General features: G+C 70.7%; 386 protein-coding genes, 15 pseudogenes and 1 riboswitch (1 of these 402 cut by a window edge). Of the genes and pseudogenes, 242 read left to right on the top strand and 159 right to left on the bottom strand.

Annotated features, from left to right (window positions below; all coding sequences use genetic code 11):
- Positions 1 to 115 precede the first annotated feature (115 nt).
- Entirely contained in the window at positions 116 to 532 is a 417-nt protein-coding gene (locus tag ACIBTS_RS09635) for an ankyrin repeat domain-containing protein (protein ID WP_399317960.1), read from the top strand.
- A 41-nt stretch (positions 533 to 573) separates the two neighbouring features.
- Here the strand turns inward: ACIBTS_RS09635 and ACIBTS_RS09630 are convergent, their stop codons facing one another.
- From ACIBTS_RS09630 to ACIBTS_RS09605, 6 genes are all read right to left on the bottom strand, one after another.
- Complete coding sequence (locus ACIBTS_RS09630) at positions 574 to 1,209, bottom strand: ATP/GTP-binding protein (RefSeq protein WP_319677754.1); 636 nt, start codon at positions 1,207 to 1,209, stop codon at positions 574 to 576.
- A complete protein-coding gene (locus ACIBTS_RS09625) occupies positions 1,196 to 1,552 on the bottom strand; it encodes a DUF742 domain-containing protein (protein WP_319677755.1) in 357 nt (118 codons plus the stop codon). The genes ACIBTS_RS09630 and ACIBTS_RS09625 overlap by 14 nt, the downstream gene beginning before the upstream one ends.
- Before the next feature lies 1 nt (position 1,553).
- The gene (locus tag ACIBTS_RS09620) at positions 1,554 to 1,988 is read right to left on the bottom strand and encodes a roadblock/LC7 domain-containing protein (RefSeq protein ID WP_079664699.1); all 435 of its coding nucleotides are present in this window, start codon (positions 1,986 to 1,988) and stop codon (positions 1,554 to 1,556) included.
- An 11-nt stretch (positions 1,989 to 1,999) separates the two neighbouring features.
- Positions 2,000 to 4,660 (bottom strand): nitrate- and nitrite sensing domain-containing protein, encoded by a 2,661-nt coding sequence (locus tag ACIBTS_RS09615; protein WP_399317957.1) that lies wholly within the window; start codon positions 4,658 to 4,660, stop codon positions 2,000 to 2,002.
- 82 nt (positions 4,661 to 4,742) lie between these two features.
- Positions 4,743 to 5,756: a substrate-binding domain-containing protein gene (locus ACIBTS_RS09610; RefSeq protein ID WP_399317956.1), complete on the bottom strand. Its 1,014-nt coding sequence runs from the start codon at positions 5,754 to 5,756 to the stop codon at positions 4,743 to 4,745.
- 252 nt (positions 5,757 to 6,008) lie between these two features.
- The gene (locus ACIBTS_RS09605) at positions 6,009 to 6,818 is read right to left on the bottom strand and encodes an SAM-dependent methyltransferase (protein ID WP_399317955.1); all 810 of its coding nucleotides are present in this window, start codon (positions 6,816 to 6,818) and stop codon (positions 6,009 to 6,011) included.
- 72 nt (positions 6,819 to 6,890) lie between these two features.
- On the opposite strand from ACIBTS_RS09605, the gene ACIBTS_RS09600 reads away from it, so the two are divergent.
- Together ACIBTS_RS09600 and tatA are read left to right on the top strand one after the other, a co-directional pair.
- On the top strand, positions 6,891 to 7,031 hold the full coding sequence (locus tag ACIBTS_RS09600) for a hypothetical protein (protein ID WP_399317953.1): 141 nt from the start codon (positions 6,891 to 6,893) through the stop codon (positions 7,029 to 7,031).
- A gap of 199 nt (positions 7,032 to 7,230) precedes the next feature.
- On the top strand, positions 7,231 to 7,461 hold the full coding sequence (gene tatA, locus ACIBTS_RS09595) for a Sec-independent protein translocase subunit TatA (protein ID WP_399317978.1): 231 nt from the start codon (positions 7,231 to 7,233) through the stop codon (positions 7,459 to 7,461).
- A 122-nt stretch (positions 7,462 to 7,583) separates the two neighbouring features.
- Here the strand turns inward: tatA and ACIBTS_RS09590 are convergent, their stop codons facing one another.
- The 3 genes from ACIBTS_RS09590 to ACIBTS_RS09580 form a co-directional block, all read right to left on the bottom strand.
- Entirely contained in the window at positions 7,584 to 8,582 is a 999-nt protein-coding gene (locus tag ACIBTS_RS09590; protein ID WP_319673291.1) for a sporulation protein, read from the bottom strand.
- Between the two features lie 315 nt (positions 8,583 to 8,897).
- On the bottom strand, positions 8,898 to 9,359 hold the full coding sequence (locus tag ACIBTS_RS09585; RefSeq protein ID WP_399317951.1) for a DUF6114 domain-containing protein: 462 nt from the start codon (positions 9,357 to 9,359) through the stop codon (positions 8,898 to 8,900).
- The gene (locus ACIBTS_RS09580) at positions 9,359 to 10,024 is read right to left on the bottom strand and encodes a DUF6230 family protein (protein ID WP_319673313.1); all 666 of its coding nucleotides are present in this window, start codon (positions 10,022 to 10,024) and stop codon (positions 9,359 to 9,361) included. The genes ACIBTS_RS09585 and ACIBTS_RS09580 overlap by 1 nt, the downstream gene beginning before the upstream one ends.
- A 699-nt stretch (positions 10,025 to 10,723) precedes the next feature.
- Between ACIBTS_RS09580 and ACIBTS_RS09575 the strand changes: the two genes are divergently transcribed.
- Positions 10,724 to 11,365 carry a Tat pathway signal sequence domain protein gene (locus ACIBTS_RS09575; protein WP_319673293.1) on the top strand — a complete coding sequence of 214 codons (642 nt, stop codon included), beginning with the start codon at positions 10,724 to 10,726 and terminating at the stop codon, positions 11,363 to 11,365.
- 90 nt (positions 11,366 to 11,455) lie between these two features.
- Here ACIBTS_RS09575 and ACIBTS_RS09570 read toward each other — a convergent pair whose 3' ends face one another.
- Complete coding sequence (locus ACIBTS_RS09570) at positions 11,456 to 12,400, bottom strand: lytic polysaccharide monooxygenase (RefSeq protein WP_399317948.1); 945 nt, start codon at positions 12,398 to 12,400, stop codon at positions 11,456 to 11,458.
- 411 nt (positions 12,401 to 12,811) lie between these two features.
- On the opposite strand from ACIBTS_RS09570, the gene ACIBTS_RS09565 reads away from it, so the two are divergent.
- The 8 genes and pseudogenes from ACIBTS_RS09565 to ACIBTS_RS09530 all read left to right on the top strand — a co-directional run bounded on the left by ACIBTS_RS09565 (position 12,812) and on the right by ACIBTS_RS09530 (position 23,260).
- Positions 12,812 to 14,620, top strand: a complete 1,809-nt coding sequence (locus ACIBTS_RS09565; protein ID WP_399317946.1) for a S8 family peptidase — start codon at positions 12,812 to 12,814, stop codon at positions 14,618 to 14,620.
- A gap of 407 nt (positions 14,621 to 15,027) precedes the next feature.
- Positions 15,028 to 15,678, top strand: coding sequence for a ScbR family autoregulator-binding transcription factor (locus ACIBTS_RS09560; protein WP_319673296.1), 651 nt, complete (start codon positions 15,028 to 15,030; stop codon positions 15,676 to 15,678).
- Between the two features lie 141 nt (positions 15,679 to 15,819).
- Positions 15,820 to 17,082 (top strand): damage-control phosphatase ARMT1 family protein, encoded by a 1,263-nt coding sequence (locus tag ACIBTS_RS09555; protein ID WP_399317944.1) that lies wholly within the window; start codon positions 15,820 to 15,822, stop codon positions 17,080 to 17,082.
- Positions 17,083 to 17,319: 237 nt separating this feature from the next.
- The gene (gene cyc2, locus ACIBTS_RS09550; protein ID WP_399317941.1) at positions 17,320 to 19,527 is read left to right on the top strand and encodes a germacradienol/geosmin synthase Cyc2; all 2,208 of its coding nucleotides are present in this window, start codon (positions 17,320 to 17,322) and stop codon (positions 19,525 to 19,527) included.
- Positions 19,528 to 19,618: 91 nt separating this feature from the next.
- Positions 19,619 to 20,227, top strand: a complete 609-nt coding sequence (locus tag ACIBTS_RS09545; RefSeq protein WP_399317939.1) for a PDZ domain-containing protein — start codon at positions 19,619 to 19,621, stop codon at positions 20,225 to 20,227.
- Positions 20,228 to 20,284: 57 nt separating this feature from the next.
- A pseudogene (locus tag ACIBTS_RS09540) lies at positions 20,285 to 20,948 on the top strand (LysE family translocator).
- A 155-nt stretch (positions 20,949 to 21,103) separates the two neighbouring features.
- Entirely contained in the window at positions 21,104 to 22,231 is a 1,128-nt protein-coding gene (locus tag ACIBTS_RS09535; RefSeq protein WP_399317937.1) for a M24 family metallopeptidase, read from the top strand.
- A gap of 51 nt (positions 22,232 to 22,282) precedes the next feature.
- Positions 22,283 to 23,260, top strand: a complete 978-nt coding sequence (locus ACIBTS_RS09530) for an aminoglycoside phosphotransferase family protein (protein WP_319673302.1) — start codon at positions 22,283 to 22,285, stop codon at positions 23,258 to 23,260.
- A gap of 6 nt (positions 23,261 to 23,266) precedes the next feature.
- On the opposite strand, the gene treZ is transcribed toward ACIBTS_RS09530, so the two are convergent.
- Positions 23,267 to 25,012 (bottom strand): malto-oligosyltrehalose trehalohydrolase, encoded by a 1,746-nt coding sequence (gene treZ, locus ACIBTS_RS09525; RefSeq protein ID WP_399317936.1) that lies wholly within the window; start codon positions 25,010 to 25,012, stop codon positions 23,267 to 23,269.
- A gap of 131 nt (positions 25,013 to 25,143) precedes the next feature.
- Here treZ and ACIBTS_RS09520 point away from each other — a divergent pair, with 131 nt between their 5' ends.
- The 3 genes and pseudogenes from ACIBTS_RS09520 (at position 25,144) to ACIBTS_RS09510 (ending at position 27,626) form a co-directional block, all read left to right on the top strand.
- Positions 25,144 to 25,695, top strand: coding sequence for an FHA domain-containing protein (locus ACIBTS_RS09520; RefSeq protein WP_399317934.1), 552 nt, complete (start codon positions 25,144 to 25,146; stop codon positions 25,693 to 25,695).
- A gap of 242 nt (positions 25,696 to 25,937) precedes the next feature.
- Positions 25,938 to 27,165: pseudogene (locus ACIBTS_RS09515) on the top strand (dehydrogenase).
- On the top strand, positions 27,162 to 27,626 hold the full coding sequence (locus tag ACIBTS_RS09510; RefSeq protein WP_399317932.1) for an SSI family serine proteinase inhibitor: 465 nt from the start codon (positions 27,162 to 27,164) through the stop codon (positions 27,624 to 27,626). Before ACIBTS_RS09515 ends, ACIBTS_RS09510 begins: the two are co-directional and overlap by 4 nt.
- 78 nt (positions 27,627 to 27,704) lie before the next feature.
- Here ACIBTS_RS09510 and ACIBTS_RS09505 read toward each other — a convergent pair whose 3' ends face one another.
- The 3 genes from ACIBTS_RS09505 to glgX form a co-directional block, all read right to left on the bottom strand.
- Positions 27,705 to 28,955 carry a M14 family zinc carboxypeptidase gene (locus tag ACIBTS_RS09505; RefSeq protein ID WP_399317931.1) on the bottom strand — a complete coding sequence of 417 codons (1,251 nt, stop codon included), beginning with the start codon at positions 28,953 to 28,955 and terminating at the stop codon, positions 27,705 to 27,707.
- A gap of 130 nt (positions 28,956 to 29,085) precedes the next feature.
- A complete protein-coding gene (treY, locus tag ACIBTS_RS09500; RefSeq protein ID WP_399317929.1) occupies positions 29,086 to 31,485 on the bottom strand; it encodes a malto-oligosyltrehalose synthase in 2,400 nt (799 codons plus the stop codon).
- Positions 31,486 to 31,618: 133 nt separating this feature from the next.
- Positions 31,619 to 33,760 carry a glycogen debranching protein GlgX gene (gene glgX, locus ACIBTS_RS09495; RefSeq protein ID WP_399317927.1) on the bottom strand — a complete coding sequence of 714 codons (2,142 nt, stop codon included), beginning with the start codon at positions 33,758 to 33,760 and terminating at the stop codon, positions 31,619 to 31,621.
- 219 nt (positions 33,761 to 33,979) lie between these two features.
- On the opposite strand from glgX, the gene ACIBTS_RS09490 reads away from it, so the two are divergent.
- The 4 genes from ACIBTS_RS09490 (at position 33,980) to ACIBTS_RS09475 (ending at position 38,398) form a co-directional block, all read left to right on the top strand.
- The gene (locus tag ACIBTS_RS09490; RefSeq protein ID WP_399317925.1) at positions 33,980 to 34,801 is read left to right on the top strand and encodes a Tat pathway signal sequence domain protein; all 822 of its coding nucleotides are present in this window, start codon (positions 33,980 to 33,982) and stop codon (positions 34,799 to 34,801) included.
- Between the two features lie 78 nt (positions 34,802 to 34,879).
- A complete protein-coding gene (locus ACIBTS_RS09485) occupies positions 34,880 to 36,226 on the top strand; it encodes a copper amine oxidase (RefSeq protein ID WP_399317923.1) in 1,347 nt (448 codons plus the stop codon).
- 102 nt (positions 36,227 to 36,328) lie between these two features.
- Positions 36,329 to 37,567 (top strand): SAV2148 family HEPN domain-containing protein, encoded by a 1,239-nt coding sequence (locus tag ACIBTS_RS09480; protein ID WP_079658851.1) that lies wholly within the window; start codon positions 36,329 to 36,331, stop codon positions 37,565 to 37,567.
- A 108-nt stretch (positions 37,568 to 37,675) separates the two neighbouring features.
- Entirely contained in the window at positions 37,676 to 38,398 is a 723-nt protein-coding gene (locus ACIBTS_RS09475) for a 3'-5' exonuclease (RefSeq protein ID WP_399317922.1), read from the top strand.
- Between the two features lie 148 nt (positions 38,399 to 38,546).
- Here the strand turns inward: ACIBTS_RS09475 and ACIBTS_RS09470 are convergent, their stop codons facing one another.
- Positions 38,547 to 39,410 carry a phosphotransferase enzyme family protein gene (locus ACIBTS_RS09470; protein ID WP_399317920.1) on the bottom strand — a complete coding sequence of 288 codons (864 nt, stop codon included), beginning with the start codon at positions 39,408 to 39,410 and terminating at the stop codon, positions 38,547 to 38,549.
- A 215-nt stretch (positions 39,411 to 39,625) separates the two neighbouring features.
- On the opposite strand from ACIBTS_RS09470, the pseudogene ACIBTS_RS09465 reads away from it, so the two are divergent.
- Positions 39,626 to 40,345, top strand: a pseudogene (locus tag ACIBTS_RS09465) (carbohydrate ABC transporter permease); the annotation flags it as partial.
- Between the two features lie 62 nt (positions 40,346 to 40,407).
- Here the strand turns inward: ACIBTS_RS09465 and ACIBTS_RS09460 are convergent.
- Both ACIBTS_RS09460 and ACIBTS_RS09455 read right to left on the bottom strand, forming a co-directional pair.
- Positions 40,408 to 41,694, bottom strand: a complete 1,287-nt coding sequence (locus tag ACIBTS_RS09460) for an integrase (RefSeq protein WP_399317919.1) — start codon at positions 41,692 to 41,694, stop codon at positions 40,408 to 40,410.
- A gap of 439 nt (positions 41,695 to 42,133) precedes the next feature.
- Positions 42,134 to 42,568, bottom strand: coding sequence for a hypothetical protein (locus ACIBTS_RS09455; protein ID WP_399317917.1), 435 nt, complete (start codon positions 42,566 to 42,568; stop codon positions 42,134 to 42,136).
- 176 nt (positions 42,569 to 42,744) lie between these two features.
- On the opposite strand from ACIBTS_RS09455, the gene ACIBTS_RS09450 reads away from it, so the two are divergent.
- From ACIBTS_RS09450 to ACIBTS_RS09345, 22 genes and pseudogenes are all read left to right on the top strand, one after another.
- Positions 42,745 to 42,990, top strand: coding sequence for a multiprotein-bridging factor 1 family protein (locus tag ACIBTS_RS09450; RefSeq protein WP_399317915.1), 246 nt, complete (start codon positions 42,745 to 42,747; stop codon positions 42,988 to 42,990).
- A gap of 1 nt (position 42,991) precedes the next feature.
- A complete protein-coding gene (locus ACIBTS_RS09445; RefSeq protein WP_399317914.1) occupies positions 42,992 to 43,231 on the top strand; it encodes a helix-turn-helix domain-containing protein in 240 nt (79 codons plus the stop codon).
- Between the two features lie 95 nt (positions 43,232 to 43,326).
- Positions 43,327 to 43,659 carry a hypothetical protein gene (locus ACIBTS_RS09440; RefSeq protein WP_399317912.1) on the top strand — a complete coding sequence of 111 codons (333 nt, stop codon included), beginning with the start codon at positions 43,327 to 43,329 and terminating at the stop codon, positions 43,657 to 43,659.
- A complete protein-coding gene (locus ACIBTS_RS09435) occupies positions 43,656 to 44,459 on the top strand; it encodes a hypothetical protein (RefSeq protein WP_399317911.1) in 804 nt (267 codons plus the stop codon). Before ACIBTS_RS09440 ends, ACIBTS_RS09435 begins: the two co-directional genes overlap by 4 nt.
- Complete coding sequence (locus ACIBTS_RS09430; RefSeq protein ID WP_399317908.1) at positions 44,459 to 44,770, top strand: hypothetical protein; 312 nt, start codon at positions 44,459 to 44,461, stop codon at positions 44,768 to 44,770. Before ACIBTS_RS09435 ends, ACIBTS_RS09430 begins: the two co-directional genes overlap by 1 nt.
- Entirely contained in the window at positions 44,770 to 44,964 is a 195-nt protein-coding gene (locus ACIBTS_RS09425) for a hypothetical protein (RefSeq protein WP_399317907.1), read from the top strand. The genes ACIBTS_RS09430 and ACIBTS_RS09425 overlap by 1 nt, the downstream gene beginning before the upstream one ends.
- A complete protein-coding gene (locus ACIBTS_RS09420) occupies positions 44,961 to 45,425 on the top strand; it encodes a hypothetical protein (RefSeq protein WP_399317905.1) in 465 nt (154 codons plus the stop codon). The genes ACIBTS_RS09425 and ACIBTS_RS09420 overlap by 4 nt, the downstream gene beginning before the upstream one ends.
- Positions 45,422 to 45,682, top strand: a complete 261-nt coding sequence (locus ACIBTS_RS09415; RefSeq protein ID WP_399317903.1) for a hypothetical protein — start codon at positions 45,422 to 45,424, stop codon at positions 45,680 to 45,682. Before ACIBTS_RS09420 ends, ACIBTS_RS09415 begins: the two co-directional genes overlap by 4 nt.
- Positions 45,679 to 45,900, top strand: coding sequence for a hypothetical protein (locus ACIBTS_RS09410; RefSeq protein ID WP_399317902.1), 222 nt, complete (start codon positions 45,679 to 45,681; stop codon positions 45,898 to 45,900). The genes ACIBTS_RS09415 and ACIBTS_RS09410 overlap by 4 nt, the downstream gene beginning before the upstream one ends.
- Entirely contained in the window at positions 45,900 to 46,100 is a 201-nt protein-coding gene (locus tag ACIBTS_RS09405) for a hypothetical protein (RefSeq protein WP_399317901.1), read from the top strand. The genes ACIBTS_RS09410 and ACIBTS_RS09405 overlap by 1 nt, the downstream gene beginning before the upstream one ends.
- A complete protein-coding gene (locus tag ACIBTS_RS09400; RefSeq protein ID WP_399317899.1) occupies positions 46,097 to 46,939 on the top strand; it encodes a hypothetical protein in 843 nt (280 codons plus the stop codon). Before ACIBTS_RS09405 ends, ACIBTS_RS09400 begins: the two co-directional genes overlap by 4 nt.
- Positions 46,940 to 46,942: 3 nt before the next feature.
- Positions 46,943 to 47,989: a hypothetical protein gene (locus ACIBTS_RS09395; RefSeq protein WP_399317897.1), complete on the top strand. Its 1,047-nt coding sequence runs from the start codon at positions 46,943 to 46,945 to the stop codon at positions 47,987 to 47,989.
- Between the two features lie 69 nt (positions 47,990 to 48,058).
- On the top strand, positions 48,059 to 48,787 hold the full coding sequence (locus ACIBTS_RS09390) for a 3'-5' exonuclease (protein ID WP_399317895.1): 729 nt from the start codon (positions 48,059 to 48,061) through the stop codon (positions 48,785 to 48,787).
- Entirely contained in the window at positions 48,784 to 49,161 is a 378-nt protein-coding gene (locus ACIBTS_RS09385) for a hypothetical protein (RefSeq protein ID WP_399317893.1), read from the top strand. Before ACIBTS_RS09390 ends, ACIBTS_RS09385 begins: the two co-directional genes overlap by 4 nt.
- A complete protein-coding gene (locus ACIBTS_RS09380; protein ID WP_399317891.1) occupies positions 49,158 to 49,469 on the top strand; it encodes a hypothetical protein in 312 nt (103 codons plus the stop codon). Before ACIBTS_RS09385 ends, ACIBTS_RS09380 begins: the two co-directional genes overlap by 4 nt.
- Positions 49,466 to 51,055: a DNA cytosine methyltransferase gene (locus ACIBTS_RS09375; protein WP_399317889.1), complete on the top strand. Its 1,590-nt coding sequence runs from the start codon at positions 49,466 to 49,468 to the stop codon at positions 51,053 to 51,055. The genes ACIBTS_RS09380 and ACIBTS_RS09375 overlap by 4 nt, the downstream gene beginning before the upstream one ends.
- The gene (locus ACIBTS_RS09370; RefSeq protein WP_399317888.1) at positions 51,052 to 51,954 is read left to right on the top strand and encodes a hypothetical protein; all 903 of its coding nucleotides are present in this window, start codon (positions 51,052 to 51,054) and stop codon (positions 51,952 to 51,954) included. The genes ACIBTS_RS09375 and ACIBTS_RS09370 overlap by 4 nt, the downstream gene beginning before the upstream one ends.
- Before the next feature lie 14 nt (positions 51,955 to 51,968).
- Positions 51,969 to 52,214: pseudogene (locus ACIBTS_RS09365) on the top strand (WhiB family transcriptional regulator); the annotation flags it as partial.
- Positions 52,215 to 52,735: 521 nt separating this feature from the next.
- Positions 52,736 to 53,029, top strand: coding sequence for a hypothetical protein (locus tag ACIBTS_RS09360; RefSeq protein ID WP_399317886.1), 294 nt, complete (start codon positions 52,736 to 52,738; stop codon positions 53,027 to 53,029).
- A gap of 106 nt (positions 53,030 to 53,135) precedes the next feature.
- Positions 53,136 to 53,459 (top strand): hypothetical protein, encoded by a 324-nt coding sequence (locus ACIBTS_RS09355; RefSeq protein WP_399317884.1) that lies wholly within the window; start codon positions 53,136 to 53,138, stop codon positions 53,457 to 53,459.
- Positions 53,456 to 53,662: a helix-turn-helix domain-containing protein gene (locus tag ACIBTS_RS09350; protein WP_399317881.1), complete on the top strand. Its 207-nt coding sequence runs from the start codon at positions 53,456 to 53,458 to the stop codon at positions 53,660 to 53,662. The genes ACIBTS_RS09355 and ACIBTS_RS09350 overlap by 4 nt, the downstream gene beginning before the upstream one ends.
- The gene (locus ACIBTS_RS09345) at positions 53,662 to 53,910 is read left to right on the top strand and encodes a hypothetical protein (protein ID WP_399317879.1); all 249 of its coding nucleotides are present in this window, start codon (positions 53,662 to 53,664) and stop codon (positions 53,908 to 53,910) included. The genes ACIBTS_RS09350 and ACIBTS_RS09345 overlap by 1 nt, the downstream gene beginning before the upstream one ends.
- A 54-nt stretch (positions 53,911 to 53,964) precedes the next feature.
- Here ACIBTS_RS09345 and ACIBTS_RS09340 read toward each other — a convergent pair whose 3' ends face one another.
- Both ACIBTS_RS09340 and ACIBTS_RS09335 read right to left on the bottom strand, forming a co-directional pair.
- On the bottom strand, positions 53,965 to 54,456 hold the full coding sequence (locus ACIBTS_RS09340; RefSeq protein ID WP_399317876.1) for a GIY-YIG nuclease family protein: 492 nt from the start codon (positions 54,454 to 54,456) through the stop codon (positions 53,965 to 53,967).
- Positions 54,457 to 54,471: 15 nt separating this feature from the next.
- On the bottom strand, positions 54,472 to 54,735 hold the full coding sequence (locus ACIBTS_RS09335) for a hypothetical protein (RefSeq protein ID WP_399317875.1): 264 nt from the start codon (positions 54,733 to 54,735) through the stop codon (positions 54,472 to 54,474).
- 175 nt (positions 54,736 to 54,910) lie between these two features.
- Between ACIBTS_RS09335 and ACIBTS_RS09330 the strand changes: the two genes are divergently transcribed.
- From ACIBTS_RS09330 to ACIBTS_RS09245, 18 genes are all read left to right on the top strand, one after another.
- Positions 54,911 to 55,693, top strand: coding sequence for a hypothetical protein (locus tag ACIBTS_RS09330; RefSeq protein ID WP_399317873.1), 783 nt, complete (start codon positions 54,911 to 54,913; stop codon positions 55,691 to 55,693).
- Entirely contained in the window at positions 55,693 to 56,574 is an 882-nt protein-coding gene (locus ACIBTS_RS09325) for a hypothetical protein (protein ID WP_399317871.1), read from the top strand. Before ACIBTS_RS09330 ends, ACIBTS_RS09325 begins: the two co-directional genes overlap by 1 nt.
- A 73-nt stretch (positions 56,575 to 56,647) precedes the next feature.
- Positions 56,648 to 57,586, top strand: coding sequence for a hypothetical protein (locus ACIBTS_RS09320; RefSeq protein WP_399317870.1), 939 nt, complete (start codon positions 56,648 to 56,650; stop codon positions 57,584 to 57,586).
- Positions 57,583 to 58,350 (top strand): hypothetical protein, encoded by a 768-nt coding sequence (locus ACIBTS_RS09315; protein ID WP_399317868.1) that lies wholly within the window; start codon positions 57,583 to 57,585, stop codon positions 58,348 to 58,350. The genes ACIBTS_RS09320 and ACIBTS_RS09315 overlap by 4 nt, the downstream gene beginning before the upstream one ends.
- Positions 58,347 to 58,661, top strand: coding sequence for a hypothetical protein (locus ACIBTS_RS09310; RefSeq protein WP_399317866.1), 315 nt, complete (start codon positions 58,347 to 58,349; stop codon positions 58,659 to 58,661). Before ACIBTS_RS09315 ends, ACIBTS_RS09310 begins: the two co-directional genes overlap by 4 nt.
- On the top strand, positions 58,658 to 59,071 hold the full coding sequence (locus ACIBTS_RS09305; protein WP_399317864.1) for a hypothetical protein: 414 nt from the start codon (positions 58,658 to 58,660) through the stop codon (positions 59,069 to 59,071). Before ACIBTS_RS09310 ends, ACIBTS_RS09305 begins: the two co-directional genes overlap by 4 nt.
- Before the next feature lie 243 nt (positions 59,072 to 59,314).
- Positions 59,315 to 59,515 carry a hypothetical protein gene (locus tag ACIBTS_RS09300; protein WP_399317863.1) on the top strand — a complete coding sequence of 67 codons (201 nt, stop codon included), beginning with the start codon at positions 59,315 to 59,317 and terminating at the stop codon, positions 59,513 to 59,515.
- Positions 59,516 to 59,615: 100 nt separating this feature from the next.
- Complete coding sequence (locus ACIBTS_RS09295; protein ID WP_399317861.1) at positions 59,616 to 59,936, top strand: hypothetical protein; 321 nt, start codon at positions 59,616 to 59,618, stop codon at positions 59,934 to 59,936.
- 55 nt (positions 59,937 to 59,991) lie between these two features.
- Positions 59,992 to 60,759 carry a hypothetical protein gene (locus tag ACIBTS_RS09290; protein ID WP_399317860.1) on the top strand — a complete coding sequence of 256 codons (768 nt, stop codon included), beginning with the start codon at positions 59,992 to 59,994 and terminating at the stop codon, positions 60,757 to 60,759.
- Positions 60,756 to 61,640 carry a DNA-methyltransferase gene (locus ACIBTS_RS09285; RefSeq protein ID WP_399317858.1) on the top strand — a complete coding sequence of 295 codons (885 nt, stop codon included), beginning with the start codon at positions 60,756 to 60,758 and terminating at the stop codon, positions 61,638 to 61,640. Before ACIBTS_RS09290 ends, ACIBTS_RS09285 begins: the two co-directional genes overlap by 4 nt.
- A 131-nt stretch (positions 61,641 to 61,771) precedes the next feature.
- A complete protein-coding gene (locus ACIBTS_RS09280; RefSeq protein WP_399317856.1) occupies positions 61,772 to 62,728 on the top strand; it encodes a hypothetical protein in 957 nt (318 codons plus the stop codon).
- Between the two features lie 334 nt (positions 62,729 to 63,062).
- Entirely contained in the window at positions 63,063 to 63,434 is a 372-nt protein-coding gene (locus ACIBTS_RS09275) for a DUF2493 domain-containing protein (protein WP_399317855.1), read from the top strand.
- Between the two features lie 70 nt (positions 63,435 to 63,504).
- Positions 63,505 to 64,122: a hypothetical protein gene (locus ACIBTS_RS09270; protein WP_399317853.1), complete on the top strand. Its 618-nt coding sequence runs from the start codon at positions 63,505 to 63,507 to the stop codon at positions 64,120 to 64,122.
- Positions 64,119 to 64,295, top strand: a complete 177-nt coding sequence (locus ACIBTS_RS09265; RefSeq protein ID WP_399317852.1) for a hypothetical protein — start codon at positions 64,119 to 64,121, stop codon at positions 64,293 to 64,295. The genes ACIBTS_RS09270 and ACIBTS_RS09265 overlap by 4 nt, the downstream gene beginning before the upstream one ends.
- A complete protein-coding gene (locus ACIBTS_RS09260; RefSeq protein WP_399317851.1) occupies positions 64,292 to 64,516 on the top strand; it encodes a hypothetical protein in 225 nt (74 codons plus the stop codon). Before ACIBTS_RS09265 ends, ACIBTS_RS09260 begins: the two co-directional genes overlap by 4 nt.
- On the top strand, positions 64,513 to 64,728 hold the full coding sequence (locus ACIBTS_RS09255; RefSeq protein WP_399317849.1) for a hypothetical protein: 216 nt from the start codon (positions 64,513 to 64,515) through the stop codon (positions 64,726 to 64,728). The genes ACIBTS_RS09260 and ACIBTS_RS09255 overlap by 4 nt, the downstream gene beginning before the upstream one ends.
- Positions 64,725 to 64,898 carry a hypothetical protein gene (locus ACIBTS_RS09250; protein WP_399317848.1) on the top strand — a complete coding sequence of 58 codons (174 nt, stop codon included), beginning with the start codon at positions 64,725 to 64,727 and terminating at the stop codon, positions 64,896 to 64,898. Before ACIBTS_RS09255 ends, ACIBTS_RS09250 begins: the two co-directional genes overlap by 4 nt.
- Positions 64,895 to 65,428, top strand: coding sequence for a hypothetical protein (locus ACIBTS_RS09245; protein ID WP_399317847.1), 534 nt, complete (start codon positions 64,895 to 64,897; stop codon positions 65,426 to 65,428). The genes ACIBTS_RS09250 and ACIBTS_RS09245 overlap by 4 nt, the downstream gene beginning before the upstream one ends.
- Positions 65,429 to 65,888: 460 nt before the next feature.
- On the opposite strand, the gene ACIBTS_RS09240 is transcribed toward ACIBTS_RS09245, so the two are convergent.
- The 3 genes from ACIBTS_RS09240 to ACIBTS_RS09230 all read right to left on the bottom strand — a co-directional run bounded on the left by ACIBTS_RS09240 (position 65,889) and on the right by ACIBTS_RS09230 (position 67,318).
- The gene (locus ACIBTS_RS09240; protein WP_399317846.1) at positions 65,889 to 66,224 is read right to left on the bottom strand and encodes a hypothetical protein; all 336 of its coding nucleotides are present in this window, start codon (positions 66,222 to 66,224) and stop codon (positions 65,889 to 65,891) included.
- Positions 66,225 to 66,471: 247 nt separating this feature from the next.
- On the bottom strand, positions 66,472 to 66,777 hold the full coding sequence (locus tag ACIBTS_RS09235; protein WP_399317844.1) for a hypothetical protein: 306 nt from the start codon (positions 66,775 to 66,777) through the stop codon (positions 66,472 to 66,474).
- Positions 66,770 to 67,318 (bottom strand): hypothetical protein, encoded by a 549-nt coding sequence (locus ACIBTS_RS09230; protein ID WP_399317842.1) that lies wholly within the window; start codon positions 67,316 to 67,318, stop codon positions 66,770 to 66,772. The genes ACIBTS_RS09235 and ACIBTS_RS09230 overlap by 8 nt, the downstream gene beginning before the upstream one ends.
- A gap of 170 nt (positions 67,319 to 67,488) precedes the next feature.
- On the opposite strand from ACIBTS_RS09230, the gene ACIBTS_RS09225 reads away from it, so the two are divergent.
- From ACIBTS_RS09225 to ACIBTS_RS09195, 7 genes are all read left to right on the top strand, one after another.
- The gene (locus tag ACIBTS_RS09225; protein WP_399317840.1) at positions 67,489 to 67,653 is read left to right on the top strand and encodes a hypothetical protein; all 165 of its coding nucleotides are present in this window, start codon (positions 67,489 to 67,491) and stop codon (positions 67,651 to 67,653) included.
- Positions 67,650 to 67,817, top strand: a complete 168-nt coding sequence (locus ACIBTS_RS09220; protein WP_399317838.1) for a hypothetical protein — start codon at positions 67,650 to 67,652, stop codon at positions 67,815 to 67,817. The genes ACIBTS_RS09225 and ACIBTS_RS09220 overlap by 4 nt, the downstream gene beginning before the upstream one ends.
- Entirely contained in the window at positions 67,817 to 68,023 is a 207-nt protein-coding gene (locus tag ACIBTS_RS09215; RefSeq protein WP_399317837.1) for a hypothetical protein, read from the top strand. Before ACIBTS_RS09220 ends, ACIBTS_RS09215 begins: the two co-directional genes overlap by 1 nt.
- Positions 68,024 to 68,102: 79 nt before the next feature.
- Complete coding sequence (locus tag ACIBTS_RS09210; RefSeq protein ID WP_399317835.1) at positions 68,103 to 69,236, top strand: DUF2637 domain-containing protein; 1,134 nt, start codon at positions 68,103 to 68,105, stop codon at positions 69,234 to 69,236.
- Entirely contained in the window at positions 69,233 to 69,859 is a 627-nt protein-coding gene (locus ACIBTS_RS09205) for a hypothetical protein (protein WP_399317833.1), read from the top strand. The genes ACIBTS_RS09210 and ACIBTS_RS09205 overlap by 4 nt, the downstream gene beginning before the upstream one ends.
- A gap of 16 nt (positions 69,860 to 69,875) precedes the next feature.
- Complete coding sequence (locus ACIBTS_RS09200; RefSeq protein WP_399317831.1) at positions 69,876 to 70,379, top strand: hypothetical protein; 504 nt, start codon at positions 69,876 to 69,878, stop codon at positions 70,377 to 70,379.
- The gene (locus tag ACIBTS_RS09195; RefSeq protein ID WP_399317830.1) at positions 70,379 to 71,062 is read left to right on the top strand and encodes a hypothetical protein; all 684 of its coding nucleotides are present in this window, start codon (positions 70,379 to 70,381) and stop codon (positions 71,060 to 71,062) included. Before ACIBTS_RS09200 ends, ACIBTS_RS09195 begins: the two co-directional genes overlap by 1 nt.
- A 698-nt stretch (positions 71,063 to 71,760) precedes the next feature.
- On the opposite strand, the gene ACIBTS_RS09190 is transcribed toward ACIBTS_RS09195, so the two are convergent.
- The 4 genes from ACIBTS_RS09190 to ACIBTS_RS09175 are packed head-to-tail and all read right to left on the bottom strand — an operon-like array spanning position 71,761 to position 72,534.
- Positions 71,761 to 71,976: a hypothetical protein gene (locus tag ACIBTS_RS09190; protein ID WP_399317828.1), complete on the bottom strand. Its 216-nt coding sequence runs from the start codon at positions 71,974 to 71,976 to the stop codon at positions 71,761 to 71,763.
- A complete protein-coding gene (locus tag ACIBTS_RS09185) occupies positions 71,973 to 72,155 on the bottom strand; it encodes a hypothetical protein (RefSeq protein WP_399317825.1) in 183 nt (60 codons plus the stop codon). Before ACIBTS_RS09185 ends, ACIBTS_RS09190 begins: the two co-directional genes overlap by 4 nt.
- Positions 72,152 to 72,313, bottom strand: coding sequence for a hypothetical protein (locus tag ACIBTS_RS09180; RefSeq protein ID WP_399317823.1), 162 nt, complete (start codon positions 72,311 to 72,313; stop codon positions 72,152 to 72,154). Before ACIBTS_RS09180 ends, ACIBTS_RS09185 begins: the two co-directional genes overlap by 4 nt.
- On the bottom strand, positions 72,310 to 72,534 hold the full coding sequence (locus ACIBTS_RS09175; protein ID WP_399317822.1) for a hypothetical protein: 225 nt from the start codon (positions 72,532 to 72,534) through the stop codon (positions 72,310 to 72,312). The genes ACIBTS_RS09180 and ACIBTS_RS09175 overlap by 4 nt, the downstream gene beginning before the upstream one ends.
- Positions 72,535 to 72,641: 107 nt before the next feature.
- Between ACIBTS_RS09175 and ACIBTS_RS09170 the strand changes: the two genes are divergently transcribed.
- The 38 genes from ACIBTS_RS09170 to ACIBTS_RS08985 all read left to right on the top strand — a co-directional run bounded on the left by ACIBTS_RS09170 (position 72,642) and on the right by ACIBTS_RS08985 (position 102,532).
- Complete coding sequence (locus ACIBTS_RS09170; RefSeq protein WP_399317820.1) at positions 72,642 to 73,028, top strand: hypothetical protein; 387 nt, start codon at positions 72,642 to 72,644, stop codon at positions 73,026 to 73,028.
- 57 nt (positions 73,029 to 73,085) lie between these two features.
- Positions 73,086 to 73,571 carry a hypothetical protein gene (locus ACIBTS_RS09165; protein WP_399317819.1) on the top strand — a complete coding sequence of 162 codons (486 nt, stop codon included), beginning with the start codon at positions 73,086 to 73,088 and terminating at the stop codon, positions 73,569 to 73,571.
- 131 nt (positions 73,572 to 73,702) lie between these two features.
- Positions 73,703 to 73,942 carry a hypothetical protein gene (locus ACIBTS_RS09160; protein WP_399317817.1) on the top strand — a complete coding sequence of 80 codons (240 nt, stop codon included), beginning with the start codon at positions 73,703 to 73,705 and terminating at the stop codon, positions 73,940 to 73,942.
- A 44-nt stretch (positions 73,943 to 73,986) separates the two neighbouring features.
- Positions 73,987 to 74,463: a hypothetical protein gene (locus ACIBTS_RS09155; protein WP_399317815.1), complete on the top strand. Its 477-nt coding sequence runs from the start codon at positions 73,987 to 73,989 to the stop codon at positions 74,461 to 74,463.
- A gap of 69 nt (positions 74,464 to 74,532) precedes the next feature.
- The gene (locus tag ACIBTS_RS09150) at positions 74,533 to 74,805 is read left to right on the top strand and encodes a hypothetical protein (protein WP_399317813.1); all 273 of its coding nucleotides are present in this window, start codon (positions 74,533 to 74,535) and stop codon (positions 74,803 to 74,805) included.
- A gap of 44 nt (positions 74,806 to 74,849) precedes the next feature.
- Positions 74,850 to 75,257, top strand: a complete 408-nt coding sequence (locus ACIBTS_RS09145) for a hypothetical protein (protein ID WP_399317811.1) — start codon at positions 74,850 to 74,852, stop codon at positions 75,255 to 75,257.
- A 167-nt stretch (positions 75,258 to 75,424) separates the two neighbouring features.
- Positions 75,425 to 75,685: a hypothetical protein gene (locus tag ACIBTS_RS09140; RefSeq protein WP_399317809.1), complete on the top strand. Its 261-nt coding sequence runs from the start codon at positions 75,425 to 75,427 to the stop codon at positions 75,683 to 75,685.
- A gap of 96 nt (positions 75,686 to 75,781) precedes the next feature.
- Complete coding sequence (locus tag ACIBTS_RS09135) at positions 75,782 to 76,339, top strand: hypothetical protein (RefSeq protein ID WP_399317808.1); 558 nt, start codon at positions 75,782 to 75,784, stop codon at positions 76,337 to 76,339.
- 44 nt (positions 76,340 to 76,383) lie between these two features.
- A complete protein-coding gene (locus ACIBTS_RS09130) occupies positions 76,384 to 77,406 on the top strand; it encodes an NAD-dependent epimerase/dehydratase family protein (RefSeq protein WP_399317806.1) in 1,023 nt (340 codons plus the stop codon).
- Positions 77,403 to 78,080, top strand: a complete 678-nt coding sequence (locus ACIBTS_RS09125) for a glycosyltransferase family 2 protein (RefSeq protein ID WP_399317804.1) — start codon at positions 77,403 to 77,405, stop codon at positions 78,078 to 78,080. Before ACIBTS_RS09130 ends, ACIBTS_RS09125 begins: the two co-directional genes overlap by 4 nt.
- On the top strand, positions 78,080 to 78,589 hold the full coding sequence (locus ACIBTS_RS09120; RefSeq protein ID WP_399317802.1) for a class I SAM-dependent methyltransferase: 510 nt from the start codon (positions 78,080 to 78,082) through the stop codon (positions 78,587 to 78,589). Before ACIBTS_RS09125 ends, ACIBTS_RS09120 begins: the two co-directional genes overlap by 1 nt.
- Positions 78,582 to 79,244 (top strand): glycosyltransferase domain-containing protein, encoded by a 663-nt coding sequence (locus tag ACIBTS_RS09115; protein ID WP_399317799.1) that lies wholly within the window; start codon positions 78,582 to 78,584, stop codon positions 79,242 to 79,244. Before ACIBTS_RS09120 ends, ACIBTS_RS09115 begins: the two co-directional genes overlap by 8 nt.
- Positions 79,244 to 79,537, top strand: a complete 294-nt coding sequence (locus ACIBTS_RS09110; RefSeq protein WP_399317797.1) for a hypothetical protein — start codon at positions 79,244 to 79,246, stop codon at positions 79,535 to 79,537. The genes ACIBTS_RS09115 and ACIBTS_RS09110 overlap by 1 nt, the downstream gene beginning before the upstream one ends.
- Positions 79,537 to 79,977, top strand: coding sequence for a methyltransferase domain-containing protein (locus tag ACIBTS_RS09105; protein WP_399317795.1), 441 nt, complete (start codon positions 79,537 to 79,539; stop codon positions 79,975 to 79,977). Before ACIBTS_RS09110 ends, ACIBTS_RS09105 begins: the two co-directional genes overlap by 1 nt.
- Positions 79,974 to 80,165, top strand: coding sequence for a hypothetical protein (locus ACIBTS_RS09100; protein ID WP_399317793.1), 192 nt, complete (start codon positions 79,974 to 79,976; stop codon positions 80,163 to 80,165). The genes ACIBTS_RS09105 and ACIBTS_RS09100 overlap by 4 nt, the downstream gene beginning before the upstream one ends.
- Positions 80,162 to 80,788: a glycosyltransferase family 2 protein gene (locus tag ACIBTS_RS09095; protein WP_399317791.1), complete on the top strand. Its 627-nt coding sequence runs from the start codon at positions 80,162 to 80,164 to the stop codon at positions 80,786 to 80,788. The genes ACIBTS_RS09100 and ACIBTS_RS09095 overlap by 4 nt, the downstream gene beginning before the upstream one ends.
- Before the next feature lie 266 nt (positions 80,789 to 81,054).
- A complete protein-coding gene (locus ACIBTS_RS09090; RefSeq protein WP_399317789.1) occupies positions 81,055 to 82,473 on the top strand; it encodes a terminase large subunit domain-containing protein in 1,419 nt (472 codons plus the stop codon).
- A gap of 5 nt (positions 82,474 to 82,478) precedes the next feature.
- Positions 82,479 to 82,907 (top strand): DUF1360 domain-containing protein, encoded by a 429-nt coding sequence (locus ACIBTS_RS09085; RefSeq protein WP_399317787.1) that lies wholly within the window; start codon positions 82,479 to 82,481, stop codon positions 82,905 to 82,907.
- Between the two features lie 191 nt (positions 82,908 to 83,098).
- Positions 83,099 to 84,877, top strand: a complete 1,779-nt coding sequence (locus ACIBTS_RS09080; protein ID WP_399317785.1) for a hypothetical protein — start codon at positions 83,099 to 83,101, stop codon at positions 84,875 to 84,877.
- A complete protein-coding gene (locus ACIBTS_RS09075; RefSeq protein WP_399317783.1) occupies positions 84,852 to 87,986 on the top strand; it encodes a hypothetical protein in 3,135 nt (1,044 codons plus the stop codon). The genes ACIBTS_RS09080 and ACIBTS_RS09075 overlap by 26 nt, the downstream gene beginning before the upstream one ends.
- 193 nt (positions 87,987 to 88,179) lie before the next feature.
- Entirely contained in the window at positions 88,180 to 89,937 is a 1,758-nt protein-coding gene (locus ACIBTS_RS09070; protein ID WP_399317782.1) for a major capsid protein, read from the top strand.
- A gap of 41 nt (positions 89,938 to 89,978) precedes the next feature.
- Positions 89,979 to 90,860 (top strand): hypothetical protein, encoded by an 882-nt coding sequence (locus ACIBTS_RS09065; protein WP_399317780.1) that lies wholly within the window; start codon positions 89,979 to 89,981, stop codon positions 90,858 to 90,860.
- Between the two features lie 15 nt (positions 90,861 to 90,875).
- Positions 90,876 to 91,547, top strand: a complete 672-nt coding sequence (locus tag ACIBTS_RS09060) for a hypothetical protein (RefSeq protein WP_399317778.1) — start codon at positions 90,876 to 90,878, stop codon at positions 91,545 to 91,547.
- 45 nt (positions 91,548 to 91,592) lie between these two features.
- The gene (locus ACIBTS_RS09055; protein WP_399317776.1) at positions 91,593 to 92,354 is read left to right on the top strand and encodes a hypothetical protein; all 762 of its coding nucleotides are present in this window, start codon (positions 91,593 to 91,595) and stop codon (positions 92,352 to 92,354) included.
- Entirely contained in the window at positions 92,351 to 92,851 is a 501-nt protein-coding gene (locus ACIBTS_RS09050; protein ID WP_399317774.1) for a hypothetical protein, read from the top strand. Before ACIBTS_RS09055 ends, ACIBTS_RS09050 begins: the two co-directional genes overlap by 4 nt.
- An 8-nt stretch (positions 92,852 to 92,859) precedes the next feature.
- Positions 92,860 to 93,252: a hypothetical protein gene (locus ACIBTS_RS09045; RefSeq protein WP_399317772.1), complete on the top strand. Its 393-nt coding sequence runs from the start codon at positions 92,860 to 92,862 to the stop codon at positions 93,250 to 93,252.
- 44 nt (positions 93,253 to 93,296) lie between these two features.
- Entirely contained in the window at positions 93,297 to 93,776 is a 480-nt protein-coding gene (locus tag ACIBTS_RS09040; protein ID WP_399317770.1) for a hypothetical protein, read from the top strand.
- Between the two features lie 17 nt (positions 93,777 to 93,793).
- Positions 93,794 to 94,003 carry a hypothetical protein gene (locus ACIBTS_RS09035; RefSeq protein ID WP_399317768.1) on the top strand — a complete coding sequence of 70 codons (210 nt, stop codon included), beginning with the start codon at positions 93,794 to 93,796 and terminating at the stop codon, positions 94,001 to 94,003.
- A gap of 311 nt (positions 94,004 to 94,314) precedes the next feature.
- Positions 94,315 to 96,741, top strand: a complete 2,427-nt coding sequence (locus tag ACIBTS_RS09030) for a hypothetical protein (protein WP_399317766.1) — start codon at positions 94,315 to 94,317, stop codon at positions 96,739 to 96,741.
- Positions 96,738 to 98,342, top strand: coding sequence for a hypothetical protein (locus ACIBTS_RS09025; protein ID WP_399317764.1), 1,605 nt, complete (start codon positions 96,738 to 96,740; stop codon positions 98,340 to 98,342). The genes ACIBTS_RS09030 and ACIBTS_RS09025 overlap by 4 nt, the downstream gene beginning before the upstream one ends.
- A gap of 8 nt (positions 98,343 to 98,350) precedes the next feature.
- Positions 98,351 to 98,719 (top strand): hypothetical protein, encoded by a 369-nt coding sequence (locus tag ACIBTS_RS09020; RefSeq protein ID WP_399317762.1) that lies wholly within the window; start codon positions 98,351 to 98,353, stop codon positions 98,717 to 98,719.
- 3 nt (positions 98,720 to 98,722) lie between these two features.
- Positions 98,723 to 98,971, top strand: coding sequence for a hypothetical protein (locus ACIBTS_RS09015; protein WP_399317760.1), 249 nt, complete (start codon positions 98,723 to 98,725; stop codon positions 98,969 to 98,971).
- Between the two features lie 2 nt (positions 98,972 to 98,973).
- Complete coding sequence (locus tag ACIBTS_RS09010; RefSeq protein ID WP_399317758.1) at positions 98,974 to 99,513, top strand: hypothetical protein; 540 nt, start codon at positions 98,974 to 98,976, stop codon at positions 99,511 to 99,513.
- 11 nt (positions 99,514 to 99,524) lie between these two features.
- Entirely contained in the window at positions 99,525 to 99,815 is a 291-nt protein-coding gene (locus ACIBTS_RS09005) for a hypothetical protein (protein WP_399317757.1), read from the top strand.
- A gap of 9 nt (positions 99,816 to 99,824) precedes the next feature.
- The gene (locus ACIBTS_RS09000) at positions 99,825 to 100,865 is read left to right on the top strand and encodes a hypothetical protein (protein WP_399317755.1); all 1,041 of its coding nucleotides are present in this window, start codon (positions 99,825 to 99,827) and stop codon (positions 100,863 to 100,865) included.
- A 25-nt stretch (positions 100,866 to 100,890) separates the two neighbouring features.
- Positions 100,891 to 101,223, top strand: coding sequence for a hypothetical protein (locus ACIBTS_RS08995; RefSeq protein ID WP_399317754.1), 333 nt, complete (start codon positions 100,891 to 100,893; stop codon positions 101,221 to 101,223).
- Entirely contained in the window at positions 101,220 to 101,456 is a 237-nt protein-coding gene (locus ACIBTS_RS08990) for a hypothetical protein (RefSeq protein ID WP_399317751.1), read from the top strand. Before ACIBTS_RS08995 ends, ACIBTS_RS08990 begins: the two co-directional genes overlap by 4 nt.
- Complete coding sequence (locus ACIBTS_RS08985) at positions 101,453 to 102,532, top strand: hypothetical protein (RefSeq protein ID WP_399317749.1); 1,080 nt, start codon at positions 101,453 to 101,455, stop codon at positions 102,530 to 102,532. The genes ACIBTS_RS08990 and ACIBTS_RS08985 overlap by 4 nt, the downstream gene beginning before the upstream one ends.
- On the opposite strand, the gene ACIBTS_RS08980 is transcribed toward ACIBTS_RS08985, so the two are convergent.
- Positions 102,504 to 102,890, bottom strand: a complete 387-nt coding sequence (locus tag ACIBTS_RS08980; RefSeq protein WP_399317747.1) for a WhiB family transcriptional regulator — start codon at positions 102,888 to 102,890, stop codon at positions 102,504 to 102,506. The two genes, ACIBTS_RS08985 and ACIBTS_RS08980, sit on opposite strands and share 29 nt — an antisense overlap.
- Before the next feature lie 11 nt (positions 102,891 to 102,901).
- Positions 102,902 to 103,150, bottom strand: coding sequence for a hypothetical protein (locus tag ACIBTS_RS08975; protein ID WP_399317745.1), 249 nt, complete (start codon positions 103,148 to 103,150; stop codon positions 102,902 to 102,904).
- 203 nt (positions 103,151 to 103,353) lie between these two features.
- On the opposite strand from ACIBTS_RS08975, the gene ACIBTS_RS08970 reads away from it, so the two are divergent.
- Positions 103,354 to 103,620, top strand: coding sequence for a hypothetical protein (locus tag ACIBTS_RS08970; RefSeq protein WP_399317743.1), 267 nt, complete (start codon positions 103,354 to 103,356; stop codon positions 103,618 to 103,620).
- The gene (locus ACIBTS_RS08965) at positions 103,617 to 104,282 is read left to right on the top strand and encodes a collagen-like protein (RefSeq protein ID WP_399317741.1); all 666 of its coding nucleotides are present in this window, start codon (positions 103,617 to 103,619) and stop codon (positions 104,280 to 104,282) included. Before ACIBTS_RS08970 ends, ACIBTS_RS08965 begins: the two co-directional genes overlap by 4 nt.
- A gap of 17 nt (positions 104,283 to 104,299) precedes the next feature.
- On the opposite strand, the gene ACIBTS_RS08960 is transcribed toward ACIBTS_RS08965, so the two are convergent.
- Genes ACIBTS_RS08960 through ACIBTS_RS08950 form a run of 3 tightly spaced genes read right to left on the bottom strand, consistent with a single transcriptional unit; the run spans position 104,300 to position 105,283 of the window.
- Positions 104,300 to 104,500 (bottom strand): hypothetical protein, encoded by a 201-nt coding sequence (locus ACIBTS_RS08960; protein WP_399317739.1) that lies wholly within the window; start codon positions 104,498 to 104,500, stop codon positions 104,300 to 104,302.
- Positions 104,501 to 104,509: 9 nt separating this feature from the next.
- On the bottom strand, positions 104,510 to 104,701 hold the full coding sequence (locus ACIBTS_RS08955) for a hypothetical protein (protein ID WP_399317737.1): 192 nt from the start codon (positions 104,699 to 104,701) through the stop codon (positions 104,510 to 104,512).
- A gap of 36 nt (positions 104,702 to 104,737) precedes the next feature.
- A complete protein-coding gene (locus ACIBTS_RS08950) occupies positions 104,738 to 105,283 on the bottom strand; it encodes a flavoprotein (protein ID WP_399317735.1) in 546 nt (181 codons plus the stop codon).
- Positions 105,284 to 105,402: 119 nt separating this feature from the next.
- On the opposite strand from ACIBTS_RS08950, the gene ACIBTS_RS08945 reads away from it, so the two are divergent.
- A complete protein-coding gene (locus ACIBTS_RS08945) occupies positions 105,403 to 106,587 on the top strand; it encodes a helix-turn-helix domain-containing protein (RefSeq protein WP_399317733.1) in 1,185 nt (394 codons plus the stop codon).
- 101 nt (positions 106,588 to 106,688) lie between these two features.
- Positions 106,689 to 107,036, top strand: coding sequence for a hypothetical protein (locus ACIBTS_RS08940; protein WP_399317731.1), 348 nt, complete (start codon positions 106,689 to 106,691; stop codon positions 107,034 to 107,036).
- Positions 107,037 to 107,678: 642 nt separating this feature from the next.
- Here the strand turns inward: ACIBTS_RS08940 and ACIBTS_RS08935 are convergent.
- Entirely contained in the window at positions 107,679 to 108,308 is a 630-nt protein-coding gene (locus tag ACIBTS_RS08935) for a GntR family transcriptional regulator (RefSeq protein ID WP_399317730.1), read from the bottom strand.
- 518 nt (positions 108,309 to 108,826) lie between these two features.
- Here ACIBTS_RS08935 and ACIBTS_RS08930 point away from each other — a divergent pair.
- The 3 genes and pseudogenes from ACIBTS_RS08930 to ACIBTS_RS08920 form a co-directional block, all read left to right on the top strand.
- Positions 108,827 to 109,051 (top strand): annotated as a pseudogene (locus tag ACIBTS_RS08930) (sugar ABC transporter permease); the annotation flags it as partial.
- Positions 109,048 to 109,881: a carbohydrate ABC transporter permease gene (locus ACIBTS_RS08925; protein WP_319673265.1), complete on the top strand. Its 834-nt coding sequence runs from the start codon at positions 109,048 to 109,050 to the stop codon at positions 109,879 to 109,881. The pseudogene ACIBTS_RS08930 and the gene ACIBTS_RS08925, both read left to right, overlap by 4 nt.
- Positions 109,881 to 111,158, top strand: a complete 1,278-nt coding sequence (locus tag ACIBTS_RS08920; protein ID WP_399317728.1) for an ABC transporter substrate-binding protein — start codon at positions 109,881 to 109,883, stop codon at positions 111,156 to 111,158. Before ACIBTS_RS08925 ends, ACIBTS_RS08920 begins: the two co-directional genes overlap by 1 nt.
- 31 nt (positions 111,159 to 111,189) lie before the next feature.
- Here ACIBTS_RS08920 and ACIBTS_RS08915 read toward each other — a convergent pair whose 3' ends face one another.
- Complete coding sequence (locus tag ACIBTS_RS08915) at positions 111,190 to 112,119, bottom strand: DUF3152 domain-containing protein (protein ID WP_399317727.1); 930 nt, start codon at positions 112,117 to 112,119, stop codon at positions 111,190 to 111,192.
- A 140-nt stretch (positions 112,120 to 112,259) separates the two neighbouring features.
- Here ACIBTS_RS08915 and ACIBTS_RS08910 point away from each other — a divergent pair, with 140 nt between their 5' ends.
- From ACIBTS_RS08910 to ACIBTS_RS08895, 4 genes and pseudogenes are all read left to right on the top strand, one after another.
- Complete coding sequence (locus ACIBTS_RS08910) at positions 112,260 to 112,955, top strand: response regulator transcription factor (protein ID WP_319673262.1); 696 nt, start codon at positions 112,260 to 112,262, stop codon at positions 112,953 to 112,955.
- The gene (locus ACIBTS_RS08905; RefSeq protein ID WP_399317725.1) at positions 112,952 to 114,454 is read left to right on the top strand and encodes an ATP-binding protein; all 1,503 of its coding nucleotides are present in this window, start codon (positions 112,952 to 112,954) and stop codon (positions 114,452 to 114,454) included. The genes ACIBTS_RS08910 and ACIBTS_RS08905 overlap by 4 nt, the downstream gene beginning before the upstream one ends.
- Complete coding sequence (locus tag ACIBTS_RS08900; RefSeq protein ID WP_399317724.1) at positions 114,451 to 115,056, top strand: hypothetical protein; 606 nt, start codon at positions 114,451 to 114,453, stop codon at positions 115,054 to 115,056. The genes ACIBTS_RS08905 and ACIBTS_RS08900 overlap by 4 nt, the downstream gene beginning before the upstream one ends.
- Before the next feature lie 151 nt (positions 115,057 to 115,207).
- Positions 115,208 to 115,408 (top strand): annotated as a pseudogene (locus tag ACIBTS_RS08895) (glycosyl transferase); the annotation flags it as partial.
- 131 nt (positions 115,409 to 115,539) lie between these two features.
- Here ACIBTS_RS08895 and ACIBTS_RS08890 read toward each other — a convergent pair.
- Positions 115,540 to 117,807, bottom strand: coding sequence for an MMPL family transporter (locus ACIBTS_RS08890; RefSeq protein WP_399317722.1), 2,268 nt, complete (start codon positions 117,805 to 117,807; stop codon positions 115,540 to 115,542).
- Positions 117,808 to 118,073: 266 nt separating this feature from the next.
- Between ACIBTS_RS08890 and ACIBTS_RS08885 the strand changes: the two genes are divergently transcribed.
- The gene (locus ACIBTS_RS08885; RefSeq protein ID WP_399317720.1) at positions 118,074 to 118,622 is read left to right on the top strand and encodes a DUF1697 domain-containing protein; all 549 of its coding nucleotides are present in this window, start codon (positions 118,074 to 118,076) and stop codon (positions 118,620 to 118,622) included.
- Positions 118,623 to 118,887: 265 nt separating this feature from the next.
- Here the strand turns inward: ACIBTS_RS08885 and ACIBTS_RS08880 are convergent, their stop codons facing one another.
- From ACIBTS_RS08880 to ACIBTS_RS08865, 4 genes are all read right to left on the bottom strand, one after another.
- A complete protein-coding gene (locus ACIBTS_RS08880; RefSeq protein ID WP_399317718.1) occupies positions 118,888 to 119,184 on the bottom strand; it encodes a hypothetical protein in 297 nt (98 codons plus the stop codon).
- Between the two features lie 335 nt (positions 119,185 to 119,519).
- The gene (locus ACIBTS_RS08875) at positions 119,520 to 120,494 is read right to left on the bottom strand and encodes an NAD(P)-dependent alcohol dehydrogenase (RefSeq protein WP_399317717.1); all 975 of its coding nucleotides are present in this window, start codon (positions 120,492 to 120,494) and stop codon (positions 119,520 to 119,522) included.
- Positions 120,491 to 120,724 (bottom strand): helix-turn-helix transcriptional regulator, encoded by a 234-nt coding sequence (locus ACIBTS_RS08870; protein ID WP_399317715.1) that lies wholly within the window; start codon positions 120,722 to 120,724, stop codon positions 120,491 to 120,493. The genes ACIBTS_RS08875 and ACIBTS_RS08870 overlap by 4 nt, the downstream gene beginning before the upstream one ends.
- Positions 120,718 to 121,146 (bottom strand): hypothetical protein, encoded by a 429-nt coding sequence (locus ACIBTS_RS08865; RefSeq protein ID WP_399317713.1) that lies wholly within the window; start codon positions 121,144 to 121,146, stop codon positions 120,718 to 120,720. Before ACIBTS_RS08865 ends, ACIBTS_RS08870 begins: the two co-directional genes overlap by 7 nt.
- Before the next feature lie 177 nt (positions 121,147 to 121,323).
- Between ACIBTS_RS08865 and ACIBTS_RS08860 the strand changes: the two are divergent.
- Positions 121,324 to 121,510, top strand: a pseudogene (locus ACIBTS_RS08860) (hypothetical protein); the annotation flags it as partial.
- 19 nt (positions 121,511 to 121,529) lie between these two features.
- On the opposite strand, the gene ACIBTS_RS08855 reads toward ACIBTS_RS08860, so the two are convergent.
- Positions 121,530 to 122,744 carry an erythromycin esterase family protein gene (locus tag ACIBTS_RS08855; RefSeq protein ID WP_399317711.1) on the bottom strand — a complete coding sequence of 405 codons (1,215 nt, stop codon included), beginning with the start codon at positions 122,742 to 122,744 and terminating at the stop codon, positions 121,530 to 121,532.
- Between the two features lie 58 nt (positions 122,745 to 122,802).
- Between ACIBTS_RS08855 and ACIBTS_RS08850 the strand changes: the two genes are divergently transcribed.
- The gene (locus ACIBTS_RS08850) at positions 122,803 to 123,552 is read left to right on the top strand and encodes a TioE family transcriptional regulator (protein ID WP_399317709.1); all 750 of its coding nucleotides are present in this window, start codon (positions 122,803 to 122,805) and stop codon (positions 123,550 to 123,552) included.
- A gap of 389 nt (positions 123,553 to 123,941) precedes the next feature.
- Complete coding sequence (locus tag ACIBTS_RS08845; RefSeq protein ID WP_399317707.1) at positions 123,942 to 124,964, top strand: ketopantoate reductase family protein; 1,023 nt, start codon at positions 123,942 to 123,944, stop codon at positions 124,962 to 124,964.
- Between the two features lie 144 nt (positions 124,965 to 125,108).
- On the opposite strand, the gene ACIBTS_RS08840 is transcribed toward ACIBTS_RS08845, so the two are convergent.
- The 17 genes from ACIBTS_RS08840 to ACIBTS_RS08760 form a co-directional block, all read right to left on the bottom strand.
- Positions 125,109 to 125,921, bottom strand: a complete 813-nt coding sequence (locus ACIBTS_RS08840) for a hypothetical protein (RefSeq protein WP_399317705.1) — start codon at positions 125,919 to 125,921, stop codon at positions 125,109 to 125,111.
- Positions 125,918 to 129,802, bottom strand: a complete 3,885-nt coding sequence (locus ACIBTS_RS08835; protein WP_399317703.1) for a hypothetical protein — start codon at positions 129,800 to 129,802, stop codon at positions 125,918 to 125,920. The genes ACIBTS_RS08840 and ACIBTS_RS08835 overlap by 4 nt, the downstream gene beginning before the upstream one ends.
- Before the next feature lie 595 nt (positions 129,803 to 130,397).
- Positions 130,398 to 131,147, bottom strand: a complete 750-nt coding sequence (locus ACIBTS_RS08830) for a sirohydrochlorin chelatase (RefSeq protein WP_399317701.1) — start codon at positions 131,145 to 131,147, stop codon at positions 130,398 to 130,400.
- A gap of 11 nt (positions 131,148 to 131,158) precedes the next feature.
- On the bottom strand, positions 131,159 to 132,058 hold the full coding sequence (locus ACIBTS_RS08825) for an ABC transporter permease (protein WP_399317700.1): 900 nt from the start codon (positions 132,056 to 132,058) through the stop codon (positions 131,159 to 131,161).
- On the bottom strand, positions 132,045 to 132,857 hold the full coding sequence (locus ACIBTS_RS08820) for an ABC transporter ATP-binding protein (protein WP_327318556.1): 813 nt from the start codon (positions 132,855 to 132,857) through the stop codon (positions 132,045 to 132,047). The genes ACIBTS_RS08825 and ACIBTS_RS08820 overlap by 14 nt, the downstream gene beginning before the upstream one ends.
- A gap of 10 nt (positions 132,858 to 132,867) precedes the next feature.
- Positions 132,868 to 133,992: an aliphatic sulfonate ABC transporter substrate-binding protein gene (locus ACIBTS_RS08815; RefSeq protein ID WP_399317698.1), complete on the bottom strand. Its 1,125-nt coding sequence runs from the start codon at positions 133,990 to 133,992 to the stop codon at positions 132,868 to 132,870.
- A 237-nt stretch (positions 133,993 to 134,229) separates the two neighbouring features.
- Positions 134,230 to 135,564: a sulfate adenylyltransferase subunit 1 gene (locus tag ACIBTS_RS08810; RefSeq protein WP_399317695.1), complete on the bottom strand. Its 1,335-nt coding sequence runs from the start codon at positions 135,562 to 135,564 to the stop codon at positions 134,230 to 134,232.
- A gap of 2 nt (positions 135,565 to 135,566) precedes the next feature.
- Positions 135,567 to 136,505: a sulfate adenylyltransferase subunit CysD gene (cysD, locus tag ACIBTS_RS08805; protein WP_319673251.1), complete on the bottom strand. Its 939-nt coding sequence runs from the start codon at positions 136,503 to 136,505 to the stop codon at positions 135,567 to 135,569.
- Complete coding sequence (cysC, locus tag ACIBTS_RS08800) at positions 136,502 to 137,101, bottom strand: adenylyl-sulfate kinase (protein WP_399317693.1); 600 nt, start codon at positions 137,099 to 137,101, stop codon at positions 136,502 to 136,504. The genes cysD and cysC overlap by 4 nt, the downstream gene beginning before the upstream one ends.
- 5 nt (positions 137,102 to 137,106) lie before the next feature.
- Positions 137,107 to 137,817 carry a phosphoadenylyl-sulfate reductase gene (locus tag ACIBTS_RS08795; protein ID WP_399317692.1) on the bottom strand — a complete coding sequence of 237 codons (711 nt, stop codon included), beginning with the start codon at positions 137,815 to 137,817 and terminating at the stop codon, positions 137,107 to 137,109.
- Positions 137,814 to 137,993, bottom strand: coding sequence for a hypothetical protein (locus ACIBTS_RS08790; protein WP_030940226.1), 180 nt, complete (start codon positions 137,991 to 137,993; stop codon positions 137,814 to 137,816). Before ACIBTS_RS08790 ends, ACIBTS_RS08795 begins: the two co-directional genes overlap by 4 nt.
- Positions 137,990 to 139,687: a nitrite/sulfite reductase gene (locus tag ACIBTS_RS08785; RefSeq protein WP_399317690.1), complete on the bottom strand. Its 1,698-nt coding sequence runs from the start codon at positions 139,685 to 139,687 to the stop codon at positions 137,990 to 137,992. The genes ACIBTS_RS08790 and ACIBTS_RS08785 overlap by 4 nt, the downstream gene beginning before the upstream one ends.
- 127 nt (positions 139,688 to 139,814) lie before the next feature.
- On the bottom strand, positions 139,815 to 139,898 hold the full coding sequence (locus tag ACIBTS_RS08780; RefSeq protein ID WP_309486338.1) for a putative leader peptide: 84 nt from the start codon (positions 139,896 to 139,898) through the stop codon (positions 139,815 to 139,817).
- A gap of 150 nt (positions 139,899 to 140,048) precedes the next feature.
- Positions 140,049 to 140,621, bottom strand: a complete 573-nt coding sequence (locus ACIBTS_RS08775; RefSeq protein WP_399317688.1) for a GNAT family N-acetyltransferase — start codon at positions 140,619 to 140,621, stop codon at positions 140,049 to 140,051.
- 17 nt (positions 140,622 to 140,638) lie between these two features.
- A complete protein-coding gene (locus tag ACIBTS_RS08770; protein WP_399317686.1) occupies positions 140,639 to 141,967 on the bottom strand; it encodes a hypothetical protein in 1,329 nt (442 codons plus the stop codon).
- A 167-nt stretch (positions 141,968 to 142,134) separates the two neighbouring features.
- Complete coding sequence (locus ACIBTS_RS08765; protein WP_399317684.1) at positions 142,135 to 143,412, bottom strand: GAF domain-containing protein; 1,278 nt, start codon at positions 143,410 to 143,412, stop codon at positions 142,135 to 142,137.
- 321 nt (positions 143,413 to 143,733) lie between these two features.
- Entirely contained in the window at positions 143,734 to 145,383 is a 1,650-nt protein-coding gene (locus ACIBTS_RS08760) for an acyl-CoA dehydrogenase family protein (RefSeq protein WP_399317681.1), read from the bottom strand.
- A gap of 123 nt (positions 145,384 to 145,506) precedes the next feature.
- Here ACIBTS_RS08760 and ACIBTS_RS08755 point away from each other — a divergent pair, with 123 nt between their 5' ends.
- Both ACIBTS_RS08755 and ACIBTS_RS08750 read left to right on the top strand, forming a co-directional pair.
- Positions 145,507 to 146,814, top strand: coding sequence for a YihY/virulence factor BrkB family protein (locus ACIBTS_RS08755; RefSeq protein ID WP_399317680.1), 1,308 nt, complete (start codon positions 145,507 to 145,509; stop codon positions 146,812 to 146,814).
- A gap of 75 nt (positions 146,815 to 146,889) precedes the next feature.
- The gene (locus tag ACIBTS_RS08750; RefSeq protein ID WP_399317976.1) at positions 146,890 to 147,612 is read left to right on the top strand and encodes a helix-turn-helix domain-containing protein; all 723 of its coding nucleotides are present in this window, start codon (positions 146,890 to 146,892) and stop codon (positions 147,610 to 147,612) included.
- Positions 147,613 to 147,640: 28 nt separating this feature from the next.
- Here ACIBTS_RS08750 and ACIBTS_RS08745 read toward each other — a convergent pair whose 3' ends face one another.
- The 9 genes from ACIBTS_RS08745 to ACIBTS_RS08705 form a co-directional block, all read right to left on the bottom strand.
- Positions 147,641 to 148,036 carry a VOC family protein gene (locus tag ACIBTS_RS08745; protein WP_399317678.1) on the bottom strand — a complete coding sequence of 132 codons (396 nt, stop codon included), beginning with the start codon at positions 148,034 to 148,036 and terminating at the stop codon, positions 147,641 to 147,643.
- A gap of 78 nt (positions 148,037 to 148,114) precedes the next feature.
- Positions 148,115 to 148,747, bottom strand: a complete 633-nt coding sequence (locus ACIBTS_RS08740; RefSeq protein WP_399317676.1) for a VOC family protein — start codon at positions 148,745 to 148,747, stop codon at positions 148,115 to 148,117.
- Between the two features lie 142 nt (positions 148,748 to 148,889).
- A complete protein-coding gene (locus tag ACIBTS_RS08735) occupies positions 148,890 to 149,933 on the bottom strand; it encodes a LacI family DNA-binding transcriptional regulator (protein ID WP_399317674.1) in 1,044 nt (347 codons plus the stop codon).
- 182 nt (positions 149,934 to 150,115) lie between these two features.
- Entirely contained in the window at positions 150,116 to 151,708 is a 1,593-nt protein-coding gene (locus ACIBTS_RS08730) for a family 43 glycosylhydrolase (RefSeq protein ID WP_399317672.1), read from the bottom strand.
- Complete coding sequence (locus tag ACIBTS_RS08725; protein WP_399317670.1) at positions 151,705 to 152,628, bottom strand: carbohydrate ABC transporter permease; 924 nt, start codon at positions 152,626 to 152,628, stop codon at positions 151,705 to 151,707. Before ACIBTS_RS08725 ends, ACIBTS_RS08730 begins: the two co-directional genes overlap by 4 nt.
- Positions 152,628 to 153,512: a carbohydrate ABC transporter permease gene (locus ACIBTS_RS08720; RefSeq protein WP_399317668.1), complete on the bottom strand. Its 885-nt coding sequence runs from the start codon at positions 153,510 to 153,512 to the stop codon at positions 152,628 to 152,630. The genes ACIBTS_RS08725 and ACIBTS_RS08720 overlap by 1 nt, the downstream gene beginning before the upstream one ends.
- 10 nt (positions 153,513 to 153,522) lie before the next feature.
- Positions 153,523 to 154,860, bottom strand: a complete 1,338-nt coding sequence (locus ACIBTS_RS08715; RefSeq protein ID WP_399317666.1) for an ABC transporter substrate-binding protein — start codon at positions 154,858 to 154,860, stop codon at positions 153,523 to 153,525.
- Between the two features lie 380 nt (positions 154,861 to 155,240).
- Positions 155,241 to 156,323: a LacI family DNA-binding transcriptional regulator gene (locus tag ACIBTS_RS08710; RefSeq protein ID WP_399317664.1), complete on the bottom strand. Its 1,083-nt coding sequence runs from the start codon at positions 156,321 to 156,323 to the stop codon at positions 155,241 to 155,243.
- A 226-nt stretch (positions 156,324 to 156,549) separates the two neighbouring features.
- Complete coding sequence (locus ACIBTS_RS08705) at positions 156,550 to 157,563, bottom strand: hydroxyacid dehydrogenase (RefSeq protein ID WP_399317662.1); 1,014 nt, start codon at positions 157,561 to 157,563, stop codon at positions 156,550 to 156,552.
- 608 nt (positions 157,564 to 158,171) lie between these two features.
- On the opposite strand from ACIBTS_RS08705, the gene ACIBTS_RS08700 reads away from it, so the two are divergent.
- The 7 genes from ACIBTS_RS08700 to ACIBTS_RS08670 all read left to right on the top strand — a co-directional run bounded on the left by ACIBTS_RS08700 (position 158,172) and on the right by ACIBTS_RS08670 (position 169,296).
- Positions 158,172 to 159,536, top strand: coding sequence for an extracellular solute-binding protein (locus tag ACIBTS_RS08700; protein ID WP_399317660.1), 1,365 nt, complete (start codon positions 158,172 to 158,174; stop codon positions 159,534 to 159,536).
- Positions 159,533 to 160,531 (top strand): carbohydrate ABC transporter permease, encoded by a 999-nt coding sequence (locus tag ACIBTS_RS08695; protein ID WP_399317658.1) that lies wholly within the window; start codon positions 159,533 to 159,535, stop codon positions 160,529 to 160,531. Before ACIBTS_RS08700 ends, ACIBTS_RS08695 begins: the two co-directional genes overlap by 4 nt.
- A complete protein-coding gene (locus ACIBTS_RS08690) occupies positions 160,528 to 161,400 on the top strand; it encodes a carbohydrate ABC transporter permease (protein WP_319673040.1) in 873 nt (290 codons plus the stop codon). Before ACIBTS_RS08695 ends, ACIBTS_RS08690 begins: the two co-directional genes overlap by 4 nt.
- 36 nt (positions 161,401 to 161,436) lie before the next feature.
- A complete protein-coding gene (locus ACIBTS_RS08685) occupies positions 161,437 to 162,966 on the top strand; it encodes a glycosyl hydrolase family 28 protein (protein ID WP_399317656.1) in 1,530 nt (509 codons plus the stop codon).
- Positions 162,963 to 166,298, top strand: coding sequence for an alginate lyase family protein (locus tag ACIBTS_RS08680; RefSeq protein WP_399317654.1), 3,336 nt, complete (start codon positions 162,963 to 162,965; stop codon positions 166,296 to 166,298). Before ACIBTS_RS08685 ends, ACIBTS_RS08680 begins: the two co-directional genes overlap by 4 nt.
- Before the next feature lie 27 nt (positions 166,299 to 166,325).
- Positions 166,326 to 167,582: an alginate lyase family protein gene (locus ACIBTS_RS08675; RefSeq protein WP_399317652.1), complete on the top strand. Its 1,257-nt coding sequence runs from the start codon at positions 166,326 to 166,328 to the stop codon at positions 167,580 to 167,582.
- Between the two features lie 91 nt (positions 167,583 to 167,673).
- Positions 167,674 to 169,296 carry a carboxylesterase/lipase family protein gene (locus ACIBTS_RS08670; protein ID WP_399317650.1) on the top strand — a complete coding sequence of 541 codons (1,623 nt, stop codon included), beginning with the start codon at positions 167,674 to 167,676 and terminating at the stop codon, positions 169,294 to 169,296.
- A gap of 46 nt (positions 169,297 to 169,342) precedes the next feature.
- On the opposite strand, the gene mmuM is transcribed toward ACIBTS_RS08670, so the two are convergent.
- Positions 169,343 to 170,284: a homocysteine S-methyltransferase gene (gene mmuM / locus ACIBTS_RS08665; protein WP_399317648.1), complete on the bottom strand. Its 942-nt coding sequence runs from the start codon at positions 170,282 to 170,284 to the stop codon at positions 169,343 to 169,345.
- 116 nt (positions 170,285 to 170,400) lie between these two features.
- Positions 170,401 to 172,509, bottom strand: a complete 2,109-nt coding sequence (locus tag ACIBTS_RS08660; RefSeq protein ID WP_399317646.1) for an autotransporter — start codon at positions 172,507 to 172,509, stop codon at positions 170,401 to 170,403.
- A gap of 243 nt (positions 172,510 to 172,752) precedes the next feature.
- Here ACIBTS_RS08660 and ACIBTS_RS08655 point away from each other — a divergent pair, with 243 nt between their 5' ends.
- Positions 172,753 to 174,165, top strand: coding sequence for an RICIN domain-containing protein (locus ACIBTS_RS08655; RefSeq protein WP_399317644.1), 1,413 nt, complete (start codon positions 172,753 to 172,755; stop codon positions 174,163 to 174,165).
- A 7-nt stretch (positions 174,166 to 174,172) separates the two neighbouring features.
- On the opposite strand, the gene ACIBTS_RS08650 is transcribed toward ACIBTS_RS08655, so the two are convergent.
- Positions 174,173 to 175,855, bottom strand: coding sequence for a rhamnogalacturonan lyase B N-terminal domain-containing protein (locus ACIBTS_RS08650; RefSeq protein WP_399317642.1), 1,683 nt, complete (start codon positions 175,853 to 175,855; stop codon positions 174,173 to 174,175).
- 190 nt (positions 175,856 to 176,045) lie between these two features.
- Here ACIBTS_RS08650 and ACIBTS_RS08645 point away from each other — a divergent pair, with 190 nt between their 5' ends.
- Positions 176,046 to 177,092, top strand: coding sequence for a rhamnogalacturonan acetylesterase (locus ACIBTS_RS08645; RefSeq protein WP_399317641.1), 1,047 nt, complete (start codon positions 176,046 to 176,048; stop codon positions 177,090 to 177,092).
- 103 nt (positions 177,093 to 177,195) lie between these two features.
- Complete coding sequence (locus ACIBTS_RS08640; RefSeq protein WP_399317639.1) at positions 177,196 to 178,947, top strand: DUF2264 domain-containing protein; 1,752 nt, start codon at positions 177,196 to 177,198, stop codon at positions 178,945 to 178,947.
- Here ACIBTS_RS08640 and ACIBTS_RS08635 read toward each other — a convergent pair.
- A complete protein-coding gene (locus tag ACIBTS_RS08635; RefSeq protein ID WP_399317637.1) occupies positions 178,833 to 179,219 on the bottom strand; it encodes a hypothetical protein in 387 nt (128 codons plus the stop codon). The genes ACIBTS_RS08640 and ACIBTS_RS08635 overlap by 115 nt on opposite strands.
- A gap of 88 nt (positions 179,220 to 179,307) precedes the next feature.
- Between ACIBTS_RS08635 and ACIBTS_RS08630 the strand changes: the two genes are divergently transcribed.
- Positions 179,308 to 179,679 carry a VOC family protein gene (locus ACIBTS_RS08630; RefSeq protein WP_319673400.1) on the top strand — a complete coding sequence of 124 codons (372 nt, stop codon included), beginning with the start codon at positions 179,308 to 179,310 and terminating at the stop codon, positions 179,677 to 179,679.
- Between the two features lie 126 nt (positions 179,680 to 179,805).
- A complete protein-coding gene (locus ACIBTS_RS08625; RefSeq protein ID WP_399317635.1) occupies positions 179,806 to 180,597 on the top strand; it encodes an isocitrate lyase/phosphoenolpyruvate mutase family protein in 792 nt (263 codons plus the stop codon).
- A 7-nt stretch (positions 180,598 to 180,604) separates the two neighbouring features.
- Here the strand turns inward: ACIBTS_RS08625 and ACIBTS_RS08620 are convergent, their stop codons facing one another.
- The 3 genes from ACIBTS_RS08620 to ACIBTS_RS08610 form a co-directional block, all read right to left on the bottom strand.
- Entirely contained in the window at positions 180,605 to 181,201 is a 597-nt protein-coding gene (locus tag ACIBTS_RS08620) for a TetR/AcrR family transcriptional regulator (protein WP_399317634.1), read from the bottom strand.
- Positions 181,202 to 181,383: 182 nt separating this feature from the next.
- The gene (locus ACIBTS_RS08615) at positions 181,384 to 182,712 is read right to left on the bottom strand and encodes a jacalin-like lectin (protein WP_399317632.1); all 1,329 of its coding nucleotides are present in this window, start codon (positions 182,710 to 182,712) and stop codon (positions 181,384 to 181,386) included.
- Between the two features lie 233 nt (positions 182,713 to 182,945).
- Positions 182,946 to 183,590 (bottom strand): NADPH-dependent FMN reductase, encoded by a 645-nt coding sequence (locus ACIBTS_RS08610; protein ID WP_399317631.1) that lies wholly within the window; start codon positions 183,588 to 183,590, stop codon positions 182,946 to 182,948.
- A 131-nt stretch (positions 183,591 to 183,721) separates the two neighbouring features.
- On the opposite strand from ACIBTS_RS08610, the gene ACIBTS_RS08605 reads away from it, so the two are divergent.
- The gene (locus ACIBTS_RS08605) at positions 183,722 to 184,408 is read left to right on the top strand and encodes a TetR/AcrR family transcriptional regulator (RefSeq protein WP_399317628.1); all 687 of its coding nucleotides are present in this window, start codon (positions 183,722 to 183,724) and stop codon (positions 184,406 to 184,408) included.
- Positions 184,409 to 184,470: 62 nt separating this feature from the next.
- Here ACIBTS_RS08605 and ACIBTS_RS08600 read toward each other — a convergent pair whose 3' ends face one another.
- The 9 genes from ACIBTS_RS08600 to ACIBTS_RS08560 form a co-directional block, all read right to left on the bottom strand.
- A complete protein-coding gene (locus tag ACIBTS_RS08600) occupies positions 184,471 to 185,271 on the bottom strand; it encodes an ABC transporter permease (RefSeq protein ID WP_399317626.1) in 801 nt (266 codons plus the stop codon).
- Between the two features lie 5 nt (positions 185,272 to 185,276).
- On the bottom strand, positions 185,277 to 186,080 hold the full coding sequence (locus ACIBTS_RS08595) for an ABC transporter permease (RefSeq protein WP_399317624.1): 804 nt from the start codon (positions 186,078 to 186,080) through the stop codon (positions 185,277 to 185,279).
- The gene (locus ACIBTS_RS08590) at positions 186,080 to 187,075 is read right to left on the bottom strand and encodes an ATP-binding cassette domain-containing protein (protein ID WP_079658809.1); all 996 of its coding nucleotides are present in this window, start codon (positions 187,073 to 187,075) and stop codon (positions 186,080 to 186,082) included. Before ACIBTS_RS08590 ends, ACIBTS_RS08595 begins: the two co-directional genes overlap by 1 nt.
- Positions 187,076 to 187,217: 142 nt before the next feature.
- Positions 187,218 to 190,094: a glycoside hydrolase family 2 TIM barrel-domain containing protein gene (locus ACIBTS_RS08585; RefSeq protein ID WP_399317622.1), complete on the bottom strand. Its 2,877-nt coding sequence runs from the start codon at positions 190,092 to 190,094 to the stop codon at positions 187,218 to 187,220.
- 12 nt (positions 190,095 to 190,106) lie between these two features.
- A complete protein-coding gene (locus ACIBTS_RS08580; RefSeq protein ID WP_399317620.1) occupies positions 190,107 to 191,003 on the bottom strand; it encodes a carbohydrate ABC transporter permease in 897 nt (298 codons plus the stop codon).
- A complete protein-coding gene (locus ACIBTS_RS08575) occupies positions 191,000 to 191,965 on the bottom strand; it encodes a carbohydrate ABC transporter permease (protein ID WP_399317619.1) in 966 nt (321 codons plus the stop codon). The genes ACIBTS_RS08580 and ACIBTS_RS08575 overlap by 4 nt, the downstream gene beginning before the upstream one ends.
- Positions 191,966 to 191,985: 20 nt before the next feature.
- Complete coding sequence (locus ACIBTS_RS08570; protein WP_399317617.1) at positions 191,986 to 193,242, bottom strand: ABC transporter substrate-binding protein; 1,257 nt, start codon at positions 193,240 to 193,242, stop codon at positions 191,986 to 191,988.
- A gap of 497 nt (positions 193,243 to 193,739) precedes the next feature.
- Entirely contained in the window at positions 193,740 to 194,993 is a 1,254-nt protein-coding gene (locus ACIBTS_RS08565; RefSeq protein WP_399317615.1) for an ROK family transcriptional regulator, read from the bottom strand.
- A gap of 151 nt (positions 194,994 to 195,144) precedes the next feature.
- On the bottom strand, positions 195,145 to 196,389 hold the full coding sequence (locus tag ACIBTS_RS08560; protein ID WP_319673413.1) for an FAD-binding protein: 1,245 nt from the start codon (positions 196,387 to 196,389) through the stop codon (positions 195,145 to 195,147).
- A gap of 199 nt (positions 196,390 to 196,588) precedes the next feature.
- Between ACIBTS_RS08560 and ACIBTS_RS08555 the strand changes: the two genes are divergently transcribed.
- Positions 196,589 to 197,908 (top strand): radical SAM protein, encoded by a 1,320-nt coding sequence (locus tag ACIBTS_RS08555; protein WP_319673414.1) that lies wholly within the window; start codon positions 196,589 to 196,591, stop codon positions 197,906 to 197,908.
- A 246-nt stretch (positions 197,909 to 198,154) separates the two neighbouring features.
- Entirely contained in the window at positions 198,155 to 199,654 is a 1,500-nt protein-coding gene (locus tag ACIBTS_RS08550; protein WP_399317613.1) for a cellulose binding domain-containing protein, read from the top strand.
- A 308-nt stretch (positions 199,655 to 199,962) separates the two neighbouring features.
- Here the strand turns inward: ACIBTS_RS08550 and ACIBTS_RS08545 are convergent, their stop codons facing one another.
- The gene (locus ACIBTS_RS08545) at positions 199,963 to 200,187 is read right to left on the bottom strand and encodes a hypothetical protein (RefSeq protein WP_399317611.1); all 225 of its coding nucleotides are present in this window, start codon (positions 200,185 to 200,187) and stop codon (positions 199,963 to 199,965) included.
- 260 nt (positions 200,188 to 200,447) lie between these two features.
- Between ACIBTS_RS08545 and rsgA the strand changes: the two genes are divergently transcribed.
- From rsgA to ACIBTS_RS08530, 3 genes are all read left to right on the top strand, one after another.
- Entirely contained in the window at positions 200,448 to 201,629 is a 1,182-nt protein-coding gene (gene rsgA / locus ACIBTS_RS08540) for a ribosome small subunit-dependent GTPase A (protein ID WP_399317609.1), read from the top strand.
- A gap of 102 nt (positions 201,630 to 201,731) precedes the next feature.
- Positions 201,732 to 203,210, top strand: a complete 1,479-nt coding sequence (locus tag ACIBTS_RS08535; RefSeq protein ID WP_399317608.1) for an AlkA N-terminal domain-containing protein — start codon at positions 201,732 to 201,734, stop codon at positions 203,208 to 203,210.
- On the top strand, positions 203,207 to 203,761 hold the full coding sequence (locus tag ACIBTS_RS08530; RefSeq protein ID WP_399317606.1) for a methylated-DNA--[protein]-cysteine S-methyltransferase: 555 nt from the start codon (positions 203,207 to 203,209) through the stop codon (positions 203,759 to 203,761). The genes ACIBTS_RS08535 and ACIBTS_RS08530 overlap by 4 nt, the downstream gene beginning before the upstream one ends.
- Here ACIBTS_RS08530 and ACIBTS_RS08525 read toward each other — a convergent pair.
- Positions 203,724 to 204,206, bottom strand: coding sequence for a DUF456 domain-containing protein (locus ACIBTS_RS08525; RefSeq protein WP_399317604.1), 483 nt, complete (start codon positions 204,204 to 204,206; stop codon positions 203,724 to 203,726). The genes ACIBTS_RS08530 and ACIBTS_RS08525 overlap by 38 nt on opposite strands.
- Before the next feature lie 65 nt (positions 204,207 to 204,271).
- Positions 204,272 to 205,237: a helix-turn-helix domain-containing protein gene (locus tag ACIBTS_RS08520; RefSeq protein WP_399317602.1), complete on the bottom strand. Its 966-nt coding sequence runs from the start codon at positions 205,235 to 205,237 to the stop codon at positions 204,272 to 204,274.
- A 303-nt stretch (positions 205,238 to 205,540) separates the two neighbouring features.
- Between ACIBTS_RS08520 and ACIBTS_RS08515 the strand changes: the two genes are divergently transcribed.
- Complete coding sequence (locus ACIBTS_RS08515; protein WP_399317600.1) at positions 205,541 to 207,664, top strand: PP2C family serine/threonine-protein phosphatase; 2,124 nt, start codon at positions 205,541 to 205,543, stop codon at positions 207,662 to 207,664.
- 65 nt (positions 207,665 to 207,729) lie between these two features.
- The gene (locus ACIBTS_RS08510; protein WP_399317598.1) at positions 207,730 to 209,472 is read left to right on the top strand and encodes a pyruvate dehydrogenase; all 1,743 of its coding nucleotides are present in this window, start codon (positions 207,730 to 207,732) and stop codon (positions 209,470 to 209,472) included.
- A gap of 23 nt (positions 209,473 to 209,495) precedes the next feature.
- Here ACIBTS_RS08510 and ACIBTS_RS08505 read toward each other — a convergent pair whose 3' ends face one another.
- On the bottom strand, positions 209,496 to 210,896 hold the full coding sequence (locus ACIBTS_RS08505; RefSeq protein WP_399317596.1) for a helix-turn-helix domain-containing protein: 1,401 nt from the start codon (positions 210,894 to 210,896) through the stop codon (positions 209,496 to 209,498).
- A gap of 223 nt (positions 210,897 to 211,119) precedes the next feature.
- Between ACIBTS_RS08505 and ACIBTS_RS08500 the strand changes: the two genes are divergently transcribed.
- Together ACIBTS_RS08500 and ACIBTS_RS08495 are read left to right on the top strand one after the other, a co-directional pair.
- Complete coding sequence (locus ACIBTS_RS08500) at positions 211,120 to 211,767, top strand: hypothetical protein (RefSeq protein WP_399317594.1); 648 nt, start codon at positions 211,120 to 211,122, stop codon at positions 211,765 to 211,767.
- Between the two features lie 170 nt (positions 211,768 to 211,937).
- The gene (locus ACIBTS_RS08495) at positions 211,938 to 212,453 is read left to right on the top strand and encodes a hypothetical protein (RefSeq protein WP_399317974.1); all 516 of its coding nucleotides are present in this window, start codon (positions 211,938 to 211,940) and stop codon (positions 212,451 to 212,453) included.
- A gap of 13 nt (positions 212,454 to 212,466) precedes the next feature.
- Here the strand turns inward: ACIBTS_RS08495 and ACIBTS_RS08490 are convergent, their stop codons facing one another.
- Positions 212,467 to 213,033 (bottom strand): hypothetical protein, encoded by a 567-nt coding sequence (locus ACIBTS_RS08490; RefSeq protein ID WP_399317592.1) that lies wholly within the window; start codon positions 213,031 to 213,033, stop codon positions 212,467 to 212,469.
- 446 nt (positions 213,034 to 213,479) lie between these two features.
- On the opposite strand from ACIBTS_RS08490, the gene ACIBTS_RS08485 reads away from it, so the two are divergent.
- Complete coding sequence (locus ACIBTS_RS08485; RefSeq protein ID WP_079658790.1) at positions 213,480 to 213,968, top strand: ATP-binding protein; 489 nt, start codon at positions 213,480 to 213,482, stop codon at positions 213,966 to 213,968.
- A gap of 91 nt (positions 213,969 to 214,059) precedes the next feature.
- Here ACIBTS_RS08485 and ACIBTS_RS08480 read toward each other — a convergent pair whose 3' ends face one another.
- Positions 214,060 to 215,121, bottom strand: coding sequence for a DUF2637 domain-containing protein (locus ACIBTS_RS08480; protein ID WP_399317590.1), 1,062 nt, complete (start codon positions 215,119 to 215,121; stop codon positions 214,060 to 214,062).
- A gap of 619 nt (positions 215,122 to 215,740) precedes the next feature.
- Between ACIBTS_RS08480 and ACIBTS_RS08475 the strand changes: the two genes are divergently transcribed.
- Positions 215,741 to 216,628 carry a GntR family transcriptional regulator gene (locus ACIBTS_RS08475; protein WP_399317589.1) on the top strand — a complete coding sequence of 296 codons (888 nt, stop codon included), beginning with the start codon at positions 215,741 to 215,743 and terminating at the stop codon, positions 216,626 to 216,628.
- Between the two features lie 411 nt (positions 216,629 to 217,039).
- Here the strand turns inward: ACIBTS_RS08475 and ACIBTS_RS08470 are convergent, their stop codons facing one another.
- Entirely contained in the window at positions 217,040 to 217,813 is a 774-nt protein-coding gene (locus tag ACIBTS_RS08470) for a hypothetical protein (RefSeq protein ID WP_319674416.1), read from the bottom strand.
- 195 nt (positions 217,814 to 218,008) lie between these two features.
- Positions 218,009 to 219,700 (bottom strand): PucR family transcriptional regulator, encoded by a 1,692-nt coding sequence (locus tag ACIBTS_RS08465; RefSeq protein ID WP_399317587.1) that lies wholly within the window; start codon positions 219,698 to 219,700, stop codon positions 218,009 to 218,011.
- Positions 219,701 to 220,115: 415 nt separating this feature from the next.
- Here ACIBTS_RS08465 and ACIBTS_RS08460 point away from each other — a divergent pair, with 415 nt between their 5' ends.
- From ACIBTS_RS08460 to ACIBTS_RS08440, 5 genes and pseudogenes are all read left to right on the top strand, one after another.
- Entirely contained in the window at positions 220,116 to 221,006 is an 891-nt protein-coding gene (locus ACIBTS_RS08460) for an FAD binding domain-containing protein (protein WP_399317585.1), read from the top strand.
- Positions 221,006 to 221,635, top strand: a complete 630-nt coding sequence (locus ACIBTS_RS08455) for a (2Fe-2S)-binding protein (protein ID WP_319674413.1) — start codon at positions 221,006 to 221,008, stop codon at positions 221,633 to 221,635. Before ACIBTS_RS08460 ends, ACIBTS_RS08455 begins: the two co-directional genes overlap by 1 nt.
- A 2-nt stretch (positions 221,636 to 221,637) precedes the next feature.
- Positions 221,638 to 224,055, top strand: coding sequence for a xanthine dehydrogenase family protein molybdopterin-binding subunit (locus ACIBTS_RS08450; RefSeq protein WP_399317583.1), 2,418 nt, complete (start codon positions 221,638 to 221,640; stop codon positions 224,053 to 224,055).
- 63 nt (positions 224,056 to 224,118) lie between these two features.
- Positions 224,119 to 224,277 (top strand): annotated as a pseudogene (locus ACIBTS_RS08445) (NCS2 family permease); the annotation flags it as partial.
- Between the two features lie 26 nt (positions 224,278 to 224,303).
- Positions 224,304 to 225,485, top strand: a complete 1,182-nt coding sequence (locus tag ACIBTS_RS08440) for an XdhC family protein (protein ID WP_399317581.1) — start codon at positions 224,304 to 224,306, stop codon at positions 225,483 to 225,485.
- On the opposite strand, the gene ACIBTS_RS08435 is transcribed toward ACIBTS_RS08440, so the two are convergent.
- From ACIBTS_RS08435 to ACIBTS_RS08415, 5 genes are all read right to left on the bottom strand, one after another.
- On the bottom strand, positions 225,437 to 226,729 hold the full coding sequence (locus ACIBTS_RS08435) for a lanthionine synthetase LanC family protein (protein ID WP_399317580.1): 1,293 nt from the start codon (positions 226,727 to 226,729) through the stop codon (positions 225,437 to 225,439). The two genes, ACIBTS_RS08440 and ACIBTS_RS08435, sit on opposite strands and share 49 nt — an antisense overlap.
- Before the next feature lie 37 nt (positions 226,730 to 226,766).
- On the bottom strand, positions 226,767 to 227,207 hold the full coding sequence (locus tag ACIBTS_RS08430) for an SRPBCC family protein (RefSeq protein WP_399317578.1): 441 nt from the start codon (positions 227,205 to 227,207) through the stop codon (positions 226,767 to 226,769).
- A 57-nt stretch (positions 227,208 to 227,264) separates the two neighbouring features.
- On the bottom strand, positions 227,265 to 228,032 hold the full coding sequence (locus tag ACIBTS_RS08425; protein ID WP_399317972.1) for a polysaccharide deacetylase family protein: 768 nt from the start codon (positions 228,030 to 228,032) through the stop codon (positions 227,265 to 227,267).
- A gap of 130 nt (positions 228,033 to 228,162) precedes the next feature.
- A complete protein-coding gene (locus tag ACIBTS_RS08420) occupies positions 228,163 to 229,611 on the bottom strand; it encodes a family 43 glycosylhydrolase (RefSeq protein WP_399317576.1) in 1,449 nt (482 codons plus the stop codon).
- Between the two features lie 44 nt (positions 229,612 to 229,655).
- A complete protein-coding gene (locus ACIBTS_RS08415; RefSeq protein ID WP_399317575.1) occupies positions 229,656 to 231,146 on the bottom strand; it encodes a family 43 glycosylhydrolase in 1,491 nt (496 codons plus the stop codon).
- A gap of 479 nt (positions 231,147 to 231,625) precedes the next feature.
- Here ACIBTS_RS08415 and ACIBTS_RS08410 point away from each other — a divergent pair, with 479 nt between their 5' ends.
- The 7 genes from ACIBTS_RS08410 to ACIBTS_RS08380 all read left to right on the top strand — a co-directional run bounded on the left by ACIBTS_RS08410 (position 231,626) and on the right by ACIBTS_RS08380 (position 236,274).
- The gene (locus ACIBTS_RS08410; RefSeq protein ID WP_319674406.1) at positions 231,626 to 231,964 is read left to right on the top strand and encodes a DUF5132 domain-containing protein; all 339 of its coding nucleotides are present in this window, start codon (positions 231,626 to 231,628) and stop codon (positions 231,962 to 231,964) included.
- Between the two features lie 470 nt (positions 231,965 to 232,434).
- Entirely contained in the window at positions 232,435 to 233,286 is an 852-nt protein-coding gene (locus ACIBTS_RS08405; protein ID WP_399317573.1) for an ABC transporter transmembrane domain-containing protein, read from the top strand.
- Complete coding sequence (locus ACIBTS_RS08400; RefSeq protein WP_399317571.1) at positions 233,283 to 234,326, top strand: cytochrome P450; 1,044 nt, start codon at positions 233,283 to 233,285, stop codon at positions 234,324 to 234,326. The genes ACIBTS_RS08405 and ACIBTS_RS08400 overlap by 4 nt, the downstream gene beginning before the upstream one ends.
- A 5-nt stretch (positions 234,327 to 234,331) precedes the next feature.
- On the top strand, positions 234,332 to 235,090 hold the full coding sequence (locus ACIBTS_RS08395; RefSeq protein WP_399317569.1) for an SRPBCC domain-containing protein: 759 nt from the start codon (positions 234,332 to 234,334) through the stop codon (positions 235,088 to 235,090).
- Positions 235,090 to 235,266 (top strand): hypothetical protein, encoded by a 177-nt coding sequence (locus ACIBTS_RS08390; protein WP_319674788.1) that lies wholly within the window; start codon positions 235,090 to 235,092, stop codon positions 235,264 to 235,266. Before ACIBTS_RS08395 ends, ACIBTS_RS08390 begins: the two co-directional genes overlap by 1 nt.
- Before the next feature lie 21 nt (positions 235,267 to 235,287).
- Complete coding sequence (locus ACIBTS_RS08385) at positions 235,288 to 236,076, top strand: thioesterase II family protein (RefSeq protein WP_399317567.1); 789 nt, start codon at positions 235,288 to 235,290, stop codon at positions 236,074 to 236,076.
- A 60-nt stretch (positions 236,077 to 236,136) separates the two neighbouring features.
- Complete coding sequence (locus tag ACIBTS_RS08380; protein ID WP_399317565.1) at positions 236,137 to 236,274, top strand: hypothetical protein; 138 nt, start codon at positions 236,137 to 236,139, stop codon at positions 236,272 to 236,274.
- Positions 236,275 to 236,691: 417 nt separating this feature from the next.
- Here ACIBTS_RS08380 and katG read toward each other — a convergent pair whose 3' ends face one another.
- From katG to ACIBTS_RS08365, 3 genes are all read right to left on the bottom strand, one after another.
- Positions 236,692 to 238,905 (bottom strand): catalase/peroxidase HPI, encoded by a 2,214-nt coding sequence (katG, locus tag ACIBTS_RS08375; protein WP_399317563.1) that lies wholly within the window; start codon positions 238,903 to 238,905, stop codon positions 236,692 to 236,694.
- A gap of 67 nt (positions 238,906 to 238,972) precedes the next feature.
- The gene (locus ACIBTS_RS08370) at positions 238,973 to 239,410 is read right to left on the bottom strand and encodes a Fur family transcriptional regulator (RefSeq protein WP_399317561.1); all 438 of its coding nucleotides are present in this window, start codon (positions 239,408 to 239,410) and stop codon (positions 238,973 to 238,975) included.
- A gap of 122 nt (positions 239,411 to 239,532) precedes the next feature.
- Positions 239,533 to 240,738 carry a cysteine desulfurase-like protein gene (locus ACIBTS_RS08365; protein ID WP_399317559.1) on the bottom strand — a complete coding sequence of 402 codons (1,206 nt, stop codon included), beginning with the start codon at positions 240,736 to 240,738 and terminating at the stop codon, positions 239,533 to 239,535.
- 453 nt (positions 240,739 to 241,191) lie between these two features.
- Between ACIBTS_RS08365 and ACIBTS_RS08360 the strand changes: the two genes are divergently transcribed.
- Positions 241,192 to 241,332 (top strand): hypothetical protein, encoded by a 141-nt coding sequence (locus tag ACIBTS_RS08360; protein WP_399317558.1) that lies wholly within the window; start codon positions 241,192 to 241,194, stop codon positions 241,330 to 241,332.
- A gap of 19 nt (positions 241,333 to 241,351) precedes the next feature.
- On the opposite strand, the gene ACIBTS_RS08355 is transcribed toward ACIBTS_RS08360, so the two are convergent.
- From ACIBTS_RS08355 to ACIBTS_RS08345, 3 genes are all read right to left on the bottom strand, one after another.
- A complete protein-coding gene (locus ACIBTS_RS08355; protein WP_399317556.1) occupies positions 241,352 to 242,035 on the bottom strand; it encodes a response regulator in 684 nt (227 codons plus the stop codon).
- Positions 242,032 to 243,276: a sensor histidine kinase gene (locus ACIBTS_RS08350; protein WP_399317971.1), complete on the bottom strand. Its 1,245-nt coding sequence runs from the start codon at positions 243,274 to 243,276 to the stop codon at positions 242,032 to 242,034. Before ACIBTS_RS08350 ends, ACIBTS_RS08355 begins: the two co-directional genes overlap by 4 nt.
- A gap of 131 nt (positions 243,277 to 243,407) precedes the next feature.
- A complete protein-coding gene (locus ACIBTS_RS08345; protein ID WP_399317554.1) occupies positions 243,408 to 245,624 on the bottom strand; it encodes an MMPL family transporter in 2,217 nt (738 codons plus the stop codon).
- A gap of 322 nt (positions 245,625 to 245,946) precedes the next feature.
- On the opposite strand from ACIBTS_RS08345, the gene ACIBTS_RS08340 reads away from it, so the two are divergent.
- The 3 genes from ACIBTS_RS08340 to ACIBTS_RS08330 all read left to right on the top strand — a co-directional run bounded on the left by ACIBTS_RS08340 (position 245,947) and on the right by ACIBTS_RS08330 (position 248,111).
- Positions 245,947 to 246,753: a VOC family protein gene (locus ACIBTS_RS08340; protein WP_399317552.1), complete on the top strand. Its 807-nt coding sequence runs from the start codon at positions 245,947 to 245,949 to the stop codon at positions 246,751 to 246,753.
- A 162-nt stretch (positions 246,754 to 246,915) separates the two neighbouring features.
- Positions 246,916 to 247,070, top strand: a riboswitch (cobalamin riboswitch).
- A 38-nt stretch (positions 247,071 to 247,108) separates the two neighbouring features.
- Positions 247,109 to 247,330 carry a CbtB domain-containing protein gene (locus ACIBTS_RS08335; protein ID WP_079658772.1) on the top strand — a complete coding sequence of 74 codons (222 nt, stop codon included), beginning with the start codon at positions 247,109 to 247,111 and terminating at the stop codon, positions 247,328 to 247,330.
- 22 nt (positions 247,331 to 247,352) lie between these two features.
- The gene (locus ACIBTS_RS08330) at positions 247,353 to 248,111 is read left to right on the top strand and encodes a CbtA family protein (RefSeq protein WP_399317550.1); all 759 of its coding nucleotides are present in this window, start codon (positions 247,353 to 247,355) and stop codon (positions 248,109 to 248,111) included.
- A gap of 97 nt (positions 248,112 to 248,208) precedes the next feature.
- On the opposite strand, the gene ACIBTS_RS08325 is transcribed toward ACIBTS_RS08330, so the two are convergent.
- The 3 genes from ACIBTS_RS08325 to ACIBTS_RS08315 all read right to left on the bottom strand — a co-directional run bounded on the left by ACIBTS_RS08325 (position 248,209) and on the right by ACIBTS_RS08315 (position 249,817).
- Positions 248,209 to 248,811 carry a histidine phosphatase family protein gene (locus ACIBTS_RS08325; RefSeq protein ID WP_399317548.1) on the bottom strand — a complete coding sequence of 201 codons (603 nt, stop codon included), beginning with the start codon at positions 248,809 to 248,811 and terminating at the stop codon, positions 248,209 to 248,211.
- A gap of 296 nt (positions 248,812 to 249,107) precedes the next feature.
- Positions 249,108 to 249,536: a VOC family protein gene (locus ACIBTS_RS08320; protein WP_399317546.1), complete on the bottom strand. Its 429-nt coding sequence runs from the start codon at positions 249,534 to 249,536 to the stop codon at positions 249,108 to 249,110.
- Positions 249,533 to 249,817, bottom strand: coding sequence for a hypothetical protein (locus ACIBTS_RS08315; protein WP_399317544.1), 285 nt, complete (start codon positions 249,815 to 249,817; stop codon positions 249,533 to 249,535). The genes ACIBTS_RS08320 and ACIBTS_RS08315 overlap by 4 nt, the downstream gene beginning before the upstream one ends.
- Positions 249,818 to 250,143: 326 nt before the next feature.
- On the opposite strand from ACIBTS_RS08315, the gene ACIBTS_RS08310 reads away from it, so the two are divergent.
- On the top strand, positions 250,144 to 251,253 hold the full coding sequence (locus ACIBTS_RS08310) for a winged helix DNA-binding domain-containing protein (RefSeq protein WP_399317542.1): 1,110 nt from the start codon (positions 250,144 to 250,146) through the stop codon (positions 251,251 to 251,253).
- A gap of 170 nt (positions 251,254 to 251,423) precedes the next feature.
- Here the strand turns inward: ACIBTS_RS08310 and ACIBTS_RS08305 are convergent, their stop codons facing one another.
- The 3 genes from ACIBTS_RS08305 to ACIBTS_RS08295 all read right to left on the bottom strand — a co-directional run bounded on the left by ACIBTS_RS08305 (position 251,424) and on the right by ACIBTS_RS08295 (position 256,457).
- A complete protein-coding gene (locus ACIBTS_RS08305) occupies positions 251,424 to 252,215 on the bottom strand; it encodes a S1 family peptidase (protein WP_399317540.1) in 792 nt (263 codons plus the stop codon).
- A gap of 305 nt (positions 252,216 to 252,520) precedes the next feature.
- Complete coding sequence (locus ACIBTS_RS08300) at positions 252,521 to 255,349, bottom strand: ATP-binding protein (RefSeq protein WP_399317539.1); 2,829 nt, start codon at positions 255,347 to 255,349, stop codon at positions 252,521 to 252,523.
- 220 nt (positions 255,350 to 255,569) lie between these two features.
- On the bottom strand, positions 255,570 to 256,457 hold the full coding sequence (locus ACIBTS_RS08295; RefSeq protein ID WP_399317537.1) for a response regulator transcription factor: 888 nt from the start codon (positions 256,455 to 256,457) through the stop codon (positions 255,570 to 255,572).
- A gap of 181 nt (positions 256,458 to 256,638) precedes the next feature.
- Here ACIBTS_RS08295 and ACIBTS_RS08290 point away from each other — a divergent pair, with 181 nt between their 5' ends.
- Both ACIBTS_RS08290 and ACIBTS_RS08285 read left to right on the top strand, forming a co-directional pair.
- Positions 256,639 to 258,309 (top strand): AMP-binding protein, encoded by a 1,671-nt coding sequence (locus ACIBTS_RS08290; protein ID WP_399317535.1) that lies wholly within the window; start codon positions 256,639 to 256,641, stop codon positions 258,307 to 258,309.
- Complete coding sequence (locus ACIBTS_RS08285) at positions 258,306 to 259,964, top strand: AMP-binding protein (RefSeq protein ID WP_399317534.1); 1,659 nt, start codon at positions 258,306 to 258,308, stop codon at positions 259,962 to 259,964. Before ACIBTS_RS08290 ends, ACIBTS_RS08285 begins: the two co-directional genes overlap by 4 nt.
- A gap of 52 nt (positions 259,965 to 260,016) precedes the next feature.
- On the opposite strand, the gene ACIBTS_RS08280 is transcribed toward ACIBTS_RS08285, so the two are convergent.
- The gene (locus tag ACIBTS_RS08280) at positions 260,017 to 260,754 is read right to left on the bottom strand and encodes a hypothetical protein (RefSeq protein WP_399317532.1); all 738 of its coding nucleotides are present in this window, start codon (positions 260,752 to 260,754) and stop codon (positions 260,017 to 260,019) included.
- A 209-nt stretch (positions 260,755 to 260,963) separates the two neighbouring features.
- Here ACIBTS_RS08280 and ACIBTS_RS08275 point away from each other — a divergent pair.
- Positions 260,964 to 261,196, top strand: a pseudogene (locus tag ACIBTS_RS08275) (glyoxylate carboligase); the annotation flags it as partial.
- 129 nt (positions 261,197 to 261,325) lie between these two features.
- Here ACIBTS_RS08275 and ACIBTS_RS08270 read toward each other — a convergent pair.
- The 4 genes and pseudogenes from ACIBTS_RS08270 to ACIBTS_RS08255 form a co-directional block, all read right to left on the bottom strand.
- Positions 261,326 to 261,934: a TIGR04222 domain-containing membrane protein gene (locus ACIBTS_RS08270; protein ID WP_399317530.1), complete on the bottom strand. Its 609-nt coding sequence runs from the start codon at positions 261,932 to 261,934 to the stop codon at positions 261,326 to 261,328.
- 130 nt (positions 261,935 to 262,064) lie between these two features.
- The gene (locus ACIBTS_RS08265) at positions 262,065 to 262,301 is read right to left on the bottom strand and encodes a hypothetical protein (protein WP_079658755.1); all 237 of its coding nucleotides are present in this window, start codon (positions 262,299 to 262,301) and stop codon (positions 262,065 to 262,067) included.
- A gap of 164 nt (positions 262,302 to 262,465) precedes the next feature.
- Positions 262,466 to 262,952: pseudogene (locus ACIBTS_RS08260) on the bottom strand (NAD(P)-binding domain-containing protein); the annotation flags it as partial.
- Between the two features lie 23 nt (positions 262,953 to 262,975).
- On the bottom strand, positions 262,976 to 263,797 hold the full coding sequence (locus ACIBTS_RS08255) for a TIM barrel protein (RefSeq protein ID WP_399317527.1): 822 nt from the start codon (positions 263,795 to 263,797) through the stop codon (positions 262,976 to 262,978).
- Between the two features lie 281 nt (positions 263,798 to 264,078).
- Between ACIBTS_RS08255 and ACIBTS_RS08250 the strand changes: the two genes are divergently transcribed.
- The 6 genes from ACIBTS_RS08250 to ACIBTS_RS08225 all read left to right on the top strand — a co-directional run bounded on the left by ACIBTS_RS08250 (position 264,079) and on the right by ACIBTS_RS08225 (position 268,103).
- Entirely contained in the window at positions 264,079 to 264,327 is a 249-nt protein-coding gene (locus tag ACIBTS_RS08250) for a thiamine-binding protein (protein WP_319669984.1), read from the top strand.
- A complete protein-coding gene (locus ACIBTS_RS08245; RefSeq protein WP_399317525.1) occupies positions 264,324 to 264,692 on the top strand; it encodes a helix-turn-helix domain-containing protein in 369 nt (122 codons plus the stop codon). The genes ACIBTS_RS08250 and ACIBTS_RS08245 overlap by 4 nt, the downstream gene beginning before the upstream one ends.
- 169 nt (positions 264,693 to 264,861) lie before the next feature.
- Positions 264,862 to 265,371 (top strand): 2-oxo-4-hydroxy-4-carboxy-5-ureidoimidazoline decarboxylase, encoded by a 510-nt coding sequence (gene uraD / locus ACIBTS_RS08240; protein WP_399317524.1) that lies wholly within the window; start codon positions 264,862 to 264,864, stop codon positions 265,369 to 265,371.
- A gap of 8 nt (positions 265,372 to 265,379) precedes the next feature.
- Positions 265,380 to 265,787 (top strand): hydroxyisourate hydrolase, encoded by a 408-nt coding sequence (gene uraH, locus ACIBTS_RS08235; protein ID WP_399317522.1) that lies wholly within the window; start codon positions 265,380 to 265,382, stop codon positions 265,785 to 265,787.
- 4 nt (positions 265,788 to 265,791) lie between these two features.
- On the top strand, positions 265,792 to 266,691 hold the full coding sequence (gene pucL, locus ACIBTS_RS08230; protein WP_399317520.1) for a factor-independent urate hydroxylase: 900 nt from the start codon (positions 265,792 to 265,794) through the stop codon (positions 266,689 to 266,691).
- A gap of 38 nt (positions 266,692 to 266,729) precedes the next feature.
- Complete coding sequence (locus ACIBTS_RS08225; RefSeq protein WP_399317519.1) at positions 266,730 to 268,103, top strand: 8-oxoguanine deaminase; 1,374 nt, start codon at positions 266,730 to 266,732, stop codon at positions 268,101 to 268,103.
- On the opposite strand, the gene ACIBTS_RS08220 is transcribed toward ACIBTS_RS08225, so the two are convergent.
- Positions 268,087 to 268,254 (bottom strand): hypothetical protein, encoded by a 168-nt coding sequence (locus ACIBTS_RS08220; RefSeq protein ID WP_399317982.1) that lies wholly within the window; start codon positions 268,252 to 268,254, stop codon positions 268,087 to 268,089. The two genes, ACIBTS_RS08225 and ACIBTS_RS08220, sit on opposite strands and share 17 nt — an antisense overlap.
- A 49-nt stretch (positions 268,255 to 268,303) precedes the next feature.
- Here ACIBTS_RS08220 and ACIBTS_RS08215 point away from each other — a divergent pair.
- Positions 268,304 to 268,541 (top strand): annotated as a pseudogene (locus tag ACIBTS_RS08215) (winged helix-turn-helix transcriptional regulator); the annotation flags it as partial.
- Between the two features lie 30 nt (positions 268,542 to 268,571).
- Here ACIBTS_RS08215 and ACIBTS_RS08210 read toward each other — a convergent pair.
- The 4 genes from ACIBTS_RS08210 to ACIBTS_RS08195 all read right to left on the bottom strand — a co-directional run bounded on the left by ACIBTS_RS08210 (position 268,572) and on the right by ACIBTS_RS08195 (position 271,654).
- The gene (locus ACIBTS_RS08210) at positions 268,572 to 268,994 is read right to left on the bottom strand and encodes an acyl-CoA thioesterase (RefSeq protein ID WP_399317517.1); all 423 of its coding nucleotides are present in this window, start codon (positions 268,992 to 268,994) and stop codon (positions 268,572 to 268,574) included.
- Between the two features lie 87 nt (positions 268,995 to 269,081).
- Complete coding sequence (locus tag ACIBTS_RS08205; RefSeq protein WP_399317515.1) at positions 269,082 to 269,726, bottom strand: hypothetical protein; 645 nt, start codon at positions 269,724 to 269,726, stop codon at positions 269,082 to 269,084.
- 43 nt (positions 269,727 to 269,769) lie between these two features.
- Entirely contained in the window at positions 269,770 to 270,369 is a 600-nt protein-coding gene (locus tag ACIBTS_RS08200) for a histidine phosphatase family protein (RefSeq protein WP_319669992.1), read from the bottom strand.
- A 76-nt stretch (positions 270,370 to 270,445) separates the two neighbouring features.
- Positions 270,446 to 271,654, bottom strand: a complete 1,209-nt coding sequence (locus tag ACIBTS_RS08195; protein ID WP_319669993.1) for a pyridoxal phosphate-dependent aminotransferase — start codon at positions 271,652 to 271,654, stop codon at positions 270,446 to 270,448.
- An 87-nt stretch (positions 271,655 to 271,741) separates the two neighbouring features.
- Between ACIBTS_RS08195 and ACIBTS_RS08190 the strand changes: the two genes are divergently transcribed.
- Complete coding sequence (locus tag ACIBTS_RS08190; protein WP_399317513.1) at positions 271,742 to 272,383, top strand: winged helix-turn-helix transcriptional regulator; 642 nt, start codon at positions 271,742 to 271,744, stop codon at positions 272,381 to 272,383.
- An 86-nt stretch (positions 272,384 to 272,469) separates the two neighbouring features.
- Here ACIBTS_RS08190 and ACIBTS_RS08185 read toward each other — a convergent pair whose 3' ends face one another.
- From ACIBTS_RS08185 to ACIBTS_RS08175, 3 genes are all read right to left on the bottom strand, one after another.
- Positions 272,470 to 273,297 (bottom strand): hypothetical protein, encoded by an 828-nt coding sequence (locus ACIBTS_RS08185; protein ID WP_399317512.1) that lies wholly within the window; start codon positions 273,295 to 273,297, stop codon positions 272,470 to 272,472.
- A complete protein-coding gene (locus tag ACIBTS_RS08180; protein ID WP_399317510.1) occupies positions 273,297 to 274,577 on the bottom strand; it encodes a VWA domain-containing protein in 1,281 nt (426 codons plus the stop codon). Before ACIBTS_RS08180 ends, ACIBTS_RS08185 begins: the two co-directional genes overlap by 1 nt.
- A gap of 343 nt (positions 274,578 to 274,920) precedes the next feature.
- Positions 274,921 to 276,462, bottom strand: coding sequence for an IucA/IucC family protein (locus ACIBTS_RS08175; RefSeq protein ID WP_399317509.1), 1,542 nt, complete (start codon positions 276,460 to 276,462; stop codon positions 274,921 to 274,923).
- A 113-nt stretch (positions 276,463 to 276,575) separates the two neighbouring features.
- On the opposite strand from ACIBTS_RS08175, the gene ACIBTS_RS08170 reads away from it, so the two are divergent.
- On the top strand, positions 276,576 to 278,135 hold the full coding sequence (locus ACIBTS_RS08170) for an IucA/IucC family protein (RefSeq protein WP_399317507.1): 1,560 nt from the start codon (positions 276,576 to 276,578) through the stop codon (positions 278,133 to 278,135).
- A 189-nt stretch (positions 278,136 to 278,324) separates the two neighbouring features.
- On the opposite strand, the gene ACIBTS_RS08165 is transcribed toward ACIBTS_RS08170, so the two are convergent.
- The gene (locus ACIBTS_RS08165) at positions 278,325 to 280,418 is read right to left on the bottom strand and encodes an acyl-CoA dehydrogenase family protein (RefSeq protein WP_399317505.1); all 2,094 of its coding nucleotides are present in this window, start codon (positions 280,416 to 280,418) and stop codon (positions 278,325 to 278,327) included.
- A gap of 197 nt (positions 280,419 to 280,615) precedes the next feature.
- On the opposite strand from ACIBTS_RS08165, the gene ACIBTS_RS08160 reads away from it, so the two are divergent.
- From ACIBTS_RS08160 to ACIBTS_RS08140, 5 genes are all read left to right on the top strand, one after another.
- A complete protein-coding gene (locus tag ACIBTS_RS08160) occupies positions 280,616 to 281,383 on the top strand; it encodes a thioesterase II family protein (protein ID WP_399317503.1) in 768 nt (255 codons plus the stop codon).
- 287 nt (positions 281,384 to 281,670) lie between these two features.
- The gene (locus ACIBTS_RS08155; RefSeq protein WP_399317501.1) at positions 281,671 to 282,810 is read left to right on the top strand and encodes an acyl-CoA dehydrogenase family protein; all 1,140 of its coding nucleotides are present in this window, start codon (positions 281,671 to 281,673) and stop codon (positions 282,808 to 282,810) included.
- Positions 282,807 to 284,288 carry an amino acid adenylation domain-containing protein gene (locus tag ACIBTS_RS08150; protein WP_319670002.1) on the top strand — a complete coding sequence of 494 codons (1,482 nt, stop codon included), beginning with the start codon at positions 282,807 to 282,809 and terminating at the stop codon, positions 284,286 to 284,288. Before ACIBTS_RS08155 ends, ACIBTS_RS08150 begins: the two co-directional genes overlap by 4 nt.
- 60 nt (positions 284,289 to 284,348) lie before the next feature.
- Positions 284,349 to 284,621: a hypothetical protein gene (locus ACIBTS_RS08145; protein WP_079658733.1), complete on the top strand. Its 273-nt coding sequence runs from the start codon at positions 284,349 to 284,351 to the stop codon at positions 284,619 to 284,621.
- A 5-nt stretch (positions 284,622 to 284,626) separates the two neighbouring features.
- Positions 284,627 to 285,973, top strand: a complete 1,347-nt coding sequence (locus ACIBTS_RS08140; RefSeq protein ID WP_099935660.1) for an NAD(P)/FAD-dependent oxidoreductase — start codon at positions 284,627 to 284,629, stop codon at positions 285,971 to 285,973.
- Here ACIBTS_RS08140 and ACIBTS_RS08135 read toward each other — a convergent pair.
- Positions 285,970 to 286,728 (bottom strand): 4'-phosphopantetheinyl transferase family protein, encoded by a 759-nt coding sequence (locus ACIBTS_RS08135; protein ID WP_399317499.1) that lies wholly within the window; start codon positions 286,726 to 286,728, stop codon positions 285,970 to 285,972. The two genes, ACIBTS_RS08140 and ACIBTS_RS08135, sit on opposite strands and share 4 nt — an antisense overlap.
- Before the next feature lie 79 nt (positions 286,729 to 286,807).
- Between ACIBTS_RS08135 and ACIBTS_RS08130 the strand changes: the two genes are divergently transcribed.
- Together ACIBTS_RS08130 and ACIBTS_RS08125 are read left to right on the top strand one after the other, a co-directional pair.
- The gene (locus tag ACIBTS_RS08130) at positions 286,808 to 301,846 is read left to right on the top strand and encodes an SDR family NAD(P)-dependent oxidoreductase (RefSeq protein ID WP_399317498.1); all 15,039 of its coding nucleotides are present in this window, start codon (positions 286,808 to 286,810) and stop codon (positions 301,844 to 301,846) included.
- Positions 301,847 to 301,853: 7 nt separating this feature from the next.
- Positions 301,854 to 308,444, top strand: coding sequence for an SDR family NAD(P)-dependent oxidoreductase (locus tag ACIBTS_RS08125; protein ID WP_399317496.1), 6,591 nt, complete (start codon positions 301,854 to 301,856; stop codon positions 308,442 to 308,444).
- Between the two features lie 66 nt (positions 308,445 to 308,510).
- Here ACIBTS_RS08125 and ACIBTS_RS08120 read toward each other — a convergent pair whose 3' ends face one another.
- Positions 308,511 to 309,131, bottom strand: coding sequence for a TetR/AcrR family transcriptional regulator (locus ACIBTS_RS08120; RefSeq protein WP_399317493.1), 621 nt, complete (start codon positions 309,129 to 309,131; stop codon positions 308,511 to 308,513).
- A 65-nt stretch (positions 309,132 to 309,196) separates the two neighbouring features.
- Here ACIBTS_RS08120 and ACIBTS_RS08115 point away from each other — a divergent pair, with 65 nt between their 5' ends.
- Both ACIBTS_RS08115 and ACIBTS_RS08110 read left to right on the top strand, forming a co-directional pair.
- Positions 309,197 to 310,213, top strand: coding sequence for an ATP-binding cassette domain-containing protein (locus ACIBTS_RS08115; RefSeq protein WP_399317491.1), 1,017 nt, complete (start codon positions 309,197 to 309,199; stop codon positions 310,211 to 310,213).
- Positions 310,210 to 311,055 carry an ABC transporter permease gene (locus tag ACIBTS_RS08110; protein WP_319670009.1) on the top strand — a complete coding sequence of 282 codons (846 nt, stop codon included), beginning with the start codon at positions 310,210 to 310,212 and terminating at the stop codon, positions 311,053 to 311,055. The genes ACIBTS_RS08115 and ACIBTS_RS08110 overlap by 4 nt, the downstream gene beginning before the upstream one ends.
- Before the next feature lie 90 nt (positions 311,056 to 311,145).
- Here the strand turns inward: ACIBTS_RS08110 and ACIBTS_RS08105 are convergent, their stop codons facing one another.
- Both ACIBTS_RS08105 and ACIBTS_RS08100 read right to left on the bottom strand, forming a co-directional pair.
- Positions 311,146 to 314,535 (bottom strand): amino acid adenylation domain-containing protein, encoded by a 3,390-nt coding sequence (locus ACIBTS_RS08105; protein ID WP_399317489.1) that lies wholly within the window; start codon positions 314,533 to 314,535, stop codon positions 311,146 to 311,148.
- A 21-nt stretch (positions 314,536 to 314,556) separates the two neighbouring features.
- Complete coding sequence (locus ACIBTS_RS08100; RefSeq protein ID WP_399317487.1) at positions 314,557 to 318,282, bottom strand: type I polyketide synthase; 3,726 nt, start codon at positions 318,280 to 318,282, stop codon at positions 314,557 to 314,559.
- Between the two features lie 468 nt (positions 318,283 to 318,750).
- On the opposite strand from ACIBTS_RS08100, the gene ACIBTS_RS08095 reads away from it, so the two are divergent.
- The 11 genes from ACIBTS_RS08095 to ACIBTS_RS08045 all read left to right on the top strand — a co-directional run bounded on the left by ACIBTS_RS08095 (position 318,751) and on the right by ACIBTS_RS08045 (position 333,114).
- Positions 318,751 to 319,701, top strand: coding sequence for a hypothetical protein (locus ACIBTS_RS08095; RefSeq protein ID WP_399317485.1), 951 nt, complete (start codon positions 318,751 to 318,753; stop codon positions 319,699 to 319,701).
- Positions 319,702 to 319,715: 14 nt separating this feature from the next.
- Positions 319,716 to 320,594, top strand: a complete 879-nt coding sequence (locus ACIBTS_RS08090; protein WP_399317483.1) for a diiron oxygenase — start codon at positions 319,716 to 319,718, stop codon at positions 320,592 to 320,594.
- On the top strand, positions 320,594 to 320,836 hold the full coding sequence (locus ACIBTS_RS08085; RefSeq protein WP_079658724.1) for an acetyl xylan esterase: 243 nt from the start codon (positions 320,594 to 320,596) through the stop codon (positions 320,834 to 320,836). Before ACIBTS_RS08090 ends, ACIBTS_RS08085 begins: the two co-directional genes overlap by 1 nt.
- Positions 320,836 to 321,663, top strand: a complete 828-nt coding sequence (locus ACIBTS_RS08080) for a hypothetical protein (RefSeq protein WP_399317481.1) — start codon at positions 320,836 to 320,838, stop codon at positions 321,661 to 321,663. The genes ACIBTS_RS08085 and ACIBTS_RS08080 overlap by 1 nt, the downstream gene beginning before the upstream one ends.
- On the top strand, positions 321,663 to 322,667 hold the full coding sequence (locus tag ACIBTS_RS08075) for an NAD(P)H-dependent flavin oxidoreductase (RefSeq protein WP_399317479.1): 1,005 nt from the start codon (positions 321,663 to 321,665) through the stop codon (positions 322,665 to 322,667). Before ACIBTS_RS08080 ends, ACIBTS_RS08075 begins: the two co-directional genes overlap by 1 nt.
- On the top strand, positions 322,654 to 323,517 hold the full coding sequence (locus ACIBTS_RS08070) for an alpha/beta fold hydrolase (protein WP_399317478.1): 864 nt from the start codon (positions 322,654 to 322,656) through the stop codon (positions 323,515 to 323,517). Before ACIBTS_RS08075 ends, ACIBTS_RS08070 begins: the two co-directional genes overlap by 14 nt.
- Positions 323,510 to 323,764 (top strand): phosphopantetheine-binding protein, encoded by a 255-nt coding sequence (locus tag ACIBTS_RS08065; RefSeq protein WP_143688157.1) that lies wholly within the window; start codon positions 323,510 to 323,512, stop codon positions 323,762 to 323,764. Before ACIBTS_RS08070 ends, ACIBTS_RS08065 begins: the two co-directional genes overlap by 8 nt.
- A 9-nt stretch (positions 323,765 to 323,773) precedes the next feature.
- Positions 323,774 to 324,340 carry a 4'-phosphopantetheinyl transferase superfamily protein gene (locus tag ACIBTS_RS08060; RefSeq protein WP_399317476.1) on the top strand — a complete coding sequence of 189 codons (567 nt, stop codon included), beginning with the start codon at positions 323,774 to 323,776 and terminating at the stop codon, positions 324,338 to 324,340.
- A gap of 128 nt (positions 324,341 to 324,468) precedes the next feature.
- Positions 324,469 to 330,837, top strand: coding sequence for a type I polyketide synthase (locus ACIBTS_RS08055; protein WP_399317474.1), 6,369 nt, complete (start codon positions 324,469 to 324,471; stop codon positions 330,835 to 330,837).
- Positions 330,834 to 331,625, top strand: coding sequence for an alpha/beta fold hydrolase (locus tag ACIBTS_RS08050; protein ID WP_319670019.1), 792 nt, complete (start codon positions 330,834 to 330,836; stop codon positions 331,623 to 331,625). Before ACIBTS_RS08055 ends, ACIBTS_RS08050 begins: the two co-directional genes overlap by 4 nt.
- A gap of 193 nt (positions 331,626 to 331,818) precedes the next feature.
- A complete protein-coding gene (locus ACIBTS_RS08045; RefSeq protein WP_319670020.1) occupies positions 331,819 to 333,114 on the top strand; it encodes a cation:proton antiporter in 1,296 nt (431 codons plus the stop codon).
- A gap of 50 nt (positions 333,115 to 333,164) precedes the next feature.
- On the opposite strand, the gene ACIBTS_RS08040 is transcribed toward ACIBTS_RS08045, so the two are convergent.
- From ACIBTS_RS08040 to ACIBTS_RS08005, 8 genes are all read right to left on the bottom strand, one after another.
- Complete coding sequence (locus ACIBTS_RS08040) at positions 333,165 to 335,942, bottom strand: amino acid adenylation domain-containing protein (RefSeq protein ID WP_399317472.1); 2,778 nt, start codon at positions 335,940 to 335,942, stop codon at positions 333,165 to 333,167.
- 396 nt (positions 335,943 to 336,338) lie between these two features.
- On the bottom strand, positions 336,339 to 337,649 hold the full coding sequence (locus tag ACIBTS_RS08035; RefSeq protein ID WP_399317470.1) for an aspartate aminotransferase family protein: 1,311 nt from the start codon (positions 337,647 to 337,649) through the stop codon (positions 336,339 to 336,341).
- Positions 337,650 to 337,667: 18 nt separating this feature from the next.
- Positions 337,668 to 338,681 carry a ketoacyl-ACP synthase III family protein gene (locus ACIBTS_RS08030; protein ID WP_399317469.1) on the bottom strand — a complete coding sequence of 338 codons (1,014 nt, stop codon included), beginning with the start codon at positions 338,679 to 338,681 and terminating at the stop codon, positions 337,668 to 337,670.
- A 56-nt stretch (positions 338,682 to 338,737) separates the two neighbouring features.
- Positions 338,738 to 340,318: an amino acid adenylation domain-containing protein gene (locus ACIBTS_RS08025; protein ID WP_399317467.1), complete on the bottom strand. Its 1,581-nt coding sequence runs from the start codon at positions 340,316 to 340,318 to the stop codon at positions 338,738 to 338,740.
- Positions 340,311 to 341,069: an alpha/beta fold hydrolase gene (locus tag ACIBTS_RS08020; RefSeq protein WP_319670025.1), complete on the bottom strand. Its 759-nt coding sequence runs from the start codon at positions 341,067 to 341,069 to the stop codon at positions 340,311 to 340,313. The genes ACIBTS_RS08025 and ACIBTS_RS08020 overlap by 8 nt, the downstream gene beginning before the upstream one ends.
- Positions 341,070 to 341,079: 10 nt before the next feature.
- On the bottom strand, positions 341,080 to 341,355 hold the full coding sequence (locus ACIBTS_RS08015; protein WP_399317465.1) for a phosphopantetheine-binding protein: 276 nt from the start codon (positions 341,353 to 341,355) through the stop codon (positions 341,080 to 341,082).
- Between the two features lie 3 nt (positions 341,356 to 341,358).
- Positions 341,359 to 342,315: a chlorinating enzyme gene (locus tag ACIBTS_RS08010; protein WP_319670027.1), complete on the bottom strand. Its 957-nt coding sequence runs from the start codon at positions 342,313 to 342,315 to the stop codon at positions 341,359 to 341,361.
- A gap of 696 nt (positions 342,316 to 343,011) precedes the next feature.
- Positions 343,012 to 344,490, bottom strand: a complete 1,479-nt coding sequence (locus ACIBTS_RS08005) for an MFS transporter (RefSeq protein ID WP_399317463.1) — start codon at positions 344,488 to 344,490, stop codon at positions 343,012 to 343,014.
- 112 nt (positions 344,491 to 344,602) lie between these two features.
- Here ACIBTS_RS08005 and ACIBTS_RS08000 point away from each other — a divergent pair, with 112 nt between their 5' ends.
- Positions 344,603 to 345,277 carry a TetR/AcrR family transcriptional regulator C-terminal domain-containing protein gene (locus tag ACIBTS_RS08000; protein ID WP_399317461.1) on the top strand — a complete coding sequence of 225 codons (675 nt, stop codon included), beginning with the start codon at positions 344,603 to 344,605 and terminating at the stop codon, positions 345,275 to 345,277.
- Positions 345,278 to 345,570: 293 nt separating this feature from the next.
- Here ACIBTS_RS08000 and ACIBTS_RS07995 read toward each other — a convergent pair whose 3' ends face one another.
- Entirely contained in the window at positions 345,571 to 345,717 is a 147-nt protein-coding gene (locus ACIBTS_RS07995) for a hypothetical protein (protein WP_399317459.1), read from the bottom strand.
- A gap of 512 nt (positions 345,718 to 346,229) precedes the next feature.
- On the opposite strand from ACIBTS_RS07995, the gene ACIBTS_RS07990 reads away from it, so the two are divergent.
- From ACIBTS_RS07990 to ACIBTS_RS07950, 9 genes and pseudogenes are all read left to right on the top strand, one after another.
- Positions 346,230 to 346,607, top strand: a complete 378-nt coding sequence (locus ACIBTS_RS07990; protein WP_399317458.1) for a hypothetical protein — start codon at positions 346,230 to 346,232, stop codon at positions 346,605 to 346,607.
- An 87-nt stretch (positions 346,608 to 346,694) separates the two neighbouring features.
- On the top strand, positions 346,695 to 347,285 hold the full coding sequence (locus ACIBTS_RS07985) for a response regulator transcription factor (protein WP_399317456.1): 591 nt from the start codon (positions 346,695 to 346,697) through the stop codon (positions 347,283 to 347,285).
- Between the two features lie 728 nt (positions 347,286 to 348,013).
- A complete protein-coding gene (locus ACIBTS_RS07980; RefSeq protein ID WP_399317454.1) occupies positions 348,014 to 350,767 on the top strand; it encodes an AAA family ATPase in 2,754 nt (917 codons plus the stop codon).
- A 109-nt stretch (positions 350,768 to 350,876) separates the two neighbouring features.
- Positions 350,877 to 351,002, top strand: a complete 126-nt coding sequence (locus ACIBTS_RS07975; protein ID WP_399317980.1) for a hypothetical protein — start codon at positions 350,877 to 350,879, stop codon at positions 351,000 to 351,002.
- 428 nt (positions 351,003 to 351,430) lie between these two features.
- Positions 351,431 to 351,784 carry a hypothetical protein gene (locus tag ACIBTS_RS07970; protein ID WP_399317452.1) on the top strand — a complete coding sequence of 118 codons (354 nt, stop codon included), beginning with the start codon at positions 351,431 to 351,433 and terminating at the stop codon, positions 351,782 to 351,784.
- Positions 351,745 to 351,910, top strand: a pseudogene (locus ACIBTS_RS07965) (thymidine kinase); the annotation flags it as partial. The gene ACIBTS_RS07970 and the pseudogene ACIBTS_RS07965, both read left to right, overlap by 40 nt.
- Positions 351,911 to 352,523: 613 nt before the next feature.
- Positions 352,524 to 352,859, top strand: a complete 336-nt coding sequence (locus ACIBTS_RS07960; RefSeq protein ID WP_399317451.1) for a hypothetical protein — start codon at positions 352,524 to 352,526, stop codon at positions 352,857 to 352,859.
- 145 nt (positions 352,860 to 353,004) lie between these two features.
- Positions 353,005 to 353,463, top strand: a complete 459-nt coding sequence (locus tag ACIBTS_RS07955; protein WP_399317449.1) for an SRPBCC domain-containing protein — start codon at positions 353,005 to 353,007, stop codon at positions 353,461 to 353,463.
- Entirely contained in the window at positions 353,460 to 353,804 is a 345-nt protein-coding gene (locus ACIBTS_RS07950; protein ID WP_399317447.1) for an ArsR/SmtB family transcription factor, read from the top strand. Before ACIBTS_RS07955 ends, ACIBTS_RS07950 begins: the two co-directional genes overlap by 4 nt.
- Positions 353,805 to 353,810: 6 nt before the next feature.
- Here ACIBTS_RS07950 and ACIBTS_RS07945 read toward each other — a convergent pair.
- Positions 353,811 to 353,918 (bottom strand): annotated as a pseudogene (locus ACIBTS_RS07945) (IS5/IS1182 family transposase); the annotation flags it as partial.
- 108 nt (positions 353,919 to 354,026) lie between these two features.
- Between ACIBTS_RS07945 and ACIBTS_RS07940 the strand changes: the two are divergent.
- Positions 354,027 to 355,619: an RICIN domain-containing protein gene (locus ACIBTS_RS07940; RefSeq protein WP_399317446.1), complete on the top strand. Its 1,593-nt coding sequence runs from the start codon at positions 354,027 to 354,029 to the stop codon at positions 355,617 to 355,619.
- Positions 355,620 to 355,671: 52 nt separating this feature from the next.
- On the opposite strand, the gene ACIBTS_RS07935 is transcribed toward ACIBTS_RS07940, so the two are convergent.
- Together ACIBTS_RS07935 and ACIBTS_RS07930 are read right to left on the bottom strand one after the other, a co-directional pair.
- Positions 355,672 to 356,490, bottom strand: coding sequence for a hypothetical protein (locus ACIBTS_RS07935; RefSeq protein ID WP_399317444.1), 819 nt, complete (start codon positions 356,488 to 356,490; stop codon positions 355,672 to 355,674).
- Positions 356,491 to 356,728: 238 nt separating this feature from the next.
- Complete coding sequence (locus tag ACIBTS_RS07930) at positions 356,729 to 356,905, bottom strand: hypothetical protein (RefSeq protein WP_399317442.1); 177 nt, start codon at positions 356,903 to 356,905, stop codon at positions 356,729 to 356,731.
- On the opposite strand from ACIBTS_RS07930, the gene ACIBTS_RS07925 reads away from it, so the two are divergent.
- Together ACIBTS_RS07925 and ACIBTS_RS07920 are read left to right on the top strand one after the other, a co-directional pair.
- On the top strand, positions 356,900 to 357,262 hold the full coding sequence (locus ACIBTS_RS07925) for a hypothetical protein (RefSeq protein WP_399317441.1): 363 nt from the start codon (positions 356,900 to 356,902) through the stop codon (positions 357,260 to 357,262). The two genes, ACIBTS_RS07930 and ACIBTS_RS07925, sit on opposite strands and share 6 nt — an antisense overlap.
- 209 nt (positions 357,263 to 357,471) lie before the next feature.
- Positions 357,472 to 359,424, top strand: coding sequence for an RICIN domain-containing protein (locus ACIBTS_RS07920; RefSeq protein ID WP_399317439.1), 1,953 nt, complete (start codon positions 357,472 to 357,474; stop codon positions 359,422 to 359,424).
- 304 nt (positions 359,425 to 359,728) lie between these two features.
- Here ACIBTS_RS07920 and ACIBTS_RS07915 read toward each other — a convergent pair whose 3' ends face one another.
- Entirely contained in the window at positions 359,729 to 359,887 is a 159-nt protein-coding gene (locus tag ACIBTS_RS07915; protein ID WP_399317438.1) for a hypothetical protein, read from the bottom strand.
- Between the two features lie 62 nt (positions 359,888 to 359,949).
- Here ACIBTS_RS07915 and ACIBTS_RS07910 point away from each other — a divergent pair.
- The 4 genes and pseudogenes from ACIBTS_RS07910 to ACIBTS_RS07895 form a co-directional block, all read left to right on the top strand.
- Positions 359,950 to 360,438, top strand: a pseudogene (locus ACIBTS_RS07910) (AbfB domain-containing protein); the annotation flags it as partial.
- Positions 360,439 to 360,557: 119 nt separating this feature from the next.
- Entirely contained in the window at positions 360,558 to 361,244 is a 687-nt protein-coding gene (locus ACIBTS_RS07905; protein WP_399317437.1) for a site-specific integrase, read from the top strand.
- 79 nt (positions 361,245 to 361,323) lie between these two features.
- Positions 361,324 to 362,238, top strand: a complete 915-nt coding sequence (locus ACIBTS_RS07900; protein WP_399317435.1) for a HipA family kinase — start codon at positions 361,324 to 361,326, stop codon at positions 362,236 to 362,238.
- Positions 362,235 to 362,525 (top strand): SelT/SelW/SelH family protein, encoded by a 291-nt coding sequence (locus ACIBTS_RS07895; RefSeq protein WP_399317433.1) that lies wholly within the window; start codon positions 362,235 to 362,237, stop codon positions 362,523 to 362,525. Before ACIBTS_RS07900 ends, ACIBTS_RS07895 begins: the two co-directional genes overlap by 4 nt.
- Before the next feature lies 1 nt (position 362,526).
- Here the strand turns inward: ACIBTS_RS07895 and aceB are convergent, their stop codons facing one another.
- Together aceB and ACIBTS_RS07885 are read right to left on the bottom strand one after the other, a co-directional pair.
- On the bottom strand, positions 362,527 to 364,161 hold the full coding sequence (gene aceB, locus ACIBTS_RS07890; RefSeq protein ID WP_399317431.1) for a malate synthase A: 1,635 nt from the start codon (positions 364,159 to 364,161) through the stop codon (positions 362,527 to 362,529).
- 183 nt (positions 364,162 to 364,344) lie between these two features.
- Positions 364,345 to 364,956: an NTP transferase domain-containing protein gene (locus tag ACIBTS_RS07885; RefSeq protein WP_399317430.1), complete on the bottom strand. Its 612-nt coding sequence runs from the start codon at positions 364,954 to 364,956 to the stop codon at positions 364,345 to 364,347.
- Between the two features lie 207 nt (positions 364,957 to 365,163).
- On the opposite strand from ACIBTS_RS07885, the gene ACIBTS_RS07880 reads away from it, so the two are divergent.
- Positions 365,164 to 365,451 (top strand): DUF5955 family protein, encoded by a 288-nt coding sequence (locus tag ACIBTS_RS07880; protein ID WP_399317428.1) that lies wholly within the window; start codon positions 365,164 to 365,166, stop codon positions 365,449 to 365,451.
- Positions 365,452 to 365,567: 116 nt separating this feature from the next.
- Here ACIBTS_RS07880 and ACIBTS_RS07875 read toward each other — a convergent pair whose 3' ends face one another.
- Positions 365,568 to 366,365 carry an IclR family transcriptional regulator gene (locus ACIBTS_RS07875; protein ID WP_399317426.1) on the bottom strand — a complete coding sequence of 266 codons (798 nt, stop codon included), beginning with the start codon at positions 366,363 to 366,365 and terminating at the stop codon, positions 365,568 to 365,570.
- Positions 366,366 to 366,691: 326 nt separating this feature from the next.
- On the opposite strand from ACIBTS_RS07875, the gene allB reads away from it, so the two are divergent.
- Together allB and alc are read left to right on the top strand one after the other, a co-directional pair.
- Positions 366,692 to 368,029: an allantoinase AllB gene (gene allB, locus ACIBTS_RS07870; protein WP_399317424.1), complete on the top strand. Its 1,338-nt coding sequence runs from the start codon at positions 366,692 to 366,694 to the stop codon at positions 368,027 to 368,029.
- An 86-nt stretch (positions 368,030 to 368,115) separates the two neighbouring features.
- A complete protein-coding gene (alc, locus tag ACIBTS_RS07865; RefSeq protein WP_399317422.1) occupies positions 368,116 to 369,231 on the top strand; it encodes an allantoicase in 1,116 nt (371 codons plus the stop codon).
- Positions 369,232 to 369,397: 166 nt separating this feature from the next.
- On the opposite strand, the gene ACIBTS_RS07860 is transcribed toward alc, so the two are convergent.
- Positions 369,398 to 370,144 carry an SDR family oxidoreductase gene (locus tag ACIBTS_RS07860; protein ID WP_399317420.1) on the bottom strand — a complete coding sequence of 249 codons (747 nt, stop codon included), beginning with the start codon at positions 370,142 to 370,144 and terminating at the stop codon, positions 369,398 to 369,400.
- 131 nt (positions 370,145 to 370,275) lie between these two features.
- Between ACIBTS_RS07860 and ACIBTS_RS07855 the strand changes: the two genes are divergently transcribed.
- The 3 genes from ACIBTS_RS07855 (at position 370,276) to ACIBTS_RS07845 (ending at position 372,281) form a co-directional block, all read left to right on the top strand.
- Positions 370,276 to 371,094 (top strand): AIM24 family protein, encoded by an 819-nt coding sequence (locus ACIBTS_RS07855; protein WP_399317419.1) that lies wholly within the window; start codon positions 370,276 to 370,278, stop codon positions 371,092 to 371,094.
- Between the two features lie 74 nt (positions 371,095 to 371,168).
- Positions 371,169 to 371,798: a dihydrofolate reductase family protein gene (locus tag ACIBTS_RS07850; RefSeq protein WP_399317417.1), complete on the top strand. Its 630-nt coding sequence runs from the start codon at positions 371,169 to 371,171 to the stop codon at positions 371,796 to 371,798.
- Between the two features lie 96 nt (positions 371,799 to 371,894).
- Positions 371,895 to 372,281 carry a ribonuclease domain-containing protein gene (locus ACIBTS_RS07845; protein ID WP_079658695.1) on the top strand — a complete coding sequence of 129 codons (387 nt, stop codon included), beginning with the start codon at positions 371,895 to 371,897 and terminating at the stop codon, positions 372,279 to 372,281.
- A gap of 69 nt (positions 372,282 to 372,350) precedes the next feature.
- On the opposite strand, the gene ACIBTS_RS07840 is transcribed toward ACIBTS_RS07845, so the two are convergent.
- Positions 372,351 to 372,551, bottom strand: coding sequence for a hypothetical protein (locus ACIBTS_RS07840; RefSeq protein WP_399317414.1), 201 nt, complete (start codon positions 372,549 to 372,551; stop codon positions 372,351 to 372,353).
- 201 nt (positions 372,552 to 372,752) lie between these two features.
- Between ACIBTS_RS07840 and ACIBTS_RS07835 the strand changes: the two genes are divergently transcribed.
- The 4 genes from ACIBTS_RS07835 (at position 372,753) to ACIBTS_RS07820 (ending at position 376,681) form a co-directional block, all read left to right on the top strand.
- Positions 372,753 to 374,036 carry a histidine kinase gene (locus ACIBTS_RS07835; protein WP_399317412.1) on the top strand — a complete coding sequence of 428 codons (1,284 nt, stop codon included), beginning with the start codon at positions 372,753 to 372,755 and terminating at the stop codon, positions 374,034 to 374,036.
- A gap of 177 nt (positions 374,037 to 374,213) precedes the next feature.
- Positions 374,214 to 374,924, top strand: a complete 711-nt coding sequence (locus ACIBTS_RS07830) for a response regulator (protein ID WP_399317410.1) — start codon at positions 374,214 to 374,216, stop codon at positions 374,922 to 374,924.
- Between the two features lie 43 nt (positions 374,925 to 374,967).
- On the top strand, positions 374,968 to 376,146 hold the full coding sequence (locus tag ACIBTS_RS07825) for a cytochrome P450 (RefSeq protein ID WP_399317408.1): 1,179 nt from the start codon (positions 374,968 to 374,970) through the stop codon (positions 376,144 to 376,146).
- A gap of 34 nt (positions 376,147 to 376,180) precedes the next feature.
- A complete protein-coding gene (locus ACIBTS_RS07820) occupies positions 376,181 to 376,681 on the top strand; it encodes a hypothetical protein (RefSeq protein WP_399317406.1) in 501 nt (166 codons plus the stop codon).
- On the opposite strand, the gene ACIBTS_RS07815 is transcribed toward ACIBTS_RS07820, so the two are convergent.
- On the bottom strand, positions 376,674 to 377,696 hold the full coding sequence (locus tag ACIBTS_RS07815) for a Gfo/Idh/MocA family oxidoreductase (protein WP_399317404.1): 1,023 nt from the start codon (positions 377,694 to 377,696) through the stop codon (positions 376,674 to 376,676). The two genes, ACIBTS_RS07820 and ACIBTS_RS07815, sit on opposite strands and share 8 nt — an antisense overlap.
- A gap of 129 nt (positions 377,697 to 377,825) precedes the next feature.
- Between ACIBTS_RS07815 and ACIBTS_RS07810 the strand changes: the two genes are divergently transcribed.
- The 7 genes and pseudogenes from ACIBTS_RS07810 to ACIBTS_RS07780 form a co-directional block, all read left to right on the top strand.
- On the top strand, positions 377,826 to 378,563 hold the full coding sequence (locus tag ACIBTS_RS07810; RefSeq protein WP_319344894.1) for a GntR family transcriptional regulator: 738 nt from the start codon (positions 377,826 to 377,828) through the stop codon (positions 378,561 to 378,563).
- A 234-nt stretch (positions 378,564 to 378,797) separates the two neighbouring features.
- Positions 378,798 to 379,946 carry an ROK family glucokinase gene (locus tag ACIBTS_RS07805; RefSeq protein ID WP_319675593.1) on the top strand — a complete coding sequence of 383 codons (1,149 nt, stop codon included), beginning with the start codon at positions 378,798 to 378,800 and terminating at the stop codon, positions 379,944 to 379,946.
- A gap of 78 nt (positions 379,947 to 380,024) precedes the next feature.
- On the top strand, positions 380,025 to 380,618 hold the full coding sequence (locus ACIBTS_RS07800; RefSeq protein ID WP_319675594.1) for a sugar kinase: 594 nt from the start codon (positions 380,025 to 380,027) through the stop codon (positions 380,616 to 380,618).
- 142 nt (positions 380,619 to 380,760) lie between these two features.
- Positions 380,761 to 383,604 carry an SNF2-related protein gene (locus ACIBTS_RS07795; RefSeq protein ID WP_399317969.1) on the top strand — a complete coding sequence of 948 codons (2,844 nt, stop codon included), beginning with the start codon at positions 380,761 to 380,763 and terminating at the stop codon, positions 383,602 to 383,604.
- Positions 383,604 to 385,946, top strand: a complete 2,343-nt coding sequence (locus tag ACIBTS_RS07790) for an SWIM zinc finger family protein (RefSeq protein WP_399317401.1) — start codon at positions 383,604 to 383,606, stop codon at positions 385,944 to 385,946. Before ACIBTS_RS07795 ends, ACIBTS_RS07790 begins: the two co-directional genes overlap by 1 nt.
- A 921-nt stretch (positions 385,947 to 386,867) precedes the next feature.
- Complete coding sequence (locus ACIBTS_RS07785; RefSeq protein WP_399317399.1) at positions 386,868 to 387,605, top strand: flavodoxin family protein; 738 nt, start codon at positions 386,868 to 386,870, stop codon at positions 387,603 to 387,605.
- 113 nt (positions 387,606 to 387,718) lie between these two features.
- Positions 387,719 to 387,910, top strand: a pseudogene (locus tag ACIBTS_RS07780) (ubiquinol-cytochrome c reductase cytochrome b subunit); the annotation flags it as partial.
- 54 nt (positions 387,911 to 387,964) lie between these two features.
- On the opposite strand, the gene ACIBTS_RS07775 reads toward ACIBTS_RS07780, so the two are convergent.
- Positions 387,965 to 388,807 carry an alpha/beta fold hydrolase gene (locus ACIBTS_RS07775; protein ID WP_399317397.1) on the bottom strand — a complete coding sequence of 281 codons (843 nt, stop codon included), beginning with the start codon at positions 388,805 to 388,807 and terminating at the stop codon, positions 387,965 to 387,967.
- A gap of 67 nt (positions 388,808 to 388,874) precedes the next feature.
- Positions 388,875 to 389,600, bottom strand: coding sequence for an alpha/beta fold hydrolase (locus tag ACIBTS_RS07770; RefSeq protein ID WP_399317395.1), 726 nt, complete (start codon positions 389,598 to 389,600; stop codon positions 388,875 to 388,877).
- A gap of 351 nt (positions 389,601 to 389,951) precedes the next feature.
- On the opposite strand from ACIBTS_RS07770, the gene ACIBTS_RS07765 reads away from it, so the two are divergent.
- From ACIBTS_RS07765 to ACIBTS_RS07740, 6 genes are all read left to right on the top strand, one after another.
- Positions 389,952 to 390,788, top strand: a complete 837-nt coding sequence (locus ACIBTS_RS07765) for an alpha/beta hydrolase (RefSeq protein WP_319671859.1) — start codon at positions 389,952 to 389,954, stop codon at positions 390,786 to 390,788.
- Between the two features lie 162 nt (positions 390,789 to 390,950).
- Positions 390,951 to 392,036, top strand: coding sequence for an LLM class flavin-dependent oxidoreductase (locus tag ACIBTS_RS07760; RefSeq protein WP_399317392.1), 1,086 nt, complete (start codon positions 390,951 to 390,953; stop codon positions 392,034 to 392,036).
- Positions 392,033 to 392,647 (top strand): FMN reductase, encoded by a 615-nt coding sequence (locus ACIBTS_RS07755; RefSeq protein WP_399317390.1) that lies wholly within the window; start codon positions 392,033 to 392,035, stop codon positions 392,645 to 392,647. The genes ACIBTS_RS07760 and ACIBTS_RS07755 overlap by 4 nt, the downstream gene beginning before the upstream one ends.
- A 297-nt stretch (positions 392,648 to 392,944) precedes the next feature.
- A complete protein-coding gene (locus ACIBTS_RS07750; RefSeq protein WP_399317388.1) occupies positions 392,945 to 395,782 on the top strand; it encodes an ATP-binding protein in 2,838 nt (945 codons plus the stop codon).
- Positions 395,783 to 395,964: 182 nt separating this feature from the next.
- Positions 395,965 to 396,891 (top strand): helix-turn-helix domain-containing protein, encoded by a 927-nt coding sequence (locus tag ACIBTS_RS07745; protein WP_399317386.1) that lies wholly within the window; start codon positions 395,965 to 395,967, stop codon positions 396,889 to 396,891.
- Positions 396,892 to 397,041: 150 nt separating this feature from the next.
- Positions 397,042 to 397,482, top strand: a complete 441-nt coding sequence (locus ACIBTS_RS07740) for an SsgA family sporulation/cell division regulator (RefSeq protein ID WP_399317385.1) — start codon at positions 397,042 to 397,044, stop codon at positions 397,480 to 397,482.
- Positions 397,483 to 397,495: 13 nt separating this feature from the next.
- Here ACIBTS_RS07740 and ACIBTS_RS07735 read toward each other — a convergent pair whose 3' ends face one another.
- From ACIBTS_RS07735 to ACIBTS_RS07725, 3 genes are all read right to left on the bottom strand, one after another.
- The gene (locus tag ACIBTS_RS07735) at positions 397,496 to 398,461 is read right to left on the bottom strand and encodes an AraC family transcriptional regulator (RefSeq protein WP_399317967.1); all 966 of its coding nucleotides are present in this window, start codon (positions 398,459 to 398,461) and stop codon (positions 397,496 to 397,498) included.
- A 205-nt stretch (positions 398,462 to 398,666) separates the two neighbouring features.
- The gene (locus tag ACIBTS_RS07730) at positions 398,667 to 399,662 is read right to left on the bottom strand and encodes an alpha/beta hydrolase (protein ID WP_399317383.1); all 996 of its coding nucleotides are present in this window, start codon (positions 399,660 to 399,662) and stop codon (positions 398,667 to 398,669) included.
- Between the two features lie 71 nt (positions 399,663 to 399,733).
- Entirely contained in the window at positions 399,734 to 402,529 is a 2,796-nt protein-coding gene (locus ACIBTS_RS07725; protein WP_399317381.1) for a helix-turn-helix transcriptional regulator, read from the bottom strand.
- A 438-nt stretch (positions 402,530 to 402,967) separates the two neighbouring features.
- Between ACIBTS_RS07725 and ACIBTS_RS07720 the strand changes: the two genes are divergently transcribed.
- Positions 402,968 to 403,417 (top strand): DUF5709 domain-containing protein, encoded by a 450-nt coding sequence (locus tag ACIBTS_RS07720; protein ID WP_399317965.1) that lies wholly within the window; start codon positions 402,968 to 402,970, stop codon positions 403,415 to 403,417.
- A 79-nt stretch (positions 403,418 to 403,496) separates the two neighbouring features.
- Here the strand turns inward: ACIBTS_RS07720 and ACIBTS_RS07715 are convergent, their stop codons facing one another.
- The 6 genes from ACIBTS_RS07715 to ACIBTS_RS07690 form a co-directional block, all read right to left on the bottom strand.
- Positions 403,497 to 404,018, bottom strand: a complete 522-nt coding sequence (locus ACIBTS_RS07715) for a MaoC family dehydratase (RefSeq protein WP_319344751.1) — start codon at positions 404,016 to 404,018, stop codon at positions 403,497 to 403,499.
- A gap of 42 nt (positions 404,019 to 404,060) precedes the next feature.
- Positions 404,061 to 405,701, bottom strand: coding sequence for an MFS transporter (locus ACIBTS_RS07710; protein WP_399317378.1), 1,641 nt, complete (start codon positions 405,699 to 405,701; stop codon positions 404,061 to 404,063).
- An 82-nt stretch (positions 405,702 to 405,783) separates the two neighbouring features.
- Entirely contained in the window at positions 405,784 to 406,521 is a 738-nt protein-coding gene (locus ACIBTS_RS07705; protein WP_399317376.1) for a YoaK family protein, read from the bottom strand.
- Positions 406,502 to 407,026, bottom strand: coding sequence for a DoxX family protein (locus ACIBTS_RS07700; RefSeq protein WP_319671849.1), 525 nt, complete (start codon positions 407,024 to 407,026; stop codon positions 406,502 to 406,504). Before ACIBTS_RS07700 ends, ACIBTS_RS07705 begins: the two co-directional genes overlap by 20 nt.
- A gap of 71 nt (positions 407,027 to 407,097) precedes the next feature.
- The gene (locus tag ACIBTS_RS07695) at positions 407,098 to 407,760 is read right to left on the bottom strand and encodes a hydrolase (protein ID WP_319671848.1); all 663 of its coding nucleotides are present in this window, start codon (positions 407,758 to 407,760) and stop codon (positions 407,098 to 407,100) included.
- Between the two features lie 132 nt (positions 407,761 to 407,892).
- Positions 407,893 to 409,788: an amidohydrolase gene (locus ACIBTS_RS07690; RefSeq protein ID WP_399317373.1), complete on the bottom strand. Its 1,896-nt coding sequence runs from the start codon at positions 409,786 to 409,788 to the stop codon at positions 407,893 to 407,895.
- 330 nt (positions 409,789 to 410,118) lie between these two features.
- Here ACIBTS_RS07690 and ACIBTS_RS07685 point away from each other — a divergent pair, with 330 nt between their 5' ends.
- Positions 410,119 to 410,694, top strand: coding sequence for a DNA starvation/stationary phase protection protein (locus ACIBTS_RS07685; RefSeq protein WP_319671846.1), 576 nt, complete (start codon positions 410,119 to 410,121; stop codon positions 410,692 to 410,694).
- 97 nt (positions 410,695 to 410,791) lie between these two features.
- On the opposite strand, the gene ACIBTS_RS07680 is transcribed toward ACIBTS_RS07685, so the two are convergent.
- Positions 410,792 to 411,481 carry a type III effector protein gene (locus ACIBTS_RS07680; RefSeq protein ID WP_319671845.1) on the bottom strand — a complete coding sequence of 230 codons (690 nt, stop codon included), beginning with the start codon at positions 411,479 to 411,481 and terminating at the stop codon, positions 410,792 to 410,794.
- Between the two features lie 130 nt (positions 411,482 to 411,611).
- On the opposite strand from ACIBTS_RS07680, the gene ACIBTS_RS07675 reads away from it, so the two are divergent.
- The 3 genes from ACIBTS_RS07675 to ACIBTS_RS07665 all read left to right on the top strand — a co-directional run bounded on the left by ACIBTS_RS07675 (position 411,612) and on the right by ACIBTS_RS07665 (position 413,098).
- Positions 411,612 to 412,046, top strand: a complete 435-nt coding sequence (locus tag ACIBTS_RS07675; protein ID WP_319344802.1) for an Hsp20/alpha crystallin family protein — start codon at positions 411,612 to 411,614, stop codon at positions 412,044 to 412,046.
- A gap of 93 nt (positions 412,047 to 412,139) precedes the next feature.
- A complete protein-coding gene (locus ACIBTS_RS07670) occupies positions 412,140 to 412,535 on the top strand; it encodes a DUF2267 domain-containing protein (protein WP_319671844.1) in 396 nt (131 codons plus the stop codon).
- A gap of 128 nt (positions 412,536 to 412,663) precedes the next feature.
- Complete coding sequence (locus ACIBTS_RS07665; protein ID WP_399317370.1) at positions 412,664 to 413,098, top strand: DUF2267 domain-containing protein; 435 nt, start codon at positions 412,664 to 412,666, stop codon at positions 413,096 to 413,098.
- Between the two features lie 21 nt (positions 413,099 to 413,119).
- Here the strand turns inward: ACIBTS_RS07665 and ACIBTS_RS07660 are convergent, their stop codons facing one another.
- Positions 413,120 to 413,479 (bottom strand): excisionase, encoded by a 360-nt coding sequence (locus ACIBTS_RS07660; RefSeq protein WP_334575910.1) that lies wholly within the window; start codon positions 413,477 to 413,479, stop codon positions 413,120 to 413,122.
- A gap of 68 nt (positions 413,480 to 413,547) precedes the next feature.
- Here ACIBTS_RS07660 and ACIBTS_RS07655 point away from each other — a divergent pair, with 68 nt between their 5' ends.
- Entirely contained in the window at positions 413,548 to 414,519 is a 972-nt protein-coding gene (locus ACIBTS_RS07655; RefSeq protein WP_399317368.1) for a Clp protease N-terminal domain-containing protein, read from the top strand.
- Positions 414,516 to 415,628, top strand: coding sequence for an FAD-dependent oxidoreductase (locus ACIBTS_RS07650; RefSeq protein WP_399317366.1), 1,113 nt, complete (start codon positions 414,516 to 414,518; stop codon positions 415,626 to 415,628). The genes ACIBTS_RS07655 and ACIBTS_RS07650 overlap by 4 nt, the downstream gene beginning before the upstream one ends.
- 271 nt (positions 415,629 to 415,899) lie before the next feature.
- Here ACIBTS_RS07650 and ACIBTS_RS07645 read toward each other — a convergent pair whose 3' ends face one another.
- The 3 genes in view from ACIBTS_RS07645 to ACIBTS_RS07635 are tightly spaced (each overlapping or abutting the next) and all read right to left on the bottom strand, a layout consistent with a single transcriptional unit that may run on beyond the window.
- Positions 415,900 to 416,511, bottom strand: coding sequence for a V-type ATP synthase subunit D (locus ACIBTS_RS07645; protein ID WP_399317365.1), 612 nt, complete (start codon positions 416,509 to 416,511; stop codon positions 415,900 to 415,902).
- Positions 416,508 to 417,911, bottom strand: a complete 1,404-nt coding sequence (locus ACIBTS_RS07640; RefSeq protein WP_399317363.1) for a V-type ATP synthase subunit B — start codon at positions 417,909 to 417,911, stop codon at positions 416,508 to 416,510. Before ACIBTS_RS07640 ends, ACIBTS_RS07645 begins: the two co-directional genes overlap by 4 nt.
- Positions 417,908 to 418,029, bottom strand: the 3' end of a protein-coding gene (locus tag ACIBTS_RS07635; protein ID WP_399317361.1) for a V-type ATP synthase subunit A. The gene runs 1,642 nt beyond the window's last position; only the last 122 of its 1,764 coding nucleotides appear in the window; its start codon lies off the right edge, out of view; it ends in the stop codon at positions 417,908 to 417,910. The genes ACIBTS_RS07640 and ACIBTS_RS07635 overlap by 4 nt, the downstream gene beginning before the upstream one ends.

Genomic DNA, 418,029 nt, shown 5'->3' with positions numbered 1-418,029 from the left:
TCGCACGCTCCCCCACTCTCGGCTTCGCTCGAGCGGGGGGACCCCCATGACGCCGCCGGGCCTGCCCTTCGGGCAGACGACGCTACTTTCGAAACACGCCCTAGTGTTGGCGACCGTGAACAGGAGACGGCAGAAGAAACTGACGAGGCGTCTGGTTGCAGCGGCGACGGTCGGGCAGAGGGCTCAGGTCGACCGACTGCTCCGGGCCGGCGCCGACCCGGCGGTGGCCAACGCCGACGGGACGACGCCGTTGTACGCGGCCAGCGTTCACGGCGCCGCCGACACGGCTCGTAGGCTGCTGGAGGCCGGTGCGCCGGCCGACGCCGAGAGCGCTGGACCCGGTGCCGAGGGAACACCCCTGTGCGCGGCGGCCTGTTGGGGGCACACCGAGACGGTCCGCATCCTGCTGGCCCACGGCGCCGACCCCAACCTCCGCGAGGACCACGGCACCGGATTGGCGCCCCTGGAGTGGGCGAGCGCCGGACCCCACCCGGAGACCGTTGACGTACTGCGCGTCGCGGGAGCCCACTGACGGCGTTTCCGGGGTCGCGGTCACCGGTCCGCGGGCCGGAATCAGTGCATCGGGCTCGGCCGGAGTTCGGCCTCGTCGGCGTCCTCGATCAGGCGGTCGATCAGGGCGATCAGGACGTCTCGGCACGACTCCCGTTCCCGCGCGTCGCACAACAGGACCGGGACGTGTTGCGGCAACGCCAGGGAATCCCTGATCTCGTCCGTCGCATAGGGATGCAACCCGTGGAAACCGTTTACGGCAACGACGAAGGGGATGCCCCGGCGCTCGAAGAAGTCGATCGCGGCGAAGCTGGACTCCGGCCTGCGCACGTCGATGAGGACCACCGCCCCCAGGGCGCCGATCGCCAGGTCGTTCCACATGAACCAGAACCGCTGCTGGCCCGGCGTACCGAAGAGGTACAGCACCAGGTCGGCGCCGATGGTGATCCGCCCGAAGTCGAGGGCCACGGTGGTGGACCGCTTCTCCTCGATGCCCTTCAGGTCGTCGACCTCCAGCCCCGCGACGGTCAGCGGTTCCTCCGTGCGCAGCGGCGCGATCTCACTCACCGCCCCGACCATGGTGGTCTTGCCGACGCCGAAACCGCCCGCGATGAGGATCTTCACCGCGTCGGGCGCCGCGGCCGACCCGGCGGCGGAGGTGGTGAGAGTGGTGGGAGTGGTGGGATCAGATCCGGCCAAGGCCGTCCCTCACTTTCTGCAGCAGGTCCAAGTCCCGGGCGCCGGTGACGGGACGAGGCGGACGGGCGGTGATCAGGCCCGCCTCCAGCAGGTCGCAGAGCATGATGACGACCACGCTGACCGGCAGGTCGAGGTGGGCCGCGAGCTCCGCCACGGCGACCGGCCGGGCGCACAGCCGCAGAATCCGGGCGTGTTCGGGCTGCGGGCGGGCGGCCGGCTCGGGTGGCGGGTCGACCGCGGTCACCGTCGTGATGAGCGTGAAGTCGGCGCGGCTGGGCCGGGTCCGCCCGCCGGTGAGGGTGAACGGTCTGACGAGCCGGCCCGCTTCGTCGCCTACGCTCACCTCACCCGCCGTTGGTGCGGACGGCGGGACCGACGTGGGCCCGCGGCGCCGCGCTGAGGTGCTCGCCGATCTTCTTCACCAGCATGTTCATCTGGTACGCGACCACGCCGACGTCCGCGTTCTTCCCGGCCAGCACGACGAGATGGGCGCCCGGGCCGGCCGAGGTGAGGATCAGATAGGTGTGGGCCATCTCGATGAGCGCCTGACGCACCGGGCCGCCGCGGAAGTCCATGCTGACGCCCTTGCTGAGGCTCATCAGACCGGACGCGGTCGCCGCCAGCCGCTCGGCGTCCTCCCGCAGGAAACCGGTGGACTTGCTGACCACCAGCCCGTCCTCGGAGAGCACGACGGCCTGGTTCACATCGGCGACCCGGTCCACGAGCCCGGTGAGCAGCTGGTCGAGTTGGGTGTTCGTGGCGGGGACGGAGTGTGTCATCGCGGTGTCCTTCATGAGCGGTCGGTGGGCGGTGTCGGGGTCTGGGCGGTGCCTGCGGCGACCGGCGGTCCGGGGGCGGCCTCCTCGGCGGACGTCTCCTGCAAGCCCGACAGCGGGGCGTCGAAGCCTGGGCCGGAGCTGGAGCTGGAGCCTGAGCTGGAGTTGAAGCTGGAGTTGGAGTTGGAGTTGGAGTCGGGGCCGGAGCTGGAGTCGGCTTCGGTATCGGTGTCCGTGTCGGCCTGGGCCCGCAGCGTGCCGCGCTGGAATCCGGCGAGGGAAGAGGCGGCTCGCTCCGCGGTGAAGTCGTCCGGGAAACCGTCTTCCTCGACGGACGCGGCGGCGGCCGCCGCGGAGTCCTCGCGCAGCTCGGTGACGAGGCTGGTTTGCGGCACTCGGCGGGGCAGCGGGGCGAGGCCTGCGAGGCGGGCGGTCTCCTGCGGGGCCCGGACCGTCGCCGTCGCCGCCCCGCGAGAAGGGTCCACCGAGTTCGACGTCCTGCGCCTCGAGAGCGGCGAGTGGCCCGCCGGCGACACATCGTCCTCCGGCGCCGCACCGTCCGACGGGGACGGGGACGGGGACGGGGACGGAGGCGAGTCCGGCGTCCGGTGGGGGGTGTCTTGCGCCACGAGGGACGACCGGTCCCGCTCGGGGCCGGAAGCGCTGGGCTCCCGCTCCCGACTGGACGTGGGCCGGTCCGGGGCGGCCACCGCACCGCCTGTCTCCGGCGTTTCGGAGCCGAGGGCCTCGCGGACCACGATGTCGTGCGGGACCAGGACGATGGCGGTGGTGCCGCCGTACGGCGAAGAGCGCAGGGTCACGGCGATGCCGTGCCGGGTCGCGAGCCGGGCGATCACGAACATGCCCAGCCGCAGGTCATCGGCGAGCGCCACCACGTCGAACTGCGGAGGGACCGCCAACTGCGCGTTGAACGAGGCGTAGTCCTCCTCGGACATGCCGAGTCCACGGTCCTCGACCTCGATCGCCAGGCCCTTGGCCACCAGAGCGGCCCGTACCCCGACCGGACCGGGCGCCGGCGAGTAGGAGGTCGCGTTGTCGATGAGCTCGGCAAGAAGATGGATCACGTCGGCCACGGCGGGCGGCGCGATGCACACCTCCTCCTCGGTGTGCACCTCCACCCGCCGGTACTCGGCCACCTCCCCGACGGCGCTGCGCAGGATGTCGATCAGCGCCACCGGCTCCGACCAACTGCGTCCCGGCCGACCGCCGCTGATGATGACGAGGTTCTCCTCGTAGCGGCGCAACTGGCTGGCCGTGGAGTCCAGTTCGTACAGACCGGCCAGGATGTCGGGGTCCTGGTGACGCCGTTCCAGGGCGTCGAGCTTGCTGAGCTGGAGGTTGACCAGGTTCTGGCTCTGCCGGGCGATGCCGAGGATGACCTTCTGGAAACCGCGCCGGGTGTCGGCGAGTTCGACCGCGGTGTGCACGGCGGTGCGCTGTGCCGTGTTGAACGCCTTGGCCACCTCACCGAGTTCGTCGTCGCCGTAGTCCAGCGGCGGGGTCGCCGAGTCCACGTCGACGGTCTCCCCCCGGTCCAGCCGGGTCACCACGTCCGGGAGCCGTTCGTGCGCCAGGCTCAGCGTGGCCTCCCGCAGCCCGCGCAGCCGCCTGGACAGCGAGCGGGTGATCCGCCAGGACATGCCGACGCACACCAACAGGGCGACGAGACCGCCGGCGCTCAGCGAGGCGGCCTTGATGAGCAGCCCGCGCGATTCGTCCGCGCTGTTCTGCAGCAGTGTGGTGGTCTGTCGCTGGATGAGTGCCTGGTACTGGTCGGAGACGTCGATGAGTGCGGCACGCCACTGCTTCTGCACGTCCGGCAACGCGATGTCACCGTTTTCGCCCGGTTTCGCCCGGGCCGCGAGCACCTTGTCCTCGATGACCTGCAGGGTCTGCCACTGGAAGCTCGTCAGGATCTTCTCGGTCTGCACCTTCGCGGCGCCGGTGAGCGAGGGGACGATCTGGTCCTGCACGAGCCAGCGCCGCGTGTTCACCAGCTGCGCGAACTCGGCCCAGGTCTTCTCGTCCATCCGCTTCTTCGGCCCGGCCAGGGTGAGCTGCAGATCCTCGTCGGAGACCAGTTCCGCCGCGTGCTCCAGGGCGACGAGTGGGCCGGCCTGCGAGGTGAGGTCGCCGTCGTCGACCTGGGAGAGCTCCTGGAAGGCGTGGATCTGGTCGTCGATGATCGAGGTGTACTGGTCCAGCGCCTGCGCGGCGGTGATGTCGGTGGGAGCGTCCACCTGGCCCCGGTAGTACTCCAGGCTGCTCACGGAGGCGACGACCGAGTACAACCGGTCCCTGACACGAGCGGGCGCCCGCTGGATGTCGTCCCGTCGGGCGGTCAGCTTGGCGGCCGCCGCGTCCGTCTGCTTGCGCTGTGCGTCCAGCGCGGCCCGGGAACCGGCCGGCGAGGCCAGCCACACGGCCGACAGACTGCGTTCCCGCTGCAGTGAGAGCGTCGCCTCGGTGCCCATGGCGCCGGTCGCCCGGCTCAGTTCGGTCTGCGCGCGCAGGCGCAGGCCCTCCGTGAACATCTGGGTCGTCGTCACACCCCACATGGCGGCGAGGGTGACGCTGGGCACCAGCGCCAGGAGAATCAGGGAGAGACGTATGGAGCCGAGACGGCGGCGCCGGGCACCTGTCCGTGGAGACATAGTCGTCCTAGAGCGATCAACGGGGCAGGGGGATACGAAGAGGAGACGGAGGAAACGGTGGGGAAACGCGAGAGCTGCCAGGTCAGCGGGTTCCGGCGGAGGCGAAGCGGGTGACGTCGGCGACGTTGGTCTTGGTGACGAAGGCCGGGCCCGTCAGCACAGGGGCCACACCGCCGCCGCTGACGTTGCCGTTGGTCTTGTAGAGCCAGAGCGCGTCCACGGCCAGGTATCCCTGGAGATACGGCTGTTGGTCCACCGCGAACTGCACACTGCCGTCACGGACGGCCGTGACCAGGTCCTTGTTGAGGTCGAATGTGGCGACCTTGGCCTTGCTGTCCGCCTTCTCGGCCGCCTGCACCGCGGCGAGCGCGAACTGCGCGCCGTTGGCGATGACTTCGTCGATGTCGGGGTTCTGCTGGAGACGTGTCGTCACGGCGGCGGTCACCGCGTCCATGTCCGTTCCGTCGACGTAAAGCATCTCCGTCTCGCCGGTGAACGTCTTCTTCACGCCGGCGCAGCGCGCCTCCAAGGCGATGTTGCCCCGCTCGTGGATGACGCAGAGGGTGTGTTTCGCGCCGAGGGCGTCGAGCTTGTCGCCGACGGCACGGCCCGCGACGCTCTCGTCCTGGCCGAAGTACTCCAGCAGTCCCACCGAACGCCAGGCGTTGATACCGGAGTTGAGGCCGACCACGGGTATGCCGGCCGCCTTGGCCGCGGTCACGGGGCTCTTCATGGCCTGCGGCTTGGCCAGCGTCACCGCGATGCCGTCGACGCGGTCGGCGATCGCGTCCCGCATCAGCTCGGCCTGTCCGGCGCCGTCGGAGTCGCTGGCGTAGGTCAGGTCGACGCCGTCCTTGGCGGCCGCCGCCTCTGCGCCCTTGCGTACCAGTTCCCAGAAGGCGTCGCTCTTGGCGCCGTGGGTGACCAGGGCGAGCTTGATCCGGTTGCCCGAGTGGCCCGCCGCGTCCGCGTCCGAGCCGGACGAGGTGACGCCGGAGCAGCCGGCCAGGAGAAGACAGCAGGCCGCGGCCAGGACGACGAGGCGCACGGATCTGGGGGACCCCGAAGACGGGGGAGCGGGGAGGGGAGTGTTCATGGGGGGCTGCACCTCGCTGTGCGGCAGAGCAGGAGGACCGGGCGAGCGGCGCCGGAGCGAGGGCGTGTGCCCCGGCAGAGGACTTTCGTTGGCTCGGAGCCAACCGTGTGTGACCGGTGGTAGTCAAGTGAGCAACCACATGGGGTGAGATGCCGCTGCCGCATTGTGATCTACGACGTGGACGACAGCGCTGGGGAGAGCATGTCCGCAGGTGAGTTGACTGTTCGTCAATCCTGAGTGGCCGTGGCGGGCTCAGGGTTTGCGCGCCACCGCCCCGTACATCGCGATGTCCTCGTCACGCTCCACCTCGGTGCCGATGCCGTCGGGGCGCCACCGGTGGACCTGGACGATGCCGGGGTCCACGAGGTCGAGGCCCGTGAAGAACTCCGCCGCCTCCGCGCGGGTGCGCAACCGCATCGGCATGCCACGGGCCGCGTACTCGCGGGCGACCCGGCCGACTTCCGCGGGCGCGAAGTCCGCGGTGCCGATGGACATCGCCAGATGACTGCCCGGCGGCAGCGGGTCGAGAAGACGGCGGACGATGCCGACGGCGTCGTCCTCGTCGAGCAGGAAGTGGACGATCGCGATCACCATGAGGGCGACGGGGCGGCTCGGGTCCAGTGCCGTACGGAACTCGGGCGCGCCGAGAATGCCCGCCGGATCGCGCAGGTCGGCCTCCAGGTAGGCCGTGCGGCCCTCGGGCGTGCCGCCCATCAGGTTGCGCGACAGGCCGAGAACGAGCGGGTCGTTGTCGACATACACCACCCGGGCGTCCGGGGCCGCCGCCTGGACGATCTCGTGAAGGTTGGGCGAGGTGGGGATGCCGCTGCCGATGTCGAGGAACTGGCGTATCCCCGCCTCCCGTGCGAGGTGGCGCACGGCGCGGTTCATGAAGTCGCGGTTGGCGCGCATGTGCACGGGGAGCGCGGGCCACTCCCGGACCATCGTGTCGCCGGCCTCGCGGTCCGCCGGGAAGTGGTCCTTGCCGCCGATGAGGTAGTCGTAGATGCGCGCGGAGTGTGCCGTCCCGGTGTCGATGGCGTCGTTCTCGTCGCTGTCCATGCGATCAACCTCCCACTGCCGACAACGTGGTGAGAGGCGAAGTGCCAATTCTTCACCCTCGGCGGCCCGAGAGTGGACGACCCCGACGTGGTCGACGTCGTGCGCCTCGCCGTGGGCCGCCTCGCCGACCGGGCCGAGGGTGCGGGATCCGACGCCGGCGGGGCGACCACGTCCGGCGCCGGGGTGGCGGCCGCCCGCCTCCGTGGACTCTGACTCCCCGGTCCACGCGCACGCCGCGTCCCCGGCCCGCCGCTGCCGCCGAGTCCGATCGGCGCTCGGCCCGGTATGACGCCGCCGCCGACAGCGTTCTACATCCTGCTCACCGCCGTCCTCGCCCCGTACGCCCTGGCGTCGCACACGGGTTGTAAAGTTGCGCAACGTAGCAACCATGGCTGATGGAGAGGTCGCGAGCATGCTCCGCAACGGACTGGAACCCTGGCACCTACTGATCGTGGTGCTCGTCGTCATCGTGGTGTTCGGCTCGAAGAAGCTGCCGGACACGGCGCGAGCGTTCGGCAAGTCGATGCGGATCCTCAAGAGCGAGGCCAAGGCGATGAAGGACGAGGGCGCTCCCGAGCACGCCACGGCGAACCCGTCGCAGCCCGCGACCGCCCCGGTGGAGCCCGCGGCCACGGCACGCTGACTCTCTCGCCGACTCGCCCCTTGCCGAGTCGCCTCTCGCCCCACGCCCCTGGTGGAGCCTGACGGCAGGTTTCGGGCGTCGAGGACTGGAGCGGCCGTCCACCCCAGTCCTCGCCGTCCGCGTCAGTCCTCGCCACCCTCCTCGTCCGCGTCCGCTTCGTCGTCCTCTCCCTCGAAGAAGTCGCCGATCTCGTCGACCACTTCGGCCGCCACCATCCCGCCGACGACCCCAACGGCCAGGCCGGCCGCGCCCGCGGCGACCGCCGTACCCACACCGGGGCCGGAGCCGTGTTCCGTGCGGTGGTCGGTGTGCGGCGCGGAGTGGACGTATGCCTGCGCGCCGTACGCCTCGCGGTGTTCGGTCAGTCGGCGGATCCAGCCGTCGACCTCGCTGTTCCAGTCGAGGACGGGGACGTCGTCGTGGCGCACCGTGAAGCGGCTCAGCGCGTCATGGCCGGGGGTGAGCGGGCCGCCGCGCTTGTCGGCCTCCAGCACGACCTCCAGGTCGGACGGGGTGGCGAGGAAGGTCAGCTCGATCTCGGTCACCGCGTGCGCGTACCGCGGGGCGGGGGTGAGCTCGATCTCCTGGTAGAACGGCAGCCGTTGCCCCGTGCCGCCGATGCGGCCGTACTCCAGGTCGGCGGAGCGGAAGCCGAACCCGAGCTGCCCGAGTGCTTCGAGGACCGCCTCCTGCACGGGCAGCGGACGGACGGTGAGCGGATCGAGGTCGCCCCGGTCACGGGCGCCGGCCACGGCGAGTTCGGTGCGAACCCCCAGAACGACGCCCAGCGGCTGTCCGTACAGCTCGGTGACCGGCGTCTCCCAGGGCACCATGACCGTGAACGGCACGCTGCGCTCCTCGTCCTCGCCGAGCCGAAAGCCGCCGCCGACGACATACCGCTCGAAGACGACGGCGCCCTCGCTCTCGCCCTCCTCGTGCTCCGCCTCGACGCGCGCGATCAACTCCAGGCCGATCTCCTCGATCTCCACGGCCGCACCGCCGCCCCGCAGGCGGACCTGCCCCGACAGCGCCCCGCCGGGCAGCACCGCCCCGCCGTCGAGCACCGTGTCCACCGAGGGGCCGCCTACGCCGATCGCCCCGAGCAGCCGTTTGAACACCATGCCGGTGTCGCTCCTTCATCTCGAACCCATTGCAGTGATCGTCCGCAGAACTCCCCGCGACGGCAAACAAGTTCCCAAGTCACCTGTTCGGATGACGAGCGGCGGGGGGCGCGAAAGAGAGACAGGAGAGGTGAGGAAGAGAAGAGACGAAGGAGAGGCGGGCGGGAGAGAGGGGGGCGACGAGACCGGCGGGGCCGGGAGTGGCCCGCTGTGCGCAGGTACTCCCGGCCCCGCCGGTGAAGTGCTGAAGTGGCGTACGGACGTAGGACGTGTGTCCTGTCCGGACGCGGGTCGGTCCGCGAGCGGCGCCGTGTGTCAGGCGGGCTTCCCCGCCCCGGGCAGGGGGTTGCCCTGCCGGATGGTCTCGGCCGCCCGGTCGGCCTGGGTCTCCTTGCGTTGCTTGCGGCGGCTCTGGCGCGGCTCCTGGTCGGGCACCCACCCGAAGGCCAGGCAACTGCCCACGGCGCCGAACAGCAGGCCGACGACGAAGCCGCCGATGTTGGAGGTGAGCCAGGTGCCCAGGGAGAGCATGATGGCGATGATCGAGTAGAACAGCCGCTGAGTCGGGTTGAAGAGGATCAGCAGGCCGCAGAGGATCATGAGGGTCGGCAGGAGGTAACCCGCCAGGCCCTGCATGCCGACATGCAGGATGACCGGAAGCGGTGCCTTCATGGTCACCAGGATCTCGGCGCCGCCCAGGACGAGCAGCACGCCGCCTGCGAAGGGCCGGTGGCCTCTCCACCCGCGGAAGCGGTCCCGCCACTGGGTGAAGGTCATTACTTGCAGCCCTCGCTCGAGAAGCTCATCTTCAGACCGGGAAGTTTGAAGACGGCGGCGGTGGCCGCGTAGTTGTGCTGGTACAGGTTCTTGATGACGACCGTGTCGGCCTGCTGACCGTAGACACCCGCGGGGCCCTGGATCGGGACCTTGTCGAAGGTGCTGGAGTCACGGCCGATCTCGATGTTGTTGAACTCGGCGTCGCCCGTGATCTGGTCGGAGTCGATCGCCAGGTTCTTCACGCTCACCGGGTTGGACCCGCCGCCGGCCCTGAGGACGAGCTGGATGCCGCCGAGGTCGACGCTCTGGCACATATTGGTGATCTTGCCGTTCTTCACGACCGAGGTGACGACCAGGACCTGGCCGCCGGTGTCCCCCTGGTTGGGGCTGTTCTCGATCATGTTGTCCAGTCCGCCGAACTGCGCGAACCCTTCGCCGTCGAGCCTGTCGGCGGTGACCACGAACGGCATGCCGGAGATGGCGAACTGCACGCCCAGAGCGCCCTGCGCGGTGAGGACCGCGAGCCCTGCGGCGACGAAGGTGGCGGGCACCGCCATCACGGCGGCCCGGCGCAGCCGGACCCGGCCACGTCTCTCTGCGGAACCGCTTTCGGGGTTCTCGGGTGTGTTGTCTGCGGACGACGTGACGTCCGGGGACGAGGCCATGTCTGCTCCCATGCGCTAAGTCATGCGGGTCGGGCTTCAGTGGCACGTTGCCCTGGCGCGGACAGCGGCTGCCGTGCACCCGTCCTCGCGACTCCCGGAAATCGCAAGGGCTTTCTGGTTACGCGGCAGTAGCCACCCTGGAAGTTACCGATGGTTACATCAGCGGGTCAAGGGAGATGTGGAAAAAGAGTGTTCATTATGTACCGCCTGTGGATCACTCGTTGTCCCGGCCTTCGCATTTATCTGTTGGATCATCAACTTCCGTGCTGAGCCTTGACGTTGACTGATCCTCAGGTCTACAACTCTCCCTGGCTGAGCCCGGATCCGTGGCGCCGGATCCGTAGTGCGGCGGACATCGTCCGCACTCCCGGACTCTTTTCAGCCAGTACGGGCCCTCGGTCCCGAGCTCGTCCCTTCACGGCACCGGCACGGCCGCTTCCCCCTGCGGGCCGCGACCGGTCGCCCCTTCCGCCCGGCCCGGCCGGAGCACTCGCCAGTGCCTCCGGCCGGTCACCGGCCGGCTGCCGTTGCCGGTCCGTCACGTACGGAGAAGGCGTCACGGGCCGGCAACGGCGGACGCCGACCCGCGTCCCCCCATGTTGCTCGAAAGGCAACGCGCCGGTTCACCTCGCACACCCCTACTCTCCCGAACCCCCCAACTCCCCCGAAAAAAGCCCCACTTGAGAAAGAGGCACTCGCATGCGCACCCGCTCCCGCTCCCTCCTCGCCCTCGCTGGAACTGTCGCCGCCCTCTCCCTGACGGCAGTCACCCCGGCCTCCGCGGCCGGTGCGGTGCTGACGACCGCGAACGGCGACGTCGCCGTCGGTGACGTCCTCAACGCGTCGCTGGCCAGCGGCACCGCCGCCACGCTGTACTCCAGCGCGACCGGCACCAGCGGCGTCTCCTGTGGCACGTCCGCGTTCAGCGCCACCGTCACCGACAACCCGACGGCGCCCGGTACCGCCACCGAGTCGCTGACCGCGCACTCCTTCAACAACTGCACCGCGAACGTGGTCGGCGTGCTCGGCGTCACCAGCGTCACGGTCAACAACCTGCCGTACACCGCCAGCGTGGGGTCGAACGGCACCATCACCGTGACCCCGGCGAGCGGCTCCACCATCCAGACCACGGTCGTGCTGCGCACACTGCTGGGCAGCATCAACTGCGTCTACCAGGCCGCCAGCCTGACCGGCACGACGAGCAACACCGACAACAGCATCAACTTCACCAGCCAGCAGTTCACCAAGTCGTCCGGCTCGTCGCTCTGCTTCGCCAACGGCTACTTCACCGCGAAGTACGCCCCGGTGACCGACGGATCCTCGGCCGTCACCGTCAACTGACTCATCACCGCCCCAGCGATGGAGCGGCTGCGTCCGCGCACGTAGGCGGCCGGCGCACGGACGGACAACCTGACGCCGTCCGTACGCCGGTCAGCGCCGACGCACGCGTACCACCAGGGCGGCGCCGCCGGTGAGCACCAACACCGCCGCGGCGCCGCCCGCCAGCATGGGCGCGGACGGCCCGGAGCCCGGCGCGCTGTCGGCCGCCACCGGGGTGCTCTGAGGAGTGGCCACGGCGGCCTGCGCGCCCGCGGCGTCGGGCGCCGCAGACGCCGACGGGCTGCCGGACACCGTGGTCGCCCGGCTCGGCGTCGGACTCGCGGTGGGCTTCGGCGTGGCCGCGGCGGGCGCCTCGGTCGTCGCGCCGCTCTCCGGCTTGTTCTGTGAAACCGCTTCCGAGAACACCACGTCCGAGCACGAGTAGTACGTGTCGGGCGTGCTGGTGTTCTGCCAGATGGTGTAGAGCATCTGACGTCCGCTTCGATCGGCGGGCAGCTTCGCCGTGAGGTGGTAGGCGCCGTCCGTCAGCGCCGGATCCTTGACCTCGGCGAACGGACGCTCCGGAAGATCGGACCAGGTAAGCGGTTTCGACGGGTCGTATCCAGGCTTCGTCAGATACAGCTTGAACGTGCCGGTGTGCGCGATCGTCGACGCATACGTCATCCGCAGCGTCCCGCCCGGCGCCAGCCGGGTCGACGGCCAGTCGGCGCGAGCGAGGTCCAGGCCCTTGTACGCCGCCAGACCGCCGCTGCACAACTGCCCGTCGGGGATGGTCTGTCGGTCGCGACCGTTCACGTTCGCGACCCGCAGGTTGTCCCAGGCGGCGAAGGACGTGCCGTTCGCGTCGACGGCCGCGCGGCAGGCCGCGGTCCTCGCGTCGGCGCCGCCCTCGGGGGAGCAGGCGTACACCCGGCTGACCGGATCCGTGGGGGCGCCGTGCGCCTGGGCCGGTCCGGCGGCCCACAGGCCCAGCAGGAGCGGGCTCACGGTGGCGACCGCCAGTGCTGCGGTGCGGTGTGCGGTGGTGCGGGGCATCGGGGACGTCTCCTCGGCCGGCGCGGGAACGGACTGTCCTCAGTACGGAAAACCGGCCCGGCGCGTTCAGTGCGCACACCTGCGTCCCTTGCACCGCGCAGGGGGACCGGCCGCGGATCTGCCGCCGATCGGCCGGGAAGTGAACGGTGGATCAAAACGGGCGATGTCTGACCGGTTGTGCCCGTCGAGGGTGGGTTTCCGGCCGGATCGAGGGTTTCCCCTGTATCGGCATGACTGATCCTTTGCCTATCGTTCCACCACAGCCGACCCACAGGTAACCCCGGCGGGGTCGGCGCCCGCGCCTTGGCCGGCCTTACGCGCTGCTCTTCGATGCACCCCCCGCCGCTTCGACGCCGAAGCGAATCGACCGCTGCTCCACGCTGCCCGGAGCCGGCCCCGAAAGGCACGCCCATGCGCACGTCCCCCGCCCTGAGACGGAAACTGATATCCGCCGCCGCGCTCTCCGCGGCCCTGCTCACCGCCGCCTCCACCGCCTCGGCCGTCGCCGCCCAGGAAACCGTTTCCCCGGGTTCCGCCGTTCCCGTCGCCCAGACCGAGGCCGCGCCCGGCACCCCGGCCGAGCGCCTCATCGTCGGCTACAAGTCCGGCGCCGCCGAGGCCAGGTCCAACCCGGCCGCGGAGGCCGACGCCGCCGCCAAGGGCAAGGAGACCGGCGAGGACGTCGACTTCCAGCGCCGGCTCGGCACCGGCGCCGCCCTGGTCGACCTGGGTGACGACCTCACGAAGGCGGACGTCGCCGACGTCGTCGCCCAGTACCAGGCCGACCCCCAGGTCGCCTACGTCGTCCCGGACCGGCTGAACAAGCCGAAGGCCGACCCCAACGACACCGAGTACGCCAAGCAGTGGGACCTCTTCGAGTCCACCGCCGGCATGAACGTGCCGGGTGCCTGGGCCACTTCGACCGGCACCGGCGTCACGGTCGCCGTCATCGACACCGGTTACGTCGCGCATTCCGACCTCGCCGCGAACATCGTCGGCGGTTACGACTTCATCGCCGACACCGCGGTCTCCGTCGACGGCGACGGCCGCGACAGCAACCCGGCCGACCCCGGCGACTACTACGCCGCCAACGAGTGCGGCTCCGGCATCCCGGCCGGCAACTCCTCCTGGCACGGCACCCACGTCGCCGGCACCATCGCCGCGGTCACGAACAACAACAAGGGCGTCGCGGGCATCGCGTACGGCGCGAAGATCTCGCCGGTCCGGGTCCTCGGCAAGTGCGGCGGTTACGACTCCGACATCATCGACGCCATCACCTGGGCGTCCGGCGGATCCGTTTCCGGTGTTCCCGCCAACTCCAACGTCGCCAAGGTCATCAACATGAGCCTGGGCGGCGACGGGGCGTGCACCTCGGCGACCCAGAGCGCGATCACCGCCGCCGTGAACCGCGGCACGACCGTCGTCGTCGCCGCCGGCAACGAGAACGACAACGTCGCGAACCACTCGCCGGGCAACTGCAACAACGTCATCTCGGTCGCGGCGACCAACCGCACCGGCGCCAAGGCGTCCTACTCCAACTACGGTTCCCTCGTGGACATCTCGGCGCCCGGCGGCCAGACCAGCACCGGCACCGCGAACGGCATCCTGTCCACCCTGAACTCCGGCACCAAGACGCCGTCCAGCGAGTCGTACGCCTACTACCAGGGCACCAGCATGGCCACCCCGCACATCGCGGGCCTGGTCGCGCTGATGAAGTCGGCGAACTCCTCGCTGACCCCGGCGCAGATCGAGACGGCCATCAAGAACAACGCCCGTGCCCTGCCCGGTTCCTGCTCCGGCGGCTGCGGCGCGGGCCTCGCGGACGCGGCCAGGACGGTGCAGGCGGTGAGCGGCTCCGGCGGCTCCACGGGGGGCACCACCTTCTCCAACACCACCGCGGTCGCCATCCCGGACAACGGTTCCGCGATCGAGTCCTCCATCGCCGTCAGCGGCCGCACCGGCAACGCGCCGAGCGCCCTGCAGGTCGGCGTCGACATCACCCACACCTACCGAGGCGACCTGGTGATCGACCTGGTGGCCCCCGACGGAACCGCCTACCGGCTGAAGGCGGCCAGCTCCTCCGACTCCGCGGACAACGTCAGCACCACCTACTCGGTGAACGCGTCCGGCGAAACCGCCAACGGCACCTGGAAGCTGCGCGTCCAGGACACGGCCGCGCAGGACACAGGCACCCTCAACAGCTGGAAGCTGACCTTCTGAGCGGACTCCTGAACAGTCGCCGCGTGCGATGAACGGGCGGGCCGGCCGGTGTGGATGGACACCGGCCGGCCCGCCTTACGTCTGTTTCAAGGACCGTTCGCCGGGCACGTCAGCGTTCAGTGGCACGTGTCACCACATCTCTCCAGGGCCTCACCGTTCGGCGGTTGCGTGCAGAAACCGCGCACCCCGTCTTTTTCTGTGGTCACTTCGACTATGCCCGAGGTACGTTTGTCATGGGAGGCTGCCGCTCGGCGAGCCCGTGATCCACGGGCAAGTCGGGGGATCGCAGGGGGAGTCGGCGGTCTTCGCAGGCATGGTCAGCACCCTCGTACGGTGAGCTATTGTGTACGCGGGGTAAGAAAAAACGGCATGACCCGTTCTTTACCGGCCCGGGAGAGTACCAGTCGATGGCGAGGCAGTTACGCGCCGAACAGACCCGCACGACGATCATCACGGCCGCCGCCGACCTGTTCGACCGGCATGGCTACGAGTCGACAAGCCTCAGTGACATCGTTGAGCACGCCCATGTCACCAAGGGCGCCCTCTACTTCCACTTCGCGGCGAAGGAGGACCTGGCCCACGCCATCATGGAGTTGCAGTCCCAGGCCGCACGCCGGGTCGCCGGTGAGATCGACGACCGGGGCTACTGCTCCCTCGAAGCGCTGATACGCCTGACGTTCGGGCTGACGCGGCTGTCGGTCGAGGGTCCGATCGCCCGGGCGGGCCTGCGGCTCGCCACCGGGGGAGTGGCGGTACGGCCGCCCCTGCCGCATCCCTTCGCAGAGTTGCTGGACCTGATCTCCCGGCGGCTCGGCGCCGCGGTCAAGGAGTCCGACATCCACCCGGACGTCGACGTCGACGCCGTGGCCCACTCCCTCGTCTGCTTCTTCGTGGGCACCCGAGTGGTCGGCCGCTCCCGCGAACCCGCGGGGCGACTCCCCCGCCGGATGGCCGAGATGTGGCACGTCCTCATCCGAGGCCTGGTACCCGTACCGCGCCGACCCCGCTATCTGAGCCTCGCGGCACGGCTGGAGCGGGAGATCATGGCGGCGGTGTGAGGGCAGGCAACGCACGGCGCCGGAGCGTGCGACCGGGGGCGCCGAGAGGGTTGCCCCCGGTGGGCCGGTGGCCGCGCAGTGCGTGCGGGTGCGGGTGCGCGTGCGGCCGTCGCCGGGTGGCCCCGCGATACGGTGATCGGCATGCCCGACATCCCCGCCCCGCCTGTGATCCTCGGCAACGAGCCCGGCTCGTTCCCTCACAGCGTCCTGGCCGAACGGCATCCGGCGATCATCCGGCAGGTGCGGGACGCGTTCCCCTACGGTCCTGAGGTCCACCAGGGTCTCGACGCGCTGCTGGCCAGCTGCACCAAGGGCGTGATCGAACCGCTCCCCGACGACGCGCACGACCGGGACCGGTGGCGGACCTGGGGTCTCGACGCGTACGCCGGCCGCTCCTGGTTCGATGTGCCCTGGCTGTGGTCGGAAAGCTACTTCTACCGTCAACTCCTCGGCACAGTGGGCTATTTCGGCCCCGGTACCTGGCAGGGCATCGACCCCTTCCGTCCCTTCAAGCTCGCCGAGCTCGACGCGCCCGAGACCGGCGAGGAACTCGACGTGCTCGACACCCTCGCCGGCCGCCCGGTCGAGGAGCGGTCCCGGGCTCTCCTGCACGGCTCCCTCTGGGGCAACCGCGCCGACCTCGGCTTCCGGCTGTCCGACGCCGAGGCCGAGGATCGGGAGGCCGTACCGGGACTGGTCGCCGACGACAGCGAGACACTGTGGGCCCTGCTGCCGGGAGCGGAGTCGGAGTCGGAGCCGGCGGTGAACGGGGACGCGGAGTCGAGGACGGGTCCCGGTACCCATACCCGTACCGACGCCGCTACCCCTGTCCGCACCCTGTGCCTGGTCGCCGACAACGCGGGTCGTGAGCTGATCCCCGATCTCCTCCTGGCGGCGCACCTGCTCGCCCACCGGCGCTGCGACCGGGTGGTTCTGCACGTCAAGCCGTACCCGTACTATGTCTCGGACGCCACGACGGCCGATGTCGTCGACGCGCTGCGGAAGCTGACGGGAGCGCGGGGAGCGGCCGCCGACCACGGACGGCGTCTGTGGGCGGCCATGGCGGACGGCAGTCTGGCGGTCCGCGCCCACCCGTTCTCCGCGGCCCCGCTGCCGTACGCGGACATGCCGGACGACCTGCGGGCCGAGTTCGCGACGGCCACCCTGACGATCGTGAAGGGCGACCTCAACTACCGCCGTCTGGTGGGCGACAGCCGCTGGGCCCCGACCACCCCTTTCGCCGACGTCACCGCCTATTTCCCCGGCCCGGTCGCGGCCTTGCGCACGTTGAAGTCCGAGGTGATCACAGGCCTGGACGCCGACACCGAGGCAGCCTTGGTCGCCGCCGAGGGGCAACGCTGGCGCACCGGCGGAACGCATGCGCTGATCCAGTTGCGCGAGTGAGGACACCGCGCTGCACCAGGGCATGGTCGAACTCCTGGACGCACGCGGCAGGATCGCCACCCGCAGCCTGCCCGACTTCCTGGCACAGCGCACCGGGATCGGGCAGGTGGTGCGGGGGACCCGCTGACGGGAGCGCCCGCTCTCCAACGGTTCACCACTTCCCGCCCGATTCACGCGATGGTGTGATCATGTGCCGCCCGGAGGATGGCGGTTCGGACCCCCGGGTAGGGCCCGGCCATGACGCAACCGTTCGAACTCCCGCACTTCTACATGCCGCATCCCGCGCGCCTGAACCCGCACGTCGACCAGGCGCGCGCCCACTCGACGCAGTGGGCGCGCGACATGGGCATGCTGGAGGGGTCCGGGATCTGGGAGCAGGCCGACCTGGAGGCGCACGACTACGGCCTGCTCTGCGCCTACACCCACCCCGACTGTGACGGTCCCGCGCTGTCGTTGATCACCGACTGGTATGTGTGGGTGTTCTTCTTCGACGACCACTTCCTCGACATGTTCAAGCGCACCCCCGACCGCGCCGCCGGCAAGGCCCACCTGGACCGGCTGCCGCTGTTCATGCCGCTGGATCTGTCGACGCCCGTGCCCGAGCCGCGCAACCCGGTCGAGGCGGGACTGAAGGACCTGTGGGCGCGCACCGTGCCGGCCATGTCCGAGGACTGGCGCCGCCGGTTCGCCGTGGCGACGGAGCATCTGCTCAACGAGTCGATGTGGGAGCTGTCCAACATCGACGAGGGGCGGATCGCCAACCCCGTCGAGTACATCGAGATGCGCCGCAAGGTGGGCGGTGCGCCCTGGTCGGCGGGGCTCGTGGAGTACGCGGCCGCCGAAGTGCCCGGCGCCGTCGCCGGGTCACGGCCGCTCAGGGTGCTGATGGAGACCTTCTCCGACGCCGTGCACCTGCGCAACGACCTGTTCTCCTACCAGCGCGAGGTCGAGGACGAGGGCGAGAACAGCAACGGGGTGCTCGTCCTGGAGAAGTTCTTCGGCTGCACCACCCAGGAGGCCGCCGACACCGTCAACGACATCCTCACCTCCCGCCTCCACCAGTTCGAGCACACCGCCTTCACCGAAGTGCCGGCGCTCGCCCTGGACAAGGGCCTCACGCCCGAGGAGGTCCTCGCGGTCGCCGCCTACGCCAAGGGCTTGCAGGACTGGCAGTCGGGCGGCCATGAATGGCACCTGCGCTCCAGCCGCTACATGAACAAGGGCGCCAGGTCCGAGGCGCCCTGGCAGCGGCTGACGGGCCCCGGCACCTCCGCCGCCGACGTCGGCGCGCTGCTCGCCTCGGCCGCCGCCATGGGGGCACCTCCCACGCCTTTCGGGCAGTGGGGGAGACTGCGCGCGTACGCGCACGTGCCGTTCCAGAAGGTCGGCCCGTCCCTGCTGCCCGACTTCCGCATGCCGTTCCAGGTCGAGCTCAGCCCGCATCTTCAGGCGTGCCGTCCGCGCCTGACCGCCTGGACGCACCGCATGGGCATGCTGCAGGAGGGCGTCTGGGACGAGGACAAGCTCGCCGCCTACGACCTCCCCCTGTGCTCGGCCGGCCTCGACCCGGACGCCACGCCCGAGGCCCTCGACCTCAGCGCCCAGTGGCTCGCCTGGGGCACCTACGGCGACGACTACTACCCGCTGGTCTTCGGCGGCCGCCGCGACCTGGCCGCCGCCCGAATCACCACGGCCCGGCTGTCGGCCTGCATGCCCGTCGACGGCGCGCAGACGCCCGTCGTCCCCGCAGGCGGCATGGAACGCGGCCTGATCGACCTGTGGGCGCGCACCGCGGCCGACATGACCCCCGACCAGCGGCGCACCCTGCGCGACGCGGTCGACGCCATGACCGAGAGCTGGGTGTGGGAGCTGTCCAACCAGCTCCAGAACCGCGTCCCCGACCCGGTCGACTACCTGGAGATGCGCCGCGCCACCTTCGGCTCCGACCTCACCCTGAGCCTGTGCCGCATGGGCCAGAGCCCCGCCCTCCCGCCGGAGGTCTACCGCAGCGGCGTCGTGCGCGCGCTGGAGAACGCCGCCGCGGACTACGCATGCCTCACCAACGACGTCTTCTCGTACCAGAAGGAGATCGAGTACGAGGGCGAGATGCACAACGCGATCCTCGTCGTGCAGAACTTCTTCGGCTGCGACTACCCGACCGCGCTGGGCATCGTCCACGACCTGATGACGCAGCGCATGCAGCAGTTCGAGCACATCATCGCGCACGACCTGCCCGTTCTCTGCGACGACTTCGACCTCTCGCCCGAGGCCCGCGAGGCCATCGGGGAGTACGTCGCCGACCTGCAGAACTGGCTGTCGGGGATCCTGCACTGGCACCGCGAGGTCGACCGTTACAAGTCCGCGTACCTGGCCCGCCGCACCCACGGCTTCCTGCCGGACCTCGCGCCGGCCGTGCCACCCGCCGCCCGCCTGTCGATCTCCTGACCCTGTTGCGGCCGCTGCGTGGGTCAGTCTCACTCGTTCGTGGCTCGTGGTGCGCCGTTGCGCCGGGTAGAGCACCTGCCGGAGGCGATCCATGGAACAGACAGCGTTGCGTCCCAAGCCCATGCCGGGGCAGGAGCCGGGCGGCGGCGCCGGGCAGGACGACAGGGGCCGGCGTCCGCACGCCGCGCGCCGCCGCGGCCGCCGGCTGACGACCCTGCTTCTCGGCCTGTCCGCCGGCACCGTCCTGGTCCTGTCCGGCATCGGACTCGGCACCGTGGGGGCGACCGTGATCGGCATGAGCAGACTGGCCGAACTGCAAGGGCAGGGCATGCCGGGCGCCGGGACCGCCCCGGGCCGCGGCGGCCCTCCCGCACCGTCCGGGGCGTCGGGGGCTTCCGGGGCCGCCGAGTCGGCCACCGCCTCACCGCGCCCCGCCGAGGCCACGCTGGGGCTGGAGGTCGTGGACGCCGAGAAAGCGGGCGCCAAGGTCGTCGCCGTCCACATTCCCGGCCCCGGCTACACGGCGGGCCTGGTCCGCGGCGACGTCCTGCTGACCTTCGGCAGCACCAGGATCGACTCGGCGACCGACCTCGCCCGGGCGGTCGACGAGGCCCGGCCGGGCCGGGCGGTGAAACTGACCGTGCGCCACGCAGGCGGCGGCTACCAGCAGCTGACGGCGATCCCCGGCGTCGTCACCTGAGACGGCCCGGAAGCAAACCACTGGCCCCCGCGGCCCCGGCACGCCACCCTGAACGCCATGCTGACCTCACTCCTGGCGTTCTTGGGCGCCTGCACCCTGGTCGCCGCCTCGCCCGGGCCCAGCACCGTGCTGATCGTCAAGCAGTCGCTGCGCAGCCGCCGCTCCGGCTTCCTGACCGTCCTCGGCAACGAGACCGGGGTGTTCGTCTGGGGCGTCGTCGCCGCGTTCGGCCTGAGCGCCCTGCTGACGGCCTCCCAGGTGGCGTACGGCGTGATGCGGGTCGTCGGCGCCGGCGTGCTCGTCTGGCTCGGCGCCCGGGCGCTGTGGCAGGCCCGCCGGACGGGGCAGGGCGCAGAGCGGGGCGACGGCGACTGGGAGGGCGTCGAACAGAGCGGCTGGGCCTCCTACCGGGGCGGACTGCTGCTGAACCTCGCCAACCCCAAGGCGGCCGTGTTCGCCCTGTCCTTCCTGCCGCAGTTCGTACCGAAGGACGCCCCGCATCTGCCGATGGGGGCGCCTCCCCCACGCCCTTAAGGCAGGGGGGGAGGTGGGACTCGCCGCGCTCTGGGCGCTCTACGAGGTCGGCTACTACGGCCTGTACGTGTGGTGCGTGGGCCGGCTCAAGACCGTTCTGTCCCGGGCCGGGGTGCGCCGTCGCCTGGAGCAGGTGTCCGGCGGTGTGCTGCTGCTCCTCGGCCTGCGCATGGCCCTGGACGCCTGATCCGGGCCGCCCACCCGTGCGAATCCCCCGCAACCGGCTCGCGCGACCCCCGCCGTACGGGCAGGATGCTGCCCGTGGTCACCACACCGGTGTCACCACATCCGTCACACATCAGTCGCCACGTTCTTCACCACGTTCTTCATTGGGAGGCCCGGATGACCGGCACCGCCCCCGCGCCCTTCACCGCCGACGACTACCGGGCCCGCATGGAGCGGGCCGCGCGCGAGGCCGCCGACGCCGGACTCGCCGGACTGCTCGTGGCGCCCGGACCCGATCTCGTATGGCTCACCGGCTACGCGCCCACCGCCGCCACCGAACGGCTCACCCTGCTCGTCCTGGCCGCCGGCCGGGACCCCGTCCTCGTCGTGCCGACCCTGGAGGCCCCCGACGCCGCGAAGGCGGCCGGCGCCCCGGCGCTCACCCTGCGGGACTGGACCGACGGCAAGGACCCCTACGCCCTCACCTCGGGCCTCCTCGACACGGGCGGCCGGTTCGGGATCAGCGACAACGCCTGGGCGATGCACCTGCTGGGCCTGCAGAAGACCCTGCCCGCCACCTCCTACGCCTCCCTCACCGAGGCCCTGCCCATGCTGCGCGCCGTCAAGGACGCGGCGGAGCTGGAGCTCATGGCGGCCGCGGGAGCGGCCGCAGACGCAACGTACGAGGAGATCCGGAAGGTTCCCTTCGCCGGACGCCGGGAGACGGAGGTCGGCGCCGACCTCGCCGACCTGCTGCGCCGGTTCGGGCACTCCCAGGTCGACTTCACCATCGTCGCCTCCGGGCCGAACGGCGCCAACCCGCATCACGAGGTCGGCGACCGGGTCATCGAGCGGGGCGACATGGTCGTCCTCGACTTCGGCGGCCTCAAGGACGGCTACGGCTCCGACACCTCCCGCACGGTCCACGTCGGCGAGCCCACCGACGAGGAGCGCCGCGTCCACGACGTCGTGCGCGAGGCCCAGGAGGCGGGCTTTCGCGCGGTCCGGCCCGGCGTCGCCTGCCAGGAGGTCGACCGGGCCGCCCGCGCCGTCATCGCCGACGCCGGTTACGGCGCGTACTTCATCCACCGCACCGGCCACGGCATCGGCGTCACCACCCATGAGCCGCCCTACATGATCGAGGGCGAGGAGCAGCCCCTGGTGCCCGGCATGTGCTTCTCCGTGGAGCCCGGCGTGTACCTGCCGGGCCGGTTCGGGGTACGCATCGAGGACATCGTCACCGTCACCGAGGACGGCGGCCGCCGTCTCAACGACACCACCCGTGAGCTGGTCATAGTGGACTGATCCACCCTCCAGGAGTCCCCGGCACCCACCCCGAACGGCAGCGGCGCGACCATGACCCAGGCACCGACACCCACCGCGGACACCGTCCGCCGACTGGTCCGCGCGCTCCTCGAGGAGGGCGGCGCCCGCGGCGTCGGGCCGGAGGTACGGCCCGTCGCCGAGGGCGGCGCGCACACCACCTGGTGGGTCGGCTCCCGCCATGTGCTGCGCCTCGCCGCCGACCGCGAGGCGGCCCTGCGCCGCCGCCGTGAGCTGCGGCTGCGCGACCTCGTGCGCCCGCACATTCCGGTCGCCGTGCCGACCAGCGTCGCGCACGGCGAGTGGTCACCAGGGCTCGTCTACACCCTCGACACCAGGCTGCCCGGCGGCACGGCCGAGGAGCACGACGTGTCGGCCGTCGGCGAGGCCGACCTCGCCGGACTGCTCAGGGGACTGCGCGAGGTGCCGCCCCGGCAGGCCGAGACGCTCGGCGTGCCGCGGACCGCCCCGCGCTCCCTGGAGGCGCTGCGCCGGATGGCCGTGACCGCCGTCGAACGCCTCGCCCGCGCCGACGAGTTCGACGCCGCCCGCCTCCACCAGCTCACCCCGGCCGGCGCGGCCCAGCTCGCCGCGCAGCCCGCCACCGCCGTGCTCGTCCACCACGCCCTGCGGGGCGAGCACCTCGTGGTGAGCGCCGACGGCCGGGTACGCGGCGTCCTCGACTGGACCGACGCGGTCATCGGGGACCCCGCCGAGGACATCGCCGGTCTCGCGCTCGCCGTCGGCTCCGGCGCCGCCGTCCGCGCGGCCACCCTCGCCGGGTACGGCGCCCGCCCCTGCCTGCGCGGTCTGTGGCTCGCCCGCTGCGACACCGTCGTCCACCTCGCACAGCACCTCGACGCCCACGACACGGGCCCACGCGCCGTCGAGGCGCTCACCCTCCCGCGCACGCGGCTGCGGCGCGCCTGGGAGGCGATCCTGCTGGAACGGGTCACCGAGTTCCGCGAGGACGGGGAGCGCGGCGAGGGCGGAGCGGAGGGGTGGGAGTAGCGGCGCTCACTCCTGCTCCAGGACGACGCACGCCTCCCCTGGCACATGCAACAGGCCGTCAGCACCCGGGGCGGCCACCGGCTCCCATGCGGCGAGGACACGGGCCGGGCGGGGGCCCAGGGGGATCGCGGCCGGCGCCTTGCCGAGGTTGACGGCCACCCGGACGTCGCCGCGCCGGAAGGCCAGCCAGCGCGCCTGCGCGTCATGGGCGACCTTGGTGTCGGCCAGGTCGGGATCGGTGAGGTCGGGCCGCGCGTGCCGCAGCGCGATCAGCTCGCGGTACCAGGCCAGCACGCGCGCGTGCGGCTCGCGCCGCGGCTCGGACCAGTCCAGGCACGAGCGCTCGCGCGTCGCCGGGTCCTGCGGGTCGGGCACGTCTTCCTCGGCCCAGCCGTGCGCCGCGAACTCCCGCCGCCTGCCCCGCCGTACGGCCTCGGCGAGCTCCGGGTCGGTGTGGTCGGTGAAGTACTGCCAGGGGGTCCCCGCCGCCCACTCCTCGCCCATGAACAGCATCGGCGTGAACGGGGCGGTCAGCGTCAGCGCGGCCGCGCACGCCAGCAGGCCCGGGGAGAGGGACGCCGAGAGGCGGTCGCCCTGGGCGCGGTTGCCGATCTGGTCGTGGGTCTGGGCGTACCCGAGGAGCCGGTGCGCGGGCACCCGGGAGCGGTCCAGCGGCCGGCCGTGCCGGCGGCCGCGGAAACCGGAGTACGTGCCGTCGTGGAAGTAGCCGCCGGTGAGGGTCTTGGCGAGCGCGGCGAACGGCTCGCGCGCGAAGTCGCCGTAGTAGCCCTGGGACTCGCCGGTGAGCGCGGTGTGCAGGGCGTGGTGGAAGTCGTCGTTCCACTGGGCGTGCAGGCCGACGCCGCCCTGCCGACGCGGCGTGATCAGCCGCGGGTCGTTGAGGTCGGACTCGGCGATCAGGAACAGCGGCCGGCCCGTCTCCGCCCCGAGGGCGTCCACGGCCGCGGACAGCTCCTCCAGGAAGGGGTACGCGCGCGTGTCCGCGAGCGCGTGCACCGCGTCCAGGCGCAGCCCGTCGAGCCGGTAGTCGCGCAGCCAGGCCAGCGCGCTGCCCAGCAGATAGGCGCGCACCTCGTCCGAGCCGGGCGCGTCCAGGTTGACGGCCGTGCCCCACGGCGTGTGGTGCGTGTCGGTGAAGTACGGGCCGAACTCGGGCAGATGGTTGCCGGACGGGCCCAGATGGTTGTGCACCACGTCCAGGACGACGCCCAGCCCGAGCTCGTGGGCCCGGTCGACGAACCGCTTCAGCGCCTCGGGACCGCCGTACGGCTCGTGCACCGCCCACGGCGACACCCCGTCGTACCCCCAGCCGTGCCGGCCCGGGAAGGAGCACAGCGGCATCAACTCCACGTGGGTGACCCCGAGTTCGGTGAGGTGCTCCAGGCGTTCGGCGGCCGCGTCCAGGGTGCCGGCGGGGGTGTACGTGCCCACGTGCAGCTCGTACAGGACCGCACCCGGCAGCGGCCGCCCGGACCACGGCGTACGCCACGCGTAGCGGCCGTGGTCGACGACCGCGCTCAACCCCTCGGGGCCGTCCGGCTGGCGGCGCGAGCGCGGGTCGGGGCGCACGGGGCCGTCGTCCACCGCGAAGCCGTAGCGCGTGCCGTCCGCGGCCTGCGCCTCACCGGTCCACCACCCCGCCCGCCCCGGATCGCGCTCCAACGCGCGCGTGGCGCCGTCGCACCGGAGCGTCACACGGTCGGCCTGCGGTGCCCACACCTCGAACTGCACGGACGGTCCCCTTCGTCTGCTCACCGTGATGTAGCGCCTCCATCGTCCTCCAACCGGGAGCCGTGCGCTCCGCGGACACCCTCTTTCCCGTTTTCTGGACACCCAGGGTTCACTGACCGACAATCACCAACGTGACGTCGTCTTTCGAGTTCAACACGTACCCGGCGCGGTTGTCGGACGCGGAGCGCGACCGGGCGCTGAAGGTGCTGCGTGACGGCGTCGCCCTGGGGCGTCTGTCGCACGACACGTTCATCCGGCGCATGGAGCTGGCCCTCGCCGCCCGCCGCTCGGACGAGCTCGCCGTCCTCACCGCCGACCTGCCCGCGGAGAGCCGCTTCTCCCGGGTGGTCTTCGGAGCCGTCGAGGCGGTCTCCGGCTTCACGGTCCGGCTGCGCCGGGCCTGGCAGGCCGAGCGGCTGCCCAAGCTGCTGCTGCCGCACCCGGGTACCGAGCGCGCGCTGCGTATCGGCCGCGACCCGGCGAGCGGTCTCAGGCTGACCCACGACAGCGTCTCGCGGGTGCACGCCGAACTCTCCCGCCAGGGCGGCAGGTGGGTGCTGCGCGACCTCGGTTCGACCAACGGCACGACCGTCAACGGCCGCCGCGTCATCGGCGCGGCCGTGGTCCGTGAGGGCGACCAGGTCGCCTTCGGGCGGATCGCGTTCCGTCTCTCGGTGAGCTGACCCCGCTCAAGCCCCCTCACCTGTGGGGGTGTTGACGTACCCACGGCCCATGACCCACTGTCGCACTCCAGACACGCCAGGTGAACCGACGGCACCGCCTTGTGGAGGTGTGTCCTGCCGTCCCTCCTCCGCTCCCGACCGTGGACGAACTCGCGGCCCGCGCGGCCGCGCTCACCGTCCGCAGCCCCGGGGACTTCCGGCTGCGCCGCCTCGGGGTCTCCCGCGCGGGCACGCCCCTGTGACTGCTCTGCCTCGGCCGGGGCGCCCGCCAGGCGCTCGTCGTCGCCGGACCGCACGCCAACGAGCCCGTCGGCGGCGCCACCGTGCTGCGGCTGGCCGACCGGGTCCTCGCCGACCCGCGGCTCACCGGCGGCGCCGACGCCACCTGGAACCTGCTGCTCTGCCTCGACCCCGACGGTCTGCGCCGCAACGAGGGCTGGCTGACCGGCCCCTACAGCCTCGGCCGCCACTTCCGGAACTTCTTCCGGCCCGGCTTCCTGGAGCAGCCCGAGTGGCTGCCCGACGGCGCGGCCGCCGCCACACTGCCGGAGACTCGTGCGCCGCTCCGCCTCCAGGACGAACTGAAACCTTTCTTCCGGTGCTCGCTGCACGGCATCGACATCGGCGGCGCCTTCGTGGAACTCACTCGTGACCTGCCCGGACTCGCCCAACGGGTCGCCCACGCCGCCGTCCGCCTCGGCATCCTCCGAGAACTCGGGCCCTACGACACCCTGTACTGGCCGCGCCTGGGTCCCGCCGTCTACCGGATCCCGCCGCCGCGCCCGCGCGATCTGGCCGCCGCCATCACCGAGGCCGCCGTCGAGTCGACCTGGTACCACCCGCACCGGCACGGCACGCTCACCGCGGTCGTCGAGGCCCCCATGTGGGGCGTCGCCGCCGTCGAGGACGGCTCGCCGCCCGCCGGCCGGGACGCGGTGCTGCGGGCCGTGAGCGGCGCCCTGCGCCACGACGTCCAGGCGCTGGAACGCATCCTCGCGCGCGTGCGGCCCCCACCTCGCCGGCACCCCGGACACGGCGCGGCTGCTCGCCCCGGTGGACGACCACCTCCTGGTCTGCCCCTGCCTCGCGAACGCCTGGGACCCCGACACCGCCGACCCCGGCCGCCCGCTCCCGCCGTTCAGCACCGGACATCTGACCGCGCTGCGCATCGCCGGCCGCCGGATCGCCGTGCGGACGGCGGGCCTGCTGCACCAGCTCGTCCGCGGCGCCGGACGCGACCCCTCGGGCGAGCTGCCCGAGCTGGACCGGCTCATCGACGCCTGGTGCGCCGGCCACCAGGAGGACTGCGGGGCGCGCTGGATTCCCGTCGCCCGCCAGGCGGAGTACCAGGCGCGGGTCGTGCTCGCCGCGTTCGAGCCGGCCGGGCGGCGCGCCGCCGAACCCGCCCCTGGCCGTTCGGGTGAGTCGGACTGGGGTAGCCGGCCCGCCGTGCCGATGCACCGGGAATGACGCACTTCCTCAACGATCTCCGTCCGGCGAAAGCCGTCCGGCGCGCCCTGCCGGCCGCGGCCGCCCTCCTCCTCGCCGTCGGCGCCGCCCCCGCCCTGGCGGCCTCCCGCGACGCCGCCGACTCCCTGCCGGGCAACTGGCTCGAACTCACCGTCACCCGGGGCGACTCCCGCTCCAGCGGCACCCGCGGCACCCTGCTGCTGTGCGACCCGCCCCAGGGCCACTCCCGCGCCGCCGAGGCCTGCGACGTCCTGGCCCGGGTCGGCGGGGACATGAACGCCGTCGCCGGGGACAGCAGCCGCGTCTGCACGCTCGTGTACGCCCCGGTGACCGTCCGCGCGCGGGGGCGGTGGAACGGACGCCCGGTCGACTACCGGCACACCTTCGGCAACGACTGCGAACGGGAGGCCATGACGGGAGCGGTGTTCGCCCTTGACGACGACCAGGCCCCCGAGGTCTGACCCGGACGGGGCGGTGGCTGTGGGCACCCGCGCGGGCCCGCAGCCACCCCCTGGCGCCACGCTCGCGCGCGTGCGGCCCTACGCCGCCCGCTCCCGGGCGTGCAGGGCCGCCGCGACCACCGTGCGGGACTGGTGCTCGACCTGGTGCTCCAACGGCACCCAGCGGGCCCGGAAGCGGTCGGCGAAGGCGTCGCTCCACATCTGAACGAGCTGCTCCAGGCGCGGAGCCGCACAGTCGTCGCTCTCCTGCAACACCCGCCACAGCATCGCCGCCGCCCGCAGCGGCAGCCGGCGGGCGAAGGCGTCGACGCTGCCGACGTACGCCATCGTCGTGGCCGCGGGCGGGGTGTCCGTCCAGTCCGCGGCCAGCCCCGGCACCAGCTCCAGCGCCCATCTGGCCGCTCGCAGCAGAGGCCCGTCGACGCCCTCGAGCCGCGGCAGCGCCTCCACGAGGACCCGCTCGACCTCCGTCGTGTCCCGCAGCAGCCGCCGCGCCAACCGCCGGATCGCCGCGGCCGGGGCGGGATGCGGGGCGGGGTCGTCCACCATGTCGCTCGCCCACATCGGCACCTCCACCACCGCGGTCAGACCGCCGTAGCGGTGGGCGTGGTACCAGGTGCTGTGCCGTGCGTCGTCCGGCATGCTCGGGTACGCCGCGTTCGCCCCGGCGGCCGGCATCACATGCACCCCGGGCCCCGACGCCGGCCAGCCCGCCGCGTCGGAGGCGCCCGTCTCCACCGGGATGTGCAGTTGGGCCGCGGACTTGGCGAAGGGCTCGGCGAGTCCGGGGATGTCCTTCGTCAACTGCACCCAGCTGCCGCCCAGATCGGTGCCGTGCAGGGTCACCTGGAGATAGGGCCGCACCTCGTCGATGACCCGGGTCAACGCGCGCGTCTCGGGCGGCAGCCGGTCCGGCGGCAGCACGGCGGGGGACCACTCCGGCTGTTCAGGACCGGCGGGCCGGAAGAAGCCGAGGTGGTACTCCAGCAGACTGCGCGGCGCCGGGGTCACATGCAGACTCGCCCCGTCGGGGTCCGCGCAGAGCAGAAAGTGCCAGGACGTCCCGTCCCGCAACTCCCGCTCGTACAGCACCCGTTCGGCGAGCGCCAGCAGCGTCGAACCCCCGGTCGGCTCGTTGGCGTGGGCGCCCGCCACGACGAGCACGGCCCGCCGGGCATGTCCCACGGACAACAGGTGCAGTGGCCGGCCCGCCCGGGAGACCCCCACCTGCCGCAGCACGCACATACCGGGCTGGTGGGTGGCCAACATCCCGGCAAAAGTGGTCAGTTCGGTCACCGTGGGGTAGCGCAGCTCCGGCAGGAGACTCACCCCCGTATTCGTCCGCCCGGCCTTCGCATCCGCAGTACCCCACGGTCTCTGTGAACTGTCAAGGACGCCCGGGGGGAGCCTTCGGGAGGCTCGGGGAGGCTCCGGGGGGCGCTCGGATGCGCGTACTCGTTCAGTCCGCCCGCTCCAGCAGCGCCACCGGCAGCCGCTCGAAGAGGTCCGCCACGCGCGCGTGCCCGGTGAACGCGCGGGCGGGCTCCCGCTCCTCGGCCAGGACGTCGACCCATCGCCCCGGCGGCAGCGTCAGCCGGGTCTCGCGCCAGCCGCCCGTCTCCGCCAGCCGCAGCGATAGCCGCGTCACGGCCGTGACGACCCGGCCGGAGCGCGCGAACGCCAGACAGTGCTCCGCGGCCGCTCCCTCGGCCGACAGCGGCTCGTACGTCGCCCTCTCCCCGAAGGCGTCCGGCCGCCGTCGGCGCAGCCGCAGCGCGGCCGCCGTGACCACGTCCTTGACGCCGGGATCCGCCGGAGGGAACCGCACCGGGCGCCGGTTGTCCGGGTCCACCAGCGCCCGGTACTCGCTCTCCGTGCCCTGGTAGAGGTCCGGCACCCCCGGCATCGTCAGATGCACCAGCGCCGTGCCGAGCACGTTCGCCCGGACGTACGGCTCCAGGGCGGCGCGCAGCGCGGCCACCCGCTCGCCCGGCGCCCCGCACGGCCCCGCCGCCACGAACGCGGCCACCGCCTCCTCGTACGGCGGCTCCTGCTCCGTCCAGCTCGTGTACAGCCCCGCCTCGCGCACATGCTTCAACAGCGCCTCCTGGACGCGCTCCGGGGCCGCCGGGCCGAGCCCGAAGACCGTCTGCCAGGCCGCCCACGCCAGCTGCCCGTCCGCCATGGCGTCCGCCGGACCGTCCGTCGCGCCGTCCGTCGCGTCCTCCCGCGTGCGCATGGCCTGCTCCAGGACGTCCGCCCAGCGCCGCGGGCACTCGGTGAGCACGGCGAGCGCGGCGCGCACGTCGGCGCTGCGCTTGGTGTCGTGCGTCGACACGACCGTCCCGGTGGCCGGCCAGTCGCGCTGCACGCGCGCGCAGTACGCGTGGAAGCCGGCCGGCGACACCCCCGGGGCGCCCGGGTCGCCGCCCACCTCGTTCGCCGACAGCAGCGGCACGTACCGGTAGAACGCCGTGTCCTCGACCGACTTGGCCCGCAGCGCGGACGACGTCTGCGCGAACCGCGCCCGGAACTCCGCCCCCGACGACCCCTCCCCGCCCAGCACCAGGCCCCGCACCACATCGACCGCACCCGCCTCCTGCGGCACGACGAACGCCTGCCGGGCCTCTTCGGCGGCCTCCTCGGTGACGACGGCCGCCGGGTCGCCCGAGGCGTACGGGCGGTACACCTCCAGACGGACGAGCAGCTCCTCCAGGGCCGTGCGCAGCGCCCAGGGCGCCCGGTCCCGCAGCGCGGGGTCGGCCGACGTGTCGCACATCCGGGACGCCGCCCGGGTCAGCCGCTCCGTCTCGGCCGCCAGTTCGTGGCCGAGCACCCCGTACGCCGCCCGCCGCACCGTCGCCGCCCAGTCGCCGCCCCGGTCCGTCTGCGGGGCCGCGAAGCGCCGGTAGTGGCCCAGGAGCTCCCCGGCGCCCGCGGGGTCGGTGAAGAGGCCGTCGACACGGCGCAGGGCGTCGTAGCCGGTGGTGCCGGCGACCGGCCAGGAGTTCGGCAGCCGCTCCCCGTCGGCCAGGATCTTCTCGACGACCGTCCAGCGGCCGCCGCTCGCCCCGTGCAGCCGCGCCAGGTAGCCGTCGGGGTCGGCGAGGCCGTCGGGGTGGTCGACGCGCAGCCCGTCCACCACGCCCTCGTGCAGCAGCCGCAGAATCGTGCCGTGGGTGGCCTCGAACACCTCCGGATCCTCCACCCGCACCCCGATGAGCTCCGAGATGCTGAAGAAGCGCCGGTAGTTCAGTTCGGTGCGGGCCAGCCGCCACCACGCCGGCCGGTACCACTGGGCGTCCAGCAGCCGCGGCAGCGGCAGGTCCGCGGTGCCCTCGCGCAGCGGGAAGACGTGGTCGTGGTAGCGCAGGACGTCGCCGTCCACCCGCAGGTGCGCCAGCTCCGCCCCCACCGGACCGCCCAGCACCGGCAGCAACACCTGGCCGCCCTGCGCCTCCCAGTCGATGTCGAACCAGCGCGCGTACGGCGAGTCCGGGCCCTCGCGCAGCACCGCCCACAGGGCGCGGTTGTGGCGCGGGGCCATCGCCATGTGGTTGGGCACGATGTCCACCACCAGGCCGAGCCCGTGCTCGCGTGCGGTGCGCGCCAGCTCCCGCAGCCCCGCCTCGCCGCCCAGTTCCGCACGCACGCGCGTGGGGTCGACGACGTCGTAGCCGTGCGGGGAACCGGGCACGGCCTCCAGGACGGGGGACAGATGCAGATGCGAGACGCCGAGCGAGGCCAGGTACGGCACGGCCGCCGCGGCGGCCCGGAACGGGAACGAGGGCTGCAGCTGCAGCCGGTAGGTCGCCGTGGGCGGCACGGGAACAGGGGCGGCACGTCGCTCAGGGGTCATGACCACCTACGTACCCGCCCCGCCGCGATTCCTGTCACACCCCCTCCGGGCGGGGCGGGTCACTCCTCCTCAGATCCCTCCTCAGATCCTTTCCAGATCCCTTCCAGAGCCCTTCAGAGCCCTTCAGGTCCCTTCACAGGGGCCGGGTAGGCCGTTGCAGCACCGTCATGCTGCGGTCGACCAGTGTCAGCCGGGCCCCGGCCTGCACCTTCGTGCCCGCCCCCTGCGCCACCGCCTCCGGGTTCGCCGTGTCCACGACCACCTGCCACTGCCTGCCGTGGTCGACCGGAACCACGAACTCCAGTGGTTTGGCGGAGGCGTTGAACATCAGCAGGAAGGAGTCGTCGGTGATCCGTTCGCCGCGCGCGCCCGGCTCGGAGATCGCGTTGCCGTTGAGGAACACCGACAGCGCGGACGCCTGCGCCCGGTCCCAGTCCCGCGGTGTCATCTCCGTCCCCTCGGGGGTGAACCAGGCGATGTCCGACAGCTCGTCGTGGGTGCCCTCCACGGGCCGGCCGTGGAAGAAGCGGCGCCGCCGGAAGACGGGGTGCTCCTTGCGCAGCCACACCAACGCGCGCGTGAACTCCAGCAGGTCCGTTCCGGTTCCCCCCGCTCCGCCTTCGTCGGCGTCGGGCCACTCGACCCAGGACAGCTCGCTGTCCTGGCAGTAGGCGTTGTTGTTGCCCTTCTGGGTGCGGCCGAACTCATCCCCATGGCTGATCATGGGCACGCCCTGGGACAGCATCAGCGTGGCGACGAAATTGCGCATCTGCCGGGCCCGCAGAGCCAGCACCTCCGGGTCGTCGCTCTCGCCCTCCGCGCCGCAGTTCCACGACCGGTTGTGGCTCTCGCCGTCCCGGTTGTCCTCCCCGTTGGCCTGGTTGTGCTTGGTGTCGTAGGAGACCAGGTCGTGCAGGGTGAACCCGTCGTGGCAGGTCACGAAGTTGATGGAGGCCAGCGGTCGGCGGCCGTCGTCCTGGTAGAGGTCGGAGGAGCCGGTCAGCCGGGAGGCGAACTCGCCGACCGCGCGCGGCTCGCCCCGCCACACGTCCCGCACGGTGTCGCGGTACTTGCCGTTCCACTCGGTCCACAGCGGCGGGAAGTTCCCCACCTGGTAGCCGCCCTCGCCGACGTCCCAGGGCTCCGCGATCAGCTTCACCTGGGACACCACCGGGTCCTGCTGGACCAGGTCGAAGAACGACGACAGCCGGTCCACCTCGTGGAACTGACGGGCCAGCGTCGCCGCGAGGTCGAAACGGAACCCGTCGACGTGCATCTCCAGGACCCAGTACCGCAACGAGTCCATGATCATCTGTAGGACGTGCGGGGACCGCATGAGCAGGGAGTTGCCGGTGCCCGTGGTGTCCATGTAGTAGCGGGGGTCGTCCGTCAGCCGGTAGTACGACTGGTTGTCGATCCCCCGGAAGGACAGTGTCGGGCCCAGGTGGTTGCCCTCGGCGGTGTGGTTGTAGACCACGTCGAGGATGACCTCGATGCCCGCCTCGTGCAGCGCCCGCACCGCCGACTTGAACTCCAGCACCTGCTGACCGCGGTCGCCCCAGGAGGCGTAGGCGTTGTGCGGGGCGAAGAAGCCGATCGTGTTGTAGCCCCAGTAGTTGTTCAGGCCCATGTCGACCAGCCGGTGGTCGTTGACGAACTGGTGCACCGGCATCAGCTCCAGAGCTGTCACCCCGAGCTCCGTCAGATGCTCGATGAGCGCCGGGTGCGCCAGGGCCGCGTAGGTGCCGCGCAGCTCCTCCGGCAGCCCCGGGTGGCGCATCGTCAGGCCCTTCACATGGGCCTCGTAGATCACCGTGTGGTGGTATTCGGTGCGTGGCCTGCGGTCGTCGCCCCAGTCGAAGTAGGGGTTGACCACGACCGACGTCATCGTGTGCGGCGCCGAGTCGAGGTCGTTGCGCCGCTCGGGGGCGTCGAAGTGGTAGCCGTACACCTCCTCGCCCCACCGGACCGCACCGCTGATCGCCTTCGCGTACGGGTCGAGCAGCAGCTTCGCCGAGTTGCAGCGCAGCCCGCGCGCGGGATCGTAGGGACCGTGCATCCGGAAGCCGTAGCGCTGCCCCGGCATGACGCCCGGCACGTACGCGTGCCGCACGAACGCGTCGCTCTCCCGCAGTTCCACCGCCGTCTCCGAGCCGTCGTCGTGCAGCAGACACAGCTCTACTCGGTCCGCGGCCTCCGTGAAGACCGCGAAGTTCGTGCCGGCGCCGTCGTACGTGGCACCGAGGGGATACGCCTCTCCAGGCCAGACCTGCATGGACACGACTCTTCCAGGTGTGCCGCCCCGTCGGGGGCGCCTTGGCGTCGAGTCTCCCGGAAAGTGAGGGAACCACCAGTGACTTACGTCCCTCTTACCATGCGACCAGCGCATACGACGACATCTGCAGTGGTACCTCGCAGTACCTCGTAGTACGTCGTATGCCGAACCAGTGGGGAAGACACGTACTCCCGTCAACAGGGGGAGCAGGGGGAGATTGTGCGCACGACAGTGCGCCGCCACCTGGGCAAGGTGGTGGCAGGTACGGCCATCGCGGTGGCCGCGACGGCCGTGATGGTGGGGATCACGCTGCCGGGCACGGCGGGGGCGGACGACACGTCAGGGGGCAAGGCCGGCCGGAGCACCGGGCAGGCGGCCGGGCGGCAGCAGGGCGACGCCGCGGCGGCGGTGCAGCCCGGCGTCGTCGAGGGCGCGCCGGCCGAGGGCGCGAAGGGCCAGGGCCGCGATCCGCTGACCGACGACGAGATCAAGCGCGTCGAGAAGATCGCGCTCAACCGGCAGATGCTCACCGCCGGGAAGGACGTGGACGGCGACCGCGGTCCGCAGCGCCTCGGCGTGGACCTCGCCGAGCCCGAGGCCGACGAGGTGGACGACCCCGACGCGCCCCGCCGCGCGGAGGTGTCGTTCTACGACTACGGGACCGACTCGCTCGTCACCAAGACCGTCAACCTCGACACCGGCAAGGTCGAGGCCACCGGCACCGAGCACGGCGTCCAGCCGCCGCTCAGCGCCGCCGAGCAGACCGAGGCGGCCAGGCTGCTGATCGCCGACCCGCTGGGCGCGGGCCTCAAGGCCGACTTCAAGGACGCCACCGGCAAGGAGCTCACCTCCCCGGACCAACTGCAGCTCGCCGCCATGGTGTACCGGGCGGTGCCGGGCGCCGAGCCCGCCGTCCTCGACAAGTGCGGCGAACACCGCTGCGTACGGCTGCTGCCGAAGGCCAAGAACGGTCCATGGATCGACGCCCGTTCCCTGGTCATCGACCTCAGCACCCGCAAGGTCGCCCGGCTCGCCGGCTGAACCGTCTCGCACGTCCTCCCCTCAGTCCGTTTTTCCAACTTGCCTCCCGTAGAGGGATGCAAAGGGAGTCATGTCGTCATGCGCGTTCCGTATCTGAAAAGCGACGTCCGGCCGCGGGGAATGAGCCGCGCCCGCAAGGGGGCGGTCCTCGGGGTCTCCGTGGCCGCGCTGGCCGCCGGTGTGACCGCGGGCGCCGGTCCGGCCGTCGCCCGGCCCAAGGCGGCCCCCGCGCCGGCCGCCGACTGCAGCGCCGCCTACCGCATCGAACAGAAGCTCTCCACGGGCACGACCTGGCGCATGTGCTGGCGCTTCGAGGCCAAGTCCGGTCTCGTCCTGGAGAAGGTCTCCTACCAGCCGCCCGGCGAGACCAAGCCGATCAGAGTCCTCAACAGCGCCAAGATCGCCCAGATCCATGTGCCGTACGACGACGGCAAGAACGAGTACAACGACATCACCGACTACAACTTCGGCTCGGGCCTGGTCAACCTGGCGCCCGCCGAGTGCCCCGGCGGCACCATCAAGTCGGTGAAGGTCCCCGACCCGTCCACCTCCGAGAACCCGAACGTCAAGGGCCTGTGCACCACGACCCGCGCGCGGGGCCACGCCTACCGCATGCAGGCCGACGGCAACAAGGTCTTCCAGACCCAGGGCAAGGACCTGCTGATCTACACCGTCAACAAGGTCGGCTGGTACGAGTACATCACCGAGTGGCGCTTCTCCGACGACGGCGCGATCAACATGAACGTCGGCGCCACCGGCAGCCTCTCACCCTTCGACTACGACGCCGGCGACGGCCGCGGCTGGCCCATAGGCAAGGGCGCCAAGTCCTACGCCACCAGCCACAGCCACAACGTCTTCTGGCGGCTCGACTTCGGCCTCGACGGCTCCTCGAACACCAAGGTGGAGCAGTACGACTCGGTGGTCAGGCCGCCCGCCGGCGGAGAGCAGGGCCCGACCGCCAAGACCACCCGCACGCCCGTCACCAAGGAACTCGCGGGCGACGCCAAGAACATGCGCTGGTGGCGGGTGGTCAGCGCCACCGGCAAGAACAAGGACGGCCACGCGCGCTCCTACGAGTTCGTCCCCGGCGCCACCACCAAGTACGGCGGGCGCCCCTTCACCCAGCACGACATCTACTTCACGCAGTACAACAAGTGCGAGCAGTACGCCAGCAACAACGTGCGCAGCTGCGGCAGTCCGCTGCACGGCACATCCGTCGACAAGTGGGTGAACGGGCAGACCCTCACCCACCCCGTGGCCTGGGTGAACGTGGGCTTCCACCACATCGCCCGGGACGAGGACCAGCAGCCCATGCCGGTCCACTGGCAGGGCTTCTCCCTCGTCCCCCGGGACGTCACCGCTATGAATCCGCTCACTCCGCCCGCCCTCGCGGGGGAGAACGGACAGACGAACAGCGGTAGTTGAGAAACGACCTGTCCATCCGGCTGCACCGCCCGCCGCTCCCGGAGTACCCTTCCTTGATCGTTGGGACGGGGAGTGCTCGGGGGAGCGGAAGGCGGTGCTTGGGTGGGCTCGGGAGGGCTGGAGCTGCCCCCTGGTGACGAGGGTCACGAGGGGGGCTCCGCAGACGTCCCGCCCGGCACGGTGTCCCTGGCCCGGCCGATGGAGACGAACGCCATCGGACCGGAGCTGGACTGGGACGCCGACGCCTGGCGGGAGGTGCGCACCCGCGCCCAGCGGGCCGGCCGGGCCTACATCTGGCTGAACCTCGTGGAACAGCGGCTGCGCGCGGTGGTGGCCGCCGTGCTGCGGCCCATCTATGAGCCCGTCCACGGCGACGAGTGGGTGGTCGCCGCGGCCGGACCCGCCGGACAGGAGTGGGTGCAGCGCGCGGTCGCCGTCCGCGAGGTCAGCCGCCGCAAGGGCTATCTGCTCGACCCGGCCGACGACAACGTGATCTCCTTCCTCACACTGCCGCAGCTGCGTGAGCTGATGGTGCAGCACTGGCCCTGCTTCGAGCCGTACTTCGACGACCGTCGCGACGTCGAACTCGCCCTGGACGAGCTGGAGGTGACGCGTAACGTCGTCTCCCGCAACCGGGCCCTGTCCGAGGCCGTCCTGAACCAGGCCGAACGGGCCTCCGCGCGCCTGCTGGAGATGCTCGGCACCGGCGGCGACGTCCCCTCCGCGCGTCGGCTGCCCGTCGACGCCGTCGAGGACCTCGTCGGCGACCGGTACGCGGACGTGGTCGCCGTCCACACCGACCGGGTGCGGCTGCTGCGCCAGTTTCCCGCCGAGGACATCTTCGACGGCGCCCGCCGTCTCGACGCCATCGGGATCGGCCTCAATCTGCTCGTGCAGAACTTCTCCGGCCGACGGCTGGTCCGCCTCGCGGAGGCCGGGGCCCGCGTACGGCTGCTGTTCCTCAACCCCGCCTCCAGCGCCGTCAAGCGCCGGGAGCGCGAACTCGGCATGAAGCGGGGCGAGTTGAGCCGGGCGGTGGAGATGAACATCCTGCACATGCGCCGGGTGCGCGCCCGGCTGCGCGACCCCGGCGCCTTCCAGATCCAGGTCTACGACGAGACGCCCCGCTTCACCGCCTACCTCGTCGACGGTGACGGCACCGACGGCATCGCGGTGATCCAGTCCTATCTGCGGCGCATGCGCGGCATGGAGGCGCCGGTGCTGGTGCTGCGAGGCGGCAACCGGGTGGTCAAGTCGGGCGAGGTGGATGAAAGCGGACTTTTCCCGGCCTATCGCGAGGAGTTCGAGCTGGCCTGGGCGGATTCACGACCCGTGTCCTGAATGATCCCTTTGTGCCCGCCGGGAAGCGGAACGCGGTCCTCTGATTGTCAGTGGCGCATGCGAGGGTGGAGACCACTGGGGGAAGCACCGCCAAGAAGGGGGGCCATCATGGCCTGGTACCGGGAGCTGCTGATCGGCTTCGACCTGGAGACGACCGGGACGGACCCGCGCGAGGCGCGCATCGTCACGGCAGCCGTGATCGAGGTCAGGGACGGGCAGGTCCTGGGGCACCGCGAGTGGCTGGCGGACCCGGGCGTTCAGATCCCGGCGGACGCGGTGGCGGTGCACGGGATCAGCAACGAGCGGGCGGCCGCCGAGGGCGCCCCCGCCGACCGGGTCGCGGACGCGATCGCCGAGGTCCTCGTGGGGTACTGGCGCACCGGCGTCCCGGTCGTCGCCTACAACGCCGCCTTCGATCTCACCCTCCTCTCCGCCGAACTGCGCCGCCACGGCCTGCCGTCGCTGCGCGAGCGCCTGGGCGGCGTGGATCCGGCGCCGGTCGTCGACCCGTACACCATCGACCGTTCGGTCGACCGCTACCGGCGCGGCAAGCGCAACCTCGAAGCGGTCTGCGCCGAATACGGCGTCCCGCTCGACTCCGCCCACGACGCCTCCGCCGACGCCCTCGCCGCGGCGCGACTGGCCTGCGCGATAGCCGCCCGCCACCCCAAGGTCGCGGCCCTCGGACCGGCGGAGCTGCACCGCCGCCAGATCGAGTGGTACGCCGAGTGGGCGGCGGACTTCCAGAACTTCCTGCGCCGCAAGGGAGAGACGGACGCGGTGATCGACGGAGCCTGGCCCGTACGAGAGGTCGCGGGAGAGACCGTCTGACGTTCTTGCGGGCACCTCGCTCTTTCCCCGCATTCACCCGCTCGTCGTCATCGGCCGGGGCGTCGCGCCCGTCGGCTTCACCGCCCGGGGGATGCGCCGGCGTCTCTCCTGAGCCGGACCTCGGCCCGCCATGCCCGCAGCAGCCGGATCAGAACGGATACCACCGCACCTCCTCGTCCCCGTCCCGCAGCGACGCCACCCGGCGCCGGAACTCCGCCAGCGCAGGCGCACCGGTGGGCGCGTGCTGGGCGACCCAGGCGCAGCTCGCGGTCTCACGGGCGCCCCGCAGGACCGCGCAGCCCGCCCACTCCCGCACGTCCCAGCCGTACGCCGCGGTGAAGGAGTCGTACGCCTCGGCGGGCAGGCCGTAGCGGTCGCGGGAGAGCGCCATGACCACCAGGTCGTGCTCGCGCAGATCGGCGGAGACGGTCTCCAGGTCGACCAGGACCGGACCGTCGGGGCCTATGTGCACATTGCGGGGCAGTGCGTCGCCGTGGATCGGGCCGGGCGGCAGCTGCGGGGTGAGCGCGGCGGCGGCCGCGGCGAAGCCGTCGCGGCGCTCACGCAGAAACGCCGCGTCCGCCGGGTCGATCGCGTCGCCCGCGAGCCGCAGCCAGCGTTCCACTCCCGACAGCAGGTCGCGCGGGGGCAGACCGAAGGAGGGGACGGGCAGGGCGTGCACGAGGCGCAGGAGTTCGGCCAGATCCCGTGGCTCGGCAGGCCGTACCGGGTCGGGCAGCCGCTGCCACACGGTCACCGGATGCCCCTCGACCAGCAGCGGCTTCGGCTCGGCCGCCCGGACCGCAGGCACGCCCGCCTCGGCGAGCCAGGCAGCGACGTCCAGCTCGCGCCGGGCCCGGTCGAGGAGTTCGGCGTCCCGGCCCACCTTCACCACCAGGTCACCGGCGGCGAACACCGCGTTCTCGCCCAGGGCGAGCAGCCGCGCGTTTGCCGCCGGGCCGGGCAGCGCCCCCGCCGCGGCCAGTACGTCCCGCGCCCGTGCCTCGTCCATCGCCCGCCTCCGTGTCGTTCTGCGCGTTGGCCGCCCGGCCCCACCGCACGGCGTCGGGATCCGGCCATCCGACGGCCAGTGTCGCATTCGCACAGATCGGAGCATGCGCATGGTGTCTTGACGGCGTTCAGCACCTTCACGACCATGGCGGGGCCCGTCACAGCCGCGGGAAGGGGGACGCTTCGGTGTCGTTGGCGACCGAGAAGACAGGGACGGTGCGCCGTGCGACGGGCACCGGCCCGCCGCGCACCACCGCCGGCCGCGGCGCGTGGTTCCTCGTCCTCCCCGCCCTGATCCCCATCCTGGTCCTGAGCGTCGGCCCGCTGCTGTACGGGATCCTGCTGGCGTTCACCGACGCCCAGGCGGGCCGCACCGCGCCCACCCGGTGGATCGGCGCCCTCAACTTCTCCGACCTGCTGCACGACACCCTGTTCTGGGAGTCGTTCCGGATCGGCCTGGTCTGGGCGGTCGGGGTGACCGTCCCGCAGTTCCTGCTCGCCCTCGGGCTCGCCCTGCTCCTCGACGAGGACCTGCGGCTGCGCTGGCTGGCCCGCGCCCTCGCGATCATCCCCTGGGCGATGCCCGAGGTCGTGGTCGGCGTCATGTGGCGACTCGTCTACAACCCGGACGCGGGCATCCTCAACGAGACCCTGCGCGACCTGGGTCTGGGCGACGGACGGGACTGGCTCAGCGGGCTGGCGAGCGCTCTGCCCGCGGTGATCGTCGTGGGCGTGTGGGCGGGCATGCCGCAGACGACGGTCACCCTGCTCGCCGGCCTGCAGAACACCCCGCGCGAGCTGCACGAGGCGGCCGCGGTGGACGGCGCGGGCGCCTGGCGCCGCTTCCGCACGGTCACCTGGCCCGCCCTGAGGCCCATCGCCCTCGCCGTCACCGCGCTCAACTTCATCTGGAAGTCGGGAGATTGGGCGACCATAGCAGCCTGACCAGCGGATCCCTTGATCGATATCGCTCGACTGGGAAACGAATGGGAAACGAATCAGCCGCCCACGCTCTTCAAGCGCTCCTGCAAGCCGTCCCACCGCTCCTGCAACGACTTCATGATGGCACGCTCCATCGGCACCGTCACGCTGCTGTACACGCCCTCGACGCCCGGAACCTCATGCCCCATCCGCGACTCCACCGCGAACTTGCTGTGCCCGTCCTCGTCCAGCCACGCCTTGTGCCCATGGCGCAGCAGATACAGGCGCTTGCCCTTGAACGACGGCACTGCCGGCATGGCGGCCCGCGGCTTCCTCACGCGGGGCCCCTTACGGGCCTCGGCGCCGTCGGCGATGGGCCGCCAGTACTGGTAGTCGAAGTTCACCGCCCCCAGGCTCCCGCCCTGGATCGCCGGGAAGACCCACCGGCTGTCGTGAGAGGCGAGCAGCTGCTCCAGCATGTCCGCCAGGAACGGGGGCACCACTAGCGTGCGGTACGACTCGTACTTCGGGGGGAAGAACTGCAGCTCTGATTCTTTGTACTGAACTTGGCGTTCAACACGGATGGCTGGCATCCGCTCCCCGCCTTTGCCGTACCGCTCCGCGTCCTCCTCGTAACGAACCTCTTCGGCAGGGTCGGTTCGGGGATCGGACGCGGGCCAATTCGGATAGCAGTACTCCCGCGTGAGGCCGTACAACTCCGCCGGCCGCATCCCGGTCATGGCCATCGTCCACATGAACGCGTACCCGGCCTGCCCGAAGTAGGTGCGCGCGTTGACGGCGAGCTGCTCCACGGCTTCTGGCGTGACGTCTTTCTTCCGCTCCTTGGCCTTCTTCTTGAACTTGCCGCGGCGGCGTGTCCGTTCGACGGGGGACGTCTTGATGAGGCGCGGGACGGCGTCGTCGAGGACCATGCCGAGGACCATCATGACGTTCTTGGCGCTGCCTTCCCCGACCGCGCCGTTGATGTACTTGCGGAATGCCCGGTAGGCGAGGACGTCGATGTCGGCGACGGCGGTGTTGCGCTTCTTGAAGTACGGCCGGATGTGGTTTTCGATCACGGACCGGTAGCCGCGTTCGGTGAGGTGGGAGTGGTCCATCGCTGCGAGCCAGTCGTTGAGCCAGTCCGACATGAGGGTCTTGCCGTCGCGCGTGGAGACATGCTCGCCGCGCCGGATCTCGGCCATCTGATCGAGGCCGTGGTCATAGGCTTCGTCCTCGTCTGTGAAACCGCCCTTGGATCTGAAGCGCTTACGGCCGTCGTCGTGGTACTCGCCCGTCCACCACTTCACCCGGCACGTGCCGCCGCGCCATTCCGTGTAGACGTCCAAGGAACGCCTGGCCATTCGCCCCCCACTGTTTCGTGCCGCGGTGGCTCGGCAGGCACCCCTGCCGCCGAGACTCCGCGTCGTTCGCCTGCTTCAGCCTTTCCTCCCCAGGGGACAGTTCGGGCATCGGCCGCATTCACCACCGAGCTCTTGCACCATCTCCCGCATCGATGCCTGTGCTGGCGGGCTGTCGCGGATCTGGCTTGGTACTACACAGACGATGCCCTTGTCGGTGCGGACCGCCGCTCCGTGGAACTTCGGCCCGTAGTCGACTATGAGCGCGTCGTTTTGCTGCATGGCTCCCCCTATGAGTCGCCTTCAGGGAAGCCTCCGAGGACGTGTCACGACTCTGCCACGTTTGGGACCTGTTGGGACTGGTTGGGACCGGAGGGGATACAGAGAGTTAGTAACAAAACGGTAAAGTCAAATGGTTGTACGGCAAATGACGGAACTTCAGTCAGGTGAGGCCTTCCTCGCGGAGATCGCGCGCCACGCGCTCGCTCATCTCCCGAATCTCCTCGGCCGTCGTCCCCTTCGCCGTGGCGATTAGCGCCAACCGCACAACGTTCTGAACCCGCTCGTCGACAACATCCTGCGATAGCGGCGACTTCTGCACTCCGGCCGCGGCTGCGTCTTCCATGTCGCCGACCGGTACGGGCTCGCCACCTTCGAGCACGGCGACGCAGCTACCTGGCGCCCAGCGGAGCAGGCCGTCGATCTTCACGTAGTTGCTGTCGTGGATCTTCAGGCCTTTCTCGACTCGTTGCCATGTCCCCTTTGAGGTGCCGGCGGCCTTGGCGTTTCGGTCGTTCAGTGCGAGGCCGAGCACGGCGCGACGGCGCTTGGCTACGTCAGCCAGTCGCTGGAGGGCCTCATCGGAAACAGATGGCATGCCTTCATCTTGGCAGGACTGGAGGGGACCAGCCAGGACTACGGCTCGGTTAGGCCCATTCTCGCCCTTCCGTTTGCCCAGCTCACGGGGCATCTAGGCTTACACGTTGGCAACTAGTGGCAACACGGGGCCATCTTTGGCTAGACAGCGTGGGCATCTTTGGGTAACTTCTATGCATGGCACAAACCCCAACCACCTTCGAGGTGGACGGGACGGCTATCTGCACCAAGCGCATGCAAGCGGGGATGGAAGTCCAGCAACTCGCAGACCAAGCCGGCATCACCGCCAGCTTCCTGCGAAAGCTCGAACGCGGCGACCGTCACCGCATGAGACCTGGCAAGTACCAGGGCCTCAGAGCCGCCCTGAAAGCGAACGAGACCGAACTCCTCGCCCCCCACCCGAAACCCCCTGAAAGGAAGTGAAGTGAACAGCACCCAGTCCCCGGTGGATACCCCCTCCGAGTACCTGAGCCTGCGCCAGGTCGCCGCCGAACTGAAGTGCAGCGTCCGCACGGTACGGCGCTATCTGGCCAACGGCCGGCTCGGCTACAGCCAGGAGATCAAGGGCGGCGTCATCCGCGTCAGCCGCGCCGACCTCGCCGCCTACTACCAGGCCAGCCGCCGCGGCCCGGCCGTCTCTCGCCGCCGCACGGCCGCCGCCTGACCCCCCACAAAGCGCCGAAGGGCCGCCGGACGCGACCCGACGACCCCCGACTCGGCTGATCCACCTCACTCACTCCAGAAAGCGAGGCGTTCGCCTTGAACGCATCATCTCAGACCCAGATCACCGCAGCGATCGCGCTGACGCAGATCCTGCAAGAGTTCGGCGACCTGCCGCCGCTGGCCTGGCGGATCTCGAACCGCGAGGGCCTGGCCGACCAGCTGTCCGGCGGCGGGATGTTCCAGGACCCGGGACCGGTCGTCGCCGCGTGGGCGGACGCCCTCGGCGCGAGCGTGGCCGAGTCGCCGTTCCAGCTCGACGGCCAGCCGTACATCGAGTTCGCCGCGGCGGTGGTGTGGCGGGACGTGCGGGTGCGGATCTGTCTGTCGTGCCCGACGTCGGCTCTGACGGATGCAGCGGTGGCGGCGTGAGCGCCCCGCTGGTGGTGAACACCGTGGACGGGACGTGCTGGACGCGACGCGGTTCGCTTCGTGGCGGCGAGCCGCTGTACGCGCCGGCGGATGTGTGTCGGTGCCCGGAGTTCGTGATGGCGACGCTGGCGGAGTTGGCGGAGCACGGGATCGTCGGGTCGGCGGATGTTCTGCCGATGCCGGTGGGCTCGAAGCCGCAGGCGGAGACGTTGCCGCTCAAGGTCGTGGCCGAGCTGAACAACCTGCGTATGCGACTGGCCGGTATGGCGAACCCGCCGCGTGAGGTGTTCCTCGCTCTGTATGACGGAGCCGAGCCGGAGCTGTTCACGACGGCCGAGGCTGCGCGTGAGTGCTGCGACGACCTCGCGAAGTCGGACGCGCACGAGAAGTACTGGGATTGGACCGTCAACGAGCACGGGATCCACGTTCAGTTCTGGACGCACCCGGACGACGACCGACCGCTGTCGGAGACGTCGGGATGTGTGACGCCGATCGTGGTCCAGGGCGACGACGACGTGTCGGAGTTGGAGCGGCTGCGGTCCCGGGTGGCCGAGTTGGAGGCGGAGCGCCGCAGCACGAACGAGGCGTTGGACGACGCGGTGCAGGAGCTGCGGGCGCGTCATGAGGATGTCGAGCCGGACGCCATCCCGCAGCGGATCGCTCCGCCGCAGGTGTTGGGCCCGTTGGCGGGGTGGGTTGCGGAGACGTTCTCACCGAAGCCGGCCGAGGGCGAGCACTACGCGTCGACGCATCACGAGTACCGGCTGGGTCACGACCTGCCCGAGACGGGCGGTGCGTGATGGCGACGCCGCTTAAGTCCCGCCCGCTGGCGGATTTGGAGGTCGACTCGGTGCTTGCGGTGGAGGCCGCGTGGGAGCGCCGGTCGCGCGGGCTGAAGCCGTGGACCGTGGGCGAGTTCCTGGATCAGGTCGCCGCTGTGCACGCCCGCTACAACGTGCGCCGCGAATGGCTGCGCAGGCACCCGCAGGGGGCTCCCCAGACGGTGCCGTGCGCTGAGTGTCCGGCGGAGATTCCGGCCGGGCGCACCTTCTGCTCCAGCCGCTGCCGTAACGCGGCCGACTCCCACGACGAGATGGACGGGGACCTGTGATGAACGACCACGACCACGACAACCCGGACGAGTTCGAGGCGGGCTGCCCCGCGTGCGAGCTGGACGAGGTGTCGCTCCAGGACACGGGCCGCTCGTGGGCGTACCGGCTGTACCGGCACCCGTCGATGCAGGCGACCGTCCGCCACTTCGGGGCGAACCCGCTGCCCGAGCAGCAGGATCGGCGGTCGGCGTGAGTGCCCGCGACCGGATTCACGCGATGCTGCCGATCTGTGACAGTCCGGCCGAGGCCGCGGCCCGCGAGACGGAGATGAACGCCCGCCTCGACGACTACCGCACCGAGGTGCTGGCCGAGGTGACGGCGTGGCTGATCAAGAAGGCCCGCGAGTTCCACGTCCGCAGCCGCAAGCAGGAACGGGCGCAGGGCGACACGTGCGCCAGCCTCGCCTCACAGATCGCCCGGGGTGCGGTCCGCCCGAACAACGTGGACATGCTGCCCACCGCCGGCTTCTTCGAGGTCGACCACGCCTACCAGTGGCGCGGCGACGAGTTCCGTGTCCTCGCCGTCGACCCCCATCCGATCCGCGGCGATCTGACTGCGGTCGGCTGGCTGATCGAAACCGACGGAACATGCCTGATCATCCGCATGACCGGCCCGGAGTGGGAGTCCGGCAAGTGGGTCGAGGTGACCCCGTGACCGCCGTGTCCGAACTCGTCGCCCGGCAGCAGGAGCAGGCCGCGCGTGAGGCAGCGCTCCTCGCCGCGATCCGGTCCAGCAAGCAGACCCGGTGGAAGTCAGGCCACGCCGTCGTCGCCCTCAGGGCGGCTGGCCACTACCCGATCAGTCCCGGCACCGCGTCCCGCATCCTCCAAGCCCTCACCTGGGCCGGACACCTGATCGCGCACGACGAGAAGGGCGTCCGCTACTACACCGCGACGGGGGCGGCCTCGTGAGCCGGCATCGCGTCCGTCACCTCGTCTGCGACAAGCCGCTGTGCACCGCCCGCTACATCCACGGCGACGGCACCGCCCCGGAAACCGTGCTCCGTCACCACGCGCGCGCCGCCGGATGGAAGCGCACCAAGGGCAACCGCGACTACTGCCCCGAACACAACCCGTGGCCCGGATTCGGTGCCTGGGCTCTCTCCAAGACGACGGGGGTGGCCCGGTGATGCGCGCCCTCGCCCTCGACGCCGGGTTCGTCCTGGCCGTCCTCGTCGCCGCCTGCACGGCCACTGCGGCAGTCGCCCTGCTGTTCCCGGCTGCCGCGTACTGCGACGTCATCGCCGGGATCGCGGCCGGGTGGGCGGCCATGGAGCTCCTGCCCGACCCGCCCTGCCCCTTCCCCTGCTGCCAGAAGGGCCACCAGTGACCAACCCCAAGCACGCCCAAGACACCGACAACGGTCGCTACTACAGCGACCCGGCCGGCGGCCCGGACCTCGTGTCCGTCACCAACGTCCTCAACACCAGCGTCCACAAGCACGCCCTGATCCCGTGGGCCGTCAAGCTCACCGTCGAGTGGATCCTCGACCACCGCATGGAGGTCGCTCGCCGGGCCATCACCGACCGGGCCGCGCTCGTCAAGGAGCTCAAGCAGATCCACATCGACGTCCGCGACTGCGCATCCGACCTCGGCACCCGCATCCATCGAGCCGCCGAACAGCGCCTCCTCGGAGCGCCGTTCGCGGTCGAAGCCGAGGTCGCGCCCTATCTCGCCCAGCTGGAGAAGTTCCTCGGCTTCTGGGGTGTCGACGTCGACAAGCACGTCGAGGCCGCAGAGATCACCTGCCTGCACCGGCGGTTGGGCTACGCGGGCACCGCCGACCTCATGATCTGGCTGCCCACCGGGCCCGGCCGCGTCCTCGAACTGTGGCTGATCGACTTCAAGACGTCGGCCACCCGCTCCGCAAAGGACGTCTACCCGGAGAACACCCAGCAGCTCGCCGCTCTCCGCTACTGCGAGTCGGTCCTGCTCCCGGACGACACCGAGCAGCCGATGCCGAAGATCCAGCGGGCCGGTGTCCTCAACCTGCGGGCCAAGTCCCACGCCCTCGTCGAGATGCCTGCTGGCCGCGACGCCCACAAGGCGTTCCGTGGGGCTCTCGCCAACGCGCTGTGGCACCACGCCGCCCCTTCCTCCTACCCGGCCCTCCTCGCCCCCGATCAGCCGGTTCCGGCCCGGTGGCGCAACTATCGAAAGGTGGCCTGACCGATGGGCTCCCGAATCCGCACCGCACAAAAGCAAGCCCGCGAACTGGGCCGTCTGCGCACCGGCTACAGCATCCCCAACGACGACCCGAAGAAGCGGCCCCGGCCGGTCAAGTCGAAGACGTGGGTGATCAGCAGCCACGCCGAGCATTACGTGACTGCCGCCGCCAACGCCTGGGGCGGCAAGGTCGAGCGCTGGCAGCCCCAGGGCAACGGCGCCCCCCAGTTCCGGGTGATCACCGATGCCGAGCTGATCGAGGCGATCCTTCCGCCCGGAGACCCGCTGTCCCAGGCCAACGAGATGTGGAACAAGGGCGGGTGCGTCCGCCGCTGCGACGGCGCGATCGAGCAGATCAGCCGCCACCCGTGCCTGTGCCTCGCCGAGCACGGCCCGGAATGGCACCTGCTGCGCCAGGACCTGTACACCAAGGACAAGGTGTGCGCCGCCACCTCCAGGCTGAACGTCGTCCTGCCAGACATGCCCGACGTCGGCGTATGGCGGGTGGAGACGCACTCCTGGTACGCCGCGAACGAACTCGCCGGAACCGTCGACATGGTGCTGTCCGGCACCGGCGGCAAGGGCCTCGTTCCGGTCACCTTGCGGATCGAGCCGCGCACCCGGGTGGCGGGCGGTCAGACGAAGCACTTCCCGGTGGTCGTCGTCGAGATCCGGGGCGTTACGACTCGGCAGGCGTTGACCGGGCCGCTGCCCACTGCGGTTGCGCTGGACCCGACCGGCACGCGGGCGGTCGCCGCGATCGAGGCTCCGCGCCCGGACTACCTCGCTGATGCGGCGGGCGCGTTGACGGTCGACGACGTGCAGGACGTGTACCGGGCAGCGCACGCCGCGGGCCACCTCACGGACGACCTGATCGCGGCCCTGAAGGCGCGGGCGGCCGAGGTCAAGGCGGAGGAAGAGAAGCGCTCTGACGGCGTCGGATCCGGCGAGGCCGGTCCGGACGACGAGGGCGTGTACACGGCCGAGGTCGTCGACGACGGCCCCCGCGAGCCGGCCACTTGGCCCGCGGCCGCGCGGCCCGGCAGCAAGTAGCCCATTTCGCACCGGGGCGGCCCGCACCCGTAATGCGGGCCGTCCCGGCTCACACAGGAGACCACACACATGAACCAGCCCACACCGTGGCACCTCGGCCGACTGGCCGGCTTCGATACGGAATCCACGGGCGTCGACGTTGAGAAGGACCGGATCGTCACCGCGTGCATCGTCGAGGTCGGCGGCAGCGCCCCGGCCCTCCCCGCAAACTGGCTCCTCGACCCGAAGGTCGATATCCCGGAGGCCGCGACCGCGGTCCACGGAATCAGCACCGAACGCGCCCAGGCGGAAGGCCAGGACGCCGCCGAGGGCATCGCGCAGATCGTCGCCGCTCTCACGCAGGTCGTTCTCGCGGGGACGCCGATCGTCATCATGAACGCCCCCTACGACCTCACCCTGTTGGACCGGGAGGCACGCAGGTACGGCATCAAGACGTTGACGGACACCGTCGGCCGGGACCTGCGCGTCATCGATCCCCGCGTCCTCGACAAGCGGGTCGACCCGTACCGGCGCGGCAAGCGCACGCTGACCGACCTGTGCGCCCACTACCAAGTCCCGCTGGACGGCGCGCACTCGGCGGACGCCGACGCCATCGCCGCGTGCCGGGTCGCTTGGCGGATCGCCTCCACCCACGGCGAGATCGGCAAGGCGTTCCTCGACGAGCTCCACGAACTGCAGGAGACCTGGGCTGCCGCGCAGGCGGCGTCGTTCCAGGAGTACCTGCGCCAGAAGGACCCCAACGCGGTGATCGACGGTTCGTGGCCGCTGCGCCCCGCCCAGACGGGAGACGCCCGATGAGACTCCAACTCCCGTTCGTCACCCGGCGCCGGCACGAAGCCGCGCTCGCCGCCGAGCAGGCCGAGACCCTGCGGGTGAAGAAGGTCAAGGACGGCTGGTGGCAGCGCCACGACCGTGTGGCCGAGGAACTCGCCGCGGTCAGCATCGTCAACGCCTGCCTCACCGAGGCCAACACCGAACTCCGTGAGCAGCTCGCCGAGCTCCGGGCGCAGTTGAGCGACAGTGCCGCCACCTACTGGAGTGCGGAGGCGCGGCGGGAGAAGAGGCGCGCCGACCGGCTGCAGAAGCAGTACGACGACGCGGTCGGCCTTACCGGCGCACGGCCGCAGGACTCCAGCCGTTGGCAGCCCGGCTACAAGGAGGCCGGAGCATGAACGGCACCGCGCAGGCCGGGCTCGGCTATCTCGCACTGTTCTTCGTCCTCGGAGCGCTCCTGATCCGCTACGGGGCCACGGGCGGCAAGCCCCGCCGGCACCGCGGGCCGCGTGCCCCGCGCCGGATCGAGGTCGAAGTCCCCGGCCACCACCTGATCCCCGCACTCGCTGGCCCGGGCTGGCCGCAACCCGCGTTCCGGCACTGCATCGGCTGCCAGCACACGGTCCCGGTCGTCGTCCACGACCACGCCCACCGCTGCGACGCAGGCCACACCACCATCCACGCCACCACGGGGGACCACCGATGACGCTCCATCGCAACGACGCGCCCACATGCAATGCCGAGTTCACCGGCACGGGCGGCCCCTCAAAGTGCATCCTGTCCGAAGGCCACGCCCCGGCCTCCGCCAGCTTCCTCCACAGCGACGGCCGCTACCGGTGGGGGCGCCCAAGCCCCGAGCAGGCCACAACAGTCAGGAAGACCTGGCCGTCAGCCCCCGCGCTGGTCAACTGGCGCACCCTCGCCGCCGACTGCACCGACGGCTTCGCCGGCGCGGGCGGATCCTCCTCCGGCATCCGCCAGGCCGGAGGCCACGTCCGTACCGCCCTCAACCACTGGCGTCTCGCCGTCGACGTCCACCAGGCCAACCACGAAGACACCGACCACGACTGCGCCGACATCTCCCAGGTCGACCCGCGCCGCTACCCCACCACCACCTTCGCCTGGTTCAGCCCCAGCTGCACCAACCACTCCATCGCCAAGGGCGCCCGCCGTCACCGCGACGCCACGCCGGACCTGTTCGGCGAGGTCCTGCCCGACGAGGCCGCGGAGCGCTCCCGGGCCACCATGTGGGACGTCGTCCGCTTCGCCGAGTACCACCGCTACCGGGCGATCATCGTCGAGAACGTCGTCGACGCACGCGACTGGATCCTGTGGCCCGCCTGGATCGCCGCCATGCACGCCATGAAGTACCGATCCCGGACCGTGTGCCTCAACAGCATGCACGCCCAGGCCCTCGGCGACGGGGCACCGCAATCCCGCGACCGCATGTACGTCGTGTTCTGGCTGGAAGGCGAACGCGAGCCGGACTTCGACCGCTTCACCCGCCCCTCGGCGTACTGCCCGCACTGCGACCGCACCGTGCGCGCCGTACAAGCATGGAAGAACCCGCAGCGCCGCTACGGCAAGTACAAGCAGCAGTACGTGTGGCGTTGCCCCACCGCCCGCTGCCACGCCGAGGTCTTCCCCGCGGTCCGGCCGGCCGCCGACGCCATCGACTGGACGCTCCCCGCGGTCCGGATCGGGGACCGGGCGCGGCCGCTCGCCGTGAAGACGATGACGAGGGTCTCGGACGGCTACAACACCTACGGCGTGCCGCTCCTCGTGCCGGTCGAGGGCCGCGAAGGCAAGGTGGCCCGTCCGGCTGACCAGCCCATGCGAACCTGCACGGCCCGCAACGAGACCGGCGTCGCCGTCCCGCCGTACATCGTCGAACTCCGCGGTGGCGGTTCCAGCCACCGTGCCGTGACCGAGCCGCTCGCCACGGTGTGCGCGTCCGGGAATCACCACGGCCTAGCTGTGCCGGACCTGGTCGTGCCGTACTACGGCAACGGCAACGCCCGCCCGGCCACCGACCCGCTGCCGACCGTGACCACGGTGGATCGTCACGCGCTGCTGAAGGGCGCGGTTGTCTCCTCGGTCGAAGATCTCGGCTTCCGGATGCTGGAGCCGTTCGAATACGCGGCGGCCATGGACTTCCCCGAGGACTACATCTGGCTCGGCAACAAGCGGGAGCGGGTCCGCTTGTCGGGGAACGCCGTGACGCGGTGCGCGGCCAGGGACCTGTTCGCGATGGTCTCGCAGGCCGTCCTCGGCGAGGAGGCTGCGGCGTGACCACCACCCCCATGTTCGACGTCGAGGCACCGGCCGCCCACGCGGCGGCCGAGCCCCGCGAAGCCCCCCACCACCGCAACCTCACCTGCGTCAAGATCTACCGCTGCCGTCGGCCGGACTGCCTCAAACGGTCAGCCGACTACGACCGCAACCGCAACCGGCTCGTCGCCTACGGCCGGTGGCAGCCCCTCATCGACGCCGAACCCACCCGCCAGCACATCCGCATGCTCGGCACCTACGGCATCGGATGGCAGCGCGTCTGCCGCCTCTCCGGAGCAGCCTGCGGCTGCGTCTCCCGAATCCTGTACGGCGACCACACCCGCGGCTACGTCCCAACCAAACGCGTCCGCATCTTCACCGCCGACCGGATCACCGCAGTCCGCCCGGACTTCGACAACGTCGCACCCGGCACCGGCGTCGACGCCACCGGAACCCGGCGCCGGCTTCAAGCCCTCGTCGCCAACGGCTGGCCGCAGCAGCGGCTCGGGCAGGAGCTCGGCTTCAACCACTACCGCCAGGTCTGGGAAATGATCCGCAAGGAGGCGGTCGCGGTGGCCACGGTCCGCCAGGTCCGGGACCTCTACGACGCGCTGTGGAACGTCGACCCGGCCAGCCGCGACATCGCACCCCGCTACATCGCGCAGGCCAAACGAATCGCCGGAGCCAACAGTTGGGTGCCGCCGGGGGCGTGGGACGACGACTACATCGACAGCCCGGCCGCCGTACCCGATCTCGGCGAGACGGTCAGCGCGTACGCCGCGCTCAGCGAGGACGCGCTGTGGCTGATGGGCGAGCACGGCTACACCCGTGAGCAGGCCGCGCACCGTCTCGGCATCACCTCCCGGCATCTGGAGCGGGCCCTGTCCTGGGCGCGGGCCGAGCAGGAGGTGGCTGCGTGATCGGCGTCAGTCACATGGTGCCCGACACTGCGGGCCGCGCTACCGACTGGCGGGATGCTGCCGCCTGCCGCACCGAGGACCCAGAGCTGTTCTTCCCGAAGGGCTACGACGGCTCCATCAACCTCGCCCAGGTTGAGCAGGCTAAGGCCGTCTGCCAGCGCTGCCCGTCCAGGCCCGCATGCCTCGCATTCGCGCTCGCCAGCAACATCACCGACGGCATCTTCGGCGGCTACACCCACGACGAACGCCGCAAAGGCAAACACATCCACCCCGACATCCCGGAGGAAGACCCGGCGCCGGCCACACCGCAGGAGGCGTTCATGCGGCGCAGCGACGCCGTGCGTGGCGGGCACCGCTCCTGGCGTGGCGCCCCGAAGCTGAAGTGGAAGGGCACCACTTACAACCCGCTCCACATCGCGTTCCTGATGGCCCACGGCCGTAGCCCCGTAGGGCTGATCCGCCGCTCGTGTGCCTTCTACGGCTGTCATGCGGGCGAGCACCTCACGGACGGCCCGCTCCGCGACGTGGGCGCGATGTGCGGCACACGGTCTGGCTACAACCGGCACAAGAAGCGTGGGGAGAAAGCCTGCCAGCCGTGCCGGGCTGCGAACACGCAGGCGGACAAGCGGTGGCGGGCGACGGGCACCACGAGGGCCGCGGTATGAGCGCCCCCACTCCGGAGCCGTCCGTGCCTGTGGCGCAGGCCGCCGTCGACCACAAGACCACCTGACAGCAGCCCCGGCCGCGGACATCGGCCGGGGCCCGGAACAAGGAGACCAGCATGAAGACGCGTTCCGCCAGTCGCTACGTGACGATCACCACCGACGTCGAGGTCGATATCTCCGACTACCTCACCGACGTCAGCAACGACGAACTGTCCGAGTTCGGGCTGCACCGCGACGACGCCTGCAACGGCGACCCGCACGGTGCGGTCGAGAGCCTGCACAGCGCCCTCAACGCGCTCCACCAGCAGGCACATCCGGATCAGCCGCTGTTCGTCGACACGTGCCTGCGCGAGCCGTGCCGGTCACTGCCCCTGCGCCAGTTCCCGAACCTCGGCCGCGCACAGCACTGACCATCCCTCCCGGCGCGCCGCCCCCACGGCGCGTCACCGGGTCGGGCCCCGCACTTCCCCCAACGCGGCGGCCCGACCCGGACCCCAGACCCGATCGGAGGAACCGATGCCCGCCCAACAACCCACCCTCGACGGCACCCTCCCGCAACCCGCCGGCGACTACCACAGCTGGGTCGACGAGGTCCGCGAAGCCTTCGTCGAAGCCGCGCGTACTGGCCGGCGCTTCACTTCGTACGAGATCGCCAAAGCCAACGAACTCCCCGAGCCCGCGAACCCGAAAGCCGACTGGGGCAACTTCGTGCAATCCCTCGTTCGCGACCAGGTGATCGAGCAGTGCGGCTGGGACGAGACCCAGCGCCCGGGCGGAGAGCACTCCGGCGTGAAGGTCTGGCGCGGCACCCGCGCCGCACAAGCCGGGAGGCTCGCATGACCGGCATCCCCACCCGCGGCGAAGCCCGCATCCGCCTCCGCGAGAAAGCCGCCCGCCTCTACATCGAGGGCTGCACCATCGCCTCCACCGCCCGCCAAATCGGCCGCTCCTACGGCTGCACCCGGCAACTGCTCCTCGAAGCCGGCGTGCGCCTCCGACGACCCGGCGGCCAGCGCGTGACCAGCTTCCGGAGGGCCGTCTGATGGCCCGCTCGATCGGCATGGCCGCCGACGCCACCGTCTACCGCGCCGTCATCACCAAGCATCTGCGCGACGGCACCACGGTCACCGAGTACGAGGGCCCCTACGGATCCATCGGCGCAGCCCGCGCCCGCGTCTCGTTCTGGACCAACTACATGGCCGTCCTCGACGAGGAGACCTGCGAGCCCACCGGGGAGAGCCGGGCGTCCGGCTACGTCGAACAGGGCTCCGTCGCCTGGACGCGGACCTGACCACAGCACGACGAAGGCCCCGCACACGGCGGGGCCAGGGAGGAGACGACAGTGTCAGGACTTCGGGGCGGGTGCGATCTTCGCAACCCACTCGCGGGTCATGCCGGACCAGCGGGCCATGTCCGACGGACCGACGCCTTGCGCGCGCCAGGCCACGAACAGCTCGCGCAGCGCGGTGTCGTCCCGCTCAAAGGCGGCAACGGCGCGGGCGCGCCTCTCCGTGGCGGCGCGGATCTCGGCCTCGGCTTTGCTGACCTCGGCTGTCGTCATCATCTGCTCAGGAACATGGGCGATCAGGTGCGGTCGCACCGTGTTGAAGGCGGGGCCTTCGGTGTGGATGGCCAGAGCCTCCGCCTGGAGCGCCAGCGCTCGCGTCGCGTACCACGTGACCTGCTTGTCAGCGACCTTCGGCCACCAGCCCTTGTCCCCTCGGTGCTGCTTCCAGCGAAAGGCAGGGTCGTTGGTAATGCCGACGTACAGCAGCCCTCCCCGCCTGTCGAAGAGGCGGTAGAGGGCGGTGCGCTCGTTCATGTCTGGCGTGGGCAACGGCGGTCTCCTCGGTCAGGCCGGGGAGTCGTCTCCCGGCCGGGCTTTCTTCCTGCTGGTGACGGTCGGCTCACGAAGTCGGCCGATGTCATTGGCACGGGCGATCCGACGGATCGTCTCGTAGCTGTAGCCAGTCGCGGAGGCCACCGTCTTCGGCCTGATTCCGGCACGCAGGGCGTCGACGACGGCGGTCTCGAACTGCTTGGCAGCAGCGTCTTCGGCGGCGCGCTTGGCGTCCGCCGCCTGCTTCAGGCGGGTCACGGCTTCCTCCTCGGTCATGGCGGCATGGTCCCACGCGGATGTGTCCACATCCAGTTGCCCAACCATAGCCAACATTCATGTGTGCAAGTGTATGTTGGCTATATCGGTTCGCGCCACCCGCACCACAGACCTCCCTGAACTGGGGGTCTCACACACGTGCCCCGAACTTGCCCGCAAACGAAAGGAGGACTGCGTGACCGACATCGTGCAGGCACCGAACATCGAGGAAGCCCGCGCCCGAGCCGACCGCATCCGCTCCGGCATGCGCGTCCTCGCCGAATGGCAGCAAGACGTCATCACCGCCTACGCCGCCCAAGACTGGGTTGCACTCGGCTATGAGACATGGGACGCGTACCTCGACGGCGAGTACGGCGAGCACCGTGTCCGGCTCCCTCGCGAACAACGCCGCGAGATCGTCGCCGGAATGTCCGCCGCGGGCATGTCCACCCGAGCCATCGGGGCGGCGCTCGGCACCGGAAACGCCACGGTGCATCGCGATCTTCAGTCGTCTGTTTCAGATGAAACAGACGCGCGGCCCGATGTCGTCCTGTCCCTCGACGGTCGCGAGCGGCCCGCCACCCGGCCTGCGCCCGAGGAGAACTTCTGGGACGAGCCCGGCACGGACGAAGTAGTCGACGCCGAGGTCGTCGATGAACCTACGCGCTCCGAGCCGGCCAAGCCGAAGCGGCGCCCCCTCCCCGAGGCCCTCACCGACGCCGGCCGCGACCTCGCGCGCACCGCCGAACGTCTCGTCCGCCTCACCGAAGACGACCGGTTCCCCAGGAACCGGGACATCACCCACCACCAGATGCCCGAACTCCTCGGCGCCCTGGACAACACCACCCGCCTGATCCAGGCCATGCACCTCGACCAGGCCCAGACAAGCGAAGAGGCCCGCCGCTGGTGGGCGACGAGCCTCCACAACATCTCCGACGCCCTCACCGACGTCGCCAACTCCCTCGAACAGGAGAAGTAATGAACAATCCCATCGTACCCAGCACCACCCACGACGGCCCGATCTACACCGTCGTCGACATCACCCCCGACCTCGCCAAGAAGTGGCTCGCCCAAAACACCCACAACCGCAACCTCCGCGAGCGCGTCGTCAACGGCTACGCCGCCGACATGCGTGACGGGAACTGGGTCGAGGACGGCCAGAGCATCAAGTTCGCCAAGGGCGACACCGTCCTCCTCGACAACCCGCCCATCATCGGCGGCGCACTCCTCGACGGCCAGCACCGCCTCAGCGCCGTCGCCACCGCCAACACCACCATCCGCATGCTCGTCGTCTCCAACCTGCTCGACAGCACGCAGGAGACCATGGACACCGGCGCCAAGCGCAGCCTCGGCGACGTCCTCAAACTCCGCGGCGAGGAGCACTACGTCTCCCTGGCCGCCGCCCTTCTCCGCGTCTTCGTATGGAAGCACGGAGCCCGCCGCAACCTCAGGCTTGCAGGAGAAGCGCGCCCGACACACCGCCAGCTCCTCAAGGTCCTCGAAGAGCACCCCGAACTGCGACGCTCCGCCGAGATCGCAGGCCGCGTCAGGAGCTCCGTTCGCCTCACGTCCAGCACCGCCGGCCTGTGTCACTGGCTCTTCAACCAGATCGATCGGGTCGACTGCGCCTTCTTCTTCGCCCGCCTCTGCGACGGCGCTGGCCTGATGCCCGGCGACCCCGTCTACGCCCTGCGTCGGGTGGTGGAGAACCTCGCCAAGGGGACCGGCCGCCCCGACGAGGCGTACATGACCGCGTTGGTGATCAAGGCGTGGAACCTCTACCGGGCTGGCCAGGAAGTCCAAACGCTCGCCTTCAAGTCCGGTGGAGCGACCCCTGAGGCGTACCCCGAGCCTAAGTAGCACCACCCGCGGGGCCGCTGGCGCGCGGCGGCCCCGCCTCCTTCCTGATCAGTACGGACGAGAGAAGCTCTTCATGGCCTGGTTCGCCCTCGACGACGGGTTCGACACGCACCCCAAGGTGCGCAAGGCGGGCAATGCCGCCGTCGGTCTGTTCGTGCGCCTCGGCGTGCACGCAACCAGGCACCTCACGGAGGGCCACCTCGACGGCGACATCGTCCGCAGCTACGGCACCGAACCCAACGTGCGCAAACTCATCGCCGTCGGTCTGCTCCATGCAGCCGGACACCAGTGCCCACGGTGCGAGCAGCCGGCCGACGGCGACTACGTCATCCACGACTATCTCGACTACAACAAGTCCCGCGCGCAGATCGAGAACGCCCGCGAAGCCGCCCGGAAACGGCAGCAGAAGGGCCGCGACACGGCCCGCTCGAACCGGAATCACGCGCGAATCGGCTCCGATTCGGGCTCGATTCGGAGCGGAAACGGATCCGAATCGGAGCGGAAACGGGGCCGAAAAGACCCCCTGTTTGACGACTCCACCGCAGGTCAGGACGGCCTGTCACGGCGTGACACCCATGAGGGTGCAACGGGTGTCCCCTCCCCTCCCCTCCCCTCCCATAACTACGACGTGGCTGATGTAGATGGGGGATCTACCGGTAGTAGGGCCGCTGATCTTGACGCTCTTGCGCCCGCTCCTATTGAAGTCGACGGCTTCCAGCTGACCGACTCCATGCGCCGCTGGTGCCACGCCACCTACCCGGCCCTCGACGTCGACCACGCCACCGCCCAGTTCGTATCCCACTACCGCTCCACCGGCGCCCGCCGAAAGTCGTGGCCCGACGCCTGGCAGAAGTGGATCCGCGACGACGCCCAACGCGCCGCACAACGCCGCCCGTACACGCCCTCCAACGTCATCGCCCTCCCCGGCCAGCCGCTCACCGGAACCGACGCGAAGGTCGCCGGCTGGGCTGCCATCGCTGCGCAACTCGCCGAGCAAGGAGACTCCGCGTGAACCCGACCGAAGCGGCCGAACTCCTCGGCCACGCCGCAGCCTTCGACAACCGCAACCCGTCCGCCGCTGCTGCCGTCGCCTGGGCCGCCGCCCTCGACGACGTCCCGTTGGACACGGACGCGAAGGCTGCGGTGGCGGTCTACTACCGCACCCCGCCGCAGAACCCGAACGAACGCCTGTGGATCCTCCCGCACCACATCCGCACCCTCCGCTCCAAGATCCGCAGCAAGCGGCTGGAGAACTTCCAGTACGAGCCGATCGCCGACGAGACCGACGCCGAGTTCCTGGCCCGCTACCGCGGCCAGGTCCAGGCCATCGCCTCCGGCCGCTCACCGGCACCCGTCGGCCGGCTCGCTCTCACCGGCGGCCCGGCGAAGAACGTCATGGAGGAGTTGGAAGCCCGTGGCTGGGAAGGCAACCGCACCGTCCCGGACTCCGACGAGGAGGCCGTCGCCGCGGAGTTGATCGACACGGTCCGCCGTACCGGCCCGCTCGGCGTCCAGTGCCCCGCCTGCGGAGCGGCCATAGGGCGCCCGTGCAAGACGCCCGGGGGCTCGGAGAAGCGGCCACTGGGCAAGCCCCGCCCCAAGCCGCACAGCGCCCGCCTACGGGCCGCCGAGGGCGTCGCGGAGGCCACGGAGGCGGAACGCGAAGCGCAGGCAGACCGCATCCGGCAGATGTCCGCCGCCCACCTCGCCCGCCAGCAGGCCAACGCCGAGGACATCCCGGACGCCGTGATCGTCGACGAGGAGCCGAAGCCGTGACCGACCGCCCGCGTTACACCGCGCCCATGCCCGACGAACTCCACCACCAGCTGCGTACCGGCCAACACCCCGCCCGCTCCGTGCCCTGCACCCACTGCGGGGCACGAGCCCACCAGCCGTGCACGTTGCGCAAGTCCGGCCGGCTGCTCCCGAAGCCGCACCCGCAGCGCATGACCGACTGGGCCCGCACCACCGCCTGCTGCCCGGAATGCCAGGGCGAGCCCGGAATCACCTGCCGCACCCCGGACGGCTTCCCGCTCACCACCGTCCACGCCCGCCGCTACCAGGAAGCAGAGGAAACGCTCGCATGACCACCACCCCGCCCGACCCGGCCATCGCCGCCACCGACCTGTGGGACCACCTCGTCGACTGGCAGCCCGCCACCGCCGCCGCCCTGCTGTGGAAACTGCGGGCCCTCGACAACGACTGGCCGCTGCGCGTTTTCGGCGTCGGACGTCCCGATGCCGCGCTCGCCCTGCCGTCCGGCGCCGAGGGCGACGTCTACGACGACCAGGTTCCGGAGATCGCTCCGTACGCCGACGACGGCGCATGGCAGCACTGCCCCGCCTGCGGCGAGCGCGGCGGGAACTGCCGCTACCACGATGGCTACAACACCGGACGGCACGGGTTGTACAAGCCGCTGCTGGAAGCGCTGAAGGCCGACGAGACAGTGACTGTGAAGGCGTTCCTCGCCAGCCTCGACGACGAGGCCGAAGGATGACCGCCCGTAAGTGCGCGGGCTGCGGCCGGACGCTCCGCAAGAGCCCCGGCCCCTACGGCCCCACATGCGCCAGGAAGCTCGCAGGAGCCCCCCAGGGCGCCCGCGCAGCCCCTCCGGGCCCCCGACTGCCACCCAAGCCCCCGCAAGCCCTCACGCGCCGCCCAGCGCCCCTCACGCCCGGACAGGTCGAACTCCCCCTCGCCTACCAGCCCACCCCCTGGCCCCTCTGAGAAAGGCACCCCGATGAGCATCCGCATCAACCTCCCCAACATCCGCACCGCCGACCGACTCATCGAAGCCCTCTACAACGCCGCCGGACAACGCCCCCACACCAGGCAAGCCACCGAATGGCTCGCCATCGCCGCCGAACTCGAAGCAGCCATCGACCAACTCCCACCCACCTACCCGCCCCGCGAACGCCACCTCCACGCCGTGAGCGCCTAACCCCACACCGCCGGCCACCCCAACCCGAACCGCACCGACACCGCCGCCTAACCGATCACCACCGCGCCCGCGCAACCCCACCACACGAAGGCAGACCACCATGACCCGCTTCCAGCCCACCACCCAGCACCCCGGCTTCAACCACCAGTACGACGGCGTCCTCATCGTCGAGTTCGACGACGGCGACATGGCCGCCCTCACCGCCGACCGGGGCAAAGCCGAGACCGCCGTGGCCGCCCATCTCCGCAAGCAGCACGGCATCGACGACGAGACCGAACTCCGCGACGAGCTCGCCGAACTGGTGCCGCAGTGGGTGGTCTTCGAGTGGCAGCCCGAAGATCCCGAATCCGCCTGGCTCATGAAGATCGCCGATCGGGACGCCGACCAAGCCTTGCACGTGCACTACCTGCCCGCCGCCTGACCGCCCGCCCCAAACCGCGAATGCCAACCAGATGGTTGGAAACCGGAGGAAACCCGTGAACCAGCAGCCCACACCCCTCACCGACCAGCAGATCGACGACATCGAAGCCATCGCCGCCCGCGTCGCAGATGACCCGTTCTACGTGTCCGACTGCGAGGGCAGCCTGCAGGTGTGGCGCGAGAAGGCACTCACCCACGTCCGCCGCGACGAGTCCGGCGAGATCGACATGTACTCGTTCCCGTCCACGTACAAGGTCACGGACCAGATCGTCGAACTCGACCTGAGCACCTGGGATCCGGGCGAGGACGAGATCGACGACAAGCAGCGGCAGGACATCCACGATCTTGTGGAAGCGCGCGCCGTACTGCCCGTGCTCGTCGCCGAACTCCGCAGGCTCCGCGCCCGCGTCACCGAGCTGGAGGGCCCGGCCGTCGAAGCCCGCGCCGCTCTGGCCGCGCTCTGCTACGACCTCGACGACCCCGGCACGGCCGCCCTCGGCGCGCTGTACCTGCTCTCGCAGGCGACCGTCGGCGTGGACGCCCCGCGCGACGACGCTGCCGTCGCCCTGGCGCGGCACGACGCGCAGGTTCTGCGGAAGGCCGCGGAGACGCTGGAGGCGACCGACCGCGACGACGACGCGATCAACCTCCTGTACCTGCTCGCCGACGACGTGGAGCGCCCCGAGGAGACGCACGTCGTCGCGGACGACAGCGACGACCCGGAGCACGTCGACGACTGCCCCGGCTGCGAGGCGTTCACCCTCACCGGCCACCGGGCCGCTGCTCCTGCCGTGTCTGGTGCGGCCGACAGCAGGCCGGCATGAACGGGCGCGCGGAGTACTACCGCGACGAGCAGGTGACCCTCCTCCTCGGTGACGCCCTGGACCAACTCCGCACCCTGCCCACCGGCTCCGTCGACTGCATCGTCACCAGCCCGCCCTACTACTCGCTACGCGACTACGGCACGCCGGGCCAATACGGGCAGGAGGAAACCCCAGCCGCATACGTCGCCGCCATGCGCGCCGTCTTTGCTGAAGCCCGCCGTGTCCTCGCCGACGACGGCACGCTCTGGCTGAACCTCGGTGACACGACCGTGGCGAAGAACCTGCTGGGGATTCCCTGGTGGACAGCCTTCGCCCTCCAGGACGTCGGCTGGATCCTCCGCAACGAGATCATCTGGAACAAGATCGACTGCATGCCCGAGTCGGTCCGCGACCGGCTCAGCAACCGGCACGAGCACCTGTTCCTGTTCACCAAGCACACCCGCTACGCGTTCGACCTGGACCCGATCCGTGAACCCGTGAGCGACGACACCAAACGCCGCCCCGTCCTCGACTGGGAGACCCGCAAGGGGCGCGGGGAAGCGATGCGTCAAGGCGCGGGCGGCGCGTCAGCAGCGGGCGTTCAGCGAGTGGCCGCGAACCCGCGCGGCCGCAACCCGGGCGACGTGTGGTCGATCCCGACTGGCCGCTACCCCGGCGCGCACTTCGCGGTGTTCCCGATCGACCTGCCGCTCCGCTGCATCAAGGCGGGTTGCAAGCCAGGCGGAACCGTCCTCGACCCGTTCTCCGGCACCGGCACCACCGGCGCCGCGGCCCGCCAGCTCGGCCGGAAGTACGTCGGGATCGACCTCAACCCCGCCTACCACGACCTCGCCCGCGAGCGGTTCGCGCAGGGGGTCCTCGACCTCGACCTGCCCGCATGACCGCCGCCCCGACCCCCTGACCCGTACCGGCGGCTCGCAGTCGAAGTGCGAGCCGCCGGCCCGCCCACCTTACGGAGGAACCCGTGACTGACCACCGACCGCGACCGATCGATGTTTTTCACGACGAGTGCATGGCCCGAGCTGAAGCCGAGCGGGCGCCTGCCGCCTTGCCGTCTGTTGTCGTGTCCGCCAACCGGGCCACGCTGCGCGACCGGATCGCCGACACCGTCACGCCATTCCTCGCGAACTTCTCCGACGAGGAAGCCGCAAGGATCAACGCCGCCGAAGTTGCTGACGCGCTGCTGGCCGTCCTGCCCGCCCCAGCGCCCGTGTGCATCTGCGGGCACTCGAAGCAGCAGCACTTCGAGGACGCCTGCATCACCGAGATCACCGGCTGCAACTGCGGCGACTACCTGGAGCCGCAGGACGCGGCCGAGGTGATCGACCGATGGAGGCAGGCGGCCCTTCATGCCCGCGCCACCAACCGGGCCACGCTGCTCCGGGAAGCGGCCGAGGAGGTGGCCAGCCATCCCGGTCCGATCCCGTACCGGCCGCAGCTCGACGAGGACGGTGGCTTCTGGTGGGACACCCGCGACAGGGACGCAGTCGTCGCCCTGCTGCGCCGCATGGCCGACTGCCCGGCCTGTGAGACCGGCATCGAGCACGACGTGCACTGCCCGACGCCGGAGTCCCACAACTGGGGCTGTGGCTGCCAGCCGGGCCCGAGCCGTGTGGCCGCCGAGGAACAGCCCGCCGAGACGCAGGCTGCCCGACCCGAGCCCGACAGCCCGCGCTGCGCCGCCTGCACGCATCCGAAGCGCGACCACGACGGCCGAGCCGACCACCGGGCCCGCTTCTCGCCGCTCGTTGCCGGGGAGCCGTGGTGCCACGCCTGCAAAGCGCCCTGCGACTACGCCGAGCGGCCCGCCGTCGGGGAGCAGCCCGACACCCAGACACGGGAGGCGCAGCGCTGCCCGGCCAAGCACGGCGCCCTCGGCCGGATTTGCAAACTCCCGCTGGGCCACACCGGGATGCACACCGGCAGCGGCCCGAACGGCGGTGCGGTCTGGGACGGAGACGCCCCGTGACCGCCCTGCCCGCTTGCCTCCCGGCCGGGATCGCCGCCTGCATGGTCGCGGCCGGGGTGTGCGGGGCCCGTGCGCGTGGCTGTGCGGGCGCTGGAGGGCCCGAGAGCCCCTCGTGCGGCTCTCGCGACGCCGGGGGCGCTCCTGACGCCTCAGATGGGCGTGTACGGCTTCCGGTGGTTTCAGCGCCGCCGACCGGTACGACCGCAACAGGCCCGTCCTGCTCCCGCAGTTGTTGCCAGACGGCCCCGCAGCCCGTCGGCAGGGGTTTTCCCGCACCGCGCCCGCAACGGCCCTCAGAGGCCCGCACAGAGACTCTCGACCCACAGGAGACCGCATGAAGCCCTACCGGATCTTGGTAACCGGCAGCCGCGACTGGGAAGACCAACAAGCCGTCTACGACGCCCTCGCCAACGTCGTCCGCCCGCTTCCCGCCGACCGCAAGATCGTCATCGTGCATGGCGCCTGCCCCACCGGCGCAGACCAGATGGCGCACGAGTGGGCGCGCGGCTTCGGCGCCGTGATCGAGGCCCATCCCGCGAACTGGGTGAAGCACGGCCGAAAGGCAGGCCCGATCCGTAACGCCCTCATGGTCGTCGCAGGCGCAGACATCTGCCTCGCCTTCATCAAGGACCAGTCCCGGGGCGCGTCCTACACCGCACGCCTCGCCGACTCCGCCGAAATCCCCGTCCGCCGCTTCACCGCCTGAGCCTGCCCCTCGGCCGCCCCCACCCGGGGCGGCCCCGCCTGAGCCGCACGCCCGACCCGAAAGGCACGACATGACCATCGCCATCGACTTCGACGGAGTAATCCACGCCTACACCCAAGGCTGGCAGGACGGCACCATCTACGACCCGCCGATCGCCGACGCCCTGTACGCGCTCGAACTCCTCATGCAGCGCGACAGCGTCTTCATCCACACCACCCGCAACCCGAAGCAGGTGGCCCGCTGGATCGAGCAGACCTCCCAGCACGACATCGACTGCACCACTCACCTGCCCCGCACCTGGTACGGCCGCCGCAAGCCGTTCTGGAACACGCGCGGCCTGCTCCTCGTCACCGATCGGAAACTCCCCGCGACCGTGTACGTCGACGACCGGGCGCACCGCTTCGAGTCCTGGGGGCAGACGCTGACCGCGCTCGGCGTCGAAGTCCACGGCATCGAGCAGGGATCACCAGTCGACTGGCAGGCCGTGGCGGCTGAGCGAGAGCAGCAGTTGAAGGCGGCGCTCACGCACCAGCAGCGGGTGAAGGACGCGCTCGACGTCATCCACGAGTGGCAGCGCAACGGCGAGTCGAACGACTACCTGACCCGCGTGCACAAGGCCCTGGCCCCGCCCATGTCCGGCAACTCGCAGGCCGCCCGCGCGGTCCTCGGCACCCCGGACCAGCCATGACCGGCGTCCAGCTCACCCTCGAATGGTCGGAACCCTGCAACACCCCACCACCCACCGACACCCCCACCCCCGGGGACCTCCGCCAAGCCGAAATCAACGACCTCCGCAACCAAGGCGGCAACCTCGCCGGCATCTACCGCGCCACCACCATCCACGCCCCGGAGTACCTGTGACCGCCCTCCTCGCCGCCGTGTTCGCGCTCGCCGCCGGCTGGTGCATCGGCCACCGCACCGGCCGCACACTCCGCCGCGCCTCCGCCCAAGTCGAGGCGATCATCCGCACGACCATCCCCGACCTGGCACCGATGCCCGACTGGGACCACGTCGCCGAACAGACGCGCTTCGACGAATGCTTCGGAGACATGATCAACCACTACGACGAGGACGCCGCATGATCCAGGCCGGACAGATCTACCGCAGCCTCGACCCCCGCGGCGGCCCCCGTATCCGCATCAAGTCGTATCGTCCCGGTGACGCCCGCGCCCACATCGTCGACGCCCACGACGGCAAGCGGTTCCGGCAGATCCTCGTCACCGCCCTCCACGACAGCGACAGCACCAAGACCGGAGCCCAACGGCGCACCGGCTACGTACTGGAGCAGCCGTGATCGCCCCGTCGAGCAGCCCCCGCGGCGAGCGCGCGCCAAAGCCGGGCGTCACCTGGGACACCGTCCTCACCCGCACCGAGCAGCTCGTCGACGACGACACCCCCGACCAGACCCCGCCCAACCGGGCCACCCGACGCGCCCTCAAACGCGCAGCAAGGAAGCAGCGATGACCGAGCCCACCCCATCCCGGCGCGCCGAACTCCGCGACGAGATCATCAAAGCCCTCGGCCAGATCAAGACCACCCCGCCCGTCGCGCACCGCCGAGAGCAGGCCGACCACGTCCTTGCCGTCCTGTACCGGGAATGGCCGTGGCTGCGCGCCGAAGCCGAAGAACTCGCCGAAGCCCGCCAGCACCTGGCCGCCGCCTACGCGCAACGCGACCGCCTCCGCCAGCGCATGAACACGCTCGCTGACCGCTGGGACCTCGAAGGACCGCCGCCCGGCAACCAGCCGCTGACCGAACTCCGCAACGAGATCAGCGTCGCCCCGTTCGACCCCGAAGGCGCGATGACGGTGCGGGAGTACACGGAACGCGGACGGACGCTGTGGGCGTTCCGCTGCTGGGGCACCGACACCTGCGACGGCTGGCTCGGTCTGGGGCATCACACGCAGTCGTCGGCGCTGGCAGAGCGGGAACGGCATGTGGCCGAGGCCCACGCCGGCACCAGCCCGGCAGCGACTGAAGCGACCGACACCTGAACAGCACGCGGCCCGCCAACCCATCAGGTCAGCGGGCCGGCGGGCGCCCTCCGTTGTGCGCCCACGACGCTACGCCCGCAACGTCGACACCGGAAGACCGCGGCCCCTGTGCCGCACCCACCCGCTGTCGGCGGCCGGTCTTATCATCAGAGCGCGGGCTGGTTTCCATGGCTGGACTGGTCCGTGCTGCAACATCTCGTACAGCGAGGCCCCCGGTTGTCGATCGACCGGGGGCCTCGTCGTTGTCGTGGATCATCCTGCTGTCCGCTTCAGCCTCACGCGCACGCACTAAGGCCGGGCTTCGCCCCCGGAATATTGATGAGGGCGGGAGCGACAGCGACAGTGTTGCCCCGGCAGTGTTATGTAACCCCGTGTTGGTCTTTTGAGGCCGCATCGTGGAAGTGTTCCGGCTGGAGGTGTTCCACGCTGGAAGGCCCCACGACTGACACCTTCCAGGAGATCACTCTCTCGGAACGTCATAGACCGTCAGGATCGTCACGAAATCCCCTGCGCCCGGTTGCCCTGCGGGGATCTTCGTCTTCGTGCGGATCATGTAACCGAACTCTTCAAGCTCCGCGAAGGCACGGCGGAATGCACGCCGGCTTTCCGCCCGTGCGCCCCGGTGCCTGTCGGCGGTCTCCCACAACTTCGCCGCGTTGGTCTGCCAGCCAGGCCGGTGCGCGAGGATCTGAATGAGCACCAAGCGAGCCAGAGCGCCCAACCGCTCGTCGAAGACCAGCTCGTTCGGGAGTTGCGTGAAGTTCTTCTTCGGCTTCGACCGTTCGACAATCAGCACCGGCCGCTCCCTGTCTGGCAGGGGCAGGCTTGGAACGCTATGGTCATGAGTAGTGCTTGTCCTCTCTGGCGATAGGTCGGCATGGCGGACCTGGTGGGTCCAGCGCGGCGGGGGTGGTGCCCCGCTCAAAGCGAAAACGGCCGGACGGATTGAGCCCCGTCCGGCCGTCGCCGTTTCAGATCATTCTACGTGCCAGAAGCGGCCGAAGTGGCTTGACTCGGTGGCAACTTGGACACAGCGGACGAGGTCACGGACGCCACGAATTCCGGTAGTCCTCATGGTCGCCGCCATGCACGAAAGCCAAAAGCCGCAGCTGCTGTTCGGCGATCCGACCCGTTGGTCCAGCAGTCCCGAGATAGGGCCGGATCGTCTCATCGAAGAGCGCGAGCCTGGTCTCGGCGGCCTGAACCTTGAAGCGGACATGCTCTCCTGCCCGTACTGGGTCGCCCCCCAACGTGGGCACGCCGTGAGTGATGAGTAGGACGCCAGCGCGACGCTCCCACTCGATCTCCTCCGTCAGCCGATCGGCGACGAACTGCACCAACTCATCCATCTGACGCCTTCGCCTTCCCCAGCTTCAGCTTCGCCGCCACCTCGGCCGCCTCATGCCACACCTGCGCCTGATCCTCCAGGTCCCGACGCATCTCCTCCTCGGCCTCCACCGACAGTTCCTGCGCCTTCGACTGGAGCGCGGCCACCACCTCAGCAACCACCGCCGCACGGAAGGCGTCGATCTTCTCACTCGCGCGCTCCGAGTTCGCAGGCGAATGCTCCTTGCCCTGCATCGCGAAGGCGTACAGGTCCTTACGGGCGTCAACGGTCGTGATCACGGGATCTCCTTGTCGCGGCGGGGCTAGGGCCCTCTTCTTTCGCGGCTGCTTGGCAGGCCCCCGACCGCGCTTTCGTGACCGCATGTACGGCCCCAGCAGCTCGTAGGGGAGCATCCGCGTCTTCCCGACGACTCGGTAGTCGTTGGGGCCGATCGGCCAGCCGGACAGTGGATCGCGGGCCAGCCTTCGCAAGCCCTCCGCCGTCATGCTCTCGGCGATGCCGTCTTCGACGAGCCGTTCGGCAGCCTCGGTGAAGGACAGCATCGTCCGCTGCTCCTCTCCTGGCGTGTCTTCGGGCATGGGCCCACCTTCCCAGACTTCTTGCGCTGAACGCAAGAAGTAGCTACGGTCGTACAGCACCAACAGAACGGCCCGGCGTGAGTTCGCACCTCGCGCCGGGCCAGCCATCCACCTGCCTACCAGGAGAGATGACCGTGCCCGACTTTACGTCCCAATGCCCCGCCCCGGCCATGACCCCGGCCGACATCGCCGCACACCAAGCCGCCACGTACGTCCGTACCGCGCCCCTCAACGCCCAAGCCCGCGCCGCCATGCAGCGCCTGGAGACGGCCCTCAACACCAAGGCGGGCGTCCGATGAGCGAGCACCCCAACCCAGCCGTCACCGACCAAAACGCCACCCCCGCCCAACTCCTCGCCCGCGCCGCCAACGACTACGCCACCCAACAAGCCGCCAACCGCAAGAAGGCAGAGCAAGGCGGCACCGAAGACCGCCAAGGCATCCTCCCGGGCGGCGGCAACTGATGGCCTGGAACCCCTTCCGCTCCGGCGCAGACCGCCAACTCGCCGAGAAGAAGTACACGGGCCGCGAGTCCGCCACCCAACAAGCCGCACGCACCCGACGCCAAGGCCACCGCCGCAGCCTCCTCGGCACCGCCCGCGCCGGCCAAGCCTGGGAAGACCAGGACCGCAAGCAGGAGCGGCAACGCCGCGGCCCCTACCGCCAATAACCCCCACCCCAGAACGGCCGGCCCCCGCGAAATCTCCCCCCCGCGGGGGCCGGTCCCCGTCCGCTCCCGGAGGAGCACCGTGAAGACGTCCACCGGCGACCGCCCCAAGCTCACCGACCTGCAACACCGACTCATCATCGGCGTCGGCCTCGGAGCAGCCGTCATCGCGACGATCGGCTTCGCAGGCTCCTACGCCGCCGTGCGCAAGCTCGCGGAAGCCAAGCACTTCGGCACGTTCGCCATCGTCTTCCCGATCGGCGTCGACGCGGGGATCCTCGTGCTGCTCGCCCTCGACCTGCTCCTCACGTGGCTGCGGATGCCGCTCGCGCTGCTCCGCCATATCGCCTGGCTCCTCACCGCCGCAACGATCGCGTTCAACGCGGCCGCCGCCTGGCCCGACCCCATCGGCACCGGCATGCACGCCGTAATCCCGATCCTCTTCGTCGCCGTCATCGAAGCCGCCCGCCACGCCATCGGCCGCACCGCCGACATCACCGCCGGCCGCCACATGGACTCCGTCCGCATGGTCCGATGGCTCCTCGACCCGATCTCCACCTTCCGCCTGTGGCGGCGCATGAAGCTGTGGGAGCTGCGCTCCTACGAGGCCGTGATCCAGCTGGAGCAGTCTCGGCTCGTCGAGCGGGCCCGGCTGCGCGCTCGGTACGGACGACGCTGGCGAAGCAAGGCCCCGGTCTCCGCGGTCATGGCGCTGCGGCTCACCCGGTACGGGCGGCCCCTGAGCCCGGTCTCAGGCGTCCTCGACATCGAGCACGCCCCGGCTCACTCTGAGCCCGCCCCGATCGAGGTCGCGAGTCGTGAGCCTGAGCCCGGCTCAACCCGTGAGCCCGCGCGTGAGCCGGGCTTCGAGACGACTGTTCAGACCGCGCTCGTCGTCGCCGGACCCGAGCCCATCACGCACCCGGCTCCGCTCCTCGTGCAGCCCGCTGACCAGCAGGGATCACGTGAGCCGGTCTTGAGCCCGGCTGAGCCGACCCTCGTGAGCCGCGCTGAGCCGAGCCCTGAGCCCGCGCCTGAGCCTGAGGTCGACGAGGCCGAGCGGCAGATCCTCGAACTCGCCAACCGGCTCAGGAACGGCGAGCCGCTCACCAAGACCACCGCCGCCGAAATCCTCGCCGTGAGCCCGGCCACCGCCGGCCGACGGCTCAAGGAAGCCCGCGGCCGGATCAACGAAGGGACGGGGTTCTACCCGTGAGCCGTACTCCTGGAGCCGACGAGCGGCGGATACGCCACTTCCTCAACCGGCTCGGCGCCCGCCCCCTCGGCCACCCCGCACCCCAGGGAACCCTCATGACCGACACGCCCGCCCCCCGGAAGAGCGCCCCCCGCCTCCCTGACTGGTGGCGCAGCCGCACCCCCGCACCGCCCGCCGCCGACCCGGCCTCCGAACTGGACTGGTGGGACGCCCTCTATGCCGACGACACCACCTCGGACGAAGACGCACGCCAGCCGGACAGCCGTTGGACTCCGCAACCCGACTACTGGCCCCGCCCCCACATCCCGGTCGCCCTCACCGCCACTCCCGAGCGGGCCGCCGCGGCCATCAGCCCGAAGACGCGCGCGGCCCTGTACAACGCCAGCGCAGCCGGAGCCGGTTGGGGCCTCGGCCTGTACCAGCCGTGCGCTGCAGCGCTCGCCGACTGCGGCACCAACTACAGCACCAGCGGCGCCCTCGTCCTCGGCATCGGCGGATGCCTGCTCATCGCGCACGTGTGGGACCGCCGCACCCGTCACTGGTGGCCCGGCATCGCCTGGGCCGCCCGCATCCCCCTCGCCACCACCATTCTCGCGCTCGCCCTCTGGGCACCGGCCGCCTGACCAGGAGAAACCCAGCATGCTTCAGCACCTTGCCGCAGCCCAGGAGATCAGCGTCGAGGGCGGCCGCATCCTCGGCACCGTCGGAGCCGGCGGCATCGCGACCGCGCTCACCGTGATCCTCGTCGCCGGGATCCGCGAACCCAAGGCCAGCGGCGGCGCACCGGGCGGAGGCGGAGGCGGGAAGAAGAGCCGCATCCGCAAGAAGCTCACCTCCGACCAGGCGCAGTGGACAGGCGTGGCCGCAGGCACGCTCTACATGACGGCCGGGTCGATCTGGACGGTCGGGGGGAACCTGTCCGACGCGTTCGCCACGGTGTTCACCGGCGGCGGGTTCGGGTCGGCGGGTATGGGCGCGGTGTCGCTGGGGCTTGCCGCGCTCATGTACTTTCGCGAGCTGTCCCCGGGGAAGGCCGCGTTCACGGGGATCCTTGCCGCCGGGGTGTGGGCGAAGGCCGGTGGTTTGTGGGGGTTGCCGCAGGCGTTGATCCTGACCGGCGGGCACGCGTTGGGGATCATCTGATGAAGATCGTCAAGGAGGTAGGGGAGCAGCCCCCCGCCCCCGGCCTGCACCGTCGTATGGCCGCAGAGCTGCGCCCCATCCTCGCCGTCCGCGGGGTTGGGGCCTCCCTGTTTGCGGGCTCCATCGTCCTCGTCCGCCGCTGCTGGACTCTCCTCGGCCGGCACCTCGACGGCTGGGAACGCTTTGGCGCGCTCGCGTTCGGCGGATACGTGACCGTGTACGCGGCGATCCACGCCCCGCACATCGCCCGGTTCGCGGTCCCCGGGGCCGCGATCGTCTGGTGCACCGCCGCATGGTGCGTGGCACCACTTCCCGGGCCTCCTGTGGATGAGGAGGGCGCGTCCGATGAGGAGTCGGAGGCGCTGCTCTCCCTCGACGAGTTCTCCGCCGTCGTCCGCCGCGTATCCCGGCACCGGCAGGGAGCCCACCTGGCAGACCTCCTCCAGGAGCCCGAACTGGTCGGCTGGACACAGCCCGAGCTGAAGGCGGCGGCCGTCGCTTTCGGGCTGCCCGTGGAGGAGTTCAAGCTGATCCTCGGTGGGCGGCAGCGGGTGAGGGACGGGATCCGCGTCCGGGACCTCCCGCCCGCCCCCGACACGGCGCCCCCCGCGAGCACCCCGTCAGGCACCCCCGCGGACCCCGCTCCCCAACCCCTCCCCGCCCGACCCCCAGGGACCGGGTAGAAAGGTAGGAACCGCAGGTCAGCGCATGCCCCTACTCTTCTCCTACCTACCGTCCTACCCGTCCGAGAGAGGCCCTCGATGCCCTACGAGTACCGGTGCCCTCGGTGCCGCGCGAGCAGCCCGCCGGCCACGAGACGGGCCGCCGAGGCGTACCGGCAGCAGCACCGCGACCGTGAGCACGGCGGCCTTGTCCCGGCCGGCGAGTGCATCGTTCGGGTGTCTGGCAGCACGCCGGATCCGGATAGCCGGTACGTCAGCACGCGCGCCCTGCTCGGCGGTCTGGGGCTGCTCGCCCTCGCCGAGTTCCTTGCTCGCGTCCTCGGGCGCTGACCGCGCCTGCCACACTGACACCTACGCGCCGGGACCGCCCGGCACCTCGAAGGCCCAGCCGATTCCCCCCGTCCGGCTGGGTCTTCGCCTATTCCGGGACTGGCTCGGGCCGTGGCGGGGCCGGGACAGCCCGCGCCATCCACCGGTCGCTGGCGATCTGGCAGGGCAGCATGACGGGGATCAGGCCGGCCGCGACAAGGAGTTCGAGGCCCTCGACGCATTCGTCTCGGCTGTCGGCTTGGATGCTGTACCGCTTCGCCACCCGGTCAGTGTGCCGTGACGGTGTGACAGCGGCGGCCGGTTCGGGTGGAATCGGACGCGAAACGGCCCCGCACCGGAGTTCGGGCGGGGCGTCGTCATGCGGTGGGCTACTGCCGGAGGAGGAGGGCCTCGTACTCGTCGCACTCGCCCCGCTCGGCGGTGCGCGCGTTGCAGCCTTCACTGTGCTCGTGGATCTCGAACTTCCCCTCGGCTGCGACCGCACACTCGGCGCAGCAGTAGTCGATCCCCTTCTTGACCTTGCGCATACAGTCCGGCTTGAGGCACTTCCGGAGTTCCATCGGGAGGCCTAGTGGAGTGTTCATGGTGTGGGCTCCCCTACAGCGTCGTCGGGCCAGGGCTCGTCGTCGTCCGGTGGGCAGGTGCACAGATCGGACCATTCGGCTACGCCGCATTCGCATCGGGGGCAGTCGCAGGAGCCGATGCCGTCGCCGTATCCGTGGTGCAGGTCGGGCAGACCGCACACGTCGCATCGCTCGCTCACGTGGGCTCCTCTGCGACCTCGACCCACTCTGATCCGTCCCACCGGACGGTCAGCGGCTCATCCGTGTACTTGTCGAAGCCTGTTCGGGTGTTGTTCTCTCCGTCGTCCAGGTAGGCCGTCGATCCACTCCCGGACTCAGTGCGGTATCTGACCTTCATCCGGTCGTCTCCTCGCTGCCCGCCGGGCGTTCGCGCTGCCACTCGTCCAGCTTCGGCCGGTGGGGCTGGGTCACGCCAGGACGCCTTAGATACCAGGCGACGAGGTCCTTGATGACGCGTCCTCGGTCGCTGTCCTGCGTCTTGGCGGCGGCGAGGAGGTCGGCCCAGTCGTCGTCGCTGATGCGGACTGATCGGTGCTGGGTCTTGGGCTTGTCTGGCATGGGGTTCAGCCTACCGGGTGTACGTACAACTGGATAGATGCAAGGGGTTGCGGTGTACGTACACCGCGCGCTACGGTGTACGTACACCAGGAACGAGGGGGAACCCGATGAACACCGCCGCCACCCGCACCCGCCGCAACGACCTCTACGCCGCCGCGAAGACCTGCAAGGCCCTCGGCTACCGCACCCTCTCCGGCGCGATCGTGTCCCTCGTCGAGACGGGCCGGCTCATCCTCATCACCGGCTTCCTCAACCGCATCGGCGGCTCCGACCTCCCCGACGGCAAGGTGTCCTGGCTCGGCCGGCACTGCGCGAAGGCCTACCGCGAGACGCACGGCAACAGCCCCATCCGGGTGTGGGCGCAGCACCGCACCACCGGAAAGTGGAACCACGTCTACGCCTACGGCCCCATCGACCCCGCCCTGTACGCCGGCCTCCGCACCTACAAGGGCACCCGCCACCTCCTCGCCTCCTCGTACACGGAGGCCGCCTGAACCAACTTCACGGCGCCCCAGACGACCCACATCAGCACCACCCGCAAGGAGAACCAGATGGACGCCACGGCCGACAACGACTACGCCACCTGCCCCCGCTGCAAGTGGGCGGGCAAGCTCCGCAAGAACGGCACCATGCGCAAGCACCGCGAGTCCGTCGACATGGGGCGCTTCACCATGTCGGGTGGCCTGCCGCAGCAGCCGCACGGCGACATCTGCGAGGGCTCCGGCGAGAAGCCGTGGGAGCCCGGCCTCCCGGAGGGCTACGAACTGCCGAAGCAGAACGAGCACGGCGGCTGGGAGCGCGGCGAGGCCAAGCCGAACGACGCCAAGGACGTTCCGCAGACCTCTGTCCCGGTCTTCTGCGGGGCGTGCGGCGAGACGTTCACCGCCCGCGCCGCACTCGACGCCCACCAGTTGGAGACCGGACACGAGATGGACCAGCCCGACCATCCGCTGAAGGAAGACCCCGGCCCGAGCCTCGACGACTACGCGAAGGCAAGCCGGATCATCCAGAGCCTCATCCCGGGCGTCCGCCGGTAGCACCCCGCCCGGCTCTTCGGGGCCGGGCCCCGTCACCGTCCTCTACCCCGTCGACTGCCCCGCCGTCGCCCGCGTCCAGCTGCTCGCCGACGCTCTGGCTGCCTAGCCTCAACCCGAAACGGAGACCCGCCATGGCCAAACACTTCGTGGACTGCCTCACGATGCAGTGGTACGCGCTGCCCACCACCCCGTGCACCTGCCCTCCGTGGGTAGGACTCGACCCGGACGGCTGGTACCGCCTCGACTGTTCCGACCCTGCCGATCCCCGGATCGTCGAGTACGGCGACGAGGACCGCGACGACGAGGCGCCGCTGACTCTGGACGAAGCGATCCAGGAACTCCTGGCCCTGGAGCAGGACGACCCCGCCTGAGTGCGGCCCGCACACCACCCAGACCCAACGAACGGAGCACCATCGTGGACTTCAACACCGCCCTCAACAGCGTGATCGCCGACCTCACCCCCCAGCCCTGGGACTACACCGCAGCCGACGGGGCGACCCTCACCGTCATCCCCGCCGGCCTCCGCGAGGACCCGGGTGCAGCGGAGGTGTACCTGCGGGTCACCAGGGACAAGACGCACGCCGCGCAGGCTGCGATCACCACGACGGACCTGCCCGCCCTGATCGCCGCGCTGAGCGAGCCGGTGACCGGCCCGTGGGAGCACGAGCCGCACTACCCCGACGGCACCGAGAAGGGCCGCATCGGGACGTGGCTCGGCGACATGTACGGCCTCGCCCTCAACCCTATGCAGGACGGGTTCACCCTCACGGCGATCGAGGAGACCGACGCCGGCGTCGTGGCCGCGTCGATCACCCTTCCGGAGGCGCAGCGCCTGCCGCTCGCGTCCGCCCTGCGCCGGGCGTTGGACGTCGCCCGCAGCTGGGAGGACTGACCCGCTGCCGCCCGGGCCAGTATCGGCGCGGGCGGCCCCCACCCGCCGCCATCAACGAAAGGACCCCGCGTGTACCGCATCGCCATCGTCCGCAAAGGCCAGCCCGCCGACCGCCGCACCTGCACCACCCTGGGAGAACTCCAAGAAGTCGTCCGCGAAGTCATCCGCGCAGACGGCGGCACCATCACGGACGCCGACGACACCGCACTCGCTTGGATGGCCCGCGACGCCTACACGATGGCCGCCGACGAAGGGTTCGCCGCGATCGAACTCGGCGCAGCGTCGATCACCATCCGGCCCGGCCCGGCACCCACCCCGACCTTCCCCGGCGGGGGCTTCTAACCGCACCCGCCCCGCCACCACCAACCCGCGAGAGGATCCACCCCATGCGTCTCCGCCAGGCCCACGCCATCCTCGAAGCCGTCACCGCTCTCGAAGCGTGCGGGTTGGGCTTCGAACTCCACCCCCTCCACCATGATTTCCCCGGCAACCGCCGAGATCTCACCCGGGACCGGATGAGCGGCTACACCGAGATCGACGACGTGGACGACCCGGAAGGCAGCAACCCCCGCGCCTACAACGTCGACCTCCAGCCCGGCCCGGACGACGACCACATCGAGGCCTACCTCACCCTCGGACTCGGCCCCGACCCGGAATGCCTGCTCTACAGCAAGTACAGCGTCGCCCTCGACCCCGGCGAAGACGAACGCTTCCGGGGACTCGTCGGCGCAGCCATCGCCCAGAAGATCGCCGACACCGTCCGCAAACACGAACAGGGCCTCCGCCGCGACTGACCCTGCCGTACCGCAGAGAGCCCGACCCCGAAGCCACCACGGGGACGGGCCCTCACGCATGCCCGCGTACACCCGATCCGGTCACAGCCCCGTCACAACCCCAACAACCCGCATACGCCAGGCTTACGCTCCCCGCCACCACAACCCGCACCAACAGGGGGCACAGCATGGCGAACTACAGCGACATCCAAAAAGCCGTCCGTGTCGAAAAACTCCGCATCTGGTTCGCCTGGATCTGCGGCAACTTCATCCTCCTGGCCATCGCCCTCGCCACGAAGGACATCCACATCGTCAGCGCCATCACCCAAGTGCTACTGGTGGCCGGCTTCCTCGCCCTCACCGTTGCGCTCTTCCGGATGACCGGTGCCCTCAACCGTCGTGCCGAAGCAGCACGACAGGAAGTCCTCGGCGACGACTACCCCGGCTGACCCCCACACGCGCAGAGGGCCCGCTTCGCCACCAGAAGCGGGCCCCCACGCATGCGCCGGAAGATCACCACCCGTCATCCAGGCCACAATCCCCTCATGACCGTCTACCCGGCGCGATGCCCCGCCCGCAACCTCAACGGCCGCATGTGCTCCAACCCCGCCGGCCAAGGCACCAAACACCCGGGAATCGGTACCTGCATCTGGCACCGGGGCGGCCAGCAGCACGTCGAGGAGGCATGGGCCATGGCACAGGAGATCGCAGCCGAACGCGACATCACCCCGCACGAAGCACTGCTCGGGCTCGTGCGCACAGCGTCGGCGCGGGCCGCGTGGACGGACACGGTCATCGCCAGCCGCATGCGTGAACACGTCGACAACGGCGGCGACCCCCTCAATCCACCGGACGACATCACACCGTGGCTGCGCCAGTCCCGCGAGGAACGCAAACTTGCCGCCGCCACCGCCAAACAAGCCGTCGACGCAGGCGTCATGGCCGCACTTGAACGCCGCCTCGACCTCGAAGGCGAACTGGTGGCGACTGTCCTCGGCGGAGTCCTCGACTCCCTCAACCTCGACCACGAACAGCGCATGGCCGCACTCGGCACGGCGCAGCAGCTGCTCCTCGAAGCAGGGGGAGAAGCGACGGCAGCCTGAAACCCCGGAACGATCTTCCCGAGGGCGTGTCTACCGTCCCCGCCATGAGACTGCTGCTCACCGGGGCGTCCGGGTTCGTCGGCTCCACCGTCCTCACCCACGTCCTCACTCACACCAACTGGGACGTGTCGTGTCCGGTCTCCTACCGGCACCACGGCGACGGCGAACGCATCAGCGCCGTCCTCGACACGCTGCCCGGCGTCCGCAGTCGGGTCGACGTCTTCGCCCACGACCTGGCGCTGCCGATCACACCGCTGATGGCCGAACGCATCGGCCCGGTCGACTACATCTGGAACATCGCCTCCGAGTCCCACGTCGACCGCAGCCTCACCGACCCGGTGCCGTTCGTGCGGAACAACGTCGAGCTGCAGCTGAACATGCTGGAGTACGCCCGTCTGGCGAAGCCGCGGATGTTCCTGCAGATGTCGACCGACGAGGTGTTCGGGCCTGCGGGCGCCGACTATCGGCATCACGAGTGGGACAGCATCCGCCCTTCCAACCCGTACGCGGCGTCGAAGGCGGCGCAGGAGGCGATCGCCTATTCGTACTGGCGTGGGCTGGGCGTTCCGCTGCTGGTGACGAACACGATGAACCTCCTCGCCCCGTCCCCGCAGGCGGCGGAGAAGTTCATCCCGAAGATCGCCCGCGCCATCTTCGGCGGGGAGAAGCTCACCGTCCACGCCTCCCCGGACGGCAAGTCGGGGTCGCGCTGCTGGGTCGACGCCCGCGATTTCGCCGCCGCCTGGCTGTGGCTCACCGAGCACTTCGACGGCGACGAACGCCTCACCTACTACCCGACCATGCCGACCGGCCCGCTCCGCTACAACATCGTAGGCGAGGAGGCCACCAACCTCGACGTGGCCCTGCGCATGGCGCAGGCGGCCGGCCGCAGCCTGGATTACGAGTTGGTGGACTACCACTCACAGAGGCCGGGACATGACCACCGGTACGCCCTGGACGGTTCGAAGCTCGCCGAACTCGGCTGGCCGGGTCCGCGGCCGTTGGATGAGACGCTCGGCGACATCGTGAAGTGGTACGCCGACAACCCGCAGTGGCTCGCAGCGTGAGCGGCATCTTCCAGGCGGCGGTCATCCCGACGCGGAACCGTCATGACCTGCTCGCGGACTGCATCAACTCGGTGGTAGACCAGGTCGACACGGTCATCGTCATCGACAACCAGTCGAACCCGCCCATCGACCCTGAGCCGTGGCACGGCAAAGTCGGCGTCGTCTCGCTGCCCATCGACCCTCCGAACATCAGCACCTTGTGGAACGTCGGGCTGTCCCTCGCGGATGCCCAGGCGCACCGCGCCGAGGCGCATCAGTGGGACATCGCCGTCCTCAACTCCGACGTTGTCGTACCACTCGGCTGGGTCGAGGCGCTGTCGACGGCGATGCGCTCCACGACCGCGGTCCTCGCCTACCCCGACCAGCACGGCGGCACCCGGCAGGTCCTCCACACGCAGGCCGGGCCGATCGACCTCCGCCAGCGGATCACCGGCTACGCGTACATGCTGCGCGGCGAGACCGGCCTGCGCCTCGACGAGGACCTCGCCTGGTGGTACGGCGACGACGACCTCGACTGGACGGCTCGCGAGCATGGCGGCGCGCTCCTCGTCCCCGGCATCCCTGTCGAGCATCGCTGCCCGAACGGGTCGATGTACGAGCGGCCCGAGCTGCAGGCACAGGCTGGCCGGGACCGCGAGACCTTCGCGGCGAAGTGGGGGCGCACGCCATGGTGATGGAACGCATCCCCGCCAGTTCCTGGCACGAACACCGCGGCCACGTCGCCCGCTACCAGTACGCCGCGAAGTGCGTGCGGGACGGGGAAACCGTCAACGACATCGCCTGCGGTACCGGCTACGGCGCCACCCTCTTGCTGCGCGGCCCGTACCGCGGCTACGACAGGCCCGGCATCCCCGACCCGTCTTTCCCCGGTAGCTTTCACGCGGCAGACCTCGACGACCCTTCCTGGGTGCCAGACATGGCGGACGTGACGGTGTGCTTCGAGACGCTGGAGCATGTTCAGGACCCGGCGCGCCTTGCGCAAGTGATCGCCGCGGCCACCCGACGGGCGGTCATCGTCTCGGTGCCGGTCGTGCCGACCACGCACCTGAACCCGCATCACCTGCACGACTTCACCGCAGCGGACATCCCGCCGCTGTTCCCCGCCTTCGAGGTCGTCGACGAGTGGGCGCAGCCAGAGGAGTTCTCCCACGTGTGGCTGCTGGAACGGGCGCACCGTGGCTGACGTTGCGATTATCACGGCGATCACCGACGGCTACGACGCGCTGAAGCCCGTTCTCCCGCAGGCCGGCCTCGACGTGGAGTGGATCTGCGTCACCGATGGCGAGCCCCTCCCGGACGCCGACGCTACGACCGGGTGGACGATGATCTGCCAGCCGCGCCACGGCCGCCACGGCAACCGGGAAGCGAAGCGGCCGAAGCTGCGTCCGTGGGAGTACACGGCCGCCCCGGCGAGCATCTGGGTGGACGCATCGTTCCGGGTCGTCTCCGACCGGTTCGCCGCCGAAGCCCTCGCCTACGCGGATCCGATCGCCCAGTTCGCTCACCCGTGGCGCGACTGCCTGTACGAGGAGGCCGCCCACTCCGCGCTCCTGCCGAAGTACACCGGCGAGCCGATCATCGAGCAGGGCGCCCACTATCGGGCGGCCGGACACCCGGAGCACTGGGGGCTGTGGGCGGCTGGCGTCATCGCCCGACGGCACACCCGCGAGGTGCGCGCGCTGGGGGACGTGTGGGGGCGCGAGATCAACGCGTGGTCGTTTCAGGACCAGATCTCCGAGCCGTATGCGCTGCGCGCGGTCGGGTTGCAGCCTGCGTCGTTGCCGGGCTCGCACATGGCGAACGGCTGGCTGAAGTACGAGGGAAGTGGAAGGCACTGATGAGCGAGCAGACACCGAGTGTGGGCCGGATCGTCCACTACGTCAGCCACGGGACGCCCGTTCGGGAGGACGGCACGCAGGCCTTCACGGCCAAGTGCCGCGCGGCCACCGTCACGGAGGTCAACATCGAGGAGCCGCTACAGGTCGGGCTGTGCGTCCAAAACCCGACCGGCCTCTTCTTCCACCCGCTCGCCGAGGGTGGATGCTTCCAATACGAGGCGGAGGGAGGCAGTTGTTCCCTTCCTTCCGGTGAGCGGCGCGGCGGTACGTGGCACTGGCCGGAGCGTGTGTGATGACCAGCATCGAGATTGGTGGCGGTCACCTCGTCCAAGCCGGGTGGACCAACCTCGACGCGTGGAACGGCCACGGCGAATGGCGCAGGCTCGCGCAGGACACCCCGTGGCCCACAGCCGACGACAGCGTGGACGCGATCCGGGCCGCGCACGTCATGGAGCACATCCCCGCCGGAGAGCCCCGTCTCGCCGTGATGAACGAGGCACACCGAGTCCTGCGCCCGGGCGGCGTGTTCGAGATCCGCGTGCCGAACTGCCTGTCGGGGACGTGGCACGCTTTCGCCGATCCGACGCACGTGTCGTTCTGGTGTGTCGAGAGCTTCCACTACTTCGACGGCCTGTTCGCGGCGAACGCCGACTACGGCATCCGGCCGTGGACCACCATCGAGCTGCGGGTCCAGGGCGACAACGAGATTCTCTGGAAGGGCACCCCGCGGTGAGCGCCCGTGAAGCCCTGTACTGGGCCCTGTGGGACAACTACACCCAGGCCCAGAAGAACGAGTTCATAGACGCCTTCGTGCACGAACTCGCCGAGATGCAGCGCGACGAACGCCCGCAGCACAACCCGGACTGGCAGGCCTGGGGCGACGCCGCTGACCTGATCGATCCCCTGAAGGACGCGCCGTGAAGCCGGGCGTGACCGTGGTCGTTCCGTTCCACGAGCAGCGGCGCACCAACGGCATGCTCGAACGCGCCGCCGCCTCCGTGCGGGCGCAGACCGTCCCCGTGGAGTTGGTCCTCGCCGAGGACATCCACCACATGGGCGCCGCGATCACCCGGCATCACGGGCTCGCCCTCGTCGAAACCGAGTGGACCGCTTTCCTCGACAGCGACGACGAACTGGACCCTGACCACATCGAACAACTCGTCGCCTGCGCCGAGGACACTGGCGCCGACTACGTGTACCCGTGGTTCCGCGTCCACGGAGGCACCGACCCGTTCCCCATGTTCTACGGCCGCCCGTGGGACGACGACGCCCCCCACCAGACCACCATCACCATCCTCGTCCGCACCGGCCTCGCCCAGCACATCGGATTCCACAACCCACCCGAAGACAGCACCATCGGCGGCCAGCGCGGCGGCGAAGACTGGCACTTCACATTGGGCTGCCTCGCCGCCGGAGCCCGCATCGTCCACCTGCCCCGCAGGTCCTGGACGTGGCACCATCACGGAATGAACTCCAGCGGCCATCCCACCTGGGGCGACGCCCGCACCCCCACACCCGCCCGAGCACGCCGGGGGATCCGGTGAGCCACCGCCACTACTGCCCCGACCAGGCCACCTGCGCCGACCGCGACCCGTGCTGCCTGTTCACCGAAGGCGACTGCCTCTGCGACTACGCCAACCAGTGCCGCGGTGCCAGACCGCCCGCATACGTCGTCGTCCCCGGTGTCGGTGTCGTGGAAGCTCCTCGCGGGGATCCGCTCGTTCGTCAGCCTCGCCAGCAGCCCCGCCGGAAGAAGCCCCGCGCTCAGCGCCGGAGCAGTCACGCCCGCTGAGCAGTCACAATCCGGACCATGACCACCGAGGACCGGGCCCACATCGCGCAACGCGCCGCCGCCCTCCTCGCTGCCCAGATGAAACCCCGCTGGCAGCCACAACCCCACCAGATCCCCCCCGACGGGAACTGGACAGGCTGGCTCCTCATGGCCGGCCGTGGTGCGGGCAAGTCGAAAGCCTGCGCCGAGTACGTTCGCCAGCACGTCAACGGGCCGCCATGCCTTCCCGGGCCCGTCCCGCACTGGATTGCGATCATCGCCCCGACCCTCGGGGACGGCGTCACCTCCATGTACGAAGGCCCCGGCGGCATCCGCAACGCCGACCCCGGAGCCCGGCTCGTGCAGGCCCCGGGCGGCACCGTCATCCGCTGGCCCAACGGATCGCAGGCCAAGCTGTACGGCTCGCACACCCCAGAAGACGTCGAGCGGCTTCGAGCCGGTGGCAACTCGTGCCTCGCCGTGTTGGAGGAGTTCGCGACGTGGCGGTACATGGAGCAGACCTACGACCAGCTCCGCTTCGGCCTGCGCTCCGGGCCGCGCCCGCACTGGATCGCAGCCACCACGCCGAAGCCGCGCCCGCTGCTGAAACGCATGCTGTCCGGGGACATCGCGGGCATCGTGCACACGCACGCCACGATGTACGACAACCCGCACCTCGAACAGACCGTCAAGGACGCCCTGGAGGACACCTACGCGGGAACCGACATCGGCGCGCAGGAACTCCACGGCCGCCTCATCGACGAGGTAGCCGAAGCGCTGTGGACGCGCGCCACGCTGGAAGAGACCCGGGTGCGGGCCGACGCGGTGCCGGAACTGGCGCGGATTTCGGTCGGCGTCGACCCATCGGGGGGCGCTGGGGAACAGGGCATCATCGTGGTCGGGAAGTCCGGGCTTCTGCTGCCGAACGCATTGCCGGGGCGGTCGACGGATCCCGAAGACGCACTCCTTGTGCGCGCTCATGCGCAAGAACGGCCACAGCACCACGGCTTCGTCCTGGACGACCGGTCGTGCCGTCTGTCGCCGGATCAGTGGGGGCGGCGGGCGGTGCAGGCTGCGATCGACTGGGAGGCTGATGAGATCGTGGCTGAGACGAACTACGGCGGGGCCATGTGTGTGGCCACCCTGCGCACGGCGGCCGAGGCGCTCGGCGTGGACATTCCCATCCGCACGGTGACCGCGACGCGCGGCAAGGTCGTTCGCGCGCAGCCGGTCGCCGCGCTCGGCGCGCAAGGTCGCTGGCATATGGCCGGGGTGTTCTCCGAGCTGGAGGACCAGTTGGCCACTTGGTATCCGGAGTTGGGTTGGTCGCCGGACCGGTTGGACGCGATGGTGTGGCCGGCCTGGCAGATGAAGCTGGTCGGTACGGCGGCGCGCGGTCAGGGGTCGTTGGGTGGTGATCTGGCCAGAAAGCAGATCGTTGGCGGGCGGCTACGGTGATCGGCATGGAGACATGGCTGCTGCTGCTCGTGATGTCACTGGCGACGTACCGCCTGACGCGGCTCGTCGTCGAGGACGTGTTCCCGCCGGTGCTGTGGCTGCGGGACCGGCTCGTGGGCGGCTGGCGGCCGCTCACGCGGAAGGAGTCGGAGACGAACCGGCTCCCGGTCTTGGAGGAGGGCCAGTCGGCCACGGTGGCGGGTCTCGGTGGTGTGACGGTGATCGACGGTGTGACGAATCGGTACGTGGAGCGGACGCGCTGGGTGCCGTACTGGTTGGGGGATCTGCTGTCGTGCCCGTGGTGTGCGTCGGGCTGGGTGGCGCTCGTGGTGACGGCCGGGACGTGGGCCACCGTCGGTGTGCCGGTGCCGCTGTTGGTGTGGCCTGCGGTGTGGGCGGTGGGTGCGCTGCTGGCGGCGCAGGAGTGGGCGTGACGCCGGAACACGGTCCGGCTGCGGGCTCGTAGCATCGGTGGTGCAGGCCGGGCCCTTCCGGGGTTCGGGGTGATGGGTGGTCGCAGAGGGCTGTTCGCAGTGGGCATTGCGGGCGGCCCTCACCCACGCCCGGAATGATCTTCCCCGGGCTGCTCCTACCCTCCCTCGCAGACCGCGAGCAGGGAGAACCGATGGCCTGGTACCACGCCTTCACCCGGCGCACCCCCCTGCCCACATCCACCACACCCACCGCCCCGGAACCTGCCGCGCTCACCGCCGCAGCCGCGCCCGTCACCAGCCCCCGCACCGAACTCATCCGCAACACCGACGCCTGGCAAGAAGAAGTCTGGGGCTACCACGACACCCTCGGCGAGTTCCGGTACGCCGTCGACTGGGAAGCCAAAATGCTGTCCCGCGTCCGCCTCTACGCCGCGAAGCTGGAGCCCGGCCAAGACGAACCCGCCCGCGCCGACGCCGGAACCGCCGTCGACCTCATGACCGCCATGGCCGGAGGCGTCGCCGGGCAGGCCGTCATCATGGACGGCCTCGGCACACAGCTTTCGGTACCGGGCGAGGGCTACGTCATCGTCGAGAACATCAACGGCGTCGAGCAGTGGTCGGTGCGCTCCACGGATGAAGTGCGGGTCGCCCGGGGCCGGTACGAGGTCATCGACGAGAACGCCGTCAACGGCGGCAACGCGTGGCGTCCGCTTGCACCCGACTCCCTACGCCCCCTCAGGGTGTGGCGGCCGAACAAGCGCTACCACCACATCGCCGACAGCCCCGCCCGCGCCGCACGCTCCACCATGCGCGAACTGGAACTCGTCAACCGGCACATCGTCGCCCAGTACCTGTCCCGCCTCGCGTCCGCCGGTGTGGCGATCTTCCCCGACGAGGTCACCTTCCCCACCAGGGAAGAGTTCGCCGACGCCCCGGATCCGTTCATGGCCGAGTGGATCGAGAACGCCAAGACCGCCATCAGCGAGCCAGGCACTGCTTCTGGTGTGGTGCCGATGCCGATCCGGGTTCCGGGCGAGTACGTCGACAAGATCAGGCATCTCGACTTCACCCTGAAAATCGACGAGAAGATCATCGAAAAGCGCGAGTCCGCGATCAAACGCCTCGCGACCCAGCTGAACATACCGCCCGAAGTCCTCCTCGGCATGGGCGACCTCAACCACTGGAACGCGTGGGCCGTCGACGAGACCAGCCTCAAAGTCAACATTGCCCCCGACGCCGAACTCATCGCCCAAGCCCTCACCGCCGGCTATCTCCAGCCACGGTTGCGGGCCTCCGGTGTGGAGGACTGGGCGAACTGGGTCGTCTGGTACGACATGTCGGAGCTCACCCTGCGCCCCGACCGCTCCGACGACGCCGTCCTGCTCTACGACCGGCTGGAAATCAACGGCGCGGCACTGCGTCGCGAGACCGGGTTCAGCGAAGCGGACAAGCCGAGCGACGAGGAGCTGAAGGAGCAGGGCCTGAAGGTCATCATCAAGACCTTCCCCACCGCCGCCCCCGGGGCACTCTCCAAACTCACCGGCGACCAGATCACCATCGACAGCCCCGCACAGGGTGGCGAACCAGCCGCTCCCCAGTTGCAGCCGCAGCCTCGGCCCGAGGACCGCAGCCCACCCAACCCGGACATCGCACGCCAAGCCGCAGCAGACGCCCGCGCCGAGCGCTTGGTGAGGCAGTCGCAGACCCTGCATGCCGTCCGCTTCGCGACCGGCCGGCCGCCGGAGTTGCTGCACCCGGGGCTGTGCTCGCAGCACGCGTACTCCTGTCCGTTCACGCATGCCGCGCTGAAGCTCCACAGCCTGCCCCGGCCGGGAACGTCCGGAGTGTATGAGGCCCGGTTGGATGCGTTCGGCCGGTTCACGATCGGCCAGCATTCCCCGCTGCTGGACGTCAGCGGCTTCTTCTCGACGACTCGGAGCACCAATGGGTTCGCTCACAGCAGCCGCTGACGGCTCGCACCTGTCGGGCGCGATGATCGCCCTGATGCCGACGCCGGAGGATGCGGAGCGGCTGGCGATCGAGGGCGGCGAGGCAGCAGATCAGCTGCATCTGACGCTGTACTTCCTCGGCGACGACGGCACGGCCTTCAGCGAGGAAGCCCAGCGCAGCATCGTCCAAGCGGTCACCGACGTACTGCCCCACTACGTCAGCGGACCCGTGACGGCCAAGGTCTTCGGCGCTGCGCACTGGAACGGCAACAGCGACAGCCCGAGTTGGGTGTGGTCGGTCGGAGACGACCCGGCCACCCCGCGCACCCTGGGCATGCTGCACGGGGCGATCGGCATGGCGCTGGAGGAGGGGCTCGCCGAGGGCGTCGACCATCCCGAACTGCCGGAGCAGCACACGCCCTGGGTGCCGCATATCTGTGCCGCGTACTCCGACGAGCTGGACCTCATCATCCCCATGGAGGAGCGGCTCGGCCCGGTCGTCTTCGACCGCATCCGGGTGGCGTTCGCCGGGGACCACACCGACATCCCCCTTGGCCAGCCCGTCACGGCGGGAGCCGGGGAAGCGCCGCCGCTGCGGATCGAGGTGGAGACGAACCGGGGCGGGAAGCTCGCGCTTGACGCCATCCGTTCCGTGCTCGGCCGCCACCTTCGCATCCCGCACCAAGTGACGGAACGGCTCCGTACCGAGCCAGTGACCGCGGCGGCCGACGGCCCTCGGCTGGCCGAAGCCCGGCTGCAGTACGGCGAGTACGTCATGTCCAGCGAAGCCGTCCGGGCCGCAGCAGGCAGCATCCTCCGCCGTCAGCCCACCGAGCTGGAGCTCGCCTCCCGCGTCGACTTCGCAGAGATGGACAAGGCGTGGCACAAGGCCGTCGACGCCACCGTCGAAGCCTGGGCCGACATCCAGGACGCGCAGCGCAAGCAGATCACCGCCGCCGTACAAGCCGCGGCTGAAGCCGACGACCTCGACCGGCTCGACTCCTTCACCGTGGACACGGGGGACGCCGAACGCCTGCTGATCGCCCGGATGATCGCCTACGCGCGGCAGGCAGGCGAGCAGCAGCAGGCCGAAGCCGAAGCGCAGGGCGTCACCGTGCCCGACTGGTCACTGGACGACGAGGCGATCACCGCCGCCGCGATCCGGGACCGGCTACGCCAGTTCGGCCGGTCCGCCGCCCGGATGCTCGGCGCAGGCCTGGTGCAGTCCGCGGTCCGGCAGGCGATGCGCGTGTGGGGCTCCGGTACGGCCGGCCAGGTGGCCGCGCAGGTCGACGAGCACCTCACCGGGCTGTCTGGTGCGCAGGTTGAGGAGCAGGTGGGTGCGGCGATGACGGCCGCGCAGAACGAGGGCCGTATGGCCGTCCTCGCGGTCGCGCCCCCGGCCACGTACACGGCGAGTGAGGCGCTAGATCGCAACAGCTGTAAACCCTGTCGCGACATCGACGGCACCCAGTACACCGACTTGGCCGTGGCCCGTACCGCGTACCCGACGGGCGGCTACACCGGCTGCCTCGGCGGCTCCCGCTGCCGGGGGACGCTCGTCACCGTGTGGCCGCAGGAGCAGCGGCAGAGCGCAGCCGGAATGATCTTGGCTGCGAGCGCGGCCACAATGCCGCCGAACAACCACGAAGGAGGCGGCACCGTGCCGTACAGCATCGTGCAAGACCACCCGGACTGCGGTGCCGATACGCCGTGGGCCGTCGTCCAAACCGACACCAGCGAACTCATGGGCTGCCACCCCACCGAAGCCTCGGCCGGCGAGCAGCTCGCCGCCCTCAACGCTGAGGAGACCGAGGAGCAGCCCGCGGACGACGGCGACGAGAGCATGGACTACGGCGGCCAGACCGCCCCATGGGAAGGGCCCCTCGCCGTCGAGGGCATCGTCACCGGCGACGGCCGCGAGTTCGCCCCCGGATCCCTCACCTGGGCCGAACTCCCCGTCCCTCTGCGCTGGAACATCGAGGACTCCCACGGCGGCGAGGCCCGCACCAAGGCCGTCAACGTCGGCCGCATCGACAAGGTGTGGCGCGACGGCGACAAGATCATGGGGTCGGGTGTCCTCGATCTCTCCGACGACAACGGGCGCCGCGCCCACGCCAAGATCGAAGGCAAGTTCCTGCGCGGCGTCAGCATCGACGCCGACAGCATCGGTGAAGCCGACGTCGAATTCGTGTGGCCCGAAGACGTCAACGCGGGCACCGGCGAAGGCGAAGGCGAAGACCTATTCGAGATGCTCTTCGCCCAGCCCGAAAAGGTCATCTACCACGGCGGCCGCATCCGTGCCGCAACCCTCGTCGACATCCCCGCCTTCGCCGAGGCCTACATCGCCCTCCTCGACGAAGCCGGCGCCATCGTGGCCGGCGGCCAGCCGGTCACCGAGGCCGAACTGGGCACCCTTCAGGAAGCCGAGCGCGCGGCCCAGCGGCTCGCTCCGGTTACCGCCGCGGGCGTTGAGGTGTTCCGGCCGCCCGTCGACTGGTTCTCCGACCCCAAGCTGTCGCTGCCGACGCCGATCACGGTGACCGACGACGGCCGGATCTACGGGCACGCCGCGCAGTGGGGCTCCTGCCACATCGGCCAGGACGACGTGTGCGTGCAGCCGCCGCACGAGGACGCGCACCCGTACTACCGCACCGGCGAGGTGGCGTGCGCGGACGGGTCGCGGGTCGCGGTCGGGCAGATCACCGTCGGTACTGGGCATGCGCCGCTGCACTACGGGGCGACACCGGCGGCCGAGCACTACGACAACACGGGCGCGGCTGTCGCGGATGTGGCGGTCGGCAACGATGCGCACGGCATCTGGGTCGCCGGGTGCGTGCGCCCGGGCGCGGACCCGCTGAAGGTGTACGAACTCCAGGCCGCCGGGCAGGTGTCCGGGGACTGGCGGCGGATCGGCGGCCAACTCCGGCTGGTGGGGCTGCTGGCCGTCAACGTGCCTGGCTTCCCCGTTCCGAAGATGCGGGCCCGGGTCGCGAGCGGGGAGCCGCAGGCGCTGGTTGCGGCGGGCCGGCCGACGGTTGCGTGGGGCCGTTCACAGTCCGAGTTGGAGCAGGATGCGGTGCGGATCGTGATGCGGATGCTGTCTCGTCGAGTCCACCCGGGGAGGTGAAAGGGAATGTGCAGCTGCAATAAGAGGCGTCGTCCGGCACCCCCGCCGCCGCCCCCTCCGAGCATCTGACCTTTAGGTTTAGCGGTCCGGTGAAGGTATTTGACCTTTGCCGGACCGTGTGCTATGCGCTAACCTCCGGCAAAGAGGCGCCAACTCATCGGGCGCATAACACCCTTCCGCAACGGAGGAAGCAGTGGCCGACGAACTGTTCAGCGCCCCATCCGATCTCACCCTCTCCAGCGACACCGACCTCGCCGAACTCGAAACGCGAGCCGTCGCCGAGTTCAACCGCGTCAACGAACTCGACAGCGTCGAACCCGACACCCTCGCCTACGCGATGCGCCTCACCGACGACCTCGACCGCATCCGCGGCGAACTCCGCGTCCGCGAGGTCCGCGCCGAGCAGCAGGCCGCACTCCAGCAGTCCCGCGTCGCCGAGCAGCTCTCCCAGCTCCAGGCCCGCGTCAACGGCACCCCCGCCGCACAGGCCGCCGCCGAACCGGCCCCCGCCGTCGACGTCGAGGCCATCGCCGCCGCCGCCGCCCGAGGCGTCACCGCCGGCATGGTCGCCCTCATGGGCGAGCGCCGCAACGGCCTCGACCCGCAGGCCCTCGCCCGCCGCGCCACCGCCTCGCTGTCCGAGACCGCGCAGCACGCGCCCGCGCCGCAGGTCCCGACCCAGCGGCTCGCCGTCACCGCCTCGGTGGACATCCCCGGCGTCGCCCGCGGTGAAGGCCTCACCAGCCTGGCCGCGCTCGCCGACGTGACCGCCCGCAAGGCCAAGTCCATGCCGGTCACGCAGGGCCAGCCCAGCGAGCAGCTCGTCGCCTCGGTTCGCAACGAGTTCTCCCACAGCGTCGACAACCGCACCACCCGCGGCGAGATGCGCGAACTCATCTCCTACCTCACCGGCCCCGACAAGCAGGCGGCCCTCGTCGCCGGTGGTGGCTGGTGCGCACCGTCGGAGCCCCGCTACGACTTCTTCAACATCGCCTGCGAGTCCGGCCTGATCGACCTGCCGACCTTCGGCGTCACCCGCGGCGGCATCCAGTTCCCCGTGAGCCCGTCCCTCGCCGACGCTCTCGGCGGGGGCACCGCCTTCGCCGGATTCGCACAGGGCACCTTCTCCAACACCTCCCAGCCGTGGCTGTGGACCGAGGCCGACGACATCGCCGCCGCCACCGGCTCCCCGACCAAGCCCTGCATGCGCGTTCCCTGCTCGGACATGGACGAGGAGCGCCTGGAGCTCTACGGCTACTGCCTCACCGCAGGCAACCTCACCGACGACGCGTGGCCGGAGGCGACGCAGAACACGCTGCGGCTGCTGATGTCCGCGCACGCACACATCATCAACGCCCGCCTCATCGCCCTCATGCTCGCCCGCTCCACCGCGGCGACCAGCATCACCGGCGGTGCCGCGACCGACGCCGCAGCCCCTCGCATCTACAACGCGGTCGGCCTCGCCGCGACCGACTACCGGGCCCGCTACGGCATGTGCATCGACGACGTCCTCGAAGTCGTCCTCCCGTACTGGGCCCGAGACGTCATCCAGGCCGACCTCGCCTGGAAGGCCGGCGTCGAACTCGGCGACATCCCCCTCTCCGAGGTCAACCGGTACTTCACCGCCCGCAACATCGCCGTCCAGTGGGTCAACGACTGGCAGGTCCGCGGCGCATCACAGTTCGGCAACGCCACGAAGATGCAGGCGTGGCCGACCACGGTGGACTTCCTCATCTACGCGGCCGGCACGTTCATCCACGGCAACGGCATGACGCTCGACCTGGGCGTCATCCGCGACAGCGTGCTGAACGAGACCAACGACCACACGGCCGCCTGGTCGGAGGAGGCGCACCTCATCGCCAAGGTGGGCCACGAGTCCCGCCGGTACACGGTCGGCTTCAACGTCAACGGCAGCACCAGCGCGCTGCTGACCGGCACCGTCCGCGTCTGACCCTGACCGTGACACGAACTGAGGGAGAGGGGTGAGCGCCGATGGCCGCACGCCAACTCGTCGACCTACCGACGGTGTTCACCCCCCTGCCCTACGGGCTGTGGGACACCGTCCAGCACCCGCCCACCGACGGCCCGCACTGGCAGAACGGGGTCACCTGGCCCGAGCGCTGCCCGACCGGCGACACCACGTATGACGAGTGCCTCGCCGTCACCGGGACCGGGGGCCCTGTGCCGGAGCCGCCAGCGAAGACCGCGAACGTCGAGCAGGGCTTTCGTGGCGCGCTCCCGTTCACAATCTTCGCGGAGTTCGAGTGCTCGCCTGTCGGGATCGCTGAGGCCGAGTCGGTCGCGTCGGATGCGCTGGCCCGGGTCGAACAGGCGCAGGTCGAGGCCGCGTTCTGGACCGGCGTAGCGGGCGGGCAGAACGTCGTGTTCCCGCACCTGGCAGCGGACACGGAAGTCCTGGACGGGGACGTGGTCCTGCAGACGGTCGCCTCCCCCCTCGTCACCGGCGGGCAGGATGTCGCGCAGGCCCTCGGCGCGCTGGAGCAGGCGCTCGCCGACTGCTACTCCGGGCAGGGCCTCATCCACGTGCCCAGGTCAGCACTGCCGACGCTCGCCGCCTGGAACCTGGCCTCCGTCGTCGACGGACGCCTCGTCACCCCGGCCGGGAACCTCATCGTCGCCGGGACCGGCTACACCGGGAGCGCACCCGACGGCACCCCGGCGGCCGACGGCACGGCGTGGATCTACGCCACCGGCGCGGCGTGGGGATACCGGTCAGATCCGTACGTGTCCCGGCTGCGGGACTCCCTGGACCGGACCTCCAACACGATCCGAATGCTCGCCGAGCGCACCTACCTGATCGGCTTCGAGTGCTGCCATCTGGCCGCGCACATCACTCTGGGCGTGCCCACCTGATAGGGAGACAGAACCATGGCAGCAACCTCGACGTGCGTGACTCCCATCAAGGGCACGCACATGCGGATCATCGCACTGGACGCGTGCGGGGTGCCGGTCACCGGCACGTCCGGCATGGTCGGTGTCTCGTCCGGGTTCGTTCAGGTCCAGATGGAGCCGGACTACGAAGACGGCCAGGAATTTTTCGAGCGCACCGCGTCGGGCGCACCGTGCGTGAACCAGAAAGACGACCCGACGCTGAAGCGCATGGGCCTGACGGTGCAGATGTGCGAGGTCAACGTCTCGATCATCTCCTACATCATCAGCGCCCGCGAACTCACCACCGGCACCCCGACCACCGGCACCGGCTTCGCCGTCGCCGAGGGCAACCCCACCAACCGCTTCAGCCTGGAGGTGTGGCAGGAAGTCGCCGGATCCGGAGCCTGTGACGCGTCCGGGAACCAGCGGTACATCTACCACGCCTGGCCCAACGTCGGCGCCACCCAGATCGGCAACTACACCGTCGAGAACGGTAGGAGCACGTTCGAGTTCTCCTCCGAGACCAGGGGCGCCGCGTCGACGTGGGACACCCGGGTCGGGTCGTCGTTCCTTCCGGCCGGACAGTTCGTCGACACCGATGAGCACTGGGTGTGGAACGTGACCACGACCGCGCCGCCGACCGTGGCCTGCAACCCGACCACGCTGTAAGGCGTCCAGGTGGTTGCCCAGTTCGGTCCTTGCTCCGATTGGCCCGTGACGTGGACGTGCGATCTGGACACCCTCAACCCGGCGGTGACTGGGGTGGCGGTGTCCACGGCCACCGAGGTGTTGTGGGCGCTCACGGGGATGCGGTTCGGTACCTGTGAGGTGACGCTGCGGCCGTGCCGCCGGGACTGCTGGGGTGGCGGGTTCTTCGACGACTTCGGGCCGCCCTGGTCGGGCGGCTGGTCGTACCCGCAGCCTGCCCTGATCGGCGGCCAGTGGTTCAACCTCACCTGCGGCGGCTGCAGCGGGGAGTGCTCGTGCAGCAGCGTGTCGGAGGTGCTGCTGCCCGCACCGGTCAACCGGATCGTCGAGGTGAAGGTCGACGGGACTCCGCTGGTGTCGGGCGCCTATCGGGTCGACAACAACCGGCTGTTGGTGCGCACAGACGGCGGGGACTGGCCGCGCTGCAACGACCTCGCGCTCGCGGACACCGAAGTCGGCACGTGGTCGGTGACCGCGCTGTACGGCGAGGATCTCCCGGACGGGGCCGCGCTGGCTGTTGGCCAGTTGGCGTGTGAGATCGCCAAGGCTGCGGCCGGCGGCGATTGCAAGCTGTCGGCCGGGCTGCAGCAGCTCGTCAGGCAGGGCGTGACCATCAGCTATCCGGATGTTGGGGAGTTGTTCCGGCAGGGCCGGACCGGGCTGTATCTCGTCGACATGTTCGTGGCGACGTGGAACCCGGGAGGGCTGCGGCAGCGGTCGCGCGTGTACTCCGTGGACCGGCCGACGGTACGGAGGACGGGGACGTGATCACGGGCCCGTTGAAGTGGTACACCGTCGCCTCCACCCTGGAGCAGGCGGTGTATGCCGAGCTGACCACGAAGCCGGACCGGCACTCGGTGGTGCCTGGCGCGATCGCGTGGGATGAATGCGACTGCGGGCTCCTCGCCGTGTCCGTGGCGCAGGTGTACCCCACCGAGCAGTTCCCCGTCCCGCTCGCCCAACGCGTCGGCAACGGCTGCGACGCACCCTGGGAAGTCGCCGAAATCGTCATCCAGGTCGTGCGCTGCGCACCGAACCCCGACGACCCGACGACCGCCCCGACCACGGCCGAACTCGACGCCTCCGCACAGGAAGTGCTCCGGGACGCGTACGAGATGATGCTGGCCGTGTCGGTGAAGCTGTGCGAGATGAACAAAGCGCGGGACATCTCCGACTTCATGCTGCGCCCGCTGACCGCGCAGGGCCCGTCTGGTGGCTGCGTCGGCAACGAGCTGCGCGCCTACGTCTCCCTGCCGAGGAACTGAGGCCAGCCGTGTTCACCGTCTCTACCAGCTTCAACCTCGACCGGGGCCGCATCGAGCGCATGCTCCGGCTGCCCGGCGGCATGGTCTACCGCAACATGGAACGCCGCCTGCGCCGCGTGGAAACCGAGGCTATCCGTCGCGCACCCGGCCACATGGGCTCCACCATCCGCGCGCAGATCCGCCGCGGTCCGGGCGGCGACTTCCAGGGCGTCATCAACGTCCGCCACCCGGCCGCCCTCTACGTGATCGGCGGAACGCGCCCGCACCGCATCCAGCCCCGCAGGCCCAACGGGGTGCTGCGGTTCACGGTGAACGGACAGGTCGTGTACGCGAAGTACGTCATGCATCCCGGCACGAAGCCGAATAACTTCCTGCGCGAGGCGCTCCGCGCGGCCCTCTGAACCTCCGGAATGATCATGCGCGGGGGCGACCTACCGTCCCACCCATGACCGAGCTCCTCACACACGCGAACGGCGCCGCCGCCGCGGCTGCCACGCCCGCAGCCCGGGACTTCAGCCGCCCCCGCAAACGCCTCACCTTCACCATCGACGGCGAACAGTTCGAGGCTGCACCGGTCCTGCCCGGCGACATCTACGCCGAATTCGTCACCCTCTACAACGGCACCGCCGATACCAAGACCTACCAGCAGCAGCACGACTTGCTGAAAGGCGCCCTCGAACTCGCCCTGGTCCCGGAGTCCTACGACCGGTTCGCCGCCCGGTTGAAGGACAAGGCCAACCCGATCGAGGACGACCAGATGGCCGACGTCATTCTTTGGCTTCTGGAGGCCTACGGCCTGCGCCCTACACAGCCGTCGCAGCCCTCGTCGGATGGGCCACAGAGCCCGGAATCTGGCACGAGCTCGACGGACGAGCAGCAGCCGCAGGCGTCAATCCCGGCGACCTTCCAGCCCACCGATTCCTGAACTGGATCTACGCCGAAATGGTCCAGCGCCTCAGCCCGCGCGAGAACGACAAGCCCGGAGACGCCCGCAAGCGGTTCGACGGGCAACTCGACGTGCGCGCCTGGACCGTCCCCGCATCTGAGGACAAAGAGCCGACACCGCGCGACCCGAACGCGCCCTGGTGGTGGGACAACGCTGAAGAGGCATCCCAGTCCTTCCTCGCCGCAATGGGGGTGAACCTCGCATGAGCACCCCCGCAGGCGACGGCCACATCGGCGACGCCACCATCAACGTCAACGCCAACACCACCGCCGCAGCCCTCGCCATCCGCGGCCTCACCCGCGACGCCAACGGACAACTCCGCGACCTGCGCGGCCGGTTCGTCTCCGAATCACGGCTGATCAACAACTCCCTCAATTCGGTCACCGGCGGCAGCAACCGCTTCAATGAAGCCCTCGGCAGCCTCAAGTCCGCCGCCCTCCTGCTGTCCCCCGCCCTCATCCCCATCGCCGTACAAGCCGCCCCCATCGCCGCCAGCGTCGGAGCAGCCTCGATCGCCGTGGGCGCGTTCGCTGCTGCCGCCGCCGGGCAGGTCACCGCGATCACCGACGCCGCGGACGCCGAGAAGAAATATCAGGACGCCGTCGACCAGCACGGCGCGACGTCCGCGCAGGCAGCCAAGGCGCAGAACGCGTTCGTGCGGCAGATCCAGCAGATGCCCGACGCCACGCGGCGCACCGCCGCCGCCCTGTCGTCGCTGAAGGACCAGTACCGGGGATGGTCGGACAGCCTTGCCTCCAGCACGATGCCGGTGGCGACGAAGGCTTTGCAGGCATTCGGCTCCGTGTTCCCGAAGCTGACCCCGCTGGTGCAGGGGGCGAGCGGGCAGCTGGACCGGTTCGTGACGATCGCCGCCGGCGGCATCGCCTCCCCGGGCCTGGACGCGTTGATCGGCCGCTTCTCGCAGTTCTCGACGGGCGCGCTCCAGCGCGCTAACGACGCGCTGGTCAGGTTCGTCCGAACCCTGAACACGGGGAAGATCAGCAGCGGCGCGGCCGAGTTCATGGAGTACGTCCGGGCCAACGGGCCGATCGTGCGCGAGACCCTGCAGAACGTGATGCAGGCGCTGCTGCACATAGCGCAGGCGGCGTCGGACGTCGGCCCGGGCCTGCTGACCGTGGTGAACATCCTGGCGAATCTGGTGTCCGCGCTGCCGCCGAGCGTGGTCACGTCGATGCTGCAACTCGCCCTCGCGCTGAAGGCCGTGAGGATCGCGGCGGCGGCCGCAGCCGCCGTCTCCGGCGGCATCACTGCGTTCAGTGCGGCGATCGGCGCAATGCGCGCGGCGGCCGCCGGCGCGACCGGGGTCCTGCCGAGTTTCGCGGCGGCGATCGGTGCGATGTCGCGGGCGGCGAAGGTCGCTGTTGCGGGCACCGGCCTCGGCCTGCTGATCATCGCGTTGACGCAGCTGTCCGACCGTGGCCGCCAGGCCCCGCCCGACATCGACAAGCTGACCAGTTCGCTGGCGCAGCTCGGCAAGATGGGCAAGGTCACCGGCGAGGCGGCCCGGGCGTTCGGTAACGATCTCGACGGCTTGTACGGCAAAGTCAGGTCGCTCACCGACCCGACGACCACCGACAAGGTGCAGCAGTTCCTAGTGGGCTGGACGGGCTGGGACTCTACCCCGGTCAAGGACGCCAAGGAGAACCTGAACTCCGTCGATCAGGCGCTCGCCAATCTGGTCAAGAACGGCCAGTCCGACCTTGCCGCCGCCGCTGTTCAGCGGCTGTCGGCCGAGTACGGCAAGGGCGGCCGGGACGCCGCCGACTTCACGAGCAAGCTCACCGACTACCAGTCGGCGCTGGCCGACTCGGCCTTCGAACAGCAGTTGGCCGCGCAGGCCATGGGCTTGTTCGGGGCGCAGGCGCAGGCGACGTCGGCGAAGCTAGCCGAGCAGAAGGCCAGCGCGGACGGCCTCCGGGAGGCGGTCATCGCGCTGAACGATGTCAACCGGCAGGCGTTGGATGCGCAGGCCGCGTTCGAGGCGTCCATCGACAGTGCCTCTGCTGCGGCCGGCAAGTACGGGAACGTGTGGCAGGCGACTGGCGGCCAGCTCGATCTCACCACGGAGAAGGGCAGGGGCGCGTACGCGGCTTTGTCGGATTTGTCGGCGAAGACGAATGAGGCGACGGCGGCCGGGCGGGCGGCGGATACGTCTTGGGCTCAGGTGTCGAAGACGTTCGAGACGGGCCGGCAGAAGCTGATCGGGTCCGCGCGGCAGATGGGCCTCACCGAGGCGGCGGCGAAGGCGTTGGCGAACCAGATCCTGAAGACGCCGAACAAGACGGCGTTCCTGAAGGGTGATCTTGAGGATCTGAAGAAGAAGTTGGCGGATGCCAAGACGCGGCTGGCGAATGCACCGTCGTCAAAGACCGCCCAGATCAAGGGTGAGATCGAGGATCTCAAACGGAAGATCGCGGCAGCTCAGGCGGCGATCAACAACGTGCACGGCAAGACCGTCATTCTCAGCGTCGAGGGCCGCGCGAACCAGACCGCGAAGAACCTGGCCGGGTTCGCGTCCGGCGGCCTGGTCCAGTTCGCTGCCGGCGGCCAAGTGCAGGGATTCCCCGGCGGGGGCAGGATCAGGGGCCCGGGCAGTGGTACCTCGGACTCGATCCTGGCGCGGGTGTCGAATGGCGAGTACGTCATCCCCGCCGATCGGGTGCGCCAGTACGGACAGAACATGTTCGACGCGATCAGAGCAGGCAAGCTGTCCTCCGCCCGGGCCACCCCGGCACCGACAGCGTCAGCCCTCGGGGTGGGCAACACCCGGACCGCTCCCGTGGTGAACATGACCTATGCACCCCAGATCAACCTCACCAACACCGGAGTCCTCGGCTCGAAACGCGAGCTGGAGAACTGGCTGTCAGGCGCGCTCGACGACCTGCGCCTGCAAGGCCGTCTGCCGATGGGGGCCACCCCATGACGTGGTCTCCATGCGTGACGGGAGCCGCCTATCAGATCGCCGTCGACTGGGCGGCCGACGGCGACTTCGTCGACCCCTTCGACGACACCACCGCCGACGCCCTCAGCCGAGGCATCAGCATCGCCTACGGCCGCGACCAGCAACGCCAACTCTCCCCGGGAAGGGTCGGCTCCGCCGGGTTCGCGCTGTGCAACGTCCAGCGCCTCTACTCCCCAGAGAACCAGGACAGCAGCCTGTACGGGGATCTGGAACCGGGCCGCGAGACCCGCATCCAAGCCACCTTCCAAGGAACCACCTACCCGCTGTTCTACGGGCGTCTGAACGACTTCACGGTCAACGCGGACCGCTCCGACCGGTCCGTGAACTTCACCGCCCTCGATGGCCTGTCCACTTTGCAGGGCGTGAAAATCTCCACCGCCCTCTACCAGGCCCTGCGCACCGGGGAAATCGTCGGCCTGATCCTCGACGAGGCGGGATGGCCGGCCGACCGCCGCGACATCGACACCGGCGCGAGCTTCACCCACTACTGGTGGGAGGAGGGCAGCACAGCATTCGACGCGATCCAGAAGGTCGTCAACGCTGAAGGCCCGCCGGCGATCGCGTACGTCGCACCGGACGGCGTGTTCACGTTTCGGGACCGGCATCACCGGCTGCTGCGCTCGGAATCTCTCACCGCGCAGGCGGCGTTCGCTGCGGCCCGCGTGGAGTGTGACTCGCCGCCCGTCACCGGCCTGGACTACACGGCGCCGTTCACCTACCAGCACGGGTGGCGCGACATCGTCAACGACGTGCTGCAGGACGTCGACGAACGCGTCCAGAACACCGACCTGTCCGCGGTGTGGAGCACCCAGTCGCCGTTCTCGATCCTCACCGGCCAGACCGTCGAGATCAAAGCCGTCGCGTCCGATCCGTTCCTCGACGCGGTCGCCCCCACAGCCTCCGGCAGCGATCCCGACATCGTGTACACCGGTAGCGGCGTCGTCTCCACCGCCATCTCCCGTACTTCCGGCCAGTCCACCATCATCCGCATCACATCGGTTGGCGGACCCGCGACGGTCCTGTCGATGCAGCTCCGCGCCCGCGCCGTCCCCGTCGGCCGCACCATCCAAGTCCGCGAACAGGACCCCGCATCCATCACCCTCCACGGGCTGCGGACCTACCCGCAAGACATCATCCTCGCCACCGCCAACGACGTCGAAGCCGTCGCCGAAGTCATCGTCGCCCAGTACGCGACGCGCCGGCCGCTGGTGTCGATGCGGGTCGTCGCCCAGGATCCGACGCATCTGGTGCAGATCTTCTCTCGCACCGTGTCCGATCTGATCTCGATCCGCAACGACGAGTTGGGGTTGGACGCCGGGTTCTACGTCGAGCAGATCGAGCACACCATCACCCGCATCGAGCCGTCCCGGCCGCCGATCCACGCCCTGGTCCTGGGCTGCGAGAAAGAGCGCGACGCCCCGAACAAGAACCCGTTCACGTTCGACAAGACGGGCGCCGGATTCGATGACGGGTTCTTCGACCCGATCGCCGCCGACGACCCGGACACGGTGTGGATCTGGGACACGCAGTCGGAGTTCGACACCCACGAGTTCGGAACCTAGGAGGCCCGGTGAACCTGATCACGAATGCGGCCCGCGCCTACGTCTACAACGGCATGTGGGTCGCGGACTGCCCCGCCGGATGCGGCGGCGTGGAGCAGCTGTACGAGACCAAGCGCAAGGGCGGCCCGCGGACGGTGCGGCGCACCCTGTTCCACTGCTCGTACTGCCATCACGCGACCAGCCACATCGACTGGCCGGCCGATGAGGCGGACATCTTCGCCGTCCTGGAATTGCGGCCGATCCCGCACAACCGGAACTGGTACCCGCAGGATCACCCGACAGCGGTCCGATTCGGGGTCGAGCACGGGCAGAGCGTCCAAGACCTGAGAGACGAAAACGAAGCGCACGGTGTGCCCGCGCGCGGAGAGGCAGCGTGACTCATGCCCGGGCCCTTTGAACTGGCGAACAGCCTGTTCCGAAACCACGAACCGATCACCATCACCCTCGACGGCTCCACCTACTACCTCACCGGGCTCGCCGTCAATCAGCAACTTGAGTCCACCAACCTCGAAGATGCAAAAGCCGAGACCGAAGCGTGGATGCTCGCCAACTTCACTGCGGTCCGTGTCCTCGCTCTGTGGCTTCCGCTGCCCACGGGCGCCATGAGCTACTTCGTGTACGGAGCCTGACTATGTCGTGGACAGCGCCGATGACGGCGGTCGCGAACACCGTATTCACGGCCGCACAGTTCAACACCCACGTCCGCGACAACCTGAACGAAACCGCCCCGGCGAAGGCCACCACGGCGGGCACGATCTTCGTTGCATCCGGCGCGAACTCGATCGTCGAGCGGGTCCCGTCGACCGCAGCGGTGACCACGTCCGAGTCGACGAGCGGCACCGGCTACGGCGACGTGGCGACGCCGGGCCCCGCGGTGACGGTCACCACCGGCACCAAGGCCATCGTCGCAGTCACGTCGATTGTTCAGAACTCGCTGGCATCACAGAACTCCTACGCCTCGTATGCCGTGTCGGGTGCGTCGACGATCGCGGCAACCGATGACCGGGCCGTCATCATCACGGCCGCCGCCGTCAACCAGACGCTGCGCGGAGCGGCCGTCTACATGGAAACCGCGCTCACCGCCGGGTCGAACACGTTCACGATGAAGTACCGCGTCACGGGCGGTACGGGCTCCTTCCAGAACCGCCGCATCGTCGTCATCCCCCTGTAAGGAGCATGGCCATGGCCACGGTCAAGCAGTACGCCCTCAGCCTCTGGCGGGCCCACCGGGCCGTCTGTCGAAAGCTGGGTGCAGACCTGTCATGGGGCGATCCCGCCGAGCGGATCCGCATGATCGGCTCTGACGTCATGCTGGCCGGACTGATCAAGGTGCTTACCGACAAGGGCCTGGTCACCGATCAGGAACTGAACGCGGTTTTCACCGCGATCACCAATGCGGACTTCCCGGTAGTTAGTCCCGTCATCGCGCCGGAACCGGGGCACGAGACACCGGACCCGGATCTTGGAGCATAGGGAGACAGCATGAGCACAGGACCGCAGAAGTACCCGGGCGCATCTACCGCTTACTGGTACCAGGACACTTATGGCGGCGACTTCCAAGAGGTCAACGTCATCGTCCTGCACACCACCGAAGGACGCAGCCTTCCCAACTACGACGGCGGCGCGGTCGCCCCGAACATCACCGCAATGCCGGACTTTGCCGCGAAGAGACTGCGCTGGTACCAGCACTTCGACTTCGACCGCTCCTCCCGCGCGCTCGTCAACCTCCGCGGCGGGGTAGAGACGAACACCAACAACGTCGCCCAGGTGGAGCTGGTCGGCACCTGCGACCCCGTCACCCACGCGAAGTGGACGGCGGCCGGATACGTCCACATCTACTGGCCCGAGGCACCCGACTGGGCACTGCAGGGCGTGGCCGAGTTCCTGGCGTGGGCGCACGCAAACCACGACGTGCCGCTATCAGGCCCGAAGGTGTGGAAGGCGTACCCGGCCTCCTACGGCACGTACAACGGCGTCCGCATGAACGACACGCAATGGAACGCCTTCAAGGGCGTATGCGGCCACCAGCACGTCGACGAGAACCTGCACGGCGACCCGGGCGCACTCGACTTCGCCCACATCCTCCAGCTCGCCACCGGCACCACCACACCCGCACCGCCCACGCCCTCTGAGGAGACCGATATGACCATCCAGAAGATCGACGAAGCCAACGCGTTCGACGTCGACCTCGCCGACAACGTGTGGACCACGTTGGCGTTCACCGACGCCGTCATCCACTCTGGCCCCCGCCAGCTCGTCGGCCCCACCTACGTCCAGCTCACCTTCGACCCCGCTGCGGTCGGCCTCGTCACCGGCCGGTTCATCCTCACCAACCCCGACGGCACCAGCCCGTCCGGGTACGGCGACATCGGGGAGTTCCCCGCGGGCGCGGTGCCGCAGTTCCACCACAACCACGACATCCCCGCCAGCAAGACGCTCCGCTTCCAGGTCAAGGCCCGCACCGGCGACGGCTCCACCACCAAGCTCATCCACCGCGTCGTCTCCGGCGACTTCGCCGTCTGACCACCTACACGAAACGAGAACCGTCATGAAGATCTTCGGCCGGGAGCCAGCGCTCATCATCTCCACCCTGAGTGCCGTGCTCTCCCTCGTCGTCACCTTCAACGTCGGCATAAGTGGCGAGCAGGCGGGCGCGATCGTCGCCATCACCTCCGCCGTGTTCGGCGCCATCACCGCGGCCTTGACGCGGCCCGTCGCGCCGTCCGCGTTCACCGCCGTCGTTGCCGCCGGGGCTGCGCTGCTGGCCGCCTACGGGCTGAACGTGTCGGCCGAGACGGTGGGCGCGACGAACGCGGTCGTGCTGGCGGTGCTCGCGCTGCTGACGCGCGGCCAGGTGTCCCCGAAGGGAGCCGCAGCGTGAGCAGCCCGCTGGACGGACGCATCCGCGCGATGGCCCGTGAGGAGGCTGCCGCGCTGCTCGGTGTCGCTTCGGCCACCCCGTCCGGCAGCGGCCCGGACCGGGTGGAGGAGCTGGCGAAGGAAGTGGCCGAACTCCGTGCCCTCGTCGAAAACCTCGCCACGAAGGAGCCGACGGCTCAGGCCAGTCCGGAGGAGCGGCCGGCCGCACGTCGCACCCGAAAGGCCAGCGAGTGAAGGTTGTGGTCTACCCGGCCGACCGTTGGGGGTGCGGCAGCTTCCGCATGGTCTGGCCTGGCGAGCAGTGCGCCGCGGCCGGCCACGACGTCGCCGTGGTCGGCGCTGGCGCGCGGTCGGTGCGCTTGGTCATGGAGCGGGACACGGTCCGGGACGTCCTTGTCGACGGCGTGGACGTGGTCGTGCTGCAGCGGGTCACGCACGCTTACATGGCGCAGGCCGTCAGCGTGCTCCGTGCGAAGGGTGTCGCGGTGGTTGTCGACGTCGATGACGACCTCTCCTCCATCCACCCCTCGAACCCGGCGTGGGCAATGCACCACCCTGGGAACGAGGGCAGGCGGATGGTGGGCGGGCAGGTGAACCGGCACTCGTGGCGCAACCTCGCGCGCGCGTGCCGTGACGCCACGCTGGTGACGGTGTCCACGCCGGCGCTGCTGGACGTGTACGCGCGGCACGGGCGCGGCGTGGTGCTGCCGAACTACCTGCCGGACCACTACTACGGGCTGCCGCGCACGGACTCGGATGCGATCGGCTGGCCGGGCTCGTTCCACTCGCATCCGAATGATCCGGAGGTGGTGGGCGGGGCTGTTGCGCGCCTCGTCGAGGAGGGCGCGCGGTTCGAGATGCGCGGCGACAGTACGGGCGCGGGCGCGGCGTTCGGGCTGGCGTCGGATCCGCCGGGGGGCGGGGTGCCGATCGAGCAGTGGCCGGCCGCTGTCGCCTCGCTGGGGGTGGGGATCGCGCCGCTGGCCGACACGCGCTTCAACGCAGCCAAGAGCTGGCTGAAGCCGCTGGAGATGTCGGCGTGCGGGGTGCCGTGGGTGGCGTCGCCGCGGGCCGAATATGCGCGGTTGCACGCTTTGGGCGCGGGTGTATTGGCGGACCGACCGCGGTCTTGGTATCGGGAGTTGAAGCGGCTGCGAGAGTCGGCCGCACTCAGGCAGGAGTTGTCGGAAACGGGGCGCGCAGTGGCCGAGCATCTGCGGCTACGAGACAACGCCTGGCGGTGGGCCGAGGCTTGGGCCAAGGCGTACGAGTTGCAGCAGGCTACGCCGCGGTCGCGGGTAGCGGTGTAGCGGAGATCGGCTCCTCGCGCACGTCCCGAATCCACGACACCCCGCACGCGAGGCAGAGTTCGTGCGGGTCGGCGTACACGAGGTCGGTGGACAGGCAGAGGGGGCATTTCGCGCGGGTGCGGACGCGCCGCAGCTGGTTGCGCTGGTACGTGGTCGTGCCACCCCAGTAGCCCTCAGCGCCGTGGAGCATCGCCCACGCCAGGCACTTGGTGCGCACGTCGCAGGTGCGACACCACTGCTGCGCCTCGATGACACCCTCGTCGGATTCGACGTCTGGAACAAAGTCCAAGTCGGCCGTGGCGCAGGGCGCGTTGGTCTGCCAGGCGACGTCATCGGCGGAGAAATACTCGATGTCCACGCCGCCCCCGCTCACGGGCACGGGGTGCTGTCGGCGACCGACCAGACGATGACGCCGTCGACCGCGCAGGTGCGGATCCGCCCCTGCCTTTTGAGGCGTTGCACGCACAGTTGCACGGTGGGCCGGTCGAGGCTGGTGGCTTCGGCGAGAGCGGCGCGGGATCCGGTGCCGTCGACGATGAGTTGGTAGACCTGTTCGTCGCGGGCGGCGACGTTCGGGTCGCGGGGGCGGCCGGGGCGACGCTGGGCGGTCGACTGCATGACAGGCTCGCATTCACTTGACCGGTCGGCTGAATACCAGTATGCACCTGCCGGAATATGACAACCCAACCTCATGCGAAACTCCCCACCGAAAGCCCTTGCGCAGCAAGCCCGGGAGGACCCCGATGAACATGCCCAATACGCCCGGCCCGCGCACCGCGGGTGCCTAACCTGCCCCGTGAGCGCGTCGGGAAGGTGGTGGCGTGGACGCGGCCATGGTCACGGCGATCGCAGCACTGATCGGCGGCCCCGTGACCGTGCTCGGCGCCATGTACGGAACCCGCGGCGCGAACAAGGCAGCCCGGGAGGGCTCAGCGGTGACGGGATTCAACAGCCTCACAGACCAGCTCCAAGAGGAGCTGAAGGAGAAGCGCACCGAGCTCGTGGCGGCGCGCACCGAGCTGGCCGCAGAGAAGGCAGAGAGCGCGCGCCTGCGCCTGCTGGTGCAGCAACTCGGGGGGACACCATGACCCGCACGCAAACCGTGCTGTACCGGGCGCGGCATGGACTATGGACGGTCGGCATCATCCTGTTCCTGGGCGGCGCACTGGCCGTGGTGTGGCTCCTCGTCGACCGCGCCGAACTCGCGAACCGGCTAGAAGCCGAGGCCAACCTCCGCGGGTCGGCCGTGTCGACACTGGCCGGCGATGTGCGGGCGCTGAGAGCCCAAGTGCAGGCCGAAGGGAAGACGCCGGTTGCGCCTGACCCGACGAAGGCTGTTGAGGACTTGCCGGATCGGGCTGAGGTTCCGGTGCCGATCCCGGGGCCGGCCGGGCCGGCGGGTTCGCCGGGGGCGTCGGGTGAGCCGGGTAAGGCCGGGGCGTCCGGCCAGCCGGGAACGCCTGGCGCGGATGGTGCGGTTGGGCCCACTGGTCCGGCTGGGCCTGCGGGGCCTCAGGGCGAGCCGGGCCCGGCCGGACCCCAGGGCGCACCCGGGGCTGCAGGTGTCGATGGCCAGGACGGCCGCGATGGGCCGTCATGCCCGGACGGCTACTCGCTGCAGGCGCCCTCCTACGACCCGGACGCACTGGTATGCCGGAAGGACGACGCGCCGGACCCGTCGCCAGGGAACGGGAATGGTGGCGGCGGGTTGTCGCTGGCGTTGGATCCGCAGCGCCGACAGTACGCGTGAGCGGCGTCCGGCTGCGGTCAGGTGGCCGGGTGCCGGACGATCCGCTTGAGTCCCATCTCGACGGTGTACCGGTCGTGCCCGCCCTCGGCCGCGAACTCCGTCACGGCGGTTTGTACGGCGGCCGCCGTATCGACGGTGAGGCGTCCGGCCTGGATCTCGTGCCAGGCGCGGGTCTCCAGGGCGAGTAGGGGTGCGGGGAAGTCGAAGGTCTGTGCCACGGGCGGATCCTATGCGGCGGTGGTGATCTCTTCCGCCCGTAGCTGCTGCTCGGCCGCCACCCACTCGTCCCGCAACTGCTCATACCGGGCCCGTGTCGGCCCCCACAGCCAACCACCCGTGGCCACCATCAGGGCGTGGATCTCCGCCTGCACGGCCGCAGCAGACCGCACAGGGCCAAGGCCAGAGGTGGTGGGGGGCATGGCCCCAGTTTAGTGATCGCAGGCCCCGAACACTCATCACGATCCCGCCGACTTCCTCTCCACGGCGTCGAGCACCAGATGCCACGGATACTCCTTTGGCTTCCCCTGGCCCGGCTGGTTCGGCACGAACCCGCCCTCCCCGTACAGGACGTCCACGCCCATCTCACGGAGCTCGGCGACACTCCGCTCGAACTGCCGGTGCTGGACGTAGGCCGCGTTCACGCACGGCATCGCCACGATCGGGATCCCCTTGCCGATGCCCTCGGCGACGACCCCGATCACGAAGTCGCGGGTGAGGCCCAGCGCCCACGCGTTCACCGAGTTGAAGGTGGCCGGCGCAAAGGCGATCACGTCCGCCTTCGGCCACACATCCGCCGTCCCGGGCAGCTTGTACTCCGAACGCACCGGATGCCCAGTCAGCTCCTCCAGCGCGGGCATCTGGCCGCCCAGCCACCGGGCGGCGGTCGGGGTCAGGCCGAGGCACACGTCGAAGCCACGCCGCTGCGCGTCCTCGATCACCTTCGCCACGTCGTGGACGGGCGGCGCCGCCGAGCCGAACAGGTACAGCACAGGAGAGGTCATGCCACCTATCCGATCACATGCAACCGCCCCCGCTCCGGGAGGAGTCGGGGGCGGACGCCTGACGCATGCAATTGCACGCGAGTAACGTTCCAGATGACGAGTCAGGAACGGAGACCAGTATGCCCTCACCCGACGACAACCACACCGGCACCCGCATCCGCGAACAGCGAAAGCTGGCCAGGCTCACACAACGCCAGTTGGCCGACCGGATCCCCTACTCGTACAGCCTCCTCAACCAAGTCGAGTGCGGGGCCCGCCCAGCAACGGCCGACTTCGTGGCCGCAGTCTCCCGCGCCCTACAAGTGGACGTCACCAGCCTCACAGGACAGCCCTACGTGACCGAGCTCCAACGCGACCGGCTCGCCGAACTCGTCCGCCCCATCCGCGAAGCACTCGACCTGTACGACCTCGGCGCCAACCCGGCCCTCACCTGCCGACCGCCCGCCGTCCTCGTCGCCGAAGCGGACCGGCTGTGCGGGCAGGTCCGCGCCACCCACCTCCGCAACGCCGCCCGCGCCCTGCCGGGGGCCATCGCCGAACTCACCCACACCGCTTGGGCCACGCCATCCACCCAGCTGTGGCAGGCCCTCGCCTCCACCTACCGCACCGCACACGACATCAGCGTCAAGCTCGGCTACTACGACCTGTCCGCAGTCGCCCTGGACCGCATGGCGTGGGCCGCCGAACGCGCCTCAGACCCCTGCTTGGGCGCGGTCCGCCAGTACATGCGCGCCCTCGTCTACTTCCGGGAAGGCGAGTACACGATCGGGCAGCGCCTCGTCGCCGCCGGCCACGGCATCGTCGGCCAGGCCGAAGCAACCCGCGAGGCCCTGGCTGTGACGGGGCAGCTCCACCTCGGAGGCTCCGTCATCGCCGCCCGGGCCGACGACGTGGGCGCCGTCGTGGACCACATCGGCGAAGCCCGGAAGATCGCGCGCCGGACCGGCGACGCCAGCGAGGTGCACTGGCTGTCGTTCGGGCCGGCCAACGTGGCAATGCACCGCATGTCTGCCGCTGTGGAGATGGGCCAGTACGACAACGCTCTGAAGCAGGCCCGCAAGATTCGCCTGCCCGCCTCGGTTGCAACGTCCCGGCGGGCGCACTTCCTCATCGACTGGGCGCGCACGGAGATGGAGACTGGCCACACGGAGAGGGCGCTGGAGCATCTCGTGGACGCCCGCCGCGCGGCACCGGAGCAGACCCGCTACCACCCGGGCGCGCGGGAGACGATCCGCGGCCTGGTGCATACGGCGCGGCGGACGCCGGACACGCTGAACTACATGGCGGCCTGGGTCGGCTTGTAAGCCGCGCTCACAGTGCTCACAAATCTGTGAGCGTTGTCGTTCCCGCACGCTTCTACGGTCATTGATGTGAGACGGATCACCGTGACTGTGGAGGCGTGACGATGGCACCAGAACCCGCCGTGACCTGCGGCATGCCCAAGCATGAGGCGCTCGTCCTGCTGCCCATCCCCAGCCTCGACGGCCTCGTCGAGCGACAGCTTCGCGGCTACGTGTGCGTGTGGGGCGGCGAGGAACTCGCCAACGCCACGGCCGTCAACCTCGGCCCGCGGCAGAAGAAGCGCCTCGGCAGCACGTACCGGATCTTCCCCCGCGCCTGCCCCGCCTGCGTCCGCGAGGCCGCCATACGAGCCCTCCGTGAGCATGACGGCATGTGCGAGCAGTGCACAGACGACGCCTCCCACTGCGACACCCGGCGCGCGCTGGAAGAACTCCGCGGAGCCAGTCGGTGACCGCCGCAACTGACAGCGCAGACCTGTCTACCGAATGCACCCTCGCACGGCAGCCCGCCTACAAGGACGTACACGCCATGTGCCGCCAGACCAAAGACGTGCCGCTGCCGCACTCCACCGGGATCCTGCTGGTGCGCCGCTGCCGCTGCTCCTGCCACCGACACTCGGGAGGCCCGCAGCTATGAGAAGCCCCGTAGACCGTCTGTTCCCGCTGCCCAAGCCCGAGCCTGCTCCTGCGTGCAGGATTTGCGCCGACCTGGATCGCAAGCGGGCCGCAGCGCTGGCTGAGGGCGACTTGTCGCGGGTGTCGGACTGCAACGTCGGCCTTCGCGCTCACGGCAAGCACGCGCCGATATCCCGTTAGTCTCCCCGGCCGCCGCGATCCGCACGCGGTCCCCGGGGTGGCCGCCGCCTGTGAAGGGGAGGGCGGCCAGGGGCCCGCCGTCGTGCGTTCACCCCGTGCGCCGGCGGCGGGCCCGCTTGGCAGGCGGCCTCTTGATCCCGTGGCCAGAGCTTGACCTTTCGTTACGCATTCGGTCGGGCCGTGCACAACCTGTCAGATATATGCAGCCCGCATCTTCCGTTACCGGCGGTTTACCGCTTGACTAACGGTCAAGGAAGGAGCGGCAGACTATGCCACTGTCACCCGCCCTGTCTGCGTGCCGCCAACCGAATGTTCCACCGATCCATCGGCAAGATCAGATCGGCAGTCTCCAGGGGGCGACCTTCATGGTCGAAGCGAGTGCGCACCACGCGAAACGCCACGGCGTCCACCAACAGCCCCAATGCGTGCGCCTGCTCGACCGACAACTCCACGCACCCCAGCTCGGCCGCGTAGGAAGCGTGCAGACCCCGCCGGCCCCGCCACCACGACGACACGAGCATCGCCGACCGGCCGCCCGGATCGAGACACTCCAGCGCCTCGTGATGCAGGGACACTCCCGCCGGGACCCCAAGACGGTACGCCAACTCCACCGTGGCGGGACGCGGGCGGGTGTCGGTGGTCTCGCTGGCGAAAGGCCACTCCGCGTCCGGGTCGGTGAGGGTGCGCATAGCAGGAGGATGCGCCACATAGACCGCACGCCGCTCCTCACCCTCAAGAACTCCCTGCTGCCGAAGCAGCCTGTGGGCGAGCCTCATGGTCTGCGGGTGGACGCCGTACTCGGCCGCCATTGCGCGTCGTGAGGGCAGGTCTTCGCCTGCCGCCCATTCGCCGGCTTCGATGCGGCGGCGAATGTCGGCGGCGATGCGGCGGAACCGCGCTTCTGGCAACCCGACCCCTGGCGTCGATCATGACGTGAGGTCTGAAGCTATGAAGGCGACCTGGGGTTGGATATATCCAGCACTGCTCGCCGCCTTGGCAACTGAAGAAGGAAGGTTTCGGCACCGCGGCGTTCAGGTCTCCGAGGTGCCGAATGACCCGCCCTCCGGCTCCGCACCCCTCGACGGCCGGCAGGTGGGGGTCGTGTGGCGTACCCGGCAATGCCTGTCGGGTATCCACCCGAACGAGTGAACCATTTCCCGGCATCGGGGCGAGGGGATCTCGTTGAAGATAGAAGCCGGGCCCGGTTCCCATCCATCGCCTCCGAGGGCGTCCCCAGGGAACCGGGCCCGGCGCTTTCGTCCGCCCCCTTGGGGGGACAGTCTGTCACTGGGAAACCAACGGGAAACGATCATGGCCTCGCATGGCAACGCGTGTCCACCCATGGCAACACTCACAGGCTACGCCCCAGGTGAAAGCCCTGCTAGATGAGCATTACGCCGCTCACAGCCATGCCTAAACGATCACCATGAACTTCATCTGGAACTTCAACAGTTTCGCCCTGGTCTACGTGCTGACCAACGGCGGACCCGGCGGCCGCACCCGGCTACCCATGCTCTTCGCCTACGAAGAGGCCTTCCGCTACGGCCAGTTCGGGTACGCGGCGGCGATGGGCTGTGTGATGGTCGCGGTGATCTCCGTGTTCCTGGCCCTCTTCCTGGTGGGCCGCATCAAGGGAGGCGACGACCGTTGAGGACCCGCCCCGCGGCCCGCGCCGGCCAGTACACGGCCCTGCTCGCGTACCTCGTCTTCCTCGCCTTCCCCTTCCTGTGGCTCCTGTCCGTCGCGTTCAAGCCGCCCCGCGAACTGGGCAGCCTGCACCCCACCTGGATCCCGAAGCACCCCACCCTCGCCAACTTCCGCCAGGCCTTCGACGAACAGCCCCTGGTGCACGCCGCGGTCAACTCCCTGCTCGCGGCGACCGGCGCCGCCGTGATCGCCGTCGCGCTCGCCACGCCGATGGCGTACGTCATGGCCCGGCAGCGCACCCGGCTCGCGCGGGCCGCCTCCGGGTGGGTCGTGGTCAGCCAGGCCTTCCCGTTCGTGCTGGTGATCATCCCGCTGTTCCAGGTGCTGAAGCACCTGCGGCTGATCGACTCGGTGCCGGGGCTGGTGATGGTGTACGTGGTGTGGGCCCTGCCGTTCGCACTGTGGATGCTCGTCGGCTACGTCCGGGCCGTCCCCGTCGAACTGGAGGAGGCGGCGGCGATCGACGGCGCCGGGCGGCTGCGGACGCTCGTCTCCGTGACGGCGCCGCTCCTCGCGCCGGGCATCGTCGCGACGGCGCTGTTCGCCTTCATCACCGCGTGGAACGAGTTCTTCTTCGCGCTGGTGCTGCTGAAAACGCCTGAGAAACAGACGCTGCCGGTCGTCCTGACCCACTTCCTCGGAGCGGAGGGCGTGGCCGACCTGGGGCCGTTGGCCGCCGCCGCGTTCCTCGCCACCCTTCCCTCGCTGGCCGTCTTCGCGCTCATCCAGCGGCGGATCACGGGCGGCATGCTCGCCGGGGCGGTGAAGAGCTGATGCGGACGAGAGCGTTGGCCCTCGCGGTACTGCTGCTCCTCGCGGGCTGCTCGTCGAGCGGCGGCGCGGACGACCAGGGTCCCATCACCCTCCGCTTCCAGTCCCTGGCCTGGCAGGAGGAGTCCGTCACGGCCAACAGGGAACTGGTGAAGGAGTGGAACGCCACCCACGCCGACGTCAAGGTCGAGTATGTGCAGGGGAGTTGGGACAGCGTCCACGACCAGCTCCTCACCTCCTTCGAGGGCGGCGAGGCCCCCGACATCATCCACGACGCTTCCGACGACTTGGCGGACTTCGCCTACGGCGGCTACCTCGCCGAGCTGACCGACCTGCTCCCGAACCGCCTCAAGTCCGATATTCCACAGCGCAGTTGGCAGACGACGACCTTCGGCGACGGCGTCTACGGAGTGCCCTTCCTCCAGGAGCCGCGCGTCCTCGTCGCCAACGCGACCTGGCTGAAGCGGTCCGGCGAGCGGATCCCGACCCCCGAACACCCATGGAGCTGGGCGGAGTTCCGGCAGATCACCAAGAGACTGGCCGGTTCCGGCACGTACGGCGTGGCCTGGCCGCTGAAGGAACCCGTCTCCGCCACCCTCAACCTCTCCCTGTCGGCGGGCGGGCAACTGTTCCACCGGGGCGCGGACGGCCGGGTCACCGTCCGCTTCGAGGCCGCGGACGAGGTCGTCCCACGCACCGTCCACGATCAGGTCGCCGCCGACCGCAGCGCCTCGCCCACCACACTGGGCAGCGGCGGCTCGGACACCCTGCCCGGCTTCTTCGGCGGCAGGTACGCGATGGTCCCGCTCGGCTTCTCCTACCGCCAGCAGATCGTGCAGCAGGCGCCGAAGGGCTTCGACTGGCAGGTGCTGCCCGCCCCGGCGGGCGCCGACGGGCTTGCCCAGGGCGTCAGCCCGCAGACTCTGTCCGTCGCCGAGGGCAGCCCGCACAAGAAGGAGGCCGTCGCCTTCCTCGACTTCCTGCTGCGGCCGAAGAACATGGTGCGCCTCGCGCTGGGCGACTGGATGCTGCCGACCGGCACTCAGGCGCTCGCCGACCGCGCCCTGCACACGACGAAGGACGACTGGGCGACCGGCACCGCACTCGCGCGGTACCTGCGCCCGGCGCCCGCCCAGTCCGTGCGCGGGTACCCCGAGTGGAAGGACAAGGTCGCGACCCCCGCTTTCCAGGAGTACTACAGCGGGGCCATCGACCTCGGTGAACTGCGCACCCGTCTGGAAGAGGACGGAAACCTCGTCCTGGCCCGTTACCAGCGCTGACTGGCGGTGTCAGCGCTGGGCGGCGGCCGGTTCAGGGGACGGACGGACCGGTGATGAATCGTCCCTGCTCGTCGTACGGCCAGACGTTGGGGACACAGCCGTTCATGCCCTTGATCTGCTGCATCATCGCCGGGGCCGGTCGGCCGGGACCGGGGCAGCCGACGTGGTTGTGATGGAGGAAGTGGCCGACCTCGTGATTGATGATCAGCGCGCGGTAGGCGGTGACGTCCTTGGCGTAGACGGGGGTGGCCAGCAGCCAGCGTTTGAGGTTCACCATGACGTTGTCGTCGACGTTGCAGTTGACCTCGCCGCCGGTGTCCAGCCCGTACTGACCGCAGATCTTGTCCACGGTGCCGGGCGTAGCGACCCGTACGACGAAGTCGACGGCACCGACGGAGACCCGCCGGAACGCCGATCGACCGTCCGCCGTCCAGCCGCGCCGGTCGGCCAGGATCAGCTCCACCTGCCGGGCCACGTCCGTGGCGGACAGCTTGATGCCGTCCTCGACGTCCACCCGGTAGCGCAGGGCGGTGCCCTTGCCGACCTTGGCACTCGAACCGGACGCGGTCGTGAACGTGCCCGGTCCCGAGGCCGGGATGCCGTCCTCGGACGTGCCCGCGGACCTACCGCCGGAACCGTCGGACGAACCCGCCGACGAACCCGCCAAAGGGCCGCCGGATGTGCGGGGCGAGGCCGTTGAGCTCGGCGTCGCCGTCCGCGGGGGCGCCGAACTGGATCCCGCCGCCCCGCCGGACTCGCCGGACGTGGTCGATCGGCCCTCGGCCGACGTGCCGCCCGCCCCCGCGGAGGTCCATCCCACGGCCGCGAAACCGGCCGCGCCCAGGAGGGCCAGCATGGCGAGCCCTGCCCACAGCGGTCTTCTCCGCCCGCGCCCGGCGGAGTGCGCGGGGCCGCTCCCACGACGACGGGCGGAGGAGGAATCTGCTCGGTGCACGCTCATGGTTGTTCAGATTGTGATCGCAATGTGATCGGACCTGGCTCAAGCGATAACGAAAAGGTAACGAGCCGACCGGCATGGGTTTATGTGATCATCCGGTAACAGTGGCCCGGAGAGTCCGACGGTCTATCGATACTGTGCTCATGCCACGAGTACTGCTGATCGAGGACGACCGCGCCGTGCGGGACGGCGTCGGCCTCGCGCTGCGCCGTCAGGGCCACGAGGTCGCCGCCGCCGAGACCGGGGAGGACGGCCTGAACCGGCTGCGCTCCTTCCGGCCGGACGTCGTGGTGCTGGACCTGATGCTGCCCGGCATGACCGGCCTGGACGTGTGCCGGCGGATGCGCGACCTGGACCAGACGCTGCCGATCATCATGGCGACCGCACGGGGCGACGACGAGGACATCGTTGTCGGTCTGGAGGCGGGGGCCGACGACTATGTGGTCAAGCCCGTGCAGGCCCAGGTGCTCCAGGCCCGTATCCGCGCCGTTCTGCGCCGGGCGGGCGGCGGCGCACCCGCCGAGGCCGGCATCCCGAAGATCGACACCTACGGCGACCTCGCCATCGACCGTGCCGGACTGTCGGTCACCTGGCAGGGGACGCCGGTCGCGCTCGCCCCCTCCGAACTGCGGCTGTTGCTGACCCTGTCCGCCTCGCCCGGCCAGGTGTTCAGCAGGCAGCAACTCCTGGAAGCCGTCTGGCAACACAGCTACCACGGGGACGCGCGGCTGGTGGACGCCTGCGTGAAGCGACTGCGCGGCAAGCTGGGCGAACCCCCGCGCGAGCCCCGGCACATCCAGACCGTACGCGGTTTCGGCTACCGGTTCGCCGCCCGGTGAGAGCTCTGGGAACACGTTTCCGCACCCACCGACTGCGCGGCCTGCGGGTGCGGTTGGTGGTGGCGTTCGCGCTCGTGGCCGCCGTCAGCGCCACCACCACCGGCGCGCTCACCTTCAGGGAGGCGCGCACCCGGGTGCTCCAGCAGAGCCAGGACACCGTGATCAAACTGCTGCGCACCCAGGTGACCCGGCTCGCCCCCGACCTCGCCTTCCCGCCCGACAAGGCCGAACTGCGTCGGTTCGCCGCCGACGTGGCCGGCGCCGAGCAGTCGGGCTCCTGGCGGGTGCTGGTCGCCTACCGCGGCCTTCAGGCCACCTCCGTGCCCGACGACCCGTTCGAGGAGCTGACGCCCGCCGTGCGGGAGGCCGTGAACTCCAGCTCGGCCACCGTCTTCCAGCGCGTCAACCGCGCGGACCACACGGCGCTCCTCGTCGGCATGTCGGTCGCCTTCGCCCACGCCGACCCCTCGGGCGCAGCGCCCCTGTCCGGCGTGAAGGTGTTCCTGACGGTGCCGCAGACCACCGAAAAGGCCTACGTCGACGCCCTGGTCACCGCCGTGGAGCGGGCCGCCGTCCCCGCGCTGGTCCTCGCCGTCCTGCTCGCGCTGCTCGCCGCCCGCGGGGTGCTGCGGCCGGTGCGCGCGCTGCGGCACGCCACCCGCAGCATCGCCGAGGGCCGGCTGGACACCCGGCTCGCCGTCGACGGCTCCGACGAACTCGCCGAGCTGTCGTACACGTTCAACGAGACGGCCGCCGCCCTGGAGGAGTCGGTGGCCGAACTGCGCGGCATGGAGGCCCGGGCCCGTCGTTTCGCCGCCGACGTCTCGCACGAGCTGCGCACTCCGCTGGCCGCCATGTCGGCCGTCACCGACGTCCTCGACGAGGACGCCGTCCGCCTCGACCCGGACACCGCCACCGCGGTCCGGCTGATCAGCGAGGAGACCGTGAAACTGGCCCGACTTGTCGACGACCTGATGGAGATCTCCCGCTTCGACGCGGGCGCGGCGGTCCTGCACCTGGACGAGATCGACCTCGCCGAATCCCTCCGGCGCACCCTCGCCTCCCGCGGCTGGACCGACACGGTGGACGCCGTGCTGCCGGCGCCGGACGCGCTGCGCGGACGCGTCGACCCGCGCCGCCTCGACGTCGTCGTCGCCAACCTGGTCGGCAACGCCCTGCGGCACGGCGCCCGACCGGTCCGGCTGCGCCTGTCCGAGGACGAGGCGCCCGGGGGCGAGCGGCGGGCGGTCATCGAGGTGGCGGACAGCGGCCCCGGCATCCCCGACAGCGTGCTGCCGTACGTCTTCGAACGCTTCTACAAGTCGGACGCCGCGCGCTCCCGGACCGAGGGCAGCGGCCTGGGACTGGCGATCACCGAGGAGAACGTCCGGATGCACGGCGGCACCGTCCGGGCGGCGAACCGGCCGGAGGGCGGTGCCGTCTTCATCGTGGAACTCCCGCTGCGGCGGGACGAGTCGACCGAGGAGACGCGACCGTGAGAGCCGTACGCCGAGCCGTGTCCCGAGCCGTGCTCCTGTGCGTCCCGGGCCTGTGCACGCTGGTGTCCTGCGGCATTCCCTCGACCGGCGTGGTGGAGGCGGGCGGACCCGCCCACGGCATCGTGCCGACGGTACGGGTCTACCTCGTCGCCGACGGCGCCCTGGTCGCCGTCCCTCGCAAGGTCGCCGGACAGGTCGACGTCGAGTCGGCCGTGGAGGCGCTCCTTTCGGGACCGACGGACCGGGAACGAGCGAAGAGGCTGACCACGCTGCTGCCACAGATGTACTCCTGGTCGGGCTTCCTGAATGCTGCCCCTGCCACCGAGCAGCCCGGGGTACCCACCATGGATCCGTCCGTGGCCCCCGCCACCGAGGGCGCGGCGTCGGCCTCCGTGCGGGTGACCACGCGGGAGGACAAGGTGGCGATCCAACTGACCTCCATCACCGGTGAGTTGACCGAGCTCGCCGCGGCACAGCTGATCTGCACGGCCGTCGACGCCCGCCGCACCGTCGGCCCCGAGATCAAGACGGTGACCGTGACCGTGACGACCGCGGCCGGCCACAGCGTCGAGGGATCCGGCGCGGGTTGCCCCGGCCTGTGAACCGCACCCCTTGCCCCGACCTCTCGACCGGGCAGGTCGCGGACCCGCTCAATTGAATTGCACGAGACGTATCGTCTCGCCTACGGTCGTCGACATGACCAGTCGCCCCGCCCATATCGCCATGTTCTCCATCGCCGCCCACGGTCACGTCGCGGACGTGCTGCAGGGGCTCGGGGTGGCCCGGCACATCGCCACCTCGGACGCGACGGCCGAGGCCCTGCGGGAGGCCGCCCTCGCACTCGTCGACGACCCGGAGGTCGCCGTCCGGCTGCGACGGATCCGGGCGGAGACGGCGAACGAGGGCGGCACCCGAAGGGCGGCGGACCTCATCGAGGCCCAACTCCCCTGCTGAGAACGGAGAACGGAGAACGGAGAACGGAGAATGAGGGCCCGTTGACTACCCCGGTAAGTCAACGGGCCCTCGGTTCCAGGCGGTTCAGGACGGTTGAGGGAGGTCGGGGAGCGCCCGCAGGCCTCGGACCGTCAGACCCTCAGCGGCTCGCCCTCGTCGTCCCGGGTCACCGGCGCGACCGCCTCCGGCGACTCGTCGTGCGTGAGGTCGGGCAGCCGGTGCAGCCACTTCGGCAGGTACCAGTTGCGCTCGCCGAGCAGTGCCATCACGGCCGGGAGCAGCACACCCCGGATGATCGTCGCGTCGATCAGGACCGCGGCCGCCAGGCCCACGCCCATCTGCTTCATGGACTGCATGGACAGCGTCCCGAAGATCGCGAACACGGCCACCATGATGACGGCGGCACTGGTCACCACACCCGCCGTGGTGACGACACCGTGCTCGATGGCCTCGTTCGTCGTACGGCCCCGCATCCGCGCCTCGCGGATCCGCGAGACGACGAACACGTGGTAGTCCATCGACAGGCCGAACAGGATCACGAAGAGGAAGAGCGGCAGCCAGGTGATGATGGCGCCGACGCCCTCCGCGCCCACCAGCGACGCGCCCCAGCCGTGCTGGAAGACGGCCACGAGGATGCCGTACGCCGCGCCCACCGACAGCAGGTTGAGCGCGATCGAGGTGACCGCGATCGTCAGCGACCTGAACGACAGCAGCATCAGCAGGAAGGCGAAGACCACGACGAACGCGAAGACGGGGGCGACGGCTCCGCCCAACTGGTCGTTGAAGTCCTGCGAACCGGCCACCTGTCCGGTGATCGGCGCCTGCAGGCCGTCGACCTTGCCGAGCGTCGCGGGCCGCACCTCGTCGCGCAACTTGTCCAGGCTGGCACCCGCCTTGTCCAGATCGGAGCCGCCGACCAGCGGAACGTACACGTAGGCGACGTTCTGCGCGTCGTGCAGCTTGATCTCGACGGGGCCCAGGGAGGCGCCCGAGCTGACCGCCTGCTCCTTGAACTGTTCCAGCGCGGTCTTCACCTCGGCGGCGTTGATGTCGGCCGCCTTGACGATCACTTCGGCGGGCTCGGAACCGCCCGGGAAGGCGTCGTTGACCCGGTTGTAGGTCTGCACGATGGGCAGCGAGTCGCCGAACTCCTGGTCCAGCGTCAGGTTCTGCGTCTTCATGCCCACCGCCGGAGCGGCGATCGCGAGCAACGCACCGGCCGCGACGACCAGCGAGACGGCCGGCTTGGCGAGGACGACCTTGAGGACGGCGCTCCAGAACCGGCTGCCCTCCGCGGCCCGCCGGACACCCGCCTTCTTGCGGCGCTTGTCCGGGTGCAGAAACGGAATGCGCCCCTTCTCCACCCGCTCGCCGAGCAGCGACAGCAACGCCGGGAGAACGGTCACCGAACCGACCATGGCGACGGCGACCACCATCAAAGAGGCCAGACCCATCGCCTGGAACGTGGCGAGCCCGGTGAACATCATGCCCGCCATCGCCACGCACACCGTGACACCGGAGACGATCACAGCCCGGCCGCTGGTCGCCGCGGCGATCCTGAGAGCGGTTTCCGGATCACGTCCCGCGGCCCGCTCCTCGCGCTCCCGGCGCAGGTAGAACAGGCAGTAGTCGACGCCCACGGCCAGACCGACCAGCAGCATCACGGAGCTCGCCTGGTCGTCCATCGGCTGGATGTGGCTGACGATGCTCATCAGACCCATCGTCGCCATGATCGCGGTCATCGCGAGCGCCACCGGCAGCAGCGCCGCTACCAGCGCGCCGAAGGCGATCAGCAGGATGCCCAGCGCCACCGGCACGGCGGAGAACTCGGCCTGCTGGAAGTCGTCGCCGAACGCGTCGTTGAAGGTCTTCATCATGCTGGCGCCGCCGATCTCCTCGATCCGCAGCGAGGAGTGCTCCTTCCCGACACCCCCGACGGCCTTGAGTACCGGCTCGACCCGGTCGCCCGCGGTGTCGGAGTCGCCCCGCATGTCGAACTGGACGAGCGCACTGCGGCCGTCCTTGGAGATCGTGTGCGAGTCGTACGGCGAGGTCACGTCGGTGACCGCGCCCGTCCCGTCGACGGCCTTGACGACCGCGGCGACGGCCGTCTTGAACTCGGCGTCCGTGGCCTTGACGGAACCGTCCTTCGACTGGATGAGGACGGTCTCACTGGCGGGCTCGTCGATCCCGGCGTCCTCGATGATCCGGGCGGCCGTGCGGGTCTCGCCCGACAACTGGTCACTGTCCTTGACCTCGACCGTGCCCGCGGCCGAGCCGATCCCCATGGCCAGGACGACGAACAGTACCCAGATCCCGACGGCGGCCCATCGGTGCCGGGCGCTCCAGCCGCCGGCCCGCGCGGCGATGCCCCGCACCCGTGTGTCTCCGTTCCCCATGACGGGCCTGCCCCCTTGTGCTGCGGTGACAGCCCCCTGCCGTCACCTTTTGATTCGAAGGTATGGGCTGGATAAGGCCTTCTCGTCGTGCTGCCCGGTGACCTGCCGGTCCTCCGAGTCCTCCCGTCGGACCCCGCAGTCTCACCGCTGGGGAGGACAGTGGCCCCTTACATCTATCCGGAGTTCTCGGGGCTGTTGATCAGGGTCCCGGCCGACGGCGGAGGCGCCCACCCCCACGGCGCACGACGGCCGTTTATCGTGTGCGGATGACGACGAGGTACGCGGCGCTGCTGCGCGGGATCAACGTGGGCGGCAGCAAGAAGGTGCCGATGGCCGAACTGCGCGCCGTGCTGGAGGGACTCGACCTCAGCGATGTGCGCACGTACCTCCAGAGCGGCCAGGCCGTCTTCTCCTCCGCCCACGGAGACGAGGAAAGCCTCGCCGCCGAGATCAGGGTCGCGATCGAGAAGCACTTCGGCTTCGGCGTCGACGTCGTCGTGCGCGACCACGCGTTTCTGAAAGCGGTTGTCGACGCCTGTCCGTTCCCGGCCGCCGAACTGGAGGCCAAGCAGCTTCACGTCACCTACTTCTCCGCCCCCGTCGACGAGGAGCGCTACGCCGGCGTCGACCGCGACGCCCATCTCCCCGAGGAGTTCCGCCTCGGCGACCGCGTCCTGTACCTGTACGCCCCCGACGGTCTCGGCCGCTCCAAGCTCGCCGAGCAACTGTCCAAGCCCCGCCTCACCAAGGGGCTCATCGCCACGACCCGGAACTGGAACACCGTCGTCAAGCTGGTGGAGATGACGGAGGCGTGACCCCGTGCAGGCCGTGAAACGGGGCCGCCGAGGGGATCTCGCGGGGCTCGGTGAGCCGCGGACCGGCGTGGAGACGGCGGATCTCCCCGGGGATGCGGGCGGCCCGCTACGGCGTTCACCAGGACCAGGTCGTCCGTCCTCGGCGAGCGCGTCGTAGCCCTGCAGACCCGACGTCCAGCGGGTCGAACGGCACGTCGTGGAAGTCGGCGGACACCTGCGGGTCGGCCTGCGGCCAACTTCCCTCCAGCAGGCGGTACTTGGTGGCTCAGTGGTCGTCGTGGAAGCCCTCGACGAGGCATGTCCCGAACCCGCCCCGGATACGGGCCGCGGTGTCCCGGGTCGCCCGCAGCAGCGCGCACGGCAGCAGCGAGTGGTCCCGGCACGAACCGACGAACTGCTCGTCGTGCACCCGCCGTTGGGAGAGCCAGCGTCCTTGTGAGCCCGCAGGATCCCGCCGGTCGTATGCGCCGTTGACGGCCGGGACGCCTCGCGCGCATCCGAGGCGCCCCGACAGGCCGGACCGTCGATGGCGGAACTGGGGCGCGTATCGGGTGGTGGTCAAGAGACGGCCTGGGTGAGGTCTTTGATCCAGATCGTCGAGGCGCGCAGGTGGAGGCCGGCGAGGTGGCTTTTCGGGGTCGTGTCGTACCAAGTGGCGATGCTCACCAGGCCTTGAGGTCACTTCCCGGTCGCCTGATTCGAGGCCGTCGATCTCGGTCGGTCCTGGGCCGTGCCCCCGACCGGCCCCACCGTGGTCGGCGCCGGAAACCTCGGCCGGCTGAGCGGCGGTACGAGCGTCGCCGCGCTCACGGCCGACCGTCCGCTGCCCGATCCGCCCGCTGCCGCCGGCCCCCGGCTGGGGCTGAACCGGACAGCCGGGCCCGCTGGAGGCGTTCCTCACACGCGGATGGTGATCTTGCCGCGGGCCTGACCGTCCCTCAGATACCGGATGGCCTCGGGGACGTCGGCCAGCGGGTACGTCCGGTGGACGACGGGTTTCACGGTGCCGGCCTCGACCAGGTCCGCGAGGAGCCGAAGATCGTCGTGCTTCTGTGTGGAGACGAGCCCCAGGAGCCGTTGGCCGACGAACGGCGACAGCATCAGTGCCCGCAGTGTGCGGCCGATGCCGCCGGTCCACTTGCCGCCTCCCTCGCCGCCGACGATGACGAGGGTTCCGCGTGGGGTGAGGGCGCGGCGGAGCCGGTGCAGCGGCCGGTTTCCGGCGATGTCGAGGACGAGGTCGTAGCGGCGGGTGCCGTCCGTCGGGTCCTCGCGGGTGTAGTCGATGACCTCGTCCGCGCCGAGAGAGCGGACCATGTCCGTACCGGCCGTGCTGCAGACGCCGGTGACGTGCGCGCCGAAGGCCTTGGCGAGCTGGACGGCGAAGCCGCCCACCCCGCCGGACGCGCCGATGACCAGGACGCGCTGCTCGGCCCGCACGCGTCCGGCGTCCCGCAGGGCCTGCAGGGCGGCACATCCGGACACGGGTATCGCAGCCACCGCCGCGAAGTCCAGGCCGGACGGCTTCGGCGCGAGCCGGTCCTGCTTGGCGCACGCGTACTCGGCGAATGCCCCGTCGCAGGTGCCGTACACCTCGTCGCCGGGCCGGAAGCGGCTTACCCCCGGGCCGACGGCCTCGACGACACCCGCCACGTCCATGCCCCGCACGCGGGGCTTCGACCCGCGCAGGCCGTAGGGCGTGGCGCGGATCAGGTACGGCAGCCCGGCCGTGACGTGCCACACGCCCGGATCGACTGCGGAGGCGTGGACGCGCAGCAGCACCTCGCCGCTGCCGGGCGGCGCCGGCTTGGCGACCTCCTCGAGGCGCAGGACCTCGGGCGGTCCGTAACTGTCGTGAACGATGGCTTTCATGGGGCCTTTCCCTCGGATTCGGGGTACTGGAAGACGTTTTCGAGCGGAACGGCGAACACCCGGGCGATCTGGAAGGCCATCTCCAGCGAGGGCGAGTATCGGCCCTGCTCGATGGCGATGACGGTCTGGCGGGTCACGCCGATGCGGCGGGCGAGCTCGGCCTGGGTCATCTCACCGTGGGCGAACCGCAGGGCCCGGATCGCGTTGGTGACCCTGGTCGGCCTCACCACGGGTGGAGGCCGAACCGGTAGGCGACGATCTTCGCCCCGGATGCGAGCAGTGCGGACAGGACGAACGCCAGGTAGATCGCGTTGGCGATCCAGAACTGGTCGACGCGGGCCATCGCCAGGACGAGCCCGGCTACGCCGCCGATGACCAGGAACGACTGGCCGATGTACGAGCCGAAGCGGTGGATCTCCCCGTCGCGCTGGTCCTTGAGGTTCGCACCCTCGGGCGACACGATCGACGCGATGACGTTCAGTGCGATCGACGCGGCGATTGCGGCGCCGACCGTCCACAACAGCGCTGCCGCATAAGGCGCGTGAGCGAGGGGCGCATGTCCGCCCCGCCCGAGGACGACCGCCAGGTACACCGCGTACGACGTGATCGTGACCAGGGCCAGGATCCAGGCCCGTTTCTCTTCGAATGCCACTACCGGCTCCCCTGGTGAATAGAACCTGACACCAAGGAGTGTCAAGTAGACGCGACACGATGTCAAGATTTCTATACATCGATGTGGTGGCTACCGAATGCCTCGCAGCAGTTCGAGGGCGTGATCTGGCGGTTCGAGACCGGCGGGCAGCGGCGGGAGATGCCGCAGGAGTTCGGCGCCTACTCGTCCCGCGGCAACCGCGCTCACCTGCGCAGACGCGGCATCAAGGCAGTGATCCCGGAGCTCAAGGCCTGGCGAGGCGTCGCCACCCCGTACGACACGACTTCGGAAAGCCACCTCGCCGGCCTCTACCTACGCGCCTCGGATGATCCGGATCGAAGACCTCACCCAGGCCGTCTCTTGACCACCACCCGATACGCGCCCTAGCTCCGCGGGACGTCCTTGACGAACACGATGCCGTCGCTGTCCGCCAGGTGGGCCGGGTCAAGCGGGGCGTAGCCGAACCAGGGGGAGACGCGGGGCGCGGGCCGCGTGTCGCCGAGGGCGGCGGCCAGCCGCGGGGCGTCGATGACGCAGCGGTCCTCCGGGAGCGCGTACAGGAGTCCTTCGACGGTGTCCGGCGGCGGCGTGTCCACTCCCCGGTGCCGGATCGTGCCGAGGGCCGTGGCCACGAAGGCGTACTCCTCACCGAGCTGGGCGCTCGCCAGCGCACCGGCGCTCCACCACTCCACCAGCGGCTGGTCCCACATGCGCATCGTGCTCTTCCCCCGCTGGAGATGGGAGTTGTGGGCGTGCACGAGTGCCGGGCCCCGAGCGGCGACGGCGAGGAGGTTGTGGGCCATCATCTGGTCCCGCACGCCCACCAGCCGGGTCATGCGAGCCGGTGAGGTGTCGGCCATCCAGTGGTGGTAGCGCAGCAGGCCGGTCGCGGTGCGCCCGTACAGGCGCGCCCGGTCCCAGTCGTCCCGCGAGGTCGCTGTGATCAGGTGCGGTGTCTGCGTGTCGAGCAGCGCCTCCAGATCGTCGGCGAGCAGCCGCAGTTGACCGGCCTCGGTCGACTGCCCCACGGACTGGGACGGGTCCGTCATCGCGGCGGGATCGGTCCACCGGTCGTCGGCGCCGAGCAGGCGGTCGAGCGTTTCCTCGGTGCAGGGGAGCAGGCCCGCGTCCACCTGGGCCGAGAGGTAGCTGTGGAGTGCGGTGAGGGCCCGCCGGGGGCTCGCGGCGCCGGTGATCTCCAGCGGGCCGTCGAAACCGGCGAAGCGCAGCCGCTCGGACGCGGGCCGGCCGTCGTTGTGGGCGCGCATCCAGCGCACGAGCTCGCGGTTGGCCGCGGAGGTGCCCAACCCCAGGTCGGGGTGGCTGAATCCGTGCTCCATGGCCTCGTCGAGAGTGCCCGTGCCCGAGGTGACGTAGTCGTCCACGACCAGGCCCGCCATGCAGTCGCTCTCGATCGCGATCGTCCGGTAGCCCTCCTGCTCGACGAGCTGCCGGAAGAGCTCGTTGCGCAGGTCGAGCAGAGCGTCCTCGCCGTGGGTGGGCTCGCCCAGGGCCAACAGCCGCGGCCGGGCCGGGAGCAGCCTCATGACGGCGGCAGCCTCGACGGCATGGGCGGTGCCCTTGATGTCAGCATCCATGCCTTAAACGGTATCGTTGAACCTTCGATTGAAACTTTCCCGCGATACCGGCAGGACCATGGGACGAAACCTTCAAACCAATGGGCGACTCAGGCCGGTTGATCTGGCCCGCGGGCACGGTCTGTCCACGCAGGCGATCAGGAACTACGAGGAGGCCGGCATCCTTCCGGCCGCCGCTCGCACCCCCCACGGCTACCGCACCTATACCTCCGTGCACGCGGGGGCCCTGCGCGCGTTTCTTGCCCTGGTGCCCGGCCACGGCCACCGGACGGCGACGTCGATCATGCGGGCCGTGAACCAGGGCGCGGTCGACGAGGCGTTCCGTCTCATCGACGAGAGCCACGCCCAACTCCTCGACGACCGGCGGACCCTCCAGGCCGTGGCGAGCGCCCTCCGCGACCTGGAGCCCACCACGACGCCCGAGCCCGGCGCGGGGTCCGAGCCGGCCGCGGTGTCCGGGCCGGGCGCCACGTTCATCGGGCCGCTGGCAGGAAAGCTCGGGATCCGGCCCGCGACGCTGCGCAAATGGGAGCGCGCCGGGCTGGTGCGCCCGGGCCGCGACCCGCGGACCGGGTACCGCGTCTACGACGAGGCCGACGCACGGGACGCCCGGCTGGCCCACCAGCTCAGGCGGGGCGGCTACCTGCTGGAGCAGATCGCCCCGCTGATCGACCAGGTGCGGGCGGCCGGCGGGCTGGAGCCGCTTCAGGCCGCACTGCGCGACTGGCACGGCCGGCTGTCCGCCCGCGGGCGGACGATGCTGACCGGCGCCGCAGAGCTGGAGGCGTACCTCCGAGAGCGCGGATGAGACGTCGGCCGCCGGTGCCCCACAGCCGGTTGTTCGCCGCCTCCCGCACGGTGCCCACCGGCCGGGCCGGCCGGGTGACGCCGGGCAGCAGCACCCGGCGCCCACTCAGCTCTTCGCGTACGTCGGCGAAGTCCCGCAGAGCAGAACCGCTTCAACTCCGCCCGCGACGGCGCCCCGTGAAACGACCCGTACCGCGCCGCCTGCCCGTCCGTCGGAAACCCGACCGCCGGACCACGGCGCTGCGAAGATCGACGACATCGACCCGCGAAGGCTCCGCCGTACGGTCACCCCAGGTCGAATCGCCGTTCGGGGGCTACGAGGGCTTAGCGCACGATCTGACAGGGACCGTTCCTCAACCCCCGTGCACACGACTGTGCGAGGCTCGTCCCATGCGCTACATCATCATCGGGGCAGGGGCGGTCGGGGGCACGGTCGGCGGACGGCTGGCCGAGGCCGGGCAGGAGGTCGTGCTGGTCGCGCGCGGCGCGCACGGGGCGGCGCTCACGGAAGGCGGACTGCGGCTCAGGGTGCCGGAGGGCGAACTGACGTACCGGCTGCCCGTCGTCGACGGACCGGGCGCACTCGGCCCGCTGCGCGCCGACGACGTCCTCGTCCTCGCCGTCAAGACCCAGGACGACGAGGCGGCACTCCAGGCGTGGGGCCCGGCCCCGGTCGAGGGCGGCGGCACGGCAGCAGAGCGGCTGCCGTTGGTCTGCGCGCAGAACGGGGTGGAGAGCCCGCGCCTGGCCCTGCGCCGTTTCCGGTACGTCTACGGCGTCTGCGTCTGGCTGCCCGCCACCCACGTCGAACCCGGCGTGGTCTTGGCCGCCGGCACCCCGCTCACCGGCATCCTCCATCTCGGCCGGTACCCGCACGGCACCGACGACACGGTCCACCGGATCGCCGACGACCTGGAGAAGGCGCGCTTCGAGGCACCGGTCGTGCCGGACGTCTCCCGCTGGCAGTACGCGAAGCTGCTGTCCAACCTGGGCAACGCCCTGGAAGCGGTGAGCGGCCCGGTCGGCGACCCCGAGGCCGAGGCGCTGCTCGCGCGGGTGCGGGCCGAGGGCGAGGCCGTGCTGCACGCCGCCGGGATCGCGTATGCGAGCGCCGAGGAACAGCGGGCGGCACGCGGCGGCAAGGTCACCCTCGTCCCGCTCGACGGCGTCCCACGCGGCGGCGGTTCCTCCTGGCAGTCCCTCAGCCGCGGCGCGGGCAGCATCGAGGCCGACTACCTCAACGGAGAGATCGCGCTCCTCGGCCGCCTCAACGGCGTGCCGACCCCGCTGAACGAGTTGCTGCAACGGCTTGCGAACGAGTTCGCACGGGAGCGGCGGGCACCCGGGTCGCTGCCGGTGGGGGAGCTGCTCCGACTGGCCGACGAGGCTGTCGCGTTTGTTCGAGAAGGGTGACCAGGCGTCTTCCTGGCGTGGCGTGCATGAAGTACGACCAGAGGCACCAGTGCGTGTCCGAGCGTGCCGCCGACGGCGTCGCGCGATGCTCAAGTGGGCCACTGAAACGATCGATTCCGTGTGGCGGGGAGGCCGCCGACCCCGTCAGCGAGCGGTCAGGACGACCCCGCTCACGCTCGGGTGCCTCAGATAGTCCAGGACGCTGTGCGGCCACCAGCGCGCGACGCTGATGTCCGCAAGCTGCTCCACCTCCAAGAAGACGCGGGCGAGTTCACCCTTCGGTACGGCGACGAAGTCCCCGACATCGGCCACGTCGACCCAACGCCGCACGTTGTCGGGCTTCGCGCCGAAACCGTTCACCGGCGCGGGATCGAGCCGTTGGAACACAGCGTGCGGGAGGGCTAGGGGCGAGCCGAGCGTGAGGAGCAGAGGTACGTCGAGTTCGTCGCCGAGGCCGTGCAAGGCCTCGTACGCGACGACGCTTCCCAGCGAGTGGGCGATGACGACGTCCGGGCGGTGGCGCAAAAGGGCCGCCCGGACGCGATCGAGCACGACCTCGCGCCCGCCGTTGAAGTAGCGAGTGACCTCGGGAAAGAACAGCTTCACCGTCTTCTCGACCACCGCGGGGTTCTCTCCGCTGCGCCGGGCGACCTCCCCGCAGATCCAGCGCAGCCAGCCGGTGGCCCGCCCTTGGACCCCGTCCGGGGCGACGCCCCAGGCGAGCGCCCACTGCTCGACGAGCGCGGTCTCGGCCTCGTCCAGGTCGTCGACCTCGCCTTCGCCCTGCCGCTGGCTTCGGAGCAGGTCGGCGTAGTAGGCGGTGTCCAGGTCGAGGGCGGGGACGATGGCGCCAAGGGCTTCCAGCCAGTCGGTGCGCAGGCGTTTGGCGCCGAGGGCCGGGGTGGTGTCGACGGCTTTGTAGTTGCGGACGCCGTGGACGCCCAGGACTCGGGTCATGCGGGGGATTCCTCCGAGGTGTCGGTGGGGCAGTCGTAGACCGCGAGGGCGCCGTCGATGGCGACGAGCAGCCGGTCCGGGCCGGCGAAGTCGATGACGTCGGGTGAGTCGGGCAGCGGGATGCGGTGGGTGGGGCGCAGGGTCTCGATTTCCCACACCTTGACGGCAAAGGTCTTCGAGCCGGCCTCCTCGGAGCTCAGCGCGAAGCATCGGCTGTCCGGGGAGAACGCCATGGCGAGAACGGACCCGCTGCCGATGTGGAGGACGTCGTTCGTCGGTGGCGTCGAGCCGAGGCGAACGACGTGGAACCGGTTGCCGCGCACCACGGCGACGATGGTGCGGCTGTCGGGGGAGAAGCGCAGATCCGCACTGGGACTGCTGGGGCCGAGATACACGGTTTCCAGTCGACGGCCCGTGACGGCGTCGTGCAGAATCAGGAGGTCGTCCTGGTCGACTGCTGCCACGAGACGGCCGTCCGGTGAGGTCACGGCATCGACGGAATGGAAGCGGGTCAGCTGGGGCACGTCTGTGCGCTGAGTGAACCGATTCCACAGCCGCAGTCGGCCGTCCGAGTGACTGCTCACCAGGAGCGCGGGTTGGGCGGGATGAAAGACGGCTCCGAAAATGTGGCCGTTGCCGCCGAGATTCCCGACCTCTTCCTTCGCCGCCAGGTCGATGACACGCACCGTCCTCCACTCGGTGACGGCGAGCAGAGACCCGTCACCGGAGAAGGAGAGGTTCTCGCCGGATGAGGTCTCACCGAGCGGAATTCGATCCGTCCGCTGGAACGTCCCGCACGACCACAGGGTGACGGCGTCGCTGTGCAGCAGCGCCAGCAGGCGGCCGTCGGAGGAGAAGGCGACGGCCTGTGTTTCCGCAGTCGTGAGCGAAACCGGTTCCCAGGTCTCCGTGTGCCACAGGGTCGTGCCTTCTCCACCGCACGCGGCCAGCAGGCGTCCGTCGGGACTGAAGAGCACGTCAACCGCCTCCTTGCTCTGCGGAAGCCGATTCGCCTCGACCGGCCCGCTGTCGCTGATGTGCCAGACGGAAACGTCGAGTTCCGCGCTTGCGACGGCAAGGAGACGTCCGTCCGGGGAGAAGGCCAGACCCATGGGCGTGCCCGTGCGGAACGTGTCCTCCTCCCACGGTTTGCCGAGGAAGACACGGTTGTGGACGTCCCAGAGCTGGACGTTGCGCGTCCAGGTGCCGGTGGAGAAGGCCAGGAACCGACCGTCCGGAGAGAAGACGATGCAGTTGATCAAACCGCTGAGCGACTGGGCGGGCACGCGCTCCACCTGCCGCCAGGTCTCCGTCTCCAGGAGCTGCACGCCGCTGCCCGTGCGGAGCGCGAAGAGGCTTCCGTCGGGGGAGATGGCCACGGGACCGTACTCTGCTTCCGTCTCGATGAACTGGGACGTGTCGTCGTACCGGCCACCGGTGGCCCACACGAGCGAGTGCGCGGCTGCCTCGGGCTGGAGGGCGACGTGCGGCACGATGCCGGCGAAGAGGGTGCGATGGTCCGGCATGCCGAGCCGGTCGGCGTCGTAGACGAACACCGAGGCGCGGTCGGCGGCGCTGCGGAGCTTTCCGTGGGCCGGCCAGGACGCGGTGAGCAGACGACGATACGCGGCGGCCTCAGCGGACCCGCACAGGTCGATGGCCCGGTGGTCCTGACGCGCGTCGAAGCGGATGAGGAAGTACGGGTCGGTCAGCAGGGCCTCGGCGACCTCGGGCGCGTCGGCGGCCATGACGTGCCCCAGGGCGTGCTGGAGGACATACGGCTCCGCAGAGTGCCACCGGTCCGCCGAGTCGCCCGCGTGCCCGGCCATGAAGGGACCCACGACCCTCCCCAGCAGGTCGCGTTCGAGCGCGAGGCTCTGCTGCTCGTCCACCGGGTCCGAACTGAAGGGGTGGTCGCGCAGGTAGTCCGCGAGCCCCTGCTGGAAGATTCGGTACAGCGTCTTGCTCTCGCGGTCGGCACCGGTCCGCAGGTACGGGGAGGCCTCGCGCAGGGTCCTTTCGAGTTCGGCGTCCGTGATGTCGTGGGCGTTGAACGCCCTGAGGCACCGGCCCAGTGTCACCCGGGGCATTCCGTCGCCCTTGGAACGGGCCAGCACCGCGAGGACCGCGCGTGCCGCGGGATGCTCCGTCAGGACGGCCTCCAGCAACTGCGGGAGGTCTGCGGACGCCTGCCCGCCGTAGGCCCTGGCGAGGGTCTCGTTCTCTGGCGGCGTCTGGAGCGTCAGCAGGTAGTGGGCGTACAACCCCGCCAGCAGGAAGGGCCCCCACGGGCTGTCCGCCCGCACTCCGTCGACGATCCTCTTGGCTCCGAGCTTCGCCAGCAGTTCGACGAAGCATGCCGAAGTCCCGGTCACATACGGCTCGGTCGTCCTGAGCAGACGCTCGATGTAACGGCGTACGTCCTCTTCCACCGTGGTCGGATCCGCGCTGTCCAGGTCGATGCTCTCACCGGTGAAGTCGGCCATGTCCGCGTTGAAGTACAACGCGTCGACCACTTCGCGTCGGCCACCGAACAGGACCCTGCACGGCGCCGCCCCCGCACGGCTGCGCCGCTTCTGCGGTGCAACGAGCACGGCCACGAGGTCCAGCACCGACTGCGGATTGCTGCTCTCGTCCACCGCGTCGATCACCAGGAGACGCTTCTTGCCCTCCTGTTCCAGAGCCTTCCTGAGCAGTCGGGGGGTCCAGTGCACCTCCTGCTCCTCGGCCTTGCCGACTCCCTTCCCCTCCCGCTCGTCCTGCTCCTCGTCCCTCGGTGGCCTGAGATCCGCCAACCGTACGATCCTGTCGACCAGTTGCTGCCCCGAGCGCTGCCGCGCATGGACGGCCACCATGTCCGGCACCTCAGGGAGCCCGGGACCGGCCTGCGCCCACAACTCATGGCAGCGGTCGCGCAGTTCGGGGTGGGCGGCGCATACGATCAGGCCCAGCAGGCCGGACTTGCCCGCACCCGCCGCGCCCGTCACCGTCAACAGCGGGCCGTCGCCCGCCTGCCACTCCACATACTGGCGCAGCTGCGCCGCACGGCCGGAGAAGAAGCCCTCCCTGCCGTCGGCCGAGACAAGGCCGCGTCCCGAAGCGCGGTCGTAGAAGTAGACCGCGTCCTCGACCTCTTCACCCGCGGCGATCCTTGTCCCGAGGTCCTTGCGCAGGTCCTCCTCACCGGGGACGTATCCCAACGAGCGGCGCTCCATGCGCAGTTGCTCGGGAGAGAGACCGGCCGTCTTGGGGTTCGGCAGGAACGGCCAGTCACCGTCCCCCTGTTCGAGATTGAAGCCGAGGGATATGCGCCAGGAGGAGTTGACCCGGCGGCCCACGGCGACGAGCTTGCGGACGAACTCGGTGAAGTTCACCGAGTCGTCGTTGAGCGTGAAGTCCTCGTCCCAGACCTGCTGAAGCGCCGTGGCGATCCAGTGGCTGAAGCGCCCCTGCTCCGTCGGCAGACTGCTGATGGTCGCGCCCAGCGCCCACACACCCCGCTCGGAGTTCTGCTCGGCGAGCGACTGCCGTCCCGTCGCGGTTCCCGCCGAGCACGTGTCGACCAGGAAAACCACGCGCCGCTGGTTCCCGCCGCGTGCGATCTCCTGCTGGGCCTTCTCGATCCACCGGTCGACGTCGACCACGCGGTCGTCGTGCGCCACGAGACCCAGCCGGCCGTTGCGGTCCCGGCGGCCGTGGCCGATCAGATGGACCACGATGACGTCGGCCGGGTCGGGATCGTCGACCAGTCGGCGGCGCAGCAGGGCGTCGATCTCTCCCTCGGTTCCGTCCAGGCAGGGCGGCTCCATCGTCACCCCGAAAGGGTCGAAGGCCCACTGGACCTCGCTCATCCGGGCTGAGACGAAGCCAAGCTCCTCCATGGACGATCCGTCATCGAAACTCCCCACCCCGATCGACAGGAGGGATACGGTGCGAGCTCCCCGATGGTTGTGCGGTCTTTCCAACTCGTCTCCCCCAGCCGCTGCGTCGGCGTGCACCTGGGAACCCCCTCCCGGCACGGCCTCCCGAAGCTACAGGGTTCCAGGTCACCCCACCTCCCGTCAGCCCCTTCCCCCCGCCGCCGTCCCGACCACCGCGCCGTCGGCGCTCCCGCGAGCCTCCTGCCAGCGCCGGCCTTCATCCCTGCCGCGGACCTGCCCGCGCCGACGATGTCCCGGTGGACGACCGTGGTGCCGGCGTCGGCGAAGACGCGCCCGGTCTGTACCCGATGGCTTGGCGCGTGTTGGGAGCCTGGCGTGTCCGGGGCTGTCGGCCCGTGCTCCTGGTCTGGCCGCGGAGCACCTGTTCGCCTGGGTCCGCGGTGTCGGCCCGGCACGTGTTGACGGTCCGGGTGGTGCCCCTGGCCCGCGTCCACGCCGTCGGCCCGGTCCGAGTCGTGTGCCCCGCCAGTACCTCAGCCCGGTCAGGGGCGCACGCCGTCGGTCCGGCCGTCGGTCATGTCCTCGGGCACAGCTGTCACGCGCCGACGGCCGCCGGCACCGGTAGCCGCGCCGCGTCGTACCGCTCCAGCAGCACCTGCGCCACCTCCGGCGCCGGGCCCAGCACCTCGGCCAGGACGTCCGCCTGAGCCGCGCCGCGCGCGATGCGGTCCGGCAGGAAGCCGGGGGCCAGGACGTACGGTGCGACGGCGACCCGCGAGCAGCCCAGCGCCCGCAGTTCGCTCACCGCGTCCTCGGTGCGTGGGAGAGATGCGGAGGCGAACGCAGGCCGCACGGCACACCAACCGGTGCGCCGCCACTCCCGCGCGATTTCTGCGATCACTGCGATCGCCTCCGGGTCCGTGGACCCCGCCGAGGCCAGCACGACCCCGGTCGAGGACTTGTCGGCGGGCGTCAGCCCCGCCTCGTACAGCCGCCGCTCGAGGGCGGTGAGCAGCAGCGGCGAGGGGCCGAGCACCTCGGCCTGCCTGATCCGCAGCTGCACCGGCGCCTCCCGCAGGACCGCCGGGATGTCCGCCTTCGCGTGGAAAGCGCGGGTCAGCAGCAGCGGCAGCGCCACGACGTCCCGCACGCCCTGCGCCGCCAGCGACTCCAGCACCCCGTGCACGGACGGGACGGTGAAGTCCAGGAAACCGGTCTCCACGCGCAGCCCCGGCCGCAGCGACCGCACCCGCCGCACCAGGGCGTGGACGGCTCCGGCATGCCGCGGGTCGCGGCTGCCGTGGGCGATCACCACAAGGACGGGGGGAACCGGTTTCCTGTACATGCGACTTCGGCTCAGCCCTTCACCAGCAGACCGCGGCTGCGCAGCACCCACCGCTCCAGCGGGCTGAAGATCAGCAGATCGATGGCGATGCCGACGAACAGGATGAGCAGGATCGCCTCGAACACCATCGACATGTCACTGGCGTTGCGGCCGTTCTCCAGCAACTGACCGAGACCGACGCCGAGATCGGGGAAGGACGCGATGATCTCCGCCGCCATCAGCGAACGCCAGGAGAACGCCCAGCCCTGCTTCAGACCCGCCACATAACCCGGCAGCGCGGCCGGCAACGTGATGTGAACGGTTCCCCTCAGACCCGTCGCCCCCATCGTGCGACCCGCCCGCAGGAACAGCGGCGGCACCTGGTCGACGCCCGACACCAGCCCGTTGGCGATGGACGGCACCGCGCCGAGCAGGATCACCGCGTACATCATCGAGTTGTTCAGACCCAGCCACAGCACCGCCGGCGGCACCCACGCCACCGACGGCAGCGACTGCAGACCGGACAGGATCGGGCCGATCGCCGCCCGCACGAACTTCACCCGCGCCACCAGCAGACCGAGCGGGGTGCCGATCGCCAGGGCGAAGAGGAAGCCGAGCAGACCGCGCGAGACGCTGGTCCAGATGTATCCGAGCAGCGTGCCCTCGAGCCAGGAGTCCCGGAACGTCCGCCCGACGTCCAGGGGCGAGACCAGCTTCGTCGGATCGTCGACCACCTTGAAGGTGATCTGCCAGACGACCACCAGCAGCGCGGTCGCGATGATCGGCGGCAGGATCTTGTCGACGAAGGTCCGCCGGAACGGCGTCCGGCCGGTGGGCGCGACCACGTCCAGCGCGTCGAGACCCGCCTCCACACCGGCCAGCTCGGTGGTGGCCGCCTTCGTCACCGTCGTCTTCGTCTCAGTGCTGGCCATGACGGCGGATCTCCCCACGCAGGACTTCGGTGATCTCGATGGACAGTTCCGCCACGGGGGCGTCCTCGATCCGGCGCGGCTGCGGGATGTCGACCGTCCATTCGCGCGCCACCCGGCCGGGCCGGGAGGACAGCAGGACGACACGCTGTGCGAGCCGCACCGCCTCGCGCACGTTGTGCGTGACGAACATGACGGACAGCCCCGTCTCCTCCCAGATCCGGGTCAGCTCGTCGTGCAGCACGTCGCGCGTGATGGCGTCCAGCGCCGCGAACGGCTCGTCCATCAGCAGCAGTTGACTTTCCTGCGCGAGAGCGCGGGCCATCGCCACCCGCTGCCGCATACCGCCGGAAAGCTCGTGAACACGCTTTCCGTACGCGCCCTTCAACCGGACCAGTTCGAGCAGCTCCTCGGCCTTGCCGCGCCGCTCGGGCTTCGCGACTCCCCTGAGCTTCAGGGCGAGCTCGATGTTCTTGCCCGCGGTCAGCCACGGGAAGAGGGCGTGCTCCTGGAACATCAGCGCCGGGCGGCCGTCCGTCGTGATGGAACCGGCGGTGGGCTCGTCGAGCCCCGCCACCAGGTTCAGCAGCGTGGACTTGCCGCAGCCCGAGGCCCCCAGGAGGGTGACGAACTCGCCGGGAGCGACATCGAGGGTGATGTCGTCCAGGACGAGCTGCTGCCCGCCCGGTCCCGCGAAGGACTTCGAGACGTGCTCAAGGCGTGCCGCGTACTCCACGGACTCGGTGGACTCTGCGGCCGTGGCGAGGGTCGTGGCCATGGTCGTCACCTCCTGGGAACTCATCGGACTTCGATCAGCTGACGCCGAGACCGGCGTCGTCGACCGCGGACTCGCCCTCGGCCTTGAGGACCTTGTTCAGGATCGTCAGGTCGTAGATGCCCTTGAGGTCGGGCTGCTTCAGAAGACCCGCCTTGACCGCGTGCTCCGCCTCGGTGTTGAGGGTGGAGGCCAGCGGGTCGTTGATGAACTGGATCGACGTCCACGCCGGGTCCAGGACGTTCGTCGGCAGCGCCTTGCCGGAGTCCGCCTCCAGCTGCTTGTTCGCCGCGGCCTTGGCCTCCGCCGGATTCGCGGCGATCCACTTGTTGGCCTCGACCGAGCCCTTCAGCACGGCCTCGACGACCTTCGGGTGCTGCGTGAGGAACTTCTGAGACACGATGATGTTCGTGATCACGAACTTCTTGTCGGGCCACAGCGACGCCTCGTCGAGCAGCACCTTGCCGCCCTCGGCGACCAGCTTGGACGCGGTCGGCTCCGGCACCCAGGCGCCGTCGATCGAACCGGCCTTGAAGGCGTCCGGCGTCACCTTGTTGTCACTGCGGACGACGGTGACGTCACCCTTGCCGCTCTGCGCGTCGACCTTCCAGCCCTGCTCCGCGATCCAGTTCAGAAACGCCACATCCTGCGTGTTTCCAAGCTGAGGCGTCGCGATCTTCTTGCCCTTGACGTCCTTCAGGGACTTGACCTTGTCCGGGTCGACGACGAGCTTCACCCCGCCGGACGCCGAACCGCCGATGATGCGCAGGCTCTTGCCGTCGGACTTGGTGTAGCCGTTGATCGCCGGGGAGGGGCCGATCCAGCCGATGTCGATGGAACCGGCGTTCAGCGCCTCGATCTCGGACGGGCCCGCGTTGAAGGTCGCGTACGACGCCTTGGTGGCGCCCAGCGCCTTCTGGAAGATGCCCTGCTCACGGCCGACCAGGGCGGTCCCGTGCGTCAGATTGCCGAAGTAGCCGATCTTGACGGAGTCGAGCCCGTCGATCTTCTCCGATCCGGCGGCGACCTTCTCGTTGGCGTTGTCTTCCTTGGCCTCGGAACCGTAACCGCAGGCTGCGAGGGCGAGAAGGGGGAGTGCGGCGACCACGGCGAGGCCGCGGCGAAGAGGCGTCGAGCGCAGTGTCGGGCGATTGGCAGGCACGGGAGGGGTTCCTCTCGTTGGCCCGGCGGTCACGGTCTTTCAGGTCGTGGCCGGGAAATCGGCAAAGGGTCTTCGTCGCTTCCGGGACGTCGGGTGGGGGGAGAGGGCGCGCAGGCAGTGCGCGTACGTCAGCGTGCACATCGCGCCACTCCGCCCTGCCCGCTGCCGAGGGCGCCGCTGCCGATGCGGCCGCCCTCCTTCGCGAACGTCGAGTAGAAATCGGTTGGGTTCATGTCTTTAGAAGTCCCAGCCGTCGTCGTCGGACTCGTCCTTGACCGGCACCGGCGACGCGAACGACTCGCCGACCATGCCCGCGGTGAGCGTGGTGCCGTCGGCCGGGTCGATCAGGATGAACGAGCCCGTACGGCGCGAGTCCGCGTAGGAGTCCACCGGAAGCGGCTGTGCCGTGCGGATCTTCACCCGGCCGATGTCATTGGCGACGAGCTGTCCCGGGTGCGGGTGCAGGGACAGGTCGTCGAGCGTGAGACGGGACGGGATGTCCCTGACGATCGCCTTCACGGTACGGGTGCCGTGCTTGATCAGCACCCGGTGCCCGACCGTCAGCGGCTGGTCGGCCACATGGCACACGGTCGCCTCGACGTCCTGCGTGGTGGGCGGCGCGTCCTTGGTCGGCACGATCAGGTCGCCGCGCGAGATGTCGATGTCGTCCGCGAGCAGCACGGTCACCGACTGGGTCGTCCACGCCACGTCCACCGGCTCGCCCAGCAGGTCGATGCCGGAGATCGTCGAGGTACGGCCGGACGGCAGCACCGTAACCGCCTCGCCCACCCGGAACGTGCCGGCCGCGATCTGGCCCGCGTAGCCCCGGTAGTCCGGGTGCTCGGCGGTCTGCGGCCGGATCACGTACTGCACGGGCAGCCGCGCGTGGCAGTGCGCCAGGTCGTGACTGACGGGAACCGTTTCCAGGTGTTCCAGGAAGGTCGGGCCGCCGTACCAGTCCATGTTCGCCGACGGATCCACCACGTTGTCCCCGGCGAGAGCCGAGATCGGGATCGCGGTGACCTCGGGAACGCCCAGCTCTCCCGCGTACGCCGTGAACTCCTCGGCGATCGCCGCGAAGACGGCTTCCCGGTACTCGACGAGGTCCATCTTGTTGACGGCGAGCACGACGTGCGGGACCCGCAGCAGAGCCGCGATCGCCGCGTGCCGACGGGTCTGTTCCACAACCCCGTTACGGGCGTCGACCAGGATCACCGTCAGCTCGGCCGTGGAGGCACCCGTCACCATGTTGCGGGTGTACTGCACATGACCGGGCGTGTCGGCGAGGATGAACCGGCGCCGGGGCGTGGCGAAGTAGCGGTAGGCCACGTCGATGGTGATGCCCTGCTCGCGTTCGGCGCGCAGACCGTCGGTGAGGAGCGCCAGGTCGGGGGTTTCCTGGCCGCGGCTCGCCGAGACGCGCTCCACGGCCTCCAGCTGGTCGCTGAGGATCGACTTGGAGTCGTGCAGCAGCCGGCCCACCAGGGTGGACTTGCCGTCGTCGACGGAACCGGCGGTGGCGAACCGCAGCAGGGTCGTGGCCGAGAGTTCCTCGGAGGTGATCGTGCTCATGCTTAGAAGTACCCCTCGCGCTTGCGGTCTTCCATCGCGGCCTCGGACATCTTGTCGTCGGCGCGGGTCGCGCCGCGCTCGGTGAGCCGGGAGGCGGCGATCTCGGCGATCACGTCGTCCAGCGTCACCGCGTCGGAGTCGACGGCACCGGTGCAGGACATGTCACCGACGGTCCGGTAACGGACGAGACGTTTCTCGACCGTTTCCCCGTCCTTGGGCCCGCCCCACTCACCGGCGGTCAGCCACATGCCGGCGCGCTGGAACACCTCCCGCTCGTGCGCGAAGTAGATCTGCGGCAGCTCGATGCCCTCGCGGGCGATGTACTGCCAGACGTCGAGTTCGGTCCAGTTGCTGAGCGGGAAGACGCGCACGTGCTCGCCGGGCGCGTGCCGCCCGTTGTAGAGGTTCCACAGCTCGGGGCGCTGGCGGCGTGGGTCCCACTGGGAGAACTCGTCGCGCAGGGAGAACACCCGCTCCTTCGCGCGGGCCTTCTCCTCGTCCCGCCGGCCGCCGCCGAAGACGGCGTCGAACTTCTCCGACTGGATCTTCTCGGTCAGCGGAAGCGTCTGCAGCGGGTTACGCGTTCCGTCGGGCCGTTCCTTCAGCGCACCGCGGTCGATGTAGTCCTGCACGGAGGCCACATGGAGGCGCAGGCCGTGTGCGGCGACGACGCGGTCGCGGTACTCGAGCACCTCGGGGAAGTTGTGTCCGGTGTCCACGTGCAGCAGCGAGAAGGGGATCGCCGCCGGGGCGAACGCCTTCAGCGCGAGGTGCAGCATGACGATGGAGTCCTTGCCGCCGGAGAACAGGATCACCGGCCGCTCGAACTCACCCGCCACCTCACGGAAGATGTGCACCGCCTCGGACTCCAGCGAGTCCAGGTGGCTGAGGGCGTACGGGCTGGCCGTGCCCTCCTCGGTCTCGGCGACGGTCGTCGTCATGCCAGTCCCCTCTCGCTGAGCAGGGCGTACACCGACGCCGCGGACTCCTGCACGGTCTGGTCCTGGGACTCGATCCGCAGATCGGGCGCCTCGGGTGCCTCGTACGGGTCGTCGACCCCGGTGAGCCCGGTCAGCTCGCCCGCCGCCTGCTTGGCGTACAGGCCCTTCACGTCACGGACCGAGCACACCTCGACCGGAGTGGCCACATGCACCTCCAGGTAAGCGGTTCCGCCCTCCTGGTGCCGCCCCCGCACCGCCTCGCGGCTGTCCGCGTACGGCGCGATCACCGGAACAAGCGTTTTCACACCGTTACGGGCCAGCAACTCGGCCAGGAAACCGATGCGTTGCACGTTGATGTGCCGGTCCTCACGGCTGAAGCCGAGGCCCGCGGAGATGAACTCGCGGATCTCGTCGCCGTCGAGCACCTCGACGAGGTGGCCCTCCTCGCGCAGCCGGCCGGCCAGCTCCTGCGCGATGGTGGTCTTGCCGGCACTCGGCAGACCCGTGAGCCAGACGGTGGCTCCGGTCGTCACGTGGTTCTCCCGGTTCGTAGAAGTGGGGGTGGGCGTGGGCGTGTTCGTGGCGGTCGTGGTCATCGTGGTCAGCCGTGCAGCCCGCACTCGGTCTTCGCCCGGCCCGCCCAGCGCCCGGCGCGCGCGTCCTCGCCCTCCAGGACCCGGCGGGTGCAGGGGGCGCACCCGACGGACGCGTAACCGTCCATCAGCAGGGGGTTGGTCAGCACGCCGTGCTCGGTGACGTACGCGTCCACGTCGTCCTGGGTCCAGCGGGCGATGGGTGAGATCTTGACCTTCTGGCGCTTCTCGTCCCAGCCGACGACTGCAGTGTTCGCCCGGGTCGGGGACTCGTCGCGACGCAGACCGGTCGCCCAGGCCACGTAGTTGGTCAGCCCCTGCTCCAGCGGCTGCACCTTGCGCAGCTTGCAGCACAGGTCGGGGTCGCGGTCGTGCAGCTTCGGCCCGTACTCGGCGTCCTGCTCGGCGACCGTCTGACGCGGGGTGAGCGTGATGACGTTGACGTCCATCACGGCCTCGACCGCGTCCCGGGTGCCGATGGTCTCGGGGAAGTGGTAACCGGTGTCGAGGAACACCACGTCCACGCCGGGCATGGCGCGCGAGGCGAGGTGGGCGACCACCGCGTCCTCCATGGACGAGGTCACGCAGAAACGCTTGCCGAAGGTGTCGGCCGCCCACTGGAGGATCTCCAGCGCGGAGGCGTCCTCCAGGTCACGGCCCGCCTGCTCGGCGAGCGCCTTCAGGTCCTCGGCCGTCTGCTCTTCCTTCACCGCGGTCATATCTCGTCTCCCCCTGCTTCGGAGTGCTGAAGTCCACGGGCGAGCAGCCCGAGGAACTTCAGCTGAAAGGCGCGGTTGCACGCCGCGCATTCCCACGCGCCATGACCCTGCTCGCTGGGACGCAAGTCCTCGTCGCCGCAGTAGGGGCAGTAGAAAGGGGCGGCCCGCTCGCTCACGACAGGGCCTCCTCGGACGCACGCGAGGCCCAGGCGGCGAACCGCTCGCCCTCCTTGCGCTCGGCCTGGAACCGCTTGAGGACGCGCTCGACGTAGTCGGGCAGCTCCGCGGAGGTGACCTTCAGGCCACGCACCTTGCGGCCGAACCCGGCCTCCAGGCCGAGCGCGCCGCCCAGGTGCACCTGGTAGCCCTCGACCTGCTCGCCCTGGTCGTTGAGGACCAGCTGGCCCTTGAGACCGATGTCCGCGACCTGGATACGGGCGCAGGCGTTCGGGCAGCCGTTGAGGTTGATGGTGATCGGCTCGTCGAACTCCGGGATGCGGCGCTCCAGTTCGTCGATCAGCTGGGAGCCCCGCGCCTTGGTCTCGACGATGGCGAGCTTGCAGTACTCGATGCCGGTGCAGGCCATGGTGCCGCGCCTGAAGGGGGACGGCTTGGCCGTCAGATCCAGCGCCTCCAGCGCCTCGACCAGCGGCTCGACCTGCGCTTCCTCGACGTCGAGGACGATCATCTTCTGCTCGACGGTGGTACGGACCCGGCCCGAGCCGTGGGCCTCCGCGACCTCGGCGATCTTCGTGAGCGTGGCGCCGTCGACGCGGCCGACGCGCGGGGCGAAACCGACGTAGAAACGGCCGTCCTTCTGGCGGTGCACACCGACGTGGTCGCGCCAGCGGCCCGCGGGCTCGGCGGGCGCGGGGCCGTCGACCAGCTTCCGCTTCAGGTAGTCGTCCTCCAGGACCTGGCGGAACTTCTCCGGGCCCCAGTCGGCGACGAGGAACTTCAGACGGGCGCGCGTACGCAGGCGGCGGTAGCCCCAGTCGCGGAAGATGCCGACCACACCGGCCCACACCTGCGGCACCTCGTCCAGCGGCACCCAGGCGCCGAGCCGGACGCCGAGCTTGGGGTTGGTGGACAGGCCGCCGCCGACCCACAGATCGAAGCCGGGGCCGTGCTCGGGGTGCTGGACACCGACGAACGCGATGTCGTTGATCTCGTGGACGACGTCCAGGAGCGGGGAGCCGGAGATCGCCGTCTTGAACTTGCGCGGCAGGTTGGAGAACTCCTTGCTGCCGATGTACCGCTCGTGGATCTCGTCGATGGCGGACGTGCCGTCGATGATCTCGTCCTCGGCGATGCCGGCGACCGGCGAGCCGATGACCACCCGCGGGCAGTCGCCGCAGGCCTCGGTGGTGGACAGCCCGACGGCCTCCAGCCGGTTCCAGATCTCCGGCACGTCCTCGATGCGGATCCAGTGCAGCTGGATGTTCTGCCGGTCGGTGACGTCCGCGCTGCCGCGCGCGAACTCCTGCGAGATCTCGCCGATCACGCGCAGCTGCTGGGTGGTGAGGCGTCCGCCGTCGATCCGCACCCGCAGCATGAAGTACTTGTCGTCCAGCTCCTCCGGCTCCAGGATCGCGGTCTTGCCGCCGTCGATCCCGGGCTTGCGCTGGGTGTACAGGCCCCACCAGCGCATACGTCCACGAAGGTCGTTGGGGTCGATCGAGTCGAAGCCCCGCTTGGAGTAGATCGTCTCAATGCGTGTCCGCACATTGAGACCGTCGTCGTCCTTCTTGAACTGCTCGTTGCCGTTCAGCGGGGTGTGGTGCCCCGCGGCCCACTGGCCCTCACCGCGGTGACGGCTCACCTTGCGGCGGGGAGTCGCGGCGGCAGGGTTCTGCGGGGTGGCGGCCATGGTTGATACGTCCTTCGGGACAGGCGGGAGGGTCTCTGACCTGCGCGTACGGGCGCACGAAGACATACGTGCGCGGCGTTGCGCAGGGAGGAGGCGTAAAGCGTGCGGAAAGCGGCGGCGGTGCGGCTCAGCTCGCCGGACAGATGGCGCTGGACATGCGGCCGAGGTCGACGTGTCGCCGACTCACCAAGGCAATTCCAGTTCCGGACATGACGAAAGCGTGTCACGGCGATCTGGACACAGTCCAGCTTCGTCCGCGATGCGGACACCCTTGTCCCGAAATACGAGACAAGGGTGGCGTCGATCACATGCCGTGCGCGAGCTCTTGTCCGCGCAGGTCGCAGCGGGTATGAGCGGCGGGTCAGACCGGGAACGCGCCCGGCCAGGGTCCCGGTGCGGATACCTGGGGCTTTTCCTCGACCTCGGTGTCGAACAGCTTGAAACCGCGCCGCTGGTAGTTGTCCATGGCGTGCTCACCGTCCAGGCTGCACGTATGCAGCCACACCCGCTTGGTCTGCGGCAGCCCGGGCCAGCGGTCCGCGAGCTCCCATGCGCGGGCGGCGCCGTACGACAGCAGATGGCCGCCGATCCGCCGCCCCCGGAAAGCCGGGATCAGACCGAAGTAGACGATCTCCACGACTCCGTCGTCCTGCGGCTCCAACTCCACGTATCCGGCCGGAGTGCCCCGGTCGTACGCGACCCATGTCTCGACCCCCGGGCGCGCCAGGTGCTCCTGCCACTGCGCGTACGTCCAGCGCAGCCGGTCGATCCAGCGGATGTCCCCGCCGACGGACGCGTACAGGAAACGGCTGAACTCGGGGGAGGGGACCTCGGAGCGGACGATCCGGACGTCGTTCTCGGGCGCGGCGGCCGGCAGGAGGTCGGTCGGGTCGGTCTGCTCCAGGGACCAGGTGGTCACGGGAATGTTGGTCATGCCCGCCAGAGAATCATCTACCTGCTTGTTCTGTCGATCGACGCCAGGGGCAGTGCGAAGAGCACCCGCCCCGACTGGGTCCAGACCTCACCGGTCTCCGCCCAGTAGGAAAGGGACTCCGGGTGGGGACTCCAGCAGCTGTGGGTTTCCGCGGTACCGCACTTCGCGGCCCGTGCCCGGTCCGCCTTGCCGTCCACCTCGCCGTGCGCCCGACCGGCGGTCTGCCGCCACAACGTCCCGTGCGCGTCCTGCGGGCCGGCGGCGCGGGTCACGTACCACTGGGATCCGTACGACAGCACCCCTCGTACGCCCGTCACCTTCGTCTCGTACGCCTCCGAGGCCCCTACCCGCCCCGTGGCGCCGGCGGCGAGCAGCCCCGCGTGCCCGGGGGCGGTGCTGAAGGGGTAGCGCCACAGGCGGGCGCCCCGGTCGCCGTCGTCGAGGGTCCACTCCCCGGCCACCAGGCTGTCCGGCGCCGTGCTGCGGTCGAGGGAAACGGTTGCGGGGTGCGGGGCCCCGGAACCACCGCTCAGCTCATAGGAGCCGATGGCCGGCAGGACGAAGCGGTAACCGTTTGCCGACCAGCCGCCCGGGACCCGGCCGACCGCATCGCTCACGACGGTGGCGCGCTGGACCCGGTTCATGTCGTAGACGTACAGCGCGGTCCGCTGCCCGTCGTCGGCCGTGACCAGCAACTTGTCCTGATACCAGACCATCCCGGAGACATGGGAGACCAGACCTCGGTAGTCACGCCCGTCGGCGACCGGGACGGCGAGCAGGGCCCAGGTGTAGGAGAGGTGGTTCAGGTCTCCCGCGTTCACGAAGCCGACCCGGGCCAGGCCCCGGTCGGCAGCCGTGCCACCGCTGCGCGACCAGCCGGAGAGGATCACCCGGTTCGCACCCCAGGCGCCGTCGTCGTCCGCGTCCCCCGACGTGGTGACCGCGCCCGGCTGCCAGCCCTCGGTGTCGTCCGTGTTCCAGCAGTACGCACGGGTGGCGACGGGGGAGGCCGGCAGGGCCCTGCGTTCGGCGGGCGAACAGTCGATCGCGTCCCGCAGGGTGCGGTCGGCACCCTCCAACACCGCGCTGACGCCGACCGGCCGACCCATTCCCGCGGCGAGGCGGTTCAGGGAGGCCTGCGGCACCAGGTTCTCCGTCAGCCGCAGTTTCCCGGTGTCGGCCGTGGCGGTAAGCGGTTTCAGGGCGCCGGGACCGTCGTCGGTCACCGTCGCCTGGGAAGCGCTGATCATGGTGGCGGCAGCGGTGAGCGCGAGAGCCGTTCCGGACAGGAACGCGCGCAGTGCCCTGCCTCGCCTGCGCCGGCGGTGTCGGCCGCGATGCTTCATTCGTCCTCCCGAGGCGGGCCAACTGCGCCTGATGATCCGTACGTTGACCGAGGAGCAGGTGGGGTGACCCGTAGAGGGATGCTACGGCAGTCGGCCCCCGTGGAGGACGAAGACCCCGCAAATATGCGGAAGATGCCATCGGAAGAACTCCGGTGGGCCATGGTGGCCTACGGTGCCGACGTCCGGTTCCTCACCACGGCGGGCGCGGTCGAATGGGGCAACAGGCCCATCGGATCGGCCGGAAGGAGCACCTCGACCTCGGCATCCTCGCAGAAACGATACGGTTGGTGCTCCAGAAACCTGCCCAGATACCGCCGCACCCGAGACATCTCGGCCCGTACCGTCACCGTGCGGCCCGAGTCGCCGAACACGTCCTCGGCCAGGCCCGCCGCGCTGCGGCCGCCACGGTGCGTCGCCAGCAGGTAGAGCAACTCGGCGTGCCGGGGACTCAGCTCGTGCGACCACGACCCCGCACCCCCCGACACCGTCACCGACCAGCGCCGGGGCCGGGTCAAGTCCAGCACGATCCGGGTCGCGCCGCCCGGCAGCGGCTCGGCGGCGTCGGCCACGGACCGCACCAGCCAGCCCCCGGCCAGCGGCTCGATCGAGCACAACCCCAGCGTCGGCAGCCAGCGGCGACCCGGCGACGGCGACTTGGGCAGTGCGATCCGGCTCGCGTACGGCATCCCGGTCACCGCGGCCGTCCAGCCGTCCCCGTCCACCGCCGCCGCCCGGCCGCCGAGCCGGGCCAGCACCGGCGCCGCCACCGCACGCAGCCGTTCCAGCGAGTTCAGGTGCTTCTCCCGCAGCCTGGACTCGGCGAGCTTCGCCACCGAGTCGACCCAGGCGAGGGTGGCCGGATGCATCGTTTCCAGCGGGCCGCTGACATCGACCACGCCGAGGAGCCGGCCGTTGCGCGGGTCGGTGATCGGGGCGCCCGCGCAGGTCCAGGCCGCGTGCGAGCGCACGAAGTGCTCGGCGGCGAACACCTGTACGGGCCGACGCACCACCGCCGGCGTGCCCACCCCGTTGGTGCCGACCACCGCCTCGCCCCAGTCCGCGCCCAGTTCGAAACCGAGCCCGTCGGCCTTGCGCAGCACCGGGTTGCAGCCCTCGCGCCACAGCACCCGGCCCTCGTCATCGGCGACGACCATGATGTGGTGGGCGGCGTCAGCGACCGACAGCAACCCTTCCCGCAACACCGGCAACACTTCCCGCAACGGCGACTCCTCCCGCCGTCGCCGCACCTCGTCGGTGCTGAGCAGCCCTGCTCTGACATCATGCTCGGGATCGACACCGCTGCGCAGCAGCCGCTCCCAGGACTGCTCGATCACGGGACGCGGCGCGAGGCGCGCCGGCTGACCGGCCAGCCGGGCGTCGCGCACCTCGTTGAGCACCCGCGCCGCCCGCGCCGCGTCGACGGCCGCGAGCTGCGGCATGTTCATCGGTGGCATCGCCACTGGGCCTCCCGGGGAGCACACAGGCGGACAACCGGATGTCAAGCTTGTGCACCGCCTGTTTCCGGTCTTGCTGAAGGCCCCCATCTTGCCGCTCGCGCGGGACCGAGGGGCAGAGTCCGGACACAACCACCGACACGTTGCAACCCCCTGCAACCCTGGTGAACCTCCACAGGGTGTTTGAAACTTGAGCCACGTCGCCCCGAGCGGCGATTCTGGCCTCGCAGGGCCATTGCGGCGGGGGTGGTGCCGTGTCGGCGCAGCACCACCCCCGCTTCCTGTTTCCACACGTTTCTCAGGCCGGAGCGGTCAAAGCCGGGGCCGTGCCCGATCGACGACCGCCGCCAGGTCCAGGCTGTGGGGCAGCGTACCGAAGGCCGCACCCCCGTCCCCGCCCAGCCGCGAGGCGCAGAACGCGTCGGCGACCTCCGGCGGCGCGAATCGAACGAGCAGCGCACCCTGAAGCACCAGAGCGAAACGCTCCGCCAGCCGCCGGGCCCGCCCCTCGACGCCGTCCAGATCCGCCAGTTCCGTCAGCAGACCCTTGATCGCCCCGTCCAGCCGGTGATCGGCCCCACGCGCCCGACCCACCTCCTGGAGATACGCGTTCAACGCCTGCGGCTCCCGCTGCAGCGCCCGCAGCACATCCAGCGCCTGGACATTGCCGGCGCCCTCCCACACCGAGTTCAGCGGCGACTCACGCACCAGCCGGGGCATCCCCGACTCCTCCACGTAACCGTTTCCACCCAGGCATTCCGACGCCTCCACCGCCACCGGCGCACAGCGCTTGGTCACCCAGTACTTGGCCGCCGGAACCGCGATCCGCAGCAGCGCCCGCTCCTGCTCACCCCCGTCGTCGTAGGCCGCCGCCAGCCGCAGCGCGAGCGCGGTCGCCGCTTCCGACTCCAGCGCGAGGTCGGCCAGAACATTGCGCATCAACGGTTTGTCGACGAGCTTCCCGCCGAACGCCTCACGGTAGGTGCAGTGATGGATCGCCTGCGCCACCGCCTGCCGCATCAACCCCGCCGAACCCAGCACACAGTCCAGCCGCGTCGCCGCGACCATGTCGATGATCGTGCGCACCCCGCGCCCCTCCTCACCGACCCGTCGCGCCCACGTCCCGTCGAACTCGACCTCACCGGAGGCGTTGGACCGGTTCCCCAGCTTCTCCTTGAGCCGCTGGAGACGGAAAACGTTACGGGCACCGTCTTCGAGAACGCGCGGCACGAGGAAACACGTGAGCCCGCCTCCCTCCCGGAACGGCGCCGTCCGGGCAAGAACCAGGAAACCGTCCGACATCGGCGCCGAACAGAACCACTTGTGCCCGGTCAGCTCGTACGTCCCGTCCTCGGCGAGAGGAGTGGCGAGCGTCGTGCTCGCCCGTACGTCGCTGCCACCCTGTTTCTCCGTCATCCCCATCCCGAACAGCGCCCCCGCCTTCAGACGCGCCGGGCGCAGCTCACGGTCGTAGATCGTGGACGTCAGCCGGGGCTCCCACTCGGCCGCCAGCTCCGGATCGGTGCGCAGCGCGGGCACCGCCGCATGGGTCATCGACAACGGACAGCCGTTGCCCGCCTCGACCTGCGTCCACACCAGGAATCCCGCCGCCCGCCGCACATGCCCGCCCGGCCGCCCCCAGGCATTCGTCAGCTGCGCCCCGACACCCTTGCCGAGCAGCCGGTGCCACGCCGGATGAAAGTCGACCTCGTCGACGCGATGGCCGTAACGGTCGTGCGTGCGCAGTTTCGGCGGATACTCGTTGGCCTGCACCGCCCACTCCTGCAACTGCGCCGATCCGGCCGCCCTCCCGAGCGCCGACAACTCGCCGCGCGCCTCGTCGAGCAGCTCCGGATCCAGGTGCCGCTCCACGGCAGCCACCAGTGCCTGGTCGGTGCCGTAGATGTCGTACCCGGTCAGGGGCGGGGGCTGGTTGGTCACGGTGTGCGTGCTGCCTGCCATAGCTGGAACCTACCCCCGGGTACTGCGGTCATGGCCATCCGGAAGCCGCGCGCCGCCTCTCGATCCGGGGACGCGGCCTTGCCGGAGGTGAGTGCAGCCCCGAACGGCGGATACCTTTAGGGCGTGCAGCCAGCAAGTCAGTCACCCGAGCAACCCGGGAGCCCCACCGGGCGTCTCCACCGGGCGCGCGCCCTTTACCGGAACGTTTCCAAGCGCCGGACCGCCTGGCTGCTGTTGAAGGACACCGTCAACTCCTGCATCGAGTACCGCATCCTCGGCCTCGCCGCCGAAGCCGCCTTCTTCACGTTGCTGTCCGTGCCGCCCCTGCTGCTCAGCCTCATCGGTCTGCTCGGCTACGTCGACGACTGGACCGGCACCGACAGCATCAGCAGCCTGGAGAACAACCTCCTCGAGGCCTCGCGCACGGTCCTGTCCGACAAGGGCGTCCGACAGATCGCCCAGCCGATCCTCGACGACGTGATGAAGGGCGGCCGTCCCGACGTCATCTCCATCGGGTTCCTGTTCGCACTTTGGTCGGGCTCGCGTGCGGTAAACGTTTTCATCGACACGATCACCGTGATGTACGGCCTCGACGGCGTGCGCGGCATCGTCAAGACGCGGCTGGTTGCGTTCCTGCTGTTCGTGGCGGCCCTGCTGATCGGTTCCATCGCGCTGCCGCTGATGGTGGCAGGCCCGGACGCGGTGGTGGGGATCGTGCCCTGGTCGACGACCGTGGTGCAGGTCCTGTACTGGCCGGTCGTGATCGTCCTGTCCGTCGCGTTCCTGACCACGCTCTACCACGTCTCCGTGCCGGTGCGCTCCCCGTGGATCGAGGATGTGCCCGGCGCGCTCGTCGCCCTCGCCATGTGGGTGCTGGGCAGTTTCCTGCTGCGCATCTACCTGACGAACACGATCGAGGGCGCCACCATCTACGGCTCCCTCGCCGCCGCCGTCGCCGTACTGCTGTGGATCGGGGTGTCCGCCTTCGCCGTGCTGGTCGGCGCCGCCGTCAACGCCGCGATCGACCGCGTCTGGCCGGCCGCCGCGACGGCTGCGGCGCGCGCCGCCAACGAACGGCTGCGGCAGGAGGAGGCGGAGGAGTACGTCGCCCGCATGGCGGCGATCCGCTCCCACGAGGAGGACGACCCCGACGACCCCGACATGCCGTCCGAGTTCCCCGAGAGATGGTCCCGTTTCCTTCCGCCGGAGGACGTGACGGGACGGTTCCGGACACATGTGAAGAGCTCTTTGAAAGGCCACGGTGGGCACGGGGGCCACGGTGGCAGCACTGGTAACGGCGGAACCGGCGGAACCGGCGGAACCGGCGGAACCGGCGGAACCGGCGGAAACGGCGGAACCGGCGGAAACGGCGGAAACGGCGGGGGCACTGGAAACAGCGGTAACGGGGAGGAACAGCCCCCGGAGCGGTAAGCGCTTTCCCGCTGTGTGCGAGGAGGCGTGACTTCGTACCGTGGGCTCGGTTCGTGGCGGCGTAACCTGGCGTACGTGTACGAGGAGAGGGCCTCCCGGCTGGCCGGGGCGGTGGTGTGGACGAACACGCCGTCGGCGGCGTTCCTCATGCTTCCCGTACTGCCCGATGGGTGCATGGACCTGTTGTGGAGCGAGGGCAGGCTACTGGTCGCCGGACCGGACACCCGGGCTCACACCCCCGAAGGCCCGCCCGCGCCCTGGGCGGGCATCCGTCTCTATCCCGGCATGGCGCCCACCCTCCTCGGCGTACCCGCCCACGAACTGCGCGACCGGCGCGTGGAGTTGGCCGATCTCTGGCCGGCGTCGGAGGTACGGCGCCTGAGTGCCCGAGTCGCTGCGGCGGCGCACCCGGCGACGGCACTGGAGGCACTGGCGCTGGAGCGGGCCGCTGCGCCCGACCCCGCACTGCGTCGACTGGTCACCGCGCTCGCGGCGGGCCGTCCGGTGGCCGCCACAGCGGACGAACTCGGCCTCGGCGCCCGCCAGTTGCACCGCCGCTCGCTGGCCGCCTTCGGCTACGGCCCCAAGACACTGGCCCGGATCCTGCGCCTGCAACGCGCACTCGCGCTGGTCCGCAAGGGCGTGCCGTACGCGGACACGGCGGCCCGCGCCGGTTACGCCGACCAGGCCCATCTGTCCCGAGACATACGGGAGTTCACGGGCCGGACACTGGGCGACCTGCTGCGTCAGGGATCCGGGCTGCCCACTGCGCGAGGAAGCACACGTACAGCGTCGTGACGCCGACGTGCCGCGTCAGGGCCCCGACCTACTGGGCCAGCGGTGCGAAGAGGTCGACGCCGTTGCCGTCGGGATCGTGCACGACGGCGTACCGCTGGCCCCAGAAGGCGTTCCACGGCTTCAGCTCGCCCGGGTGACCGGCGCCCACCAGCTCCTCGTACACGGCGTCCACCTCCTCGGGTGTGGCACAGCGCAGCGCGAGCGACGCCCGGCCGCCTCCGGACGGCGGCCGCCACGTCGGGTGGAACGAACGGACGGTTTCCTCGGTGTCCAGCAACAGCCGCAGCCCACCGGGCAGTTCGGCCTCGGTGTGCGGCTCTCGCTCCGCACCTTCAGGGAAGGCGAACCCGAGCCGACGGTAGAAGGAAACGGAGGCGACCATGTCGGAGACGACCAGGCCGATGGCATCAAATCGTGGACTCATACGGCCACGGTAGGCAGGACCGGTGCAGCCGGTCTTGAAGGAAACGGACGTCCGGCCCGGAGACAGCGGCCTCGCAGGTCAGGTGAATGTCACCGGGCCGTTGGGCGTGTCCACCGTGAACGAGAAACCCGCCGGGCCCTCGGTGAGGGTGAGGTCGGTGCCGACGGCGCTCAGCAGGGGGCGTACGTCGTCGGGGTCCGGGGCGGTCGCGGTCAGCTCCAGCAGGGGACTGACGGGCAGGCCCGAGGCGGAGGGGTGGGGCGTGGTGCCCCAGTCGATGAGGAAGGGCACCACACCGGACGGGTGCGGGGAGCCGCCGTCGGTCAGCCGCCATCGAAGCAGGGTGCCGTCCGGACGACGTCGGCTCATCTCCCGTACCTCGCCGGTGTCGTAGCCCCGGGCGCGGGCGGCCGCGACTGCCGCGTCCAGATCGGGTGGGCTGATCGCCCAGGTGGTCGTCCGGGCCGCCGCCAACACGTCCGTCCCGAAGGGGCGCGCATGGGACGGCACGGGCTGCTCCGGATCCGGGCCGATGATCTCCAGGTAGGCACAACCACCCAGGCCCACCAGGTAGTTGCGGGTGCCCAGCCCGACGTGCACTCCGCCCGGTGCCGGGGTCAGTCCCGTGCGTCGGGCGAACTCGGCGACCGTCGTCGCCAGGTCGGGCGTTGCGAGGACGATGTGATCGAGGTGTGCGGGAATGGTGTTCATCCCGTCCGAGCGTACGCGCCCGGCCGGTGCCGTTGCCCTTTGCGTCCCGGTACGGCTGTGAAACCGCAGGGGAAACGGAGACCCTGACTGAACTCGGACTGAACTCGGCTTTCCCATAAGGGCATTGGGCTCTGGCAGATCGTCAGCTCCGCGGTGGCGCCGTGCTCGCCCGCTGTACGAGCCGCGTCGACAGCTCCGTCCGCGTTCCCTCCGGACGCTCTCCGGCCATCATCCGCACCAGCAGCCGCAGGGCCGTCGCCGCCATCTCCGCCAACGGCTGACGGACGGTGGTGAGGGCGGGCGTGGCCCACCGGGACTCCGGCAGGTCGTCGAACCCGACCACGCTGACGTCGTAGGGGATCCTCAACCCCCGTTCCGCCAGGGCCTGGTAGACCCCGAGGGCCATGCGGTCGGAGCAGACGAAGACGGCCGTCGGCGGCTCGGGCAGCTCGAGCAGTTCATGCATGCGTCGGTGCGCGACGGACTCGTCGAAGCCTCCGTTGCGCAGGTATTCGGGGCGCTGCGCGAGCCCGGCCGAGGCCAGCGCCGAGCGGTAGCCGGCGACCCGGGCGCTGCTGCACATCCTGCGGCGCGGGCCGGCGATCACGGCGATGCGTTCGTGGCCGAGCGCCAGCAGATGCTCGGTCGCCGTCACCCCGCCCTGCCAGTTCGCCGCCCCCACCGACACCACCCCGGACGGCGGCTCGATCACCGGGTCGATCATCACGAAGGGTGTGCGGTGCTGCTGCAGCCAGGCGAACTGAGAGGCCGTCAACTCGGCCAGATTGAACAGGACTCCGGCCGAACCCCGCACGGTCAGCTTGTCCAGCCAGCCGCGCTGCGGGCGGCCGGCACGGGTGCGGGACAAGGCGGCCGAGACGACCACGTCCAGACCCGCGTCGTACGCCGCCTCCTCCACGCCGTGCAGCACCGCGCCCGACCAGGAACTGTCCAGCGAGTGCACGACGAGGTCGACCAGCCGGGGCGGCTTCGTCGCGTCGAAGCGCGGTCTGCGTACATAGCCGAGCCGGTCCAGCGCCTCCGTGACCCGGCGTCGGGTCTCGGGGGCGACGTCCTCCCGGCCGTTGACCACCTTGGAAGCGGTCGGTACGGACACCCCCGCCTCGCGGGCCACGACCGCCAGGGTCGGCCCGGCCGCCACGCTCGCGCTCGCCGTGTGCACCATTGGGAACCACCTCTCCGGCCCGCCCGAGGGCCAGCGAAAGTTCGACCAGCACCCTTTCGGAGCCGATCCGGCAACAGGCGGCTCGCAGAAAGCGCTTGCTATCCTAGGTGTGCCACAGCCTGACGTGAAGACACCGGGAAACACGGGATCTTGTGGCGGTGACTTTCGAAACCCGCCGGAGCTCAGGCGGGCGTGCAGGTCAGCCGGAAGTCCCGGAAGTCCGCGGTGAAGACGGCGTCGACCAGGTCCCGGACGTGGATCCCGGCCAGGGTGCCGGTGAAACGCAGCCGTCCGCCATGGTCGTCCGACAGCCGGCCGGCGTCCAGCGACGGCCCGACCGGCGTGCGCACCCCGTCGCGCAGGTACCAGAAACGCGCTTCCGCGCCGTCCACCGTGACGCCCAGCGTGACCGGCACGCTGGCGTCGACGTCCACGACCGCCGCCTGCCGCGCACCCTTCTCGTCGCGCTCCACCAGGCTGAGGACCGTCCGTCCCCTGCCCTCCCACTGCTGGCCGCGCTGCGGCTCGCCCGCGGGCTCCGCCCAGGTCAGGTCGAGGGAGAGATACGCCTGCGCGTCGTAGCGGAGGATCAGGCCGGCGGCCTGCGTGAAGGTGAACGGACGTGCGTCCACGGTCACTTGGGCCGTGGACCGGTGTTCGGTGAGACGCTGGGCGAGCAGGCTCTGCGCCCAGCGGGACTCGGGACCGTGCCGGCCACGCAGGCGGATCCACCCGGGACGGGAGGCGACGTCCGCCCAGGAGGGATCGGGCGGTTCGCGCAGGGTGCTCCAGGGCCAGCCCAGCGGGTCGTCGGAGGAAGAGGGTGGGGGAGTCCCGTATGGACTGTCCGGTATCTCGACCTCGACCGACGGATGCCAACCGCCCTGCCTGAGCCGCGGTCTGCCCGCCGCGTCCCAGGTCACCGCCTGGATCGCGGTCTCCCGGCCGAGGGTGCAGCGGGGGCCGTTCGGCGTTCTCAGCGGGCGGGCCGTGAGGTGGCTCAGGAACCACTCGCCGTCCGGCGTCTGCACCAGCTCGGCGTGTCCCGCCTTCTGCAGCGGCAGCCCCGGATCGTCGCGCGAGGTGAGCAGGGGGCGGCCGTCGAGTTCGTACGGGCCGGTGAGAGAGCGACTGCGGGCCGTGCGGACGCCGTGCTCAAAACCCGTTCCACCCTCGGCGAGGACGAGGTGGTACCAGCCGCCGCGGTTGAGCAACTTCGGTCCCTCGACGAGCCGTTCGTGCTGGAGGAGAAGGTGCGTGTCGCCGAGCGGGGCGAGTGTGTCGCGGTCCAACTCCGTCAGGACGATGCCCGCGAAGCGCTTGCCGCCCGGGCGGTGGTCGTTCTGGAGGTTGAGCAGCCAGAGCCGGCCTTCTTCGTGGAAGAGGGCGGGATCGAAACCGTGACTGGTGACGCGGCGCGGCGGCGTCCAGGGGCCGCGCACGTCGGTGGCCGTGGTGACGTAGGTGTCCTGGTCGAAGTACGGCGTCCCGACGGACCGTACGACCGCGTAGACCATCCAGAACCGCTCGCCGTCCCAGCTCAGCGACGGCGCCCAGATGCCGCCCGAGTCGGGGACGCCGGCCAACGTCCCCCCGGGGGCGGCTCCTTCGACATGGCCCGCGTACTCCCAGTGGGCCAGATCGTGCGAGCTGTGGATCGGGATCGTCGGGAACCACTCGAAGGAACTGGTCGCCACGTAGTAGCGGTCGCCGACCCGGATCAGGGACGGATCGGGCGCGAAACCGCGGATCACGGGGTTGTGCAGAACGGTCACTTCAGCGCTCCCAGCGTGACGCCGGTCCTCCAGTAGCGACGCATCGCGATCATCATGATCGCCATCGGCACGATGGACAGCAGTGCGCCGGTCAGGACCAGGCTCGTGACGTCCACGCCCGATTCCAGGCGCTTGCCGCTCCAGTTGTACAGGCCGATGTTGAGCGTCCAGTTCTTCTCGCCGCGCAGCACGGTCAGCGGCAGGAAGAAGGCGTTCCAGGTGTTGACGAAGGCCAGCAGGAAGACCGTGGCGCCGCCCGTCGTCATCATCCGCAGGACGATGCTGAAGAAGATCCGCAGCTCACCGGCGCCGTCGAGGCGGGCCGCCTCCAGGAGTTCGTAGGGAATCGTGGCCTCGGTGTAGACCTTGGCGAGGTACACGCTGAACGGGTTGATCAGGCAGGGGATCAGCATCGCCCAGGGGGTGTCGACCAGGCCGATCTCCGAGAACATGAGGTAGAGCGGAAGGGTGAGCAGCGCGATCGGGATCAGGAACGAACCCACCACGCTCGCGAACACCACGTTGCGGCCGGGAAAGTCGAAACGGGCCAGGCCGTAGCCCGTGGCGAGGGCGATCAGCGTTCCGCCCAGGGAGCCGACCCCCGCGTACAGCAGGGAGTTGGCGGTCCAGCGCAGGAAGATGCCGTCCTCGTACGTGAACACCTGGTGCAGGTTGTCCCACAGGTGCCAGCCGGAGAACCACAGTCCGTTGCTCTGGTAGAGGCCGACGCGGTCCTTGGTGGCGGCGACGATCAGCCACCACACGGGGAACAGGCTGTAGGCGCTGGCCAGGACGAGTCCGACGAGCAGGAAGCGCTGGCCGCCGCGCGAGCGAGCGGCCGGGTCCGGGCGGGTCCGGCGGCGGACGGCCGGCGCCGGGGGCTTGTCGGGCTTCTCGGCGCGGTTTTCGGTGAGCGTCATCAGTCGGCCTCCCTCGAGGTCAGCCGGTAGAAGAGGAAGGAGGCCACGCCGAGGATGAGGGCGAGCAGCACCGACAGGGTCGCGGCGTAGTGGTAGTTGCCGGCGTTGAACGCCTGGTTGTAGATGATCATGATCGGGGTGAAGCTGTCGTTCACCGTCTGCGGGGTGACGTTCCTGAACAGCGCCGGCTCGTTGAAGATCTGCAGCATCTGGATGATGGACAGCAGGCCGGTCAGGACGAGCGCGCCGCGCACGTAGGGGACCTTGATGCTGCGCGCGATCCGCAGCTCGGAGGCCCCGTCGAGCCTGGCGGCCTCGAACAGGTCGCGGGGCACGGCCTGCAGCGCCGAGTAGATGATCACCATGTTGTAGCCGATGCCGTGCCAGGTGAGCAGGTTGCCGATGGACGGCCAGACCATGGACGGCGTGAAGAAGTTCCAGTCGAACCCGAACAGCTTGCCCAGCGGGGTCAGCGGGCCGACGTCGGGGCTGTAGAGGTTGATCCACACGATCGCCGCGACCACCCCCGGGATCATGTACGGCACCAGGAGCAGGATCCGGAACCGGCCGGCCGCGCGCGAGGTGAGCGCGTCCAGGAGCAGCGCCAGTACGAGGCTGATGAACAGCATCACGGGGATCTGCACGCAGGCGAACAGCACCACGCGCAGGATGGACGTCAGGAACGCCGAGTCCGTCAGGCCGTGCCGGTAGTTGTCGAAGCCGGAGAACTCCTCCGTGGCGCCGCCCAGACCGAGCCCGGACTGCTGGGTGCGGAACAGGGACTGGTAGACGGCGTAGCCGATCGGGACCAGGTAGAGGAACACGAAGCCGAGCTGGAAGGGCACCGTGAAGGCGGCGCCCTTCCAGCGCAGGGAGCGAATCATCGAATCTGCCTCAGCCCTTGACGCTGATGCCGCGGGACTTCAGGTCGTCGACCGTCCACTGCTGCATGTGCGCGAGCAGGTCGGTGACCTTCTGCTCCTTGCTGACGACCTTGCCCCAGCCCGCCTGCAGCTCGGTGAACATCGCGGTCCAGTCGGGGCCGAAGGCCCAGTCGGTGGTGACGGTGCCCAGGCTGTCCTTCACGACCTGCTGGGCAGGCTGGTAGTTCGTGCCGAGCAGCTTCTGGGAGATCGCCTCGCCGACGTAGGAGTCGCTGTCGGCGAGTGCGGGCATCACGCCGTTGCCCGTGGTGGGGCTCGCCATCGTCTTGACCGCGCCGGTGTCGGTGGACATCCACAGCGCCGCCTCGGCCGCCTGCTTCTGGTTCTCGCACTGCTTGGGCACCAGGGTCACACCGCCGCTCTGGTTGGTGCCGGCCGGGGTCTTGGCCGCCTCACCCGCGAAGGTCGGCCACGGCGTGAGCGCCCACTGGCCGAAGGACTTGGTGAAGTTGTTCACCATGCCGGCCATCTGCCAGGTGGAGATCTGCCGGGTCGCGGTGCCGCCGTTGTCGTAGTTGCGCTGGACGGCGGCGTAGTCGGCGAAGGAGAGCTTGGAGTTGAGGTCGTTGTCGATGATGTCCTGGATCACCTTCGCGGCCTTGAGGGTGCCCTCGTCCTGGAAGTTCACCTTCCAGGAGTTGCCGTCGATGGCGTACCAGTGCGCCCCGGCCTGCATGGCCAGCACCTCCAGGGTGCTGGGGTCCTCGCCGGCATAGTTGGTGATCTTGATGCCGTGTTTCTTCAGCTGCTTGCCCGCGGCGATGAAGTCGTCCCAGGTCGTGGGGGCCTTCAGGCCGTACTTGGCGAAGATGTCCGTGCGGTAGATGGTGAACGCGGGTGCCGAGCTGGTCGGCACGCCGTAGACCTTGCCCTGCACCAGCCCGGCGGCCCAGGAACCGGCGTTGAACTTGTCCTTGCTCGGCTCGATGTACTTCGTGAGGTCGGCGAGCGCGTCCTGCGAGACCCAGCTCGTCACGTACTCGGCGGTGTTCTGCACCAGACAGGGGGCGTTCTTCGCCTTGACCGCGTTGGTCAGCTGCTTCTGCATGGTGAGCTGGTCGGTGACCTTGGTGTACTTGAGCTGGACGTCCTTGTGGGAGGCGTTGAACGCCTTGACGACCGCTTCCTGGCCGTTGGCCCAGCCCCAGAAGTCGAGGGTGACCGGGCCGGACGACTTCGAGGACGAGTCATCGTCCCCGGACCCGCCGCAAGCGGTGAGCAGACCTGTCAGTGCGAATCCCGCAACGGCGGCGCGGGCGAACCTTCTCCGGGGGCTGGTGGAGTTCATCTGACCGTGATCCTTCGGGAAGTAGGCCTCGGAATCGAGGAACGGCGGCTCGGTACTGGCCAGGAACGGCGGCCGGGGGAGGCGTCGGCTCGCGGTTGCGGGGGGTTCGGCCAAAGCGGAAGCTGTAGTAACCGGTTGCTGGGACCGTAGGACGGACGCTCCGCACAGAGCAAGAGGTAGGCGGAAACTTGTTACGGCCGCCGGTCGGTGGGACGAGGTCTGCGGGAACGCCGCACATGGGGCACGGTGGAGTGATCTGTGCAGGTCAGAGACGCTGGGCAGAGCTCTTCAGAGCTCCCGGAGGGGATCTCTCAAGGGTTCGGCGAGGTCGGCAAAAACCTTCGGTAAACGGTTTCGTAACGTGGTCACAACGCACTCGCTCACTGTCGAGATGGAGGCCGCACCGAGTCGCGTACGACGACATGGGTGCCCAGTACGAGGTGCTCCCCGTCGCCCTTGCGGCCGCCCGCGCCGCCTTCGCGCCGGTCGGCGACCGCCCGCAGCGCGACGCGACCCATCTCCTCGTACGGGACGTGCACGGTGGTCAGCTGAGGGGTGAGCTGGGAGGCCAGCGGGATGTCGTCGTAGCCGACGATCGACACGTCCTCCGGGACGCGCAGGCCCGCCGAGCGCAGCGCCTGCATGGCTCCGGCAGCGACGATGTCGGTTCCGGCGAGCACGGCGGTGAAGTCGGGCGTCTCGCGCAGGGCCGTCTCGACGGCCGAGTACCCGTGCTCGTCGTCGTACGGACCGTGCCGCACCAGGCCCGGGTCGAACGGCGCCCCGTACGCCTCGAAGGCCCGCCGGGCGCCCTTCAGCCTGCTCTGCGCCGTGGTGAGAGGGGCGGGCCCGGGCAGGATCAGGACCCGTCGGTGGCCCGCGGACAGCAGATGGCTGGCCATGGCGTAGGCGCCGGACTCGTTGTCGTAGTCGACGGTCGTGGCCGGCACGTCGCCCTCCAGCGGCGGCCTGCCGACCAGGACCAGGTGCGAGCCGGCCGCGTCCAGGGAGCGGGCGAAGCGGGCCATGCGCAGCTGGTACTCCTCGTAGTCGTAGGCCCCGCCGAGCAGGACCACCGCGGCGACACCCTGCTGGCGCATCATGTTCACCAGGGCGAGCTCGCGTTCCGGGTCGTCGCCGGTGGTACCCACCAGGGAGAGCCATCCGCGCATCGTGGCGGCGCCCTCGACGCCCTTGGCCACGTGGGCGAAGGCCGCGCCGGTGATGTTGTTGAGGAGTATCGCGACCGTCGGCGTGCCGCCGCCGGCCAGGGAGCGGGCGTGGGCGTTGGTGACGTAGTCCAGGTCCCGGACCACCTTCATTACCCGGCGGCGCAGCTCTTCCGAGACCGGGTAGTTGCCGGACAGCACGCGCGACACGCTCGCCACGGACACGCCCGCGCGCTCCGCCACGTCACGGATGGTCGACCGTCCGGCGTCCGAGCTCGTCCTGCGCTGACTCACCGTGCTGGCTCCTTCGCCGTCGTGGTCCGCCCGCGGGGGAGGCCCGGGCCGCCGGGCTCCTCGTCGGTGCGGAAACGGTATCCCATCGTTCCCCCAGGTGGGGGAGCCTGTGGACAGGGCACGGCGAGCGCCGCTGAACAGGGCTTTTCCCCACCCGCGGGCCATCGGTGGGCCGAAGGGGCGGGCCGGTCGCGGCGCGAACCGGGGCGTCCGGGCGGCACCGGCATCACGCGACCCGGGCCAGGTCCGCGTGCCGTACCTCGTGGGCCAGGGGCAGGCCCTGCGCCAGGCGCTCCAGTTCCTCGACGACGATGCGGCCGAGCCGCTCCAGCTCGTTGCCGAGGGAGCCCGCGATGTGCGGGGTCAGGAAGACGTTGGGCAGCCGGTACAGAGGGGAGTCGGCGGGCAGCGGTTCGGGCTCGGTGACGTCCAGGACCGCGTTCAGCCGACCGGAGAGCAGCTCTTCGGTGAGGGCGGCGTGGTCCACCAGGGCGCCCCGGGAGGTGTTGATCAGCAGGCCGCCGTCCCGGACCAGCGCGAGCCGGGCGCGGTCGAGCATGTGGTGGGTCTCGGGGATGTCGGGCGCGTGCAGGCTGACGATGTCGCTGTGGCGCAGCAGATCCTCCAGGGAGAGGAGCTGGGCGCCGAGCTCGGCGGCCTCGGCAGCGTCGACGTACGGATCGTGGAGGAAGGCCTCGAAGTCGTACGGGCGCAACAGTTCCAGCAGGCGGCGGCCCACCCGTGAGGCGCCGATGACGCCGACGCGGCGGCCGAGGTTGCCGGTGGTCGCGGTCTCGGCGGGGGTGGGGTAGGCGTGGGTGCGGCGGAAGCGCTCGCGGTGGCCGAAGGCGTCCTTTCCGGCGAGCAGGATCATGGCCAGGGTGTATTCGGCGACGGGTACGGCGTTGCCGGTGACCGCGCTGGAGACGGCGACGCCGTGCTGCCACAGGGCGTCGCCGACGAGGGAGCGGACCGAGCCCGCCGCATGCAGGACCGTGCGCAGCCCGGGTGTCGCGGTGAGCGCGTCCGCGTCGAGGTGGGGGCAGCCCCAGCCGGTGATCAGGACCTCGGCGCCGGCCAGTGCGGGCGCGGCGGCCGGATCGGCGAAGTTCCGGACGACGAGCGTGGGGTCGAGGTCGGCCGTTTGCCGCAGGCGGGCCAGGAGCGGCGCGGGGAACAGCAGGGGGAGATGCACCGGATCCATGGCGAACACGGCCCTGGGCAGCTGGGCGCTGGGCATGACTCTCCTGAGTTCGTAGGAAACATTTTCTGAAAGCGTCTTCTACCGTAGGTCTGCTCCGGAGCCGGGGTCAATCGGTGGGGCGGATCGCCGAAGCGGAAATCCTTTCGGACCGCTTTTTGGGTAAAGGGGCACTTCAGAGCGGGAGTTCGTGAGGCGCGGCGGGGCGTGCGGGTGGGCTTCGGGGAGTGTGAAACATGTTTCCGGTGTGAGGGCGAGAAGTAAGGCGCGAGGGCGGAGCCGCGGGCACCGCCGGTTGCCGAAGGTGCGCGGGGTGGCCTTCGCAGATGCGAGTCGGCGAAATCGTCGAAGGGTCCCTCCCGGTGCGGAGCTGGCCGCCGACTCGCTGATCACAGCAGGTCAGGCTGGGTTTTCTGGATGGTCGTGATCGCTCTGCGGTGACTGCGCGGCGGCTGGCGGCCCGTGCGCAGAGTTTTCGAAAGTCTGCGCAGGCTCTTGACGCGCCATCGAGACCGGCACAAGCTCTGGCCACCCGCTCATAGCAACCGGTTGCTACCTGTTACTACGGCGAGTCTGTCGCGATCCCGTGTTCGCGCCCTCCTCGGATCACCCGAGCTCGTATCCCCGAATCAGAAGGCGAGGCCTCCATGCGCTCCCATGCCGGTCGCTCCTATGCCGGTGCCCCTCCCAGCCGCCGTCGCTTTCTCACTCTGTCGGCCGGCGGCGCCGTGGCCGGCGCGACGGCGCTGAGCGGCTGCGCGATGCGGGTGTCGACCGGGGTCGGTGGATCCGGCGAGACCGTCACCGTGATGGTCAACTCCGGGGACATCCTCCCGGAGCAGGTCCAGCAGGCGAAGAAAGACCTCGGCATCAAGATCAGCTTGGTGAAGTACGACATCACCAAACTGATCGCGATGCTCACCAGCGGCGACCCGCCCGACCTGGTGCGCGGCGTCGGGGCTGTGGACCTGCCGTTCTTCGCGGCGCGGGACGTGGCCGAGGAACTGGACCCCTACTTCGCCCGAAGCACCATCCTCAAGCTCGACGACCTGGATCCCGTCAACGACCTGTGGCGGTTCGACGGCCGCACCCAGGGCAAGGGCCCGCGCTACGGCATGGCGAAGGACTTCTCCCAGGACTCCATGTTCTGGTACGACACCGCGGCGTTCGACAAGGGGGGTGTCGACTACCCGTCGGAGACCGAGCCGGTCACGTACGAGGAGTGGCTGGACACCGCCAGGCGCCTCGTGCAGCGCAAGAAGGGCCAGACCACGGTCTTCGGCGGCAGTTTCAACGGCCTGACCCGGGCCACGCTCCTGGCGACCATGACGGCGTCCGCCGGCGGCAACCTCTTCAGCGACGACTTCTCCCGGGTCGACTTCACCACCCCCGAGGCCCGCAAGGCCCTGGCCTGGTACCTGGACTACGCCAGGACCAAGGTCGGGCCGAGCCTCATCCAGCCCGACCCCAACGGCTGGGACGGGCCCACCTACCAGGCCGGGCGGTTGGCCATGTCGAACTCCGGATACTGGCTGGGCGGCATGATCGGCACCGACAAGAAGCTGGCGGACGTGTCCCGCCTGGCACCCGCCCCCGTCTTCGCGGGCGGCCCGCGGATCAGTGCCTGCCAGGGCGGCACCGGCCTGTGGATGCCGCGCGCAGCGAAGAACAAGGACGCCGCATGGCGGGTTTTCGAGTGGTTCTTCGGCGAGGAGCCGGCCAAGGCGCGCGCCTCCGGCGGCTGGGGCATCCCCACCCTGAAGTCGATGCGTTCGCTGATGCCGGCCCAGCAGGACTACCAGAAACGGGTACTGAAGGCGCAGGAGAACGAGCTGAAGCACTTCTCGGTGGTCTCCTTCACCCCCTACTCCAGGGCAGACGCGGTCGACGCCCTCTTCAACCAGATCGCCCCCGCCGCGATGAACGGCCAGATGTCCGTCGACGCTCTCGCCGGTCGCCTGAACTCGGCCATCAACGAGCAGCTGAAGCGCGGTAAGGAGCAGGTGGCATGACGGCCGACCAGATCTCCTCCGTCGCCAAGCGGCCGGGCGCCGCCGCGAGCGCCCGACGCGCACCGGCCGCCGCGGGGTCGGGGACGTCCATGACCGCGCGCAGGCACCGGGCGTTCTACATGTTCGCCTCGCCCTGGATCATCGGGTTCCTGCTGCTGACCGTCATGCCGATGGCGTACGCACTGTGGCTGAGCTTCACCACGTTCGACGGCATCTCCCCCCACTGGAAGTACGTCGGACTCGGCAACTACCGCGAGCTGGTGAACGATCCGGTCACCTGGGACGCGCTGGGCCGCGCGGGACTGTTCGCGGTGACCTCGGTGCCGCTGTCGATCACCGCGGGGCTCGGTCTCGCCGTCCTCGTCAACCGGCCGATCAAGGCGCGCGGCGTGTTCCGCACCCTGCTCTATCTGCCCGCCGTGGTGCCACCGGTGGGCGCGGGCCTCGCCTTCAAGCTTCTCTTCGATCAGAACTCCGGCGCCTCCAACGGCGTACTGACCTTCTTCGGCATCGACGCCCTGGGCTGGCTCGCCGACCCCTACGCCCGCTACGTCCTGCTGATGACGGTGCTCTGGGGCGCCGGAAACGTCATGATCATCTCGCTGGCGGGGCTTCAGGACGTACCTCGGGAGCTCCACGAGGCGGCCCGCATCGACGGGGCGAGCGCCTGGCGCACCTTCCGCAGCATCACCGTGCCGTTGCTGTCGCCCGTCCTGCTCTTCCAGACGGTCACCGGGATGATCGCCTCGGTGCAGACCATCATGCCGCTGCTGCTGGCCCCGCTCGGCGACACGAGCGGCATCACCACGGTTCCGCAGTCCAACTACCTCTACATGATGCACGTGTTCGCGCAGTACTTCGCGCTCGGCCGCTACGGCTACGCCTCCGCGCTGCTGTGGGTGCTCTTCGTCCTGATCCTCGTCGTGACCGGACTCATCTTCAAGTTCACGTCCGGCGCGGTGTTCTACAACGTCGACCCGGAGGCGAAGAAGTGACCGCCACCACCCTGCGGCCCACGTCATCGACGACCGACACGCGCGTGCGGGTACGCGTCAGGCGCCTTGTCCTCTACACGGTCCTCGTCGTCGTCACCGGGCTGTTCCTCGGCCCCTTCGGCTGGCTGGTCCTCAGTGGCCTGAAGACCCAGGGCGAACTGGCCGCGTCCCCCGTGCACTGGCTGCCCGACGCCTTTCAGTGGCACAACTTCGCCGACGCCTTCAACCAGATCGACTTCCTCGGCTACGCCCGCAACTCCCTGGTCATCGCCCTCATCTACGCCACGCTCGTCACCCTCAGCTCGGCCTGGGTCGGCTTCGGCTTCGCCCGCCTCGACGCGCCCGGCAAGAAGGTGCTGTTCGGCGTCCTGCTCGGCTCGATGATGCTGCCCCAGATGGTCACGCTGCTGCCGACCTATCTGATCTTCGCCAAGCTCGGCATGGTCGACACCTACTGGCCGTGGGTGCTGTGGGGCCTGTCCTCGGCGCCGTATCTGGTCTTCCTCTTCCGGCAGTTCTTCGCGGGCTTGCCGCGCGAACTGGAGGAGGCCGCGATCGTCGACGGCTGCGGATACACGTCGGTCTTCTGGCGGATCTTCCTGCCGCAGTCCTGGCCCGTGCTTTCCGCGAGCTTCATCATCGCCTTCACCTGGACCTGGGGCGACTACATCGCCCCGCAGCTCCTGCTGTCCACCGACCGCACCACGCTCGCCGTCGCCGTGATGACCACCTATGTCAGCGAGGCCGGCACGCCCGTGCCCGAGCTTCAGGCCGCGGCCTCCGTGATGTATGTCGTCCCGATCCTGCTGATCTTCCTCATCGCCCAGCGCGGCTTCGTCGCCGGGATGTCGACCTCCGGTCTCAAGTAACCCTCTTACCGACCTGTCCCTTGCAAGGAGTCACACATGATCACGCCCTTGTCCCGCCGTACCGCCCTGCAGGCGGCCGGTGCCACGGTGCTCGCCGCCGGCCTCACCAACCTCACGGCCACGGCGGCCCGGGCCGAAGGAACGGACGACAACTCCGCCCCCAGGCTGGTCACCTACCCCCGTCCGGCCACCATGCCGACCAACACCAGTTTCAAGGTGCGGGTGCGCACCGCCCCCGACGGTGAATGGCAGACGTTGGACGTCTACCGGCCGCAGCTGGAGGAGATCAACCCGGCCACCGGCTCCGGCAAGGTCTACAACTCCTCGATGGTGTACTTCGACTTCCAGGGCTCCGTCGAAGTCGAGGTGACGTACCTCAAGGGCGGCACCACCAAGGCCCGGGTGAGACCGGACTCGTACGGCATCAAGCCCGAACTCGGCGGCGACACCCTGGTGTTCACGCTCGACGAGCCGAAGGACGTCGTCGTCCAGATCAACGACGAGATCTTCGACTGTCTGCACGTCATCACCAACCATGTCGACCACCACCCGTGCAGCCCCGACGACCCGGACGTCATCTACTTCGGCCCCGGCGTCCACAAGGTCACCGGCAACGTCCTCACGGTCCCCAGCGGCAAGACGGTCTACCTCGCGGGCGGCGCCGTCCTGCAGGCGCAGGTGTTCTTCAAGAACGTCGAGAAGGCCGCGCTCACCGGCCGCGGCATGCTCAACGCCGGCCCCGGCGGCATCCTCTGCGAGGGCAGCAGGAACATCCGCGTCGAGGACGTCATCATCATGAACCCGAACGGCTACGCGGGCACGTTCGGCATGAGCGAGAACGTCCATGTCAAGAAGGCGCGTTCGTTCAGCTCGAAGGGCAATGGAGACGGTTTCGACGTCTTCTCCTCGACCGGGATCGTCTTCGACGGCTGTTTCATGCGCAACTCCGACGACTGCTTCGCGATCTACTGCCACCGCTGGGACTACTACGGCGACACCCGCGACATCACCATCCAGAACTGCACGCTGTGGGCCGACGTCGCGCACCCGATCAACGTGGGCACGCACGGCAACACCGACAACCCCGAGACGCTCGAGAACCTGGTCATCAAGAACATCGACATCCTCGACCACCGCGAGCCCCAGATGAACTACCAGGGCTGCATCGCTCTCAACCCCGGCGACTCCAACCTCATCAAGAACGTCCACATCGAGGACGTGCGGATCGAGGACTTCCGCTGGGGCCAGGTCATCTACATGAAGGTGATGTACAACCCGAAGTACAACACCTCGGTCGGCCGCGGCATCCAGGACGTCTACGTCAAGAACCTCAGCTACACCGGCACCCATGCCGAGCCGTCGCTGTTCCTCGGCTACGACGCCGAACACGCCATCGACAACGTCACCTTCGAGAACCTGGTGATCAACGGGGTCGTCGTCGCCGACTCGATGAAGAAGCCGAAGTGGTACTACACCACCGACACCATCCAGTGGTTCTACAACGAGCACGTGACGAACCTGACGTTCCTCACGACCGCCGAGGCCGAGGCGGCCGCCGCGTCATGATCACCTCCGCTACCAGCCGCCGGGGCTTCCTCGGCGGCGCGGCGGCCCTGCTGCTGGCGTCGGGTACGAGCGCACTGCTCGTGCCGGGCGCCGCCCGGGCGGCCGAGAACGAGACCGGCAGCCGGACCTTCGCCCACCCGGGGCTGCTGCACACCGCCGCGGACCTCGCCCGCATGAAGGCCGCGGTCGCCGCCCAGGAATCGCCGGTCTACGACGGCTACCTGGCCTTCGCGGCCCACGCCCGCTCGAAGGCCACGTACCCGATCCAGAACACCGGGCAGATCACCTCCTGGGGCCGCGGCCCCACCAACTTCCAGAACCAGGCCGTCGCCGACTCGGCCGCCGCCTACCAGAACGCGCTGATGTGGTGCGTCACCGGCAACCGGGCCCACGCGGACAAGGCCCGGGACATCCTCAACGTCTGGGCGGCCTCCCTGACGACGATCACCGGGGCGGACGGCCCGCTCGGCGCGGGGCTGCAGGCCTTCAAGTTCGTCAACGCGGCGGAGCTGCTGCGCCACACCGGCTACGACGGCTGGACGGCGGCGGACATCGCCCGCTGCGAGCGGTCCTTCCTCGACGTCTGGTATCCGGCCGTGTCCGGCTACATGCTCTACGCCAACGGCAACTGGGATCTGACGGCACTTCAGACCATCCTGGCCATCGGCGTGTTCTGCGAGGAGCCCGTGCTGTTCGAGGACGCCCTGCGCTTCGCCGCGGTCGGCGCCGGCAACGGCAGCATCCCGCACCGCATCGTCACCGACGCGGGCCAGGGCCAGGAGTCCGGCCGCGACCAGGGTCACGAGCAGCTCGCCGTCGGCCTGACCGGCGACATCGCCCAGGTCGCCTGGAGCCAGGGCGTCGACCTGTGGGGCTTCGACGACCACCGCATCCTCGCGAACGCCGAGTACGCCGCCCGCTACAACCTCGGCGGCGACGTCCCCTTCACCCCCGACCTCGACCGCACCGGCAAGTACGTCAAGACGGCCGTCTCGGCCGTCGGACGCGGCAACCTGCCCCCGATCTACGAGATGTACTACGCCCACTACGCGGGCGTACGCGGCCTCGACACCCCGTACACCAAGGCCGCCGTCTTCCGGGGCACGGGCGGCGCCCGCGTCGTCGAGGGCAGCAACGACGATCTGCCCAGCTTCGGCACCTTCGCCTACGCGGGTGCCACGGCCCTTTCGCCGACCGTGCCCACGACTCCGGCGGGCGTCACGGCGGTCGGCGACGACCAAACCGTCACCCTGGCCTGGCTGCCGTCCGCGTGGGCGAGCACGTACACCGTCCGGCGGGCGACCCGCCCCGAGGGCCCGTACGAGGAGGTCGCCTCCGGGGTCGGCAAGCCCGCGTACACCGACAGCGACGTGCACCCGGGCCGGACGTACCACTACACGGTCACCGCAGCCAACTCGCAGGGTGTCAGCGACACTTCGCGCCCGGTCGCGGCCGTCGCCGGCCTCCCCGAGCCCTGGTCGACCCAGGACGTCGGGGACGTGAGGATCCCCGGCTCCGCCGCCTTCGACGGTGAGCGGTTCGTCCTTCAGGCCGGTGGCGCCGCCGACGCCTACCGTCTGGTCCAGCTGCCGCTGGCCGGCGACGGTTCGGTCACCGCGCGGATCGTGTGGCCGCTCAGCTCGCAGTACTCCAAGATCGGAGTAACCCTGCGTGACTCCGCCGACCCCGACGCGGCGCACGCCTCCATGCTGATCCAGGGGCTGCCGCTGCACACCTGGAGCGGGGTGTGGACCGTGCGGCCGCGCACCGGGGCGGTCGTCTCGGCCACCGGCAGCACGCCCGTGCCGCCGTCCCAGCAGCAGGCCATCACCAGCTCCGCGGCCTTCCCGATCTCCAACCTCGGCGCCCTCCCGGAGTCCGCGACCCCGCTGGAGGCGCCGTACGTCGAGGGCGCGGGCGACGGCTACCGGCTGCGGGCGCCGTACTGGGTGCGGGTGACGCGCAAGGGCCGTCGCTGCACCGGCGCCATCTCCCCGGACGGCATCCGGTGGACCGAAGTCGGATCCACCGAGGTCGACCTGGGGCGCACCGCCCTCGCCGGTCTGGTCCTCACCTCCTGCCTGGGCGTCGACGCGGACTACGCCGAGACCGGTACCGGCGCCTTCGACGACGTCGACGTGGTCTCCGCCACGACCGGCGAGATCTGGTCCATGCCGCGCCCCGCCCGCGCCGTCACCGACCTGCGGGCCGTCGCCGGCCCCGACGCCGTCGAACTCGCCTGGACCGACCCGGACCTCTCCGCCCGGTACAGGGTGCTGCGGGCGACCACGGAGCGCGGCCCCTACCGGACGATCGCGACCGGCATCGGCCCGGTCGGGTTCGGCGCCCGGCTCCGGTACGCGGACGCGACGGGCGCGCCCGGCACGACGTACCACTACGTCGTCGCGAAGACGAACGCCGGAGGCCGCGGCCCGCTCTCGGAGTCCGCGGCGGCATCCATGCCGATGCCTGGCACGCCCCAACTCACCTCCATGACCACGGCGTTCGCGAACAGGGGCGTTCCCTTCCGTCACCTCCTGCGTGCCTCGCACGAGCCCATACGATTCACCGCGGACGGGCTCCCCGAGGGCCTGCGCGTCGACCAACGCACCGGTCTGATCTGCGGCACCCCCAACGAGACCGGCGAGTTCACGATCACCACCACCGCGGGCAACGCGGCGGGCGACGGCACCGCCACCCTCGCCCTCACCGTCGGCACACCCCCGCCCACCCCCTGGACCTACGGCGATCTCGGCGACGTGATCCTCGACGACCGGGCCTACGGGACGCTCGGCGTGGTCGCGATCCGCACGGCGGGCAGCAGCTCGTACGACGACGGAGCCTTCACCGTCCGCGGCGCGGGCGTCGACCTGACCGTCAACAACCAAGGAATGACAGGGCAGTTCGTACGACAGTCCGTCACCGGCGACTGCACGGTCACCGCCCGGCTGGTCTCCCGCAGCGGAGCCACCGCCGACCGGGTGGGCCTGCTGATGGCCAAGTCGCTGTCACCGTTCGACCAGGCCGCCGGAGTGATCGTCACCGGCGGGACCTCCGCGCAGCTGATGCTGCGCAAAACCGTGGCCGGCGCCTCCGCCTTCTCCGGCACCGCAACTGTCCAACTGCCCCTGCTGCTACGGCTGAAGCGCGCCGGGACCGCCTTCGCCGCAGCAGTGTCCACCGATGACGGCGCCACCTGGTCCGCCCTCGCCTCCGGTGAGATCCCCGGCTTCGGTGACGCCCCCTTCCACGTGGGCCTGGTGGTCTGCTCCCGCAGCCCTCTGGCCCTCGGCACCGCCCAGTTCGAAGAGGTGAGCATCACCCCCGACTGATCCCCCCACGGATTGGAGTCGCGCAAGATGAGCCGCATCTCCCCCCACCAGAGCCCCGAACAGGGCGAGTTGAGCCGCCGCGGTCTAATGAAGACCGCCGGTGGCCTGACAGCCGCACTCGCCCTCGGGGGCTCCGCGGCCGCGCTGGCGGGCCCCACCGCCAGTGCAGCCCCGGCCGCCTTCACCCATCCCGGCATGCTGCACAACGCCGGCGACATCAACCGCGCCAAGGTCAAGGTCGCCGCGAAAACCGACCCCTGGCTGTCCGGCTGGAACAAGCTGACCGCCAACTCCCACTCGCACTCCACCTGGACGCCCAACCCGCAGGCCACCATCATCCGCGGCGGCACGGGCGAGAACTACGGCATCCTCTACAACGACATCGCCGCCGCCTACCAGAACGCCCTGCGCTGGGCGGTGGGCGGTACGACCGCCAACGGCGACACCGCCGTCAGGATCCTCAACGCCTGGTCGTCCAAGCTGACCACCCTCACCGGCAACGCCGACCGGTTCCTCGCCGCCGGCATCTACGGCTGGGAGTTCTGCCAGGCCGCCGAACTCATGCGCGGCTACGCGGGGTTCGACCTGGCGAAGTTCCAGCGGATGATGGTCAACGTCTTCTACCCGCTCAACAACCAGTTCCTCACCCAGCACAACGGCGCCTGCATCACCAACTACTGGGCCAACTGGGACCTGTGCAACATGGCCTCGGTCATGGCCATCGGGATCCTCACCGACAACGCGGCCAAGTACGACCAGGCCGTGAACTACTTGAAGACCGGCGCCGGCAACGGCTCCATCGCGCACGCGGTCCCGTACCTGTACACCGACTCCGACGGCTACGCCCTCGGTCAGTGGCAGGAGTCCGGCCGCGACCAGGGCCACACCGTGATGGGCATGGGGCAGCTGGGCGCCCTCTGCGAGATGGCCTGGAACCAGGGCGACGACCTCTACTCGTACGACAGCCGCCGCTTCATGAAGGCCGCCCAGTACGTCGCCAAGTACAACCTGGGCAACGACGTCCCGTACACCACCTACACCTGGGGCGCCGGCACCAACTGCAGCCAGCAGTCGCAGACGGTGATCAGCTCCGGTTCCCGCGGCCAGGTCCGCCCGGTCTGGGCCATGCTCCACTACCACTACAACCGGCGCCTCTACCTCGACGACAAGTGGATCTCCCAGATGTGCTTCTCGGTGGCCCCCGAGGGCGGCGGCGGGGACTACGGGTCCACCAGCGGCGGCTACGACCAGCTCGGTTTCGGCACCCTGATGTACGCCAAATAGCCCTGCCGCGGGCTCGTGCACCGGAATACCGCGCGCCGTTGTGGTGCTCTGGTATTACCGGTGCGCGAGCACGTGAAGGGCTGGTGGGCGCATGACAGCAGACCAGGCGAACCCCGTGGTCAGGATGCCGTACGGGGCCGTACGCGGCAGGTACGAGGACGGCATCGCGGTGTTCAGGGGCATCCCGTACGCCGCCGCGCCGTTCGGTCCCCGGCGCTTTCGGTCCCCCGCGCCGCCGGAGCCCTGGGAGGGCGTGCGCGACGCGGGCGCCTTCGGGCCCACGGCGCCGAAACCGCCGTACTCCGACGCCTTCGCGCAGTACCTGTCCGACCCGGACCTGCCCGGTGACGACTGTCTCAACCTCAATGTGTGGACGCCGGAGCCGGGACCGGGCGCCCGGCTCCCGGTCATGGTGTGGCTGCACGGCGGCGCCCTGACCCGTGGCTCGTCGGCCGTGCCCGTGTACGACGGGCATGCCTTCGCCCGCGACGGCGTCGTCCTCGTCTCGGTCAACTACCGGCTCGGAGTCGAGGGCTACGGACTGTTCCCGGACGCCCCCGCCAACCGCGGACTGCGCGACCAGCTCGCCGCGCTGGCATGGGTCCATCGCTCCATCAGGGCTTTCGGTGGCGACCCCGACCGGGTCACCCTGGCCGGACAGTCCGCCGGAGCGATCAGCGCCGGCGCCCTGGTCGCGGCCCCGCAGGCGCAGGGCCTGTTCCGTCGGGCCGTCCTGCAGAGCGGACCGCCGGAGGCCTTCGAACGGGACAAGGTCCGGCGCATGGTGCGCCGTATGGCCGCCCGGCTGAAGGTCCCCGCCACCGCCGAGGCCTTCGCCGCCGTCGACCGGGACCTGCTGCTGCGTACCCAGGCCGAGGTCGGCAGGCTCAGCAGCACCGTCCTGGGCGGGCCCGCCTTCGGCATCGTCGTCGACGGCGACCTCGTCCCGCGCGACCCCCTGCAGGCCCTCGTCGGCGGGGACGCGGCCGCCGGCGTCGACCTGCTCCTCGGCTGGACCCGCGACGAGTACCGACTGTGGCTGGCCCCGGGCGGTCTGCTGGAGCGCGTCGACCGAATGGGCCCCGTCGCCGTCGCCGGCGCCATGGCCCGCTGTCGCTGCGGCCACGAGGTGCCGCGCGGCTACCGGGCCCTGCACCCCGGGGCCGGGACCGCCGAGATCGTGGGCCAGATGGTCACCGACAACCTGCTGCGCCTGCCCCTGCAACGGCTCGCGGACGCCCGCCCCGGGTCGTCGTACGTGTACGAGTTCGCCTGGCCGTCGCTCAGGCCCGGCCTCGGCGCCTGCCACGCCCTCGAGCTCGGGTTCGTCTTCGACACCGGACATACGTCCGAATCCGCGAAGCTCGCGGGGGACGACGCGCCGCAGGAGCTCGCCGACGCGATGCACGGGGCGTGGACACGGTTCGCGGCGACGGGCGACCCCGGCTGGGAGGCCTGGGACGCGGCGCACCCCGTGCGGATCTTCGGCGAGGTCGACGGCGGACCGTACACAGGCGACGACATGGCGTACACCGCCTACGGTCCGCGCGACCGTGAGCTGGCCCTGTGGACGGTGGACGCGACCGCCGCACCGGGAGGATCCGCCGACGGCACGCCGGCGCCGGGCCCGCTGCTCAGCAGGCCCTTGCGCGGCACGGAGCTCAGGTCTGCGGTGCGCAGACTGCGCCGCGCCGGGGGAGTGCGGGGCCGCTGACGGCCTGACCGCCGCGGGGCCTGAGGCGGTGTCCGCGACGGCCCTTCTACGCGGAGGTCAGCGTGCGGGCGATCGAGGCGACCGCCTCCGGGCCGACCCGGCAGCAGCCGCCGATCAGCCGTGCCCCCGACTCCCGCCAGCCCAGGACCTGCTCGGGCGTGAACGTGGAGCGGCCGTTCCAGGCGCGGGCCTCGGCGTCCCAGGCCTCGCCGCTGTTCGGGTAGACGACGACCGGCTTGCCCGTCACCCGTGCCGCGGTCGCCACGGCGGCGTCGACGTCCTCAGGAGCACAGCAGTTCACACCGACCGCGATCACCTCGTCCACCTCGGCAGCCAGGGCGAACGCCTCCTCCAGCGGCTGCCCGGCGCGGGTACGGTCGTCGGCGATCGAGTACGACAGCCAGGCGGGCACGCCGAGACCGCGCACGGCGCGCAGCAGCGCCTCGGCCTCGTCGGCGTCGGGAACCGTTTCCAGCGCCAGCACGTCCGGCTCCGCGGCGGCCAGCACTTCGAGTCGGGGACGATGGAAACGCTCCAGCTCCGCCACACTCAGCCCGTAGCGGCCCCGGTACTCGGAGCCGTCGGCGAGCATCGCCCCGTACGGGCCGACCGACGCGGCCACCCACAGCGGGTGGGCCACCCCGTTGTTCCGCGCCTGCCGGGCCGCTTCCCGGGCCAGCTCCACGCTCTGCGCGAGCAGCCGGGCGGCCTCCTCGTGGTCGATGCCGCGCTTCGCGAAACCCTCGAACGTGGCCTGGTAACTGGAGGTGATCGCCACGTTCGCGCCCGCCTCGAAGTACGCGAGATGCGCCTGAGTGATCGCCTCGGGCCGCTCGGCGAGCAGCCGCGCCGACCACAGCTCGTCGCTCAGGTCGTGCCCTGCGGACTCCAGCTGATTGGACATACCACCGTCCAGGACGACGGTTCCGGCGGCGAGAGCCGCGGTGAGGGACGTCTGTGCGCGAGGGGAAGGGGCGTCGCTGGTCATGCCACGACGCTAGTCGAAGGGACGGCGGACAGTTCGGTCCGTCCAGTACATGAACAGTTTGCCCACAATGCGGGATGCCCAATGCGGGATGCCGCTCGGCGAGGTCACACGAGGGCTCATCGTCCCTGCGCCGAGTGCCGTCCGCCCCGACGTCGACCGCCGCCCCGCTTGCGCTTGCTCGCCGGGATGAGGAGGGCACCGAGCAGCCCGGCCGCCAGGACATACGGCCACCAGCCGAACGCGCTGCTCTCGGCCGCGCTCGCGCTGCGCGTCCCGGCCGTCCCGGCGCCCGACGACGCCCGTCCGTGCGCGCTCGCCGAGGGGCTCGCGGCCGTGGCAGTGAGGACGACGTCATTGCCGTCGCCGCCCTTGTAACTGATCCGGTAAACGGTGTCGCCGAGTTTCACGTCGGCTCCCTCCCGCAGCCCCTCGAAGGTGCCGGAGGTGGCGGTCCTACCGGTGTTGCTCAGGACAGTGATCTCCCGGCGGGGCGTCGTGCCGGTCGCGGCGGACAGGTCGAGGCCGCCACCCAGCGAGACCTTGCCCGCCACCTTCAAGGGGGTTCCTCCCAGCACCAGTTGGCCCTTGTCGCGCTGCGTGTACGCGCCGGTCACCGTCAGCCCGCTCGTGACCACGCCCTCGTTCGCCACGGCGCCCCTCACGACGCCTGTGCCGCTGAGCGTGCTCGTCACGCGCAGAGCCGAGCCGCCGGTGTCCAGCCGTGCTCCCGCAGCCGTCAGCCGGATCGCCCTGCTGTTGGCGAGGGTCGCCCCGTCCTTGAGCGCGAGGGTGCCCTGCTTGACCGTCGTCGTCCCGGTGTACGTCACGGAGGAGCCCGTGAGCGTTGTCGTCGCCGTACCGGACTGCACGAGCGATCCGCTGCCACCGAGCCGGGACAGGGAGATCGCGGTCTTCGTGTTGCGAACGACGAGCGTGCCGTCGTTCACGATCCGCCGCCGGTCGGTGCCGGTGAGCAGGGAGCCGTCGCCCTGTGGCGATCCCAGTCGCAGGACCGCGCCCTTCTCCACGGTGGTCGAACCGTCGTAGTACTGCGCGGCCGCGAAGGTGACGTCGTTTCCTTTGGTTCCGGCGATGACGATGTCCCCGGCGCCGGGTGCGGCAAGGGTGTCGTGGTACCTGCCGCCGCCGATCGGTGCGCCCAGGGTGACCGGGGCGTTGTAGTCGAACGTCAGCAGGGAGCGCCGTCCGCTCGCCTCGTGCAGATTGATGTAGACGGTGTCCTTCGTGCCCGGCATGAAGATCGTGTGCGTGGTGCCGTCGCCCCACTGCACGTTCGCACCCTCGACGTTTGTGCCGCGCTTGTTCAAGTGGTGTGCTATCGGCCGCCAGTTGATGCCCGGGTCGCTGAGCGAGGGGTTGGCGTCGCCGCCTTGGTCGCTGTAGCTGTACTGCCCCGTGAGGACGACCTTGCTGCCGGGCCGGGTGTGGACGTTGACGTCACTTCCGTACTCCCGCTGGTAGAAGTTCTGCCGCAGCGTGATCGTCTGGTACAGCGGGGTGTCGATGATCCAGGAACCCTGGTTGAGGATCGCCCGGGCATCGGGCAGCGAAACCGGATACTCGGGGCGGCCGACGGCCATCCCGGTGCCGTTGTCGATGACCCCGGAGAAGGGATGCGTGCCCGCGAGGTCGAGGGTGCCCCACATGCCGCGGGGCTGGGTGACCAGGCCCGATCCACTGATGGTGCCGATGTTGAAGGTGCGGGTCAGCGACAGCCGGAGCGTCCCGTCGACGCGGACGTTGAGCTGGTTGAGCCGGTACCCGGGGGTGTCGTAGGGGAAGTGCCCGATCAGACCCGTGCCCCCACCGGTGCCGTACTGGAGGGTCGTTCCGCGCTCCACCGTGATCGCCGGCGGGTCGGGGTTGCTGACGGTCGTGTACGGGTGGTTTCCACCCTGTGTGCGCACCACCTGTCGACGGCGTGCCTCGGGCAGCGTGAAGTCGCTGTCCTTGGTCAGCACGAGCGTGCCGCCACCGCGCACCGTGAGGCTTCCCTGGCCGCGGAAAACGCCGTCGTAGGTGGTCGTCCCCGAGGGCACCGTGACCACCGTGTCGCCGGTGAGCGTCACGTCCCGGTTCGCCAGGACGTCGGCGGTGACGTCACGGGTGCCGGCTGCCACGGCTGGGGGAGCGGCGGCCAGGAGGGCCGCGACGGCCGCGAGGGCGCCGGCGATCGCGCTTGAGGTGTGGAGAGGGCTGTGCACGGATCGGAGACGCGGCGGAGCGAGAGCGATAACAGAAACTTGCTCGCCTCGAAGGGTGGCTCGGGCCGCCAGGCCGGAAAACCGATGTCCTGCCCGGAAACCTCCGGAAAGGGCTTTCCATCAAGTCTCGTCCGACCCGTTGACCTGCTCGTAACGCACCCTTACCTTTTCGGCGTTCGCCATTCCACATGTCGTTCGCAGTTCCGAACGCCCCTCTTTCGAGAGGCCTATGAAGGAGCCCCGATGAGACGTGCCTACGCGACCCTGCTCGCCCTCTGTCTGGCGCTGATCGGAGCCTTCGCCACCGCGGGAACGGCTCAGGCGGCACCGCAGACGATCGCCAACGGCACACAGTTCAACGACACTTCGGGCGCTCCCGTACACGCCCACGGCGGCGGGGTCCTCAAGGTCGGCTCCTACTACTACTGGTTCGGCGAGAACCGCAACGCCGACAACACGTTCCGGTACGTGGACGCCTACCGCTCCACCGACCTGAAGAACTGGGAGTTCCGTAACCACGTCCTGACCCAGTCGAGCGATTCCGAGCTGGCCACCGCCAACATCGAACGCCCGAAGGTCATGTACAACGCGTCCACCGGCAAGTTCGTCATGTGGATGCACAAGGAGAACGGCGCCGACTACAACGAGGCCCGAGCCGCCGTGGCCGTGTCGGACACGGTCGACGGAAACTACACCTGGCAGGGCAGTTTCCGCCCACTGGGCCAGTACATGTCCCGGGACATCACGGTCTTCGTGGACAGCGACGGCGCCGGATACATGGTCTCCGCCGCACGCGACAACTACGACCTGCAGATCTACCGGCTCACCGCCGACTACACCGGTATCGCAAGCCTTGTCGCCGATCCCTGGCACGGCGGCCACCGCGAGGCCCCGGCGCTGTTCAAGCGGGGCGGCGTCTACTTCATGCTCACCTCGGCCGCGACCGGCTGGAGCCCCAACCAGCAGCAGTACGCGACGGCGACCTCCCTCGCCGGGCCCTGGACGGCGATGACGAACGTCGGCGACTCCACGGCGTACGGCTCGCAGACCGCGTACGTCCTTCCCGTCCAGGGCACGTCGGGCACCTCCTACCTCTACCTGGGCGATCGCTGGGGCAACTCCTTCGGCGGGACCGTCAACGACTCCCGTTACGTCTGGCTGCCGCTGACCTTCCCCACATCCACCTCGCTGTCGATGTCCTGGTCCCCCGAAGTCACCGTCGACACGGCCGCGGGAACGGTGACCGGCACGAGCGCCACGTACAACACACTGATCGCCCGGCACAGCGGCAAGTGCGCGGACGTCACGAACCAGTCCCTCTGGGCCGGGGCCCAGATCAAGCAGTACGACTGCAACGGCGGCAACAACCAGAAATACTGGTTCAAGTCCGTCGGAAGCGGTTACTACCAGTTGGTCGTCAGAAACAGTTCCCTGTGCGTGCAGGAGAACGCGAGCACGGTCAGCCAGGAGAACTGCAACGCGACGGCCGCGGGCCAGCAGTGGTCGCTGACGACCTCGGGCAGCTACGTCAACGTCACCTCCCGGGCGAGCGGCAAGTGTCTGGACGTGAGCGGCGCGTCCACCGCCAACTCGGCCGCCGTCATCACCTACACGTGCAACGGAGGCACCAACCAGCAGTGGACGCGGGGAACCTGACGTCAGGTCAGGCAAGCAGGTCGATCGCGTCGATCGAGGTGCCCGCACTGAGGTAGGAGGTCGTCCCCGAACCGCTCACCACGTTGATCTTCAGTACGTTGTACCGGCTGGTGTCCGTGAGCCACGCACTCGCCGGGATGCTGTAGGTGAACGTGTGGTTGTTGCCCCGGTAGGACCCGTTGGTCAGGGACCGGGTGCTCGGCTGGGTGGGCGGGGAGGGGATGGCCGAGGTCCAGGTGTCGTTCACGACGACCTGCGGCCGGCCGTTGGCGTAGGCCGTCGTCACGCCGATGCGCAGGGTGTGCGCGGCGGCGGCCTGGGCCGCGGTCAGTTTGAAGTAGACGAGCAGACCGCTGTTGACGTCCTTCCAGAGATAGCAGGGGAACGCCGAGGTCTCGCTGCCGCTGCCGATCACCACGTTGCCGGTCCAGGCCGCGGCCCGTACGTCCGACGGATGCGCGTACGTCATGAGGTCGGCGTTCTTGAAGCCGCTCGGCGTACCGGTCCAGTCGTTGATCCGCCAGATCGCGCTCGCGTTGCTCGGGTCGTTCGAGGACGGGATCGCGATCGAGTTGAGGGTGGTCGTCCCGCCCGCGGACACCGTCACCTGGGTGCTGTACACGGCGAGCTCGGCCTTGTGAACGGTCAGCGTGTACGTCCCCGGCAGCACACCCGTGATCGAGAAGTAGCCGTCGGAGGAGCGCGCCGAACCCCAGTACTGCGCAGCCGGGTTGGCGAGTCCGACCGTGTACGGGTACGCCGTGTCGCGCCCGGTGATGCCCACCCCGGCGACCCGGCCCCGGCCGCTCGCCCCGACGTAGCCGGCGATGCCGAGCGAGTCGGCCCAGGACGTGGTCAGGGTGCCCGGGAACAGCGACGAGGAGGGGGCGCCGCCGTCCGTGAAGGCGATGACGTAGGGGCCCTGGAGGCCGAAGCGCTGATCCTCCGTCTGGTTCTGGCCGTAGTAGAGGATCTCGTAGAGGCCGCCGCCGTCGGCGCTCTGGTGGCGAAGGAGAGAGCGGTAGAAGGGGCCGCCGGAGGCCTTCTCGTGGTTGCTGCGCACGATCCACAGGCCCCTGCTGCCCGTCGTCCAGCCGATGTAGCTGTAGTCCATGACGCGCAGCTTGGAGTAGTGCTTGGAGCGGGTCTGGCCGTCGGACTTCGCGAAGACGTCGGAGGCCTCGATGGTGCTGGTCGTGTACGTGTAGGAGTCGGGCTCGTCGTTGAGGAACAGGCCGGACTTGACGCGCACGATGTAACGGGTTGCCGAAACGGACGTGTCGGCCTTGTTGGTCCACAGATAGACGTTGTTCTCGCCGCTGCGGGCCGCGTAGTAGTGCCTGAGCGTGCCGTGGGTGACCGAGATCAGGATCGTCGAGCCGGACTGCCGAATCGTCACGGTGGAGCTGCCGAGCCCCGACTCGATGTGCGAGTTCATGCCGCCGTAGCCCTGGTACTCGGTGCCCCGGTAGACCAGGGAGGTCAGGTCGCCGGTCGTCTTGCTGACCTTGAAGACCAGGCTGGCGCCGGTGTCGACGACGTAGTTCGAGCCGTCGTCGGTGTAGCCGAAGGCCGCCGCGGCGGCCGGGAGGGCGAGCGGGCCGGCGAGGGCGGCCGAGCCGGCGGCGGCAGCGGCGCCGAGGACGAAGGTGCGGCGTCGGACCGGCCTGTGGCTCTCGGATCCGGACATGGGGGTGCCTCCTTCGGGAGGTGTGGGGGTGCGGGTGCCTGAGAGAGTGACAGTTGAATCGATTTCGCGAAAGGGCTTTCGCTTGAGTGAGGTTGGCAATCTTGTGAAATCGGTCCAAGGTCTAGAAAGCGCTTGCCAGAGGCGGTACGGTCCTGCCGCCAACCCTGTTGCCGCGCCGGAGGAGCTGCAAGTGAGACGTTTCAACATCGCCGTGCTGGCGGCGCTCACCCTGACCACCGGCCTGACGGCCGCACCCGCCGCCCATGCCCACGGCGGCCGCGCGCCCCTCGGCGTCGACAACTGCACCGCCACCGCGTGTCACTTCGACGTCCCGCCCGGCACCTACGACGTGAAGGTCGTCCTCGGCGGCGACACCGACTCGAGCACCGCCATCACCGGAGAGACGCGGCGCGCCCTGCTCCCCGAAACCGCCGCCCCCGCCGGTGAACGCGTCTCCCGCAGTTTCACGGTCGACGTCCGCACCCCCGAGGGCGAGCCCACCGGCGCCGACGGAACTCCCGGCCTGGACCTGACACTCGGCGGCTCGGCTCCGGTCCTGGCCGACATCAGGGTCACCCCCTCCCGGCATGCGCGGCAGATCTTCCTCATCGGTGACTCCACGGTCTGCGACCAAAGCGCCGCCCCGTACACCGGCTGGGGCCAGCAGCTGCCGCAGTATCTGCGCAAGGGCGTCTCCGTCGCCAACTACGCCGATTCCGGCGAGAGTACGGTCACCTATCTGGGGAACCCGCAGCTGTGGGCCACGGTCCGGCCGCTGATCCGCCCCGGCGACCTGGTCCTGGTCCAGCTTGCCCACAACGACAAGACGACCGACGAGGCGACGTACCGGGCGAACCTCGAGACACTGGTGGCGGGAGTGCGGGAGAAGGGCGGCCGGCCGGTCCTCGTCACCCCCATCGTGCGCCGCTGGTTCAACGCCGACGGCACTCTGAACAATGGAACAGCCCTGCTGGTCAACGGACTTGGCGTCGACCACCCGGCGGTGATCCGCTCGGTGGCGGCCGCGCAGGACGTTCCGCTGATCGACCTCACCGCCAAGACCAAGGCTCTCGTGGAGTCCCTCGGCGTCGAGGGCTCCAAGGCGCTCTACCTCTACAACGAAAAACGCGACAACACGCACACCTCCGTGCACGGAGCCACGGTCTACGCGGGCCTGGTCCGTGACGAACTCGTCGCCCGGCATCTGGTGCCGAGGGGCTCCGTGCGGGTGGGATGAACGCCTGGGGGCGCCCCGACCGGAACCGGGACGCCCCCAGGTCCTGGCAATCCCCCGGACACGACCTGGGTCCCGACCCGGCCGCGAAGGAAAGAATCAGCACATGCGCCTGCCCCCGCCCGACCCCGCCCGCAGCCCCCGAACGGGCTACACCCGCGCCCACTGGGAGGCGGCCGCGGACGCCCTGCTCGCCGCGGTGGAGCCGTACGCCACCGAAGATCGCGCCCTCTACCACTTTCCCGGCAACCGAGAGAGCTGGTCGGGCCGCCTCTCCGACGGCCTGGAGGGCTACGCCCGCACCCTGCTGCTGGCCGCCTTCCGCCGCGACGAGAGCGCGCTGGAGCGTTACGCGACCGGTCTCGAAGCAGGAGTCCTCGGCGTCTGGCCCCGCATCGCGGACCGGAGCCAGCCGCTCGTCGAGGCCGCGTCGATCGCCCTCGCGCTGCGACTGACCCGTCCGCTGCTCTGGGACCGCCTCGACGACGGCGTCCGACAGCGCGCGGCTGCCTGGCTCGGCGATGCGCTGACCGCCGAACCCTGGCCCTGCAACTGGGAACTGTTCCCGGTCACCGTAGGCGGCTTCCTGGAGTCGATCGGCCACGAGCCGGAAGCCTCGCGCAAGGCCGTCGACCGCGGCCTGGAACGCATCGAGCAGTGGTACGTCGGCGACGGCTGGTACACCGACGGCGCAGGCCGCGCCTTCGACTACTACAACGGCTGGGCGATGCACCTCTACCCGGTCCTGCACGCCTGGCTGGCCGACGACCCGGACCTGCTCGCCCTCTACGGCGGGCGGCTCAGGGCCCATCTCGCCGACTACGCCCGCCTGTTCGGCGGCGACGGGGCGCCGATGCACCAGGGCCGCTCCCTCACCTACCGCTTCGCCACCACCGCCCCCCTGTGGCTGGGCGCCCTGACCGGTCACACCCCGCTGGCCCCCGGAGAGACCCGCCGCCTCGCCTCGGGCGCGTTGAAGTACTTTCTGGAACGGGACGCGGTCGACGAGCGCGGCCTGCTGACCCTCGGCTGGCACGGCCCCGACGAGTCGGTCCTGCAGGGCTATTCGGGACCCGCCTCCCCCTACTGGGCGAGCAAGGGTTTTCTCGGTCTGCTGCTTCCACCGGAACACGAGGTGTGGACGGCGCGGGAAGCGGCCGGACCGGTGGAACAAGGAGACGCGGTCACCCCACTTCCCGCCCCCAACTGGCTGGTGCAGTCGACGAGTTCGGACGGCCTGGTGCGCCTGCACAACCATGGCAGCGAGGACGTCCGCTACGACCCCTACTACACGCGGTTCGCGTACTCCACGGTCACCCGGCCGGTTGGCTCGCCACCGGACAACGTCGTCGTGGTCGGCGGTGACGCGCACCGTGAGGGCATCGTCCCGCTCGGCGTCGGAGAGGGCTGGGCGGCCTCCCGGTACGTGCTGGACTCCGGCGCCGAGGTCACCAGTCTGGTGGTGGCCGACGGCGCGGTGGAGGTGCGGGCCCATCTGGTGGCCGGTGCGGCGCCGGGGACGCAGGTGCAGGTCACGGGCTGGGCGCCGGTGGAGGGCGCGGGTGAGCGGGCCGACCTGGTCCCGGTGCACGGGCTGACGGGCACGTCCGCGCCGGCGGGCGTGCTGGGGGACGGCCCCGGGACTCTCTTCGTCGCGCTGGCCCGCCTCACTGCCGAGCCCGCCCCCCTGCCGCTGCGGGAACTGGTGTCCGTGGAGGTGCGGGGGGCGGGCGCCGACCACGCTCATGGGGCGTACGACCTGATCGTCCGCTGGCCGACGGGCTCGGAGAACCGGTTTTCCTTCACGGCTTCAGGCGAGCGATCCGAAGCGTCGTCGTGGTCGGTGAAGCCCCGCTGAGAGCCGTCGCGTAGATAGGCGTGACGGGGGCGTACGCCCAGGTCGGCGTCCCGCCATTCCCGGGTGTTGTTGTAACCGGCGGACAGGTAAGGGAACTTGGCGGCGAGGGTGACGGCGGTGGTGGTGGGGGTGAGGTTCGGGGAGGTGGTCGCCGCCCCGGCGGTGGCCCACCATGCGCCGGCGAGCAGCCCGACAGCCGCGAGAGCACCGATCGCGGGCTTGCGTGCCGCGCGGATACGGCGGTGGCGCGTCGTGTGTCGTGCAGATGTCATGGCTGTGGTCGCCGCGGGGGAGGAAACGGTTGCCGTGCCAGGGAAATCTCCGTTGCCGCGGGCAAACGGTGTCCACAAGAATCCACGCATGACTTCTGCCATCCGCCACGTGACGATCGACAGTTCCGACGCCTACGCCCTCGGGAGTTTCTGGGCCGAGGTTCTCGGCCAGCCCCTCCACGAGGACGACAAGCCGGGTGACCCCGAGGCGCTGATCGAGGGCGCGGGCCTGCTCTTCGTCACCGTCCCGGAGTCCAAGGACAAGAAGAACCGCGTCCACTTCGACCTCCAGCCGCAGGACCGCACCCGTGAGGAGGAGGTCGAGCGGCTGCTGGCCCTCGGCGCCACCCTGGTCGACGACCGCCGTCGGCCCGACGGCACGGGGTGGGCGGTCCTCGTGGACCCGGAAGGAAACGAGTTCTGTGTGGAGCGCAGTGCGGGCGAGCGGGCCGCCGGCTGAGAGGGCGGTCTGCGGACAGGGCAGGGAAACGGGCGGTCCAGCAGGGGAGCGGATCGCCCGGTGGGGCCCCCTTCGACGGCGATGGTTCGGCGAGGACCGAAGGGACGCGCCCCTAGCGTGGGCTGTATGTGTGCACCCAGGGCGACACCGAACCCCTTTGTAGGCCTCCACCATGCCGACACCCCGCTTCTCCTGCCCAACGCCTGGGACCACGCCTCCGCACAGGCCCTGGCGGGTCGGGGGTTCCGGGCGATCGGTACGACGAGTCTCGCGGTGGCGGCGGGGGTGGGGCTGCCGGACGGAGCGTCGGCCACACGCGACGAGACCCTGAGGCTCGCGCGAATACTCGGTTCGCAGTCGTTTCTGCTGTCTGTCGATGCGGAAAGCGGTTTCAGCGAAGATCCCGACGAGGTGGCGGAGTTCGCGTGTCAGCTTGCGGCGGTGGGGGCGGTCGGCATCAACCTGGAGGACGGCCTCGGGTCGGTCGACCGGCATGCCGCGAAGATCGCCGCCGTCAAGGCGGCTGCACCCGACCTCTTCGTCAACGCGCGCACGGACACGTACTGGCTCGGGGAACGGGACGAAACCGAGACGCTCTCCCGCCTCGACGCCTACCAACAGGCGGGCGCCGACGGCGTGTTCGTCCCGGGTCTGACAAGGGTCCGGGAGATCGCCGCGCTGGTGGCACAGCTCGATGTCCCTCTCAACATCCTCTATTCACCGGCAGGTCCTCCGGTTCCCCAGCTCGCCGACCTGGGGGTGAGCCGCATCAGCCTCGGTTCGCTTCTCTACCGACGCGCCCTGGGCGCGGCGCTCGAAGCGGTGGACCAGATCCGTGAGGGACGCAGGCCGAGTGGTCCCGCGCCGACGTACGAGGACATACGCAGACTCGGCGCCGACGCGGTACGCCATGACTGACTCGACGTCAGCCAACGATGGTGTCCTCCCGCGGCCAGTGGGTGAGTGCCAGGTGGAGGGCGTCGATCGCCTTGTTCCACGACCGCTGCACATCCCGGGGTGCACCGAAGGCTCCGCCGGCCTCCAGCACGCAGTACCCGTGAAACGTGCTGCGCAACAGGCGGACCGCGTCGGTGATGTCGGGTTCGTCAAGACCGTAGGCGCGGAGCATCCCGTAGGTGATGTCGGCGGTGCGGCGCAGGACGGGGGATCCGGCGGTCAGCTCCTGGTCGAGTTCGTCGTCGATACGGATCTGGGTGGCGGCGTACCGTCCCGGGTGCCGCAGGGCGTACTCCCGATAGGCCCCCGCGAAAGCGACCAACGCGTCCTTGCCGGCGAGTCCTACGACGGCTGCGGCGATCTGGTCGATCATCTCGCCGCCGACCAGCAGCGCGAGCCTGGTTCTCAGCTCCCGGAGGTTTTTGACGTGCGAGTACAGGCTCGCGTCCTTGACCCCGAAGCGCCGGGCCAGCGCCGAGATACTGACGTTGTCGAAGCCGACCTCGTCGGCCAGCTCGGCGGCGCCTTCGACGAGGCGGTCGGTGGTGAGGCCGACTCGTGGCATGGAGGGGACCGCCTTGTGTGCGCTCGTGCCTGGAGGTACTGGGCAGGATCTTAAGGGTCCCGCGCGCCCGAAACCCGCCTGCCCGGAGCCCGGACGCTTCCACGCGAGGGCCGGTCGGCCCGCCGCAGGCCTGGCGGAGCCTGGGCGGGGTCCTCGGCGGAAGCGTCCTGGCGTGACGAGGCTCAGCTGATCGGCGCGTACAGCACGCCCAGCTTGTCCACCTCGTCGCCCGCGCGGCCCGTGAAGCCGACTATCTGCCAGCCGGACGGGGCCGTGAACGTGGTCGTGTCGGCCGTCGCCGTGCCCGAGGACAGCGTGCGGCCCTTGTCCGTGGTGAACGCCGCGGAGAAGATCCTCGTATGGCCGTCCTTCTGGCCCTGCGTCAGCTTCACCGAGGTGAGGTGCTCGCCCGTCGCCAGCGTCAGCGACGTCGCCGTACCACCCGTGCCTCCGTGAGTGACCGTCGTACCACCGTCGTACGTCAGCGCCACCGCGTCCAAGCGGGCGCTGCCACGCAGGGTCAGCGTCCGCGGGGCCGGGGTGGCCGGCAGGTCGTCCGCGTCGCTGAACGCCGTGCCGTGCGGGCCGCCGAAGAAGTCACTCGCCCGCACGCTCGAGTTGAGGGTGTAGGAGAAGTCGACCGTGTGCGGGAAGTGGTCCGAGAGGTTGCCTCCCGCGGAGTCCAGGAAAGACGCCCATTCGTTCTTGTAACGGGTCGCGTTCAGGGTCAGGAGCCTGCTGCTCCGGTAGAAGACCTTGTCCACGACCTCGCAGTCGTTCGTCGGCGCGGTCGTCGGGCACAGCAGCGGGTCGGCGCCCTGGGTGGGCCGGGTGCCGCCCTTCACCAGCTTCACCCACGCGTCGGTCAGGCCGTTCTCGTCGGCGAGGGTGCGGATGTTGTCTCCGGCTCGGGTGTAGCGCGTGTTGGTGTCGCCCATCACGAGCACCGCGTTGCCGGACGAGTTCGCCTGGATGAAGTCCGACAGTTGCTTGATGTTGGCGCGTCGGGCGGCCAGCGCGTCGTCGGAGTCGTCGGCGTTGGTGTGGACGTTGTACAGGTCCACGAAGACGCCCTCGGCCAGGCGGACCCGGGACAGCGTGAAGCCCTTCGGCGTAAGGCAGTTGGTCCCGGTGCAGTTGTTCCACCGCACCCGCTCGAAGTCCTCGAAGGCGTAGTCCGAGAGGGTGTTGAGGCCGTCGCCTATGGCCGCGCCGCCACTTGTCGCGGTGCGGTACGGGTGGTTGTCGCCCGCGTAGAGGGCGGCGTGGTAGTTGAAGTCCTCCTGCACGTTGACGATGTCGTACGCCGCCAACTTCGGTGAGATCAGCGGGGTGTTGGTGGCCGGGTGGCCGGAGCTGAGTCCCTCGGGCAGGCCCGCGACGTTGTACGTCAGGACGTTGAAGCTGCCGGACGCGGCGGCGGGCGCGGCCTGGGCGGGCAGGGCGGCGGTCGCGGTGAGGCCGGTGATGGCCAGGACGCCGGCTGCCAGGGTGCCGATGAGTCGTCTCATGTGGGGGTGTCTCCGGTCGGGGAGGTGACGGCGAGAAAGATGAACAGAGCTCAGATTGAGGCCGACCGGTGTGACGCACAAGGTCTGTTGAGGAAACAGTGAGTGCAGGGGGGAAAACGCTTACCGCCGCGTGTTCTGCTTGTGCTGTTTGCGTTGCTTGCGGCACTCCAGTGCGCAGCGGCGTTCACGTCGTGATGTCGAGGACCGATATCACCGAGCCGGTGATCGTGACCTCAGCCCTGGTAGGGGCGGCTCGCGCGGGCGCTGCGCAACGTCCGGCCCCACCAGGTGAGTTGGCCGAGCATGCCCTTGGCGGCGCCCTCGCAGACGGCCGCGTCGCGCGGTGTGCCGTCCTCCCCGAGCCCTGACCAGGGGCCGTGCAGGCTCACGGCGTCCCGCACGGTCATGGCGTGCAACTCGGCGAATACCAGCCTCAGTTGCTCCACTGCTCGGATGCCGCCGGCGAGACCGCCGTAGGAGACGAATCCGACCGGCTTGGCCTGCCACTGCGAGTGGTGCCAGTCGATGAAGTTCTTCAGTGCGGCAGGGAAGCTGTGGTTGTACTCGGGGGTGACGACGACGAAGGCGTCCGCGGCGGCCAGCCGTGGTGAGACCTCCGCCAGTACGGCCGCGGTCTCGGGGCTCTGTGAGCCGCCCCAGCCGGGCATGACCAGGGGCAGCTCGATGTCGGCGAGGTCGATGACGTCCAGGTCCAGGCCGTCGTGTCCGGTGACGGTGTCGAGGAACCAGTCCGCTACGGCGCGGCCCTGGCGACCCTCGCGGACGCTGCCGACGACGACGGCCACGCGCAGCGGGGCGTCGTTCTCGACAGCGGTTGTGACGGCTGTTTCGGCGGTGGGCGGGTTGCCGGCAGGCATGGGTGTCTCCCTGTTTCTTCCTCACGGCCCTTACGGGGCGGTGCGGCCGCGCGGTGCGGCCTCACCTTCGGTAAGCTACAACGAGCGTTGTAAAAAGTACAACGGTCGTTGTAATTGGCGAGGAGTCGAGGGTGGGCACAACCAACGAGAGCTGGGTTGACGAGGCGCGGCGCTCGCTCTCGCCCCGCAAACTGGAGAAGCAGATGGCGATCGCAAGCGCGGCCTGCACCGTCTTCGGTCGAGAGGGGTACGCGCGCGCCTCCGTGGATGCCCTCGCGGCCGAGGCCGGCGTCTCGACGCGCACGCTCTACAACCACTTCCCCGGGGGCAAGGCGCAGCTCTTCGGTGCGGTCGTCACCTGGACGTCAGGCGAGGTCAAGGACGCCCAACTGGCCTGCCTGCGCAGCGTGTTGGACCCTGAGCGGCCACCTCGGCCACAGGATCTGGAGCGTGACCTCGTCGCCCTCGCCCGGGGCTTCGTCGGCCTCATGGCGGAGTACCCGAACCACTTCGCCCTCGTCCGCCACATCCACGCCGAGGCCGACCACGTCCCACGCGAGGTGCTCGACGCCTGGCGGGACGCGGGGCCGGGCCCCGTCGGCCGCGCCCTGGCCGAGGCGATGGAGAGCCTCGCCGCCGCCGGTCTGCTCGACGTGCACGGCGACGCGACCGTCGCGGCGACGCACTTCACGGCACTGGTCTCCCACGCGATCACGCAGCGCTCCCACTACGGGGTGCTGCCACTACCGAAGGAGGAGACCGAGCGTTTGATGAGTGGCGGTGTCGCGGCGTTTCTGCGGGCGTACCGTGCCGCGTGATCCAAGCGGTACGGACGAGGGGCGGGATCGTCAGTGGCCCGCGGACCTTCTTGCCGCGGGCGTCATCCGTTCACCCCCGTGTAGTGGCCGAGGCTCCACCGCCACAGCAGCCGTGAGCCGATGTACGCCAGCAGGCCCACCAGCGGGGAGGCCGCCGCCAGCCAGTAGGGGACGCCGGTGTCGTGGCCGTGGCCGGTCAGGACGGCGGCCGGGAAGTACGCGACGAAGGCGAGGGGAAGGCCGTACGTCAGCAAGCCGCCCACTGCCTTGGGCAGCACGTTGAGCGGGTAGCTGCCGAACGTGCCGAGCAGTTCCTCGAGCCAGCCGCCCCAGTAGTCGGCGGCCGGGAAGCGCAGGGCGGCGGAGGCCACCGCCGTGAACAAGGCGGCCTCCAGGAGCATGCCGCCGAGCACGGCCACGATCAGGTACGAGATCCGGCCCGCCGTCCAGTCGAGGTGACTGCGGCTGAGCGCGCCCACCATCAGGGCCACCGCAACGGTCAGATCACCGATGGCATTCGTGGGAAACACGCGCAACTGCACCTGGAGATGTACCGGCATGGGCCGCACCAGGCAGACGTCGATCCTGCCTTCCTGGATGAAGTGACCGATTCCGTGCATCCGTCCCAGGAAGAGGACGAACAGACCGTGGGCGAGCATCCGGGTCGCCGGGATGAGCAGCACGTCCGAGCTGTCCCAGCCGCCCATCCCGCTGAACCGGGTCAGCAACACGGTTGCGAAAACGATCACCGAGACCTGCCAGACGGCGCCGATCGCGACCATCATCAGAAACTCGGAACGGTACTCCAGCTGGGCGCGGAAGTTGAGACGCGTGATCCGCCACGCGAGACGTATGGTTTTCAAGCGCGTCAACCCCCTTGCGAGATGACCTGCCGGGCGGCGAGTCGCCACACCAACCGGGTGAACAGGGCCAGCGCCACCACCCACGCGGCCTGCACCAACAGGGCGGGCCAGGCGTCCGACAGCGGGATGCGGCCCACGTAGAGCGACAACGGCACGCTCAGCGTGGCCTGGAACGGCAGGAAACCGCTCAGCGTGACGAACCAGTCGGGGAAGAACCACAACGGCGCATACACCCCGGACAACAGGTTCTGCGCGAAGATCAGGATGAGCATCGCGGCGCTGTTGCGCAGGGTGAAGAAACACAACTGGTCGATGACCAGCATGACGTAGTAGAGGATCCACTGGCCGAGCAGCAGACTCAGCGCGAACACCCCCGCCACGGCGGCCGACCCGGGCGGTTCCACCACTGCGGCCGCGAGACAGACCGCATACCCGGTCAACGCCCAGGCCAGACCGTACAGTTGCTCGCCGAGGGCACGCAGGGCGTAGTAGCGCTGGGGCGACAGCGGGCGCAGGTACCAGTACACGATGGTGCCGAAGTGCATGTGCTGGATCACGCTGTCCCGGCCCGCGTACTGGTCCAACTCCCGCAGCCGGGAGGCGAGTACGGCCAGTACGGCGTAGGTGACGGCCTGGTCACGGGTCATTCCGGCGGTGGTGCCGGTGTGGGCGTACAGGCCGTGCCACAGGGATGCCACCAGCACCACCTGGACGGCCAGACGGAGCAGGACGGCGGTCATCCGGGGCGGGGTGTGCAGCTCGCCGAGCGGGGTGACCCGCGCGGCACGCCAGGCATGCAGGACCGCCATCACATGTCCCCGGCCTGCACGTACGCGGCCCGCATCACGTCCTCCAACTCGGCCTCGTCCAGGGCGACGTCCGTCACCTCGTACCGCTCGATGACCGACTTCAGCGCCTGGTGCACGGTGGGCGCACCGGACCCGTCCGGGCCGAAGACCACCCGTGAGCCCTCGTGCCGCACAACCGTGATCCCCGGCAGTGCCACGACCTCGGCGTGCGGGTCGGCAAGGGTGGCCCGCACCTGCCAGGTGGAGCCGAACGTGCGGCGGATCTCGTCCAGGGTGCCGTCCAGGACCAGCCGTCCGTGGTTGATCAGCACCACGCGCTCGGCGAGCCGTTCCACCTCCGTCATGTCGTGCGTGGTCAACAGGACGGTGCGGCCGCGCTGTTCGACCTGATGCCGAAGAAACTCGCGGACCTGCTCCTTCACCACCACGTCCATCCCGATCGTCGGCTCGTCGAGGAAGACGACCGGCGGGTCGTGCAGCAGCGCCGCGGCGAGATCGCAGCGCACGCGCTGGCCGAGGGAGAGGTGGCGCACCCGGGTGTCCCAGAAGGAGGAGAGCTCCAGAAGGTCGTCGAACTCCTTGAGTCGCGCGGCGTGTTCGGCCTTCGGCACCTCGTAGATGTCGCGCAGGATCGCGAACGACTCGCGCACCGGCAGGTCCCACCACAACTGGGTGCGCTGCCCGAACACGGCTCCGATGTTGCGGGCGTTGCGTTCCCGCTCCCGGTACGGCGCCACGCCCGCGACGCGTGCCTCGCCGGAGGTGGGGGTGAGGATGCCGGTGAGCATCTTGATGGTGGTGGACTTTCCGGCGCCGTTCGGGCCGAGCAGGGCGAGGAGCTCGCCCGCGGCCACGTCGAAGGTGATGTCACAGACGGCGTGCTTGGCGACCCGCTCCGGGTTGACCAGGGAACGCAGGCCTCCCACGAGGCCTGGCCGGCGGACGGTGGTGTGGAAGGTGCGGGACAGGCCGCGCACCTCGATGCTGCCGATCACTCGTTCAACCTCCAATGAAGCGCGGCCGGCCGACTGGGAGCCGGCCGGCCGCGGGAGACGTCATCACCGTGTCGGAATCTGGATCAAAAGGTCAATCGATTAATCGATCTACTCGGCCGATCGGTGTCGATCGGCCGGCCGGTCAGCCGGTTGCCGTGAAGACGAACGAGAACTCGGCGGGCGCCGCGTTCAGGAAGTACCGCGGCAGCGGGCCCGGCCCGCAGGACTGGGAACCGAGACCGTGCTGACCGTGGTCGAGGTTGACCCACACCGTCTCGCCCGCCGCGAGGTCGGAGAGATGCCGGGCGGCGTCCAGCTGCTCGCTCGTCCAGCGTCGTGCCGTGAACCAGAACTCCGGGTCGCCTTCGACGCGCAGTCCGCCGAGTTCGGCCCAGCGGACGTCGGCGCGGGCGCCGTTCTCCTGGGGGCGGACATACGGCGTCTGCATATCGTCGACCGTCGACTGCCAGCGGCCGATCGTCGACGCTGCCCTGCTGTCCGGATAGGCCTCGCCGGGGCCGCCGCCGAACCACGTCAGCCGGTCGGCCTCGGAGAGCCCGAAGCGGACGCCGAGGCGGGGCAGCGGCACCGTCCAGTCGCCCTCCGGGGTCACGGATACGGTCAGCTGTACACGGTCGCCGTCCGACGACCACCGGTACACCGTCGCCAGGCCTACCTCCCAGGCGGCCGGCGCCACCCGGGTCCGTACCGTCAGCGCGTCCGGGCCGACCTCGACCGCGTCCAGCCGGTGCCGCATCCGGTGCAGGCCCAGCTTGCGCCAGAGCAGGCCGTGCCGGACGTCCGACTGCCAGGGCGCGCCGTCGTCGTTGTCGGTGGTCGCCCGCCACACGTCCAGACGCAGCCCGGTCACCTGCACCGAGCCGATGGTCCGCAGCTCGCCGGTGCGGGCGTCGAACGAGGCCGGGCCCAGCGTGATGAGCGCTTCGCCGACGACCGGGACGGCGGTCGCGGTGACCGACGGCAATGTGCGTGCGGCGACGGGAACCTGGCCCCACGCCACCACATGCCCCTCGGACGCCCAGGCGGTGTCCTCGGCCAGCAGCGCCCGGACGGTCCAGCCCGTCTCCGCGCCCGCCGGGGCGTCGGCCGGCGGCTGCGGCAGTTTGACGTCGGCCGACTCGCCCGCCGCCAGCGCCGGCACCGTCAGGTCGCCCGACGCGACGGTCTCGCCGTCCACCTGGAACGCCCAGGTGAAGGCCAGGGCCGACAGGTCGGCGAAGTCCTGCTTGTTGGTGACGCGGACGGTGCCGTCCTCGGACCCGGTGAGGGCGACCGGCTCGATCACCTTCTTGAACTCGGCGAGGCCGGGAGACGGGGTGCGGTCGGGCAGGACCAGGCCGTCGCAGACGAAGTTCCCGTCGTGCAGTTCCTCGCCGAAGTCCCCGCCGTAGGCGTAACCCAGCTCGGGGTGCTTGATGCCGTGGTCGATCCACTCCCAGACGAACGCGCCCTGGAGCCGGTCGTGCGCCTCGAAGATCCGCTGGTAGTCGGCCAGTCCACCGGGACCGTTGCCCATGGCATGGGCGTACTCGCAGAGGATGACGGGCAGTTGGCGTCGACGCAGGGTGCCGCCGTCCAGCCCCCGGCCTATCCGCTCCACCTCCTCGTGGAAGGCGTACATGCGTGAATAGACGTCCGTGTCACGGCAGTCGATGTCGCCCTCGTAGTGCACGAGGCGTGAGGCGTCGCGGCCGTGGATCCAGTCGGCCATCGCGGTCAGACCGCGCCCGGTGCCGGCCTCGTTGCCGAGGGACCAGATGACCACCGACGGATGGTTCTTGTCCCGTTCGACCATGCGGGCGGCGCGGTCGAGGAGGGCGGGTGTCCATCGGTCGTCGTCGACCGGGTTGTCCCGCCAGTCCTGCTCGACGAAGCCGTGGGTCTCCAGGTCGCACTCGTCGATCACCCACAGCCCGTACTCGTCGCACAGATCGAGGAAGGCCGGGTGGGGCGGGTAGTGCGAGGTGCGCACGGCGTTGACGTTGTGCCGCTTCATCAGCAGCACGTCCTCGCGCATCGTCTCCGGATCGAGGGCGCGGCCCGTTTCCGGGTGCCACTCGTGCCGGTTGACGCCCTTGAAGAGGATCGGCCGGCCGTTGACCTTGATCAGGCCGTCCGCCAGCTCGACCGTACGGAAACCGATGCGCAGCGGAACCCGCTCGCCCTCGGTCACCAGCTCGCCGTCGTACAGCGTGGGCGTCTCCGCCGTCCACGGTTGAACCGCTGCCGTGACCGCTTCCCCCGTCGGGACGTCGATGCCCAGCGCGGGGACGGTCACCCGCCCGTCGACGTCGGACTCGACACGCAGGGTGCCCTCGGCCGAGACGTGGTCGTAGGAGGCGTGCACGAAGAAGTCGAGCACGCTGCCCGCCGGGCGGTGCAGCAGCGTGACATCACGGAAGATGCCCGGCAGCCACCACTGGTCCTGGTCCTCCAGGTACGAGCCCGCCGACCACTGGTGGACCCGGACGGCGAGGACGTTCCCGCTCGGCCTGAGCAGATGCCCCACCGCGAACTCGTGCGCCAGCCGCGAGCCCTTGAACTCGCCGATGTCCGTGCCGTTCAGCCAGATACGGGCGCAGGACTCGACACCGTCGAAACGGAGAACGAAACCGCCTTCGGAGACATCGGGCCACTCCTCCGGCAGGTCGAAGACCCGCAGATGGTCGCCGGTCGGGTTCTCGGTCGGGACGCGGGGCGGGTCCACCGGGAAGGGGTAGAGGTGGTTGGTGTAGACGGGCGAGCCGAAAGCGCCTTCGCCCTGCAGCACCCAGTGTCCCGGGACCGTGACCTCGGCCCAGTCCCCGGCGTCGTACCCCTCCTCGGCGAACGAGTCGTCCTCGGCGTCGGCCGTCGCCGACACACGCAGCCGCCAACGCCCGTTCAGCGACAGCGACTTCGCGTCCGAGGACGCGTACCACGCGCGGGGCGGAAGGGCCCCGGCGCCCGGCGAGACGTCTTCTACGTAACCGATGTCAGTGGTGGTGCGGAAGGACATCTGTCTCCTAGCTCAGCCCTTGATGCCGGTCTGTGCGATCCCCTGCACCAGCCAGCGCTGGAGGAACAGGAACACGAACACCAGGGGCAGGATGGAAAAGGCGGTGGCCATGAAGATCAAATGGAAGATCACGGTCTGGTTGGTCATGTAGTTGGAGAGCGCGACCTGGACGGTCCACGAACCCGGGTCCTGGCCGATGACCAGCGGCCACAGGAAGGAGTTCCAGCCGTTGATGAAGGTGATGGTCGCCATCGCCGCGAAGAAGTTCAGCGAGTTGGGCACCACGATGCGCCAGTACGCACCCCAGTAGCCCAGTCCGTCCACGCGCGCGGCCTCCTCCAGCTCCTTGGGGAACCCCAGGAAGTACTGCCGGAACAGGAAGCAGGTGAAACCACTGAACAGGCCCGGGATGATGAGACCCCGGTAGGTGTCCACCCAGCCGAGCGACGACACCAGTACGAAGCTCGGGACGAAGGTGACCGCCGTCGGCACCATCAGGGTGCCCAGGACGGCGTAGAAGACCTTGTTGGCGTGCTTGTACGGGATGCGGGCGAGAGCGTAACCCGCCAGCGAGCACACCAGCAGGACGCCGATGGTGTGCAGGGTGGCCACGACCGCCGAGTTCCACAGGGACTGGCCGAACGGCACCGTCTCGTCGGTGAACAGTTCGCTGATGTTTCCCCACTGGATGTCCGTGGGGAAGAATTTCCAGTTCTCTCCGGTGATCTCGGCGTCGGTGGAGAGGGCGTTGCGCAGCAGGAGATAGAACGGTACGAGGAAGAAGAAGGCGGCGGACCCGGTGGCGATGTAGAGGCCGGTGGAGCTCATCACGCCGCCACCGCGCCTAGTGCGACGGGGCTTGTCCGTGGACGGAACGGGTTCCTGCACCTCGGGCATCGTGGTGGTCACTTGGACTCATCCCCCCTTCCGAAGCCCAGGAACTTGCCCTGGAGCAGGGTCACGGCGCAGATCAGCACGGTCAGGATGACCGCGCCGGCGCTGCCGGAACCGTAGTCCTGGCTCTCGCCCAGGGCCTTGTAGTACAGCTCGACGAGGGGCGGACGACCCCAGGTGGTCTTCGACAGGAGGTTGAAGAACTCGTCGAAGGCTTGATACGCCGCGATGAGCAGCAGCAGGATCACCGCGGTGGACGTGGCACGCAGTTGGGGCAACGTGATGTAACGGAAGGTCTGCCAGCCCGGCTTGGCGCCGTCGATGGCGGCGGCCTCGTACAGCTCGCCCGGGATGTTCTGCAGCGCCGCCAGGAAGAGAATCATGTAGAAACCGGACTGCAGCCACAGTCGCGCGGAGACGATGACCACCCAGTACCAGGGCGGGTTGGGGTCGACCAGCCAGGCGATGTTCTCGATCCCGAACCAGCCGAGGACCGTGTTCATCAGGCCGAAGCGGACCCCGCTGAAGATGGACATCTTCCAGATCAGCGAGGCGGCCACGTAGCTGCACGCGGTCGGCAGGAAGAAGACCGAGCGGAAGAAGGCCCGCATGAAGCGCAGCCGGTTCACCAGCAGGGCCAGGCCCAGCGAGAGCGCCCAGGTGGTGGGCACGATGAACGCGGCGAAGGCGGTGAAGGTGCCGAGCGAGCCGACGAAGTCGTCGTTCGTCAGCATGTACTTGTAGTTCTCGAAGCCGACGAACTTGTCGGGGGTGACGGTGAAGCGGGCCTCGAAGAAGCTGAGCCAGAGGCTCCACAGGATCGGCGCGTAGACGAAGATCGCCAGACCGACGAGGAACGGCCCGGAGAAGAGCCAGAAGTTGAAGGTGGGACTGCCCCGCAGACCCCGCCGCGGTCTGGCCGGTGAGGCCTTCGCCGGGGCGGGGCGCGCGAGGTCGCGCGTTTTGGTCGTCGACATGTCGTGGTCCGTCCCGCGGCCTATCCGAACAGCTTCTTGAGCTCGCGGTTGACAGCCGCGTCGGCCTTGTCGAGCGCGGCTTCCGGGTCCATGTCCTTGCGGACGGAGTTGGCGAAGACGTCCTCGAGCGAGGTGATCATGGCCTGGGTCCAGCCGATGTTGTCGAAGTGGCCGAACTCGTTGAAGAGCCGGACGCCCTCAGCGGCGTTGCCCGACTTGAGCTTGGTGGCGGTCTGCGCGATCGAGGTACGCGGCGGAATGTGGAAGCCGAAGGACGTGGCCCACTCCTCCTGGTACTCCTTCTGGTCGATCCACAGCCACTTGACGTACTCCTTGGCGGCCTCGACGTTCTCGCCCTTGGCGTTGACGAACATCGACCAACCGCCGTTGTACACCGACTGCTTGCCGGAGTCGACGGTCTTCGGGAAGGGGAAGACACCCCAGTCGTCACCGAGCGCCTTCTGGATCGCCGGCATCGCCCACATGCCGCAGAACTGGATGGCGCACAGGCCCTGGTTGAGCGAGGAGGGGTCCCAGGACGCGGTCGGCGCGCCGAGGAGAAGGTGGCCGCTGGTGAACAGCTTGCGCATCTTCTTGATGCCCTCGATGACACCCGGGGTGTGGTAGGCGATCTCGTTCTTCTCGTTCAGGGTGTCCGCACCGGCCGACCAGATCATCGGGTTGATGACACTGTGCAGGTCGTCGCCCATGTACAGGCCCTTGACCTTGCCGGTGGTGAGCTTGGCGGCGGCCTCAGCCAGCTCGTCGAGCGTGGTCGGCACCTGGACCTTGGCCTTCTCCAGCATCGACTTGCGGTAGAAGAAGAACTGCGGGTCGTCGATCATCCGGACGCCGTAGATCTTGCCGTCGACCGTGTGCGACTTGATGTCAGCCGGGTTGAAGTCGCTCTTGACCGGGTCGATGATGTCGGTCAGGTCCGCCACCTGACCGCTCTTGATCATCTGGATCTGCGGGTGGAACTCGAAGAGGTCGGGCGCGCTCTTGGTGAGCAGCGTGGCGAAGAGCTTGCTCTCGAAGTCGGCGCTGGTGATCCACTGCGTGGTCACGTTGGCCTTGTCGTAGGCCTTCGCGTACTTCTTGATGGCCTGCTCGGTGCCCTGCTCGCCGTACGCGTGGAAGAACTGCGTCAGGCCGACGCCCGAACCGGATCCGCCGCTTCTGCCGTTGTTGCTGCCGCACGCGGCGAGCGTGCCGGCCGCTGCCATACCGGCGGCGGCCCTAAAGAGTGATCGGCGGGACCAGTTGCTGTTGCTCATTGCCGACATGGTGACGTCCTTGTCTCGAGTACGGCTGTGGCTGGGCGGCTTCGGCGCCAGATGGCTCGAATGGCGTTGCGGAGCGGGACGTTAACCTTCGGCTAAGGCTTCGGCAAGGGGTTGGACGAAGCCTGTTCGAAGCGTTGTGATCGGTTCGGAATGGCGAACGGTGGGGTGGGGAACGTGGGTGCTGGGCGGTTACGGAACGGGTAACGCGGCTGGTCCGAAGGTGGGTTGAGGGCCGCCGGTGGCCGGCGACCCTCGGTCAGTGGGTGGTTTTCCCCTACAGCTGCCGTTTTGACTGTCGCCGGACTACCGCCCGGCTGACGATCCGTGGGGTCGTTCAGCAACCGGGGATGGGCGGCGGCACCGGCGTTACGGCGGTTGTGCCGGTCACGTTGGCCGAGGCGGCCGCGCGGGCGCATCCGCCGTGCCTGTCGGTGCGCCTCACCACTGCATCCCTTCCCTCGTCATGAAGGCGGTGCGGTTTCGCCGGTTCATGCAGAGGGTGCGATACGGCTCCTGGCTCGCGTGGGGATGGTTCGCTTCGCGTTCCGCTGCCCGACGGACTGCAGCGCCCCCTCGAGCGCGAACGTCGCCGCACCCAGACAGGCCGGGTCACTGGGGATGGTGGAGAGGACGATCCGGTTGGCCGCCAGCGGCCGTTTCAGCGCGTGCCGGGCGACGGCCTCGCGGACCTCGTCGAGGAGGGGTTCGCCGAGCCGGGCGGCGACCCAGCTGCTCAGCACGACCACCTCGGGGTTGAGGACATTGACCAGGTTGGCGATGCCGGCGCCAAGGTAACGGGCGGTGTCGCGCACGACCTTGACGGCGATCGGATCGCCCGCGGCGACCCCGGCAGCCAGGGCGTCGACGGTGGCGGTCTGGTCCTCGGGATGCAACAGCGGGCTCTGCGGGCTCAGTTCACGCAGGTTCTGCATGATCCCGGGGGCGCCGACGTAGGTCTCCACGCAGCCGTGGTTGCCGCACCGGCACAGTCGGCCGTCGAGCACGAGCGTCGTGTGCCCCCACTCGCCGGCGCTGTTGCTGACCCCCCGGTGCAGCGCGCCGCCCAGCACCAGTCCGGCGCCGACGCCGGTGCCGAGGTTGACCACCACGGCGTCCCCGTGTCCGCGTGCTGCCCCGAACCACAGTTCGGCGACCGCACCGGCGCGCAGCGGGTTGTCCAAGTACAGCGGATACGCGATGTGTTCGGCGAGCAGGTCGAGCAACGGCACGTCGTGCCAGTCCCAGTTGGGCGCGTACTCGGAGATGCCGGTGGCGCGGTCCACCTGCCCCGGCACGCTCACCCCGACGCCGAGCACCCGGGCGGCCTCGACCCCGGCCTGCGCGACCACCGAACCGGCGGCCGCGGCGACATGGCCGACCACCTGCTGCGGGCGGCTCTCGCCGGGCCGCATGTTCTCCTCGGCGCGCGCCAGTACGTTCAGCGCGAGGTCGAACAACTCGACATGGACGTATGTTTCCGCGATGTCCACGCCGATCAACGCGCCCCCCGACGCGTTGACGGCCACGAGGCCCCGGGGGCGGCCACCCGCCGAGTCCTCGAACCCGACCTCCGTGATCATGCGGAGGTCGAGCAGTTCGCCGACGAGAGTGGCGACGGTGGCGAGCGAGAGACCGGTCGCGGCCGCGAGCTCCTGCCGGGAGGTGGGTGAGGTGGCGATGATCTGGCGCAGCACCTCGTAGCGGTTCGCGGTGCGGATGTCACGTGATGTGCCGCGCTTCATGGAGCGTGCCCTCTCATCCCTTCCGTCCCCTTCCTGCCGGGCAGGCCGATACGGCGACGGCACCGGCGCCGCGTCAGGTTATGGGGTGCCCCACGGTTCGACAAGGGGTTAGGAAAGGGGCTTTATTAAGTCGGTGGAAGTCAGCCGGAAGTCAGCCTTCCAGGACGTCCCGTACGAAGGCGTTGGTGAACTTCCCGGCCGGATCCAGTACCCGGGCCAGGGCCGTGAAGTCGGCTGCCCGGGCGTACCGCCCGCGCACCACGTCGGCCGGCAGCTGAAACACCTTGCCCCAGTGCGGCCTCGGCTCGAAGGGATCCAGCGCGGTTTCCACCGCCCGCACCACCGGCAGCACGGCCGCCGTGTCCTCGATCCAGGTGAAGTGGAACGCCACGGTGTCCCGGCCGTAGGAGGGACTCAGCCACTGTTCGTCGGCGGCCACGGTCCGCACCTCGCAGGTCTGCAGCACGGGGGCGACCGTCTGCCGTATCCCGTCGATCGCATGCAGCGCCTCGACGGCATGTCCGCGCGGCAGCAGATACTCGCTCTGCAGCTCGTTTCCGCTGCTCGGAGTGAACTCCGCCCGGAAGTGCGGCAGCCGCTCGTGCCACGGCCCCGGCACCCCGAACTGCTCGGTGCAGTTGATCGCCGGCATACCCGGCACCGGGTGCAGCGGCCGGACGGCGGGCGTCGCCCACGGGAAGTCGGCCAGGGGCTGGTCCGTGCGCCGCTTCACCCACACCTGCCGGAAGCCGGGCGCACCCCAGTCGGTGAACAGGCTGACGCTGTACGCCGCCCCCGCCACCGTCTCGAAGTCCAGCCCTTCCAGGGGAAGTTCGGTGAACAGGTGCTGCTCGACCTCGTAGCCGGGCTCCAGGTCGAGGACGAGCGCGGTGACCACCCCGAGGGCGCCCAGCGAGGTGACGGCTCCGCCGAAGCGCCGGTCGCCACGCCCGATGACGACGGTGGACCCGTCGGCGGTGACGATCTCCACCTCCCGTACGGCGGCGGCGAGCGGGCCGTTGCGGGTCCCGGACCCGTGCGTACCGGTCGCCACCGACCCTGCGACCGAGATGTGCGGCAAGGAGGCCATGTTCGCCAGCGCCAGCCCGTGCTCATGCACCCGGCGCGCCAGTTCCGCGTACCGGACCCCGCCCCCGACCCTTACGGTCCGGGCCGCGGTGTCGACCTCGACCTCCCCGGCCAGGGCGTCCAGCGACAGGAGCACTCCGTCGCCGCCCGGCTCGGCGATCTCGTTGAACGAGTGCCCACTGCCCAGCACCCGCACCCGCTCGCTTTTCGCCACGAGCGAGCGGAGCGCCTCGAGGGAGTCGGGACGGTGCAGCTCACCGGCGGCAAAGGTGATGTTGCCTGCCCAGTTGGTAACGGTTTCGGTCATGAGGTGATCCTTCCTGAGGAAACGGAAATCGGGAAGGCGCGGCCACAATTCGGTGGATCCGATACGTATGACTGATATGTCGGATCCTGGCCTTCGGCGCCGACGCCGACGGCGCGCGGAGCGGGGCCCCGGTACGACGGCCGGGTGGGCGGGGGCATACCGTGAGGAATTCGTACGCCTGAGCCGGGAGGAGAGACGGATGGGCAGCCGTACCGCGCTGGTCGAGGATCTGATGGAGCGGTTTCCGCATGTGCCGCGGGAGGCCGTCTTCAAGGAAGACCTGCTGCGCGGAGGCGTGGCCTTCGACCCCTCCGCCCTGAGTGACAACGAGTCGGGCGAGGTCAAGCCGAAGTCGTACTTCATCTTCTCCTTCGACCACGGCACTCTGCCCGAGCTCGGCGAGGCCGCGCTGCGCCGCCCACCGGAGGAGATCATCCTCACCGGTGGACCGTACGACCTGCGGCGGACCGTCGTGTCGGTGCGCGTGAACCCGGCCTCGCCGTACCGCGTCGCGGCTGACCACGACGGCCTGCTCGGGCTCTACCTCGACGGAACGCGCATCGCCGACGTCGGGGTGCCGCCGATGCCGGAGTACTACCGGCACAAGCTCTCCAACGGGAAGTCCGTCATGGAGGTCGCCCCCACCATCCAGTGGGGTTACCTCATCTATCTGACCGTTTTCCGGGTGTGTCAGTACTTCGGCGCCAAGGAGGAGTGCCAGTACTGCGACATCAACCACAACTGGCGCCAGCACAAGGCGGCCGGCCGGCCGTACACGGGCGTCAAGGACGTGGAGGAGGTCCTGGAGGCCCTCGAGATCATCGACCGGTACGACACCCAGAAGACGTCCACCGCCTACACGCTCACCGGCGGCGCGATCACGAAAACGGTTGCCGGGCGCGACGAGGCCGACTTCTACGGCCACTACGCCAAGGCCATCGAGGAGCGCTTCCCGGGCCGTTGGATCGGCAAGGTCGTGGCGCAGGCGCTGCCCCGCGACGACGTGCAGCGCTTCAAGGACTACGGGGTGCAGATCTACCACCCCAACTACGAGGTGTGGGACCGCCGGCTGTTCGAGCTGTACTGCCCCGGCAAGGAGCGCTACGTCGGACGCGACGAGTGGCACAAGCGGATCCTCGACTCGGCGGAGATCTTCGGCGCGCGCAACGTCATCCCCAACTTCGTCGCGGGAGTCGAGATGGCGGAGCCGTTCGGTTTCACAACCGTTGACGAGGCGATCGCCTCCACCACGGAGGGGCTGCGTTTCTTCATGTCGCAGGGCATCACGCCGCGCTTCACCACCTGGTGCCCGGAGCCCACGACCCCGCTCGGCAAGGCCAACCCGCAGGGTGCGCCGCTCGAGTACCACATCCGGTTGCTGGAGGCCTACCGCGCCACCATGGACGAGTTCGGGCTCTCCTCGCCTCCCGGCTACGGCCCGCCCGGACCCGGCCGTGCGGTGTTCTCCGTGAGTTCCTTCATGGACAGTCTTCCGGCGCAGGACGCGGCGACCGTATAGTCCCCGAAATCGGTGTCGAAACTTGGCGCCGGCGTTGAGCACGCGGCGGTTCGCGTCCGTACAACAGGTCGGAGTAACGGGCGCGGCCGCCCTCGGCTGTCCTGTCCTGGTGTCCTGACATGACATCTGAACAGGGCGCTTGTCAGTTGTGTTGGAAACGTGAAAAGCTCTGCCTCTGCCGCGAGGTTCCCCCCAACTCCATTGCCGTCATGGTGAGTTGACCTCGCTTGTGGATGCAGGAGACCCATGCCCGACCTGCCGACCCCGAAGGACGCCGCCGAGGCCGCGCTGTTCTCCGAGTGCTGGGACGCCGTCCTGTCGTACGCCGACCTGTGCACGTCCGGCTCGACCGCGGCGAACCAGTTGGCCCGTGAGGCGTTCGCGCTGGGCATACGTGAGGCCCGCGCCGCCGAGGACGGAACCGCGCGAGGCGCCGGCCGTCGCTCGTCCCGGCTGCCCCGGATCCCCATGCTGCTGACGGCCGTACGTGCCACGGCGGCCACCTGGGAGGCCCAGGGCCACGGCCATAAACTCGACCCCGACCTGCGCCTGTGGCTGAACTCCGGCAAGGCGGCGCGCTACGTCGGACCGCCCCTGAGCCGTCCCATCGCCCTGCGCGGCCTGCGGGACATGCAGGAACCGGACGCCGCCCTGCTGTGGCTGGCGGAGGTGGAGGCGCTTCCGCTGCACGCCGTGGTCCGCCGACAGGGCCTGGACCCGACCGCCGCGGTGGAGGAACTCAACCAGGTCCGCGGCCTGTTCCGGGACCGCTGCCACCGCAACCACCTCGACACGCCGATGGACGCGGAGTGCCGCAGTTACGTCCGGCTCCTGGACGCGGTCACCCGCTCGCCCGCGGCCGACACGCCGCCGGACCTCTCCCGGCACCTCGCCACCTGCGTCGAATGCGCCGAAGCCGCGGCCTGTCTGCGGCTGCACGGCGGCGGGCTGCCCGCGGCGCTCGCCCAGGGCGTCATCGGCTGGGGCGGCCTCGCCTACCTGGAGCGCCGCCGCCGCGCCTCCGAGGTGCGCCTCGGCCCCGGACGCCCCGAGACGCCCGACCCCGAGGGCGCGGCCGTACGGGCCGCTGCCGGCAGGGCGCGCGTGCGGCGCAACGCGCTTCTCGTCGCCGCCGTCCTCGTCTCCGGGCTGGCGCTCGCCGTGTCGATGATGCCCGGCGACAGCGGCGGTGACAGCGTTGCCAAGGGCGGCCCCACGGACAGCAGCCCGGTGGCCGGACCCGGCCCCTCCCTGCCGTCCGCCACACCCGACACCTCCGCCGCGCCGTCCTCGTCCGCCTCCAAGCCGTCCGCCGGCAGTACGGCGTCGGCGACGGACGGCGATGGCACCGGCAGGCCCGACCCGGAGCCCCAGGGCACCTCCTCGGCCACCGCCGGTACCGGCGCGGGCCCCGGGGGGAGTGCGGACAGGGCGGCCTGCGAGGTCCGCTACGACCTCGTCAACCAGTGGCCGGACGGCTTCCAGGCCACCGTCACCGTCACGACCTCCGACACCCTCGACGACTGGCGGGTGGCCTGGTCCTTCCGCGACGGCCAGCGGGTCGACCAGATGTGGGACGCGAGTCTCGCCCAGAACGGCTCCCGGGTCACCGCGACCGCGGCGGACTACAACCGGTCCGTCTCGGCCAACGGCACCCTCAGCTTCGGCTTCCTCGCCTCCTGGCACAACAAGAACAGCGCCCCGTACGCGTTCGCCCTCAACGGGAAGCCATGCACGACGTCATGACGTACCGTCACTGATCCGGGACGGAAGACAGGTGGCACCGGCATGCGGGCTGCCTCCAAGGTGAGGATCGCTTCACACGGCAGCCGTCGGCTGCCGTGGTCGGCCGAGCGAGAAACGGGAGGTGTGACCGATGACTGTCTACGCGAGGGCCGTTGCCCGCAACCAGAAGATCATCCACTCCACCTCCGTGGCCTCCGGCTGAAGCACTACCCGCCGGAGTTCCAGGCGGACGCGGTCGCGCTGCACTGAAAACGCATGGCCGGCCGATGCCATTCGTCTTCGGCGCCACGGCCGTACTCGCTGAACTGTCACCCTTCCGCGGTCGCGAAGAAATCGAAGTAGCAGCGCCCGAGTTCGGCAGGTGCTTCCAACGGGATGTTGTGCCCCGCCCGCTCGATCACCACAGGCGTGACGTTCACTGCGACTCGGGTCATCTGCTCCCCGGGCTCCGCGGCGAGGTAGGCCCGCCCCCCGACGGCCTGCGTGCCGGCCAGAAGCGCGAGCGGAACCTGATGAGGCTCCTCGACCAGCACGGCCTGTGACCCTGCCAGAAAATCGGTGGCGCCGGAATGCGGCCGCCTCTAGGGTGAGATCCGCTTCACGCAGTGGCTGTCGGCCGCTGCTGTCGGCCGAGTGAGAAACGGGAGGTGTGACCGATGGCTGTCTCTGTGATGGGCGCTGCCCGCAACCAGAAGTTCATCCACTCCACCTCCGTGGCCTCCGGCTGATCTTTCCTGTCTTCTTCGCGCCTGCGAGTGCGCGCGGCCGGGGCCGCCCCTGTGAAGGGTTCCCCTTGAATCGCTCTTCTTCTTCGGCTTCTTCCGCTTCGTCGCACCCTCTGACCCCGTACGGCTGGGACGAGGGCTGGGAGGCCGAGTTCGCTCCTCATGTCGAGCAGGGTCTCCTGCCCGGCCGTGTCGTCCGTGTCGACCGTGGCCAGTGCGACGTCGTGACGTCGGCCGGTACCGTCCGTGCCGACACCGAGTTCGTCGTTCCTCGTGACCCGATGAAGGTCGTGTGCACGGGGGACTGGGTCGCAGTCGACCCCGAAGGCGGCGATCCGCGGTACGTGCGGACGCTGTTGCCCCGCCGTACCGCGTTCGTGCGGTCGACGTCGTCCAAGCGTTCTGATGGCCAGGTGCTGGCCACTAACATCGATCACGTCGTCATCTGTGTGTCGCTCGCGTTCGAACTCGATCTCGGGCGGATCGAGCGGTTCCTGGCGCTGGCCATGTCCGCTTCGAGCGGTGAGGCACTGCTGCATAAGTCGGCACTCTCCTGGGAGTCCGGCGCGCAGCCCGTCGTCGTGCTCACCAAGGCCGATCTGGTGCCCGACCCGGTCGCGCTCTCCTACCTCGTGCAGGACGTGGAGACCAGTGCGCCCGGCGTGCCCGTGCTCACCGTCCGCGCCCGCGACGGCGAGGGCGTCGAGGAACTCGCCGCACTCCTCGGCCGGGGCACCTCCGTGCTCCTCGGGGCGTCCGGAGCGGGCAAGTCGACGCTCGCGAACGCGCTCGTCGGCGAGGACGTGATGGGCGTTCAGGCCACCCGCGACATGGACGGCAAGGGGCGGCACACCACCACCACGCGTAACCTGCTGCCGCTGCCCGGCGGGGGCGCCCTCATCGACACGCCCGGGCTGCGCGGCGTCGGCCTCTGGGACGCGGGCGGCGGGGTGGGCCAGGTCTTCTCGGAGATCGAGGAGTTCGCCCGGGGCTGCCGGTTCCACGACTGCACGCATGAGGTCGAGCCGGGGTGCGCGGTGCGCGCCGCCGTCGACGACGGGGAGCTGCCCCTGCGACGGTTGGAGAGCTATCGCAAGCTCGTCCGGGAGAACCAGTGGATCGTCGCCAAGTCCGACGCCCGCATGCGTGCCGACGTCCGCCAGGACTGGAAGCGCAAGCAGGCCGAAGGCCGGGCGGCGGGGGAGGCGAAACGTGGGCGGGCGTCATGGCGACCTGCTCCGCCTCGCTGAACCGGGTAAGCGTGCAGGTGTCCGCCTACTGGCCTACGCCGGCCTGACGTCACGTCCGATTTCCGCTAGCAGGGTTTCCGTCGTGGGCGAAGACTGGAACCCATGACGGACCAGGAAACCCGCTACGAGGCGGTCCGCAGCAGGGACGCCCGGTTCGACGGCGAGTTCTTCTTCGCCGTCGAGACGACCGGCATCTACTGCCGGCCCAGCTGCCCCGCCGTGACACCGAAACGCAGCAACGTGCGTTTCTTCGCGACGGCCGCCGCCGCGCAGGGCTCCGGCTTCCGGGCCTGCCGGCGGTGCCGCCCGGACGCCGTCCCCGGATCGGCCGACTGGAACGTGCGCGCCGACGTCGTGGGCCGCGCCATGCGGCTGATCGGCGACGGCGTCGTCGACCGCGAGGGCGTCACCGGGCTGGCCGACCGACTCGGCTACAGCTCCCGCCAGGTACAGCGCCAGCTCACCGCCGAACTCGGCGCGGGTCCGGTCGCCCTCGCCCGAGCACAGCGCGCCCACACCGCGCGGGTCCTGCTGCAGACGACCGGCCTGCCGGTCACCGAGATCGCCTTCGCGTCCGGCTTCGCCAGCGTGCGGCAGTTCAACGACACCGTCCGGGCCGTGTACGCGGCCACCCCGACCGAGCTGCGGGCCACCGTCCGCGCGAGTCGCCGCGGCGCCACCCCGTCCGCAGGGATCCCGCTGCGGCTCGCCCACCGCGGCCCGTATCACGCGGGCACCGTGTTCGACCTGCTGGAACGAGAGGCCGTGGCCGGCGTGGAGGAGGTGAGCGGGCCGCTCGGCGCACGCACATACCGTCGTACGCTGCGGCTGCCCTACGGCACCGGGATCGTCGCCGTGGACGAGCGGCCGGGCGACACCGGCCAGGCCACGGCCGTCCATCCCGGCGGCTGGCTCGACGTCCGGCTGCACCTCACCGATCTGCGCGACCTCACCACCGCCGTCCAGCGGCTGCGGCGGCTGTTCGACCTCGACGCCGACCCGTTCGCCGTGGACGACAGGCTCGGCGCCGATCCACGGCTCGCTCCGCTGATCGCCGCCCGGCCCGGACTGCGCGCGCCGGGGGCCGCCGACCCGGAGGAGTACGCCGTACGGGCGCTGGTGGGGCGGACGGCAGCGGAACGCCTGGTCCGCGCCTACGGCAAGGCCCTCGACGCACCGTGCGGAACCCTCACCCACCTCTTCCCCGAACCGGCCGTCCTGGCCGGCGCCGGCTTCGACCTCGACTCCGACTCCGACTCCAACTCCGGAGCCAAACATGAGTCCGGATCCGGGGCCGAGTCCGCGACCGGATCCGATGTCGGCGGAACCCGCGGGACCCTCGGCGCTCTCGCCGCCGCCCTCGCGGACGGCACCGTACGCCTCGACCCAGGCGTCGACCGGGACGACGCCCAGGAAGCGCTGCTCGCGCTGCCCGGCCTGGACGCCCGTACGGTGGCGGCGATCCGTGCCCGCGCCCTCGGCGATCCCGACGTCGCGCCGCCCGGCGCGGACGTGCCCGACAGCTGGCGCCCCTGGCGCACCTACGCCCTGAACCACCTGCGCGCCGCGGAGGAACGATGAACACCCCGACCGACCTGACGTACTACACCAGCGTGGACAGCCCGCTCGGCCCCCTGCTCCTCACCGCCGACCCGTCCGGCGTGCTGACGTCCCTCTCCGTGCCCGGACAGAAGGGCGGAAGGACGGTCCAAGACGGCTGGCGGCACGACCCCGGGCCGTTCCGCTCCGCCGAGGAACAACTCGCCGCCTACTTCGCCGCAGAGCTGAAGGAGTTCCGGCTTCCCCTGCGTGGCGACGGCACCGAGTTCCGTGAGCGGGTGTGGGCCGCCCTCGACTCCGTCGCCTACGGGGCGACCACGACGTACGGCGAGATCGCCGCCCGCGTCGGCGCCTCGCGGATGGCCGTACGAGCGGTCGGCGGAGCGATCGGGGCGAATCCGCTGCTGATCCTGCGGCCCTGCCACCGGGTGATCGGCGCCGACGGCTCGCTGACGGGATACGCGGGCGGACTGGAGCGCAAGGTTCGGCTGCTCACGCTGGAGGGTTCCTTCCCGGCACCGCTCCAGTGGAGCTTCATCCCCACAGCACCGCCCCCAGCCACGCGCCCATGATGAGCAGACAGGTGAACAGCTCGGCGAGGATGCTGGAGCCGCCGGAGCGCATCGCGGTGCGCAGGGCCGCCCGTGCCTCGCCGTGGCGGCCCAGGCGGAGCCGTTCGCAGAGGTAGATGCCGCCCATGAAACCGGGGATCGCGCCGAGCACGGGGAGCAGGAAGAAGCCGAGGAACGCGCCGAGTCCCGCGTACACCGCCATCCGGGGTGTCGCGCCGCTCGCGCGCAGCCGACGGGGCGGCAGGGCCCAGCGCACCACCTGGGACAGGAACAGCGCCAGCGTGGCCCCCATCAGAACGGCCCAGGCGACCGGCTGCGGGTCCTCCAGTGCCCACCACAGGACCGCGGCCCACACCAGCCACGATCCCGGCACACCGGGCACCAGCACTCCGCACAGGCCGAGCAGAATGACCAGTCCGACCAGCAGGAGTTCCCACACTCCCATCTGCCCAGGGTGCCCGAATCGAGAAGAAGACGCAGGTCAAAGCAGGCTCACCGTTCTCGTGTCACTCAGCCGCGCTCGTACGCGTGCCAGCCCAGCTGCAGCCGGGTCGTCACCCCGGCCAGCTCCATCAGCCCCTTCACCCGGCGCTGCACGGTGCGCAGCCCCAGGTCGAGTTGCTTGGCCACGCTCGCGTCGGTCATCCCCGCCAGCAGCAGGGACAGGATCTCCAGGTCGACCGCGTCGGGAGCGGCCGGCGCCTGCTCGACGACACCGGCCGTACCGAGGCGCAGCGGCAGGGCCTCCCGCCACACCGACTCGAACAGGCCGCACAGCAGTTCCAGCAGCCCGCTGGCGTGCACCACCAGCGCGGCGGGCTCCGCCGAACGTCCCGTCAGCGGCACCAGGGCGAGTGAACGGTCGGCGACGACCAGCTTCGTCGGCACCTCGTCCACCACCCGGACCTGCTCGTCCCGGCCCAGTGCGGCGGTCAGCTCCGTCATGCCGTGCGGCTGGTCGAGCACCGCACGCTCCAGTACGACGCGGTAACGCGCCCCGCGAGCGGCGGCTCGTTCCTCCGCGTCGTCCTCGCCGCCGGTCACGGCCACCGGGGTGCCGGTGACCAGCGCGCACACCTCCTCGCTCGCCCCGAGCTGGATCTGCAGGAAACGCTGGGCGACGGCGGCGGCGCCCGTCACGACCTCGACCAGGTCGTGCACCGCCGGCTCGGCCCCGGCGGCCCGGTACTCCTCGGCGAGCAGGGCGGCCGCGAGCTCCGCCTTCTCCAACTCGTGCCGCTGCTGGGTGAGCAGCGCGCCCAGCGCGACTCCCGGGGGAGCGGCGACCCAGCGTCCCGGGCGGCCCGAGGACTGCGCGGCGAGGCCGTGCCGTTCCAGCCGGCGCAGCGCGCGTTCCGTGTCGTGCTCGCCGAGGGTCAGCCGGCGCGCGAGATCGGGCACGTCGGAGGCGCCCACCGACACCAGCGCCCGGTACGCCGACTCGTGCGTGTCGTCGAGCCCCATCGCTCCCAGCATCGGGTGTCGTCCCTCCATCCGACGTCTCGCCCGCCCACGTCGTGTCCGGTGCCTGGTGGGAATCAGCCACGGCGTAAACCCGCCGCCGCACATCATCGCCACACCGCCGGTCACTCTGCCAAGGTGTGGCCACGGCGCAAACACGTGATCATCCACTGATCATCCACAGCGGATCTCCTCAGGAAGCACTTCCGTCGCACTGCTGTTCCGGACGTTGCTCGACATGCTGTTCGACACCCGTGCGGTGAAGCATTTTCCGGATGCCCCGTTTTCATACGGCCCGTGCGGTGGACAATTGGGGGCATGAGCCAGCAGGGGGGAAGGTCCACCGGTCACGAGGACGACTGGTGGGGGCAGTTGTACGACGACTCCACCGAGGACACGGGGCCCACGCCCGCCGCCGACTCCCTGGACGACCGCTTCGCCTCGGCCGCCGGAGCGGTCCGCTCTGCGGATACGGCGGCGCACTCCGAGGGTGCGACGGCCGGCACGGGGACTGCGGCGGGTGCGCGCGCCCCGGCGAGCGGTGCGGACGATGACACGCACCACGCGGACGACTCGGACCAGGTGGACGGCGTGGATGACGCGGACCTTGCGGGTCCCGTCGGCTCGGTGCCGGCCCCACGGGCCGAGCGGCCCGGTCCTCGCGGCCGGACCGATTGGTGGGCACGCCAAGGCCAGGGCGCAGACATAGACACAGGTACGGGTACGGGTACGGGTACGGGTACGGGTGCGGGCTGGGACCCAGGGGACCCCGGCAGTGGGCTCGCCGATGAGCGTGACGCCCGGCACGATGCCGGACGCGGCACCGGTCGGGACGTCGGCCGTCACGCGGGCCGAGGCGTCGGCTGGGCCGCTGATCCGAACGCCTCTTCGGCCGCCGGTCAGGGCGCCGACGTCGACGCACGCGGGGTCGAGGCCGATCCGGGCACCCCTCCGCCCGAGCGGTACCGCGCTCCCTGGGAACCGCCCTCGGCCACACCTCCCGGTCCCGAGAACTTCCTGCCCGGCCCGCTGCCGCCGGGCTTCGACGAGCGGGCGCCCCACGGTCCCGCATCCTCCACGCCCGACGGCCGTACGCCGACGGAGACATCGTCCGCCCCCTCCGCACCCCCGGCACCGCCCTCCCCACCAGCGCCGTCCCCCTCCACCACCCCGTCCACCGCTCCAACCGCTCCAAGCGCTCCAACTGCGCCCCCGCCCCCGCCCGCACTGCCGCCCACTCCGGCCCACGCGCCGCCACCTACGACTGCCCCTACCGCCCCTACCGCCCCTACCGCGCCCTCCGCCCCCACCGTCTCCGCCAGCGGCACCGCAGCCCCTCTCGATCCGGCGGGTTACCCGTCCACCCTCAAGGGCGCCCCCGCCTCCGAGCGCCCCCCACTCCCGGCGCACGCCCCCAACTCCCCGGCATCTCCAGCACCTCCGGCGCCTTCAGCCGCACCTGTGGGTGCTCCCGACCATCAAAAGGACTACGTCGGTTCCGGGCCGCCCACCTACGACGCCGAGCCCACCGCCCTCCCGCTCGCTGACCCGGAGGAGTTGGACGATCTCGTCGCCGACACCGTCCTGGACGGGGCCCGGTACGGGGCCTGGGCGTTGCGGGCCGTTTCCGTGCGGGGGGACTCCGCGCGGTACCGGGGCGAGCCGCGCCGTGACTCACTGCTCACCGCCCGTTTCGGCGCGGGCGAGCATGCGCTGATCCTCGTCGCGATGGCGACCGGCGCCCGGGCGACCCCGGGAGCCCACCGGGCGGCCGCCGAGGCGTGCCGGTGGATCGGACGGGCCGTGGGCCGCAGTCATGTCCGGCTCGCCGAGGACATAAGGGCGGCCCGGCGTGGCGACCTGAAGTCCGGCCTGCACCGGCTCACCGACCGCAGCCTCGGCCGGCTCCGCGCCAGTGCCGCGGAACAGGGCCTGGCGCCGGAGGAGTACGCGGCCACCCTGCGCTGTCTGCTCCTGCCCGCCGACCGCGACTGCCGCACGCGCGTCTTCTTCGGTGTCGGCTCCGGCGGACTGTTCCGGCTGCGCGGCGGCGTGTGGCAGGACATCGAGCCGCAGGTGGGTGAGGTCGCCGGGGAGCCGGTCGTCGGGTTCGGGTCCCTGCCGGCCGAGACGCCCGAGGGCGACCGCCTCACCATGGACCTCGGCATCACGACCCCGCCGAACCCCTACGACCCGGCCCCCGAGCCGCCCCGCGATCCCTTCCGCTTCCGTGCCTCCGTAGCCCGCCCGGGTGACACGCTCCTGATGTGCACCGGCGGCCTGGCCGAACCCCTGCGCGGCGAGCCGGAACTGTCCGCGTACCTGACGGGACGCTGGTCGGGCCCCACCCCGCCCAGGCTCGCCGCCTTCCTCGCCGACACGCAGGTGAGGGTGAAGGGTTACTCCGACGACCGCACGGCGGCGGCCGTCTGGGAGGCGTGACAGGGCCCCCGCGACCACTGTGGAGGGGACCCGAGGAGACCGAGACCGAAGGGGTGCGTCGATCCATGGCCAAGCAGAACGTCGCCGAACAGTTCGTGGACATCCTCGCCCGCGCGGGAGTGAAGCGCCTCTACGGCGTCGTGGGGGACAGCCTCAACCCCGTCGTGGACGCCGTGCGCCGCAACCCCGCCCTCGACTGGATCCACGTCCGCCACGAGGAGACCGCCGCCTTCGCCGCCGGCGCGGAAGCGCAGATCACCGGGAAGCTCGCGGCGTGCGCGGGCTCCTGCGGACCCGGCAACCTCCACCTCATCAACGGCCTCTACGACGCCCACCGCTCCATGGCCCCCGTGCTCGCCCTCGCCTCGCACATCCCCTCCAGCGAGATCGGCCTGGGCTACTTCCAGGAAACCCACCCCGACCAGCTGTTCCGCGAGTGCAGCCACTACAGCGAACTGATCTCCAGCCCGAAACAGATGCCCCGGCTGTTGCACACGGCGATCCAGAACGCGGTCGGCCGCAGCGGCGTCAGCGTCGTGTCGCTCCCCGGTGACATCGCCGACCGGCCCGCTCCCGAGAAAGCCGTCGAAACCGCTCTCGTCACCGCCCGGCCCACCGTCCGCCCCGGCGACGCCGAGATCGACGCATTCGTCGAGATGATCGACGCGGCCGACAAGGTCACCCTCTTCTGCGGCAGCGGTACGGCCGGCGCGCACGCCGAGGTCATGGAGTTCGCCGGAAAGATCAAGTCCCCGGTGGGGCACGCGTTGCGCGGGAAGGAGTGGATTCAGTACGACAATGAATTCGACGTCGGCATGAGCGGTCTCCTCGGCTACCGCGCCGCGTACGAGGCCACGCACGAGTGCGATCTGCTGATCCTGCTCGGAACCGATTTCCCGTACAACGCCTTCCTGCCCGACGACGTGAAGATCGCCCAGGTCGACGTGCGGCCCGAACACCTCGGCCGGCGATCCAAGTTGGACCTCGCAGTCTGGGGCGACGTGCGCGAGACCCTGCGCTGTCTGATCCCGCGCGTGCGGGCCAAGGACAACCGGCGTTTCCTCGACCGGATGCTGAAGAAACACGCCGACGCGCTGGAGGGGGTGGTGAAGGCGTACACGCGGAACGTGGAGAAACACGTTCCTGTCCATCCCGAGTACGTTGCCGCCGTCGTCGACGAACTCGCCGCCGACGACGCCGTGTTCACCGTGGACACCGGGATGTGCAACGTCTGGGCCGCTCGTTACCTCACGCCCAACGGCCGCCGTCGCGTCATCGGTTCCTTCTCCCACGGCTCCATGGCGAACGCGCTGCCCATGGCGATCGGCGCACAGTTCACGGACCGCCGCCGGCAGGTCGTGTCGATGTCCGGCGACGGCGGCTTCTCCATGCTGATGGGCGACTTCCTGACCCTCGTCCAGTACGACCTGCCCGTGAAGGTCGTACTGTTCAACAACTCCTCGCTGGGCATGGTGGAGTTGGAGATGTTGGTCGCGGGGCTGCCCTCGTACGGCACGGCCAACAAGAACCCCGACTTCGCCGCCGTCGCCCGCGCCTGCGGCGCCCACGGCGTCCGCGTCGAGAAGCCCGGACAACTGGCCGGCGCGCTGAGGGACGCCTTCCGGCACAAGGGCCCGGCCCTCGTCGACGTCGTCACCGACCCCAACGCGCTGTCCATCCCGCCGAAGATCAGCGCCGAGATGGTCACCGGTTTCGCGCTGTCCGCCTCGAAGATCGTCCTCGACGGCGGGGTGGGCCGGATGCTGCAGATGGCCCGCTCCAACCTGCGCAACGTGCCTCGCCCGTGAGGATGCTGGTGGTCAGCCTGCGGTCAGGCGGTGGCGGGGACCCACTGGCGCTCGCCGTTGTCCGAGCCGTACCAGTAGCGGGGCAGGCCCTTGACACCGCTCGTGCGGAACGGGCGGCCGTGATCGTCGACGCGGACCGTGCCGGTACGTCCCTCGGACGACCAGTCGAGTTCGAGGTACCAGTTGCAGTCGCAGCTCTCGGTCCGTGCCGTGACCAGCAGCACCTCCGGGTCCGTGCTGGACACGCGGTAGGGCAGGCTCACCGCCGGGATCGGAGTGCCCGCGTCGTTCCCGGCGACCGAGTGCGCGACGGGACGGTCCTTGTCCAGGTCGACTGCGAAGTACCGCTTGCTGAGCGAGCCGCCGCAGCCCTGGTCCATGGCGTACACGGTGCCCTGCGCTGGTGAGGCGCGGCCGACGACCCGCACACGCAACGCCGTCAGGACGACGGCCGTCGAGTCGCGGCCCTGCACCGAGATCTCCACGTTGGTCTCCCGCCCGTGCAGGGCGCCCTGGGCCGACGCCCACTGACCGGCGTCCTGCTGAGCCGGGGGCGGTGGCACCTGCGCCGGAGGTTTGTCGATGATGTAGTCGTGACCGCAGCCGAGCGCCCAGACCTGGGAGTCGGCGGTCCACAGCAGCGGTACGCCCGTCGCGGGGGCCGAGGCCCTGCCGCCGGCCGGGGCGCTGTCCGGGGAGGGGGAGGTCCTGCCGGGGCCGGTCGGAGGGGAGGGCGAGGCGGAGCGGGGCGTGGGGGAGGCGGTCGTGCTGGTGGTGGGCGTGGGGGAAAGGTGCGGGGACGCCGTCCGGTACGGGTCGGCGGTGGATCCCGGGGCCCGGCCGGCGTCGTCGGATGCCGACGGGTGGTTGCCGCCGGGCAGTGCGGACAGGCTGCCCAGGGTGGCGAGGATCGCGCAGGCGACACCGACGAGGACCGTGACGCGCCGACGCCGGTACCAACGGCGAGACGGTGCCTGTTGTCCGACGGATTGCCGAGGTTCTGTTTCCGCCGAAGGCCGGGTGTCTGCTTCCGGCGATGTGCCCGGCGTTTCCGGCATTGCCAGGGTTTCTAAGGCTTCTGAAGTCCCCCGCGTTTCCCGGAGCGTCGGTGCTTCCGGTGCTTCCGGTGCGTCCGGGGCAGTAACGCTCCGCGCCGCCCGCTGCTGACGGGCCGCCACTGCACGCAGCCACCGCCGGTGCAGTTCGAGGCGTTCCTCGGAGGTCGCTCCGCAGAACTCCGCGAGCCGTTCCACCGGGGCGAAATCCTGCGGAACCGCTTCCCCCGCGCAGTACCGGTGCAGCGTCGAGGTGTTCATGCCCAGTCGGCGTGCGAGAGAGCCGTAGCTGCGCTCCGTGCGCCCCTTCAGTTCCGTCAGCAGCGCCGCGAACTCCGTCACATCGCCCACACCGTCGTCGGTCGACACCGTTCCCCCGTGCTCGTCCGGCCCGGGCGGTCATCCCAGGCACCCATATACCTGCACGTCACATGGGCTGGGATGGTTCCACCACGGCAGATCGGGCGAAGACCGTTGCACCGGGCCGTTCCGTCCGCCGATGCTCTTGGTGTCGCCCCGACCAGAGCCGGATCGACCAACCGGCGTCGCGGCGACGATCCACACCCATGCACTCCACTCACGGGGGACACCCATGCCCAAGCGCATCCGAGCCGCCACGCTCACCGGGCTCACCGCACTCACGGCCGTGGGCCTCGCCCTCGGCACCCTGCTCGCCGTACCCGCCGGCGCCGCACCGGCGGGTACGGCCGCGCCGCAGCCGCCCGGCTTCCTCTCCGCCGCCGACCTTCCGCCGCACCCCAGCTCGCCCTGGACGGCCGGTGAGATCATCGCCGGCGCATCGCCGGAGGTGGAGGCGGACCGCTGTCTCGGCACGGTGCTCGGCGACGGATGGGGCTCCTGGTACCGGGACTTCCGGACCGACCTCGACACCAGCGCCCGTCAGGTCAGCCTCGAACTGTCGAGCGTCAGCGCGGCGAAGTGGCGGTTCGCGTCGGTCAACGAGCACATCAAGTCCTGCGCCACGCGGATCGAGCAGGCCGACCCGGAGGTCACAGCCACGCTCAAGGACTACGGGAAGCTGAACGTGGAGGAGGGAGCCCATGTCTACGGCCTGCACACCGAGACGTCCTGGGGCGCGACCGACATACGCCTCCTCTCCGTGGGCCGGGACGGCACGCGGGTGACGGTCGTGGACTGGGGCCAGCTGGGCGACTTCGACGACGCGCCGGTGAAGGCCTTCAAGAAGACAACCGTCACGGCCGTCAACAAGCTTCGCTGACCGCACGACCCCCACAGGCGTACGACCACTGCGAAGAGCCGGGGCCGCCGTCCTCCCGTCACGGGGGTCGGGAGGGCGGCGGCCCCGCACGACCACTTGGTCACCCGACAGACCACAAGTCCAGCCAGACCCGACACACGAGATATACGGGGAACACGCACATGACGAGCATGATCAGCTTGACCGGCAAGCCCAGCGAGCCCAGCGAGACCGGCAAGAGCACGAGCCGCCTTCGTACCACTCGCCGCCGGGCCGCCGTGGCCGCGGCCCTCGCCCTGGCCCTCGGGCTGGGCGTGACGGCCCAGGCCTCCGCCGGCAGCCCGCGCAGCGTCAGCGGCAAGTCGTCCGACAACATCACCCGTATCGCCGACTTCTACGGCGCCTACATCGACGCGGTGACCGACGAGGGTGGCGGAAAGCTCGCGGACGAGCTCCGCAAGCATTACCTCACCCCGGCCTTCCAGAAGGAACTGAACGCCTGGGAGGACAAGAACCACGCCAACGGCGTCCTGCGGGCCCAGAACGTGCCGCTCGCATGGAAGGTCACCGCCAACGGCACGGCTAACTACACGGAGGCGGTCGTCACCCTCACCTGGAGCAGCAACACAGCGACCAAGCTGGTCGTCGACATGACCCGCGGCCACAAGATCTTCCACATCGGCACGACGGGAGTCGAAGGCAGTTAGGGCTGCTGGGCGGTCAGGCGGTCAGGCACGGGGACATTCTTGGCCGGGCACCGCAGGCGGGTATCGCTTGGATCTCGGACTGCCGTAGTGCGAAAGGCCCTTGGGCCTCGTGCTGCGGCAGTCCGAGTATGCGGGGGCAAACGGGGGACACGGTTTCCGTTGCGTTTCCGTGTGAGGAGCAGTGCATTCCGGCCAATGTCGTCGGCAACGGGAAAGCGCTCCGGCCGTCCGGCATCAGCCGCCCCACCTCTTCTTCGGGTACGGCCAGGTCGGCAGGGGCGAATCCGTAGTCGGTGCGAGCCCGGACGGTCAGCAGGTCGCACGGGTGCGTAGGCGGGAAGGGGGCGAGGGCGGCCGGGTCGGCGTCCGCCTCGCAGAGCGGATGCCCCGGCTCACCACCGCTCACCGGGGAGGCGATCTTCGGGTGCCGGTTGCGCCGGCGCGCGCCCTTCAGGGGTTCGACCGCGCCGTCGTACACCGTCCCCTCGGCCTGGAAGCCGGGTTCGTCGCCGCCGGGCCTGGGGCCGATCACCGCCTTCCCGCAGCCGCCCGCCCGCTCCTCGGGGCCCCGCCCCGCCAACCGGATTCACCCTGTCGAGCAGGGCCTTTCCCGCCTGGTGCCGCTATCGGACGGCTCGTACGGGGCCCAGGGGCCCGATCGCTCGGCACCGGTTCGCCCGGCGCGTGCCCGACGGACCGGGTCGACGGCACACAGGCCCCTTGCGGCGCACGACACACGAACCGTCGCATCGCGCGCTCCGCACGCGCTGGAAACAGGGTCCGGTCGGTTGTTTCGCGGCGCCCTCCTCGGTGGTTCGGACGGGCGCCGCCGGCCCCTCAGCCGCCCGTGGGAAAACCAGGGGAGGACCCGGGAGTGCGGGGGAGCGACCCTGCGCCCCGCCCGAACATGGCCGAACACCCGGTCGTTGATGATTCGACATGACTGGCCCGGTATCGACCGGGCAAGGATCCCCGTGAACGTGTTCGAGCAGGAGGGGAACCGACATCGACACGCGGGCGGGGGTCATGGAGAGGCAGGCTTGGGGAAGCGGTCCGACGGCGATCGCGGGCACCTCGGCGACGAGACGGACAGGGGAGGGCACAGCCGAGGACGTGGCGGAGCAGGACGGGGCGTCGCAGCTCAGCCGCAGGCTCGGACGGGCGGATCTGCGGGCGGTGCCCGAGGCGCGCCGGGCGTTGCGGGAACTGCTGCGGGGCTGGGGAAGACCCGGCCGGTCGGAGACGGCGGAACTGCTCACCAGCGAGCTCGTCACCAACGCACTCGTGCACACCGACGACGACGCGGTGCTGACGGCCACCGTCTCACCGTCCGGCCTGCGGGTGGAGGTACGGGACTTCGTGGCCCGCCACCCCCGGCCGAGCATGCCCAGCCCCGACGAGGGCACGCACGGTCGGGGCCTGGTCCTGGTGGAGTCCCTCGCGGACACCTGGGGTGTGCGGGCGCAGGGCGGCGGAAAGGTCGTCTGGTTCGAGCTGGGAGCCGAAGCCGCCTGAAAGACAGGCCACGGGCGAGGAGCGACACGCAACGGGAAGGGGGCGCGACCGTCGTGGTCGCGCCCCCTTCCCGGTGGTGTCTAGCTGTCCGTCAGCCGAACTGCTGCTCCAGGTCCTTGAGCTTGCGCTCCAGGGAGTCGAGGCGCGGCAGGGCCATCGTGTCGTCCTCCGCGGTGAGATCGACGGTGATCGACGAGTCGGAGCCGTGGCGAACGGGCTGCAGGGAGGGCCGTGACCTTACGGGCAGCTGCTCCGCAGAGTTCGCTATGGCAGGCTCCGCGGAAACTCGCTCGGCCGTGGCGCGCTCCAGGGCGGCCTGGGCCTCCACCTGACGGCCACCGCCGCCACCACGGCCGGGGAAACGACCGTGACCTCGGCTGATCGCCTTCAACTGGGCCCGCTCGACCCGCTGCTGCTCGCGACGGCGCAGCTTGGTCTCCTCCTTGCGGACCTTGTCGTCGCGGACCTCCTCGACGGCCTCGTCCAGGCTGCGCACGTTTTCCAGGAGCATCAGCGACCACGCCTTGTAGGTCTCACGAGGAGCCCGCAGCCAGCGCACGACGCGGATCTGCGGCAGCGGACGGGGCACCAGCCCCTGCTCGCGCAGCGCGGCCCGGCGGGTCTGCTTCAGGGCCCGGTCGAAGAGAACGGCCGCCGACAGGGACATGCCGGAGAAGAACTGCGGTGCGCCGTCGTGGCCGAGGCCCCTGGGTGCGTGCACCCAGTTGAACCAGGCCGCGGCGCCCGCGAACGTCCATACGAGCATCCGGGAGCCGAGCGCCGCGTCACCGTGGCTGGCCTCGCGCACCGCGAGCACGGAGCAGAACATGGCCGCGCCGTCCAGGCCGAACGGGACCAGCAATTCCCAACCGTTGGTGAGGCCGAGGTTCTGCTGGCCGAAGCCGACCAGGCCGTGGAAGGAGAGGGCGGCGGCGACGGCCGCACAGCAGAACAGAAGGACGTAGGAAGCGGTTCCGTATATGGCTTCCTTGCGCCTGCGGCGCTCTTCGGTGCGCTCCCACGAGTCGTCCGCGCTCGCGTTCGCCCCGGAGGAGCGCTTGCCGCGCGCGAGCACCGCCACCGCCGCCAGCATGCCCAGGAGCAGTACGGCGCCGGGAAGCAGCCAGTTCAGCGATATGTCGGTCAGTCTCATCTGGGGGTCCCTTGCATTGGGATAGGGCGTAACGCCCGCCATAGTGGCCCAATCCCGCCGTCCCTCAGGGGGTTTCGGGGCAAGAGGCCGCCAAGGAGGTGCAAGGGGATGCCCAGGGCGACGTTCTGCTCGAACTGCCGCTTGAGGGGCGGGAGTTGAGTTCGAATAAGACTACCCGTACGGGTGGTTCCACGGAAAGTTCCCGTGACAAGTGAGAAAGTTGTGAATCGCCTGTAACCGAAAGGGAGTCTCGTCCGGGTGATCTTACGGGACCTGCGGGCGTGTCCCGTCGCCGGGGGGTGGCCGAGTGTGCCTGAGGGTGCCTCAACTCGTTGGGGTGCCGGTGAGCTTGGGGGCGCGGTCGGCGTCGCGGGTGCGCGGGCGGGTGGCGTAGGCGTCGCAGGTGGCGCAGGTGCCCCCGGGGTGCACCGCACAGAAGGCGCAGCGGTCGCCCGGTCCGGCAGGGGCGCTCGGCGGTGCAGGTACCAGGGGTCAGGCTCGGGAGGCCTCCGTTTTGGGGGTGATTAAAGGTAAGCCTTACCTTATCCGGTATCGTTGGGATTTGAACTGGCGGCCAGTGCGCCTAAGGTGCTTGACGGACGAGTAACAACCCGCCGTAATGACCCCAAGTACCGACAAGGCCGGAGGAGGCCCCGTGGAGCAGAGTGCGCAGGGCTCCATCGGTACCGGAGATCCGGCCGCGCAGGAGGCCGAGGACCGTGCTCGGGTGCCGGCGCAGTCGCGCGGAGGGGCGGCCGAGTACGGACAGTTCGGTGAGGCGGGTGAGTTCGGCGAGGGCGCGGGCCGCGAGCCGTGCGGCCCGGCGGGCGCCGCGCGCGGTGAGCACACGCACAGCGAGACCCCGATCCCGCGTCCCCGGCCGGTCGTCCAGCGCGCCTCGGTGCGCGGCCAGATCCTCGACGCGCTGCGCACCGCGCTGGTCGCCGGGGACCTGCGGCCGGGCGAGGTGTACTCGGCGCCGGTCCTCGGGGAACGTTTCGGGGTCTCCGCGACGCCGGTCCGGGAGGCGATGCAGCAGCTCGCGATGGAGGGCGCCGTCGAGGTCGTCCCCAACCGGGGGTTCCGGGTGATCGTGCGGGGTACGCGCGAGCTCGCCGAGCTGGCCGAGGTGCGGGCGCTGATCGAGATTCCCGTGATGCTGCGGCTCGCCCGTACGGTGCCTGCCGAGCGGTGGGCGGAGCTGCGGCCGCTCGCCGAGGCGGGCATGCGCGCGGCGGCCTCCGGCTGCCGGGTCACGTACGCGGAGGCCGACCGGGTCTTCCACCGGGCGATGCTCGCCCTCACCGGCAACGAGCAGTTGGTCGGGGTCGCCGAGGATCTGCACCGGCGGTCGCAGTGGCCGCTGGTCGGCGGGCCCGTCTCGCGCGCACGGGCCGACCTCGTGGCGGACGCGACGGAGCACCTGACGCTGCTGGAGGCGTTGACGGCACGGGATCTGGACGTGGTGCAGGCGGTGGTGCGAGAGCACTTCGCCGGCGCGGCCTGAGCGGACGGTTCGTGGTTCGCGCCGCGTGCGCGCCGCGTGCGCGCCGCGTGCGCGCCGCGTGCGCGCCGGCCTGCTGGGGGCTGCCGCCCCCAGACCCCCGCTTCGGCCCCGAAAGGGCCTCGTCCTCAAACGCCGGACGGGCTGAATCCGCCGCGCCCGCCACGGACAAGCCTGGCGTCTCTCGGCCCCCAGTCTCCCGGCTCCCGAGCCTCCCAGCCTCCGGTCTCCACGCCCCCGCGAGCCCGTGCCGGCCCCACGCCCCCGTGAGCCCCGCCGGCCCCACGCCCCCGTGAGCCCCGCCGGACCCACGCCCCCGTGAGCGCCCGCCGGGCCCACGCCCCCGTGAGTGCCGTCGTCCCTACGCTCCCCTGAGCCCCCGTCGTCCCTACGCCCCCTGAGTCGCCGTCGTCCCTACGCCGTCGCTGCCGGGGGTGTCAACTGTCTTGCCAGCCAGGTGGGGACGCCTCCGAGGAGGCGGAACAGGCGTCGTGCCTCCTCGCGTAGTCGGGAGGCCTCCGGTTCTGTTTCCGCGTCCGCCAGTGAGGCGAGTGCCGGTGCTGTGCCCACCAAGTAGCCCAACTCCTCCCGGATGCGCAGGGATTCGGCGAAGCCGTGGCGGGCCTCCGCCATCTCGCCGTCGCGCAGGGCGAGTCCGGCGAGGTGGCGCCAGGTGAAGGACAGCAGCAGCGAGTCCGAGTGCGCCGCGGCCGCCGTGTGGGCGCGGCGGTAGGCGGCCCTCGCGGCCTGCGGGGAACGGGCGATGTTCTCCGCGAGCAGGCCCCGGCGGAAGTCCAGCAGCGCCCGGCCGACCGCGTCCGGCGGGATCAGCGCCGCCGCCCGGCCGAGCGCGGCCCGCGCCTCGTCCACCCGGTCGCGCACCCCGTGCACCGTGGCGGCGTACGCAAGTTGCCCCCGTTCACAAGCGGCGGCGCCCCGCTCCTCGTCGTCGTGGGCCAGCGCCTCCGCCGCCCGCAGCGCGTCCTCGGCGTCCTGCCAGCCCTGCTCGGTGTACAGGCACCGCTCCACGAGCAGCGCGGCCCGCTGGATCGCGCCCTGCGCCGTGTCGGGCGGGATCAGAGCCGCCGCGTCGGACCAGCAGGCCCGCGAGCGCAGCCGCCATACCGCCGTCTGGAGGGGGTCGTCACCTGAGGTCGTTCCGGTACCGGACATGGCGGTGTACGCCACGTTGCCCTCCCCGAGCGCGCCGTCGAGCTTTGAGTGGTGGCCGCATCTCAGCACGAATCGCGGCACCGAGCCAAGGGGGCGGGTGAAAGATTTCACAAAGTCGTGGGACTCTCCGTCCCCGAAGGTTTCGACGGACGGCCGGCCGACGGACAGCAGGACGGGGGCAACCGGCCTCTGTTTCTTGTCAGCCGGTTGTCAGCTCATGCGCAGGGCCAGGAAGAAGTCCAGCTTGTCCTCCAGGCGCGACAGGTCACGGCTCGTCAACTGCTCGATCCGCCCCACTCGGTAACGCAATGTGTTGACATGCAGGTGCAGGCGGGAGGCGCAACGGGTCCATGAGCCGTCGCAGTCGAGGAACGCCTCCAGCGTCGGGATCAGCTCGGCGCGGTGGCGTCGGTCGTAGTCGCGCAGGGGATCCAGGAGACGGGCGGTGAACGCTCTGCGGACGTCGTCCGGGACGAACGGGAGCAGGAGCACGTGCGAGGCCAGTTCCTGGTGCCCGGCCGCGCACACCCGCCCCGGCCGGGCGGCGGCCACCCGTCGCGCGTGCCGCGCCTCCTCCAGCGCCCCGCGCAGCCCCTCCGCCGAATGCACGGCCGCGCTGACGCCCAGCGTGAGCCGGCCGTCGCCGTCGAGACCCGCCGACAGCGGTTCCCGTACGGTCGTCAGGAGCGCGTCGGCGAGGACGCCGCTCTCGGAGCCGTCGTGCTCGCTCGACACCGCCGGCAGCGGTACGAGGGCGACGGCCTCCGCACCTGTGTGGGCGACGGCGATGCGGTCGGAGGGCTCCGGGCCGGTGGCGAGCGGGTCGACCAGGATCTCCTCCAGGAGCGACTGGGCGACCGGGCCGGCCTCCGGGCCGCCGTCCTCCCACTCGACGCGGGCCACGACCACCTGCCAGTGCGGCGCGGCCCCCAGTCCCGGCAGCAGCACCGGCGCGGCCACCCGCAGCCGGGCCGCGATCTCCGCCGGGGCCGCGCCCGTCTGGACCAGCTCCAGCACCTCCTGCGCCAGGCGCCTGCGCACCGTGCGCGCGGCGTCCCGGCGGTCCCGCTCCACCGCGATCAGCTGGGTGACGCCCTGCAGCAGGTCGAGGCGCTCGTCCGCCCAGTCCCCGGCGTCGGCCTCGACGGCCAGCAGCCAGTCCGACAGCACGCTCTCGCGCACGTCCCGGCCGGCCTTCGGGCTCTGGGCGGTCTGCGGGGCGCGGCCGCTGCTGCGGATCGGGAACAGTGAGTACGTCGCCTGGCCGACCAGCACCCGGTGCGGTCCGCGCCGGCCCGTCCGGACGGCCGCCAGCTGCTCCGCCGCGAGCTTCGCGCACACCTCGGCGGGCAGGCCGGGGCCCGCTCCCTTCGGGCCCGCGATCAGCCGACCGGTGGGGGACAGCACCCAGGCGCGCAGGTCCAGGTCCGAGCCGAGCAGGTCCAGGACCACGTCCGGGCCGCCGCCCGCCGGGCCCGAGGTCATCATCCGGCGGTGCCGGTCCACGACGGCCGCGAGATCCCCGGCGCGCTCGCCGGACACCTGCCGCACCACGTGCTCGGTGATCGTCGCGAAGGCCACCGACTCGTGCACCGCGAACAGCGGCAGACGGTGCCGGGCACAGGCCACGACCAGGTCCTCCGGGATGTCGCCCAGCTCCGCCTCACCCGCCGCGAGCGCGGCCACCCCGGCCTGCACCAGGATCCGCACGAACGGCTCGGAGTCCGCCGCGTCCCGGCGCCACGCCAGGCCCGTCAGCACCAGCTCACCGCCGGAGAGGTAGCGGCTGGGGTCCCGCAGGTCGGTGGTCATGACACCCCGCACCGCGCGGTCCAGCTCGTCCTCGCCGCCGAGGAGCCTCAGGCCCAGCGCATCGGTGTCCAGCAGGGCGCGCAGCCGCATCTCGTCGCCGCCGTTCTGTGTCTCGAAATCTACGATGAATCTTGAAGGATGTGGCGGGAAGACACCCGCCGCCGGTCCTGCCCACCGGGGCCGGACCGCCGCGGCGGACAGTCACGCACCGCATTCTTTGATTGCCAGGCTGTTTCCTACGTTTCCACAGGAAAACGAGGAGGTTACTGATGACCTCCGTTCATACGAATCTACAAGATGCCCCGGTCGACCAGCCAATTCCTTCATGCTTTCGGTGACTGACCGGGCTGGAGCAAGGCACTGTGTACTGGCCTCACTCCACGTGAACAGCACATGACCGAGCCGGGCCCGCCGCACCCGATTCTGGCTCGATCGATTCGGCCGTCGGTCGCCATCGACAGCCGATACGACTCCGAGACGCACGAGACGAAGAAGAGAGCCGGTCATGGACTTCCTTCGCCCCGCCAGCTGGGAGGAGGCGCTCGCCGCCAAGGCCGAGCACCCCACCGCTGTGCCCATTGCGGGTGGCACCGATGTGATGGTCGAGATCAACTTCGACCACCGCAGGCCCGAGTACCTGCTCGACCTCAACCGGGTCGGTGACCTCTACGAGTGGGAGGTCGGCGAGGAGAGCGTGCGGCTGGGCGCCTCCGTCCCGTACACCCGGATCATGGAGAACCTGCGCGCCGAGCTGCCGGGCCTCGCCCTCGCCTCGCACACCGTGGCCTCTCCGCAGATCCGCAACCGCGGCGGCGTCGGCGGCAACCTCGGCACCGCCTCCCCGGCCGGCGACGCCCACCCCGCCCTGCTCGCCGCCGGCGCCGAGGTCGAGGCCGAGTCGGTGCGCGGCTCGCGCCGGATCCCGATCGACGCGTTCTACACCGGCGTCAAGCGCAACGCCCTCGCCCCCGACGAGCTGATCCGCGCCGTCCACATCAAGAAGGCCGACGGACCGCAGCAGTACTCCAAGGTCGGCACCCGCAACGCCATGGTCATCGCCGTCTGCGCCTTCGGCCTGGCGTTGCACCCCGAGACCCGGACCGTCCGCACCGGCATCGGTTCCGCCGCGCCCACCCCGATCCGGGCCGCAGCCGCGGAGGACTTCCTCAACGCGGCGCTCGAAGAAGGCGGTTTCTGGGACAACGGGAAAATCATCGCCCCGTCGGTCGCCAAGCAGTTCGCAAACCTGTGTTCCGCCGCCTGCAACCCGATCGACGACGTACGGGGAACGGCCAGTTACCGCCGTCACGCGGTGGGCGTGATGGCCCGCCGCACGCTGACCTGGACCTGGGAGTCGTACCGCGGCGCCCGCCGCACCACCGAGGGAGCTGCGTGATGCGCGTCAACTTCACCGTCAACGGACGTCCGCAGGAAGCCGACGACGTGTGGGAGGGCGAGAGCCTGCTGTACGTGCTGCGGGAGCGGCTCGGCCTTCCCGGTTCCAAGAACGCCTGCGAGCAGGGCGAGTGCGGCTCGTGCACGGTCCGGCTGGACGGCGTCCCGGTCTGTTCCTGCCTGGTCGCCGCCGGTCAGGCGGAGGGGCGTGACGTGGTCACCGTCGAGGGGCTCGCCGAGTACGCCAAGCAGCGCGCCGAACACGGCGGTTGTGGAACCGGTTCCTGTGGAACGTCGGACGGGCCGGTCGAGGCGAGCGCGTCGGGCGTCCCGGGGACCTCGCTCGACGAGGCCAGGGGATGGCAGCCCAAGGGTCACGACTCCCAGACCGGCGAGGGCACCGAACTCGCCCCGATCCAGCAGGCGTTCATCGACGCCGGTGCCGTCCAGTGCGGCTTCTGCACTCCGGGGCTGCTGGTCGCCGCCGACGAGATGCTGGAACGCAACCCGAACCCGACCGATGCGGACATCCGCGAGGCGCTCTCCGGCAACCTGTGCCGCTGCACCGGTTACGAGAAAATCATGGACGCGGTCCGCCTGGCGGCCGCCCGGCAGGGAGAGGTGGTCTGACGATGCCTTCCCGCACTCTCGAATTCGCTCGAGCGGGCGGTGCCCCCATCGGCGCACCCACCAAGATCACCCAGGGGTCACGGACCAAGGGCGGCATCGGGGAGTCCACGTTCCGCCCCGACGGCACGCTCAAGGTCACCGGAGAGTTCGCGTACTCCTCCGACATGTGGCACGAGGACATGCTCTGGGGTCAGATCCTGCGCTCCACGGTCGCCCACGCCGAGATCGTGTCCATCGACACGTCAGAGGCCCTCGCGACCCCCGGCGTCTACGCCGTGATGACGTACGACGACCTGCCCTCCGACGTGAGGAACTACGGTCTGGAGATCCAGGACACGCCGGTCCTGGCCCACGGCAAGGTGCGCCATCACGGCGAACCCGTCGCGATCGTCGCCGCCGACCACCCCGAGACCGCGCGCCGCGCCGCCGCCAAGATCAAGGTGGAGTACCGGGAACTGCCGGTCATCACGGACGAGGCCTCCGCGACCGCCCCGGACGCGATCCTCGTCCACGAGGGCCGCGACGACCACCACATCACTCACGTCCCGCACCCGAACATCCTCCACCGCCAGCCGATCATCCGCGGCGACGCGACCGAGGCGGCCGGGCGCGCCGATGTGATCGTCAAGGGCGAGTACACCTTCGGCATGCAGGACCAGGCCTTCCTCGGCCCGGAGTCCGGCCTCGCCGTGCCGGAGGAGGACGGCGGCGTCCACCTCTACATCGCCACCCAGTGGCTCCATTCCGACCTGCGCCAGATCGCACCCGTCCTCGGCCTGCCCGAGAGCAAGGTGCGGATGACACTGGCCGGCGTCGGCGGCGCGTTCGGCGGCCGCGAGGACCTGTCCATGCAGATCCACGCCTGCCTGCTGGCCCTGCGCACCGGAAAACCCGTCAAGATCGTTTACAACCGTTTCGAGTCCTTCTTCGGCCACGTCCACCGCCACCCGGCCAAGCTGTACTACGAGCACGGGGCCACCCGTGAGGGCAAGCTGACCCATGTGAAGTGCCGGATCGTCCTGGACGGCGGCGCGTACGCCTCCGCCAGCCCGGCCGTCGTGGGAAACGCCTCCTCGCTCGGTATCGGCCCCTACGTCGTCGACGACGTCGAGATCGAGGCCATCGCCCTCTACACCAACAACCCGCCCTGCGGCGCGATGCGCGGTTTCGGCGCGGTCCAGGCGTGCTTCGCCTACGAGGCGCAGATGGACAAGGTGGCGGCCGAACTCGGCATGGACCCGGTCGAGTTCCGCCGGCTCAACGCGATGGAGCAGGGCAGCCTGCTGCCGACCGGGCAGGCGGTGGACTCCCCGGCGCCGGTCGCCGAACTCCTGCGCCGCGTCAAGGCGATGCCGCTGCCGCCGGAGCGCCAGTGGGAGAGCAGCGAGGGAGCGGACGTCCGGCAGCTGCCCGGCGGTCTGTCCAACACCACGCACGGCGAGGGCGTCGTTCGCGGAATCGGTTACGCCGTCGGCATCAAGAACGTGGGCTTCTCCGAGGGCTTCGACGACTACTCGACCGCCAAGGTCCGCATGGAGGTCATCGCGGGCGAGCCCGTCGCGACCGTCCACACGGCCATGGCCGAGGTCGGCCAGGGCGGTGTCACCGTCCACGCGCAGATCGCCCGCACCGAGCTGGGCGTCGCGCAGGTGACCATCCACCCGGCCAACACGGAGGTGGGCAGCGCCGGTTCGACCTCGGCCTCCCGGCAGACGTACGTCACCGGCGGCGCGGTCAAGAACTCCTGCGAGCTCGTCCGGGAGAAGGTCCTGGAGCTCGGGCGCCGCAAGTTCGGCTCCTACCACCCGGCCTGGGCCACCGCCGAACTGCTCCTGGAGGGCGGCAAGGTCGTCACCGACGGCGGTGAGGTTCTCGCCGACCTGGTCGACGTGCTCGAGGGAGAGGCCGTCGAGGTCGAGGCGGAGTGGCGGCACCGGCCGACCGAACCCTTCGACCTGCGCACCGGACAGGGCTTCGGACACGTCCAGTACTCCTTCGCCGCACACCGCGCCGTCGTCGAGGTCGACACCGAGCTCGGCCTGGTCAAGGTCATCGAGCTGGCCTGCGCGCAGGACGTCGGAAAAGCGCTGAATCCGCTTTCCGTGATCGGTCAGATCCAGGGCGGCACGACCCAGGGGCTGGGCGTGGCGGTCATGGAGGAGATCATCGTCGACCCGAAGACGGCGAAGGTCAGGAACCCGTCCTTCACGGACTATCTGATCCCCACGATTCTCGACACGCCGACCATCCCCGTCGACGTGCTCGAACTCGCCGACGACCACGCCCCCTACGGGCTCCGTGGCGTCGGCGAGGCGCCCACCCTGTCCTCGACCCCGGCCGTCCTCGCGGCGATCCGCGACGCGACCGGGCTGGAGCTCAACCGCACTCCGGTACGTCCGGAACACCTCACCGGAACGTGACCCCACGGGGTCTGAGCGCCTGACGCCCGGGGGCGCCGCCCCCGGACCCTCAACTGTTCTCCGACCGTCGTCCTGATGCCCTTCACGTACACCGTCACCACCGGTGTCGCCGCGGGCGTCGTCTCCTACGTCGCCATCAAGGCCGCGCAGGGCAGGGCGCGGGAGATCGGGGCCTTCATGTGGGGCCTGACGGCGATTTTCCTCGTGTACTTCGCCCTCCACGCAACCGTAGTCAAGGAGACCGAGAGATGCTGGACATCGCCGAGGAACTGAACCGGTGGGTCGAGCAGGGCCGTGACTTCGCCGTGGCCACCGTGGTGGCCGTCGGCGGCAGCGCGCCCCGCCGGCCGGGCGCCGCCCTCGCGGTGGACGCCGACGGCACGGCGATCGGCTCGGTCTCCGGTGGCTGCGTGGAGGGCGCGGTCTACGAGCTGTGCCGGCAGGCGCTTCAGGACGGGGAGCCGGTCCTCGAACGCTTCGGCTACAGCGACGACGACGCCTTCGCCGTGGGACTCACCTGCGGCGGGATCATCGACATCCTCATCACCCCGGTGCGGGCCGGCGACCCCGGCCGCCCGGTGATCACGGCCGCCCTCGATGCGGCCGCCTCCGGCCGGGCGGCCGCGCTGGCACGGATCGTGACCGGCCCGGCGGACCTGGTCGGCCGCGCACTGCTCGTCCGCACCGACGAAAACGACGACAACGTCTCTTACGACAGCGGTTACTACAGCGGTGGCTTCGGGGCCCATCCCGAGCTGGACCGCACGGTCGCAGCCGAGGCCGCCGCCTTCCTCGACGCCGGTCGCACCGGCACCCTGGAGATCGACGAGCGGGGCTCCCGCTGCGGGGCCCCGCTCACCGTCCTCGTCGAGTCGTCCGTGCCCGCGCCCCGGATGATCGTGTTCGGCGCGATCGACTTCGCGTCGGCGCTGGTACGCGTCGGCAAGTTCCTGAACTACCACGTGACGGTGTGCGACGCGCGACCCGTCTTCGCGACCGAAAGCCGCTTCCCGCAGGCCGACGAGATCGTCGTCGAGTGGCCGCACCGGTACCTGGAGCGCACCGAGGTGGACGCGCGGACCGTCCTGTGCGTCCTCACGCACGACGCCAAGTTCGACGTCCCCCTGCTCCGGTTGGCGCTGCGCCTCCCGGTCGCCTATGTCGGCGCGATGGGCTCCCGCCGCACCCACCTCGACCGCAACGACCGGCTGCGCGAAGTGGGCGTCACCGAGCTGGAGTTGGCACGCCTGCGCTCACCCATCGGCCTCGACCTGGGCGCCCGTACGCCCGAGGAGACGGCGCTGTCGATCGCCGCGGAAATCGTCGCCAACCGGCGGGGCGGCAGCGGTGTCTCCCTCACCGGGGCGCGCACGCCGATCCATCACGACGTGACGTCGGTGCCCGCTCGGCGGATCGGCTCGGTGGCCTGAGCCGCCGCCCCGCGCACGGCCGGCTGGTCCGGCCAGGCGAACGCGTAGCGGGGGTCGCCGCCAATGCACACCCGCACGTAGCGCAGCAGCTCGCGCGCGATGCCGGCGTTGCCCATCGCCCACCCGGTCTGCGGTTCGAGGTCGCTCGGAGTGACCCGGTGCTCGACATTGGACCAGCGCGCGCCGTCGCCGTCCCGGATCGCGTGCGAGACGAGGTCCGCGACGAGCACCCGGGCGAAGTCGGGGGAGTCGCCCTGCTCGGCGATCCGGTCGCAGGCCAGCGCCAGCACGCCCGCGGTTCCGCAGCAGCGCCCGTTGTTGTCCCAGAAACCGGGCCGCGATCGTCGTGGCAGACCGGAGTGGGTCACGGTGTGCCAGCAGCGGTCGGCGAGGTCCGACCAGGAGGGCCCGCCGCAGGCGTCCCGCAACAGCCGGAAGACCTGGGCGTCGCCGGCCGGCCCGTGACACCAGCCGTAGTTGTGGCGCTCCACGCGGTCGGAGCTGGGCTGCGGGTGGGAGTACGGGACGAGGAAGCCCTCCGGTCCGGCCTCGTCACGGGACACGACCTCCGCCACCGCGGCCCGCGCCAGCTCGACGAGATCCTCGCGGTCCGTGGCCGCTCCGACGGCGGCGAGCGCGTACGCGATGCCGAGAGCGCCGTGTGCGAGGTGGTGCAGTCGGAGCTCGGCGCCGCTGCGCCACTGCCAGGTCACGCCCGCCGCGGTCGGCTCGGCCGTCCGCGCGTACGGCTCCAGTGCGTCGAGCGCCGACTCGGCGTCGCCGCACAGCAGCGCACCCAGTCCGATGCCCGCGTTGCCGCCCATCAGCTCGAACAGGGCGCCCCAGCGGGTTCCGTCGAAACGTGACCGCACGCGTTCCAAGGCCCGGTCCGCGGCGGCGCCGGCCGCGTGGTCGCCGAGTTCGCGGTGGACGGTGCGCAACACGAGGGCGATGCCGGTGAGACCGAAGTACAGGGAGTCGTCGGGGTGGTCGTCGACACACTCCGTGAGGCTGCGGGCGGCGCGCACAGCGGTGTCGGCGTACGTGTCGTCGCCGAAGTGCCGCCATGCCTCGAGGAGTACGGGTACGACGCCGGCCGTCCCGTTGTAGAGCATCGGCTCGACGTGGTCGTCGGAGGGTCTGACGGACCAGCCGAGCCCACCGTCCCCGGTGTCCCGCGCGGCGCCCCGCATCCAGCGCAGGGCGTCCACCGCAAGTTCCTCGACCTGGTCCGCTTCCGACATGCCCTCACCCTGACATGGGCACGGGGCACCCGAACAGTCATGGTCTGCGGAGCAGCCGGTTGACCGCCCGGCTCAACACCGTGCGGGCCGTGGCCCCGAGGAGTGGATCGACGAAGGCCGGCAGGAACCGCACCCGCAACTCTTCGCGCCAGACCACGCGGGCCCGCCCGCCCGGCCCCGGCCGTACCTCGATCTCGGCCCAGCCCAGGACGACCCGGCCCCGCTTCTCCAGTCGGCACCGGCCCGGCTCGTCGTAGGTCGGTGGTTGCCAGACGGTCACCTCCATCCGGTCGGCGAAGGCTACGGGGCCGAAACCCGTTCGCGCCACGAAGAGCGTGCCCTCGCGGGTCGGCGAGGGAGTGAGCACGGACACGCGGGTGAGCGGTACCACGTCGCCGTGCCGGGACCACTCGGTCAGTCGACGCCAGGCGTCGTCCAGGGAGAGCGGTGCCGTGCGTTCCAGCCGGAAAATGACCACGCGGAGATCGTAGGCAGTCAGGACCGTCCGGCGGAGGATGACCCTCCGGCTCACCGGTCAGCGGTAGACCCGCCCCGGCTGAGCCTCCCCGGGCGCCAGCAACTGGGGAACCGTCACGAAAACGTATCCGCGCTCTTTCAGCGCGTCGATGATCCCGGGCACGGCCGGTACGGTCCCGTCGTAGATGTCGTGCAGCAGGATGATGCCGTCCCGGTCGGCCTGTGCGAGGACCCGGCGCTGGATCAGCGCGGAGTCGGTCGTCGTGTAGTCCTTGGCGGTCACCGACCACAGCACCTCGGCGAGGCCCAGCTCGCGGGAGATCTTGTGCACGGTCTCGTTCGTGCGGCCCTGCGGCGGGCGCATCAGGGTGGGACGGCGGCCGGTGAGGCGCTCTATCGCGTCGTTGGGGCGCTGCAGCTCCTCGCGTATCTCCGCCGGTGTGATCTGCGTGAGGATCTTGTGGTCCCAGGTGTGGCTGGCCACCTCGTGTCCCTCGGCGGCCATGCGTCTGACGAGCTCCGGATACTTCTCGATGTGCCGCGCACCCAGCAGGAAGAAGGTCGCCGGAACCTGTTTCTCCTTGAGGATGTCCAGCAGCCGGGCTGAGTTCTCGCTGGGGCCCGCGTCGAAGGTGAGGGCGATGCACTTCGCCTCCCGGCAGTCCACGGCGCCGAAGCGGGCGGCCTGGGTGGTGGCCGCGGGATGGGCGCGGGCGGCGCTCGGGTGGGTGGTGTCGGCACCGCCGCAGCCGGCCAGCGTGACCGTCAGGCAAGCGGCCGCCGCAGAGATGGCGGCGGGACGCAACCAGGCCCCCGTGTTCTTCATCTTCCTGGTCAGATTAGGCATGCCGAGACTATACATAGAGCGTATACGTCCTATGTATAGTCTCGATGCCGTGCCGCTGCCGCGCTGTCGGCAGCCCGCCCGTGGGGCCGACATCACGTCGGCGAGGCTCTCACTGGGCGTAGAAGGTCGCGTCTGCCTTGTCCGTCGTCGTGCTCGGCGTCTGCACGTACAGCAGGTAGTCGTAGTGGCGGAGGTAACGGCCGGCGTAGTTGGAGGACTCGTACGAGATCCCCGCGGAGTCGGCGAGCCCGGCCCGTCGGTAGAAACTCGCGTCGGAGGCGAACGTCGACGTGCCGTCGTTCTTCTCCAGCCACACCTCGAAGTTCTTGTGCCGCAGGTAGTAGCCGGGGAAGTCGGCCGACTCCAGCGACACGGTGCCGGTTCCCGTGAGACCGGTCACCACCCGGAACTGTGAGTCGGCGAGCGGGCTGACGTTCGCCTCGATGCGGGCGCGGTACTCCCAGTGGCGGATGAAACGGTCCGCGTAGTTGTACGAGGAGAACCGTTGCGGGGTGACGCCGTCGGCGACCGGGATGCCGAAGTCGGGCGTGCCGTCGGCCTTCCAGTACACCTTCTGCACGCGGGTGCGGCGGTTGGGGTCGTTCAGCGGATCGCCGGTGATGTCCTTGTAGCTGCGGTCGTGGTAGACGAGGATGTCGGACTTTCCGTCCTCGGACACCGTGAACGAGTTGTGGCCCGGCCCGTACTGCGAGGTCGAGGCGTTCGTCCTGAAGACGGGCTGCGACCCCTTGGTCCAGGACGCCGGGTCGGTCAGGTCGGCCGTCGCGGAGGCGGTCAGCATGCCGAGGCAGTAGTTGGCGTCGGTCGCGCTCGCCGAGTAGGTCAGGAAGACCTTTCCGCCGTGCTGGATCAGCGCGGGCCCCTCGTTGACCTTGTAGCCGACCGTTTCCCAGGAGAGCGTCGGCTGTGAGATCTCCGCCGGAGTGCCCTGGATCGTCCAGGGGTTGGCGAGCTTCGCGATGAACAGGCTGGTGTTGTTGTTCTCGGAGGGGTTGCGCTGAGCCCAGGCGAGGTAGCGGACACCGTTGACGACAAAGGTTGTGGAGTCGAGCGAGAAGCTCTCCCAGGTCGTTTTGATCTGGCCCTTCTCGGCCCAGGTCGCGGTGAGCGGGTTGGCGCCGGTGCCCTCGAGGACGTACATCCGGATCGCCCACACGTCACTGGTGGACCCGGCCGCGAAGTACACGTACCACTTGCCGTCGATGAAGTGGATCTCCGGCGCCCAGATGTGGGCGCCCATGACCCCGCTGCTGTGCTTGGTCCAGATGGTGACCTCCTGGGCCGTCGACAGGCCCTGGATGGTCGTCGCCCGGCGCAGCACGATGCGGTCGTACTCGGGGACGGTGGCGGTGAAGTAGTAGTAGCCGTCGGTGTGCCGGTAGATGTGCGGATCGGCGCGCTTCTCGGCGATCGGGTTGGTGTACGTCACCGCGGGGGAGTCGGGCACGGCGGCCTGGGCCGGGGCGCCCAGGCCGGTGAGGACGGCCGCGAGGGCGACGAGACCGGCCAGGAACAGCCGAACGGCGTTGCGTCTCAAGGGAGTTCTCCAGATGGGTAAGGGAGACAAAGAGGGGAGAGGGTTCAGGTGGTCGGCACGAGACGCCACTGCTGGCAGGCGTTGTTCAGCCAGGTCCACTGCCGTACGTCGGTGCCGTTCGCGGTACCGCAGTCCGCGACGTCGGCGACCTTGCCGCTGTTCTCGCCGACGAGCCGGACGTAGTCGCCGCTCGCGGTGAAAACGAGCCGGAAACGCTGGCACTTGTTGTTCAGCCAGGACCACTGACGCAGATCGGCGCCGTCGGCGGTGGAGCAGTCGGCGGTGTCCATCACCCCATTGGTGGCCACGTTCACCAGCCGGCTGGTGTCGTCGCCCTGGTCCTCGATCCGCCACTTCTGGTTGGCTCCGCCGGTGCAGGTCCACTGGAAGATGTTCGTGCCGTTGGCGATGGCGCCGCCCTCGACGTCCAGGCACTTGCCGCTGTTGCGGTTGACGAGGGTGTACGACGTCGGAGTCGTCGCCGTCTCGCCGGACGGGCCGGGAAGCGTCGTGCCGAGCGCGACGGGGGTGCCGAAGTCCGGGGTGCCGTCGGCGTTCCAGGTGAACTTCTGGGCGCGGGTCGTCCGGCCGTTGCCGCAGCCGCCGCTCGCGGACGAGTTGGCGTGGTAGACGATCCAGTTCTCGGTGCCGTCGGGCGAGGTGAAGAAACCGTTGTGGCCCGGACCGTAGACGCCGTTGGTGTCGCTGCGCTGGAAGACGGGCGTCTGCTTCTTGGTCCAGGACGCCGGGTTCAACGGGTCGCTGCCCGTCAACTCGAGCTGTCCCAGCTTGTAGTCGGCGGTCTGGCAAAAGCTCGCGGAGTAGGTGAGGAAGGTGCGGCCGTCGTGGTACAGCGGCTCGGGGCCCTCGTTCACCGGTGAACCCGAGGTCTCCCAGCTCAGCGTCGGGCTGGAGATCACCGTGAAGGTGCTGCTGGACAGCGTGTACGGGTTGCTCATCGGCGCGATGACCAGACTCTGCGGGCCGCCGTTCACAAAACCGCTTCCGACGAGAAACAGCTTTCCGTTCGCCTGCAGGACGCTTGCGTCGATCAGCCAGCCGCCCGGCGTGAGGTTGGAACCGGTGAGGGACCCCTTGTAGGTGTAGGGGCCCAGCGGGTCGGTGCCGGCGCTCTCCAGGACATGGGTGCGCTGGGAGTCGCAGCAGGCGGTGCCGCCCTGTCCCGCCGAGTAGTACAGGTACCAGTGGCCGTTGAACTGGTGGATCTCCGGTGCCCAGATGTTGTTGTTGCGGGTCGACGTGGTGTCCGACCACACCTGCACGGTGGGCGCGGTCGCGAGACCCGCCAGGGTCGGCGCCTTGCGGATGCCGAGGACACCCGTGAACGTCGTGGTGATCAGGTAGTAGTTGCCGTCGTAGTACTCCAGCCAGGGGTCGGCGCCCTTGGCGGATTTCAGCGGGTTGGTGTACGGGCGGCCGTCCGCCGCGGACACCGGCTGGGTCGCCGCCACCAGGGCGACGAGGAGCGCCGACACGCAGACGAGCAGGGGTCTGCGGCGGTACATCCGAGGCATACAGGACCGTCCCTTGTCCATGAAGCCACCTGTTCGCAATTTCGAACATGGTTCGTAACTTCGGCCAGAAGATAAAGGGCCACCATGTCCTCGTCAATGGTTTCGGCAGGCCGCGATGCGGACGCGGGGGCCGGGATGGAATGCGGCGACCGCTGTGCCGCCGGCCCGGCGCGGGTCTGCGCGGAGCGCCGTATCGTCTCTGCATTTACTGGCCACCTTTTTTCCGCACGCTCCGTGAAATTAATGGGGAAAGGTGGTCGGTTCGGCCACTGGTTCCTCCGTTGCCGACCGGTCCGAACCGGCTGGATGGGGCCTGGTTTCTGGCCTGAACCGGCTGGTTTCCTCGCGGCGCATTACTCTTCCGGGTGACGGGACAGGTCTCGGCTTGGTTTCTGCCCTCGGGACTCCGATACGCTGATGCGGGTTCGCAAATGCCGGGGGTAATGAGTTTCCGCCCCCGAAAAGAAGGGGTACGACTCATGCCTCCCGTAGTTCCCCCGTTCCTGATCGGTCTCATCGCCGCACCCCTGGCCAAGCGGGTCGTCAAACCGCTGATGCGAGGACTGGTGAAAACGTCGGTGGGGCTGGTGCTCGAAGTGAAGCGCGCCGCGCAAGAAGCCGGCGAGGGCTTGCAGGATCTCGCCGCCGAGGTTACCGCCGAAGTCGTCGCGGCGCAGATGGGGGGCAGTGGTCAGCCGGATCCGCTGTCGCACCCGCAGGCGCAGTCGGGCGCTCAGGAAACCACCGCCGCCGTCCCCCATCCCAAGGGGCCCGCCAAGGGGCGCACGGCCGCCGTCGGCACCGGCAAGGCGAACTGAACGCACACGCCTCGAAGGGGAAACGGCTCGGGGGTCTGCTGAACATGACATTGCTGGTGGGGACTGCGGCCGTACAGAAGTCGGGCCGGGAAAACGCGGAAACATACTCGCTGAGAATGTGCTCTGAGATTCCTGGGCGGCAACGTTGGAAGATTGCCGAAATGGCGGGCAGAACGCGTTTCGCGAAAGTCCTGGAAAGCGTTCTCGAAAAATCTCCTGGCGTACGGACGGCAAAGGTCAGCGGAGTCACGGGAAGTGTTCTCGTCCTCCACGATCCACGCCTGGAAAGCATTGAGGTCGGAAGAATCATCCGTGATTCCCTGGCGACCGTTTTCCGGGCCGCGCAACGGCGACCCACCACACCCCTCAGCCAAAACGCCCCGAGCACCGCCCCCGCCTCTGCCTCCGCCCCCGCCTCTGCCCCCACGCGCACCCCGGCCCCCGCCCTGGCCCTCGCAGGCGGCGCGACGGTGGCCGCGCTCGCCCTCGGCCCCGGCAAGCTCCTGCGCAAACCGCTCGCCGTCCTCGGCGCCGTCGTCACCGCCACCGTCCTCGTCGTACGCCGGGCCGTGCGCGCGGCAGCCGACGGCACACACCCGCCCGGCTCCATCGCCGACGAGGCGTCGCCGCCCCGGCCGAGATCCTCTCTGCGCTCCCTGCTCGACATCGTCGGCCCGCACAGACCCCGGCTCTGTCTCGCCTCCGGGCTCTCCGTCGCATGCCAGCTGGCCGAGGTGGCGCTGGGTCTCTTCCTCGGCTGGATCGCGCTCGTCCTCATCAAGGGCGAGGCCGCACCCCTTCTCGCTCTCGGACTGACCGGCGCCTCAACCCAGTTGTGGTTCCTCGCGGGCGCCGCCGCCGTGACCTGCGCCGCCGTCGCCGGCCTGTCCTACGCGGCGAGCGTGGAATGGCGGCGACTCGGTCAGACCGTCGAGCACGACTGGCGCAGCGCAACCTACGCCCAGGTGCAGAAGCTCGAACTGCGCCATCTGGAGGGCGAGCGCACCAGCCGCATCGCCGGGGTCCTCACCGAAGAGGTCACCCAACTCGGCGCCTTCTTCGCGACGGCGGCGGGCGACGTCGTCCAACTCTTCGCCAGTTTCCTGGTGTTGGTTCCGGCTTTCCTGCTGCTGGCCCCCGAGATCGCCTGGATCGCCTTCCTTCGGACGCGTTCCGCCACGACCCCTACCCGACCTACGCCCGGATGCGCGCCGAGTGCCCGGTGTACCGGGCGCCGCAGGGCGTCTGGTACGTCACCCGGGACGCCCACGTCGAACAGGCCCTGGGCGACCCGCGGTTGTCGAACGACCGTGAGCGGATGACCGGGGCACTGGTTGCCCGGGACGGCCGGATGCGCGACCTGAGCCGGCTGACGGCGCGGCTCGGGCGGGTCATGAGCAACACCGACCCGCCGGACCACGCCCGGTTGCGGGGGCTCGTCAACAAGGCGTTCACCGCCCGCCGGGTCGAGCAGCTGCGGGAACGGATCCAGGAGGTCGTGGACCGGCTGGTCGACGACGCGCTCGCCGCGGGGCCGACGACCGACCTGCTCACCGCGGTCGCCTCGCCGCTCCCGCACACCGTGGTCTGTGAGCTGTTCGGCATCCCCGACGCCGACCGGGACCGCGTCAAGGAGTGGTTCCGCGGGCTCGGCCGGATCCACGAGGACATCGAGCGCGCCGAGCGGGTCGTCGACGCCTTCGAGGCGTATCTGACCGAGCTGGCCGCGCAGCGGCGCGCCGCCCCCGGCGACGACCTGATCAGCGCGCTGGTCACCGCGCAGGCCCGCGGCGACCGGCTCACGGACCACGAACTGCTGTCCACATGCTTCCTGCTGATCACCGCGGGCGACGAGACCACGACGAACCTCATCGGCAACGGCGTCCTGGCCCTGCTCCGCCACCCGGACCAGCTGGCCCGGCTGCGCGCCGAACCGGAGCTGATCCGGACGGCCGTCGACGAGATGGTCCGCTACGACACTCCCAGCCAGGCCATCGTCCGGGTGGTGGCCGAGGACGTGCCGCTGGGCGGGCGCACCCTGCCCGCCGGCGACCTCGTGTATCTCTTCCTCGCCTCGGCGGGCCGCGACCCCGACCGCCACAAGGATCCCGACCGGCTCGACCTGGCCCGCCCCGCCCACCGTCACCTCGGCTTCGGTCACGGGCCGCACTTCTGCCTCGGCGCGCCCCTGGCCCGGCTGGAGACCGAGCTGGCCGTCGGCACCCTCGTCCGCCGGCTGCCCGGCCTGCGGTTGGCCGTCGCAGCCGAGGAACTGCGGTGGCGCCCCAACCCGCTGCAACGCCGGCTGACGGAGCTCCCGGTCACCTACACCACCGACACCACCGTCCGAGAGAGGAAGTGACGCGCATGGCCCGCGAGTTCCGGGTGCGCCGCGAGCAGGTGCTGCCCGCGACACCCGAGCAGGTGTGGAACGCGGTCGCCACCGGCGAGGGCAACCTCGGCTGGCTGTACCCGATGGACATCGAGCCGCGTGTCGGCGGCGCGGTGTCGAGAGGGCAGGCCACCGTCGTCGAGTGGGAGCCGCCCCACAGGTTCGCCTGCCGGACCGCCGACCAGGACGGCTTCAGCAACACCCTCGACTACACCGTCGTACCGCAGCAGGACGACGCGCGGCTGGGCGACGGACCCACCGTGCTGTCGATGGGAATCCACTGGGTGCACACCGGCGTCGCGGACGACGGCTGGGACACCCGGGCCGACGCCGCCGAGAAGCACATCGACTTCTACCGGCACAGCCTCGCCGAGTACCTGCGGCACTTCTCCGGCCGCCGCGCCGCCTACGTCAAGGCCACCCGCCCCGACCCGGCCGTTCCCGGCAGCCTCACCGCCGTACGCGACCGGCTCGGACTGCCCGCGGCGGCCGGCGCGGGCGACACCGTGAAGGTGACGCTGCCGGGCCGGACCGGGGCCCCCGTCGAGGCGGTCGTCGACTTCCTCGACGCCGACTTCCTGGGCCTGCGCACCGCCGACGCCCTGTACCGCTTCTACGACGGAAGCGCCTGGAACTGGCCGGTGTGGCTCGGCCACCACCTCTTCGCACCGGATGCCGACGCCGACGACGCCACGCGCGCGTGGGACGCGTGGCTGGCGGAGGTGGCGCCCTGATGGAGACGCCTCTGTACTCGGCCGAACTCGTCGAGGAGGACGGCGTGTTCAAGCTCGTCGTCACCGATCTGCGCCAGGACACCGTGCAGACCGCGCACGTCCCCAAACGGGCCGTGGACAAGCTCCCTTACTTCCTTTCGCTCCTCAACTCCCGCCGTTTCAGCACGTTTCGCTAACTCCAGGAGGACCGTCCGACCATGGCGCCGACCCACCTCACGACCGCCGCCGCGCTTCCCGCGCCCCGGCGGGCCCCGGCGGACCGGTGGTTCCGGGTGCACAGGTGCCGTGCGCCCCGGGCCGCCCGCCGCCTGCTGTGCTTCCCGCACGCCGGCGGCACCGCCCACCTCTTTCACGGCTGGCCCGCGCATCTGCCCGACGACGTCGAACTGCTCGCCGTGCGCTACCCGGGCCGCCAGGACCGCCTGGCCGAACCCTGCGTCGAGGACATGGGCGAACTGGCCGACGCCGTCACCGAGGCCCTCGCTCCGTACACCGATCTGCCGCTTGCCCTGTTCGGCCACAGCATGGGCTCCGCCGTCGCCTACGAGGTGGCGCTGCGGTGGGAGGCACGCGGTCTGCGTCCGGCGCGGCTGCTGGTCTCCGGGCGGGCCGCCCCGCACTGGGCCCGGCCGGCGGGCGTCGTCGACGGCGACGACGAGGCGCTGCTCGCCACGGTGCGGGGCCTCGGCGACTACCAGGCAGAGGTCTACGACATCCCCGAGCTCAGGGACCTGCTGCTGCCCGCCCTGCGCGCCGACTACCGCCTCATCGAGAGCTACCGCCCCACCCGCCCGGTGCCGCTGCGCACCCCCGTCACCGCCTACACGGGCCGGGACGACGCCAGTTGCCCGGCGCAGTCCGTCGGCGCGTGGGCGGAACTCACCGAACCGGGCCGCTTCACGCTGCGCTCGTTCCCCGGCGACCACTTCTTCCTGGTCCCGCACGAGGCGCAGCTGGTCGCGGACATCGTCGCCCGGCTCGGCTGACGGGAATCTCCGCACCGGCGGGCCCGACTGAACAGGCTTGTACGACAAGGGAGTCACCCCATGGCGAACACGACCACCTCGGCCCCCCGCACCGCACGTCCGCCCGGAGAGCCGTACCTCCTCGATCCCGAACTGCAGGCCGACCCCGCAGCCGGCTACGGCAAGATCGGCGAGCAGGGTCCCGTGGTGCGCGGCTGACTGACCGAGACCCGGCCGGTGTGGCTGGTCACCCGCTACGACGACGTCCGCGACGGGCTGCGCGACAGCCGCTTCGGCAGCAGCCCCGCCGCGATCGAGGGGTACACGGGGGAGGATCCGCGCCGGACCCTGGTGGACACTGTCCCGCCGCCCCGGTCTGTGTCTCGCCGAGGGCCCGGAGAGCCTGCGGCGCACCAGCATCCCGGGGACGGCACCCCGGCTGCCCCGGCTGGCGGCGCGCGTCTAGGACGACGGACACGGCGCCGAACCCGTTCCAGTGGGGAACGCGCCGGGGCGCCCGGCTCGGCCTGTGCGGGCCGGCCGGACGCCCCGGACGGTGCTGAATGGTGCTCGTGGTGCTGGGTGGTGCTGGATGCGCCGGCCGGATCACGCGAGGCGTGAGCCGACCGGTCGGGCTCAAACCAGGTCGAACCGGTCGAGGTTGGAGACCTTGACCCACGCGGCGACGAAGTCGTTCACGAACTTCTCCTTCGCGTCGTCGCTCGCGTAGACCTCGGCGACCGCGCGCAGCTCGGAGTTCGAGCCGAAGACCAGGTCGGCACGCGTACCGGTCCACTTGACCTCGCCGGAGGCGTCGCGGCCCTCGAAGGTGCTCTGGTCCGAGGACGTCGACGACCAGGTCGTGCCCAGGTCGAGCAGGTTGACGAAGAAGTCGTTCGTCAGCGTGCCCGGGGCGTCGGTGAGGACGCCGTGCGAGGACTGGCCGTGGTTGGCGCCCAGCACGCGCAGACCGCCGACGAGGACCGTCAGTTCGGGGGCGCTCAGGGTGAGCAGGTTCGCCTTGTCGAGCAGCAGGTACTCGGCCGGCAGGCGGTTGCCCTTGCCGAGGTAGTTGCGGAACCCGTCGGCGGTCGGCTCGAGCGCGGCGAACGACTCGACGTCCGTCTGCTCCTGCGAGGCGTCCACGCGGCCCGGCGTGAAGGGGACATCCACGTCGTGACCGGCGTCCTTGGCGGCCTTCTCCACGGCGGCGGCGCCACCGAGGACGATCAGGTCGGCCAGGGAGACCTGCTTGCCACCGGAGTTGAACTCGGCCTGGACGCCCTCCAGTACGCGCAGCACCTGCGCCAGCTCGTCGGGGTTGTTGACCTCCCAGCCGCGCTGCGGCTCCAGGCGGATGCGGGCGCCGTTGGCGCCGCCGCGCTTGTCGCTGCCGCGGAAGGAGGACGCCGACGCCCACGCCGTGGACACCAGCTGCGCGACGGTCAGACCCGAGTCGAGGAGCTTGGCCTTGAGGGCCGCGATGTCCTCGGCGCCGATGACCTCGCCCGTGGCCTCCGGCAGCGGGTCCTGCCACAGCAGGGTCTCCGCCGGGACCTCCGGGCCGAGGTACAGGGACTTCGGGCCCAGGTCACGGTGGGTCAGCTTGTACCAGGCGCGGGCGAAGGCGTCCGCGAACTCGGCCGGGTTCTCGTGGAAGCGGCGCGAGATCTCACCGTAGATCGGGTCGAAGCGCAGCGACAGGTCGGTGGTGAGCATCGTCGGGAGCTTCTTCTTCGACGCGTCGTGCGCGTCGGGGATGATCGCTTCGGCGTCCTTGGCCACCCACTGGTTGGCGCCGGCCGGGGACTGGGTCAGCTCCCACTCGTAGCCGAAGAGGATGTCGAAGAAGTCGTTGCTCCACTGGGTGGGCTTGGTGGTCCAGGTGACCTCCAGACCACTGGTGATCGCGTCGCCGCCCTTGCCGGTGCCGTAGGTGGACTTCCAGCCCAGGCCCTGCTGCTCGATGGAGGCGGCCTCGGGGTCGTCGCCTACGTTGTCCGCCGGGCCCGCGCCGTGGGTCTTGCCGAAGGTGTGGCCACCGGCGATCAGCGCGACGGTCTCCTCGTCGTTCATCGCCATGCGGCGGAACGTCTCGCGGATGTCGCGGGCCGCGGCCAGCGGGTCCGGGTTGCCGTTGGGGCCCTCGGGGTTGACGTAGATGAGGCCCATCTGGACGGCGCCGAGCGGGTTCTCCAGCTCGCGGTCGCCGGTGTAGCGCTGGTCGTCGAGCCAGGTGGTCTCGGGACCCCAGTACACGTCCTCGTCGGCCTCCCAGACGTCCGCGCGGCCGCCGCCGAAGCCGAAGGTCGTAAAGCCCATCGTCTCCAGCGCGACGTTGCCCGTGAGGATCATGAGGTCGGCCCAGGAGATGGACTGGCCGTACTTCTTCTTGACCGGCCACAGCAGACGGCGGGCCTTGTCGAGGTTGCCGTTGTCCGGCCAGCTGTTCAGCGGCGCGAAGCGCTGCTGTCCGCGGCCGCCGCCGCCCCGGCCGTCGCTGATGCGGTAGGTGCCGGCGCTGTGCCAGGCCATGCGGACCATCAGCGGGCCGTAGTTGCCGAAGTCGGCGGGCCACCAGTCCTGCGAGCTGGTCAGCACCTCGGCGATGTCCTGTTTGACGGCCGCCAGGTCGAGGGCCTCGAACGCCGCGGCGTAGTCGAACTCCGCGCCGAGCGGGTTGGCCACGACGGGGTCCTTGGCGAGGATCTTCAGGTTGAGCCGCTCCGGCCACCACTGGCGGTTTCCGCCGCCCTGGGTCGGGTGCGCCGCGCGACCGTGCGCGACCGGGCAGCCACCTGCCTCCGCCGCCTTGGGCTCGGTCACGATCGCATCATGGTTCTCGGTCATGGGGGAATCCTTCTGGGCTGGTCGGATCACATGCTCACGTACCGCAGCGCTCGGGTGCTGCGGGTGCTCAGGTACTGCCGGCGGTGGAACAGGTGGGGCACAGGCCCCAGTAGATGACCTCGGCCTCGTCTATCGAGAAGCCGCGGTCGTCGGCGGCGGTCAGACAGGGCGCGTGGCCGACCGCGCAGTCGACGTCGACGACGACGCCGCACGAGCGGCACACGAGGTGGTGGTGGTTGTCCCCGACGCGCCCCTCGAACCGGGCCGGGCTGCCCGGCGGCTCGATTCGGCGCACCAGTCCTGCCGTGGTCAACGCGTGCAGCGCCTCGTACACGGCCTGCAGCGAGACGTGGCCCACGCGGTCGCGTACGCCCGTGGCGATCGCCTCGGCGTCGAGGTGGTCGCCGCTGCGGACGGTTTCGAGCAGGGCGACACGGGCGGCCGTCACCCGCAGGCCGACACCGCGCAGCTCCTCCGCGGTGGTCGGTGTACGGGGTGCTGTCATGCGGCCGAACCTACTTCATAAACACGAACGATTCAAGAAAACGAACAGTGCAGGTCTGGGAAACGGGGCAGGTCGGGGAGAGGAAGCCGGTGGATGCCGGTGGAAGTCGGCGAAGGCCGCGGTCAGAGGAACGAGGCGAGGCCGTCGAGGAGTCGGTCGACGTCCTCGTCGTCGGTGTAGGGCGCGAGTCCCACCCGCAGCGCGGGGTCCTGGAGCTTCAGCGCGGTGAACGGCTCGTAGGCGTAGAAGGATCCGGCCGGGGCGACGACCCCGCGGGCGGCCAGGTGTGCCTGTGCCTCGCGCGCGTCCCGGCCCTCCAGGGTCATCAGGACGGTCGGGGTGCGGTCCGGCGCCTTCGAGTGGACGGTGACGGCGTCGCCCAGCGCCCGCAGACCGTCCTCCACCCGGGCGCGCAGCGCGTTCTCGTGCGCGTGCAACGACGCCAGCGACCGCGTGAGCCGCTCCCGGCGCGACGCCCCCGCGGTCCGCGTCGCGTCCATGGCGGCCAGGAAGTCCACGGCGGCGGTGGCGCCCGCCAGGATCTCGTAGGGCAGCGTCCCGAACTCGAAGCGCTCCGGCACCGCGTTCGTGGACGGCAACAGCTTGTCCGGGTCCAGTGCTTCGAGGAGGCCGGGGGATCCGGCGAGCACACCGCAGTGCGGTCCGAGGAACTTGTACGGCGAGCAGACGAACAGGTCCGCCCCCAGCGCGGGCACGTCCACCAGGTGGTGCGCGGCGAAGTGCACCCCGTCCACGTACAGCAGGGCGCCCACCTCGTGGGCCCGGTCGGCGATCCGGCGCACGGGCGGCTTGGTGCCCAGCACGTTCGACGCAGCCGTCACCGCGACCAGCCGCGTCCGCGGCGACAGCGCCCGCTCGTAGGAGTCGAGGTCGAGTTCGGTGGTTTCGGCGTCGATCTCGATCCAGCGGACCGTGGCCCCGGCGTGCTCGGCCGCCTGTATCCAGGGGCGCACGTTGGCGTCGTGATCCAGACGGCTGACGACGATCTCGTCGCCGACCCGCCAGTCCTTGGCCAGGTGTCGGGAGAAGTCGTAGGTGAGCTGGGTGGCGCTGCGCCCGTGCACGACGCTGCTCGCGGGGACGCCGAGCAGGTCGGCGTAGGCGGCGCGGAAGTCGGCGACGGCCTCTTCGGCGTTGCGTTCGGACGGGCTGACGAGACCCCGGTTGGACAGGGGGCCGGTCAGCGTCCTGGTGACGGCCTCGGCGACGGGGGCGGGGGTCTGGGTCCCGCCCGGTCCGTCGAAGAAGGCGAGGCCGTGGGTGAGGGAGGGGAAATGGGCGCGGAGGGCGGCGACGTCGATGGCCATGGCCCAGACTCTGGCATCCGGGACCGGGCCCCACCAGCGCATCGCGCCGGTTCGACCGGATCACGTCCCCCCGAAGAAAACTGTCAGACCCTTGACTGTCTCGCTTTGACAAATGCGTTCCGTCGAGTCGGAAGGGGCCGCAGTGACCGAGCACGACGAGACCGCCGAGAACTGCGACGCCGAGAACGTCGACGTCGGGGGCTTCGACGCCGACGTGGTGATCGTCGGGCTGGGCCCGGTCGGCGCCACGGCCCGGACTGCACGCGGGCTTCCTCGCACCGCGGGGGTTTCCCGCGCGCGGCGACCTCCTGCCGCAGCCGAGGGCGACGGACGCCCGGTCCGGCACCGCACTGCTCGACGGGTTCACCGGGAGCTCCTTCCGGCTGGTGCTGCGGCACGACACGGACCCGGCCGCGGACGTACCGCGAGGAACAGCCCGTCCTGGACGGCTGGTTGCGCCGCCAGTCGTGCGTGGCCGTACTGGCTCGGCCCGACCACTACGTCTTCGGCGGCGTCCGCTCGACCGACGACCTCGGCGCCCTGCTCGCCGCCGCCCGCCGGCAACTGCGCACAGCGACACCGGAGTCGGTCTGAACGGTTGGTGCCCGCCACCTCAACTGCCCGGCTGCGTAGGGGGTTTGACCAGCCCGCTCTGGTAGGCGATGACGACGAGCTGGGCGCGGTCGCGGGCATGGAGTTTGGTCATGGCGCGTTGGATGTGGCTGCGCACGGTCAGCGGGCTCAGGACGAGCTCGACGGCGATCTCGGCATTCGACCTGCCGTGCGCGGCCAGGGCCATCACCTCGCGTTCGCGGTCGGTGAGCGCCTTGAGGACATCGGGCAGGGCGAGGGAGTCCTCGGTGTCCGGGGTGGCCAGAAAACGGGTGATGAGGGTGCGGGTGGCGGTGGGGGAGAGCAGGGAGTCGCCGGCCGCGACGGTACGGATCGCCGACAGCAGGACGTCGGGACCGACGCCCTTGCCGAGGAAACCGCTCGCGCCGGCGCGCAGGGCCTTGGCGACGTTCACGTCGTTCTCGAAGGTGGTGAGGATCAGGATCCGGGTGTCCGACAGCTCCGGTCGGGAGCAGATGGCGGCGGTGGCCGCCACACCGTCGAGGTGCGGCATCCGGATGTCCATGATGACCACGTCGGGCCGGTGGGTCGCGGTGCGGTCGACGGCTTCCTGTCCGTCCGCGGCCTCTGCGACGACGGTCAGGTCCTCGACCGAGTCGATGAGGATGCGGAAGGTGGCCCGCAGCAGGGCCTGGTCGTCGGCGAGCAGGACGCGGATGGTCATGAGAGAGGGCCTTCGGGATCGCGGTCGTCGGGGCTGTCGTCGGTGTCGCCGTCGTCGCTGTCGCCGTCGTCGTTGCGCAGCGGAAGGGCGCAGGCGACCTCGAAGCCGCCCTGCGGGCGATGGCCGGCGTGGAAGGTGCCGCCCACGGACGTGGCCCGCTCGCGCATCCCGAGCAGACCGAAGCCGCCGCCGGGAGCGGTCGGCGCCGCCGGGCGGTCGCCGGTGGTGTCGTTGGTGACGGTCAGGGTCAGATGGTGGGGGGTGTGGACGAGCCGGACCTGTGCGGTGCGGGTCGCGGCGTGCTTGGTGACGTTGGTGACGGCCTCCTGGATGATCCGGTACGCCGTCAGGTCGAGGACGGGGCTGAGGCGGCGCGGCTCTCCCTCGACGGTGACCGTCACCTCCAGGCCGACCGCCGAACAGCCGTCCACCAGCTCGGGCAGCTGCCCCAGCCCCGGGGCGGGAGCCAGCTCGTCCGCCGCGTCGGTGTCCTCGCGCAGCAACCCCACGGTGGCCTTGAGCTCGCGCAGCGCCGCGGCCGTCGTCTCCGGCAGCTTCGCGATGATCTCCAAGGCCTTGCCGGGGTCCGTCCGGGAGAGATGGGCGGCGGTGCCGGCCTGGGCGTCGGCCAGCGTCAGATGATGGGCGACCACGTCGTGCAGCTCCCGGGCGATGCGCATGCGTTCCTGGATCACCCGGTGCCGCGCCTCCTCCTCACGCTGCCGGTCCGCATGCTCGGCACGGGCCACGGCGTACTCGCGGCGCACCCGGACATACGCGCCGACGGCCGCCGACAGCAGCACCCAGGCCGCCGGGTTGGCGATCGCGAGGATCGGCGAGTGGAGGAACGACGGGACGAACAGGCCGGTGACGGCGATGCCGACGGTGGCCGCCAGCGCGCTGTTCCAGCTGATGCGGCGTGGCCGGCGCACGCTCGTCGAGTACTGCGCGACCAGGAGCGGGCCCATCACCCCGGGGGTCAGCAGGTAGCCCAGTACCGCCTGGGCCAACGTGCACAGCAGGGTCGTGGCGAGGACGTACAGGGGGCGTTCACGGCGCCAGGGCAGCGCGCCGCACCCGACGGCGGCGAGCGCGACGCCGGGCCACAGCGCCGGCGTCTTTGGCATCACCGTCCGGGTGAGGAGGACGCCGGCGACCGTGAGAGCGAACAACAGGACCAGCGCGGTCGCCTCGACGGTTTTCGGACGGGTCGCCGCTCGACGCCGCCAGCTGGTGTACATGACGCTCCGGGAGAAGGGTGTCGAGGACATTCATGCTCACACACCGCAGGTCGCGGCACCGTTGTCCACGGCGCCGCGACCTGCCGCATGACCGTACGGGAGTACGGGAGTACGGGACCTGGCCACGGGGTTCAGATACGGGCCGGTTCCTGCGGCGCGGGCTCGTTGCCCGCCGGCGCGGCGCAGTGCTCCCGCGAGGCGGTGAGCCCGGCGCCCTCGACGTCCACGTGCGGCAACAGCCGGTCGAGCCACCGGGGCAGCCACCACGCCTTGTCGCCGAGCAGGGCCAGCACCGCCGGCACCAGCGCCATACGGACCACGAAGGCGTCGAACAGCACCGCGACCGCGAGTCCGAAACCGATCGTCTTGATCATCGACTCGTCGGCGCCGACGAACCCGGAGAACACCGCGATCATGATCACCGCCGCCGCGACGACCACCCGCGCGCTGTGCCGGAAACCGGTGACGACCGCCTGGGGAGCCCGGTCCCCGTGGACGTACGCCTCGCGCATCCGGGCCACCAGGAACACCTCGTAGTCCATCGCCAGGCCGAACACGATGCCAACCAGGAAGATCGGCATCAGGCTCATGATCGGACCGGTCTGCTCCACGCCGAGCAGCTGCGCGCCCCAGCCCCACTGGAAGACCGCCACGACCGAGCCGAGGGCGGCCAGCACCGACAGCAGGAACCCGAAGGCCGCCTTCACGGGCACCAGCACGGAACGGAAGACCACCAGCAGCAGGAGCAGCGCGAGCGCGACGATGACGCTCAGATAGGGCACGAGGGCGGCCTGCAGGGCCTGGGCGACGTCGATGTCCATCGCGGTGCTGCCGGTGACCTCGAACGTCGCCCCCGTCGTGCGCTCCAGCTCGGGGCGCTCGGCGCGGATGGTCTGGACGAGGTCCTTGGTGTGCTCGTCATTGGGTCCGGTGGCGGGCACCGCCGAGAACAGCACCGTGTCTCCGGCCTGGTTGAACCGCGCCGGGGACACGGACACGACGCCGCGGGTCGCGCCGATCTCCTGGGCGATCCGGGTCGCGGCCGCCTTGGGGTGGTCCGCTCCCCTGACGTCCGCCACGATCGTCAGCGGCCCGTTGAAGCCCGCGCCGAAGCCGTCCGCGAGCGCGTCGTAGGCGCGCCGTTCCGTGGACGAGACGGGCTTGGACTCCGCTCCCGGCATGCCCATCTCCAGGCGCGTGGCCGGCAGGGCCAGGGCGCCCAGGCCCGCGATGCACACCAGCAGCACGGCCAGCGGGCGGCGCAGCACGAACCGTGCCCAGCGGGAGCCGCCGTTGTCGGCCGGCCGAGCCGGGCCGCCGCCCTTGCGCGCCCGACGCGAGAGCACGGCGTCCGGCCACATGCCGAGCAGCGCGGGGACCAGCGTGAGGGCGATCAGGACGGCGACGACCACGGCGCCCGCGGCGCACAGGCCCATCTTGGTCAGCATCGGAACGCCGACCACCGACAGGCCCGCCAGCGCGATGACGACGGTGAGGCCTGCGAAGACCACGGCGGAACCGGCCGTGCCGACGGCGAGGCCGGTCGCCTCGCGCGGTGCGTGGCCGCCCGCGCGCTCCTCCCGGTAGCGGGAGACCACGAACAGGGCGTAGTCGATGCCGACCGCCAGTCCCAGCATCGTCGCGAGCGTCCCGGTCGTCAGGGACAGCCCGAAGGTGCTGCCGAGGGCCATGATCGAGGCCATGCTGATCCCCACGCCCGTGACGGCGGTGAGCAGGGGGAGACCCGCGGCCGCGAGGGAACCGAAGGTGATCAGCAGGACGACGGCGGCCAGCGCGATGCCGATGGCCTCGGAGGAGCCGCCCGCCGCGGGCTGCTCGGCGAGCGCCGTGCCCCCGACCTCGACCGTGAGGCCCGACTCGCGCGCCGCGTCGACGGCCCTCTCCAGGGCCGTCTTGTCGGCGTCGGTGAGATCGGCGGCCTTGACCTTGTAGTTCACCGTGGCGTACGCGGTGGAGCCGTCCTCGCTGACCGCGCCCGCCGTGAACGGGTTCACGGCGCTCGCGACCCGGGGTTCGTCGCCCGCCTCGGTCACGAGCGTGTCGATGGCGGCGCGGTGCCCCGCCGCGGTCACCTTCTCGCCGTCGGGGGCCACGAACACGATGCGCGCGCCCGCCCCGTTGGCGTCCGAGCCGGGGAAACGCTCTCCGATCAGGTCGAACGCCTTCTGTGCCTCGATGCCGGGCATGAACGACGTGCCGTTGTCGGAGGCGGCGGGAGCCTTGGCGGCGCCGAACCCGACGGCGCCGAGGATCACCGCCCAGAGCAACGTCACGAGCCAACGCCGCTGGAAGGCGGTCCGGCCCATCCGGTACAGGAAGGTAGCCACGAGAAACGGTTCTCCAGGTCTGGGTTCGGGTGGACCACCAGCCTGGCCTGCGGGGGTGCGCCGGGGCATCGTGCTCGTGCTCGCACTTCCGCCTGGTGCCGACGCACCAAGTGACGGCCTGTTGTCATCCTCGAGGAGGACAGCCGGATACGGCCCGAGCATGAGACGGGGCCCGCAGCCGCAGCCACAGTCGCAATCCGGAGCCGCGGTCCGGAGCCGGGGAGCGGAGCCGCGGTCCGGAGCCGCTTTGCCGACGCGCGATTGTCAGTGCCGGGTGTCAGGCTGAGGTGTCAGGACCTGCGACCTGCGAAAGGGAATCGCCGTGATCACCACCGACCTCACTCCCGGCTCCCCCTGCTGGATCGACCTCGGCGCCCCCGACGTCCGGGCCGCCGCGGACTTCTACGGCGCGGTGCTGGGCTGGGAGTACGAGCCCATGGGGGGCGAGGGGGAGGAGATGCAGGGCGGGATGTTCCGCAAGGACGGCAAGACCGTCGCCGGGCTCGGCAAGCTGACCGAGGAGGGCGCGCGCTCGGCCTGGATGATCTACTTCACCGTCACCGACGCGGACGCCACGAGCCAGGCCGTGGAGCGCGGCGGCGGCACGGTGCGGGTGCCGACGCGGGACCTCGAGGACTGGGGCCGGATGGCGCAGTTCAACGACCCGCTGGGCGGCCAGTTCGCCGTCTGGCAGCCGGGGAAGGACTCGGGCTTCGAACTGGCGGACAAGCCGGGCTCGTTGTCCTGGACGGAGCTGTACACGAGCGACGCCGGGGCCGCCAAGGAGTTCTACGCCGGTGTCTTCGGCTGGCAGTTCGGCGACATGGAACTGCCGGGCGGCGGGGGCACGTACACCCTCGTCACGCCCGCCGGTCAGCCCGAGGAGCGCATGCAGGGCGGCCTCATGGAGGTCGCGAAAGAGGACCTCGCCCTCGCGCACGGGCGGCCGTACTGGCACCCGGTCTTCGCCGTCGCCGACTGCGACGCGGCGGTCGCCGAGGTCAACGGGAACGGCGGCAGCGTGCAGATGGGGCCGGCGGACGCGGAGGGCGTGGGCCGGCTGGCCGTCTGCCTCGACCCCTCGAATGCGGACTTCGTGCTCCTCACGCCGGCCGAGGCGACGCGATAGCCGCCGACCGGACGGCGTGCGCCCAGGCCCCGGTGTGATTCCGGCTGCGGCGGGCGGCTCCCGGGCAGGGGTGAAACCGGTGGTCCGCAGCCGTACGGGACGGGTGATACGGGCCACTTGGCGGGCGAGAGCGCGATCACGCCAGGTGGGGCGCTATTGGCCATGAACCCGACACACGGTACCGTCGCTCTGATATCGACGACGGCATCACGGAAGCCGGTGGGAATCCGGCACGGTCGCGCCACTGTGGTCGATGCGCCCTTTCTCGACACGGGGGCGCATCGCGAGTCAGACCCGGGACCGTCGTCCTGTGCACCACCGAGATGGGACGCGAACTCCCAGAGGAGGCCCTGCCATGGCTCAGCATGTCGCCCAGCCGACCGTCAACAACCCCGTCGTGCCCGCAAAGCTGCCGCTGAAGGACATCGCCCCGTGGGCCGTCTTCTTCGGCGTCCTGATGCTGGTCCTGCTGTACTTCGTCGGCGCCGAGCAGGGCGCCACCTCCGTCGTCTCCGGCGAGAACGTCCACGAGTGGGTGCACGACGCCCGCCACCTCCTCGGCTTCCCCTGCCACTGACCTGAGGGACGCCGCAACCCCGATGAACTCCGCAACGGTAAGAAACCTGCTCGTGCGGGGCATGCTCGCCGGCCTCGGCGCCGGCGTGCTCGCCCTGATCGTCGCCTATTTCCTCGGCGAACCGTATGTCGACAGCGCCATCGGCTTCGAGGAGTCCCACGCCGCCGGTCACGAGCACGAGGTCGAACTCGTCTCCCGCAGCCTGCAGTCCACCGCGGGGCTGGCCACGGGTGTGCTCCTCTACGGGGTGGCGTTCGGCGGTATCGCCGCCCTCGTCTACTGCTTCGCGCTCGGCCGCGTCGGCCGCTTCGGCCCCCGGGCCACGGCGCTGCTGCTGTCGGGCACCGCTCTGCTCGCCGTGTACGTCGTCCCGTTCCTGAAGTATCCGGCGAACCCGCCGTCCGTCGGCGACGCGGACACCATCGGTAAGCGCACCACCCTGTACTTCCTGATGATGGTGCTCAGTGTGCTTCTCGCGGTCGCCGCCGTGATCGTGGGCAAGCGGCTCGCGCCGAAGCTGGGCAACTGGAACGCCACCGTCGCCGCCGTCCTGGGCTTCGTGCTGGTCATTGGGCTGGCGTACGAGTTCCTGCCCGTCGTCAACGAGGTACCGGCGGACTTCCCGGCCACGCTGCTGTGGCGGTTCCGGCTCTCCGCGCTCGCGATGCAGGTCACGTTGTGGGCCGGCTTCGGCCTGGTCTTCGGTGAACTGGCCGAGCGAGCGCTGCACCCGAAGCCGTCCGGCGTGTCCGCGGGCTCGGCGGCGGCGGCCCCGCACTGACAGGTCCGACACCAAGTTCAACAGCATGGTGCGACACCACGGTTCAACACCCCGAGAGGGCCCGCGGAAGTGTTCGCGGGCCCTCTCGGGTTTCTCGTCATGAGCCGTCGGCGTGCGGCTCGGACGGGTCCAGCGGATGGCCGATCCGCAGGTTCCAGCGGCCGCTTCGCCCACTGATCGTGGTGGCCGTCAGCGGCGGTACGTCGACCCGCCAGAAGGCGGCCGGGGGCGCCCCCAGCACATGGACCACCACGGCTCGTACGACCTCCGGTTCGACGACGGCGAGCGTACGGCCGCCCATGTCCTGGGCCGTCTCCAGCCAACGCCGCACCCGCCCGCACAACTCCTCGACGGACTCCCCGCCATGGGGTGCGGACGCGGGATCGGCGAGCCAGCGGGCCACCGCCTCCGGCTCCCCGGCGCCGACCTCGGCGAGCGTCAGGCCCCGCCAGCGCCCCACGTCCAGCCCCGCGAGATCGGCCGGCTCCGCCGACTGCGCCGCGTCGAGACCGAGCGCGGCCGCCGTCTCCCGGCAGCGCACGCTCGGAGAGGCGACGACCCGCGCGGCCGTGGGCAGGGTTTTGGCCGCGCCCCGGGCCCGGGCCTGCCCGGCGGCGTCGATCGAACCCCCGTCGTCGAAACGGCCCTGCCGCAGCGACGCGTTCGTCGCAGGCGAGACGAAGGTGACACGACTGGTCACTGGGCGGCTCCTCTTGGTCCGGTCACGGCGTGGTCCTGGCGTGGTCCTGATATGCGCTCACCGTGGGCCCAGAAACCGTATGTGCGGGCGGTCGTCGGGGCCGGTGCGGGTGACGCTGGCGCGAACGCCGTACACGTCCGCGACGAGGGTCTCGGTGAGCCCGGACCGCGATCATGCTCCAGTGGCCGGTGCCCCGCCCGTCGCCCTTACCGCTGCGCGTCAGCTCCGGAGTCACACCGGATTCCCTGACCCGCGCACGTACGGATACGCACATGGGTACGACTGGCCTCGGCAAGCTACCACAGCCCCCCGGCCGCACGTCCTGGACTCGCGACGAGTTCGACCTCGAAGCCGTCCTCGTTCTCCAGATAGGCGGCGCAGTGCTGTCGGCCGCCGGCGTAGGGGTGTCGCTCGGGGAACATCAGGCGCCAGCCGTGCTGCGCGGCGTCGGCAGCCAGCCTCTCGACCATGGCGGCGTCGTCGACGTGGAACGCCAGATGGTTCAGCCCCGGGCGGCAACGGTCGTGCTGTTCGGCGGTGAGGGCCGGGGACTGCTCGATGACCAGATAGGTCGCCCCGAGCCGCCAACTGCGCCCACCGCTCCAGCTCTGGAAGAGGGTGTGCCCCAACGCCTCCAGCAGCCAGCCGAACGAGGTGACGGCGCGGTCGAGGTCCGGCACCCACAGCTCGACGTGATGCAGCGTGCCGTGCGTCGGCCGACTCACTTCGCGTCGCCCGCGGTTACCGGACCCGCCGGGCCTCCTGCGCACAGTGCGTGGTCGATCAGCACGCCGGCCGCGTTCTCCCGGGCCAGGATGTGCGCCGGGGTGTCGCCGCGTGCCTCGGACATGGAGACCACGGCGCTTCGGCTGCCGTCGCCGGTTACGCCCAACTGCTGCGTGGGGGAGGGCCCGGCGGGCTGGGCGAAGGCGGTGGTCACCTCGGCGGCGAGCAGCACGGCGACCCCGAGTGCCATGGCGAGGTGCTTTCGCGGAGTGGACGTCATGAGCGCACGCTAGGGCCTGTCCGGCGGATCATGCCGCAGAGGCGGGGAATGGCACGCCCCCCGCTCGGCTTCGCTCGAGCGGGGGGACCCCCATCGCGTCGACGCCCTCCTGCGCCTTGCAGCTGCACGCACCATTCCCCGCTCACCTGCGTCGATCAGGCGCCGCTGCTCTCCTGCGACCTGATCCGCCGGACAGGCCCTGGTTTCGCCGCCGACGGGGGCACGATCCGGCATACCCAGCACGGGCAGGGGGACATCCCCAGCGCGCCCCGGCCCGGGTGCCTTGAGGACAGCAACTGTCCTCATTCCGCGTTAGCTTGCCCTGCATGACGAAGACGACGTCCCCGGCGGCCCCCGTGCTCGGCGCCCGCGCCCTCAACCGCGCCACCCTCGACCGGCAGCTGTTGCTGCGTCGCTCGTCGCTGTCGGCCGGGGCCGCCGTCGAACACCTGCTCGGACTTCAGGCGCAGAACGTCAAGCCGCCGTACTACGCGCTCGCCGCCCGCCTCGACGGCTTCGTCCCGGAGAAGCTGTCGACGCCGATGGCCGGCCGCGAGGTCGTCCGCATCGTCAGCATGCGCTCCACCATCCACGCCCATACCGCCGACGACTGCCTGACCCTGCGGCCGTTCGTCCAGCCTGCCCGCGACCGTGAGCTGACGTACTTCCGCAAGGGCCTGGCCGGCGTCGACCTCGACCGGCTCGCCGTCCTCGCCCGCGACCTCGTCGAGAGCGAACCGCGCACCATGAAGCAACTGCGCGAAGCGCTCTGCGTGGAGTGGCCGGACGCCGACCCCCGGTCCCTCGCCGTCGCCGCCCGGTGCCGGCTGCCCCTCGTCCAGGTCACCCCGCGCGGGTTGTGGGGCAGGAGCGGGCAGGTCGCGCTGACCACCGCCGAGCACTGGCTCGGCCGGCCCGCCGCACCGGCGCCCGCGCCGGACGATGTCGTCCTGCGCTACCTGGCCGCCTTCGGCCCGGCCTCCGTCAAGGACATGCAGACCTGGGCCGGCCTGACCCGACTGCGCGAGCCCTTCGAACGACTCCGCCCCCATCTGCTCACCTTCCGCGACGAGCACGGCGTGGAACTCTTCGACCTCCCCGACGCCCCCCGCCCGGACCCCCAGGTCCCGGCCCCGCCGCGCTTCCTCCCCGAGTTCGACAACCTCCTCCTCTCCCACGCCGACCGCACCCGAGTCGTCCCGCCCCAGTACTGGGGCCGCAGCTGGCAGGGCAACCAGGCCTACTGCACGCTCCTCGTCGACGGCTTCCTGGCGGGCCTGTGGAAGCTGGAGCGGGACGCGCTCGTCATCGAGCCCTTCGGCCGCCTCACCAAGGCCCAGCGGGACGAGGTGACAGAAGAGGCCGAGCGGATGCTGTCCGCGATGCACCCGGGCCGGCCCCACGACATCCGGTTCGCCACCGTCGTACGCCCCTGACGCGAAGGGGGACGTCCCGGTCGGGGACGACCCCGAAACAGGCCGAAGCCCCCACCGGTGAGAGGTGAGGGCTTGGATAGGGGGCGCTGCGGGCCGCTCGTGGAGGCTCGCAGCGCCCCCCGGTCTTTCCCTGAGGGGTACTCAGGAGGTTCTTGGGGGCGACCCGGTGACTACGCGTTGACCTGCGCCGTCACCAGGCTGGAGAAGGTGGTCAGCCGGGTGTACACACCCGGGTGACCGGCCTCCGCGCAGCCCTCGCCCCAAGAAGTGATCCCTGCCAGGACGCCCCCGATGAGCAGGGGACCGCCGCTGTCGCCCTGGCAGGTGTCTGTGCCGCCGGAGGTGTATCCGGCGCAAACCATGTCGGACTTGACGTAGTCCGAACCGTAGGAGCTCGCACAGCTGGTGTCGGACACGATCGGGACGGTCGCGGTCCGCAGCTGGTTGGAGGAGCTGCCGTTCTCCGAGGTGGTGCCCCAGCCGATGATGCGGGCCGTGGTGCCGGCCGCGTACACGCCGGTCTGGGACGAGGAGACATACGACGCCGTGGTGTACGGCATCGCCGTCGACAGGGTCAGGACGGCCACGTCGTCGCCGTTGGTGGCGTCCGTGTAGTCCGGGTTGATCCAGATCTTGCTCACCCGGCTGACCGTGCCGTTCGTGCCGTTGAGGTACGTGCGCCCACCGACGACGCGCACGCTGCTCGTGGTCTCGCCGACCATGCAGTGGGCGGCCGTGACCACCTTGGTCGCAGAGACGAGGGTGCCGCCGCAGAACTGGTTCTGCGAGGCGTCCGTGATCTGCATCATGAACGGGTACGTCGTGGTCGTGGTCGTCGTGCCGCCGACGATCGGCTGGGGCGCTGCGACAGCGGTGGGGGCGCTGAGCAGTGCGGTCGCTGCCGCGGCGGCGGTCGCCGCGAGGACGGCGGCGGTTTTCTTGGCGCGGTTGAGCCCGAACATGGAACTCCTCGGTGGAGATGGCCGGTGGGGGGTCGCGCGGGTGTGGGGGTGAGCACGGGGGTCGCGGGACCGACCCCCGTGTGCCCGGGCGAGCGGCACGTCCCTTACGCTAGGACCCGGAACCCGCTCGTCCCAATGAGGGAACCCCCTAGGGGAGTTGGGGCAGGGAAAACCCTCGGTCGCCCGGGGAACCCACAGCCGCCGCCGATGGGGCCGCCTGAGGGAGCCCGCCGCGCGGGGCGGAGACCCAGGAGAAGCCCACTAAGGGTAGATAGCCCCTCAGGGGCGGTTGACCCGCGGATTCCTCACTTCGCGTGACGCCCTGCCGCCAGTCGGACGATGTCCACCCGGGAACGGATCCCCAGCTTGCGGTAGACCCGGGTCAGGGTCGCCTCGACCGTCTTGACGCTGATGAACAGACGCGCCGCGATCTCCCGGTTGGTCGCGCCCTCCATGACGAGCGCCGCGACCTGACGCTCCATCGAGGCCAGGCCCTCCAGGGCGTCGGAGGCGGGCGAGGGCTGGGCGACGGCGACCGGCTGTGCCTGCCCCTCCGCCGCGGCCGCGTCCACCTGACGCAGCCAGGGCAGGGCCCGGCACCGCCGGAACAGCCGCGCCGCCTCGTCGTACGACGTCGGTCCCGGGACCGTCCCCGGCCGCAGGGTGCGCAGCCGGGCCAGCGCGAACGTCGCCCGCGCCTCCTCCAGGCCGTACCCCAGCTTGGCGAGCCGGTCCTGCACCGACGTCAGCCGGGACAGCGCCGCCTCGTGGTCGCCGAGCGCCGCCCGCACCAGCGCCTCCGACCGGTCCAGCACCGCCAGCACGCTCTCGCGGCCCAGCCGCAGCGCGTGTTCGCGCGTCACGTCGATGACGTCCTGCGCCTCGCCCGGCTCGCCGACCCGCACCAGCGCCTCGGCGAGGTCGCCCTGCCAGCGGCCCCGCGCCGGATCGGTGATGCCCAGGCCCTGCTCCAGCTTCCGCACCCGACGCAGCGAGCCGACCGCGCCCGCCGCGTCCCCGGCCACCAACTGGGCGTGGCCGAGGGCGGCCAGGGCGCGGGAGACGTACATCTGGTCGCCGTCCTCCTCGGCGTGCTCCGCCGCCTCCCGGGCCAGCGCCAGCGCCCGGTCGACGTCACCGCCGGAGGCCTCGGCGAGGGAGGCGAGCATCGCGGAGGCGCCCAGGCCGATGCCCGAGTCCCGGGCCAGCCTGAGGCTCTCGCGGGCCAGGTCCAGGGCGCGCCCGCAGTGCCCGGAGCGCAGTTCGGTCTCGGCGAGGAAACGCTGGAAGTGCACCTCGCTCTCGACCATGCCGCGCCGGCGCACCTCGCGCAGCAGCGCGGTGATGGTCGACCGGGCCTCGGGCAACTGGTCGCTCATCAGCAGCCAGCGGAACCGGGCCGCGCCGACCCCGTTGTGATGGCAGGCCACATACGGGTCCTGAGGCTCCTTCAGGGCCCGCTTGATGGTCGCGGGGGCGTTCGGATGGCCCATCAGGGCCTCGGTGTGCCCCTGGAAGGACAGCGCCATCAGCTCGGTGCGCCGGTCGCCGCCGCGTGCGGCCAGCTCCGCCGTGTGCGCGGCCTCCTGCCGGGCCTGCGCGAAGTCGCCCTCGACGATCAGCTTGCGCCAGGCCAGCCGGTAGTGGACCAGGGCGAGCAGCCGCGGGTCGTCGCCGGCGTCGGCGAGGGCCTGCGGGAAGACGGCGTCGACCTCGCCGAGGGACTGTCCGGCGGCCTCGATCACCACCTCCCAGGCCCGGATCCGCTCGGCGGGCACGGTCGCCCGGGTCAGCACCTCGCGCGCGATGTCCCGGGCGAGATCCACCTCGCCGGCCGTGATGGCGTCCTCGGCGGCCTGCAGCCGCCGGTCGTCCGGGGCGGGGACGCCGTCCGGCGGGGTGTGCCGGGCGGCCAGCAGCCCGAGCGAGGCGGCGACCGACGGGGCGCCCCGGTCCCGGGCCAGGGCCGCCGCCTCGGCGAGCCGGGCGGCCACCTCCGGGTCGGTGCCGGTGGTGGCCAGGGCGAGGTTGCGGGCCCGCTCGATCGGGTCGGAGGCGGCCGTGGAGAGCGCGGCGTGCGCGGCCCGGCGTTCCTGCGCGGGCGCCTCCGCGTACAGCGCGGCCGAGATCAGCGGATGCGCGAACCGTACGGCAGGACCCTCCGGCTCCGTCGCCAGCAGCCCGAGCGCCGCGGCCTGCGCGGTCTCGGCCTCGGCGTTCTCCCGGCCGGCCGCGTGCAACAGGGCCAGCGTGGGGCGGGCGCCGGCGCTGGCCACGAGCAGCGTGCGGCGGGCTTCGTCGGAGAGCATGTCGAGACGGCTGAGCACCAGGGCGCGCAGCGAGGTCGGCACCGGCAGCGGCTCGCCCGGGCGGGGCGGGGTCGGGTTCTCGCCGAGGGCGCGGCCGAGCTCCAGCGCGAACAGGGGGTTGCCGCCGCTGGTGCGGTGGACCTCGCGGACCGTCGAGCGGGGCAGGTCGGTGTAGCCGCGGTGGTCGAGCAGCGCGGAGACCTGGGCACGGGAGAGGGGGTTCAGCCGGACGGCGAGGGTGTCGGGCGGGGACGCGCGTAGATGACGGTCGTACTCCTGGCCCTCCGTCCGCACCGCGCACAGCAGTTGGACGGGGGTGTCGCCGAGGCGGCGGGCGGCGAAGCCGAGGAGTTCGGCGCTGGCCGAGTCCAGCCACTGGAGGTCGTCGGCGACGAGCAGCACGGGGCCCGCGGCGGCGAGGGCGCGCAGGGCGGACAGCACGGCCAGACGCAGGGCGAGACCGTCGCGTTGCAGCGTCGACTCGCCTCGGCCGGTGAGCGCCGACTCCAGCGCCGTGCGCTGGGCGGCGGGCAGCCTGTCCGAGATCTCGTCGAGGACCAGACCGAAGAGATCGGCCAGGGCCAGGAACGGGAGGTGGGATTCGGACTCGGTCGCCGAGCAGCGCAGCACGGTGCGCGCCGCCTCGCCGTAATCCGCGGCCAATGCCCGCAGCACGGTCGACTTTCCTATTCCGGCGGGGCCGTGCAGCAGCACACTGCCGCCGCGAGACAGCTGCTCACGGGCGGCCGTGAACAGCTCTTCCCTGCCGATGACCAGGTCGGGGCGGCATCTGGCAGGCTCCTTGAACTCCCGTCGCACGGTCACCGCTCCCCTCCGAGTGTCGTGTCCTGGCCAAATTCTAGGCAACGACTCTTTGAAATTCGGAGACGCGGCGTGGTGAGGGATATAACAACGTGACGCATGGGGAAATTCATGACGGCTGCGCGTGAATGGTCTCTTGTCGTGAGGCACCTCCCTGGCTTGATGTGATCGCTGCTCCCGGCATCCTGCACGCTCCGCGCTACAGCCGTGTTGCGCGCCCCCGCTACGGCAGCAGACCCGCCCTGCGGGCCAGGACCACCGCCTCTCCCCGGGTGTGCGCGCCCAGCCTGCGCATCGCCGACCTGAGATACCCCTTGACGGTCTCCGGGCGCAGCCCCAGCCGCTCGGCCGTGGCCGCGTTCGTCGCCCCCGCCGCCACGCAGGCCAGCACGTCCAGCTCGCGCGCGGCGAGCGTGACCTGCTCGGCGTCGCCGCTGCCGGAGGTGAGCAGCCCGCAGGCGTCGAGGAGCTCGGCGCGCAGCATCGGGTCGGTGATCCGCGGAGCCAGGGCGCGCAGGGCCGCGTGCGCCTCGCGCACCTGCTCCCAGCCGGCCGCAGCGCCGGCCCCCGGACCGGCCTCCGGACCGGCCTGCCGACCGCCGCCCGGGCCGGCCACGCCGCCCGGGGCGCCCGGCCGGGCCGCCGTCAGCAGCTCGCGCGCCTGGTCCCGGGCCACCAGCGCCTGCTCCACGTCCCGCGCCACCTGCACGGCCGCGGTCAGCGTGCGGTCGCCCAACGGCTGCGCCGTGCGCAGGGCGCCGTACAGCACCCCGCGCACCCGGCGCCGCACGATCACCGGGATCGCCAGCACCGAACGCAGCCCCTCCTCGGCGACGGCCGCGTCGTACTCGTGGCTGATCTGCCGGGACAGGGAGTAGTCGCTCACCGCGCACGGACGGGCCAGCGCGACGGCCTTGCCGCCGAGACCGTTGCCCGAGGTCACCGCCAGTCCGCGCAGCGCGAGACCCCGCGCGCCGCTGAACTCACTGATCCGCATCTGCCGGCGCCCCGGCTCGACCAGGCCGCCGAAGGCGACCGGCAGCCCCGTCGCGCGCCGCAGCCGCGCCAGTGCCCCGCGCATCTCCACCGTTCCGGCCGCGTCTGCTGCCACGTTCTCGCCCTTTCCGTGCGGCCTGGTACCGCACACCCCCGTTCGGGGGTAGTGAGACCTGCACCACGGATTACACGATGGCAGAGAGCCGCCCGGCAATGGTTCGGCACCACGGGAGTATGCCGCCAAGGCGCACCGGAGAAGCGTTCCGCGGTAACGACCGACAGAGCAAGGAGGACAGATGACGACGGCGACGGGGCGTTTCCGCAGAGCCCGCGACTTCCTGCTGGCACACCGCGAGGACTACACAACCGCTTACGAGCGTTTCGAGTGGCCCCGCCCCGAGCACTTCAACTGGGCCCTCGACTGGTTCGACGTCATCGCCGACGGCAACGACCGCACCGCCCTGCACATCGTGGAAGAAGACGGTTCCGAAACGCGTCTCACCTTCGCCGAGCTGTCGGAGCGCTCCGACCGGATCGCGAACTGGCTGCGCGGCCGTGGGGTCGCCGCCGAGGACCGGATCCTCGTCATGCTCGGCAACCAGGCCGAACTGTGGGAGACGGCGCTGGCCGCGATGAAACTGCGCGCCGTCGTCATCCCGGCCACCCCGCTGCTCGGCCCCGCCGACCTGGCCGACCGCGTCGAACGCGGCCGGGTCCGCCACGTCCTCGTGCGGTCCGCGGACACCGGCAAGTTCGACGAGGTCCCGGGCCGCTACTCGCGCATCGCGGTCGGTGGCGCACCCGAGGGCTGGCAGCCGTACGAGGACGCCTACACCGCCCCGGCCGGCTTCACCCCCGACGGTCCCACCCTCGCCGACGATCCGCTGATGCTCTACTTCACCTCCGGCACGACCGCCCGCCCCAAGCTGGTGGAGCACACCCACACCTCGTACCCGGTCGGGCACCTGGCGACGATGTACTGGATCGGGCTCAAGCCCGGCGACGTCCACCTCAACATCTCCTCGCCCGGCTGGGCCAAGCACGCCTGGTCCAACCTCTTCGCCCCGTGGAACGCCGAAGCAACCGTTTTCATCCACAACTACACCCGCTTCGACCCCGCCCGGCTGATGACGGAGATGGACCGGGCGGGCGTGACGACCTTCTGCGCGCCGCCCACCGTCTGGCGCATGCTCATCCAGGCCGACCTCACCCAGCTGCGGATCCCGCCCCGCGAGGCCGTGGCCGCGGGCGAGCCCCTCAACCCCGAGGTCATCGACCAGGTGCGCCGCGCCTGGGGGGTGACCGTCCGGGACGGCTTCGGCCAGACCGAGACGGCCGTGCAGATCGCCAACAGCCCCGGACAGGAACTGAAGACCGGCTCGATGGGCCGGCCCAGCCCCGGCTACCGGGTGGAGCTCCTGGACCCGGTGTCCGGCGCGCCGGGCGCGCAGGAGGGCGAGATCGCGCTCGACCTGTCGGCCCGGCCGGTCGGCCTGATGACCGGTTACCACGGCGACGCCGACCGTACGGCGGAGGCGATGGCCGGCGGCTACTACCGCACCGGTGACATCGGCAACCGCGACGAGAACGGTTACATCACCTATGTCGGGCGGGCCGACGACGTCTTCAAGGCCTCCGACTACAAGATCAGCCCCTTCGAGCTGGAGAGCGCGCTGCTGGAGCACGAGGCGGTCGCCGAGGCAGCCGTCGTCCCCGCCCCGGACGAGCTGCGCCTCGCCGTGCCCAAGGCCTACGTCGTCCTCGCCGAGGGATGGGAGCCGGGCCCCGACACCGCGAAGGTGCTGTTCGAGCACTCCCGCCAGGTCCTCGCCGCCTACAAGCGGGTCCGCCGCCTGGAGTTCGCGCCGCTGCCCAAGACCGTCAGCGGAAAGATCCGCCGGATCGAGCTGCGCGAGGCGACGGCCGCCGGCTCGACGGCGGAGTACCGCGAGGAGGACTTCCGGTGAGCGGGCCGTCGTCCCCGCAGACGTCGGGGCAGACCTCTGGGCAGACGTCGGGTTCCTCGTACGCGCACGGGACGAGCGCCACCGCGCTGCTCGGGGACACCATCGGGGCCGATCTGGACCGGACCGCGGCGCGCTGGCCGGACCGCGAGGCGCTGGTCGACATGGCGTCCGGGCGGCGCTGGACGTACACCGAATTCGTGGCGGACGTCGACCGGCTGGCCTGCGCGCTGCTCGCGAGCGGGGTCGCCAAGGGCGACCGGGTGGGCATCTGGGCCGTCAACTGCGCCGAGTGGGCACTGGTCCAGTACGCCACCGCCCGCATCGGCGCGATCATGGTGAACATCAACCCGGCCTACCGCACCCACGAGGTCGAGTACGTCCTCAACCAGGCCGGAATCTCGGTGCTGTTCGCCTCGCTCATCCACAAGACGAGCGACTACCGGGCGATGGTCGAGGAGGTGCGCCGCAACTGCCCGAAACTGCGGGAGACCGTTTACATCGACGATCCGAGCTGGGCGGCGCTCATCGCGCGCGGCACGCTCGAACTGCGTGCGGAACTCGTGCTCCGGGCACAGGAGTTGTCCTGCGACGACCCCATCAACATCCAGTACACCTCGGGCACAACGGGCTTCCCCAAGGGGGCCACCCTCTCCCACCACAACATTCTCAACAACGGTTACTTCGTCGGCGAGTTGATCGCCTACAGCGAGCAGGACCGGATCTGCGTCCCGGTGCCCTTCTACCACTGTTTCGGCATGGTGATGGGAAACCTCGCGGCCACCTCGCACGGCGCCTGCATCGTCATCCCGGCCCCGTCGTTCGACCCGAAGGCCACGCTGCAGGCGGTCCAGCAGGAGCGGTGCACATCGCTGTACGGCGTCCCGACGATGTTCATCGCGGAGCTGAACCTGCCCGACTTCGCGACCTACGACCTCTCCTCGCTGCGCACCGGCATCATGGCGGGCTCGCCCTGCCCGGTCGAGGTGATGAAGCGGGTCGTCGCCGAGATGAACATGGCGGAGGTGTCGATCTGTTACGGCATGACCGAGACCTCGCCCGTCTCCACCCAGACCCGCCGCGACGACGACCTGGAGCACCGCACCAACACCGTCGGCCGCGTCCTGCCGCACCTCGAGGTGAAGGTGATCGACCCTGTGAGCGGGGTCACCCAACCCCGGGGCGTCTCGGGCGAGTTGTGCACCCGCGGCTACAGCGTGATGCTCGGATACTGGAACGAGCCCGAGAAGACCGCCGAGTCGATCGACGCGGGACGCTGGATGCACACCGGGGACCTGGCGGTGATGCGCGAAGACGGCTACGTCGAGATCGTCGGCCGCATCAAGGACATGATCATCCGCGGCGGGGAGAACATCTACCCGCGCGAGATCGAGGAGTTCCTCTACGCCCACCCGAAGATCAGGGACGTCCAGGTCGTCGGCGTCCCGCACGAGAGGTACGGCGAGGAGGTTCTCGCGTGTGTGATCCCGCACGACGCGGCGGACCTCCTGACCCTGGAGGAACTGCGCGCGTACTGCGAGGGCCGGCTGGCGCATTACAAGATCCCGAGCAGGCTGCAGATCCTGGACGCCTTCCCGATGACCGTCTCCGGGAAGGTGCGCAAGATCGAACTGCGGGAGAAGTATCGAACCGCTTGAGACGCACCGTATGAGAAACACGGTCGTTGGCGGTTACTGCCCCGGGCAGCGGTTACCTACCCCGGTAGCGGTTGCCGCCTCGGGCGTCGAGGGCGTCGGCGAGCGCGTTGACCGGCTGTGGAGTGCCCGCGAGGTCCAGCACGAAGAGCGGGACGTGCAGTTGGTCTGCGCGGGCGCGGGCGTCTGCGTCGTATCCGGCGAGGGAGAAGTAGACGCAGTCCGCGGACTCCGTCATGGCCGTCAGCCACAGACACTCCACGTCCCGCAGTGAGGCCGGGCGCACGCTCGGGTCCACCTGGACCAGGAGCCCGCGGGCGGCCAGGCCGATGCCGCAGGTGGGCCGCTGGTCGGCCCGCCGTATGCCCTCGTGCCCGAGCCAGTTCAGGTACAGGGCGGTGGCCTTGACCGCGTCGAGCGCGGTGCGGATGGCGACGGGCCGGAAGGCGGGCCGTCGTGCCGCCGGTGCGGGCGCGGGCGCCTGTGCCGGTTCCGCCTCCGGTGCCGGCGCTGTTTCCGGCTTGGGCTCGGCCACCGGGATCCGTAGCGTTGTTCCGCAGGCGCAGCCGAACTCCGGGCGGGGGAACTGGTCACGGCGGCCGCAGGCGCGGCACCGCAAGGCGATCCACTCGTCGTCCCACGCCCGGTGTGCGACGGCCGTCGGCGCCGTCCGCCGGTCGAGCACCGGCGTGACGGGGGAACCGCACGCACACGGGTAGGACGGCGCGGTGTAGAGGCGCTCGCGCCGACAGGCCGGGCAGCGCACCGGCACGCTCTCGGGCATGGCCCCCATCGTCCTCCTTCGGCCCCCGCTTGTCCGTCTCTTGAGCGGAATCCGGCAGCTGAACCAGTTGAAGCAGCTGAACCAGCTGGACCAGTTGAATCAGGCGAAGCAGGAGTAACTCCATGGCTCGTATGACCGCTGCCCGCGCGGCAGTCGAGATCCTCAAGCGTGAGGGCGTCACCAGTGCGTGGGTCGGCCTTCGCCACTCCCAGCGCCGCCTCGGCTGCAAGGCGATCCGGGTGACGGACCCGGCCGATCTGGGCGCGGCCTTCGAGCAGGCCAGGAAACTCGCCGCGGAGTTCCAGGTGCCGGTCGTCGTGGAGGCGATCCTGGAACGCGTCACCAACATCTCGATGAGCGGCACCAACGACATAGAAACGTCGTGGAGTTCGAGGAGATCGCCACTGAGCCGGAGCACGCGCCGACGTCGATCAGAACGCTGAAGGTCTGACCCGCCTGACCCGCCTGACCCGTCTGGCCATGGAGGCCAGAGTCTGCCCGAGAGGACGTAAGAGGCCATGGAGAAGGGGCGCCCCCAGGAACCTCCGGAAGGAGGGGGCGCCCCTTGTTTCTGCTGGGCTCAGTCCGTGCCGCCTCCGCCGCAGGAGTACATGAAGCCTCCCGTGCCGCCGCCTCGGGGAGCGCGTCGGTGGAAACCCTTGTCCGCCACCTCCGCGCGGGCGGTCAGCCCCGCCCGCAGGGCGAAGCGCGCGGCCAGCACGCTCAGGGCGGCCTCCCCGTGCAGGGCCACCGCCATCAGGATGTCGTCCGACGGCAGTCCCTTGCGGTCGGCCGGCAGAGTCGGCAGGGGATGTTCCAGGCGAAGGGCGCTCAGCGTGCGCCGGGCGGTACGGGTCCGGCGCGGCGGGAGAGAACGCAGCATGCCGGCCGCCACGAGCCCGGCGCGCAGCTCCGCGAGCGCCCCGTGCACGTCCGGTCGGGACTCCAACTCCGGGATGCTCACGAACCGTTGGAGTGTCGCGTACACAGCCGCGGGCAGGGGAGGGAGGTCGTCGCCCGCGTCCTCGGAGGGCGCCGTCCCCGTCGCCCGGATCCTCCCAGGCCGGCCCACCTCGATCAGTCCCCGCAGATGCAGGGCGAGCACGGCCACCGTGACCGCGGCCCCGGAACCACCCCGCAACAGCGCGACCTCGTACGGCTCCAGCCGGACCGACGTACCACCGCTCATGTCATCACCCCCGTGGCGGGGCCCGCCGCCCCCGTGTCGGCGGGCCCCGCGTGACGACAATGTGCCCTGCCCCGGAGGCGGTTGAAGCCTGCTGAACCATGTTCAGAGGTTGATTTGAGGTTGGCGTGTCCTATGCCCCGTGCGGCTCGGACAGCCCCGGCCAGTCCTCGGGGCCGCCGCCCTGCCACTCGATGAGGTCGCTCTCCTCCACCTCGATCCGGTCCAGGTCGGCCAGACGCAGGATCTCGACGACGTCGTCGAGATGCGAGGCGACCCCGAGGACGGCATCGCCCGAGGTGACGCGGCGGGATCCGTCCAGGGCCGGGGGATGGACCACGATGTGCGGAAACTGCGTCGGATTGCCCATGCCCTCAGCCTCCTGCGGACGGGGCGGATCCGCACGCCGGACGGGGCTCGGGTGCGGGCGGGACCGCGGCGGGTACGACGCAACCGGGCACGCCTTCCCGCAGGGTCGAGAAGGGCGGCTCGGATCCTTCACCACCGCACTGGCTGACACACCGGCGCGGTCCTCACTGTCTTTCCGAGGGCCTCGAAAAGGGGCTTCGCCTCGTCGAAGTCGGCCTGCTCACCGCCGACCATGATGGACAGCACGGCCTCGACGGCGCCGGCCTCACCGCCGGACACGGGGGCGTCGAGGGCCCGGGATGCCCTTGTCCCTCGCCGCTCGCGCGAGGTCGACCGAGGTCTGCGGGGTGATCGAGGACATGTCGACGAGGAGCGCGCCGGACCGAGCGTGGGCCAGGATGCCGTCCGGGCCGTAGGCGATGGCCTAGACCTGCGGGGAGGCGGGAACCATGGTGATCACGACGTCGGCGTCGCGGACGGCTTCGGCGATGGACGCCGCCGCGGTGCCGCCGACGGCGGTGAGCCGGTCCAGCTTGTGCTGCTCCAGGGGGAAGCCGGTGACGTCGTAACCCGCCTTGATCAGGTTCTCGGACATGGGGGAGCCCATGATGCCGAGGCCGATCCAGGCCACCTTGGGGAGTGCGTTGCTCATCAGGGTGCCTCTCGGTACGGGGGTCAGTGGGGCAGCCAGTCGAAGGCCTCGGCGCTCGGGCGGTCGTCCGGCTTGTACTCCAGGCCGACCCGGCCGTCGTATCCGGACTTCCTCAGCTGATCGAGGAGCTCCTCCAGCGGCAGCGTCCCCGTGCCGGGCGCGCCGCGGCCCGGGGTGTCGGCGATCTGCACATGGCCGGTGATCGGCGCGTACCGCTCGATCACCGACGGCAGGTCCTCGCCATTCATCGACAGGTGGTACAGGTCCATCAGGAACTTCGCGTTGCCGAGCCCCGTCGCCTCGTTGACCTTGTCGACGATCCCGGCCGCGGCCGGTGCGCTCACCAGCGGATACCGCGGCGACTCGAGTCGGTTCAGCGCCTCGATCAGCAGGATCGCGCCGATCCGGTGCGCGGCCCGGGCCGCGAGGGTCAGGTTCTCCAGCGCGAGGGCGTCCTGCTCGGCCGGGTCGACGCCGTCGACGCGGTTGCCGTACAGGGCGTTCAGCGCGGTGCAGCCCAGGGACTGTGCGAAGTCGGCGACCACGTCGACGTTGGCGCAAAACCGCTCCGACTCCTCGCCGGGCAGTGACAGGGCGCCGCGGTCGGGGCCCGGGAGCTGTCCGGCGTAGAAGTTGAGGCCGGTGAGCCGGACGCCCGCGTCGTCGATCGCGCTCTTCAGGGCGTCGAGCTCGGACCGCTCGGGGGTGGGGGAGTCGATCCAGGGCCACCACAGCTCGACCGCGGTGAAGCCGGCCGCGGCGGCTGCCGCGGGACGCTTTAGGAGCGGGAGTTCCGTGAAGAGGATCGACAGGTTGACGCTGAAGCGCTGGTCTTCGAAGCCCATGGGGTTCCGCGCTCCCTCCCGTGTGAGGTATTTCCGTAATGCGGAAGTAAATTTCTGTGTATTGGAAGATTGTCGGTCGGTGTCCTGGATTGTCAAGGGGGCGCGGAGGCGGGATCGGGGTGCCGGGAACGGGTTTCCGTGGTCGCGGCCCCCGTTTGCGAGCTGCTGTTGTCGCCCGGCCGAGGGGGAATCCCGAGTCCCGGGTGGTCGTCCGCCGGGTCCGTTAAGGTCGGGGTCCGGGCGTCGACGGTCCGGTCCGGTTCAGAGAGATGTGGGGCGCGATGCGACTGAAAGTGGAGTTCACCACCGAGCCCTTCGACCTCGACGAGGCGCCCGCGCACGCGCTGGTCGCCCGCGAGGTGATCGAGGCGGCCGACCTGGACGCGGTGGACGTCGGGCCGTTCGGCAACACCGTGGAGGGTGCCGCCGACGCGGTGCTCGCCGCCGTGGACGCCCTGCTGCGCAAGTCCCTGGGCGCGGGCGCCACCCGCATCTCCCTCCAGGTCAACGTCCTCGGGGAGGGCGAGTGAACGCGAGGGGTGACGAGGCCTTCATCGCGGCGGTGAAGCCGCTGGTCGACGCGATGGGCGCCGAGATGCTTCCGCCCGACGAGGCCGGCGTCGACGACGTCGTCCTGGCCTGGGCGGGCGTCGAGACCGTCGCCGTACGTCTGCCACAGCTCGCCGACTCCCTCGATCACATCCTGGCCGCGATGGAGCGCAAGAAGGGCAAGCCCCTCGCCGACCTCGACCGCAAGGCCAAGCAGGAGGTCGTACGGATGCTCGAGGCGCGCGGTGCATTCTCCGTACGGCACGGCGTGGAGACCGTGGCGAGCGCGCTCGGGGTGAGCCGCTTCACGGTCTACAACTACCTCAACCGGGAGAAGGAGGCCTGAGCGAGGTCTGAGTGAGGCCGGGGGCCCGGGGGAGGCCTGGGCCGGGAGGCTGGGCCGGGTTTCGTTACCCGGAATTTTCAACAAAGTGTTGACGCTGTGTTCGGGAGAGGCGTTAGCTGAACGCAGCCCGCTCAAGCACGAAGGCCGTCTCGCGGCCACGGAGGCTCCCGTGACTTCGACTTCCACGCCCCCGGGCCTGGCCCGGTTCAACGAACTCGGGGAGTCCGCGGCCCGCGCCGTCCTCCACGAGGCGTGCGCCGCCACGGCGTGGGCGAGCCGACTGCTCGCGGCCCGCCCCTACGCCATCGCCGACGACCTGTACGCCGCCAGTGACGCGGCCATGGCCGACCTGACCGCGGCGGACCTCGCGGAGGCGATGGCCGGGCATCCCCCGATCGGCCGCCCCAAGCCCGGCGACCCGACCTCGGCCCGTGAACAGCGCGGCATGGCCGGCGCCTCCGAGGAGCTGAAGGCGCAGATGCTCGAACTGAACCTGGCCTACCAGGAGAAGTTCGGCCAGGTCTTCCTGATCTGCGCCACCGGTCGCACCGCAGAGCAGCTGCGGGATGCGGTCAGGGAGCGCCTCGGCAACGCGCCCGAGCAGGAGCGGGAGATCGTCCGCACCGAACTGGGCAAGATCAACCGTATCCGGCTCGCCCGGCTCGTCGAAGAGGACTGAGAACCGCCATGAGCACCAGCACCACCGCCTCGGTGTCCACCCACATCCTGGACACCTCCGTCGGCCGCCCCGCCGCCGGCGTCGCCGTCCGTCTCGCGGCCCGCACGGGCCGTGCCGCGGCCTGGCAGGCGCTCGGCGGCTCCACGACCGACGAGGACGGCCGGTGCAAGGACCTCCCGGCGCTGCCGGAGGGGACCATCCACGCACGCCTCGACTTCGCGGTCGAGGCGTACTTCGAGAATGATGTGAACCAGCAAGCCGATGCGCAGCAGGACGCCCCCGCGAATCGGGACAGCGGTGCCGCCGGAGTGTTCTTCCCGGAGGTGGCGATCACGTTCGCCGTCGTGCCCGGCGAGCACTACCACGTACCGCTGCTGCTCAACCCGTTCGGCTACTCCGTATACCGAGGGAGCTAGCTACATGCCCATCCTGGGACAGAACCAGTACGGCAAGGCCGAGAACCGAGTCGTCAAGATCACGCGGGACGGCGCCACCCATCACATCAAGGATCTCAACGTGTCGGTGTCGCTGAGCGGCGACATGGACGAGGTCCACTACTCCGGCTCCAACGCCAACGTCCTGCCGACCGACACCACCAAGAACACGGTGTACGCGTTCGCCAAGGAGCACGGCATCGAGTCGGCCGAGCAGTTCGGCATCCACCTCGCCCGGCACTTCGTGACGAGTCAGGAGCCGATAGGCACGGCCCGGATCAGGATCGAGGAGTACGCCTGGGAGCGGATCGACACCCCGCGGAGCAAGCACTCGTTCGTCCGTCAGGGACAGGAAACCCGCCTCGCCCAGATCACTTTTGACGGTACGTCATGGGAGGTCGTCTCGGGCCTGAAGGATTTGGTGGTCATGAACTCCACCGACTCCGAGTTCTGGGGGTACGTCAAGGACAAGTACACGACGCTCCCCGAGGCCCACGACCGCATCCTGGCCACGCAGGTCTCCGCCCGCTGGCGCTTCAACTGGTCCGACGACGAGCAGCGGATGCCCGACTGGGAGGAGTCCTACGAGCAGACCAAGCAGCACATGCTTAGGGCCTTCGCCGAGACGTACTCGCTGTCGCTGCAGCAGACCCTGTACCAGATGGGCTCGCGGATCATCGACCGCCGCGGAGAGATCGACGAGGTCCGCTTCTCGCTGCCCAACAAGCACCACTTCCTGGTGGACCTGGAGCCGTTCGGCCTGAAGAACGCCACCCCCGACGGGGCCGTGTACTTCGCCGCCGACCGCCCGTACGGCCTGATCGAGGCCACCGTCCTGCGGGACGGCTGCGAGGCGCGCATCCCGGTGGACCTCACCAACCTCTGACGCGGACACGAAGCGGACACGAAAGCGAAGGACTCACCATGACCCAGCGCATCGTCATCGAGAACGCGGCGATCGCGACCGTGGACGCGCAGGACACCGAGTACGCCACCGGATACGTCGTCATCGCCGGCAACCGCATCGAGTCGCTCGGAGCGGGCACGGCTCCGGCGGACCTGGGCGACGTCGTACGCCGGATCGACGCCACCGGACACCTGGTCACTCCCGGTCTGGTCAACACCCACCACCACTTCTACCAGTGGATCACCCGGGGCCTGGCCACCGACCACAACCTCTTCGACTGGCTCGTCGCCCTCTACCCCGTCTGGGCGCGCATCGACGAGCGGATGGTCCGCGCGGCGGCCCAGGGCTCCCTCGCGATGATGGCCCGCGGCGGGGTGACCACCGCCATGGACCACCACTATGTGTTCCCGAAGGGCTCCGGCGACCTGTCCGGCGCGATCATCGGCGCCGCCCGCGACATGGGCGTCCGCTTCACCCTCGCCCGCGGCTCCATGGACCGCAGCGAGAAGGACGGCGGCCTGCCCCCGGACTTCGCCGTCGAGACCCTCGAAGGCGCGCTCGCCGCGACCGAGGAGACCGTCGGGCAGCACCACGACGCCTCCTTCGACGCGATGACCCAGATCGCCGTCGCCCCCTGCTCGCCCTTCTCGGTGTCCACCGAACTGCTGAGCCAGGGAGCGGAGTTGGCGCGCCGTCTGGGCGTGCGCCTGCACACGCACGGCTCGGAGACGGTCGAGGAGGAGAAGTTCTGCCACGAGCTGTTCGGCATGGGCCCGACCGACTACTTCGAGTCCACCGGCTGGCTCGGCGAGGACGTGTGGATGGCGCACTGCGTCCACATGAACGACTCCGACATCGACGCCTTCGCCCGGACGAAGACGGGGGTCGCCCACTGTCCGTCGTCCAACGCCCGGCTGGCGGCCGGCATCGCCCGCGTCCCCGACATGCTGGCGGCCGGCGTCCCGGTCGGTCTCGGCGTCGACGGCACGGCGTCGAACGAGTCCGGCGAACTCCACACCGAACTGCGCAACGCCCTCCTCATCAACCGCCTCGGCGCCCACCGGGAAGCCGCCCTGAACGCCCGTCAGGCGCTGCGCCTGGGCACGTTCGGCGGGGCCCAAGTCCTCGGCCGGGCACGGGAGATCGGCTCCCTGGAGCCGGGCAAGCTCGCCGACCTGGTGCTGTGGCGGCTGGACACCCTCGCCCACGCTTCCATCGCCGACCCGGTGACCGCGCTGGTCTTCGGAGCGGCGGCCCCGGTCACCGCCTCCTTCGTGAACGGCCGTCAGATCGTCGAGAACGGACGTCTGTTGCACGCCGACGAGGACGAGATCGCCCGCTCCACCCGCGAGGAGGCACAGCGCCTGGCGCGTATCACCGCGCAGGGCTGAGCGACCCGAGAACTCCGGTCGAGGGGAACCGGTTCCCCGCCACCGGCTGCGCGCCGCCGCTCACCTCGCGCACCCAACGGGTGAACTGCGCCATCGCCAGCGCGGGTTCGTGTCCTTCCCCGGCCAGGCGCTTGCTGTCGAGCCCGCTCACAGCCGACGCCTCGGGACGAACTCGTCGCCGATCGGCGGCAGTTCACGGTAGAAGGTCTACCGGGCGGGGTCGTCGCATGCTGACCTTGACACTGCGCAACCTGGAGCGCGACGGCCCGCACCGTGTACCCGACGGCGCCGCCGAAGGTGGAGTACGAACTCACCCCGATGGCCCGTGAGTTGCACGAGACACTGCAGCGCCTCACCGACTGGGCGGAGCGCAACAGGGTCTACATCGCCGAGGCACGCGCGACGTACGACACCGAACAGGAGCGGGAGCCGGTGTGATCTCCCGGCTCGACGGGGACCGGCCCGGCCCTAAAGTTCGAACAGGCCGGGGTCTTTGGCCAGTTCCTTGAAGCAGTCGTGCGGGTTCGCGATCATCCGGCGCTTCTCCAGGTCCAACAGGCCGCCGATCGACGTGAGTTCGGCGGCGACCGTGCCGTCGGCCTTGCGGATGGTCTGCTGGATCCGGAACGTCTTCCCGCTGCCCCACTCGAAGGCGCAGGTGACGTCGATCTCCTCCCCGGCGAGGAGTTCACGCTTGTACCGGATGGTCGTCTCCAGGCCGACCGGGCCCACGCCCCTGCCCAGCAGGTCGGCCTGACTGATGCCCGCGGCCTGCAGCAGGGACCAGCGGGCGTGTTCCGCGTAGTTGATGTACACGCTCTGGTTCACATGGCCCTGCACGTCCGTCTCGTAACCGCGGACGGTGATCCGGACGGAATACGGCTCGCTCACAGCTTCCCCTTCTCGTCGACGAGCATTCGATGCAATTCGATGCACTGGATGCACTGGATGCACTGGGCATCGATCTTGGCATGTCCGTCACACCCGGCGTGGGGAAGCCAGCAGATAGCGCGCTCTCGTCCGGGGATCGGTGTGCTCGCCGACCTGCCAGCCCGCTTTCTCCAGTGTGGTCGCACAGGCCCGCAGCGTCGCGTCGTCCGGCCCGTGCACGGCCACCGCCTCCGGCTGCGGGGTCGCGCGCACCCGGTAGCCGTCCGTGCCCTCGGGCCCGGCGGGGCGGTAGCCGGCCGCCTCCAGGGCGAGCGCGGCGGCTCGCACGAGATGCGTGCGCTCCCAGCCGCAGGGCCGGTCCGTGCCCCCGTCCGGGTTGGTCATGCGGCGCAGCTCCAGCAGTCCCTGCCAGGCACTGTGCACCTCGCGGGTCCGAGCGGGACCGGCCGGCCCGGCGCCCTCCTCGCCCCCGACACGCGCGGCGAACACGCCGGCGTCGGTCTCCTCCTTCGGGGACGGGGGAGCGGGCGCGACAACGGTCACCGCCCCCGCCTCCCGTATCCGATGCCCCGCCGGGGTCAGGAAGTGGTCGTGCGGCGGGCGCGGGTGGCGGAACGCGAGCCCGTGTCTCACCAGGGCCGTGAGCTGCGCCTCCGTACCCCGCAGTCGCCCGGTGACCGGATCGGCGGCGTCGATCACACGCCGCTGCGCGGCGGTCGGCGGTCGTGTCACGGCGTACTCCCTCCGAATGCTGCCCCGGCCTCCTCCTCGAAGGCTACGACCGGGGTCTGACATTCCAGCCGGCGATCACCGGCCGTCCGTGCTCCGTGCCCAGCCGGCACAGCGTCCCCGTCGCCAGCTGGAACAGCGCCCCCGCCGACGCAGGCAGTCCGAGCCGGCGGGCGGTCAGCACCCGCAGGAAGTGTCCGTGCGCCACCAGCACCACACATCCCTCGGTGTTGGCGTGCGCCGCGTCGACCTTGGCCAGTATCCGGTCGGCCCGCTCTGCGACCTGTTCGGGCGTCTCCCCGGGACGGTCGGGCGGTCCGGGCGCGACGCCGTCCGTGAACAGGAACCAGCCCGGCCGGGTGCGCTGGATCTCGACGGTCGTGACGCCCTCGTAGCCGCCGTAGTCCCACTCGCGCAGGTCCGCGTCGACCCGGACGTCGTGCAGCCCGATCAGCTCCGCCGTCTCCCGGGCCCGCTGCAGCGGGCTGACGAACGCGGCCCCGATCCGGTGCGAGCGGATCAGCGGCACCAGCCTTCGCGCCTCCTCCCGCCCGTGGTCGGTGAGCGGGACGTCCGTCGATCCGGTGTGCCGGCCGGAGCGCGACCAGGAGGTCTCGCCGTGCCGGACGAGAAACAGGTCGCCCACGTGTGCCCTTCCTGCCGTGCCTGAACAGCACCGTGTCACAGGGCGTCGGCCGGCGCAGTCCGGCACGCGCGAGGCGCTACTGTCGGTACCCGCTCAGGAAGCGCCCGATCCGGCCGATGGCGGCCTCCAGGTCGTCCGCGTGGGGAAGGGTGAGGATGCGGAAGTGGTCGGGGGTGGGCCAGTTGAAGCCCGTGCCCTGGACCACCTGGATCTTCTCCCTCAGCAGCAGGTCCAGGACGAACTTCTCGTCGTCGTGGATCTTGTGCACCTTGGGGTCGAGACGCGGGAAGGCGTACAGCGAGCCCTTCGGCTTCACGCACGACACGCCGGGGATCTCGTTGAGCTTCTCCCAGGCCACGGTGCGCTGTTCGTACAGCCTGCCGCCCGGGGCGGTCAGGTCGTCGATGGACTGCCGGCCGCCGAGCGCGGCCTGGATGGCGTACTGGGCGGGCGCGTTGGCGCACAGACGCATGGAGGCCAGCATGGTCAGGCCCTCCAGGTAGTTCCTCGCGTGCTGCTTCGGGCCGGTGATCACCAGCCATCCCGAGCGGAAGCCGGCTACCCGATACGTCTTCGACAGGCCGCAGAAGGTCAGGACGACCAGGTCGGGGGCGAGCGCGGCCACCGAGTGGTGCACGGCGTCGTCGTACAGGATCTGGTCGTAGATCTCGTCGGCGAAGACCATCAGGCCGTGCCGACGGGCGAGGTCGAGGATGCCCTCGATGATCTCCCTGGGGTAGACCGCGCCGGTGGGGTTGTTCGGATTGATGATCACAACCGCTTTCGTACGGTCCGTGATCTTCGACGCCATGTCGTCCAGGTCGGGGTACCAGTCGGCCTGCTCGTCGCACAGGTAGTGGACCGCCTTGCCGCCCGCCAGCGTGGTGACCGCCGTCCAGAGGGGGAAGTCGGGGGCCGGGATGAGGATCTCGTCGCCGTCCTCGACCAGCGCCTGTACGGCCATCGAGATCAGCTCGGAGATGCCGTTGCCGAGGAAGACGTCGTCGACGCCCACCTCCAGGCCCCGCTCCTGGTAGCGCTGGGCCACGGCGCGGCGGGCGGAGAGGATGCCGCGTGAATCCGTGTAGCCGTGCGCCTGCGGGAGCATCCGGATCATGTCCTGGAGGATCTCCTCCGGCGCCTCGAAACCGAAGAGCGCGGGGTTGCCGGTGTTCAGGCGCAGGACGCTGTGACCCGCTGCCTCCAGCGCGTCGGCGTGCTCGATCACCGGGCCGCGGATCTCGTAACAGACCTCGCTCAACTTGTTCGACTGCCGGAACTCCATGCGCGCTCGCCCCTCCGGTTCGTTGTGTTGCTTGGTTTTACCAAGTTCCAGCTTGGAAAGTCCAACGACATGTCTAGACTGCGTGCCATGTCACCTCGCCGAAGCTACGACCAGTACTGTTCCGCCGCCCGCGCGCTCGACACCGTCGGCGACCGCTGGACCCTGCTGATCGTCCGGGAGCTGCTCGCCGGCCCGCGCCGCTACACGGACCTGCACGCCGATCTGCCCGGTGTGAGCACGGACGTGCTCGCCTCACGGCTGAAGGACATGGAGCGGGACGGGCTGACCACCCGCCGCAGGCTGCCTCCGCCGGGCGCGGCCTACGTGTACGAACTCACCTCGCATGGGCGGGAGTTGCTGCCCGTACTCCAGGCCTTGGGGAAGTGGGGCGAAGGGGAACTCGGCCGGCGGCGTCCCACCGACGCCCTGCGCGCACACTGGTTCGCGCTGCCCCTGCTGCGCGGGCTGCAGAGGGAGGGGCTCGACGGTGCGGGGCTTGTCGAAGTCCGGCTGGAGGAGGGGGAGTTCCATTTGTTCGTCGGTGCGGAGAGCGGGCCGGTGTACGGCTTCGGCGCCGCGCCCGGGGAGCCCGACGCGCGGCTCGCCCTCGACACGGGCACCTGCACGGCCGTCGCCCAAGGGGAGTTGACCGTGCTCGACGCGGTGCGCGCCGGGCGGATCGGCGTGACCGGTGACGGCACTCTGGCCAAGGCGCTGCGGGAGGCCTGAGGGCGCGCATGCGGGACAGAGGTCTCGCAAAGCAGAAGGCCCACCGCTGTGCCGCCGTGGGCCTTCTGATGGAGCGTCAAGCAGTGTCAGGCGGCCGGCGGTACGTTCCTCGGTCGTCCCGCGCCGCGCGTCAGCGTGTAGCCGCCGATGCCGGCGAGGGCGGCCAGGATCGCGCCGATCGCGGTCCACACCCAGCGGTCGGACCACCAGCCGGACGCCCAGCCGTCATCCGGCTCGATGCTGGACAGGACGGCCGTGGCCGACGAGTCGTCCTTCTCCGCCTCGGACTTCACGGCGATACCCGGAACCAGTGGCTTCGCCAGCGAACCGTCGACGGCCGCGGCTCCACCGATGTCCTTGGACTCCACCCGCAGTTCGACGTCGACGGGCAGGCCCAGGTCGCCCGCCTTCAGGTCCAGGGCCGTCAGGCGGACGTAGTACGTGCCCGGCAGTGGGTCGTTCGCCCACGGCTCCGACCAGGCGCGGACCGTGCGCAGTACGCAGGCCAGCTCGACGGAGGTCGCGCCGGCGGCGGCGGTGCGCGTCTGGGCGCCGTACTGGCAGGCCTGGCGGCGCCGCAGACCGTCGTACACGTCGACCTGCCAGGTCTGCGCGGTGTGGGTCTGAGGCAGTTTCACCGTCGCCTTCACGGTGGGGCGTTGACCCGAGTCCGCCGGGAACGACCAGTACAGGTAGTCGCCCGCGGAGCCGCTGGCCGTCGCCTTCTGCCCCTGGTCGAGCTCCGTCGCCGTACGGAACGACGTGCCCGCCTCGGTGGGCGCGGAGCTGTCGCCCGACGGGCTCGCCGACGGGGTGGCGTCGGCCGTGGCCGAGGTCGCCGCCGGGCCGAGCGTCAGCCCGAGCGCCAGTCCGAGAGCGGGCAGGGCGCTGTTCAACACGCGTGTGATCCGCATCAGTTGGTCCTCCAGACCGCGACCCGCCAGCGTGACAGCCAGCCCCACAGCACACCCGCGAGGAAGCCGACCAGCACCAGGACTCCCAGCAGCCACCAGCCGCGGCCGAGGCCGAAGGAGGCGACGTCGCTCGCCGGCGACGGGCCGTCGACCACGTCCACGGTCAGCTCCAGCGGCATGCCCGGCGTGGTCTTCACGCCGGCCGCCGCCGAGTAGGAATTGGTCACCTGCACGCACACCGTCTCGGCTGGGGGTCCCCCCTCTGGGGGAGCATCGTCCTCGTCGCTCTCCGCCTTCGGGTAGCGCAGACCGGTGGAGATGACGTCGGTACGGCCGTTGCCGGACGCCTCGCCGCGCACGATCTCCCGGCCGTGCACCGTGACCGCCCGCAGCAGCACCCCGTAGTCGGGGTTCATGGCCCGGTCCGCCGACACGCTCACCGAGGCGCGCAGCTCCTGGCCCGGCTTCACGTCGACCTTGTACCAGCGCTCCTGGCCGAACTCCTCGCGGTCGGTGTACAGACCGGACTTCAGCGTGGGCGCCTTGGTGCAGGAGGCCGCGCCCGTGGCGGCCACCGGCGTCACCACGGGGTCGGCGGCCCGGTCGACCAACTGGTTGACACGGTCGGTGAGTTCCTCGGTGTGCTCCACCGACGTGTAGGTGCCGCCGGTCGCCTCGGCGATGCAGCTGAGCTGCTGGCGCATCTTGACGTTCGGCACCAGGCCGAGGGTGTCGATGGTCAGGCCGATGCCCTTGGCCGCGATCTCACGGGCCACCACGCACGGGTCGAGCGGAGCGCAGGTGTCCTCACCGTCGCTGATCAGCACGATGCGCTTGGAGCCGGTTCCGCCCTCGAGGTCGTCGGCCGCCTTCAGCAGTGCGGGGCCGATCGGTGTCCAGCCGGTCGGCGACAGGGTCGCCACCGCCGTCTTCGCCTCGGTGCGGTCCAGCGGGCCGACCGGGTAGAGCTGCGCGGTGTCCTTGCAGCCCGTCTTCTGGTCGTCGCCCGGGTAGTTGGCGCCGAGGGTGCGGATGCCCAGGAGGACGTTCTCCGGGGTCGCGTCCAGCACCTCGTTGAACGCCTGCTTGGCCGCGGCCATCCGCGTCCCGCCGTCCATGTCCTTCGTCCGCATCGAACCGCTGACGTCGAGGACCAGGTCGACCTTGGGCGCGAGGGCGGTGGTCTCGTCGGCTACCGCCCAGGCCGGGAACGCGATCCCGGCCGCGAGCAGGGCGAGCAGGGCGCAGACGCCCGCCGCCAGCCGTTGTGTTCTGATCATCGGCGGATCCTATTGATCAGAGGCGTCCCGCCACAAAACGACGACGCAACCGCTCACGAAACGACGACACAACCGCTTAAGAAAACGGCGACGAACCGGGCTCCGGAAACCCAGGGGTACCGCGTTCTGGTAACGCGGGGGCACCGGTTTCGGGAGACGCGGCGGAAGGCCGGGCTTGGCGATGCGGCGTATGCGGTTTCGGTGATGCGGGCGGAAGCCGGCGGCGGCGACACGTGTGGGACCGGTTTCGGGAGACGCGGCGGAAGGCCGGCCTCGGCGACGCGTGTGGGACCGGCCGCCTCGGGGGCGCGCGTACAGGCGGGTTCGGTCGCCGGGAACGTGGTCAGTTCGTGTTCGGCGGGGGCGGATTGGGGGACAGCGGGTTGGGCAGCAGTGTCCACTGGTCGCCGGGTACGCCCGGCGACAGCCGCATCAGCGTCAGTGCCTTTGTGGGAAGCGGTTTTTCGCGCAGTGCGGTGAGGTCCGGGGTGCGTGGCAGGTCCCGTAGGGCCGACTCCAGGGCCGTCCGCAGGGCCGGGCGGCTGCCGGCCGTCGCCGCGAGCGCGCCCGCGACCAGGGAGCCGAACAGCTTGCGTCGCAGCGCCGTGACGTCGTCCGTGAGGATCCGGGCGGGCAGGTCGGCCGGCAGCGGGACGCCGCGTCGGGCCAGCCGGGCCGGGCTGACCCGGATGTCGGCCAGGTCGCGGTAGACCAGCCGCAGCGGCGCGCCCGAAGCCGACAGCACGACCAGCAGGTTCTGGCCGTGCGCCTCCAACGCCACGCCCAGCTCCAGCAGGCGCAGCCCGACGGTGAGCGCGAGCCGCGCGAACTGCGCCAACCAGACCGCGGAGCCCGGCAGTTCGGTTCCGGCGAGGGCCCCCACCGGGACCACGTGCTCGCCCGGCGCCCCGTACACGCGCGGCGACTCGCGCAACACGGCCGCCAGGTCGGGGGAGTCGGCGGTGGCCGCGCCCAGTGTGCGGGTCATGTGCAGCAGGCCGTCCGTGCGCGGCGTCAGACTCTCCGCGAAGGCCGACAGGGCCGCGGAGGCGGCGATGGAGCCGACGGAGATGTCCCGCACCGAGGACGTCAGCCGGGTGCTCAGCGCGGTCTTGACATGCGGCCCGCCGGGCAGCGCGAGCGTGCGCAGCGCCATCAGCGGATGCGCGACGAGCTCCTCCTCGCAGGATCGTTTGAGCACGTGCGCCGCCTGCCACGGATGCACCGGGATCAGCAGCCGGCCCCCGTCCCGCAGCCGCTCCGGCCATTCACCCGACACCAGGCACTCACCGGCCGGCACCGGCAGCAGACCCAGCCGTACCGACGGCCGGTGCTCGGGCCCGTACGCCAGCTGCTCGGCGACCGAGAACCCGGGCCGCGCACGGCAGTTGGGGTGGTAGGGGTGTCCGTCGACGACCCGCTGTTCCCACTCCCAGTCGTGCACCGGCCACTCCCGCGGGTCCTTCGACAGGGCGTCGTCGGGCTCCTGCCCGGCCCGCGACAGCGCCAACGACGCGACGCTGTGGCCGAGCTCGGCGGCGAAGGCCCCGCCGTGCGGCACCGCCAGCGCCGTCGTCAACGCCGCGGGATCCTCGTACGCCACCCCGTCCAGCCGCACCTCGGCCACGTAGGCGGCGGTCGCGTACGGGTCGGCGCGCGGACCGTGCAGACGGCGGCCGTCACGCAGCCGCAGCATGCTCTGCGTCCCCGACTCCTCCCGGTGCGCGATCCAGGGCAGCGGCTCGTGGACGAGGGCCCGCCACAGCCGGGTCAGCACGGCCGCCCGCGCCCCGGGCAGCGCGGCCGAGTACCGGGTGCCGAGAGCGGGGCGTACGGCGGCCAGTTCCGCGGCGAGCTCGGCCTCGACGGTGGGGGGACGGTGCACGGGTGGGCTCCTGGGGTACGGGCTGGTGGTACGGGTACGACGTCACGGAGGGCCGTGACGACAGCGATACTGATCGTCTCCGCCCAGAAGAGCCGTAGGGAACCAGGGAACCAGTGGATCGCGTGGACCTCATACCTCCGCCCGCCGACGCCGAGGCGCCCGCCGACGGCGTCGCCGAGCGCGCTGACGCCTACGCGGCCGCGCCGCTGCTCAACTGCCTCCTGCGGGAGGTCGCGCAACCGCTGCCGGGACCGCAGGGAGACGACGACCGGCTCGTGTACCGGCTGCCCGGTGACCGTCTGCTGCGGGTGCGCGGCTCCCGGCGGCCCGCCGACCCCGAGGTGTACGCGGCGGGCGCCTGGCACCGCCTCGGCCACCCCGAGCTCGTCAAACTGGCCGGCGACGTACTGCGCCGGCACACCGGGCTGTCCAACCACGAGCTGCCCGCCGAGATGATCGACAGCAGGGACGCGGTGGCCGCGCTGCTCACCGCACGCGTGCGTGCCACCCCGCCGGACTCCCGATACCTGCGTTCCGAGCAGGCACTGATCACCGGCCACCCCCACCACCCCGCCCCCAAGGCGCGCGGCGGCGGCCCGCACGCAGGCTGGCTGCCGTACGCCCCCGAGGCGCACGCCCGGTTCCCGCTGGTCGTGCTGGGCCTGCGCGAGGACCTGGTCGTCGAGGAGGGCGACACCTGTGCGCTGGACGCGCTCGGCGAGGCGCCGCCCGGCTACCGGCTGCTGCCCGCCCACCCCTGGCAGCTCGACCTGGCCGGTCCGCGGCTCGCGCCCGCCTTCGCCGACGGCCGGCTGCTGCGGCTCGGCACGACGGACTTCGAGGCCTGGCCGACGGCCGCCGTACGCACCGTGTACGCGCCGGAGCGTGATCTGTGTCTGAAGTTCAGCCTCGACGTCCGCATCACCAACGACATCCGCCGGCTGTGGCGCCACGACCTGCTGAAACTGTGCCGCACCGACGCGGCGGCGGCCCACGCCTTCGCGGCGTTCGCCGGCGCCGACGACGGGCGGGCGGTCCGCGCACCGGCCGCCTGGCTGAGCGATCGCGGCTACCGCACCGCCGCCTTCGCCTTCGAGGAGCTCGCCGTCCTGGTCCGTGACGGCCTGGACGACCACCTGCCGCCCGGCGCGACCCCGCTGCTCGCCGCGGGCCTCGTGGAAGGCTTCGACGGCAGCCCCCTGGCCGCCACCGCGGACCCGGCCGCCTGGTGGGAGGCCTACCTGGCCGTCGTCGTCCCGCCGGCGCTCCGGGTCTTCGCCGACCACGGCGTCGTCCTGGAGGCGCATCTGCAGAACACCCTGGTCGCCGTCGACGCCGACGGCACCCCCGTGCAGGCCCTGTTCCGGGACGCCGAGGGTGTGAAACTGCTGCCGGACGTGGAGCGGGCGGCCGGCTGGGAGCGGCTGGTGTACTGCCTGGTCGTGAACCACCTCTGGGAGGTCGCCGGGGCTCTCGCCGCACACCACCCCGGCCTCGACCCCTGGCCCGCCGTCCGCCGTGAGCTGGCCCGCCACGATCTCCCCGAGGCCGCCGCCCTGCTCACCGCGCCGACTCTGCCCGGCAAGACGAACCTGCTGCTGCGCTGGACGGGCGCGGACGGCGCGGACGCCCGCTACCTGCCGTTGCCCAATCCCCTCGCCGCGGGCCGCTGACCCACGCGGGGCGGTGTGCCGCGCGACGTGACCGCTGGTCGATACGCGAACCCTCTCGGCGTCCTCCGGATCCGGGTCGCGTCACGCGCGGCCGATCCCCCGCACGCTGCCCTGACGGCGCGACCCTGCCGTAGCCACGCCGAGTGACTGCCGCAGGGGGTTCCTCGTCGCGGACCCACTTCGCCGCGGTCAGTTCAGGCCGAGGCCTCGGGCGATCAGCCCGCGCTGCACGTCGTTGGTGCCGCCGCCGAGGAAGGCCAGGACGGACAGCCGCAGGCCCAGCTCGAAGATGCCCGCGCCGGGGGCGTCCGGTGTGTGCAGGGCCGCCGCGGGGCCGAGGATCTCCAGGGCGTCGCGGCTGAGCTGCTCCGCCGCCTCGGCGGCCAGCACGCCGGCCATGGCCGCGGCGAGGCGCGCGGTGTGCGCCGCACCCCGCTCGGCCCGCTCGGCCCGTTCCGCCTGCTCGGCCGCCTCGGCGAGCAGGACGTTCACCGCCTGGACCTGGACGGCCATGCCGCTCAGCCTGGCTCGCCCGGCCGACCCGGGCGGGCCGAGCACACGGTCCGGATCGGCACGGCCGGCTGCCAGCAGTTCGTCGAACTGCCGACGGCACATCCCGGCGATATCGCTGGCCAGCAGCAGCCGTTCGCCGGTCAGGGTGTCCGTGATGACCTGCCAGCCGCGGTTGACCGGGCCGATCCGCGCGGAGTCGCTCACCCGGACGTCGTCGAAGGTCACCGTGCAGCAGATCTGCCCGGACAGCGCCTGGTGCTGCTCCGTTCTGATCCCCGCGGACGCCATCGGCACCATGAACATGCTGATCCCGGCCAGCGGCAGCTTCGCGTCCACGTCCGTGCGCACGGCGAGCCAGATGTACTGCGCCGTGTGCGCGCCCGCGATCCAGGACTTCGTCCCGTTGATCACCCAGTCGTCGCCGTCCCGGATCGCGGTCGTGGTCAAAGACGCGAGATCGGACCCCGCCTCGGGCTCGCTGTAGCCCAGGCAGAAGGTCAGGGTGCCGTCCTGGATCCGGGGCAGATACGTCGCCTTCTGCTCGGACGTTCCGTAGGTGACGACGGGAGCGCCGACCACCGAGACGGCAGCCATCGCGTGGGCGACCGGCAGTTGGTGATAGGCGGTCTCGTCCTGGAGGGCCAGCTGCTCGGCGAGCGTGGCGTGGCGGCCGCCGTCGGCGGTGGGCCAGGTCATCCCGAACCACTTCCGCGCGGACATGGCCGCCACCAGAGCGGGATCGTCGCCCTTGGCGAACTGCCGGGCGTCGGTGCGGTGTTCGGCGCCGAAGGCGCGGACCTGTTCCCGCATCGCCGCCGCGGGCGCGGTGGACGCCACGGCGGGCAGACCGGCGGCGGACCCGAGAAGGATGTCGGCGACCGTCGCGAGCGGTGGCGGACAGGACGGCAGCAGCGCGATGTCGGCGTGCACCCGGCGGAACAGCCAGGGGGCCTCATGTTCCTCGAAGTACCCGCCCGCGCCGAGGTTGTGATGGGCGCTGACCTGGATGCGCGGTGCCACAGCGACCGCGTGGCACACCGCGAGCTCCGTGGCGAGGATCCGGTCCGGTGCGTCCTCAGCGTGTCTGCGGACGGCGTCGTCGATGAGGAGCTCGCCCGCGCGGAGTTCGATCTCGCGGGTTGCCGCACGCTGTTGGACCGCCCCGAACCCGCCGATCGGCCGGCCGAACTGCCGACGGACCTTCGCATGGGCGAGGGAGCGGTCATGAGTCCGCCGCGCGGCCGCCATCGCCCGTACCGTCAGGCCCAGCCGGAGCAGCGAGAGCGCCCGGCCGGCCAGCTCCGGACCGACGTCGACGACGGCCTCGGGACCGCCCAGATGGAGCCGGGCCCAGGCGGGCGACGCCAGCCCGGGCTGGGGGACGGCGAACTCCACGGGCCGCACCGACGCGCGCCCGCCCGCGGGCGGCAGGACCAGGACATGTGAGGCGGCCGTACCGCCCTCCGCGAACGGTATGGTCTCGGCCGCCGGGTCCGCCGGCGCCACCACGATCCGCACGTCCGCGGCGCGGATGCGGGCCACGGTCTCCGGGGCTTCGGTCAGCAGGCCGGCGGCGACGAAGCCGTCCATCACGGGCAGCGGGCAGGCCGCCGCTCCGGTGGCCCGGACCAGCGCGACGGTGTCGGTGAGGTCGCCGGGGTCGAACCAGCCCCGGGCCGCGGCCGTTCTCCACAGCCGGGCCAGGGCGGCGTCGTCCGCCAGGTCAGGATAATTCCACTGCCGGGTCAACAGTTCGGTGATTTCATCCATGCTGAGCATTCGCCCGTCCCGCCTGCGGTGTCCATTGCCGCGCCGTCGGTCCGAGCGTAGGGACCGCGTCAATGCCGGGCAACGCGAGGCCCCGAACAATAGGGGCCTGATAGGGGTTCGCCGAATTAAGTCGGCGGATAGGCTCGAACGCGACTGAGGGATCGGCCAGGGGTGCTGCGCTCGGAAAGGTGAGGGCATTGGGAAATACCGACGACGACAGTTGGATCCGCGTCCACCGCGAGGCGCCGGAAGGCATGCGTCTGTTCTGTTTCCCCCACGCGGGCGGCGCCGCCAGTTACTTCTACTCGTGGTCGAGGTCGCTGCCTCGGGACATCGAGGTGCTGGCCCTGCAGTACCCGGGCCGCCAGGACCGCGGTAGCGAGCCCTGCGTTCGCACCATCCCCGAACTGGCCGACCGGATCCATGCGGCGATCCGGCCGCGGCTGGGGGAGCCGTACGCGTTCTTCGGCCACAGCATGGGAGCGATCCTCGCCTTCGAGGTGGCGCGCAGGATCGCCCGCCAGGAGGGGGCCGCCCCGGCGCATCTGTTCGTCTCCGGCCGACGGGCGCCCTCCCTGGTCCGGCACGAGGAGCTGCACCGGGCGAGCACGGCCGCGTTCGTCGCGGAGATGCGCGCGCTGGGCGGCACGGACCCGCGCATCCTGGCGGACGAGGAGCTGCTGAACCTCGTCCTGCCGACGGTCCGCGCCGACTACCGGGCCATCGAGACCTACCGGTACGACGCCGCGCCACCCCTGTCGTGCGACATCACCGCGCTGGTCGGGGACAGCGACCCCAGGGCGTCCGTCGACGACGCGGCGGCCTGGTCGGGGCACACGCTCGGCCGGTTCGACATGCGGATCTTCCCGGGCGGCCATTTCTATCTGGACGACTGCCGGGCCGGGGTGTCCGACGTGATCTCGTCCGTGCTCTCCGGAGTACGGCAGGAGACGGGTCGTGCCTGACGCGTCCGTGCGTCTCCCGGAAATTCTCCGCGGTCTCCGCGCTCTCTCGCGCGGACCGTACGTCGATTGTGCCTTGACCGAAACCCCTACCGCACCCCTAGCCGCACCCCTAGCTCCACCCTTCTTCGCTTAAGGGTGCGGTAAGGGTTGGGGTCCGCTCGCCCGGAACATAACGTTGCCGAGTGTACCGGGCCACATAAATCAAATGTCGCTGCATCTCACTTTCCGCATACGGTCTCCGGGGGGATTGAATTGGCAACGGTCGAATACACACCGGAAAACGACTGATGGACTTCGAGCTGTCACCTATTCAACGTGAACGCTGCGCCGGCATCGGCGCGGCTGTCGCCGAGCGGTTTGCCGAGCATGTGACGTCCGCCGACCCGGAGCTGGTGCGGCTTGCCTGGAAGGACGCGGCGGGCGTCGGACTGACGGGACTGTGCCTGTCCGAGCAGCACGGCGGGGCGGGGCTGGGGGCGCTGGACACGGCGCTGGGCCTCGAGGCGTTCGGCCGCTCCTGCTCCGACATGGGCCTGGTGTTCGGGGTCGCGGCGCACCTGCTGTCGTGTGCCGTGCCCGTCCGGGAGTTCGGGACGGACGAGGCGGCCAGGGAACTGCTTGCGGGCATGGCGGCGGGCGACCTGATCGCCGGGAACGCCATGACCGAGGACGAGGCGGGCTCGGACATCGGGCGGATCCGTACCACCGCCACCCGCACGGGCGAGGGGTATGTGCTGGCGGGCGAGAAGTCCTTCGTCAGCAATGCCCCGGTCGCGGACGTGTTCGTGACCTATGCGGTCACGGACCCGTCCGCCGGGTTCCTGGGCGTCTCGGCGTTCGCCGTGCCCCGCGAGCTCGACGGCGTCGTCGTGGGTCCGCCGCTGCGCAAGATGGGGCTGAACGGCTGCCTGGCGGCGCGGGTGCGGTTCGAGGACTGCGTCGTACCGGCCCGGTATCTGCTCGGTGCCGAGGGCAGCGGCGGGGCGATCTTCCAGCACTCCATGGCGTGGGAGCGCGGCTGTCTGTTCGCCGCGTACCTGGGGCTGATGGAGCGGCAGCTGGCCGAATGCGTCGGCCGCACGACCCGACGGCGTCAGTTCGGGCGGAAGATCTCCGGGTTCCAGGCCGTGTCGCACCGGGTCGCCCGGATGCGGCAGCGGCTGGAGAGCGCGCGGCTGCTTCTGTACCGCGCCTGCTGGCTGCTCGACCAGGGCCGCACGGACGTCACCGCGATCGCCATGGCGAAGACCGCCGTGTCCGAGGCCGCGGTCGCCAACAGCCTGGACGCCATGCAGCTGTTCGGCTCGGCCGGCTACCTGGCCGACACCGGGATCGAGGAGCAGCTGCGCGACTGCCTGCCCACCACCGTCTTCTCCGGGACGACCGAGATCCAGCTGGAACTCATCGCGAGAGAGGCAGGCCTGTGACTCTTCATCAACTCGTCATCGAGGCCGCCGCGCGCAGGCCCGACGCGCCGGCCGTGAGCGGGCCGTCGGGCGCCCTCACCTACGGCGAGCTCGATGCCGCGGCCGACGCGATCGCCGCCAGGCTCGCCCGTCAGGGCGTCCGGCGCGGTGACCGTGTCGTGCTCTGGGCGGGCAAGAGCCCGGCGACGGTGGCGGCGACGCAGGCCGTCCTCAGGCTCGGTGCCGCCTATGTGCCCGTCGACGGCAGCAGCCCGGTGGCCCGGGTCGCGGCCATCGCCAGGGACTGCGCGGCGCGCGTCGTCCTGACCAACGGCGCACGGATTCCACGGATCTCCGCCGAACTGGGCCCGGACGTCCGCTACGAGGAGCTCGACGGCCCCTACGAGCCGGCGCCGGCCGTCGACACCGCCACGGGCCCCGACGAGCTGGCGTACATCCTGTACACGTCGGGGTCGACCGGCGCGCCCAAGGGCGTCTGCCTGACCCACGCGAACGCACGGGCCTTCGTCGACTGGGCGTACGACCTGCTGGCGCCCGGTGAGGACGACCGCTTCGCCAACCACGCGCCGTTCGCCTTCGACCTGTCGGTGTTCGACCTGTACGTGGCGTTCCGCGCCGGTGCGTCGGTGCATCTCGTTCCCCCCGAGCTGTCCTTCGCGCCGATGCAGCTCGTCGAGTTCCTCCACCGCGAGCGGATCGGCGTCTGGTACTCGGTGCCGTCCGCCCTCGCGGTGATGATGCGGCACGGCGGACTCCTCGACCGTCCGGCGCCCGAGACGCTGCACACCGTCCTGTTCGCGGGTGAGCCGTTCCCCATCGCGCAACTCCGCGACCTGGCCGGCTGGACCGGTGCGCGGATGATGAACCTCTACGGCCCGACCGAGACCAACGTGTGCACCTACCACGAGGTCACGAAGGCGGACCTGGACCGCGACCGTCCGGTGCCGATCGGCATCGCGGCGAGCGGCGACCGGGTCTGGGCGCTGCGGGACGACGGAGGAGTCGCGACCGCGGGCGAGGAGGGCGAACTCGTCGTGGACGGCCCCACGGTGATGTCCGGCTACTGGGGCCGACCGCCGCACAGCGGCCCCTACCGTACCGGTGACCTGGTCCGGGTCCTTCCCGAGGGCGCGTTCGACTACGTCGGGCGCCGCGACCAGATGGTGAAGATCCGCGGCCACCGGGTCGAACTCGGCGAGGTCGAGTCCGTGCTCGAGAACCACGCCGACGTCGCGGAGGCCGCCGCGGTGGCGGTGGGCGAAGGAGTCGACGCCCGCCTGGTGGCCTTCGCGGCTCCGCGATCCGGCTGCGACCTCGGCGTCCTGGCACTGCGGCAGTACCTCTCCCAGCGCCTGCCGCGCTACATGGTGGCGGACGAGGTGCGGATCCTCTCCCCGCTGCCGAGGAACGGCAACGGCAAGATCGACCGGCTGGTGCTGCAGGCGCGCGCCGGCGGGTCCGGAACAGGCAGTTCATGAACCGGAGTCGTGTCAACGATCTCCCGACACCCGGCAGAAACCGGCAGAAGGGGCGGCGCAATGACCCTCGATGAGGTCACACCGCGGATCACGGCCTTCATCAGCGAGAGCTTTCTCGACGGTGACCCGAAAGGCGAACTCACCGAGTCCACCCCGCTGCTCGAGTGGGAGGTCCTCAACTCGATGAACAGCGCGCTCCTGCTGAACTTCCTGCGGGAGGAACTGCGGGTCGACGTGCCGCTGTCGTCGATCAACGCGGCGAATTTCCGAGACATCGCCTCCATCAGCAAGCTCGTCGGCGGCCTGCTGGCCGTCCCCGCGGAAGGTGCCTGAAAACGATGAGTGTCGACTATGACGTCGTGATCGTCGGCGGTGGGCCGGCCGGTTCCAGCGCCGCCGCCTACCTGGCCAAGGCCGGTATGTCGGTGGCCGTGTTCGAGGGCGAGAACTTCCCCCGGCCGCATGTGGGCGAGTCGCTGGTCCCGGCCACCACGAGGGTGCTGCTGGAGACCGGGGTGATGGACAAGATCGAGGCGGCGGGCTTCCCGCGCAAGTACGGCGCCGCCTGGACGTCGTCCCAGTCGCGCAACGTCACCGCCGGCCAGGCGAGCACGCTCACGCATGAGCTCGGCGCGGCCGACATCCTGTTCAGTGAGCGCGACCAGCCGGGCGTCGACCGGGACTACACGTTCCACGTCGACCGCAGCAAGTTCGACCTCATCCTGCTCAAGCACGCCGAAAGTCTGGGCGCCAAGGTCTTCCAGGGGGTCCGGGCGCAGCGCGTGGACTTCGACGACCCGGACAAGGTCACCCTGACCTGCCGCATGGGTCCCAAGGAGGTGGACGTCACCGCGAAAATGATCATCGACGCCTCCGGCCGCCAGACCATGCTGGGCCGGCAGCTCGGGATCAAGGAGGCGGACCCCGTCTTCAACCAGTACGCCATCCACGCCTGGTTCGACGGCCTCGACCGGTCCGCGGTCGCCAACACCCCCGAGAAGGTCGACTACATCTACGTGCACTTCCTGCCGATCAGCGACACCTGGGTCTGGCAGATCCCCATCACCGACACCGTCACCAGTGTCGGCGTCGTGACGCAGAAGCACCGCTTCGCCGAGGCGAACATGGACCGCGACAAGTTCTTCTGGAGCTTCGTGGAGAGCCGGCCGGACCTGGCCGAGGCGCTGAGGAAGACGGAGCAGGTGACGCCCTTCAAGGTCGAGGGCGACTACAGCTACGCCATGCGGCAGATCTGCGGCGACCGGTACGTGCTGCTCGGTGACGCCGCGCGCTTCGTCGACCCGATCTTCTCCAGCGGGGTGAGCGTCGCGCTCAACAGCGCGCGGCTGGCCTGCCGTGACATCGTCGCCGCCGTCGAGGCCGACGACTTCTCGCGGGACAGGTTCACCACCTACGAGAAGACGATCCGCAACGGCGTCCGCAACTGGTACGAGTTCATCTCGGTCTACTACCGGCTGAACATCCTGTTCACCACGTTCGTGCAGGACCCGCGGTACCGGCTGGACATCATCCGGCTGCTCCAGGGCGACCTCTACGACGAGGAGGAGCCGGAGGTGCTGCGCGTCATGCGGGAGACGGTGACCGCCGTGGAGCAGGACCCGTCCCACCTGTGGCACTCGTACCTGGGCTCCCTGCGTGCCCCGGTCCTGGCCCCGGCCTTCTAGGACGTGTTGCGCAGGTCCCGGCCTCCGCGGCCGTCGCCAGGGAACTCCGGGTCGTGACCGGCGCTGCCGCTCGGGCCGGTTCGGTCCGCGTCCGCGGGGAGTGCGAGTGTCCGGGTCACGACCCGGACACCCGGCGCCCGGACCGTGACGGAGCCGATCACATCGTCCTTGACCACAAGGTCGGCCAGCGACCACCCGGACATGTCGCCGCACTCGTCCGGAAGCGACACCACGGCGCCGTGCGCCGTCGTGACGATGCCGCGCAGGTTCGTGGCGAGCCCGGTGCCGAGGGCCTTCGCCACGGCCTCCTTACGGGTCCAGAAACGGAGCACCTGTGCGTCTTTGCGCGCTTCCGGCAGCTCGTCCACGGCCTTCAGCTCGGCTTCGGACAGTGCCGTCCGGGCCAGCGCGCCGCGGTCGGCCAGCGGCCGCAGCCGCTCGACGTCGACGCCGACCGGAGCGTCCCGGGACACGGCGGCCGCCACCACGCCCTCGGCATGACTGAGGCTCACGTGGAGGCCGCCGGGCTCGACGACCAACGGGCGCCCCCGGGCGTCGCGCTCCCAGGCCTGCCGGTCCGGCGGACATGAGGTGTACGCCGCGACCAGTTGCCGACCGACCCGATGTGCGGTGGCCCGCGCCCGGCGATACCGCCGGGCGCGCTGGTCCAGGCTGAGCGGCTCGCCCCCGGGCACCGCGCCCACCGCCACCCAGACGGCGACGTAACCGGACCCCGCGAGGTGGGGCTCACTCATATGTCGCCCTCTCCGGTATCCCACGGGGATCCCGATGCCGAAATTGCGGAAGATCATTGTAGAGCGAGGACAATCTTCAATGGCAGAACGACCGCTGACGAGCCCGTACGCCACGCCGATCGCCGTCGTCGGCATCGGCTGCCGGTTCCCCGGCGGCGCCCGCGATCTCGACTCCTTCGGTGCGGCGCTCAGCTCCGCGACCGCCGTCTTCGGGGACGTCCCCGCGACCCGCTGGGACCGCGGGTTCGCCGCCCCGGGGCCCTCCGGGCCGGGCACGGCGAGCCATGTCGGGGGGTTCCTGGAGGACATCGACCGGTTCGACGCCTCCTATTTCGGGGTCTCGCCACGCGAGGCGAGCGCGATGGACCCCCAGCAGCGGCTGCTGCTCGAGGTGGCCTGGGAGGCGATGAGCGACTCCGGGCGGCCCGCGCACGCCTGGCACGGCACCCGCACCGGGGCGTTCTTCGGGATGTTCGCGCACGACTACGCGACGCTGCACACCAAGACGCTCGGCATCAAGGGCATCGGGCCGCACTACGCCAGCGGAACCGAGTTCAGCTTCGCGGCGGGCCGGCTGGCCTACACCTTCGACCTGCACGGGCCCATGGCCTCCCTCACCGCCGCCTGCTCCTCCTCCCTGTTCGCCGTGCACCTGGCGAGCCAGAGTCTGCGGTCCGGCGAGAGCGACATCGCCCTGGCCGGCGGCGTCAGCCTGATGATCACGCCCGAGCTGAGCGTTTTCATGAGCAGGATCGGCGCGATCTCGCCGACCGGGCGGTGCCGCCCGTTCGCGGCCGACGCCGACGGCATCCTGCGCGGTGACGGATGCGGCGTCCTCGTACTGAAGCGCCTGCCCGACGCGCTCGCCGACCGGGACCGGATCTACGCGGTCCTGCGGGCCTCGGTGGCCAACCACGACGGCCGCAGCCTCGGCATCACGGCGCCCAACGGCGTCGCCCAGGCCGAACTGCTGCGCTCCGCCCTCGGCAACGCGGAGATCGGTCCGTCGGACCTGGACTACGTGGAGGCCCACGGCACGGGGACCCCGCTCGGCGACCAGGTCGAACTCATGGCGCTGGACGAGGTCTACGGGCGGCAGCGGGATCCGGGCCTCCCGCCGCTCTACGTGGGCTCCAACAAGGCGGTGTACGGGCACACCGACGGCGCGGCCGGAGTCGCCGGCCTGCTGAAGGGCCTGTGGGTCATCAACGCGCGGAAGGTGCCCGCCCAGCCCGACCCCGGGCGGCTCACCTCCGCCGTCGCCTGGGACCGCGGCAGGCTGGCGGTGCCCCTCGACACGGTCAGCCTCGCCGGACGGGACCGGCCGGTCCGCGTCGGGGTGAGCTCGTCCGGGCTCAGCGGCACGAACGTCCATGTGATCGCGGAGGGCGTCGAGCCCGCCGCCGTCGAGCCCGCGGACACTCGCCCGGCCGGCCCCTACGTGCTGCTCGCCTCGGCCGCCCACCGGCCGGGCCTGGCCGATCAGATCTCCGCGATGGGGGAGCGGGTGAGCGCTGATGCCGACGGGCTCGGCGACCTGCTCGCCTCCGCCGCCACCCGGCGCACTCATGAACGGCACCGGTTCGCCGCCGTCGCGGCGGGACCGCAGGAGCTGGCGGCGGCCCTGGACGAGACGGAGGAGGCGCCGGACGGCGCCTACTTCGGCGCCGTGGACCCCGAGGGCGCCCCCGAACCGGTGTTCGTGTACTCCGGTCAGGGCGCGCAGTGGCCGGGCATGGCGGTGGACCTGTACGACGCCTCACCCGTGGTCCGGGAGACCCTCGACGAGTGCGACGCGCTGATCCGGCGGGACGTGCCGTGGTCGCTGGTGGACGAGCTGCGACGGGGCGAGGACGGCCGGCTCGACCGCACCGACATCGCCCAGCCCGCCCTCCTCGCCGTACAGACGGCGCTGACCGGCTGGCTGGCCGAATGCGGCATCCGGCCCGAGACAGTGGTCGGACACAGCGTCGGGGAGATCGCCGCCGCGCACGCGGCGGGCGCGCTCTCCCGTGCCGACGCCGTGCGGCTGGCCGTCCGGCGGGGACAGATCCTTCAGGAGACGGCGGGCCGGGGCGCCATGCTGGCGGTCCGCGCCGACCGGGACACGGTCATCGCGGTGCTGGCCGACACCGGCCTGCCGGTGGTGGTCGCCGCGGTCAACGGACCCGAGACGGTCGTGCTCAGCGGCCCCGGCGACGCCGTCGACTCGGCCGCGGCGGCGATCGAGAGCCGTGGCCTGCGATGCAAGCGGCTGCCCGGCGGCTACGCGTTCCACAGCCCGGTGGTGGCCGAGTGCGGTCCGCGGCTGCGGGAGGCGCTGGCCGCTCTCACCGTCGCCACGCCCTCGGTGCGGATGATCTCCACCGTGCTGCCGGACGATCCGGACGTGCGCTTCGACGCCGGCTACTGGGAACGCAACCTCACCGACCCCGTGCTCCTGTGGCCCGCCGTCGACCGGCTGCTCGCCGACGGCGACCGGGCGTTCGTCGAGATCGGCCCGCACTTCACGCTGGCCCGGCCGCTCGCCGACGCCGTCCGCCGCCGTGGACGCCGAGGACCGGTGACGGGCACCCTGCGCCGCGGCGAGTCCGGGCTGCTCGGGCTGCACAGGACGGTCGCGCGACTCCATGTCGGCGGCATCGACGTGGACTGGACGAAGATCACTGGAACGCCGGGCCGGTACCGGACGCTGCCGGTGCCCTCGTGGGGCGGCGACAAGTACTGGCTGCCGGGAGTCGAGCCGGGCGAGCAGGGGAGCGACCCGGCTGCCGTACCGGCGCAGATCCATCTGAGCCTGCGCGACGGCGACGGCCGGGTGATCGGCGACATGGTCGCGCGCCCGACGGACGCCGCCCCGGGCACCCGCGGCGCCGAGGCGCCGCCGGCCCCCGAGACCGCACCCCTAAACGCACCGGCACCCGTGGCCGTACCCGCACCCGTCAGGAAGCCGCGGGTGGACGGTGGCCCGCTGCGGCGGGTGGAGGAACATGTGGCGGCGGTGCTCGGCCTCTCCGACGACCAGCCGCCCGCGCGCCGGCGCGGCCTGTTCGACCAAGGCCTCGACTCGCTCACCGCGGTCGAGCTGCGGGACCGTCTGGCCGCCGAGTTCGGCCTGGAGCTGCCTCCGACGATCGTCTTCGAGAAGCCGACGATCGAGGCACTCGCCGCGTTCCTGGCGGAGGCCACCCCCGAAGCAGCCCCTGAAACCGACAGCGGGAACCTGGCGACCTCGCCGACCGCCCGGTCCGGCGGGCCCGCGGACGAGGACGGGTCGGCGGACGACGCCGTCGCGGTGATCGGCATGGCGTGCCGGCTGCCCGGCGCGAGTTCGCCGGAGGAGTTCTGGGCGCTGCTGACCGAGGGCCGCCACGCGGTCCGCGACATGCCGGCCGGCCGCCGGTCCGACCCGATCTGGGCCGAGGCCGACTCCGGCGTCCCCCTCCGCGGCGGCTTCCTCGACGACGTGGCGGGATTCGACGCGGAGTTCTTCCGCGTCTCGCCGCGCGAGGCGAAGTCACTCGACCCGCAGCACCGGCTGCTCCTCGAGGTCGCCTGGGAGGCACTGGAGGACGCCGGGCAGCCCGCCCCCACACTGGACGGCCGGGCCGCGGGTGTCTACTTCGGCCTCAACACCGCCGACTACCAGCAGCTGCTCACCCGTGACATGGCCGACGTCAACCACTTCTACGGCACCGGCACCACGTTCGCCGCGGCCGTCGGACGCCTGTCGTACTTCCTCGGACTGAGCGGCCCCAGCATCGCCGTCGACACCGCGTGCTCCTCCTCCCTCACTGCGATCCACCTGGCCTGCCAGGGCCTGCGCGAGGGGGACTGCGAGATCGCCGTCGTGGGCGGGGCCAACGTGATCGTCGCGCCCACGGTGTCGGTCTCCATGGCGGGCGCCGGCGCCCTGGCCCCCGACGGCAGGTGCAAGACCTTCGACGACGCGGCCGACGGCTACGGCCGCGGCGAGGGAGCGGCCGCGCTCATCCTCAAGCCGCTCGGCGCGGCCAGACGGGACGGCGACCGCGTCTACGCGGTGATCCGCGGTACCGCGGTCAACCAGGACGGGGCCAGCGGCGGCCTGACGGTGCCCAGCGCGTCCGCACAGGTCGCCGTCATCCGGCGGGCCGTCGAGGCCGCGGGCTGGGCGCCGCGCGACGTCGACTACGTCGAGGCCCACGGCACCGGGACGCCCCTCGGCGACCCGATCGAGGTCCGCGCCCTCGCCGAGGCGCTGGGACAGGGGCGCGCGCCCGACGAGGCGCTGCTCATCGGCGCGGCCAAGGCCGGCATCGGCCATCTGGAGGCCGCGGCCGGCGTCACCGGGCTGCTCAAGGTGGTCCTCGCGCTCCACCACGGGGAGCTCCCGCCGCATCCGCTGAACCGTCCGTCGACGCAGATCGACTGGGACCGGCTCCCGGTCTCGGTGGTCACCGAGCGGCGGCAGTGGCCGCACCGGGACCGCCCGCGCCGGGCGGGCGTGAGCTCGTTCGGGTTCAGCGGCAGCAACGCGCACGTGGTCGTCGAACAGCCGTCGCAGATTGCGGAACCGACGGCGGCACCGCCCCGCGGGGCGCCCTACGTCCTGATGGTCACCGCGGCGGCGGAACCGGCGCTGAGGCAGGCAGCCGAACGCCTCGCCGCCCGGCTCCGTGAGACTCCGGCCGACGTGGACGACATCGTCTTCACCGCCGCCTACCGCCGTACCTGGCTGAGTCACCGGCTCGCCGTCACCGGCCACGACGCCGCCGGACTCGCGGCGGCCCTGGAGGAGGCGGCGCGAGGCAGCGACACGCCGGCCGCCCGGAAGGGGCAGGTGGCCGAGGGGGCCGAGCGCAGTGTCGGATTCCGGTACGGAGCGCAGCCGCCGTCCGCCGCCCTGCGCGACCGGCTGGCGGGGGTGCCGGAGTACGCCGCTGCCCTGCGCTCCTGCGCCGAGCGCCTCGCCGCGCTGACCGGCGAGAGCGTCGACCCGTTCGCCGCCCCGCCGGCCGACCTGCCGGCGGCCCATCTGCTGTGCCATCACGTCGCGGCGACCAGACTGTGGGCCACCGTCGGGCTGGTGCCGGAGGCCGTGGTCGGCGAGGGCGCGGGCCGGGTGGGTGCCGCCTGGGCGGCGGGACGGCTGGCCCTGGACGACGCGCTGCGGCTGGCCGCCGGGCGGCCGGCCGGCGTGGAACTCCGCCCCGGCCGCATCCCCGAGGTGGCGGCGGACGGCGAAGGCGCCGCCACGTCGCCCGACGAACTCCTGCGGCCGGCCCGCAACGACGCGTCCGCCGGCCGGCCGGAGGGCCTCGCCGACGACATCTCGGCCGCGGGCGTGGACACGCTCCTCGACATCCTGCCGCAGGAGGACCTGCCCGATCGGCCGGCCGGCCGGTCGCGCGCGGAGACGGGCGTCGACGATCCGCTGGACCGGATCGCGGCCGCGGCGGCCGATTTGTTCGTCACCGGCGCCGTCCCCGCTCCGGCCGAGGCGGCACGCCGGCCCGTCAGCCTGCCCGGCTATCCGTGGCAGCGTCAGCGCCACTGGTACCGCGAGGCCGCCGCCGTCCGCGGCGACCAGCCGACGATTCCGTGGGTGATGTCCGCCGCCAGCACCACCGGCCTGCGGGCACGCGCCGCCGCGGTACGGGACCTCACGGCACGGAGCCAGGACCTCAGCCCCCTCGGCGTGGGCTCCTCCCTGGCCGCGCTGCCGCACTCCGCCGCACACCGCGCCGTCCTGCTGGCCGGCGACGCCGGGGGCTTCGGCGACGCGTTGAGCGCGCTGACGGAGGGCCGGACCGCGGCGAACCTGATCCGGGGCACGGCCGCGGCCGAGTCGAGAACCGCGCTGGTGTTCCCGGGACAGGGCGCCCAGTGGCAGGGGATGGCCGCGGAGCTCATGGCGGCCGAACCGGCCTTCGCCGAGCGGATGCGCGCCTGCGGGGAGGCGCTGGCCGAGTACACCGACTGGTCGCTCGGCGCGGTGATCGCGGGTGAGCCAGGCGCCGCGTCGCTCGACCGGGTCGACGTCGTTCAGCCCACGCTCTTCGCCGTGATGGTCTCGCTCGCCGAACTCTGGCGCTCCTACGGGGTCGTGCCCGCGGCCGTGGTCGGTCACTCGCAGGGCGAGATCGCCGCCGCCTGCGTGGTCGGCGCGCTGTCGCTGAGCGACGCGGCCCGGGTCGTGGCGCTGCGCAGCGCGGAGCTGTCGCGACTGTCCGGCCGGGGCGGCATGGCCTCGGTCGCGCTGGGCGCAGAGGCGGTCACCGGCATGCTCCGCCGCTTCGCCGACCGGCTGTCCATCGCCGCGATCAACGGTCCGAGCAGCGTCGTGGTGGCGGGGGACGTCGCCGCCCTGGAGGAACTGGCGGACGTCTGCGAGCGCGACGGCGTCCGGTTCCGGCGCGTCGACGTCGACTACGCCTCGCACTCGCCGCACGTGGAGCAGATCCGTGAGCGGCTCGGGCACGTCCTCGAGGGCATCAGGCCCCGCCAGGGGAGCGCGCCGTTCTACTCCTCGGCCACCGGCGGCCTGCTCGACACCGCCGAACTCGGTCCGGAGTACTGGTACTACAGCCTCCGCCGGCGGGTGCGGTTCGAGGAGTCGGTCCGCGCGCTGCTCGCGGACGGCCACAACCTGTTCATCGAGTCCAGCCCGCACCCGGTGCTCACCCCGGCGATCGAGGAGACGGTCGAGCAGACGGGCAGCGACGCGAGGGCACTGGGCACGCTGCGCAAGAACGACGGCGGCACCGGACGCTTCCTGGCCTCCCTCGCCGAGGCGTACACGCGGGGCGCCGACGTGGACTGGCAGCCGGTCTTCGCCGGGCGCGACGCGGAGCCGGCCGCGATCCCGGACGTCGCCGCCCACGAACTCGACGCCTGGCGCTACCGCGTCGACTGGCGGCCCGCCGCCGACCCCGGAGAACCGCCGCTGAGCGGAACCTGGCTGGTCCTGGCTCCCGGCACCGGCCCGGGACAGGACCGCGCGGCGGACGTGTGCCGGGTGCTCGCCGCTCGGGGCGCGGACGCGCGGCAGCTCACCCTGGACGCGGCGCGCGACGGCCGGGAACACCTCGCCGGCCTGCTCCGCGGCGCGTCGGCCGCGGACGCGGCGGGTGTGCTGTCCCTGCTGGCGATGGACGAGCGCCCGCACCAGGAGTTCCCGGACGTCCCGGCGGGTTCGGCCGCCACCCTGGCCCTGGTGCAGGCGCTGGGCGACGTGGGGGCCGACATCCCGATGTGGCTCGTGACCGCCGGCGCGGTCCGCGTGGACGGCGACGATCTTCGATCACCGGCGCAGGCCCAGGTCTGGGGCCTGGGGCGGGTGGCCGGCCTGGAGGTTCCGCACCGCTGGGGCGGCCTGATCGACCTGCCCGGCTCATCGGCCGACGACGCGCTTCAACGGCTGTGTGCCGTGCTGGGCGGCGGCCTGGGCGCGGAGGACCAGGTCGCCGTACGCGACAGCGGTGTGCACGTGCGGCGACTGGTGCGTGATCCGGTGGCCGACCGGCCCGTGACCCGCACATGGGAGCCGGGCGGCAGCGTGCTGATCACCGGCGGCACCGGCCGGCTCGGCCGGCGGATCGCCCGGTGGCTGGCGGCCTCCGGCGCGGAGCACATCATCCTCGTCGGCCGGCGGGGCCGGGACGCACCGGGCGCGGCCGAGTTCGAGACCGAACTCCTGCGGTCCGGCACGTCGGTGACGATGGCGGCCTGCGACGTGGCCGACCGGGCCGCGATGGGGGAGCTGCTGCACGCGGCCCGATCCGCGGGACGGCCGGTCCGTACGGTCCTTCACGCGGCGGTCGTCCCCGAGCCCGGCCCGCTGTCCGGGACGACGTTGGCACAGCTCGCCGGCACACTGCGCGCCAAGGTGACAGGCGCGCGCGTCCTGGACGAGCTGCTGAGCGAGGACGGCGAGGACGACGTGGACGCCTTCGTCCTGTTCTCTTCCGTCGCGGGCGTCTGGGGGGCGGCCGAGAACGGCGTTTTCGCGGCCGCCGACGCACACGTGGACGCCCTCGCCGTCCAGCGTCGCGCCAGGGGCCGGGCGGGCACCACGATCGCCTGGAGCTTCTGGAACGCGTTCGGAGACGACGCCGACGACGCGGCGGTGCGCGACATGTTCACCAGCCAGTCGGAACGGCAGGGCCTGCCGCTCCTGGATCCCGGGCAGGCGCTGCGGGCGCTGCGGCACGTGCTTGACAGGGACGAGACCTCCGTGGCCGTCGCCGACGTCGAGTGGGAGCGGTTCGCCCCGCTCTACACGGCGGCCCGCTCCCGGCCGCTCCTCGACGAACTGTCGGACGTGCGGGGTGTCGCGGGTGGGACGCCGGGGCAGGGCGACCCGGAGGCGGGGGAGAGCGCCCTCGCCCAACTGCTGGCGCGGACGCCGGAGTCCGAGCGCGAGTGGGCGGTGCTGGACCTGGTCAGGACCGAGGCCGCAGCCGTACTGGGCTACGGCCGGGCCGGCGACCTGGACCCCGACCGGCCCTTCACCGAGATGGGGTCCGACTCCGTCACGGCGGTCGAGTTCCGCACCCGCCTGAACACGGCCACCGGGCTGCGCCTGCCGGCGTCCCTCGCGTTCGACTACCCCACCGCCACGGCCGTCGCCGGCTGCCTGCTCGAGCTCGCCTCCGGCGAACCCGCCGGGCCGGCGGCGGAGTCCGCGTCGGCAGTGCCGTCCGGGAACCCGCCGGCCGTCGACGAGCCGATCGCGATCGTGGGGATGTCGTGCCGCCTGCCGGGGGGTGTGACGTCGCCGGAGGAGTTCTGGCGGCTGCTGTCCGAGGGCCGGGACGGCGTGTCCGCCTTCCCCGCCGACCGGGGCTGGGATCTGGCCGGGCTGTTCGATCCGGACCCCGATCACCTGGGGACGTCGTATGTCCGCGAGAGCGGGTTCCTGGACCGGGTGGGGGAGTTCGACGCGGAGTTCTTCGGGATCTCCCCGCGCGAGGCGCTGACCATGGACCCGAGGCAGCGGCTGCTGCTGGAAACCTCATGGGAGCTGTTCGAGAACGCCGGAGTGGACCCGCTCGGCCTCAAGGGCAGCCCGACCGGGGTGTTCGTCGGCGCCGGTCCGACGGACTACGCGACCGGGGCGCCGCTGGCACCGCGCAGCGCCGAGGGATATGCGGTGACCGGAAGCACACCGGCCGTGATATCGGGTCGGGTGTCGTACTTCTTCGGGCTGGAGGGCCCGGCGGTGACGGTCGACACGGCGTGTTCGTCCGCCCTGGTGGCGCTGCACATGGCGTGTCAGGCCCTGCGGGCCGGTGAGTGCTCGATGGCGGTGGCCGGCGGAGTCTCGGTGATATCGAGTCCGAAGGTGTTCGTCGAGTTCAGCCGGCAGCGCGCGCTGTCGGCGGACGGACGGTGCAAGGCGTTCGCCGAGGCCGCGGACGGCACCGGGTTCGCCGAGGGCGTCGGCCTGCTGCTGGTCGAACCGCTGTCGCAGGCCCGGCGCCAGGGACACGAGGTGCTCGCCGTCATCCGGGGCTCGGCGGTCAACCAGGACGGCGCCTCGAACGGACTGACGGCGCCGAACGGCCCGTCCCAGCAACGGGTGATCCGCCAGGCGGTGGCGAACGCGGGGCTGTCGCTGCGGGACGTGGACGTGGTGGAGGCGCACGGCACGGGCACGATGCTGGGGGACCCGATCGAGGCGCAGGCGCTGTTGGCGACGTACGGGCAGGAGCGTCCCGAGGGCAGGCCGGTGCTGCTGGGGTCGGTGAAGTCGAACATCGGTCATACGCAGGCGGCGGCCGGTGCGGTCGGCGTGATGAAGATGGTGCTGGCGATGCGCCATGGGACGGTGCCCGCCACGCTGCATGTCGACGAGCCGAGCCGGAAGGTGGACTGGTCGGCCGGTGAGGTCGAGCTCGCGGTCAAGGCGCTGCCATGGCCCGATGCGGAACATCCCAGGCGCGCGGGGGTCTCCGCGTTCGGCGTCAGCGGCACCAACGTCCACCTGATCGTCGAAGAGCCACCGGCTGAGCCGCAGGAGCAGCCCGAGCAGCCGGAGCAGCCGGAGCAGCCGGCGCAGGAGGGCGACCCCGGTCCGGATGCGGCGAACTCGCCGCTTCCCTGGCCCGTCTCGGCGGCGTCCCCCGCTTCACTGCGGCAGCAGGCCGGCAGGCTGCACCGGCTGCTCGCGGACGAGTCGGACGTGCGGCCGCGTGACATCGGCTGGAGCCTGGCCTCCACCCGGTCGGCGCTGCCGCACCGCGCGGTGGTCCTCGGAGCGGGCCGCGACGACTACCCGCGCCCGCTCACCCGGCTCGCCGACGACGAGCCGGACCCCGCGCTGGTGTGCGGCACCGCACGGCGCAAGCCACGGGTCGTGTTCGTCTTCCCGGGACAGGGCAGCCAGTGGTCCGGGATGGCCGCGGAACTGCTCGACACCTCCCCGGAGTTCGCCGGCTACGTCCGGGAATGCGAGCAGGCGCTGGCTCCGTACACCGACTGGTCGTTGACCGACGTGCTCCGCCGTTCGGACGGGGCGCCCGGCCTGGAACGGGTCGACGTGGTGCAGCCGGCCCTGTTCGCGGTGATGGTCTCGCTGGCCCGCCTGTGGCAGCACCACGGCGTGCACCCCGCGGCGGTCGTCGGGCACTCCCAGGGCGAGATCGCCGCCGCGTACGTGGCCGGCGCGCTGTCGCTGGAGGACGCCGCCAAGGTGGTGGCCGTACGGGCCGCGGCACTGGCCCGGCTGACCGGCTCCGCGGGGATGGCCTCGCTGCACACCGACGAGGAGCAGGCGGCGACCCTCCTCGCCCCTTGGCAGGGGCGGGTGTCGATCGCGACCGTCAACAGCCCCTCGCAGGTCGTCGTGGCCGGTGACACCGACGCACTGGACGAGCTGAGCGCCGAGTGCGAACGCGGCGGGATCCGGATCCGGCGGATCGAGGTCAGCTACGCCTCGCACTCGCCGCAGGTCGAGCCGATGCGCGACGGCCTCCTCGCCGAGCTGGACGCCATCACCCCCCGGCGCGCGCGCATCCCGTTCTACTCCGCGGTGACCGCGGAGCCGATCGACACCACCGGGCTGGACGCGGAGTACTGGTACCGGAACCTGCGGGAACCGGTGCTGTTCGCGCGCACCACCAAGAAGCTGCTCGACAACGGCTTCACCATGTTCGTCGAGGCGAGCCCGCACCCCGTGCTGGCCGCCGCGGTGCTGGACACCGCCACGTCGGCGGACGTCGCCGTCGAGCCGGTGACGGTGGGCTCGCTGCGCCGCGACGAAGGCGGCATGGCCCGCTTCACCACCTCGCTCGCACAGGCGTGGGTGAACGGCGCGGACCTGGACTGGGCCAAGCTGATCCCCGGCGGCAGCCGGGTCCCCCTGCCCACCTACGCCTTCGACCAGCGGCGGTTCTGGATGGACGACGAGAGCGCCGCCGCGGACCCGGCCACCCTCGGCGTGACGGCACCGGACCACCCGCTGCTCGGCGCCGCGGTGGAACTGGCCGACAGCGGCGGCCTGGTGCTCACCGGGCGGCTCTCGTCCCGCACCCTGCCATGGCTGGCCGATCACTCGGTCGACGGCGTGTGTCTGCTGCCGGGGACGGGGTTCGCCGAGCTGGCTCTGCGCGCCGGAGCCGAGGCAGGCTGCCCGTGTGTCGAGGAACTGACCCTGGAAGCGCCGTTGCTGCTGCACGGCGACGATCCGGTGAGCCTCCAACTGATCGTGGGGCCGCCCGACGATTCGGGGCACCGGCCCCTGGCCGTCTACTCTCGGCCGGACGGTGAGAACAGCCAGGGCGGCGAGTGGACGCGGCACGCGTCGGCGGTCCTGGCGGCAGTCGGCCGCACGGCTTCGGCCACGTCGGCCGAGTGGCCGCCGCCCGGTGCCGAACCCGTGCCGATGGACCCCGACTCCTTCTACGCGGCGGGAGCGGAGGCCGGTTACACCTACGGGCCGTCGTTCCAGGGTCTGGCCCGGGCGTGGCTGAGCGGCGACGAGGTATACGCCGAGATATCACCGCCTGCCCAGGTGCGGGAGGAGGCGGCTCGGTACGGCATCCACCCCGCGCTGCTCGACGCGGCGCTGCACGCGATGGTCCTGGCACCGTCCGCCGCGCAGGGCGACGGCGCCGACAGGACGGTGCGGCTGCCGTTCAGCCTGTCCGGCGTGTCACTGTTCGCGCCCGGTTCACGAGCCCTTCGGGTGCGCATCGCGCCGGCCGGCCCGGACGCGGTGGCGTTGACCGCGGCGGACGAGACCGGCGACCCGGTGCTGGTGATCGAACGCCTGGTCACCCGGCCGGTCCCGGTCGAGCAGCTCTCGGTGGCCGCGAGCCCCGCCAACCGCTCCCTGTTCCACCTGGACTGGGTTCCGCTGGCGGCGCAGGACCATCGCGTCGACGGCGACTGGGCCGTACTCGGCGAGGACACCTTCGGCCTCGCCGACTCGCTGACGGCGTCGGGAACCCCCGTGCACACCTACCCCGATGTGGCCACCCTGCTCAGCGCCCTGGCCGACGGTGCGCCGACCCCCCGCACAGCGGTCCTCCCCTGTACGACGACGGCGGGCGCCGGGCTGCCCGGTTGCGCCCTCGACCTGACCGACAGGGTGCTGCACGACGTCCAGGCCTGGCTGGCCGACGACCGGACGCTCGACACACGGCTGGTCGTGGTCACCCGCCGCGCGCTCGCGGTCGGCGACCCCGGCGACGTGCACGACCTCGCCGCGGCCCCGGTGTGGGGGCTGCTTCGCTCGGCGCAGGCCGAGAACCCGGGCCGCATCGTCCTCGCCGACCTGGACGACAACGACGGCACGGCCGCGCTCGCGCTGGCCGGCGACGAGCCGCAGATCGCGATCCGGCGGGGCGCGCTGCTGATCCCCAGGCTGGCCGCGGCGGGCCTGCCGCAGGGCAGGCTGACGCCGCCGCTCGGCGGCCGGTGGCGGCTCGAACCGGACCCGGCCGGTGTCCTGGACGCCATGTCCGTGGTGGCGTGCCCGGAGACCGGAGAGCCCCTGGCAGCGGGCCAGGTGCGGGTACGGGTCCGTGCCGCCGGGATCAGCTTCCACGATCTCCTCGTCGCCCTGGGGCTGCCGCCGGACGACGGCCTGTTCATCGGCGGCGAAGGAGCCGGGGTGATCCAGGCGACCGGTCCCGGCGTGAGTGGGCTGAAGCCCGGGGACAGGGTCATGGGGCTGATGCCACAGGCGTTCGGCACCGAAGCGGTCACCGACCACCGCTGGCTGGTCCCGATCCCGCAGGACTGGTCGTTCGAGCAGGCGGCCGCGGTCCCCTCCGCCTTCCTGACCGCCCACTTCGCTCTGCACGAGGCGGCAGGCCTGCGCGCCGGGCAACGAGTCCTCGTGCACGCGGCGGCCGGCGGAGTCGGCACGGCCGCGGTCCAGATCGCCCGCCACCTGGGCGCCGAGGTGTTCGCCACGGCCGCCCCGGCCAAGCACGACGCGCTACGACGGATGGGCCTGGACGACGCTCACATCTCCTCGTCACGTGACTCCGCGTTCGCCGACCGGGTGCTCGCCGCCACCGACGGTGCGGGAGTCGACGTAGTCGTCAACTCGCTGGCCGGCGAACTCATCGACGCCTCGCTGCGCCTGCTGCCCAAGGGCGGTCACTTCATCGAGCTGGGCAAGACCGATCGCCGGGACCCGGAAGAGGTCGCCGCCGCCTGTCCCGGCGTGGTGTACCGGCCGGTGGACCTGGTGCCGGACACGAGCCCGGAGTCGATCCGGACCATGCTGACCGACGTCGTCGGGCTGCTGCGGGACGGCGCCGTACAGCCGCTGCCCGTCCGCACCTGGGACGTTCGTGACGCGCCCGAGGCGTTCCGGCACATGGCCCAGGCCAAGCACATCGGCAAACTCGTCCTGACGATTCCGCCCGTTCCCGATCCGGAGGGCACGGTACTGATCACCGGCGGCACCGGGACACTGGGCGCCTTGGTGGCGAAGCACCTGGCCGGCCCCTGGGGGATGCGCCACATCCTGCTGGCGAGCCGCCAGGGCGCCGCCGCGCCGGGCGCCGCGGAACTGCGGGCGGAACTCGCCGGGCTGGGCGCCGACGTGCGGCTCGCCGCCTGCGACATCGCCGACCGCGACGCCCTGGCCGACCTGCTGGACGGGATCGCGGCCGACCACCCGCTCACCGCGGTGGTCCACACGGCGGGGGTGCTGGACGACACGGTGTTCACCTCCCTCACCGGCGAACGCCTGGCGCCCGTGCTGCGTCCCAAGGTCGATGCCGCCGTGCACCTCGACCAGCTCACCGCCGACCTCGACCTCGGCATGTTCGCCCTGTACTCCTCCGCGGCCGGCCTGCTCGGCAACCCCGGGCAGGCCAACTACGGCGCGGCCAACGTGTTCCTCGACACGCTCGCCGCGGTCAGGCGCTCGCGTGGGCAGGCCGCCACGTCGATCGCCTGGGGCCTGTGGGCGCCCGACAGCGCACTGACGGGGCAGATGAACGCCGTGGACCGCGATCGGCTCTCCCGGGGCGGGGCGCAGGCCATGTCCGCCGCGGAAGGCCTCGCCCTGTTCGACCAAGGGGTCAGGTCCGGGGAGCCGCTGGTCGTGGCGGCGCACATCGACCGCGCGGCGCTGCGCGCCCAGGACAGCCAGGGGACGCTGCCTCCCGTCATGCGCGGGCTGGCGCCGCGCCGCGGCCGGCCCGAGCACACCGCGGGCGACAGCGGCACCTCCGAAGGACTGGCCGGCCGGCTCGTCGGGATGTCCCCGGCCGAGCGGCGCCAGGCGCTGGTGAACCTCGTCAGGAAACAGGCCGCCGCGGTGCTGGGCCACGGCTCGGCGAGTTCGCTGGACGTCGACCGCGGGTTCCTGGAGATGGGATTCGACTCCCTGACAGCCGTCGAACTGCGCAACCGGCTGGCCACGGCCACCGGTCTGCGGCTGCCCGCGACCGTCATCTTCGACTGCCCGACGCCCTTGGACCTCGCACGCGGGCTCGAGGAACGGTTCAGTCCGGTGAGTGACGTCCCGAGCGCGGCGGACGGCGGCGACGACGGCCACCGGCAGCGCGTCGACGAGGAGACCAGCGCCGTCGACGACATGGACGTGGACGAACTGATCCGCGCGGTGCACGGTGCCGAAGGCCACGAGCAGAAATCCGGAGAGTGAGGCCCCGATGACTGCGTCAATCGACGAGATCACCAGAGCACTGCGGGAATCGGTCAAGGAGACCCGGCGGCTGCGGCTGCGGAACGACGAGCTGGAGGCGACGTTCCGCGAGCCGGTCGCGATCGTGGGGATGTCGTGCCGCCTGCCGGGGGGTGTGACGTCGCCGGAGGAGTTCTGGCGGCTGCTGTCCGAGGGCCGGGACGCGGTGTCCGCCTTCCCCGCGGACCGGGGCTGGGATCTGGCCGGGCTGTTCGATCCGGACCCCGATCACCTGGGGACGTCGTATGTCCGCGAGGGCGGGTTCCTGGACCAGGTCGCCGGGTTCGACGCGGAGTTCTTCGGGATCTCCCCGCGCGAGGCGCTGGCCATGGACCCGAGGCAGCGGCTGCTGCTGGAAACCTCCTGGGAGCTGTTCGAGGCGGCCGGAGTGGATCCGCTCGGCCTCAAGGGCAGCCGGACCGGGGTGTTCGTCGGGGCCGGTCCGACGGACTACCCGCACGGCGTGGAGGGCTATGCGGTGGCCGGGACCACCCCGAGTGTGCTGTCGGGGCGACTGTCGTACGTGTTCGGGCTGGAGGGCCCGGCGGTGACGGTCGACACGGCGTGTTCGTCGTCCCTCGTGGCGCTGCACCTGGCGTGTCAGGCGCTGCGGGCCGGTGAGTGCTCGATGGCGCTGGCCGGCGGGGTGGCCGTGATGTCGAGCCCGAAGGTGATCGTCGAGTTCAGCCGGCAGCGCGCGCTGTCGGCGGACGGGCGGTGCAAGGCGTTCTCCGAGGCGGCGGACGGATTCGGGTTCGCCGAGGGCGTCGGGCTGCTGCTGCTCGAGCCGCTGTCGCAGGCCCGGCGCCGGGGGCACGAGGTGCTCGCCGTCATCCGGGGCTCGGCGGTCAACCAGGACGGCGCGTCGAGCGGTCTGACGGCGCCGAACGGGCCGTCGCAGGAGCGGGTGATCCGGCAGGCGGTGGCGAACGCGGGGCTGTCGCTGCGGGATGTGGACGTGGTGGAGGCGCACGGCACGGGGACGTCGCTCGGGGACCCGATCGAGGCGCAGGCGCTGTTGGCGACGTACGGGCAGGAGCGTCCCGAGGGCAGGCCGGTGCTGCTGGGGTCGGTGAAGTCCAACATCGGTCATACGCAGGCGGCGGCCGGTGCGGTCGGCGTGATGAAGATGGTGCTGGCGATGCGTCACGGGACGGTGCCGGCGACACTGCACGTGGACGAGCCGAGCCGTCATGTGGACTGGTCGGCGGGCGAGGCCGAGCTGGCCGTGAAGGCGTCGCCGTGGCCCGACGCGGGGCATCCACGGCGTGCGGGGGTGTCCTCCTTCGGCGTCAGCGGCACCAACGCCCACCTCGTCCTCGAACAGCCCCCGGCCGACGACGGCGCGGACCCGGCCCCACAGCCGTCCGGGCCCGAAGACGCGGTGCCGGTGCTGCCGTGGGTGGTGTCCGGAAGGGGGGAGGCCGGTCTGCGCGGGCAGGCCGCCCGGCTGGCGGAGTTCGTCGAGGCCCACCCGGACCTCGACGCGCGCGACACCGCACACTCGCTGGCCCGGCGCGCGGCGCTGCCCCACCGGGCCGTGGTGCTCGGCACCGGCCGGACCGGGCTGCTGAGCGGACTGCACGCCCTGGCAGCGGGACGGCCCGCGCCCGGGCTGATCCAGGGCACGGCACGCAGCCGCTCCGGCGAGGCGGTGCTGGTGTTCCCCGGACAGGGGTCCCAGTGGCCGGGGATGGCGCTCGGGCTGCTGGAGACGGCTCCGGTGTTCCGCGACCGGCTCACCGAATGCGACCAGGCGCTGGCGGCGTTCACCGGCTGGTCGGTGCGCGACGTGCTCCGTAGTGCGCCCGGCGCCCCGGACCCGGACCGGGTGGACGTCGTCCAGCCGGTGCTGTTCGCGGTCATGGTGTCGTTGGCCGCCTTGTGGCAGCACGCGGGGATCGTGCCCGCCGCGGTGGTCGGACACTCCCAGGGCGAGATCGCGGCCGCCTGTGTGGCGGGCGGACTGTCCCTGGAGGACGCGGCACGGGTCGTGGCGCTGCGCAGCCGGGCCCTGGCGTCGCTGTCCGGGCAGGGGGCGATGGCGTCGCTGGGCCTGGGACGCGAGGACGCCGAGGCCCTGCTGTCCCGGTGGGACGGCCGGCTGACGATCGCCGTCGTCAACGGGCCCGGGTCGGTGGTGGTGTCGGGCGACGCCGCCGCGACAGCCGCTCTGGTGGCCGAACACCAGGACTCCGACGTCCGGGCACGGCTCCTCCCGGTCGACTACGCCTCGCACTCGCCGCACGTCGAGCGGATCAGGGCCGAAGTGCTCGCGCAGCTCGACGGCGTCACCCCGGGCCCCTCGCGGATCCCCTTCTACTCCGCGGTCACCGGCGGGCAGTTGGACACCGCCGAGCTCGACGCGGACTACTGGTACCGCAACCTCCGGCAGCCGGTGCGCTTCGACGAGGTCACCCGGACCCTGCTCGACCGGGGCTACGAGCTGTTCGTGGAGGCGAGCCCGCACCCGGTGCTGACCATGGGACTGCAGGACACGATCGCCGACGCGGACGCCTCCGCACTGGTCCTCGGCACGCTGCACCGCAACCGCGGCGGCCTCGACGACTTCCTCGGCTCGGTCGCGCAGGCCCACGTCGGCGGCGTCCCGGTCGCCTGGGAGAGCATGCTGGGGCGGCGCGGGAACGACACCCCGGGCCTTCCGTCGTACGCGTTCCAGCGGCAGAGCTACTGGCAGGACCCGACGGCCCCTTCCGCGGACGCCCTCGGCAAGGCGGGACTGCGGGCCGGTGAGCATCCCATGCTCGGTGCCGCGACGGACGTCGCCGACAGCGCCGCCGTGGTGCTGTCCGGCCGTCTGTCGCCGCAGACCCACGGGTGGCTGGCCGATCACGTGGTCGAGGACCAGGTGCTGCTTCCCGGCACCGGGTTCGTGGAGCTGGCGCTGCGCGCCGCGGCCGAAACCGGCTGCTCCGGAATCGGGGAACTCGCGCTGGAAGCCCCCATGGTGGTCCCGTCGCAGGGCGCGGTCCAGGTCCAGGTGGTCGCCGGCGCCCCGGACGACGCGGGCAACCGCCGAGTGACCGTGTACTCGAGGCCGGAGGACACATCCGTGGACGGCGGATGGACGTCGAACGCCGTGGGCGAGCTGACCGGCACACCGTGCGCGGAGGACTTCGGCGACCTCGTGATCTGGCCGCCGGCCGGCGCGGAGCAACTGCCCACGGATCGGCTCTACGAGGGGTACGCGGAGCGCGGATTCACGTATGGACCGGCGTTCCGTGGGATCCGACGGGCATGGCGCCTCGGCGACGACGTGTACGCCGAGGTCCGCCTGCCTTCCGCGCAGCGCGGCGAGGCCGGGCGGTTCGGCGTCCACCCTGCCCTGCTGGACGCGGCGGTGCAGGCGGCCGGCATCCTCATGGCGCCGGAAGGCCCGCCGACGGGTGCCGGACTTCTGCTGCCGTTCGTGTTCAGCGAGGTCGCCCTCGTCGCGTCGGGCGCGGCCGATCTGCGGGTCAGGGTGCGGCGCAACGGCCCGGACCGGGTGGCGCTGACGGCCGCGGACCTCGACGGGCGCCCCGTCGTCTCGGTCGGCGCCCTCGTCGTACGGCCGGTGTCGGCGGAGCAGGTGCGCGCGACGCAGTCGGGCGCGCTCCGCGACGCGCTGTTCAGGGTCGACTGGGTGCCCGTGACCCGGCCCGGATCCGGGCCGGCCGCGGCGCGGGAGCGCTGGGCGGTCCTGGGCACGGACGCGGCGGCGGTCGCGCGGCGGCTCGGTGACGCCGGCGCGGTCGTCGACACGTACCGCGACCCGGACGGGCTGCGGGCCGCGATCGCCGAGGGGACCCCGGCGCCCGACCTGGTGCTGTGGAGCGCCCCCGACGCCGTCCGCGGCAACGGCTCCGCCGACCTGCCCGCCCACGTCCGGACGGTCACCGCGGCCGCGTTGGGCGTGGTGCAGGCATGGCTGGCGGACGACGACCTCGGCGCCGGCCGGCTGGTGATCAGGACTCAGGGCGCGGTCGCGGCACGGGAGGGGGACGACGTCGCGAACCTGGCGTCGGCCGCCGTGTGGGGGCTGGTGCGCACGGCGCAGACGGAGCACCCGGGCCGGTTCGTCCTGGTCGACGACGGCGCCTGCCCGGACGACGCCGGACCGGGGGAGGTCTGGGCGGCGGCAGCGGCCTGCGGGGAACCGCAGCTCGCCGTCCGTTCCGGCGAGCTGCTGGCGCCGCGGCTGGCCCGGGCCGCCGACGGCGAAAGCCTGACGCCGCCCGCCCGTGCGGCCGCCTGGCGCCTGGAATGCACCGGCACCGGGACGCTGGAGGGACTGACGGCGGCGGAATGCTCGCGGCCGACCGGCCCACTCGGCCCGCGCGAGGTACGGGTGGCCGTGCGGGCGGCCGGACTCAACTTCCATGACGTGGTCGTCGCGCTGGGGCTGATCCCCGGTGAGACGGATCTCGGCGGCGAGGGCGCGGGGACGGTGACCGCCGTCGGCAGCGACGTACCTGACCTGGTGCCCGGGGACCGGGTCCTGGGCCTGCTGACGCACGCGTTCGGGCCGCTCTCGGTGACCGATCACCGGCTGCTCGCCAAGATCCCCGAGGGATGGTCGTTCGAGCAGGCCGCTTCGGTGCCGGTGGCCTTCCTCACCGCGCACTACGCGCTGTCCGACCTGGCCGGGCTGCGACCCGGCGAGTCCGTGCTCGTGCACGCGGCGGCCGGTGGGGTCGGCATGGCGGCCGTACAGCTTGCGAAGCACCTCGGCGCAAGGGTGTTCGCGACCGCCAGTCAGGGCAAGTGGCCGGTCCTGAGGTCCGCCGGACTGGACGACGCGCACATCGCGTCCAGCCGCACCCTCGAGTTCGAGCGGCAGTTCGGCGACGTGAGCGCCGGGCAGGGCGTCGACGTCGTGCTGAACTCGTTGGCCGGAGACTTCGTCGACGCCTCACTGCGGCTGCTACGGCCCGGCGGACGCTTCGTCGAGATGGGGAAGACCGACGTCCGCGACGGCGACGACGTGTCCGGCGGCCACCCCGGGGCCGACTACCGGGCGTTCGAACTGAACGAGGCGGGACCGGACCGCATCAAGGAGATGCTGGCCGAGATCATGAGCCTGTTCCACGCCGGCTCGCTGACGTTGCCGCCGGTGACCACCTGGGATGTCCGCGACGCGATACCGGCGTTCCGGTTCATGAGCCAGGCCCGGCACGTCGGCAAGATCGTGCTGACCGTTCCGCCGGCGCCGGACCCCGAGGGGACGGTGCTCGTCACCGGCGGCACCGGGACCGTGGCCGGACTGGTCGTGCGCCATCTCGCCGAGCACGGAGCCAGGCACTTCATGCTGCTGAGCCGCCGTGGCCCCGAAGCACCCGGTGCGCAGGCCCTTCACGACGAGCTGGCCGAGCGGGGCGCCCGGGTGGAGATCGTCGCCTGCGACGTCGCCGACCGAGCCGACCTCGCCCGGACGCTGGCCGCGGTTCCGGCCGATCACCCTCTCACGGCGGTCGTGCACGCGGCTGGAGTCCTCGACGACGGGATCCTGCCCTCGCTCACCCCGGACAAGATCGACACGGTCATGCGGCCCAAGGTCGACGCGGCCCTGCATCTGCACGAGCTCACCGCCGGGGCCGACCTCGCTTCGTTCGTTCTGTTCTCCTCCGGCGCCGGGCTGACCGGCGCACCGGGGCAGGGCAACTACGCGGCGGCCAACGTGTTCCTCGACGCGCTCGCCTGTCACCGGCGGGCCATGGGCCTGCCGGCGACGTCGATGGCGTGGGGCCTGTGGGCGCAGACCAGCGAGCTGACCGCCGGCATCACCAGCTCCAACCGGGCACGCATGAGTGGGTACTTCGCCCCCTTGCCCACCCAGCAGGCGCTGGCCCTGTTCGACGCCGCACGCGGCTCCGCCGAACCTCTCCTGCTGGCGACCGGTATCCGCACCGGCCGGCTCCGGACCCTTGCCCGTGACGGTTCGCTCCCGGCGCTCTGGCGCGCACTGATCAACACGCCGGCCCAGCCACGGATCATGGCCTCCGACCCCGCCACCGGTGTGGCGAGGCAACTGGCCTCGCTGAGCGAAGCCGACCAGCGGCAGTTCCTGCTCCACCTCGTCCGCTCGCACGCGGTCGTCGCGCTGGGCGGCGGTGACGCGGAGGGCATGGACCCGGACAGCCCGTTCCGGGACATCGGGTTCGACTCCCTCACCGCCGTCGACTTCCGCAACAGGCTGGCCGGCGCGACCGGCTGTCGGTTCCCGGCGACGCTGGTCTTCGACCATCCCACTCCGGCCGAACTCGCCGAGCACCTGCGCACCAGGCTCACCTCGGAGGCGGCGCCGCAGTCCGTGCCGGTGCTCGACGAGATCGACAGCCTGGAGAAGGGGCTCCTGCGGATCGAGCCGGGCGAGGAACTGCGGGACCGGATCGCCCGGCGTCTTCGCACGCTGCTGAGCCGATGGGACGACGCTCACCCGGAGAGCGGGGCGCCGTCCCGCGACGGCGCGGAGATCGCCCTCGATTCCGCCCTCGATTCCGCCACCGACGACGAGCTCTTCGCGCTCATCGACGCGGACCTCCCCGACACCGCCTGACGGGCTGGGACCGCCCGGGCCGCCCCGCTGCCGCGAGGCGGCCCGCCCCCTTCGCCTGACGAAGCGTTACTGGCCGGCCGGTCGGGAAAGCGCCTCGCCGCCGCACAGGCGCAGTGCGCTTTCCAGGCACAGCGCGTCCGCCTCGGCGGTGGTGAGGCGCTCGGCGGTGACCTCTGCCGCGGCGGCGTGCTGCAGTCCGATGACGGCTGCGGCGAGCCAGGCGGCGGGCAGGGGCGCACCGAAGTCGCCCGTGTGCTGCCCTCGCCGGATGAGCCGTTCGAGCCGCGGGGGCACGACGTCGGAAAGGGCGTTGCGGTTCGGGCGCGGTGCCCCGGGTCCGGTGGGGTTGAGCAGGAGGGGGTTGCGGCGAAGGAACCGCCAGCCGGCGTCGAGGAACTGGGCCAGCGCCTCGGCGGGCGGGTCGGTGTCGAGGCCGGCGCTGTCGAGCGCGGCGATGTATTCGGCGGCCGCGGCCTCGATGAGGGCGGCGACCAGCGCGTCGCGGGAGGGGAAATGCGCGTAGACCGTCTGGCGGGTGACGCCGGCCGTGGCGGCGACGTCGTCCATGCTCGCGTCGGGCCGCTCGCCGAGCACGACCCGGGCCGCGTTGAGGATGGCGTCGATGCTGCGCCGGGCGTCGGCCCGGCGGCGGCGAGGCGGCGTGACGGTGTCGTGCGATTCGGCCATTCCCAGAAGATACGCGTACGGCCATAACCTTGACAAGCTGTAAGAGATTGGCTAACTCTTACGGCATGTCAAAGAAAAGTTCGGGTGCGGATCATCCGGCGGTCGAGGCGCGCGGTCTGGTCAAGGTCTACGGCGAGAACCGGGCGCTGGACGGGATCGACCTCACGATCGGGCGCGGTCAGGTGTTCGGGTTCCTCGGCCCCAACGGCGCGGGCAAGACCACCACGATCCGCATCCTGGCCACCCTGACCCGGCCGGACGGCGGCACCGCCCGCGTCCTCGGCCACGACGTGCTGACCGAGACGGACGCGATCCGGGCCCGGGTGGCGGTGACCGGCCAGTTCGCCTCCCTCGACGAAGATCTCACCGGACACGAGAACCTGCTGATCCTCGGCCGGCTCAACGGACTGTCCCGGGCGGCCACCAGGAAGCGCGCCGACGACCTGCTCGCCGCCTTCGACCTGACCGGCGCCGCCGACCGGCCGGTGGGCGGCTACTCCGGCGGCATGCGCCGCCGGCTCGACATCGGCGCGAGCCTGATCGTGACCCCCGACCTGCTGTTCCTCGACGAGCCGACCACCGGTCTCGACCCGCGCAGCCGCAACCAGGTGTGGGACCTGGTCCGTCGGGTCGCCGCGGCCGGCACCACGGTGCTGCTCACCACCCAGTACCTCGAGGAGGCCGACCAGCTCGCCGAGCGGATCGCGGTCATCGACAACGGCCGGATCGTGGCCGAAGGCACCAGCGCCCAGCTCAAGTCCCGGGTCGGCTCGGGCACCCTGCACGTCCGGCTCCTCGACGGCGAGCAGCGTCCGCACGCGCTGCAGATCCTGGCCGACGTCCTTCAGGGGACGGTCCAGGCCGCCGCCGACCCCCTTTCCGTGTCCGTGCTGCTCGCCGGCCGGCCCGACGAGACGGACGTGGGCCGGCTGGTCGGGCGCGCCGCGACCCGGCTCGCCGACGCCGGGGTGGGCATCGCCGACCTCTCCCTCGGCCAGCCCAGCCTGGACGAGGCCTTCCTCGCCCTGACCGGCCACGGGGCCGGTCCGGCCACCATCGACCACGAGGAACTGAACGCATGAGTACTCCTGCCGTGTCCACGCTCCCCGCCGCGCCGGAGGACCCGATCGACGCGCTCCTCGCCGAGGGACGCGTACGCGGCCGTGCCGGCGCCTTCGCCGCCTCGGCCACCTTCGGCAGGCGCGCCATGCTGAAGCTCAAGCACGACCCCAAGCAGCTTGTGGACTCGTCCGCCATCCCGATCCTGCTGACGGTGCTGTTCACCTACCTGTTCGGCGGCGCCATCAGCGGTTCGACCGGCGAATACCTCAAGGTCCTGCTGCCCGGCGTGCTCAGCATGAGCATCGCCATCGTCACCATGTACGGGGGCGGCCGTCTCGCTCAGGACGTGCGCAGCGGAGCCTTCGACCGTTTCCGCGGCCTGCCGGTCTGGCGCGGCGCCTTCGTGCTCGGCGGGCTGCTCAGCGATGTCGCCCGCTATCTGTTCGCCTCCGCCATCGTGCTCGTCCTCGGCATGATCATGGGCTACCGTCCCGACGGCGGCGTGCTGGGCGTGCTCGCCGCGGTCGCCCTGGTCGTCGCCTTCGGACTGTCGCTGTCCCTGGTGTGGGCCGCGGTCGCCCTGGCCGTCCGCGACCAGGCCGTCGTCCTCAGCATCGCCAACGCCGTGCTGATGCCCCTGTCGTTCGCCAGCAACATCTTCGTCCAGCCGAGCACCATGCCCGGCTGGCTCCAGGCCTTCGTCGACGTCAACCCGCTCAGCCATGTGTCGAGCGCGGCCCGCGCCCTGATGAACGACACCGGAGGCGCCGGCGGCGACGTCCTCTGGTCGCTCGTCGCGATCGCCGTCCTCACCCTCGTATGCGGCCCGATCACGCTCCGCCTCTACAGCAAGCAGGGCTGACCCCCCGCCGCCCCCCAAGAGGGAAACCGCCACCGGCTTTCCGGCGGCGGTCGCTCTCTTTCGTCAGGCCAGATCACCGGGAGGAGCAGGTCAGGACCCCTGACCCTCGGCCCGTATGACGGCGGCCAGCCCGGCGACCGTGGGGTGGTCGAAGAGCCTGCGCAGACCGTCGTCCTGACTCTCGCTCGTCCCGAACTCCTTGCCGATGCGTTCCAGGACGCCGATCGCGTGCAGGGAGTCCCCGCCGAGTTCGAAGAAGTTCTCCTCCGTCCCGAAGTCGTCGCGCTCCAGGACCTCTTGCCACACCCGCAGCAGCGTGCGCTCCAGCTCGTCCTGCGGAACGGACGGCCGGCCGGGAGCCTGGTGGTCCCTCGGGGCGGGCAGAGCCGACACGTCGACCTTCCCGTTCGCGCTGAGCGGCACCCTCGGGATGACGAGATAGTGGCGCGGCACCATGTATTCCGGAAGGACCTGTTCGAGCTCGGCCCGCAGCGCGTCGGCGTCGGGATGCGTCGGCCCCGTGACGGCCTCGTCTGCCGCGGGCACCAGGTAGGCGACCAGCTGGCGGCGGCCCGTCCTGGGGTTGGTGTCCACGGACACCAGTGCGTCACGGACGCCCGGATGCCGCAGCAGCGGGGCCGCGATCTCTCCGAGCTCGATGCGGTAGCCGTTGAGCTTGATCTGCGCGTCCTCGCGCCCCAGGAACTCGATGTCCCCGCCGGGGAGATAGCGGCCGAGGTCGCCGGTCCGGTACAGGCGGGCCTTGGTCCGGGGATGCACGACGAACCGCTCCGCCGTCCGCTCGGGATCGGCCCAGTAGCCACGGGCCACACCGCTTCCGCCGATGTAGATCTCACCCGTCGTCCAGACCGGGCTCGGTTCGAGCCACTGGTCGTAGACGTGCATGGTCTGGTTGGCGAGCGGCTTGCCGTAGGGGATCCGTGACCAGTGCGGGGGCACCGCGCCGATCGGGTAGTGGATCGACCAGATGGACGCCTCGGTGGCGCCGCCCAGGCTCATCACCTCGGCCTCGGGATAGAACGCGCGGATCCGGTCCGGCAGCGCCACGGGGATCCAGTCGCCGCTCATCATGACCAGCCGCAGCCCGTGTCCGGGCGGGGGAGCGGCCGGATCGTGCGCGTCGATCCACGCCTGCATCAGGGCCGGCACGGTGTTCCAGATCGTCACCCGGTGCCGGTCCACCAGTTCGCTCCAGTGCCGTGGCTCCTGAGACCTGCTCGGCTCCGGCATGACGACGGCGCCGCCCGCCGCCGGCAGACCGAAGACGTCGTACACGGAGAGGTCGAAGCTGAGGGCGGACAGGGCGAGCACCCGGTCGTCCGGGGTGACACGGTAGCGGTCGTTGAGGTCCTGGACCGTGTTGGCCGCGGCCCGATGGTCGATCATGACGCCCTTCGGCGTGCCGGTCGACCCGGAGGTGAAGATCACGTATGCCAGGTCGTCCGGGGCGGGGCCGGCCGGCGGCGGGGTGGGCGGCGCGGACCGTACCCCGGCGTCGGCGAGGGTCACCAGCCGGATGCCGTCGGGCCAGGTCAGCTCGTCCCGCAGCTGCGGTGTCGTGACCACGATCCCGACCCGGCCCTGCTGGAGGAGCTGCGTCCGCCGGGCGGCCGGCCAGCGCGGCTGGATCGGCAGATACGCGGCCCCGGACCGGGTGACGCCGAGGGCCGCCGCCACCTGCTCGTACCCCTTCTCGGTGATGACGCCGACCAGGGTGTCCCGGGTCGCGTCCATCGACTGCAGGACGTGGGCCAGCCGGTAGGCGTCGGCGACCAGCTCGCGGTAGGTGTGCTCGCCGTCGGCCGAGATCACGGCGGTCGCGTCCGGGGTCCGCTCGGCCTGTTCCTCGACCAGGCCGCAGAGCGTCCGCTCGGGGAGGGGGGCCTCGGTCGCGTTGGCCCGGCGGCGCTCGTCGGCCTGGGCGGCCGGGAGAGTGACGAGCTCCCGCTCGTCCCACGCGGCTTCGCTCTCGCCGAGGCGTTCCAGGCACGCGCGGTGGGCGAGGAACATCTCCTCGATCATGCCGGCGGGGAAGAGTTCGTCGACGAAGTCCCAGTTGACCAGCAGCTCGCCCCGGTCCTCGAGCACCTGGTAGTCCAGCCAGACCTGGGGCGTCTGGCTGACGCCGTACACGACGTCGCCGAACACCTGGGCGGTCCCGGCGAGGTCGGTCGCGGAGTCGAAGCCGATCATGCTCGTGAAGACGACCGGCATCGCGGCCCCCAGTCGACCCCCCAGGCGCCTGGCGCGCTCCCTCATGACGCGGACCCCGGAGTAGGCGGAGTGCCCGAGATCGTCCATCAGCTGGTGGTGCAGGCGTTTCGCCCGCGCCGTGAAGGAGTCCTCCGGCTCGGGCCGCGTCTCGAGGGGGATCAGCGAGGTGAAGTCGCCGATCACCTCGCCGATCCGGGGATGGAGCGGCCGGCGGTTGAACAGCGTCAGGTTGAGAGTGAACTCGGGCCGCTTCGACCAGCGCCGGAGCACATCGGCGTAGGCGGTGATGAGCACGGCGGACGGAGTGAGCCCCCGGCGGCGGGCGGTCTCCTTGACGGCGGACCACTGATCGCGGGACAGCCGGCCGTCACGCCGGGCGAACTTGGGGCGGGAGAGCTGCCCGGGCTGGACGGCCAGGGGCAGTTCGGGAGCGGGGGGCAGTCGGTCGAGCCGGTCCAGCCAGTACTTCTTGTCGGCTTCGAACAGCTGCTCGCTCTGCTGTCGCTGCTCGGCGAGAACGTAGTCCCGGAACGTGACGTCGATGGGCTCGGGCGGGGAGTCCGGCCGACTGTAGAAGCGGAACCAGTCGCGCTGGAAGATTCCGAAGCTGAACCCGTCCATGACCAGCATGTCCAGGCTGAGGTGCAGGCGCCACCGCCGGTCGTCCAGCCGGGTCGCGCGGACTTCGAACAGCGGACATCGGTCGGCGGGCAGCACCTGGTGCGCCAGCTCTTCCCGGATCCGCGCGATCCCGCTCTCCCGCGCCGCGTCGTCGAGCCCGGACAGGTCGGTGACCTGGATGTCGTACGGCGCGACCTCGGGCAGGACACGCTGACGGCCGTCGGGCTGGATGATCGCCCTGAGCATGTCGTGCCGCCGGACGACCTGGTCGAGGCTTTGGCCCAGCCTCGGCACGTCGAGATCCATGGCATCGAACTCGAGGTAGCAGTGGGTCGAGTTCCCGCCGAGCTCCACCGCCGGTGTCCGCCCCACCCAGTACGCGTGCTGGATGTCCGTCAGCGGGAACGGGTCATGCCGCTCCTCGGGGCGTGGTACCAGGCCGGCCGGCTCGTCCGTGCTCCCGGAGCGCGAGATGATCTCGATGAGCTCGTCCCGGCGGAGCTTCATCTCCTCGCGCAGTTCGGGGGTCAGGGCGTCGGGTGGGGCGCTCACATGAAGCCGGCCGTCGGCCAGCCGTAATCTGACCCCCCGGCGGTACAGCTCGGCGAAGAGATCCGTGGTCATCGTGCCTGCCTTCCTGGCGGGTTACAGGATGAGTTCTTCGAGGGGTGCGGCGGCCGCCGGCTCCTCGTCGCCGGTCAGGACGAGGCTTCGGGCGGCGAGGGACCGGCAGACCAGGTCGACGATGTCCGCCACGGTGGTGTCGCCGAGGAGGCGCTGGGGCGGGACGTCCACGAGAAGCGCCGTGCGGAACTGCTCCCTGAGCCGCATCGCGCGCAGCGAGTCCAGGCCGAGATCACCCAGCCGGGTGCCGGTGAACCGTGCGCGCAGGCTCTCCGCCTCGTCCGCGAGCCCCGGGACCAGCACGGTCATCCGGGTGAACAGGATGTCCGTGAGGGCTCGCCGTGCCTCCTGCGGCTCCTCGACGGCGAGCCGCGACAGCTCGTCGGCGTCCCACAGCTCGACGGCCTCCGGCTCGGCGACGGACGTCGCCTGCCAGGCCGGATCGGATGCGGCGTACGTGAGCCCCGCGACGGTGACGAGCGGTTCGCCGGCGTCGGAGTACAGCTCCAGGTCGATCGGGCCGCCCGGGGTACGGCGGACATGGCACCACAGCCGTCGTGGCAGCGCGCGGTGCCAGGTGAGCCGGGACAGGCCCGACGGAAGCCACAGGCCGGAGTCGACATCGACATCGGCGACGAGCGGCAGGGCGGTCAGGAAGCAGGTCTCGAGCACCACGGGGTGCACGACGTACTGGTCGCCGTCAGCGGCGACCGCGTCGGTCTCGAGGAGGGTCAGCGCTTCCTCGTCGCCCCGCCAGCAGCGGCGGGCGACCTCCCGGAAGGCCGGGCCGCAGGCGATTCCGGCGTCCGCGAGCCGCGCGAACAGTTCCTGCGGACCCTGCTCGGCCATCCGGGAGCGCAGCCGGTCGAGGTCTGCGCAGGAGGGGACCGGGACGCTCTCCTCGGTGCTCGACGCGGTGAACCGCAGGGCCCAGCCGCCGGCGTCCCCGGGACCGCCGGTCCCGGGACCGGCGCTGAATCCCCTGATCCGGCGGACCGCGCCGTGGGTTTCCGCCGCTGTCTGAAGGGCCGGCGGGAGCGTGCCGGGCAGCGTGGTGGGCTCGCCGAAGGCGAGATCCCCGATCGTCCGGGCGTCGTCGCCCTCGCGGGCTCCCCGGCGTGCGGCCGCCAGCGCCCATTCGGCGACGGCGGCGGGTGGCAGGGCCCGCGTGCCGCGCAACCGGTACTGCGCGACGTACCAGGGTTCCCGCGCCGACGGTGTCCGGGTGAACCGCCGTTCGTCCGGGTCGGCGAGGTCGATCGGACCCCCGAGCAGAGGGTGCACGGGCACCCCGACGAGCTCGTCGCCCTCGCGGCCCCGGGAGCTCGGCGCGTCGAGCCAGTACCGCTTGCGGCGGAACGGGTAGCCGGGCAGGCGGATCGCCCCGGCGTCCGTCCCGGTGAAGGCGGCCTCCCACGACATCGCCGCACCGGCCGTGTACGCCTCCGCGAGGCGGGTCAGGAGCCCTTCCGCCGTGACGACGGCTGCGGGATCCAGCTCCAGGCAGGCCGTCGCGCCCTGCGACCGCACCCGGGCGACGAGGTCCTCGCCGCCGGCCCGCAGGAAGTCACCCGCTGCCCAGTGGTCGGGGTGGTCGGGTTGGTCGAGGCGGCCGGGGTGGTCGGGTTGGCCGGGGGAGACGAACGTGATGCGCGGCTTCGCGTAACCGATCCGCTCCGCGGTGGCCCGCAGCCCGTCCTCGGCCCCGCGGTCCCCGAGGTCCCCGCGGCCCTCGGTGTCGTAGACGCGCGCGACGGCCGCCGCGAGCGCCCCGGCATCCGCAGGCGACAGGACACCGGCGGCAAGAGCGGCCGTGATCTCGCCGATCCCCGAACCGGCGACGAGATCCGGCGCCACTCCGCACGAAAGGGCCAGGCGGTACAGCGCCACCTGGACGGCGAAGACGGCGGCGTGCCGGTACGTGGCCGGCGGCCGGTCGAGATGGGACTCAAGACAGGTGCGGACGTCGTCGTACGCCTCGGCGAAGACGGGGAAGCGTTCCGCCAGCCGTCGGATCGAGTCATCGTCGGCCGTCTCGGCGCCGGTGAACACCACGGCCGTTTTCGCGGCGGTGACCGCACCGGTGAACAGGCCGGGCGCGTCCTCGCCGCGGGCGAGAGCCGCGAGCGCGGCGAGATGGTCGCCGGCGGACCCGCCCACGCTGACCGCGCGGTGTTTGAAGCCCGCCCTGGTGCGGGCGAGCGACACCCCGACGTCCGTCGCGCGGGACGGACGAGCGGCCAGGAAGCCGCCCAGCTCCGCGGCCATGGCACGCAACGCCGGCTCCGACTTCGCGGACAGCACCCAGGGCGTGGCGATGTCGTCGGCGCCGTCCGGCGCGGGGTCGGATCCGCCGTCCTGCGCGGCCGACTCCTCGAGGATCAGATGGGCGTTGGTGCCGCTGATGCCGAAGGAGGACACGCCGGCCCGCCGGGGACGACCGTCGGCGGGCCACGGAACCGTCTCGGTCGTCGGCGCGACCGTTGCGCCGGACCAGTCCACGTGCGGGGACGGCCGGTCGAAGTGGAGGGTTCGCGCGTGTGTCCCCGCACGGATGGACATAACCGTCTTGATCACGCTCGCCACCCCGGACGCCGTCTGGGTATGGCCGATGTTCGATTTGACCGAGCTCAGCCGCAGGGGCCGCTCGGCCGTCCTGCTCTCGCCATAGACGGCGATGACGGCCTCGGCCTCGATCGAGTCACCCAGCGCCGTGCCGGTACCGTGCCCTTCCACCGCGTCCACCTGGTCGGGGGTGAGCCCGGCGTCGGCCAGCGCCTGCCGGATGACCGCCTCCTGGGCCGCGCGGCTCGGCGAGGTCAGCCCGTTCGTCGCGCCGTCCTGGTTGACGGCCGACCCGCGGATCACCGCGAGCACCGAGTGGCCGTTGCGCCGAGCCGCGGACAGGCGTTCCAGCACCAGCAGCCCGGCGCCCTCGCCGAACCCCATGCCGTCCGCGGCGGCCGAGAAGGGCTTGCATCTGCCGTCCCCGGCGAGAGCGCCGCGGCGGCCGAACTCGACGATCACGTCCGGTGTGGCCATGACCGTGACGCCGCCGGCCAGCGCGAGCTCGCAGTCGCCGCGCCGTAGTCCCTGACACGCCAGATGGATGCCGACCAGCGAGGACGAGCAGGCCGTGTCGACGCTGATGGCCGGCCCGCGCAGTCCCATGACGTAGGAGACCCGGCCCGACGTCGTGCTCGGCGCTCCGCCGACGATCAGCTGCTCCTCGACGCCCGCCGGGAGCCCCGCCCGCGGCTCCCCGGCGTAGTGGGAGTAGGACACCCCGGCGTAGACACCCGTCAGGGTCCCGCGCAGACCGGCCGGATCCAGGCCGGCGTGCTCGACCGCGTGCCAGGCGGTCTCCAGGAGCAGCCGCTGCTGCGGATCCATCGCCAGCGCCTCGTCCTCGCCGATCCCGAAGAACTCGGCATCGAACCGGTCGGCTCCGGCGACGAAGCCCCCCTGGGCCGCCGTGGGCCGCGCCATCGCGTCCGTGCCGCCGGGGACGTCGACGGCGCCCCATCCGCGGTCGTCGGGGAACGGCGAGATGCCGTCGCCTTCGCCGACGACGAACCGCCAGAGATCCGCCGCGGAACGCAGATCGGGCGGGAACCGGCAGCCCATGCCGACGATCGCGATGGGCTCGGAATCCTTCAGCTCGATCTCGTGCAGTCTCCGGGCGGTGCGCTGCAGTTCGCCGGTGGCCTTCTTCAGGTACTGACGCAGCTTTTCTTCATCAGCCATTCGTCGTACGGCTCCTGTAATTGTCGGCGATTCAAATTCGCAGGCCCGGGGACGCATATTTTTCACTTCGGCATAATTCCCGGTCGACCTTACTGCGCGGGCGTGGTCCCCTGGTACCCCACCTCCACCCCTACGTGCACCCCTAAGCCCATCGGCTAAGGGTGCGATAGGGGTTGAGGTGGCCTCCCGGGTCGGGTAGACCGAAGACCGTGACGGGGTGAGCCTGCCGGGTCCTGACGGATGCGCCGGTGGTCGGTGAGCTGAACCCCCCACTCATTACCTGCCGGGGTGGCCGGACCACGGCGGGGCGATCATTCTTGTCCTTTTATGCGGTGAAGAATGCACGGGGAATGGTGTGGCGTTGATCTGCCATGGCCGGCCTCCCGCTGCTAGCGTCGAGAAAGTCCGTCGACGATCACCGTTCGATGCTGCCTCGGGAGATGGATTGTGTCGGATCCGCCTGTAGTGATGGATACGCCCTGGGAAAAGGTCGCTGATTCCATCGAATTCATTCCCGCCGAATATTCCGGCAAGACCGAGCCGGAATCGGTCGCGCAGGAGATGCTGCGTTGCGGGCCGGCGGAGATCGATCGGCTCGTCGCCGCCGGGCTGCCCTTCGAGGAGCGATCCGGCGTCCGGCACTTCGACGTGAACGATCTCTACAACCTCGGCATGTACTCGAACACCTCGAAGACGCAACCGGAGCTCGCGTTCCGCATGCTGTTCCGGTTCGCGGGCCGGCCCGTGGACGACCTGTTGCGCCCCAAGACCTGGGATTTCCAGGTCCGGCTGGAGTGCCCCGACTGTGCGGGCGAGGCTCCGTGGCGCCTGGAGGAACCGGACATCGTCCGATTCGGCGGGAGCGTCGCCGACGTGACGGCGCCGGCCCCGGGCTCGGGATCCGCGCAGTACACGGCCACGGTCACCACGACCGGTGCGCGCACCCCGGTGATCTCTCCGGTGCTGCGGCGCCTGACCGGCGAATACCTGGCCGCCGGTTACCGCTGGCAGATGATCCCGGTACCGATGCAGGCCGACTACGGCCTGGTGCACGAGCTGGGCGCGACGAGCTGCATCGCGGCCAGCCTGCTGCTGGCGGAGCGCTTCCGGGACGCCGGATACCGGGCCGAGGCGAAGCGGGGCTGGTTCTGCGGCGTACTCGGCGGCGCCCTCGACCTGCCGCACGCCTGCGTCGAGGTCGAGGACGACGACGGCAGGCTCAAGACCATCGACATCGCCAAGGCCCAGCTGGCCGCCCGCCTCTCCGCGAGCACCGCCGAGTTCCAGGAGCTGTGCCTTGGCTCGATCTACAACAAGGTCATTCCGTCCACCGCTTCCGGTAACGCCGTCCTGGGCCATCACGAGTGCGGCTCACGGACGCCGGTCCACGTGCGTGCGGATATCCGATCGGTGCGTTGAGGAGACGACTGCACATGGCTGTACGCGAAATCGAGCCGGTAGTGCTCGAACTCGACCGGTTGGAACAGCTGGCCGAGTCCGGCTATTACAACCCGTATACGATGTTCGACTGGCCCGACACAATCGAGCCCGACCTGCCGTGGATGAGCGAGAGCCTGACCACGCTGGCCGGCACGCCGATGTGGGACGAGCTGACGCGTGAACAGCAGATCGCGCTGACCAAATACGAGGCGATCAATTTCTTCAGCCTCAACATCCATGGTATCCGCGAGCTGATGAGCGACGTCGTGATGCGCATCCACGAGCGGACCTACGCGGACGTCTCGGAATTCCTGCACCACTTCATCGGTGAGGAAAACGAGCACATGTGGTTCTTCGCGCAGTTCTGCCTGCGCTACGGCGGCAAGCTGTATCCGGCGCAGCCGACGCTCAAGGCCGACTCGGTCGCCCACCTCTCCACGGTGGCCCGCGAGGTCATCGTGTTCGCGCGCATCCTGATCTTCGAGGAGATCGTCGACCACTACAACGCGCACATGGCGACCGACCCGTCGTTGCCGCACATCGCCCGCGAGATCAACCGGGTGCACCACCAGGACGAGAGCCGGCACGTCGCGTTCGGCCGGATGGTCTTCACCAACCTGCTCGGTCAGGTGGCCAGGCGTGACCCGGACGAGGTGCCGGTGGTCGCCGAGTATCTCGAGAACTACCTGCAGTACAGCATCGGCACCCTCTACAACCCGGCCGCCTACCGCGACGCCGGCATCCCGGACGCGCTGGCGCTGCGGCGGCGCGCGCTGGAACACCCCGCTCGGGCGGAGGCGCACGACCGGATACTCAAGCGGACGCGGAAGTTCCTGTCCAAGGCAGGCGCAGGCAGGGAACTGATCAAGTGATGACCGAGCCCATGCAGGCGGTTCGGGAGTTCATCCTGGGCCGCAATCCCAAGATCGACCGGCTGGACGGCGACCTCGACCTGATCGACAGCCGGGCCATCAACTCGCTGGCCTTCGTCGAATTCATTTTCCTGCTCGAGGAGTTGACCGGCGAGCCGATCGACCCCGAAGACCTGGATCTGGACGACTTCCGCACGCTCCACGCGATCGAAGCGCGATTCTTCAAGCAGAAGGCGGCGTGATGACCACAGCAACCGACAACGGCCTGGGAGTTCTCGACGGTGGCCAACTGCGTCTGCTGCGGGCGCTCGACGCGGTGTTCCAGCGTCTGGCCGAAGGATGGCAGGCCCCGGAGTTCCGGTTCCCGTTCCTGATCCGGTGTGAGGATCTGGACAGGTTCGACTACTTCGACAACTTCCCGCAACTGGGCCTGGCCGCGACGAGGCTCGACCCGCCACGCCTCGGCAAGCTGCTCACCGAGGCGGAGCGGCCGATCGACCGCGTGCCGCCCGAGATCATGGAGACGACCGCCTTCGCACTGCCGTCGGCCGCCTGTTACGCGATCTACGTCAACCTGGCAGGCCGGACGCTGCCCGACGCCGGGCTGCTGCGGACCACGGTCGCCACCTGCTTCCGCAACGAGGACCACTACGACGGCCTCCAGCGGCTGCTGGGCTTCTCCATGCGGGAGATCGTCTTCATCGGCCCGGAGGACGGCGCCAAGCGGCATCTGCTGAACGCCAAGGACGCCGTGCTGAGGCTCTGCGCCGGACTCGGGCTGGACGTCCAGGTCGAGGTCGCGACCGATCCCTTCTTCGACAAGAACAGCAGCAAGGCCAAGATGCAGCGGCTGTTCCCGGTGAAGGAGGAGTTCGTCGTCGACGGCCTGGCGATCGGCTCGGTCAACTACCACCGGAACTTCTTCGGCGAGCGATGCGCCATCCAGGCCGGCGACGACACGGCGCACACCAGCTGCCTCGCCTTCGGCCTGGAGCGATGGGTGCACACCCTGACCCGGCACTTCGGCGACACGGCCGCCGCGCTGTCCGCAGTGGAGAGTCTGGGCTGATGCGCGCCACGTTGGCGGAGGCGCTCGGGATCAGGGTGAGCCTGCTCCAGTCGGGAATGGGCGGCGTCGCGGGCCCGGACCTGGCGTGCGCGGTGTCGGAGGCGGGCGCGGCGGGCTGCCTCGGCGGCTACAAGCTGGTCGGCGAGGCGCTGTCGGCAGCGCTGAAACGGCTGGTCGCGGGCACCGGCCGCGCTGTCGGCGTGAACCTCATCCCGGAGGTCGTCGGACCGGAGGAGCTCGACCGCCAGGTCACGCAGGTGCTCGACGAGACGCCCCGGCAGGTGTACCTGTCGCTGTTCGGCATGCCGGACGATGCCGTGTGCGAGCGGATCACCGGTGCGGGGCGGCAGCTCGTCGTCCAGATCGGGACCGTACGGGACGGCGTGCACGCGGCCGAACAGGGCGCGATCGTGGTGGTGCAGGGCACCGAGGCGGGCGGTCATCTCCTCGGCACGTCGCACCGCGACGAACTGGTCGCGGAGCTGCGCGCCCTGCTGCCCGACGCCTGCCTCGTCGCGGCCGGCGGCATCGGCTCACCGGCCGAGGCGTCCCGGGCGGTCGCCGCCGGAGCCGACGGCGTGCTGCTCGGCACCGCCTTCGTGGTCGCCCGCGAGTCGATGGCCCACCCCTACTTCAAGACCGCGGTCTGCGCCTCCGACGAGGCCGACACGGTGATCACCGACGTGTACGAGATCGGCTGGTCCGGCCGACGGCACCGCGTCCTCGCGACGGCCGTCACCCGCGACTGTGACCAGCCGAAGAAATTCATCGGTCGCACCGTGGTCGAGGGGAAGCAATACGTGGTGCCGCGCTTCAGCGCCGCGGTGCCCACCGTCACCACCAGCGGCCGCATCGAAGAGATGGCGATGTACTGCGGACTGTCCTGCGGCGCCATTTCCGGCGAACGCCCGGCGGCCGACATCGTCGCCGAATTTGCCCGCATTCTGCCGGGTTCCGGCACTGTGGGAACAGAGAATGTGGAGGAATCGCATGGCACGCTATGAAGAACTGTCCCGGCTGGATATGACCTACCACGACACTCCGCGAATTCGCACCAGGGAGGGCGTCGAGCTCTACTACGAGTCCCGTGGTGAAGGCACTGCCCTCACGCTGCTCAACACCTTCTTCCTGCCCGTCCCGGCGTGGCGGGTGTACACGGAGGAACTCGAACAGCATTACCGCGTGCTGAGTTTCGACCTGTGCAATCACGGCCACTCCTCGAAGGTCGCGGAGGAGCCCACCTGGGACGAGCACACGGTCGACCTGATCGCCCTGCTCGACGCCCTGGAGATCGAGTCGACGTATCTGGTCGGCCTGTCGACCTCCACCGTGTTCGCCAGGGAAGTGGCGCTGCGGTACCCCGATCGCGTCAAGGGTCTGGTGCTGACGGGCCCGGCCTTCGGCCCGCGCGGCATGCGGCGGCAGCGGCAGATCCAGCGGGCGTGGCTGCGGACGCTGGAGAGCCACGGCCTTGAGGGCCTGTACGAGCATCTGTACCCCGAGGTGTTCAGCGCGGAAATGAACGAGGCGATCGGTGCGCCCGGCTTCCTGGGCTTCCGGGAGAGCTTCAGCGCGCTCGCCACCGTCGAGGAGATGACCAATGGTCTGAAGCGCGCCATGCAGGACAAGAGCAGCCCCGAGATGCTGGCCCGGATCGAGGCGCCGACGCTGGTCGTCGTCGGCGACGACGACTTCCTGCTCAGCCCGACCGGCGCCAGGGAACTGGCCGGCCTCTTCCCGGACGGCAGCTGCGAGATCATTCCGAAGGCCGGGCACATCCCCTTCATCGACGATTCCGAGGGCTTCCAGTCGATCGTCCGAAAGTTCGTCGAAGAAGTGGAATCACGTGCCTGATGAAGCATTCGAGGTGCGGCGGAGCATCCGTGAACTGCTGCGGGAGCAGCAGGGCGGCGACCGGTTCGTGAGCACGGTCTCGGACACCGAGTCGCTCCGCCAGGCGGGGATGTCCTCGAACGCCCTGGTCGCTCTGCTGGTGGCGATGGAGGACGCGTTCGACTTCGAATGGGACGACGACGTCCAGCCGGAGGCGCTGCGCTCGATCGAGTCGCTGGCCGACCACGTCGTGGCACTGCGCGGTTGACGGCTCGACGTGGTTGTCGAGCCGGTGGTTCCCGCCCGCGCCGCCGCGGGAATGCGGACCGAATGGCGTCCGGTGCGCCGGCCGTACGGGCCGCATCAGCAGTTCACGGCCGGCCGCCGGGCGGCCGCGGCGGCGCTGGCCGCGGCCGGCGCCGCCGACCGGACCGTGCCCCGTGACCGAGACGGACGGCCGCTCTTCCCGCCGGGATTCGCCGGATCGATCTCCCACACCGACCGTCTGGCGGTCGCGGTGGTGATTCCCGGTGCCGCGGCGGTCGGCGTGGACGTCGAAAGCGCGGTCATCGGTCCGCGCGTTGCCGCATTCGTCCTGAGCGGACGGGAGCGAAATACGCTGCTCCCGCCCGCCGGGGAATTCACCCCACGGGAACTCTTCTCGGCCAAGGAGGCTGCTTTCAAGGCGCTGTACGGCATCGGTGCAACGGAACACCTCCTGTTCTGGAAGATCGAACTCGATCGGTCCGACGATGCATTGATCGCGTCCTATCGCGGTGTGACGGTACCGGTGTGGATCCGTTCCGAGGAAGACCTTTCGTTCGCCGTTGCGATCCAGCGGTGAATGAAGCGGTGGATGGAGTGGCGAATGAAGCGGTGAGTGAATCAGTTCGCCACCGCACGTGAAATTCTCACTGTTCACTGCAATTGACCACCATGCGTTTTGTTTCAGGATTCTGGGAGGAGAGACTCGTGGGCGATCTTGGGAACTGCGCGGCAATCGTGGGAGTGGGCTGTCGGCTGCCGGGCGGCATCAACAACCTGGATCAGCTGGAGGCGGCCCTGTTCGCCGGCCTCGACCTGGTGACCGAAGTGCCGCCGGACCGGTTCGATCCGGCGCTGTGGTGTGCCCCGGGGGAGCACCGCCCGGGGATGAGTTACACCAACGCCGGCGGGTTCCTGCAGGACATCACCGGTTTCGACCCGGGCTTCTTCGGGATCTCGCCGCGTGAGGCGGCCCAGATGGACCCGCAGCAGCGGCTGTTGCTGGAAATGACGATAGAGGCGTTCCACCACGCCGGCATCGACCCGGCGGCGGTGGAGGGGCAGGACGGCGCCGTATACGTGGGGACCTCCACGCGCGGGTACTGGGAGCTGGTGTCCGCGCGACCCGAGGCGATCGACGCCCATTCGCTGCAGGGCACCCTCACCTGCAACGCGTCCAACCGGCTGTCGTTCCTGCTGGACTGGCGGGGCCCGTCGTACTCGATCGACACGGCGTGCTCGTCGGCGCTGGTCGCCCTGCACCAGGCCGCCCAGGCGGTGACGAGCGGGAAGGTACGGACCGCGATAGCCGCCGGTGTCGGCCTGCTGCTGAACCCCGTCGACTACATCGGATTCGCGGAGGCATCCGTACTGTCGCCGACCGGACGCTGCCACGCCTTCTCGGAACTCGCCGACGGGTTCGTACGAGGCGAGGGCGGCGGCGTCGTCCTGCTCAAGCGGCTCGATGACGCGCTCGCGGACGGGGACCGGGTCCTGGCGGTCGTCGCGGGCTCGGGCACCAACACGGACGGCCGGTCGGTGAACGTGATGAGCCAGCCGTCCCCGGTCACCCAACAGGCGCTCCTGGAGCAGGTGTACGCGGAAGCCGGCATCAGCGCCGAAGAGCTCGTCTACCTGGAATGCCATGGCACCGGCACACCGGTCGGAGACCCGGTGGAATGCACCGCGCTCGGCGCCGCGCTCGGCGCGCACAGGGCCGCCGACCGCCCGCTCCCGATCGGGTCGGTGAAGACCAACATCGGGCACCTCGAGTGCGCCTCCGGAATGGCCGGACTGCTCAAGAGCCTGGTCGTCCTGCGCAGCGGCCGGATCCCCCCGTCCCTGCACGGCCTGCCCCGCAATTCCGCCATTGACTTCGACGCGCTGGGACTCCTCCCCACGGACCGGGAGATCCCGATCGAGCGGGGGCCGGGCCGTGCCGTGGCAGGGATCAACTCGTTCGGCATCGGCGGCGCGAACGCCCACGTCATCCTCGCCGAGCCGGCGGCAGAGCACGCCGACCCCCGGCCCCCGACGGCCGACCGGCGGCTGCCGGTGCTGGTCTCCGCGCGAACCCCGGAAGCGCTCAACGAGGCCGCATGGGCGATGGCCGAGTACCTGGAGGACACCCCGGGCAGCTTCTACGACGCCGCGTTCACCTCAGTGCGCCGGCGACAGCGCTACGAGCACACCGCGGTGGTGATCGCCGATGACGCGGCCGGCGCCGCTCAGGACCTGTACAGCATCTCCGCCGGGACGCTCCCCGCAGCCGCCGCCCGCTGCGAGGCAGCCGCGGCGGCAGGGACACCCGTCGGGTTCGTGTTCGCGGGCAACGGCTCCCAATGGGCCGGCATGGGCTCGGCGTTGATGGGCGCAGGCGCCGGGGCCGACGCCGCCTTCACCGCCGCCGTGCAGGAGGCGGACACGTATCTGTCCCCGCTGCTCGGCTGGTCGGTGGCCGCCGCGCTCGCCGACGGGCAGTACGACCTGGCGCGCACGGAGATCGCCCAACCGCTTCTGTTCGCCGTCCAGGTGGGGCTGCTGGCCTCGCTGCGTGAGCGGGGAGTCACCCCGTCGATGGTCACCGGGCACAGCGTCGGGGAGATCGCCGCCGCCTACGCCGCAGGCATCCTCGGCATGGAGGCGGCCTGCCGGGTGGTGGCGATCCGCAGCGCCGCACAGGGCCGCACCGCCGGCACCGGGATGATGGCCGCCGCCGCAGTCGGCCTGGCGGAAGCGGACGCGCTGATCGCGTCCAGCGGGGCCGAGGTGGAGGTCAGCGCCATCAACTCGCCCAGCGACGTCACCCTCTCCGGCGACCGCGAAGCACTGGAGGAAATCGGCAAGATACTCGCCGACCGCGGCGTGTTCTTCCGGCTGCTGCCCCTCGACTACGCCTTTCACAGCGCCAGGATGGACCCGATCCGGGACCAGATCCTCGAGGAACTCGACGACCTCGCGACCGACGACCCGACGCTGCCCATGTTCTCCACGGTGACCGGCGCGGCCGTGCCGGACGGCCGGACGATGAACGCGGACTACTGGTGGCGCAACATCCGGGAGCCGGTCAGGATGGCCGAGGCCGTCCAGGCGATGACCGCCGCCGGCGCGGGCGTACTCGTCGAGATCGGCCCGCACCCCGTACTCGCCACCTACCTGCGCCGCATCTCCCAGTCGCCGGACAGCCCTTCCTTCACAGCGACCGAGACCCTGCGCCGCGACCAGAAGCCGGACCTCGACGCGCACGCCGCGGCGGTACTCGCGGCCGGCGGCGCCGTCGACATGCAGACGTGGTTCGCCGCACCAGGCCGCGTCGCGGACCTGCCCGCCTACCCGTGGCAGCGGGAACGGCTGTGGGTCGGCGAACCGTCCTGGTGGGGGCACGGCCCCGGCGACGGCAAGCTCGTACACCCGCTGCTCGGCGAGCGGGTGGCCGTCCCGGACCCGCAGTGGGAGGGAACGGTCGAAACAACGCGGGTGCCCTGGTTGAGCGGACACCGAGTAGCGGGCTCGACCGTCATGCCCGGCGCGGCATTCGCCGAAATGGCTCTGGTCGCGGGACCCGCGGCGATCCGCGACCACGCGATCCAGGTCACCGACCTGGCCGTCACGTCCGGCCTCACCATGCCCGCACCCGGCGACCCCGCGCAGGTACACCTCAGCACTGCCGTGTCGGGAGACGTCATTACGATCTCCTCGCGGCGGGACCGGCTCGGCGGCCCGGCCCAGCCATGGCAGCAGCACGCCCGCGGCCGACTGCGCGCCGTCACCGCCCCCAGCCCCGAGGCGCTCGACGCCGCGGCCATCCGCGCCCGCCTCGACGGGGCGATGACCCTGAACCACGACGAGTTCTACGCGATCAGCGACCGCGCGGGCACCGTCTACGGCTCCGACTTCCGTGCCGTGACCGGCGCGTGGTTCCGCTGCGACGACGTGGGCGGAACCGGCGAGCTTCTCGCCGAGTACACCATGCCCGCCGCACCCGCCGCCGAGATGACCGGACCCACCAGCCGTTACGTCGCCCACCCCGTACTCCTCGATGTCGCGCTCCACGCGGGCGGCCCGCTGAACTCAGCCCTGCGCGACGGCTCGATGCTGTTCATGCCCGTCGAGTTCGGCGCGCTCACCGCCTGGTCACGGCCGCCCACGCAAGGCATCGTGCATGTCGTCGCCCACTCCGAAACCGGCCGGGAAGCCGTATGGGACGTGACGCTGGCCGCACCGGACGGCACCGTCGCCATCACCATCAAGAACATGCGGCTCCGCTTGATCGAGGGCCGTCCACAGCCCCCGCTGGGAGTATGGGCGGCCACGTCGGAAGCAGCCGCCTTCACGGACGAGCCCGGCACGCCGCTCCCCACGGACACCGCCGGCGCCCCGACGGCCTGGACGGTCATGGCGGATCACGGCGGTCTGCCGTTCGCGCGGCAACTCGCCGACACGCTCGACGCCACGGCCCCCACCCCCGTCGCCCCAGGTGACACCGCAGCCTGGACCGACGCGGTCCGGCCCGACGCCGCGACCGCGGTGGCCCTGGTGCTCTCCGACGACAACGACAACGACAACGACGACCCGGTCGCGGCCGCGGCACACGCCGGACAGATCCTGCGCGACGTGGCGGTCGCCTGGCAGCAGCGCATCGCCGACACCCCCGACGCACGGCTGACGCTGTGGCTGATCACCGGGCCCTGCGGCGCCATGGCACACCCCGGCACGGACGGAGCCGGCAGCATGGCGGCAGCGTCGGCATGGGGCACGGCACGGACCATCACCAACGAGATACCCGGCATCGCCATCCGCCGGATCGCCGTCGAACCCTCCCTCAGTACCGCGCTGACCGAACGCGTCGCCGAGGTCCTCACGGCCGACACCGGCCAGGAGGACGAGTTCGCCGTCTTCGCCGACCAGGTACGCGTGCCGCGCCTCGCCCCGCTGCCACCGTCCACAGGCGAAGCCACCCCGCCGCGCCGCAGGCCCGCGGACCAGGCGACAGCCCTGCAGGTCAGCACCATCGCGCTGACACCACAGTTCGGGCCCGCCGCGATCCCGATGCCCGAACCGGGCCCGGGCCAGGTCGTCATCGAGGTCAAGGCCGCCGCACTGAACTACAAGGACGTCATGCTGGCCACCGGCCTGATGCCCATCGAACCCAGCCAGGCCGACTGGCGCGCAGGCGTCAACGCCGGTCCGCTGATCGGCCAGGAATGTGCCGGCGTGATCGTCAGGACCGGCCCCGGTGTCACCGGCCTGCGCGCCGGCCAGGCCGTCATGGCCGTCGCGTCCGGATCTCTGGCCAGCCATGTCAAGGCCGAAGCAGCCGTCACCGCGCCCATCCCGGAAGGCATGGACTTCCAGCACGCCGCGACGATGCCGCTGGTCTACGCGACCGCCCACTACAGCCTCAACGTCCTCGCCGGCATGTCGGCCGGCGAGACCCTGCTCCTGCCCGGCGGCGCCGGCGGTGTCGGCCTGGCCGCCCTGAACCTGGCACGCCTGGCCGGCGTGCGCGTCATCGGCCTCGCCAGCACTCCCGAGAAACGGCAGCTCCTGCTGGACCGAGGCGCCGAGCACGCGCTCGACTCACGCTCCGGCGACTTCCCCGACCAGGTCCGGGAACTCACCGGCGGACGGGGCGTGGACATCGTCCTCAACTCCCTGACCGGAACGGCCGCCGCGGCCTGCCTGGAACTGCTCGCCCCCGACGGACGCTTCGTCGAGCTCGGCAAGCGGGACCTGTACGGCGATGCGGGACTGCGGCTGCGCCCCTTCCTGAACACCCTGTCCTACTTCGCCGTCGACCTGGCCCAGCTCATCGACCGGCGCCCCGAGCGGGCCCGGGAGGTCCTGAGCGACATCGCCCGGCTGGCCGGAGAGGGCCGTATCGAACCACTGCCGCACATCGTCTACCCGGCAGCCGGCCTCGATGACGCGTTCAACCGGCTCAAGCGGTCCGAGCACATCGGCAAGCTCGTCATCGACACCACCGGCATCGCCGCCCAGCGCGTGACATTCGACCCCGAAGGCGTGTACCTCGTCACCGGCGGAACCGCCGGTTTCGGCGCCGCCACCGCACGCTGGCTCGCCGACCACGGCGCCGGCCGGGTCATCGTCACCGGCCGCCGCGAACCCGCTCAGCAGCCGGACCGCGCCGGCATCACCTTCATGGCCGCCGACGTCACCGACCGGGCTGCCATGACCCAGGTCATCGACCACGCCCGGACCTGCGCGCCGGGCGGACTGCGCGGAGTGTTCCACTGCGCGGCCGGCTATGACGACGGACCCGTCGAAGAGCAGACCCGCGACCGGTACGAAGGCGTCCTCGCCCCGAAGGTCGCCGGCGCCCACCTCCTCGACGAGCTGACCAGCGACTGCGACCTCGACCACTTCGTCCTCTACTCCTCCATCTCCGCGCTGCTCGGCAACCGGCTCCAAGCCTCCTACGCCGCCGCCAACCTGTGCCTGGAAACCCTGGCCCGCCGGCGCCGCGACCGCGGCCAGGCAGCACTCGCCGTCGGCTGGGGAGCCATCGCCGGCACCGGTGTCGTCGTCCGCGACAACCTCGCCGAATCCATGACCAGGCTCGGACTGGAGCCGATCTCCACCGCCGAAGCCCTCGACCGCCTGGGCCGGCTCCTCACCGGCGACGCACCCCACAGCGCGGTGATAGCACGCGTCGACTGGGAGCGGGCCGGCCTCATGTTCCCGGCCAGCGCCGCCACCCGGTTCTCCCACCTCATCACCTCGGCGTCCGGGCAGCAGGACCGGGCCGGCACGAGCCTGCGCGAGCAACTGCAGGCAGGCGACGCAGCCGACGCGGAGGAACTGGCCACCCAGGCGCTCACCGATGTCATCGCGGCCATCCTGCGGACCGAACCGGAACGCCTCTCACCCTCGGTACCGCTGAACCGCCTCGGACTCGACTCGATTCTGGCGACCGAGCTCGCCGTCACCCTGCGACGCCAACTCGACCTCGACATCCCCACCCTGGAAATCCTTGCCAGCCAAGGCATACGCGACCTGGCCAACCGCGCCATGGCTGCCGCAGGGGTCAGTCACGCCAAGGAGCAGCACTCGTGAACGACTGGATCGTCCCCATCGCACCCGACCCGGACGCGCCGGTCTGCGTGATCGGACTGCCACACCCCGGCGGCGGCCCCAACTTCTACGCGCCCTGGGCCGACGCCCGCGGCGTCGAGATCCTCGCCGTCCAGCCACCGGGACGCGAGGCCCGCACCGCCGAACTGCCCATCACCGACCTGCCCCGCCTGGTCAGGCAGACCGCGAACGCGATCGCGGGGATCTGCGAGCGCCGCCCGACGGCACTGTTCGGGCACTCGGGCGGCGGCCGCTACGCCTTCGAAGTCTGCCGGGCCCTCGAACGCGCCAACCGCGGCCCCGCACTGCTGTGCCCCTCCGGGATCTCGGCGCCGGACCACCCGTACTGGACCAGCACCGCGGAGAAGCTGCTCACCGATCCCGTCACCGCCTATCTCATGCTCGGCGGCGAGGCTCTCCCCGGACAGATCGAACACGACCAGGCCACCGTCGACTCCTTCATCTCCCTGATCCGCGCCGACGCCCGTCTGTACACCGGGCTCGGAATCCAGCCGCCCGTCCCGCTGCGCTGCGCCGTCGCCGCCTTCGCCGGTGACGACGACGCCATCGCCGACCCCGAGGACATGGCGGGATGGCAGCAGTGGGCAGCGGGCCCGGAAGCCTTCACGCCGCACCGCTACCCGGGCGACCACTTCTACATCCGGCACCACTTCCAGGAGGTCCTGGACGACCTGCTCACCGACCTGACCAGCACCGCGAGCCCCGTCACGAGGACCGGCCAGCAGACGGCCCTGTCCCACTCCCAGTGACCGCGGAGGGAGACGCTGTCCGACAAGGCCGTGGTGTTCGGACTTGAGGCTGTCGGGCCGGGTGAGCAGCATCCGGCCCGACGCCGCGCGGGCAGACATGACCGCGGTCGGCCTGATCCGGAAGACAACCCAGCCCGTCCATGCCCCGCGGACGAGGCGGCGGGCGGGACCACGAAGAACGGAGACGGACCGCATGACCACGCAACAGACCACCTCACTCCTCGTCGGCCTGGCCGTCATGGTGCTGCTCGCCCGGTCGCTCGGCGCGCTGGCCCGGCGCCTGGGACAACCCCCGGTGATCGGTGAGGTGTTCGCCGGCATCGCGCTGGGACCGACCCTGTTCCACGGGGCGATATCCGACGCCCTCTTCCCCGACACGACGCGCCCCCTGCTCAGTGCCTTGGCCGCGGTCGGCGTCGCCATCTTCATGTTCATCGTCGGCCTCGAGTGGGACACGACCCTCATACGGGGCAGCGGCGCCATCGCCCCCGCGGTGTCGATCAGCTCCGTCCTGCTGCCCTTCGGCCTCGGCACGGCCCTCGGCGGCTACCTGATGCACGATCACGGCACGGGCGACAGGACGGCGTTCATGCTCTTCATGGGCATCGCCATGTCGATCACCGCGTTCCCGGTCCTGGCCCGCATCCTCACCGACCGGGGCATGACCCGTACGCCGCTCGGCGTGGTGGCGCTGGCCTGCGCCTCGATCGACGACGTCCTCGCCTGGTCCCTGCTCGCCGCCGTCGTCGCCATCAGCGGATCGGCCGGCTCCGACCAGTGGCGGATCCTGCTCGCCGTCCCCTATCTGCTCGGCATGGCGTTCGTCCTGCGCCCCGCACTGCGTCAGCTGGCCCGCCGGCGGGGCTCGCTCCGGCTGACGCCCACCGTCTTCGCGTGCGTCCTCGCCGGCCTGCTGCTGTCCGCCGCCGCCACCGAATGGATGGGACTGCACTACATCTTCGGCGCGTTCCTCTTCGGCGCCGTCCTCCCGCGCTCGGGCACCGCGCCGCTGCGCCGTGAGGTGCACGACCGCCTCGGCCAGCTCAGCGCGACCCTGCTGCTGCCGGTGTTCTTCCTGGTCGCCGGTCTCAAGGTCGACCTGTCCGGGCTCGACGCGAGCGGGCTCGGCGACCTGGGGCTCATCCTGCTCGTGGCCGTGGGCGGGAAGTTCACCGGGGCGTACGCCGCCGCCCGGCTGAGCCGGATGCCGGTCCGGCAGTCCGCCGCGCTGGCCACGCTGATGAACACGCGCGGGCTGACGGAACTCATCGTCCTGAACGTGGGCCTGCAACTGGGCTTCATCCGCCAGGGCCTGTACTCCCTGATGGTCGTCATGGCCGTGGTGACGACCGCGATGGCGGGTCCGCTGCTGGCCTGGATCCTGGGCCGTCCGAGCGGCGACGACCTCACCGCCACCGGCCCCGGTGCGGCCGCGGACGTCGCCGAAGCCACCGGCACACCCGAACGCGCGACAGGGCCCGCCGCCTGAGAACGGTCCCAGGCCTGCGGGGAAGCCTCCCACCGGCCCGGAGGACGCGCTCACCGTCCCCGGCGGGCCCGCTTCCCCCTGGCGAACACGTTGGCCGGTACGGCCGAGGCGGCGAGCGCACGCCGGTCGACCTTCCCGTTCGCGGTGAGGGGCATCCGGTCGACGACCGCCCAGAGCGAGGGCACCATGAAGGACGGGAACCGTTCGGCGAGGCGGTCTCTGAGGTCGACCGGGGTGACGGCCGTCCCCGGCGCGAGCCGGACCGCGGCGAGCAGCCGCTTGTCGGAGATGCCGTCGGTGACGGTGACGACCGTCTCCTCGACCTCCGGACAGCCGTTCAGCGCGTCGCTGATCGCGGTGAGCTCGACACGGTAGCCGCGCACCTTGACCTGGTGGTCGACCCGCCCGACGAAGTGGATGCGGCCGTCCTGGTCGATACGGACGAGATCGCCCGTACGGTAGATCCGCTCCGGGACATCGGGCGAGAAGCGGCCGAAGCGGCGGTCGGTCTCCTCCTCGTCGTCGACGTACCCCACCGCGAGGCCTTCGCCCCCCGTGCACAGCTCGCCGACCGCGCCGGGCGGCAGCAGCCTCGCCCGCCGGTCAAGGACGTACACCCGGGTCCCGGGAACGGGGGTGCCGATCGGCAGCGGGCCGTCGACGTCCTGCGGCCTGCGGACCGAGTGGAACGTCGTGAAGATCGCGTTCTCCGTCGGCCCGTAGCCGTTGGTGACGGTCAGGCCCGGGTGGTCGGCGAGCGCACGCGCGACATGCTCATGGGGGACCACGTCCCCGCCGGTCAACAGCTGGCGCAGCGTGCCCAGCGACGTCGGCGCGAACTCCTGGACGAGCCGGAAGTGACCTGCCGCCAGCCAGGCCACGGTCACCTCGCGCTCCTCGATGAACGCGCCGAGCTCGCCCGGCGACAACAGCCCCGGCGGACACACCTCCAGGACCCCGCCGGACAGCAGCGCGCCCCAGAGTTCGAACGCCGAGACGTCGAAGGCGAGCGAGGACAGGCGGAGCACGCGTTCGCCCGGGCCGAACACGAGGTGGTCGGTGTCCTGGAACAACGGGATCACCGCACGGTGCGGGACCGCCACTCCCTTCGGCTCGCCGGTCGTGCCCGAGGTGAAGGCGATGTAGGCCGGGCGGTCGGGATCGGGTGTGGCGGGCGGCACATGCTCCGCGCCGACGGTCCACTCCGGCCGCCAGGGGCTGACCACGGGCACTCCGTGCCGGGCGACCCCGCCGGCGTCGTCGTCGCCGACGATGGCGGCGGCCGGCGCCGCCTTGGCGACGATCCCCGCGGTGTGGGCGGCAGGCTGGGTGAGATCGACGCCGACGTAGGTACCGCCCGCCCAGAGTGTGCCCAGGACGGCCACCGCCTCCGCCGCCGACCGCTGGACCCCGATCAGCACGGTGTCGCCGTCCTGGACGCCGGCGGCCCGCAGGAGCCGCGCCTGCTCGGCCGCGGCAGCGGCGAGTTCGGAGTAGGTCAGCGCCGACTGCGCGTCGCGTACGGCCACCGCCGCGGGCCGGCGTGCCGCCACGGCGCGGAACAGCTCGTCCAGGGAGGAGGAGGGGAAGACACTGCCCGTCTCGTTGAGCCCGGCCAGGACCGCGCGGCCGGCGGGGGAGATGCACCGCACGTCCGCCAGTGTGCCGTCGTCGTCGCCCGCCGCGTCGGTGAGCTGCTGCACGGCGGCCACGTAGTCGAGGACGAAGCGCTGCGCCTCGCCTCGGCTCCACAGGCTCGTCGCGTATTCGGCGTGGCCGGCGTAGGAGGGCTCCTCCCGGCCGAACCGGAGGCTGAGGTCGAATCGCGATCCACCGCCGTCCGTCTCCTCGATCCGGATGCGCGCGGTGCCGGTCTCGATCCTCTCCGGGCCGGGCTCGCCGTACGTACTGAAGGACGTCTGCACCAGGGGATGGCCCGGCCCGGACCGCTCCACGCCCAGCCGCTCCACGATCCGCGGGAACGGAACGCCGTCGGCGGCCAGGCTCCACGCCACCGACTCATGGACGGCGCGGACGAACGCGCCCGGGGTGCGGTCGTCGTCGATGTCGATGCGGACCGGGAGCAGTTCGCCGGCCGGCGAGGCGATGCCCACGAGCAGCGAGTCGGCACCGGTCATCCGCCCCAGGAGCAGGCCGAACGCGCCGAGGAGGAAGGCGGACGAGGTCACCCCCAGGGCCCGGGACCGCTCGAGCACGGCCTGCGTCGCCTCGGCGGAGAGTTCGACGGGAAGCCGCGCGCCGGACGTGTCGTAGCGGTGGGGGCGCGGCCGGTCGGAGGGAATCTTGAGGACCGTCGGCACCTCGGCCAGCCGGTCCGCCCACGACGCCGTGAGGCGTTCCAGCTCATCGTCGGGGCGGCTCTGCGCGCCGGCGTGGCCACGGGCAGCGGGTGCGTCCAGGCGCAGTTGGTCATGGCGCGAGAACAGTGCGCGGAACAGTCGGCCCACGGCGTGCGCGTCGAGAAGAAACCGGGGCGCCGCGACGGCCACCGCACGAAGAGCGCCCTCGTGCGAGAGCAGCAGGAAGCGCATCGACGCCGCGGCGGACGGGTCGAAGGGAGGCTGCCCGAACCGGCGCGCCGTATGACGCGCCCAGGCGTCGAACTGTTCCGGCGCGCCGTCGTGTTCGGCGCGGACGATCTCGGGGGCATGGTGAACGACGACATCCATGACGGCGCCGGCGAGGATCTCCGTGTCGACGCCACCCCGTTCGACGAAGCCGACGACGACCACGTTGGGCGGGGCGGCCGGATTCTGAGGAGCCGTCAGGGGGCTCCTCGGACCGTGCAGTCGGAAATCCGACGTCATCGTCGTCCGGATCGACATTCAGGATGGTCAGCGACGTGTGAACGCGTCGAATTCTCCATGATCCGCACCTTTTTTCGACTCCCCACCGACCGGCCACGGTATCGGCAGGAGCGGCACCGGAGCGATATGAAGATCGCACCCCCGTCCGTGCATTTCGCACGTAAGTCAAGTCCGGGACCGGCCCGCAGGACCGATGAGCCCTAGGTGTACTGCCCGGCGACGCCTGGCACGCACGCTCGCCGCGTTGTCGGATCGCCCCGATACAACCAGTATCGGGGCGACCCTCCGCCTTGCGATCGCACGCTCCCCCACTCTCGGCTTCGCTCGAGCGGGGGGACCCCCATGACGCCGCCGGCCCTGCCCTTCGGGCAGACGACGCTACTTTCGAAACACGCCCTAGTGACGGCCGGCCGGCCTGAGGCCGGCCACCACGCTCGCGAATCTCTGCGCCGCGAACTCCGCTTCCTGTGTGGTCATCGTCAGCGGAGGCATCAGCACGACCGTGTCGGGCGTGTAGTGGACCAGCACGCCCTGCTGTCGGCATGCTGTCTCCAGGTGACGTCGGTCCTGCATGGAGAGCGGACTGCCGTCGTCGTCCACGAGATCGATCGCCACATAGGCGCCGACAGCCCGGACGCCCCCGAACGTGGGCGCCTTGTCGAGCAGGTCGTTCAGCCGATCGCGAAGGAGCCGGCCGAGTGCCCGGCCGCCCGCCACCAGATCCTCGGACGTGTAGGCGCGGATCGCTGCGAGCGCCGCAGCGCAGGCCACGGGGTGGCCGTCCGTGGTCGACGCATGGGCGAACACCGTGCTGACGGTGTCGAATGCCTGGTAAATCCGGTCGGTCGCCAGGACGGCGCCGAGCGCCGCGTAGCCGGCGGTGATGCCTTTCGCGAGGCACATGACATCCGGGGAGACTCCGGAGATGTCGGCCGCGAACATCTCGCCCATGCGCCCGAACCCGGTGAACGCCTCGTCGAAGATCAGCAGAATGTCGTTCTTCGTGCAGTACTCACGTGCGGCTCGTAGGTACGCGGCAGGGAGCGGCTGTCCGTTTCGTCCCTTCACCGGCTCGAGGATCATCGCCGCGATGCGCTCCGGCCCCAGCGCGTCCAGCTGGGCGGCGAGTTCGGTACCGGATTCGTCGGTCGGCTCCGGAAGGTGACAGAAGCCGTCCGGCATCGGACCGAAGAGCCAATGCATGATGCGCTGCCCGCTCGCCGCCATGGCTGCCATCGGGCTGCCGTGGTAACTGTCCCGGAGACCCACGATCAGGCGCTTGTCCCGGCGGCCCTGGTTTCGGTGATAGGAGCGGGCCATCAGTATCGCGCTCTCGACCGCTGCGCCGCCCGTATGGCAGAACCGCACCCGGCTGAGGCCGGCAGGGGCGATCGCGGTAAGCGCCTGCGCCAGTTCGACGACCACGGGAGCGGCCAGTTCCCACCGCACCATGCAGACATAGGGCAGCTCGTGCGCCTGGCGGCACATCGCCTCTACGACGTCGTTCCTGCCGTAGCCGAGCATCATGTTGCCCACCCCGGCGCGGGCGTCGAGCGCGCGGTTTCCCGAAGCGTCGATCAGCCAGGACCCCTCGCCCCTGACCCAGAAGTCCTTGCTTCCGCTCTGCTCGAGGATCGCTGACGTGGGTAGGGTCCCGTGCCAGAGGGGGTATGTTTCACGATCCCATGTACTCGGCGTCATGGCCATGTCTCCCCGTTTCCCGCGTTATTTCACGGGGGCCTGGACCACGGAACACGTGAATGTGTATCCGCCGGTGCCCTGGATGAGCATCCCGAATTCGCCCGGGTTGAGGCCGGCCTCGATGTCCACCAGGTTCGCGAGGAAGTCTCCGGCGCCGAGGCAGCCGGTGCTGCACTCGAGATAGCGGGGGTTTCCTCCGATGACTTCACTGATGGCCGGCTTGAACATGCCCTCGCGCATGGTCCTGGTGAGACGCGGCAGCGCAATGCAGCTGATGTCCTTGGGTTCGACATTCGCCGTCCGCAGAGCCCGCAGGACAAGACCAAACAGTTTGGGAACGCTGAGCTTGACCATACGTGCTGCCGCACCGGACTCCCTGAACGCCTTGTTGGCGCGCCGGAGGTCGATCGGAGTTCCGTGCCCCAGTGGCACGGAGGTGAACTCGTCGTCGCCGCGCATCTGGAATTCCCACTCGGTGTCCGTCTCCATCTCCAGCGAACGCAGATGGAGAAAGTCGCTGCCCTCGCCGGACCGACCGAGCAGGACCGCGGTCGCCGAGTCCGAGTAGGCCGCGTCGTCGTCGCTTGCCCATCGATCGAATCCCGGTGCGCAGAAGCGGTCCGCGGCCGTGACGAGAGCCGCGCCCGCCTCAGGGGTGGCGACCAGCCATTTGGCCGCGAGTTGCAGCGCCACGGCGCCGCCGTTGCAGAGTTGCTGGACATTGACGGGGAGCGCGTCGATGATCCCGGCCTGGTTGGCGATGTAGTGCGCCGGCGACCACATGTCGAAGCCCTGGTGGTAACTGAAGGAATGAACCAGGCAGCCTATGTCGGCAGGCTCGACTCCGCTCGACTTCAGAACGTCTTTCGCGGCCAGCGCAGCCATCTGCGGTGGCGCTGTATCGTCCGGAGCGACAAACAGTTCCGTTACGCCGATGCGTTCGATATCCGCTGAGCTGAGCTCACCGTCCGCAGGACCTTCTTTGCCCGACGGAAGCCGGAGGGTCGCCGCCTTGATACTCAGCTCGGTCGCTGTCACTGGATCCTTGCCCTTCTCTCGTCTTCATTCTGTATTTCCGTGCGTGGGCCCGGTCACTACGACTTGGGGGCGTCCTGGTAATTCCGTTGCGACAGAAGCGCCCTCCGGTCCACCTTGCCCGACCCCGTCAGCGGCAGGCTGTCGCAGACATGGATCTCCCCGGGCAGCATGTAGCTGGGAACCTTCGTGACCAGGTGGTCGCGGCACGCCTGGGGTGTGCAGTCCTCGCCGGCGGGGACCACGAACGCCACCACGACCTTCTCGCCGGACTCCTTCTCGCCGGTGGTGACATAGCTTTGCTTGACGTACGGCACCTCATTCATGAAGTGCGCGATCTCGCCGAGCTCGATCCGGAAACCGTTGACCTTCACCTGATCGTCCAGCCGCCCCTGGAAGACGACATTTCCGTCTTCCCGGAAGAATCCGCGGTCTCCGGTGTGGTAGAGTCGCACCTTGTCGCCATTGATGTCGTATTCGACATACTTCTTTTTCGTCAGCTCAAGCATGCCGAGATAGCCGGGCGACAACCCCGGTCCCGCCAGGCACACCTCTCCGGTCTCGCCGGGGGCGCACAGCGCTCCGTCACGGACGACATAGAGAGACGTATTCTGAATGGGCAATCCGATCGGAAGCGCGGACATCCCCAGGACGGAATGCCGGACGGGATAATACGTGGCGAACACTGAACACTCGGTCGGCCCGTACACGCTCACTATCTTGTCGTTCCCGTAATGACTCCGTGCGTTTTCCATATGCCTCAGGGAATGCGCCTCGCCGCCCGTGAGGATTGTCTGCACAGTATCCAGGGTGCTGGGCGCCTCATCGACTATCACATTGAACAGCGCCGTCGTCACGAAGATCGCCGTGACGCCGTTCTGCCGCACGACCCGTTTCAGTTCCGACAGCCGGATGAAATCTGACGGGTAGAGCACGCACGTCCCGCCGTGCAGCAGCGCTCCCCAGATCTCGAAGACCGCGGCGTCGAAGAATATCGACGCCAACTGCGGGATGACGGCATTCTCGTCGAGGGCGACGAAGCAGGCGTTGAACACCAGGCGAACGACGCCCTCATGCCGGATCGGCACGCCTTTGGGGGATCCTGTCGATCCCGAGGTGAAGACGATGTAGGCGATGGAGTCCGGCTGGACCCGCAGGTCAGGATTCTTCTCGTCCGCGTTCAGCGTGGGCGGGTCGACGGGAACCACCTGCATGCTCTCGAAGCGGACCGTCATTTCGCCGGACGCGTCGGTGAGCAGGGTCGTGCAGTCGGCCTGGCCGAATATCCCGCTCAGACGTTCATCCGGCCAGGTGCGGTCGAACGGGAGGTAGGTGGCGCCGCACTTGATGATCGCCAGCATTGCGATGATCATCTCCGGCGAGCGCCTGACGCACAGTCCCACGACCTGGCCAGGGTGTACTCCGGCCTCGCGGAGCCGCACGCTCAGGCTGTTCGCCAGGCCGTTGAGCTCGCGGTACGTGAGCTTGCGCTCCTGATGGACGATGGCGACGGAGTCGGGATGACGGCCGGCGGCGCCTTCGAAGAGTTCCTTCAGGCTCTCCACCGGATGAACAGCATCAGTCCTGTTGATCTTCTGATGAACAGACAGAGCCTCTTCGGAGAGGGCGATCTTATCCATTCAGGTTCCCCAGCCGTGTGTTGACGATTCTTGTTACGTACTCTGGGTGGCTGTCCACGAAGAAGTGTCCGCCGGGGACTTCGATCAGCTCGCAATGCTGCTTGGTGAACCTCTGCCAGCCGCGCATGGTTCTCCAGCTGTCGATCGCATCATCCAGGCTGTATATCGCGGTGATGGGAACATCCACGCCGGTGGCGTGGCGGTGATCCCATATTTCAGCAAGGTGGATTTCGCTTCGCACCGTCGGCAGGAGGAGGCGCATCAGCGCCTCCTGTTCGAAGAGCTCCGCCGGCGTGCCGCCCATCTTCGCCACCGCATCGCGGAAATCGCTCTCCGTCATCCGATGCATATAAGGGCGCAGCTGCGGCACATCCGGGCTCCGGCAGCCGGAAACGAACAGTCGGCGCGTCTTTCCCGGGTACGCGGCCGTGGCCAGATGAGAAAGCTCGTAGGCCAGCCGCCCACCGAAACTGTGGCCGTAGAAGGCGTGGCGGCGGTTCAGATACGGCGACAGCGCCTCGAAGACATCGTCCACCAGGGGCTGCCACCGGTCGTAGCGTGGTTCCTTGAGCCGGCGTCCCCGGCCGGGGAGCACCACGCACACCAGTTCCACGTCGTCCGCGATCCCGTCGCACCAGGCACGGAACGTCTCGGGGCTCCCGCCCGCGTAGGGAAAGCAGAACAATGTGCTGACCGGCGCTGCCGTCGCCGCCTTGAGGGTCATCACCCACTTGTCGGCCGTTGCCGCCACGCCGACCCTGCTAGTCCGACGCCGCGTCAGCGTGCTTGCTGTTCCGCTGGATGCTGACCACGATGTCCGTGACGCGGCTCTCGGTGAACAGTTCGTCAGCGGGAAGCGAGTCGTCGCCGAACTCTCGTTCCGCCCGCTCGATCAGCTTCACCGCGGTGAGCGATGTGCCGCCGGCTTCGAAGAAGTCGTCCTCGCCGCCCGTCACTCGCAGGCCGAGCTGCTTGCACTCGTCGACGACCCATGCCAGCAGTGTTTCCGACGTCATTCGGTTGTCCGTCTCGCTCATTTGTCATTTCTCCTGGTGCACCGGGAAGCGGAATCCGTTGACAGTGCTCTCGACAAAGCGATTGTGGCCGTATCGGTCCTCGCCGGACACCAATACGCAGCCATATTTCTCAAGGCTCGCCCGTGCACCGAATTCCTGGAGCTCGTCGGAGTACGGGTAGACCTGGACCTGCGTCGGCAGGTAACGGGAGGCGAAGCCGAGCCGCATCTGGTCGGTTTCGCCGCTGTGCGGATGGGACGCGTGCATGAGCGTCGACCAGAAGAGAATGAACTGGCCTTGGCGCATGACCTGGGAGACGGCCTTCGACTCGTCGGGGGTCCAGTCCGGATCCTTCTGCAACTGCCGGTAGTCGTAGCCGAAGAGCCCGCGCTTGACGCCGTCCTTCTCTACCTGGTTGATGATGTCCGGATTGTATTCCATGATCTTTGACTCATCGTAATTCATCGACGTGTGAGTCCCCGGGATGAACTGAAGGCAGCCATTCTTGACCGACGCCTCCGTGAAAGCCGTCCAGGCCGTTATGGTGCCACCGAACTCCGCGTCCTGTGGCCACACGATGTGCGGGTGCTTCGAACCGTCGACGCTGGAGAAGTTGTCCGCCTGGTGCCAGTCCGTTCCCTCGTCACCCGGATACTTCGGGAAGAGCTCGGTGCGCCAGCAGAGCGTGTCGGGCCCGAGGATGCTCGACACCCTGTCCACGATCTCCGGCCTCGTGACGTGCTCGGCGAGAAAGTCGACGTCGAGATGGCGGTCGTAACTGGCCGCCAGGTTTGTGTTTCCGGATTCCGTCTGTCCCTCGTGGTAAATGGACGTTTTGGTCCTGAGCAGCTTCGGCCTGGTCGCCCTGAGATGCCCTTCCATCTCTTCTTCGGTGTAGAGGTCGAAAGGGCCGATGTAGCCATCGCGAGCGAACTGCTTCAGCTCTTCGGGGGTCAGCGCGAAGGTTTTCGTGCGGGCCATGTTTTCTCCTCGATCCTAATCGCGCTCGAAGGCGTCGCTCAGAGCGGCATAAGGCTGGAAACTGCGGCCGCCGGCGGGCTCGGTGGCCGCAGCGCCGGAATATAAGACGAAGAACCGAGAAAAAAAGTTACCGACGGATTACCCCTATCGGCAACCCCTATCCAGCGGTCGGCAACCCCTATTGAGTCGTCGCGCCGGAGGTACGCGCAGATCGGTGCTGCCGGGCGTCGCACGTGAGGCCGTGCGCGACCGAGGCGGTGCCCCGCTCGGCCATTGCCCGCGCGCACAGCGGCGTGATTCGTATGCGTCTTTCACAGGAAGCGCGCAGGGCCCTGCCATACAGGTGGCTTTGGCCTGCACTTCCATGAGTCCGCGTCGGTTCGCCGAGCGGGACCCCGTGTTTGTCCGGTGCCGAATGTCGGTCCGGGGCCGAGTGGCGGGGCCGGCGGTGCCGATTCGGGCGTGGCTGAGAACAGTCGTAGCCGATGCTTGTCGGGCTGCGGGCGGAGAGTGTCGCCGGTCACGGCGAGCGATGGCCTCCGCGGCAGAAAGTCAAGCGCCAGGGAGGCCATCTTCGGCCAGATCCGGCAGCATGCCGATCCGGGTCGAGCAGTGTCCGTCGTGGCTGCCCGAGCACGCCCGGGGCCATGCCTGGGACATGGCCCCGGGCGCGCCGCGCAGGTGAGGTTCTCGTGGTCACGGTCGGGTGGTCGCAGGCCGGCCCTGGAGGGCTTCATCGGTTGTCTGCTTGCCCGGTGCCATGGCCGGCAGTGCCAGAGCGGCCAGCGCGGCGACGAGCATGAGACCCGCGTTGACGAGGAACGCGACGCGGTAGCCCTGGACCAGCGCGTCGAGGTGGCTGCTGTCGTGGCTCGCGTTGCGGGTCACGCTGGACGCGACGTTCACGAGCACGGCAAGACCGATCGCTCCGCCGATCTGACGGGATGTGTTGAGCAGCCCGGAGGCGGCGCCGGCGTTCTTGGGATCCACATCGGTGGTGCCGCTGATGGTGACGGCGAGCAGCATGAGGCTGACGCCGAACCCGCCGACCACGTTCGGGCCGAGGATGTGGGTCACGTAGGCGGGGTGGGAGGGGATGGTGGTCAGCCAGGCGATGCCCGCGGTGGCGATGAGGCCGCCGACCACCAGCATGCGGCGGGGGCCGACCTTGGGCGTGAGCACTCGGGAGGTGATGCCGCCGACGATGAAGACGACGGTGATGGGCAGCATGGCCATGCCGGTGCGCAGCGCGCTGTAGCCGAGGACCTGCTGGCAGTAGAGCGAGAGGAAGAAGAGCAGGGCGGTCAGCGTCACACCCAGGAAGAACATCAGCAGGTTCGCGATCCGCAGGGCCCGCGGCCGGATCAGGTCGAGCGGGATGAGCGGGTGGGAGCTCCTGGCCTCGGCCACCAGGAAGAGGGCGATGAAGACCACGGCCGCGACCAGCGGGAGCACGACGCTCGGCGAACCCCAGCCCTTGGCGGAGGCCTCCGAGAGCCCGTAGGTCAGCGCCCCGACTCCGAGGGTGACGCAGAGGGCGCCGGGCAGGTCGAGCCGGGTCCGCCCGGTGTTGGCCGAAGGCAGCAGGAACAGCACGCCGGTGACCAACAGGGCGACGCCCGGGGGGACGTTGACGAACAGCACCCAGCGCCAGTTCAGCTCGGCGGTGAGCACTCCGCCGAGGACCACGCCGATCAGGCCCGCGATCCCGCCCATCATGCTCCACAGCGCCAGGGCGCGCTCGCGCTCGTGTTCGTCGGTGTGGCTGGCGGTGATGAGACTCAGGCTGGTGGGGGCCATCGCGGCAGCGCCGGCCCCCTGCGCGATCCGGGCCGTGATCAGAACGGCCGCGTCGGAAGCCAGGCCGCCGATCAGACTGGCGGCGGTGAAGACGACCACTCCGAACAGGAACACCCGTTTGTGCCCGAAGAGGTCGCCGGCCCTGGCCGCCAGGAGCAGGAAGCCGCCCAGGGTGAGCAGGTAACCGCTGACGACCCACTGCTGCTGGTCGTCCGACAGGTTCAGTCCGGTGCGCATGTCCGGCAGGGCCACGGTGACGATGGTGGCGTCGAGCACGACCATGAACAGGGCGAGGCATGACATCGCCACGACGACGCCGAGTGGCAGGTTCGGCCGGAGAACAGAGGGTGCGGACGCGACTCGTGGCTTGGGCATGGAGTCTCCTCAGTGGCTGATCGCGACTGAATCGAGTTCATGTGAACAGCGTTCACGTGAACGCTGTTCACGCTACAATGCTGTCCAGAGGGTGTCAATCGAGGGAGAGCCGATGCCGCTGCGCAAAGCCGACGTGGTCGAGGAAGCGCTGCGCCTTCTCGACGCCGAGGGCCTGGACCAGCTCACGATGCGCAAGCTCGGCGCATCGCTCAACGTGCAAGGCGGCGCCCTGTATCGGCACTTCGAGAACAAGGAGGCCCTGCTCGACGCGGTGGCCGACAAGATCGTCGAAGGCGTCGGCGCCCCGTTGCCCGACGTCTCCTGGCCGGAGCAGATCCGGATCGTCGGCAGCCGGCTCCGCGCGGCCTTGCTCAGCCGTCGCGACGGCGCTCGGGTGGTGGCCGGCACGTTCGCACCCGGAGCGAACACGGTCATCGGCTCGGACGCGGCGGTCCGGGTGCTCTGCCGGGCCGGTCTGCCTCCCGCCCAGGCGGGCTGGGTCAGTTTCGCCATCTTCTACTACGTGCTCGGCCACACCATCGAGGAACAGGCCCAGCTGCGGTTGCCGCCCGACCATGACTGGCGGGTCCGCACCCAGGGGCTCAACGTCGATGTGTCACCGCAGTACGCGGCGGCACTCGACTCGCTGACGGACGCGGACCCGGCGCAACGGTTCGACTACGGGCTGAACATCTTCATCGAAGGGCTCTGCCACCTCCAGGAGGTCCGGCCAGTGCAGGAGGAAGCAGTGGCGGTGTCACTCCCCGGGCGGGCGGTGGGGAACTGAGGTAGCGGAACCGGGCGCCCCCACCCAGGCGGCGGAAGCCCCCGCTCGTGCGTGGGCCGGCCGAGGAGAACCCATCGGCCCCCAGCAACACAGCGACGTGTCACGCCGACCCGGGCCGACGGCTCCCCGACCTGCACCGCCTCACACAGCGCTCGCGCAGCCCAGGTGGTCTGCGGGCTCGAGCGGCTTACGGGCTCGCGCGAAACGGCCGGGCTTCGCCGGCCCCGCCCCGGCGGCCACCGGGCGGATTGCCGCTGTCCGCGTGCGCGCACCCGTGCACGTACCCGTGCGCGTCAGCCGGCCTCCGGCATCAGGTCGGCCCACTCGTCCACGGCGGCCGGGACTTGGTCGGCCGCACCCGTGGGATCTCCGCGTACGACCCGCGCATCGGCGTACGGGTCGCCGGTCCCCGCCGCGAGCGTGTGCTTCGGCCGTCCCATGGCGGACCGCTTGGGCCGCCGACTGGCCGAGAATCAACGCGTTGCTTCCGCGCGCCGAGCGGAATCCTCACCTCCGTGGTGGCCGGCGGTGAATCGGCCACGGCAATTCACACATCGGTGTTGTACTGCTTTTGACTGGGACTTGGTATTCCGATGGACGTCCCCAGCGCACGGCCCGGGGTGTATCGGCCACATCGCGCTGTTTGATCAGTTCGGTGTCGCAGCCCTCTGACCCGGGCTTCTTGACCTGTCGCAGCGGGACTGGCTATGTTCATTGATCGTCATGCGCGGCTCAAAACGGGGGAAGGCTGAGCGCTGTGCGCATTCACATGGACGAAAACAACTTGTCAATCGCCCGCTTAAGGCGTATGGCGAGATTCGGCGCCTGTCCCGCGGCCGGCTTTTTCCGCCAAGAGAACGGACTGGTCCCTGGCGGGTTTCCGCTGGCCGTACGAGGAGAGCAGGCGCGACGCCGGCTGCTCTCCTCGCGCGTCCAGCAAGGCGCCGGTGACATGGCCGAAGCCGCCGCCTGCTCCGGTCCGGGCGCCTTCGCCCCCCGGTTCACCGGGGTCACCGGGGTCACCGGGGTCACCGGGGTCATCGGGGTTTCGCCGGGTGGGTACCCGCAGATCGGTCGACTCGCCGGTGGTCTCGCGGCGGACATGGTCGCCGGGTGCGGGACGGCGTCCTGCGTCCGCCGCGTCGGCAACGCGACGGCGCGGCGGCGGGGCGCTCGCGTGCCGTCGGGGACGTGGACGGCCGAGGCGCTCATCACGGCGGTGGGCGGCGCGGGTCACCGTCCGGCCACTGGTCAGGCCGGGCCCCTACGGATCGATCCGGGCGGCGTCGGTGGACCGGACATCGCGCTGGACGCAGTAATCGCGGATTGAACTACTGCCCCGATATTCGGTCATAACTGTTCTCAACTATCAGTGGGGCGTTTTTCACGCCATGGGGGAACAATGGGAATACAAGTGATGCTGTCGGATGCTTTATTACTTTCCCGAAGTGCGCTCGCCGCATTGATCGAGAAGCGCGAGGATCTCCAGGTTGTCGGGGCCGTCGGCGGAGATACGGACGCGCTGGAATTCGCCGAGATTCATCGCCCCGATATCTCGATCATCAGCTTCGACGGGGCCGACACCAGTGCGATCACCCTTGCCGAGAAGATCGCTAGTCTTCCGGGGTGCCGGAGCCTGGTCCTGGCCGAGTGCTTCACCCGCTCGATCGTCCGCCAGGCCTTCTCCGGCGGAGTCGACGGCATGCTGCAGCGAAGCATGCCGGCCAGTCGCTTCTTCGAGGCCCTGCACCGGGCGTATCAGGGCGAACGCGTCTTCGACGCCGACCTGACGGTCGCGGCCATGTCCAACGCCGGCTGCCCGCTGACCTCACGTCAACTCGCGGTGCTGGAGCGCTTCTCCCGCGGGGACTCGATCGCCGAGATCGCGGCACGGCTGCACCTCTCCGAGGGGACCGTGCGCAACTACCTCTCGTCCCTGGTGGCGAAGCTCGGCGCGCGTAACCGCATCGACGCCTTGCGGATCGCCAGGGATGCGCACTGGCTTTGAAAGTCCTGCTCGCCGACTTCATCGACCAATTGGGGGTTGGTTATGACCATGGATGGGGTGACGGCCGACGTCATCGGCAATTTAGCCCTCGTGCTCGGGGCGTCGAGCCTGCGCGGCGCACTCGCGCGCCGGATCGGGCAACCGACCGCGGTCGGCCGGATCGCAGCGGGCATCATCTTCAAAACGAGCCTGCGCGGCAGGTTTCCGGGCGATTCGACAGCTCACCTCCTACCGGACGAGGCGACGCCCCTCAGGCTGGGCATCGCCCCAGGGGCGCAGCGCCCCGCTGCCTTGGACGGTCGGCGGACCGACCGCCGTTCCCTCCCGCTCCTCTTCGGCGTCGTGGCGCCGAGTGAGCTTCCGGTGGCACCCGTGCTCGCGGCGGACCGGGGCATGGATCACCGCGCGCCGTGGTCCGCACCGGACCTGCACTGCCTCGGTCGCCGGGCTCCTCGGGTGCGGAGTCGGCGGGACGGCCGCCGGGGGCGACGCGACGGTGCGGTGGGGCGGTTCCGACGCCCTGCGGCCGGCCATGGCCGGCGCGCCGGTGAACACCCACGATCTCACCACGACCGACCGCGGGCGGGAGACGGTGCCGGCGCCGGGCGACCCGGCACCGGTCCGCACAGCGCGGAACTGTTCCCGACCTCTCACCCGCACGGTCCCCGTGTTCGCCGGGTGTCGATCCACGCCTGTCCCTGTGCCGCGGAAGGTGAGAGGTGAGGGAGATGCTGGTCGAACGGGACGAGGCAGAAAAGACGCTGGTCCAGATCTGGAGCGAGTGTTCGCTGGGCCGAAGTCGGACGGTCGCCATCGGCGGACCGCTCGCCAGTGGAAAGACAGCCCTGCTGGACTCCTTCGCCCACGACGCCGCCGACGCGGGCGCGACCGTCCTGGAGGCCACCGGTTCGAGTCTCGAGCGTTACCGGCCGCTGGGGATCATAGATCAGCTTCTGCGGGGGCGTCGGCTCTACTCACACAGCGCGGAACTCGAGGTCCGGGCCGTGCTGGAGAGCGGCGGCGGGGCGGGAGCGCACAGCGAGATCTCGCCGTCGGTCCTCGGTCTGCTGCACAGTGCTTTTCAGTACCTGACCCACAGCCCGCCGCTGGTCCTCTGCATCGACGATGCGCATTTCATGGACGTCGAGTCGCTGGAGAGCCTGCTCGCGCTCATGCGGCGGATGGGCAGCGCGCCGATATCGATCGTCCTCACCTACTGTCCCGACATGGGCCGGGCCAGCGTTCAACGCATACTCCAGGCCGAGATCCTCAGGATGCCGAACTGTACCCAGCTGGAACTCGAGCCGCTCTCGGAGACGGGGGTCGCGACGGTGCTCGAGGAGTATTTCACCCTTGAGGCGGCGGGCCGGATCGCGTCCGACTGCAGGCAGCTCAGCGGCGGCCGACCGTTGCTGGTGCACGCCATGGCCGAGGACCATGCCGACAGCGCATCGGCGTCGGCCGCGCCGCGGCGGCCACTGGCCGGCCCTGCCTTCGGCCGTGCCGTCCTGAGCTGCCTCTACCGGGCCGAGCCCGTCGTGCTCGAGATCGCGCGGGCGAGGGCCGCGCTGGGGGAGTTCCGGTCGGCGGCCGTGGTCGCGCGACTCTGCGGCATGGACTCGGAAACCGTCGCGCGGGTCGCCGGCTCTCCCGGCGTCGGTGGACTGCTGGACCATGACCTTCTCGGGCAGCCGAGCGTGCGTGAGGCCGTGCTCGGCAGCATCCCCCAGGAAGAGCGCCACGCCCTGCGGTCTCGCGTCGCCCGCCTGCTGTACCGGGAGGGCGCCCCCGCCCTGGTGACGGCCGAACACCTGATGCGTATCGACGAGACGATTCCTTGGGCGAAAGAGGTGCTGTGCGAGGCAGCGGACCGCGCCCTCGCCGGGGGAGCCCACGAGGCGGCCGTCCGCTACCTCGAAAGAGCACATCGTCAGTGTGCGGACGGGCGGGAGCGGATCGACATCGCGGCGAAGCTCGCCGACGTCACCTGGCGGCACGACCCCACAGCGGTGAAGAGCTACCTGCCCGATCTGGTCACGGCCGTCGAGCAGGGCGAGCTCTCCGTCCGGCAGTCGCTCCCCGTCGTCCGAAGCCTGCTGTGGAACGGCCAGGTGGAGCAGGCGACGCGCGTGATGGCGTGCCTCGGCGACGATCCTCACGCGCAGGTGGGTGCGGACGCCGGCCCGTACGCCGAGCAGCTGCACCTGTGGCTTCCGCTCACATATCCGGGAATCGCACCCGCCTTGGGATTCGAGGAGGCGGCCCCCCTCGACGCCGGCCTCGGCACGCCCGAGCAGCGGTCCGCGGCCGCACTGGGCGCGATCCTGCGCGGCGCCGACGAGGAGGGAGTCGTCCCCGCCGCGGAACTCGTCCTGCGGGAAGCCCTGGCCGGGGCGGCGAGCCCGGCGTCGTCACTCGCCTCACTCATGGTCCTGGTCTATGCCGACCACCTCGACAAGGCGTCGGCCTGGTGCGACGCCCTCCTCGCCTCCCTGGGGGAGACGCACGGCCTCGTATGGACCGCCATGTTCACGACGGCGCGCGCGCAGATCCACTACCGCCTCGGAGACCTGCCGAACGCCAGGAGACAGGCACAGGCCGCGCTCGCGCTGATGCCGCGCGAGGGCTGGGGCGTGGCCGTGGTCCTCCCGCTTTCGCTCCTCGTCCTCACCGCCACGGCGATGGGGAACCTGGGCGAGGCCGAGAGCCATCTCGAAATCCCCGTCCCCAGCGCCGCCTTCGGGACCCTGGGCGGAGTGGTCTACCTCGACGCCCGGGGCCATTACCATCTCGCGCGCGGCCACCACGACGCCGCTCTCCAGGACTTCCTTGCGGCCGGACACCTGATGAAGCTGGGGGAGGCCGACTGTCCGTCGGCGGTGCCCTGGCGTGCCAACGCCGCCCGCGCGTATCTCCACCAGGGCCTTGTGACGCAGGCGAGGGAACTCCTGACGGAACAGATGACGCTGCTCCCGCCGGGACACCCGCGCACCCGCGGCCTGACCTACCGGGCCATGGCAGCCACCCTCCGCCCGGACGAACGTCCGCCGGTGCTGCTGAAGGCGGCGAACATTCTCGACCGCTGCGGCGACTCGCTGAACCTCGCGTACACCCTCTCCGACCTGGGCCACGCCTACGAGTCACTGGGCGAGGTCGGCCAGGCCCGCCGCCACGCCGACCGGGCGAGGACACTGGCGGACCGGTGCGCCGCGGCGCCGCTGCCGCCACCGTCGGCACCGGCGGCCGACGAGAGAGGGGGAGCGGAGCTCCTCGGCGAGGCCGCCACACCCGCCCGTCGGCTCAGCTCGGCGGAATGGCGGGTGGCGGAACTGGCCGCCCGCGGCGCCACGAACGAGCAGATCGCCCGAAAGCTCTTCATCACGGTCAGCACCGTCGAACAGCACCTCACCCGCGCCTACCGAAAACTCGGCATCCGCCGCCGCACCCAACTCCCTTCGTGTCTGTCCGAGCTCGTCCCATGACCATCGCCGGTGTCACCCGCCCGGTTACTACGCTCATTTCATGCCCGGTCGCAGCCCCGTGAGGGCGTGCCGTGGTATGCAAGGAAAACGAGCTGTGGAGCCTGGGAAAATGCTGACCGAAGTCACTGCGACCCGCTATGTCGCACCCCTGCGCTCCGGCGGCTCCGTCCCCGGAGTCGTCGAGGCCGACGACCTGGGCACGTATGTCGTCAAGTCGTCTACCCAGGGGAGCTGACGTGCGGCGATGCGACTATCCCCGTGGCTGGACCTGCGACGATGAATCTTTCAGCGTCTTTCACGGGCCTACCGTGTTATGCGCTCGATTCTCCCCACGCGCTCCCCAGCAGTCGCCACGGGCGGCGGTGACAAATGGAATCACCGCCGCCCTGGGCACGCTGAGTGACTCCTGTTGGGCAGGGCGGTGCACCGAGCCGGCTTCCTCCGGGTCAGTTGTCCCGGAAGAGACCAGGGAGCGCTGTGACCTGCCGCGATGGGCGGTTGGTGACCGATGAACTGCACGAATAACCTTTAGACTGTTTCACGCTTGTGCCGGTTTATGGGGCCCGGAAGTCCCAGAAAAGTCCCAGAGCGCTCCCACTGCTGGCTGACACTCTTTCGGCTCTGGCCAGGGTCGGGCCGTGAAGTGCGGGCTGGGGCCTGTGTATGGGACGCCATCCGGCTCGCCCGGCCGCCCGCACCCTGCGCGCGGTACGGGAGACCGACGAACGCCTCGGCGAGGTACTCGCCGCCATGGTGTGCTTGCGCAACCCCGAACTCATCGTCATCGGCGGCACCTTCGCCATCCTCCAAGACGACCTGCTCGCCGGCATCCGCAGCGTCGTCCACGAATGCGCCTTCGCCGAGGCCGCCTGCCGTATCCGCGTCGAGACCACGTCGCGCAACGCCGACCTCGGGCTCCTGAGGCCGGCTACCTTGCTGTCGAACGGGCGTTGTCTCCGGCGGGGCTCGGATCCTGGTCGGCGGTGGAAGGTGATCGCGTCGTTGTCGGTGACATGATCGGCTCTCCTGCGAAGGTCGGCTACGAGGCGTTGTGTCGGCGGCACCTTCGGTGCCGTATGACGAGCTGCTTCCGCCGGTGTCGGCGCGCTGTCGCCGGACGTCCTGCCAGTGGCTTCCGGCTGAGGTTTGCCGGCCGAAGGGGCGTGGTCAACGTGCCGTGGTCTTCGGAGCCTCTCGGTGCACCCAGAATCCGTCCGGTGCGTCGGCGGCGTTGCCGCCCGGAAGTCCAACGGCGGTCGTTGTCCAGTGCATGCCGCGCGGTGGCGACACCTGTTGGCCGCCGGGGCGGCGGCGTGCCCAAGACCGTTCGCAGATGATGAAGACGATCTGCTTTGGGCTGAAGTGCTACCAGCCGGGCGACTACATGCACGGCCGCGGCGACGACGCAAGTGCGAGATCATCTTCTCCGGCGGCCTCACCTCGGGCCGGGCTCCGGTGGGCCGGCTCCCGAACTGGCGCTGGCGGCCACCGAACAGGTCGCCGCCCGCCTGTCGAGGTCAGCTACGGCGAGTTCATGCCAGCCATCATCCGCGCGGGTGCGCGTTCACGCCAAGTTGGTGGACTGCTCGACCCCTTCTGATCCTGTGAACAGGAAGCGTGCTGCACAGCCGATCCTGAGCCTCCGTCGCGATTCGGCCGCACAATTCGGCGCATGTTTGTTCGAACGGCTTGGGGGTCAACCTTCCCGAGGCTCTGTTCACTGCTGCCCCATAGGTGATTCACGATGCGGGCACAGATGCGAAGACTCATTACGACCGTCCTGGCCCTGGCTCTCCTTGCGATAGCCGGTATCGCCCCGTCCTGGGCGTCGCCTCGGGACCGGCCGTCCTCTACGACCCCGGCCGCCACCGCCCACGCCACGGCCCGGACGGCCGCGGATCTGCCCGATCCGCCCAGGGCCATGACACTGGCCGAGCGCCGCAAGCAGGTCGCGAGGGACCGGCACGAACTGTCCCCAGCGCGCCGCTGCATGACCTCGCACGAGCGGAAGCTCCAGGGCAAGCCGCACAGCCGGCCCGAGAAGGGGGGGCCGAACGCGGACCAGCCGCCGAGGGAACCCTCCAGCCTTTAGAACTCCTAACGGAATGAGTACGTAGCGGGTGCTCGAAGCTTGGTGGGACCCAAGCGGCTACTTACCCATGCGCAACCTATCGGTTGCGCGTTTGCTTCCGGATGTGCAACCTTTGGGTAGCGCATCCGGATGAGATGAGGTTGCAATGATCCCCAACACGATCGAACGCGCCATCCTGATCAACGCCTCCAGGGAACGGGTCTGGTCCGTGCTGAGCGAGCCCGCTTTCCTCGGCCGCTGGTTCGGCAATGGAGAGCCGGTCAAGATCGACCTGCGCCCCGGCGGCCTCCTGGTCTTCGACCACGGCATCCACGGCGTCATTCCCGCCCGTATCCAGACAGTCGAGCCTCCGCGCCTCCTGTCCTGGCGGTGGTCCCAAGGCGCCGCAGGCGAGGAACCGGACGACTCGAACGCCACTCTGGTCGAGTTCACCCTGACCGAAGACGACTCCACGGGAGGCACCCGGCTCACCATGGTCGAAAGCGGCTTCGCGCACCTCGGGCTGCCCACCGAGGAGGTCATCGACCGGCACCGCGCCAACAGTCAGAACTGGCCCGGCAAGCTCGACCAACTGCGCGCGGACTGCGAACAGACCACGGCATGACCCGCACCACCGAGGGCGAACAGGCCCCCGAGGACGTCCTGGTGGCCCTGGCCGACCCGATCCGCCGAGAGGTCCTGGCCGCCCTTGCCCGTGACGGCGGTGCGACCTCGACGTCCCTGGCGGCAAGCCTCCCCATCACCCGCCAGGCAGTGGCAAAACACCTGGCCGTCCTCGACCGCGCCGGACTGGTACGCGCCCACCGGGCCGGACGCGAGGTCCGCTACGAAGCCGACCTGCAACCACTGAGGCGGACAACGCGGTGGATGGACACCCTCACCGCCCAGTGGGAACACCGCCTCAACGCGATCAAGGATCTGGCGGAGGGGGCCACTGAGCCCTGACCCCTCCGCGGTGAGGTGCGGGATCAACTGGGTGACGTCGTTGCGGTTACCACCGGTCAGGGTGGCGGCGAGTGGGATGCCGGTGGCGTCGGTGATCAGGAAGCGGTCCAGGCCGGTGAGTGTGCCAGGGCGGTGTTCGTGCAGCCGCAGGGTGTCTTCGATGGTGGCGACCAGGCCCTTCCATTCGCTGTTGTAGGGGAAGGGGGGCGGGAGGGGATCAGGGTGAAGCGGCCGGCGATCCGGGCGCCGCGCGTCTACGGCGCCTGTGGCTTGCTCGCCCCGTCGCGCACCGACGGCGAGTACGGGCACATGCTGCACTTCAACAACGGCAGCTTCCCCGGCGAGGCGTGGACCGGCGGCGCGGACTGGCTGCTCTACCCCCTGCTGGAGCACTACCAGGTCACCGGCGACGCCGACTTCCTGAAGAACAAGCTCGGCCCGGCTCTGATGGAACTGGCCCTGTTCTACGAGGACTTCCTCACCCGCACGGACTCGAGCGGCAAGGCCGTCTTCGTCCCCTCCTACTCCATGGAGAACAGCCCGACGAGCACCGGCCAGGCCTTCTCCGTCAACGCCACCGCCGACATCATGGCCGGCAGACACGCTCTGCGGGCGGCCATCGACGCCGCCGACACCCTCGACGTCGAGCAGGGCAGCGGCCAGGGCGTCGAGCGCTGGACGGCCCTGCTGGCCAAGCTGCCCGACTACACGGTCAACGGTGACGGCGCGCTGGCCGAGTGGTCCTGGCCGGGCCTGACCGACCGCTACAACCACCGGCACATCTCCCACCTGTACGGTGCCTGGCCCCTGCACGAGATCAACCCCGAGGACAAGCCCGACCTCGTCAAGTACGCGCGCAAGGCCCTGGACCTGCGCGGCGACGAGAACTACTCGGCACATGGCAGCCTGCACCGCGCGCTGGCCCGCGCCCGCCTCAAGGACGCCCCCGGCGTCTACGACAACCTGCTGAAGATCTATGGCAAGAACATGGTCTGGCGGTCGCTGATGACCTCCCACAACCCCAACCTGGACATCTACAACTGCGACGCCGCCAACACCATCCCCGGCATCATCGGCGAGGCACTCGTCTACACCCGCCCCGGCGTCCTGGAGATTCTCCCCGCCCTCCCCGACCAGCTCGCCACCGGCACCATCAAGGGCGTGCGCGGCCGAGGCCGCATCACCGTCCAGTCGCTGTCCTGGGACACCGCGGCCCGCACGGCCACCGTCAAGCTCACCTCGGGCATCGATCAGGACATCACCTTCATCTGCCGGCGCGGCATCACATCCATCAGCACCGGAGCCGCCGTCGCCATGTCGGCCCTGGGCAACCACGCCCGCGTCGTCTCGCTGACCGCCGGGACGAGCACCACGATCACCGTTGGCCTGCTGACCGGCCCCTTCAGGCTGGTCAACCGCAAGAGCGGCAAGGCCATGGACGTCTCGGGCGGCTCGACCGCCAACGGCGGCGCGATCATCCAGTCCACGTCGTCCGCCGGCGCCAGCCAGCAGTGGAAGCTCCTGCCCGACTACGACGGTTCCTACCGCCTGTCCAACGTCAACAGCGGCAAGCTGTTGGACAACCCGGGTGGCGCCAGTGCCGGCACTGCCCTGGACCAGAACTCGGACACCAACAGCACCAACCAGTGGTGGAAGCTCGTCCCGGCCGCCACCGGCGGCAACCACCTGCTCGTCAACATCAAGAGCGGACTGTGCGCGGACGTCCAGAGCGGCTCCACCGCCGACGGCGCCAAGGTCATCCAGTGGTCCGCCAACGGTGGCGCAAACCAGGAATGGCAACCCGTGGGAGTGTGACGGCAGCGGGAGGTTGGCCGAGGGGCGGCCGGTGCCGAACGACACCGGCCGCTCAGCTCTTCGGGGTGAGGTCGAAGGCGGGGTAGGACGGCGTGGACAGCCCGAAGCCGGACGACGGGTAGCCGGACGGTGCGGGGGATGCCGTGGGGGTGCCATTGTCGTCGCAGAGCTGGGGCGCGGACGGCGCGAACACGTGGTAATCGACCACGCGCTTGGTCGGGAAGGTGACGTCGTCGCCGACGATCGTGTTGCCCGTGCTGATCTTGGTCGGCAGTTCGCGGTTCTTGAGCGGTGCGCCGACGTAGATCGCCTCCAGGAAGCCGTCGCAGGGGCTGGCCTTGGCCGAGGCGAAGCCCTTCGGCGGCTTCACGTCGTGGACCTTTCGGCCGTCGATGTACAGTTCGGTGCGCTTGAGGGACTGCAGGGCGTAGTCGTAGTTCACCTCCCTCGAAAGCGGGTCGGCGGCCGAAGTGGCGTTGGACGGCCGGTAGTTGACGCGCCAGTACTGGACCTGGACGGTCACCCGGTCGCACAGGGGCCCGTCGAAGCCGGACATGGACTTGGGGAACCGGACCTCTCCCGGGCCCAGGGCGGGCGTGCCGACCTGCCCCCAGTCGACCCAGTCCACCGCCTTCGCCGTACTCCACTTCGCGTTCGGATGGCAGCCGGCCGCGTTCGTGGGGTAGATGTCCGACGGTTTGACCGCAGGGGTAGGCGAGGCCGTCGAAGGGGTGGTGGCCGGGGCCGCCGCGGTCGTCGTCGCGGAGGGGCTGGAAGCGGCGTCGTCACCGCCCCCGCCGGAACAGCCGGCGGCCGCCAGCACCGCCGCAACGATCATGGCCGCACGAACCTGTCTGTGCGCAGTGGTCATCCCGCTTTCCCCCCGTCCACCCGATGGACAATCATGCTCTCAGGTGAAGTTGCCCGTCGGTCATGACGGAAAACTCACGTTTCGCGGGGTTCGAAGCGGGCGACGGGTCCTCAGAGAGCGTTTTCTCCCGATGTTTCGTCCCGAGATGCAGCTTTGATGAGGTATTAGACCCCTCGCCAGGTTGGGGTGGATTCTCTGGTGGGTCGGCGGGCCATCAGGGCGATCATCGCAAGGTAGATCATCGCGGCAGAGCGGACCGGGAGGGCTTAGTAGTCGCGGGCCAGGCGGCGGTGGTACACACCACCGCCGGCTCTCCGTAGAAGACGGGCAATGCGCCGTCGTCGTAGACGTAGCCGACCGGCAGCGGGAAACGGAGCTCGCCGCGGGCGGCCGCGGCTTTCTTCGCGCCGTGCATCCGGCAGGCCAGGATGTGCAGTTCGGCCAGGGTCTGTGCGTCATGGATCCGGACGAGCAGGTGCGGGCCGCGATCGCGGACGTGTTCGCCGCCTTCGAGGCCGGCGGTTCGGCCTATGCGGTGGTCTCCGCGTTCGTGGGCCGCACCTTTCCCCTGCGGGCCTTCGGCGGCGTCTGGGCCGGCCAGCTCCGCTGGGGCCGACTCACCCATGCCCGGGTCCTCGGCGTCCTCAACAACCCCTGCTACGCGGGAACTTGCCACCTGGACCTGCGCGCGGCGCATTCAGGGCGCCACTCTCCCGGTCTCCGCGAAACATGGCATGTCTACGGCGGAACGAACAGTCACCTAGGTGAATAGAACGGTCTATTTTGCTCTCCACTTGAACGCTTTCATCCGCGTACCTGTTGACACGGAGCGGTTACGTCACCGACCTTCATGCCTAACATTCAGCGCTTGAAGCCCAGAGGGAGGGCCGCGCCTGAAGCACCTGGGGCCGCACCCTCGGGCTGCCGCCCCCGCCCCCTCACTCCGACACATCAGAGCCACCCGAAACCGGGAGTACACCCATGTCGTCAGGAAGACTGTCCCGTCGTAGCCTGTTGGGCGCAGCGGGCGCCGCTGTGGCTGCGACAGCGCTGCCCGTGGTCCCCACGTTGTCGCCCCTGTTGGCGGAGGCGGCCGCCGCGGACCTCCAGACCAATCTGGAGAAGCTGGTGAACATGCGGTTCGGCATGTTCAACCACTTCAACATGGGCACCTTCACCAACCAGGAGTGGGCCGCCCCGAACCAGAGCCCCACCCTGTTCGCCCCCACGGCCGTGGACTGTGCCCAGTGGGCCGATGCCGCCGCGGCGGCGAAGATGAGCTACGGCATCCTGACGACCAAGCACCACGACGGCTTCGCCCTGTGGCCCAGCGCCCACGGCACCCAGAACGTCGCGAACAGCTCCTACAAGCAGGACGTGGTGAAGGCGTACTGCGACGCCTTCCGGGCGAAGGGGCTGAAGGTCGGGCTCTACTACTCGGTATGGGACCGCACCTTCGGCGTCGAGGCGTGGGAGGGCCGGCACAAGAATGTCGGTCTCGACACCACCGACGCCATCCAGCCCAGCGACATGACCTTCATCCTCGGCCAGATCACCGAGCTGCTCACCAACTACGGCACCATCGACCTGTTCGTCACCGACGGTTACGGGTGGCAGATGGGCCAGCAGGCCGTCTCCTACCAGCGGGTCCGTGAGCTCGTGAAGTCGCTCCAGCCGGACATCGTCATGATCGACCACGGTGCGCTGTCGGTGCCGTTCCTCGGTGACGCGATCTATTTCGAGGAGCCGCTGGGCGTCAGCGCGCCCGCCGGAAACACCTACGCCGCCACGCAGGGGCAGACGATCAGCAACGGCTGGTTCTGGCATCCGGCCACACCAACCGAGAGCCTGATGAGCAAGGACGCGATCCTGTCCCACCTGGCGGACCTGGAACCGAAGTACACCTCCTTCATCCTCAACTGCCCGCCCAACCGCAACGGCAGGCTCGACACCAACATCGTCAACCGACTCGCCGAAGTCGGCGCGGCCTGGAGCCCCAACACCTCCCGCCCGCCACTGCCGAGGCAGCTACCGCGTGCCGAGCACCCCGTGACGCCCGTCAGCGCCTACGCGACCGGATTCCACACCGGCGAGGGACCGCTCAACGCCATCGACGGACTGAGCGACAGGGGCTACGAGACCTGCTGGTCGACATGGGGGCTGTCCCCGGCCCTGCCGCACTCGATCACGATCGATCTGGGCGGGGTGTGGAGCAACGTCTCCACCCTTGAGTACCTGCCCAAGCAGTGGGGCCGCAACGACACCACCGACGGCGACATCACCTCGTACACCATCTCCACCAGCACCGACGGCACGAACTTCACCCAGGTCGCCACCGGAACCTGGGCCGCCGACCGCGCCACCAAGGTGGCCGAATGGCCCGCCCGGAACGTGGGCTTCGTACGGATCCAGGCCAACGCGGCCACCGGCGGCTACGCCAACATGGGTGGCGTCCACATCGGCGGCCGGACGGCCAAGCCGGTCCTGGTGTCGAGTGTCCTCCCGGGCAACGGAACGGTGTACCGCATCGTCAACCGCAAGAGCGGCAAAGTCGCCGACGTATTCAACTTCGGCACCGCCAACGGCACCAACATCCAGCAGTGGCCGTGGCTGAACAACACCGCCCAGAAGTGGACCTTCGCCTCCACCGGAGACGGCTACTACGAGATCAAGAACGTGAACAGCGGCAAGCTGATGGAGGTGGCCGGCCTCTCGAGGGCGGAGGGCGGGAACGTCGCCATCTACGGGGACAGCAACGTTCCCCAGCAGCACTGGGCGATCACGCCCACCGGCGACGGCTACTACTACCTCACCAACCGGTTCAGCGGCCTGTCGCTCAACGTCGACGCAGGCTCGACCGCCGACGGGGCCAACATCAACCAGTTCACTTACAACCGCGCGCCCGAGGAGCAGTGGCAGATCGTCCCCTCCTGACAGAGGATCGCAGGGAAACGTGCATCCGGCGCGCACAGGCGCCGGATGCACGCACTTCTCGGACGGCTGCTGCGCGACCGGCACGTCGCCACACTCGGCCCCCTCACCGCCACCCTCGCCCCAGCACTGCAGCCAGCCACACCATCGACCGCCCAGGTGGGTGGCGGGGCCGACACTCCGTCAGGCCGACGGTCCCACTCGCGCGCTGAGTTGGCCATGAGGGCTTCCGGTCGAAGCACTGCCCACCTGAAACGCCTTCACGGGCGCTGAGTGAAGTTCCCCCCGCGAACTGGACAGCGGGTATCTACGCTGCCGGGACGAGGTTCTGCCTGAGCAAGGATCTCGTTTCGAGCGGGGTGACGTACCCGTAGTCGGGATGCCGACGGAGCCGGCTGCGGTTGTACTCGACCTCGACGTAGCGGAAAACGTCGGCCCGGGCGGCGGCCTCGCGGGTCTCCCACATGGTCGTCCCGATCTCCGCTTTCAGGATGGCGAACCAGCTTTCCGCGGCGGCATTATCGTAAGTGGGGCGACGCCAACGCACTGTTCTACACCTGGCAGACCAGCGACCTCTCCACCGGCACCTGGACCGCCACCGACCGGCGCGTCTACACCCAGCCGCTGAACTCCAAGCACGCCGACATCAAGCCGATCCCGCAGACGGTGTACGACAACATGGTCGCTCGGTGGGGCAAGCCGGCCTGGAACCGGCTGAAGTCCTACAACTTCCCCGACAGATACTGGCGGCAGGCCGACAGCATCGGCCGCATCGACCCATACCCCTTCGACCCCTACACCGACTCGCAATGGAAGGTGGTGCCGGGACTGGCCGACTCCTCCGGCGTCTCCTTCCAGTCCGTCACCGACCCGACCCGACCCGACCCGACCCGCTACCTGCGGCACGCCTACTTCCAGCTGCGACTGGACGCCAACGACGGCACCGCGAAGTTCGCCCAGGACGCCACCTTCCACAAGACGGCCGGGCTCGCCGACCCGTCCTGGTCGTCGAGGCGGCAGTCGACGACAAGCGGCTCCCCAGGAACCCCAAGCACGCGAAGTCCGTACGGTGGCCGAAGGCGTCGAAGGAGCGACGCGAAGCGTGGCCGCTGGAGAGGGCACTGCATGTCCGGGATGTGATCAGCTCCCGGCACCGGATATCCGTCGTACTCGGACTCGGGTGCGGGCTTCGGCAGGGTGAAGTTTTCGGACTGAGCCCCGAGGACATCGACTATGCGCGAGGCGTCCTCCATGTCCGTCGCCAAGTTCAGGCCATCAGGGGGAAGCTGTACTTTGCCCTGCCGAAGGGGGCGAAGACACGCACCGTTGACATGTCCTTCTCGGTGGCGGAGGAGCTGAAGCGTTACCTCGAGGCGTTCCCGCCAGTAGAGGTCGAGCTTCCGTGGGGGAAGCCGGAGGCGGACAAGCAGCGGAGGAAGTTCTCCCTCCTGCTCACCACGCGATTCGGCAATGCCGTGGCGGTGAAAACGTGGAACACCTACACCTGGAAGCCGGCGTTGGCCAAGGCTGGCATCATTCCGCCGCGCGCGAAGGGCGCGAAGGACTGGCAGTGGGAGGCGGCGCCGACGGACGGCTTCCACGTGCTGCGCCACACCTACGCCTCGATCATGCTGGAGGCCGGGGAGTCCGTGGTGACGCTGGCGCGATGGCTCGGGCACTCGTCCCCGGCTGTCACGCTTGGTTACTATGCTCACTTCATGCCAGAGGCCGGGAGCAAGGGCCGCACCGCCATTGACGGACTGCTGGGGAGACAGGGAGACGAGGATGCCAGTCGAAACTCCCCAGATTCTCCCCAGGGCTGATCGGGGAATTTTCCTCGGATCGCACCTCGTTGGAGCGTGCCGTGGAAAGTAAGGCAAACGAGCCGAGGGGTCTAGGGAAGTGCTGAGAGAAGTCACCGCGACCCGCTACGTCGCTCCCCTGCGCTCCGGCGGCTCCGTCCCCGGAGTCGTCGAGGCCGACGACCTGGGCACGTATGTCGTCAAGTTCACCGGCTCCGCGCAGGGACGTAAGGCACTGGTCGCCGAGGTGATCGTCGGCGAGCTGGCCCGCGCGCTCGGGCTGCGGTTCCCCGAGCTGGTGCTCGTGCACTTCGACCCGGCGATCGCCGACGGCGAGCCCCACCAGGAGGTGCGCGAACTCCACGGCGCGAGCGCGGGCCTCAACCTGGGCATGGACTACCTGCCGGGCGCGCGGGACTTCACCCCGGAGGTCGCCAGGACCTTCCCCGTGGACCCGCTGGAGGCGGGCAGGATCGTCTGGCTCGACGCCCTCACCGTGAACGTGGACCGCACGGTGCACAGCTCCAACCTCATGGTCTGGCCGACCTTCGGCACCGCGCCCGCGCGCCTGTGGCTGATCGACCACGGCGCGGCCCTCGTCTTCCATCATCGCTGGGACGGGTCGGATCCCGGGAAGCGGTACGACTTCCGTCACCACGCCCTCGGCCACTACGCCCCCGACGTACGGGCGGCCGACGCGGAGCTCGCGCCGAAGGTGACGCGCGAACTGCTGCGGGACATCGCGGCGGAGGTCCCCGACGTCTGGCTGGACGCGGAGGAGGGCTTCGCGACCGCGGACGACGTCCGGACCGCGTACGTCGACTACCTCCACGCGCGCGTGCGGGCATCCGCGGCCTGGCTGCCCACCGACTTCCCGACCCGGGAGGAACTCGCCGCCGAGGAGGCCCTCCGCGCGGCACGCACTCAGGAAGGCCGCCCGAACTGGCTCAAGCGGGTCCCCGACCTGCACGGCAAACCGGCGGCGGAACAGGATTGGTCGGTGCACCTCGGATGAACCGTGTGGGACGGGTGGTGCAGATCGAGTACTGCACCCAGTGCCGCTGGCTGCCGCGCGCGGCCTGGCTGGCGCAGGAGCTGCTCATCACCTTCGAGGCGGAGCTGACCGAGCTGTCGCTCAAGCCCGGCACCGGCGGCGTCTTCGTCGTCCGGGTCGACGACGAGGTGGTCTGGGACCGCCGCGAACAGGGCTTCCCGGAGCCGACGGCCGTGAAGCAGGCCGTACGCGACCGAGTGGCCCCGGGACGGTCCCTGGGTCACTCGGACAAGCCGTCGCAGGAGTAGGTCAGCCCTTGAGCTGCTCGTATGCCGGCAGCGTCAGGAAGTCCGCGTAGTTCTCGTCGAGGGCGACCGTCAGCAGCAGGTCGTGGGCCTGCTGCCAGTGGCCTGCCGCGAAGGCCTCCTCGCCGATCTCCTTGCGGATGTTGTCGAGTTCCTCGGCGGCGACCTCGCGGGCCAGTTCCGGGGTCGCCCTCACCGTGTTCCCGGCATGCTCGAACTCGACGCCCGCGTTGATCCACTGCCAGATCTGCGAGCGGGAGATCTCGGCGGTGGCCGCGTCCTCCATGAGGTTGAAGATGGCGACCGCGCCGAGGCCGCGCAGCCAGGCCTCGATGTATCGGATGCCGACCTGCACGGCGTTGACGAGACCCTGATACGTCGGCCGGGCGTCCAGGGAGTCGATCGCGATCAGGTCGGCGGCCTCCACATGGACGTCCTCGCGCAGTCGTTCCTTCTGGTTCGGACGGTCGCCGAGGACCTTGTCGAAGGACTCCATGGCGATCGGGACCAGGTCGGGGTGGGCGACCCAGGAGCCGTCGAAGCCGTCGCCGGCCTCGCGGTCCTTGTCCGCGCGGACCTTCTCGAAGGCGACCTTGTTGACCTCCGCGTCCCGCCGGGACGGGATGAACGCCGCCATGCCGCCGATGGCGTGCGCGCCGCGCTTGTGGCAGGTGCGGACGAGGAGTTCGGTGTACGCGCGCATGAACGGGGCCGTCATCGTCACCGCGTTGCGGTCCGGGAGGACGAACTTGGCTCCGCCGTCACGGAAGTTCTTGACGATGGAGAACAGGTAGTCCCAGCGGCCGGCGTTCAACCCCGAGGCGTGGTCGCGGAGTTCGTAGAGGATCTCCTCCATCTCGTACGCGGCCGTGATCGTCTCGATGAGCACGGTGGCGCGGACGGTGCCCTGCGGGATGCCGACGTAGTCCTGCGCGAAGACGAACACGTCGTTCCACAGGCGTGCTTCGAGGTGCGACTCCGTCTTCGGGAGGTAGAAGTACGGGCCCTTGCCGAGGTCGAGCAGGCGCTGGGCGTTGTGGAAGAAGTACAGGCCGAAGTCGACGAAGGCGCCGGGGACCTGGTTGCCGTCGGCGTCGACGAGGTGGCGCTCGCCCAGGTGCCAGCCGCGCGGGCGCATGACGACCGTCGCCAGCTCCTCGTCCGGGCGCAGGGCGTACGACTTGCCGGACCTCTCGTCGGTGAAGTCGATGGTGCGGGTGTACGCGTCGGCCAGGTTGATCTGGCCGAGGACGACGTTCTCCCAGGTCGGCGCGGAGGCGTCCTCGAAGTCGGCGAGCCAGATCCGCGCGCCCGAGTTGAGCGCGTTGATGGTCATCTTGCGGTCGGTGGGGCCGGTGATCTCGACCCGGCGGTCGTCCAGGGCCGCGGGGGAGGGGGCCACCCGCCAGGAGTCGTCCGCGCGGATCGCGGCGGTCTCGGGGAGGAAGTCGAGGGTGGACGTGCGGGCGATCTCGGCGCGGCGCTCCGTACGCCGGGCGAGGAGCTCGTCACGGCGTGGCGTGAACCGCCGGTGCAGCTCCGCCACGAAGGCGAGCGCCGCCTCGGTGAGGACCTCCTCCTGCCGCGGCAGGGGCTCGGCGTCGACGATGGCCAGCGGGGACGGCGCTGGTGCGGACATGAGCGGTCACTTCCTTCAGCGGTGGCACCGGGTGCCAGTCGAACCGGGTACGGCTAGCGGGGCCCCGGACGGGCCGGGTCCTTCTGGAAAGTGGATAATAGTTTCCTTATCGTGGAAGTTCAATGGTTTGTTGATGTCGAGATTCTTCGGGTCGAGGCATGGTGGCGCTCAGTGCCGGGCCCCTCACTCGAGGTGGGCGAGATCCTGGGGCGTGTCGATGTCGAACGGCCGGGCCACGTCCCCGCACTCGACGAGCGTGATCGCCTCCTCGTGTTCCCTCAGATAGGCGCGTGCCCCACGGTCGCCGGTCGCAGTCGCGGCGATGCCCGCCCAGTGGGCCGCGCCGAACAGGACGGGGTGGCCGCGTACGCCGTCGTAGGCGGCGGAGACGAGCGAGGAGTCGTCCTCGTACGCGGCGCGTACCCGGGCGACCGCCCGAGGCCCGATGCCGGGCTGGTCGACGAGCGAGACGAGCGCCGCCCGTGCCCCCGTCCCGGCGAGCGAGTCGAGCCCGGCCCGCAGTGACGTGCCCATGCCCTGCTCCCACTCGGGGTTCTCCACCAGCACGCACCCCTCCAGCCGCGCCCGCTCCCGTACGGCGTCGGCGGCGGCCCCGAGGACCACATGCACGCGCGCGCAGCCCGCCGCACGCAGCACTCCCACCGCGTGTTCGACCAGCGGCCGTCCCCGGTGTTCGAGCAGCGCCTTGGGCCGTCCGCCGAGCCGCCGGCCCCCGCCCGCGGCCAGCAGCAGACCGACCACCTGCTCGCGGGCCCGGTCCTCGTTTCGCGTCATGCGTCCTGCATACCTGACGCGGTGTCGACCACACGGTTTCCGGGGGCTGAATTTCCGTCCGCGCAGTGGCGCACCCGGCACCGGGTGGCGTTTACTGACCCGCGCGTCCTTCGGCGCCCGACCGGCGTCACGGTGGGCGCGGGGGTGGGAAGACGCGAGAGTGTGCCAGGGGGGAGAGCTGTGTTGCGGAGCTTGGGGCAAAGAGCAGTGACCGGCAGCGACGAGGATCCGAGGGTGGCGGAACTGCGGATCGCGGTGTCCCGGCTGCGCCGTGAACTCGCCGCGCACCCGGCCGAGTTCCCCGACCGGGTCATCGCCGAGGATGAACTCGCCGCACTCGCCGCGATGGCGACCCACGGCATCCCGGAAATCCCCCGGTTACGCCGTTCCCTGCTCCTCGTCGCGGGCGCGATCGGCTCGGTGAGCGCGCTGGCCCGCGGCCTGTCGGACGTACGCGACGCCGTGGAGCTGTTCGGGCAGACGCCGCGCCGCTGAGCCGTGGCCCCTGCTTCCGGGCCGGGGTCTCGGGCGCCGGCCGGTGAGGCTCCCCGGGTGCCTGCGCGCGGCCGGGGCGCGTCTGCGGCATGATCCGCCGGACAGGCCCTAGCCGGCTAGGTGGCCGGTCCCGAGTTCGTCAGGGCCTCCGACAGTTCCGCCGCCACCTGCTGCAGCACCGGCACGATCCGCTCGGTGGCCGGCTCCGTGACGCGGCCCGCCGGGCCGGAGATGGAGATGGCCGCGGCGGTGGGGGAGTCCGGCACGGACACCGCCAGACAGCGGACGCCGATCTCCTGCTCGTTGTCGTCGACCGCGTAACCGGCCCGGCGCACCTCCGCCAGGGCGGCCAGGAAGCCATCCGGGGTGGTGATCGTCTTCTCCGTGGCGGCGGGCATGCCGGTGCGGGCGAGCAGGGCGCGCACCTCGGCGTCCGGGAAGCCGGCCAGCAGCGCCTTGCCGACGCCCGTGGAGTGCGGCAGGACCCGACGGCCGACCTCGGTGAACATCCGCATCGAGTGCTTGGACGGCACCTGCGCCACGTACACGATCTCGTCGCCGTCGAGCAGCGCCATGTTCGCCGTCTCGCCGGTCTCCTCGACCAGGCGGGCCAGGTAGGGGCGGGCCCAGGTGCCCAGCAGCCGGGAGGCGGACTCGCCGAGGCGGATCAGCCGCGGGCCCAGCGCGTAGCGGCGGTTGGTCTGCTGACGGACGTATCCGCAGGCCACCAGGGTGCGCATCAGGCGGTGGATGGTCGGCAGGGGCAGTCCGCTGCTCGCGGAGAGCTCGCTCAGGCCCACCTCGCCGCCCGCGTCCGCCATCCGTTCCAGCAGATCGAAGGCGCGCTCGAGGGACTGGACCCCTCCGCCGGCGGACTTGGCGGAGTCGGTGGTGCTGGCGCTCGACGTCGGCACGGCGCGTTCCTTTCGAAACAGGCGGGAAGGGCTGAAGCCTACCCGGCAGTCGGTTGACTCCTCGCTGGTGCGTAGCTACGTTCTGCTTGACGGAATACTAATTCCGCCTTGCGGAAACGCCCAGAGTGGCGGCAGCGGGTGCACTGTGGAGAAGTGTGCCCTTGACGGGGTGAGGGCGGGAGTGAAGACTCCTTCAACAGAACGTTGAATTCCGTTACATGGAAGTTTCCGGAATGCCTCCGGAAGTTTCTCCGGGGTAACCGGAAGAGAAACCGGTTCCGAGGACGGAAGACAACGGCGGAGAACGCGAACAGAGAGGGGTCCGGGTGTCCGACGCTGAACTGGTGCTGCGCTCGACACGCGTCATCACTCCCCAAGGGACACGGCCCGCCGCGGTCGCCGTCGCGGCCGGCGAGATCACCGCCGTCCTGCCGTACGACGCCCCCGTCCCCGAGGGCGCCCGACTGGAGGACTTCGGGGACGACGTCCTGCTGCCCGGCCTGGTCGACACGCACGTGCACGTCAACGACCCCGGCCGCACCCACTGGGAGGGCTTCTGGACCGCCACGCGCGCGGCGGCGGCCGGCGGCATCACCACCCTCGTCGACATGCCCCTCAACTCCCTCCCGCCGACCACCACCGTGGAGCACCTCCGCGTCAAGCGGGAGGTCGCGGCCGACAAGGCGCACATCGACGTCGGATTCTGGGGCGGCGCCCTGCCCGACAACCTCAAGGACCTGCGCCCGCTGCACGACCGTGGCGTCTTCGGCTTCAAGGCCTTCCTCTCCCCGTCGGGCGTGGACGAGTTCCCCCACCTCGACCAGGACGCGCTCGCCCGGTCGCTCGCCGAGATCGCCGCCTTCGACGGCCTGCTGATCGTGCACGCCGAGGACCCGCACCACCTGGACGCCGCCCCGCAGCAGGGCGGCCCCAAGTACGCCGACTTCCTCGCCAGCCGCCCGCGCGACGCCGAGGACACGGCCATCGCGCACCTCGTCGCGCAGGCCAGGCGCCTGCACGCGCGCGTGCACGTCCTGCACCTGTCCTCCTCCGACGCGCTGCCGCTGATCGCCGCCGCGAAGGCCGACGGCGCCCGCATCACGGTCGAGACCTGCCCGCACTACCTGACCCTCACCGCCGAGGAAGTCCCCGACGGCGCCAGCGAGTTCAAGTGCTGCCCGCCGATCCGCGAGTCCGCCAACCGGGACCTGCTGTGGCAGGCCCTCGCGGACGGCGTCATCGACTGCGTCGTCACCGACCACTCCCCGTCCACGGCCGACCTGAAGACCGACGACTTCGCGACCGCGTGGGGCGGCATCTCGGGCCTGCAGCTCAGCCTGGCGGCGGTCTGGACCGAGGCCCGCAGGCGCGGCCACGGCCTGGAGGACGTCGTCCGGTGGATGTCCGCGCGCACCGCCGCCCTCGTGGGCCTGACCCGCAAGGGCGCCATCGAGGTGGGCCGCGACGCCGACTTCGCCGTCCTCGCCCCCGACGAGACCTTCACCGTCGACCCGGCGAACCTCCAGCACCGCAACCGCGTCACGGCGTACGCCGGCCGGACCCTGTACGGCGTCGTCAGGTCGACCTGGCTGCGCGGCGAACGCATCGTCGAAGACGGCGAGTTCACCGAACCGAAGGGCCGGCTGCTCACCCGCACCCCCTGAGCCGAAGGCGCACCCGCCCCGCACCCCCGACGCCACCCGCACCCGCATCCGCACCGGCCGACTCCCGAAAGGCAGACCTGATCACCGTGACGGCGATAGAGAGCTTCACCGGCGACGCGAACCCCTACGGCGGCGGCGACCCGTACGCGGACTACCGCACCGCCGACTTCCCCTTCACCCACCACGCCGACCTCGCCGACCGCCGGCTCGGCGCCTCGGTGATCGCCGCCAACGACGAGTTCTTCGCCCAGCGCGAGAACCTGCTGATCCCCGAGCCCGCCGAGTTCGACCCGGAGCGCTTCGGACACAAGGGCAAGATCATGGACGGCTGGGAGACCCGCCGCCGCCGCGGCGCCTCGGCCGAGCACCCCTGGCCGACCGCCGAGGACCACGACTGGGCGCTGGTCCGCCTCGGCGCGCCCGGCGTGATCCGCGGCATCGTCGTCGACACGGCCCACTTCCGCGGCAACTACCCGCAGGCGGTGTCGATCGAGGGCGCCTCGGTGCCGGGCTCTCCGTCCCCCCAAGAACTCCTCGGCGACGACGTGAAGTGGACGACGTTGGTGCCGCGCACCCCGGTCGGCGGCCACGCGGCGAACGGTTTCGCCGTGTCGGTGGAGCAGCGCTTCACGCATCTGCGGGTCAACCAGCACCCCGACGGGGGCATCGCCCGCCTGCGCGTGTACGGCGAGGTGGTCCCGGACCCCGCGTGGCTGGCGGTGCTCGGCGCCTTCGACGTCGTCGCCCTGGAGAACGGCGGCCGGGCCGAGGACGCCTCGAACCTCTTCTACTCCCCGGCCTCCAACACCATCCAGCCGGGCCGCTCCCGCAAGATGGACGACGGCTGGGAGACCCGCCGCCGACGCGACCGGGGCAACGACTGGATCCGCTACCGCCTGGCCGCCCAGGCGCAGATCCGTGCCCTGGAGATCGACACCGCGTACCTGAAGGGCAACAGCGCGGGCTGGGCGACGGTGTCGGTCAAGGACGGCGAGGACGGCGCGTGGACGGAGATCCTCCCGCGCACCCGCCTCCAGCCCGACACCAACCACCGCTTCGTCCTGCCGGCGCCGGCCGTCGGCACGCACGCGCGCGTGGACATCTATCCCGACGGCGGCATCTCCCGCCTGCGCCTGTTCGGCTCGCTCACGGAGGAGGGCGCGGCGGCCCTGACGGCCCGCCACCAGGAACTGGGCGGCTGAGCCGGCCTCCGCTACGGTGAACACCCCGTCGGGGAACGGGGTGTTCACGGGGAGGCACGATGGCGGCCCTGCTCTACTACCCGTTGGTGAAGCCACCGGCTCTGCACCGGGTCCGGGAGGCCCTGGCCTGACGGTCAGGCACTCCGGCACTCCCGCACCCCCGCACTCACGCCGCGTGCCCGCCGTCCACGGCGAACTCGGCGCCCGTGACGTAGGCGGCCCCCGCCAGGTGCGCGACCGTCGCCGCCACCTCCTGCGCCGTCCCGAAGCGGCCCAGCGCGGTCATCGTCGCCTGACCGGCCGCGTACGGGCCGTCCGCCGGGTTCATGTCGGTGTCGATCGGGCCGGGGTGGACGAGGTTCGCGGTGATCCCGCGCGGGCCCAGCTCCCTGGCCAGCGCCTTGGTCAGGCCCACCAGGGCCGACTTGCTCATCGCGTACAGCGTGCCGCCGGGGCCGGGCACCCGCTGGGTCATGCAGGTGCCGATCGTGATGATCCGCCCGCCGGCCGGCATCCGCCCGGCCGCCGTCTGGGAGGCCAGGAACACCCCGCGCACGTTCACGGCCAGCACCCGGTCCACGTCCGGGAGGGCGAGCTCCGCCAGCGGACCGAGGACGCCGACGCCCGCGTTGTTCACCAGCACGTCGAGGCCGCCCAGCGCCTCCACCGCACGGTCCACCGCCCCGGCCGCCTCCGCAGGGTCCGCCGAGTCCGCGCGCAGCGCCACAGCCCGCCGTCCCAGCGCCTGAACCGCCGCTACGACGTCCGCGGCGGCCTCCTTACCGTTCACGTACGTCACCGCCACGTCCGCGCCTTCCTGGGCGAGCCGCAGGGCCGTCGCCGCCCCGATGCCGCGGCTGCCGCCGGTCACCAGGGCCACCTTGCCGTCGAGAGTTCCGTAGGCCGTTGTCATGGGTCCATCCCAGCGGCCCGCGCCCCGCCGTGCTGGCGGCGAACGGACACCGAGGTCGAGGAGCCGACGGAGCCGGTGGCCGAAAGCGGGCAGGCCGGAACTCTTTCCTCCGCCCCCGGCGTTCTCCCCTCGTGACCCTTCAGCAAGAGATCGTCGGCAACGCCATGCAGATGGCGGTCGTCAGCCTGCACCCCGGCCAGACCGTGTACTGCGAGGCCGGAAAGTTCCTGTTCAAGACCACGAACGTGACCATGGAGACCCGCCTGGGCGGTCCGTCCGGCGGTGGCGGCGGCCAGCAGCCCCAGAGCGGCGGCGGTGGCATGGGCGGCATGCTCCGCCAGGCCATGGGCACGGCCATGCAGGTCGGCCAGCGTGCCCTCGCGGGTGAGTCGCTGGCGTTCCAGTACTTCACCGCGCAGGGCGGCGAGGGCACGGTCGGCTTCGCGGGCGTGCTCCCCGGCGAGATGCGGGCGCTGGAGCTGGACGGCACGCGCGCGTGGTTCGCCGAGAAGGACGCCTTCGTGGCCGCCGAGTCCACCGTCGACTTCGGCATCGCCTTCCAGGGCGGCCGCACCGGCATGAAGGGTGGCGAAGGCTTCATCCTCGAGAAGTTCACCGGCCGCGGCACGGTGATCATCGCGGGCGCCGGCAACTTCATCGACCTCGACCCGGCCGACTTCGGCGGCCGTATCGAGGTGGACACGGGCTGCGTGGTCGCCTTCGAGGAGGGCATCCGGTACGGCGTCCAGCGCGTCGGCGGGCTCAACCGGCAGGGGATCATGAACGCCGTGTTCGGCGGCGAGGGCCTGTCCCTGGCCACCCTGGAGGGCAGCGGCCGGGTCATCCTGCAGTCCCTCACCATCGAGAGCCTCGCCAACGCCCTGAAGAAGGCCCAGGGCGGCGACAAGCAGGGCCCGACGGGCGGACTGTTCTCGACGAACGCGGGCTGAACCGATGAGTTGCGGGCCGCGGTGGGGTCTGAGGTGATGACAGCAGACCTCACTGAAGAAAGCAGGCACGCGTCATGGGCAAGCTGGTCTCCACCATCTTCGTCACCCTCGACGGCGTCTACCAGGCCCCCGGCGGCCGTGACGAGGACACCCGCGGCGGCTTCGAGCACGGCGGCTGGAGCTTCCCGTACGGGGACGAGGACTTCGGCCGGTTCGTCTCCGGGGTCTTCGACGACGTCGGCGCGTTCCTCCTCGGCCGGCGTACCTACGAGATCTTCGCCGGGTTCTGGCCGAAGGTCACCGACCCGGGCGACCCGGTCGCGGGCAAGCTGAACGCACTGCCGAAGTACGTGGCCTCCACGACCCTCACCGACCCCGCCTGGGCGGGCACCACCGTGATCCGCGGCGACGCCCTCGCCCAGGAGGTCACCGCCCTCAAGGAGCGCACCGACGGTGAGCTCCAGATCCACGGCAGCGGCGCCCTGGTCCGGTCGCTGCTCGCGCTGGACCTCGTGGACACCGTTCACCTGCTGACGTTCCCAGTCGTGCTCGGTTCCGGCCTGCGGCTGTTCGCCGAGGGGGCCCTGCCCACCGCGTTCCGGCACACCGGCGGCCTGATCACCGCGGCGGGCGTCTCCATCCAGACGTACGACCTCCAGGGCCGTCCGACCTACGGCTCGTACGAACTCCCGGACAACGGCTAGCCGCAGGTTAACTTCCCGAAAACTCATCGGACTTGCCGGGAAAATCCTCGAAGTTGTCATTGACATGCCACTGTCTACGCGCGTCATCATGAGGGCATGAGATTCCCCCCACGCATCACCCGCATAGGCGCCTCGGCCGCCGTCCTGTCCGCCCTCCTGGTCGGCGGCACCGTCTCCGCCACCACGGCCAACGCCGCGGTCGGCAGCGTCTGCTACAGCAGGCTGCCGTCCCAGGCGTACGACACGCTCGAGCTGATCGAGCAGGGCGGGCCGTTCCCGTACTCGCAGGACGGCTCGGTCTTCCAGAACCGGGAGGGCGTGCTGCCCTCGCAGTCGACCGGCTACTACCACGAGTACACGGTGAAGACCCCCGGGTCGTCGACGCGCGGAGCGCGCCGCATCGTGACCGGGAAGAAGACCGACGAGGACTACTACACCGCGGACCACTACGCCACGTTCAACCTGATCAACTACGGCTGCTGAGCCGTCGGGCGATCAAGGGCTGACCGTCGAGGAACGGTGCGACCGGCCGGAGGTCCGACTCCCCCCCACTCAGTCGGACCCCCGGCTCTCCGCCGCCGCGAACAGGGCGAACGCCAGGACGATGAGCGCGGCGCCGGCGTAGACCTCGTAGCCGTCCAGAAAACCGATCCGCTGCACGAGGCCCACCCGCCAGTCGCTGAACTCGTGCACCAGGCCCAGCACGCCCTGCACCAGGGCGAGAAAACCGATCACTTCCAGCAGTTCCTTCATGTCCGGGACCCTCGCCCCCGAACACCCACGCAGGCCATCGGCCGTGGGGTGGGACCCGTCCGACGGAAGGCCCCGGTCCGGCGGTCCGGCGGCGCCGAAAGTAGCCGGCGGCACGACTTCGGTCGACGGTCGTCTCCCTTCGGTAGCGGATCCCGTCCGCGCGGAGGTGGCACGGCCCTGCGCTGCGTAGATTTGTCGGCCATGAGGGCATACGACGACACGGATGCCGCGGACGACGCGGCACGGGCGGCGCCCGGGTTCACCGGACGCCGATGGCTGCTGCCGTCCGCCCTGGTCTCGGCGCTCGACCCGGACGCGACGCGGCCCGGCCGACCGCACCGGCGCACCGCACGCGACTGGGTCGTCGACTTATGCTGCTTCCTGCTGGCCGTCGCCGTCGGCCTGACGGTCGCGGACTCCTTCCCCGGCGAACGCGACCTCTCGCCCGCCTTCGCCCTCACCGACCAGCTCCTGGGCGCCCTCGCCTGCGCGGCGGTCTGGCTGCGCCGCCGGTGGCCCCTCGGCCTGGCCGCCCTGCTGGTCCCCCTCGGCTTCCTGTCGACCACCTCGTCCGGCGCCTGCGTCGTCGCCCTCTTCTCGCTCGCCGTGCACCGGCCGCTGCGGTACGTGGCCTGGGTGGGCGGCGCCGAGCTCGCCCTGATCCCGGTGCTCGCCTGGGCGCGCCCGGACCCCACCCTTGCCTATGGGCCCGCGGTGGTGTGGAGTGTGCTGATCATCGTCACGGCCATCGGCTGGGGCATGTTCGTACGCTCCAAGCGGCAACTGATGCTCAGCCTGCGCGAGCGTGCCCGACGCGCCGAGACGGAGGCCCGGCTGCGCGCCGAGCAGGCGCAGCGGCTGGCCCGCGAGGCCATCGCGCGGGAGATGCACGATGTGCTGGCCCACCGGCTCACCCTGCTCAGCGTGCACGCCGGCGCGCTGGAGTTCCGTCCCGACGCGCCCCGCGAGGAGATCGCGCGGGCGGCCGGTGTCATCCGCGAGAGCGCCCACGACGCCCTCCAGGATCTGCGGGAGATCATCGGTGTGCTGCGGGCCGGCGAACCCGACGACGCCGGCCGGCCCCAGCCGACGCTGGCCGCCCTGGACACGCTGGTCGCCGAGTCCCGCGAGGCCGGCATGAAGGTCACCCTCGACCAGCGCGTCACCGACGCCGCGGCCGTCCCCTCCTCCGTCGGCCGCACCGCCTACCGCATCGCCCAGGAGTGCCTCACCAACGCCCGCAAACACGCCCCCGGCGCGGAGAGCGCGGTCACCGTCACCGGCGGCCCCGGTGAGGGCCTGGCCGTCACTGTGCGCAACCCGGCCCCCGAGGGCGTCGTACCGCCCGTCCCCGGCTCCGGCCAGGGCCTCATCGGCCTCACCGAACGGGCGACGCTGGCCGGGGGCCGTCTGGAACACGGGGCCCGGGGAGACGGCGGCTTCGAGGTACGGGCGTGGCTGCCGTGGCCGGCGGCGGCGCCCTAGGTGTTCTGTCCGGGGAGGCTGTGGACGGGTGAGCCAGGTCTCGGCTGCTGGACGCACCATTCCCCGCTCACCTGCGTCGATCAGGCGCCGCTGCTTTCCTGCGACCCGATCCGCCGGACAGGCCCTGACGGTGAACTCGGCGACTGGCAGGCCCGTAACCGTGATTACGTAAGGGCCATGACTGCGATCAAACTCCTCCTCGTCGACGACGATCCCCTGGTGCGGGCCGGTCTGGCCTTCATGATGGGCGGCGCCGACGACATCGAGATCGTCGGTGAGGCCGCCGACGGCGGCGAGGTCGAGGAGCTCGTGGACCGTACCCGGCCCGACGTCGTCCTGATGGACATCCGGATGCCGGCGATGGACGGGCTCACCGCCACGGAGCGGCTGCGCAGGCGGGCGCACGCCCCGCAGGTCGTGGTGCTCACCACCTTCCACGCCGACGAGCAGGTGCTGCGGGCACTGCGCGCGGGGGCCGCCGGGTTCGTCCTCAAGGACACCCCGCCCGCCGAGATCCTCGACGCGGTGCGCCGGGTCGCGGCCGGTGACCCGGTCCTGTCGCCCACGGTCACCCGGCAGTTGATGGACCACGCGGCCGGCACGGCGGCCGACACCCGACGCGCCCACGCGCGCGGGCGCCTCGCCGCGCTCGGCGAACGCGAACGCGAGGTGGCCGTCGCCGTCGGCCGCGGACTGTCCAACGCGGACATCGCCGCCGGACTCTTCATGAGCGTCGCCACCGTCAAGGCCCACGTCTCCCGGATCCTCGCCAAACTCGACCTCAACAACCGGGTGCAGATCGCCCTGTTGGCGTACGACGCCGGGCTCCTGGAGGAGCGGACGGAAGACGCCCCGGGAGCTCAGGACGCGGCTCAGGACGGGCACTAGGCGTCGCTCCCGTCCGTTGGGGGAGTGACGGAGGGGGAGTGGCATGGCCGAGGTGATCGATCTGGGGGAGTTCGGCGACGGGCTCCTGAGGGACCCGCACACGGTGTACGCGCGACTGCGTGAGCGTGGCCCGGTGCACCGGGTGCGGCCGCCCGGCGCCGGCGAGGACTACACGACCTGGCTCGTCGTGGGGTACGAGGAGGCGCGGGCGGCGCTCGCCGACCCGAGGCTGTCCAAGGACAGCAGCCGGCTGGGGGGTTTCGACGATCAGCTCATCGGCCCGTATCTGCTGACCGCCGACCCGCCGCGGCACACGCGCCTGCGCGCGCTGGTCGCCCGCGCCTTCACCATGCGCCGCGTGGAGGAACTGCGGCCGAGGGTCCAGCAGATCACCGACGAGCTGCTCGACGCGATGCTGTCGCACGGCCGCGCCGACCTCGTGGAGTCACTGGCCTTCCCGCTGCCCATCACGGTCATCTGCGAGCTGCTCGGCGTTCCCGAACTGGACCGCACGGAGTTCCGCAAGCTGTCCACCCAGGTGGTGGCGCCCACCGACGCGGACAGCGAGTACGACGCGCTGGTCCGGCTCGCCGAGTACCTCACCGAGTTGATCGAGGACAAGCGGTGCGCCGGGCCCGGCGGCGACCTGCTGAGCGACCTGATCCGCACCACCGCGCAGGACGGCGACCGGCTCTCGCCCGGCGAGCTGCGCGGCATGGCGTTCATCCTCCTCATCGCGGGCCACGAGACGACCGTCAACCTGATCACCAACGCCGTCCACGCCCTGCTCACCCACCCGGACCAACTCGCCGCCCTGCGCGCCGACATGCCCCTCCTGGACGGCGCGGTCGAGGAGGCCCTGCGCTACGAGGGGCCGGTGGAGAACGCCACCTTCCGCTACGCGGCGCAGCCGTTGGAGATCGGCGCGACACCCATCGCGCGGGGGGAGCACGTGATGATCGGCCTCACCGCGGCCGACCGGGACGGGGCCCGCTTCCCGGACCCCGACCGCTTCGACATCCGCCGCGAGTCCCGGGGCCACCTCGCCTTCGGCCACGGCATCCACTACTGCCTGGGCGCCCCGCTGGCCCGCCTCGAAGCCCGCACGGCGATAGGGACACTGCTGGACCGCGCCCCCGCCCTCACCCTCGACGGCCCGCCCGGCGACTGGCTCCCGGGCCTGCTGATACGCGGGGTGCGCAGCCTGCCGGTGCGCTGGTAGAACACCGGGATCCAGACGTTCTCAGGGGGCATGCGTGCTGCGCACCGCGGAGATCACCGCCGAGCTGACCGGACCGCTCAAGGGCGACGACTTCCACAATCTGCACTGGAGTTCCCGGCTCGAGTTCAGTGTGGACTGCTTCATCTGCGAGCGGACCGGCCGCACCACGGTCTACGAGCGCGGCGCCGAACGGGCGCTGTGCTCGGGCAGCCGCAGCGGCTTGAGGAGCCACTACACCGCGGGCCGGATCGCCGCGTACGACACGACCTCCGGGGCCGAGCGGCTCGCGCTGCGGGCCCTGGTGGACTTCTGGTGGGCCCCGTTCGAGGACGCCAGGGACAGCAGACGGGGCCTGGCGCCCACCAGCCATCCCTGGGTGCGGCTGAACCTCGGGTACTACTGCCCGAAGACCAAGGAGTCGGGCACGGACAGCATCCAGACCAACGTGGTGCGGCCGTACGACCTGAGATGCGCCCACTGCGAGTCCCTCATGGCGACGGACGCCGCGGCCCCCGCGATACGCCTGCTCAGCTGAACGCGGACTCGATCCCGCCCGGGATCTCGGCGAGGGCGACCGGTCTGCGGTCCCGCCTGGACAGCTCGCAGGCCTCGGCGATCCTGAGCGCCTGCAGGGCCTCGCGGCCGTCGCACGGGTTCGCCCGCCGCCCGAGCACCACCTCTACGAACGCGGCCAGCTCGGCCCCGTAGGCGGGCTCGAAGCGCTCCAGGAACCCCGTCCACGGCTTGTCCGCGGCAGGCGGGCCGGTGGGCTCGGTGGACGCGATAGGCGTGCGGTCGTCCAGGCCCACGACGATCTGGTCGAGCTCCCCGGCCAGCTCCATACGGACGTCGTAGCCCGCGCCGTTCAGCCGCGTCGCCGTCGCCGTGGCGAGCGTGCCGTCGTCGAGGGTGAGCACCACGGCGGCCGTGTCGACGTCCCCCGCCTCGCGGAACATCGCGGGCCCGGCGTCGGACCCGGCCGCGTACACGTCCCGCACCTCGTGCCCGGTGACCCAGCGCAGGCAGTCGAAGTCGTGGATGAGCGCGTCCCGGTAGATCCCGCCGGACACCGGCAGCCACGCGGCCGGCGGCGCCGACTCGTCGGACGTCAGCGCCCGTACGGTGTGCAGCCGTCCGAGCCGCCCCGACCGCACCGCCTCCCGGGCGCCCGTGTACCCCGCGTCGAAGCGCCGCTGGAAGCCCATCTGAAGGATCGTTCCGGCGGCCTCGACCTCGGCGATCGCCTGTAACGTGCCCGCCAGGTCCAGGGCGATCGGCTTCTCGCAGAAGACCGGAAGCCCCGAGCGTGCTGCCCGACCGATCAGTTCGGCGTGGGCCGAGGTCGCCGTCGTGATCACCACGGCGTCCACGCCCCAGCGGAATATCTCGTCCACCCCAGGGGCGGCCGTCTCTCCCAGCCGATGCGCGAGCTCCTGGGCCCGCGCATGGTCCGCGTCCGTCAGGATCAGGGATCCGACCTCGCGGTGACGGCTGAGTGTGTTCGCATGAATGGTGCCTATGCGGCCCGTCCCGATGACCCCGATGCGCATGAAACCAAAGTGGCGGCGCGGGCCGCACGCTGTCAATGCGTATGTCCGGACAACCGAACTACACAACTTCCCGTCAACCGGCGGCGGAGCTACGCTCGGCCCGTGCCGAAACCAGAGGTGGACCCGACCGTGCAGCTCGAACTCCGTGTGGACCGAAGCTCTCCGGTGCCGTTGTACTTCCAGCTGGCCCAGCAGTTGGAGGCCGCGATCGAACACGGCTCGCTGACCCCCGGCAGCCTGCTGGGCAACGAGATCGAGCTCGCCGGACGGCTCGGCCTGTCCCGGCCGACCGTCCGCCAGGCGATCCAGTCGCTCGTCGACAAGGGCCTGCTGGTCCGCCGCCGGGGCGTGGGCACCCAGGTCGTGCACAGCCAGGTCAAGCGCCCGCTGGAGCTCAGCAGCCTCTACGACGACCTGGAGGCGGCCGGGCAGCGCCCCGCGACGACGGTCCTGGTCAACACCGTGGTCCCGGCGTCGGCGGAAGTCGCGGCCGCGCTCGCGGTGGCCGAGGGCAGTGACGTCCACCGGGTGGAGCGGCTGCGGCTGGCGCACGGCGAGCCGATGGCGTACCTGTGCAACCACCTGCCCTCCGGCCTGCTCGATCTGAACACCGACCAACTCCAGGCCACCGGCCTGTACCGCCTGATGCGGGCCGCCGGGATCACCCTGCACAGCGCCCGTCAGTCCATCGGCGCCCGCGCCGCGACCGCCGACGAGGCCGAGCGGCTCGCCGAGGACGAGGGCGCCCCCCTGCTGACCATGCAGCGCACGACCTTCGACGACACCGGCCGGGCGGTGGAGTTCGGCGACCACATCTACCGGCCGACCCGCTACTCCTTCGAGTTCCAGCTGCTCGTACGGCCCTGAGAGCGGGCGAGACAGGCCCGAATGCGTCGCAATGTCCGGACAATGTGACCGGATATCCGGACAGGGTGAGGGCGGCCGACGAGGCGGCCGACGGGCGGAAACGAGCTCGACGATCCCGGGCACGAGCGGTAACGCCACCCCCTCAGGGCGCGGGCCGGCGGCGGTGTGCGGTTGCGCCGCACGGGCACTGCCCCACTCGGCACCCGACGTGCGGGTGAGGCAGAATCGGCGACGATGAGCACCTACGGCAACTTCAGCGCCCCCATCGGCTCCCGCCGCGCCCCCGCACTTCGCACCGTGGGTACGAGGGAGCGCCGCTCGCACCTCACCGCACCCCGTGTGCCGACCGTCGGCATCGACATCGGCGGCACCAAGGTGATGGCGGGCGTCGTCGACGCCGACGGCAACATCCTGGAGAAGGTCCGCACGGAGACGCCCGACAAGTCCAAGAGCCCGAAGGTCGTGGAGGACACGATCGTCGAGCTGGTCCTGGACCTGTCCGACCGCCACGACGTGCATGCGGTCGGCGTCGGCGCGGCCGGGTGGGTCGACGCGGACCGCAACCGCGTCCTGTTCGCGCCCCACCTGTCCTGGCGCAACGAGCCGCTCAGGGACCGCCTCTCCGGCCGTCTGGCGGTTCCCGTCCTGGTGGACAACGACGCCAACACCGCCGCCTGGGCGGAGTGGCGGTTCGGCGCGGGCCGCGGCGAGGACCACCTCGTCATGATCACGCTCGGCACCGGCATCGGCGGCGCGATCCTGGAGGACGGCCAGGTCAAACGCGGCAAGTACGGTGTCGCCGGCGAGTTCGGCCATATGCAGGTCGTGCCCGGCGGGCATCGCTGCCCGTGCGGCAACCGCGGCTGCTGGGAGCAGTACAGCTCCGGCAACGCCCTGGTCAGGGAGGCGCGCGAACTGGCCGCCGCCGACTCCCCGGTGGCCTACGGGATCATCGAGCACGTCAAGGGCAACATCGGCGACATCACCGGCCCGATGATCACCGAGCTGGCCCGCGAGGGCGACGCCATGTGCATCGAGCTGCTGCAGGACATCGGCCAGTGGCTCGGCGTCGGCATCGCCAACCTGGCCGCCGCCCTCGACCCGTCCTGCTTCGTGATCGGCGGCGGCGTCTCGGCCGCCGACGACCTGCTGATCGCCCCCGCGCGGGACGCGTTCAAGCGCCAGCTCACCGGCCGCGGCTACCGCCCCGAGGCCCGGATCGTCCGCGCCCAGCTCGGCCCCGAGGCCGGCATGGTCGGCGCCGCCGATCTGGCCCGACTGGTCGCCCGCCGCTTCCGGCGCGCCAAGCGCCGCCGGGTGGAGCGCTTCGAGCGCTTCGAGCGGTTCACGGAGGCGGCCCGCCGCACCCAGGACACGGCATGACCGCCATGACCTCCGCACTGCCCCGTACCCAGGACACGGCATGACCGCCGCGTCACCCCGCACCACCCGGGACACCGCATGACAGCATCGCTGCCCCGCCAGGCCGCGCCCCCCGACGAGCCGTCCAGCCCACCGGAGGACCGTCGGCATGTGATCCGCCGCAGGGCGCTCACCCTGCTGATCATCGTCCTGCTCATCGGCGTCCCGGCCGGTTACCTGGTGATCTCCGCCAACCAGAGCCGCGATAGCGGCAAGGACAAGGAGGCGAAGTACTCGGCGACCGGCCTGACCGCGGACTGGCCGTCGGTGGTCCAGCGCCGCCTGTACCAGGTGCCGATCCCGCATCCCTCCAACCAGGTCGCCTACTACGAGACGAACAACTGGAAGACCAGCCGGCTCTACGTGCAGTTCCAGACCACGCAGGCCGGTCTCGACCAGTTCCTCGCGGACATCGGCGTCAGCAGGGCCGCCCTGAAGAAGGGCGACATCGCCATCAGCGACCGTGACCAGGAGATCACCGGCTGGAAGCTCACCGGCCCCGGCTCCCGTCCCGGCGACGACTTCGGCATCGTCCGCGAGCGGGAGAACCCCGATCCGACGCTGGACGTGGTGGTGAACACCGGCAACGCGCTCTATCCCTTCGTCTACGTCGTCTCGCGCACGGTGCCCTGACCGGACCGGACTTGACGGGCCCTGACCGGGCCGGACCTGATGGGCCGGCCGGCCGCCGGGGCCGATTGTCAGACCCCGCCCGTAGAGTCGAAGACGACTGATCCGACACACGGGCGGGAGGTGGACACAAGGTATGAGCGCCATGGCCGGCGAGGCGGCTTCGGCGGAGTCCGGCGCCGTCTCCGTGCGGCTCGCCGCCGTCTTCCTGCCCGCATCCCTCCCGCGCGAGGGCCGCGTCGCCTTCTGGGACCCGTCACAGGGCCCGCCGACAATCGCGGCGGACGCGGACCATGCGGAACTCACGGAGCTCACCGTCGTCCGGCGGCACGGTTCCTCCATCCGCCGCGCCCAGGCCCCTGCCCTGTCCCTGCCGCTCGACAAGGCGCTTCCGCTGCTCGTGCGCGCCCGCCGCGACCCCGCCGCCCATCCGGCCACCGCCTGCTGGGGCGCCGCCGCCCTGCACGCGTTGCGGCTCACCGCCCGCGGCCGCCTGCTGCCCGGCCTGACGCCCGCCGGACACGACGCCTGGCGCGCCGGCCCCCTGGACCCCGAGGACATCGCACACCTGCGCGCGGTCGCCGCCGCGCTCCCGCCCGAGGGCCACGCGGTGCCGCTCCCCGGCCCCGGCCCGCTCCGGCTGCCGAAGCCGGAGGCCCTGATGCGCTCCTTCCTGGACGCCGTCGCGGACACCCTGCCCCGCACCCCTGCCGCGCCGCACGCCTGCGGGAAGCCCTTCGCGGACCGCCGCCCCCAGCGGCTGCCCGGCGCACACGACTGGGCCGCCGAGGTCGCGGCAGGCATGGACGCGGGCGTGCGGATCTCGCTCCGCCTCGACCTGTCCGCATACGACATGTTCGACGTGTCCGACGACGGCGAGCGGGTGCGCAGCGCGGGCGCCGCGATCGTCCAGGTGCACAGCCTCGCCGACCCGACCCTGGTGACGGACGCGGCGACCCTGTGGGCGGGCGGGGCCGACGCCGCCTTCGGGGCACGCGCACGCGTGGACGCGGCCCTCGCCGTGCGGCGCGCGGCCCGCGTGTGGCCGCCGCTCGCCCGGCTCGCCGAACAGGACGCGCCGGACGTCCTGGCCCTCTCCGAGGACGAACTGGGCGACCTGCTCGGCGTGGCGGCCACCCGGCTCGCGGCGACCGGGGTCGCCGTGCACTGGCCGAGGGACCTGGCGCAGGACCTCAGCGCGGCCGCCGTGGTCCGGCCCGCGCCGGGCTCCGCGACGGACGGCACCGGCTTCTTCGAGGGCGAGGAACTGCTCCAGTTCCGCTGGCAGCTCGCGCTCGGCGGCGACCCGCTCAGCGAGACCGAGATGGACGCGCTGGCGGAGGCCCACCGCCCGGTGGTCCGCCTCCGCGACCAGTGGGTGCTGGTCGATCCCGCGCTCGTCCGCAAGGCCCGCAAACGGGAACTGGGCCTGCTGGACCCGGTCGACGCCCTGTCCGTCGCCCTCACCGGCACCGCGGAGGTCGACGGCGAGACCGTGGAGGCGGTTCCCGCCGGCGCCCTGGCCGCCCTGCGCGACCGCCTCACCGCCGGGGTGCACCCCGCGCAGCCGCCCGACGGCCTGCACGCCACCCTCCGCGACTACCAGCTGCGCGGCCTGGCCTGGCTCGACCTCATGACCTCCCTCGGCCTCGGCGGCTGCCTCGCCGACGACATGGGCCTCGGCAAGACGATCACCGTCATCGCCCTGCACCTGAAGCGGGCCCGCACCGAGCCGACCCTCGTGGTCTGCCCGGCCTCCCTCCTGGGCAACTGGCAGCGCGAGATCACCCGGTTCGCGCCCGCCGTCCCCGTCCGCCGCTTCCACGGCCCCGACCGCAGCCTGACGGACCTGACCGGCGGCTTCGTCCTCACCACTTACGGCACGATGCGCGCGGCGGCCGCGACCCTGGCTGGGCAGCCCTGGGGCATGGTCGTCGCGGACGAGGCCCAGCACGTGAAGAACCCCTTCTCGGCGACGGCGAAGGCCCTTCGCACGATCCCGACGCCCGCGCGCGTGGCCCTGACCGGCACCCCCGTCGAGAACAACCTCTCCGAGCTGTGGGCCCTGCTCGACTGGACGACACCGGGACTCCTCGGCCCCCTGAAGTCCTTCCGCGCCCGGCACGCGCGCGCCGTGGAGAACGGCGAGGACGAGCTCGCGGTGGAGCGCCTCGCCCGCCTGGTGCGCCCCTTCCTCCTGCGCCGCAAGAAGTCCGACCCCGGGATCGTGCCCGAATTGCCGCCCAAGACGGAGACCGACCACCCGGTCCCGCTCACCCGGGAACAGGCCGCACTGTACGAGGCGGTGGTGCGGGAGTCCCTGCTGGCCATCGAGACGGCGGACGGCATCGCCCGGCGCGGCCTGGTGCTGAAGCTCCTGGGCGCGCTGAAGCAGATCTGCGACCACCCCGCCCTGTACCTCAAGGAGGAGAGCGCCTCGGTCGGCGACGCGCTGGCCGCCCGTTCCGGCAAGCTCGCTCTCCTGGACGAGCTGCTCGACACCTTGCTCGCCGAGGACGGCTCGGCCCTCGTCTTCACGCAGTACGTCGGCATGGCCCGCCTGATCGCCGCCCACCTCACCGCCCGCGCGGTCCCGGTCGACCTGCTGCACGGCGGCACCCCGGTACCCGAGCGGGAGCGGATGGTGGACCGCTTCCAGAGCGGTGCGACCCCGGTCCTGGTCCTCTCCCTGAAGGCCGCCGGCACCGGCCTCAACCTCACGCGCGCGGGTCATGTCGTCCACTTCGACCGCTGGTGGAACCCGGCGGTGGAGGAACAGGCCACCGACCGCGCCTACCGCATCGGGCAGACCCAGCCGGTCCAGGTCCACCGCCTCATCACCGAGGGCACGGTCGAGGACCGCATCGCCGAGATGCTCCAGGCCAAGCGCGCCCTGGCCGACGCGATCCTCGGCTCCGGCGAGTCGGCCCTCACGGAACTGACGGACCGCGAGCTGACCGACCTGGTCAGGCTGCGGAGGGAGGCGTGATGGGGGAGTCGCACGAGCGGAAGAGGCCGGACGCGGTCCCGTCCGAGGGCGAGGTGGAAACCGGAGCCGCGGTGGAGGCCGGAGGCGAGGTGGCGTCCGACGCCGTCACCGGCGCGGCGCACCAGGAGCAGGGCAGCAGGCCGGCCGACGAGGCCCGCCGCGCGCTGCGGGCGGCCCGGGAACGGCGGCAGGAACAGTCGGCGCAGGAATCGTCGCAGCGGCTCGCAGGCCCTGCCCCCCGGCCGGGCGACGCGGCCCGCGCGGCCCTGCGACGGCCGCCGGACGCCACCCCCGCACCGACTGCTTCCACGTCGGCCACCGCTCCCGCGGAGGGCGTTCCGGCAGCAGCCGACGCCATCCCCGCAGCGGCCTTCGCTCCACCCGCGGACGCCGGACCGGCGGCCGACAAGCCGCACCCCCGGCAGGGGACGACCGGCGCGCGCCCCGCCGACATCGCCCGTGAGGCCCTGCGGGCGGCACGCGCGCAGGCGCGGCAGGATGCGGCCGAAGCGGGGGAGCAGGCAGGACGGGAGACCGCACCCGGCAGCCGACACCCGCAACCGCACCCCCGCCCTCGCCCTCGCGCGGACGCCCGCGCGTCCGAAGCCCGGCGCCCCGGCCGCACGCGTGACCCTGTCGCCGAAGAACGTGCGCGTGCGGTAAGGGAGTTGCTCTCGGACGCCTTCCGAATGCCACCGGAGGACCCGGCCGACCTCGATCCCGCCCCCGACCTCGATCCCGATCGCGATCCCGACCTGGATCCCGGTCGCGAGCCTCGCTCCGAGCCTGGACCGCGTCCCGAGCCGGATCCGTGTCCCGAGCAGCACCCGGATGCCGGGCGGCACCCGGATGCCGAGCAGGATCCGGATCCCGAGCCACACCCGGATCGCGAGCCCGAACCCGCCCGACACGACGCACCGACCCCGCCCACCGAGGGAAGTTCGCCGTTCTCGGTGACCGCCGAACCACCCCGCACTCCCACCACCCCACTCACCCCCACTACCCCACTCACCCCCACCACCCCACTCACCCCCACTACCCCACTCACCCCCACTACCCCACTCACCCCCACCACGCCCCGCTCGATGGCCGCCCCCTCCCGGGACGGCGATCACCGTCGCACCTTCCCCGCCTTTCCGCCTCGCACCGGTGGATCCTTCGCCGAGACGTGGTGGGGCAACGCCTGGGTGACCGCGCTCGAAGAAGGCGCCCTGGACCCGGGGCGCCTGGCCCGCGGCCGCGGTTACGCCGAGCAGGGAAACGTGGACGCGATCACGGTCACCCCTGGGCTCGTCCTGGCGTATGTGCAGGGCAGCCGCCCCCGCCCCTACCGTGTCCAGGTGCGCCTGCGCACGTTGGGGGACGAGGACTGGGAGCGGTTCCTGGACGCCGCCGTCGAGCGTCCCGGACACATCGCCGCGCTGCTCGACAAGGAGCTGCCCGAGTCCCTCGCCGACTGCGGGGTGCCGCTGCTGCCCGGTCCCGGCGATCTCGACCCGCACTGCAGCTGCCCCGACCGCGGTCACCCCTGCAAGCACGCGGCCGCCCTCTGCTACCAGACCGCGCGGCTGCTCGACGCCGACCCGTTCGTGCTGCTCCTGCTGCGCGGTCGCGGCGAACGCGACGTACTCGACGCGCTGTCCCGCCGTAACGCCGCGCGGGCGGCCCGTGCCGCACAGGAACAGGAACCGGAGCCCCTGCCGGGCGTACGGGCCGCCGAAGCGCTCGCCGAACGCCGGCTCCCGCCTCTTCCGGCCCCGTTGCCCGTGCCTCCGCATCCCGAGCAGCCCCCGGCGTACCCGTCCGCGCCGAACGGCCCCGACTCCTTCGCGCTGGATCACCTGGCGACCGACGCGGCCGCCCGCGCCCACGCCCTGCTGATGACCGGTCAGGACGAGATCGGTGAACTGACCCTCTGGCAGGACGCCGTACGCCTCGCCGCGTCCCGCCCGGGCTCCGGGCTCACCGCGACCACGCGTGCCCTCTACGCCTCGCTCGCCTCCGCTGCCGGCCGTACCCCGTCCGAGCTGGCGCGCGCGGTGGCGGCCTGGCGGCAGGGCGGGCCGGACGGGCTCACCGTCCTGGAGGAGTCCTGGGATCCGCCGGCCGGTCGCTTCGACCGGGCCCGCCCTCTCCTCCTGGCCGCCGACCTCCCCGCCTTCCGCCCCCGCCGCAACCACCTCACCCACCCCCGCGGTCACGTCCAGCTCCGCTTCGGCCGCGACGGCCTGTGGTACGCGTACGAGTCGGAACCGGGCGACGACGACTGGTGGCCGCGTGGCACCCCCGACCCGGACCCGGTGGGCGCCCTCACCGGCCTGGGCGGCTCGGAGGACCTTTGACGAACAGGACTCCAGGCATGCGGCAGGTACGACGGCCGGAAGCCGGTTGCCGATGACTGTTCAGCCGCAGTGCCTGCCGGAGTTGATGCACTTGACGGCTTGGTTCATGAGCCAGGGGTTGTGAACTGCCGGCTGGAGTGCGCACGGGTGTGTTCTGGCGCGCATGAGTGAGTCTTGCTGCCGCGGCAGGCTCGGCGGCTCTGGAGGGGAACAGGAGTTTCTTGGTCGAATGGGTGACCTTTTACGATGGGGGCCCAGCACTGGCAGAAACCCCTCACCACCACGACCAGGAAGACCACCCGCCACGACGCGGCCGCCGTGGCGATCGGAAGACGCGCCCTGGGACACCCGATCCGGATGGGGGTACCTCCCAGGCCTTTAAGGCACTGGGGGAGGACGACACCGCCCCCACAACACCGGAGCGATGCTGTGGGGCATCGGAGCGTCCAGGCCCGACCGGAGGCCCCGGGGCGTGAGGCGCTGCCCAACAGCGGCCTCCGGCCGCGGGCCGCACCCGCATCCCCGGACCACGGACACGATCCATGCGCGCCGGACGCGGAGCGAACGCGGCAGACCAGGACGCCCAACACCGTTCGGGGCGCCCGGCTGAGCACGAGCCCCGGCAACAGGACTCACTCCCACTCAGTCTCCAGGAACGGTTCATGACCTCGATGAAGTCGTCGTGGTCGGTGATCGCCCCATGCCCCTGCCCCCGGCAGCCGGCAGGCAGCAGGCAGCGCGCACGACAAGCTGCTGGACCTCTGGGAACCCACCATGTGCCGGTGCGTCGTAACGGGACAGTGCGCGACTTCCGCGAGACGCTGCCGCTGGCATCACCCCTCGCCCTGGGCCCCTCGCCCTTCACTCCTCGCCCTTCACTCCTCGCCCCTGTCCGCTCTCCTCCCCTCCCCGGAGTCCGCCATGGCAGCACCATCAGCCCCGTCCACCGAGGACGGCTACCGCTTCGACGATCTGCGTGCGCTCTTCATCAACTGCACGCTCAAGCCGTCCCCCCGGCTCAGCCACACCCAGGGACTCATCGACAAGAGCCGGGCGATCATGGACGTGCGCGGGGTGACCACGGACCTCGTCCGCGCGGTCGACCTGGACATCGCGCCGGGCGTCTACCCGGACATGACCGAACACGGTTTCGCCACGGACGTCTGGCCCGCGCTCTTCGAGCAGGTGATGGCCGCGGACATCCTGGTACTGGCCGGGCCCATCTGGCTGGGCGACAACAGCTCCGTCACCAAGCAGGTCATCGAGCGCCTGTACAGCTGCTCCAGCCTGCTCAACTCCCAGGGACAGTACGCCTATTACGGGCGGGTCGGCGGGTGTCTGATCACCGGCAACGAGGACGGCGTCAAGCACTGTGCCATGAACGTCCTCTACAGCCTGCAGCACCTCGGCTACACCATCCCGCCGCAGGCGGACGCCGGCTGGATCGGCGCCGCGGGCCCCGGGCCCTCCTACCTGGACCCCGGTTCGGGCGGCCCGGAGAACGACTTCACCAACCGCAACACCAGCTTCATGACCTGGAACCTGATGCACCTGGCGGCCCTGCTCAAACGGGCCGGAGGCGTTCCGGCCCACGGCAACCAGCGCACCGAGTGGGACGCCGGCTGCCGACCGGGGGCGGACAACCCCGAGCACCGCTGAGCCGAACCGGGAGCCCGACGCTCTCGCCCGCCCGCCTCTTCGCGGTAGTCAGGACGTCGGGTTCAGGCCGAGGGCCACGGCCAGTTCGCCGAGGCCCTCCTCGAAGAGCGGCCTTTCTCTTCGGCGGCTACCCCGGCCACGACCTCATCCCGCGGTTCCACTCCATCCACGTCCTGCTGCTGCCGGGGTACGTGGCCAAGGCGGGCGGCTTCTTCTTCCTGGCCCTCGGCGCCCTCGCGGTCATCGCGGGCATCGCGCAGATCAACCCGTCCTGGATCACCGGCGACCAGCGCGAGCACCACATCCTGGACCCCCTCGCCGTACGGCACAGCTTCGTGGTCTCGCAGAGAGCCGCTCGGTCAGCGGGCCGAGCGGGTGGCGCGCAGGATCAGCTCGGTGACGGGGCCCGGGTCACTCACCGCGACCGCGTGGGGTGCACGGACTCTGACGGTGTGGGCGCGGGCGCGTTCGGCCATCCACTGCTCGGCAGCCGGAGGGATGTTGCGGTCCTCGGTGGCCACGAGGTACCAGCTGGGGATCTGCTTCCATGCCGCGGCGGTGGACTTCTCCTGGAGCGCGGCCAGGGTGATCGGCCGCTGCCCCACGGCCATCACCTGCGCGGTCGTGGTCGGCACGCCGGCCGCGAACTGCTCCCGGAACAGTTCCTTCTTGATGACCAGTTCCTCGCCCTGGCCGCCGCCGGGCAACGGGTAGTACTGGGTGGAGACGGCCTGCGCCAGGGTGCTGCCGGGGTACTTGCCGGTGAGTTCCAGCGCGCTTTCGCCGATGTCCGGAACGAAGGCGGCTATGTAGACCAGGGCTTTGACCCGAGGCGCGTCTGCTGCGGCGACACTGATGACCGCTCCGCCGTAGGAGTGGCCCACCAGGACGATCGGGCCCGGCACGCTGTCCAGGACGCTGCGGATGTAGGCGGCGTCGCCGGCCAGCCCGCGCAGCGGCAGGGCCGGAGCCAGGACGTGGTGGCCTTGCCGCTGAAGCCGCTCGACGACGGCTTTCCAGCTGGAGGCGTCGGCGAACGCGCCGTGGATCAGGACGATGGTGGGACGCTCAGGCCGCTGACGTCGGCCCGGCCCGTCCTCCGTAGGTGACGGAGCGGCGAGCGCGGCGCCGGAAGTCCCCAGGGCGGCGGCTCCGGCCAGGAGCGAGAGGGTGACGGTGCGGCGTGGGATCGGTGAGTTCATCGTTCGCTTCCAAGGGTGGTGTCCACGGTTTCGGCTTCGGACGGTCCGGCGGCCAGGACCCGGGCGGTCACCGGGCCGTGGCCTGGACCGCCTCGTCGATCAGTTCGGCGACACGCTGGGGACGGGCGAGCATCACCAGGTGCGAGGAGTCGACCTCGACGGTGGTCATTCCGGCCCGCCGGTAGCCGTAGCGCTCCACGTCGGGGTTGATCGTGTGGTCGGCCGAGGCGACCAGCCCCCAGGAGGGCTTGGTCTTCCAGGCCGCGACGGGGGCCTGCTCGGCGAACGCCTGTGCGGCCAGCGGACGTTGGGAGACGGCGAGAACGGCGGCCAGGCGGGGCTCGACGTCGGCGGCGAAGATGGCCGGGAACTTGTCGATCCGGACCGACACATCGGTACCGGGAGTGGCCGAGCCTTCGATCGGGAACGGCGTGTAGACGAGTGCGGCGGCGAGGTCGGAGTCGGGGAAGCGGCCCTGCAGTTCGCCGAGGCTCTCGCCCTCCTCCAGGGCGTAGCCGGCCAGGTAGACCAGGGCTGTGACGTTGTCCTCCGCGCCGGCGACGGTGATGACGGCACCGCCGTAGGAGTGTCCGACCAGGACGACCGGGCCGGGTATCTGACGGACGACCGACGCGACGTAGGCCGCGTCACCGAGCAGGCTGCGGTTGGGTACCGCCGGCGCCACCACGTCCAGGCCGCGGGCTATCAGCTCGGGGATGACACGGGAGAAGCTGGAGGCGTCGGCGAAAGCGCCGTGGACCAGGACGACGGTCGGGTTGCCGGTTCGAGACATGGCACAACTCCTTGTGCAGGGTGGTGATCGGCCGGCGCCCGGTCGGACGCCGGCCGGGCGGAGGGCCGTAGGTACGAACAGACGGTAAGGACGGACGGCGACGGCGCATTGCCTGTGAGTGCCCGAGCCGTTGTCTGTCCGTGCTTTCGCGGTCTGCGCCGTCGGGCAAGGACCAGTGCGCTGCGAGGCAACACGGGGCACAGCGTCCGCCCTAGCGTGAAAGGCGTTCCGTGCCGCCCACGCCCGCCGACCGGCCGCCGACGGTCCGGTCTTCCGGTACGACGGCGCCCTTCCCCGCAAGGCGGGGCGTGGCCGCGCGCACCAGTTATTCCGGAAACGAGGTAGCAACCCATGCCGTACATCACCGTGGGCCAGGAGAACTCCACCGCCATCGACCTCTACTACGAGGACCACGGCACCGGGCAGCCGGTCGTCCTCATCCACGGCTTCCCGCTCGACGGCCACTCCTGGGAGCGGCAGAGCGCCGCGCTGCTCGACGCCGGCTACCGCGTGATCACCTACGACCGCCGCGGCTTCGGGCAGTCCGGCCAGCCGACGACCGGCTACGACTACGACACCTTCGCCGCGGACCTGAACACCGTGCTGGAGACCCTCGACCTGACCGACGCCGTCCTGGTCGGCTTCTCGATGGGTACCGGTGAGGTCGCCCGGTACGTGTCCGCCTACGGCTCGGCCCGGGTAGCCAAGGTCGCCTTCCTGGCCTCGCTGGAGCCCTGCCTGCTCAAGAGCGACGACAACCCGGACGGGGTCGCCCCCAAGGAGTTCTTCGACGGTGTCGTCGCGGCCGTGAAGGCGGACCGGTACGCGTACTTCACGGCCTTCTACAAGGACTTCTACAACCTGGACGAGAACCTCGGCTCCAGGATCAGCGAGGAGGCCGTCCGCAACAGCTGGAACGTCGCCGCGGGCAGCGGCTTCTTCGCCGCGGCCGCCGCGCCGTCGACCTGGTACACCGACTTCCGCGCCGACATCCCGGCCATCGACGTGCCGGCCCTGATCCTGCACGGCACGGGCGACCGCATCCTGCCCGTCGAGGGCACCGCCCGCCCCTTCCACAAGGCGCTCCCGTCCGCCGACTACGTCGAGATCGAGGGCGCCCCGCACGGACTGCTGTGGACCCACGCCGAAGAGGTCAACGCGGCGCTCCTCACCTTCCTGGCGAAGTGACCGAACGGGAGCCGGGGCGTCTTCGACGGCGCCCCGGCTCCCGCATGTCTTCGGCGGTGGGGCGCTGACGGACAAGCTGCTCTGCACGCACAGGCAGGTCGCCCGTTCGATCGGTGCCTACATTTCCGCCACCCACACAGTCACCGGAGTGAAGAGGACCCCATGCAGTTCGGAATTTTCTCGGTGGGGGACGTGACCCCCGACCCGACCAACGGCCGTACCCCGCCGGAGCATGAACGCATCAAGGCGATGGTGGCCATCGCCCTGAAGGCGGAGGAGGTCGGCCTGGACGTCTTCGCGACCGGCGAGCACCACAACCCGCCGTTCGTGCCCTCGTCGCCGACCACGATGCTCGGCTACATCGCCGCCCGTACCGAGAAGTTGATCCTTTCCACCGCCACGACGCTGATCACCACCAACGACCCGGTGAAGATCGCCGAGGACTACGCGATGCTCCAGCACCTGGCCGACGGGCGCGTCGACCTGATGATGGGCCGCGGCAACACGGGCCCGGTGTACCCGTGGTTCGGGCAGGACATCCGGCAGGGCATCAACCTCGCCAAGGAGAACTACGCGCTGTTGCGCCGGCTGTGGCGCGAGGACGTCGTGAACTGGGAGGGGAAGTTCCGCACTCCGCTGCAGGGGTTCACTGCCACGCCCCGGCCGCTGGACGGCGTACCGCCGTTCGTGTGGCACGGCTCCATCCGCTCCCCGGAGATCGCCGACCTGGCGGCCTTCCACGGCGACGGCTTCTTCCACAACAACATCTTCTGGCCGGCCGAGCACACGCGGAAGATGGTCCAGCTGTACCGGCGGCGGTACGCGCACTACGGGCACGGCCGGCCCGAGGAGGCCATCGTCGGCCTCGGCGGGCAGGTGTTCATGCGGAAGAACTCCCAGGACGCCGTACGGGAGTTCCGCCCCTACTTCGACAACGCGCCCGTCTACGGGCACGGGCCGTCGCTGGAGGAGTTCACCGAGCAGACTCCGCTGACGGTGGGCTCTCCCCAGGAGGTCATCGATCGGACGCTGTCCTTCCGCGCGACCGTCGGCGACTATCAGCGGCAGCTGTTCCTGATGGACCACGCGGGCCTGCCCCTGAAGACCGTCCTGGAACAGCTCGACATCCTCGGCGAAGAGGTGGTCCCGGTGCTGCGGAAGGAGTTCGCGATCGGCCGCTCGGCCACAGTGCCGGACGCTCCCACCCACGCGTCGCTGCGGGCCGTTCAGGAGGTGTCCGCCGCATGAAGCTCGTCGCCGTGTCCGCCGGGTTGAGCACTCCGTCCTCCACCCGCCTGCTCGCCGACCGGCTCGCCGAGTCGGCCCGCGACGAGCTCGCCGACCGGGGCCACGCGGTGGAGACCGAGGTCATCGAGCTGCGGGAATTCGCCGTCGCCGTCGCCAACAACCTCGTGACGGGATTCCCGGCGCCCTCGCTCGCCACCGCGATCGACGCGGTGACCGGCGCCGACGGCCTGATCGCCGTGACCCCCGTGTTCACCGCCTCCTACAGCGGGCTGTTCAAGTCGTTCTTCGACCTGATCGACCCGGAGGCGCTCACCGGCAAGCCGGTCGTCGTCGCGGCGACGGGAGGCACGGCCCGCCACTCCCTGGTGCTGGAGCACGCCCTGCGCCCGCTCTTCGCCTACCTGCGCGCCACCGTCGTACCCACCGCGGTGTACGCGGCGTCCGAGGACTGGGGATCCGGCGGCGACGAGTACACCGACGGCCTGCCCGCCCGCATACGGCGGGCGGCCGCCGAGCTGGCCGCCCTCACGGCCGCCCGCCCGGTCCGGGAGACACCCGACGACGACATCACCGCGCTCGAACGGCAGCTCTCCGACCTGCGCTTCGACTGAGACCGCCCTCGGCGGGCCGCCAGCGATCCGGTCGCGTACCGGTGCCGGCCCGCCATGGCAGGTCCGGCCCCGGCCGACCGCCCCGGCCGACCTCCTGCTCTTCCCGGTCCGGCTCGGCTCGATCACCTGGCACTCCTGTACCGGGCCTCGGCACGCCGACCCCGGCTCCCCGCGGACAAACACCTCGGCGCCCAAACCCCCCGTCTGGCTGAAACGTGGCATGCTTCGTGCAGATTCAGTGCATCGCACGCCCGCGACAGCCGCATTCTGTGCGGCCACGGCTTTTCGGGATGGCACGTGGACCGGTTTACGAAGCAACACCCGACGGGCAGCACGGGTGCCGTGCAGGTGCCGGTGCGCGGCCGGGACGACGAGCTGGCGTTCATCGGCGCCCGACTCGACGTCCTTTCCCGCGGCCACGGCGGGATCGTGTGTGTCGAGGGTGCGCCGGGCAGTGGCAAGACCCGGCTCCTGGCGGAGGGGTACGCCGCCGCGGTGCGGCGGGGCATCCGGGCGTTCCGGGGAGGCGCGGATCCCGACGAACACTTCGTGCCGCTCGGTCCGCTGCTGGACGGTCTGCTGTCGGGAGTCGAACCGCTGCTCGACGCGGCGACGGTGCGAGAGCTCTCCGCGGCGCCCGACCAGCGGTTCTGGCTGCTTCAGGAACTGCAGGACCGACTGGAGCAGACGGCCCTTGATACACCGCTGCTGATAGTCCTCGACGACGTGCAATGGTGCGACGACCTGACCCTTCTTGCCCTGCGAACCCTCTCGGCCAGGCTTTCGTCGCACGCGATCCTGTGGGTGGTGGCCGTTCGCAGCGGGACCGGGACCCCGTCGGTGCGAGTGACACTCGACCGACTTCAGCAGGCCGGCGCGCACGAGCTGCGCCTCGGCCCGCTCACCGACGATGCGGTCGCGAGAATCGCCGAGGACGTCCTGGGAGCAGCGCCCGATCCGGCCGTCATGAGGGCCGCCCGCCGGGCGGAGGGCATGCCGCTGCTGCTGGTGGAACTGCTCGGCGGGCTCCGCGACGAGGATTCGGTGATCATCGAGAACCAGGTGGCACGGTTGGCGCGTGGCCTGATCCCCGAGCGCCTGCGCTCCTCCGTCCAGCGGCGTCTCGACCAGCTCTCCGAGCCCGCCCGCGAGGTCGTGCAGGCCGCCTCGGCGGTGGGCCGCACCGTCCCCATCGATCTGCTGGCCGAGCTGACGGGCAGACCGGCGGCCACCCTGATCGCGCCCGTGCGGGAATCCCTCGACTCCGACCTGCTCGTCGAGCAGGACAGCCACCTGCGGTTCCGCCACGACCTGATCCGCGAGGCCGTCGACGGCAGCCTCCCCGCCTCCGTACGCCGGGCGCTGCGGCGCCATGCCGCCGACGTGTTGCTGGCGCGCGGTGCCCCGGTACTCGAAACCGCCACGCTGCTGGCCGACAGCGCGGACTTCGGCGACCACGCGGCCGTCGAACTACTGCGAGGCGCCGCGGCGGAACTCGCGGCCACCGCGCCTTCTTCGGCGGCGGAACTCAGCGGCCGGGCCCTGGAACTCACCGCCGACCGGGCCCCGGAACGCTCGGCGATCGTCGCCGAGACCATCCTCCTTCTGTGGCAGACGGGGCAGGCCGCACGAGCCCGCGCGCTCGGTGCCGCGACGCTGCCCGGCAGCATGCGGCCGCAGGACGAAGCACAGGTGCGGCTCAATCTGGCCCGCATGTCCAGCCAGTACGACTTCACGGAGGCCGTCCGGCAGGCCCGTACCGGCGCTGCGCTGCCCGGCATCCCGGCAACGCTGCGGGCCCAGCTGTTGGCGCTGCTGTGCCTCAACCTGTCCATGGTGGGCGACATGGAGGCGACCGCCGACGCGGTGACCGAGGCGCTGGAGGCCGCCGCGCAGGCGGGGGACCGGGTCGCCGAGGCCACCGCGATCGCCGTCGACTCGGTCGTGCTCTTCTACCGGATGGACTGGAGCGAGTCGTTCCGGCTGGCGGACCGGGCCGCGGCCTTGGCCGCCGATCTCGGGATCGCGCACTCCCTGTGGGTGCCGGAGGCACTGTGGACGACTTTCCTGCTGAACGCGGCGGGGCGGTCCGCTGAAGCGCTCGCGGCGTCCGCGGCCGGCGTCCGGGAGACCCGGCAGCAGGGGCAGGCCGCGGCCATGCTCCTGTGGCTCATGAACCGCTCGCGCACCCTCCTGGACGCGGGGAGGCTGGCCGACGCCCGGGCCGAGGCGGAAGGCGCCTCGGCCATGGTCGACGAGCTGGGCATGGGCAACTTCGCCGACGCGACACTGCTGTACACGTTGGTGCGTGTCGCCCTCCACACGAACGACCTGGACGCCGCCCGCGCCCATGTCGCGCAGGGGAGGCGGATGCTGAGCGACGGGGCGCCGCTCGTCCGCAACGTGGGCTCGTGGATGGCCGCACTGCTGGCGGACTTCGAGGGCCGCCCCGCCGACGCCATGGCGGTACTCGACGAAGCGGCGGTGGCGCTCGCCGAGGAGAGGCCCTCCCTGGCCAGTCCGGACGATCCCGCCGACGCGCCCGTCTTCGTCCGTATGGCGCTGCGCGCCGGAGCGCGCGAACGTGCCGAGCTGGCGGTCTCCGTGGCGGAGCGACGGGCCACGCGCAACCCCGGGTTCACGATCCTGGCGGCCGCGGCCGCGCACGCCCGGGGACTGCTCGACAACGATCTCGCTCACCTGCTGCGCGCGGTCCGGCTGTACGACGACTGCCCCCGGCTGCTGGCACGGGCGTCAGCGCTGGAGGACGCCGGACGCAAGCTGGCCGTCACCCGCACGTCCGAAGGCGTGCCCCACCTCGATTCGGCCCTCGCCCTCTACACGGAGGCGGGTGCCGAGTGGGACGCCGCACGTGTCCGCCGCCGTCTGCGGGCCATGGGCGTCCGGCGCACGACGTCCGCGGGATCCGTGAAGGGGTGGCCGGAGCTGACCGTCTCGGAAGCCGGCGTGGTGCGGCTCGTCGCGCAGGGACTGACGAACCGGCAGGTCGCGGAGCGTCTCTCCCTCTCACCGCACACGGTGAGCTCGCACCTGCGCCGCTCCTTCACCAAGCTCAACATCACCTCGCGCGTGGAACTGGCCCAGCTGGTGGCAGCCCGCGACAGCGGAGAGTGACCGCTTCGTATCACACGACGGTTTCCCTTCACTTGGCGAACCGTGGGATGTGGGGGTGTGGGCGGGCCGCCACGATGGTGATAGGTGCTTGAAACCTTGAAAGGAGGGCGGGAACCATGACGACGGTCACCTCTCCGCCTGACGAAGACCATCGCGTGGGCAGCCTCCTCACCACGGATTCGATGCCTGTCCGTCAGAGACGGGCGTACTGGCGCGAAGCTCTGTCCCAGACATTCGCCGCAGCTGACGTGGCCGTCCCGGACGAGGTCTGCTCGGGAGCCATCCGGACGTTCCCCATGGGTCGTCTGCAGCTCGCCACGGCGGACGGCGGTCCCATGCGGGCGTGGCGCACTCAGCGGCTGATCGCACAGGGCGGCAATGAGGAGTATGTGGTCGTCAACCTCTTGGGAAGGGGCGCCGCCAGAATCGAGCAGGATGCCCGCGAGGTGTACCTGAGTCCCGGAGAGTTCACCTTCTGCGACCTGTCGCGTCCGCTCTGGATGGATTTCCCCCATCAGTACCAGACGAAGTCCCTCGTCGTGCCACGGCAGGTCCTCGGTCTGAGCGAATCGGAGCTGCGGCGGATAACGGCATGTCCCCTTCGCTCCGAGACGGCGCTCGGCGGACTGCTGTCGACCCTGTTGTCCCGGTTTGCGGACACCGCGGAACCGTTCCGGCCGCGCACCGGGGAGTTGCTCGCCCGCACGGTGGTGGATCTGCTGACCGTCCTGGCCGACGAACAACTCGGGAGGGACTCCGAGGGGACACCGAGCGGCGATGCGGTGCTGCTGCTGCGGATCCGGGCGTTCATCGGCCGGCACCTGGCCGATCCGGACCTGACCCCGGAGGTCATCGCCCGGGCCCACCACATCTCCGTGCGCTACCTGCACAAGGTCTTCGAGGGCGAGCAGACCACGGTCAGCCGCTGGATCCAGAGCCGTCGTCTGGAGGCGTGCCGACGGGATCTGATTCACCGCGAGGCCGCGCATCGCACCATTGTCGCGGTGGCGCACCGGTGGGGTTTCACCAATGCCGCCCACTTCAGCCGGGTGTTCCGGGCCGCCTACGGGATGTCCCCCAGCGAGTGGCGTGAGGCCTCCCGGCCGTAATCGCGCTCCTTAGGGCCCGCGAAGGAAGTCCGCGCCCGGTGCTCTCTCGGACAAGACTTCGTACGTTCTTCGGCTAGCTGCTTCAATCGGCGGTTTTAGGGTCAATTGCGTAGACGCTGCCCCCCAAGAAGCTGCCGATCGGGGTAAGACATGACACAGCCGTTTTCCAGCGCCGACGGGACCCGGGTCGCCCATGAGGTGGTGACGCACGTGATCGTCGCGGACGAACCGCCGGTATCACTGCCCGCCGAACTGCGCTACGACAGCGCAGACCCCTATGCCGTGTGCCTCTCCCTCGGGGGGACGTCGACCGGCACGGTCGACTGGGTGTTCGCGCGCAGCCTCCTGTCGGAGGGACTACGCCGACCGGCGGGTGCCGGAGACGTCCTGGTGACACCTCCGCACCACTGCCATCGGCACTCGGTGCGCATAGTCCTCAGGTCCAGGGTCGGCATCGCCGTGCTGGACATCGCGACCACGTCGGTCGTCGCGTTCTTGAAGAGGACCGACATGCTGGTGCGACCGGGCACGGAGGGGCTCCACATCGACCTGGACCGCGTCGTGGCCGAACTCATGGCGGGAAGCGAGTGACAGGTCGGCTCCGTCAGCCCGCCGTCCTGGCTGTCAACCTGACGGACGTCGACGCGCCGCCGGCGGGGCTCGCCGGCGGCGCGTCGGCAACGGGCAAGATCCCCGCCGGGGATTCCAGTACCGACCACGTGCATGCCTGCCATTCGCTGGGGGTCATGCCATGGGCGTCGCGGAACGCCCGGCTGAAATGCGACGGGCTGACGAAACCCGCCTGGCGCGCCACAGCCGCCATGGTCGGTCTCTGGTGCGTTGTCCGGCCCAGCTCTTGCCGACTGACGTCGAGCCTTCGCTGCCGCACCCACCGGCTGACCGTGGTGCCGTGGCTCTGGAAGAGCTTGTGCAGATAACGGACGGAAATGTGGTGCGCGAGCGCGATCGACTGGGGTGACAGGTCGGGATCCGTCAGATGTACCTCGATGAACTCCCTGATCCGGGCCAGCATCTCCTCGCCGACGTTCGACGCGTTGGATGTCGCCGGTCGGCTCTCCTTGGCGAGGAGTTCCGTGACGAGTGCGGCGATGAGGTCCAAGGCACTGCGGATGAGCTGGTCGCCGATCTTCGACCTGTGGAACTCCGTCCCGGTGGCGAGTGCGGACAGGAAGATCGACACCATTGCGCCCACGCCCTCCCCGCCCCGTACGGTCACACCGGCGAGACGGCGCAGGTCCGACTCCGAAACTCCCAGGGAGCGCCGAGGTATACGGAAGACCGTCACCTGGCAGTCGTCGTCGAGGCGCGAGAAACCAAGCCGGTCCGAGTCGCAGAAGACGAAGTCGCCCGGCTTCAGCAGCACGTCCGTTCCGTGATGGGAGATCACAGCGCATCCGCGTACCTGCATTCCAAGATCCAGGAAGTCGGAATCTCCCGTTTCCGACGTCTGGGAGAGGCTGTGACCGTCTTCGGAGCCGTGGAGCGGAGAGAGAGTCAGTATGTGCTCCGCGGTGGTCCTCGACGTGTGGGACGTCGCCGACTGGGCCATGGCAACTCCAACCGTGCCGTACACGGCGTAGACCTCCTCGACGGCCGTCCGGCTTGACGGTGAACGTGCCTGGCGCCTCTTGCGTGTACATGACCTGCCGCCGTAGGCGGCCTCACGTCCTCATCCTGCAAGCGGCCTGTCCCGCAGGCATCAGTAAATTAACGGTCGATCTGGGCGGCAGTGCACACAGGTTCGTGTTCCTCCGTCAGCGCCGGTCGGCCAGCGCGTCTCTCAGGTAGCCGCCCCCCTGCCTGATCGCGGCCACCGTGGGTGGGCTGTCCTGCAAAGGGCTCAGGGAAGCGAAGTCGTGCACCGTCCCCAGGTAGCGGACGGCGGTCACGGCGACGCCCGCCTGCCGCAGCCGGCGGGCGTACTGCTCCCCCTCGTCCCGCACGACGTCCGCCTCCGCCGTCACGACCAGGGCAGGAGGCAGGCCTGCGAGGTCCGCCGTAGTGGCCCGCAGCGGTGAGGCCGTGGGCTCGGCGAGTTCGTACTCGTCGTCGGTGTACTGCCGCCAGTGCCACTCCAGAGCCGAGCGCGTCAGGAGGAAACCGGATGCGAACTGCTCCCGCGAGGGAGTGTCGTAATGCGGGTCGGTCATCGGGTAGTAGAGCAACTGGGCGCGGATGCGGGGGCCGCCGCGCTGCTTGACCATCATGGTGAGAGCCGCCGCCATGGTCGCGCCGGCGCAGTCGCCGGCCACCGCCAGCCTCCGATCGTTCAGGACCAGCTCGGCGGCCTGCTCGACCACCCATGTCAGTACCGCGTACGACTCCTCCAGCGCCACCGGATAACGCGCCTCGGGAGTGCGGGTGTACTCGGGCACCACGAAGGCGGAGGCACTGGCGGCCGCCAGCTTCCTGACCATCCCCGCGTGGGTTTGGGCGTCACCCAGCATCCACCGGCCGCCGTGCAGGTACACGACCACGGGAAGGGGACCGGCCGGCTCCCTGGGCCGGAAGATCCAGAATCCGACGAGCCCGGAAGGTCCCACCGGTGCCACTCTGAACTCGGCGTCCACGCCGAGGTCGTCGAAGGTGTGGCCCTGCATCTCCAGCAGCGCCTGGCGTCCGTCGACCGGGCCCAACTGGTGCAGGTAGGGCGGTGCTGCGGAGGCGTCGACGAGCCGTTGCACGAGGGGATCGAGGACGACGGGGGAACGGTCCGGCCCGCCTGGGCCCACACCGGGTTCGCGGCTCAAACTGCTCAGGTTCCTTCCATCGAAACGATCGGCCGTTCGCTGGGAGCGCTACCACGCGTCCCACCATGGGATCACAGATCGTCGAAAAGACCGCGAAGTTGGTTGCGGCTGCTGACACCGAGCTTCGGATACACGTTGTAGAGGTGGGATCTGACCGTGCGAGGCGACAGCATGAGCTGATCGGCGATCTCCCGGTTGCGCAGCCCCTGTGCCGCCAGCCGGACGATCTGGCGCTGCTGGGCGGTCAACTCCGCCAGTGGGTCGGCCTTGGCGGGTGAGGTGGCCACGCCGCTGGCCCGCAGCTCCACCCGCGCCTCCTCGGCCAGGCCGGCCGCGCCGAGCCGGGTGAACGACTCCAGCGCCGTGACCAGAAGCGGGCGGGCGTCCAGGGGGCGGCGCCGCCTGCGCAGCCATCGCGCGTAGTGGAGCCTTGCCTGCGCCCGGGCCAAAGGCCACCGGTCGCCCGCCGGGTTGACCGTGGCGAGCCGGAAGTGGTGCTCGGCCTCCTTCGGCTCGCAGCTCAGCGCGGCGGAGTGGTGCAGCAGCAGAGTCATCCGGGTCGTCGGCCGCGGTCCCATCGCGGTTCGCACGACCTCGGTGATGCGCGCCGCCTCCTCCTGCCGGCCCGCCCGCTGGGCGGCAGCGGCGAGGTCGGCGACCGAGTGGCGGGACAGGAAGTAGTGCACAGGAGCACCGTCGGCACCGAACAGCGACCGAAAGTGCCGGAACGCGCCGTCGAAGTCGCCGACCGCCGCGGCGGCCGTGCCGGCGGCCCTGAGCAGACGAGCGTGCGTGGCGCGGTTCTCCTCCAGGCCGACCGCGGTCCAGGCAGGGTCCGAGTGTGTGCCGACGGCCTGACCGCGCAGGGCTCGCAGGGTCGTCCGCAGCGCCTCGGCGTCGATCTCCAGATGCCTCAACTTGTGGACGGCCGCCAGCGTCGCGGTCATCTCCAGAAGCTCGTCGGCCTCCGTCCACCGCCCGGTGTCGATGAGCGCCGAGCCCATCGCCGCGAAGCTGGTCGCGGCAGGGCCCAGGGAGCCGTACGCGGCGAGCATGGCGTACGCCTGCCGAAAGGACTCCACGGACAGGTCGGACTCGTCGGCCCACCAGGCGACGCCGCCGAGCGCGAGCAGATGGGTCAGTTCCGCGGCCCCGGTCGCCGGCTCCGAGGCGCTCGGCCGTCGGCGTATACGATCCAGCAGCCGGGGGGCGTCGGCCGGGTCGGCCGACGCCAGGGTCACGGCCCGTACCGCGGCGGAGGCATCGGCCGTCGTCAGTTCGGCGTAGAGCGTGTCGCGGTTCCCGGCCTCGATCCCCTTCAGGAGAGGGGCGATCGGACGCCTCATCTCCGGCAGGCCCGACTGGAACGCGACCGCCCCCAGCACGGAGACCAGGGCCAGCACCGCCGTGCTGTCCGCGGGCTGCTTCGGCTCCAGCCGGCTCGTCAACACCTGGAACGCCTGCCGCTGGTGGCCGAGCAGCGACAGGGCCATGCCCGCGCCGCACGCCGACAGACTCAGCAGGTCCCGGTCCTCGGTCAGCGCGGTGACCTTGTTGTACAGCTCGCGTACCCACGAAGGGTCGCCGGCACTGTTGGCGGCTCTCAGCGCTTTGGCGTACCGACGCGCCCGGTCGGCCGGCGCGGGGCTGCACTCCGCCGACCGTTCCAGCGCCTGTGCCGCCGCGAAGATGCCGCCACGCTTCTCGGCGAGCTCGGCGGTGTCCTCCAGAGCCGCCGCCACGGACTCGTCCTGACCGAGGCAGGCGGCGGCCAGGTGCCAGGCCCGGCGCGCCGGATCGGCCGTGAGAGCAGCCGCCAGGTCCCGGTGGGCCTGCTGCCGGAGGTGGGCCGGGGCCGCGTGATAGGAACCCGCGCGGGCCAGCGGGTGCCGGAAGACCACCCGTCCGTCCACGACGGTCACCAGGCCGGCCTCCTCGGCCGAAGCCCACGCGCCGAGATCCGGCTCCGCCCCGGCCGCAACCATGATCGTGGCGAGGTCTTCGTACTCCGACGCCGCGGCGTACACGATGAGCCGCTGGGTCATGTCCGGGAGGCTACGCAGGCGGGCGGCGTACAACTCCTGGATGCGCTCCGTCTGCGGCAGCCCACCGCCGGGCAGTGCTCTGGCGCCGCCCCTTCCGGCGGCGCGGCACAGCTCGATGACGGCCAGCGGATTTCCCTGCGCCTGCCGCAACAGCTCGTACCGCGTCCGGCCGGTCGGCGAGTGCGGCTGGGCGTCCACGAGCTCGGCCGCCGCCTGCTCGCTCAGCGGCCCCAACAGCAGAGTGCCCAGATCCACCGGGACCCCGTCCGGGGGCGTCTGCCCCCGTGCCGTCAGCAGCACCGGCACGGTCTCCGCCGCGATCCGGCGCATCACGAAGCCCAGCACATCGAGGGAGTCGCGATCGAAGTGCTGGACGTCATCGACGGCCAGCAGGATGCGCTGCCGACGGGAGACCTCGGTCAGCAGTGTCAGGACCGCCATGCGCAACGGCATCGGGTCGGGCGGTCCCACGGCGGGAGCGATGCCGAACGCGGTCTCCAGCGCCCCTCGAAGATGGTCGGAGAGCAGGCTGACATCGGGCAGGAGGGGGAGAAGCAGCTGGTGCAGGGATGCGAAGGACTGCCGCGACTCCGCCTCGCTGCCCCGGGAGGCCAGCACCAGTGTTCCGCGGTCGCGTGCGTGGTCGACGGCGACCGCCAGCAGTCTCGACTTGCCCGTGCCGGCCTCGCCGAGCAGGAGCAGCGTCCGTGGTTCGCCGCGCTTCTCCTCGAACATGTCAAGGATCTGAGCGGTCTCCGCCTGCCGGCCCACCAGCTCGACGGGCGGTATGGAGCGATGGGTGGTGCCTCGTCTAGCCCCCACGGCGCACCTCGGTCACGGCGACGGAGGAGAGCCTTCGGGGGACGCCGAAGTGTTCCCGGGAAGCGGAAACGTTCTTAAGGGCGAACACGACCGAACTGTACGGGTCGATGACCGTTTGGGACAGAGATTGCCCGCGTGGGAGGCGATCGTGTGCCGGCCTGCCGCGTTGTCATGCCGGGCGGTCCCGTGGAGTGCCGGGCGGTGCTGGTCCGGCCGGAAACGCCACCCGGCGGGCGGCGTCCTCCGCGCGCCCACCGCTTGCTCAGGAGTGCACGGTTCCCGCTTCGGGTGGGGTGGCGAGGGACCCAGGGCGGGACACTGGTGGCTCTCACCGTCTTCGCCGCAATGGCGCGGTGCGGTGGACGGGCCTGGTGGGGGCGGCTGACCCCAGCTCTCGGGCCCCCGGACAACTAGGGAGCGCAAGTGGCTGACGAAGCGATGGGTGACGACGTCTACCAGCCGGACGGTTCCGAGGTGCAGGATGACGCCGGGCTGCTCGACGCGTCGGACACCCTGGACTACCGGGGCGGCGATGAGGCCCTGGACGAGGGCTACTCGCCCCCGGAGCGGCCCTGGGGTGTGGAGCACACCGGTGTCACGGCGTCGGAGCAGCGGTGGGGCGAGAGCCTGGACGAACGTCTTTCCGAGGAGCTGCCGGACGTCGGGGTACCGGCGGGCGACGGCATCGGGGACACCTGGGACACGGACGGCGAGCTTGTCGACGACGAGGTCGGAGACGAGCGCGCGGGCCGGCTGATCGCGCCGGACGAGGGCAGCCATGAGAACACCGAGTACGACATGGTCGCCTACGACGTCGGTCTGGACGGTGCCGGTGCGTCGGCCGAGGAGGCCGCGATGCATGTGATCCCCGAATCCGAGCCCTACTGAGGGGACGGCGAGCGCAGGACGAGGGCCCGGTGCCCGCGGAAACCGGGCCCTCGTCCCGCGTCCCGCGGGGACCAGGCTCTCAGGTCGAACTGGTGCGGCGCAGCAGATACTTGTGCTGTCCGGAAAGGACGAGCTCTCCGCGCTGGTTGTGGATGGTGGCCGCCGTGACCACCACGCCGCTGCCGTCCTGTGGAACGAGGTCCGTGATGGTCAGGGCCGGGTAGAGCGTGTCGCCGGTGTGGACCTCACCGAGGAAGCTGGCCGACAGCTCCAGGAAACTGATGAAGACCTCGCCGATGAAGTGCGGGAACAGGGTGGCGCCCGGCGCGGTGAAGGCCAGCACCTGCAGTCCGTGCACCACCGGAGCCGTATGGCCGTGCCTGCGAGCGAAGACGGCGTCGTAGTGCACCGGGTGGTTGTCCGCCGAGACCGTCTGGAAGGCTGCCGCGTGGGCTTCGGTCAGCGTACGGCTGGGGGCGCGGAACACCTCTCCGACTTCGAGGTCGTCGAAGGTCCTGGCAGGGACCACCAGGAACGATTCGGGGTCGAAATCGTCGGAGTCGGTCAGGACCGTCGCGTCGGACTCGTCGTTCTTCGCCATCGTGGATTCCTTCCTTGGGGGGCGCACGCTGGGGTCCCCGGGTCACCTGGACCTTGCCGCGTCCGGTATGACGGGCCCCGACGCGGCGTCGAAGGCGTGGGTCACCTGCGGCGCGGTGCCCGGGACGAGGAGAAGGCGAGCCTGCTCCTCGTAGTGGCGGTCGGTGGCGGTGAGCCGGGTGTGATGCTGGGCCAGATGCTCCGACCACGAGGCGACCAGGTAGTTCTCGATGAACTGTGCCGGATCGTTGCCGTCCTGGTAGAGACCCCAGGTGAAGGCGCCCGTGCGCCGTCGTGAACGGGCGACCTGCTCCATGCGCCCGGTGAAGGCAGCGTGGTTCTCGGGGGCGACCCGGTAGGCGACGGAGACCAGCACCGGGCCGTCGGCCGGGCCGGGCTCGAACACCAGCGGGGGAACGGGCCAGTGGTCGGACGGCGAGGGGTCGATGTGGGCGGCGTCATGCAGCGGCCAGCGGCGCACGCTGACCGCGCTGACCAGCATCAGGGCGCTGCCGACGAGCAGGGAGGCAGGAAGCCCCAGCCAGACGGCCAGGGCACCCCACAGCGGTGCCGTCAGGGCCTGTCCGCCCTGGAAGACCAGGAGATAGACGCCGAGTCCGCGGGCCCTGACCCAGCCCGGAAGCCGGGTCTGCACGGCCGCGTTGAGGGTGGACAGGACGCCGATCCAGGCGAGACCGGCGGGCAGCAGCACGACCGCCACCAGCCACGGGATCCGGACCGTGGCCGGCACCGCCAGAACGCAGGCGAAGACCAGGGCGCCGGCGACGAGAATGCCGTTGGCGCCGAGGACCCGACGCAGCCGCGGCAGGACGAACGCGCCCGCCACGGCGCCCACGCCGACCGCTCCCAGCAGCAGCCCGTATCCGTCCGAGCCGAGGCCGAGGGAGCGGCTCGCGATCACCGGCAGCAGTGACCACAGGGCGGCGCCGCCGGGAATGAACAGGAGCGTGCGCAGGAGGACTCGGCGGACGCCCGGCGCATGCCACACATAGCGGCGACCGGCGTACAGCGCGGCCAGCAGCTTCTCGTCCCCTGCGGCGGGCCAGGCCGTCGCGGGCCGCCGCCACAGCATGAGGACGGCCGCGATGCCGAGGTAGGAGGCGGCGTTGAAGGCGAAGACCCACCCCGCGCCCGCCGCCGCGACCACCACGCCGCCGAGCGCGGGTCCCACGGCACGGGCCAGGTTCATGTTGACGGCGCCCAGCGCGGCCGCCTGGGGGAGCCGGCGGCGTTCCACCAGTTCCGGCTGGATCGCCTGCCAGGCCGGGCCCATCAGCGCGGTGCCGCAGCCCAGCAGGAAGGTGAGCGCGAGCAGCGGAACGGGGGTGAGCGCGTCCGTGAACGCCAGTGCCGTCAGGACGCAGGAGACCGTGAGCATCGCGAACTGGGCGGCCAGCAGCACCGTACGACGGTCGAAGCGGTCGGCGACGACACCGGAGGGCAGGGCGAGCAGCACGATGGGAAGGCTGGAGGCGGTCTGTACGAGAGTCACCAGAGCCGCGTTGTCCCCGATCAGCAGCCACTGGGCTCCCACCATCTGCATCCAGCTGCCGATGTTGGACACCAACTGGGCGATCCACAGCGCCCGGAAGACGCCCGCCGCGAGCGGTGCCCAGGGCGAGTCCGGCTTGGAGGACTCTGGTGGTGAGGGTGCGAAGCTCATGCTGGTCCCTGCCTTTACAGGAGTCGTGCGGCGTCCCGGGTGGTTCCCCCTTCCTCGGGCCCGCGCCGGCGCTCTGGATGCCTCAGGGCTGTGGTCGGGCCCAGGCGGCGTCGTCGGTGGACAGGAGATGGGTGGTCACGGAGGTCACCGCGAGGAGCAGCAGAGCGAGACCCAGGGTGAGAAGGAGGTGGCCGTGCAGGAGGAGTTCGGCGCCGGCGAACGCACCGAGGAACATGGCCAGTACGGACAGGATCCGGCGGCCGGGCCGCGGCGCCGCGCCGCCGGCCGCGGTGGAGTCCGCGGCCAGCCCGGTCAGGGTCAGGGTCAGCACGGTGGTGGTGAGGTCCGGGACGCCCAGGCGGCGCGCGGCCGCGTTCTGCAGGCCCATGGCGATCCCGAGGAACACGATCAGGGTGTACTGGACGCCGGTGGTGACTCTGCCGTCCGACACGGCGGCGACCACGAGGGTGACCGCCACCAGGATCGTCTGCACGGCCGTCGCCGTACGCAGCAGGCGCCCGCGGTGCAGGGTGAACCGTGTGCCGAGCCTGCCCCCCGCGAGTGCGCCGACGAGGAACGCCGCCATCGAGACGACGGACGCGAGCGCGGACAGGCCGGCGGCGCCGGCCAGGGCGAACCCCAGGAAGACCACGTTGCCGGTCATGTTGGCGACGAAGACGTGCCCGAGCGCCAGATAGCTCACGGCGTCGACCAGGCCGGTGGCCACCGTCAGAGTCAGCAGCAGGGGAGGCAGCGGACCGTGACGTTCCTCTCCGCGCGGCATGAGGGTGCGGACCACGTCATTCAGCAGTGTGCGCATATCGCGTTTCTCCCCTTGTGGCGGCCGGCCGGTGCAGCACCGTGCGGGTGAGCAGTGCGCTCACCGGCCCGAGCACGATCGCGGGAAGGGTGATCCACGCCGGCCACGGGGTGACGGCCAGCGCGTGGTCCACGGACCACCGCCCGGGCCCGGTCAGGGCCAGCGCGGCGGAGACGACGACGAGGACGAGGGGGTATTCGTAGCCGTCGTTCTGCACCCACAGCCCCTTGGGCCGCTTCACGGTGCCCGCGACCGTCATCACGCCCATGGCGGCCATCGCGGCCAGGGGCGTGAGCAGGCCGGCGGCCAGGAACAGGCCGGACCCGATCTGACTGGCGCCCGCGACGAGCGCGGTCAGCCGGCCGCCGCGGAACCCGTCGTGGCGGAACTCCTCGGTCCCGCCCGCCAGGCCGTTTCCGCCGAGCCGGAAGCTCACCTTCTGCACCCCGTGCCCGGCGATGAGCAACCCCACCGCCAGTCGGAGGATCAACAGTCCAGCGTCCATCGTGTTCCTGCCCGTTCCTGCCCGTTGCTACTTGTCGCTGCCGGTTCCTGGCGTTGTCGTCGTGCGGGGGATCAGCCGGCGGCGTGGGCGCCGATGACGGCCTGCGCGTAGACCATCCCGAGGCCGTAGGCGCCGCCGTGCTCCTTGACCACGTCGCCGACGGCGGCGTACGTCTCCGTACGCGCCCAGTCGCGCTGCAGCTCCAGGAGGACCTGAACCCAGGTCACCGGGACCGCGCCGCCCTGCACCATGCGCTGGATCGCGTGCTCGTGGGCCTGCGGGCTGACACCGCCGGAGGCGTCCGTGACCACGTAGACCTCGTAGCCCTGAGCAATGGCGGACAGCACCGGCAGGACCACACAGACCTCGGTCCACAGACCGGCGATGACGAGCTTCTTGCGGCCGGTGGCCTTGACGGCCTCGACGAAGGCGAAATCCTCCCAGGCGTTCATCGTGGTGCGGTCGATGATCTTCTGTTCGGGGAAGACGGCTGCCAGCTGCGGCATGATCGGGCCGGAGAAGGACTCGGCGGCCACGGTGCTCAGCACCACCGGCACGTCGAACGCCCGCGCGGACTTCGCGAGGCCCAGCGTGGAGTTGATGATGGCGGTGCGGTCGCCGCTGCCGGTCCCGAAGAACATCTGCGGCTGGTGGTCGATGAAAAGCACCGCGCAGTTGTCCGGGGTGAGCAGGTCGGGGCTGGGGGACGCGGTGACGTCGGCGATGTTGACCATGAGTGTGAGCCTCTCTCGGTGAGTGGTGGCACGGACAGTTGTCGGTGCGGTGGGCAGCACCGTCCGGTCGGACGGAGCCGGTGGGCGACGGTCCGGAAGGGGCGGCTCAAGGGCCGGGCCCCTTCCGGGAGTTCAGAGGTCGAAGCAGGGATCGAAGGGGGTGCTCGCCACGTCCGGGGCGTGCCCGCGTGCGATGCGCCACTGGCGGTGCTGCTCGGATTCGGCGACGGCCTGGCCGAGCGACTCCGCTTGACGGGCACCGGCAGGCGCCGCGTGGCGGGACGCCGCCTGATAGCCGCCGAAGTGCGCGACCGGGCTCCAGGCCGGGCTGACGGGGGGAAGTTCCTCGTCGAGTCCCTCGTACTCGGCGGCGGCGTAGACGATCCGGCCGCCGGTCACCGTCAGCAGCGACTCGATGTGCGCGATGTCCGGCTCCGGCACGGCGAAGTAGTCCCCGGACAGGATCGCGAGGTCCGCGTAACATCCCGGCCGCAGCACACCCTTGACCTCGTCCTCGCCGGTGAGCGCGGCGCCGGCGCGCGTGAACATCGCCAGCGCCGTCTGCCGGTCGACGCGGTTCGCCGGCGGGCGCAGCGCCAGATCGCCGAGGGTGCGGCCGCTGACCAGCCAGTGCAGGGCGACCCAGGGGTTGTACGTGGAGACCCGGGTGGCGTCGGTGCCGGCGCCCACGGTCAGTCCGCGGTCCAGCATGGCCCGGATCGGCGGGGCGTCCGCGGCTGCTCCCGGGCCGTAGCGCCGCAGGAACGCCTCGCCCTGGAAGGACAGGCGGTTCTGCACGGACATCGCGCCGCCGAGGGCGGCGACACGGTCGAGGCTGTCCGGGGAGGCGGTCTCCGCGTGATCGAACAGCCATCGGTTCCCGGCCGGGAAGAGCCCTTCCGCGGCGAGCTTCTCGAACACCGCGAGATCGCGGCGGATCGTCTCGTCGTAGGTGGCGTGCAGCCGGAATCCCCAGCCGTTCTCCATGAGCAGGCGCACCGCCTTCTCGAACTCCACCTCATAATCAGATGTGTGTTCCGGACGCGGCTGGGCGAAGTTCTCGAAGTCCGCCGCCGCCCAGGTGAGGTTCTCGCCCGCACCATTGAGGCGCAGCCATTCGTCGCCGTCTTCGGGGCGGGCCATTTCGATCCAGCGGGCGAGATCGTCGATTTCCTGACCCGCGGTCTGCGGAAACAGGTGATAGGCGATACGCATCGACAACTGTCCGGCCTTGGCCAGTTCGATGACGGTGGCGTAGTTGTCGGGGAAGTTCTGGAACCCGCCGGCGGCGTCGATCGCCGAGGTCAGTCCGAATCTGTTCAACTCGCGCAGGAAATGCCGGGTGGAGGTCTTCCGGTCCTCCTCGCTCTCCAGTACCGGCGCCTTGGCCAGGGTCGAATAGAGGATGAGGGCGCTGGGTGCGGCGAGCAGCATGCCGGTCGGTTCCCCGTCCCGGCCGCGCACGATCTGGCCGCCCTTGGGGTCGGGCGTGTCCCTGGTGAAGCCGGCGGCCTTGAGCGCCGCCCGGTTCAGCACGGCCGACTGATACAGGTGCAGGACGAACACCGGGGTGTCCGGGGCGGCGGCGTTCAGTTCGGCGACGGTCGGCAGTCGGCGTTCGGCGAACTGCTCGGCCGACCAGCCGCCCACCACCCGTACCCACTGGCCCTTCGGGGTGCGAGCGGCCTGCTCACGCAGCATCGCCAGACCCTGACGCAGGCTGCGCACGCCGTCCCAGCGCAGTTCCAGTACGTAGTTCAGTCCGCCGCGGATCACGTGCAGGTGGGCGTCGTTGAGGCCGGGGATCACCCGTCGCCCGAGCGCGTCGACCACCTTCGTGGTCATGCCGACGTGGGGAGCCACGTCCTTGTCGTCACCGATGACCGTGATGACGCCGTCGCGGACGGCGAGGGCCTCCGCGTGCGGGCGGCCGGTGTCCCCGGTATGGATCTTTGCGTTTCGGACGATGAGGTCCGCGCCCTCTTCGATGGCGTGCGGAACCAGCCCGCCGACCGGCATTGCTGACATCTCTTGAAACCCCCTTGGGGAATGACGACTTCGAATCGAGCATGACCGGCGGCGACGGAGGAGGGCTGTTTCAGTCGACCGAGAATGAATTCGACCGACACTGGTCGGGCCCTGAGAAACCGGGACAGGCCCTGTGCGTGAGGATGCTTCGCCATCACGATAGGCATGACCGATGTGCTGCCCTGTCCTGCCAGTGCACTGGTCTTTGCCTCACCGTGCACCCCGCGTGCACTGCCGGGCATCACTCCATGCGTTCCTGGACAACCGGTCCGCGGCGCGCGCACCTAGCGTCTTTGCGCAACCAGAGCCCGGACCGCAGGAGACGGAACAATGACCATCAGCTCCCAGCACATGAGCAGCCAACCGCTACTGCATCAGAAGGGCGGGATCATCCAGGAGTTCGGAACCGTCAAACAGTTCCCTCTCGGCCTCTCCTACGAGGCGCGCATGTACTCCGCCCAGCGCCTCAACAAAGCCCTGGCCGACACCCAGATCCTCTACGGCCTCTACAAGAAGCACCACTGGCTGATGCGCGGGGCGACCTTCTACCAGCTGCACCTGGTGCTGGACAAGCATGCGGGGGAACAGCTTGAACTCGTCGACGCGCTCGCCGAACGGGTCCAGACCCTGGGCGGTGTCGCGGTGGGGGACCCCCGGCACGTCGCCGAGATCACGTCGATCCCGCGGCCCCCGGACGGTGTGGAGGAGGTGCCGGCCATGCTGTCGCGGTTGCTGGAGGCACACGAGACGATCCTGACCGACGCGCATGACGCGGCGGCCCGGGTAGCGGAGTTGGGCGACGACGGCACCAACGACCTGCTGGTCTCACAGGTGGTGCGGACCGGCGAACTCCAAGCGTGGTTCCTGGCCGAGCATTTGGTCGACACGCCCCTGGTCCGTGCCTGACCGGGCCTGAACCGCGGCGCGCCCCTTCGGTTCCCGGCCGGCAGCGAGGTGGACGCTCCTGGCCCTGCCGCCCCAGGGAGGCGGTGACCTGCCCGTTTCAGGTTCTGTTTCGGCGCTGGTCTCCGCTGTGCCGGCGGAGCCGGTCGGTGTGGCGGGTGAGGTCGTCGACGCGCGTGGCGAGGTCGGGGTGGCCGGATGCCAGGTAGGGGTGCGTGTCCGTCAGGGGGGCGACGAGGGCGGCCGGGTCGTTGTCGGCGAGGGCGGCGGTGAGTTCGGCCAGCGGGATGTCGGCGGCGGCCGGGAGGCCGGTGAGCGCCGTGATCTGGCCGGCGAGCTGACGCAGGGTGCCGGCGTTGGCGCGGGCCCAGGCGGTGACGGTGCGGTCCGCGGCGCGGTGGTCGCGGGTGGCCCGCACCCGCTGCTCGCCCGTGGACCCCGGCGTTCCGGGGCGTACGCGCAGGTAGCGGCGTTCGGCGGCCTGGCGGCTGGAGACGCCGAGGGGCTGGGCGAGGTCGGCCCAGCTGGCGCCCGCCTCCCGCGCGGTTTCGATCAGGCCCGGTTCCCACTCGGCGAGCTGCTCGCGCGCTTCGCGCAGCAGCAGGAGTGCGGCGAGTGCCTGCTCGGAGTTGCTCCGGTCGGACCCGGCGAGGGTGCCGTCGGTGCCGGCCGGTGTGGTCCGGGCGGTGTGCAGGGCCTCGTGGATCGTGTTCAGCGCCGCCGCGGCGGCGAGGAAGGACGCCGGTGTGAGACCGCCGCCGCGGCGGGTCGGCTGATCGTCCCTGGTCATCGGGCCTCCAACAGGCTCTGTCGTCGTCTCGACGACTTCCGGCTTGTCATCGCTTGGATGACATGTTACAACGATGGCAGGTGAACGCATTGGCAGCAGTGCCTGATCTGAACGCTGGAGGTGTTTGACGATGTTGATGCGCACCGACCCCTTCCGCGAGCTCGACCGGCTCACCCAGCAGCTCCTCGGCACGACCGGGACCTGGTCGCGGCCGTCGCCGATGCCGATGGACGCCTACCGTGAGGGCGAGGAGTATGTGATCGCCCTCGATCTGCCCGGTGTCTCCGCGGACGCGATCGACATCGACGTCGAGCGGAACATGCTGACCGTCAAGGCGGAGCGGCGGCCCGTCGCCAAGGCGGACGACGTGCAGATGGAGCTGTCGGAGCGGCCTCTGGGCGTTTTCTCCCGCCAGGTCGTGCTGGCCGACACCCTGGACACCGAGCACATCAAGGCGGACTACGACGCGGGTGTGCTGACCCTGCGTATCCCGATCGCCGAGCGCGCCAAGCCCCGCAAGGTCGCCATCGGCGGCGGATCCGCGCGCAGGGAGATCAGCGGCTGAATCCCTCCCAGCCGCACCGGAGGACGGGGGCGGCGCCGCCCCGGGGCCGGTCCCGTCCTCCGCTCGCCGCAGTACACAGGCATGGGAGCAGCGATGGTGATGCGATGGGAAACGTTCCTGGACCAGGTCAAGGAACGCGGCGAGTACGAGACCACCGAGGAGGCCGAGCGGGCCGCCCGCACGGTACTGGCGCTGCTGGGCGCGCACCTGGTGGGCGAGGTGAGGGCGGAACTGGCCGCCCGACTGCCGGAGAATCTGGCCCTCGTCCTGCTCAATCCGCTCCAGGCGCGCGAGCCGCTGTCCCCCGAGCGCTTCGTACGGGCCACCGCGGCCTGGATCGACGGAGCCACGGAACAGACCGCGGCCTGGGACGTGAGCGCCGTGCTCAGCGTGGCCGCGGACGCGGCGGGCGACGACCTCACCCGCAGCATCCTGCTCCAGCTCCCGGCGGGCTACGACCTGCTGTTCGGCCACCCCCAGCCCGTCTGACCCCACGGCCGGCCCACAGCCGGCCACCCCCGCTTCTTTCCTGACCCCGGGCGACACCGGTGGCCGGCGCGAGGGCCTCGCCACCGGTGCCGCCGCCACCTCACACGAGAAGGGCAATCCCGTCAGCGATGATTCCCCAGCAGCAGCCGTGCCGGTCCACCACGGGCATGACGTTCGAGCAGATGCTGGAACAAGTGCGCTACGAAGGCGCCTATGCCACCCGCGCCCAGGCCGAGCAGGCCGTGCGCGCCGTGCTGGGCGCCTTCGGGCGCACGCTCACCGGCGATGAGCGCGTGGAGCTCGCCGCCCGGCTGCCGCACGAGGCCGCCGTCATCCTCTCCTCCCAGATCCCCGCCACCGAAGCCCTCACCGGCTGGGGCTTCGTCAAGGACCTGGCGACCCGCACCGGCGGCACACCGGCCACCACCCGCTGGGACACCGGTACCGTCCTGCGTATCGTGGCCCACCTCGCCGGCGAGGAACTCCTCGATCGCATCCTCGCCCAACTCCCCTCCGGCTACGCCCTGCTGTTCGGCCGCGCCGAGCTCACCCGGGCGGCCTGACGCACCGTACGGCGAACACGGTCACCGTCGCTCCAACGCCGCCAGCCGCAGCTCGAGCTGGTCGACCCGATGCCGTAGCAGGGTGACCTGGGCTTCCAGGCTCACTTCTCGTTCCGCCCTGCGCTGAATGCGCGGTGACGTGGCGGCCCGCTCGATCACCGCGTCCAACTGGACCAGACGCTGCGGGCCGTTCGGGCCGTCCACCAGCCGAGACCGGATCTCGCCGTTGCGGTACCAGGACCGCAGGGCCGAGCGGGAGACGCCGGTCTCGGCCTCCGCCTTCGCCAGCGTGACCCACGGGGTCTCGTCCAGCTGCTCGAACAACTCCAGCTCGTTCCGCCAGCGCGCGAGCCGGTCCTCCCAGTCCGACGGTGTCTCCATCACACCCTCCCTTCGCCACGATGACCCTGTCAATAACAGTGTATTGACAGGGTTGAGACCCTGGAAGCATGACATTTGAAAGGTTCACGGTGAAAGCCCGCCAGGCGGTCGTCGCGGCCCAGGAGCAGGCGAGGCTGCTCAAGCACCTCCACATCGGCACCGAGCACCTCCTGCTGGGGCTGCTCGACGTGCCGGACAGCACGGCGGCGAAGGTGCTGCACCGACTGGGGTACGACAAGGAGGCGGCGCAGACCGATGTCGCCGCGCTGGTCCCGCCCGGCACACGGCAGCTGAGCGGCCATATCCCCTTCGAGTCGCGCGCGACGAAGACGTTGGAACTCGCCCTGCGCGAGGCGCAGCAGCTGCACCACCACGACGTCGGTACCGAACACATCCTGCTCGCCCTGGTCAGGGAGGGTGAGGGCGTCGGCACGAAGGTGCTCGCCGAGCGGATCAATCCGATCAGCAAGATCCGTGCCGCGGTGCTGGCATCGGTGGAAGGGCCGCAGGACGTCGCGCCCGGCCCATGGCCGGCCGGCACGCCCGCCACCGAGGACACCGTGTCCGCCGCCGGCGCGCTGGCCGGTGGCGCACCGGTCGGGAGCCATCACCTCCTCGAGGCGATGCTGCGGGCGGAGAACAGCATGGCGGCCCGGGTGCTGCGCGAACTCGGGGTCGACCCGGACGCGGTCGCCGCCAAGATCGACGAACTGGACCCGGAGACCACCACGGACGCGAACCCGGAGGAAGCCGCCGCGCGCAAGATGGAAATCCGGCTGGTCGACGACGAGGTGCATCTGATCCTCCGGGACCCGACCACGGTCACGATCGCCAAGGAGGTCACCGAGTTGTGCGGCGGCCCGATCCGGGGCGTCGGGCCGGTCGCCGGCATGTTCGTCCCGCTCTGGCGGTCGGCCAACCAACTGCTGCTGCAGCTCCAGGGCGTGCTCGAACCGGAACCCGAAGGCGACGACGGATCCGCCGCGAGCAAGGTGGCCAAGGTCGTGCGCACGGTCCTCGCACCCCGGCTCCGCCGGTGAACCGGCTTGCCGTCGTCGGCGCCGGCCTGGGCGGCCTGGCTCTTGCCCGGGTGCTGCACGTGAACGGCATCGACGCCGTCGTCTACGAACGTGAGGCGTCGCGCGGTGCGCGCGGTCAGGGCGGCATGCTCGACATCCACTCCGGCCAGCGGGCACTGCGCGAGGCCGGTCTGATCGAGCAGTTCTACGCGATCGCCCGTGGTGAAGGCCAGGACATGCGTCTCCTCGAGCCGGACGGCACCCTGCTGCTCCAGGAGGACACACCCGACGACGCGCCGCTCGACCGACCCGAGGTCGACCGCGCCGATCTGCGCGACCTGCTGCTGGACTCCCTCCCCGAGGACATGGTGCGCTGGGGACACGCGTTCAGATCCGCCGACAACGGCCTGCTGCGCTTCGCCGACGGCAGCAGTGCGCCGTATGACCTGCTGGTCGGCGCGGACGGTGCGCAGTCCCGGGTCCGCGCGCTGCTCACCGACGCCCGCCCGGCGCATACCGGCCACAACGTCGTCGAGGTCGGCATTCCCGACATCGACCGCACGCACCCCGACCTCGCGGAGATGGTCGGGCGCGGCACCTACTGGGTGCTCGGCGGCGGAATATCCCTGGCGGCGCAGCGCAACGGCGACGGCCGCGTCCGTATCGGCGTCAGCTTCTACAACACCGCCGAGGACTGGTTCGCCACCAGCGGGATCCCGTTCGACGACCCGGCCGCCGCCCGGGCACGGCTCATCGAGCTGCTCCCCGGCTGGGACCCACGGTTCACCGCGCTGATCGCGGCCTGCGACGACATGGTCGTGCCGCGGTCGATCACCACGCTCCCGCTCGGCCTGACCTGGCCGTCGGCGCCGGACGTCACGCTGCTCGGCGATGCCGCGCACCTGATGCCGCCGGTGGGAGAGGGCGCCAACATGGCGCTGCTCGACGGCGCCCTGCTCGGGCTCGCGCTGGCCGCGCACCCGGACGACTTTCCCGCCGCCGTCAAGGAATACGAACGCGAGATGTTCGAACGCACCAGCGCTGCCGCCCGGATGTCCGCGGACATGCAGGAATTGTTGAGGTCGCCGGACGCCGCCCGGAAAATGCTCGCATTCTTCCGACCCGGCTGAACGCATGAACGTGAAGACCGGCAAGGAAGCGTCCACCTTGTGGTGTTCAAGCCCCTGATTGGGGAGATTCCGGAAGGCTTGCAGGTGAGTCACGCCGAGCCGGGTCTTCCGGCGACACCGGACCTGTCGTAAGGAGAGGGACAAGAGCCGGCAGAATCGCTCGTCACGGCCAGATGGACTTCAGCTGCCACGCCTTGGTGGGCGCCCTGTCCGACGGGACCGTGGACCGTACCGAGCACCAGCCCACTCAGAAGTTCCGACATCCCGGCGGCTAATGCCGAGCAGCCCAGCGCCGCCGGACGTTGTCCTCGTGCTCGGCCTGTTCCAAGGCCAGGTCGCTCCGGTCGAGGGCCTCCCGCAGGCGGGGGATCCAGTGGCGCCGCAGAGCACGGGCCCGGTGCCGGGTGCTGATGACTTCCGCGCCCACCAACTCGGCAGCGGCGCGGGCCGCCGCGTACTCGGCGGCGGCGCGCACGGCACGTCCGTAGGCCGCCTCGGCGTGCACGAGGGCCGTGTTGGTGGGAGCGGCGGCGGTGGGCGGACGGGAGGGTACGGACGTGGCGACCGTCGCCGGATGTCGTACCCCCATGGAGGTGGTCCAGTGAACCGTGACCTCGGCCGTGCCGATGCCCGCGGCGGCCGAGTCGAGGGCCTGTTCCCCGCCCAGGAGCAGTCCGCGCAGCAGCCAGCTCTCGGCCTCGGACAGCAGGTCCCGCCAGTCGCGCTCGGCTGCCTCCCGCGCACGCAGCAGCCGCTGGTGCTCGGAGCGCAGGATGCGCAGCTTCTGCTCCAGCAGGTCGGCTCCACGCTCGGCGACATCGAGGCTGTGCCGCAGCCGCAGGCGTCCCGCACGACCGGGCGGCGTACGGCGTGCGCCGGTCATCGGGATGCCTCAGTGCCCGGGGCGTCCTTCGCTCCGTGGGCGTCGAGGAGGGAGGCGGGAAGCATCGACAGCTGACTGCGGGGCAGGGTGAGCAGCACCCGCCAGCCGCGTTCCAGCGAGGTGTCGAGGTCGCGCGGTTCGTCGCTGCGCTGGTGGGTGAAGTCCCGCAGGAACGCCTCCTCGTAGGCCAAGTAGCGGCGGTCGGTGGGGCTGAGCGCCGCCTGGCCGACCAGGTCCGCCAGATCGCGCACCTGCCGCGCGCGGGCCAGGGCCGCCAGCAGCTGGGCCGCGACGTCGAGGTGGTCGTCGCGCGTACGGCCCGGCCCTGCGCCCTTGCGCATCAGCCGGGAGAGGGAGGACAGGGCGTCGAGCGGCGGGTAGACGCCCCGCGCGTGCGTCTCGGCCGAGAGCACGATCTGACCTTCGGTGATGTAGCCGGTGAGGTCGGGCACGGGGTGGGTGATGTCGCCCGCGGGCATGGTGAGCACGGGCAGCACGGTGACCGAGCCGGGACGGCCCTTGATGCGTCCGCAGCGTTCGTACAGAGAGGCCAGGTCGCTGTAGAGGTAGCCGGGGTAGGCGCGGCGGGCGGGGATCTCCCCGCGGGCGGCGGAGACCTCGCGCAGGGCCTCGGCGTACGTCGTCATGTCGGTCATCACCACGAGGACGTGCCGACCCTCGGTGAAGGCGAGGTGCTCGGCGACGGTGAGCGCGATGCGCGGGGTGAGGATCCGTTCGATCACAGGGTCGTCGGCGGTGTTCAGCAGCAGGACGAGTTCTCCGGCCGCGGACCGTTCCTCCAGGGCGTTGCGTACGAAGGAGGCGTCGGCGTGGGTGACACCCATGCCCGCGAAGACGACGCTGAACGCCTCACCGGCGGCGGTGGCCTGCGCGGCGATCTGGGCGGCGAGTTCCAGATGCGGGAGTCCGGCCACGGAGAACACCGGCAGTTTCTGTCCGCGTACCAGCGTGGTCAGGGCATCGATGACCCCGACGCCGGTGAGCACGGGCTCGGACGGCGGTTCGCGCCGCACCGGGTTGATGGGTGCGCCGCCCACCTCGGCGGTGTGGGAGCCGAGGACGGGCGGGCCGCCGTCGAGGGGTTCGCCGCGGCCGTTGCAGACCCGGCCGAGCCAGTCCGTGCCGACCGGGACGCGCAGGGGGCTGCCCGAGAAGCCCGCCCGGACGCCCTCGGGGTCCATGCCCGCGGTGCCCTCCAGCACCTGGACGACCGCCAGGTCGCGGTCGGCGTCCAGGACCACGCCGTGGCGCCGTTCACCCGAGCCGAGGGTGATGCGCACGTACTCGTCCCAGCCGATCCCGGACACGCCTTCGACGACCGCGAGCGGCCCTCGCAGCTCACGCACCGACGTGTACTCGATCCCACCCGTCAGGCTCATGGATGCACGTCCCCCAACCTGGCGAACATCGCGTCCCGTCGCGCCGCCACCCCGGCGGCGTCCTGCGGGCCGGTGTCCTCGCGGGCTCGTAGCAGCGGGCCGAAGTCGACCTCCTCCA

Origin of the sequence: Streptomyces sp. NPDC050121, from assembly GCF_044460385.1 — a bacterium.
GTDB classification, from domain to species: domain Bacteria; phylum Actinomycetota; class Actinomycetes; order Streptomycetales; family Streptomycetaceae; genus Streptomyces; species Streptomyces soliscabiei.
Note: the sequence above shows the minus strand (reverse complement) of the source record. Positions and strands in the feature narration are given on the sequence as shown.

Coding starts and splice junctions, on each gene's coding strand:
- ACIBTS_RS09620 (WP_079664699.1), bottom strand. CDS start 1,988: ATGACACACTCCGTCCCCGCCACGAACACCCAACTCGACCAGCTGCTC.
- ACIBTS_RS09615 (WP_399317957.1), bottom strand. CDS start 4,660: ATGTCTCCACGGACAGGTGCCCGGCGCCGCCGTCTCGGCTCCATACGT.
- ACIBTS_RS09610 (WP_399317956.1), bottom strand. CDS start 5,756: ATGAACACTCCCCTCCCCGCTCCCCCGTCTTCGGGGTCCCCCAGATCC.
- ACIBTS_RS09605 (WP_399317955.1), bottom strand. CDS start 6,818: ATGGACAGCGACGAGAACGACGCCATCGACACCGGGACGGCACACTCC.
- tatA (WP_399317978.1), top strand. CDS start 7,231: ATGCTCCGCAACGGACTGGAACCCTGGCACCTACTGATCGTGGTGCTC.
- ACIBTS_RS09590 (WP_319673291.1), bottom strand. CDS start 8,582: ATGGTGTTCAAACGGCTGCTCGGGGCGATCGGCGTAGGCGGCCCCTCG.
- ACIBTS_RS09585 (WP_399317951.1), bottom strand. CDS start 9,359: ATGACCTTCACCCAGTGGCGGGACCGCTTCCGCGGGTGGAGAGGCCAC.
- ACIBTS_RS09580 (WP_319673313.1), bottom strand. CDS start 10,024: ATGGCCTCGTCCCCGGACGTCACGTCGTCCGCAGACAACACACCCGAG.
- ACIBTS_RS09575 (WP_319673293.1), top strand. CDS start 10,724: ATGCGCACCCGCTCCCGCTCCCTCCTCGCCCTCGCTGGAACTGTCGCC.
- ACIBTS_RS09570 (WP_399317948.1), bottom strand. CDS start 12,400: ATGCCCCGCACCACCGCACACCGCACCGCAGCACTGGCGGTCGCCACC.
- ACIBTS_RS09565 (WP_399317946.1), top strand. CDS start 12,812: ATGCGCACGTCCCCCGCCCTGAGACGGAAACTGATATCCGCCGCCGCG.
- ACIBTS_RS09560 (WP_319673296.1), top strand. CDS start 15,028: ATGGCGAGGCAGTTACGCGCCGAACAGACCCGCACGACGATCATCACG.
- ACIBTS_RS09555 (WP_399317944.1), top strand. CDS start 15,820: ATGCCCGACATCCCCGCCCCGCCTGTGATCCTCGGCAACGAGCCCGGC.
- cyc2 (WP_399317941.1), top strand. CDS start 17,320: ATGACGCAACCGTTCGAACTCCCGCACTTCTACATGCCGCATCCCGCG.
- ACIBTS_RS09545 (WP_399317939.1), top strand. CDS start 19,619: ATGGAACAGACAGCGTTGCGTCCCAAGCCCATGCCGGGGCAGGAGCCG.
- ACIBTS_RS09535 (WP_399317937.1), top strand. CDS start 21,104: ATGACCGGCACCGCCCCCGCGCCCTTCACCGCCGACGACTACCGGGCC.
- ACIBTS_RS09530 (WP_319673302.1), top strand. CDS start 22,283: ATGACCCAGGCACCGACACCCACCGCGGACACCGTCCGCCGACTGGTC.
- ACIBTS_RS09510 (WP_399317932.1), top strand. CDS start 27,162: ATGACGCACTTCCTCAACGATCTCCGTCCGGCGAAAGCCGTCCGGCGC.
- treY (WP_399317929.1), bottom strand. CDS start 31,485: ATGACCCCTGAGCGACGTGCCGCCCCTGTTCCCGTGCCGCCCACGGCG.
- glgX (WP_399317927.1), bottom strand. CDS start 33,760: ATGCAGGTCTGGCCTGGAGAGGCGTATCCCCTCGGTGCCACGTACGAC.
- ACIBTS_RS09485 (WP_399317923.1), top strand. CDS start 34,880: ATGCGCGTTCCGTATCTGAAAAGCGACGTCCGGCCGCGGGGAATGAGC.
- ACIBTS_RS09475 (WP_399317922.1), top strand. CDS start 37,676: ATGGCCTGGTACCGGGAGCTGCTGATCGGCTTCGACCTGGAGACGACC.
- ACIBTS_RS09470 (WP_399317920.1), bottom strand. CDS start 39,410: ATGGACGAGGCACGGGCGCGGGACGTACTGGCCGCGGCGGGGGCGCTG.
- ACIBTS_RS09460 (WP_399317919.1), bottom strand. CDS start 41,694: ATGGCCAGGCGTTCCTTGGACGTCTACACGGAATGGCGCGGCGGCACG.
- ACIBTS_RS09455 (WP_399317917.1), bottom strand. CDS start 42,568: ATGCCATCTGTTTCCGATGAGGCCCTCCAGCGACTGGCTGACGTAGCC.
- ACIBTS_RS09450 (WP_399317915.1), top strand. CDS start 42,745: ATGGCACAAACCCCAACCACCTTCGAGGTGGACGGGACGGCTATCTGC.
- ACIBTS_RS09430 (WP_399317908.1), top strand. CDS start 44,459: ATGGCGACGCCGCTTAAGTCCCGCCCGCTGGCGGATTTGGAGGTCGAC.
- ACIBTS_RS09425 (WP_399317907.1), top strand. CDS start 44,770: ATGAACGACCACGACCACGACAACCCGGACGAGTTCGAGGCGGGCTGC.
- ACIBTS_RS09405 (WP_399317901.1), top strand. CDS start 45,900: ATGCGCGCCCTCGCCCTCGACGCCGGGTTCGTCCTGGCCGTCCTCGTC.
- ACIBTS_RS09395 (WP_399317897.1), top strand. CDS start 46,943: ATGGGCTCCCGAATCCGCACCGCACAAAAGCAAGCCCGCGAACTGGGC.
- ACIBTS_RS09390 (WP_399317895.1), top strand. CDS start 48,059: ATGAACCAGCCCACACCGTGGCACCTCGGCCGACTGGCCGGCTTCGAT.
- ACIBTS_RS09385 (WP_399317893.1), top strand. CDS start 48,784: ATGAGACTCCAACTCCCGTTCGTCACCCGGCGCCGGCACGAAGCCGCG.
- ACIBTS_RS09380 (WP_399317891.1), top strand. CDS start 49,158: ATGAACGGCACCGCGCAGGCCGGGCTCGGCTATCTCGCACTGTTCTTC.
- ACIBTS_RS09375 (WP_399317889.1), top strand. CDS start 49,466: ATGACGCTCCATCGCAACGACGCGCCCACATGCAATGCCGAGTTCACC.
- ACIBTS_RS09360 (WP_399317886.1), top strand. CDS start 52,736: ATGAAGACGCGTTCCGCCAGTCGCTACGTGACGATCACCACCGACGTC.
- ACIBTS_RS09355 (WP_399317884.1), top strand. CDS start 53,136: ATGCCCGCCCAACAACCCACCCTCGACGGCACCCTCCCGCAACCCGCC.
- ACIBTS_RS09350 (WP_399317881.1), top strand. CDS start 53,456: ATGACCGGCATCCCCACCCGCGGCGAAGCCCGCATCCGCCTCCGCGAG.
- ACIBTS_RS09345 (WP_399317879.1), top strand. CDS start 53,662: ATGGCCCGCTCGATCGGCATGGCCGCCGACGCCACCGTCTACCGCGCC.
- ACIBTS_RS09335 (WP_399317875.1), bottom strand. CDS start 54,735: ATGACCGAGGAGGAAGCCGTGACCCGCCTGAAGCAGGCGGCGGACGCC.
- ACIBTS_RS09325 (WP_399317871.1), top strand. CDS start 55,693: ATGAACAATCCCATCGTACCCAGCACCACCCACGACGGCCCGATCTAC.
- ACIBTS_RS09320 (WP_399317870.1), top strand. CDS start 56,648: ATGGCCTGGTTCGCCCTCGACGACGGGTTCGACACGCACCCCAAGGTG.
- ACIBTS_RS09305 (WP_399317864.1), top strand. CDS start 58,658: ATGACCACCACCCCGCCCGACCCGGCCATCGCCGCCACCGACCTGTGG.
- ACIBTS_RS09300 (WP_399317863.1), top strand. CDS start 59,315: ATGAGCATCCGCATCAACCTCCCCAACATCCGCACCGCCGACCGACTC.
- ACIBTS_RS09295 (WP_399317861.1), top strand. CDS start 59,616: ATGACCCGCTTCCAGCCCACCACCCAGCACCCCGGCTTCAACCACCAG.
- ACIBTS_RS09285 (WP_399317858.1), top strand. CDS start 60,756: ATGAACGGGCGCGCGGAGTACTACCGCGACGAGCAGGTGACCCTCCTC.
- ACIBTS_RS09280 (WP_399317856.1), top strand. CDS start 61,772: ATGGCCCGAGCTGAAGCCGAGCGGGCGCCTGCCGCCTTGCCGTCTGTT.
- ACIBTS_RS09275 (WP_399317855.1), top strand. CDS start 63,063: ATGAAGCCCTACCGGATCTTGGTAACCGGCAGCCGCGACTGGGAAGAC.
- ACIBTS_RS09270 (WP_399317853.1), top strand. CDS start 63,505: ATGACCATCGCCATCGACTTCGACGGAGTAATCCACGCCTACACCCAA.
- ACIBTS_RS09265 (WP_399317852.1), top strand. CDS start 64,119: ATGACCGGCGTCCAGCTCACCCTCGAATGGTCGGAACCCTGCAACACC.
- ACIBTS_RS09255 (WP_399317849.1), top strand. CDS start 64,513: ATGATCCAGGCCGGACAGATCTACCGCAGCCTCGACCCCCGCGGCGGC.
- ACIBTS_RS09245 (WP_399317847.1), top strand. CDS start 64,895: ATGACCGAGCCCACCCCATCCCGGCGCGCCGAACTCCGCGACGAGATC.
- ACIBTS_RS09235 (WP_399317844.1), bottom strand. CDS start 66,777: ATGGATGAGTTGGTGCAGTTCGTCGCCGATCGGCTGACGGAGGAGATC.
- ACIBTS_RS09230 (WP_399317842.1), bottom strand. CDS start 67,318: ATGCTGTCCTTCACCGAGGCTGCCGAACGGCTCGTCGAAGACGGCATC.
- ACIBTS_RS09220 (WP_399317838.1), top strand. CDS start 67,650: ATGAGCGAGCACCCCAACCCAGCCGTCACCGACCAAAACGCCACCCCC.
- ACIBTS_RS09215 (WP_399317837.1), top strand. CDS start 67,817: ATGGCCTGGAACCCCTTCCGCTCCGGCGCAGACCGCCAACTCGCCGAG.
- ACIBTS_RS09200 (WP_399317831.1), top strand. CDS start 69,876: ATGCTTCAGCACCTTGCCGCAGCCCAGGAGATCAGCGTCGAGGGCGGC.
- ACIBTS_RS09195 (WP_399317830.1), top strand. CDS start 70,379: ATGAAGATCGTCAAGGAGGTAGGGGAGCAGCCCCCCGCCCCCGGCCTG.
- ACIBTS_RS09190 (WP_399317828.1), bottom strand. CDS start 71,976: ATGAACACTCCACTAGGCCTCCCGATGGAACTCCGGAAGTGCCTCAAG.
- ACIBTS_RS09180 (WP_399317823.1), bottom strand. CDS start 72,313: ATGAAGGTCAGATACCGCACTGAGTCCGGGAGTGGATCGACGGCCTAC.
- ACIBTS_RS09175 (WP_399317822.1), bottom strand. CDS start 72,534: ATGCCAGACAAGCCCAAGACCCAGCACCGATCAGTCCGCATCAGCGAC.
- ACIBTS_RS09170 (WP_399317820.1), top strand. CDS start 72,642: ATGAACACCGCCGCCACCCGCACCCGCCGCAACGACCTCTACGCCGCC.
- ACIBTS_RS09165 (WP_399317819.1), top strand. CDS start 73,086: ATGGACGCCACGGCCGACAACGACTACGCCACCTGCCCCCGCTGCAAG.
- ACIBTS_RS09160 (WP_399317817.1), top strand. CDS start 73,703: ATGGCCAAACACTTCGTGGACTGCCTCACGATGCAGTGGTACGCGCTG.
- ACIBTS_RS09145 (WP_399317811.1), top strand. CDS start 74,850: ATGCGTCTCCGCCAGGCCCACGCCATCCTCGAAGCCGTCACCGCTCTC.
- ACIBTS_RS09140 (WP_399317809.1), top strand. CDS start 75,425: ATGGCGAACTACAGCGACATCCAAAAAGCCGTCCGTGTCGAAAAACTC.
- ACIBTS_RS09135 (WP_399317808.1), top strand. CDS start 75,782: ATGACCGTCTACCCGGCGCGATGCCCCGCCCGCAACCTCAACGGCCGC.
- ACIBTS_RS09130 (WP_399317806.1), top strand. CDS start 76,384: ATGAGACTGCTGCTCACCGGGGCGTCCGGGTTCGTCGGCTCCACCGTC.
- ACIBTS_RS09120 (WP_399317802.1), top strand. CDS start 78,080: ATGGAACGCATCCCCGCCAGTTCCTGGCACGAACACCGCGGCCACGTC.
- ACIBTS_RS09110 (WP_399317797.1), top strand. CDS start 79,244: ATGAGCGAGCAGACACCGAGTGTGGGCCGGATCGTCCACTACGTCAGC.
- ACIBTS_RS09105 (WP_399317795.1), top strand. CDS start 79,537: ATGACCAGCATCGAGATTGGTGGCGGTCACCTCGTCCAAGCCGGGTGG.
- ACIBTS_RS09090 (WP_399317789.1), top strand. CDS start 81,055: ATGACCACCGAGGACCGGGCCCACATCGCGCAACGCGCCGCCGCCCTC.
- ACIBTS_RS09085 (WP_399317787.1), top strand. CDS start 82,479: ATGGAGACATGGCTGCTGCTGCTCGTGATGTCACTGGCGACGTACCGC.
- ACIBTS_RS09080 (WP_399317785.1), top strand. CDS start 83,099: ATGGCCTGGTACCACGCCTTCACCCGGCGCACCCCCCTGCCCACATCC.
- ACIBTS_RS09075 (WP_399317783.1), top strand. CDS start 84,852: ATGGGTTCGCTCACAGCAGCCGCTGACGGCTCGCACCTGTCGGGCGCG.
- ACIBTS_RS09065 (WP_399317780.1), top strand. CDS start 89,979: ATGGCCGCACGCCAACTCGTCGACCTACCGACGGTGTTCACCCCCCTG.
- ACIBTS_RS09060 (WP_399317778.1), top strand. CDS start 90,876: ATGGCAGCAACCTCGACGTGCGTGACTCCCATCAAGGGCACGCACATG.
- ACIBTS_RS09040 (WP_399317770.1), top strand. CDS start 93,297: ATGACCGAGCTCCTCACACACGCGAACGGCGCCGCCGCCGCGGCTGCC.
- ACIBTS_RS09035 (WP_399317768.1), top strand. CDS start 93,794: ATGGTCCAGCGCCTCAGCCCGCGCGAGAACGACAAGCCCGGAGACGCC.
- ACIBTS_RS09025 (WP_399317764.1), top strand. CDS start 96,738: ATGACGTGGTCTCCATGCGTGACGGGAGCCGCCTATCAGATCGCCGTC.
- ACIBTS_RS09015 (WP_399317760.1), top strand. CDS start 98,723: ATGCCCGGGCCCTTTGAACTGGCGAACAGCCTGTTCCGAAACCACGAA.
- ACIBTS_RS09010 (WP_399317758.1), top strand. CDS start 98,974: ATGTCGTGGACAGCGCCGATGACGGCGGTCGCGAACACCGTATTCACG.
- ACIBTS_RS09005 (WP_399317757.1), top strand. CDS start 99,525: ATGGCCACGGTCAAGCAGTACGCCCTCAGCCTCTGGCGGGCCCACCGG.
- ACIBTS_RS09000 (WP_399317755.1), top strand. CDS start 99,825: ATGAGCACAGGACCGCAGAAGTACCCGGGCGCATCTACCGCTTACTGG.
- ACIBTS_RS08995 (WP_399317754.1), top strand. CDS start 100,891: ATGAAGATCTTCGGCCGGGAGCCAGCGCTCATCATCTCCACCCTGAGT.
- ACIBTS_RS08975 (WP_399317745.1), bottom strand. CDS start 103,150: ATGCAGTCGACCGCCCAGCGTCGCCCCGGCCGCCCCCGCGACCCGAAC.
- ACIBTS_RS08965 (WP_399317741.1), top strand. CDS start 103,617: ATGACCCGCACGCAAACCGTGCTGTACCGGGCGCGGCATGGACTATGG.
- ACIBTS_RS08955 (WP_399317737.1), bottom strand. CDS start 104,701: ATGCCCCCCACCACCTCTGGCCTTGGCCCTGTGCGGTCTGCTGCGGCC.
- ACIBTS_RS08950 (WP_399317735.1), bottom strand. CDS start 105,283: ATGACCTCTCCTGTGCTGTACCTGTTCGGCTCGGCGGCGCCGCCCGTC.
- ACIBTS_RS08945 (WP_399317733.1), top strand. CDS start 105,403: ATGCCCTCACCCGACGACAACCACACCGGCACCCGCATCCGCGAACAG.
- ACIBTS_RS08940 (WP_399317731.1), top strand. CDS start 106,689: ATGGCACCAGAACCCGCCGTGACCTGCGGCATGCCCAAGCATGAGGCG.
- ACIBTS_RS08920 (WP_399317728.1), top strand. CDS start 109,881: ATGCGGACGAGAGCGTTGGCCCTCGCGGTACTGCTGCTCCTCGCGGGC.
- ACIBTS_RS08915 (WP_399317727.1), bottom strand. CDS start 112,119: ATGAGCGTGCACCGAGCAGATTCCTCCTCCGCCCGTCGTCGTGGGAGC.
- ACIBTS_RS08910 (WP_319673262.1), top strand. CDS start 112,260: ATGCCACGAGTACTGCTGATCGAGGACGACCGCGCCGTGCGGGACGGC.
- ACIBTS_RS08890 (WP_399317722.1), bottom strand. CDS start 117,807: ATGGGGAACGGAGACACACGGGTGCGGGGCATCGCCGCGCGGGCCGGC.
- ACIBTS_RS08885 (WP_399317720.1), top strand. CDS start 118,074: ATGACGACGAGGTACGCGGCGCTGCTGCGCGGGATCAACGTGGGCGGC.
- ACIBTS_RS08875 (WP_399317717.1), bottom strand. CDS start 120,494: ATGAAAGCCATCGTTCACGACAGTTACGGACCGCCCGAGGTCCTGCGC.
- ACIBTS_RS08855 (WP_399317711.1), bottom strand. CDS start 122,744: ATGGATGCTGACATCAAGGGCACCGCCCATGCCGTCGAGGCTGCCGCC.
- ACIBTS_RS08850 (WP_399317709.1), top strand. CDS start 122,803: ATGGGACGAAACCTTCAAACCAATGGGCGACTCAGGCCGGTTGATCTG.
- ACIBTS_RS08845 (WP_399317707.1), top strand. CDS start 123,942: ATGCGCTACATCATCATCGGGGCAGGGGCGGTCGGGGGCACGGTCGGC.
- ACIBTS_RS08840 (WP_399317705.1), bottom strand. CDS start 125,921: ATGACCCGAGTCCTGGGCGTCCACGGCGTCCGCAACTACAAAGCCGTC.
- ACIBTS_RS08835 (WP_399317703.1), bottom strand. CDS start 129,802: ATGGAGGAGCTTGGCTTCGTCTCAGCCCGGATGAGCGAGGTCCAGTGG.
- ACIBTS_RS08830 (WP_399317701.1), bottom strand. CDS start 131,147: ATGTACAGGAAACCGGTTCCCCCCGTCCTTGTGGTGATCGCCCACGGC.
- ACIBTS_RS08825 (WP_399317700.1), bottom strand. CDS start 132,058: ATGGCCAGCACTGAGACGAAGACGACGGTGACGAAGGCGGCCACCACC.
- ACIBTS_RS08820 (WP_327318556.1), bottom strand. CDS start 132,857: ATGAGTTCCCAGGAGGTGACGACCATGGCCACGACCCTCGCCACGGCC.
- ACIBTS_RS08810 (WP_399317695.1), bottom strand. CDS start 135,564: ATGAGCACGATCACCTCCGAGGAACTCTCGGCCACGACCCTGCTGCGG.
- cysD (WP_319673251.1), bottom strand. CDS start 136,505: ATGACGACGACCGTCGCCGAGACCGAGGAGGGCACGGCCAGCCCGTAC.
- cysC (WP_399317693.1), bottom strand. CDS start 137,101: ATGACCACGACCGCCACGAACACGCCCACGCCCACCCCCACTTCTACG.
- ACIBTS_RS08795 (WP_399317692.1), bottom strand. CDS start 137,817: ATGACCGCGGTGAAGGAAGAGCAGACGGCCGAGGACCTGAAGGCGCTC.
- ACIBTS_RS08785 (WP_399317690.1), bottom strand. CDS start 139,687: ATGGCCGCCACCCCGCAGAACCCTGCCGCCGCGACTCCCCGCCGCAAG.
- ACIBTS_RS08780 (WP_309486338.1), bottom strand. CDS start 139,898: ATGTCCGGAACTGGAATTGCCTTGGTGAGTCGGCGACACGTCGACCTC.
- ACIBTS_RS08775 (WP_399317688.1), bottom strand. CDS start 140,621: ATGACCAACATTCCCGTGACCACCTGGTCCCTGGAGCAGACCGACCCG.
- ACIBTS_RS08770 (WP_399317686.1), bottom strand. CDS start 141,967: ATGAAGCATCGCGGCCGACACCGCCGGCGCAGGCGAGGCAGGGCACTG.
- ACIBTS_RS08765 (WP_399317684.1), bottom strand. CDS start 143,412: ATGAACATGCCGCAGCTCGCGGCCGTCGACGCGGCGCGGGCGGCGCGG.
- ACIBTS_RS08760 (WP_399317681.1), bottom strand. CDS start 145,383: ATGGCAGGCAGCACGCACACCGTGACCAACCAGCCCCCGCCCCTGACC.
- ACIBTS_RS08745 (WP_399317678.1), bottom strand. CDS start 148,036: ATGAGTCCACGATTTGATGCCATCGGCCTGGTCGTCTCCGACATGGTC.
- ACIBTS_RS08740 (WP_399317676.1), bottom strand. CDS start 148,747: ATGAACACCATTCCCGCACACCTCGATCACATCGTCCTCGCAACGCCC.
- ACIBTS_RS08735 (WP_399317674.1), bottom strand. CDS start 149,933: ATGGTGCACACGGCGAGCGCGAGCGTGGCGGCCGGGCCGACCCTGGCG.
- ACIBTS_RS08725 (WP_399317670.1), bottom strand. CDS start 152,628: ATGACGCTCACCGAAAACCGCGCCGAGAAGCCCGACAAGCCCCCGGCG.
- ACIBTS_RS08720 (WP_399317668.1), bottom strand. CDS start 153,512: ATGATTCGCTCCCTGCGCTGGAAGGGCGCCGCCTTCACGGTGCCCTTC.
- ACIBTS_RS08715 (WP_399317666.1), bottom strand. CDS start 154,860: ATGAACTCCACCAGCCCCCGGAGAAGGTTCGCCCGCGCCGCCGTTGCG.
- ACIBTS_RS08705 (WP_399317662.1), bottom strand. CDS start 157,563: ATGCCCAGCGCCCAGCTGCCCAGGGCCGTGTTCGCCATGGATCCGGTG.
- ACIBTS_RS08700 (WP_399317660.1), top strand. CDS start 158,172: ATGCGCTCCCATGCCGGTCGCTCCTATGCCGGTGCCCCTCCCAGCCGC.
- ACIBTS_RS08695 (WP_399317658.1), top strand. CDS start 159,533: ATGACGGCCGACCAGATCTCCTCCGTCGCCAAGCGGCCGGGCGCCGCC.
- ACIBTS_RS08685 (WP_399317656.1), top strand. CDS start 161,437: ATGATCACGCCCTTGTCCCGCCGTACCGCCCTGCAGGCGGCCGGTGCC.
- ACIBTS_RS08680 (WP_399317654.1), top strand. CDS start 162,963: ATGATCACCTCCGCTACCAGCCGCCGGGGCTTCCTCGGCGGCGCGGCG.
- ACIBTS_RS08675 (WP_399317652.1), top strand. CDS start 166,326: ATGAGCCGCATCTCCCCCCACCAGAGCCCCGAACAGGGCGAGTTGAGC.
- ACIBTS_RS08670 (WP_399317650.1), top strand. CDS start 167,674: ATGACAGCAGACCAGGCGAACCCCGTGGTCAGGATGCCGTACGGGGCC.
- mmuM (WP_399317648.1), bottom strand. CDS start 170,284: ATGACCAGCGACGCCCCTTCCCCTCGCGCACAGACGTCCCTCACCGCG.
- ACIBTS_RS08655 (WP_399317644.1), top strand. CDS start 172,753: ATGAGACGTGCCTACGCGACCCTGCTCGCCCTCTGTCTGGCGCTGATC.
- ACIBTS_RS08650 (WP_399317642.1), bottom strand. CDS start 175,855: ATGTCCGGATCCGAGAGCCACAGGCCGGTCCGACGCCGCACCTTCGTC.
- ACIBTS_RS08640 (WP_399317639.1), top strand. CDS start 177,196: ATGCGCCTGCCCCCGCCCGACCCCGCCCGCAGCCCCCGAACGGGCTAC.
- ACIBTS_RS08635 (WP_399317637.1), bottom strand. CDS start 179,219: ATGACATCTGCACGACACACGACGCGCCACCGCCGTATCCGCGCGGCA.
- ACIBTS_RS08630 (WP_319673400.1), top strand. CDS start 179,308: ATGACTTCTGCCATCCGCCACGTGACGATCGACAGTTCCGACGCCTAC.
- ACIBTS_RS08625 (WP_399317635.1), top strand. CDS start 179,806: ATGTGTGCACCCAGGGCGACACCGAACCCCTTTGTAGGCCTCCACCAT.
- ACIBTS_RS08620 (WP_399317634.1), bottom strand. CDS start 181,201: ATGCCACGAGTCGGCCTCACCACCGACCGCCTCGTCGAAGGCGCCGCC.
- ACIBTS_RS08615 (WP_399317632.1), bottom strand. CDS start 182,712: ATGAGACGACTCATCGGCACCCTGGCAGCCGGCGTCCTGGCCATCACC.
- ACIBTS_RS08610 (WP_399317631.1), bottom strand. CDS start 183,590: ATGCCTGCCGGCAACCCGCCCACCGCCGAAACAGCCGTCACAACCGCT.
- ACIBTS_RS08595 (WP_399317624.1), bottom strand. CDS start 186,080: ATGGCGGTCCTGCATGCCTGGCGTGCCGCGCGGGTCACCCCGCTCGGC.
- ACIBTS_RS08585 (WP_399317622.1), bottom strand. CDS start 190,094: ATGTCCTTCCGCACCACCACTGACATCGGTTACGTAGAAGACGTCTCG.
- ACIBTS_RS08575 (WP_399317619.1), bottom strand. CDS start 191,965: ATGTCGACGACCAAAACGCGCGACCTCGCGCGCCCCGCCCCGGCGAAG.
- ACIBTS_RS08570 (WP_399317617.1), bottom strand. CDS start 193,242: ATGAGCAACAGCAACTGGTCCCGCCGATCACTCTTTAGGGCCGCCGCC.
- ACIBTS_RS08565 (WP_399317615.1), bottom strand. CDS start 194,993: ATGAAGCGCGGCACATCACGTGACATCCGCACCGCGAACCGCTACGAG.
- ACIBTS_RS08560 (WP_319673413.1), bottom strand. CDS start 196,389: ATGACCGAAACCGTTACCAACTGGGCAGGCAACATCACCTTTGCCGCC.
- ACIBTS_RS08555 (WP_319673414.1), top strand. CDS start 196,589: ATGGGCAGCCGTACCGCGCTGGTCGAGGATCTGATGGAGCGGTTTCCG.
- ACIBTS_RS08550 (WP_399317613.1), top strand. CDS start 198,155: ATGCCCGACCTGCCGACCCCGAAGGACGCCGCCGAGGCCGCGCTGTTC.
- ACIBTS_RS08535 (WP_399317608.1), top strand. CDS start 201,732: ATGACGGACCAGGAAACCCGCTACGAGGCGGTCCGCAGCAGGGACGCC.
- ACIBTS_RS08530 (WP_399317606.1), top strand. CDS start 203,207: ATGAACACCCCGACCGACCTGACGTACTACACCAGCGTGGACAGCCCG.
- ACIBTS_RS08525 (WP_399317604.1), bottom strand. CDS start 204,206: ATGGGAGTGTGGGAACTCCTGCTGGTCGGACTGGTCATTCTGCTCGGC.
- ACIBTS_RS08520 (WP_399317602.1), bottom strand. CDS start 205,237: ATGCTGGGAGCGATGGGGCTCGACGACACGCACGAGTCGGCGTACCGG.
- ACIBTS_RS08515 (WP_399317600.1), top strand. CDS start 205,541: ATGAGCCAGCAGGGGGGAAGGTCCACCGGTCACGAGGACGACTGGTGG.
- ACIBTS_RS08510 (WP_399317598.1), top strand. CDS start 207,730: ATGGCCAAGCAGAACGTCGCCGAACAGTTCGTGGACATCCTCGCCCGC.
- ACIBTS_RS08500 (WP_399317594.1), top strand. CDS start 211,120: ATGCCCAAGCGCATCCGAGCCGCCACGCTCACCGGGCTCACCGCACTC.
- ACIBTS_RS08495 (WP_399317974.1), top strand. CDS start 211,938: ATGATCAGCTTGACCGGCAAGCCCAGCGAGCCCAGCGAGACCGGCAAG.
- ACIBTS_RS08485 (WP_079658790.1), top strand. CDS start 213,480: ATGGAGAGGCAGGCTTGGGGAAGCGGTCCGACGGCGATCGCGGGCACC.
- ACIBTS_RS08480 (WP_399317590.1), bottom strand. CDS start 215,121: ATGAGACTGACCGACATATCGCTGAACTGGCTGCTTCCCGGCGCCGTA.
- ACIBTS_RS08475 (WP_399317589.1), top strand. CDS start 215,741: ATGACCCCAAGTACCGACAAGGCCGGAGGAGGCCCCGTGGAGCAGAGT.
- ACIBTS_RS08465 (WP_399317587.1), bottom strand. CDS start 219,700: ATGCGGCTGCGCGCCCTGCTGGACACCGATGCGCTGGGCCTGAGGCTC.
- ACIBTS_RS08460 (WP_399317585.1), top strand. CDS start 220,116: ATGGACTTCCTTCGCCCCGCCAGCTGGGAGGAGGCGCTCGCCGCCAAG.
- ACIBTS_RS08455 (WP_319674413.1), top strand. CDS start 221,006: ATGCGCGTCAACTTCACCGTCAACGGACGTCCGCAGGAAGCCGACGAC.
- ACIBTS_RS08450 (WP_399317583.1), top strand. CDS start 221,638: ATGCCTTCCCGCACTCTCGAATTCGCTCGAGCGGGCGGTGCCCCCATC.
- ACIBTS_RS08440 (WP_399317581.1), top strand. CDS start 224,304: ATGCTGGACATCGCCGAGGAACTGAACCGGTGGGTCGAGCAGGGCCGT.
- ACIBTS_RS08435 (WP_399317580.1), bottom strand. CDS start 226,729: ATGTCGGAAGCGGACCAGGTCGAGGAACTTGCGGTGGACGCCCTGCGC.
- ACIBTS_RS08425 (WP_399317972.1), bottom strand. CDS start 228,032: ATGAAGAACACGGGGGCCTGGTTGCGTCCCGCCGCCATCTCTGCGGCG.
- ACIBTS_RS08415 (WP_399317575.1), bottom strand. CDS start 231,146: ATGCCTCGGATGTACCGCCGCAGACCCCTGCTCGTCTGCGTGTCGGCG.
- ACIBTS_RS08410 (WP_319674406.1), top strand. CDS start 231,626: ATGCCTCCCGTAGTTCCCCCGTTCCTGATCGGTCTCATCGCCGCACCC.
- ACIBTS_RS08400 (WP_399317571.1), top strand. CDS start 233,283: ATGACCGGGGCACTGGTTGCCCGGGACGGCCGGATGCGCGACCTGAGC.
- ACIBTS_RS08395 (WP_399317569.1), top strand. CDS start 234,332: ATGGCCCGCGAGTTCCGGGTGCGCCGCGAGCAGGTGCTGCCCGCGACA.
- ACIBTS_RS08390 (WP_319674788.1), top strand. CDS start 235,090: ATGGAGACGCCTCTGTACTCGGCCGAACTCGTCGAGGAGGACGGCGTG.
- ACIBTS_RS08385 (WP_399317567.1), top strand. CDS start 235,288: ATGGCGCCGACCCACCTCACGACCGCCGCCGCGCTTCCCGCGCCCCGG.
- ACIBTS_RS08380 (WP_399317565.1), top strand. CDS start 236,137: ATGGCGAACACGACCACCTCGGCCCCCCGCACCGCACGTCCGCCCGGA.
- katG (WP_399317563.1), bottom strand. CDS start 238,905: ATGACCGAGAACCATGATGCGATCGTGACCGAGCCCAAGGCGGCGGAG.
- ACIBTS_RS08370 (WP_399317561.1), bottom strand. CDS start 239,410: ATGACAGCACCCCGTACACCGACCACCGCGGAGGAGCTGCGCGGTGTC.
- ACIBTS_RS08365 (WP_399317559.1), bottom strand. CDS start 240,738: ATGGCCATCGACGTCGCCGCCCTCCGCGCCCATTTCCCCTCCCTCACC.
- ACIBTS_RS08355 (WP_399317556.1), bottom strand. CDS start 242,035: ATGACCATCCGCGTCCTGCTCGCCGACGACCAGGCCCTGCTGCGGGCC.
- ACIBTS_RS08350 (WP_399317971.1), bottom strand. CDS start 243,276: ATGTACACCAGCTGGCGGCGTCGAGCGGCGACCCGTCCGAAAACCGTC.
- ACIBTS_RS08335 (WP_079658772.1), top strand. CDS start 247,109: ATGGCTCAGCATGTCGCCCAGCCGACCGTCAACAACCCCGTCGTGCCC.
- ACIBTS_RS08330 (WP_399317550.1), top strand. CDS start 247,353: ATGAACTCCGCAACGGTAAGAAACCTGCTCGTGCGGGGCATGCTCGCC.
- ACIBTS_RS08315 (WP_399317544.1), bottom strand. CDS start 249,817: ATGACGTCCACTCCGCGAAAGCACCTCGCCATGGCACTCGGGGTCGCC.
- ACIBTS_RS08310 (WP_399317542.1), top strand. CDS start 250,144: ATGACGAAGACGACGTCCCCGGCGGCCCCCGTGCTCGGCGCCCGCGCC.
- ACIBTS_RS08305 (WP_399317540.1), bottom strand. CDS start 252,215: ATGTTCGGGCTCAACCGCGCCAAGAAAACCGCCGCCGTCCTCGCGGCG.
- ACIBTS_RS08290 (WP_399317535.1), top strand. CDS start 256,639: ATGACGACGGCGACGGGGCGTTTCCGCAGAGCCCGCGACTTCCTGCTG.
- ACIBTS_RS08280 (WP_399317532.1), bottom strand. CDS start 260,754: ATGGGGGCCATGCCCGAGAGCGTGCCGGTGCGCTGCCCGGCCTGTCGG.
- ACIBTS_RS08270 (WP_399317530.1), bottom strand. CDS start 261,934: ATGAGCGGTGGTACGTCGGTCCGGCTGGAGCCGTACGAGGTCGCGCTG.
- ACIBTS_RS08265 (WP_079658755.1), bottom strand. CDS start 262,301: ATGGGCAATCCGACGCAGTTTCCGCACATCGTGGTCCATCCCCCGGCC.
- ACIBTS_RS08255 (WP_399317527.1), bottom strand. CDS start 263,797: ATGGGCTTCGAAGACCAGCGCTTCAGCGTCAACCTGTCGATCCTCTTC.
- ACIBTS_RS08250 (WP_319669984.1), top strand. CDS start 264,079: ATGCGACTGAAAGTGGAGTTCACCACCGAGCCCTTCGACCTCGACGAG.
- uraH (WP_399317522.1), top strand. CDS start 265,380: ATGAGCACCAGCACCACCGCCTCGGTGTCCACCCACATCCTGGACACC.
- pucL (WP_399317520.1), top strand. CDS start 265,792: ATGCCCATCCTGGGACAGAACCAGTACGGCAAGGCCGAGAACCGAGTC.
- ACIBTS_RS08225 (WP_399317519.1), top strand. CDS start 266,730: ATGACCCAGCGCATCGTCATCGAGAACGCGGCGATCGCGACCGTGGAC.
- ACIBTS_RS08195 (WP_319669993.1), bottom strand. CDS start 271,654: ATGGAGTTCCGGCAGTCGAACAAGTTGAGCGAGGTCTGTTACGAGATC.
- ACIBTS_RS08190 (WP_399317513.1), top strand. CDS start 271,742: ATGTCACCTCGCCGAAGCTACGACCAGTACTGTTCCGCCGCCCGCGCG.
- ACIBTS_RS08185 (WP_399317512.1), bottom strand. CDS start 273,297: ATGCGGATCACACGCGTGTTGAACAGCGCCCTGCCCGCTCTCGGACTG.
- ACIBTS_RS08180 (WP_399317510.1), bottom strand. CDS start 274,577: ATGATCAGAACACAACGGCTGGCGGCGGGCGTCTGCGCCCTGCTCGCC.
- ACIBTS_RS08165 (WP_399317505.1), bottom strand. CDS start 280,418: ATGGATGAAATCACCGAACTGTTGACCCGGCAGTGGAATTATCCTGAC.
- ACIBTS_RS08155 (WP_399317501.1), top strand. CDS start 281,671: ATGGACTTCGAGCTGTCACCTATTCAACGTGAACGCTGCGCCGGCATC.
- ACIBTS_RS08145 (WP_079658733.1), top strand. CDS start 284,349: ATGACCCTCGATGAGGTCACACCGCGGATCACGGCCTTCATCAGCGAG.
- ACIBTS_RS08140 (WP_099935660.1), top strand. CDS start 284,627: ATGAGTGTCGACTATGACGTCGTGATCGTCGGCGGTGGGCCGGCCGGT.
- ACIBTS_RS08135 (WP_399317499.1), bottom strand. CDS start 286,728: ATGAGTGAGCCCCACCTCGCGGGGTCCGGTTACGTCGCCGTCTGGGTG.
- ACIBTS_RS08130 (WP_399317498.1), top strand. CDS start 286,808: ATGGCAGAACGACCGCTGACGAGCCCGTACGCCACGCCGATCGCCGTC.
- ACIBTS_RS08125 (WP_399317496.1), top strand. CDS start 301,854: ATGACTGCGTCAATCGACGAGATCACCAGAGCACTGCGGGAATCGGTC.
- ACIBTS_RS08120 (WP_399317493.1), bottom strand. CDS start 309,131: ATGGCCGAATCGCACGACACCGTCACGCCGCCTCGCCGCCGCCGGGCC.
- ACIBTS_RS08115 (WP_399317491.1), top strand. CDS start 309,197: ATGTCAAAGAAAAGTTCGGGTGCGGATCATCCGGCGGTCGAGGCGCGC.
- ACIBTS_RS08110 (WP_319670009.1), top strand. CDS start 310,210: ATGAGTACTCCTGCCGTGTCCACGCTCCCCGCCGCGCCGGAGGACCCG.
- ACIBTS_RS08105 (WP_399317489.1), bottom strand. CDS start 314,535: ATGACCACGGATCTCTTCGCCGAGCTGTACCGCCGGGGGGTCAGATTA.
- ACIBTS_RS08100 (WP_399317487.1), bottom strand. CDS start 318,282: ATGGCTGATGAAGAAAAGCTGCGTCAGTACCTGAAGAAGGCCACCGGC.
- ACIBTS_RS08095 (WP_399317485.1), top strand. CDS start 318,751: ATGGATACGCCCTGGGAAAAGGTCGCTGATTCCATCGAATTCATTCCC.
- ACIBTS_RS08090 (WP_399317483.1), top strand. CDS start 319,716: ATGGCTGTACGCGAAATCGAGCCGGTAGTGCTCGAACTCGACCGGTTG.
- ACIBTS_RS08085 (WP_079658724.1), top strand. CDS start 320,594: ATGACCGAGCCCATGCAGGCGGTTCGGGAGTTCATCCTGGGCCGCAAT.
- ACIBTS_RS08080 (WP_399317481.1), top strand. CDS start 320,836: ATGACCACAGCAACCGACAACGGCCTGGGAGTTCTCGACGGTGGCCAA.
- ACIBTS_RS08075 (WP_399317479.1), top strand. CDS start 321,663: ATGCGCGCCACGTTGGCGGAGGCGCTCGGGATCAGGGTGAGCCTGCTC.
- ACIBTS_RS08070 (WP_399317478.1), top strand. CDS start 322,654: ATGGCACGCTATGAAGAACTGTCCCGGCTGGATATGACCTACCACGAC.
- ACIBTS_RS08045 (WP_319670020.1), top strand. CDS start 331,819: ATGACCACGCAACAGACCACCTCACTCCTCGTCGGCCTGGCCGTCATG.
- ACIBTS_RS08040 (WP_399317472.1), bottom strand. CDS start 335,942: ATGACGTCGGATTTCCGACTGCACGGTCCGAGGAGCCCCCTGACGGCT.
- ACIBTS_RS08035 (WP_399317470.1), bottom strand. CDS start 337,649: ATGGCCATGACGCCGAGTACATGGGATCGTGAAACATACCCCCTCTGG.
- ACIBTS_RS08025 (WP_399317467.1), bottom strand. CDS start 340,318: ATGGATAAGATCGCCCTCTCCGAAGAGGCTCTGTCTGTTCATCAGAAG.
- ACIBTS_RS08015 (WP_399317465.1), bottom strand. CDS start 341,355: ATGAGCGAGACGGACAACCGAATGACGTCGGAAACACTGCTGGCATGG.
- ACIBTS_RS08010 (WP_319670027.1), bottom strand. CDS start 342,315: ATGGCCCGCACGAAAACCTTCGCGCTGACCCCCGAAGAGCTGAAGCAG.
- ACIBTS_RS08005 (WP_399317463.1), bottom strand. CDS start 344,490: ATGCCCAAGCCACGAGTCGCGTCCGCACCCTCTGTTCTCCGGCCGAAC.
- ACIBTS_RS08000 (WP_399317461.1), top strand. CDS start 344,603: ATGCCGCTGCGCAAAGCCGACGTGGTCGAGGAAGCGCTGCGCCTTCTC.
- ACIBTS_RS07995 (WP_399317459.1), bottom strand. CDS start 345,717: ATGGGACGGCCGAAGCACACGCTCGCGGCGGGGACCGGCGACCCGTAC.
- ACIBTS_RS07990 (WP_399317458.1), top strand. CDS start 346,230: ATGGCCGAAGCCGCCGCCTGCTCCGGTCCGGGCGCCTTCGCCCCCCGG.
- ACIBTS_RS07985 (WP_399317456.1), top strand. CDS start 346,695: ATGCTGTCGGATGCTTTATTACTTTCCCGAAGTGCGCTCGCCGCATTG.
- ACIBTS_RS07980 (WP_399317454.1), top strand. CDS start 348,014: ATGCTGGTCGAACGGGACGAGGCAGAAAAGACGCTGGTCCAGATCTGG.
- ACIBTS_RS07975 (WP_399317980.1), top strand. CDS start 350,877: ATGCTGACCGAAGTCACTGCGACCCGCTATGTCGCACCCCTGCGCTCC.
- ACIBTS_RS07970 (WP_399317452.1), top strand. CDS start 351,431: ATGGGACGCCATCCGGCTCGCCCGGCCGCCCGCACCCTGCGCGCGGTA.
- ACIBTS_RS07960 (WP_399317451.1), top strand. CDS start 352,524: ATGCGAAGACTCATTACGACCGTCCTGGCCCTGGCTCTCCTTGCGATA.
- ACIBTS_RS07955 (WP_399317449.1), top strand. CDS start 353,005: ATGATCCCCAACACGATCGAACGCGCCATCCTGATCAACGCCTCCAGG.
- ACIBTS_RS07950 (WP_399317447.1), top strand. CDS start 353,460: ATGACCCGCACCACCGAGGGCGAACAGGCCCCCGAGGACGTCCTGGTG.
- ACIBTS_RS07935 (WP_399317444.1), bottom strand. CDS start 356,490: ATGACCACTGCGCACAGACAGGTTCGTGCGGCCATGATCGTTGCGGCG.
- ACIBTS_RS07930 (WP_399317442.1), bottom strand. CDS start 356,905: ATGCACGGCGCGAAGAAAGCCGCGGCCGCCCGCGGCGAGCTCCGTTTC.
- ACIBTS_RS07920 (WP_399317439.1), top strand. CDS start 357,472: ATGTCGTCAGGAAGACTGTCCCGTCGTAGCCTGTTGGGCGCAGCGGGC.
- ACIBTS_RS07915 (WP_399317438.1), bottom strand. CDS start 359,887: ATGTGGGAGACCCGCGAGGCCGCCGCCCGGGCCGACGTTTTCCGCTAC.
- ACIBTS_RS07895 (WP_399317433.1), top strand. CDS start 362,235: ATGAACCGTGTGGGACGGGTGGTGCAGATCGAGTACTGCACCCAGTGC.
- aceB (WP_399317431.1), bottom strand. CDS start 364,161: ATGTCCGCACCAGCGCCGTCCCCGCTGGCCATCGTCGACGCCGAGCCC.
- ACIBTS_RS07885 (WP_399317430.1), bottom strand. CDS start 364,956: ATGACGCGAAACGAGGACCGGGCCCGCGAGCAGGTGGTCGGTCTGCTG.
- ACIBTS_RS07860 (WP_399317420.1), bottom strand. CDS start 370,144: ATGACAACGGCCTACGGAACTCTCGACGGCAAGGTGGCCCTGGTGACC.
- ACIBTS_RS07850 (WP_399317417.1), top strand. CDS start 371,169: ATGGGCAAGCTGGTCTCCACCATCTTCGTCACCCTCGACGGCGTCTAC.
- ACIBTS_RS07845 (WP_079658695.1), top strand. CDS start 371,895: ATGAGATTCCCCCCACGCATCACCCGCATAGGCGCCTCGGCCGCCGTC.
- ACIBTS_RS07840 (WP_399317414.1), bottom strand. CDS start 372,551: ATGAAGGAACTGCTGGAAGTGATCGGTTTTCTCGCCCTGGTGCAGGGC.
- ACIBTS_RS07835 (WP_399317412.1), top strand. CDS start 372,753: ATGAGGGCATACGACGACACGGATGCCGCGGACGACGCGGCACGGGCG.
- ACIBTS_RS07830 (WP_399317410.1), top strand. CDS start 374,214: ATGACTGCGATCAAACTCCTCCTCGTCGACGACGATCCCCTGGTGCGG.
- ACIBTS_RS07825 (WP_399317408.1), top strand. CDS start 374,968: ATGGCCGAGGTGATCGATCTGGGGGAGTTCGGCGACGGGCTCCTGAGG.
- ACIBTS_RS07815 (WP_399317404.1), bottom strand. CDS start 377,696: ATGCGCATCGGGGTCATCGGGACGGGCCGCATAGGCACCATTCATGCG.
- ACIBTS_RS07805 (WP_319675593.1), top strand. CDS start 378,798: ATGAGCACCTACGGCAACTTCAGCGCCCCCATCGGCTCCCGCCGCGCC.
- ACIBTS_RS07800 (WP_319675594.1), top strand. CDS start 380,025: ATGACAGCATCGCTGCCCCGCCAGGCCGCGCCCCCCGACGAGCCGTCC.
- ACIBTS_RS07795 (WP_399317969.1), top strand. CDS start 380,761: ATGGCCGGCGAGGCGGCTTCGGCGGAGTCCGGCGCCGTCTCCGTGCGG.
- ACIBTS_RS07790 (WP_399317401.1), top strand. CDS start 383,604: ATGGGGGAGTCGCACGAGCGGAAGAGGCCGGACGCGGTCCCGTCCGAG.
- ACIBTS_RS07785 (WP_399317399.1), top strand. CDS start 386,868: ATGGCAGCACCATCAGCCCCGTCCACCGAGGACGGCTACCGCTTCGAC.
- ACIBTS_RS07775 (WP_399317397.1), bottom strand. CDS start 388,807: ATGAACTCACCGATCCCACGCCGCACCGTCACCCTCTCGCTCCTGGCC.
- ACIBTS_RS07770 (WP_399317395.1), bottom strand. CDS start 389,600: ATGTCTCGAACCGGCAACCCGACCGTCGTCCTGGTCCACGGCGCTTTC.
- ACIBTS_RS07765 (WP_319671859.1), top strand. CDS start 389,952: ATGCCGTACATCACCGTGGGCCAGGAGAACTCCACCGCCATCGACCTC.
- ACIBTS_RS07760 (WP_399317392.1), top strand. CDS start 390,951: ATGCAGTTCGGAATTTTCTCGGTGGGGGACGTGACCCCCGACCCGACC.
- ACIBTS_RS07755 (WP_399317390.1), top strand. CDS start 392,033: ATGAAGCTCGTCGCCGTGTCCGCCGGGTTGAGCACTCCGTCCTCCACC.
- ACIBTS_RS07745 (WP_399317386.1), top strand. CDS start 395,965: ATGCCTGTCCGTCAGAGACGGGCGTACTGGCGCGAAGCTCTGTCCCAG.
- ACIBTS_RS07740 (WP_399317385.1), top strand. CDS start 397,042: ATGACACAGCCGTTTTCCAGCGCCGACGGGACCCGGGTCGCCCATGAG.
- ACIBTS_RS07735 (WP_399317967.1), bottom strand. CDS start 398,461: ATGGCCCAGTCGGCGACGTCCCACACGTCGAGGACCACCGCGGAGCAC.
- ACIBTS_RS07720 (WP_399317965.1), top strand. CDS start 402,968: ATGGGTGACGACGTCTACCAGCCGGACGGTTCCGAGGTGCAGGATGAC.
- ACIBTS_RS07715 (WP_319344751.1), bottom strand. CDS start 404,018: ATGGCGAAGAACGACGAGTCCGACGCGACGGTCCTGACCGACTCCGAC.
- ACIBTS_RS07710 (WP_399317378.1), bottom strand. CDS start 405,701: ATGAGCTTCGCACCCTCACCACCAGAGTCCTCCAAGCCGGACTCGCCC.
- ACIBTS_RS07705 (WP_399317376.1), bottom strand. CDS start 406,521: ATGCGCACACTGCTGAATGACGTGGTCCGCACCCTCATGCCGCGCGGA.
- ACIBTS_RS07700 (WP_319671849.1), bottom strand. CDS start 407,026: ATGGACGCTGGACTGTTGATCCTCCGACTGGCGGTGGGGTTGCTCATC.
- ACIBTS_RS07695 (WP_319671848.1), bottom strand. CDS start 407,760: ATGGTCAACATCGCCGACGTCACCGCGTCCCCCAGCCCCGACCTGCTC.
- ACIBTS_RS07690 (WP_399317373.1), bottom strand. CDS start 409,788: ATGTCAGCAATGCCGGTCGGCGGGCTGGTTCCGCACGCCATCGAAGAG.
- ACIBTS_RS07685 (WP_319671846.1), top strand. CDS start 410,119: ATGACCATCAGCTCCCAGCACATGAGCAGCCAACCGCTACTGCATCAG.
- ACIBTS_RS07680 (WP_319671845.1), bottom strand. CDS start 411,481: ATGACCAGGGACGATCAGCCGACCCGCCGCGGCGGCGGTCTCACACCG.
- ACIBTS_RS07675 (WP_319344802.1), top strand. CDS start 411,612: ATGTTGATGCGCACCGACCCCTTCCGCGAGCTCGACCGGCTCACCCAG.
- ACIBTS_RS07670 (WP_319671844.1), top strand. CDS start 412,140: ATGGTGATGCGATGGGAAACGTTCCTGGACCAGGTCAAGGAACGCGGC.
- ACIBTS_RS07665 (WP_399317370.1), top strand. CDS start 412,664: ATGATTCCCCAGCAGCAGCCGTGCCGGTCCACCACGGGCATGACGTTC.
- ACIBTS_RS07660 (WP_334575910.1), bottom strand. CDS start 413,479: ATGGAGACACCGTCGGACTGGGAGGACCGGCTCGCGCGCTGGCGGAAC.
- ACIBTS_RS07655 (WP_399317368.1), top strand. CDS start 413,548: ATGACATTTGAAAGGTTCACGGTGAAAGCCCGCCAGGCGGTCGTCGCG.
- ACIBTS_RS07645 (WP_399317365.1), bottom strand. CDS start 416,511: ATGACCGGCGCACGCCGTACGCCGCCCGGTCGTGCGGGACGCCTGCGG.
- ACIBTS_RS07640 (WP_399317363.1), bottom strand. CDS start 417,911: ATGAGCCTGACGGGTGGGATCGAGTACACGTCGGTGCGTGAGCTGCGA.